Genomic DNA, 447,345 nt, shown 5'->3' with positions numbered 1-447,345 from the left:
GGCGATGGCCCGACCGTGGCGGAGCGCGTGAGGGAATACGCGGCGCTGGGTATCGATACGTTCATCTTCTCCGGTTATCCACACCTGGAAGAGTCGTATCGCGTTGCCGAACTGCTGTTCCCGCACTTGGATATCGAGCGCCCCGAGCTGCCGAAAAGCGCGGGTTATGTCAGCCCGTTCGGCGAGATGGTGGCCAACGACATCCTTCCCAAAGCTGCATCGCAGAGCTGAGGCAGCGCTATGAACTACGAAAAACTAAGCCACCGTGTGGCGCCCTGGGTACTGCCGGTGTTATTGCTCGCGATCTGGCAGTTGTCGGTGTCGGCGGGGTGGTTGTCGACCCGCATCCTGCCGGCGCCCAGTGCCGTGATTGCAGCCGGTGTGCATCTTGTGGTCAGCGGTGAAATCTGGACGCACCTGGCTATCAGCGGCTGGCGTGCGGGTCTGGGGTTTGTGATCGGTGGCAGCATCGGCCTGGCCCTGGGCTTTATCACCGGCCTGTCGAAGTGGGGCGAACGCCTGCTGGACAGTTCGGTGCAGATGATCCGCAACGTGCCGCACCTGGCGCTGATTCCGCTGGTGATCCTGTGGTTTGGCATCGATGAGACGGCGAAGATTTTCCTGGTCGCCCTCGGCACGCTGTTCCCGATCTACCTGAATACCTACCACGGCATCCGCAACGTCGACCCGGCGTTGGTGGAGATGTCGCGCAGCTACGGCTTGTCCGGGTTCAGCCTGTTTCGCCAGGTGATCCTGCCGGGCGCGCTGCCGTCGATCCTGGTGGGCGTGCGCTTTGCCCTGGGCTTCATGTGGCTGACGCTGATCGTGGCGGAAACCATCTCGGCCAGCTCGGGCATCGGCTACCTGGCGATGAACGCCCGGGAATTCCTGCAAACCGACGTGGTGGTATTGGCCATCGTCATGTACGCCATCCTCGGCAAACTCGCCGACCTGGCCGCTCGTGGCCTGGAGCGTGTGTGGCTGCGCTGGCACCCGGCGTATCAAGTGAATAAAGGAGGTGCGGTATGACAGCTCAACAACCCCCGCGCCTGCTCAAGGGAATCCCCCTGGCAGTACGCAAGTTGCGCAAGGCCTTTGGCACGCGCGAAGTGCTCAAGGACATCGACCTGCATATTCCAGCCGGCCAATTCGTGGCGGTGGTCGGTCGCAGTGGCTGCGGTAAAAGTACCTTGCTGCGTCTGCTGGCCGGGCTGGACAAAGCCAGCGGCGGCGAGCTGCTGGCCGGCTCCGCACCACTGAGCGAAGCGATTGAAGACACGCGGTTGATGTTCCAGGAAGCGCGCCTGCTGCCGTGGAAAAAGATCATCGACAACGTCGGCCTGGGCCTCAAGGGCGACTGGCGCCCCAAGGCGTTGGAAGCCCTGGAAGCGGTCGGCCTGGCCGAGCGTGCCAACGAGTGGCCGGCGGCGCTGTCCGGTGGGCAGAAACAACGCGTGGCCCTGGCCCGCGCGTTGATCCACCAACCGCGCCTGCTGTTGCTGGACGAGCCGTTGGGCGCGCTGGACGCCCTGACCCGCATCGAGATGCAGCAACTGATCGAAAACCTGTGGCAGAAGCACGGTTTCACCGTGTTGCTGGTGACCCATGACGTCAGTGAAGCCGTGGCGATTGCCGATCGGGTGATCCTGATCGAAGACGGCGAGATCGGTCTCGACCTGATCGTCGACCTGCCACGCCCGCGTGCCCGGGGCTCGCATCGCCTGGCCGCGTTGGAAGCTGAGGTGCTCAACCGTGTGTTGTCGTTGCCCGGCTCGCCACCGGAACCCGAACCTGTTTCACCGCTGCCTACGCAATTGCGTTGGGCTCAATAACTCACTCGTCCCCTGAAGGAAGAACACCATGACTATTAAAGCCATCAACGTGCGTAACCAATTCAAAGGCACCATCAAGGAAATCGTCGAAGGCGACGTGCTGTCGGAAATCGACGTGCAGACCGCGTCCGGCATCGTCACCTCCGTGATCACCACCCGCTCGGTCAAGGAGCTGGAATTGGTGATTGGCAGCGAAGTGATTGCCTTTGTTAAGTCCACTGAGGTGTCGATCGCCAAGTTGTGATCGCGCTTGAGAGCGCCATCGGGGGCAAGCCCCCTCCCACATTTGATAGGCGGCGCGGTCAACATGTGGGAAGGGGGCTTGAACCCCCGATGAGGCCGGCCCAGCCCCCACAAAATTAACGCTTGGGCAGATAGGGCGGCAGGTACAGCCCCACATACGCATCAAACACCCGCATCCCTTCCTCCGCCATGCGCGGCGTGATCAGCCCATGCTGATGCACCGAGCGCGCATACACGCGGTCGCTCAGCTCCAGCGCCAGGGCAAATACGTCCACATCCTTTGGTAGCGTCGGCACTTCAAAGTGACGGTTGAATACGGTGAGCATCAGGTCGCCCAACTCCAGATCATGCTGACGATCCGCCTGGGTCACTTCGGTCAGCCCATGCTGGGCCAGGATCAACTGACGCGCCGCGGCGTCGTGCTCGTAGATGCTGAGCATGCGCTGTTCGACGATGCAGGACAGGTCGCGCCAGTGCTTGAGTGAGTCATGCTCGATGGGCGCCTGAATCGCCGCCCGGAAAGCGGCGTGTACATCGGCGGTCAGGGCTTCCAGCAGCGCCGGCACACTGGCGAAAAAGTGATACACCGACGACGGCGGAATCTGCGCTCGCTCGGCCACGCCGTAGATCGACAAACCCGCCACGCCTTCGGCGGCCAGCAAGGTGCGGGCGGCGTCAAGGATCGCATCGATCCGGGCCTGGCTGCGGGCGCGGGGTTTGCGGAGGGGGGCGGGGCGGGTGGTCATGGAAGTCTCCTACAAGGCAGCGGGCATTGTATGAGCAGGAAAGTTTGTTGTCTGCCAAACCGCCATCGGGAGCAAGCCCCCTCCCACATTCGACCGAGTTCCAACATTAGAATGCAGTCAACTGTGGGAGTGGCTTGCTCCCGATGAGGCCAACTAGGTCCTCAGGAAGAGACCCATAAAAAAACGCCACAGGCCCAAAGCCCGCGGCGTTTTTTCAATGCCGCAATCGCTTACACGGTATGCAGGTACCAGTTGTACTCAAGGTCGGAGATGGAGTGTTCGAACTCTTCCAGCTCACTTTCCTTACAGGCGACGAAGATATCGATGTATTTAGGATCGATGTACTTGGCCATCACCTCGCTGTCGTCCAGCTCGCGCAATGCATCGCGCAGGTTGTTCGGCAGGCTCTGTTCGTTCTGCTCGTAGCTGTTGCCTTCCACCGGTGCGCCAGGCTCGATCTTGTTGGTCAGGCCGTGGTGCACGCCTGCCAGGACCGAAGCCATCAGCAGGTAAGGGTTGGCGTCGGCGCCGGCCACGCGGTGTTCGATACGTACGGCATCGGACGAGCCGGTCGGTACGCGAATCGCTACAGTGCGGTTGTCCAGGCCCCAGCACGGCGAGTTCGGCACGTAGAACTGTGCTCCGAAACGACGGTAGGAGTTGACGTTGGGGCACAGGAACGCCATCTGGGCGGGCAGGGTCTCGAGCACACCGCCGATCGCGTGACGCAATGCGGCGTTCTGCTCGGGATCCTCGCTGGCAAAAATGTTCTTGCCGTCTTTGTCCAGGATCGAGATGTGTACGTGCAAACCGTTGCCTGCCTGGCCTGGGTAAGGCTTGGCCATGAAGGTGGTGTCCATCTCATGGTCGTAGGCGATGTTCTTGATCAGGCGCTTGAGCAGTACCGCGTAGTCGCAGGCCTTGATCGGGTCGGCCACGTGGTGCAGGTTCACTTCGAACTGCGCCGGGGCACTTTCCTTGACGATGGCGTCGGCCGGGATGCCTTGCTCTTTCGCACCTTCCAGGATGTCCTGGAGGCAGTCGACGTATTCGTCGAGGTCGTCGATCAGGTAGACCTGTGTCGAGTGCGGGCGTTTGCCGGAGATCGGCGAGCGGGGCGGTTGTGGGCGGCCGTTCACGTTCTCCTGGTCGATCAGGTAGAACTCAAGCTCGAAGGCGGCGCAGATGGTCAGACCGAGGTCGTCAAATTTACTTACAACTTGGCGGAGCACTTCGCGCGGATCGGCGAAGAAAGGTTCACCTTCCAGTTCGTGCATGGTCATCAGCAGTTGCGCGGTGGGGCGCTTTTGCCAGGGTTCATTGCACAGGGTGTCGGGGATCGGATAACAGATTCGGTCAGCATCACCGATGTCCAGGCCCAGGCCGGTGCTTTCCACCGTAGAGCCGTTGATATCCAGGGCAAATAAAGAGGCAGGCAGGTTAATGCCCTTCTCGTAAACCTTGTGGAGGCTGGTGCGTTCGATGCGCTTGCCGCGCACCACACCATTCATATCCGCAATTAGAAGGTCTACGTACAGAACCTCAGGATGATCCTTAAGGAACGCGTTCGCTTCGTTAAGCTGAACGGCACGCGGGGGTACCGACATGATGCAACACCTTTGTTGTTAAAAATATCAATCATTGATCTTTTCTGGTTTCAGTCAACCCGAACGGCATGCCGAAGTCAAGCAAGGCCTTTTTTGCCCTAAAAAAGCGCCACGAAGGCTTTTTTGGGGCCTTTTGGGGCGGTTTTTTGGGTTTGAACGGCTTGGGACTCGCAGGCTTGAGCGGGCCGTGTTGTATTTTTTACGGGGGTGTTGTGTAAAAAAATGAACAAGGCTAAGCTCGATTCAAACCCATAACAGCAATAATACCGGGGTGCTTCATGTTTCACCTGCCGCCCAACGGCGTCTTGGCCTGCTTCAGCCAGGCTGTGTCATCCGTACATTCCTCCCGCGTGATAGCGCGCTCCCCGGCCAATATTCTTGACGCCCGGGCCGACCTCTTTTTTGCCTCTTCATCTGCCACCGAACGGCGTGCGAGCCGCGTGCTGCTCAAGATTGCGCACAACTTTGGCGTGAGGAATGCAACGCAGCAGCAAATGGCAGGTAAGCTCCTACCCTGAACGAAAAAACGACGCGGATGCTGCGTCAAACAACGCCTGGCCTTTAATGGGTGCCAGGAAACCCAGCCCAGAGGCATTTATGAGTAACAACCTCGACCAGCTCACCGATTGGTTGAAAGACCACAAGATCACAGAAGTCGAATGCATGATTGGCGACCTCACCGGTATCACCCGGGGCAAGATCTCGCCGACCAACAAGTTCATTGCCGAAAAGGGTATGCGCCTGCCCGAAAGCGTTCTGCTGCAGACCGTGACCGGCGACTATGTCGAAGACGACATCTATTACGAATTGCTCGACCCGGCCGACATCGACATGATCTGCCGCCCCGACCAGAACGCCGTGTTCCTGGTGCCATGGGCTATCGAGCCGACCGCCCAGGTGATTCACGACACCTACGACAAGCAAGGCAACCCGATCGAGCTGTCGCCGCGCAACGTGCTCAAGAAAGTCCTCAAACTCTATGCCGACAAAGGCTGGCAGCCCATCGTGGCGCCGGAGATGGAGTTCTACCTGACCAAGCGCTGCGAAGACCCGGACTTCCCGCTGCAACCGCCGATTGGCCGTTCCGGGCGCCCGGAAACCGGTCGCCAGTCCTTCTCTATAGAAGCGGCCAACGAATTCGATCCGTTGTTCGAAGACGTTTACGACTGGTGCGAACTGCAGGAGCTGGACCTCGACACCCTGATCCACGAAGACGGCACGGCCCAGATGGAAATCAACTTCCGTCACGGCGATGCCCTGTCCCTGGCCGACCAGATCCTGGTGTTCAAGCGCACCATGCGCGAAGCCGCGCTCAAGCACGACGTGGCCGCCACCTTCATGGCCAAGCCGATGACCGGCGAGCCCGGCAGCGCGATGCATCTGCACCAGAGCATCATCGACATCGCCACCGGCAAGAACGTCTTCTCCAATGAAGACGGGACCATGAGCCAGCTGTTCCTCAACCACATTGGCGGCCTGCAGAAATTCATCCCTGAACTGCTGCCGCTGTTTGCCCCCAACGTGAACTCGTTCCGCCGCTTCCTGCCCGACACCTCGGCGCCGGTGAACGTGGAATGGGGCGAAGAAAACCGCACCGTAGGCCTGCGCGTACCGGATGCCGGCCCGCAGAACCGCCGGGTGGAAAACCGCCTGCCGGGCGCCGACGCCAACCCGTACCTGGCGATTGCCGCCAGCCTGTTGTGCGGCTACATCGGCATGGTCGAAGGCCATAACCCGAGCGCGCCGGTGGTGGGCCGTGGTTACGAGCGGCGCAACCTGCGCCTGCCGTTGACCATCGAAGACGCCCTGGAACGCATGGAAAACAGCAAGACCATCGAGAAATACCTGGGTCAGAAATTCATCACAGGCTACGTCGCGGTCAAGCGGGCCGAGCATGAAAACTTCAAGCGCGTGATCAGTTCGTGGGAGCGGGAATTCCTGCTCTTCGCCGTCTGATGCGCCGGGCGCACGGGGCAACCCGCGCGCCCTTAACTGAAAAGTCTAGGAGATTGGTATGTCCAGCAACAACCCGCAAACCCGTGAATGGCAAGCCTTGAGCAGTGATCACCACCTGGCGCCGTTCAGCGACTTCAAGCAATTGAAAGAGAAAGGCCCGCGCATCATCACCAAAGCCCACGGCGTTTACCTGTGGGACAGCGAAGGCAACAAGATCCTCGACGGCATGGCCGGCCTGTGGTGCGTGGCGATCGGTTATGGTCGCGATGAACTGGCTGACGCCGCCGCCAAGCAAATGAAAGAACTGCCGTACTACAACCTGTTCTTCCAGACCGCACACCCGCCGGTGCTGGAACTGGCCAAGGCCATTTCCGACATCGCACCCGCCGGCATGAACCACGTGTTCTTTACTGGTTCCGGCTCCGAAGGCAACGACACCATGTTGCGTATGGTCCGCCACTACTGGGCGATCAAGGGCCAGCCAAACAAGAAAACCATCATCAGCCGCAAGAATGGCTACCACGGCTCCACCGTGGCCGGCGCCAGCCTGGGCGGCATGACCTATATGCATGAGCAGGGCGACTTGCCGATCCCGGGCATCACCCACATCGCCCAGCCGTACTGGTTTGGCGAAGGCGGCGACATGAGCCCGGAAGAATTCGGCGTGTGGGCCGCCAACCAGCTGGAAGAAAAGATCCTGGAGCTGGGCGTGGACAACGTAGGTGCGTTTATTGCGGAGCCGATCCAGGGTGCCGGTGGCGTGATCGTGCCGCCAGACACCTACTGGCCGCGCATCAAGGAAATCCTCGCCAAGTACGACATCCTGTTTATTGCCGATGAGGTGATCTGCGGTTTCGGCCGTACCGGTGAGTGGTTCGGTAGCGATTTCTACGACCTCAAGCCGCACATGATGACCATCGCCAAGGGCCTGACCTCGGGTTACATCCCCATGGGTGGCCTGATCGTGCGCGATGACGTGGTGGCGGTCCTCAACGAAGGCGGTGATTTCAACCACGGCTTCACCTATTCCGGTCACCCGGTCGCCGCTGCGGTAGCGCTGGAAAACATCCGCATCATGCGCGATGAAAAAATCGTTAACCGTGTTCACGACGAAACGGCACCGTATTTGCAGAAACGTCTGAGGGAATTGGCGGACCATCCGCTGGTGGGCGAAGTGCGCGGCGTGGGCATGCTCGGTGCCATTGAACTGGTGCAGGACAAGGCCACCCGCAAACGCTACGAAGGCAAGGGCGTCGGCATGATCTGCCGCACGTTCTGCTTCGAAAATGGCCTGATCATGCGCGCCGTGGGCGACACCATGATCATTTCGCCGCCGCTGGTGATCAGCAAGGCAGAAATCGACGAGCTGGTGACCAAGGCTCGGCAGTGCCTGGACCTGACTTTGGCGGCATTGCAGGGCTAAGTGCTAGGCTCAGAACGCAGCAGCTTTCGGGCGCTGCGTCCCTGGGCAGTTATAAGTGAGGCTTTGGTTGAAAGCCGGCCTCGGAACTTGCCAGACTGTCGCCCTGTTTTGTTGCCCTTTGGCTGGGCTACTCAACAATGAAAGCTTGTGGCCCAAAAAAGAAAAAATCGGAGCATCACCAAATGAAGGCATTAGGTTTGAAGAACGCTGGCAAGACCCTCCTCGCCTTGTCCCTGATGGGCGCAATGGCGGGCGCGGCCCAGGCAGACGATAAAGTGCTGCACGTCTACAACTGGTCCGACTACATTGCACCGGACACCATCGCCAACTTTGAAAAAGAGTCGGGCATCAAGGTGGTGTACGACGTTTTTGACAGCAACGAAACCCTGGAAGCCAAGTTGCTGGCAGGCAAGTCCGGTTACGACATCGTCGTGCCGTCGAACAACTTCCTCGCCAAGCAGATCAAGGCCGGCGTTTACCAGGAGTTGGACAAGTCCAAGCTGTCCAACTACGACAACCTGAACAAATCCCTGCTTAAAGCCGTGTCGGTCAGCGACCCGGACAACAAGCACGCCTTCCCGTACATGTGGGGTTCGATCGGCATCGGCTACAACCCGGAGAAGGTCAAGGCCGCGCTGGGCGTGGACAAGATCGATTCGTGGGACGTGCTGCTCAAGCCTGAGAACATCGCCAAGCTGAAAAGCTGCGGCGTGAGCTTCCTCGATTCGCCAACCGAAATGCTGCCGGTGGCGCTGCATTACCTGGGCCTGCCGACCGACACTCAGAAGAAGGCTGACCTGAAACAGGCCGAAGACCTGTTCCTGAAGATCCGCCCTTCAATCGGCTACTTCCACTCGTCCAAGTACATCTCCGACCTGGCCAACGGCAACATCTGCGTCGCCGTGGGTTACTCGGGTGACATCCAGCAGGCCAAGTCCCGTGCGGCTGAAGCCGGTGGCAAGGTCAAGGTGGCCTACGACATTCCGAAAGAAGGCGCTGGCAGCTTCTACGACATGGTCGCCATCCCTAAAGATGCCGAGAACGTCGACGCGGCCTACAAGTTCATGAACTACCTGCTCAAGCCGGAAGTCATGGCGTCGATCACCAACAGCGTGCGTTTCCCGAACGGTAACGAGAAAGCCACTGCACTGGTCGACAAAGACATCACCAGCGACCCGGGCATCTACCCGCCAGCGGATGTGCAGGCCAAGCTCTACGCGATCGCCGACCTGCCGGCTGCAACCCAGCGTGAAATGACACGCAGCTGGACCAAGATCAAGTCCGGTAAATAACCGGTCTTTGTTAACCACCGCGCCTGGCGCGGTGGTTATCGAAACAATTAAATGACAGAAAGTTTTGCCGGATCGGTTTATCGAGGGTAAGTTGCGCGCCGGTTTTGTTGCCGGGCAACAACTTTAAGGCCCAACTATTTAAGAGGACCTCCACTTGCCAATTTCTTTATTTCGCAAAGCCTTGCTGGTGGGTGCAGGTATCACGCTGACGTTGAGCGTGCAGGCCGCACCGACCGTGCATATTTATAACTGGTCGGATTACATCGGCGACGACACCCTGGCCAACTTTGAAAAGGCCAGTGGCATCAAGCCTGTGTATGACGTGTTTGACTCCAATGAAACCCTGGAAGGCAAGCTGCTGGCCGGGCGTACCGGTTACGACGTGGTGGTGCCGTCCAACCACTTCCTGGGCAAGCAGATCAAGGCCGGGGCGTTCCAGAAGCTCGACAAGTCATTGCTGACGAATTACGCCAACCTCGACCCGGCGCTGCTCAAGCGCCTGGAAAAGAACGACCCGGGCAACCAGTACGCCGTGCCGTACCTGTGGGGCACCAATGGCATCGGCTACAACGTCGATAAAGTGAAGGAAGTGCTGGGCGTGGACCATATCGATTCCTGGGCCGTGCTGTTCGAGCCTGAGAACATGAAGAAGCTCGCGACCTGCGGCGTGTCGTTCATGGACTCGGCGGACGAAATGCTGCCGGCAGTGCTCAACTACATGGGCCTGAACCCTAACAGTACGAACCCGGATGACTACAAGAAGGCCGAAGAGAAGCTGCTGAAAGTGCGGCCCTACGTGACCTACTTCCATTCTTCCAAGTACATCTCGGACCTTGCCAACGGCAACATCTGCGTGGCCGCCGGGTTCTCCGGCGATGTGTTCCAGGCCAAGGCTCGCGCAAGCGAAGCGGGCAAGGGCGTGAACATCGCCTACGCGATTCCGAAGGAAGGCGGCAACCTGTGGTTCGACGTGCTGGCGATCCCCAAGGATGCCACCAACGTCAAGGAAGCCCACGCCTTCATCAACTATTTGCTGCAACCTGAGGTGATCGCCCAGGTCAGTGATTACGTCGGTTACGCCAACCCTAACCCAGGGGCGGACAAACTGATGAAGCAATCGATACGCACGGACGAAGCGGTTTACCCACCGCAGGCGGTACTCGACAGGACCTTCGTCAACTTCGAGCTACCCCCGAAAGTGCAACGCTTGATGACCCGTAGCTGGACCAAGGTCAAGACGGGCAAGTAAGGCTCAAACTATCCAAGGCAGGCCCGCATTGGGTCCGCTGCACTCTTTTTTTCTGGGAGTTTCGTAAATGGCAGTTGCCTCCGGCGCCTATAAGAAAGCCCTCGAAGGGGACCAGACACCGAAGAAGGTGCTGGTCAAAATCGACCGGGTCACGAAGAAGTTCGACGAGACGATTGCCGTGGACGATGTGTCCCTGGAAATCAAGAAGGGCGAGATCTTCGCCCTGCTCGGCGGTTCGGGTTCGGGCAAGTCCACCTTGCTGCGCATGCTTGCAGGTTTCGAGCGCCCGACCGAGGGCCGCATCTACCTCGACGGCGAGGACATCACCGACATGCCGCCCTACGAGCGGCCGATCAACATGATGTTCCAGTCCTACGCCCTGTTCCCGCACATGACCGTGGCGCAGAACATCGCGTTCGGCCTGCAACAGGACAAGATCCCCAAGGCCGAGATCGACGCCCGCGTGGCCGAGATGCTCAAGCTAGTGCAAATGAGCCAGTACGCCAAGCGCAAGCCGCACCAGTTGTCCGGCGGCCAGCGTCAGCGTGTGGCCCTGGCCCGTTCCCTGGCCAAGCGCCCGAAACTGCTGCTGCTCGATGAGCCCATGGGCGCCCTCGACAAGAAGCTGCGTTCGCAGATGCAACTGGAGTTGGTGGAGATCATCGAGCGTGTGGGCGTGACCTGCGTGATGGTGACCCACGACCAGGAAGAGGCCATGACCATGGCCGAGCGCATCGCGATCATGCACCTGGGCTGGATCGCCCAGATCGGCAGCCCGATCGACATCTACGAGACGCCCACCAGCCGCCTGGTGTGCGAGTTCATCGGCAACGTCAACATCTTCGACACTCAGGTAGTCGATGACGCCGAAGGCCACGCGGTGCTCAAGTGCGCCGACCTGGACCGCGACATCTATGTGGGCTACGGCATCGCCACGGCGGTGGAAGACAAGTCGGTGACTTACGCGATCCGCCCGGAAAAACTGCTGGTCACCACCGAAATGCCGACCTGCGAGCACAACTGGTCCAGCGGCAAAGTGCACGACATTGCCTACCTGGGCGGCCATTCGGTGTTCTACGTCGAACTGCCGAGCGGCAAGCTGGTGCAGTCCTTCGTCGCCAACGCCGAACGCCGTGGCCAGCGGCCGACCTGGGGTGACCAGGTGTACGTATGGTGGGAAGACGACAGCGGCGTGGTACTGCGCTCATGAACATGAAGAAGCTCAAGCGCCGCCTGCAACGAATAACGCCCAGTGGCCGTCATGCGGTCATTGGCATTCCCTTCCTGTGGCTGTTCCTGTTCTTCATGCTGCCGTTCTTCATTGTCCTGAAGATCAGTTTTGCCGAAGCCGACGTGGCGATCCCGCCGTACACAGAGATCTACACCTTCGTTGAGCAGAAACTGCAATTGGTGCTCAACCTGGGCAACTACGCGATGCTCGGCGACGACGAGTTGTACATCGCCGCCTACCTGGGCTCGCTGAAAATGGCGTTCTTCAGCACGTTGCTGTGCCTGTTGATCGGCTACCCGATGGCCTACGCCATTGCCAGCGCGCGCAAAGAGATGCAGACCGTGCTGGTGCTGCTGATCATGATGCCGACCTGGACCGCGATCCTGATCCGCGTGTATGCGTGGATGGGCATCCTCAGCAACAACGGTCTGCTCAATGGCTTCCTGCTGTCCATCGGGTTGATCAACGAGCCGCTGCAGATCCTCAACACCAACATCGCGGTGTATATCGGCGTGGTCTATTCGTACCTGCCGTTCATGATCCTGCCGCTGTACGCCAACCTGGTGAAACACGACCAGAGCCTGCTGGAAGCCGCATCCGACCTGGGTTCGAGCACCTTCAACAGCTTCTGGAAGATCACCGTGCCGCTGTCCAAGAACGGCATCATTGCCGGCTGCATGCTGGTGTTCATCCCGGTGGTGGGCGAGTTCGTGATCCCGGAACTGCTCGGCGGCCCGGAAACCCTGATGATCGGTAAAGTGTTGTGGCAAGAATTCTTCAACAACCGTGACTGGCCGGTGGCCTCTGCCCTGGCGGTGGTGATGCTGGCGATCCTGATCGTGCCCATCATCCTGTTCAACCGCAGCCAAGCCAAAGAGATGGAGGGCAAGATATGAAGCGCTTCAGTTTCTCGAGTTTCATGCTGGTGGCGGGGTTGTTGTTCATCTACCTGCCGATGCTGATCCTGGTGATCTACTCGTTCAACGAATCCAAACTGGTGACGGTGTGGGGTGGTTGGTCGATCAAGTGGTACGTGGGCCTTTTGGACAACACCCAGTTGATGGGTTCGGTGGCGCGCTCCCTGGAAATCGCCTGCTACACGGCGGTGGCGGCGGTGGCGCTGGGTACGTTGGCGGCCTTCGTGCTGACGCGCATCAGCCAGTTCAAGGGCCGCACGCTGTTCGGCGGCCTGGTGACCGCGCCGTTGGTGATGCCGGAAGTGATCACCGGTCTGTCGCTGTTGCTGCTGTTCGTGGCCATGGCGCAGATGATTGGCTGGCCCCAGGAGCGTGGCATCGTCACCATCTGGATCGCCCACACCACGTTCTGTGCGGCGTATGTGGCGGTGGTGGTGTCGGCGCGCTTGCGTGAGCTGGACCTGTCGATCGAAGAAGCCGCGATGGACCTCGGCGCGCGGCCGTGGAAGGTGTTCTTCCTGATCACCATCCCGATGATCGCGCCGTCGTTGGCGGCGGGCGGCATGATGTCGTTCGCGTTGTCCCTGGATGACCTGGTACTGGCCAGCTTCGTGTCGGGGCCGGGTTCGACGACCCTGCCGATGGAAGTGTTCTCGGCGGTGCGCCTTGGGGTCAAACCCGAGATCAACGCCGTGGCCAGCCTGATCCTGCTGGCGGTGTCGCTGGTGACCTTCCTGGTGTGGTTCTTCAGCCGGCGTGCCGAAGAGATGCGCAAAAAGGCGATCCAGCAGGCCATCGAAGAAGCAGCGGCGGATGGCTGGCAGCAGCCGGACAAGCGCCGGGCGGCTGCACCGGTCTAAAGACTGGTGTGGAGCAATGTGGGAGGGGGCTTGCCCCCGATAGCGGTGTATCAGTCAATTGATTGGGTGACTGACACACTGCCATCGGGGGCAAGCCCCCTCCCACATTTGATTGCATTTCAAGTCAACTATGCGACCCACGGCGACTTGCGGATCACCTCCACAAAATTCATCGGCTTGAACCCCGGCTCCTGATCCACCAGCACATCCGTCTTCACGTTGCCGAACGTGGTCTGCGGGCGATGGCGCAAGCCGTCGGCAAACGCGCAGATGATGCACTCCTTGAACCCTTCACCGCGTGGATGCGCATGCACCACGGCTTCGCGCTGCACGCTGGAAAACGCGGCATAGTCCATGCCCAGCACGTCCATTTCAACGCCGGCCGTCACCAGTGCCACGGTCGGGCGCAAATGTTGCGGCACACCCGGTGTGGTGTGCAGGGCGATGGACAGCCACACCTGTTCGATATCGTCATCGCTCAGCCCGTACGGCTTGAGGAACGCGGCCGCAGCGTTGGCGCCGTCGACTTCGAAGCGCTCGTTGTCACTGCGATGGCCTTCCACCAGGCCCAGGTCATGGAACATCGCGCCGACGTAAAGCAGCTCCGGGTTGTAGGCCAGTTGCTTGCGTTCACCGCTCAAGGCGCCGAACAGGAACACTCGGCGCGAGTGATGGTAGAGCAGGTCGGATTCGACGTCGCGGATGTACTCTGTGGTGGCCTTGGCCAGGGCGCTGTCCGGGATCTGGATGCCGGCGATGGTGGTGCTCATGGTGGTTCTCCTCTGGAAAGATTCCAGTCTGGTCGCGTGCCAGTGATGGGGCTATCGCGGTGAGGGCGCGATCCCGGCCAATGTGGTTGTACATCGTGCCAAAGGTGTACTCGGTCAAATGTGGGAGCTGGCTTGCCTGCGATAGCATCGACTCGGTATACCTGAATGATCGAGGCGTCTGCATCGCAGGCAAGCCAGCTCCCACAGGGGTTCTGTGTTTATCCAGTTAGAGAAGGTGTGCCTGCTCATGAGCAAAACCGTCGCCATCCTGATCTTCCCCGGCGTCCAGTCACTGGATGTGACCGGTCCCATGGACGTGTTCTGCGAAGCCAACCGTTTTCTGCCGCCGCAGGACCATTACCAGCTGGAGGTCATTGGCGTTGGCCACGGCAGCATGGCCGCCTCCAACGGCCTTTCATTGCAGGCCCACCGGCATTACAGCGAAGCCCTTCAGCCCCATGACCTGCTGCTGGTCGCGGGCGGCCCGCAGTTACCCTTCGACGACTTTGGCGCCGAATTTGATGATTGGTTGCGTGGCGCCACGACGCGTGCGCAGCGCTTCGGTTCGATCTGCAACGGCGCCTTCATGCTGGCCCGCGCCGGGCTGCTGGACGGGAAAACCGTCACCACCCACTGGAACGATGCCGCTGACCTGGCGCGCCTGTGCCCCACGGCCCAGGTCGAAGCCGACCGTCTCTACGTGCAGGACGGCAATCTCTACACCTCGGCCGGGGTGACGGCGGGCATCGATCTGTCGTTGTATCTGCTGGCCCAGGACCATGGCCCGGAAGTCGCATTGAGCGTGGCCAAGCACCTGGTGGTGTTCACCCAGCGGTCGGGCGGGCAGTCGCAGTTCAGCCCGTTTCTGACGCCCCATGCCGAAACCACCTCGGCGGTGGCGTTGGTGCAGTTGTACGTGTTGGCGAACCTGACCGGGGACCTGACCATTGCCGACCTGGCCAAGGCCGCCAACATGAGTGCGCGCAACTTTTCCCGGGTGTTTGCCCGTGAGGCGCGGATCACGCCGGCGGAGTTTGTCGAGCGGGCGCGGGTAGACGCGGCGCGGGTGATGCTCGAAAGCAGCCCCACACCGCTGAAGACCGTGGCCTATCAATGTGGCTTTCGTGATGCCCAGCACATGCGCAGTGTGTTCAACCGCCGGCTGGGCGTGACGCCGCAACAGTTCCGGCTTAACTTTGCGGCGCCGGTTTGAGCGTGTCGTAGGCTTCCAGCGCGCGCAGCGAGTAGATGTACGCCGCGCCGGCATTCAGCGAAATTGCGGTGGCCAGCGTGGCAGCGACTTCCTCGCGGGTGGCGCCAGCCTTGATGGCCGCGTCGGCATGCACGCCGATGCAACCGTCGCAGCGGGTGGTGATGGCCACGGCGATGGAAATCAGTTCACGGGTCTTGGCATCGAGGACGTTGTTTTCCTCGGCAGCTTCGCCCAGCGCCATGTAGGCTTTGACCATCTTCGGGTTGCTCTTGCCCAGCGCGCCAAAGGCTTTCTTCACGGTAGGCAGCAAGTCGGACCAGTTATTGAACATTGCGGTAACTCCTCAACGGGTTGGGTGGTGTGGAGCCAGTGTCTTCCGTTCGGGGGCGGCGTTATTGTTCAATCCGCTCATGTTTTTGACCGATGCTCGCAAATGAATTCGATCGACACGCTTATCGCACTGGCCAACCTGCGCGGCAGCCTGGATCTGCGCTGCCAGTTCCAGGGCGACTGGGCCTTGGATCATGCGCCGGAAAGCCTGGGTATCGCGCCCTATCACATCGTGCTCAGTGGCACCTGCCGCGCCGAGTTGTCGGGTGGGCAGCAAGTGACCCTGGAGCAGGGCGATATTTTGCTGATGCCCGGCGGTGCCACGCATTTGCTGCGCAGCCAGGGCGCGCGGATCCGGCCGATGCAGCCCAAGGTCATCGAAGGCGGTGTGCTCACGGTGCACCGCCTGGGCGGTGACCAGCGGGACCTGGACATGCTCTGCGGCAGCTTTCACTACAACCGTCAGTCGCTGCTGCTTGGCGCGTTGCCGGAGTACCTGGTGGTGTCCAGTCGCGAGTGGCAGGGCGACGGGCAACTGGCGGCGTTGATCGCGTTATTGCGCAGCGAAGCGGACGGCCAGCAACTGGGCGCCCGCGCGTTTATCGATGCGTTGTCATCGGCGCTGTTCACCCTGATCCTGCGCGCCTGGCTCGCCCGTCAGGCCCCGGTCGCCGGCACCTTCGCGTTGCTTAACGACAAGCGCCTGAGCAAGGCCTGGCAAGCCATGCTGGCCGATCCAGGGCATGAGTGGACCATCGATAGCCTTGCGGCCGCCGCGACGATGTCACGCGCCACCTTCACGCGGGCCTTTGTGAAAGTCGCGGGCGTATCGCCGTGGGTGCTGCTGACCCAATTGCGCATGGAGCTGGCGTTCAACCTGTTGCGCCAGTCGCACCTGAGCCTGCTGGATATCGCCGCCCAGGTGGGTTACCAGTCCCAGGCGGCGTTCAGCAAGAAATTCAAGGAAACCTACGGCGAGGCGCCGGGGCGTGTGCGGGCACGGTAGCCGCTGTAGCGTATATCCAATGTGGGAGCGCGTTTTAAGCGGTTATCTGGCGGGCAACAGCTTTAGCGTCCCGCGCGTATTGGCCGTCACTTCCTCATCGGTGAAGTGCGCCTGTTCGTAGCCACCTTCGATGTAGGTTTCGGCCTGGTCGCTGTAGTGTCGGTCAAACGGCACGCCACTTTGCCCGACCGGGTTGATGGTCAGTGCGTGAGCCGCATCGGCGAAGTCGATCAAGCGGCGGGTCGAGGGGCCGTAGGTGACCGGCCACGGCGCCGGGCTGATCATGGCCGACTGGTTGTTCGGCACTTCATGGCTGCCCGGCGCAGGGAACGGGCCGACGTTGAACACCTTGTCCAAAGGCTTCTGCATGCCCAATGGATGGCCGTGGGTCAGGGTATGCGCGGTGCCCCACTGCCATTGGCTCGGGTCATCGACGAGGGTGGCCTTGAGGTGCGCGAGGCTGTTGTCCCAGGCGAGCTTGACGGTGTCAGCGCGCTTGCCGTCCCACCACGGCGAATCCGGCGTGGCGGCCAGGCGTGGCAGGGCGGCGTCGATCACGCGGGTGGTGAGCAGGGTCTTGAACATGCCGTCGCCGAGTTTCGGGTGGAAGGCCGCGTCGGTCAGGTTGAACAGGAACTGGTTGAACAGCGTGGCGCTGGTGGAGTCCAGCGGGTAGTCACCTTTCCAACGTGCAAGCTGCTCCACCAGTTTCAACTGTGCCGGGTCCTTGACCACCTCACGCAGTACCGGCAACAGCGGCGCCAGCAGGCGCGGGCCGAAAGCGGTGGTGGTGCCCAGTTGCAAGGCCTGGCTGTTGTTCACGTCCCATTTCACGCTCTTGTCGCTCAACTGCGCATTCAACTGCTGACCACGGTCGGCCAGGTTGTAATAGCCGGGGATCTCCATACCGGTGGGCGACGCGGGCTGAGCATTGGCCGACACCACATAGCCGCGTGCCGGGTTTTCTTCCTGCGGATTGGCGCTGAAGGGGTAGAAACCCGGTTTATCGGCCTGTTCGGTACTGCCATCGAGGATGAAACCGGGGTTGACCCCGGCCGGGCGAATCGGCAATTGCGCCGCCGCCCACCAGCCGATATCGCCCTTGGCGTTGGCCCACACGATATTCAGGCCCGGCGCGGACACCTTGGCTGCAGCGGCTCGGGCCTTGGCCAGGGTGTCGGCGCGGTTGAGCTGGTAGAAGCCTTCGAGGATCGGATTCTGGGTGTCGAGGAACGCCCACCACATGGCAATCGGGGTCTTGCCGGCGTTCTCGCCGAGCACGTCATTGATGATCGGGCCGTGGGGCGATTGGCGCAGGGTCAACGTCACCGGCGCCTGGCCCTTCACCGCGATCTGTTGCTCGGTGCGGGTCATGTCGACCCACTGGCCGTGGTACCAGACCTGGTTGGCATTGTCCGGGTTGACCTTCTCGGCGATCAGGTCGAGGTCGTCGTTCTGGAACATGGTCAGGCTCCAGCCGAAATCCAGGTTGTGTCCCAGGAATGCCATCGGCACCAGTGCGTTGTGATAGCCATACAGCTCGAAACCCGGCGCCGACAGCTGCGCTTCGTACCACACCGACGGCACCGAGAAACGAATATGCGGGTCACCCGCCAGCAACGGCTTGCCGCTCTTGGTACGGTTGCCGCTGATGGCCCAGGCGTTACTGCCTTCGAACTGCGGCAGGCCGTTGTCGGCCAGGGCCTGTTCGCTCAGTGAGGCGAGGGCGCCGAGGGCCTGCCAGTCGCTGGCGGCGAGGTTGAGGGCGCCCTTGGGCTGCCAGTCGAGGTCGAAGACTTTCAGGTAGTCGCTGCCCAATTGGTCACGTACGTAAGTCAGCAAAGGCTCGGTGCGAAACGCGGCGGCAAAGCTGTAGGCCATGTACCCGGCGACGCTGATGGTGTCTTCGGCGGTGAACGGCCGTTTGGGGATGCCCAGCACGTCGAACTCCATCGGGCGGGCGTGGCTGTCCTGATACTGGTTGATGCCGTCCAGATAGGCTTGCAGGGCCTTCCAGTGCGCAGACTCATGATCCAGTTGCGCCACATAGGTCGCGGCGCGGTCGCGAATGCGCAGGCTGCGGAACAGCTTGTCGGTCTCCAGCACTTTGGGGCCCAGCACCTCGGCCAGTTCACCACGCGCCAGGCGCCGCATGATCTCCATCTGGAATAGACGGTCCTGGGCATGCACATAGCCGAGGGCGCGATACAGGTCGGTTTCGTTCTCGGCGCGGATATGCGGCACACCACGGTCGTCGTAGCGCACCGTGACCGAGCCTTGCAGGTTGGCCAGCGTCACCGTGCCCTGGCGGGTGGGCTGTTTGCTATAGACGTACGCGCCTGCGCCAAGGGCAGCCAGCACGACCAGAACCGCGAACACCTGCAAGACGCGCTTCATGAACATTCCTTACCAAGAGAGAGGCGGGCTACGAGCCTTTTGGCCACGAACAATAGCAGCCCACTGCCAGGGTGTGAGTAGCATTTATTTCGCGCCCCGCTTCAAGGGCCTTGAGGATCGGCTCAATAAAGCTGTTGCTGGAATTGCACGTGAGGCCCTCGCTGTAGGGGCCGAAATACGCGAGCTTGCCTGTGCGATCCCAGATCCCCACGGCCGGGCTGACCGGCACCTGGTCGGCGCCGGGCAGGGCGGCGAGGGTTTTCATCGTGCGCAGGTTGTCGGGCAGTTGGCCGTGGCTGCCGGGCTTTTGCAGGGCGTAGAACTCGACGCCTTGGGGCGCGTATTGCTCGATCAGCTCGCCCAGGTGCTGCTGGTTGCCGACGTTGCACGGGCAGGCCGGGTCCCAGAAGTGCACCAGGCGGATCGGGCCGGGGCCGGCGAGGTCGGCGGGCAGCTTCAATGGGTCGCCGGAAAACACCGCCGTGTGTTCGCTGAAGGCACGCAGGTAGCGGCCCTGGAACCAGTCATATGCTGCCCACAGCACGCCGGCGCAGATAACCAGGACCAGGCTGGCGAATAGGGCGGTGCGGTAGGGCTGTCGCATTCAGATGTATCCTCGAAGGTCGCGTAGCTTGCCATGCTTGTCCTGACAGATGAATATCGCAGCTCGATATTCATCTTCGCCGCCAGTCTGGAAGCCTTTATGCCCGTCACCTTTGACCCCGATCATCTGCGCGAAAGCTTGCGGCCCCTGGTGGATGCGCAACCGCTTTCAGCCGAGGCACGGGTCTACCAGCGTTTCTACGGGCTGGACCAGGCCGTGAGTCGCCTGGGGCGCTTCGAGGTGGACGGTTTCGAGGTGGTCGCGCAAGTGTGGTGGCCATCCAAGCCTGTGGCGACGCTGTTCATGTTCCACGGCTTCTATGACCACATGGGGCTGTACCGCCATGTGGTGAAGTGGGCGCTGGACCAGGGTTTTGTGGTGATCGCCTGCGATCTGCCCGGACATGGGCTGTCCAGCGGTGCGCGTGCCAGCATCGATGATTTCGCGGTGTACCAGCACGTGGTGCAGGCGCTGTTTGCCCAGGCCGAAGCATTGCAGTTGCCGCAACCCTGGCACCTGTTCGGGCAAAGCACCGGCGGCGCGGTGGTGGTGGACCACCTGCTCAACCACGGCGCCGACAGCCCGGCCCAGGGCAAGACCTTCCTGCTGTCCCCCCTGGTGCGCCCGCGTGCCTGGGGCTGGTCGCAAGTCAGTTATTACCTGCTGCGCCCCTTCGTCAAAGGCATTGCGCGACGGTTCAGCGAAAACACCCACGACCCCGCGTTCAAACCGTTCCTTGAAGCCGACCCGCTGCAGCCGCGCCAATTGCCGACTGCCTGGGTGGGGGCCCTGGCGCGCTGGATCAAACGCATCGAAGCCGCACCGCGCAGTCCGCGGCGGCCGGTGATTGTGCAGGGTGAAGAGGATATGACTGTTGATTGGCAGCACAACCTGCAGGTGTTGCGCAGCAAGTTCGACCAGCCGGAGGTGTTGATGCTGCCGCGTGGCAGGCATCACTTGGCCAATGAGATTCCGGAGATTCGCGAGCAGTACTTCAGCTATCTCACCCAACACCTGAACTAACGCGATCCAAATGTGGGAGGGGGCTTGCCCCCGATAGCGGTGGATCAGTCAGCTTATCTGTAGCTGACCCACTGTAATCGGGGGCAAGCCCCCTCCCACATTTTTTACTGCGTAAGGCTGGAAGTGCTTTGCCCGACCGCCAGCCCGGCGCGAATAGCGGCAAGGGCTGCCTGGTAATACGCCTTACCCTCCGGCGACTCCGCAAACGTCGCGAACTCTTCCAGCTCCGGGTCGGACAAATCCCGATAGACGTACAGCAGCGTGTTGTTCAGGTCCTTGTCGATCTGCTGCATCAACCGCTCACGTTGACCATTCAACATGCCCTGGGCCTGGCCGCCGCCCAGCAGGCCGGGGATCATCTGGCTCAGGCTGTCGGCCGCCACGCCGGCAATCGCCAGGCTGACTTCCGCGCCGGCTTCACGGGCCGGCAGGGCCTGGGCCAGGTGGCCGATGATCAGGCTGCGGGTGGCGTCGGCTTCGACTTTCGGCAAACCCTGGGCGTTTTTCGCCAGTTGGTCGCGGCGGGTGGCGAGCAGTTCGGCGGCAACAATCTTGCGGCCCAGGGGCGATTGAAAAAACGCCAGGGCAGGCTTCGGGTCCGGCAGGTGCTTGCGCAGCTGTGCTTCGGCACGCTGGTCCACCGCCTGGGCGGCAAAGCGTTTACTGCTGTTGTCCACCAGCGCCTGGTACACCGCCGGCGGCAGGCTATTGCGGTAGCGTTGCTGGGCGGCACTGAGGGCGTCATTGAAATGCGCACGTTGTTCGGCCCAGCCGGCGACCTTGTACAACTGGTCATGGCCGTCTGCCCAGGCGGGCAAAACGCAGAACATCAGCAAGGAAAAAAACAAACGACGCATAGGGACTCCTGTCAGTCGGCCACTATTGTCCGTGTCGGGCGTAGGATTTGTCGAGAAGTCCTATCAGTCACCTGACTAAAGTGCATTCAGACGCTCGGCGGCTCTGTCGGATTCACAGGCGTATGGATACTATGCGCGCCATGCAAATACCCCTCGATCACCCCTTGCTGCAACGTATTGTCGACGACCTGGCCGAAAAGGGCTGGTCGCGACAGGACGGCTTCCTGCCCCAGGTACTGACCCTGGAGCTGGCGGCTGAGTGCCGTAAACGCAAGGCCGAAGGTGAGCTGGCCCCGGCGGCGGTAGGGCGCGGCCCGGCCCAGGAGATCCGCGAAGGCATTCGCGGTGACCACATCCAGTGGCTGGAAGAGGGCGATGCGGCGGTTTGCGACACTTACATGGCGGTGATGGATAGCCTGCGCCTGGCGATGAACCGTGGTCTGTTCCTTGGCCTGGAGGACTTCGAAAGCCACTTCGCGATGTACCCGCCGGGGGCGTTTTACCTCAAGCACCTGGACCGTTTCCGCGACGATGACCGGCGCATGGTCTCGGCGGTGATCTACTTGAATGACGCCTGGCTGCCCGAACATGGCGGCCAGTTGCGCATGTACCTCAAGGACGGCGTCGAATACGATGTGGTGCCCACTGGCGGATGCCTGGTGGTGTTCCTGTCGGGCGAGGTGCCCCACGAAGTGATGCCCGCCACGCGCGAACGCCTGTCCCTCACCGGCTGGTTTCGCCGGCGGGGCAACGAGCCGTTTTAAGCATCATGCCTTTCAAGGTCTTTGAAAAACCGGCCATATCTGGCTGATACCATCCCATTAAGTGCGAACACTGCACTGTGGCGAGCCCGCTCGCCACAGGGTACCTATCGCCTGTTTTACCTAAAGGCTGGTTTTAAGCATGCAAAAGATTCTGATCAGCCGCTGCCTGCTCGGGCACAGGGTGCGTTACGACGGCGGGGCCAGCGGGCCGTTCGACCAATTGGCGGCGTGGCAGGCGGAGGGGCGTGTGGTTGCGATCTGCCCGGAAGTGTCGGGTGGTTTGCCAACGCCACGACCTGCTGCCGAGATCCCCGGCGGGCAGGGCGTGGATGTGTGGGAGGGGCGTGCCCAGGTGCTGACGGCTGAGGGCGAAGATTTCAGCGCAGCGTTCCTTGATGGTGCCCGCCAGGCACTCGTGCTGGTGCAGCGCCACGACATCCGTATCGCCGTGCTCAAGGCCAACAGTCCGTCCTGTGGCAGCCTGCTCACCTATGACGGCACGTTTACCGGCGTGAAAGTGAGTGGCGAGGGCGTAACCGCGGCGCTGCTCAAGCGCCACGGCGTTCAGGTGTTCAGTGAGCTGGAGTTGCCTGAGGCTGCGCGGGCACTGGCGCAGCTGTAGTCGGGGCTTCTGCGTCAAACCACTTCTGCGACAGCGCCTTTAATCGGCCATCCTCCTTCAGCCGTTTCAGCGCGCCGTCCAGGCTCGTCTTGAACGCGGGGTTACCCTTTTGGAACGGGATCACCAAATCGGGCTTCTCGCGATAAGCCGCACTGAAATCGAACTGATCCTCAAGGTCGGCAGTCTTAGCGATATGGTTGATGGCCACGTCGTACTTGCCGGTTGCCACCCCTGGCAGCAAGTCGGCGTCATCGGTGGTGATGAACGAGGAGCGCACGTCCATTTCCTTGGCCAGCAGTTCACCCAGTTCCACTTCAAAACCGGTGAGTTTGTCGCCGTCCTTGAAGTTGAACGGTGGCGTATTGGCTTCAAGGGCGATGCGCAGTTCGCCACGATCGAACACATCATCGACCAGTTCGGCGTGAGCCAGGGGGCTCAGAAGGGGAAGCAGCAGTAACAGGCCAGGCGAAAAGCGCATGGTCACTCCTAGAGAATTTTTATGTGCGAGGCGCCGGTCAGCATCGCTTTGCTATGGTGTCGAGTGCCTTGGACAGCAATTTGTCGCGAAGTTGTCATAACCCTACAGATTTCACAGAAAAACTGGAGAAGCGAATGAAAGCCCTTTTGTCCCGTGCCACCCTGGCCTCCCTGATGCTGGGTGCTTCGATGTTGGCGAATGCTGCTGATGTTCCGCGCACCCCCGCCCCCAAAGGCGCCGAGGTGTTTATCGTCTCGCCCAAAGATGGCGCGACCGTCGACAAGACCTTCACCGTCAAGTTTGGCGTGAAGGGTCTGGACCTGGAACCGATTGACAAGCAGGTGCCCGGTGCCGGTCACCATCACCTGCTGGTCGACCAGGACGTGACGTCGCTCAAAGCAGACGAGGCGATCCCGGCCACCGCCACCTCGATTCATTTCGGCAAGGCGCAAACCGAAACCGAGCTGACACTGGCCCCAGGCAAGCACACCTTGCAGCTGGTAGCGGGCGATAACGTGCACCGCCAGTTCGAGCCCACTGTAGCCTCGAAAGTGATCACGGTTAACGTCAAGTAAGATTTGTTCAGATGCAAAAAAGGGAGCCCCGAGGGGCTCCCTTTTTCGTGGTGCGGTTGAAACCTTAGAACAACACGCGGCTACGAATCGTGCCGTTGATGTGCTGCAGCTTCTCTTGCGCCAGGTCCGAGTACTCGGCGTCGACGTCGATCACCACGTAGCCGACCTTCTCGTTGGTCTGCAGGAACTGACCGGAGATGTTGATGCCGTTTTCCGCGAAGACCTTGTTGATCTCCATCATCACGCCAGGGATGTTCTGGTGGATGTGCAGCAGACGGTGTTTGCCAGGGTGAGCCGGCAGGGCCACTTCCGGGAAGTTCACGGACGATACCGAGGTACCGTTGTCGCTGTACTTGACCAGCTTCTCGGCCACTTCCAGGCCAATGTTGGCTTGGGCTTCAGCGGTGGAACCGCCGATGTGCGGGGTCAGGATCACGTTGTCCAGGCCACGCAGCGGGCTTTCGAAGATGTCGTCGTTGGAGCGAGGCTCGACCGGGAACACGTCGATGGCGGCGCCGATCAGGTGCTTGTCCTTGATCGCATCGGCCAGGGCGTCCAGTTCGACCACGGTACCGCGTGCCGCGTTGATCAGGATGCCGCCCTTCTTGATGGCGCGGATTTCCTTCTCGCCCATCATCCACTGGGTCTCAGCGGTTTCCGGAACGTGCAGGGTCACGATATCGGACATGCCCAGCAGCTCGGTCAGGCTGGCCACTTGGGTGGCGTTGCCCAATGGCAGCTTGGTCAGGGTGTCGTAGAAGAACACCTGCATGCCCAGGCCTTCAGCCAGGACCGACAACTGGGTACCGATCGAGCCGTAGCCGATGATGCCCAGCTTCTTGCCACGGATCTCGAAGGAGTTGGCCGCGCTCTTGATCCAGCCGCCACGGTGGCAGGAAGCGTTCTTCTCGGGAATGCCGCGCAACAACAGGATGGCCTCGGCCAGCACCAGCTCCGCCACGGAACGGGTGTTGGAGTACGGTGCGTTGAACACCGCGATGCCACGCTCGCGCGCAGCAGACAGGTCGACCTGGTTGGTGCCGATGCAGAAACAGCCGACCGCCACGAGTTTCTTGGCGTGATCGAAGATTTCTTCGGTCAGCTGAGTGCGGGAGCGAATGCCGATAAAGTGCGCGTCGGCGATCTTTTCCTTGAGCTGGGCTTCCGGCAGAGAACTGGTGATGTACTCAATGCTGGAGTACCCGGCGGCCTTCAGAACTTCGACGGCCGATGGGTGGACGCCTTCCAGAAGAAGGAACTTGATCTTGCTCTTATCGAGAGAAGTCTTGCTCATCTGCGTAAACCTGTATCCCGGAGAAAAATGGCAGGGAATCGGATCACATAAGCTGACCCGGACGGCAGGAAAGCCGTCACCGCAGAAACGCCCTTGGGCTCTGTCCTGCGGGGGCGGTATGCTAGCATACGCGCCCCGCTAAACACTCATTCCTGCGACGTGAAGCGTTCTCAGGATGACCATGAATTGTTCGAGAGTTCTGTCGATGACCCATCCTGCCCTGATTGATGAGCTAAAGACCCTGGTTGAGCCCGGCAAAGTGCTGACCGATGCAGACTCCCTGGAGGCTTACGGCAAGGATTGGACCAAGCACTTCGCACCCGCGCCGACCGCCATCGTCTTCCCCAAGACCACTGAGCAGGTCCAGGCCATTGTGCGTTGGGCCAATATCCACAAGGTCGCGCTGGTGCCATCCGGTGGGCGTACTGGCCTGTCGGCCGCTGCCGTGGCGGCCAACGGCGAAGTGGTGGTGTCGTTCGACTACATGAACCAGATTCTCGATGTGAACCTCACCGACCGCACCGCCGTGTGCCAGCCGGGCGTGGTCACCAAGCAATTGCAGAACGTCGCCGAAGAAAAAGGCCTGTACTACCCGGTGGACTTCGCGTCGTCGGGTTCCAGCCAGATTGGCGGCAATATCGGCACCAATGCCGGCGGGATCAAGGTGATTCGCTACGGCATGACCCGTAATTGGGTGGCCGGCATGAAGGTCGTCACCGGTAAGGGCGACGTGCTGGAGCTGAACCGCGACCTGATCAAGAACGCCACCGGCTACGACATGCGTCAACTGTTCATCGGCGCCGAAGGCACCCTGGGCTTTGTGGTCGAGGCCACCATGCGCCTCGACCGTGCGCCGAAGAACCTCACTGCCATGGTGCTCGGCACCACTGACTTCGACTCGATCATGCCGGTCTTGCACGCGTTCCAGAGCAAACTGGACCTGACCGCCTTCGAATTCTTCTCCGACAAGGCCCTGGCCAAGGTCATGGGCCGTGGCGACGTGCCGGCGCCGTTCGAAACCGAATGCCCGTTCTATGCGCTGCTGGAATTCGAAGCCACCACCGAAGAAGTCGCCAACCACGCGCTGGAAACCTTCGAGCACTGCGTGGAACAGGGCTGGGTGCTGGACGGCGTGATGAGCCAGAGCGAAACCCAACTGCACAACTTGTGGAAACTGCGCGAGTACATCTCCGAGACCATTTCCCACTGGACCCCATACAAGAACGATATTTCGGTGACTGTCTCCAAAGTACCGGCGTTCTTGAAGGAAATCGACGCGATCGTCGGCGAACACTACCCGGACTTCGAGATCGTCTGGTTCGGTCACATCGGCGACGGCAACCTGCATCTGAACATCCTCAAGCCGGAAAACCTGAGCAAGGACGAGTTCTTTGCCAAGTGCGCCACCGTGAACAAGTGGGTGTTCGAAACCGTCGAGAAGTACAACGGTTCGATCTCCGCCGAACACGGCGTGGGCATGACCAAGCGCGATTACCTGACCTACAGCCGCTCGCCGGTTGAAATCGAATACATGAAGGCAGTGAAAGCGGTGTTCGACCCGAACGGGATCATGAACCCTGGCAAGATCTTCGCTGTTTAACCGCCCTGAAGGAGTCGTTCCATGAGCTACCAGCATAAGTATGTCGACGGCACCAACATCCACTTTCCGGTGGGGAAAGTGGTGTGTATCGGGCGTAACTACGCCGAACACGCCAAGGAACTGGACAACCCGGTGCCAACCGAGCCGTTGCTGTTCATCAAGCCAGGCAGCTGCGTGGTGTCGTTGGGCGACAGTTTCACGATCCCCACCGAGCGCGGTTCGGTGCATTACGAGGCGGAAATCGCGGTGTTGATCGGCAAGCCATTGTCGAACAAGCCCAGCCGTGAAGAAGTACTGGACGCCATCTCCGGCTTCGCCCCGGCCCTGGACCTGACCCTGCGTGACAAGCAGGCCGAGTTGAAAGCCAAGGGCCTGCCGTGGGAAATCGCCAAGTCCTTCGACGGCGCGGCGGTGATTGCACCGTTCGTGGTGGGCAGCACCTTTGCCGACGTGACCGACATCGGCATCCGCCTGACCATCAACGGTGAAGTGCGCCAGGACGGCAACAGCGCGCAGATGCTCAACCCGATCATCCCGATGATCCAGCACATGGCCGGCTGCTTCTCGCTGCAGGCCGGCGACGTGATCCTCACCGGCACCCCGGCCGGAGTGGGCCCGCTGAATGTGGGGGATGAGTTGGTGCTGGAATTGGCGGGCCAGAATCGCTTTGAAAGCGTTGTTCGTTAAGCACTGACAAAGCGCGGTCAACATTGTGGGAGGGGGGCTTCCCCCCGATAGCGGTTTATCAGTCAGACATCTGTTGCCTGACACTCAGCAATCGGGGGCAAGCCCCCTCCCACATTGGGTCCGAGTACATTTCACCTGCGGGCTTTTGCATTTTTTTCACACGCCATCCGGATAATCCTCAGCCTCGTGCGCGCAGGCCTGTTGTTCCTGTGCTATCACCTAACGCTGACTTTCCGGAAAAAGCGCCCAATGGCCGTGTCCCAGCCCTCCGCTACACCCAAGCCGCGTTCCCGTTTTGCCATGCGCTGGTATTCCTGGCTGTTGCTGACAGGGGTGATCCTGTATGGCGTGGCCTGGGCCATGCACTGGGACGACCGCGGTGTGCTGTGGTTGCTGGAGCGCTTTGAAACACCTGCCGCGCGCCAGCAGAGTGTGTGGCTGCCGGACTACCATGCGGTCATCGATGGCAAGCTCTTGCCGGGGATGGAGAAGGACGAAGCGTCTGACGTCGCCTACAACCCGCAGACCAAAACCCTGTTTTCCGTGATGGGCAAAAACCCGTTCCTGGCTGAGTTGAGCCTGCAAGGCGATGTGCTGCGCAAGATGCCGCTCAACGGCTGGGACAACCCGGAAGGCGTGACGGTGATGGAAAATGGCCTGTTGGCGGTGGTCGACGAGCGCCAGCACACCCTGACCGTCGTCAAGGTCGATGCGAGCACCACCCAACTGAACAAGGCCGACTTCACCAGCTATGACCTCGGCCCGTCCAAGGACCAGAACAAGGCCTTCGAAGCCATCACCTGGGACAAGCGCAACCAGCAGTTGATCCTTGGCGAAGAGCGCCCGCCCGCGCTGTTCACCTGGAAAAGCGACGGCGGCCCGACCCTGGCGGGCGATAAACAAAAGCTGGCGAGTAAAGAACTGGACATGCGCAACCTCTCCGCCCTGGCCGTCGACCCGCGTACCGGCCATTTGCTGGTGCTGTCGGCCGACTCCCACCTGCTGCTGGAGTTGGACGAGAAGGGTGAGCAAGTGAGCTTCATGACCCTGCTCGGCGGCTTCAATGGCCTTAAACACACCATTCCTCGGGCGGAAGGCGTGACCATGGACGAGGACGGCACGCTGTACATCGTCAGTGAGCCCAACCTGTTCTACCGGTTCGAAAAGCAGAAATAGCACACCGATTACGTCAGATAGGTCTCTGTGAGCGGCATCTGCCAGACATCCGGGCGTGTTTAAGTTTAAATTCAGACGGGCGTGATATTCATTCGCCACTTTTGAATTTGAGTCCGCCCGATGCAACGACTAGCCCGTCCCAAACCCCTGTTCATCATGCTTGCGCTGATCGCCCTGGTCAGCGCCGGGGCCGTTGCGCAGCATTTTCGCCTGTTCGAACGTGCCTGGTTCAATTGGCAAGTGTGGCGCCAGCCGGCCGATGAACGTTCGATCGGCCTGGCGGACTACCAAGTAACGCTGGAAGCCAAGGTCATCGAGGGGCTCGACGACGATGTCTCGGCCCTGACCTACGATCCGGTGCGCAAAAGCCTGTTCACCGTCACCAATAAAAACGCCGAACTGATCGAACTGTCCCAGGAGGGCAAGATCCTGCGGCGCATCCCCTTGATCGGGTTTGGCGATGCCGAAGCCGTGGAGTTCATCAGCGACAACATCTATGTCATCAGCGATGAGCGCCAGCAGCGGCTGATCAAGGTGCACGTGGACGACGACACCCAATTCCTCGACGCCGCCGATGCGGAGCAGATGACCCTGGGTGTGCATGTCGGTGGCAACAAGGGCTTTGAAGGCCTGGCCTATGACTCCGTGGGCAAGCGCCTGTTCGTGGCCAAGGAGCGCGACCCGATGCTGATCTACGAGGTGCACGGCTTCCCGCATTTCAAGCCGGAAAAAACCTACTCGGTGCACGTGATCAACAACCCCAAGCGGGATGCCGGGTTGTTTGTGCGTGACCTGTCGAGCCTGCAATACGATGAGCGCAGCGGCCATCTGGTGGCGCTGTCGGATGAGTCGTTCCTGGTGCTGGAACTGGATATCGACGGTCGCCCGCTGAGCAGTCTGTCACTGCTCAACGGGCGCCATGGCCTGACGAAGCGGGTGCCGCAGGCCGAAGGTATCGCCATGGATGACGAGGGCGCGTTGTACCTCGTCAGCGAGCCGAACCTGTTCTACGTCTTCAAGAAAACCAGTCCCTGAAAACATGGCATAACCAATGTGGGAGGGGGCTTGCTCCCGATAGCGATGTATCAGCCAACTATCTGTTGACTGACACGCCCTCATCGGGGGCAAGCCCCCTCCCACATTAGCTCAGCGGTGTGCTCAGGCTTTGAGGGTTTTCACGCCTTCCGAAGTGCCCAGCAGCAGCACATCGGCCGGACGCGCCGCGAACAGGCCGTTGGTGACCACGCCGACAATCGCGTTGATCTGGGTTTCAAGCTCCACCGGGTTGGTGATCTGCATGTTGAACACGTCGAGGATGATGTTGCCGTTGTCGGTCAGCACGCCTTCGCGGTACACCGGGTCGCCGCCCAGCTTGACCAGCTCGCGGGCCACGTGGCTGCGGGCCATCGGGATCACTTCCACCGGCAGTGGGAAGGCGCCGAGTACCGGCACCAGTTTGCTGGCGTCGGCGATGCAGATGAAGGTCTTGGCCACGGCGGCGACGATCTTCTCGCGGGTCAGGGCTGCGCCGCCGCCTTTGATCAGGTTCAGGTGTTCGTCGCTTTCATCGGCGCCGTCGACGTAGAACTCCAGGTCGCTCACGGTGTTGAGTTCGTACACCGGAATGCCATGGCCCTTGAGGCGTGCGGCGGTGGCTTCGGAGCTGGCCACGGCGCCATCGAATGCGCCCTTGTGCTGGGCCAGTGCATCAATAAAGCAGTTGGCGGTGGAGCCGGTGCCGACACCGACGATGCTCTTGTCGTCGAGTTTAGGAAGGATTAAATCGACGGCGGCCTGGGCCACTGCCTGTTTGAGTTGATCCTGGGTCATGCGGGCTCCGGAACGGGCGGGGAGTTATCGAGGGGCGCGAGTATAACCCAACAAAACCTCTGGATTCGTGTGGTCGCCCGCCCAAACGCTGGGTTAGACTCCTTGGCCCTGCCCAACCCGCCCAGTGATATCCGCCGATGCTTGAACAGTACGTCAAAAAGATCCTCACCTCGCGCGTTTACGACGTTGCCGTAGAAACCCCGCTGCAGACCGCCCGCCAGCTCTCCGAGCGGCTGGGCAACCAGGTCTGGCTCAAGCGTGAAGACTTGCAGCCGGTGTTCTCGTTCAAGATTCGCGGCGCCTATAACAAGCTGACCCAACTGAGCGCCGAAGAACGTGCGCGCGGCGTGGTCACCGCGTCGGCCGGCAACCATGCCCAGGGCCTGGCCCTGGCGGCCAAGGTGCTGGGGGTCAAGGCCACCATTGTGATGCCCAAGACCACGCCTGAAATCAAGGTTGAAGGCGTGCGCTCCCGTGGCGGTAAAGTGGTGCTGCATGGCGATTCGTTCCCGGAAGCCCTGGCCTACTCGCTCAAACTGGTCGACGAAAAAGGCTACGTGTATATCCACCCCTACGATGATCCGCACACTATTGCCGGGCAGGGCACCGTGGCGATGGAGATCCTGCGCCAGCACCCTGGGCCGCTGGACGCGATTTTCGTACCGGTGGGCGGCGGCGGGCTGATCGCCGGTATTGCGGCGTACGTGAAATACCTGCGCCCCGAGATCAAGATCATCGGCGTCGAGCCGGACGACTCCAACTGCCTGCAAGCCGCCATGGCTGCTGGCGAACGCGTGGTGCTGCCGACCGTGGGCATCTTTGCCGATGGCGTGGCGGTGGCGCAGATCGGCCAGCACACCTTCGACATCTGCAAGGACTATGTGGATGAAGTGATCACCGTGAACACCGACGAGATCTGTGCGGCGATCAAGGACATCTACGACGATACCCGTTCCATCACCGAGCCGGCAGGGGCTTTGGGCGTGGCTGGGATCAAGAAGTACGTCGAGACCCGTGGCGTCACCGGGCAGACCCTGGTCGCCATCGACTCCGGCGCCAACGTCAACTTCGACCGCCTGCGCCATGTGGCCGAGCGCGCCGAACTGGGTGAAGGTCGCGAAGCCATCATCGCCGTGACCATCCCCGAGAAGCCCGGTAGCTTCAAGGCGTTCTGCGAGGCCGTGGGCAAACGCCAGATCACCGAATTCAACTACCGCTACCACTCCGGCAGCGAGGCGCACATCTTTGTCGGCGTGCAGACCCACCCGGAAAACGATCCGCGCAGCGCACTGATCGCCAGCCTCACCCGCCAGGGTTTCCCGGTGCTGGACCTGACCGAGAACGAACTGGCCAAGTTGCACATTCGCCATATGGTCGGCGGACACGCGGCCAAGGTCAGCGATGAAGTGGTGTTGCGCTTCGAGTTTCCGGAGCGTCCGGGGGCGTTGTTCAACTTTCTTAACAAATTGGGCGGGCGCTGGAACATCTCGATGTTCCACTATCGCAACCACGGCGCAGCTGATGGCCGTGTAGTCGCCGGCCTGCAAGTGCCGGCGGATGAACGTCACCTGGTACCGGCCGCCCTGGAAGCCATCGGCTACCCGTACTGGGATGAAAGCGATAACCCGGCCTACACACTGTTCCTCGGTTGAGCGACTACGCTGATGGGGGCGGCCTTTAAGGAAAACGACACATGGAAACCCTGACCACCCTGAAAGTTATCCACATGGCAGCCACCGTGGTGTTGCTGCTCAGCGGCCTTGGCCTGGCATTGCTGGCCTGGCGCAAACGCAGCGCCGGCCCGGCGGTGACCGTGCGGCGCCCGTGGGCGTTTGTTTGGCTACTGATGGGCGTATGCGTGGTCAGCATGCCGTTTACCGGCTGGTGGCTGGTGCACTTGGTCGGCTGGCCGCTGGGCCAGACCTGGATCCTGGGTTCCAGCATCCTCTATACCGTGGCGGCGTTGGCCTGGTTCTGGCTGGTGGCGCGGCTCAATCGCTTGCGCAAAGGCGAGGGCGGTAGCCTGAACTTCACGCTGGTGCTGGCGGTGGTCAGTCTGGTGGGGTTTGTGGCAATTGCCGGTCTGATGGGCGCCAAGCCGGTTTAAGGCTTTGGACCGAGTCGTCTGCATCGGGGGCAAGCCCCCTCCCACATGTTGACCGTGTGAACCCGATCAAGTGTGGGAGGGGGCTTGCCCCCGATAGCTTCATCAGCTGCGCAGCGTGATCACCGGCCAGCCGCGCTTCTCGGCCTCGGCCCGCAGGTTCGGATCCGGATCCACCGCCACCGGGTGAGTCACCTGCTCCAGCAGCGGCAGGTCATTCATCGAGTCGCTATAGAAGTAGCTGTCTTCCAGGCTGTACCCGGTTTCTTCCAGCCAGCGGTTCAAGCGCGTTACCTTGCCTTCACGGAAGCACGGCACATCGGTGCTGCGCCCGGTGTAGCGGCCGTTTTCCATCTCGCACTCGGTGGCGATCAAGGTTTCAACGCCCAGGCGTGCGGCAATTGGCGCGGTGACGAAACGGTTGGTGGCGGTGATGATGACCAGCGTATCACCGGCGGCGCGGTGCTTGGCCAGCAGCTCAATGGCCAGCGGCAGCACGATCGGCTCGATGCAGTCGCGCATATAGTCGTTGTGCCACTCGTCCAGCTGGGCCATCTCGGTGCGGCCGAGGATCTCCAGGCAGAAGTTCAGGTAGGCGGCATTGTCCAGCTTGCCGGCCAGGTAGTCCTGGTAAAACTCGTCGTTGCGGGCCTTGTAGGCAACCGGGTCGAGAATCCCGCGTTCACAGAGGTAATCGCCCCAGGCGTGATCACTGTCACCGCCGAGAAGGGTGTTGTCCAAGTCGAATAAAGCCAGGCGCATTGCAGTTACTCGCTGAAAAGTCTGTAAAAAGGCGTCCAGAATACGGTCTTTTCACAAGAGTGCACATAAGGTACGAAGCCTCGTTGCCGCTTCATCAACCTTTGTGGAACAATGCGGCGACATGCGTTTGCGAGGTTGTTGCCGTGATCGACCCCGATGGTTTCCGTCCTAATGTCGGGATTATTCTTACGAATGATGCCGGACAGGTGCTATGGGCTCGCCGAATCAACCAAGATGCCTGGCAGTTTCCTCAAGGTGGAATCAACCCCGACGAGACCCCTGAAGACGCCTTGTACCGCGAGTTGAACGAAGAAGTCGGCCTTGAGCGCGAAGATGTGCAAATTCTGGCCTGTACCCGTGGCTGGTTGCGCTATCGTTTGCCGCAACGCCTGGTGCGTACCCACAGCCAACCGCTGTGTATCGGCCAGAAGCAGAAATGGTTTCTCCTGCGCCTGATCTCCAACGAGCAGCGGGTGCGGATGGATTTGACCGGTAAACCGGAGTTCGATGGCTGGCGCTGGGTCAGCTATTGGTACCCGTTGGGCCAGGTGGTGACATTCAAGCGCGAGGTTTATCGTCGCGCGCTCAAAGAGCTTGCCCCGCGCCTTTTAGCGCGCGACTGACGACGGAGTTCGACCCCGAGCCATGCTCAATACGCTGCGCAAGATCGTCCAGGAAGTTAACTCCGCCAAGGATCTCAAGGCGGCGTTGGGGATTATTGTGTTGCGCGTCAAGGAAGCCATGGGCAGCCAGGTCTGCTCGGTTTACCTGCTGGACCCCGAGACCAACCGTTTTGTGCTGATGGCCACGGAGGGCTTGAACAAGCGCTCCATCGGCAAGGTCAGCATGGCGCCCAATGAAGGTCTGGTGGGCCTGGTGGGGACGCGTGAAGAACCCCTGAACCTTGAAAACGCGGCCGATCACCCGCGTTATCGCTACTTTGCCGAAACCGGTGAAGAGCGCTACGCCTCGTTCCTCGGTGCGCCGATCATTCACCACCGCCGCGTCGTCGGCGTGTTGGTCATCCAGCAGAAAGAGCGCCGTCAGTTCGACGAGGGTGAAGAGGCCTTCCTCGTGACCATGAGCGCGCAGCTCGCCGGGGTTATTGCCCACGCCGAAGCCACCGGCTCGATTCGCGGCCTGGGGCGTGAGGGCAAGGGCATCCAGGAAGCCAAGTTCGTTGGCGTGCCGGGTTCACCGGGCGCGGCGGTCGGTACGGCGGTGGTCATGTTGCCACCGGCAGATCTGGACGTGGTGCCAGACAAGACCGTCACCGACATTGACGCTGAAATCAAACTGTTCAAGACCGCCCTGGAAGGCGTGCGCGCCGACATGCGCAACCTGTCGACCAAGCTGGCCACACAACTGCGCCCCGAAGAGCGCGCGCTGTTCGACGTATACCAGATGATGCTCGACGACGCGTCGCTGGGTAATGAAGTCAAGACCGTGATCAAGACCGGCCAGTGGGCCCAGGGCGCGCTGCGCCAGGTGGTCACCGATCACGTCAACCGTTTCGAACTGATGGACGACGCCTACCTGCGCGAACGGGCCTCGGATGTGCGCGACCTTGGTCGCCGTCTGCTGGCGTACCTGCAGGAAGATCGCACTACCAACATGGTCTTCCCCGCCAAGACTATCCTGGTCAGTGAAGAACTGACGGCGACCCAGCTGGGCGAAGTGCCGGAAGGCAAACTGGTGGGCCTGGTCTCGGTGCTGGGTTCGGGTAACTCCCACGTCGCGATCCTGGCCCGAGCCATGGGCATCCCGACGGTGATGGGCCTGGTGGACCTGCCGTATTCCAAGGTGGATGGTATCGACATGATCGTCGATGGCCATCGCGGTGAAGTGTTCACCAACCCCAGCGAAGTACTACGCAAGCAATACGCCGAAGTGGTTGAGGAAGAGAAGCAACTGGCGCAGGGCCTTGATTCATTGCGCGAACTGCCGTGCGTGACGACTGATGGCCATCGTGTACCGTTGATGGTCAACACCGGCCTGCTGGCTGACGTGGCCCGTGCGCAACAGCGCGGCGCTGAAGGGGTGGGGCTGTACCGCACTGAAGTGCCGTTCATGATCAACCAGCGTTTCCCGAGTGAGAAGGAGCAGCTGGCGATTTATCGCGAGCAACTGCAGGCCTTCCACCCGTTGCCGGTGACCATGCGCAGCCTGGACATCGGCGGCGACAAGTCACTGTCGTATTTCCCGATCAAAGAAGACAACCCGTTCCTCGGCTGGCGCGGCATTCGCGTCACCCTCGACCACCCGGAAATCTTCCTGGTACAGACCCGCGCCATGCTCAAGGCCAGCGAAGGCCTGAACAACCTGCGTATCCTGCTGCCGATGATCTCCGGCACCCATGAGCTGGAAGAGGCGTTGCATCTTATCCACCGCGCCTGGGGCGAAGTACGCGACGAAGGCGCCGACGTACCGATGCCGCCGATTGGTGTGATGATCGAAATCCCGGCGGCGGTGTACCAGGCCAAGGAGCTGGCACGGCAGGTGGACTTCCTGTCAGTGGGTTCCAACGACCTGACTCAATACCTGCTGGCTGTGGACCGTAACAACCCACGGGTGGCCGACCTCTACGACTACCTGCACCCGGCTGTGCTGCAAGCCCTGCAACACGTTGTGCGCGACGCCCATGCCGAAGGCAAGCCGGTGAGCATCTGCGGTGAAATGGCTGGTGACCCGGCGGCGGCAGTGTTGTTGATGGCGATGGGCTTTGACAGCTTGTCGATGAACGCCACCAACTTGCCGAAGGTGAAGTGGATGCTGCGCCAGGTTGAACTGAGCATGGCCAAGGAGCTGTTGGCGGAGTTGATGACCATCGATAATCCGCAAGTTATCCACAGCTCGTTGCAGTTGGCCCTGAAGAACCTGGGGCTGACCCGGATGATCAACCCGGCTTCTGCCAAAACCCTTTAAAAATGTGGGAGGGGGCTTGCCCACGATTGCTGGGTATCAGTCAAAAGACATTTAACTGATACATCGCTATCGGGGGCAAGCCCCCTCCCACATTGGGTTTCGGTGTGGTTATAGGTTGATTTCGACTTCGCCCAGCCGCCCGCCATGCGGCCCGAAACTGCGCTCCACCATTCGCCGCGTCCCGTCGGCATTCACGATCAATGCCGTACTTGCCCGTGTCCCGTAACTCGGGCTGGCAATAAACACGCTCGACAGCAGGCTCTCCGTCGCCAACCCCACGCCGGTATCCGGCAAATCGGCAAACGGTGCCGTCTGCGGATCGTTCAGGATTTCCAGCAAGGCCTCCGGCTGCGGGTCCGCCAATACTTCGCTCAACGCCGCCTTGGCCTTGAGCAACTTGGGCCACGGCGTATCCAGCCCCGCATTGGATAATCCATATACCCCGGCCGCCAGCCGCGTCGGCTCGTTGTGATTAGCGTTGTAATGCCACAACTCATCCCGCGTGCCCACCAGCAGATTGAACCCGGCATACTCAATCGAACGGCCGTTAACGTCGGCTAAATATTCTTCAACCGGCAGCGAACCGTTGAGAAAACGCGCCACCAACTCCCCCCGTGACCTACGGGCCGGCGGCTGATGCGGGTCGCGGATATTGGTCAGGGCGGCAAAGCGCCCTTCGGCATTCACGCCCAGCCAGGTGCCACCGGCTTCCTGGTCACGGCCGGCGTACACCTCTGGCGCATCCGGCCACTGGGCCAGCGGCAGGCTGGGGCGGGCATAGAACTCATCACGGTTGGCCGCGACGATCAGCGGCTGGGCGTGGCCCGGCCGCCAGGCAAAAACAATCAGGCACATCAGGCGATCCCTTTTGTGTTTTTTGTCACTCTACTCATACAGCGGCAGGCGTTCCATCGTATCGAAGTTGGGCGGCACGCCTTCCATCCGTTAACATGCCTGGCGTTTCGGTGCGTGTGAACTTCTTAATTTGAAACAGCGGCTGTAACGCAGGCTTAATCGCACACCGGCATGGTCCGCACGCCTAACGAATGATTTAACGAGGAGTCGCAATGCTGCCTTACCCGCAGATCGACCCGGTGGCCCTGGCCATCGGTCCGCTGAAAATCCACTGGTATGGGTTGATGTACCTGATCGGCATCGGCGGTGCCTGGTTTCTGGCCTCCCGACGCCTGAACCGGTTCGACCCGACCTGGACCAAGGAGAAACTCTCCGACTTGATTTTCTGGTTGTCGATGGGGGTGATTGTCGGTGGGCGACTCGGCTATGTGCTGTTCTACGATCTTTCGGCGTATATCGCCAACCCGACACTGATCTTCGAAGTGTGGAAGGGCGGCATGGCGTTCCACGGTGGGTTCATCGGTGTGATGATCGCCGCCTGGTGGTTCGGTCGCCGTAACGGCAAGTCGTTCTTCCAGTTGATGGACTTCGTCGCGCCGATGGTGCCGATCGGCCTGGGCGCCGGGCGTATCGGCAACTTCATCAACGCCGAGTTGTGGGGCAAGCCGACCGACGTACCGTGGGCCATGGTGTTCCCGCCGTTCAGCGACCCGGCGCAATTGCCGCGCCACCCATCGCAGCTTTACCAGTTCGCGTTGGAAGGCGTGGCACTGTTCCTTATCCTCTACATTTTCTCGCGCAAACCGCGCCCGACCATGGCGGTTTCCGGCATGTTTGCGCTGTTCTACGGGATCTTCCGCTTTATCGTCGAGTTCGTGCGCGTACCGGATGCGCAACTGGGCTACCTGGCGTTCGGTTGGGTGACCATGGGCCAGATCCTCAGCCTGCCGATGATCATCGGCGGCCTGGGCTTGCTGTGGTGGGCGTACAACCGCCCGCAACCTTTGAAGAACACCGCGCTTTAAATTCGAATGCCCGGGCCGTATGGTCCGGGCTTCAACGATACGGGTACCAACATGAAGCAATATCTCGAACTACTGAACGACGTCGTGACCAATGGATTGACCAAGGGCGATCGCACCGGCACCGGCACCAAGGCCGTATTTGCCCGTCAGTATCGGCATAACTTGGCCGACGGCTTCCCGCTGCTGACCACCAAGAAGCTTCACTTCAAAAGCATCGCCAACGAGCTGATCTGGATGTTGAGCGGCAACACCAACATCAAGTGGCTCAACGAAAACGGCGTGCGCATCTGGGACGAGTGGGCCACCGAAGAGGGTGACCTTGGCCCGGTGTACGGCGAACAGTGGACCGCCTGGCCAACCAAGGACGGCGGCACGATCAACCAGATCGACTACATGGTCCACACCCTCAAGACCAACCCCAACAGCCGCCGCATCCTGTTCCACGGCTGGAACGTCGAGTACCTGCCCGACGAAACCCAGAGCCCGCAGGAAAACGCGCGCAACGGCAAGCAAGCCCTGCCACCGTGCCACCTGCTGTACCAGGCGTTCGTGCACGACGGTCACCTGTCGATGCAGTTGTATATTCGCAGCTCCGATGTATTCCTCGGCCTGCCGTACAACACCGCCGCGCTGGCGCTGCTCACCCATATGCTGGCCCAGCAGTGCGACCTGATCCCTCACGAGATCATCGTCACCACCGGCGACACCCACGCCTACAGCAACCACATGGAACAGATCCGCACCCAACTGGCGCGCACGCCGAAGAAGCTGCCGGAACTGGTGATCAAGCGCAAACCTGCGTCGATCTACGACTATAAGTTCGAAGACTTCGAGATCGTGGGTTACGACGCCGACCCAAGCATCAAGGCCGACGTCGCCATCTGAAGGCTGTCCTGGGCTTAAGGCGTGGGCTTGTGTGGGAGGGGGCTTGCCCCCGATAGCGGTGGATCAGCTAGGTATTGGGTGGCGGGAGCCCCCCATCGGGGGCAAGCCCCCTCCCACATTTGAACCGTGTTCGCTGAGTTAATGGCCGTGGCTTCTGCCCACATGTGAGGGCTCGGCCTCGCTGGCGGCAACACCTCCGCTGACCTCCAGTTGCTGCAAAATCCCACAATGGTCCCCGCCGCCACAGCGTTGGCGCAAGTCCAGCAATTGCTCCTGCAACGCCAACAGCCCATCGATCCGCGCTTTCACATGGTGGATATGCTCGTCGATCAACGCATTCACGTTTTCGCACTGGTCCTGGGGGCTGTCCCGAAGCCCCAGCAGGCTGCGGATTTCTTCCAGGGTCATGTCCAGGCTGCGACAATTGCGGATAAACACCAGCCGCTCGGTGTGCGCCTGGGTGTACACGCGGTAGTTGGCATCGGTGCGCGCCGGCGGCGGCAGCAGGCCTTCCTTCTCGTAGTAACGGATGGTTTCCACCGGGCAGTCGGTCAGTTTGGCCAGTTCGCCGATTTTCATCGTAACAATCTCCAAATGGGTGCTTGACCCTATAGTGGCTACAGGGTCTTTACTTGGCAACAGGCACCTTTACGGACGCGACAGAATGAGCGATTCCATCCACACCCCGCATAAACACGAGCATGATCACGACCACGACCATGGTCCGAAAAAACTCACGCCTGTGCATGACCACGGCCGCGGCGGCTCCTGCTGTTCCGGCACGCCGGCCCCGGCGTTGGTGCAATTGAGCGAAGCGCCCACTGCCGGCTCGCGGCTGAGCACCTTCCGCATCGAAGCCATGGACTGCCCCACCGAGCAGACGCTGATCCAGAACAAACTGGGCAAGCTTGCGGGTGTGCAGCAACTGGAATTCAACCTGATCAACCGCATCCTCGGCGTCACCCACGTCCTGCCGACGACCGCACCGATCATCGACGCCATCAAGTCCTTGGGCATGCAGGCCGATCCCATCGAAGAAGGCACCCCCGCCGCCGAACCGCCCGCCAAGAAACGCTGGTGGCCGCTGGCGTTGTCCGGCATCGGCGCGTTGGGGGCGGAAGTGCTGCACTTCACCAACGCCGCACCGACCTGGGTGATTGCCATCGTTGCGCTGGTGTCGATCCTCAGCGGCGGCCTCACCACCTATAAAAAGGGCTGGATTGCCCTGAAAAACCTCAACATGAACATCAATGCCTTGATGAGCATCGCGGTGACCGGTGCGATCCTGATTGGCCAGTGGCCGGAAGCGGCGATGGTGATGTTCCTGTTCACCGTGGCTGAGTTGATTGAGGCCAAATCCCTGGACCGTGCGCGCAATGCGATCAGCGGCTTGATGCAGATGACGCCCGAGCAGGCCACCGTGCAGCAGGCTGATGGGTCTTGGGCTGAACAAGAGGTCAAGAGTATCGATCTTGGCGCCATCGTGCGGGTAAAGCCTGGCGAGCGCATCGGCCTGGATGGCGAAGTCACCGCTGGCCAATCCACCATCGACCAGGCGCCGATCACCGGTGAAAGCCTGCCGATCGAAAAGACGGTGGGTGACAAAGTCTTCGCCGGCACCATCAACCAGGCCGGCTCCCTGGAATATAAAGTCACTGCAGCCGCCAACAACTCCACCCTGGCGCGCATCATCCATGCCGTGGAACAGGCCCAGGGCGCAAGAGCTCCGACCCAGCGGTTCGTCGACAGCTTCTCGAAGATCTACACCCCGGCGGTGTTCCTGTTTGCCCTGGGCGTGGCGTTGATCCCACCGCTGTTCATGGCCGGCGCCTGGTTCGACTGGATCTACCGTGCACTGGTGCTGCTGGTGGTCGCCTGCCCGTGTGCATTGGTGATTTCCACCCCGGTGACCATCGTCAGCGGCCTCGCGGCAGCGGCGCGCAAAGGCATCCTGATCAAGGGCGGCGTGTACCTGGAGGGCGGTTACAAGCTCGACTACCTGGCCCTCGACAAGACCGGCACCATCACCCACGGAAAACCGGTGCAAACCGATTACCTCGCGCTGTTCCCCAACGTCGAAGACAGCGCACCGGCATTGGCCGCCAGCCTGGCGGGGCGTTCCGATCACCCGGTGTCACTGGCCATCGCCAACGCGTCTGTGGATAAAAACCTGCCCACTCACGTTGTGGATAACTTCGCGGCGCTGGCCGGTCGCGGCGTACGCGGCGAGATCAACGGCGAAACCTACCACCTGGGCAACCACCGCCTGGTGGAAGACCTGGGCCTGTGCTCGCCGGAGCTGGAAGAGAAACTCTTCGCGCTGGAAAAACAAGGCAAGTCCGTGGTGTTGCTGCTCGACAAATCCGGCCCGTTAGCGCTGTTCGCCGTGGCCGACACGGTCAAGGACAGCAGCCGCGAAGCCATCCAGCAGTTGCACGAACTGGGCATCAAGACCCTGATGCTCACTGGTGACAACACCCACACCGCCCAGGCGATTGCCGCCCAGGTCGGCATCGACCAGGCCCAGGGTGACCTGTTGCCCACCGACAAGCTGCAAGCCATCGAAACCCTCTACGGCCAAGGCCACCGCGTTGGCATGGTTGGCGACGGCATCAACGACGCCCCGGCCCTGGCCCGCGCCGAGATCGGCTTTGCCATGGCCGCAGCGGGCACCGACACGGCCATCGAGACCGCTGACGTGGCGCTGATGGACGATGACTTGCGCAAGATTCCGGCTTTCATTCGTCTGTCGCGGCAGACGTCGAGTATCCTCAAGCAGAACATCGCCCTGGCGCTGGTGATCAAGGCGATCTTCCTGGCGGTCACGTTCCTGGGCATGGCGACCATGTGGATGGCGGTGTTCGCCGACATGGGCGTGAGCCTGCTGGTGGTGTTCAATGGCCTGCGCCTGTTGCGCAAATAGAGATGAGAGGGTGGTGTGCTGAGTGCCGAGTTAAAGGCCTTTTTCATGGTCGCCCGCCTGGGCAGCATTACCCAGGCGGCGAAAAAACTCGGCCTGAGCCAACCCACGGTCACCACCCAGATCCGTAACCTGGAAAGCCAATACGGTGTTGAGCTGTTCTACCGTGGCGGGCGTCGCCTCACCGTCAGCGACGAGGGCGCGCGGCTGCTGCCGATGGTCAAGGCGCTGTTGCAGCAGGAAGCCGACATCGAGTTCTTCCTGCGCAACAACGGCCAGGTTCAGGGCGCCCTGAGGATCGCCGCGACGGCGCCGTACTACATCCTCGACCTGGTCAAAGCCTTTCGTGAACGCCTGCCGCAGGTGGAAGTGTCGGTGGAAATCGGTAACTCCCAGCAGGTGCTCGAAGCCTTGGACGATTACCGTGTTGACGTCGCCGCCTCCTCGCAACTGCTGGAGGACCCACGGCTGATTCGCCGTGTGCTGGGCACCGACCCGCTGGTGCTGGCGGTGCACCGCAACCATCCCCTGGCCAAGCTCGATCATGTGCCGCTCAGCGCGTTGGCCGGGCACACATTGTTGATGCGCGAGGCGGGCTCAACCACGCGGCGCCTGACTGAAGAACTCTTGCAAAGCGCCAACGTGAGCTACGGCCCCTTGCTGGAAATTGGCAGCCGCGAGTCGATCCGTGAAGCGGTGTTGCGCAACATTGGCATCAGTATCATCGCTCGCCAGGAAGTGCCCCATGACCCGCAATTGCGCGTGCTGACTATCGAGAATGCGCCGCAGATTCCGGAGTATCTGTACTGCCTCAAAGAACGGAAAAGTGCTCGCCTGCCGGCGGCGTTTCTGGGGTTGGCGCGGGAAATGTCGCCGCTCTGAAGCGTGGTGATCGCCTTGAGGGTCAATCGGGGGCAAGCCCCCTCCCACACTTGACCGAGTTCCAACATGAGAACGGGGTCTAATGTGGGAGGGGGCTACACCCCGATAGCGATAGACCAGGCAACTCACCGCTGAGAGCCCTACCCAAATCCACGAATACCACTATCACCGGGTTTTGCCTTTCTGCCACACCAGGGACGCATTGCCCCCCTAGCATGGCCTTCATCCGTTCGATGAGGTGCCTTGCATGAACACAGCCCTGACCCAACCCGGCGCGCCCATGAGGGTGCGTGGTATCCAGAAACGCTTCGGCGCGTTTACCGCGCTGGATAACGTATCGCTGGACGTCGCCGCCGGCGAGCTGGTGTGCCTGCTGGGCCCGTCCGGTTGCGGCAAGACCACTTTGCTGCGCTGCATCGCCGGCCTGGAACGCCAGGACAGTGGCGAGCTGTATTTGGGCAACCGCGATGTGTCCCGGCTGCCGCCTCAGGCCCGGGACTACGGCATTTTGTTCCAGTCCTACGCGTTGTTTCCCAACCTCACCGTTGAAGCGAACATCGGCTACGGCCTCACCGGCAGTGGTCGCGATGAAGTGCGCCAGCGCGTCGGACAGATGCTTGAACTGGTGGGCCTGGTCGGCAGCGAAAAGAAATACCCCGGCCAGTTGTCTGGCGGCCAGCAGCAGCGCGTCGCTTTGGCGCGTGCCTTGGCGCCCGCGCCTTCATTGTTATTGCTGGACGAACCGATGTCGGCCCTCGACGCCCGCGTGCGTGAGCATCTGTGCACCGAGCTGCGCCAACTGCAACGTCGTCTGGGCATCACCACGCTGATGGTCACCCACAACCAGGACGAAGCCATGCTGATGGCCGACCGCATCGCTGTGATGAACAACGGCAAGGTCGAGCAATACGCCACGCCGCAGGAGATCTACGACCGCCCGGCCACGCCGTTCGTGGCGGAGTTTGTCGGCCAGGGCAATTGGCTGCCGTTCAGCCGCAACAGTGCCAGCCACGCCCAGGTCGGCGGGATGAACATGCGCCTGGCCGAGGATGCCGGCGTGGCCAAGTCCGGCCGCCTGTTCTGCCGTCCGGAGGCGATCAGCGTCAACCCGGTGGTGCATGAAGAAAACCTGTTCCCGGCCAAGGTCCGCGAGATCACCTTCCTCGGCAACCGCTGCCGTATGAGCTTTGAGCTGGAGCAATTGCCCGGCCACCCGCTGCTCGCCGAACTGGCCCCGGAAGCCATGCCGCGCCTGGGTGCACAGGACATCTGGGTGGCCTTGCCGCCGCGCAGCCTGCAGGTGTTTGCCTGAGATGGCCGCTGTGATGACGCTGCCACGCCAGGTTTCCCGGGCCGAAACCGGCGACCGCATTTTTGTCGTCGGCGGCAAACTGCTGTGGCTGTTGCTGCTGGGCCTCGCTGTCTTGATGCCGTTGCTGGCGATCTTCTGGCGCGGTTTCAGCAGCGAGGCCGGGCAGGGCGGTGGCCTGGTGGCGGCGCGGGAGCTGGTGACCAGCGCCAACTTCCATTGGCTGCTGGGCAATAGCCTGAAAGTCTCTCTAAGCGTTGCGGCCCTTGTCGTACCGCTGGCTTACCTGTTTGCCTACGCCCTGCAACGCACCTTGATTCCCGGCAAGGCGATCTGGCGCGGCATGTCGCTGCTGCCGCTGATGGCGCCGTCGATGCTGCCGGGCATTGCGCTGGTCTACCTGTTCGGCAACCAGGGCATGTTGCGTGGGTTGCTCTCGGAGAATATCTACGGTTTCTGGGGCATTGTGCTGGGGGAGGTGATCTACACCTTCCCACATGCCTTGATGATTCTGCTGTCGGCGCTGTCCCTGGCGGACGCACGCCTGTTCGATGCCGCCTCCAGCATGGGCGCCAGCCCGGCCCGGGCGTTTCGCAGCATTACCTGGCCGGCCACGCGCCAGGCGGTATTCGCCGCGTTTTGCCTGGTGTTCACCCTGACCATCACCGACTTCGGCGTGCCCGTGGTGGTGGGTGGCGATTATCAGGTGCTGGCCCTGGAAGCCTACAAGGCCGTGGTCGGCCAGCAGCAGTTCGGGCGCGGTGCGCTGATCGGTATGGTGTTGCTGCTGCCGGCGCTGTTCAGCTTTGGGGTGGATGCCTGGCTGCGCCGCCGTCACGGCGATTCGATGAGCGGCCGTGCACAAGTGTTTCAACCGGTGCCCTCGCGCCTGAGAGACGCCTGTTACCTGGCCATCGTGCTGCTGATCTGCGCGGTGTTGCTGCTGGTGTTCGGCATGGCGGTGTACTCCTCGCTGGTGAAATTCTGGCCGTACAACCTGTCGCTGTCCCTCAACCATTACCAGTTCGAAGACACGGCGGGTGGCGGTTGGCTGGCCTATCGCAACAGCCTGACCCTGGCCCTGTGCACCGCGTTGATCGGCAGCGTGCTGATCTTCACCGGCGCCTACCTGATGGAAAAAACCAAGGGCCAGAAGGGCCTCAACCTGGCCCTGCGCATGCTCAGCTTCGTGCCGATGGCCGTGCCGGGCCTGGTGCTGGGCCTGGGCTACGTGTTCTTTTTCAACCTCAACGGCAACCCGCTGCATGTGTTCTACGGGACCATGACCCTGCTGGTGGTGTGCACCATTGCGCACTATTTGACCACCGCCCAGATGACCGCCACCACGGCGCTGCGCCAGCTGGACGCCGAGTTCGAAGCCGCCGCGCTGTCGCTCAAGGCGCCGCTGTACCGCCACTACCTGAAAGTGACGGTGCCGATCTGCCTGCCGGCGCTACTGGACATTGTGCGCTACCTGTTCGTGTCGGCGATGACCACCGTGTCCGCCGCGATCTTCCTCTACAGCCCCGACACCATCCTCGCCGCCGTTGCCGTGTTGAACATGGACGATGCCGGCAACGTGGGCGGTGCGGCGGCGATGTCGACCCTGATCCTGTTCACTTCGGCCGGCGTCTCGCTGCTGCTGGCGTGGGCCTCACGTGGCGCACTGCGCCGCTCCCAAGCCTGGCGCCAGACCGCGCCCGGCCAATAATCCTGAAGGAGGTGTTCCATGTTCAAGCCCCTGGCGCTGGTCGCTGCCGTACTGACTGCATTCAGCCTGAATGCCTTCGCCAAGACCGAGTTGACCGTGTACACGGCCCTCGAAGCCGAGCAATTGAAGACTTACAAAAAGGCCTTTGAACAGGCTAACCCCGACGTCGAGATCAAGTGGGTGCGCGATTCCACCGGCATCATCACCGCCAAGCTGCTGGCCGAGAAAGACCGCCCGCAAGCTGACGCAGTCTGGGGCCTGGCCGCGTCCAGCCTGGCGATCCTCGACCAGCAAGGCATGCTGGACAACTACGCGCCGAAGGACCTGGACAAGATCGGCAAGCACTACCGCGACGCCGCCAACCCTCCGGCCTGGGTCGGCATGGACATATGGGCCGCGACCCTCTGCTTCAACACCGTCGAAGCCGAGAAACAGGGGCTGACCAAGCCGGTGAGCTGGCAGGACCTGACCAAGCCTGAGTACAAGGGCAAGATCGTCATGCCCAATCCGGCCTCGTCCGGGACCGGTTTCCTGGATGTCAGCGCCTGGTTGCAGACCTTCGGCGAGAAGCAAGGCTGGCAGTACATGGACGACCTGCACCAGAACATCGGCCAGTACGTTCACTCCGGCTCCAAGCCGTGCAAGCTGGCGGCTTCTGGTGAGTTCCCGATCGGCATTTCGTTTGAGTACCCGGCTGTACAGCTGAAACGCCAGGGCGCGCCGTTGGACATCATCCTGCCGAAGGAAGGCCTGGGCTGGGACATCGAAGCCACCGCCGTGATCAAAGGCACCGCGCACAAGGACGCCGCGCAGAAGCTCGCCGACTTCTCGGCCAGCCCGGCGGCCATGGACCTGTACAAGGACAACTTTGCCGTGCTCGCCCAGCCGGGCATCGCCAAGCCGCAAACCGAATTGCCGGCCGACTACGAGCAGCGCTTGATCAAGAACGACTTTGCCTGGGCGTCGAAGAACCGCGACAGCATCCTGACTGAGTGGCGCAAGCGTTATGACGGCAAGTCGGAGAAGGTTGCCGGTCAGTAAGGTTTTTCGTTAGGGCTACTGGCCTTATCGGGGGCAAGCCCCCTCCCACATTTCGATTTGTGAATGCCGTCAGCGTGGGAGGGGGCTTGCCCCCGATGGCGGTCTGCAAAACAGGACATCACGATATGACACACCACAGCGACCTGCTGATCATCGGCGCCGGCATCCTCGGCCTGTCCCACGCCTTTGCCGCCGCCAGGCGCGGCCTCAAGGTCAAGGTCTTCGAACGCAGCGCCACGCCCCTGGGCGCTTCGGTGCGCAACTTCGGCCAGGCGCTGGTGACCGGCCAACCGCCGGGGCCGATGCTCGATCTGGCGCGTGAAAGCCGCGAAATCTGGGGCCATTGGGCGCAGGTGGCCGGGCTGCAACTCAAGCGCAACGGCGCCTACCTGTTCGCCCGCACCGAAGCCGAAGAGCATCTGCTGGAAGCGTTCTGCGCTGGCCGTGCGCAGGAACACGGCTACAACGTCGACCTGTTGCAAGGCGCAGCGATGAAGGACCTGTACGGCGGCCAGTTCCGCCATCACCGCGCTGCGCTGCACGGCAAGGATGACCAGCAGTTGTATTCGCGTGAAGCGGTCCCGGCGCTGATCAACTACCTGGCGCAAGAGCTGAACGTGGAGTTCTACTTCTCCACCCTGGTGCGCGACGTTGAACCAGGCCAGTTGCATAGCACAGCGGGCAGTTTTCGCGGTGAGCAGATCATCGTGTGCTCCGGCCACGACTACCAGACCCTGCTGGCCGAAGCGATGGCCGAACTCAACCCGAGCATCTGCCGCCTGCAAATGCTGCGCGCCAGGCCCGCGGCCAACTTGAACCTGCAACACGCCTTGCTCACCGGCTTGAGTTGCGTGCATTACGGCGCCTTTGCCGACTTGCCGGAAGCCGCGCCGGTGCAGGCGCAGATCCTGCGTGAAGCGCCACACCTGCACGAACACGGCATCCATCTGCTGATCAGCCCGACGCCCCATGGCGAACTGATCATCGGTGACTCCCATGACTACGGCAGCGATGCATCGCCGTTCAATGCCGAGCAGGTCGATGACTGGATGATCGAGTTGGCCGAGCAGACCCTTGGGTGCAAGATCCAGGTGGTGGAGCGCTGGCAGGGTGTGTACGGCTCGCGCGGGCCGGGGCCGTTTTCGTTCCTGCGGGCGGCGCCGGGCGTGAGCGCAGCGTTGATGCACACGGGTGTGGGCATGAGCGTGGGGCCGGCGATGGCCGAACGCAATATCACCAGCCTGTGGGGCGCCGCGCGATGAACCTGGAACAGACCATCGCCGAAGTCTTCGGCTTGTACGAACAACGCGGCACAGCGGATTACATCGGCGAACCGGTGTCGCAGATCGAGCACATGTCCCAGGCCGCGCAGTTGGCCATGGCCGAAGGCTTCGATGATGAAGTGGTGCTGGCGGCGTTTTTCCACGATATCGGGCACTTGTGCGGCGAGGGCAGCGACAACATGGGCGGCTATGGCGTGGTCAGCCATGAGCGGCTCGGCGCCGATTACCTGCGTCGTGCAGGCTTCAGCGAACGCATGGCCAAGCTGGTGGAATATCACGTGCAAGCCAAGCGCTACCTGACCTTCAGCCAGCCGGGCTATTACGCCCGCCTGAGCGAAGCCAGTCGTCGTACGCTCGAGTACCAGGGTGGTGTGATGACGCAAGAAGAAGCCTTGGCGTTTGAGCAAGATCCGCTCTGCGAGATCAGCCTGCGCATGCGTCATTGGGACGAGCAGGCCAAGGAAGTGCACGTGCCGGTGCTCAACCTGGGAGTGCTAAAGACCAAGGCTGCGCGGCTACTGGCTGAGTAGATTGGCCTTACGCCAAACGCAGATACGCCGCCTAGAGCCTCACCAGGCGTGTCACTAAGGTGCTTGCTTCTTCAATTAAAGGAGCAACGCTGATGCGCTACTTGAAAGCGACTGCACGGGACATGTGCGGCAACGGCCAGCCGGACACGGTGATTTTGCACTTCTATCAACATCAGGCCGGGTGCCCTGACGTGCTGATGCACGAAATGATCGCCCTGGACATGACGGCGGATAGCAAGGTCGACGTGCAATGGGCGGGGCACAACGAACCGGATACGCTGGATCTGGATAAACGCACGCTGGCGGCGTTCGCCAACAGTTTCCTGGCGCTCAACTGGTTCAATCCAGCCTGCCATCTGCGACGCTCACTGACGCTGTATGTCGACCACCTGGGCAAAACGGGGCGCCCGAATGCGGTGAAGCTGGAGTTTCATGAGCGCACAGCAAAGGGGCACGTAACGTCGCTGATGTTCAAGGCGGCGTCCTATGACGGCGACAGCGACGGGGTGCTGGAATCGTTTACCAACAGCGATGTAGACCGCAACGGTGTGGCCGACAAGGCGGATAAAGAGCTGATCCGCTCGATATGCACAGCTTTTCTGGCCTTGAACTGGCACGACTTGTAATTACTTCACGTCTCATCGAGCCGGGTTGCCAGAGCTTCGACCAGTTCCTGGCGCTCAGCCTGGCTGAGCTTGGGGTGAGGGTTGAGCGACGACCATTGCGGATGGGCGCGGGCTTTGTGCAACGCGTCCGGCAACTTGCCCTCGCGCCAGGTTTTGTCCTGGGGCGTGTCGACCTTGATGCTGTGCATCGCCGCATGGCCGCGCAGGTCCAGGGCCTTGAGCAACTGGCGTTGGCGCAGGGCGAGCAGGCGCAACACGCTGTCGTCGACGGTGAGTTCGCGTTGGCCTTTGATCTTGCCCAGCAACCGGCTGCCATAGCTGCGCGCGGTTTGCAGCGCGCCACCGGCAATGGCGCCGGCCAGGGCGGCGGCGCCCAAGGTCAGACCGCCGACCAACAGATCCACACCGGCACCCGCCGCTGCGCCTGCAGCGATCCCGCCACCGACGCGCACGCCGAGTTGCTTGAGGGTTTCCGGGTTGAACAGGTCGTCGCCCCAGCGCCCGTCCAGCAGCGGCAAGTCACTGGCGGCGGCATCCTGCGGGCGGAAGCCGAATAGCTTGAGCAGCGCTTCCACACACTTTTGTTCACGTTGGCGTACGGCTTTGCGCAGGTCGCCGATGGCGTGTTGCTCATCTTCGGTGACCACACTGCGGCGGCAGGCGGCGCAGTCGATCAGCAATTCGGCGATCAGCCGGGCGGCGCTTTGCTGACGGGCCTGGCGCTGCGCCTCTTGATCCAGGATCAGCCGTTCCAATTGCGGCCGTGCGTTTTCCAGCAGCAGGGCCAGGCTTTCATACAGGCGCCGTTCGCCGTCTTCCGGTGGTGCCACGCTGTCGAAGCGCACCAGCGCGTGCAGGCCAAGCCGGGCCAGGGCCTCGCGCCAGTCCGGCTCGCGGTGGTCGCTGCTGCTGACAAAGTTGAGCACCGGCAGCAACGGTTTGCCGCAGCTGGCCAGCACTTGCAGCTCATCGCGGTACTTGGCCAGTACCGGCTCGCGGGCGTCGATCACATACAGGCCGGCGTCGGAGGCCAGCAGTTGGCGCAGCACCTTGGCCTCTTGTTCGAAACGCTGGCGCGCTTCGCTGCCTTCCAGGAACCGCGCCAGGCGGGCCGGGCCGTCGAGGCGTTCGCCTGGGCGATCCAGGCGCTCCAGGTAATCGAGCAAGGCGATGGCGTCTTCAAGGCCAGGGGTGTCGTACAGCTCCAGCAAGGCTTCGCCGTCGACCGACAAGCGCGCGCCTTCCACATGCCGTGTGGTGCTGGGACGATGGGAGACTTCGCCGAAACCGACGTCTCGCGTGAGGGTGCGCAGCAGCGAGGTCTTGCCGACATTGGTGTGGCCGACCACGGCGAGTTTCAGGGGCTTAGTCATGACCGGTCTCCAGCCAGTTCAGTGGCGCGCAGTCGGCAAAGGGCAATTCAAGCTGTTGCAGCGCGGTATGCCAGTCGCCCAGGCGTTCGGCGTCCAGGGCCTGGCCGGGCGGCGCTTGCAGCAGCCACACGCGGGTGGCGGTGGCGCTGCGGGCGAGTTCGGCGATCAGCGCCAGGCTGCCGCGATCCGGCGAGCGGCGCGGATCACAGGCGATGGCCAGGCGTGCGGGCGGGAAGCGCGTGAGTTGTTCCAGCAGTTTGTTACGCGATTCGCGGCTGTCGAGGATACCGGCGTTCTTCACGTTGTGCGCCAGTTTGGGCGGCCAGGGGTGCTGGTCGTCCAGTTCGATGGCCACCAGCAGCGCGCCGTCGCTCTGCAGTTCGCTGACGCCGCCGCTGACGTGATGCAGTTGTTCGGGCGCGGCATCGTTGACCCCAAGGCGCTCGCTGCTCGGCATCAGGCGCTCGCGCAATTGGCTGTAGCCGGGCAGGTTGAGGTCCAGGCGCAGCGCGGCGCGCCCACGCTTCCAGCGCCATAGGCACAGCAGGGCGAGGATCAAGCGGGGCAGCAGGCCATAGACCAGCAGCACGCCCACCAGCCAAGCGGCCCAGGCTTGGCGGGCGCTTTCGATATTCAGCGCGGAGTCGCCGCTGGCGCGGATCATCTCGACGCTCGGTACATTGAAGCCCAGCAGCGCGGGCAGGGCGCCGAGGGCCTGGGTCACGGCGACGAAGGTGTCGGCGCCGAGGATGGTGGTTTCCCAAACGAAGCCGTAACGGCGGGTGGCGAGTAGCGTAAGAAGAATCACCAGGGCGCTGAGCAACGCCAACAACCACAGGCTGTTGACCAGCACACCCACGGCCCAACGATTGAGTTTCTGGCGTTGCAGCAATAGCAGGAGTGCGGGCGCCAACTGCGCAGCCTTGGCGTCACGGGCGAGTTTTTCGCTGAGCCATAACCACAGTCGCCCGAGGCTGGCGCTGTGTTCGCCGGCATACAGCAGGCCCAAGGCCCAACTGATCAGCAGGATCAGGTTCAAGCCGAGCAAGCTGCCCAAGGCCCAGAACACATTCACCGGGACCAGCCCGTTGCCCAGCGCAGCAAAGGCCAGGCCCGCGCCGCTGATCACGGCGATGACCGCCAGCAGCACCAGCGCCAGGCGTGCGCCTTGCAACCAGCGGGTGAGGGCGGTCGTGAGCCCATCGCGCTCGGCCAGGTGCAGGGCACGCTGCTGGATACGCGTCGGCAGATCGCCACCTGCCGAGCGGGCCAGGCGATTGGCTTCCAGGTCTTCCAGGGGGCCGGCGTGTTCTTCGCGCAGGCGCACGGTTTCTGTCAGCCAGAGAGAGTGCAGAGGAGTCACGCGTAGTCCTGTTGTGTTTGTGAGCCTGGAGCATAACCCCTGGCTCGGGGCTCTGGTATTCTCGTCGCCATGAAAAAAACTCTCCCTTTAAGCCTGATCGCAGCCCTCGGTGAAAACCGTGTGATCGGCGTCGACAACAGCATGCCCTGGCATTTGCCGGGGGATTTCAAATACTTCAAGGCCACCACGCTCGGCAAGCCGATCATCATGGGGCGCAAGACCTGGGACTCTCTGGGCCGACCGTTGCCGGGGCGCTTGAACTTGGTGGTTAGCCGTCAGACCGGTCTGGCGCTGGAAGGTGCGGAAGTTTTTCCGTCCCTGGAGGCTGCGGTTGAACGCGCCGAGGCGTGGGCGCTGGCGCAGGGCGTGGATGAGCTGATGCTGATCGGCGGCGCGCAGTTGTATGCGCAGGGGCTGGAGCAGGCGGATCGCCTGTATTTGACGCGGGTGGCGTTGAGCCCGGAGGGGGATGCGTGGTTTCCGGAGTTTGATCGGGGCCAGTGGAAGTTGGTTTCCAATCTGGAGAATCCAGCTGAAGGTGATAAGCCTGCTTACAACTTTGAAGTCTGGGAAAAAGCCTAGTCGGAACCGGACAAGCCGTACTTGCAGAAGAAGCCATTATGCGTCACCGTAATGACTAATGTCTTTACAGTGAGAGCTACCCCATGGCCTCTATTAACGTACGTATCGACGACGACCTTAAGGCTCGCGCTTATTACGAGTTGGAAAAGCTCGGCGTCACCCCATCGGAATTGATGCGCCAAGCATTGCAGTATGTGGCAGAGCGCGGCCAGTTGCCCTTCAAACCTGTGCTCATGACTGAAGATGATGAGGCTTTGTTCGTAACCGTCCGGGAGCGGTTGGCTGCGCCTCAGCGAGTGAAGGTCTCACTGGATGACCTATGAACTTGACTTCGATGCACGCGCTTTAAAGGAATGGCACAAACTTGGCGACACCGTTCGCCAACAGTTTAAAAAGAAGCTGGCTGAGATATTGATCAACCCACGTATTGAAGCCAGCCGTCTACATGGCTTGCCCGATTGCTACAAGATCAAGCTTCGCAGCAGCGGCTATCGGTTGGTGTATCAAGTGATTGAGCAGGAAATTACGGTATTTGTCGTTGCCGTCGACAAGCGTGAGCGTGAAGACGTTTACCGGAAGGCTGCCGATCGGTTGAGCTAGCAGGGAGCTAGATCCCTGCTAGCTGATTTCGTTATGACGGCGCTAATTCCGCATGCTCATCGGCATTCAACAGCGCCTTATCCGTCTGCCCCATGACCTGGCTGGTGATCGCACCGGCCGTCATCGAGCCATTTACGTTCAGCGCCGTACGGCCCATGTCGATCAGTGGCTCTACGGAAATCAGCAGCGCCACCAGTGACACCGGCAAGCCCATGGCCGGCAGTACGATCAGCGCGGCGAAGGTTGCGCCACCGCCCACGCCGGCAACGCCTGCCGAACTCAAGGTCACAATTGCCACCAGGGTCGCGATCCACAGCGGGTCCAGCGGGTTGATGCCCACGGTCGGCGCGACCATCACCGCCAACATCGCCGGGTAGAGACCGGCGCAACCGTTCTGGCCGATGGTCGCGCCAAACGAGGCGGCGAAACCGGCGATGGACTGCGGGATGCCCAGGCGGCGGGTCTGCGCTTCAATGCTCAGCGGGATCGCCGCCGCGCTGGAGCGGCTGGTGAAGGCAAAGGTCAGCACCGGCCACACCTTGCGGAAGAAGCGCAGCGGGTTGATCCCGGCCAGGGACAGCAGCAGGCCGTGCACCACGAACATCAGGCCCAGGGCCAGGTACGACACCACCACGAAACTGCCGAGCTTGATGATGTCCTGCAGGTTGGAACCGGCGACCACTTTGGTCATCAGCGCCAATACGCCGTACGGCGTCAGCTTCATTACCAGGCGCACCAGGCGCATCACCCAGGCTTGCAGGGTGTCGATGGCGTTGAGGACTTTCTGGCCTTTTTCCACGTCATCCTTGAGCAGTTGCAGCGCGGCGACCCCCAGGAACGCAGCGAAAATCACCACGCTGATGATCGAGGTCGGCTTGGCTCGGGCCAGGTCGGCGAACGGGTTGGCCGGCACGAACGACAGCAGCAGTTGCGGGATATTCAGGTCGGCGACCTTGCCCGCGTAATCGCTCTGGATCACTTGCAGGCGCGCCATTTCCTGGGTGCCGGCCACCAGGCCTTCGGCGGTGAGGCCGAACAGGTTGGTCAGGCCGATACCGATCAGCGCCGCAATCGCAGTGGTGAACAGCAGTGTGCCGATGGTCAGGAAGCTGATCTTGCCCAGGGACGAGGCGTTGTGCAGACGGGCGACGGCGCTGAGGATCGACGCGAATACCAGCGGGATCACGATCATTTGCAGCAATTGCACATAACCGTTACCCACCAGGTCAAACCAGCCGATGGAGGCCTTGAGTACCGGGTTGCCGTCACCGTAGATCGTGTGCAGCACGGTGCCGAACACCACGCCAAGGACGAGGGCAAACAGCACCTTCTTGGCCAGGCTCCAGTTTGTGCGACGGGTTTGTGCCAGGCCCAGCAACAGGGCCACGAACACCAGTAAGTTGAGAATCAGGGGCAGATTCATTGAAGCTCCGTTGAGAAGGCAGCCAATCGCGCGAGCCTGCGATTGCGAACCGGAAAGCCTAACAGCTTGAAATATATTGATTTAATACCGATATGGAATGGTGACTGTCGTTTTTGGAATAAGCCTTTGACGCTCAGGCACATGCCATTGGCGCGATCACGACGCAAGCGGTCGTGCTCGGGCGATAACTGTCACAGGGATTTGTTAGCGTCGATGTTTTTCACTCAGGGAGAAACGCATATGAAGCTCGCTTCGAGATTGTTTGCCGCCGCGTTGTGCATTGGCCTTGCCGGACCAACCATGGCCGCCACCGAGTTGAAACACTGGCCGGCCCCGGCCGCCGAGCAACTGAACAAAATGATCGCCGCCAACGCCAACAAGGGCAATTTCGCGGTGTTCGACATGGACAACACCAGCTACCGCTATGACCTCGAAGAGTCCCTGCTGCCCTACATGGAAAACAAGGGCTTGATCACCCGTGACAGCCTTGATCCGTCGCTCAAGCTTATGCCGTTCAAGGACACCGCTGACCATAAGGAAAGTCTGTTCAGCTACTACTACCGCCTCTGCGAAGTGGACGACATGGTCTGCTACCCGTGGGTCGCCCAGGTGTTCTCGGGGTTCACCCTCAAGGAACTCAAAGTGCAGGTTGATGAGCTGATGGCCTCCGGCAAGCCCGTGCCCGTCACGTATTTCGAAGGTGACGCGGTTAAGAAGTCCGAGGTGCAACCGCCGAAAGTCTTCACCGGTCAGGCTGAGCTGTACAACAAGCTGATGGAAAACGGCATCGAGGTGTATGTGATGACCGCCGCTTCCGAAGAGTTGGTGCGCATGGTCGCCGCTGATCCGAAGTACGGCTACAACGTCAAGCCCGAGAATGTCATCGGCGTGACCACCTTGCTCAAGGACCGCAAGACCGGCGAGCTGACCACCGCACGCAAACAGATCACCGCCGGCAAGTATGACGAGAAGGCCAACCTCGGCCTTGAACTCACGCCCTACCTGTGGACCCCGGCGACCTGGATGGCCGGCAAGCACGCGGCGATCCTCACCTACATCGACGAATGGAAAAAGCCGGTACTGGTGGGTGGTGACACCCCAACCAGCGATGGCTACATGCTGTTTCACGACGTGGACGTGGCCAAGGGCGGCATTCACCTGTGGGTCAACCGCAAGGACAAATACATGACCCAGTTGAACGGCATGATCGCCAAGCACGCCGCGGCGCAGGCCAAGGAAGGGTTGCCGGTGACGGCGGACAAAAACTGGGTGATCGTGAAGCCTGACGAAATCCAGTAACACCGCGCCGCTTGTTATCGGGGGCAAGCCCCCTCCCACAGTTGACCGTGTTCCAACATGAGAATGCAGTCAGTGTGGGAGGGGGCTTGCCCCCGATAGCTATCTGATTGACACCCCAAAGGTCACAGCAAAAATAGATATCAATTGCGAACAAATCTCATCCTCTGCTAGCGTGCGCACTTCCTGAACCCTCCGTTCTTCTCAAGGTAGTGCTGTGTCCTCCTGGAATTCGCAGATCGCGCGCCTGTTCGCGGAGCAGAAGAAAGCCCTCGAAGCCTTCGTCACCCGCCGCACCGGCAGCGCCCAGGTGGCCGCCGACCTGACCCAGGAGTCGTTTCTGCGCCTGGCACGCCTGGATTCCGGCGAGAAGATCGACAACCTGCCAGCCTTCCTCTTCACCATCGCCAGCAACCTGGTGCGCGACCACCAGCGCCAGGCCATCCGCCGTGAGCGCCTGGATGCCGGCGAGCCCAGCGAAGAGCTGCCGTGCGGCAACCCCGGTGTCGACGAACAACTGGCCGCCTACCAGCGTGAGCAACTGATGCAGGACGCTATCCTGGCGTTGCCCGCAGCGACTCGGCAGATCTTCCTGCTCTATCATGTCGACGAACTTTCCTACCGCGAGATTGGCGAACGCCTGTCGATCAGCCCGCGCAGCGTGGAATACCAACTGCGTCGCGCCTTGATTGAATGCCGCGCCTACATCAAGACGCGGCTCGCCTGCGACACACAAGGACGTCGGTCATGACTGCTTTACCCACTGCCGACGTGTTGTTCGAAGAAGCGTCCGCCTGGTACTTCCGCTTGCAGGCCGAGGACGTGACCCCGGCCGAGATGGACGCCTTTGCCGCCTGGCTCGGGCAGGGCCAGCCCCAGGACGACGCGTGGCAGGAAGTGCAGGCGATGCTCGGCGGTTTGCGTGAACCGGCACGGGTGATCCGCCGCGCCGAGCAGGCCGCGTGGCGCAAACCCGCCAGGCGTTGGGCCTGCGCCGCCGCCGTGTTGCTGGCGGTGGGGTTGACCGTGCAGAACACACCCTGGCTGGATCGCCTGCGTGCGGACTACGCCACCGGCACCGGCGAATCGCGCACGGTCGAGTTGGCCGATGGCTCCCAGTTGCAACTCAATACTGACAGCGCCGTTCAGATACGCATGAGCGGCGGTGAGCGTCAGATCCGCCTGTTGCGCGGGGAAGGTTTTTTCAGCGTGACCAAAGACCCGGCGCGGCCTTTCGTGGTGCAGTCCGGCGAGGGCTGGGTGAAGGTGGTCGGCACCCAGTTCAGCGTGGCAAGGCGGGATGCGCAGACGCGGGTGCAAGTGGCGCAGGGCAAGGTGCAGGTCAGCGCGGGCGCCGGTGAGCCGGTCTACCTGGAGCCGGGACGGGCGGTGGAATATCAGGGCCAGCACCTTGCCGAGGTGCACGGTTTCGATGCGGCCAGCGGTTTCGCCTGGCGCCAGCGACAACTGGTGTTCCGCCAACAACCGCTGTCGGAAGTGGTCAGCGAGTTGAACCGCTACTGGCCCGGCAAGACCCTGGTGCTGGGCGATGCGCTGCGCAATCGCGTGGTGTCTGGCGTGTTCGAGATCGACAAACCGGAAGCCGTGATCAAGGCGCTGGAATACACCCTCAACCTGCGCGCTGAGCACTACACCCCGTATTTACTGGTGTTGCGCGAAGGCAAAGCGTCCTGATCGCAACTTTCTCAAAATATTTTCAGGGTTTCCCCGCAAGCCATCGTCCTTGATCACTGAGGCGTAAATAGTAAGCACTCTCAAGTAGTGCGGCGCCGATCACAGACTTTTTTGCACCGGGGAGCACCATCCATGGCACACCGATTCGCCGCACGGCCCTTGCTGGCACTGGCCATTTCCATGGCCTGCGGCACTGCGCCGCTGTACCTGCAGGCCGCCGAAACCACCCAGGCCCAGACCTACCGATTCGACATTCCGGGGCAGAGCCTGGACGGTGCGCTGGCGGCATTTTCGGCAGTGACACGGGTGCAGGTGCTGGTGAACGGTGAGTTGACCCAGGGGGTGGTGTCGCCGGGGGTAAAGGGCAACCTAGGGCAGCGTGAAGCCTTGGGCCAACTGCTCGGCGGCACGGGGTTGAGCGCGGCGTTTATCAACGCCGATACCGTCACCCTGGAAAAGCGCGTGGATGGTGGTGGCGCCCTTGAAGTCGGCGCCACCACCATCAGCGCCGAACGCCTGGGCGTCACCACCGAAGGCACCGGCTCCTACACCACGGGTGCCGTGGCCATCGGCAAGGGCGAGCAGAAACTCAAGGACATCCCGCAATCGGTCAGCGTCATGACCCGCAAGCAGATGGACGACCAGAACACCACCAAGCTGTCCGACGTGGTCAAGCGCACGCCCGGGCTGACGGCGACCAAATCTCCCGGCCCTGGCATGTTCATCTTCTCCCGTGGCTTCGAAGTCGGCACCCTGCAATATGACGGCGTAGGCATACCGCGTAACACTTACACGCTGGGCAGCTACCTCACGGAAAACATGGCGATCTACGACCGCGTCGAAACCCTGCGCGGCCCGGCCGCCTTGCTGCAAGGCGCGAACAGCCCCGGCGGCACCATGAACCTGGTGCGCAAGCGCGGCCAGCAGGCGCCCACAGTGACCGTCACCGCCAAGGCCGGCTCGTGGGACCACTACGGCACCCAAGTCGATGCCGGTGGGCCGCTCAACCCGGAAGGCACCTTGCGCGGCCGGTTTGTGGCGGATTACGACACCACGAACTCTTTCGTCGACTACGCGGGCGGCTGGAACCAGACCGTCTACGGCGCCGTCGACTACGACTTCACGCCAGACACCACCGTGGGCGTCGGCATCAGCAACCAGAAAGGCCACTCACGCCCCAACTTCATGTCGCTGCCCCGCTACGCCAATGGCAGTGATATCGGCCTGCCGCGCTCGACCTTTGTCGGCGCCAGCTGGAACCGTGCAGTCAACAATCAGACCCAGGTGTTCGCCGACCTGGAGCATCGTTTCAACGATGACTGGAAAGTGAAGGCTGCGCTGGTGGCAATGGACGAGCACAACGACGCGACTTACCAGGCGACGTGGGACACCGTCCCCAACCCCGGCGACACGGGCAATGTGCGCTACATCGACTGGGTGACCGACTTCAATACCAAAAGTCGCGGCGCGGATGTGTATGTCAACGGCAAGTTCGACGGCCTGGGTTTCCAACAGGAAATAGTCCTGGGCGCCAACTATTCCAAACTCACCACCGACGACCAGTGGGCGCGGGCGGCAACGAATGGCGCGGATATTTTCAACATCGACCACAACCGTGTGCAGCGCGACAAATACCAGTTGTTCCAGGCCGGGAACGCCTCGAAGAGCTGGTATGACATTCGCCAGAAAGGCCTCTACGGCACCTGGCGCGTCAAGGTGCTGGACCCGCTGACTCTGATCCTCGGCGCGCGCACCAGTTGGTACGAATACTCCTACATCGGCCAGAGCGGTCGCCAGGGCGTGTACGGCGCCGCCGAGGAAAGCACCACGCAAACCTCCGGCAAGGTCACCCCGTATGCCGGCCTGGTCTATGCCCTGAACGATCAGTGGTCGGCTTACGCCAGCTACGCCGATGCGTTCGAGCCGCAAACCAACCTGACCACCTCCGGCTCTCTGCTCAAGCCTATCGAGGGCAAGAACTACGAGCTGGGCATCAAGGGTGAACTGGCCGATGGCCGCCTCAACACCTCGTTTGCGATCTTCCGCTACGACCAGGAAAACCGTGGCGTCCAGGACCTGCAAGGGCCGATGAACTGCAATGGCTGGTATTGCTCGGTGGCCTCGGGCAAGGTCCGCAGCCAGGGTTTTGAAGCCACATTGGGCGGTGAAGTGCTGCCGGGTCTGCAACTGGTCTCCAGCTATACCTACAACACCACCAAGTTCCTCAAGGACGACACCTACGAAGGCAAGGTCTTCAGCACCTGGACGCCCAAGCACCTGCTCAAGGTGTGGGGCGACTACCAATTGCCAGGGGACTGGCAGAAGGTCAGCGTCGGCGCTGGCGTGACGGCGCAAAGCAGCACCGTTGCCTACGATCGCACCTTCAGCGTGCCGGGCAATGCACTGTGGGATTCGCGGGTGGCCTACAAGATCAACCAGGAATTCACCGTCGCGGCGAACCTGAACAACATGTTCGACAAGAAGTACTACATCCCGGCTTACAACGCGAACTGGGGCAGTAACTACTATGGCGACCCGCGCAATGTGATGTTCACCATGACTTACACGCCGCAGTTCTGAGTGCCACTGGAATAAAAATGCCCCGCACGTGGCGGGGCATTTTCATGGGCTCAAACAACCCACGCTATCGCGCGTCACTTCACCGATTTCAAATGCCAGTTCCATTGCGCAACCAACGCGTTCTCATGCAGTTTGATGAACAGCCCATAGTCGCTCAGGTAGGCTGCCTGATAGGTCCAACCTTTCATCTGAACGCAGTCGAGTACCTTGGCTTGTCCCTTCAGGTCCGGGGTGAGGGTGGCAGCCGGGATTTCCCGATCGACCTTGCAGGTCACGGTTCTTGGCTCGCTGTTCTCCGGCGAAGGACTGCCATCGGGGTTGATGGATTTTGACCACGTTTGGGTGTAGCTCACCTCACTGGCGAGGGGCAAGTTACGCCAATCGCCTTGAAAGCTCAGGCCAACCAAGAGGCGGGTCTTCACCTTGTCACTGCCGGTTTTGCGGTCGAGACCTTGGCTGTCCAGATCAAACAGGCCTTGGAAGGTCAGCTCCTGGTTAAAGCCAAGTGCCGAGTCGCGTGTTTGTACCAGCGTCTGACCCGATGCGTTGTCGACACTGATGAATGTCTGCTTGGTCTGGTCGCCCACGCGGGTGTTGTTGAAGAGCACGGCGTCATAGTCGTAGGCCAGCTCGCTCAGGGTGCGGGTTGGCGCAGGCAGGCCGAGCGCTCGGATGGCCGCCAGTACGGCTGGGTTGGCATTGGTTGCGCTGGCAGCGGGTGGCAATGCCTGGCGCGCCTTGAAAGCGGGTAACTGGGCCAGCTCCACCGGCGCCTGGCACAGATCCTTGAAGAGCTGGGCATGTTCGCCGGAAGCTTGATCCAAGGCTTGCGGCTTGAATTGTCGACGGATTTCGCCGTTGATCATCTGGCGCGTTTCATCGAGGTTGAACTGGCTCATCAACGTAATGGTGCGTTGTGTGCAATCCAGGGTCAGCCGCTCCTGCCGTTGAGTAAACAACGATGCGGTCTTGGCGACCTGATAGTGCAGGTAATCCTCTGCGGCCCAGACGGATATCTGACTGCCTTGCTGCTGCACGCTGTTACGGTCGATCAGCAGCCAGCCCTGATCGGCAGAGGTTTGCAGCACCCGCCAGTCGGGCACGGGGCGTGCCTTGCATACGCTCTGCAATTGAGCGCTTTGCCGCAGTTGTTGAGCCTGTGCCGTCGGCAGGTCGACCCCTGTTACCGGTGAGGGAGTAAAAGCCCGCAGGCCCGTGCGCGTGGGGTAGAGCATCCTTCCAGGACCTTGTGTGCAATAGGCGTCGAACTGCACAGAGATCGGGTTTTGCTGCAAATCGACGGAGTACGCGACCCTGTCGCCGTTGCGCAGGATGGTGTAGTCGAGCGCCGGCAGTGTCATGGCTTCGTTGAAGAGTGCCAGGCCTGGGTCCACCTGAGGCTTTTGCAGCGAGCTGCAACCGGCCAACGCCAATAGGGAAAGCGCCCATGCAGCTGGGCGTAGAGCGGTAGAGCGGGCATCCATGCGGGTAAGTTCCTTGAGAATACAGATGCGCCTGTTATCGGCCGGCGTATGAAAAACTACAGCGTCAGAACGCCAGGCAAAAAAATGCCCCGCACTGGGCGGGGCATTTTCATGGGCGAAGCTTACAGGCCGTCGAGCATCGCCTTGTTACGCACCGCACCCTTGTCGGCACTGGTGGCTAGCAGGGCATAGGCTTTCAATGCGGTGGTGACTTTGCGCGGACGCTTCTCCACCGGCTTCCAGCCTTTCTTGTCCTGCTCGACCCGGCGTGCCGCCAATTCTTCATCGCTGATCAACAGGTTGATCGAGCGGTTCGGAATGTCGATCAGCACCTTGTCGCCGTCCTGCACCAGGCCAATCGCGCCACCGGCTGCGGCTTCTGGCGAAGCGTGGCCGATGGACAGGCCCGAGGTGCCGCCAGAGAAACGACCATCGGTCAGCAAGGCGCAGGCTTTGCCCAGGCCCTTGGATTTCAGGTAGGACGTCGGGTACAGCATCTCCTGCATACCTGGGCCGCCTTTCGGGCCTTCGTAGCGGATGATCACGATGTCACCGGCCTTCACTTCATCGGCGAGGATGCCGCGTACCGCGCTGTCCTGGCTTTCGAAGATCTTCGCGTTGCCTTCGAACACGTGGATGGACTCATCCACGCCGGCGGTTTTCACCACGCAGCCGTCCAGGGCGATGTTGCCGTACAGCACGGCCAGGCCGCCTTCTTGGGAGTAGGCGTGCTCGACACTGCGGATGCAGCCGTTTTCACGGTCGTCGTCCAGGGTGTCCCAACGGGTCGACTGGCTGAACGCGGTTTGCGTCGGGATACCGGCCGGGCCAGCCTTGAAGAAGGTGTGCACGGCTTCATCGTCGGTTTGGGTGATGTCCCACTTGGCGATGCCTTCGGCGATGGACTTGCTGTGCACGGTCGGCAGGTCGGTGTGCAACAGGCCACCACGGGCCAGGGAGCCTAAGATCGAGAAGATCCCGCCGGCGCGGTGGACGTCTTCCATGTGGTACTTCTGGATGTTCGGCGCGACTTTGCACAGCTGTGGCACGTGACGGGACAGGCGGTCGATGTCGCGCAGGTCGAAATCGATCTCGGCTTCCTGGGCGGCAGCCAGCAAGTGCAGGATGGTGTTGGTGGAACCGCCCATGGCGATGTCCAGGGTCATGGCGTTTTCGAACGCCTTGAAGTTGGCGATGTTACGCGGCAATACCGACTCATCGTTCTCGCCGTAGTAGCGCTTGCACAGCTCGACGATGGTGCGGCCGGCCTGCAGGAACAGCTGCTCGCGGTCGCTGTGGGTGGCCAGGGTGGAACCGTTGCCCGGCAAGGCCAGGCCCAGGGCTTCCACCAGGCAGTTCATCGAGTTGGCGGTGAACATGCCGGAGCACGAACCGCACGTTGGGCAGGCGCTGCGCTCGTATTCCGCGACCTTCTCGTCAGAAGCGCTGGAGTCGGCGGCGATGACCATGGCGTCGACCAGGTCGAGGCCGTGGGAGGCGAGCTTGGTCTTGCCGGCTTCCATCGGGCCGCCGGACACGAAGATCACCGGGATGTTCAGGCGCAGCGCGGCCATCAGCATGCCGGGGGTGATCTTGTCGCAGTTCGAGATGCAGACGATGGCGTCGGCGCAGTGGGCGTTGACCATGTACTCCACGGAGTCGGCGATGATCTCGCGGCTCGGCAGGGAATACAGCATGCCGTCATGGCCCATGGCGATGCCGTCGTCCACGGCGATGGTGTTGAATTCTTTTGCTACACCGCCGGCGCGTTCGATCTCGCGGGCGACCAGTTGGCCCAGGTCCTTGAGGTGGACGTGGCCGGGTACGAACTGGGTGAACGAGTTGGCAATCGCGATGATCGGCTTCTTGAAGTCGTCATCTTTCATCCCCGTGGCGCGCCACAGTGCGCGCGCGCCGGCCATGTTGCGGCCGTGGGTGGATGTTTTCGAGCGGTAATCTGGCATGGAGCACTCCGGGCGGCTAATCACTTACTAATCAGGTGCAAAGGGGAGTGAGCTTCTATTGACGTCTGGAACACTCAGAAATGGCCGTGTGTCCGGAAGTTGCCACTCGCGTCGCGGGATCGCCGCTTGCTTGGGCCTCGAGCTCATAAACCCGCCGGGGGATGACTGGCGATGAATAGGGCCGATTCTACACCGCTGGCGGCTGGAGGGAATGGCCGAAACCGTGAAGATAGCGGCTACGGGACGTGCGGGCGGGTCAGCCTCCGGTTCTGGCATTGGTCAGCCATCCCCACAGGCTGAAGACGATGAAGCTCAGGGCGATGCTCATCAATAGGTTGGATCCGGTTTGCGCCAGGGCGGCACTGCTGAGGGCGGCGGTCAGGAACATGATGCTGTTCCCCGCCGAGGCAGCAGTGCCCGCGCTGCTTGAGAACAGCAGCATCGCCGCAGAAATCGCCGCGGGGCGAACCAGGGTCACGGCCAGGGCGCTGATCAACATCGGGATGAGCAACGTCACAGGGGTGATGGCGTCCAGGCTGACGATCAGCGTTAGCAGCACGCCGGCGACCAGTAGCAGCCCCAGGCCGATATTGATCTGCCGGGACAGCGCAATGCGCTTTTGCAGGTGAGAGGCTGCCACGCCGCCCAGCAGATAGGCCACGCCGTACACCATCAGCACCAGCGCGTACTGGTATTCGGAGAGCTTCAGCGCATCCATGAAAATCAGCGGTGTCACGCTGATCAAGGCGAAATAACAGGCGAATACCAATGCGGCGATCCACCAGTAGCGCAGGAAGTCGCGATTGCGCGCGACGGCTTTCAGCGTGCCGATGATCGACACTGGCGTGCGGTGCGGGCTGGCGGACTTGGACGGCAGGATGCAGAGGGCATGGATCAACATGCCCAGTGCCATCACGGCGAACCCATAAAAGCTGCCTTGCCAGTCGAAGGTGGTTTGCAGCCAGGAGCCGATCAACGGCGACAGCGCGACGAATGAACCGCTCAGGGTCATGTAGTAAAGGCGTACTCGAGCGCGGTCCTGCTCCTCGAACAGGTCTTCCACCAGTGCGTGGCCTAATACAAAAAAGCCGCAGCCCATGGCCTGGACTGAGCGAAACAGCAGGAAGGTCAGGTAGTCCGTTGCCATCGCGCAACCGATCGCACCCAGGATCGACAACGTGATGCAGCCGAGCAGGACTTCCTTGCGGCCCCACTTGTCCGACAGCGGGCCGGCGATCAGTTGGGAGATGGAAAAGACCAGGGTGAACAGGCTGATGGACAGCGCGACCTCTGCGCTTGGCGTGTCGAATCGGGCCGCCAGGGCAGGGAATGAGGGCAAGAGAATATTGATCGGAAAGAAGCTGATCAATGAAATGCAGGTGATGAGGATGAAGCGGGAGAGGTAGGGCCGAGACATTGTTTTTGTTTTCCGGAGTAAAACCAGAAACGGATACTAGTCTGCGAAAAGTGGAATTCAATCAAAAGCGTTGAGAGAAACTTCCTGAATTGACGTGGCTTGCTTGGGTAGGAAAAGCTTTTACGGCAACCACAAAACAAATGTGGGAGGGGGCTTGCCCCCGATTGCGTAGTGTCAGCCCCATATTAGCTGGCTGACACACGGCTATCGGGGGCAAGCCCCCTCCCACATTTTTATCTGTGCTTGGCTTTAGCTGTTTGGCAACAACCGGCACGTAATGCTCTTGATATACCGCGTCTCGGCAATCGCCGGGTGCACCGGATGATCCGGACCCTGCCCACCACGTTCGAGCATCTGGATATTGCGGTCCAGGTGACGGGCGCTGGTCAGCAGGATGTTTTGCAGGTCGTCTTCCGGGAGGTGCATGGAGCACGACGCGCTGACCAGGATGCCGTCCTTGCTGAGCAGGCGCATGGCTTGCTCGTTGAGGCGGCGGTAGGCGCCTTCGCCGTTTTTCATGTCTTTCTTGCGTTTGATGAAGGCCGGAGGGTCGGCGACGATCACGTCGAAGCGTTCTTCGCTGGCTTTCAGTTCTTTCAAGGCTTCGAACACGTCGCCTTCGATGCAGGTCATTTTCTCGGCAAAGCCGTTCAGCGCGGCGTTGCGCTCCACACCGTCGAGGGCGAAGGCGGAAGCGTCGACGCAGAACACTTCACTGGCGCCGAAGGCAGCAGCCTGCACGCCCCAACCGCCGATGTAGCTGTACAGGTCCAGCACGCGCTTGCCTTTGGCATACGGGGCCAGGCGGGCGCGGTTCATGCGGTGGTCGTAGAACCAGCCGGTTTTCTGGCCCTGGATCACCGGGGCTTCGAATTTCACGCCGTTTTCTTCCAGCGCCACCCACTCCGGCACCAGGCCGAACACGGTCTCCACGTAGCGATTGAGGCCTTCGGCGTCGCGTGCGGCGGAGTCGTTCTTGAAGAGGATGCCGCTCGGCTTGAGCACTTGGGTCAGGGCGGCGATCACGTCTTCTTTATGGGCTTCCATGGTCGCCGAGGCGATCTGCACCACCAGGATGTCGCCGAAACGGTCGACCACCAGGCCCGGCAACAGGTCGGAATCGCCGTAGACCAGGCGGTAGAACGGCTTGTCGAACAGGCGATCGCGCAGGGACAGGGCGACGTTCAGGCGGTGCACCAGCAGCGACTTGTCCAGCGGCAACTTGATGTCGCGCGACAGCAGGCGGGCGCAGATCAGGTTGTTCGGGCTCATGGCCACGATGCCCAGGGTCTTGCCGCCGGCCGCTTCGAGGATGGCCTGGTCGCCCGCCTGGAAGCCGTGAAGTGGGGTGGCGGCCACGTCGATTTCGTTGCTGTAGACCCACAGGTGGCCGTTGCGCAAACGACGATCGGCGTTGGCTTTGAGACGCAGGCTTGGCAGGGACATGACGTCGCTCCGGAAAAAAGAGCGGGAGTATACCTGTTGCGGCGCGGTTGATGTGGGAGTGGGCTTGCCCGCGATGCAGGCGGCGCGGTGTATCTGACGTACGGCGGTGATGCCATCGGGAGCAAGCGCCCTCCCACATTTAGTCCGGTTTCAATCGGGCATTTGGGTGTCGGTCAGGTTTGCTTAGGGGTTAGAATCCTCGCCTAGCCCAGAGTGTGTACTTATGTCCCAAGAGCTTTCCGCCGAACAGATCCAACAGGCCCTGCAAGGCATCAGCGTGCCGCCCCAGCCGCAAATCATGGTGGATTTGCAGATGGAGCAATACATGCCCGATCCGGACCTGGAAGTGATCGCGCGGCTGATCTCCCAGGACCCGGGCCTGTCCGGCGCGTTGCTGAAGATCGTCAACTCGTCGTATTACGGCCTGAGCAACAAGATCGCCTCGATCCAGCGCGCGGTGAACCTGCTGGGCAGCCGCTCGATCATCAACCTGATCAACGCGTTGTCGATCAAAGGCGAGATGAGCGACGACACCATCGTCACCCTCAACCGCTTCTGGGACACCGCCCAAGATGTGGCCATGACCTGCCTCACCCTGGCCAAGCGCACCGGCGCCCAGGCGGTGGACGAGGCCTATGCCCTGGGCCTGTTCCATGACTGTGGCGTGCCGCTGATGCTCAAGCGCTTCCCCAACTACATGTCGGTGCTGGAGCAGGCGTATGCCAATGCCGGTCCCGATTGCCGCGTGGTCGACACCGAGAACAACGCGTTCAACACCAACCATGCCGTGGTCGGCTATTACACCGCCAAATCCTGGCGCCTGCCGCAGCATGTGACTGACGCCATCGCCAACCACCACAACGCCCTGGCGATCTTCAGCGATGAGTCGTCGCGCACTCCGCAGCTCAAGAACCTGCTGGCGATCCTGAAAATGGCCGAGCACATCTGCTCGTCCTACCGCGTGCTGGGCAACCAGGCGGTGGACCATGAGTGGAACGCCATCGGCCACCTGGTGCTGGATTACGTGGGGCTGTCGGACTACGACTTCGAGAGCATGAAGTTGTCGATCCGCGAATTGGGCGCCCACTGACCCTTCCTTAAAGAGGCACACATGCCCGAGTTACCAGAAGTCGAAACCACCCGGCGCGGGATTGCGCCGCACCTGGAAGGCCAGCGGGTCAGCCGCGTAGTGGTGCGCGAACGACGCCTGCGCTGGCCGATCCCGGAAGACCTCGATGTGCGCCTGTCCGGGCAGCGCATCGTGTTGGTGGAGCGGCGGGCCAAGTACCTGTTGATCAATGCCGAAGTGGGCACCTTGATCAGTCACTTGGGCATGTCGGGAAACTTGCGCCTGGTGGAGGTGGGCATGCCGGCGGCCAAGCATGAACATGTGGATATCGAACTCGAATCCGGCCTGGCCCTGCGCTACACCGACCCTCGGCGGTTTGGCGCGATGCTCTGGAGCCAGGACCCGCACAACCATGAACTGCTGATCCGACTGGGGCCGGAGCCGCTGACCGACCTGTTTGACGGCGAGCGTCTGTTCCAGCTGTCCCGTGGGCGGTCGATGGCGGTGAAGCCGTTCATCATGGACAACGCGGTGGTGGTGGGCGTGGGCAATATCTATGCGACGGAAGCGCTGTTTGCGGCGGGGATCGATCCACGTCGCGAGGCGGGCGGTATTTCGCGAGCGCGTTATTTGAAGCTGGCGATCGAGATCAAGCGCGTGCTGGCTGCTGCCATCGAGCGCGGCGGCACCACGTTGCGCGACTTTATCGGCGGCGACGGGCAGCCTGGGTATTTCCAGCAGGAACTGTTCGTCTATGGCCGGGGCGGCGAGGCGTGCAAGGTCTGCGGGAGCGAGTTGCGCAATGTGGTGCTGGGGCAGCGGGCGAGTGTGTTTTGCCCCAAGTGCCAGCGCTGATCTTGTGTGATGGCTGATGCCACCTTCGCGAGCAAGCCCCCACATTCGACCGCATTCTCATATTGGAACTCGGTCAACTGTGGGAGCGGGCTTGCTCGCGAAGAGGCCCTTAAGCCTTACCGGTAATCTTCCGGTATTTCTCCATTAGCTGCTCTTCCGTTTCCGGATGGGCTTCATCCAATGGAATGCAATCCACCGGGCACACTTGCTGACACTGAGGCTCGTCGTAGTGGCCGACGCACTGGGTGCACAGGTTCGGGTCGATCACGTAGATCTCTTCGCCTTGGGAGATCGCGGCGTTCGGGCACTCGGGTTCGCAGACGTCGCAGTTGATGCAATCGTCGGTGATGATCAGGGACATGGAAGCTCCTGCCAGGGCTGTCAGCCAAGGCATCTGAAAACTAATGCGCGCAATTGTGCCGCATTGGCGCCCGCAGTGCGAGCGTACATGACCTATGGACAGTCGCCATTTATTCGTCGCAGGTAACTTGTGGCGAGCGGGCTTGTCCCGCGTTGGGCTGCGAAGCGGCCCCAGTAAAGGCACCACGTAGTTTCAGGCAGAAACCTCATCGCCGGGTTTTAGGGCTGCTTCGCAGCCCAACGCGGGACAAGCCCGCTCGCCACAGAAAACCCTTCAGCAAAATTACTTCTTGAAACGCAGGGTCAGCGCATCGGCCACGGCCGGGTGCACGAACTTGGTGATATCTCCGCCCAAAGCGGCGATTTCACGGACCAACGTCGAGGAAATGAACGAATAGCGCTCCGACGGCGTGAGGAACAGGCTTTCCACGTCCGGCGCCAGTTGGCGGTTCATGTTGGCCAGCTGGAATTCGTATTCGAAGTCCGACACTGCACGCAGGCCGCGCAGGAACACATTGGCGTTCTGCTCTTTGGCGAAATGCGCCAGCAGTGTGGAAAAGCCCACCACTTCCACGTTGGGCAGGTGTTTGGTGACCTCACGCGCCAGCTCCACGCGCTGTTCCAGGGGAAACAGCGGGTTTTTCTTGGGGCTGGCTGCGACCGCGATGATCACATGGTCGAACAAGCGTGAGGCACGTTCGACCAGATCGCCATGGCCTTTGGTAATCGGGTCGAAGGTACCTGGGTACAACACTCGGTTCATCGCGTCGTCCTGGCGGAGTCCGTTGGGGAACCGGATGGTATCGCAGCCGTCCCGGTCGGGAAAGTCAACTTATGCAGAAGAAAGCACTATAGACACAGCGAATACCGTGTTTTTTCACGCTGTTTTCAGACGTTCGGCCAAGGCTGTCGCCAGTTGGGCGGTCAAACCGTACACCGATAATTGTGGATTGGCCCCAATGCTGGTGGGGAATAGAGAGCCATCGTGGATCGACAAGTTGCGCAACTGATGATGGCGCCCCAGGCTGTCGGCCACTGCATTTTTCGGGTCTTCACCCATGGCGCAGCCGCCCATCACATGGGCGCTGCCGAGCGTGGTTCGGTGCAGTTCCAGGTTCAACCCGTCAATCACGCGGCGTGCCTCGGCCAAAGTGTTCACGAATCGCGCGTCGTGGTGCAGCGGCTTGACCGACTTGGCGCCCGCCGCGAACTGGATCTCGGCCATGCTGTGAAACGCCCGGCGCAGGCCGTCCCAGGCATAGGGTGAGACCTGATAATCGAGCACCGGCGTACCGTCACCGCGTAAATCCACGCTGCCGCCCTGGCTGTCGGGGTGAAAACCGTCACGCAACAGCGCGAGCATGGCGTGGGTATGAGGCAATTGGCTCATGTCCAGGGCGTTCTGCGTGCCATAGCCGCCAAACAAGGTGCTGGCTAAGCCTGGATGCAGGGGCGGTGCTTCCAGCTTGTAGGACATTTTTCCGGTCGTCCCGTCCTGCCATTGGAAGTGATCGGAATAGATCGACTGCGGCGCGCCGTAGAACGGGTTGATCACCTCGTCGAACAGCCCGGCGGAGAAGTTCACCAGATGTAGAAAGGTACGCTTGCCCAGCCGCGAGTGCGGGTCGGGTGCATCCGAGCGCATCAGCAGCGCCGGGCTGTTGATGCCGCCGCCGGAGAGCACGTAATGCCTGGCCTTCACCGTGATCTTGCGTCCGGTAGGCGCCACGCAACGCTCGTCCATCGCCACGCATTCCAGGCTACTGATAGCGTCGCCTTTATAGATGAGGCGCTCGGCACGGGCCAGGTACAACAGCTCGCCGCCTTTTTCCAGGGTGGACGGGATGGTGGTTACCAGCATCGACTGCTTGGCATTGACCGGGCAGCCCATGCCGCAATAACCCAGGTTGAAACAGCCGCGCACATTGCGTGGGATCACATGCCAGCTATAACCGAGCTTTTCGCAGCCTTTGCGGATGACATCGTTGTTCGCATTCGGGGGGATGGCCCACGGTGCGATGCCCAGGCGCTGCTCCATCTGTTCGAACCACGGTGCCATCTCGGCGCTGCTGTGGCCCTTCACCGCGTATTCGCTGGCCCAGTGGGCGAGGGTGGCGTCCGGGGTGCGAAAGCTCGACGTCCAGTTGATCAGCGTGGTACCGCCTACCGCCCGGCCCTGCAGGATGGTGATGGCGCCGTCCTTGCTCATGCGGCCGATGCCTTCCTGGTACAGACTGGCGTAGGCCTCGTCTTCCAGCAGTTTGAAGTCGCTGCTGGTCTTGAGCGGGCCTTCTTCGATCAGCAGCACCTTGTAGCCGACGGCGCTGAGAATCTCGGCAGTGGTGCCGCCTCCGGCGCCGCTGCCGATGATCGCCACATCGGCTTCCAGGGTCAGGTCGTTATCGAGCGCGGCGCCATTGTGGGTTTTCCAGCCACGGGCCATGCCGTCGCGGAACAGGTCGGGTACGGGCATCAGGGTCGTCTCTTGTTTTTATGGGAGGGCGGCGAATCAAATCTTTGGCGGGCCGGGGTAACCGCAATGCGCCCAGGACGCCGGCTGGAAATACCAGGCCATGATCACCAGCTTGAGCAGCGAGCCCTGGCCCATGCGCAGCAGGTTCAGGTAGCTGTTTTCCCAGCGGTGCAGGAAGTTGCGGATCTGTTCCCCGCTGGCGTTTTCCCAACTGCCCCAGATCCCCGTCAACGGCCCACGGGTGACGCCCATGCCCAATACGTCGAACAGTTGCTGGGTGAGCTTGAACATCTCCGGCGACAGGTGTTGCAGGCTGAAATCGAGCTTTTTAAGGGTGTCTTCAATCCCGCTGGCGACTTCCTGGACGCTGGCCACGCCTTCAAGCAGCACCGGGATGACCGCGCGCAGGAACGGCAAGTCACTGCTGCGCAGCATGGCAAAACCGCTGGCCGGGGTGCTGCTGGAGCAACCGCTGAGGCTGGCGCCCAACCCGGCGGTAGCCAGGAAGGCGCTGGCGCACAGGCCAATCTTCAAGACGCCGCGCCGCGACAGTGCGGGTGAATCAGTCAGGCTAGGGTTCATTGTTATTGTTATCCCGTGGGTGGCGGTTTCAGCGAACGAACAGCTTCTGGATCAACTTCTGGATAGCTTTGCCGTAGGGCGGGTAGATCAGCTTCGCCGCGTTCAGGCGCTGTTTCACCAGCACGCCCTTGGCTTTGCTGAACGTCAGGAACCCTTCATGCCCGTGGTAGTGGCCCATGCCCGACGGGCCGATGCCGCCAAAGGGCATGTCGTCCTGGGCCACGTGCAGCAGGGTGTCGTTCAGGCATACGCCGCCGGAGTGGGTTTCGTGGAGCACGCGGTCCTGCTCGCGCTTGTTGTAGCCGAAGTAGTACAGGGCCAGTGGGCGAGGGCGTTGGTTGATGTAGGCAAAGGCCTGGTCGATGCCGCGATACGGCACGATCGGCAGCACCGGGCCGAAGATCTCGTCCTGCATCACCGTCATGTCATCGCTGACATTCAGCAACAGGCTGTGGGCCATGCGCCGCGCCTGACCCTGGTCGTACAGCGGGATCAGGGTGGCACCTTTGTCGGTGGCATCCTTGACGTAGGCATTCAGCCGGGCCAGTTGCCGTTCGTTGATGATGGCGGTGTAGTCCGGGTTGTCGGCCAGGGTCGGATAAAACCCGCGAACGGCCTGGGTGTAGGCCTCGACGAAGCCGTCGACGCGGTCTTCCGGCACCAATACATAGTCGGGCGCGACACAGGTCTGTCCCGCGTTCAAGGCTTTACCGAAGGCGATGCGCTCGGCGGCGTCCTTGAGCGGTACATCCGCAGACACGATGGCCGGCGACTTGCCGCCCAACTCCAGGGTGACCGGCGTGAGGTGTTCGGCCGCCGCACGCATTACATGCTTGCCGATGCTGGTGGCGCCGGTAAACAGCAGGTGGTCGAAGGGCAGCTTGGAAAACGCCATGCCCACCTCGGCTTCACCCAGCACCACGCACACCAGGTCCTCGGGGAAGATTTTCGCCAGCAGCGCCTTGAGCAATTCGCCGGTAGCGGGTGTGGACTCACTGAGCTTGAGCATCACCCGGTTGCCGGCAGCGAGGGCGCCGACCAACGGGCCGATGGCCAGGTACAGCGGGTAGTTCCAGGGCACGATCACCCCGACCACGCCCAATGGTTGATAGATGACTTTGGCCGAGGCCGGTTGGAACGCAATGCCTACAGCCCGCCGCGAAGGTTTCATCCAGCCCTTGAGGTGTTTGCTGGCATAGTGAATGCCATGCAGGCTGGGCATCAGTTCGGCGAACAGTGTCTCGTCGGCACTGCGGTGGCTGAAGTCCTGGCTGATCGCGTCGATCAGCGCCTGGCGCTCGTCGCTGAGCAGATCGCGCAGGGCCTTGAGCCATTGCTGGCGCTGCGCGGCTGGCGGCATCGGGTTGGCGGCGTAGGCGCGGCGCTGGGTATCGAACAGGTGCTGGAGCTGGTCCAGTGCCTGGGAATCTTGCAGGTAGGCAACGTTGGCAGACATGGCGGCGTTCCCGATTGTTATAGGTCTGCCTGGATTTTTAGAGTCATTACTCTAAATTGTCAAATAACATTGCAGCAACATCCGGTTTTATCCGTGCAAGGATAGGCCGTAAGATGCCTTATCACGTGTACAGAAGCTGATCCCCTATGGCACCACGAGTAAAGACCAGCGAGCGCATTGTGCAAACCAGCCTGGAGCTTTTTAACCAGCAGGGCGAGCGCAGTGTGAGCACCAACCACATTGCCGCCCACATGGAAATTTCGCCGGGCAACCTGTACTACCACTTCCCCAATAAGCAGGCGATCATCGCCGTGTTGTTTCGCGAATACGAAGCCCTGGTGGACAGTTTCCTGCGCCCGCCCCAAGGCCGCGCCGTCACCGTCGAAGACAAGCGTTTCTACCTGCAGGCCGTGCTGGCCGGCATGTGGCGCTACCGTTTCCTGCACCGCGACCTCGAACACCTGCTGGAAAGCGACCCGGAACTGGCCACCGGCTACCGGCGCTTTTCCCAGCGCTGCCTGACCCAGGGCGGCGCCATTTACCAAGGGTTTGTCGACGCCGGCATCCTGAATATGGATCCGGTGCAAACCGAAGCCCTGACCCTCAATGCCTGGATCATCCTCACCTCCTGGGTGCGCTTTCTGTGCACCACCAATGAAAACTCCGCCCACCTGAGCGCCGAGGCGATCAAGCGCGGGGTGTATCAGGTGCTGGTGCTGGAGGCGGGGTTTGTCACGCCCCAGGCGAAGGACGCCGTGGATGCCTTGTTCAAAGAGTTTTATGTGCCGTTGAATCAGGCATTGGAAGAAGTGAAGTAGGACCTTTCCCGAATCTGTTCATAGGAGTCCGTCATGCCGCTTGCCCAACTGATCAGCCCCCAGCAATTGGCCGAGCGCCAGAAGGCCGGCGGGTTGGTGATCCTCGATTGCCGTTTTGCCCTGGAAGACCCTGACTACGGGCTCTGCAGCTATGCCGAAGGGCATATCGAGGGCGCGCAGTACGCTGACCTGGAACGCCACCTCAGCGGGCCGGTGACCAAGGGCGTGACCGGTCGCCATCCGTTGCCGGCGGCAGATACCTTCGCCGAGCAATTGCGTGCCTGGGGGATCAACACCGACACCGATATCGTGCTGTATGACGACGGCCCCGGTGCCTATGCCGCACGGGCCTGGTGGTTGCTGGCGTGGCTGGGCAAGCGTGATGGCGTCTTTATTCTGGATGGTGGCCTCAAGGCCTGGCATGCGGCCGGTTTTCCGCTGAGCCTGGACGCACCGGTGGTTGAGCCAGGCACCTTCGTCGGTACGCCGGACAATCACCTGGTGCTGGATGCCGAGCACCTGCAAAAACTCCTGGGCCAACCCGGCCTCACCCTGATCGATGCCCGTGCCCAACCACGCTTTCGTGGTGAAGTGGAGCCGATCGACCCGATTGCCGGGCACATCCCTGGGGCGCAGTGTGCGGCGTTTAACGAAAACCTGGGTGCGGACGGCCGCTTCTTACCCGCCGAGCAGCTCAAGCAACGCTTCGCCGAAAAATTGCAGGGGCGCTCGCCGGATGAACTGGTAGCGTATTGCGGTTCAGGGGTGACTGCGTGCCACAACCTGTTCGCCCTGAGCCTGGCCGGTTACCCGTTGGGCAAGTTGTATGCAGGGTCGTGGAGCGAGTGGATCACCGATCCGGCGCGTGCCATCGCTACTGGCGACTGAGTTATCCGTCGTGTAAACCCAATCCAAATGTGGGAGCGAGCAAGCCCGCTCCCACATTATTAACCGCGCTGTGTCAGCAGCCATTCGGGGATGCGGCGTTCCAAGTAGTAACTTGGGCGTTTGAGTGAGCCGTCGACAAACCCCACATGCCCACCCTTGGCCAGCAGCTCAAATTCCGTATTCGTCGACAGTTCACTGGCCTCGGGCAGGCTGTGGGTAAACACAAACGGGTCATCAGCCGCCTGGATGATCAGGGTGGGCGTACGGATGCCACCCAGGTAATAGCGGCTCGAAGCTCGGCGGTAGTAGTCCTCGGCACTCAAGAAACCGTGCAAAGGCGCGGTGACCCGGCCGTCGAAGTCCCAGAACGTGCGCATCTTGTCCAATGAGCCCAGGGCCTCAAGCGTCTTCAATCCCTCCGCCCGGCCGTCCTGTAGAAAGCGGCTTTGCTTGATGCGGATATACGCCAGCATTTCCCGCATGAAATGCTTCTGATAGACCCGCGAAAAGCCCAGGCCGATGCGGTCTGCGCATTGGTCCAGGCGAAACGGCACCGACACTGCCGCCGCGCCTTGCAGCCCCGATGCCTCGCCGGTTTCGCCCAAATGCTTGAGCAGCACATTGCCGCCCAGTGAGTAACCCACCGCATACAGCGGCGCCAGCGGTCGCTTGGCCCGCAGATGGGCAATCGCCGCGGCCAGGTCTTCGCTGGCGCCTGAGTGATAGCTGCGCGCCAACAGGTTCGGCTCGCCCGAGCAGCCACGCCAGTTCAACGCCGCGCTGGCCCAGCCTTGCGCGGCCAGGGCTTTTTGCAGGCCGGCCACGTAGGGCGAGTTGGAGGAACCGGTCAACCCATGCAGCACCAGCACCAACGGCGCTTGTGCATCATGGGGGCCATGCCAGTCGAGGTCGAGGAAGTCGCCGTCGTCCAGCCACAGGCGTTCGCGTTGGCGTTCGATGTGGGTGGTGGGGCGCCACAGCGGCCCCCACAGTGTTTGCAGGTGGGGGTTGCCGAGGCCGAAGGCGGGGGTGAACAGGTCGACGGTAGGCTTCATGAAACTCTCTGTTGTGGCGGGCAGGCTTTCTGTGGCGAGCGGGCTTGTTGTGGCGAGCGGGCTTGCCCCGCGTTGGGCTGCGAAGCGGCCCCATCAATAACACCGCGAATAGTCAGTTAGAACATCATTGCTGGTTTTGGGGCTGCTGCGCAGCTCAACGCGGGGCAAGCCCGCTCGCCACAAACAGAGGTCAGGCGGCGCTACGTTGCCACAACGCGTAATACACCCGTCCGGACTTCTGTTCCCGGTGCAAACGCCAAGTGGCCGGCAAGCCCAGGGTAGAAGGGGCGGTCTCGCTTTCAGTGTAGATCCACGAATCCGCCGCCAGCCATTGGCGTTCTTCCAGCAACGCACACACGGTCGGCAGCAGGTTCTGGTTGAACGGCGGGTCGAGGAACACCACGTCGAATTCGCTGGCCGGCTGGGTCTCCAGGTAGCGCAGGGCGTCGGCGGTTTGCACCTGGCCGGTGGTGCAGCGCAGGGTGCCCAGGTGTTCCTTGAGGCTGGACACCGCCACATTGCTGGCGTCCAGCGCCTGGCCCAGGGCGGCGCCACGGGACAGCGCCTCCAGGAACAGCGCACCGCTGCCGGCGAACGGGTCCAGCACCTTGGCGCCTGCGATGTACGGGGCCAGCCAGTTGAACAGGGTTTCACGCACGCGGTCCGGCGTCGGGCGCAGGCCTACGACGTCGGGGAAGCTCAGCTTGCGGCTGCGCCATTCGCCGCCAATGATGCGCAGTTGGCCCACACCGTTATGCACGTTGTGGACAGGTTTTTTCGGGCGAGATGAACTGGCCATTAATGCTCCGGAACCCCGAGCGGCTGCTCGGCGGGTTTATCAGTGGGGGGCGGTAGTGGCTTTTGCGCAATCGTCGGGCCGGCGGTCACGATGACCATCTTGTCGGCGCTCAAGTGTTTGTTCATTGCAGCCTTGACCTGCTCTACGGTCAGGGCCTGGGATTGTTTCACGAAATCTTCCAGATAGGTCAGCGGCAGGTTGTAGAAACCCATCGCGCCCAACTGCCCGACGATATCGGCATTGCTCGCGGTCGACAGCGGGAAGCTGCCGGCCAGCTCGCGCTTGGCGTCATCCAGTTCCTTTTGCGTCGGGCCGGTCTTGAGGTAATCGGCCACCACGTCCTCGACCAGGCGCAGGGTGCCGCCGCTCATTTCTGCGCGGGTCTGCAGGTTGATCATGAACGGGCCGCGTACCTGCATCGGCGAGAAGCCGGAGTACACGCCGTAGGTCAAACCACGTTTTTCACGCACTTCGCTCATCAAGCGAGTGCCGAAACCGCCGCCGCCGAGGATCTGGTTACCCAGGGACAAGGCTGCGTAGTCCGGGTCGGCACGATCGATGCCCAGTTGCGCGAACAACAGGTGGGTTTGCTTGGAGGGGAACTCGATACGGCTCAGGCCCGGTTTGGGTTCGGTCGGCTGGGCGATCTTCGCCAGCGCCGGGCCCTTGGGTAGCGATGCAGAAACCTTGGCCGTCATGGCCTCGGCTTCGGCGCGGGTCAGGTCACCCACCACCGCAATCACCGCGTTGCCCGCTGCGTAAGCCTTGGCGTGGAACGCCTGCAACTGCGCGAGGGTAATCTTCGGCACGCTCTCGGGCGTGCCTTCGCTCGGGTGCGCGTAAGGGTGATCGCCGTACAGACGCTTGAACAGTTCAAGGCTGGCCAGCTTGCCGGGGTTCTGCTTCTGGTACTCGAAGCCGGCGAGGATCTGGTTCTTGATCCGGGCCAGGGAATCGGCCGGGAAGGTCGGTTTGCCGATCACTTCATCAAACAGGCTCAGGGCCGCGTCGCGTTTACTGCTGTCGCTGAGGCTGCGCAGGGACACCAGCGCCATGTCGCGGTAAGCGCCATTGCCGAAGTCTGCGCCCAGGCCTTCGAAGTCACGGGCGATCTGGCTCACATCCTTGCCCGGCACGCCTTCGTTGAGCATGGCGTTGGTCATCAGCGCCAGGCCCGGTACGTTGCCGTCCTGGCTGCTGCCGGCGGCGAACAGGATGCGCATGTCGAACATCGGCAGTTCATGGGCTTCGACGAACAGCACCTTGGCGCCTTCGGCGGTGGTCCAGGTCTGCACGTCGAGCTTGCGGTTGGTCGGCGCCTTGCCGTCCAGTTCTGCCAGGGATTGCAGCTGGTTGCTCGATTGGGCTTTTTCCAATGCCGGGCTGGCGACGGAGTCGCTGGGGCGCAGGAAGTACACGGCGCTGGCGGCGATCAGGGTGACGACGACCAGGCCGGGGAAGATCAGGCGGCTGCTTTTGCGATCACTCATGAGCGGTCTCCTCGGGCAAAACATGGGCGACGCTCAGACGTTCGCGGGTGAAATAGGTGCGCGCGGCTTTCTGGATATCTTCCGGGGTCACGCTTTGCAGGTCGGCGAGTTCCGTGTCCATCAGTTTCCAGGACAGGCCGACGGTCTCCAGGGAGCCAATGGCCGTGGCCTGGCTGGTGATGGAGTCACGCTGGTAGACCAGGCCGGCAATGACCTGGGCGCGGATGCGTTCCAGTTCTTCGGTGCTCGGCGGCTTGGCCTTCAGCTCTTCCAGCAGGCGCCACAGGCCGGCTTCGGCCTGGGCGACGGTTTTCTTCTTCTGTTGATTCGGCGTGGCGCTCAGCATGAACAGGGTATCGCCACGGGTGTAGGCGTCGTAGTTGGTGGAGGCGGCGGAAACCAGCTCTTCACCACGCTCCAACTGTTCGGAGATACGGGCGCTGTAGCCGCCGTCCAGCAAGGCCGAGATCAGGCGCAGGGCCTGCACCGAACGTTTGTCTTCGGCGGTGGCCAGGCCCGGCACGTTAAAGCCCAGCATCACGCTCGGCAACTGGGTTTTCACATGCATCGTCAGCAGGCGCTCGCCGGGCTCGGCCAGTTCCATCGGGATCTTGGCCGGAGGCACATCACGCTTGGGGATCGGGCCGAAGTAGCGCTGGGCCAGGTTCTTTACCTCGTCCGGGGTGACATCGCCGACTACCACCAGCGTGGCATTGTTCGGGACGTACCAGGATTGGTACCAGTGGCGCAGCTCTTCGACTTTCATGCGGTCCAGGTCGGCCATCCAGCCGATGGTCGGCGTGTGGTAGCCGCTGGCCGGGAAGGCCATGGCCTTGAAGCGCTCGTAGGCCTTGGACATCGGGTTGTCGTCGGTGCGCAGGCGGCGCTCCTCCTTGATCACCTCGATTTCGCGGCTGAACTCGTCGGCCGGCAGGCGCAGGCTGGCCATGCGGTCGGCTTCCAGCTCGAAGGCGACGCCCAGGCGGTCGCGGGCCAGCACCTGGTAATAAGCGGTGTAGTCATCACTGGTGAAGGCGTTCTCTTCGGCACCCAGGTCACGCAGGATCAGCGAGGCTTCGCCGGGGCCAACCTTGGCGCTGCCCTTGAACATCATGTGTTCCAGGGCGTGGGACAAACCGGTCTGGCCCGGGGTTTCGTAGCTCGAACCGACCTTGTACCAGACCTGTGAAACCACCACCGGCGCGCGATGGTCTTCACGTACGACCACCTTGAGGCCGTTGTCCAGGGTGAATTCATGGGTGGGTTGTGGGTCGGCAGCCAAGGCTGAAAGAGGCAGACAAACTGTACTGAACAGCAGGCCTGCGGCGCGGCGGGCTAGAGCATTCATTCGTTTTTAAACCTGTTGGGCTGCCCGCTTGGTCTTAGCGTCGGCGGGCGAGGAGGTGCTAGGATACTGATCCGACTAAGGGACGGTCACTGCGGCTGTCTTGTTGAGGCCCTATTTTGGCCTTCAAAATGTTGCGCATGAACGAGCTGGCTTAAAAACAGTCTGTTACGCATCGAATTTTATTTACCGACGCGCCCCTTGGCGCGTCGCTACCTTGAGATAGCCGTCTCCATGTTTGGTTCCAACGACGACAAGAAGACCCCAGCTGCGGCTGGCGAGAAGAAAGGCCTGTTCGGATGGCTGCGCAAAAAGCCGCAGGAAACCGTCGACAAACAGCCGCCGGTTCAACCTGAACCTATCCCAGAACCCATAGTAGAAGCCGAACCGGTTGCCGAAACCCCGGCGCCGGTGGTGTTGCCGATGGCCGAGCCGGTGTTGCAGCCGGTCGTCGAGGCTGCGCCGGAACCCGAGCCGGAACCCGAGCACAAACCGTGGCTGGAACTGCCGGTGGCCGAAGAACCCGTGGCGCTGGTTGAAGATGTGCAGGCTGAGCACGTCACCCCGCCGATTCCGGTTGTGGCCGAGGTGGCTGTGCCTGCGGTGATCGAGCCGGAGCCCGTCGTCGCCCCTGCCGAAACCAGCAAGACCGGCTTCTTCGCCCGCCTCAAGCAAGGCCTGAGCAAAACCAGCGCCAGTATCGGCGAAGGCATGGCCAGCCTGTTCCTCGGCAAGAAGGTCATCGATGACGAACTGCTGGAAGACATCGAAACCCGCCTACTCACCGCCGACGTAGGCGTTGAAGCCACCGCCGTGATCATCCAGAGCCTCACCCAGAAGGTCGCGCGCAAGCAACTGACAGACGCCGACGCGCTTTACAAATCCCTGCAGGCCGAGCTGGCCGCCATGCTCAAGCCGGTGGAAGCGCCGCTGGTGATCACCCCGAAGAAGCCGTTCGTGATCCTGGTGGTGGGCGTCAACGGCGCCGGCAAGACCACCACCATCGGCAAGCTGGCCAAGAAGCTGCAGTCCGAAGGCAAGAAAGTCATGCTGGCCGCCGGCGATACCTTCCGTGCCGCCGCGGTGGAACAACTGCAGGTGTGGGGCGAGCGCAACAAGATCCCGGTCATCGCCCAGCACACCGGCGCCGATTCCGCCTCGGTGATCTTCGATGCCGTGCAGGCCGCCAAGGCCCGTAACATCGATGTGCTGATCGCCGATACCGCCGGTCGCCTGCACACCAAAGACAATTTGATGGAAGAGCTGAAAAAGGTTCGCCGCGTGATTGGCAAGCTCGACGCAGATGCGCCACACGAGGTTCTGTTGGTGCTGGATGCCGGCACCGGCCAGAACGCCATCAGCCAGGCCAAACAATTCAACCAGACGGTACAGCTGACCGGGCTGGCATTGACTAAGCTCGACGGCACGGCCAAGGGCGGTGTGATCTTCGCCCTGGCCAAACAGTTCGGGTTGCCGATTCGTTATATCGGCGTTGGTGAAGGCATCGACGACCTGCGCACCTTTGAAGCCGAACCCTTTGTACAGGCACTGTTTGCCGAGCGGGAGCGTTCATGATTCGATTCGAACAGGTCGGTAAACGCTATGCCAACGGGCATGTCGGCTTGCATGAGCTGAGCTTTCGAGTGCGGCGCGGCGAGTTTCTATTTGTAACCGGTCACTCCGGCGCCGGCAAAAGTACGTTGTTGCGCCTGCTGCTGGCCATGGAACGCCCGACCACCGGTAAGCTGCTGTTGGCGGGCCAGGACCTGGCCACCATCAGCAATGCGCAGATCCCGTTCCTGCGCCGTCAGATCGGCGTGGTGTTCCAGAATCACCAGTTGCTGTTTGATCGCACCGTGTTCAATAACGTGGCGCTGCCGTTGCAGATCCTCGGGCTGTCCAAGGCCGAGATCATCAAGCGTGTGGATTCGGCCCTGGAGCGCGTGGCGCTGTCGGACAAGACCGACCTTTACCCCGGCGACCTGTCCACCGGCCAGCAACAACGCGTTGGCATCGCTCGCGCCATCGTCCACCGCCCGGCCCTGCTGCTGGCGGACGAACCCACCGGTAACCTCGACCCGCGCCTGGCGGCCGAGATCATGGGCGTGTTCGAAGACATCAACCGCCTGGGCACCAGCGTGCTGATCGCCAGCCACGACCTGGCACTGATCGCGCGCATGCGCCATCGCATGCTCACTCTGCAACGCGGCCGCCTGATTGGTGACGGGGAGGCCGGCGTATGAGTGCAACACGCAGCCCTAAAGTCTCCGAGCGCGTGGCGCCGAAACCGGCCGACCCGCAACCGCAGAAGAAAAAACACGACCACGATGACGACGGTCCGGACTTCAGCACCTTGCTGCGCGCCTGGATCGAAAGCCATCGCGCCAGCCTGGTCGACAGCCTGCGCCGCCTGGGCAAGCAGCCGATCGGCAGCTTTTTCACCTGCCTGGTGATGGCAGTGGCCCTGAGCCTGCCGATGGGCCTGTCGCTACTGCTTAATAATGTGGAGCGCCTGGGCGGTTCCTGGCAGCGCGCAGCGCAGATTTCGCTGTACCTGAATATCGACGCCAGTGCCAAAGATGGCGAAGCGTTACGCGACGACATCAAGAACATCCCCGGCGTGGCGGATGCCGAGTACATCAGCCGCGATCAGGCGCTGGAAGAGTTCCAGCAACAATCCGGCCTGGGCGAGGCGCTCAAGGAGCTGCCACAGAACCCGCTGCCGGGCGTGGTCCTTGTGACGCCGAACGAGGTGGACAAGCCGGCGCTGGAAGCCCTGCGACAAAAACTCGCAGAGATGCCCAAGGTGCAACAGGCGCAACTTGATCTAGTCTGGGTAGAGCGCCTGGCGGCGATCCTCAAGCTGGGCGACCGCTTTGTGTTCGGTCTGACAGTGCTGTTGGTGTCTGCATTACTTTTGGTGATAGGTAATACCATTCGTCTTCATATTGAAAACCGTCGCACCGAGATAGAAGTGATTAAACTGGTCGGCGGCACGGACAGCTATGTGCGTCGGCCTTTTCTGTACATGGGCGCGCTTTATGGCTTTGGTGCCGGGATTTTGTCCTGGGGCGTGCTGGCTTTTGGCCTGGACTGGCTGAACGACGCGGTTGTCGGGCTTGCCGGACTCTACGGCAGTGATTTCGCCCTGGCTGGCGTGCCGGTAGCCGATGGTCTGAGTCTCTTGCTTGGCGCGGTATTGTTGGGGTATATCGGTGCTTGGATTGCGGTCGCTCGTCATTTACGTGAGCTGGCACCGAAGTAGTTAATGTCAGATTAATGTGGTTTCGTTTGTATTGACCGTATTGGTGGTTTAGGGAACTTGTCCTACGGTTCCCGGTCAATTTTCGCAGTGCTTCACTGCACGAGTTATGTGAGTCGGAGGTTTTTTCGTATGACCACTTCTTTGCAACCTGCTTATGCCTTGGTCCCGGGTGCGAACCTGGAAGCCTATGTGCACACGGTCAACAGCATTCCATTGCTGACGCCCGAGCAGGAGCGTGAACTGGCCGAGAGTCTCTACTATGAGCAGGATTTGGGGGCGGCTCGGCAGATGGTGCTCGCCCACCTGCGTTTTGTCGTACATATCGCCCGTAGCTATAGCGGCTACGGCCTGGCCCAGGCTGACCTGATCCAGGAAGGCAACGTCGGCCTGATGAAGGCTGTAAAGCGCTTCAACCCCGAAATGGGTGTGCGCCTGGTGTCGTTTGCCGTGCACTGGATCAAGGCTGAAATCCACGAGTTCATCCTGCGCAACTGGCGCATCGTGAAAGTCGCGACCACCAAGGCCCAGCGCAAACTGTTCTTCAACCTGCGCAGCCAGAAGAAACGCCTGGCGTGGCTGAACAACGAGGAAGTGCACCGCGTGGCCGAAAGCCTCGGCGTGGAGCCGCGTGAAGTGCGCGAGATGGAAAGCCGCCTGACCGGCCATGACATGGCCTTCGACCCCGCTGCTGAAGCGGACGACGACAGCGCGTTCCAATCGCCGGCCAACTACCTGGAAGACCACCGGTACGACCCGGCGCGTCAACTGGAGGATGCGGACTGGAGCGACAACTCCAACCACAACCTGCACGAAGCGCTGGAAGTGCTGGACGACCGCAGCCGTGACATCCTCTACCAGCGCTGGCTGGCAGAAGATAAAGCCACGCTGCATGACCTGGCGCAGAAGTACAACGTGTCGGCCGAGCGGATTCGTCAGCTTGAGAAAAGCGCGATGAACAAGCTGAAACTGTCCATCGCCGCCTAAAAATGTGGGAGGGGGCTTGCCCCCGATAGCAGAGTGTCAGTCAACATCAAGGTGACTGATCCACCGCTATCGGGGCAAGCCCCCTCTCACATTTGTTTTTGTGTTGTGTCAGTCGGACCAAGGCGCCTTGCGCGAGTTGTTCAACTCCACCAGATACCCATCCCCACCCAACTGCCCCATCTGCTGACGAATCCACGCCGCCCGCCTTGCCACATACGCCGTCGGATGACTGGCACTCCACACCCGTGGATTGGGCAAAACAGCCGCCAGATAGCTGGCCTGCTGCCGCGATAACCCCTTGGCACTCACCCCAAAGTGATGCCGCGCCGCCGCTTCCGCGCCAAACACGCCTTCGTCCCACTCCACGCTGTTGAGGTACACCTCAAGAATCCGCTGCTTGGGCCACAGCACCTCGATCAACCCGGTAAACCAGGCTTCCAGGCCTTTGCGCAGATAACTGCGGCCGGCCCACAGGAACAGGTTCTTCGACACTTGTTGGCTCAACGTACTGGCGCCGCGAATCGAGCCGCCGCGCTCGTTGTGCAGGATCGCCGCCTGGATCGCACCGAAATCAAAGCCCCAATGCTGCGGGAAGCGCTGGTCTTCACCGGCCATCACCGCCACTTTGAGGTCATCGGAGATCTCGTCCCACGGTACCCAGGTGCGCTGCAGGTCAATGGGCTCGCCGTCGAACCAGGACTCGACCTTACGCTCCACCATCAGCGCGGTGAAGGGCGGCGGGACGACACGAAACAGCAGCACCAGCAGCACGCTGCCAATGGCAAACCATTTGACGACGTTGAGAAGGCGTTTGAAGAGGAGACGCAGCATAAGAGATGGCTTGGCCGAACCCGTTGAGCGGGCCATTATACAGACCCTGCCCTATGAGTCTGACTGGAGTTCCTCATGCTGCGTGGCTTTCTGATGTTGGCTGCCTTTTTCGGCTTCACCGGTGTCGCCCTTGGCGCCTTCGCCGCCCACGGCCTGAAAAACCGCCTGAGCGCTGAGTACCTGGCGATCTTCCACACCGGCGTGACCTACCAGTTGGTGCATGCCCTGGCACTGTTCGGCGTGGCGCTGCTGGCGGCGCATATTCCTGGCCGATTGGTCAGCTGGGCAGGCATCTCGTTTACCGTTGGCATCCTGCTGTTCTCCGGCAGCCTGTATGTGCTGACCCTGACCGGCATCAGCAAGCTTGGGATCATCACGCCGTTTGGCGGCCTGGCCTTCCTGCTTGGCTGGTTCTTCCTGGGTCTGGCGGCGTGGCGCTTGCAGGCGGCCTGACCAAGGGACTTGGGCCGGCAACCTCAATCGGGCTAGAATGCCGACCCCTAAAAACGATGGCGGCCCGTGGCATGCGCATTCAGTTGAACGGCGAATCCTTTGAACTGCCCGACGGTGAAACCGTTGCGGCCCTGCTGACCCGCCTGGACCTCACCGGGCGCCGTGTCGCAGTGGAACTCAACCTGGATATCGTCCCGCGTAGCCTGCACGCCGAGACCGCACTCGCCGAAGGCGACCAGGTCGAAGTGGTCCACGCCATCGGCGGCGGCTGATCGCGCAGTTTCCTGAATTCTGCAGAACCTCACCCCATTCCGAGGATTTCCCATGAGCATCGTTCGTAGCGACAAGCCTTTCGTCCTGGCTGGCCGTACCTACCAGTCCCGCCTGCTGGTCGGCACCGGCAAGTACCGCGACATGGAAGAAACCCGCCTGGCCATCGAAGCCTCGGGCGCCGAGATCGTCACCTTCGCCGTGCGCCGCACCAACCTCGGCCAGATCGAAGGCGAGCCGAACCTGCTCGAAGTGCTGTCGCCGGACCGCTACACCTTCCTGCCGAACACCGCCGGTTGCTACGACGCCATTGAAGCCGTGCGCACCTGCCGCCTGGCCCGTGAGCTGCTCGACGGCCACAACCTGGTGAAGCTGGAAGTGCTGGCCGACCAGAAAACCCTGTTCCCCAACGTGATCGAAACCCTCAAGGCCGCCGAAACCCTGGTCAAGGAAGGTTTCGACGTGATGGTCTACACCAGCGATGACCCGATCATTGCGCGGCAACTGGCGGAAATCGGCTGCATCGCGGTGATGCCACTGGCGGGTCTGATCGGTTCCGGCCTGGGTATCTGCAATCCATACAACCTGCAGATCATCCTCGAAGAAGCCAAGATCCCGGTGCTGGTGGATGCGGGCGTGGGCACGGCCTCCGACGCAACCATCGCCATGGAACTGGGCTGCGACGCGGTGCTGATGAACTCGGCCATCGCCCACGCCCAGCAACCGATCCTGATGGCCGAAGCCATGAACCACGCCATCGTCGCGGGCCGCCTGGCCTACCTCGCCGGTCGCATGCCGAAAAAACTCTACGCCAGCGCCTCCTCGCCGCTGGATGGTCTGATCAAGTAAGAGCCATTGATGACTGAATCAAACGAAACGCCGAACACCCTGGAAGCAGGCGACGAGTCCAAGCACCGCCGCATCAAGAGTTTTGTGATGCGCGCCGGTCGCATGACCGAAGGCCAGCAAAAGGGTCTGGAGCAAGGCACGCCGCTGTTCGTGTTGCCATTGGCCGACGCGCCGGTGGACTACGACCAGGTGTTTGGCCGTTCGGCCCCGCGCTCCCTGGAAATCGGCTTCGGCATGGGCCACTCCCTGCTGGAAATGGCCGCCGCTGCGCCGGACCAGGATTTTATCGGCGTGGAAGTCCACCGCCCGGGTGTAGGCGCGCTGCTCAACGGCGTGTTGACCCAAGGCCTGACGAACCTGCGGGTCTATGACTGCGACGCGATCGAAGTGCTCAACCGCTGCATCGCCGACAACAGCCTCGACCGCCTGATGCTGTTCTTCCCGGATCCATGGCACAAAGCCCGTCACCATAAGCGCCGCATCGTCCAGGCCTCCTTTGCGGAGCTGGTGCGCAGCAAGCTGAAAGTGGGCGGCATCCTGCACATGGCCACCGACTGGGAGCCGTATGCGGAATATATGCTGGAAGTGATGAACGTGGCCCCCGGCTACCGCAACCTGGCTGAAGACGGCAAATGCGTGCCACGCCCGGCCGAGCGTCCGATCACCAAGTTCGAGCGTCGTGGTGAGCGGCTGGGGCATGGCGTTTGGGATCTGAAGTTCGAGAAGTTGGCGTAACCGGCCCCTGATTTCAAATGCAATCAAATGTGGGAGGGGGCTTGCCCCCGATAGCGGTGGATCAGTCAGCTTATCTGTAGCTGACCCACTGTAATCGGGGGCAAGCCCCCTCCCACATTTGTTTTTGCAGTGTGCTTTGGATCAGCGACGATCTGCGACTACGCCGATCAGTACCAGAACCACAATCAACACCGGTGCCAGGCTGTAGTTATTGAATTGGCTCAATCCCCGCACAATCCACGGCGTGGCATAGATCAACGCCGCGCCGCTGCCGATCATGCACACCAGCGCCATCAACGGCACGCGCAACGCACCCGCGATGCCGCCCAGGCGTGCTTCGATCCAGCCCTTGATGTCGGCGCCAAACAGCACCAACAGGCAGCCCACCAGGGCCAGGGAGATTTCCGACAGGTTGCTACGGCTCCAGCGGGACACGGTGGCGAGCAGGTCGAGTACCAAATCCATTCGATTTCCTTAAGAGCGTCAGCTCAAAAACTTCTGCAACAGATCATTGAGAAAGAGTTGCCCGCGGTCGGTCGCCGCCAGGCGTGACGGTTCGACCTGCATTAAGCCACTTTGTTCTGCCTCGCGGCGGCCTTCATCGAGGCTCGCCAGCTCCAGGCCGGTACGCTCGGCGTAGAGCCTGGCCTCGACGCCTTCGGTGAGGCGCAGGGCGTTCATCAGGAACTCGAATGGCAGCTCTTCGTTAGTCAGTTCCTTCGCGCCGGCCTGGAAGCTTTTGGCCGGGTTGAGGTAGTCCTTCGGTGCCCGCGTCTTCCACGTGCGCACGATGCGCCCGTCCGGGTGGCTGAGCTTGCCGTGGGCGCCGGCGCCGATGCCGATGAAGTCACCGAAGCTCCAGTAATTGAGGTTATGCCGCGCCGGGCGACCCGGTTGGGCATAGGCCGACACTTCATATTGCGCATAACCGTGCTCGGCGAGCAGCGCCTGGCCGGCTTCCTGGATATCCCAAAGGGTGTCATCTTCCGGCAGCGCAGGCGGCTGGTTCCAGAATACGGTGTTGGGTTCCAGGGTCAGCTGGTACCAGGACAAGTGCGTCGGCTTCAGCGCGATGGCCTGGCGCAAGTCGCTCAAGGCGTCGTCCAGGGACTGATCGGGCAGCCCGTGCATCAAGTCCAGGTTGAAGTTATCAAAGCCAGCCTGGCGTGCCATGCCGGCGGCGCGTACGGCTTCGTCGCCATTGTGGATGCGGCCCAGGGCCTCTAGCTTTTCCTGCTGGAAGCTCTGGATGCCTATGGACAGGCGATTGATCCCCAGCTTGCGATAGGCCACGAACTTTTCTTGCTCGAACGTCCCGGGGTTGGCTTCCAGGGTGATCTCGATATCGCCGGCAAACGGGATGCGGGCTTCCACACCCTTGAGCAGCCGCCCCAGCGCTGCGGCGCTGAACAGGCTTGGCGTACCGCCGCCGAAGAAGATCGAACTCAGCTCACGGCCGTAAACCGCATGCAGGTCCTGATCGAGGTCCGCCAGCAGCGAGTCCACATACTCTTCTTCCGGCAGCACTTGGCTGGCGGTGTGGGAGTTGAAGTCGCAATAAGGGCATTTGCGCACGCACCACGGGATGTGGATGTACAGCGCCAGGGGCGGCAGCACAGGCAAGGCCGCCCGAGGTGTTTGCGCGCCGCCGTGGATCAGCGGCTGCGCAGAGGTGTTCTGGGTCATTTCAGGCTCAGGCGTTGGCGCAGCAAATCCATTGCGCGAGCACGGTGGCTGATCTGATTCTTGTCGGCCGGGCTCAGTTCGGCACTGGAAACGTTACGCTCCGGTACCCAGAACAGCGGGTCATAGCCAAACCCATGCTCACCACTGGCGGCATGCAGGATGCGCCCGTGCCACAGGCCTTCGCACAGGATCGGCAGCGGGTCATCGGCATGCCGTACCAGGGCCAGCACGCAGACGAACTGTGCGCTGCGTTCGGCGTCCGGCACGTCCTTGAGGGCGTCCAGCAGCTTGGCGTTGTTGGCGGCGTCGCCCTTGCCGTCGGCGTAACGTGCCGAATAAATGCCCGGTGCGCCGCCGAGGAAATCGACGGCCAGCCCCGAGTCATCCGCCAGCGCCGGTAGGCCGGAGATACGTGCGGCGTTGCGTGCCTTGAGGATGGCGTTCTCGACGAACGACAGGCCGGTCTCTTCCGGTTCCACCTGGCTGAACTCGCCGATGGAGCGCAGTTGCACGGAGTCACCGAGCATTGCCTGGAGTTCTTTGAGTTTGCCGGCGTTATGGCTGGCCAGTACGAGTTGGGTGAGGTTCATTATTCCGCCGGAAACAGTTCCTGGTTGAACTGGAAGCTATGGGCTTTGCCGCCGGTTTCAACGTTGATGGTAAACGTCTTGTATTCGCGCTGCGTCACGGAGTAGGGCGCCAGGTAATTGATGCCGCCTTTCTCGTTGATCTGCTTGAACGTCAGGACTTCGCTCTTGCCGCCCAAGTCCTTGATGGTGCCGGTCACTTGCGCGGCCACCGGGGTCACGCCCTTGATCACGGTCACGTTGATCAAGCCCTTCTCCTTGCTGCGCACCACGCCGACGGCCTGGGCGGTTTCCGGTTGCAGGAAGCTGGAGGTGAAGGTGTTGTAATGCACGGTGATGTCACCGAAGTCTTTCTTGCGATTGGCGTCGATAGCGTCGGCGGCCATGGCGCTGGCGCCCAGGCACGCGGTCAATAGAAATACAGCCAGGCGTTTCATGAGCGTCCCTCTTGAAGATGATTAGACGGCAATCTTGTGATCCGTCAGGCCAGGACTGCTGACCCGGTAAATACCGATTTCGCCCAACAGGTTGGGCCATAGTTTACTTGCCCAGCCGTGACGATGCTGTTGATCGACGGCAAGGCGGTTGATCACCTTGGCTTCACGCTCACTGCACAGGGCTTCGAAGTCTTCGAAGGTGCAGAAGTGGATGTTCGGCGTGTTGTACCAGGTGTACGGCAGGAAGTCCGACACCGGCATGCGGCCCTTGGTGGCCAGGTACCAGCGGCAGCGCCAGTGCCCGAAGTTGGGGAAGGTGATGATGCACTGGCGGCCGACGCGCAGCATTTCGTCGAGGATGCGGTCCGGGTAGTGCACCGCCTGCAGGGCCTGGGTCATCACCACGATGTCGAAGCTGTTGCTGGCAAAGTTGCCCAGGCCCTTGTCCAGGTCCTGCTCGATCACGTTGATGCCCTTGGCCACGCACTGGGCGATGTTGTCCGGGTCGTTTTCCAGGCCGTAGCCGGTGACTTGCTTGTTGTCGCGCAGCCAGCTCAGCAGTTCGCCATCGCCACAGCCCAGGTCGAGCACGCGGCTGCCGGCGGGGATCCAGTCTTGGATGATTTCCAGGTCGGCTCTCATGGCGTTCTCACACAGTAATCCGGTTCATGTAATTGCCGAACGCCTGCAAGTAACGCGGGATCGGGATCAGGAAGGCGTCGTGGCCTTGCGGTGCATCGATCTCCAGGTAGCAGACGTCTTTGCGTGCCGCCATCAGCGCGTCCACCAGCTCACGGGAGCGCGCCGGAGAGAAGCGCCAGTCGGTGGTGAACGACATCACGCAGAACTTGGCCGTGGCGCCTTCGAAGGTTTTCGCCAGGTCGTCGTCGTGGTTGGCGGCCGGGTCGAAGTAGTCCAGCGCCTTGGTCATCAGCAGGTAGGTGTTGGCGTCGAAACGTCCCGAGAACTCCTCGCCCTGGTAGCGCAGGTAGCTTTCCACCTGGAACTCGACGCTGTGGAAGTCGTAGTTGAGCTTCTCGCTCTTGAGGCCACGGCCGAATTTCTCGCCCATGGAGTCATCGGACAGGTAGGTGATATGCCCGACCATCCGCGCCAGCATCAGGCCGCGCTTGGGAATCACGCCGGCTTCCTGGAACGAACCACCGTGGAACTCCGGGTCGGTGAGGATGGCCTGGCGCGCCACTTCGTTGAAGGCGATGTTCTGCGCCGACAGCTTGGGGGCCGAGGCGATTGCCAGGCAGTGTCGCACGCGGTCCGGGTAGGTGATGGTCCATTGCAGTGCCTGCATGCCGCCCAGGCTACCGCCGATCACCGCAGCCCACTGGCTGATGCCCAGCCGGTCGGCCAGGCGCGCTTGGCTATGCACCCAGTCTTCCACGGTGAGCACCGGGAAGTCGGCGCCGAATGGCTTGCCGGTTTCCGGGTTGAGGCTGCTGGGGCCGGTTGAGCCGTTGCAGCCGCCGAGGTTGTTCAGGCTGACCACAAAGAACTTGTTGGTGTCGATGGGCTTGCCGGGGCCGATGCAACTGTCCCACCAGCCGGGCTTGCGCTCGTCGACCGAATGGAAACCGGCCGCGTGATGATGGCCGGACAGGGCGTGGCAGATCAGCACGGCGTTGCTCGCCGTGGCGTTCAGTTGGCCATAGGTTTCATAGATCAGGTCGTAGGCGGGCAGCGAACGGCCGCAGGCCAGGGCCAGTGGTTCGCTGAAGTGCACCACTTGGGGCACGACCAGTCCAACAGAATCGGGGGGAAAGGCAGCTGGCATCGACCCTGCTCTCGTTTAAATGAGGCGTAAGTCTAAAGACCGCTGCACCTAGCGGCAAGCAAAGGCCTGCGCGGATTGAATTCAGTGTGCAGTTTGAAAATGTGGGAGCGGGCTTGCTCGCGAAGGCGGTGTGTCAGTCAACTTGTGTAGCGACTGAACCACCGCCTTCGCGAGCAAGCCCGCTCTCACATTTGATCCGTGTCAGATCAGCAGACGCAGAATGTCCGGCATCATGGTCATGGCCGCCAGGTTGTTGATCACCAGCATGTCCAGCAACTTGAGCACCATGAACGCCAGGATCGGCGAGATATCCAGGCCGCCGAGGTTCGGCAGCAGGCGGCGGAACGGCGCCAGGGCCGGCTCGCAGATCTGGTTCACCAGCTCTGCGCCAGGGTTGTGGCTACCGGGGGCGACCCAGGACAGGATCACGCTGATGATCAGGGCGAAGAAGAAGATCTTCAGGAACAGCGCGGTCACGCCGATGATGGCCCAGATCAGCAACTGTACGAAATTTCCGGTGGTGCCGTAGGTCAGCAGCAGGGTCAGCGCCATCAAGGCCAGCTGCACCAGGATCGCCAGTACCAGCGACGACATGTCCAGGCCGAACAGGCTCGGGATGATCCGGCGCAACGGCTTGAGCAGCGGCTGGGTGGCCTTGACGATGAACTGGCACAGCGGGTTGTAGAAGTTCGCACGCACCAGTTGCAGCACAAAGCGCATCAGGACGATCAGCAGGTAGAGGCTGCCGAGGGTTTGCAGCACGTAGACGGCTGCGGTGTTCAAACCAATCATGTTGGCTCCTTATTTGCCCAGTTGTTCGGCGAGTTCCGCCGAGCGGTGCGCAGCGGCACCCAATGCTTTTTCCACCAGGGCTTCAAAGCCCCCGGCCTGGAACGACTCGATGGCCGCCTGTGTGGTGCCGCCAGGGGAGGTCACGCGACGGCGCAACTCGGCGGCGTCCACATCGCTGGCCACCGCCATACGTGCGGCGCCGAGGGCAGTCTGCTCGGATAGCTGTTTGGCGATGTCCTGGGGCAGGCCCAGTTTCACGCCGGCGGCAGTCATGGCTTCGATCAGCAGGAAGAAATACGCCGGGCCGCTGCCGGATACGGCGGTGACCGCGTCCAGTTGCTGCTCCTGTTCCAGCCACAGGGCGAGGCCCACGGCGGACAGCAGCTCTTGCGCCTGGTCGCGTTGTTCGGCGCTCACTTCGGCGGTAGCGTACAAGCCGCTCACGCCCTGGCTGACCAGGGCCGGGGTGTTGGGCATGCAGCGCACGATCGGCTGGGCGCCGAGCCAGGTGTTCATGCTGGCGCAGGTGATGCCGGCGGCGATGGACACCACCAGTTGCTGCGGCTGCAGGCTTGGGCGCAGGCTTTCGCACACGGCCTTCATGGCCTGCGGCTTCACTGCCAGCACGATCACATCAACGCCCTGGATGGCCTCGGCGTTGTCGGCAAAGGTTTCAATACCGTGCTCGGCGCTGACGCGGGCACGGGTGTCTGCGCCCGGGTCGCTGGCGCGGATCTGCGCGGCATCCAGGCCCTTGGCCCGCAGGCCACCGATCAGGCTGGCCGCCATGTTACCGGCGCCGATAAAGGCTATACGCGTGTCTTTCATGACAGGTCCTTAGCTAAATGGAAGTCAGCCATTTCATGGCTGGCCGTAGTCGCGGGCGCCAAACAGGGCGGTACCGATCCGCACCCAGGTGGCGCCTTGGGCAATGGCCGACTCAAGGTCGTGGCTCATGCCCATGGAAAGTGTGTCCAGCGGCAGGTTCAAACTGGCTTGCAGCTCGCGCACGGTGGCGAAGGCTGCATCTTGCGCGGCGCGCTCTTCGGTCGGCTCGGGGATTGCCATCAGGCCACGCAGCTTCAGGCGCGGCAGGGCGCTGATAGCGTTGGCCAGGGCTGGCAGGTCGGCGGGTGTACAGCCGGACTTGCTGGCTTCGCCGCTGACGTTGACCTGGATGCAGATGTTCAGCGGTGGCAGGTCGGCCGGGCGTTGTTCGGACAGGCGTTGTGCAATTTTGAGGCGGTCCACGGAATGCACCCAGGCGAAGTTCTCGGCGATAGCGCGCGTCTTGTTCGATTGAATGGGGCCGATGAAGTGCCAACTCAAGGGCAGGTCGGTTAATTCGGCCTGTTTGCCAAGGGCTTCCTGCAGATAGTTCTCGCCAAAGTCGCGCATGCCGGCGGCATAGGCTTCGCGCACTGCCTGCGCGGGTTTGGTTTTGCTCACGGCCAGCAGGTGGATGCTGCTTGTGTCACGTTGCACAGCCTCGGCTGCGGCGCGGATGCGCTGGCTAACCTGGCCGATGTTGTCTGCTATCGTCGACATTCAAGATGCGCCCGTGGATATGGAGTCCGCGGCATTCTACTGGAAATGGAAAGCCCTATGGATATCACTGAATTACTCACGGCCAGCGTGTGCCGTGGTGCCTCCGACCTGCATTTGTCCGCCGGCCTGGCGCCGATGCTGCGGGTGGATGGCGAGGTCTGGCCGCTGGATGGGCCGGTGCTTTCACCCCCGCAAGTGGCGGACTTGTTGAGCCCATTGCTCAATCAGCACCAACAAAAGGATTTCGAAACATCTCTTGAAACGGATTTTGCCTTCGAACTGCCCGGTGTAGCACGGTTCCGGGTCAATGTGTTCCGGCAGGACCGTGGCATGGGCGCGGTGTTTCGCACCATTCCGTCCGAGGTCCAGAGTCTGGAGCGTCTCGGCCTGGGGGAGGTGTTCCAGCGTATTGCCCAGCTGCCGCGCGGCCTGGTACTGGTGACCGGCCCCACCGGCTCGGGCAAGTCCACCACCCTGGCGGCGATGATCGATTTTCTCAATCGGCATCGACGCCAACATATCCTGACCCTCGAAGACCCCATCGAATTTATCCACACGCCGAAAATGGCGTTGATCAACCAACGCCAGGTGCATCGCGATACCCACAGCTTTTCCGTTGCCCTGCGCTCGGCGCTCCGGGAAGACCCGGACGTGATCCTGGTGGGCGAACTGCGCGACCTGGAAACCATCCGCCTGGCCCTGACGGCGGCTGAGACCGGGCACCTGGTGTTCGGCACCTTGCACACCTCGTCGGCGGCAAAGACCGTGGACCGGCTGGTGGACGTGTTCCCGGCGGGGGAAAAGGCCATGGTCCGCTCGATGCTGTCGGAGTCGTTGCAGGCAGTGGTGTCCCAGGTTCTGGTGAAGAAGATCGGCGGGGGGCGGGTGGCGGCCCATGAAATCATGTTGGGTACGCCGGCTATTCGCAATCTGATCCGTGAGGACAAGGTGGCGCAGATGGTCTCGGCGATCCAGACGGGTGGGGCGCTGGGGATGAAGACGCTGGATATGAGCTTGAAGGCGTTGGTCGGGGAGGGGGTGATCAGTCGGGAAGAGGCGCAGCAGAAGGCGAGGGTGCCTGGGGAAATATGAAGGTCCAAATGTGGGAGAGGGCTTGCCTCCGATAGCAGTGGATCAGTTAGCTTATTTGTAGCTGACCCACTGTAATCGGGGGCAAGCCCCCTCCCACATTGTTCACCCACCGCATTCCAGCCTGGAATCAGCGCTGGACCACCCGCAGGTTGTTCTGCTCTTTGGGCAATACCCGCTTGGCAATCACGTAGTTCTTGTCCCAGAACGGTTTTTTCAGCGTGTCGATGCTGACCGCCTTGCCACGGCGTGGTGCGTGGATGAAGCGGTCGTTGCCCAGGTAGATGGCAACGTGGTTCACCTGGCGACTTTTCAGCTTGAAGAACAGCAGGTCACCCGGTTTCAGGTCCTTGCGATCAACCTTCTGTCCGTGGCCGGCGGCCATGGCGTTGGAAGTGCGCGGCAAATCCACGGCCGCGACGTCGTTGAAGGCATATTTCACCAAACCGCTGCAGTCGAACCCTTTACTTGGGCTGCTGCCGCCCCAACGATAAGGAGTACCGAGCACGTTGACGGCGCGGCTGAGCACAGTGCTGCTCTGCTTGGTGTTGACGCCTACCAGGCCAGCCGTGGCTTTACCGTGGGCCTTGCTCAGTTGAGTCGGGCGGTTGACGGTCAGCTTGACCGACTTGGCGGTGCTTGGCGTGCTGTGGACTTTAGGGGTGAAACCGTTAACGTTGGGAAGTCGTTGCTCACGATTGGTGGCGTGGGCGGCCAGTGGCATTAATAGGCAAATGGTTAGCCATGTCTTGAAAAATGGTCGCATTAGGCGTGGCTCTTATGGGTTTGCGCGCAACTTTATAACAGCTTTTTGTGTCGTTCTCAGGCCGTTTGTCGACTGAACCTTGACGTCAAAATCAGGAAAAACGCGACGATTCGCCGCAATTGTCCTACACAAGTCAGGTGGCATAAGGCTTTCAGGGCAGGGAAGATACCATTTGCCGTACGTCGGGCGCCCGTAAAAAAGTCACAAAGAAAATGAAAAAATTTATCTATCGAGGCAAAAGAGGTACGCGATGAACACCTATCAGCAGATTGGCGAGCAGCAAGACACCCACAGCAAGGTGATCGGTTACCTGCTGTGGATTTTCGGTTTTACCGGGGCGCATCGCTTCTATTACGGCAAGCCGGTGACCGGCACGATCTGGTTTTTCACCTTTGGCTTGCTGGGTATTGGCTGGCTGATCGACCTGTTCCTGATCCCGGCCATGGACCGTGAAGCGGACCTGAGGTTCACCGCCGGGCCCATCGAATACAACGTGGCCTGGATCCTGTTGGCGTTTCTCGGGGTATTTGGCGTGCACCGCATGTACCAGGGCAAATGGATCACCGGCCTGATCTACCTGCTGACCGGCGGTTTGTTCCTGGTGGGGGTGCTGTATGACTTCTGGACGTTGAATACGCAGATATCGATCCGCAATGCCGAGCGCAACAGCGGCCGCTGATCTTTAACTTCTGGATGTGGGAGGGGGCTTGCCCCCGATAGCGGTGGATCAGTCAGCTTATCTGTAGCTGACCCACTGCAATCGGGGGCAAGCCCCCTCCCACATTGATCATGCCCACATTAGATGTGGGATTTTTCAGGCCTGGTAGGTGATACGTCCATCCACCAGGGTGTAACGCACCGTCGCCGGCAGGCTATGGCCGATGAACGGGCAGTTTTCACCTCTGGACAGCCACTGCTCCCCGGCAACCGTGGAGCTGGCCGGGTCGAACAGCACCAGATCCGCCGCCGAACCCACCGCCAACTTGCCCGCCGGCAGGCGCAGGGCCTCGGCCGGGCCGCTGCTCAGGCGTGCCAACAATGTCTGCAAGTCCAGCAACCCATCCTCTACCAACGTCATCGCCAACGGCAGCAACAGTTCGACACTGCTGATACCCGGCTCTGTCGCGCCAAACGGTGCCAGCTTGGCATCCCGTTCATGGGGCTGGTGATGGCTGGAAATCGCCGAAACCACACCGGATTTCACCGCTGCGCGCAAACCGTCGCGGTCAGCCAGGGTGCGCAGGGGCGGCTGCACGTGGTAGAGGCTGGAGAAGTCGATCAGCGCTTCGTCCGTCAGAATCAGCTGATACAGCGCCACATCCGCTGTCACCGGTAAGCCACGGGCCTGGGCCTGGGCGATCAGGGCGACGCCCCGCGCGCTGGTCAGCTGGCTGAAGTGCGCGCGCACGCCGCTTTGTTCCACCAGCAGCAGGTCACGGGCCAGGGCCACGGTCTCGGCGGTTTCAGGGATGCCCGGCAGGCCGAGGAAGCTGGCCACGGCGCCTTCATGGGCCAGGCCGCCTTCGGCCAGGTCGCGGTCCTGGGAATGGAAGATTACCGTCAGGTCGAAAGTGGCCGCGTATTCCAGGGCACGTAACAGCGTGCGGGTGCTGCGAAAGCTTTCCAGGCCATTGCCAAAGGCTACGCAACCGGCGTCGCGCAGGGCGATCAGCTCGGCGAGTTGTTCGCCTTCCAGGCCCTTGCTCAGTGCGCCGATAGGGAACACTTTGCAGTTGCCGGCTTCACGGGCGCGGTCGAGGATCAACTCGGTCACGGCCGAGGTGTCCAGCACCGGCTTGGTGTGCGGTGGGCAGCACAGGCTGGTCACTCCACCGGCGGCGGCGGCGCGGGTTTCGCTGGTGATATTGCCCTTGCGGCTGTAACCCGGCTCACGCAGGGCGACGTTCAGGTCGACCAGGCCAGGCGCGGCTACCAGGCCTTTGGCGTCGATGGTCTCGCTGGCGCTGAAGCCTGCGGGCGCGGCGCCAAGGGCGATGAGCTTGCCGGCTTCAAGGTGAAGGTCGGTAACTTGATCCAGGCCACTGGCCGGATCGATGACACGGGCGCCGAGGATGCTGAGCTTCACTGGGCGTTCTCCTGCTCGAATTGACGTTGCGCGGTTTGCCCGCTCATGGCCATGGACAGCACGGCCATGCGTACGGCGATGCCGTAGGTCACTTGGTTGAGGATCACCGACTGCGGACCGTCGGCCACCGCCGACTCAATCTCCACGCCACGGTTGATCGGGCCCGGGTGCATCACGATGGCATCCGGCTTGGCGCCGGCCAGGCGTGCGGTGGTCAGGCCGAACAGGCGGTAGAACTCGCCTTCGCTCGGTAGCAGGCCACCGGCCATGCGCTCGCGTTGCAGGCGCAGCATGATCACCACGTCCACGTCCTTGAGGCCTGCGGCCATGTCGGTGTAGACCTTTACGCCGTACTGTTCGATACCGATGGGCAGCAGGGTTTTCGGTGCGATCACACGGATATCCGGGCAACCCAGGGCTTTGAGGGCCAGCATGTTCGAGCGCGCGACCCGCGAATGCAGGATGTCGCCGACGATGGCCACCGAGAGATTCTCAAAGCTGCCTTTGTGCCGACGAATGGTGAGCATGTCGAGCATGCCCTGGGTCGGGTGGGCGTGGCGGCCGTCACCGCCGTTGATGATCGCCACCTGCGGGCACACGTGTTCGGCGATGAAGTGCGCGGCGCCGGAGTCGCCGTGGCGTACCACGAACATGTCGGCGGCCATCGCTTCCAGGTTGCGCAGGGTGTCGAGCAGGGTCTCGCCCTTGCTTGCCGACGAGGTGGACACGTTCAGGGTGATCACATCGGCCGACAGCCGCTGGGCGGCCAGTTCAAAGGTGGTGCGGGTGCGGGTGGAGTTCTCGAAGAACACGTTGCAGATGGTTTTGCCGCGCAACAGCGGGACCTTCTTCACCGCCCGGCCACCGACTTCGAGGAACGAGTCGGCCGTGTCGAGGATTTCGGTGAGCAGTTCGCGGGGCAAACCGTCGAGCGACAAGAAGTGTCGCAACTGGCCCTGAGCATTGAGCTGCAGCGGGCGCTTGGCATCTAGAGGCGTCATCGCGGGGACTCTTTACAAGGCGGTTTAAAGGGCGAGGTCTTGCAGTTCGAGTACGAGCGGCGTGGGACCGAGCAATTTTACCCGTTGATGGGCTTCTAGCGACAGGGTGGCGCCGACCACATCCGGGCTGATCGGCAATTCGCCGGCGTCCAGGTCCAGCAGGCACACCAGGGTCACGCTGGCCGGGCGGCCATAGTCGAACAGTTCGTTCATGGCGGCACGGATGGTGCGACCGCTCATCAGCACGTCGTCGATCAGCACCAGGTGCTGGCCTTCGATCTCGAAAGGCAGGGCCGACGGACGCACTTGTGGGTGCAGGCCGTTCTGGCTGAAATCGTCGCGGTAAAAGGAGACGTCCAGGGTGCCCAAGGGCGAATCGCTGCCCAGTGCTTCCAACAACGCCTGGGCCACCCACACACCGCCGGTGCGAATACCGATGAAGCGCGGCTCGCTGATGTTGCGGTGTTGCAGATGGGCCGTGAGGCTGGTGGCCATCTGGCTGATCAGTTCGGCGGGGTTCGGCAGGCTCATGCAGGCTCCTTCAGGACCTTGGCGCAGGCAAGGTCCGGGCTCAAACGTAAAAAGACGCGGCAAGCCGCGTCTGTCAGGATTCAAATAAAGCGGTGTTTTCATCCAGCCAACCCTGCAACAGCAGGGCGGCGGCGATGGCGTCTACCGGGTTGTCGCGGTAGCTGCCTTTCTGCCCGCCACGGTCGCGTCGCTCGCCTTTGGCTTCAAAGGTGGTGAGGCGTTCGTCGTGGGTATAGAAGGGCAGGTTGTAGCGGCCATTGAGGCGGCGGGCGAATTTTTCGGCACGCAGGCACATGTCGCTGGGGGTGCCGTCCATGTTCAGGGGCAGGCCGACCACGACCGCGTCGGGCTTCCACTCTTTGATGAGGGCTTCAACCTGGTTCCAGTCCGGCACGCCGTTCTGGGCTTTCAAGGTGCACAGCTCACGGGCCTGGCCGGTGATCACCTGGCCTACCGCTACGCCGATCTGTTTGGTGCCGTAGTCAAACCCGAGGATCAGACGCAAAGCCATCAGGCGTGTCCCGCCTGGCTGGTCAGCAGGTTGAGGTTGATCCCCAGCGTCGCCGCAGCAGCGTCCAGGCGCAGTTCGCTGGCGGTGTTGAACAGGATGTCGGCGTCGAACGGGCAGGTCAGCCAGGCATTGCTGGCCAGTTCGGCCTCCAATTGGCCGGCCTCCCAACCCGCGTAGCCAAGGGTGATCACGCTTTGCTCGGGCCCCACGCCGTCGGCGATGGCGAACAACACGTCCTGGGAGGTGGACAGCGATACGCCGTCCAGATCGACCGTGGCCTGGAACTTCGGCCCAGTGGGATGCAGCACGAAGCCGCGATCGGTCTGCACCGGCCCACCGATATAGATCGGCACACCCTGGCAACGGCCTGGCGGGTCGATTTCGGGGCGCAGTTGCTCAAGGATATCCGCCAGGTTCAGCGCTTGCGGGCGGTTGACCACCAACCCCATGGCACCCTTGGCCGTGTGCTCGACGATGTAGGTCAAGGTCTGCGCAAAGTTCGGGTCGGCCATATGGGGCATGGCGATCAGGAATTGATGCTTGAGGTAGGTCGGGCTGACGTTTTTCATGTTCGATAGTGTGGCGGTGGAGGGGCGAACTGACAAGCTGGTGATGTGCCACAGCTGGTAATTGTCATCAATTGCTCGACAGCCGATCGCCCTTGGCAAACTTCCAGGTGCGGATGATTTCCAGGCGGTCGACGTCGTTTAAGTCGCCGCTGAACGGCGCAAAGGGCGCAGCCAGGCGCACGATGCGCTGGGCGGCCTGGTCCAGCAGTGGCTGGCCGGAGGACTCCAGCACTTGCACTTCATACAACGTACCGTCGCGGTTGATTGACACCAATAGTCGCAAATTCCCATAAATCTGCTGGCGTCGCGCTTCCTCCGGGTAATTGAGATTGCCGATACGCTCGACCTTCTTGCGCCATTCGTCTTTATACCAGGCGCCTTTGTCGCGCATGGTCGAGGCGGCATTCAGCCGGTAGATGCGCGGGCGCTTGGCGTACAGCTGCTGTTCATTGGCCAGTTCGGCTTCGAGGCTGGAAATTTCATCGCTCAGCGTTGAGCTGTCGAAGGTGGGCGCCGGTTTCACGGGCTCGGGCACCGGTTCGGTCTTGGTTTTTTCGCGCTGGGCCGGGGCTTTCTGCGGTTTGGGGGCGATGGTGGTCACGGCGGGCTTGGGCGCAGCCTGCTTGATCTCCGGCTTGGGCGCCGGTGGCGGGGTGACTTTGTTGACCTTGTTGTCCTGGAACGGAGCGACTTCGGTGGTCTTGGGCACGGCTTTCTTGTCGAGGGTGCCGCTGCCTTGCTGGTTGTCCTGGGCGAGGAAGTCGGCCTTTTCGGGCTTCTTTTCGCTCTTGAATGTGGCGAGGGTGATTTCCAGGGTCTGGGTGATTTGCTTGGGCTCGACCATGGTGAAACCCACGCCGAGGATCAGCGCCAAGTGAATCAACGCTGCCAGGAACAGGGTAAATCCGAGCCGATCAGCCGGGCGCACGCCGCTGTGGGAGAGTTCGGGGGGAAGTTCGGACGGGAGTGTCATGACAAAAAAACCAACATCGCGCGTTTCACAGGTGGGGCATGATAGCGCAATGTTGGTGCGTGTCCGGCTGTTCTATATCACTTGGCTTGCAGCTTGCGCTCAATGGCGGCCATCAACATTTCGCCGATGTTCGTGCCAAATGCGTTGTCGATCTCGCGAATGCAGGTGGGGCTGGTGACGTTGATTTCGGTGAGGTTCTCGCCGATGACGTCCAGTCCCACGAACAGCAGGCCTTTTTCGCGCAGGGTCGGGCCAACCTGGGCGGCAATCCAACGGTCCTTGTCCGACAGAGGGCGGGCTTCACCCCGACCACCGGCCGCCAGGTTGCCACGGGTCTCGCCGGCGGCCGGGATGCGCGCCAGGCAGTAATCCACCGGCTCGCCGTCGATCATCAGGATGCGCTTGTCGCCATCCTTGATCGCCGGCAGGTAGGCCTGGCCCATGATCTGCTGGGTGCCCAGGGCGGTCAGGGTCTCCAGGATCACCGACAGGTTCGGGTCGCCGGCGCGGTGGCGGAAGATCGAGGTGCCGCCCATGCCGTCCAGCGGCTTGAGGATCACGTCACCGTGCTTGGCAGCGAACTCGCGCAGCACGTCGGCACGGCGGCTGACCACGGTCGGCGGTGTGCATTGCGGGAACAGGGTGGCGAACAGCTTTTCGTTGCAGTCGCGCAGACTCTGCGGCTTGTTGACGATCAGCACGCCGGCGCGCTCGGCCTGCTCCAGCAGGTAGGTGGAGTAGACAAATTCCATGTCGAACGGCGGGTCCTTGCGCATCAGGATCACGTCCAGATCGCTCAGCGGGCTGTCGACTTCGTCTTGCAGCTCGAACCACTTCTCCGGGTTGGCAAACACCTGCAGCGGACGCATGCGTGCGCGGGCCTCGCCGTCGCCCTGGTAAAGATCGCGCTGCTCCATATAGAACAAGGTCCAGCCGCGGGCCTGGGCGGCCAGGAGCATGGCCAGCGAGCTGTCCTTTTTATAGGAAATGCTGGCGATAGGGTCCATGACAATGCCGACGCGAACGTTCATGGGGGATTTCCTCTAGCAAATTAGGGCGCATAAAAGTGGCGTCAGAGTGGCGCTGTGGCTGTTGTGGGTCAAGGAAAAACCACCCGGCCGGTTGCTCGATAGATTGCGCCCGGAGACTGTGCTAAAAAGACTGCCACGGTGCAGCAGCCCTTGAATTCCAAGGCTTGCGGCGCTCATCCTGTGCAACATCAGGCAGTACACACCGAAAACCGATTCGCTGTGGCGATGGCAGAGCAGATATGGAACAGCATTCCAACGCCTTGAGAGTGATGGTGATCGATGATTCGAAGACGATCCGCCGCACCGCCGAGACTTTGTTGAAGAACACGGGGTGCGATGTCATCACGGCCATCGACGGTTTCGATGCCCTGGCCCGGATTGTGGATCATCACCCGCACATTATTTTTATCGACATCATGATGCCGCGCCTAGATGGCTATCAGACCTGCGCGCTGGTGAAGAACAACCCGGCGTTCAAGTCGATCCCGGTGATCATGCTGTCGTCCAAGGACGGCTTGTTCGACAAGGCCAAGGGGCGCATCGTGGGTGTCGATCAGTTTTTGACCAAGCCTTTCAGCAAGGAAGAACTGCTGGGCGCGATCAAGGCCTACGTGCCGGGGTTCGCCGCAGTAGAACAAGCACACTGACGCCGCCTCACAAGGGCCGACGTCCACCTATGTAGTGGGGAAAATCATGGCACGTGTTCTGATCGTCGACGATTCGCCGACCGAAATGTACAAACTGACCGGCATGCTGGAAAAGCATGGCCACCAGGTCCTCAAGGCCGAAAACGGCGCGGATGGCGTGGCCCTGGCTCGTCAGGAACTGCCCGATGCGGTGCTGATGGACATCGTGATGCCGGGCCTCAATGGCTTCCAGGCCACCCGCCAGTTGTCCAAGGAGCCGGAAACCAACGGCATCCCGATCATCATCATCACCACCAAGGACCAGGAAACCGACAAGATCTGGGGCGCGCGCCAGGGCGCCAAGGACTACCTGACCAAGCCGGTGGATGAAGAAACACTGATCGCCACCCTGAACAAGGTGCTGGCCGGCTGACGGGTCGCCATCATGACCGAGTCGCAAACCGCCTTTGAGCTGTTGTTGGACATCGACCGACGTTGCCGTCTGCTGGCCGCTGACCTGCCGTCCCAGGAAGCCCGCCTGCAACGCTGGAGCGGGATTGGTTTCCGCCTGGGGCAGCATTGGTATGTGGCGCCCATGGGCGAAGTCGCCGAAGTCCTGCATGAACCGCGCTGCACGCTGATGCCCGGGGTCAAGGCCTGGGTCAAGGGTGTGGCTAACCTGCGTGGGCGCTTGTTGCCGGTGATGGACCTGGGCGGGTTCCTCGGCCTTGAGCTGTCCAAGGCACGCAAACAGCGGCGTGTATTGGTAGTGGAATTCAACGATTTGTTTGTCGGGCTGCTGGTGGACGAGGTGGTGGGAATGCAGCATTTCGCACAAGACGCACTGCTGGCGAGTGCCGCTCCCGGTGCGCCGTTTATCCAGGGCCAGTTCGATGGCGACCAGCAATGGCAGGTCTTCAGCCCCTTCGCCCTGGCCCAGGCCCCAGGCTTCATGGATGTTGCCGCATGACCACCGTTACCCCGCCAAAACCCCAGGCCGCGTCGCGCAGCCGTTCCCAGATCGTCGTGCTGTTCATTGCACTGATCGTGTTCATCATGTTGCTGTTCGCCAACTTTGCGTACCTCAACACCCAGTCCACCTATGACAAGCAGTACATCGGCCACGCCGGTGAGCTGCGCGTGCTGTCCCAGCGCATTGCCAAGAACGCCACCGAAGCCGCCGCCGGCAAGGCCGCTGCATTCAAATTGCTGGGCGATGCGCGCAACGACTTCGCCCAGCGCTGGGGCTACCTGAAAAAAGGTGACCCGCAAACTGGCCTGCCGGCTGCGCCCAGTGCGGTACGCGCCGAAATGCGTGCGGTGCAGACCGACTGGGAAGCGCTGCTGAAAAACACCGACGCGATCCTCGCCAGCGAACAGACCGTGCTGTCCTTGCACCAGGTCGCGGCGACCCTGGCCGAAACCGTTCCGCAGTTGCAGGTGGAGTCGGAAAAGGTCGTCGACATCCTCCTGCAACGCGGTGCCCCGGCCAGCCAGGTCGCCCTGGCCCAGCGCCAGTCGTTGCTGGCCGAGCGTATCCTGGGGGCGGTGAACACCGTACTGGCCGGCGACGAAACCGCCGTGCAGGCCGCCGACGCCTTTGGCCGCGATGCCAACCGTTTCGGCCAGGTGCTCAACGGCATGCTCCAGGGCAACCCCGGCCTGCGCATTACCCAGGTCGAAGACCGCGATGCCCGCGCGCGGCTGGCGGAAATCGCCGAGCTGTTCGAGTTTGTCTCAGGCTCCGTGGATGAAATCCTCGAAACCTCGCCGCAACTGTTCCAGGTGCGTGCCTCGGCGAGCAACATCTTCAACCTGTCGCAAACCCTGCTCGATGAAGCTTCGCACCTGGCCACCGGTTTCGAAAACCTGGCCAGTGGGCGCAGCTTCGACACCATCGGCGGCTATGTGCTGGGCCTGCTGGCGCTGGCGTCGATCATCCTGATCGGCCTGGTGATGGTGCGCGAGACCAACCGCCAACTGCATGAAACCGCCGAGAAGAACGAGCGCAACCAGAACGCGATCATGCGCCTGCTGGATGAAATCGAAGACCTGGCCGACGGCGACCTCACCGTGACGGCCTCGGTGACCGAAGACTTCACCGGCACCATCGCGGACTCCATCAACTATTCCGTCGACCAGTTGCGCGACCTGGTTGCCACCATCAACCTCACCGCCGGGCAAGTCGCCGGTGCGGTGCAGGACACCCAGGCCACTGCCATGCACCTGGCCCAGGCCTCGGAGCACCAGGCCCAGCAGATCGCCGAGGCCTCGACGGCGATCAACCAGATGGCTCAGTCCATCGACCAGGTATCGGCCAACGCTGCCGAGTCCTCGGCGGTGGCGGAGCGCTCGGTGGAAATTGCCAACAAGGGCAACGAGGTGGTGCACAACACCATCCACGGCATGGACAACATTCGCGAACAGATCCAGGACACCGCCAAGCGCATCAAACGCCTGGGCGAGTCGTCCCAGGAAATTGGCGATATCGTCAGCCTGATCGACGACATTGCCGACCAGACCAACATCCTCGCCCTCAACGCCGCGATCCAGGCGAGCATGGCCGGGGATGCCGGACGCGGCTTTGCGGTGGTGGCCGATGAAGTGCAGCGCCTGGCCGAGCGCTCGTCGGCGGCGACCCGGCAGATTGAAACCCTGGTGCGAGCGATCCAGGCCGACACCAACGAAGCGGTCATTTCCATGGAACAGACCACCACCGAAGTGGTGCGCGGCGCACGCCTGGCCCAGGACGCCGGGGTGGCGCTGGAAGAGATCGAAGGCGTGTCGAAAACCCTGGCAGCGCTGATCCAGAGCATCTCCAACGCGGCGCAGCAGCAGACGAGTTCGGCGGGGCAGATCTCCCTGACCATGAACGTGATCCAGCAGATCACCACCCAGACCTCGTCGGGTTCCACGGCCACGGCCGAGAGCATCGGCAACCTGGCGAAAATGGCCAGTCAGTTGCGCCGGTCGGTGTCGGGGTTCACGTTGCCGCCACCGAAGCAGGTCGATGATTGAAATGCAGCGCCAATGTGGGAGGGGGCTTGCCCCCGATAGCAGTGGGTCAGTCACCCAATCTTTGACTGATGCACCGCCATCGGGAGCAAGCCCCCTCCCACATTTGATCTCTATCTGTCTTGAGATCTCGCACCACCAGCAACCCATGAATTCTAAGCGGAGCAGTTATGGTTGATCGGCACGACTACGTGGCCCTCGAATGGGTCAAGGGCGACATTGCCGAAACCCTGAAACAGGCCCGTTCGGCGCTGGACGCCTTTGTCGAAACCAGCGACAGCGATGCCATCAGCGAGTGTCTGGCTGGCATCCACCAAGTACACGGCGCGCTGCAAATAGTCGAGTTCTATGGCGCAGCCCTGCTGGCCGAAGAAATCGAAGCACTGGCCCTGGCCCTGCAAGCCGACCGCGTGAGCCAGCGCGACGAAAGCATCCGCCTGCTGCAACAGGCCCTCAACCAATTGCCGCTGTACCTGGACCGTGTGCACAGCGCCCGGCGTGACCTGCCGCTGGTGGTGTTGCCATTGCTCAATGACCTGCGCAGCGCGCGCGGCGAAAGCCTGCTGTCGGAGACCAGCCTGTTCAGTCCGCAACTGTTGACGATCGCCCCGTTGCCCGACGAAGCCCTGGCCCAACGCGCCGTACCCGACCTGAAAGAGCAACTGCGCCAGTGGCACCAACTGCTGCAACAGGCCTTGGCCGGGTTGCTGCGTGAAGACCATGGCCCCAGCAACCTGGAAGACATGGCGCGGGTGTTCGCGCGCCTCGAAGCCTTGTGCCAGGGCGCGCCGTTGTTACCGCTGTGGCAAGTCACCTCGGCGTTGGTCGAAGGCATGCTCACCGGTGTGATCGCCAACAGCCCGGCCTTGCGCAGCCTGCTCAAGGCCAGCGATAAACAGCTCAAGCGACTGCTGGCCCAGGGCATCGGCGGGATCAACCAGCCGGCGCCTGATGAACTGCTCAAGAGCCTGTTGTTTTACGTCGCCAAGGTCACTCGGCCGACGCCGCGCATGCAAAGCCTCAAGGAACGCTACGGCCTGGATGAAGCCCTGCCCGACAGCGCGGTGGTCGACGCCGAACGCGCGCGCCTGGCCGGACCGGACCGCAATGCCATGGGCTCGGTACTCGGTGCCTTGTGCGAAGAACTGGTACGGGTCAAGGAGCGCCTCGACTTGTTCGTGCGCAGCGACCGTCAACACACCAGCGACCTGGATACGCTGCTCGCACCGCTGCGGCAGATCGCCGACACCCTGGCGGTGCTGGGTTTCGGCCAGCCGCGCAAGGTCATTATCGATCAACTCGCGGTGGTACTGAGCCTGGCACAGGGCCAACGCGAGCCCAACGACCCGGTACTGATGGATGTCGCCGGCGCCTTGCTCTACGTCGAAGCCACACTGGCCGGCATGGTCGGCACCGTCGAGCCGGAGAGCCGCGAAGAAAGCCGCCTGCCCACCACCGACCTGACCCAGATCCACCAGTTGGTGATCCGCGAATCCTGCCAGTGCCTCAAGCAAGCCAAGGAACTGGTGATCGACTGCATCGAAGCCGATTGGGACCGTCAGCGCCTGGAGTCCCTGCCCGAGCTGCTGAGCCAAGTGCGTGGCGCCCTGGCGATGATCCCGTTGCCCCGTGCGGCAAGCCTGATGCGCGGGTGCACGAATTTCGTCGACGAACAGTTGATGGGCAACGACGCGCCGCCGTCCGAGATGCAATTGGCGCATTTCGCCGACGTGATCAGCAGCCTGGAGTACTACCTGGAACGCATGCTGCAGGACCCGGATGCGGCCGGTGAGCGTGTGCTGGAGCTGGCGACCCAGGGTTTGGCGGCACTGGGTTACCTGCCCGCCGAGAAACCCTGGCGCCAGGCGCTGGTTGCACCGGATGGCGCACTGCCGGCCGAACTCGCGCCGAGCCAATCCCAATTCGACGCCTTGGCCAGTCCGACGTCGCGCCTCAACCCGCCGGCCCTGCAACGCCCCGGCAGCCTGCTGCCGCCGCCCGCCGACGAGGAGCCCATCGACGACGAACTGCGCGAAGTCTTCCTCGAAGAGACCGACGAAGTCCTCGAGGTGCTGCACCGTTACCTGCCCAACTGCGCGGACAAAACCGCCCAGGGCGAAATGCGCCGCGCTTTCCACACCCTCAAGGGCAGCGGCCGCATGGTGCGCGCCCTGGTCCTGGCCGAGCTGGCCTGGGCCATGGAAAACCTGCTCAACCGTGTGCTGGAGCGCAGCGTGGTGCTCGGCCCCGAGGTGCAGCAGGTGCTGGATGAAGCGGTGGCCCTGCTGCCGGAATTGATTGCTGACTTTGCCATCGACGACCAGCGCCAACGCGATGAAGTCGACGCCCTGGCCGCCCGCGCGCACGCCTTGGCCAGTGGTACATCTGTGCCGGCCGCCGAACCCCATGATCCGATGTTGCTGGAGATCTTCCGCAACGAAGCCCAGAGCCACCTGGACAGCCTCAACCACTTCCTGCAACAGGCCGCCGAGCATGTGCCGCTGCAAGTCAGCGATGAGCTGCAACGTGCCTTGCACACCCTCAAGGGCAGCGCCTACATGGCCGGCGTGCTGCCCATCGCCGAACTGGCGCGCCCGCTGGACCACCTGACCCGCGAATACAAGGCCCACCGCCTGCCGCTGGACCTGGATGAAGTGGAGCTGCTGCTGGAAGCCGAAGGCCTGTTCCAGCGTGGGCTGCGCGACCTGGACAGTGATCCCTTGGCTCCGATCAACGGTGCAGAGGACCTGATCAAGCGCACGCAAAGCCTGCTGGATCAGCAGCTTGAAGCGCTGCTCGACGTGCGCATCAAGCGCGATCCGCAGCTGATCGCCAACTTCCTGGCCCAAGGCATGGACATCCTGCTCGACGCCGAGAGCCTGCTGCGCCGCTGGCAGCAGCATCCCGGCGAGCGCCAGGAGTTGACTGCGCTGCTGGATGAACTGACCACTCTGGGCGAAGGCGCGCACGTCGCGGATCTGCACGCCATCGACGAACTCTGCGAAGCCTTGCTGGATTTGTACGGGGCGGTAGAAGAAAGCAGCCTGGCGGTGAGCGAGCGGTTTTTCCACGAGGCCGAACAGGCCCATGAAGCGCTGATCAGCATGCTCGACCAACTGGCCGCCGGCCAGGAAATCAGCCCGGCGCCGGCCCGTGTCGAGGCCTTGCGCGAGCTGCTCGATGAAGCCCTCGACCCGTCCGCCACCGGCTTGATCAAACGCGATGGCAGCCAAGTGCTGAGCATTGCCGAACTGGGCGCCGCCACCCAGCAGTTGGATCACGAAATCACGATGGACGACGAAATCGTCGAGATATTTCTCGAAGAAGCCGTGGACATCCTCGACAGCGCCGGCCAGTCGCTCAAGCGCTGGTTGCTGGAACCTGACAACGCCGCGCCGTTGTCGTCGTTGCAGCGCGACCTGCACACCCTCAAGGGCGGTGCACGCATGGCCGAGATCGGCCCGATTGGCGACCTGGCCCATGAGTTGGAATGCCTGTACGAAGGGTTAGTGGACCGTCGCTACAGTTACTCCGCCGAATTGTCCCAGGTGTTGATGGCCAGCCATGAGCGCCTCGCCTTGCAGCTTGAAGAGCTGCAGCATCACCAACCCTTGAGTGACAACGCAGAGCTGATCGCCAAGGTGCGGGCGTTGCGCCAAGGCAACGCGCCTGCCGCACCGGCCGCTGCGCCAGCGGCGTCGGGCGCGGACCCTGAACTGCTGGATATCTTCCTCGAAGAGGCGGCTGACATTCTCGACAGTTCCAGTGCGGCGCTGTCGCGCTGGCAGGCCGAGCCCGGCAATCGCCAGGAGGTGGAAACCCTGCTGCGCGACTTGCATACCCTCAAGGGCGGCGCGCGCATGGTCGAGATTGCGCCCATTGGCGACCTGGCCCACGAACTGGAATTTCTCTACGAAGGCCTGTCTGCCGGCCTGCTCGCGCCGTCGCCCGAGCTGTTTGCGTTGCTGCAAGGTTGCCACGACCGCCTGGCACAGATGATCGACGCCGTGGCGGACGGCCTGCCGGTCGGCTCGGTGGACAAGCTCATCGAACGCATCAAAAGCCTGGTGCACCCCAGCCAGGAGCCAGTGACGCCGGTGGCGTTGCCGACGGGCAAGGCGGAGGCCGTGGTGGATCCGGCTGCCGACATGGTGAAGATCTCCGCCGAGCTGCTGGATGATCTGGTCAACCTGGCCGGTGAAACTTCGATCTTCCGTGGACGTATCGAGCAGCAGGTCAACGACGCACGCATCGCCCTTACGGAAGTGGAAACCACTCTCGAACGCATGCGTGACCAACTGCGGCGTCTCGACACCGAAACCCAGGGCCGTATTCTCAGCCGCCAGCAGGCCGAGGCCGAGCGCCTGGGCTACGAAGAGTTCGACCCGCTGGAGATGGACCGCCATTCGCAGTTGCAGCAACTGTCCCGCGCATTGTCCGAATCCGCTTCCGACCTGCTCGACCTCAAGGACACCCTGGAGCGCCGCAACGAGGACGCCCACGGCCTGCTGCAGCAACAGGCGCGTATCAATACCGAGTTGCAGGAAGGCCTGATGCGTACGCGCATGGTGCCGTTCGAACGCATGCTGCCACGCCTCAAGCGCATCGTGCGCCAGGTGGCGGGCGAGCTGGGCAAGGACGTGGAGTTCATCGTCGGCAACGCCGAAGGCGAGATGGACCGCAACGTGCTGGAGCGCATGGCGGCGCCGCTGGAGCACATGTTGCGCAATGCCGTTGACCACGGCCTGGAGTCCCGCGATGCGCGACTGCTGGCCGGCAAGCCGGAGAAAGGCCGCATCACCCTGGACCTGACCCACGAAGGCGGCGACATCGTTTTCGACATGCGCGACGACGGCGCCGGCGTCCCGTTGGAAGCCGTGCGGCGCAAGGCGATCAAGCGTGGCCTGCTCGCACCCAATCAAGAGATGAGCGATCGCGACGTGTTGCAGTTCATCCTGCAGCCGGGCTTCTCCACCGCTGAAAAGATCACGCAGATTTCCGGGCGCGGCGTGGGCATGGACGTGGTGCATGAAGAAGTGCGCCAGCTCGGTGGCTCGATGGTCATTGACTCGACCCCGGGCGAGGGTGTGCATTTCCGCATTCGTTTGCCGTTCACCGTGTCGGTCAACCGGGCGCTGATGGTCCAATGCGCGGACGATCAATACGCGATCCCGCTCAACACCATCGAAGGCCTGGTGCGGGTGCTGCCCCATGAACTGGCCGGGCATTACCAGCAAGATCCGCCGTGTTATGAATACGCCGGCCAGCGCTACGAGCTGTTCTACCTGGGCGACCTGCTGCACAGCGTCAGCCGCCCGAAACTGCTGGGCCAGTATCAACCGGTGCCGGTACTGCTGGTGCAGTGCAATGAGCGGCATGTGGCCATCCATGTGGATGCCATGGCCGGTACGCGGGAGATCGTGGTCAAGGGCCTGGGGCCGCAGTTTGCCGGTGTGCAGGGCTTGTCCGGCGCGACGATCCTGGGCGATGGACGTGTGGTGTTGATCATCGACTTGCTGGCGCATATCCGTGCCCGGCAGCCGGCATTGCCGGCTCGGTCGGTGGATGCGCCACTGATCCTCAACGACCCCCTGAAAAAGCGCCCGTTGCTGGTGCTGGTGGTGGACGACTCGGTCACCGTGCGCAAAGTCACCAGCCGCTTGCTGGAGCGCAACGGCATGAACGTGCTCACCGCCAAGGACGGCATCGACGCGCTGGCAGTGCTGGAAGAACACACCCCGGACCTGATGTTGCTCGACATCGAAATGCCGCGCATGGACGGCTTCGAAGTGGCGACCCAGGTGCGCAACGACCCCCGGCTGATGCGCCTGCCGATCATCATGATCACCTCGCGCACCGGCCAGAAACACCGCGACCGCGCCATGGCCATCGGCGTCAACGACTACCTGGGCAAGCCGTACCAGGAATCGGTGCTGCTCGAAAGCATCGCCTACTGGAGCAAGTCCCATGCTTGACCACCGCACCAGCCAACTCACCGGCCTGCTGCTGCCCCTGGCCGACCGCCACCTGGTGCTGCCCAACGTGGCCATCGCCGAGCTTATCGACTTCCAGCGCGGCGAACCGGCCAGCGATGCTCCGCCGTGGTACCTGCGGCAAGTGACCTGGCGTGATCGGCAAATCCCGCTGATCAGCTTCGAAGCGGTGTGCGGCGAAGCGAGTGTGACCGGCGAACGCTCGCGCATCGTGGTGTTGAATGCGTTGGGTGGGCGGCCGACGTTGAAGTTTATTGCGCTGGTGATCCAGGGCATTCCACGGTCGTACAAGCTCGATAGCGAGTTGAGTTACGTGGACGTGCCGCTGTGCCCGCTGGAACTGGCGGCGGTGCAGGTGGGCGAGCATGTGGCGAAGGTGCCGGATTTGCTTGGGCTGGAGGCACTGCTGGTAGAGTCCGGCCTGGCCTGAGCCCTCATTCTCAATCCCAGTGAATATCAAAATGTGGGAGGGGGCTTGCCCCCGATGGCTGACTGTCAGTTGATACTTCTATACCTGACCCACCGCAATCGGGGGCAAGCCCTGTCTTACATTTGATCCTCTGTGTTTGACAGGCCGTCGCGACCCAAGCCGCCCAAAAATGTCGGAACTGAATGTTATTTGTGTAAGTAATTTCTTTAACTGGATTGGGCCGGTTTTCTGGCCTGAGTGGGATGCTAGGTTCGGCGCTTCCCTTTGCCAGTAAGGACACGCAAATGGCTGTGCCGTTAATGCCTCCCGGTGTTTCAATGTTTGAAAATATGGCGATTGCCAAGTGCAAGCGCATCCATCTCAGGCCGGGTTCGGCGTTTGCCTATTCTTGGTTTTATTCGCAGGTCAGAGCTGCAGGGCCGTGGAACTACAAGAAGCAAGGGCGTCAATACGAGGCTTTTGGTAATTTCAATTACGGTGCCACGGGCACGGTGTTAGGCATTCCCGATCATGTGTTACTGCGGGCTGCAGGAGTTGCTCAAACCATCGCCAAAACCACCCTGCCGGATTTTGGCTCATGGTGGGGAGATGATCCTTTTGGTGATGACCCGCGAGATCAATATTGGATAAGGAGAGGTATCGAGTATGCGATTTCACAAGGCTACTGAAGGCCTCATACCGATCCTGCGTAACTGCCTGCTGGTGGGCTGCCTGATTTATATCGCAGGCAGTTGGTTACTATCACCCGGAACACCGGATTTGGACGAAGTGGTGTTGAAGCATTCTTTGGGCAACGGCTCCTCGATCTATGGCGCGCGGGATGGCCAAGGCGGTGCGACGGTGGGCTTTTCATACCGCTACTACGTGCATAGGAACTTGAGTAACGATCGGGAAATACTCACCACATTGGTGTCGGCGCATCCTTTTCTGAAAACCAAGGAACCCAATGTTCAAGTGAGTGAGCATGAGGGCGTGCTTACATTGGATATTCAGGGGCGAGTGTACGAGTACAACAGCTATGCCCTCGAAGGTCTTGGCCCGATCAAGGTGGTGATGGGGCTGTGATGGACTGGGCTTCGGATTTTTCCTGCAAGATTTTGGGCTGTGCATGAACTTGTCGGGCGCGGACAGCGCGCCTAGTCTTCGTCCCGTCATCGCAAAAAACGGTGACACGGACGTGCAAGTCCGGTTACATGTCGGCGCACAAACGCCCATAGCCATTCAACGGGCGTTTTTTATGCCTGCTGTACTCGTTATGGCGGCTGTGCGTGGGAGATCCCTCGGGGTCTGCCGGGGTCCGATATGCCCGGTCTTGCACACCTGCGCACAGCTGCCACCTTTATTCGCGTGCAAGCGGAAGAGGGCAGTCTCCATCACATATCGGAGCTGTAGATCATGATCAAACCTATCCCCAATCCGCCCCTCTTCACCGTAAACCCTCACCAAGACACCGAAACCCTGCTGGTCAACGCCAGCGAAACCCTGTCCTCCCTCAACGCACTCACCTGCAACCTCGCCTTCGACCTGGACACCTCCCAGCGCGCAATCATGCTCGGCATCCAGCAGATGGCGGAGCTGGGGCAGTTGCTGGTGGATCGTGCCCTGGAACAGATTTCCCCTTCTCCAGTCGCTTAAAACTTGATCGTTCCCAAAAAGGGACCTATCGTTCCCTTTTTGGGACTCTTTGGCCGCTGCCATGCACACCTTGCCGCTCAGCACTGCGCTCTTCACTGTCACCCAGCAAAAAGTGCTGGGCCTGCTTTTCGGCAAGCCCGACCAAAGCTTCTTCACCAATGAAATTGCACGCTGGGCCCAAGTGGGCAAAGGCAGTCTCACCCGTGAGCTTGAACGGTTGCAGTTGGCAGGCATCTTGAGTATGACGCGCCAGGGCAACCAGACCCATTACCAAGCCAATCCTCAATGCCCGATCTACTCGGAATTGTTAGCCATCGTGCGCAAGACCCTGAGCCTGGACGAGCCCTTGCGTAATGCACTGGCACCTTTCGCCGAGCAGATAACCTGGGCCTTTGTCTACGGTTCCATCGCCAAGGGCGAAGCGCACTCATCCAGTGACATAGATCTCATGTTGATCGGCGAAAGCCTCAACTACAGTGAAGTCATGGAGCAGCTCATGCCGCTGGAAGAGCAGCTGGGCCGCACCATCAACCCGACGCTTTACACCCCTGAAGACTGGATCGGCAAATGGAATGCCGGGAACAGTTTTGTGCAGCGGGTCGTGCAGCAGGACAAGATCAATCTGATTGGGGGCAACCCTCTGGAATCCACGGATGGACAGCAAGGTAAACCTGGAGAATCTGCAACGTAGCGGCGGTTTGAAGGCTGAGCCGCCGGATCGCAAAGAGTGTGATGGGCTGATGCGTTCAGCCAGGGATCGGCTGAGGGATGCCGGCAAGGTGCAGGTGAGGTTGTTGGCGCTGTGTCATGAGCGTCGGAACCTGGCGGAGTACGAAGGGTATATGGATGAGGACGAGCCGCTCTTAGCCCAGTTGATTGACAGCACGACCACGTTGCGGGGAAACGTGGAGGGCCTGTTGGCTGGCTATCAGTGGGCATGACTCGATCAAAAATGTAGGAGAGGCGTCCTGGTGAATTGTGACGGGTTGCGGATCACTTGTTCCTTTCCCATCGTAAAGATCCCCACCCCACTGCCGATAGCCAAGGGAATTTTTCGACAGAAGTATCGACGCAATGTGGCTTTTGGATGGGTTTGCCTGGCTGTACGACCTCAACCGGTTTACCGGCACGCTTCTGATGTGGTTTGGCGTGCTGGTGCTCACGGCAGCGGTGACCATGAACGTGCAGTCCAATCGTGGGAAGCTGTGGGGGTTCATGATTACCACCGCAGGCGCGGTGTTTATCCTGATGTACCTGGAAAGCCTCAAGCTGATCGGTGCCGATAAGGCAATCAGGGGCGTCGTGAGTAATTTTGTGGTCATGACCCTGGGCGGTCTTGGCTCGGGCCTGCTGGCGGTGGCGATAACCCAAGGGCCCACCCCCGAAGAAGACAGACAGGCCCGAGGGTTTATCCGTGATCGTCTGCTGGACGCGCTTGAATACGCCTTTGTGTACGTCGCGATTTGCGCGTTCACCGTGTTCGCGGTGTGCTTGCCACTCAACCTGCTGGGCTGGCCGCACGTCGACGAGCATGACTTGCTGAGCCTGCTGGTGGTGTGCCTGGGTGCCCTGCTGGGTTACGCGATAACCTCCCGTCCCAATCGCTTGAGAAACTGGGAGCAGCTGGGCGGCTGCGCGCTGGTGGCGCTGCTCTTGCTGCTGTCGCCGGTTTACGCCCAGGCGCTGTCGGGCCTGTGGGAGTGGAGTTGGGCGGCTGTGTTGGGGCTGCACGGTTTTGCCGCGTTGGCGTTGTTCAGGACCGTATGGTTCCACCGCACCGAATGGCACCGCACCTGAGCGCCCGTGTTCATTGAGCCATCATTAACCCAGGCGTAACAGTCCAACGCCCAGCTTGATTGATGGCTCCCTCAATCACTCCTAAGGTAAGCCCCACGACAGCAACCCCGTGGAGCGACCATGACAACAACAATAACCCCCGACTCACGCTGGACGCGGCGGCGCGACGAGAAGCAGCGGCGGCTCGGGCTGGTCAAACAATACGCAGACGGCGCGGTGCTGCCCAGCGACAGGATCGTCGAGGCGCTTGAGGCGCTGATCCTCCCCGGCGACCGCGTGGTGCTGGAAGGCAACAACCAGAAACAGGCTGATTTCCTCTCGCGCTCCCTGGCCAAGGCCGACCCGGCCAAGCTCCACGATTTGCACATGATCATGCCCAGTGTCGGCCGCTCCGAGCACCTGGACCTGTTTGAAAAAGGCATCGCGCGCAAGCTCGACTTCTCCTTTGCCGGCACCCAATCCCTGCGCATCAGCCAGTTGCTCGAAGACGGCCTGCTGGAGATTGGCGCGATCCACACCTACATCGAACTCTATGCGCGGCTGGTGGTGGACCTGATCCCCAACGTGGTGCTTTCCGCCGGCTTCATGGCCGACCGCGCCGGCAATATCTACACCGGCGCCAGCACCGAAGACACTCCGGCGCTGATCGAGCCAGCCGCGTTCAGCGATGGCATCGTCATCGTGCAAGTCAACCAGTTGGTGGACGACGTCACCGACTTGCCTCGCGTCGACATCCCCGCGAGCTGGGTGGACTTTGTGGTGGTGGCCGACAAGCCGTTTTATATCGAGCCGCTGTTTACCCGCGATCCCCGCCACATCAAGCCGGTGCATGTGTTGATGGCGATGATGGCGATCCGTGGCATCTACGAAAAACACAACGTGCAATCCCTCAACCACGGCATCGGTTTCAACACCGCCGCCATCGAGTTGATCCTGCCCACGTACGGCGAATCCCTCGGCCTCAAGGGCAAGATCTGCCGCAACTGGACCCTCAACCCGCACCCCACGTTGATCCCCGCGATTGAAAGCGGCTGGGTCGAAAGCGTGCATTGCTTCGGCACCGAACTGGGCATGGAGAACTACATTGCCGCACGGCCGGATGTGTTCTTTACCGGCCGCGACGGCTCGATGCGTTCCAACCGCATGTTCTGCCAGCTCGCCGGGCAATACGCGGTGGACCTGTTTATCGGCGCCACCCTGCAGGTCGACGGCGACGGCCATTCCTCCACCGTGACCCGTGGCCGCCTTGCCGGGTTTGGTGGCGCGCCGAACATGGGCCATGACCCGCGCGGTCGCCGTCACGGTACGCCCGCATGGCTGGACATGCGCCACGACGATACCCCGGAAGCGCTGCTGGAACGCGGTAAAAAACTCGTGGTGCAAATGGTCGAGACCTTCCAGGAAGGCGGCAAACCCACCTTCGTCGACACCCTCGACGCCGTGGAAGTCGCACGCAAAAGCGGCATGCCTCTGGCGCCGATCATGATCTACGGCGATGACGTCACCCACCTGCTCACCGAAGAAGGCATCGCCTATCTGTACAAGGCGCGCTCCCTCGAAGAGCGCCAGGCGATGATTGCTGCCGTCGCAGGCGTCACCGCCATCGGCATGCGCCACAACCCCAAGGACACCGCACGCATGCGCCGCGAAGGCTTGATCGCCTTGCCCGAAGACCTGGGGATTCGCCGCACCGACGCCACCCGTGAGCTGTTGGCCGCCAAGAGCGTGGCCGACCTGGTGGACTGGTCCGGTGGCTTGTACAACCCGCCCGCCAAATTCAGGAGTTGGTAAATGCGCGCCCTCAAACTGCATGAACTCAGCCTCGCGGATCACCTGGCCGACATGGCTGTCGATGCGCTGATCGATGAAGCCGACCTGTCGCCCAAACCGGCCCTGGTGGACCGGCGCGGCAACGGCGCCCACAGCGATTTACACCTTGGCCTGATGCACGCCTCGGCGCTGTCGCTATGGCCGATGTTCAAGGAAATGGCCGAGGCGGCGATTGAAATCGGTGAAGTCGGCTTGCCCCTGCGCGAAGCCCTCGGACGTCTTGGCCGTGAAGGTGAGCAAGCGATGCTTATCACCACCAACGGGGTGAACACCCATCGCGGCGCGATCTGGGCCCTCGGTTTGCTCACCGCCGCCGCCGCGCTGGAACCACGGGCCGTGACGCTGACTGCCGCCAAACTGGCCCTGCTCAACGACCGCTTCGCTCCGCAACCCCTGAGCCACGGCGCCCAGGTTGCCCAACGCTACGGCGCACGCGGTGCCCGTGAAGAAGCGCAGCTCGGCTTCCCCTCGGTGGTGCAACGTGGCCTGCCGCAACTGCGCAAAAGCCGCCTGCAGCATGCCGGCGAACAGAATGCGCGCCTGGATGCCTTGCTCGCGATCATGACCGAGCTGGCCGACACCTGTGTGCTCTACCGCGCCGGCACCGAGGGCCTTCAAGCCATGCAGCACGGTGCCCAAGCGGTGCTCGACGCTGGCGGCAGCGCAACCCTGGCCGGTCGTCGGCAACTGCATGAGCTGGACCAGCAACTGCTGGCCCTGAATGCCTCCCCCGGCGGCGCCGCCGACCTGTTGGCCGCCTGCCTGTTTATCGACCGCCTCGACGGAGCGTTGTGATGGAAACCTTATCCTTTGAATTCCCCGCCGGGCAGCCGCCAAAAGGCCGTGCGCTGGTGGGCTGCGTCGGCTCGGGCGACCTGGAAGTGCTGCTGGAGCCGGGCACGCCGGGCACCCTGACCATCCAGGTGCAGACCTCGGTGAACGGTGCCGAGCAACGCTGGCAGCATCTGTTCGAGCGGATCTTCCAGGAGCAGACCCCGCCGGCGTTGAAGATTGATATCCACGATTTTGGCGCCACCCCCGGCGTGGTGCGCTTGCGCCTGGAGCAGGGTTTCGAGGAGGTCGGCCATGACTGACTTACTCACCAAACACAGCTTCGTTGAACTGGGCGCTCGGCAGCGTGCCAAGGCCTTGCTGGATGCCGGCTCCTACCGCGAATTGATCGACCCGTTCCAGCGCGTCATGTCGCCGTGGCTCAGCCGTCAGGGCGTGGTGCCCCAGGCCGATGACGGTGTGGTGATCGCCAAGGGCAGCATAGGTGGTAAACCGGTGGTGATTGCCGCCATCGAAGGAAACTTCCAGGGCGGCAGCCTTGGCGAGGTGGGCGGCGCGAAAATCGCCGGCGCGCTTGAGCTGGCGGCCGAAGACAATCGCAAGGGCATTCCAACCCGCGCTGTGTTGCTGCTGGAAACCGGCGGCGTGCGCTTGCAGGAAGCCAACCTGGGCCTGGCGGCCATCGCGGATATCCATGCGGCAATTGTCGACCTGCGCCAGTACCAGCCGGTGATCGGCGTGGTGGCGGGCAGCGTGGGGTGCTTTGGCGGCATGTCCATTGCGGCTGGGTTGTGCAGTTACCTTGTCGTCACCCGCGAAGCACGCCTTGGCTTGAACGGCCCGCAAGTCATCGAACAGGAAGCGGGGCTTGAAGAGTACGACTCCCGCGACCGGCCCTTCATCTGGAGCCTCACCGGCGGCGAGCAGCGCTTCAACAGCGGCTTGGCCGACCGTTATGTAGCGGACGATGTGGCCGAGATTCAACAGACCGTCAGCGCATTGCTGCAACAGGGCCTGCCCACCCAACAACGCAGCCGCCAATCCGAATACTACCTGGCGCGCCTGGCCGAACTGGATGCTACGCCGCAGATCGACCCGGCGACGGTGCGCGCGCTGTATCAAGGAGAACGCTCATGAGAGGTTTGCAGTGGTTCAACGCATTGAGCGCCGGCGCCACGCCTGTCGAGGGTTTGCCGAACTCCGTGAAAGTGGCCGACGGCCTGCTGGGCGAACAAGCCGTACGCTTTATCGCCGTGGTCACCGACGCCCAAAACCGTTTCCCCCGCGCACGCAATGGCGAAGTCGGTTTGCTCGAAGGTTGGGGTTTGGCGAAGGCTGTCGATGAAGCCATCGCCCGAGGCGACAAACGCCCGATCATTGCCATTGTCGACGTGCCCAGCCAAGCCTATGGCCGGCGCGAAGAAGCCCTCGGTATCCACCAGGCCCTGGCCGCCGCCGCCGACAGTTACGCCCGCGCACGGCTGGCCGGGCACCCGGTGATCGCGTTGCTGGTGGGCAAGGCCATGTCCGGCGCGTTCCTCGCCCACGGTTACCAGGCCAACCGCCTGATCGCCCTGCGCGATCCCGGCGTGATGGTGCACGCCATGGGCAAGGCCTCGGCGGCGCGGGTGACCCTGCGCAGCGTCGAAGAACTGGAAGCCCTGGCCGCCAGCGTGCCGCCGATGGCCTATGACATTGACAGCTATGCCAGCCTCGGCCTGTTGTGGGAGACCTTGACGGTCAGCCAGATCGAACAGCCCACGGCGCAGGATGTTGCGCTGGTCAACGAGTGCCTGGTGAGTGCGATCAAGAATGTTGGCACGCCTGATTTGAGCAGTCGCCTGGGCGCGTCCAACCGCGCCGCTTCCAGCCATGTGCGCCAACTGCTGCGGGAGCAATGGTGAACGCCCACGACCTGCTCTGGGGCATGACCCCGGCGCACCTGCCCGCTGACGCGCCGGCGTGGGCGAAGGATGCGGTTGGCACGGTGGTCGTACGCCGCGCCATCGTCGCGCCGGGCTTTGTCGCAGTGGGTGTGCGTGGGCGTTTGCGCGAGCAGCGGTTTGCCGCGTTGATGCCGATGGCAGCCGTGCAGCGACGGGTCGCGCCGGAAGCGTTGCGCGATGTGGTCTCGACAAGGGATCTCCCCGCGTTGCACGCCCTCGATCAACTGCGGCCGGTGCTGGCGTCATTGAGTTGGGGCGTCACGGGCAGCGCAGGTTTTGAGTTGGCAACGGGCATTGAAGCCCTGCATGCCCAGAGCGACCTGGACCTGATTCTGCGCACACCCGAGCCGCTGGGTCGCAACGATGCACGCGACCTGCTGGCCACCCTGGACAACGCCGCGTGCGCAGTGGATATGCAATTGCAGACACCTTTTGGTGCTGTCGCCTTGCGCGAATGGGCCGGTCCATCACGGCGGGTGCTGTTGAAAACCGCCAACGGTGCGCATTTGGTCATTGATCCCTGGCAGGCCGTGGCATGAGTAGCCTTCTGGTGTTCCCGGGGCAGGGCGCCCAACGGCCGGGCATGCTCCAGGCGTTGCCGGCCGATGCGTTGGAGCAGGCCAGCGATGCCTTGGGTGAAGACGTGCGCACCTTGGATTCTGCTGAGGCCCTGGTCAATACCCGCGCTGTACAACTCTGCCTGCTGATCGCCGGCGTCGCCCACGCCCGCCAGCTGCAACACATCCCGGATTACGTCGCAGGCCTGTCCATCGGTGCCTACCCGGCAGCGGTGATCGCCGGTGCGCTGGACTTCAACGAGGCAATCAAGCTGGTCAGCCTGCGCGGTGAGCTGATGCAGGACGCTTATCCACAGGGCTACGGCATGACCGCGATCATCGGCCCCGAGTTATCCACCGTCGAAAACCTGCTGGCCGAAGTCCACAGCCCTGAAACCCCGGTGTATCTGGCCAATATCAATGCTGATAACCAGACCGTCATCGCCGGCAGCGACCAGGCCATGAAACGTGTCGCCGACCGCATCAAGGGCAACGGCATCGCCAAACGCCTGGCCGTCAGCGTGCCATCCCATTGCGCATTGTTGGACCAACCGGCCCAGGCCCTGGCCCAAGCCTTCGTTACGCTCAAGACGCCGCGCATCACCTACCTGAGCAGCACCCGCGCACGGCCGATTCACAACCCCGAGCAATTGCGCGACGACCTGGCCTTCAACATGTGCCGCGTCGTCGACTGGCGCGGCACCGTGCAAAGCGCCTACGAGCGCGGCGTGCGCCTGCAAATCGAACTGCCACCGGGCGCGGTGCTCACCGGCCTGTCACGCCGGGTGTTTGAGCAAGGCACGGTGATCGCCTGCGAAGGCGCACGCCTGGACACCCTGCAGGCCCTGCTGCAAGAGGAGGAGCGCCGCCACCGATAAAGCACTGCCCAAGGCTTTCGAAGCACAAAAACAACAATTTCGATCGAGCACTTTGAGGACAACAACAATGATTATCTACGGTGTGGCATTACTGGCGATCTGTACGCTTGCGGGCGTGATCATGGGCGACATGCTCGGGGTGTTGCTGGGCGTCAAATCCAACGTGGGCGGGGTGGGGATCGCGATGATCCTGCTGATCTGCGCCCGCCTGTGGATGCAAAAGCGCGGTGGCATGACCAAGGATTGTGAAATGGGCGTTGGCTTCTGGGGCGCGATGTACATCCCGGTGGTGGTGGCGATGGCTGCGCAACAAAACGTGGTCACCGCCCTGCACGGCGGCCCGGTGGCGGTGCTCGCCGCGATCGGTTCGGTAGTGGTATGCGGTTGCACGATTGCCCTGATCAGCCGCACGCACAAGGGCGAACCGTTGCCCGATGAAGAACCGCTGATCGCACCCGTGGGAGGCCGCTGATATGTGGGATCTCATTGAAAAAGGCTTGGAACATAACGGCCTGATCACCGCGTTTGCCTTCGTGGGTGTGGTGATGTGGATTTCCGTGGTGCTGTCCAAGCGCCTGACCTTCGGGCGCATTCATGGCTCGGCGATTGCCATCGTCATCGGCCTGGTATTGGCCTGGGTCGGCGGTACGATCACCGGCGGCCAGAAAGGCCTGGCGGACCTGGCGCTGTTCTCTGGCATCGGGTTGATGGGTGGGGCAATGCTGCGCGACTTTGCCATCGTCGCCACGGCGTTCGAAGTGCAGGCCACCGAGGCGCGCAAGGCTGGGATGATCGGCGTGATCGCGCTGCTGCTGGGCACGATCCTGCCGTTTATCGTCGGCGCGAGCATGGCCTGGGTGTTTGGTTATCGCGATGCGATCAGCATGACCACCATTGGCGCAGGGGCCGTGACCTACATCGTCGGCCCAGTGACCGGCGCGGCGATTGGCGCGACCTCGGATGTGATGGCGTTGTCGATTGCTACCGGTTTGATCAAGGCGATCCTGGTGATGGTCGGTACGCCGGTCGCGGCGCGCTGGATGGGCTTGGATAACCCGCGCTCGGCGATGGTGTTTGGTGGGTTGGCCGGGACTGTCAGCGGTGTGACGGCGGGGCTGGCGGCGACGGATCGGCGGTTGGTGCCGTATGGCGCGCTGACGGCGACGTTCCACACCGGGCTGGGCTGCCTGCTTGGGCCTTCGTTGCTGTATTTCATTGTGCGCGGCCTGGTTGGGTAAGGGGTCTATCAGGGCCTCATCGGGGGCAAGCCCCCTCCCACATTTGGAACGCATTTCAAGTGTGGGAGGGGGCTTGCCCGATAGCGGTGTGTCAGGCCGGCACCTGGCGATTGGCATACATCCGACACTCCGCCAACAACGCCAGCAGGTTTGGGTCCCTTTCCTTGGCCTTCAGGAACACCACTCCAATATGCTGCTGCAACCGATACCTGGGTTGCAGCGGTATGAGCTTCACGCGGTTCTCATACACCGCCGCAATCCGCCCCGGCAGTAACGCATAACCCACGCCCGAGCTGACCATGCTCAGCAGCGTGAAGATGTCATTGACCTGCATCGCCACCTTCGGCTCGAACCCCGCCTGCTTGAACACACGGCTGCCATCCTGGTGCGTGGCGAAGCCTTGGGTGAGGGTGATGAAGGTCGCGTCGCGCACGTCGGCGAGGTCGATTTGCTGTTCGCGGTCGAAGGGCGAGTCGGCCGGGGTGGCGAGGAAGATGTCGTCGGAAAACAGCGCAATCTGCTCGCAGTCCGGGTCGTTGGCGTGCTCGTCCAGCGAGATGAGGATCGCATCCACTTCCATGTTCTTGAGCTTGTAGAGCAGGTCGAAGTTGGAGCCCAGGATCAGATCGATATTGAGTTCGCTGCGGCGGATCTTCAGGCCCATGATCAATTGCGGCACGGTCTTCACCGTCAGCGAATACAGCGAGCCGAGCTTGAAACGTTCGGCGGAAAAACCGGCGGCTTCGCGGGTCAGGCGTACGCTGTCGACCACATCGGCCACCAGCTTCTGTGCACGCTCTTCCAAGACGTAGGCGCTTTCCAGCGGCGTGAGGTTGCGCCCTTCGTGTTTGAACAGCGGGCAGCGCAGGGCGTTTTCCAGGGAGTGGATGGCGCGGTGCACGCTGACGTTGCTGGTTTGCAGTTCTGCGGCGGCGCGGGCCAGGTTGCCGGTGCGCATGAACGCCAGGAAGATTTCCAGTTTCTTGAGGGTGAATTCTTCGTCGATCAGCATGGCCGTGGCTCTTGTTCGAATGCCGTCGATTGTGCCCGCAAAACCGTTCGGCGTCGCCGGAACGTCATAAGCCGCTTGCACTCTTATGCGCAAGGCTGGACGCTTGCCAGCCAGTTCTAACGGTTACAGGAGGTCAGTGGCACATGTACCACGGGGAACGATTCAACGCCTGGAGCCATTTGCTCGGTGCTGTCGCGGCGTGTATTGGCGCCGTGTGGATGTTGGTAGTGGCAAGCCTGGACGGCAGCCCCTGGAAGATCGTCAGCGTGGCGATTTATGGCTTTACCTTGATGGTGCTGTACAGCGCCTCGACCGTGTACCACAGCGTGCAGGGGCGCAGAAAAGAGATCATGCAGAAGGTCGATCACTTTTCGATCTACCTGTTGATCGCCGGCAGCTACACGCCATTTTGCCTGGTGACCCTGCGCGGGCCGTGGGGCTGGACGCTGTTTGGGATTGTGTGGGGGTTGGCGGTGATCGGGATTTTGCAGGAGATCAAGCCGCGCTCCGAGGCGCGCATCCTGTCGATCGTGATCTATGCGGTGATGGGCTGGATCGTGCTGGTGGCGGTCAAGCCGCTGCTGGCAGCATTGGGCACGGCCGGGTTTATCTGGCTGGCCTCGGGCGGGGTGTTGTACACCGTCGGCATCATCTTCTTTGCCTTGGAGGATCGCCTGCGGCATTCCCATGGGATCTGGCATTTGTTTGTGATCGGCGGCAGCCTGCTGCATTTTGTGGCGATCATGCATTACGTCTTATAGCCGCTCCAGAAGCTCCCTGGCACGGTGGCCAAAGATCTTCAGCAGATTGGCCAACATATGCGGCGGCGGTTCGTCGGCGCGGGTCAGGGCGTACAGGGTGATCGGCAGCGGCGGTGTGAGGGGGCGGATGCAGGTGGTGGCCGTTGATGCCCCCAGCGCGGTGAAGGGATCGATCACCGTCAAACCGGCGCCGGATTCCACCATGGCGCGAGCCAGGGAATAGGTTTGCACCGAGATCGTCACCCTGGGCGGTGGGTCGACGTTTTCCAGGTAGCTCTCCAGCTTCGCCGCCAGCGGGTCGGCGCTGGAAAGGCCGATCAGCGGTGCGCCCGCCAGATCAGCCAACGGTAAGGGCTGGCTCAGTTCGGCTGGCGGCCAATAGCCTTTGGACGCCAAGGCCACCAACACGCCGTTGGCCAGCACCTGTGTGGTCAATCCCGGATGGCCGGAAAAATTGAGCGTCAGCGCCAGGTCAATCTCACGCATCAACAGCTTCTGCACCAGCTCGCGGCTATGGTCGCTGGACAGCTCGCAGGTCATGTCCGGGTAGTCGTTTTTCCACTCCAGAATCGCCGGCGGTAGCAGCGACAGCGCCAGCGCCGGGATCGCGCCGATGCGCACACTCTGGCCCGGTTCACGGCGCAGGCTCTTGGCCAGGCGTCGCACGCCTTGCAGGCTATCGGTGACTTTCTCCACTTCGCGTTCCAGTGCCAGGGCTTCCGGGGTGGGCAGCAACTTGCCGCGCACCCGCAGGAACAGCGGGAAGCCCAGCTGCAATTCGGCGTGCTGCAACACCTTGGTCACCGCCGGTTGCGAGACATGCAGCAACTGCGCGGCGGCGCTGACCGAACCGGTCTGGCGAATGGCCTGGAAGATTTCGATATGACGCAAGCGCATGGCAAGTCCATAACCTTTGTTTATAGGTGGCCCATTTTTATTCATTGTCGGTGGCCTGTCACCTGCCCCTAGGCTTGAGACCTCTTGATTCAACGGTGGGCGGCAAAGATGGTGTGCATCATTGGCGGTGGGGTGATTGGTCTGGCCAGCGCCTATGCGTTGGTGCGGGCAGGTCATGAGGTGACGGTGATCGATGCGCGCGAGACCCTGGGCAGCGAGACCAGCTTCGCCAACGGCGGGCAATTGTCCTATCGCTACGTGGCGCCCCTGGCCGATGCTGGCGTGCCGCTGCAAGCCATTGGCTGGTTACTGCGCGGTGACTCGCCGCTGAAGCTGCGCCCTCGCCTTGACCCCCGGCAATGGCGCTGGATGACGGCGTTCCTCGGCGCCTGCCGTGGCTCGGTGAATAAGCGCAATGCCGCGCACCTGCTGCGCCTGGCCTGCCTGAGCCAGGACACCTTGCAGCAGTGGCGCGAGGACGACCACCTGGACGGTTTCGACTGGCGGCGCAACGGCAAGCTGGTGACCTTTCGCAATGCCGGCTCCTTTGAGCATGCCCGCAGCAAGGTCACCGATATCCTGCAACAGCAAGTGCTCTCGGCCGCTGATTGCGCGCGCCTGGAACCGGCGTTGGTGGGCGGTGGGTTTGTCGGCGGGATCTATACGCCGAATGAAGAGGTCGCCGATTGTCATGCCTTCTGCCAGCGCTTGGCGGCGCGGCTGGAGGCATCGGGACGTTGCACCTTCTTGTTGGGGCGCAAGGTCACCGGGATTTGCCATGCTGAGGGCGCAGTGCAGGCCATCGAGATCGGTGATGAAGTGATGCCGGTCGAACACCTGGTGCTGGCGGCCGGGTATCGCAGCGCCGAGTTGGGCGTGTCGCTGCCGCTGTACCCACTCAAGGGTTACAGCCTCAGCGTGCCGATTGGCGCCCGGCACCAGGCGCCGAACGTGAGCATCACCGACTATGACCGCAAGATCGTCTACGCGCGTATCGGTGAACAACTGCGGGTCGCCGCCATGGTCGATATCGTCGGTTTCGACGCCCGCGTCGAACCCAAGCGCCTGGCGCTGATGAAACGCCAGGCCGTGGAGACGTTTCCGCTGGCAGGGGATTACGCACACGCAGTGGAATGGGCTGGCATGCGCCCGGCCACTCCGACCGGTGTGCCGCTGATCGGCGCTGGTGTCTACCGCAACCTGTGGCTGAACCTGGGCCACGGCGCACTCGGTTTTACCTTGGCCTGTGGCAGCGGCCAGGTACTGGCTGAATTGATCGGCCAGCAAACGCCTTCCATTGATATGCAGGGCCTTTCGCCCCGCGCTGCGTGAAGACTCACAACCCGAAAACCAACGGAGAATAACAATGAAAAAGATCCTGTTGACCGGCTGCACCCTGGGGCTTTTGCTGGGCGCGCAGGCCCATGCCACTCAAACGCCGTTGGACGGCACGCTGGGCAAGATTGCCAACGCCAAGTCCATCACCCTGGGCTATCGCGATGCGTCGGTGCCGTTTTCCTACGTGGGCGATAACAGTGGCAAACCCATGGGCTACTCGGTGGACCTGGCAAACAAGATCGTCGAGCGCATCCAGCAGAAAATCGGAGTGCCCACGCTCAACGTGAAGTACAACCTGGTGACGTCCCAGACCCGTATCCCGCTGGTGCAGAACGGCACCGTCGACCTGGAATGCGGCTCCACCGGGGTGACCGCCGAGCGGCAGAAGCAGGTTGGGTTTTCCTACGGGTTTATCTATGTGAAGGGGCAGTTGCTCACGGCAAAAGACAGCGGCATCCAGGGTTTCGCCGACCTTGCAGGCAAGAACGTGGTGACCACGGCCGGCACCACCAACGAACGTTTCCTCAAGCGCTACAACGCCGAGCACAAGGCCAATATGTTTGTGATCAGCGCCAAGGACCACGGCGAGGCGTTCAAGATGCTCGAGACCGGCCGCGCGGCGGCGTTTTACATGGACGACGCGTTGCTCTACGGCGAACGCGCCAAGGCCAAGGACCCGCACAACTGGGTGGTGGTGGGCGAGGAGCAATCGCGGGAAATCTACAGCTGCATGGTGCGCAAGGACGACCCGCAGTTCCTGGCGGTGGTCAACGAGACACTCGCCGACCTTTATCGCAGCGGGGAGATCAACGGGATTTACCAGCGCTGGTTCGAACAGCCGATTCCGCCCAAGGGCTTGAACCTGGAATTCCCGATGACCAGTGAGTTGAAGGCGATCATTGCCAAGCCGATCAGCGATCCGGTGGAGTAACCCCTAGAAGTCGCCCCACAGCTGTTGGGCGACGGCCAGCGCCACCACCGGCGCGGTCTCGGTACGCAACACCCTTGGGCCGAGGCGGGCGGCGTGGTAGCCGGCGCCCTGGGCGGTTTCGACTTCGTGGTCGGTCAGCCCGCCCTCGGGGCCGATCAGAAAGGCCAGGCTGGCAGGCTTGGCATGGCTGACCATCGGCTCGGCCACCGGGTGCAGCACCAGCTTCAAATCCGCTTCGGTATGCTTCAGCCAGTCTGCCAGCAACAGTGGTGGGTGGATCACCGGCACCGTCGAACGCCCGCACTGCTCGCAGGCGCTGATCGCCACCTGGCGCCAGTGCAGCAGGCGTTTGTCGGCGCGTTCGTCCTTGAGGCGCACTTCGCAGCGCTCGCTGAAAATCGGTGTGATCTGGTTGACGCCCAGTTCGGTGGCTTTCTGGATCGCCCAGTCCATACGCTCACCCCGGGACAGGCCCTGGCCGAGGTGGATATGCAGCGGCGATTCGGCCTGGCCTGCGAAGCACTCGGTCAGTTGCACAGTGACGCGTTTTTTGCCGACCTCCAGCAGCGTGCCCAGGAACTCCTGGCCGGAGCCGTCGAACAATTGCACGGCATCGCCTTCGCCCATGCGCAGCACGCGACTGATGTAGTGCGCCTGGGCTTCGGGCAGTTCGTGGTCGCCGATGCTCAGCGGGGTGTCGGTGAAAAAGCGGGACAGTCTCATTTCTGTTCTCTGGAAAAGGAGTGCGGGCAATCAGCCCGGATCACGGAAGCCTGGGTGGAAATCCTTTGGCACCGCCACGCTGACCTTGCTGTTGGTGGCGATATCGATGCCTTCGCTGGCGACTTCGGCGAGGAAGTCGATCTGCTCCGGGGTAATCACATAGGGCGGCAGGAAGTACACCACACTGCCCAATGGCCGCAACAGCGCACCGCGTTCCAGCGCATGCTCGAATACCTTCAAACCTCGGCGCTCCTGCCACGGGTAGGCGGTCTTGGTGGCTTTGTCCAGGACCATCTCGATGGCCAGCACCATGCCGGTCTGGCGCACTTCCGAGACATGAGGGTGGTCCACCAGGTGCGCAGTGGCGGTGGCCATGCGCTGGGCCAGGGCCTTGTTGTTCTCGATGACGTTGTCTTCTTCAAAGATATCCAGGGTCGCCAGTGCCGCCGCACACGCCAGCGGGTTGCCGGTGTAGCTGTGGGAATGCAGGAACGCGCGCAGGGTGGGGTAGTCGTCGTAGAACGCGCTGTACACATCTTCGGTGGTGACCACGGCCGCCAGCGGCAGGTAGCCGCCGGTGAGCGCCTTGGACAGGCACAGGAAATCCGGGCGGATGCCGGCCTGCTCGCAGGCGAACATCGTCCCGGTACGGCCGAAGCCCACGGCGATTTCGTCGTGGATCAGGTGCACGCCGTAGCGGTCGCAGGCTTCGCGCAATAGCTTGAGGTACACCGGATGGTACATTCGCATGCCACCGGCGCCCTGGATCAGCGGTTCGATAATCACAGCGGCCACGCTGTCGTGGTGCTCGGCGAGGGTCTGTTCCATCACCTGGGCCATCGTGCGCGAGTGGTCTTCCCAGCTCACGCCTTCGGGGCGCAGGTAGCAATCGGGGCTTGGCACTTTGATGGTGTCGAGCAGCAGTGCCTTGTAGGTCTCGGTAAACAGCGGCACGTCGCCCACCGACATCGCGGCGATGGTTTCGCCGTGGTAGCTGTTGGTGAGGGTGACGAAGCGCTTCTTGTTCGGCAGGCCGCGGTTGAGCCAATAGTGGAAGCTCATTTTCAGCGCGACTTCAATGCACGACGAGCCGTTATCGGCATAGAAGCAGCGGGTCAGGCCTTCGGGCGTCATCGCCACCAGACGCTCGGACAACTCGATCACCGGCTGGTGGCTGAAGCCGGCGAGGATCACGTGTTCGAGCTGATCGACCTGGTCCTTGATGCGCTGGTTGATGCGCGGGTTGGCGTGGCCGAACACGTTGACCCACCAGGAGCTGACGGCGTCGAGGTAGCGCTTGCCTTCGAAGTCTTCGAGCCACACGCCTTCACCGCGCTTGATCGGGATCAGCGGTAGTTGCTGGTGGTCTTTCATCTGGGTGCAGGGGTGCCACAGCACGGCGAGGTCGCGTTGCATCCACTGGTTGTTCAAGCCCATCGGTGATCTCCTCGAAGCGGTCCTGCGGCCGGCGCAGGTGAAACAATCGCGCAAGCCTATGCAATGGGCGGCTGTGTCACAAGCCATTACCGGTGAATTCGCGGTAAACACAGGACGGTCTGTCACGTTTCTTCTGGATAGTCCTTAATCCGTTGTTAATTTACTCTTCATACCCTCAAGATCGTATTTCTCGATATTTCAAAGCGAAATTTTCCGCTTTAATTCGATAGGTAAATCGCTAGTCTTGGGCACAGCTCTTACGGGATTAAGTACATGCAGCTACGCAATTCACCGGCCCGCTATGGTTGGGTCAGCATGGTTTTGCACTGGGGCGTGGCCCTGGTCGTGTTTGGCTTGTTCGCCCTTGGGTTGTGGATGGTCGGCCTCGACTACTACAGCGCCTGGCGCAAAGAAGCACCGGATCTGCACAAGAGCATTGGCATCACGCTGTTCGCCATCATGCTGGTGCGTATCGTCTGGCGCCTGGTGAGCCCGCCGCCGCCACCGCTGGCCAGTTACAGCCGCATGACCCGTATCGGCGCGGCCTTTGGTCATGCGTTCCTTTATCTCGGGCTGTTTGCCGTGATGATCGCCGGTTACCTGATTTCCACCGCGGACGGTGTCGGTATCCCGGTGTTTGGTCTGTTTGAGATTCCTGCCGTGGTTTCCGGGCTACCGGACCAGGCAGATAACGCGGGCCTGGTGCACCTGTACCTGGCCTGGGTGCTGGTGGTCTTCGCCGGCTTGCACGGCGTGGCTGCGTTGAAACACCACTTTATCGATCGTGATGCGACCCTCACGCGAATGCTGGGGCGCAAAGCCTGATGTTCAACCTCGACTCACAAGGAATAGAAAGCATGTTGAAAAAGACCCTCGCTGCTCTGGCAATCGGTACTGCCCTGCTGTCCGCAGGCCAGGTGATGGCTGCTGACTACAAGATCGACAAAGAAGGCCAGCACGCCTTCATCGACTGGAAAATCAGCCACCTGGGCTACAGCTTCATTCACGGTACCTTCAAGGATTGGGACGGTACCTTCAGCTGGGATGCCGCCAAGCCAGAGGCCAGCAAAATTGCCGTCGACGTGAAGACCGCCAGCCTGTGGTCCAACCACGCCGAACGTGACAAGCACATCGCCAGCAAAGACTTCCTGGACGTTGCCAAGTTTGCCGATGCCAAGTTCGTGTCCACCGCAGTCAAGTCCACCGGCGACAAAACCGCAGACGTGACCGGCGACCTGACCTTCCACGGCGTGACCAAGCCGGTGACCTTCAAGGCCACTTTCAACGGCGAAGGCAAAGACCCGTGGGGTGGCGAACGTGCTGGCTTCAACGCCAAGACCACCGTCAACCTGAACGACTTCGGCATCAAGGGCCCAGGCCCGTCCTCGCAGACCGTGGACCTGGACATCTCGCTGGAAGGTGTCAAGCAGAAGTAATTTCTGCCTGCACAAAAAAAGCCCCGCATCGAAAGATGCGGGGCTTTTTCATGGGGCTATAAAAACTCAGCGATTGCGCGTCAGCAGCGCTGGCTTTTCACCACGAGGACGGCCTGGCAGTTGATCCAACTGCTCGGGTGTCGGGAAGCGATCAGCTTTCGACTCCTTGTGGATGATCTTCGGCGCCGGGCCACCGCGCGGGTTTTGCACGGCGGGTTCGGACAAGCGTGGCTGGTCGTCACGGGCCGGGCGGCGGTTGTTGCTGCGCGAGTCTTCGCGGCGGGCCTGACCGTCACGGGGGGCGCCATTGCGCGGGCCGTTGCGCTTGGCAGGCGGCGTACCGGTGGTACCGCCGCTGCTGTTGCGTGGGCCATTCTGGCGACCGCCCTGTGGCTGGCCGCCACGTGGAGCACCTGCACCTGCACCCTGCGCCGGAGCGCCAGGACGACGGCCACGGCCTTGGGCCGGTTTGGCCTGGGGCACATAGTCAACGCGGTTGCCGAAGTTATCCACATCGTCATCCAGGAACTCGTCCGGAGCACGGTCGGCAGCGGCGCGTGGTGGCTGGCTCGGCTGGCGCTGTTCGCGGGCCGGGGTGCCTTCACGGGGCTTCTGCTCACGGGCCGGGCGTTCGCCACGGCCGCTGGTGGCGGATTTTTCCTTGCCCTTGTCTTTGCCCTTGTCGCGACGACCACCGCCACCCCCGCCGCCGTTCGGGCCATCGCCCTTCGGACCGCGTGGGTTGCGTGGGTTGCGTACGTCCGGACGCTCGCGCGCTTCGGGCTTCTCGGCCTCCACGGCGCTGGCATCAAAGCCCATCAGGTCGCCATCGGCGATTTTCTGCTTGGTCATGCGCTCGATGCTTTTCAGCAATTTTTCTTCGTCCGGCGCGACCAAGGAGATGGCCTCGCCCGAACGACCGGCACGGCCGGTACGGCCGATACGGTGTACGTAGTCTTCATCAACGTTCGGCAGCTCGAAGTTGACCACGTGCGGCAGTTGGTCGATATCCAGGCCGCGAGCGGCGATATCGGTGGCCACCAGGATGCGCACCGAGCCGGCCTTGAAGTCGGCCAGGGCCTTGGTGCGCGCGTTCTGGCTCTTGTTGCCGTGGATGGCGACGGCGGTGAGGCCGTGCTTGTCCAGGTACTCGGCCAGACGGTTGGCGCCGTGCTTGGTGCGGGTGAACACCAGCACCTGTTCCCAGGCGCCTGCGGTGATCAGGTGGGCCAGCAGCGCACGCTTGTGGCTGGCAGCCAGGCGGAAGACGCGTTGCTCGATACGCTCGACCGTGGTGTTCGGCGGTGTGACTTCGATGCGCTCCGGGTTGTGCAGCAGCTTGCCAGCCAGGGCGGTGATGTCCTGGGAGAACGTGGCCGAGAACAGCAGGTTCTGGCGTTTGGCCGGCAGGCGGGCGAGGACCTTTTTCACGTCATGGACAAAGCCCATGTCGAGCATGCGGTCGGCTTCGTCCAGCACGAGTATTTCCACGTGGGACAAGTCGACGCTGCCTTGGCCGCACAGGTCGAGCAAACGACCGGGGCATGCCACCAGCACGTCTACGCCGCGGGACATGGCCTGAACCTGTGGGTTCATGCCGACGCCGCCGAAGATGCAGGCGCTGACGAACTTCAGGTCGCGGGCATACAGCTTGAAGCTGTCATGCACCTGGGCGGCGAGTTCGCGGGTTGGGGTCAGGACCAGTACGCGCGGTTGGCGTGGGCCGTGACGCTGGGATTTGTCCGGGTGACCGTTGGGGAACAACCGCTCCAGAATCGGGAGGGCGAAACCGCCGGTTTTACCAGTACCTGTCTGAGCCGCAACCATCAGGTCGCGACCTTGCAACACGGCGGGAATGGCCCGCTGTTGCACCGGAGTAGGCTCGGTATAGCCCGCTGCCTCGATGGCGCGGACTAAAGCCTCGGAGAGACCGAGGGAAGCAAAGGACATGAGTAATCCTGTTTTAGTTAGGGCTTGGCCCAAAGGGATAATCTTGCCGGGCGTGAATGGCGCTTAGGGGAGCGCAACCCCGTCCGGTCCTGCTGCGTCTGGCGGGCACTCCACCGGCTCGCGCGGGCTGAAAGCTGCGCTGTAGCGGGGTTGGGTGCCTTTTTCAAGACCTCAGCGGCCGGGCGTGAGCCTGGCGGAAAGGCCGGAGTATAACAGAGCAATCACTGTGCGCTGCTTTCCTGCTGCTCAACGGTGCGTTCAGAGGCCGTAATGGCTTGGATTCCACCATATTTGGCACTCAAGGCGCTATAGGCCGGCTCTTGCTTGAAGCGTTTGAGCTCGGCGGCAAAGCGCTGTACCAGGAGGTCCATGCCTGCGCCACGGCGTACCGCGAGAAATTGCTGTTGGCGACTGACCACGGCCGGCGCCTGGCTGACCTTGCCTTCCAGGCCCAGCGCCTTGATCAAGTGCTGGCCTACTCGACGGTCGGTGATCACCAGGTCGATGCGTCCCAGCATCAATTTGCCGAAGTTGGCCTCATGGCTCGGTGCCGGTTCACGATTGAACAGGGGGGAGTCGCTGAACGCCGTGCCGTACAGGTAGCCTGGCGACGTGCCGACGGTCAGGCCGCTCAGGTCTTCGAGGTTATGCACGGGGTGGGGACGCTCATTGGCGTAGAACAGCGTGAACTCCACATCCGACAGCGGCTCGCTGGGGTACAGCAGCAGGGCGTCGCGCTCATGGCTATGGAAAATATCCAGCGCTCCGTCGGCATGGCCCTGGTCCAGCATGGCCAGGCAGCGCTTCCAGGGCAGGAACTGCCATTGCACGTCCACACCCAGGCGCTGGAACACGATCACCGTGGTTTCGTAGTCCAGCCCCCGCATGCTGCCCTGGTCCTCATACACGTAGGGCGCCCAGGGTTCGGTGACAATGCGCAGTTTCTCGCCATAAGCGGCGAGGCTCAGGCAAGTGAAGACGGCGGCAGTCAACAACTTCAGAATGACGGGCATGCCCTGAGGTTACGACGCTCCCGCACTAAAGAGAAGCTCTGGCACGCGCATCCGCGGGCGCGGCTATTTGCCCGGAGAGGTCATCAAGTGTTCGTAGATCGCTGCCCGTCGCTCGCCGAGGATCAGGCGTACCACGGGGTTGGAAAACCAGTGCTCCAACTGATGAGTGTCGATCGGGCGCTTCTGGCGTTCTTCCAGGTTCTGCCGGGCCTTGTCCCACCAAACCGGGCCACACGCCTGGTCGAACTCGTTCTCATGCTCGTAGCAGCCGTAGAGAATTTCACGGATGAATTGCTGCTGGTGCTTGGGCAGCACCAGCGTGATCAGCTTGTACAGAAGGCGCTGCAGGCGGGGAGGGCGTGGCAGGTGCGAGGACACCTTGCGAGTGTCGGCCAACGCCAGTGCGCTGGTGGGCGCGGCCGCATGCTTGGCGATCCAGGCCTTGACCTTGGCGCGAAACAGCTGCTTGCGACTCCAGTAGTGGTGGATCAGGTCCGGGCATTCGCGCACGTTGACGGTGCGATAGGCGGCGATCGACAGGCAGAACTCTTCGAGGGTGTACGCGCCTTGGGCATAGGGGAACAGTTCGTCCATCAAGGCGATGGAGCGGTCGAGGATGTGCGCATCCTGTTGCGTCAGGCCCATGACCCCGGAGTTGAGCGTCATCATGTCATCGTCGGCCACGCCCATGTCCAGCAGGCGCTGGCGCAAGGCGGTGTAGAGAATGCTCTCGTGGTTGTCGCCGTACTTGCTGTAGAAGGCATTGCACAGCAGGGTGCCGGGTTGCACGCGCTCGAACAGGTCCATCGGTGAGTGATGGAAGAAGGTATCGGTGTCGATCAGCATGGCCACCGGCGATTCTTCCAGCACTTGGCGCAATACCACATGCTTGGTACGGAAGTGATAGCCGTGGGGTTCGCTCCAGCGTTTGCGGGTAGCTTCGTCCAGCGGGCGTACGCGTACCGGCAAAAGGCGATAGGGCTCGGGGTTGTCGCTGAATACCTGGATATCCACGGCGGCTTCCGGGGTTGCCTGCAGGAAAGCCAGCGCACTGGCGATGCTGAACACCGCTTCCTGGTGGTAGGTCTCGGAGCCGAAGACCAGGTAGACCAGTTGTGGGCGGGACGGCGTGGGCACTGTATTCATGGACTGCTGGGTTCCGTGGGCATGTAAAACGACAAAGGCCCTCGTAGACGAGGGCCTTGGCACCGCCGGGCAACCTTCAGCGTGGCAGCTTGAGGTTGTTCCAGATTGCAAGGCTTGGTTCAGCCTGGTTCAGGGTATAGAAGTGCAACCCTGGCGCGCCACCTTGCAACAATTCTTCACACATTGTGCTGATGACCTGTTCGCCGAACGCCTGGATGCTCTTGACGTCGTCGCCATAGGCTTCCAGTTGTTTGCGCACCCAGCGTGGGATCTCGGCGCCGCAGGCGTCGGAGAAGCGCGCCAGCTTGCTGTAGTTGGTGATCGGCATGATGCCCGGCACGATGGGGATGTTCACGCCCATGGCTCGTACACGCTCGACGAAGTAGAAGTAGCTGTCGGCGTTGAAGAAGTACTGGGTGATTGCGCTGTCGGCGCCGGCGTTGGCCTTGCGCACGAAGTTCTGCAGATCGTCTTCGAAATTGCGCGCTTGTGGATGCATCTCCGGGTAAGCCGCCACTTCGATATGGAAGTGGTCGCCGGTTTCTTCACGGATGAAGCTCACCAGGTCGTTGGCGTAGCGCAACTCGCCGCTGGCCATGCCCATGCCGGACGGCAGGTCGCCACGCAATGCGACGATGCGCTTGATGCCGGCAGCCTTGTATTGAGTCAGCAGGCCGCGCAGGTCGGCCTTGCTGTCGCCCACGCACGACAAATGCGGAGCGGCGGGAACTTTGACTTGGCTTTCCAGCTGCAACACGGTGTTGATCGTGCGATCACGGGTCGAGCCGCCGGCACCGTAGGTGCAGGAGAAGAAGTCGGGGTTGTAGCTGGCCAACTGTGTGGCAGTCGCCATCAGTTTTTCATGCCCAGCATCGGTCTTGGTCGGGAAGAACTCGAAGCTGTAGCGACGGTCTTGGGACATGGTAATACCCTTTGAAACTCAGAATGCCGGAGTGTGTACACCGTCAATGTGGGAGCGGGCTTGCTCGCGAATGCGGTATGCCAGTGAAGAATAAGTTGACTGAAACACTGCATTCGCGAGCAAGTCGAATCGTCGCACCGCCGCTCCCACATAAAGCCCGCTCCCCTTTAGATAGAGAGCGGGCACAGGCTTATCAGTAGCGGTAAGCGTGCGGCTTGAACGGACCTTCGACGGTCACGCCGATGTAGTCGGCCTGGGTCTTGGTCAGTTGAGTCACCACGCCGCCGAAGCCGCGGACCATTTCCAGGGCCACTTCTTCGTCGAGCTTCTTCGGCAGTACTTCCACGGTCAGGCGCTCGGCTTTCTGGGCCGGCGACAGGTCGGCGTACTTCTGGCCGAACAGGAAGATCTGGGCCAGAACCTGGTTGGCGAACGAGCCATCCATGATACGGCTTGGGTGGCCGGTAGCGTTGCCCAGGTTAACCAGGCGGCCTTCAGCCAGCAGGATCAGGTAGTCGTCGTTCTGTGGGTCGAAATCACCTGCGCCGGTACGGTGAACCTTGTGCACCTGAGGCTTCACTTCTTCCCATGCCCAGTTCTTGCGCATGAAAGCGGTGTCGATTTCATTGTCGAAGTGACCGATGTTGCAGACCACGGCACGTTTTTTCAGGGCGGCGAGCATGTTGGCGTCGCAGACATTCACGTTACCGGTGGTGGTGACGATCAGGTCGATCTTGCCCAGCAGCGCCTTGTCGATGCTGGCGGCGGTGCCGTCGTTGACGCCGTCGATGAACGGCGAAACCACTTCAAAACCGTCCATGCAGGCTTGCATGGCGCAGATCGGGTCGACTTCGGAAACCTTGACGATCATGCCTTCCTGACGCAGGGACTGGGACGAACCCTTGCCCACGTCGCCGTAGCCGATCACCAGGGCTTGCTTGCCCGACAGCAGGTGGTCGGTGCCGCGCTTGATGGCATCGTTCAGGCTGTGACGGCAGCCGTACTTGTTGTCGTTCTTGCTCTTGGTCACCGAGTCGTTGACGTTGATGGCCGGAATTTTCAGCTCGCCCTTGGCCAGCATGTCCAGCAGGCGGTGCACGCCGGTGGTGGTTTCTTCGGTCACGCCGTGGACGCGGTCGAGGATCTGCGGGTACTTCTTGTGCAGCAGCTCGGTCAGGTCGCCGCCGTCGTCGAGGATCATGTTGGCATCCCAAGGTGCGCCATCTTTGAGGATGGTTTGCTCCAGGCACCACTCGTACTCTTCTTCGGTCTCGCCTTTCCAGGCGAACACCGGGATACCGGCGGCAGCGATTGCGGCAGCGGCCTGGTCTTGAGTCGAGAAGATGTTGCAGGAGGACCAGCGCACTTCGGCACCCAGGGCAACCAGGGTTTCGATCAGCACGGCAGTCTGGATAGTCATGTGGATGCAGCCGAGGATCTTCGCGCCTTTGAGCGGCTGCTCAGCGGCGTACTTGCGACGCAGACCCATCAGGGCAGGCATTTCGGATTCGGCGATAAAGGTTTCGCGACGGCCCCAGGCAGCGAGGGACATGTCGGCGACTTTGTAGTCGTTGAAATCTGCAGGCGTGTTGACAGCGCTCATGAAGAGCCTCCATTCGTAGTGTGCGAATGGGCGCCGTTGTGCGTTTAGTATCAGGCCAGGTGGTACCTGTCCGGACAACGCCCCATCCGAGCCTGACAGGTTGAACCTGCTGCAGCGCCCCTCGGACAGGTGGCGGGAGAACGGTATCAACCGAAGATGACCGTTTTGAAGCGGGGGCGATTATAGCCGTGTGCGCCAGACTTCCCAAGCCTTTCTGTCGGCCATATGAAGATCGCTCATGGGGTTGATAGGCAATGGCGCGTAGAGCTTGGGGCGGGCCTCTGCCATGATGTTGCCCATCATTCGGCAACACGCTTTGGAGTGAACATGAACTTCCACACCCGCAAATGGGTAAAACCCGAAGACCTCAACCCCAACGGCACCCTGTTCGGTGGCAGCCTGCTGCGCTGGATCGACGAAGAAGCGGCCATCTACGCCATTGTCCAGCTGGGCAACCAGCGCGTCGTCACCAAGTACATCTCCGAAATCAACTTCGTCAGCGCCTCGCGCCAGGGCGACATCATCGAGCTGGGTATCACCGCCACTGCGTTCGGTCGTACCTCCATCACCCTGACCTGTGAAGTGCGCAACAAGATCACCCGCAGCAGCATTCTCACCGTAGAAAAAATGGTCTTCGTCAACCTTGGTGAAGATGGCCTGCCAGCGCCTCATGGTCGCACTGAGATCAGGTACGTGAAGGACCAGTTCAAGGACGACACTCCTCCACAGTAATCGCGGGCCGGGTCGATTTGCTTTACCAAATCATTCCGGATGGACCTGTCCCAGGCTCTCGCGTCACTCAGGATGACATCCTGTAGAGAGTGGCGCGTATGAATATGAAAGTGTCCAGCCCACATGCCAGTGCTCAACCTCAGCCGCCTGACAATGCTGAAAAAAATGTAAAGACATTGCTGGTCAAAGGCATAGGCGAACGCAAGGTGAGCCTTGAGCACTCAAGCGATGGCCGGGTGGGGGTGGTTTTGTCACCGCCACCGCTCACACATCTGGTATTGAGTGGGGGAGGGGCCAAGGGCGTTGCGTTCCCAGGCATGGTCCAGGCGCTTGAAGACCACAACGTGCTGGTGGGCGTCAAAGTGATCTCCGGCTCATCCGCGGGCGCAATTTCTGCTGCGTTACTGGCCAGTGGCATGGACGGCAAAACCTTTGCACACCTGTCGAACAGCCTCAACTTGCCTGAATTGCTGAACAGCAAGACTCCTTTGATTGCAAAGCTGCAGAATGCCAGTACTGAAATTGGAAAATTGGCAGGGCGCTTGCCAGGAGCGGCTGGAAACATCGCGCAATTGTTATTCACCCTGATACCGCGCCTGCAAACCGAAGCGCAGCCCCTGGAAGACCTGATCGGCAACGAGGCGCGCAAGTTGCTGCTGGTGAAGATCGCCGGGACCCGGCGGGAAGACCGGCCTGCCGACGTCATGAAGATTGCGGACCGGCTCAGTGCAGGCAAAGGGCCGACTTTTCGCGACATTGAGGTGTTGAGTCGTCACATTCCTGCGGTCAAGCAGCTCAACATCACGGGAACCGGTCTGTTCGATGGCCGACCGCAGTTGGTGGTGTTCAATGCAAGCACCACACCGGACATGGACATTGCCCGGGCGGCTCATATATCCGGCTCTTTGCCTGGCTTGTTCAAAAGCCCGAAAGAGCAAGGCCATGCCTTTCAGGAGCACGCTGAGCAAACGGCATTTCTGGATGGTGGACTGCTGGTCAATACGCCGTCTTCTGCGGTGATTGACTCGCCTTTTCCAGAAAGCCCCCTGAGCAAGACCGAGTCGCTGATCGTCAAGTTCGAGTCTGAAAACCCGGCGCCTGCCAAGGCCGGCAGCGTGCGGAGCGGCGTGGTCGATACGATCATTGGTGTCCCGCATGCGGCTGCCGAGGGGTATCAGGAATACAAGCTCAAGGCGCAAGCGGATCAGACCGTCGTGTTACCGCTGAAGTCAAAAAAGGGTGACTTTCGTGATCTGTTGGGTGGCACGGTTAATTTCACCATGACCGGTGATCAGAAAAAGCACTTGCAAGCGTCGGCGCGTACGGCGGTAAGCGCGCACCTGGAAAAGCGTGCCGTGTTGCGTGAGCGTTACCCGTTCCCGTCATTGGACGATGCCGTGTTGGCCATGGACGATAAAATGCTGGCGAGCGTGGAGAAGGATCTGGAGAAGGAGCCCGCCGCCAAGGATGTGCTGATCTTTCGCAAAAGCGCGCAGCAAGCGATGCAGACGCTGGATGCCGCCATTACCGAGGCCAACCAGGTCAGTGACAAGCTGACGGTGACTCCCGGGCTGGCGGCGGCGTTGCGTAACCTGGATGCTTTGGCGCGTCGTCCCGAGCATGTCGACTGGCTGGGGCGGCGTCTCAATGCAGCCGGCAGGCCCAATTTTCAGCAACTCCTGCAAGTGATGAGCAGGCAGTCTCCTGGCAACGAAGTGGCGATATCGAAGGTCATGGCGAGCGCGGTTGCGCAGATGAAGAGGCATGATCTGGCGGTAAAGGCCGAAAATTACACGCGGGAAGTCAATTACCCGTCGCTCTATCGGCCAGGCCAGCGGCTGGACAACGTCGAGCTGCTGCTGCCTGTGCCCCGTTACTTGGCGGATGCCACGACGCCACAGGCGTTCAACAGCGTGCTCGACGGTATCGTCAAGCACTACAAGGCGCGCAATAAACCCTGGAACACCCCATTCAGCTCTACCACTGTGGAAGCCGCCAAGGCCTGGCGCATACCGCTTTAATCGCCAGGCCACTGAACAGCCATCGTCGGGACGTGTCGTAGCTACAGGCACCCCTCGGACTCTGGTACATCATGGCCACTCAAGCAGACGGCAAGACCCCCAACCTGTCGCAGGAAGAGCAACAGGACGTGGACAAGAACCAGCCGCCCCGCGCGGCGGTACTGCATGAAATCATCCGCACCCAGGGCGACCAGGAGCTTGAGCGCAGCGTTGCCGCCCTGTGGTGGTCGGCGCTGGCGGCCGGGTTGACCATGGGGCTGTCCCTGATGGCCATGGGGTTGCTCAACTCCCGCCTGCCGGAGGGTGAAGCCTTCAAGGTGATCGCCAGCTTCGGTTACTGCGCGGGCTTCCTCGCGGTGATTCTCGCGCGCCAGCAGTTGTTCACCGAGAACACCCTGACCGCCGTGTTGCCGGTGATGAGCAAGCCTACCCTGGGCAATGCCGGTCGCCTGTTGCGGTTATGGTCGGTGGTGCTGGTGGGTAACCTGTGCGGCACCTTGCTGGTGGCGTACGTGATGCTGCACTTGCCGATCTTCGATACCAGGACCGACATGGCCTTCCTTGAGATCGGGCGCAAGATCATGCAGAACGACCCCGGCCAGATGTTCGCCAAGGGCATCGTTTCCGGCTGGATGATCGCCACCATGGTGTGGATGATCCCGTCCATGGAGAGTGCCAAGATGTGGATCATCATTCTGATCACCTACCTCATGGCATTGGGCGACTTCACCCATATCGTCGTCGGCTCGGCGGAAGTGTCGTACCTGGTGTTTGCCGGCGAGTTGCCGTGGAAGGACTTCTGGCTGGTGTTTGCCGGGCCGACCCTGGCGGGCAATATCATTGGCGGCAGCTTTATCTTTGCACTGATCAGTCACGCACAGATTCGCAGCGAAAGCAGCCTGCCGGGCAAAAAAGCTGCGGACCCGAGGCATCCGCAGCGGATCAACAAGGATCAGTGAGTGTCAGGCGTGGCCTGGGGCTCGTCCCGGGTTACGCGCTTGACCAGCTTGCCGATGCTCAACCCCTGCAACAGGATCGACGACAGCACCACTATATAGGTGATGCTCAGCAGCAAATCGCGCTCCGGGCCCAGCGGCAGGGCCAAGGCCAGTGCCACTGAAACCCCGCCGCGCAAACCACCCCAGGTCAGGATGCGGATGGTCCCGCGTGGCACCGTGCGCCAGCGGCGCAGCAACAGAATGGCCGGGGCGACCGTCAGCAGGCGCGACAGCAGAATCGCCACGGCCAGCAGGCTGGCGGCGAACACATGCAGCCAGTTGAACGGCAACAGCAACAGCTCCATGCCGATCAGTGCAAACAGCAGGGCGTTGAGCATGTCATCGAGCAGCTCCCAGAAGCCGTCCAGATAGCGACGGGTCATGTCGTTCATCGCCAGCTTGCGCCCCAGGTTGCCGATGATCAGGCCGGCAACCACCATCGCGATCGGTGCCGAGACGTGCAACTCGGTGGCCATTGCCGAGCCGCCGATCACCAGGGCCAGGGTCAGCATCACTTCGATCTGGTGTTGCTCGATGCTTTTGATCATCAGGTAGACGAGGTAGCCGATCAGGCCGCCGAACACCACGCCGCCGATGGCCTCATGGGCAAACAGCATGGCGGTAGCGCCCACGGTTGGCGTCTCGCCTAGCTGCGCGATGCCCAACAACACGGTAAACACCACCACTGCCGTGCCGTCATTGAACAGTGACTCGCCGACGATGGTGGTTTTCAGGGGTTTGGAGGCGTTGGCGGTACGTAGCACACCCAGTACCGCAATCGGATCAGTAGGCGAGATCAGCGCGCCGAACAGCAGGCAGTAGAGGAAGCTTACATGCCAGCCAAACAAGGCAAAGATGTAATAAGCCAGGCTGCCGATCACTACGGTGGCGATCAACACGCCGAAGGTCGCCAGCAGGCCGATGGGCCAGCGGTAGCTGCGCAGGTCGTTCAGGTTGACGTGCAAGGCGCCGGCGAACAGCAGGAACGAGAGCATCCAGTTCATCAGCAAATCGCCGAAGTCGATCTGGCCGATCAACTGCTGGATACGTTCTTCCAGGCCGGGGTAGCCGATAAAACTCAGGCCTTGCAGGATCAGTGAAAACACCAGCGCCGTGACCATCACGCCGATGGTGGGTGGCAGGCCGATAAAGCGAAAGTTCACGTAGGTGAGCAGGGTGGTAAGGCAAATAAAAGCGGCGACAAGTTCAAGCATCCGGGGTCCTTGGAAGTTGGGGAGAGGGTGTTGATGGGGGATGGACCGCAATCGCGGCATGATGTTGCAGGGGTGGGGGCAAATCACCGATAGAACCTTTCCGGGCTTGGCGGTTCATAGCGGTGGGTGCGGTTTTGCAGGTTTAGTGCTAAAACTCTAATTTCTGTTTAAAACTTAAAACAAAATTAAAAAAGGAATCAGTGATGACGGTGGCCTTCTGGTGTGTGTTGATCGCAATTTTCCTGCCTTATCTGTGCACAGGCGTGGCCAAGTTCAGTGGTGGCAAGTTCGGGCCACGGCAGAACCACGACCCCCGCGCTTTCCTGGACACCCTCGAAGGGTTTGCCAAGCGGGCCCACAGTGCGCAACTCAACAGCTTTGAAGTCACGCCGGCGTTTGCGGCGGCCGTGATTATCGCGCACCTGGCCGGTACGGCCGAATTGGTGACCATCAATGTGCTGGCCGTGCTGTTTATCACCAGCCGCCTGTTGTACATCATCTGCTACCTGGCGGACTGGGCGATGCTGCGTTCGCTGGTGTGGTTTGTGGGGATGGCGTTGATTGCGAGTTTCTTCTTCGTCTCGATCTGACGGTTGAAGCAGATTCCTTGTGGGTGTGGGCTTCCCTGGTGAGCTTGCTTGTTGTGGTGAGCGAGCCTGCCCACTAGCAAGCCTGCTCACCCCACTGAACCAAGTTGGACAGACCGCTTTCAGGTCCCGGCAGGTGCATCCGGCACCTGCGGCAATGCTGCGCCCTTGGGCCACAACATCCATATCTGCCCCTGCTGTTTCATGTTGCCCGCCAATTCTCCCGCTGCCTCACCAGTGCCCCAGAACAGGTCCGCACGCACTTCGCCCGTGATCGCACCGCCGGTGTCCTGTGCGGCCACAGGCCGGGTGATTGGCGAACCATCCGGCTTGGTGGTCGACAGCCACAACAGGCTGCCCAGCGGAATCACCTTGCGATCCACAGCCACGCTGTAGCCGGCCGTCAACGGCACGTTCAGCGAACCCCGCGGGCCTTCGTTACTGTCGGGGCGGGCGCTGAAGAAGACGTAGCTGGGGTTGCTCGCCAGCAGTTCCGGGATGCGCTGCGGGTTGGCCTTGGCCCAGGCGCTGATGGTGCCCATGGTCACCTCTTCTTTCTTCAACTGACCTTGCTCCACCAACCAGCGGCCGATAGGGCGGTAGGGGTAGCCATTCTGGTCGCCATAACCGACGCGCAGTTGGCGCCCTCCGGCCAGTTGGATCCGGCCTGAGCCCTGGATTTGCAGGAATTGCAGGTCCATCGGGTCAGTCAGCCAGGCGATCGGTTTGGCCGTAGAGCCCTGACCGTTGATGGCGCTGGCATCGTCGTAAGGTTTGAGCATACGGCCTTCCAGGCGACCGCGCAGGCGCTTGCCCTTGAGTTCTGGGTAGATGCTTTCCAGGTTGACGATTATCAGGTCGTCCGGCACGCCATACACCGGCACATTGGCTTTGGCGGTTTTGGTCAGGCTGCCGGGGTAGACCGGTTCGTAGTAACCGGTGATCAAGCCGTTCGGGGTGTTGTCGGCCGAGCGCAGGCCGAACACATCCAGACGCTCCTTGAGAAACCCGCGCACGGCCACGGCATTGCCGGGCACCGTAGCGGCGGCTGCGCAGGTCGCGCCCCAGATCGGGTCGGCCTTGAGGCGCTGGCAGGCGCTGCGCCAGGATTCAAAACCGGCCAGCAGGTCGTTGTCAGACACCGCCGGCAACGCCTCCCACGGCGCACTGACATAGGTGGCGACGGCGTGGGGCTTGGAAGTTTCATCTTTGGCTGCTTCTTTGCCCGCGTCGCAGCCGGCCAGCAGCGCGATCATCGGCAGAGCCCACGCCAGGCGGCGGCTCCAGGGTTTAAAGGTGACATTCATACAAACACTTCCTGAAGCGATTGCCCGCGCTGTAACACCTTCGGGCAACCCTTATTATTAATAGGGCTATTGGTCTTTATGGGCGGGGCGAGGATACTGGCCGCCGTTTCCCGTGACCTCGAAGCCACCATGACTTTTAAACGACTGACTGTTGTACTGCTGGCCTGCCTGGCCCTGTCCGCCTGTGGCGGTGTTGATCCGAATTCGCCGCTGGGCCAGCGCAAGGCAATCTTCAAACAGATGCTCAAGACCGGCGAAGACCTGGGCGGCATGTTGCGTGGGCGCATCCCGTTCGACGGCGCTAAATTTGCCGAAGGTGCGGTCAAGCTGGACGCCTTGTCCCATGAGCCTTGGAAACATTTCCCAAGTGTGCGCGAAGAAGATCACACCAGCGCCAAGGACGATGTCTGGCAGAAACAGGCGCAATTCCAGCAACTGGCCCGCAACCTTGAAGCGGCCACCGGTGAATTGGTGATCGCCAGCCAGGTGCAGCCCTACAAGGCCAGCAACCTGGGGCCGGCGGTGCAGAAAGTCGAAGATGCCTGCAGCGCCTGCCATAAACAGTTCCGGGACCACTGACCGGTTTTACTGGTCGAGTTCTTCCACCGCGTCCTGCAGTTCCTTGCGAGATTCGGCAAGTTTGTCCTTACGCTTGTTTATCTTGTCCGCGTCACCTTTTTTCATCGCCTTGTCGAGGTCGGCCTGACGGCGGCTGACTTCGTGCTTGGCGTCGAGCACCTTGTTTTCACGTTCCTTCTTCAGGGACGCGTCGGTGCAGTTGGCGGTGACTTCACTCAGGGCTTTTTCCAGGCCGGCTTGTTGCGCGCTGTTGCCGTGGGCCTTGGCTTGTTCGATCTGGGTGCTGATGGCTTGGCGTTTGGCGGCGCAGCCGGTGAGGGGGGCGGCTTGTTCAGCGGCCAGCAACGGTGTGGTCATGAAGCTTGCGACGGTCAGCAAGGCAAAAGGGGCTAGAAATTTCATGTGGGGCTCCAAAGTCGCAATCTGATGGCGGGGGCAGCGGGGTTCAAAACCCGTCTATCCCCGCCATGTGTAATGTTTCAGCCAAGGCCTGTACGTGCGGGTCGCGAAAAAAAGCGCTCAGTTGCGCTGCGCGGCCCGGGCCGATGCCATCAATGTTCAGCCAGGCCTGGGTGTCTCTGGCGACCAGTGTCTGCCAGTCGCCCTCCAGGTTATTACGTGCCGCAGGCGGTACACCCAGGGCCTTGAGCCATTGTGCAAAGGGCCGCTGCCGAGCGCTGTGAAGGCTTTCGAGCACGCGTTCGCGGCTGCGATCACCGAAGCCATCAATGTTAGCAAGCTCTGCCGCGTCCAGGGTTAACCAATCGAGAAAGCCTGCGATTAGACCGGCCTGGATCAATACGTTCCAGGTCTCGCGACCTATGTGTGGCAACGCGAGGCCCTGGTTACCGCTGAGCCAGGTAAGGCGTGCCAGTAATTGTTCCTCGCAATCGGGGTCCAGTTGCCAGCAGCTCATCGCATGGAATTTGCCAGGGTTGGGCACAGGCAGATCCACCCTGGTGGTACTGCGCAGAATGACCGCGTCCAACCGAGGAATCACCTGGCCCGCGAGGCTGATGGAGACCTGGTCGCCAGGTCGGATGTCCAACGCTTGCCAGCGCGCGAATGAGCCGACACTTACCCGGCTGATGTTCCGGTCGTCCAAGCGTACCGGCTCCAGTTCCAGCATGGGAGTGATGCGTCCGGTGCGCCCGATCTTGAACTGCACGTTGCGCACCAGTGCCAGGGCTCTGGCCGCCGGGTACTTCCATGCAGTCGCCCAATACGGCGCAACGACCTGCCAACGTTCGGCGGGTGCGCGCTGCGCCTGGTGCAGCACCACGCCATCGCTGGCGAACGGCAGTGGATGGTTATACCAATAGGTGCGCCAATGCGCGGCTTCGGTGATGTTTCGAATGGGATGGCTGTAGCGTCGGCTATCGGTGAAGCCCCAGCGCTCCAGTGTGGCCAGGCGCTCGCTAAACGCTGCCGGCCCTTTCGGCCAAGCCCAGACGAACAGGCCAATGCCTGCGGCGTCGGTGTCGCTCAATTGTTTGCGGTTCATCAACCCGGCCACCTTGCTGCGAGCATTGAGCCCGCCGGTTGCCGACTGCACATGGTCGTCGAGGCGCCAATAAAGTTCACCGTGCAGCAGCAGGTCGATGCGCTCGGGCAACTGCTGGACTATGCCGGGGATTTTGTGCGCGGAGGCAGACCAGTCGTGGCCCTTTGCTCCATCGCCGCGGCTGATGACTTGGCTCAGGCGCCCCTTGCGATACACCAGGGTCACCGCCACACCGTCCACCTTCGGTTGAATCCAGACATCCTCGCGGGTGGCCAGCCAGGCAGCGACTGCCTGTTCATCCAGCAGTTTCTCCAGGCCGGTATGGGCAACGGGATGCGGCCGGGTACCGCGTGCACTCGCCAGTGGGTTATCGGGCGTCAAAGTGGCGTTGGGGAAGCACTGGCGCCAGTGGGCCAGGCGCAGGCGGGCCTGGTCGTAGAGTTCATCGCTCACAGGGGATTGGCCTAGCCGGTGGTAGCTGTCATCCCACTGGCGCAGTTGTTCGGCCAGGGTGCTGACCTGGGCCCGAGCATCGTCGGGGCACTCTTCAGCCCACAGGCTGAACGGTAAAATACTGAGTAAAAGGGCCATCAGTAGACGCATCATGAGCATCCTTGCTCGAAAAGGGTGCCCAGCCTAATGGAACTCTGCGGCCACAAAAAAGCCCCGGCAGTGCGGGGCTTTTTACCGGGTGTTTCTGTTTACTTGAACAGGCCGCCCAGGGCTTTCACCGCGTCAGGTTTATCGGCCTTGGCTTCCTGTGTTTGCTGCTTGGCATCGGCTTTGGCCTGCGCTTCGGAAAGTTTGTCACAGCCTTTGTTGATCTGGTCTTGCGCGGCTTTGAAGGCCTTCACTTTCAAGGTGTCCTTCTGGGCTTCGGCTGCATCGATCTTGGTTTGCAGGTCTGCGGCTTGCTTCTGGCAGTCGCCGGAATTGCCGCCACCGAGCTGCGAGCTCAGGGCGCCGCTCAGCGCGCTCAGGTCGGCGGCGTGGGCCGGCAGGGCGAACAGGCTGAGCAGAAGGGCGGCTGGGGCGAGCGTGGAGATGCGCATGAAAAACCTCAATGTTCGATTGCCTGCACGCTTGGGACTCCCGGGCTGGCGCAGGGCAATATCCAAATAAGGTGAGAGGCCCGAGAGGGCGCGGATTCTAGAGGGCCATCATTGGGCCTGCAAGCATTGGATCCAAAAAATGTGAGGGGCGTCGCGCAACGTGCGGTGCAATAAAAAGCCCCGCCGGGCGAACCCGGCGGGGCTTTTGTGCACCTTGAGCGGTTACAGGCCGGCGGCGGTACGCAGGTCGTTGGCGCGGTCGGTTTTTTCCCAGGTGAAGGTGGTGAAGGTGTCGTCGCCGACAGTCTTCTGCGCAGGTGTACGACCGAAGTGGCCGTACGCTGCGGTTTCCTGGTACATCGGGTGCAGCAGGTCGAGCATGGTGGTGATCGCGTAAGGGCGCAGGTCGAAGATCTCGCGCACCAATTTGACGATCTTGTCGTCGCTGATCTTGCCGGTGCCGAAGGTATTCAGCGAGATCGACGTAGGCTGGGCCACGCCGATAGCGTAGGAAACCTGGATCTCGCAACGCTCAGCCAGGCCAGCCGCGACGATATTCTTCGCCACGTAACGACCCGCGTAGGCTGCCGAACGGTCAACCTTGGACGGGTCTTTACCCGAGAACGCGCCGCCGCCGTGACGGGCCATGCCGCCGTAGCTGTCGACGATGATCTTGCGACCGGTCAGGCCGCAGTCGCCCACCGGGCCACCGATGATGAACTGGCCTGTCGGGTTGATGTGGAACTGGGTGTCCTTGCTCAGCAGTTCGGCCGGCAGCACGTGCTTGACGATCAGCTCCATCACGCCTTCGCGCAGGTCGGCGTAGGACACGTCAGGGTTGTGCTGGGTCGACAGTACAACCGCGTCGATACCCACGACTTTGCCGCCTTCATAACGGCAAGTCACCTGGGACTTGGCGTCCGGGCGCAGCCACGGCAGCAGGCCGGATTTGCGGGCTTCTGCCTGACGCTGCACAAGCTGGTGCGAGAAGGTGATCGGTGCTGGCATCAGCACGTCGGTTTCGTTGCTGGCGTAGCCGAACATCAGGCCCTGGTCGCCAGCGCCCTGGTCTTCTGGCTTGGCGCGGTCGACACCCTGGTTGATGTCCGGGGACTGCTTGCCGATGATGTTCATCACGCCGCAGGTCGCGCCGTCGAAGCCGACGTCGGAGCTGGTGTAGCCGATGTCGGTGATCACGTCACGAACGATCTGCTCCAGGTCAACCCAGGCGGTGGTCGTCACTTCGCCAGCGATGATCGCTACGCCGGTTTTCACCAGAGTCTCGCACGCCACACGGGCGAACTTGTCTTCAGCAATGATGGCGTCCAGCACCGCATCAGAAATCTGGTCGGCGATTTTGTCCGGATGCCCTTCAGACACGGACTCGGAGGTGAAAAGGGAGTATTCGCTCATCTCGATGTTTTCCTGATATTTACCGATGGTGAGTGTCGCCAGCCGGCCGCTGAAAATGGCGGACCTGGATCTGGAAACCATTGCGTAAACCTACATAGAGGCTATCCCCGGGAACGAGTCCCGCAGCGGTGGCCCAACGGGCCAGATCATCCTGTTCAAAACCCAACCAGAGATCACCGCAGGCCTCCCTGGCCCAATTTTGGTTGTGGCTGCATAAATCCGTAACCAGCAGGCTACCGCCGGGGTGCAGCAGCCCGGCCATTTGCTTGAGGGCCTCGGCGGGGGCGGCGAAATGGTGCAAGACCATATTCAGCACCACGCAGTCGGCCTTGATTGTTGTGCTGCTCAGTGCGTCGGCCAGTTGCAGGCGGACATTGCCCAGCGACTCGCGCTCGCAGAGCTGGCGTGCCTGGTCGAGCATCGCCGGGCTGTTGTCCAGTGCCGTGACCTGGTGAAAGCGCCGCGCCAGTTCCGGCAGGAAACCGCCATCGCCCGGGCCGACTTCCAGCGCCGTAGCCTCGTCACTGAAGCTCAGCTTGTCCAGCAGCGCCAGTACGCTGTCGCGGTATTGAGCCAGGCCTGCGATCAGGTCCTGCTGGGCACGAAACTTCTCTGCTACCCGCGCGAAAAAGTCCTGGCTGGCGGCGGCGCGCTGCCCGTGGACCTGGCCGATGCGCGATTGCACGTCGACCGGCAGGCTCAGGCTGTCCACTTCTTCGAGCAGCGCGGCGTGCAGCTTGCCGCCCAGCAGCTCGGTGTGGGGCAGGGCGCGCCGATAGAAAATCGCATTGCCTTCACGGCGGGTCGCCACCAGCTCGGCCTGGGCCAATACCTTCAGGTGGTGGCTCATGCCGGACTGACCGATGGCGAAGATCTGCGCCAACTCAAGCACGCCAAAGGAATCGTTGGCCAGTGCGCGCAACACGTTCAGACGAAACGGGTCGCCAGCGGCCTTGCACAAGGCTGCCAGTTCATCGCCGTCGTCGGGACGCAGTGAGGGCATGGGTAGATTCATAAGGCCAGCAGTCTAGTGACGGGTGGGTATCCCTGCAAGGCCAATATCAAAAAGTTTTGATATTGGTCGATAAGTGGCGGTTATAAGCGGCCGCTATAACCTTTAGACGAACCGGTTAAAGGTTTCTGCAAGCGATTGGTGCCCAAAGCACAGGAAAAACACCCTCAAGTGACTATCTGTCATTGCCCGCAGGCGGTGGCTGAGGGAAAATGCCGGTCCTTTTTTCCGTTTCTTTTATATTCAAACCTCAGGAGATCAGCGATGCCCAGCCGTCGTGAGCGTGCCAACGCCATTCGTGCCCTCAGCATGGATGCCGTGCAAAAAGCCAACAGCGGCCATCCCGGTGCCCCGATGGGCATGGCGGATATCGCCGAGGTACTTTGGCGTGACTACCTGAAACACAACCCGAGCAACCCGTCGTTCGCCGACCGTGACCGCTTCGTGCTGTCCAACGGCCATGGCTCGATGCTGATCTATTCGCTGCTGCACCTGACCGGCTACGACGTCACCATCGACGACCTCAAGAGCTTCCGCCAACTGCACAGTCGCACCCCGGGCCACCCGGAATTCGGCTACACCCCAGGCGTCGAGACCACCACCGGTCCCCTGGGCCAAGGCCTGGCCAACGCTGTTGGCTTCGCGCTGGCTGAAAAAGTCCTGGGCGCGCAGTTCAACCGCCCTGGCCACGACATCGTCGACCACCACACTTACGTGTTCCTGGGTGATGGCTGCATGATGGAAGGCATTTCCCATGAAGTCGCTTCCCTGGCCGGCACCCTGGGCCTGGGCAAGCTGATCGCCTTCTACGACGACAACGGCATCTCAATCGATGGCGAAGTCGAAGGCTGGTTCACCGACGACACCCCGAAGCGTTTCGAAGCCTACAACTGGCAGGTGATCCGCAACGTCGACGGTCACGATCCGGAAGAGATCAAGACCGCTATCGACACCGCTCGCAAGAGCACGCAGCCGACCCTTATCTGCTGCAAGACCACCATCGGCTTCGGTTCGCCGAACAAGCAAGGCAAAGAAGACTGCCACGGCGCCCCGCTGGGTGACGCGGAAATCGCCCTGACCCGTGAAGCCTTGAAGTGGAACCACGGCCCATTCGAAATCCCGGCCGACATCTACGCCGAATGGGATGCCAAGGAAAAAGGCCTGGCCACCGAAGCCGAGTGGGACCAGCGTTTTGCGGCCTACTCTGCCGAATTCCCTGAGCTGGCCAACGAGCTGGTACGTCGCCTGGCCGGTGACCTGCCTGCCGACTTCTCGGAAAAAGCCTCGGCCTACATCGCCGAAGTCGCGGCCAAGGGCGAGACCATCGCCAGCCGTAAAGCCAGCCAGAACACCCTGAACGCCTTCGGCCCGTTGCTGCCAGAGTTCCTCGGCGGTTCGGCTGATCTGGCCGGTTCCAACCTGACCCTGTGGAAAGGCTGCAAAGGTGTCTCGGCTGAAGACGCCAGCGGCAACTACATGTACTACGGCGTCCGTGAGTTCGGCATGAGCGCCATCATGAACGGCGTGTCCTTGCACGGCGGCCTGGTGCCTTACGGCGCGACCTTCCTGATGTTCATGGAATACGCGCGCAACGCCGTACGCATGGCTGCGCTGATGAAGAAGCGCGTGATCCACGTGTACACCCACGACTCCATCGGCCTGGGCGAAGACGGCCCGACGCACCAGCCGGTGGAGCAACTGACCAGCCTGCGCACCACGCCGAACCTGGATTGCTGGCGCCCAGCCGACGCGGTGGAGTCCGCCGTGGCCTGGAAGCACGCCATCGAGCGCAAGGACGGCCCTTCGGCGCTGATCTTCTCGCGTCAGAACCTGCAACACCAGGTACGTACCGACGCACAGATCGCCGACATCAGCCGTGGCGGCTACGTGCTCAAGGACTGCATCGGCGAGCCGGAGCTGATCCTGATCTCCACCGGTTCCGAAGTGGGCCTGACCGTGCAGGCGTACGACAAGCTGACCGCCCAAGGCCGCAACGTGCGTGTGGTGTCGATGCCGTGCACCAGCGTGTTTGAAGCCCAGGACGCCGGCTACAAGCAGTCGGTATTGCCGTTGCAGGTCAGCGCGCGTATCGCCATCGAAGCGGCTCACGCCGACTACTGGTACAAGTACGTGGGCCTGGAAGGCCGCGTGATCGGCATGACCACCTACGGTGAGTCGGCGCCGGCGCCAGCGTTGTTCGAAGAGTTCGGTTTCACCCTGGAAAACATCCTGGGCCAGGCTGAAGAGCTGCTGGAAGACTAAGTCAGTCTGCGTTGTCTGTACTGGCGCCATCGCGGGCAAGCCCGCTCCTACATTTGGATCGCGGTCTAATGTGGGAGCGGGCTTGCCCGCGATAGCGATGGTGCTTTCAACACCGAACTCACCTTGATCGAGAACCCCATGCCTCAACCGCGTCCCTACAAAGTTGCACTCAACGGCTACGGCCGCATTGGTCGTTGCGTCTTGCGTGCTCTGTTCGAGCGAGGGGCGGCGGCCGGGTTTGAAATTGTTGCGATCAACGATCTGGCCGACATGGCTAGCATTGAATACCTGACACGCTTTGACTCCACCCACGGCCGGTTCCCCGGCGAAGTGCGGGTCGAGGGCGACTGTCTGCATATTAATGGCGCTTGCGTGCAGGTCTTGCGCAGTGCCACCCCCGAAGGCATCGACTGGAAGGCATTGGGCGTCGACCTGGTGCTGGAATGTTCCGGTGTCTACCACACCCGTGCCGATGGCCAGCGTTTCCTCGACGCCGGCGCACCGCGTGTGCTGTTTTCCCAGCCGATGGCCAGCGAGGCAGATGTCGACGCCACCATCGTCTACGGTATCAACCAGGATTGCCTGACCGGCAATGAACTGCTGGTGTCCAACGCCTCCTGCACCACCAACTGCAGCGTGCCGCTGTTGCGTCTGCTGGATCAGGCGATCGGCCTGGACTATGTGTCGATCACCACGATTCACTCGGCGATGAACGACCAGCCGGTAATCGACGCCTACCACCACGAAGACCTGCGCCGTACGCGTTCGGCGTTCCAGTCAGTGATTCCGGTGTCCACCGGCCTGGCCCGGGGCATCGAGCGACTGTTGCCGGAACTTGCCGGGCGAATCCAGGCCAAAGCCGTACGGGTGCCGACGGTGAACGTGTCCTGCCTGGACATCACCATGCAGACCGTCAGTGATACTGATGCGACGGAGGTCAACCGCATCCTGCGCGACGCCGCCACCAGCGGCCCGCTCAAAGGCTTGCTGGCCTACACCGAGTTGCCCCACGCCAGCTGCGATTTCAACCATGACCCGCATTCGGCGATTGTCGATGCCAGCCAGACCCGCGTTTCCGGCCCGAGGCTGGTGAACATCCTGGCCTGGTTCGACAACGAATGGGGTTTTGCCAACCGAATGCTGGATGTTGCGGAACATTATCTGCACATCGCCTCTAAACAACCTCATCAACAGTAATTCAGGAACTGCGACCCATGACCGTGTTGAAGATGTCCGACCTCGATCTGCAAGGTAAGCGCGTACTGATCCGCGAAGACCTCAACGTCCCAGTCAAGGACGGTGTTGTCACCAGCGATGCGCGAATCCTGGCCTCGCTGCCGACCATCAAGCTGGCCCTGGAAAAAGGCGCGGCCGTGATGGTCTGCTCCCACCTGGGTCGCCCGACCGAAGGCGAGTTCTCTGCCGAAAACAGCCTCAAGCCTGTAGCCGACTACCTGAGTAAGGCTTTGGGCCGCGACGTGCCACTGGTGGCTGACTACCTCGGTGGTGTGGACGTGAAGGCCGGCGACATCGTGCTGTTCGAGAACGTGCGCTTCAACAAAGGCGAGAAAAAGAACAGCGACGAACTGGCCCAGCAATATGCGGCGCTGTGCGACGTGTTCGTGATGGACGCATTCGGCACGGCTCACCGCGCTGAGGGTTCGACCCACGGCGTGGCCAAGTTCGCCAAGGTCGCGGCTGCTGGCCCACTGCTGGCGGCTGAACTGGACGCACTGGGCAAGGCCCTGGGCGCGCCGGCGCAGCCGATGGCTGCCATCGTGGCTGGCTCCAAGGTGTCGACCAAGCTGGACGTGCTCAACAGCCTGAGCCAGATCTGCAACCAGCTGATCGTCGGCGGCGGCATTGCCAACACCTTCCTGGCGGCTGCCGGTCACCCGGTGGGCAAGTCCCTGTATGAGCCGGACCTGCTCGACACCGCACGTGCCATCGCCGCCAAAGTCAGCGTGCCGCTGCCGGTGGACGTGGTAGTGGCCAAGGAATTCGCCGAGAGCGCCGAAGCCACCGTCAAGCTGATCGCTGACGTGGCCGCCGACGACATGATCCTGGATATCGGCCCGCAAACCGCGGCCAACTTTGCAGAACTGCTGAAAGCCTCCCAGACCATCCTGTGGAACGGCCCGGTCGGCGTGTTCGAATTCGATCAGTTCGGCAACGGCACCAAAGTGCTGGCCAAGGCCATCGCCGAAAGCTCGGCGTTCTCCATCGCCGGCGGCGGCGACACCCTGGCGGCTATCGATAAATATGGCGTTGCTGACCAGATCTCCTACATTTCTACCGGTGGCGGTGCGTTCCTCGAGTTCGTCGAAGGCAAGGTACTGCCAGCCGTTGAAGTGCTGGAAACCCGAGCCAAAGGCTGAGGCTCGTGATCCGGAAAAGGAGTATTCCCATGATCAAGTCGTTGGCATTGGTGATCGCAGCGGGCCTGTTGGCCGGCTGCGGCAGCACGCCGAACGCGAAGTCTGCGGCAGATGAACCTGCCCCCGGGCAGAAAAAGAGCTGCTACCAGGCCGACTGGCAAGCCGAGACCATGCCGGTGATCAACAAGCGCATCGGCAACGAACGGCTGGAGAAATACGACTCCGCGCCCAACGGTCAGGAACAGGGTTGCCCTTGACGGGTCTGATCAACTAACCGACAGCAGCGGCGGCTTTGGTCGCCCTGTGAGGATTGGCAATGAAAGGCGTTTTCGCCCTGGCAGCCCTGGCCTTGTTGGCCGGCTGCAGCAGCATGGACATGTTCAACAGCAAGGCCGAAACGGCCGACAAGTGGACCACTTGGACCTGCGACAGCAAGGCCGAGGTTAACTGGCGCTTTGCCAACCAGGCTAAATCCGAGGTGGATGTACGCCTCGGCGGTTCTGATCAGGTCTACCGCCTGAAACAGGAGGTTGCCGCCTCGGGCGTGCTGTATGCCAACGACCAATTGGCGTTTCACACAAAAGGTGAGGAAGGCCTGGTTTACTGGGTCGCCACCGATGATTTGATCGGGCGCGGCTGCAAAGCGCAGTAAGACCACGATCTCACGACAAATGAGGTCCAAATGTGGAAGGGGGCTTGCCCCCGATAGCAGTCTGTCAGTGATGAATCTTTTGACTGATCCACCGCGATCGGGGGCAAGCTCCCTCCCACATTAGATTCGGTTCCAAATTGGGTTCTGAGTCAGCAATAACGATTCAGCAAGTCAGGCATGCAAACCCTGACCGGCAATAACTTGAATAGCAGCCGCCGCTACGGCAGGCTTGCACGATTAACGACCCTCGACCGGGAGAGACAACACAATGGCACTTATCAGCATGCGTCAAATGCTGGACCACGCAGCCGAGTTCGGCTACGGCGTCCCAGCCTTTAACGTCAACAACCTTGAGCAGATGCGCGCCATCATGGAAGCCGCTGACAAGACCGACTCCCCCGTGATCGTCCAGGCTTCGGCCGGTGCCCGCAAATACGCCGGCGCGCCGTTCCTGCGTCACTTGATCCTCGCCGCGATCGAAGAATTCCCGCACATCCCGGTGTGCATGCACCAGGACCACGGCACCAGCCCTGACGTGTGCCAGCGTTCCATCCAACTGGGCTTCAGCTCGGTGATGATGGACGGCTCCCTAGGCGAAGACGGCAAGACCCCGACCGACTACGAGTACAACGTACGCGTCACCCAGCAAACCGTCGCCATGGCCCACGCCTGTGGTGTTTCGGTTGAAGGCGAACTGGGCTGCCTGGGCTCCCTGGAAACCGGCATGGCCGGCGAAGAAGACGGCATCGGTGCCGAAGGCGTACTGGATCACAGCCAGATGCTGACCGACCCGGAAGAAGCCGCCGACTTCGTGAAAAAGACCCAAGTCGACGCCTTGGCCATCGCCATCGGCACCAGCCACGGCGCCTACAAGTTCACCAAGCCGCCTACCGGCGACGTGCTGGCCATCGACCGCATCAAGGAAATCCACAAGCGCATCCCCAACACCCACCTGGTGATGCACGGTTCTTCCTCGGTGCCGCAAGAATGGCTGGCGATCATCAACCAGTACGGCGGCGACATCAAAGAAACCTACGGCGTACCGGTTGAAGAAATCGTCGAAGGCATCAAATACGGCGTGCGCAAGGTCAACATCGACACCGACCTGCGCCTGGCGTCCACCGGTGCGATGCGTCGCCTGATGGCCACCAACCCGAGCGAATTCGACCCACGTAAATTCTTCGGCGCCACCGTGACCGCGATGCGTGATGTGTGCATTGCACGTTATGAAGCCTTTGGTACTGCCGGCAATGCTTCGAAGATCAAGCCGATCTCGTTGGAAGCGATGTATCAGCGGTATTTGAAAGGTGAGTTGAACGCTAAGGTGAATTGAACGAAAGTGTTCACCACGCGCGGCAGTCAAATCGTGTGAAAACGCTGCCTACGCTTGTATAAGATAATAAATGCCCCGCTTGCCGGGGCATTTTTTTGTTAGCCATAAAGGGGTGAGATGATATAGGGGGTATGTAATGTGATGTTTTTATTATGACCAAGTGCCGTTCCAAGTTATAAGTTTTCGTGGTATTTGCGCGTACCTGACGCCAGCGTTCCAAAGCCATCCGCCACACGCATGGCAGAGGTCGGATATAGCTCCCGTGCTGCCGTTACCCAGATAGACAGTAAATGGTAGGCTGGCGCCAGTCGTAGTGATGGTGACGGCAGCATAATATATGATGGGCCCGATAGGGTTTATAGCTTGACCGTTAGCGTATCCCACAGCTTGGGTGTCCGGTATGAATGTGCTGTTAAGAATAAATCGTTGATCCCAAGGAATAGTGAAGGTTACTGGGGTTGGAATGGCATTGCTGGTGGGCCTTGCATGTGTCCATGTATTGGGACTAGGGACCGCTGGCGGAAGAGGGTATCTAAATATTTGGCCTGAGCTGTTCGGTGTTCCAGGTGGTCTGAGGCTTGGCGACTCCCATGGACCTGATATGAATTGTACGGTGGGGGTTGTCATGTTGTTCACCAGTTAAAGTTAATAAGCGGGAAGGGTGCTTCGCTTATATTGTCAGTCGTTGATGAGGGTAATACACCTGTTAAACTTGACAGGTCTATAGAGTTTTAGGTTATTACGGTTATTCAAATTTAATTTGGTTTTATGTTTTTTGATATTAAAGTGCGTGATGCTTATTTCGTTGTGGGCGGATACGGCCCTAGTTCATTGAGCCGTATTGGGAAAGAGTACCCTACATTTTCACTTCAATCGTTCAATGCCCGGCATTGACTTGAATGCGAAGCCAGAAAAAAACCTAGTCGTGATCAATATCCAACTTCGCAAACGTCACCTTCGCCCCCTCTTTGCTGTCCCCACTATTGTCCTGCACATACGCCCCCGCCTTGAAATACAACGGCTTGGCGCCCCACGCCGCGCCAATGCGTTCATTCCACTCGCCATCCGCGGCATACACACTGAGTAGCCCGGCCTTATTCAGGTTGATCACATAGGTAAAGCTCTTCTCCAGCGGCACATTCGACGCGACGATCACCACCCGCCCTTCATCTTCATCCGGGCGCATGCGCACCTTGGCGACGATATTGCCGGTCTGGGTCTTTTCCTTGAACTGATATTCCAGCTTGATCAGCGGTTTCTGGCTGTCATAGGCGTGGATCTGCCCGATCACGATTTTGCCGGAGGACGGCACTTGGTTGACGGCCAGGGTGGCACGCAGGAAGTTGTCCGCATCCGGATAGGTCCAGTTGCGCAGGCGCCCATCGGCGTAGGTCTCGCGCAGTTCGCTGCGCGGGTAAATGGCGTTCTCGGTACGGGTGCCGGTGACCGGGGTCCAGAATTGGACGTTGCTGCCTTCGGCCTGGAAATATTGGTCGTTGAAGCCGCTCATCAGTCTTGGGGTTTCGATGGTCGCGGGCGGAGAGCCGACAGGGATGCTGAGGTTCCAGGTGGATAGGTCGATCATGGCGTAGGCCTTTTTACAGAGGGGTGTAGGCTATGGCCCTTGGGCCAGACAGGTTCTTTATAGGTGGTGTTAACCGTCTTGTTAAATCATTGCTGGCGATTTATTGGCGCCAAAGGAATGCCAAAAAGCCATGTTTCCCATGGTTCGTGGCTTGTAGCGGTTGACCGTTAGTCGGCTTCCTGAACTTTGGCGCAATGATGGCACTGAGGTTACTTCTGCTTTTTCAGAACCGGGGCTAGAGTGAGGCCTCAGTGTTTGTCCGGGTTTTCTGTCAGAAATGACCGGAGTAGTCCTAAGGAAGAGACGTAGCATGGAATGCGCTCCACACCACGGCGATGGTCGTTCGGTTCTACTTGTGGTCGATGACTACCCGGAAAACCTGCTCAGCATGCGTGCGCTGTTACAGCGTGAAGACTGGCATGTGGTGACCGCCGCGTCCGGTGTGGAAGCCCTCGAATTGTTGCTCAAACACGAAGTCGACCTGGTGCTGCTGGACGTGAAGATGCCCGGCATGGATGGCTTTGAGGTGGCGCGCCTGATGCGCGGCAGCCAGCGCACGCGCATGACACCGATCATTTTCCTCACCGCCCATGCCCAGTCACCCGCCGCAGTGCTCGAAGGTTATGCCAATGGCGCCATCGACTACCTGTTCAAACCGTTCGACCCGCATATCCTCAAACCCAAGGTCCAGGCGTTGCTGGAGCATCAGCGCAATCGCCGGGCCTTGCAGCGCCTGAGTCATGAGCTGGAGTCCGCACGGGCGTTCAATGCCTCGGTGTTGGACAACGCCGCCGAAGGCATCCTGGTGGTGGGCGAGGGCAGTGTGATCGAGTATGCCAACCCGGCCATTTCACGGCTGCTGAACGCCACCCTGGCCGAATTGCGAGGCGAGAGTTTCCTGAGCTTCCTGCAAAAACCCCATGTGCCGGCCTGGCTGGGGTTCGAGATGCTCCTCGCCTACCGCCAGGGCCAGACCTGGCGCTTGCACGATGCGATCCTGCGCACCAGCCGCGGTCAGCAGGTGCCGGTGGCGTTGTCGTGTGCGCCGCTGCCGGCCGAACAGAAGGCTATGGTGGTGACCGTGCTGGACATGTCCGAAGTGCGTCACCTGCATCAACAATTGGAGTTCCAGGCGGTCACCGACCCGCTGACCGGACTATTGAACCGGCGCGGGTTTTATCAGGCGGCGGAAAACAATTTGCTGCGCAGCGAGCGTAACGAGCAGTCTCTGGTGCTGCTGTACCTGGACCTTGATGGCTTCAAGCGGGTCAATGATTCCCTCGGCCATGACGCCGGCGACCGTGTGCTGCGCTGGGTGTCGGAGCAGTTGCAGGGCTGCCTGCGTTCCTATGACATTCTGGGGCGCATGGGCGGCGATGAGTTCACCGCGCTGCTGGAGCTGGAGTTCCCCGAGCAGGCGGCGAAAATTGCAGAGAAACTGATCGAACGGGTGTCTATCTGCCAGCAGGTTGACGGTTTGGATGTGATGCTCGGTGTCAGTATCGGTATCGCTACCTTTCCGGATTGCGGCTCGGACGTTAACGGTCTGTTGCGCGCGGCAGACATCGCCATGTACGAAGCCAAGCGCGCAGGCCGTCAGCAATATCGCTATTACGACCAGGAAATGAATGGCCGCGCCCGTTCGCGCCTGATGCTGGAAGACAGCGTGCGCACGGCGATTCAAAACAAGGAGTTCACCCTGGTGTACCAGCCGCAGGTTGCGTTGGCGGATGGGCGTGTGCGTGGCGTAGAAGCCCTGTTGCGCTGGCAGCACCCGAGTGTCGGCGATGTGCCGCCCGGTCTGTTTCTGCCGTTGCTGGAGGAAGCCCGGCTGATCAGTCAACTGAGCACCTGGATTTACCAACAAGTCGGCGCCCAGCTCCAGGCCTGGCACGCCGGCTTCGATGATGAACTGGTGCTGAGCGTGAGCCTGAGCAGCAACCAGTTCAACATGCCCAACCTGGCCAGCCAGCTGCAGCAGGTGCTCGAACGACATGGGTTGCAGGGGCGACAATTGGAGGTGGAGATCAGTGAAGACTGCCTGATGAGCAACCTTGAAGAGTCGATCAAGCAGCTCAAGTTGCTGCGCCAGATCGGCGTGCGCACCGCCCTGGATGACTTTGGCCTGGGCAACTGTTCCCTGGCGCATCTGCGCGACCTGGCCTTCGACACCCTCAAGCTCGACCCGCAATTGGTCGCTCGCCTGCCAGGCTCAGCGCGGGATGAGGTGATGGCGCGCAGCATTATCGAGCTGTGCGGGCATTTTGATGTAGTGGTGGTGGCTGAGGGGGTGGAAACCCAGGAGCAGGCCCAATGGCTGAAGGCCAATGGCTGCCCTTTCATTCAGGGGCCGATGGCGGCGCAGCCGTTGGTGGCTGAGGAAGTGGCACACTGGTGCCACGCTCGGCTGCGCTGAATTCGTTACACTGGCGTCTATCCGAATCTGTTGCAGACCCCATGACCGCGCTGAAATACCTCCAGGCCTATCCCGCCGCCCTCCAGGAACAAGTGCGCCAGCTGATCGCCAAGGATCAGTTGGGTGCCTACCTGGAGCAACGTTACCCCGAACGCCACGCGGTGCAGAGCGACAAGGCCCTGTACGCCTACGCCCTGGCCTTGAAGCAGGAACACCTGCGCAATGCGCCGGCCATCGACAAGGTACTGTTCGATAACCGCCTGGACCTGACCCACCGCGCCCTTGGCCTGCACACCACCATCTCGCGGGTGCAGGGCGGCAATCTGAAATCGAAGAAAGAGATCCGCATTGCTGCGCTGTTCAAAGAGGCCGCGCCGCAGTTCCTGCGCATGATCGTGGTCCACGAACTGGCGCACTTCAAGGAATCGGACCACAACAAGGCGTTCTACAAACTCTGTGAGTACATGATGCCGGGCTACCATCAGGTGGAATTCGACCTGCGGGTGTACCTCACGTACCGCGACCTGCTGGGCAAACCCTGACCGCACAAGGCAACCGACCATGGATGTGAGCAAGACCAAGAGCAGCTTCTATCGCCGCCTGTACGTGGCCTACCTGATCGACAGCGGCCAGGCCAGCAGCGTCCCGGCCCTGACCGACGCCACCGGCATGCCCCGGCGCACGGCGCAGGACACGATTGCGGCATTGGCCGACCTGGATATTGTGTGTGAGTTCGAGCAGGAAGACGGTGCCCGCAACCATGCCGGGCACTATCGGGTTCGCAGCTGGGGCGCGATTGACCGGCGCTGGATCGAGGCGAACCTCGGCCAGGTCAAGCAGGTGCTGGGTTACCCCTAGTCCTTTCGCATGCCGATGTGTGGAATATCATCCTCAAGGTATTCCTCACCTGCCACCACAAAACCATACCGCCCGTAGTACCCCTGCAAATGCGCCTGGGCTGACAGGAATATTGGCGTCCCGGGCCAGATATCGGCAATCTGCTTGAGCGTCTCTTCCATCATCCGGTGCCCCAGCCCGGTGCCGCGCGCCACCGGCGCTACGATCACGCGGCCGATCACCACGTCGCCGCCCTGGGATTCCGGGTCCAGCAGGCGCAGGTACGCCACCAGTTGGTCGTCCTGCCACGCCATCAGGTGGTGGGTGTCGCCCGATAAATCCTGCCCATCGAGATCCTGGTACACACATTTCTGCTCGACAACAAACACCTCGTTGCGCAAGCGCAGGATCGCGTAAAGCTGCTCCTTGCCCAGGTCATCGTGGTGTTTGCACACCCATTCAACGGTCATGGCGAGTTCTCTTATCAATGTCTGTTGCGGATAGTAAGCGCAGCGGGCAGCGCTGTCTAAATCAGCTATTTTTGTGAGTGAAATCAATTTGCCATCATTGAGTGCGTTCGGCGCCGGTTTCTTTGTGTAATCTGAGCTACTGTTAGAACCTCGGGCCGCGCCTGAGCCAAGGCCACCGCCTGCCTGCCAAGGACTTTGAGCATGCCGCGATTCTCTCGTGCCGTTGCTTTGATTGGAGTGTTGCTGCTGGCCCAGCCGGCATTCGCGCAGCGTCTGCGCCTGGTGGCGGATGCCTGGCCGCCCTTTACCGATGCCACCTTGATCAATGGCGGGCTGGCCACCGATATCGTCAGTACCGCCCTGGCCCGTGCGGGTTATGCCAGTGACTTCGAGCAAGTGCCCTGGGCCCGTGCGCTGATGGGGGTGGGAGACGGGCGCTATGACGTGCTGGTCAACGCCTGGTACGACGATGCCCGTACGAAACTGGGCCAATTCTCAGGTGAATACCTGCTCAACCGTGTGCGTTTCATCAAACGCCGCGACGATCCCATCGAATTCCAGAACCTTGCGCAGTTGCACGACTATCCCATCGCCGTGGTGCGTGGCTATGCCTATTCGGCGGCGTTCGATGGGGATGCGCAGTTGCAGAAAGTCCCTGTGCACAACTTCGCCATGGCCGTGCGCATGCTGGCGGCGCAGCGGGTGCGGTTGACGGTGGAGGATGAGTACGTGGCGCGCTATTACCTGTCGCGTGAATCGGCACGGGTGCGCAATGCGGTGGAGTTTTTACCCACGCCCCTGAGTGAAAACAGCTTGCATATCCTGGTCAGCCTGAAGCACCCGGAGCATGCGCAGATCGTGGCCAGCTTTGATCGGGAGATTGCCAAGATGAAGGCGGATGGCAGCTATGAGCGGTTGATGAAGGCCCATGGCATGTAGTGCCTGTGCGGACCTCATCGGGGGCAAGCCCCCTCCCACCTGTTGACTGTGTTCACAAATCAAAACTGTGGGAGGGGGCTTGCCCCCGATAGCGACCTAAGCCACGCTGGTGTCTTTGATCAGATGCGCCGCCAACGTGCGCAACGGCCCCAGTTGCCGGCAAATCAACGCCAACTGCGTCTGCACCAACCGCTGCCCTTCATCGATCTCATCCGGCATCTGTTCCAGGTCCGCCGCCAGCGCTTCCTCGGCATCGCTCTGGATCGCGATCGGCTGCTTATTGGCCAACCCCGTGGCGATTTCATCGATGCTCGCTGCCAGGGTCTTGCCGGCGCCATCGATCAGATGCTCACGCACTTCGGCCGGCAATTGGGTTTCCCGGTGCGCGCCCAGCCCTGACAAATAACTGAGCAAGGTGTGCGACAACACCAGGAAACGAAAGCCCACGTCCGCTTCCTTACGGAAATGCCCCGGCTCCATCAGCATGTTCGCCAGGGTAGTGGACAGCGCCGCATCGGCGTTGTGCGCGTTGCGCCGGGCCAGGCGGTAGGCCAGGTCGTCGCTCTTGCCGGCGGCGTACTGCTGCATGATCTGGCGCAGGTAGATGCTGTTGCAGGTCAGGGTGTTGGCCAGCACTTTGTTCAAGCGGCGGCCTTGCCAGTCCGGCAGGAACAGGAACACCGCGAGGCCGGCGATCAGGCTGCCGAGCAAGGTATCGAACAGGCGTGGCAGGAACAGTCCGTAGCCATCGCCGACCTGATTGAAGCAGAACAACACCATCAAGGTGATGGCGGCGGTGGCCAGGGTGTATCGGGTGGTGCGGTTGATAAAGAACACCAGGCCGGCGGCGATGGCGAACATCGATTGCACCAGGGGGCTTGGGAACAGGTCGAACAACGCCCAGGCCACGGTCAGGCCGATGGCCGTGCCAATGATCCGCTGGCCGAGCTTGCGCCGCGTGGCGCCATAGTTCGGCTGGCACACAAACAGCGTGGTGAGGATGATCCAGTAGCCCTGGGACGCGTGGATCGCATGCAGCATGCCGTAGCCGACGGTCAGCGCCAGCGACAGGCGCAGCGCATGGCGGAACAGCAGCGACGTCGGCGTCATCTGCGTGCGCAGGCGCGTCCACATTTCCTTGAGGTTGCGCGGGGCGCGGTCCAGCAGGTTGCTGTCGGTGGCGTCCGCCAGGCTGTCGGGGTTGCTGGCGTCGCCGAGCAGGCGGTCCAGGGTCGACAGGTTGGCCGCCAGGGCGCGCAACGAACGCAGCAGGCCGCGCCAGGCCGGGTTGCTCTGGATGCGCAGGTGTTCCAGGGACGCGTTGAGGTCGCCCAAGGCTTCGGCGAAGCTGTCGTCATAGATGAACGGCTGGCGCATCTGGATCGACTCGGCCAGGGTCTGGCAGGCCTTGCCTTGCTGGCGCAACAGGCGCTGGCAGCGGAACAGCACGTCGCTGTGGAAGAAGGCCTCGGCCAGGGCGTTGTACGGGTAATGCGACGAGCTGGCGCGTTCGTGGATGTCCTGGGCCAGGAAATACAGCTTCAGATAACGGCTGACTTTCGAACCGGGTCGACCATTGCCCACACGGTGCAGGATGATTTCCTTCGCCGCATTGAGCGCCGCCACCACCCGGCCGTTCTGCTGGGCCAGTTCCAGGCGCCGTGCTTCCACGTCCAGTTGGCGGATCGGCTCGAACAACGACGACTTGAGCTTGAGGTACCGTCCCAGTTCACGGAACAACCGCGCCAGGCTCTGCTGCACCGGCTGGTTGGAAAACAGCGCCTGCCACAGCACCGACAGCGCGCCATACCAGGCGGCACCGGCCACCAACAGCAGCGGCTCGTGCCAGAAATCGCTGACGGCGCCGCCGCGCTGGTCCACGCCGATCATGGTGTACACCGACAGGATCAGCGTCGCTGAGGCAATCGCGCCATAGCGTTCGCCCAAGGCGCCGAGCATGGTCAGGCAGAAGGTGGCCAGGGCCAGTGAGACCGCGAAGACCAAGGGATAAGGGAACAGCAACTCCACCGACAGCGCGGCAATGCTGAAACACACCAGCGTTACTGCCAGGGCGTTGAGGCGGCCTTGCCAACTGTCATCGGTCTCGGCCAGGGCGCTGGCGATGATCCCCAGGAACAACGGGATCAGCAGTGTCATTTCATCCTGGTACCAGCACAGCGCCATGCTGCCGGTGAGGGCGATGAATACCCGAATGCTGTAGCTGAATTTATCCAGCGCCCACAGGCGCCGCAGGGACTGCTTGAACGAGGTCGATGACATGAAGTCTGGAGTCTTCCGGGACGATGCCGCTAAATTGAGCTATCAGTGACGTCACGGCAAGCGTGGCGATCACATCTAATCGCACTATTTTCAGGATCACCACTAAACCCATGTGGGAGGGGGCTTGCCCCCGATAGCGGCGTGTCAGCAACCGATGTACTGGCTGACCCACTGCCATCGGGGGCAAGCCCCCTCCCACATTTTTACCGCTGTGTGTCAGGCGTACTGCGCGGCCGCATAGCCCGAAGCCCACGCCCACTGGAAGTTGAACCCGCCCAGGTGACCGGTCACATCCAGCACTTCACCGATAAAGTACAGGCCTGGGCTTTTCAGGGATTCCATGGTCTTGGACGAGACTTCCCGCGTGTCCACTCCCCCCAGCGTGACTTCGGCCGTGCGATAACCCTCGGTGCCCGCCGGCACCAGCTGCCAATTGCCGAGTTTTTGCGCGATGTCGGCAATTTCGGCATGGGTGTACTGCTTCATCGGCTTGGACACGAACCATGTCTCGGCCAACAGGTTGGCCATCTTCTTGGTGAAGATCTCGCCCAGCAGGGTTTTCAACTCGCTGTTGGGGCGCTCGACCTGTTGCTGTTGCAGCCAGGTGTGGGCGTCGTGGTCGGGCAACAGGTTGATTTCAACCGTATCGCCGGGTTCCCAATACGACGAAATCTGCAAAATCGCCGGCCCGCTCAGGCCGCGGTGGGTAAACAGGATGTTCTCGCGAAAGCTCTGGCCGTTGCAGCTGACCAGGCAATCCACCGACGTACCCGACAACTCGCCACACAACTCCTTGAGCTGGTCAGTGATGGTGAACGGCACGAGCCCGGCGCGGGTCGGCAGCAGTTCGTGGCCGAACTGTCTGGCCACCTGGTAACCAAAACCGGTCGCGCCCAGGGTCGGGATCGACAGGCCGCCGGTGGCGATCACCAGGGATTCACAGCGCAACTCGCCCAAGGTGGTCTGCAACTGATAGCCGCTGTCCAGCCTGGCAATCTCCTGGATCGAGGTGTCCAGGTGCAGGCTCACGCCGGTCTGGATGCACTCATCGAGCAGCATGCCGAGGATGTCGCTGGATTTGTTATCGCAGAACAGCTGGCCGAGTTTTTTCTCGTGGTAGGGCACGCCGTGCTTGGCCACCAGCCCGATGAAATCCCACTGGGTGTAGCGAGCCAGCGCGGACTTGCAGAAGTGCGCGTTGTGCGAGAGGAAGTTGGCCGGCTCGGTGTACAGGTTGGTGAAGTTGCAGCGGCCACCGCCGGACATCAGGATCTTCTTGCCGGCCTTGTTCGCATGGTCGATCAACATCACCTTGCGCCCACGGCCGGCGGCGGTCAGTGCGCACATCAAGCCTGCGGCGCCGGCGCCAATGATCACAACTTCGGTCGAGCGCAAAACGGTGTCCTCATACAAGTTCTGATTTGGAATACAGTCAAATGTGGGAGGGGACTTGCCCCCGATAGCAGTGTGTCAGTCAGTGCATCGGTAACTGATAGATTGCTATCGGGGGCAAGCCCCCTCCCACATTGGATCTCCATTGAAGGGGAGATCGTGTTACAGGATGCGCACGCGCAACGAACGGCCTTTGATCTTGCCGTCATTCAAACGCTGCAACGCCTGCTTGGCGATCCCGCGCTCCACGGCCACGAAGGCCTGGAAGTCAAAGATCGCGATCTTGCCGACCTGGGCACCCGGGATGCCGGCTTCACCGGTCAGCGCACCGAGGATGTCGCCTGGGCGAACCTTGTCTTTACGGCCTGCGGCGATGCACAGGGTGCTCATCTGCGGCAGTAATGGGCCACCGCTTTGCGGCTTGAGGTTGTCCAGTTGGTCCCAGTTCAGCGGCGACTTCTGCAGTTGCTCGATGGCCTGGGCGCGATGCGCTTCGGACGGGGCGACCAGGCTGATGGCGATGCCGGTCTCACCGGCACGACCGGTACGGCCGACGCGGTGGATGTGGATTTCCGAATCGCGGGCCAGTTCGACGTTGATCACCATGTCCAGTGAGTCGATGTCCAGGCCACGGGCAGCCACGTCGGTGGCTACCAGCACCGAGGTGCTGCGGTTGGCGAACATCGCCAGCACCTGGTCACGGTCGCGCTGTTCCAGGTCGCCATGCAGGCCAACGGCGGAAATGCCCTTGGACGTCAGGTGATCCACGGTTTCCTGCACTTGCTGCTTGGTGAAGCAGAAGGCTACACAGGAGGCAGGGCGGAAATGCGCCAGCACCTTGGTCACGGCGTCCATGCGCTCTTCCGGTGAGATCTCGAAGAAACGCTGTTCGATCTGGTCATCGGAGTGGAACGCTTCGGCTTTAACTTGCTGCGGCGCGCGCATGAACTTGGAGGCCAACTGCTTGATGCTCACGGGGTAGGTGGCCGAGAACAGCAGGGTCTGGCGGCGCGGTGGGGTCTTGCTGATGATGTCTTCGATGGCGTCGTAGAAGCCCATGTCGAGCATGCGGTCAGCTTCATCGAGGATCAGCGTGTTCAGCCCGTCCAGTACCAGCGAACCTTTGCGCAAGTGCTGCTGGATACGGCCCGGCGTGCCGACAATGACGTGGGCGCCGTGCTCCAGGGAGGCGATCTGCGGGCCGAGGGACACGCCACCACACAGGGTCAGTACCTTGATGTTGTCTTCGGCACGGGCCAGGCGGCGGATTTCCTTGGCGACCTGGTCGGCCAGCTCACGGGTCGGGCACATGACCAGGGCCTGGCAGCCGAAGTAGCGTGGGTTGATCGGGTTCAACAGGCCGATGCCGAAGGCGGCGGTCTTGCCGCTGCCGGTCTTGGCCTGGGCAATCAGGTCCAGCCCCTTGAGGATCACCGGCAAGCTTTGCGCCTGGATCTGCGTCATCTCGACATAACCCAGCGAGTCGAGGTTAGCCAGCATGGCGGCGGACAGGGGCAAAGTATTAAAAGCGGTGGCGATGGTAGTCACGGGACTGGCTCTGCAAAACAAAATGTCGCGCAGTGTACCAGTCCCGTGGGAATTTCCCTGCAAGTTCTAGACGAGAAGCCTGTTAATGCTCGATGTCGTGCTCGCGGCTGACTACTCGTTTGCCGTCGGTCGGCGACAATTGCAGGAAGATCGCCGCCGCCAGCATGGCCATGATGCCCACGGTGAGGAAGGTCAGTTGGAACGCGCCGAGTACGCTTTCCACCCCGTCATTGCCGGTTTCGGCGGTAAAGCCGCCGAGCAGCGCACCGGCGCAGGCCACGCCGAGGCTGAGGGATAACTGCGCCACCACCGACAGCAAACTGTTGCCGCTGCTGGCCTGGGCGTCGTCGAGATCGATCAGGGTGACGGTGTTCATCGCGGTAAATTGCAGGGAGTTGATCGCCCCCAGTACCGCCAGCATGCACAACAGCAGCGGGTAGGGCGTGTGCTCGCTGACCAGGCCCATACTCGCCAGCATGATGCCCAGCGCCAGGGTGTTGCCGGTGAGCACGATGCGGTAGCCCAGGCGTTCGATCAGCGTGCGGGCGACTGACTTGGCAAACATCGCTGCCGCCGCCAGGGGCAACATGCTCATCCCCGCTTCAGACGGTGAGTAACCCAGCGCGACCTGCAACAGCAGCGGCACCAGAAACGGCAACGCGCCGCTGCCCAAGCGTGCAAACAGGTTACCGAGGATGCCCACGGCGAAGGTGCGGGTTTTGAACAGCACCGGTGAAAACAGCGGGTTGTCGATATGCCCGGCGCGTAGCCAATACGCCGCCAGGCACGCCAGCCCGCCGAACAGCAGCAACATCACCCGCAGGTGCGGCAGGTGCAGTTCGCCCAGGCCTTCCATGGCGATGGTGATCAACACCATCGCCGCGCCAAACAACAGAAACCCCACGCCATCAAAGCGCGTGCGTTCGCTGCCGCGCAGGTCGGGGATCAGTTTCCATACGGCGTAACAGCCGACCATGCCCACCGGCAGGTTGATCAGGAAGATCCAGTGCCAGGTCAGGTATTGCACCATCCAGCCGCCCATGGTCGGGCCGAGCAGCGGGCCGAGCAGGCCGGGGATGGTAATGAAGCCCATGATGCGCACCAGTTCGGAACGCGGATATGCGCGCAGCACCACCAAGCGCCCGACCGGTAGCATCAGCGCACCGCCCAGGCCCTGGATCACCCGGGCGCCCACCAGCATGGTCAGGCTGCTGGACAAGGCGCACAGCAGCGAACCGATGCTGAACAGCATGATTGCGCCAAAGAAGATTTTCTTGGTGCCGAAGCGGTCGGCAATCCAGCCCGAGGCCGGGATGAGCAAGGCGACGGTGAGCATGTAGGCGATCACCACCCCTTGCATGCGCAGCGGGTTTTCCGCGAGGTCCCGGGCCATGGCCGGCAATGCCGTGTTGAGGATCGTCCCGTCCAGCGACTGCATGAAGAAGGCAATCGCGACCACCCAGGGGAGCCAGCGGGCGGTCTTGGCATCGAGCGGGACGCGATTGGGCATAGAGAACCTTTTTTGTTAGCCGGCTATGTGTTGGCGATTATGCGCCAACCGTCGGGCTTTTTCCCACCAGGAAATCCAGCAGTTCACGGTGCACCGCGGTGGCCGCTTCGTTGGATTCGAGGTCGAGCAAGTGGCCGGTGTGTTCGGCCACGGCAAAGCTGCTGCGCCCCACATACTGCTTGAACAATTGCGCCTCGGCGGCGGGGGTGTATTCGTCGAGCGCGCCGTTGAGGAAGTGCACCGGTGTTTCAATCTGCTTGAGTGCCGGCAGGTAATTGCCGTCGCCCAAGGCCAGCACCTGGTGGATATGAAAACGCGCCTGGCGGTATTCGGTGGTGGCCATGCTCGACAGGTGCCGGTGATTGTTGCGCTTGAGCCGGGGCGAGAGGTATTTGCCCACGGTCTCGTTAAGCAGGTGGCCAACGGCCGACTTATCGTCCGCTTCGATCAACACGCGCACGCGCTCCACATAGTCGAGCATGGCCTGGTTGAGGTTGGGCGCCAGGGCCATCACCACCGAGCTTTCGATGGAGGGGGGGTTATGGGCCAGGGTCAGCAGCGTCGAGATGCCGCCCCAGGAGGCCGACACCAGGTGGTTGACTTGGAAGCGCTCCACCAGGGCACGCAGCATGTGCACCTCGTCGTCCTTGGTGACCAGGTCCAGGTCGGTGTTGTGTTCGCGGGAATAGCCGGAGAACGGCAAGTCGAACAGCAGCACATTGAAATGCTCGGCCAGGCATTTGCTGGTGCGGGCGAAGGAACGCGTGGTGGACAGCGCGCCGTTGACCATCAGGACGGTCTTTTTTTCCGAATCGTTTCCTAGCTGCTCAACATGAACGTTGTAGTGCTTGAACAGCTTTTCTATGACAAAACTTCCATGGTTCATGTCAACGCTCCAGCTTGCCCTTCCCGGGCAAGGTCATGCTCTCGTGGGTGGGGTGGCGGGGTGCCACTAACCCTTATAACGAGGTTTTTTGCAGGCGACAACAGGCTGCCCGTGCAGGTGGGGAAGACAAGAATTAACCGTAGGAAGGGGCGAAACAGAGATGTCTGAACTCAGCACAATTCAATGTGGGAGGGGGCTTGCCCCGGTACAAACCGGGGACATCGTTTACATTTCTAACCGGGGACATGGTTTACAGGTTAATACGCATGATCAGGAGGTAACTGATCATGCCCTGGAACCAAGAGTCCCCCATGAACCAACGAATCAAGCTGGTTGCTGACTGGCTTTCGGGTAACTTCACGAAAAGCCAACTGGCCCGCCGCTTCGGTGTCAGTCGACCTACCGTAGACAAATGGATTGCTCGGCATAACGGCGATTTGAAGTCGTTAGCCGAGGTTTCTCGTCGACCCCACAACAGCCCCAACAAGACCGACGATAAGATCCTCGCTCGCGTAGTGGCCATGAAGGAAGCCCACGATAAATGGGGGCCAAAGAAGCTCATTGAGCTATTGCGAATTGAAGATCCCTCTATCGATTGGCCGTCTCCCAGTACAGCCGGCCAATGGCTTGACCGACTTGGGCTGGTCAGCAAACGGCGGTTCAAGCGTCGGCACGGTACCTCGCATATTGAAATGCGAGAGGCCAATGACCCCAACAAAACCTGGTGCGTGGACTACAAAGGGCAATTCAAGATGCTCAACGCCCAGATGTGCTTCCCGCTGACGGTTACAGACCATGCATCCCGTTTGATTCTGGCTTGCAGGGCTCATCCTAAAATCATGACCCAGCCTGTAAAACAAACCTTTGAGCGGCTTTTTCAGGATTACGGCATGCCGGAAGTCATTCGTTCTGACAACGGAGTCCCTTTCGCCTCTCCTGGCCTGGCGAGGATATCCACACTGGCCGTCTGGTGGATCCGTTTAGGTATCTATCCCGAGCGAACCATGCCGGGAAGACCTGCCCAGAATGGTCGACACGAACGAATGCATCGCAGCCTGAAACTTGAGCTACCGCTAGGGAGCAACTTGGTGGAGCAGCAGCTTTTGCTGGAGCACTTCCGGCATGAGTTCAATTACGTACGCCCTCATGAAGCGCTTGGTATGAAACGTCCGGGAGATGTGTACGTGCCGTCTACTCGGCTTTACCCAGGGTGCTTGCCCGATGTGGAGTATCCGGCAGAAATGCGGGTGCGAAGCGTCAGGCAGGATGGATCGATCAAGTGGAACGGCAAGTTGGTATTTGTCAGCGAGGCCCTATCCGGAGAAAGGATAGGGCTTAAAGAAGCTGAGGATGATGCCTGGGATTTGTACCTGTGTGATTATCCCTTGGGGAGGCTTGGACGAGGTATGACCCGCGTCCAAGCCTCAAATGTGTAAACGATGTCCCCGGTTTCAGATGTAAACGATGTCTACGGTTCTACACCCCGATTGCAGCGTGTCAGCTGATGAATACTTGGCTGATACACCGCTATCGGGAGCAAGCCCCCTCCCACAGGGGAACTGCTGTGTTTAGAGGGTGAGGGTCAGGCGTTTGACCAAGGCGCCCGGCAACAGGTTGGAGGCGGTGTTGCGCTGGCTGTAGGTGCTGGCCGAGAGCAGTAATTCCCGCTCAGCGGTCAGGGCTTCCAACTGCGAACCGAGCAGGTTGTACACGCTGTCATCAAAGCGCATGGTGCTGACCGGGGCCTTGATCTCGCCGTTCTCCACCCAGAACGTGGCGAAGCGTGTCATGCCGGTCAGGCGCGCCGCCGGCAGGTCGGAGTAGTTCAAGTACCACAGGTTGCTGATGTACAGCCCGGTGCCCAATTGCTTGAGGATATCGGCCTGGGCCAGGTTACCGGCGGCCATCTGCAAGGCGCTGGGGGATTCGTCGCTGCTGGCGCCGTTGGTGCTCAGGCCATATTCGGCGGCGCTGCGCGAGTTGATCAACTGGCCTGCGCCTTTGCCCGCGTTGATCAACGTGACGTCGCCGCGCGGGTAGCCTTCGGTGGAGAACGCCTGGCTCAGGGAGCCGCTGATCTGTTCGTCCACGGTCACCAGCGGGCTCAGGGACTGTTCACCGGCATACAGCTTTTGCAGCGAACTGCCTTTGCTGGCGATGGCCTGGGCGGAAAAACCACCCCAGGTGATGAGGCTGATGATTTCTTCCAGCGCTGCCGGGGCGAGGTAGGCGCGGTACTGCCCGGGTGCCAGCTTATGCAACGGGCGGCCGAGGAACGCCAGTTGTTCGCGGGCTTGCTGGAAGCGCGCGGCAAACTCGGCACTGTCCCAGGTGTGCCCGGCATAGCTGGCCTTGACCGCTTCGCCATTGGCGTGGAATAGGCTGAAATCGAAGTTGAAGCTGTTGGCGCGGTGCCAGCCGAACGCGCCGTCCGAGCTGGCAAAGCCGCGACTGATCGGGCCAGCGGCGTAGAACCCGACCAGATCAACACCTTCAGCCGACTGGCTGATGTCTTCCAATACCCGGGCCAGGTCCGGCAGCGGTCGCGTTTGTTCGTTGTTGCTTTGCCAGGCGTTGTGGTTGAGCAGCAGGTAGGGGTCCTTGGGTAGCAACGGCAAGGTGTCGCGCAGTTGTTGCAGGCCGTCGGCCAGGCGTTGGCGGTCCAGCTCCGCTGCGCCGGACAAGGTGATGCCCAGGTCGGCATGGCGGCCATCGTTGATCAGTTTCAGGGTGAGGCTGGCTTGTTGCACCTGGCCGGCCTGGCGCACCTTGGCGTGGTTGAAGCGTACGAATTCGGAGGCTTCATCCGCATAGCCGAGGTGGAATTGTTCGTTGTCGGTGATGGCCTGCTTGAGCCACTCCACCAGTGCCTTGAAGTTGTTCATCAGGCATCTCCCCCAAATACGTCGACATCGCTGAATACGCAGGCCGGCGATGCATGGCCGACGCGAATCACCTGGTTGGGTTCACCTTTGCCGCAGTTCGGCGTGCCCAGCACCTTGAACGTACTGGCATCGCCGACCGCGCTGAGGTTGCGCCAGAAGTTCGCGGAAATGGCCCGGTAGTTGGGGTTTTTTACCACGCCTTTCAACTCGCCATTTTCGATCAGTTGGCCCCATTCGCAGCCGAACTGGAATTTATTGCGCGCATCGTCGATGGACCACGAGCGGTTGGTCGACATCAGGATGCCGTTTTCGATGCCGCCGATCAGTTGCGCGAGGCTCTTGTCGCCTGCTTCGATATTCAAGTTGGCCATGCGATCGATGGGCGCGCGGTTCCAACTGCTGGCCCGGCTGTTGGCCACGCCTTGCATACCGGAACGGAATTGCGACAGCGCTCCACCGAGGGGTTTGAGCAGCAGCCCCTCACGGATCAGGAATTGTTTGCTGGCTTGGGTGCCTTCGTCGTCGTGGCCGTAGCTGGCGAGCTGCTCGGGAATGTCCGGGTCGAAGGTCACGTTCAGCAGCGGGGAGCCGTATTGCAGGTGGCCGAAGTCGCTGGCCTTCACAAAACTGGTGCCGGCGTAATTGCGCTCGTCGCCGAGGATGCGGTCCAGTTCCAGGGGGTGGCCGATGGACTCGTGGATCTGCAGGATCATCTGATCGGGCATCAGCAGCAGGTCACGCGGGCCGCTGGGCGTGTTCGGCGCGGCCAGCAGTTGCAGGGCCTCGTCGGCGATACGCGGCGCGGCGCCGACCAGGCCGAAGCGGCTGATCACGTCGAACCCGCCTTGCTGGCCGAAGTTGCTGCCGCCGAGGGTGCGGGTCTGGCTGTCATTGCCGTCGTAGGCGGTGACGTTGACGCCGGGGAACACAAAGCGCTGGGCCTGGCGCAACTCGGCACCGGCACTGTTCAGGTAGATCTGCTCGACGTGGGTCAGGCCCAGGCTGACTTCCCAGCTCACCAGGCGCTCGTCCTTGGGCACGGAGGCCGATTCGCTGCCGAGCAACTGGTAGCAATCGCTCAGGGATGGGAAGGGCTGTTGAAGGTTGGGCGACAGGTAATCGGCGACGTCACTGGAGACGTGTTGCTCGCGCAGGTCGAGCAGGGCGTGGGGCAAGATCTGCCGGGCTTGCTGTTCGGCACGCTCAAGGGCGGCTTGCAGGCCGGCAAGGGAAATATCGTTGGTCGCGGCGTAGGCTTCCACGCCGTTGAGACGCACGGTGAGCATGGCGCCCTCGTCGTGGCTCAGGTGCGGCGGTTCGGCGACGTTCTTGCGTACGGCCAGGTACTGGCCGGATTCGCGTACGTAGCGCAGCGAGAAGAATTCGGCACGGGTGCGCAGGGCACTGAAATGCTGTTTGAGTGTGGCGTGGTGATCGAACATGGGGCCTTCCTTGTGGGCGGCTCGTCGCGGGCAGGCAGACAGAGTAGCTGATCAAGGAGGGGTTTTGCAGTGACTGGTCGGGCCTCTTCGGGGGCAAGCCCCCTCCCACACTTGATCGGGTTCACACGGTCAAAAATGTGGGAGGGGGCTTGTCGAGTCGTCGCACCGCCCCGATGGGAACACCCCGGTGTATCCGTTACTGCGCGGTAGGGCCCACTTCACGCAGCGGCTTGCCACGCACCGGAGCATCACCCGCCACGTAGTAGTCAGCGGTGCTGCGCGGCAATGGCTGGCGGCCACGGATCTTGTCGGCGATTTTCTCGGCGATCATGATCGTCGGCGCGTTCAGGTTGCCGGTGGTGATGATCGGCATGATCGACGCATCGACCACACGCAGACCCTGCATGCCATGCACGCGGCCTTCGCCATCGACTACAGCCATCTCGTCGGTGCCCATCTTGCACGAGCAGGACGGGTGGAACGCCGTTTCGGCGTGCTCACGGATGAACTTGTCCAGTTGCTCATCGGTTTGCACGTCGATGCCCGGGCTGATTTCGCGGCCACGGTACGGGTCCAGTGCCGGCTGCTGCATGATTTCACGGGTCAGGCGGATGCCGTCGCGGAACTCCTGCCAGTCCTGCTCGGTGGCCATGTAGTTGAAGAGGATGCTCGGGTAGTCCCGTGGGTTCTTCGACTTCAGCTGGATACGGCCACGGCTTGGCGAGCGCATGGAGCCCATGTGCGCCTGGAAACCGTGCTCTTTCACACCGTTGCTGCCGTTGTAGTTAATCGCCACCGGCAGGAAGTGGTACTGGATGTTCGGCCATTCGAACTCTTCACGAGTGCGGATAAAACCGCCCGCTTCGAACTGGTTGCTGGCGCCGATGCCGGTGCCGTTGAACAGCCACTCGGCACCAATGGCCGGTTGGTTGTACCAGAGCAGCGATGGGTACAGCGACACCGGTTGGGTGCAGGCGTATTGCAGGTACAGCTCAAGGTGATCCTGCAGGTTTTCGCCGACGCCTGGCAGGTCGTGGACCACCGGGATGTCGAGGCTTTCCAGCAGCTTGGCCGGGCCGACACCGGAGCGTTGCAGCAATTGCGGCGAAGCGATTGCGCCGCTGCACACCAGCACTTCCTTGCGGGCGCGGGCTTCGACGCGCTCTTCGGCGGCGCCGATCAGGTAACGCACGCCAACGGCACGCTTGCCTTCGAACAACACTTTGTCGGTGAGGGCGTGGGTGACGATGGTCAGTGTGGAACGCTTTTTGGCGGTGTCCAGGTAACCGCGCGCGGTACTGGCGCGACGGCCGTTCGGCGTGACGGTACGGTCCATCGGGCCGAAGCCTTCCTGCTGGTAGCCGTTCAAGTCTTCGGTACGCGGGTAACCGGCCTGCACGCCGGCTTCGACCATGGCGTGGAACAGCGGATTGTTGCCGGCCTTGGGCGTGGTCACGCTGACCGGGCCATCGCCGCCGTGCCAGTCGTTGGGGCCGATGTCGCGGGTTTCGGCCTTGCGGAAATACGGCAGGCAGTCGAGGTAGGTCCAGTCTTCCAGGCCTGGCAGCTTCGCCCAGTTGTCGTAGTCCATGGCGTTGCCACGGATGTAGCACATGCCGTTGATCAGCGAGGACCCCCCCAGGCCCTTGCCGCGACCGCATTCCATCCGGCGGCCGTCCATGTGCGGCTCTGGATCGGTCTCGTAGGCCCAGTTGTAGCGGCGGCCTTGCAGTGGGAAGGCCAGGGCGGCTGGCATTTGCGTGCGGAAGTCGAAACGGTAGTCCGGGCCGCCGGCTTCCAGCAGCAGGACGGTGACGCCTTCGTCTTCGGTCAGACGGGTCGCCAGGGTGTTACCGGCGGAGCCGGCACCCACAATGATGTAGTCGTATTCTTGGGACATTGGATGCACCCTCTTTGATGTGTGGTCAGGTCGGGCCTCATCGGGGGCAAGCCCCCTCCCACATTTGATCGGGTTTACACAGTCAAAGGTGGGAGGGGGCTTGCCCCCGATGGCGGCCTCAAAGGCAGCACAAAGCTCGGGATTTAGAACACCGAGGCGTAATCGCCCAGCTCAACCTGTACCGATTTGATGCGAGTGAAATTGTTCAGCGAGCTGATGCCGTTTTCACGGCCCACACCCGATTGCTTGTAGCCACCGACCGGCATCTTCGCGTCGGATTCGCCCCAGGCGTTGATCCAGCAGATACCCGCTTCCAGTTGGTGAATCACGCGGTGGGCGCGGTTCAGGTCTTTGGTCACCAGGCCGGCGGCCAGGCCGAAGTCGGTGTCGTTGGCGCGGCGGATCACCTCTTCTTCGGTTTCGTAAGTGAGGATGCTCATCACTGGGCCGAAGATTTCCTCACGGACGATGGTCATCTCGTCGGTGCAGTCGGTGAACACGGTTGGGGCAACAAAGGCGCCTTTGGCGAAGTCGCCGTCGGTCAGGCGGTCGCCGCCGCACAGTACGCGTGCGCCTTCTTCCTTACCTTTGGCGATGTAGCCCAGCACGCTTTCCATGTGGGCGAAGCTGACCAACGGGCCGAAGTTGGTGGTGTCGCCCTGCGGGTTGCCAACGCGGATGCGCGCAACACGCTCGACGATCTTGGCTTCGAACGCGGCTTGCAGGTGCTTGGGCACGAACACGCGAGTGCCGTTGGTGCAGACCTGGCCGGAGCTGTAGAAGTTGGCCATCATCGCGATGTCGGCCGCACGATCCAGGTCGGCGTCTTCGAACACGATCAGCGGCGACTTGCCGCCCAGTTCCATGGTCACTTCCTTGAGCGAGGAGCTCGACGCGCTGGCCATGACTTTCTTGCCGGTGTCGGTGCCGCCGGTGAACGAGACTTTTTCGATGCGTGGGTGCTCGGTCAGCCAGGTGCCGACTTCACGGCCACTGCCGGTCAGCACGTTGAACACGCCCGCCGGAACACCGGCTTCGGTGTAGATCTCGGCCAGTTTCAGGGTGGTCAGCGAGGTGACTTCGCTGGGCTTGAAGATCATCGCGTTGCCGGCGGCCAGGGCCGGTGCGGATTTCCACAGGGCGATCTGGATCGGGTAGTTCCACGCGCCGATACCGGCGACCACGCCCAGCGGCTCGCGGCGGGTGTAGACGAACGAGGTGTCGCGCAGCGGGATCTGCTCGCCTTCGATGGCCGGTACCAGGCCTGCGTAGTATTCCAGCACGTCGGCGCCGGTGACGATGTCGACGTATTTGGTTTCGGAGAAGGCTTTACCGGTGTCCAGGGTTTCCAGGGCGGCCAGCTCATCGTTGCGCTCGCGCAGGATGTCGACGGCGCGACGCAGGATGCGCGAGCGCTCCATGGCGGTCATCGCGGCCCAGATTTTCTGGCCTTTTTCGGCGCTGACCACGGCACGTTCAACGTCTTCTTTCGTTGCGCGTTGCACTTGGGCGAGAACTTCACCGTTAGCCGGGTTGATGGCTTCGAAGGTGGCATCGCTGCCAGCGTCGCTGTAGCCGCCGTCAATGTAGAGTTTTTGCAGGTCGAAACGGGCCATAAAGTCCTCGCAAGTGCATAAGTGGTTGGCGTTACCCGCCGTCGGTGGGCCATGAGGGTGTGGCAACACTGAGCGGCAGACGTTCAGGGGTTGAGCGGTTTATGTGTGCTCTAACTCACCTGCTTGGCCAATTGGAAATCCATGTATTCGTAAGCGATCCGTTGCGCCTGTGCCGTGTCGAAAGCGTCTCCCGACAGGGCGCCGCGCAACCACAAACCGTCGATCAGGGCCGCCAGGCCGCGGGCTGCTTTGCGTGCGTGCGGCAGCGGCAGCACTCGGCGGAACTGGCAGCACAGGTTGGAATACAGACGTTGATCGTTGATCCGCTGCAACCTGTGCAATGACGGGTGGTGCATGCTGGTGGCCCAGAAGGCCAGCCAGGTTTTCATTGCCGGTCCGTTGACCTGGCTGGCGTCGAAGTTGCCCTCGATGATCACCTGAAGGTGCGCCCGTGGGCTGTCGTCCGTCAGCGCCTGCCGGCGTTCATGGACGTTGTCGATCAGCGCGTTCATCAAGTAGCGCATCGTCGCTGCAATAAGGCCGTTCTTGTCCTTGAAGTAGTGACTGATGATGCCGTTCGAGACGCCGGCCAAACGGGCGATCAGCGCAATGCTGGCATCTCCCATTCCGACCTGATCGATGGCCGTCAACGTGGCTTCGATCAATTGCTGGCGGCGTATGGGTTGCATACCGACCTTGGGCATGTAGCACCTCTCCTTAGGCCTGCCGTGGGCGATAAACGTCCGTCGGCTTGATGGCCAGTCTATTTTGTTTTGATTGAACGTTCAATCAACAAAGAATAAGATCTGCGACAAATGGTCGCTGCCTACAGGTATTTCCTACCTGGGAGCCGCGACATCTGACACCTGCAAAAATCCTTGAAACAGGCCGTATCAGGGCCTGTAAACCGCTTCGGCGGGGTTCAGGAATTTTCGGGGTGTCTTTATAACACCCGTCCGTCGACTGCCGAAAAATCGATGTCCCGGGATAACCGTTGCCTTGTGTTTCTCTCTCGCACTGCCCGGAGCATCTGCGCCATGAGTTCTGCCTCTCTTATAAAAACCCCACCGGAAAAGGTGCGGGTCAACGGTTGGGTGTTCTACACCTCCACCGCGCTGATTCTGTTGTTGACTGCCATTCTGATCATCGCCCCGCAGGAGGCCGGGCGCATGCTCGGTGTTGCCCAGGCGTGGCTGTCGAAAAGCTTCGGCTGGTACTACATGGTGGTCATCGCCGCCTACCTGGTGTTTGTGGTGGGCCTGGCGTTTTCGTCCTACGGCAAGTTGAAACTGGGCAGCAAGGACGATACCCCGGACTTCAGCTACGGCGCCTGGGCCGGCATGTTGTTCTCGTCGGGCATCGGCATCTCGCTGCTGTACTTTGGCGCCTCGGAGCCGTTGGATCACTACTTCAACCCGCCCGAAGGCGCAGCCGCCAGCAACGGCGCCGCCCGCCAGGCGCTGCAACTGACCTTCCTGCACTGGGGCCTGCATGGCTGGGCGATCTACGCCCTGGTCGGCCTGGCCGTGGCGTACTTCGCGTATCGGCATAATCAGCCGCTGGCCCTGCGTTCGGCGCTGTATCCGCTGGTGGGCGAGCGTTGGGTGAAGGGCGCGGCCGGCCACGCGGTGGACGGTTTCGGCATGTTCGTGACCCTGCTGGGCCTGGTGACGAACCTGGGGATCGGTTCGATGCAGGTGTCGTCCGGGTTGGAAAACCTGTTCGGCATGCAGCACAGCAACACCAACCTGTTGATCGTGATCATCGTGATGAGCACCGTGGCGACCATCGCCGCCGTGTCGGGCGTGGAGAACGGCATTCGCCGTCTGTCCAACCTCAACATCGTGCTGTTCAGCGGCCTGTTGATCTTTGTGCTGTTGTTCGGCCCGACCCTGCATTTGCTCAATGGCCTGGTGCAGAACACCGGGGACTACCTCAACGGCATCATCCTGAAAACCTTCGACCTGTACGTGTACGAAGGCGACGCCGACAAGACCGAACGCTGGATGGGCCTGTGGACCCTGTTCTACTGGGCGTGGTGGATTTCCTGGGCGCCCTTCGTGGGCATGTTCATTGCGCGGATTTCCCGTGGTCGCACGGTGCGTGAACTGGTGGCGGGCGTGCTGTTGATTCCGCTGGGCTTCACCCTGGCGTGGTTGTCGATCTTCGGTAACTCTGCCCTGGACTTGGTGCTGAACCACGGTGCGGTGGAGTTGGGCAAGACCGCACTGGAACAGCCGTCGATGGCCATCTATCAACTGCTGGAACATTACCCGGCGTCGAAAATCGTCATCGGCGTGTCGATCTTCGTCGGCTTCGTGCTGTTCCTGACCCCGGCGGATTCCGGTGCGGTGATGATGGCCAACCTGTCGTGCAAAGGCGGCAATGTGGACGAAGATGCGCCGCACTGGCTGCGGATCTTCTGGTCGGCGGTGATTACCCTGGTGACCATCGGCTTGCTGTTTGCCGGCAACTTCGAAGCTATGCAAACCATGGTGGTGCTGGCCGGGCTGCCGTTCTCGGTGGTGCTGATCTTCTTTATGTTCGGCTTGCACAAGGCGATGCGCCAGGACGTGGCCATCGAACAGGAGCAGGCGCAATTGGCCGAGCGCGGGCGTCGTGGTTTCAGTGAGCGTTTGACCGCGTTGGACCTGCAACCGAGCCAAGGCACTGTGCAGCGCTTCATGGACAAGCACGTGACGCCTGCGCTGGAAGAGGCGGCGACGGCGTTGCGTGATCAGGGCTTGGAAGTGCAGACCTTGCTCGGCAAGTCCAAGCGCTGCATCGGTGTGCGCATCGAGATGGAAGAGGGCAACCCGTTTGTCTATGAAGTGAGCCTGGATGCCTACTCGTCGGCGCCGAGCGACCTGCCCGAAGAAGAGCGCACTCGCTACTACCGTGCCGAGGTGTACCTGCACAACGGACCTCAGGAATACGACCTGATGGGCTTCACCCAGGAACAGATCACCCGGGACGTGCTCGATCAGTTTGAAAGCCATCGGCAGCTCCTTGGCCGGGTCTATAGCTGAAGCCTGGTAGTGTTTTAAATGTGGGAGGGGGCTTGCCCCCGATTGCAGTATGTCAGTCAGTACATTTATTACTGATCCACTGCTATCGGGGGCAAGCCCCCTCCCACATTGACCCCGTTTCTACAGTGAGATGTGCAGTGTCAGCCCAGGTTCTTGCCCAGCAGGGCGTGGTACAGCTCACTGTCTCCCAGAATCCCCACCACCTGGTTGTTGTCATGCAACACCAGCTTGTTCCCGGTGTGATAACGGATCTGCAACGCATCGCGCATGCCGATATTCGAGTCCACCAGCGTCGGTAACCGCCCCAGGCCTTCCACCGCTTGCCCCGGTGCCCAGTTCTGCAGGTTCATCACCGCGCCATTCTGGCGGGCGCCCTTGATGGTGTTGCCTTCGGCCAGGTCCAGCCACGAGTCGCCGCCCGGGTCCAGGCATACCGAACCGTTGACGCGCTTGCAGTTGTCCAGGGTGCGCATCAGGCTGCGGCCGCACAGTACGTTCAGCGGGTTGGTGTGGGCGACGAAGGTACGCACATAGTCGTCCGCCGGGTTCAGCACGATCTCTTCCGGCACGCTGTACTGGATGATCTTGCCGTCTTTCATGATCGCGATACGGCTGCCCAGCTTGAGCGCTTCATCGAGGTCGTGGCTCACGAATACGATGGTCTTGCTCAGCTTGCGTTGCAGTTCCAGTAACTCGTCCTGCAAGCCTTGGCGGATCAGCGGGTCGAGGGCGGAGAAGGGTTCGTCCATCAGCAGGATATCGGCGTCCATCGCCAATGCACGGGCCAGGCCGACGCGCTGCTGCATGCCGCCGGAGAGTTCGTCCGGCTTCTTGTTGCGCCACTGGGTCAGGCCCACCAGTTCAAGCTTTTCATCCACCAGCTTGCGCCGGTCTTTCTCCGGGCGGCCCTGCATCTCCAGGCCGAAGCTGATGTTTTCGCGCACCGTCAGCCAGGGCATCAGGGCGAACTTCTGGAACACCATGGCGATGCGCTTGGTGCGCATCATTTTCAGCTCGGCGGGCGTGCAGGAGGCGATGTCGATCTGGCGACCTTCATGCTCCACGAACAACTGGCCTCGGCTCACGGTGTTGAGGCCGTTGATGCAGCGCAGCAGGCTCGACTTGCCGGAGCCCGACAGGCCCATCAGCACGCAGATTTCGCCTTTCTCGATATCCAGGCTGGCTTTTTCCACGCCGACAATCTGCCCGGTCTTTTTCAGGATCTCGTTACGGCTCATGCCCTGGTCCAGCAGCTTGAGCGCTTCGCGTGGGTCTTTGGAGAAGATCACGTCGACTTTGTCGAATCGGATAATGCTCATGCATCACCCCCTACTTTGGCGTCGGGTTGTTTGCAGATGCGGTCGAGCATGATGGCCAGCAGGACGATCGCCAGGCCCGCTTCAAAGCCCAGGGCGATGTCAGCGGTGTTGAGCGCGTTGACCACCGGCTTGCCGAGGCCGTCGGCGCCCACCAGAGCCGCGATCACCACCATCGACAACGACAGCATGATGCATTGGGTAATGCCGGCGGCAATGCTCGGCATGGCGTGGGGCAGTTCGATGCGCGAGAGCAGCTGACGGCGCGAGCAGCCAAAGGCCTTGCCGGCGTCCATCAACTCTTGCGGTACATCACGGATACCCAGGTAGGTCAGACGGATCGGCGCGGCAATCGCGAACACCACCGTGGAAATCAGCCCGGGCACCACACCCAGCCCGAAGAGGGTCAGGGTAGGGATGAGGTAGACGAAGGTCGGTACGGTCTGCATCAGATCGAGTACCGGCCGCATCATGGTGTAGAACAACGGCTTGTGCGCGGCAACAATGCCCAGCGGCACGCCGATGACCACGCAGACCAGGGTGGCGAACAGCACCTGCGCCAGGGTCTCCATGGTTTCCTGCCAGTAACCCAGGTTGAGGATCAGCAGGAAGGAGGCGATGACAAAAACAGTCAGTCCCCATTTACGTTGGATAAAGTGAGCCAGCAGCGCAATCAGACCGATCAATGCCAGCGGATTGAACCAGGTCAGCGCAAACGTCACGCCGTGGATCATCGTTTCCAGTGTCGATGCGATCGCGTCGAAATAGTTGGCGCCGTGTTGGGTCAACCATTCGACGAAGGCAGCGATGTACTGGCCTAGTGGGATTTTCTGTTCAGTCAGCATGGTAGTGAATGTCCACATGCGAAGAGGGAAAACATCCCGGGGCAGCGCACCGCCCCGGGGTCAGCGGTGATTACTTGGCGAGATAGGCTTTCACGGCGTCCAGGCCAGGTTTGCCATCAATGGTGGTGACGCCGGCGAGCCAGGTGTCGAGTACTTGCGGGTTCTTCTTCAGCCAGGCTTTCGCCGCGGCGTCGGGTTTCATCTTGTCGTCCAGGACATTACCCATCAGGGTGCTTTCCATGTTCAGGGTGAACACCAGGTTCTTCAGCAACTGGCCCACGTTGCTGCATTCCTGGGTGTAGCCCTTGCGGGTGTTGGTGTAGATGGTGGCCTGGCCGTAGTTGGGGCCGAAGGAATCATCACCCCCGGTCAGGTACTTCATCTTGAAGCGGGTGTTCATCGGGTGCGGTTCCCAACCGAGGAACACGATGGCCTGGTCGCGCTTGGTGGCGCGTTCGACCTGGGAGAGCATGCCGGCTTCGCTGGACTCGACGACTTTGAAGCCGGCGGTTTTCAGGCCGAAGGCGTCTTTGTCGATCAGCGTCTGGATGGTGCGGTTGCCGTCGTTGCCCGGCTCGATGCCGTAGATCTTGCCGCCCAGTTCATCCTTGAATTTGGCGATATCGGCGAAGTCCTTCAGGCCTTTGTTGTACAGCGCTTCCGGGACCGCCAGGGTGTACTTGGCGTTCTCCAGGTTGGCACGCACGGTCTCCACGGTGCCGGCATCACGGTACGGCTTGATGTCGTTTTCCATGGTCGGCATCCAGTTGCCGAGGAAGATGTCCATGTTCTTGCCGTCGGCCAGGGACTTGTAGGTCACCGGCACCGAAATCATCGTGGTGCGCGGCTTGTAGCCCAGGCCCTTGAGGATTTCGCTGGTGGTCGCGGTGGTGACGGTGATGTCGGTCCAGCCGACATCGGAGAAGTTGACGGTCTGACATTGTGCCGGTTCTGCAGCGTGCGCCAGGACTGGCAGACTCAGCATGGCGGCCAACAACAACGAGGGTGAAGCTTTCATGGGGCTAGACTCCTGTGTTTTTTCTGGCGGCGTTCGCCGCGCTTTATAAGTGTTGCGGTTGGAGCGTGCGACAACAGCTCTGGCACGGTGCCTTGCAAACGAGTCGAGACTGATCATGTACCAGTGAAAATCTGACGCCTACAGGGGGCGTCGTATCCAGTACAGGGAGGGTCGTATCCAGTGTCGGTGACGTCGCTTACAGGTTTTTCCCAAGGCAAAACTGCAGTTTTTGCCCATCTGCACCGCTAAAAACGGCCAAAACCGGTGATCGCACAGACGCGACGCTGGTGAGCATGGGTGCGTCGGTGTGAGACGCCGTGACGGCAAACAAAAGCTTGATGATGCCGCCATCTGGGCGATCTGAGCGTAGCCGCTCGTTCAAGCCTGGCCCGTGCTTATCGAGGAGTTCTACGGCAATGGCTATCAGTGTTTTCGACCTGTTCAAGATCGGCATCGGGCCTTCGAGTTCTCACACCGTCGGCCCCATGCGCGCCGCGGCGTTGTTCGTTCAAGGCTTGCGTGAACGTGAAGTGTTGGAACAGGTGCGGCGCGTCGAAGTTCAGCTGTATGGCTCGCTGTCGGCAACCGGCATCGGCCACGGCAGTGACACCGCGACCATCATGGGCCTGATGGGCGAATGGCCGGATGCCATCGACCCGTCGCAGATCGGCCAACGCATCCACACCCTGCGCGAGACCGACACCTTGCTGCTGGACGGGCGCCTGCCGGTGCCCTTCGTCTGGGCCCGGGACATGCGCCTGCTCGACGAAAACCTGCCGTTCCATCCCAACGCCATGACCCTGGTGGTGTCGGGTGACAACGGCGAGCTGCACCGCGACACCTACTACTCGGTGGGCGGCGGTTTCGTGGTGGATGAGGCCCAGGCGCAAAGCGGCGTGGCCGACATGGACCGTACCGAGTTGCCTTACGATTTTTCCAGCGCGGTGGAGCTGTTGCAGCTGTGCAAGACCCACAACCTGCGCGTGGCCGAGTTGATGATGGCCAACGAGAAGGTCTGGCGCTCTGAAGATGAAATCCGCAGCGGCCTGATGAAGCTCTGGCGCGCCATGCAGGATTGCGTGGAGCAAGGCCTCAAGCACGAAGGCATCCTGCCCGGCGGGCTCAACGTGCGCCGGCGTGCCGCCAAGCTGCACCGCAGCCTGCAGGAGTTGAACAAGCCCAATGTAATTGGCTCGACCCTGAGTGCCATGGAGTGGGTCAACCTGTTTGCCCTGGCGGTGAACGAAGAAAACGCCGCCGGTGGACGTATGGTCACCGCACCCACCAACGGCGCGGCCGGGATCATCCCGGCGGTGCTGCATTACTTCATGAAATTCAGCGAAGAAGTCACCGAGGCCAACGTGGTCGACTACCTGCTCGGTGCGGCGGCGGTGGGCATTCTGTGCAAGAAGAACGCGTCTATCTCCGGCGCCGAAGTCGGCTGCCAGGGTGAAGTCGGTTCTGCCTGCGCCATGGCCGCCGCCGGGCTGGCCGAGATCCTCGGCGCCACCCCGGAGCAACTGTGCAACGCCGCCGAGATCGGCCTGGAACACAACCTGGGCCTGACCTGCGACCCAGTGGGCGGCTTGGTGCAGGTGCCGTGCATCGAGCGCAACGCAATCGCGGCGGTGAAGGCGATCAACGCGGCGCAAATGGCGCTGCGCGGCGACGGCCAGCACTTTATCTCCCTGGACCGGGTGATCCGCACCATGCGCGATACCGGGGCGGACATGCATGACAAGTACAAAGAGACCTCGCGCGGTGGGTTGGCGGTCAGCGCGGTGGAGTGCTGAGACCGCGTTGCCTGCATCGGGGGCAAGCCCCCTCCCACCTTTGACTGTGTTCACCCATCCAAATGTGGGAGGGGGCTTGCCCCCGATAGCAATCATCCAGGCACCGCTGCGCAAAAAGTGAACACCCCAACCAAAAGCGCCACCTTTTAGCGCGTCGCAAATAGATAAGTAGCTTGCGAACGATTTCCGACCTGACCACTGGTCTCCCGCGCGTTGGGTGACAGACTTCTCCCACGCCCGCAAAGCGCCTTCCCACAAGTGCTACCGATCTGCTCACACACCTTGCCCGGGCATGTTCCTACGGCCAATTCCAGCCATAACCCTACTTGCGGCGCGGGCTTGTTTAGACGCGTCATGAGGTCGTTTTTAGGAGTTATTGGACGGCCATTCAAATTTAGGCATGGCATTTGCTCTATCAATTCAAAGCCTCTCTCCTCGCCGGATGAAGAGCGCAATAACAAGAGCCTCGCCTGAGGCCATCACCCGCTTTGTGTGAGGAGATACCGCGATGACGTCGTTCAACTCCGGGGCCCAACCCCAGAACCGTGCGCCTCAATCCATCGGCTTTTTGCTGCTGGACAATTTCACGCTGATTTCCCTGGCCTCCGCAGTCGAACCGCTGCGCATGGCCAACCAGCTTTCCGGCCGCGAGCTGTATCGCTGGACGACCTTGAGCGTCGACGGAAACCAGGTGTGGGCCAGCGACGGTCTGCAAATCACTCCCGACGCCTCCATGCACAAAGCCCCGGCCCTGGACACCGTGATCGTGTGCGGCGGCGTGGGTATCCAGCGTACGGTGACCCGTGAGCATGTGTCGTGGCTGCAAAGCCAGGCACGCCAATCGCGCCGCTTGGGCGCGGTATGCACCGGCAGTTGGGCCCTGGCTTGTGCCGGTCTGCTCGACGGTTTTGATTGCAGCGTGCACTGGGAATGCCTGGCCTCGATGCAGGAAGCCTTCCCCCGCGTGGCCATGAGCACACGCCTGTTTACCCTCGACCGCAACCGCTTCACCAGCTCCGGCGGCACCGCGCCGCTGGACATGATGCTGCACCTGATCAGCCGCGATCACGGTCGCGAACTGTCGGCTGCCATCTCCGAGATGTTTGTGTACGAACGCATCCGCAACGAGCAAGACCACCAGCGCGTGCCGCTCAAGCACATGCTCGGCACCAACCAGCCGAAATTGCAGGAAATCGTCGCGCTGATGGAAGCCAACTTGGAAGAGCCGATCGACCTGGATGAACTGGCGGTGTACGTCGCCGTCTCACGTCGCCAGCTGGAGCGGTTGTTCCAGAAATACCTGCACTGCTCGCCGTCGCGCTACTACCTCAAGCTGCGCCTGATCCGTGCACGGCAGCTGCTCAAGCAAACGCCGATGTCGATCATCGAAGTGGCGTCGGTGTGCGGGTTTGTGTCCACGCCGCATTTCTCCAAGTGCTACCGCGAATACTTCGGCATTCCGCCACGGGATGAGCGTGTGGGTTCCAACACCACCCAGCAGGTGGCAATGATGCCGATTCCGCAGGCGCTGGTGTTGTCACCGTTGTCGGGGCCGATGTCGGCGTTGAGTCAGGCGCGCAACGAGTCGACGTTTGCCAGTGTAAGGCTCTAAACCGAGGGGGCTTCATCGCAGGCAAGCCAGCTCCCACATTTTGATCTGTGAATACATTCAAATGTGGGAGGGGGCTTGCCCCCGATAGCAATCTATCAGGCGCCGGAGTTCTGCTTGAACTGCACCAACGCCGGCAACAGCTGCTTATCGATCGCCTGGCGCACGGCCGGCAGAATCGTCGCACTGCCGGTGTACATCTGCTCCACCATGCCCTTGAGCGCCTTGGCCCGCGCCTCGCTCAAACCACGCACCGCGCACTCGCAGGCCTGCTCGGCGGTGGCGCCGCTGGAGACTTCGAAACCCAGCGAGCGCAGTTGGCCCAGCAGGTCATCCTGGTCAATCAAATCCGCGTGCATCATGACGTTTATCCTAGTGTAGGGAACGGGGATTGACTGGGATTCTGGTAGGCCACCGGCCGGTCGGCAAGGGCAGAATCCGCGCATGCCTCAGATGGCTATGAGCATGTCGTTTTCGGGCCATTTACCGGCGGCGGTAATGGGCACACTGAGTACCAGCAAACAGCTTGAAGGTTTGGTCACCCTCGGGATGTCACGCTCACACAAGGCCCTCTGCCTCGATCCAGTCACGGCTGGCTCGGGGCTTTTTTGTGGGAGCGGGCTTGCTCGCGAAAGGCGCGCCACGGTCTACCGTTGCAACACCAAAATGCGCGAGAGCAACTCATCCCTATCGATATAACACCCTTGAAAATGCCGAGCCCCGGAAGCAGGGTCGAAGGCATTGCGCGCATGCAACGTGCGGCGGTTATCGAAGCACCACAGCTCACCGGGGTTCAGGCGCTGCACCACACGAAAGCGATCTTCCCGCGTCATGGCGATAAAGCGCCGATAGGCGCGATACAGCAACGGCATCTGTTCCACACTCGTCTCAAACGGCCCGCGTAGAAAATTGGCCATGCGGATCTCCGCGATATCGCCCAAGGCATCCAGCGCAATGATCGGCGCCAGGCGGCGGTAGTCGCTGTGACGGTCCTTGTTGCGAAACTCCACCGGGATGTCGCACAGCGCCAGGAACGCTTCGGGGTCTTCGGTACGCAGGGCGCAGGCGATGGCAAACCCATCGACAAAAATACTTTCGCCACCGTCGGCATCGTTCACCAGGCAATGCAAAAACTGCAGGCCCGGTTGCAGCTCCCGGGTTGGCAAATCACTGTGCAACGGCAAGTTGAAAGCGGTGTAGGCATTGCTGTCGGCATCGGCCTTGGATTGCACGTTGAACAGCACGCCGAAGTTGCTCTCGCGGATGAATGAAATGCGCTTGGCGACCAGCGCCAGGGCGCCGGGCTCGGTGGGCACACCGCGGATTTGCGTGAGGCCGCAGTCACGTAGCGCCAGCAGCCACTGCAACAATGCGTGGGGGTCTTGCATGACCGCTGAATAGTCGAACACCGGCAGTTGGAAGCGGCTGTCCCACAGCTGGGGTTTGGGCTTCGCCGCCCAGCGTTCGGCGCGGGACTCATCGTCGTAGGCATGCGCCCGCAGCCAGCCGGGGTCGTACTGGCTGCGGTGGCCGCCGCTCCATTGCACGCTCAACAAGCCTTGATCGATGCGTGCGTCGACAGCGCTGAGGTGCTCGTCCACATCGACAATCTCCAGCACCTGCTCGCGGGTCACGCTGTACACGCATTCCGCGCAGGGGCAGTTGTCCCGCAGCCACTGATGATGAAACGGACTGACCCGCCCATCGGCCCATTGCACACGAATCTGATCATTTAGCACCCGCACCTGCGCAAGGTCGCAGATCTTCGGGTAGGTACGGAAATCGGCAACAGCGGCGGCGGTTTGCATGGTGTCTCCTTATTGTTTTTTGGGTGGCAGTCCAATCACTCGGCCGAGCAGGGCGGGGCGAGGCAGGTCAGCCTGCTGGGCGCTGATGGCAGTGAGTCTTTCCAACGTGGCATCGGTGAACGGCGCGGCATGCGGACCGGCCAGGTCAACATGCAACAGCATCTGTTCGTTGCCCGCAAGTTCCTTCTCATCCCCCACCAAGTGCAGGCTGTGATAGAGGTGCAGGCGCTTGGCGTCATGGGCGATCAGCTGGGTATGCACCTCCACGTCGGCGCCGAGTTTCACCTCGTGCAGGTAGTTCAGGTGCAACTCCAGGGTGAACAGCGAATGGCCGCTGGCTTCGCGGTTCTCACTGTCCAGCCCGAGGGTGTCCATCAGCGCGTCGGTGGCGTAGCTGAAGATCAGCAGGTAGAACGCGTCGCGCAGGTGGCCGTTGTAGTCCACCCAGTCGGGGTGGACCTGGGTGGTGTAGGTGGTGAGTGCGGGCATGTCAGGGCTTCCGTTATTCGGCGAAGGTCATGCCGTGCTTGGCCTTGGTGGTTTTCACCGCTTCCAGCACCGCCAGCAGGCAATCATCACGATAGCGCTCCAGCGCCGAAATGCTGTGCTTGCCCAACTGGTCGCTGGTGCCGTCGACCACGTCATCGATCAGCTTGTCGGTCAGCTCCGGCGCCGGCAGGTAGGTCCACGGCAACTGCAATGCCGGGCCGAACTGCGCCATGAAGTGCCGCATGCCGGCATCGCCACCCGCCAGGGTATAGGTGAGGAACGTGCCCATGAACGACCAGCGCAGGCCGGCGCCAAAACGGATCGCGTCATCGATCTCGCCGGTGGTAGCGACGCCGTCATTGACCAAGTGAAGTGCTTCACGCCACAACGCTTCGAGCAGGCGGTCGGCGATGAACCCCGGGACTTCCTTGCGCACATGCAGCGGGCGCATGCCGAGGGATTCATACACTTTGATCGCGGCCTGGATAGCCTCTGGCGCGGTGTTCTTGCCGCCAACGACTTCCACCAGCGGCAACAGGTAAACCGGGTTGAACGGATGGCCGACCACACAGCGTTCCGGGTGGGTCGAACCTTCGTAGAACTCACTCGGCAACAGGCCCGAGGTGCTTGAGCCGATCAGTGCATTCGGCTTGGCTGCTGCGCTGATCTTGCTGTGCAGGTCGAGCTTCAGCTCCAGGCGTTCGGGGGCGCTTTCCTGGATGAAGTCGGCATCTTTCACGCACTCTTCGATGGTCGCGACAAAGCGCAGGCGCGCTTGCGACGCACCCGGCGCCAGCCCTTGTTTCTCCAGGGCGCCCCAGGCGTTGGCGACGCGCTTGCGCAGCGCAGCTTCGGCACCGGGTGCCGGGTCCCAGGCGACCACATCCAGGCCATGGGCCAGGGCGCGGGACACCCAGCCGCTGCCGATGACACCGCTGCCGAGGGCGGCGAAGGTTTTGATTTCGGTGATAAAGCTCATGGCAAATTCCTATGGATTTCGGTGGTCCAGTGTGGGAGGGGGCTTGCCCCCGATAGCGGTGTGTCAGTCGATACATTCGGTACTGATGCACCGCTATCGGGGGCAAGCCCCCTCCCACATTTTTTGATTAGCGGCGTTTGGTGAGGCCCATTTTTATGCGTCCTTCGGCGGGGGTCATGACCCGTGCGCCGAGGCGGCTGAGGATTTCACTGGCCCGTTCCACCAACTGGCCGTTGGTCGCAAGCACACCCTTGTCCAGCCACAGGTTGTCTTCCAGGCCGACCCGCACGTTGCCGCCCAGCAGCACCGCTTGCGCCGCCATCGGCATTTGCATGCGGCCGATGCCAAAGCCGGCCCACACGGCGTCGGCGGGCAGGTTGTCGACCATGGCCTTCATGGTGGTGGTGTCGGCCGGTGCGCCCCATGGGATGCCTAGGCACAGTTGGAACAGCGGGTTGTCGAGCAGGCCTTCCTTGATCATCTGTTTGGCGAACCACAGGTGACCGGTGTCGAAGATCTCCAGCTCGGCCTTTACGCCCAGCTCCTGGATGCGTTTGGCACCCGCCCGCAGTTGTGCCGGGGTGGACACGTAAATGGTGTCGCCATCGCCGAAGTTCAGGGTGCCGCAGTCCAGGGTGCAGATTTCCGGCAGCAGCGCTTCGACGTGGGCCAGGCGGGTCAGCGGGCCGACCAGGTCGGTGTTGGGGCCGAACTCCATCGGGTTTTCGCCGCCACCGATCTCCAGGTCGCCGCCCATGCCGGCGGTGAGGTTGACGATGATGTCGATGTTGGCCTCGCGGATGCGCTCCATCACTTCGCGGTACAGGGCGACGTCGCGGCTGAACTTGCCGGTTTGCGGGTCACGCACGTGGCAGTGCAACACGGTGGCGCCAGCCTTGGCGGCTTCCACCGCAGCGGCGGCGATTTGCTTAGGGGTGACCGGCACGTGTGGGCTTTTGCTGGTCGTGTCGCCAGCACCGGTGAGTGCGCAGGTGATGATGACGTCGTGGTTCATGAGGCAGGTTCCTTACAGGCGGGCGTAGTGATGCCGTGCGCAGCCGGGAATGGCTGCGACACGGTGATTCGAATCAGGTTATTGGCTGGTCAGTTGCAGGTTGGCCGCAGCCGGCTTGCCGTCGAAGGTGGTCACGCCTTCCAGCCAGCGGGCCTGGTCTTGCGGGTGATCCTTGAGCCACTGTTTGGCGGACTCGATGGCGTCCTTGTGATCCAGCAACGGCTGCATCATCCGGCTCTCGTCGGCGGCGGTGAAGGTCAGGTTGGTCAGCAGTTTGTGCACGTTGGGGCATTGTTCGGCGTAGTTCGGTGCGGTGACGCTCCACACGGTGGCCATGCCTTCGTTCGGGCCCAGGGCATCGTCGCTGCCGGTGAGGTAGGTCATGGCGACGTTGACGTTCATCGGGTGCGGCGCCCAGCCGAAGAACACCACGGCTTCCTTGCGGCGCACGGCGCGGTCGACGGCGGCGAGCATGCCGGCTTCACTGGACTCGACCAGCTGGAATTTGCCCAGGCCGAACTGGTTCTTGGCGATCATCGCCTTGATCTGGGTGTTGGCCCCCGAGCCTGGCTCGATGCCGTAGATCTTGCCGCCCAGCTCTTTCTCGAACTTGGCGATGTCGGCGAAGGTTTTCAGACCCTTGTCTGCCAGGTAGGTGGGCACGGCGAGGGTGGCGCGGGCGTCTTCCAGGCTGGGCTTGTCGAGCACCTTGACTTGTTTGGCGTCGACGAACGGCGTGATGGTCTGGGTCATCAGCGGGTTCCAGTAGCCCAGGAACAGGTCCAGGCGCTGGTCGCGGATGCCGGCGAAGATGATTTGCTGGGAGGCGCTGGTCTGTTTGGTCTTGTAGCCGAGGCCGTCGAGCAACACTTGGGTCATGGCGCTGGTGGCGATTACGTCGGTCCAGTTCACCACGCCCATGCGCACGTTCTGGCAGGATGCCGCGTCGGCAGCCAGTACGTTCGTGCTCAAGATGGCGCTGGCGCTGAGTGCGAGCACGCAGCGGCTGATCAGTCGGTTCATGGTGGATCCCTCGGCAGGTCGTTATTGTGGGGGCCGGCGTCTTTGTGCGCCGTGGGATCAAATTACGCAGCTTGAGGGCCGACAAAACGCACGGCGGCGACCAGCTCTTGCACTGCAGCGACCTGTGCTCTTGAATGGCTCGTTGAACTGGCGTATCACAGTGAGCACGCTGCCCGTCCGACGAGAGCGCCACCATGTCCCAGGATTTCTACTTTCTGCTGATGCCGGGCTTTTCGGCCATCGGCTTTATCTCTGCGCTGGAGCCGCTGCGGGTGGCCAACCGCTTTCGTGGCGAGCTGTACCGCTGGCATGTATTGAGTGCCGATGGCGGCGCGGTATTGGCGAGCAATGGCATGTCGGTCAACGCCGACGCCGCGCTGGAACCGTTGAAAAAGGGCGCGACGTTATTGGTGGTGGCGGGCTTCGAACCGTTGCAGTTCGCCACGCCTGCGTTGGAACACTGGCTGCGTCGCCTCGATCACGATGGCGTGACCCTCGGCGCCATCGACACCGGCGCTTGTGTGCTCGCCGAAGCCGGGCTGCTCGACGGCCACCGTCTCACCCTGCACTGGGAAGCCATCGACGCGTTCAAGGAATCCTATCCGCACCTGACGGTCACCCAGGAACTGTTCGAAATCGACCGCCGCCGCATCACCTGCGCTGGCGGCACCGCTTCCATCGACCTGATGCTCGACTTGATTGCCCAGGCCCACGGCCCCGAACTGGCGATCCAGGTCTCCGAACAATTCGTGCTTGGCCGCATCCGCCCACGCAAAGACCACCAGCGCATGCAGATCGCCACGCGCTACGGCATCAACAACAAGAAACTGGTGCAAGTGATCGGCGAGATGGAACAGCACACCGAACCACCGCTGAGCACCTTGGCCCTGGCCGAGGCGATCAAAGTCACCCGGCGCCAGTTGGAGCGCCTGTTTCGCCTGCACCTGAACGACACCCCAAGTAACTTCTACTTAGGCCTGCGCCTGGAGAAAGCCCGGCAGCTCTTACGCCAAAGCGGTATGAGCGTGCTGGAGGTGAGTATTGCGTGCGGGTTCGAGTCGCCGTCGTACTTCACCCGCAGTTATCGGGCGCGGTTTGCGAAATGTCCGAGGGAGGATCGGCGACGGGAGGTGGTGTAATGGGCAATTATAGTCAATTATACTCACGACTATAATTTATAGTCCTTTCCATAATTGAGTATAAAACCATGTCCAAGCACAGCGGCTTTGTATTCCGCCGCCCCACCCTGGCTAGCAGCATTGCCGACGGCCTGGTAGGCGCCGGCATCCAGGATTTCACCTCTGGCCTGTTTCTCGCAGCGCCGCGTCGTACGGGCAAAAGTACTTTTTTACGTGAAGATCTGATCCCGGAGTGTCAGCTTCGAGGTTGGCTTACCGTGTATGTCGATCTGTGGGCCGACAAAGAGAAAGATCCCGCGGAGTTGATTGCCAGTGCTATTGCTGCCGCGCTGGTGCCCTATGAAAAGGGCATTCGCAAGCTGGCCAAGCACATTGGAATCGAGAAACTGAGCTTTCTGCGTACCCTGTCCTGGGACTTCAGCAAGCCTCAATTGCCGGTTGGCGCGACGTTGACCCAGGCCTTGGAGTTGCTCCACCGCGCTGCGGAAAAACCGGTCGTCCTGGTGATTGACGAGGCCCAGCACGCCTTGACCAGTGATTCGGGCATCAATGCGATGTTCGCCCTCAAGGCTGCCCGGGATCAGCTGAACCAAGGGCGTGACGAAGACGGCAGCGGTTTGCATCTGGTGTTCACCGGCTCCAATCGCGACAAGCTGGCTCACTTGGTACTGGGTAAAAGCCAGCCGTTCTTCGGCTCCAGCATCACGCCGTTCCCGCTGCTGGGTAAAGAGTTCACCCAGGCCTACACCGCGCACCTCAACGCGCATCTGGCCAAGACCAACCAATTCAACGCTGCCGATATTGATGAAGCCTTTGAATTGGTAGGCCGGCGTCCCGAGATGTTGCGCACGATCATCGGTGAAGTGGCGCTGGAGCTGGGTGAGGCCAGCAACCTCGGCCAGTTGCTGCACAGTCGTGCCGAACTGCTGCGTGCCGGTGTGTGGACCGAATTCGAAAGCGCCTGGAACAACCTCACCATCCCCCAGCGCGCCGTGCTGGAAGTGATGGTGCAGCGCTCGCAAAACAACGAACCCTTCGCGCCGTTCACCGACAGCACCCTAACGGCGGTCAGCAAGGCGCTGGAGGACATGGGCAGCGACGTGGTGCCGGGCACTCAGACGATTCAGGCCTGTATCGATGCCCTGCGCGACAAGGAGTTGGTGTGGAAGTCGAGCCGGGGAGGGTATGCCCTGGAGGACAAAACCTTCGGCGATTGGCTGCGGAACAAGCGCTGACATGTGGGAGGGGGCTTGCCCCCGATGACAGGCTGTCAGTTGACACAACGTTGGCTGACCGACCGCTATCGGGGGCAAGCCCCCTCCCACAGTAGATTAATGATGTGGCCTATTTCTTCAGCAGCGCCGAACACGCCGCCTTGTAAGCCTCATGCTGATACTTGTTCAGCGTCGCCGGCAGTTCGAAGTTGTGCTTCTTATTCTGCGCATTAAGGGTCTGCGGCGACAGCAAGGTCACCTCAACCCCGTCCAGCAACTGAAACACGCCTTCAATCTTGAACGTGGTCGGGCCACCGGCGAATTCACCTTTCTTGCTGCGCTTCTTGATCGCGATACGCTCGATGGCGTTTTCCTGCACAAATGCCTTTACCTGTGCGGCGAAGGCTTTGACGTTGGCGGCCTCGTCATCGTCTTCCAGGGCAATTTTCTTGGTCGCCAGGGTGACGTGGGCCAGTGCCTGATTGTCCAGAGAGGCGACGGCGATGATGGCTTCGCTGCCTTTGATTTCGATGCCGCAAGTCTTCATGAATAGCCTTGGTTCAGAGAAAAAGTGGCGGAGATTGTCGCTTATTCCTGCCCAATCGACTCCAAAAACTCCGACCGCTCATCACTCATCCGTGCCAGGCAGTCATTCTGTGCAATCGCATAGGCCTTGGTGCCGGTCACCGCCGGGAAGGTGTCCACGGCGCAATCGGCATCACGCAATTTTTCCCACTTTTGCTGGGCATCCTTCAGACGAGCGGTAATATCCGCCAGCTTGGTCTTGTCGCTGCCGTAGGTCGACGCCATGCGTTCAAGCAGGCCTTGATAGTTGTCTTTGAGCAGTTGCTCGGCGGTGGTCTTGTTGTAAGTGGCGCATTCCAGGGTTTGCTTGTCGTTTTCGATGCCGTCGCACGGCGTGCTGTCGGTGTCTTCAGCCGCGTGGACGCCGGTTGCGATGAGTGCCAAAGCCAGGAAAATCGATTTCATTGCGCCGTCTCATATCAGGTAATGCCCGAATTCTGGCTCAAGCGTAAGACAAAGAACAGCCGCGAGTCAGACCTCTCTTAACAGCCTTTGTCGCGGATTGACGCTTTCGGCAATTCCCCTGTCGTTTTTGCACCCGGCTCTGTCGGCCCCTGGGCATATGCTGGCCCCAAAGCGCCGGCAGACGATTCGGCGCATGAATCGCCAATAAGGGGACGCCTGATGAGCCCAGCCGAATTGCACGCCGACAGCATCGTTATCGACGGGCTGATTATTGCCAAGTGGAACCGCGACCTGTTCGAGGACATGCGCAAAGGGGGGCTCACCGCCGCCAACTGCACGGTGTCGGTGTGGGAAGGGTTCCAGGCCACCATCAACAATATCGTGGCCAGCCAGACCCTGATCCGTGAGAACAGCGACCTGGTGATCCCGGTGAAAACCACCGCGGACATCCGCAAGGCCAAGGAACAGGGCAAGACCGGCATCATCTTCGGCTTCCAGAACGCCCATGCCTTCGAAGACCAACTCGGCTACGTCGAGATCTTCAAGCAGCTCGGCGTCGGCGTGGTGCAGATGTGCTACAACACCCAGAACCTGGTCGGCACCGGTTGCTACGAGCGCGACGGCGGCCTGTCGGGCTTCGGTCGCGAGATCGTCGCCGAGATGAACCGCGTCGGCATCATGTGCGACCTGTCCCACGTGGGTTCCAAGACGTCCGAAGAAGTCATCCTCGAATCGAAAAAGCCGGTGTGCTACTCCCACTGCCTGCCGTCGGGCCTTAAAGAACACCCGCGCAACAAGTCCGATGAAGAGCTGAAGTTCATCGCCGACCACGGGGGGTTTGTCGGTGTGACCATGTTTGCGCCGTTCCTGGCCAAGGGCATCGATTCGACCATCGACGATTACGCCGAAGCCATCGAATACACCATGAATATCGTCGGCGAAGACGCCATCGGCATCGGCACCGACTTCACCCAGGGCCATGGTCAGGATTTCTTCGAAATGCTGACCCATGACAAGGGCTATGCGCGCCGCCTGACCAGCTTCGGCAAGATCATCAACCCGCTGGGCATCCGCACCGTGGGCGAGTTCCCCAACCTCACCGAGACCCTGCTCAAGCGCGGCCACCCTGAGCGTGTGGTCCGCAAGATCATGGGCGAGAACTGGGTCAACGTCTTGAAAGACGTCTGGGGCGAATAAGCCTCCGCCACCGCATCTTCTTCCCCGGCCACCCGCGCCGGGGCACTACACAAGAATTTTCTGGAGTTAAGTTTCCATGGCCAAGATCGCCCCGCAATTGCCTATCGAAGTCGACAGCGAAACCGGTGTCTGGACCTCCGACGCCCTGCCGATGCTGTACGTGCCACGCCATTTCTTCGTCAACAACCACATGGGCATCGAAGAAGTGCTGGGCGCCGAGGCTTACGCCGAAATTCTCTACAAAGCCGGCTACAAATCCGCCTGGCACTGGTGCGAGAAAGAAGCCGAATGCCATGGCCTGGAAGGCGTCGCGGTGTTCGAGCACTACATGAAGCGCCTGTCGCAACGCGGCTGGGGCCTGTTCAAGATCCAGGACATCGACCTCGACAAAGGCACCGCCAGCGTCAAGCTCGAACACTCGGCGTTCGTCTACGTGTACGGCAAGGTCGGGCGCAAGGTCGACTACATGTTCACTGGCTGGTTTGCCGGCGCGATGGACCAGATTCTTGAGGCCCGTGGCAGCAAGATCCGCACTGTGGCCGAACAAGTCTACGGAGGCTCCGAAGAGGGCCATGATGACGGCCTGTTCACCGTCAAGCCGTTGTAAGCCGAGGACCGTGCCATGGCTTTCGAAGCAATGTTCCAGCCGATCCAGATCGGCAAACTGACCATCCGCAACCGCGTGCTCAGTACCGCCCACGCCGAGGTGTATGCCACCGACGGCGGGATGACCACTGACCGCTATGTGAAGTATTACGAAGAGAAAGCCAAGGGCGGTATCGGCCTGGCAATCTGCGGCGGCTCCTCGGTGGTGGCCATCGACAGCCCGCAGGAATGGTGGAGTTCGGTGAACCTGTCCACCGACCGCATCATCCCGCACTTCCAGAACCTGGCCGACGCCATGCACAAGCATGGCGCCAAGATCATGATCCAGATTACCCACATGGGCCGCCGCTCGCGTTGGGACGGCTTCAACTGGCCGACGCTGATGTCGCCGTCCGGCGTGCGTGAGCCGGTGCACCGCGCCACCTGCAAGACCATCGAACCGGAAGAAATCTGGCGCGTGATCGGCAACTACGCCCAGGCCGCGCGCCGCGCCAAGGCCGGTGGCCTGGACGGGGTGGAACTGTCCGCTGTGCACCAGCACATGATCGACCAGTTCTGGAGCCCGCGGGTCAACAAGCGGACCGACGAATGGGGCGGCAGCTTCGAAGGCCGCATGAAGTTCGGCCTGGAAGTGCTGAAGGCCGTGCGTGCCGAGGTCGGTGACGACTTCTGCGTGGGCATGCGCCTGTGCGGTGACGAGTTCCACCCGGACGGTTTGTCCCACGAGGACATGAAGCAGATCGCCAAGTATTACGACGACACCGGCATGCTCGATTTCATCGGCGTGGTGGGCTCGGGTTGCGATACCCACAACACCCTGGCCAACGTGATTCCGAACATGAGTTATCCACCGGAGCCGTTTTTGCACCTGGCCGCCGGTATCAAGGAAGTGGTCAAGGTTCCGGTACTGCACGCGCAGAACATCAAGGACCCGAACCAGGCTACGCGCATCCTGGAAGGCGGTTATGTGGACATGGTCGGCATGACCCGCGCCCACATCGCTGACCCGCACCTGATCGCCAAGATCAAGATGGGCCAGATCGACCAGATCAAGCAGTGCGTCGGCGCCAACTACTGCATCGACCGCCAGTACCAGGGCCTGGACGTACTGTGCATCCAGAACGCCGCGACGTCCCGTGAATACATGGGCGTGCCGCATATCATCGAAAAAACCACCGGCGTCAAACGCAAGGTCGTAGTGGTCGGTGCCGGTCCTGCCGGGATGGAAGCCGCGCGCGTGGCTGCCGAACGTGGCCATGATGTGACTCTGTTGGAGAAGAAAGAATTTATCGGTGGGCAGATCACCACCGCTTCGAAAGCGCCGCAGCGTGACCAGATCGCCGGCATTACGCGCTGGTTCCAGTTGGAACTGGCGCGCCTGAAAGTCGACCTGCGCCTGGGCGTGGCGGCGGATGCCGACACCATCCTGGACCTGCGCCCCGATGTGGTGGTGCTGGCGGTGGGCGGGCACCCGAATGTGGAGCAGAACGAACACTGGGGCGCCGCCGAAGGTTTGGTGGTGAGCAGTTGGGACGTGCTCGACGGCAAGGTAGCACCGGGCAAGAACGTGCTGGTGTACGACACCATCTGCGAATTCACCGGTATGTCGGTGGCGGATTTCCTCGCGGACAAAGGCAGCCAGGTCGAGATCGTCACCGACGACATCAAGCCGGGTGTGGCCATCGGCGGTACGTCGTTCCCGACCTACTACCGCAGCATGTACCCCAAGGAAGTGATCATGACCGGCGACATGATGCTGGAAAAGGTCTACCGCGAAGGCGACAAGCTGGTGGCGGTGCTGGAGAACGAATACACCGGCGCCAAAGAGGAGCGGGTGGTCGATCAGGTCGTGGTGGAGAACGGCGTGCGTCCGGATGAAGCCATCTACTACGCGCTCAAGGAAGGCTCGCGCAACAAGGGCCAGATCGACGTCGAAGCCTTGTTCGCGATCAAGCCGCAGCCGTGCCTGAGCGAGGCGGGCGATGGGTACTTGCTGTTCCGCATCGGTGATTGTGTGGCGCAGCGCAATACCCACGCTGCGATCTATGACGCCCTGCGCCTGTGCAAGGATTTCTGAGCCAGCCTTGAACCAATGTGTACTCGGTCCAAATGTGGGAGGGGGCTTGCCCCCGATGGCGGAGTGTCAGTTGATACAGCTGTAGCTGACCCACTGCCATCGGGGGCAAGCCCCCTCCCACATTAAGGCCGGTTTCACAGTAGACCTGTGTGGTCTGTGGGAGCTTCACCATGTTGAACACCTTGCTGCCTATTCTCTTGTTTGCCGCCCTGGGCCTTGCCGTCCTCGGCGCGATGCGGCGCGTCATGATGTGGCGCCGTGGCCGCGCGTCCAAAGTCGACCTGCTGGGCGGCCTGCTGGCCATACCCAAGCGCTACATGGTCGACCTGCACCACGTGGTCGCCCGTGACAAGTACATCGCCAACACTCACGTCGCCACCGCGCTGGGCTTTGTGCTGTCGGCCTTGCTGGCGATCCTGGTCCACGGTTTCGGCCTGCACAACCGTATCCTCGGCTATGCCTTGCTACTCGCCTCGGTGCTGATGTTTGTCGGCGCCACCTTCGTCTACCTGCGTCGGCGCAACCCGCCGTCGCGCCTGTCGAAAGGCCCGTGGATGCGCCTGCCGAAAAGCCTGATGGCGTTCTCGGTCAGTTTCTTCCTGGTGACGCTGCCGGTGGCCGGGATCCTGCCGGCGGACTTCGGCGGCTGGCTGCTCGCCGCATTGCTCAGCGTCGGTGTGCTGTGGGGCGTGTCCGAGATGTTCTTCGGCATGACCTGGGGCGGCCCGATGAAACACGCCTTCGCCGGTGCCCTGCACCTGGCCTGGCACCGCCGCGCCGAACGATTTGGCGGTGGCCGTTCCACCGGTTTGAAACCGCTGGACCTCAGTGACAAGACTGCGCCCCTGGGTGTGGAGAAACCCAAAGATTTCACCTGGAACCAACTGCTCGGTTTCGACGCCTGCGTGCAGTGCGGCAAGTGTGAAGCCGCGTGCCCGGCGTTTGCCGCCGGCCAACCGCTGAACCCGAAAAAGCTGATCCAGGACATGGTGGTCGGCCTGGCCGGCGGCACCGATGCCAAGTTCACTGGCAGCCCGTATCCGGGCAAACCCGTGGGCGAGCACAGCGGCAACCCGCACCAGCCGATCGTCAACGGCCTGGTGGACGCCGAGACCCTGTGGTCGTGCACCACCTGCCGCGCCTGCGTGGAAGAGTGCCCGATGATGATCGAGCACGTAGACGCCATCGTCGACATGCGTCGCCACCTCACCCTGGAAAAGGGCGCCACCCCGAACAAGGGCGCCGAAGTCCTGGAAAACCTGATCGCCACTGACAACCCTGGCGGCTTCGCGCCGGGTGGTCGCCTGAACTGGGCAGCGGATTTGAACCTGCCATTGCTCAGCGAAAAAGGCAGTGCCGAGGTGCTGTTCTGGGTCGGCGATGGCGCGTTCGACATGCGCAACCAACGCACCTTGCGCGCCTTCGTCAAAGTGCTGAAAGCGGCCAAGGTCGACTTCGCTGTACTGGGCCTGGAAGAACGCGACAGCGGCGACGTCGCCCGGCGCCTGGGCGATGAAGCGACCTTCCAACTGCTGGCTTCGCGCAATATCCAGACCCTGGCCAAGTACAGCTTCAAGCGCATCGTCACCTGCGACCCGCACAGCTTCCATGTGCTGAAAAACGAGTACGGCGCCTTCAACGGTAACTACGTCGTGCAGCACCACAGCACCTTCATGGCGGAGTTGATCGACGAGGGCGCGCTGAACCTGGGGCAGCACAAAGGTAACAGCGTGACCTATCACGACCCTTGTTATCTCGGCCGCTACAACGGCGAATACGAGGCGCCGCGCCAAGTGCTGCGGGCGCTGGGCATCGAGGTCAAGGAGATGCAACGCTCGGGCTTCCGTTCACGCTGCTGCGGCGGTGGTGGCGGCGCACCGATCACTGACATTCCCGGCAAGCAACGTATCCCCGATATGCGCATGGAAGACATCCGCGAAACCGGTGCCGAACTGGTGGCTGTGGGTTGCCCGCAATGCACCGCGATGCTGGAGGGCGTGGTCGAGCCGCGCCCACTGATCAAGGACATCGCCGAGCTGGTGGCCGACGCATTGCTGGAAGACGCTGCACCAGCCAAAGCCCCACTCAAGCGTGAACCTGCGGAGGTGCACTGATGAGCGACATTATCCGCCGCGACCCACGGGCCGAATGGATCGCCCGCAACCGTCTGCACCCGCTGCATGCGGCGATGCAACCGGTGCAGCACAGCTGGATGGGCCCCAACGGCGTCATCCGCAAGAATGTGCACGGCGTCGGTTTTATCGGCCCCAACGGCATCAAGCGTATCGACCGCAGCGGCGCCCAGCAGGGCGGCGCGGCCAAGCGTACGGCAGCGGTGGAAGTGCAATTACCGCTGCATCAGATTGCAGCCCCCGCGTTCTACATCAACGTGGTACCGGACATGGTCGGCGGCCGCTTGAGCAGTCACGACCGCGACCTGCTTGGCCTGGCCCGGCAACTGGCCGGCAGCGACGGCGCGGTGCTCGCGGTGGTGTTTGGTGAACACAAGGAAAGTGCATTTGCCACGGCGGGGGTCGACCGCCTGTTGGTGCTGGAGGGGCACGAATTCGACGGTTATTCACCGGAGCAACGCGTCCAGGGCCTGCGGGCTGTGGACAACCAGTTCAACCCACGGCACTGGCTGCTGCCGGACTCCCGCAGCGGCGGTGGCGAGTTGGGTCGGCGTTTTGCCGCCAGCCTCAAGGAACGCCCGGCCACACGGGTGTGGCAGATCAAGGGCGACGAGTGCATCGGCCGCGCCGGTGCCGGCCAGGAAGACTTGGCCCGGCCACTGCCGCGCCTGATCCTGGCGGCTGCCGAATGTGCCGACCCGGTCAGCGAGACCCGTCACGAAGTGTTGCCCGTGGAGTTATCCACACCTCTGGCGCGCAGCCTGCCACGCATCGAAGACCTCGGCGCGGTGGCGGTGGACCCGGCGGCGATTCCGATGGCCGAGGCGGAGTTCATTTTCTCCGGCGGCAACGGCGTGAAGGACTGGGCGCTGTTCCACCAGACCGCCGCAGCCCTTGGCGCCACCGAAGGCGCCTCGCGGGTGGCGGTGGACGATGGCTTCATGGCGCGCGATCGCCAGGTCGGCGCCAGCGGCACCTGGGTCACGGCGCGGGTCTACGTGGCCGTGGGCATTTCCGGGGCGATCCAGCACCTGCAAGGCATCGGTGCCTGCGACAAGGTGGTGGCGATCAACCTCGACCCGGGTTGCGACATGATCAAGCGTGCCGACCTGTCGGTGATCGGCGAAAGCGCCGCGATTCTGCAAGCCTTGATCGCGGCGGTCGAGGCCTACCGCAACGGCGCCAAGCGCGATGCAGCTTAAGGATATGGCCATGACAACGAATGTAATCAGCCTGGTGTCTATCGGCGCCCACCCTACCTCCGGGCGCCCGCGCCGTGCCGAGCAGGATGCCCGTGCCGTGGAACTGGGCCTGCAAATGGCTGGGGATAAGTTGCAGGTGCTGCACGCGGGCAACATCGCCGAACCGACCTTGCGCAGCTACCTGGGTATGGGCCTGCCGCAATTGCATGTGCTGGAACAACCGCCCGGCAGCGATGCCTTGCCGGTGCTCAGTGAGTACCTGCGCGATGCCGGTGCCCAAGTGGTACTCGCCGGCAGCCAGGCGGAAACCGGTGAAGGCTCGGGCATGTTGCCGTTCCTGCTGGCCGAGCAACTGGGCTGGCCGCTGATCGTCGGGCTGGCGCAGGTGGAGTCCATTGAGGGTGGCGTGGCCCATGTGCTGCAAGCCTTGCCCCGTGGTCAGCGGCGGCGCTTGAAGGTGCGCCTGCCGTTCCTGGCGACGGTGGACAACGCTGCGCCCAAGCCACGGCAAAGCGCCTACGGCCCGGCGCAGCGCGGCGAGTTGGCGGCCCATGACGTCCAGATTGAAGAGGATGAGCTGTTCAACGCGGCGGTGTTGCAGCCGGCCAAGCCACGGCCCAAGCGTCTCAAGGTGATCAAGGCCAAGAGCGGCGCCGACCGGATGAAAGCCGCCACGGCCAAGGCCAGCGGAGGCGGTGGGCAAGTGCTCAAGGGTGTAAGCCCGGAAGAGGGCGCCCAGGCCATCCTCAAATTGCTGGTTGAGGAAGGCGTGGTGCGCTAACTGCCCGTTGGCGGAGTTGCCTGCGCGGGGGGCGGAACGGGTTTGGGGACCAACTCCGGCAACGGCAACGGCGGCGGCAAGGGTTGCCAGTTCCTCTCCTGCGGTTGCTGCATCGGCGGCAGCAAGGGGGGATTAGAGTCGCCGCTGCCGGTGGACTTGAGCACCATGTTGCTCGTGGTATCGCGCAGGATCATGCCCTCTGTCGAACTGCGTGCCTCGGTGCCGCTGTGGAAGGTGCTGATCTGTGAGATTGGCAGATCCAGGTTGCGTTCGATCCGGGGCGTCAGCAGCAGGATGATCTCGGTTTTCTGCTGGGTGTTCTGGTTGGTGCCGAACAGCTTGTTGCCGAGCCATGGGATTTTGCTGAGCAACGGCAAACCCGAGCCTTCGTCGATGTCTGCGGTGCGGATCAGCCCCGACACAACTTGCGTTTCATTGTCGCGTGCCGTGAGCAGGGTCTTGGTGGAGCGTGAGCCCAGTTCAAACATCGGGGGCGCAGAATCAGTACCGGGGATGCGCTTGGTGATATGGCTCATCTCCACATTCAGTTCCAGGTTCACCTCCCCGATCAGGCTTATGTTGGGTATGACTTTGATTAGCAACCCTACGTCCTGGTAGGACACCGAGGCGGTGGTGACGGTGTTGGCGGTGGTGGATGTCACGATGGGAACCTTGTCACCAATCTTGACCTCGGCTTCCTCACGGTTGCGCACCCGGACCCTGGGGTTGGCCAGGGTGACCGTGTTGCCGCTGCGCTGCAGCATATTGATGCGTGCCGAGGTGCTGGCGGAATCGAGCAGGATGTTATCGCCGTTGATCCCGCGTAGTGCGCTGATGGGGGTACCCACCAGGCCGGCAGGGACGTTGCTCAGGTTGCCTACCGACAGGCCGATGCCCTCAGGGTACTGGATGCCCAGGTTCAGCTCGTCCGCCAGGCTGACCTCTAGCACCTGAATGTCGATGGTCACCTCCGACTGCGCGATATCAATGGCCTCCACCAGTTTTTCCACCGCGCTCAGGGTGTCCAGCCCATCACGCACGATCACCGCATTCAGCCGTTCATCCACCAGCACTTCCTTGGGCTTGAGAGTCTGCTTGATCTCGGCGGCGACAATTTTGGCGTCGCCATGGCTGAGGTAAAACGTACGCACGGCCAGCTCGCGGTATTCACGCTCTTTGTCCGGCCGCCGGGGGTAGACCAGGATGGTGTTGTTGTTGAGGATTTTCTTCTCCAGCCCCTGGGTCGTCAGCAGCAGGTTCAGTGCATCTTCGGCGGTGGTACGGCTGGCGGTCATGCTGGCCGAGGCGCTGGGGTTGACGTCCTTGTCGATGACAAAGTTGACCCCTGACAAGCGCGCAATAGTTTCGAAAATCGTGCTCAGGCTCTGGGAACTGAACTCCAGGCTCAAGGGCTTGCGCATGGCCTCCGACAGGTTGGCGCTCAAATAGTCGGCGCTGACCAGTTCGCGGGTCAGCGCGTTGCGAAAATCCAGGGCCTCTCGGTAGTTGGGTTTCTGGGCGATGATCTGGCGCACCAGGTTCAGCGCTTCCACCGGGTTGCTGCGTTTCATCTCATAGGCTCGCGCCAGTTGCGGGCGCAGGTGTTTCATGGCCTGGATGCTCTGGATCTCCTGGCGGGCGCCCAGGTTGCTGGGGTCGTACTTGAGGATGGTTTCCAGGGCGCGGATGGCGGCGGCGTCATCGCCACGCATCAACGCAGTGCTGGCTTCGCGGCTGTATTGGGCGACCAGCAGTTCCAGCTTGCTGAACTGGGCGGTGCGCAGTTGGATATCGTCGGGATCTTCCTTGGCTTCGGCTTGCAGTACCTCCACCGAACGCACGATATCGCCTTTCTGGCGCAGTTCATCACTCTGCTTGATTGCCCGTTGGGTTTCGCAGCCGCTGGCCAGCAGCAGCACCAGGCCCAGGGGAATCAGTGTACGCGTCGTCATGATCCTTTCCTTCCCGAGTCAGTGTTTGTCCAGGCGCAAGGTGCTTGCCTGTTTGAGCGGCATGTAGGTCAGCACCACGGTGGTGTCGGTGAGTCTGTCCAGCCGGTAGTGGGCGTCGAGCATCTTGCCCGGCATGATCCGCCCCGGCACCGAGCAGCGGTTGCACAGGGTGTACTGGCGGCCATTGCCGCTGAGCACGACGATTTTTGCCTGGTGCTCGTAGCGCCATTGCGCACTGACGCTGAAGGGCAGCGGCGGCGCCTTGGGTGGCGAGGTGTCCACCGGTGTTGGCAGCGGTGGTGGGGTCCAGCTCTGGGTGGGGAATAAGTCAACCGTCTCGACCGACGCCTCTGTGGCGGGCACCGGTAGCGGCTCTGTGACGACCGGTCTGGGACTCGCAGGCGCTGGGGTGTGCCCGGGACTCTCGGGTGTGTCCTGCCAGAACAGCCAGGCGCAACCGATCAGGGTCAGCAACAGCAACGCACGCAAATACAACGGCAGCTTCATTCCTCCACCCCCAGCAGGCTTAGCTTGAGGCTGATGTCCAGCAGTCCGCTGGTGATTTCCTTGCGCTCCAGGGTCAGGTGTTCGATGCGCACCGCCGGCTCGCGCACCACTTGCGCCAACGTATCGCGCAGCAGGTGGTAGGGGCCGGTGAGGGGGATTTCGACGTCCAGGCGTTGCAGCCCGGTGTCGCCCGGCGCGGAATAGGCCAGGGTGGTTTGCGCGATGATGAAGCCGCGTTGAGTGAACAGGCCCAGCAGGTGTTCCAGGCGTGGCGCGAAGTCTTCGGCACTGGGCATTTTTTCGACCACCGCCGGCTCGGTCACTTGAACGTCCTGGGGCTGTTCGGCGATACCGGTTTGCAGTTCGCTGCGTCGCTGACTGTCGGCGACATTTGCCGGATGAATCACCGCCCCTTCGATCAGCAGCGCTGTCGCCATCACCCCCAGTGCCAACAGCCCCCAGAAGCCCAGGCGCTGCTGCCATTGCATCAGGTGCCAACGCAGGCGTGGCAGGTGGCGGGTGAGGCTGTCCATCGGCAGCTACCCCTCGATCACGCTGAGCTTGACCTGCACCGGATGCTGCGGGTCGCTGGACTTGAGTGCACTTTGTTGCAAGTTCACGTGCACCCCGGGCTGGGCCTGGAGGCGTTCCACAAAGCGAAAGGCATCCCTCAGTTGCCGGGCTTCCAGATCCAGGTGCAGCACATTGGCCTGGGTGTTGACCTCCACGCGTGTCAGGGCGACGTCAGCGGACCAGGCCCGGGCCACGGCGTCCATCAAGGGGAATGGGGTGGACGTTTGCCGGGCGAAAGCCGCCACCTGTTGTTTTTGTCGGGGTGACAGGCGAATGGCCGCCTGGATCAATTGTTCCTGGCGACGGGTCAGCTGGATGAATTGCTGTTCCAGTGCGTCGGTCTGCTGTTGCTGGTGTTCCATGCGTTGCCAGTGTTGCCAGGTGCCGACCATGAGCACCGCTGTGATCAGCCACAACAGCGCCACCAGGGGACGGTGGGCAGCGTTGGGGCGCTGGAAATCAACCCCGGGCGCCTGGGGCCTGCGCATGTGCTGCCAGGTGGAAGCGAGTCTGGCTTTCATGGGGGACTTGCCTCCAGCCACGGATGCAGGGGGCCCAAACGGTTTTCCGCCAGGGTGTTGGCCACAACCACCGTGGCGGGTGCACGCCGTTCAACCAGCAGGTCGGCGGTGAACAAGTTGTCGCTCAAGTCGCTGTCGGGGTGGGTGGGTATCACGCACACCTGGTCGATCACGCCGTGTTGGCGGTAGAGGCAACTCAGGCTGTCCGCTTCGGGAACAGCCAATACGCAATCGTCGGGCAAGCGCTGCCAATAGCGCTGGGCGACCGAGGTCAGCAAGGGCGAGCAGGTGACCAGGGGCAAGCGGTGCAGCTTGAATAGCTCGCGCAGGTCGTGCAGCCACTCCCGTGGGGTGGCCACCGCCAGGCGTCGCTGGCCGAACCGGCTGCTGGCGACCTGGATGTGCCAGTGTTCGGCGTCCAGGCCTGCCTGTTGGCTGAACGTGGCTTCGGCGAAAGCCTGCCAGTCGGCCTGGCTGTACAGGCCGTCTTGCCACGCCAGCATCAGGTAGTGCACGTGGGGAAATCCGAGGAGCACCGTGGCGCGGTCCAAGAAACGCAAACGGCCACGGGGTGCTTGCTCCAGCAAGGCCGCGCAGGCACTCAACGGCTCGCCCGCTTGCTCGGCACGCCACACAGTTGCACCGCGCCAACGTGGGCGGGCAGCCCAGACGGTACCGCTGCTGTGCAGCCACACCACATGCTCAATAAAGGGAAATGACACGGTGGATCTCCTTGAGCGTGGTGTCGCCCTGTGCGGCGTGGGCCAGGGCGATATCGCGGATGAACACGTGGCCGGCTTCGCGCGCCAGTTCGCGCAGGGTGGAGGCTGAGCTGCGAGTGAGCAGGCCTTCCTTGATGCGATCGGTCAGGGTCAGTACTTCTGCGAGGGCGAGCCGGCCGCGATAGCCGGTGTAGCGACAGGCTTCGCAGCCTTTGCCTTCACGGTAGTGACCGTGCTTGAGTTGTGCGTCGGGCAGGTGGGCAAGCCGGGCGATCTGCGGGTCGGGCTCGGCGTCTTCGCCGCAGTCCGGGCAGACGCGTCGCACCAGGCGTTGGGCGACCACCCCGTTAAGCGCTTCGACAACGCTGTGGGTATCCACTTCCATATGCCTGAAGCGCTCCAGGACACTGAAGGGGTTATTGGCGTGCAGCGACGTGAGCACGCGGTGGCCGGTCAACGCGGCTTGCACGGCAATCCTCGCCGTTTCGCCGTCGCGGATTTCCCCGACCATAATCGTGTCCGGGTCATGGCGCAAAATGGAACGCAGGCCGCGGGCGAACGTCAGGCCTTTTTTGTCGTTGACCGGTATTTGTGTCACCCTGGCCAACTCATATTCCACCGGGTCTTCGATCGTGATGATTTTCTGCTCCCCGGTGTTGAGCTCTGACAGGACGGCGTACAGGGTGGTGGATTTGCCGCTGCCCGTCGGCCCGGTGACGACCAGCATCCCGTAGGGCTCACTGGCCAAGTCACGAATGCACGCGATGGTGTCGGGGGCCAGCCCGAGATTGACCAGGTTCAGGGACTCACCCCGTTGTGACTTGTCGAGAATCCGCAGCACCGCATCTTCGCCATGAATGCTGGGCATGATCGACACACGAAAATCCACCTCACGGCCCTGTATTTTCATCTTGAAGCGCCCGTCCTGGGGCACGCGCCGCTCGCCGATATCCAGCTCTGACAGCACTTTGATACGCGACAGAGCCTGCTCGGCCATGTCCAGGCCATTGGCCTTGCCCATCCTCTGCAAGACCCCGTCGATGCGGTACTTGATCTCCAGGCTTTCGGGGTTTGTTTCCACATGGATATCGCTGGCGCGGCTTTGCAGGGCGTCGAACAGCATGGAGTTGACCAGCCGCACCACCGGGTTGTCGTCGCGGGCGATGCTGCTCAGGGATATTTCCTGGGCGGCCTGGCTGACGCGGGCGTTTTCGTCGTCCTCGCCAAACGGTTGCATCACCCGTTGGCTGGCTTCGGCCAGGGCCAGTTGGGCCTTGACCGCGCCGGGCAGACTCATGGCCAGGGGGAGCTGGCGCAAAGTCCCGGACGATTGCAGCCAGTACCGGATGGCCAAGGCGAATGGGTCCCCCAGCACCAGATACGTCTTGCCTTGATAGTCCACCGGCAGCACGTTGTGGATCAACGCCTGGGGCAGTGCGAGCCGGTCGAAGCGCCAGTTTTCAACGAGGTTGTCCGGCGCAATTGCCTGCAGGCCCAAGGGGTGCGCGATGGCAATTAACTGGTCGGGCGCCTTATCCAGCACGTCCAACAGGTAATCGGCCAGGGTCACGCCGCGTTTGGCTGCCAGCGCTTGCCATTTCTGCGTCAGCTCGCTCATCGCGCTACCCCTGGATAGAACCCGCCAGCTCGAAAATCGGCATGTACAGCATGAACACGATCAGCCCGATCAACCCGCCCACCACCAGCATCAGCACCGGCTCGAAGACCTTGCTGAACAGCTCGATGGCGCGTTCCAGGGCTTCATCGTGAAACTGCGCGATGCGCTCGCACATGGCGGCCAGCTCGCCGCTCTGCTCGCCGACCCGCAGCAGGCGTTCGGCCACGGCGGTGGTCAGCTGATGGCGGGCCAGTGAGGTGGAGAGTGGCTGGCCGGCCTGGATATCGGTCATGGCGTGGCGCAGGTCGGCCTGACGCTCGGGTGGCAGCAGGGCACCGGACAATTCCACCGCCGTGACCACCGGCATCCCGCCCATCAGCAACATGCCGGCGGTGCGGTAGAACCGGGCAAGGATGAACAGGGTGCGCTGGGCGCCCAGGCTGGGGATTTTCCAGAACAGATTGGCAGCGCGGCGCTTGAACCCGGCACTGCGAAACAACAGGATCAGCGCGACAATCGCCAGCACCAGGCCGATCAGCAGCTCCATGCCGCGTGTGTCCACCAGTGCCCCCCACCACACCATGAACCGCGCCGTGGCCGGCAGATCGGCCACTGCATCGAACACCGAGGCGAAACGCGGAATCACGAAAAACAGCAAGAACAACAGGATGACCGCGCCAACGCTGAGCACTACCAACGGGTACATCAGGGCGCCGCTGACGCGCTTTTTCACCGTCTCCAGATGCGCTTCGAAATGGTGATAACGACGCAGCGCCACGGCCAATTGGCCGCTGTGTTCCGAGGACGCCACGGTGGCGATCAGCAGTGCAGGAAAGGTCTGCGGCTTGAGTTGCATGGCCTTGGACAATGAGTTGCCTTCGTACATCGAGGCGAGCAAGTCGCTCATGACCTGGCGGTTGATGCCAGGTGGCGCCTTGTCTCGCAGGGTTTCCACGGCCTCCACCAGCACCAGGCCGGCGTCCAGCAGCACCACCAGTTCCTGGATAAACAGGCCCAGGGCAAACCTGGCGCGGCGGGTGGGCAACGTCAGTTGGCGCCGCGCTTTCAGCGAGATGACCTGGGCACCGTCTGCCAGCAGATGTTGGCGTGCCTGGGCGAGATCCAGCGCTTGCACACGCAGGGTCTGCAAATGGCCGTCGCGGATGATGCGGGCGTCAATCTCGATCATGGTGTCTGCCTCGCCAGTCGCTGACGCTGTTGCAGCAACTCGCCGTAGTAGCGCCAGACCGCCAGTGCATAACGTGCGCGGCGCTGCTCCCTGCCGGGTTTTGCTCCCGCGTTGTAGGCGCCCACCGCTTGCCAGCCGTAGCCCTTTTCTTGAATGAACCCGGCCAGAATCCACGCGCCCACCATCACGCTGGTGCAGGGCTGGGTTATCAGGTGCTGTTCGGTGATGCCAAAGCGGGCGAGGGCGGGCAAGTGGCGGCTGTTGATCTGCATCAGGCCGATGTCCTGGCTGCCGTCGCCGTTGATATTGCGTGCGCGGGGGTTGAGGTTGGATTCGACCTTGGCGATGGCGTACAGCAACAGCGGATCGACGTGATAACGGCTGGCCGCCAACTGCCAACAGTCGGCCTGGGCGGTGCCCACGAGGCACAGCAAGGTCAGGGCGATCCGCAGCGTGTGCATGTCAGAGTCCGTAGACGATGTCGGCGTAGGTGTTTACACCGCCGGCCTTGCCATCGCGGCCCAGCGAGATGATCTCGGCATCGTTGGGCGGGGTGCCGGGGTTCTTGAAAATGTACGGGTTGCCCCAGGGGTCTAGCGGCAGCGTTTTCAGATACGGCCCCTGCCAGTTCGCTGCGTTGGCGGGGGGGGTAGTGAGGGCGTTGAGGCCGAGGGTTTCGTCGGGGTAGTTGCCGTTGTCCAGGCGGTACTGGTTCAAGGCATCCGCCAGGGACTTCATCTGGCCCTGGGCGGTCTGGACTTTGGCCAGTTCCAGGCGGTCGAACATCTTGGGGCCGACGTAGCCGGCGAGCAGGGCGATGATCAGCAGGACGACGAGCAGCTCCAGCAGGGTGAAGCCGCGTTGGGGACTGTGGATAAACGAGTGTGCGCGCATGGGGATACCCTGTTGGGAGTGCCAAGGTACGGCGGTTGTGTATAACTCTCCCGGCCCGCTGTTTGAGCGAGCACCGCCGGTAGGACTTCGTCAGCGATGAATCAATAATGTTGAAGACTGCGGAAATAACGTTAATGACTGGATCAACTATAGCGTTAGTTGTTCTAGTGTGTGGGGACTCTATATAACTTTTGGCTCTTCAAGTTAGGAGCCAAGTGAATAATTTCGCCATGAAAAAAACGCCGCACAGACAGTGCGGCGTTGTGTTCTTGCCGAGAGGTTTGATCGTTAAAGTTTGTCCCAAGCCTCAGCCCAGGCCAGACCTGCACCAGGTTCGTAATACTGAGGCGAACCTGAGCACCACGACGTGTATTTACACTTATAGTTCACACCGTTGTGGGAGTAGATTTGACCTGCTTCATGCTGCCCACCGGGCACATAAGGCGGGTACTGCTCGCCACTTCCAGGTGGGCTCACGGTGAATTCAAATTCCGCTTGGTCGGTTTTGCCATTCTCTTGGTCGCGGACATTCAGTCGCGCCTTGAACACTGTCTGCGTGGTTACAGTGTAGGCCTTGCCGCTTGCGGTGACTCCGTTTGGCGCGCTTTCTAATCCTGGAATTACCCATTGACGAAGCAGGGGACCGTTGTACCCGGTCGATGCGGCGCTTGTGAACGTATAGGCTTCTCCGGACTTCAGAGCGGTAGGGCCCGAGATACGTGCTACCGGTGGTGTGGGATTGACCGGTGTTGTGCCTCCTCCCTGAATAATAGACATGGCTTGGGTGTAATCCCGTTGAGCTGCGTAAGTCGAGTTGATCAGGGGGTTTACGGGATTGAACGTGATGGAATCGTTCTCCTTTTCGCCAATCTTGGCGACGGCAGGATCGACTTTATCCGCTATTTGCGCACCCCATCGGCCCGGTGCCAAATTGTCTCGGCTGATTTTATGGACGATATCGACCAGCTCTTTTCTCGCAGTGTCATTCCCGAAAATCCGGAAGTGCACTGCGTCGCCTGGCTTAAGTGCCTCCATGTCGGCGTTGATGAACTGGCCGATATTGGTAAGCGGATCAGGTACCCCTCCCCCCTGGAATTTCACATCCGAACAGGAGATGAAAAACTCGCCGGCGGGATCATTCCTTGCCCAAATGCCCACGATCAATCCATTGCCTGAAGCGTTGCTGGGGATGGGACGAGTGATCAGGAAATACCCCGAGGCTGATATGGCGGGTGGAGTTTGCCAGCTTGTGTTCGCTACCGTGAAGTTTTCGGGTTGCCCCAGGGGGATCAAGTCACTCCATTTCAGGGCATCAGTGGCGGTGTCAAAGCCTGGGCGTGTAATAAACGGATAGAACTTGCTCGGTACATGAGGCGCGGTACCGATAAGGCGCATTGTCAGTGATTGCCCCGGCACAACATTCGCCTTGGTCCAATTAGGGGTCGGGTAATCCAGGCTGGCTTTTTTCGGGTCATTCGCAGCGCAGATCTGGCCATCCTTGATGATCCCCTGGATCTGAGCCAGCGTCGGGTTGTTGATATGTGGGATATGGGCGACTTCATGCCATTGCTGGGCAGGAAATGCCCATTCCGCAGGCGTGCGAAACGACGCCAATGACGCTTCTCGACAGCCCTTGTCCACGATGGCCGAACCGTCCTGAGACTGCCAGAACCCTCCAGTCACCTGGCAGTTGACCGCCCGTGAAGGCGGTGTGTCCAACGCCCCATGTGCCCACCCCAAGGCCGGCGCCAGGCATGCCGCCGCCAATGTCCACTTGATAAGTCCTTGCGTGAATGTATTCATGCTCTAGTCCACCTTCAATTCAGATAAACAAGTTCCGAACTGCTGGAACGATCAGTGTGCTTGTTCAATTGGCATCATCGGTTCAGCTGATCTCCCATGGGAGCGGTGCGGGTTGCAGGGTTACTCTGCACAGAGCCATGCAGAAACACCCACCCTTGATAACTACCTTGCCCTGTAAAACCTTGATTAATGACCGCAAAGTTGCCTTGTTTGAAGGGCGTGCCCCTGGCCTTGCTGAACACGCCCATGATGGTTTCACCGGGGCCCTCGACCACGCCCCAATCCTTATCGCCGGTGAGCGGGTCAGCGTAAGCCTTGCGCAGGTAGCGCTGGGTGGTTGGTTGGCGGCGGTCGAGCACCATGTCTTCGAGAGACTTGGGGTAGGTGTTGCCTGCGGCGTAGTACAGGCCGATGGCCCGGCGGATTTCATTGCCGCGTGCCAGCAATTCCAGCTCGCGCTCGCGCTGCAACACGCTGGACCACAGGGTGCCCACTTCCATCAGCGTCACGGCCACGATTGCCACCGTTACCAACATCCCCATGAACACCGAGCCATGCTGGCGCTGTTTACCAGTCTGCATAGGCGCTCCCGTCTTTCGCGTTGCCGGGGGCGCCGCTGCGCACGTCGCCCACGCCTTGTTCGTCGGAAGGTTGCAACTGCCAGGTGTCGCGTTTGCCGGTGACCGGGTCCAGCGGGATTTCGCGCAGGTAGCGGCGGTCCACCAGGGCCTGCAGGGATTCGGGGTTGCCACCGTGGTCTTCGCGGTATTGGTCCAGGGCCTGGCGGATAGTGGAGAGGTTATGGCGCAGCACGGTCTCCTGGGCCTTGGCGTGCTGACGGAAGTATTGGGGGGTGACCAGGGTCATGAGGGTCGCGATGATGGCCATGACCACCAGCAACTCGATCAGGGTGAAACCCCGATCACCATTGGTTGTATGGCGTTCCATTCAAACTCTCCCGGGTACTGCGGGATGAAACGTCAAATACATCTTCTCCCTCTTGTGGGTTGTCGGCAGTGCTCTTGTAGCTGCGCAGTTGCCAGGTGTCTGCGGACGCACGCTCAGGGCACTCGCAGAACGGGTCGCGAGGTATACGTCGCAGGAAATAGAGTTAGTTTGTTGCCCTTCAGGTTGGTTCTATCCGTGACGCCTTCGACCAGTACTTGCAGGGAGGGGGGATAGCCGCTGTCGCTGACGCTCTTTTCGATGCGGCCGTCGTCGGCCGCTTCCTTGTAGGAATCGATGGCGCGGCGGATTTCCCGCAACGAACGTTGCAAGTCGAGTTCCCGATCGCGTTTACCCATCAATGCTGTCAGCGGATAAGCCACTGTCGCGAGTGTGGCCAGCAAGGCCAGCGTCAGTAGCAATTCAATCAGCGTAAAACCTTTGGCGCAGTGATGGCTGGGCGTACCCTGCCACATCACCGGTTTACCTCCTCGTTATCCCGCCAAGGACTTCCGCGTTAACCCAGGCATGTGAAATTGACTGCACAGGTGAGTGTAGATGTTGACTGTTTTTTGTACAGGCGCTGGGTTACTCACAATCGCTGTGCGCCTGGCTGTGGATAAGGTGTTCGTGGTTGTCCGCAGGCCATGCAGATCAAGGGCTGTAGGGGGTTGTATGAAAAATGACCAGGCTAAGTCACGGTTTTTACGGTGTTTTTCAGGTCATCAGGCGCAGCGACACACCATGACTTGCCCCCAAAGTCTGTTGGCGCTTCTGTGGATAAGATGTTCGCTATCAGCTGTAGCCCTTATAAATAAAGGCTTTGGTGGGGGTGAGCAAAATTTGATCAATTTGGCGAGAATGGCATAAAAATGCCGGTGGAAGCCTTGATTTTCATGGTCTTTATTGGGTTTTCCACAAAGGATTAAAAGTTGCCCCCAAAGTCTGTTGGCGGTTATGTGGATAACATGTTCGCTATCCGATAAAAGGCCCGTAAACACAGGGTTTGATCGGTGTGATCAAAAAATGATCGATTGTGCCTATTCTCGAATTACCTGGGGTCACGGCGAGTTTTCCACAGTGCGCAGCACAGTTGCCCACAAAGTCTGTGCGCGGTTCTGTGGATAAGATGTTGGTGCTGCTTCACAGCCCAGGTAACACCTGGCTTACAAGGAAGTGATCAAAAAATACCCAGCTTGCGGCATGGGCAGATTATTTGTAGTGAGCGGGACAAGCCCGCTCACTACAAAAAGCGGTTTATCCCTGTACAGGCACGCCTTTGAGGTACGGTGCCGGTGCTGCCCCCAGGTTATTCAGCATGCGCTCGCTGTACCAATCCACGAAGTTCACCACGCCGAACTCATAGGTCTTGGAATACGGGCCTGGCTGGTAGGCGGTGGAGTTGATGCCGCGCTGGTTCTCTTCGGCCAGGCGACGGTCCTGGTCGTTGGTGGCGTCCCACACTTCGCGCATGCGCGCTACGTCGTAGTCCACGCCTTCGACGGCGTCCTTGTGCACCAGCCACTTGGTGGTGACCATGGTTTCCTGGGCGCTGATCGGCCACACGGTGAACACGATGATGTGGTCGCCCATGCAGTGGTTCCAGGAGTGGGGCAGGTGCAGGATGCGCATCGAGCCCAGGTCCGGGTTCTTGATGCGGCCCATGAGTTTGGCGCAGCCCTGCTTGCCGTCCATGGTCATCGACACGGTGCCCTTGAGCAGCGGCATGCGTACGATACGGTTACGCAGGCCGAAGCTGGCGTGGGCGTAAGGGATCTTCTCGGCATCCCAGGCGGCGGCGGAGGCGGCCACATGGTCCTTGAACGCCTGGTCGGCGCGTGGGTCGGTGACGTCGTCCCATTCCAGCAGGGTTTTCAGCAGTTCCGGGTGCGACGCGTTGCAGTGGTAGCACTCGCGGTTGTTTTCCAGCACCAGCTTCCAGTTGGCTTTTTCCATCAAGGTGGTTTGCACCGCCACCTTGGTGTTCTCCATGTCGTAGGGTTCCATGTAGTGGTTCAGCGTCGACAGGAAGTCATCGATGGCCGGCGGGTTCTCGGCCAGGCTGATGAAGATGTAGCCGCCGGCGGTCTTCACGTTGACCGGCTTGAGGCCGTACTGTTTCATGTCGAAGTCGGCGCCCATCTCGGTGCCGGCGAACAACAGGCGACCGTCCAGTTCGTAGGTCCACTGGTGGTAGTGGCATACGAGTTTGGCGACCTTGCCCTTGTCGCTGGTGCACAAGCGCGAGCCCCGGTGGCGGCACACGTTGTGGAACGCATGCACCACGCCTTCGGCGCCACGGATCACGATGATCGGGTTCTTGCCTACTTGCAGGGTCAGGTAGTTGCCCTTGGTGGGGATCTCGCAGGTCATGCCAGCGATCAACCACTCTTTCTGGAAGATCTCCTGCATGTCGATATCAAACAACCGCTCATCAGAGTAGAACGGCTGTGGCAGCGAGAAAGTGCGCTCGCGCTCTTGCAGCATCTGCGCGGTGGCCTTGCGTGCGGGTTCCAGCGGATCGCCCAAGCTTAAGGTTGCGGTGACGTCCATCGTGTGTGTCCTCATGGCCATTCTGTGTGGCCGGCGAATAGTGGCTACGGTTGTACTACGCAAGGCATAAAGAAAGCGTCGTTGTTGGGAGCGAGTGTGGGGCCGCGCAACGTCAGAACCTTATCCATGGGCGACATGGCCCAATCTGTTCCCGACGCGCAACCCTAGGTCGTTGGGGGCTGGTCGCGATAAGTATGTGAATGTCGCAGATAGGTAAATGGGTGGTTCCGGCGTTACGCAGAATCGCCACCATAAGGCCGACGTCGGCGGTGGAGAACAACATGTCCAATAATTTCCTGAATCCGGTAACCACCCAGACCTGGGCCAATGGTCGGCACATTGTCCGGTGCGTCAAAGTCATCCAGGAAACCTGGGACGTACGCACCTTCTGCTTCATGGCTGATCAGCCGATCCTGTTCTTCTTCAAGCCAGGGCAATTCGTCACCCTGGAGCTGGAGATCGAAGGCCAGCCGATCATGCGCTCCTATACCATTTCCAGCTCGCCGTCGGTGCCGTACAGCTTCTCGGTGACCATCAAGCGCGTGCCGGGTGGCAAGGTTTCCAACTGGCTGCACGACACGTTGCACGAGGGCCAGGAGCTGGCGGTGCACGGACCGGTGGGCCTGTTCAATGCCATCGACTTTCCGAGTCCGAAAGTGTTGTACCTCAGCGGTGGCGTCGGCATCACGCCGGTGATGTCCATGGCCCGTTGGTTCTACGACACCAACGCCAACGTCGACATGACGTTTATCCACAGCGCCCGCTCGCCCAAAGACATCATTTACCACCGCGAGCTGGAGCACATGGCGTCGCGGATCGACAACTTCAGCCTGCACCTGATCTGCGAGAAACACGGGTTGGGTGAGCCATGGGCCGGCTATCGCGGTTACCTGAACCACAAGATGCTCGAACTGATGGTGCCGGACTTCCTCGAGCGCGAAGTGTTCTGCTGCGGGCCTACGCCTTACATGAACGCGGTGAAGCGCCTGCTGGAAGTGGCGGGTTTCGACATGACGCGGTATCACGAGGAGTCCTTCGGCGCCACCCCGCCGGAAGCTCGTGCGGATGCGGTGGAGCAAGCCGAGCAGGCCGCCGACGCACCGGAAATCGACCTGGCGGATCTGCACCAGGTGGAGTTTATTGCGTCGGGCAAGAGCATTCGCGTGGCGCCTGGCGAAACCGTGCACGCAGCAGCAGCCAAGCTTGGCCTGTTGATTCCAAAAGCTTGTGGCATGGGTATCTGCGGGACGTGCAAGGTACTGAAGCTGGGCGGCGAGGTCGAGATGGACCACAACGGCGGGATTACCGAGGAAGATGAGGCCGAAGGCTACATCCTGTCGTGCTGCAGCGTGCCGAAGGGTGATGTGCGTATCGAGTTCTGACTAACGAAACCGGTCTAAATGTGGGAGGGGGCTTGCCCCCGATAGCAGTGTGTCAGTCAGCGCATTGGTTAATGCTCCACCGTCATCGGGGGCAAGCCCCCTCCCACAGTCAGTGGTTAGCGGACGAACAGGTTGATGATGTACGCACCGGATGCTGTCATTTCAAACTCTTTACCGGTGACGGTAAAGAGCCTTGAAGGCTCGATGATAGTGTCACCGACGTTCGCCAGTTTCCTCAGGTCGTCCAGGCCGACGAGGGTGGCGTTGGTCTCGGAGCGGAGCTGAGAATCAGTCGTGTAGCATTGAATTTCCATGATGTTGCCCTCTGTGGGATTTCCATTTCCAGCCGACTATTCGGCAGGCAGTCAGCCCCGAAACAACGCGTCCGTTGGTTCGGGGTGACGAGATCTTATCCAGGGCAGGGGCTAGATAGATACTGTCAGAAATACGTACAAACAGTCTCTGAAATTGGGCTCAAACGCCCGTCGCATCAGGCTTCCATCACTTTCCGAATATCCGCCGCCAGTTCTCTTACACGTTCTTCCTCGGTATCCCACGCACACATGAAGCGCGCGCCGCCTTTGCCGATGAAGGTGTAGAAACGCCAGCCCTTGGCCGTCAGCGCGGCGATGGCCGGCTCCGAGAGTTGCAGGAATACGCCGTTGGCCTGCACCGGGAACATCAACTCCACGCCGGGAATATCCGCCACCAGGCTGCTCAGCAATTGAGCGCAGTGGTTGGCGTGGCGTGCGTGCTTGAGCCAGGCGTCGTTTTCCAGCAGGCCCACCCAGGGCGCGGAGAGGAAGCGCATTTTCGAGGCCAATTGGCCTGCCTGTTTGCAGCGGTAGTCGAAGTCTTCGGCGAGCTTGTGGTTGAAGAACAGGATCGCTTCACCCACGGCCATGCCGTTCTTGGTGCCGCCAAAGCACAGTACGTCCACGCCGGCTTTCCAAGTCAGGTCGGCGGGCGAGCAGCCGAGGAACGCGCAGGCGTTGGAGAAGCGTGCGCCGTCCATGTGCAGGTTCAGGCCCAGCTCTTTGCAGGTGGCGCTGATGGCGCGGATTTCTTCCGGGGTGTACACGCTGCCGACTTCGGTGGCTTGGGTCAGGGTGACCACGCGTGGCTTGGGGTAGTGGATGTCCTGGCGCTTGAGGGCGATCTCGCGGATCGACTCCGGGGTCAGCTTGCCGTTTTCGGTGCGGGCGGTGAGCAGTTTGGAGCCGTTGGAGAAAAACTCCGGCGCGCCGCATTCGTCGGTTTCGACGTGGGCGGTTTCCGAGCAAATCACGCTATGGTAGCTCTGGCACAGCGAAGACAGCGCGAGCGAGTTGGCGGCGGTGCCGTTGAAGGCGAAGAACACTTCGCAATCGGTTTCGAAAAGGTTGCGGAAACCGTCGGCAGCGCGGTGGGTCCATTCATCATCGCCGTAGGCGCGCTGATGGCCCTGGTTGGCTTGTTCCATGGCGGCCCAGGCTTCCGGGCAGATGCCGGAATAGTTGTCACTGGCGAATTGTTGGCTCTTGTCGGTCATGGCCCATTCCTGTGGTCGATGTTGGTGCGCACTGTAACCAAGATTGTCGCGGGTGCGCACGTTCTGTAAATGCAAAGTCACTGGGGAATTATGCACGGTACTGGAACGATGCCTGTCGGACGTGTCCGCGATGGCGCCTTGGATCTGCTCAAGTGGCTGGCGCTGTTGAGTATGGTGCTGGACCACCTGCGCTATGTCGGTTTAAGCCTGGATGGTTTGTATGTGCCGGGGCGCCTGGCGTTCCCATGGTTTTGCCTGGCGATTGCGGCGAATCTGCATCGGGTCAGAAACACGCCTGTGAGGGGGCAGTGGCGTTACCTGGGATGGCTACTGCTGTTCAGTGTGATCAGCGAAGTGCCGTACCGGCTGTTTATCGAGGATGCCGATACGTTGAATGTGTTGCCAACCCTGGCGCTGGGTTTGCTGGTTGCCCGAGGATGGCAGCAGAAGACGTTTTTTGATCGAGGATTGGCGGCGATTGCCGTCACGATTGCGGCGGTGTTTTCCGCGCAGTTGATGTTCGGTTTGTTTGGGGTCTTGCTGCCGCTGGCTATGCTGTTGGTGTTCAGTCGCCCATGGTATTTCAGCCTATTGCCAGGTTTGGTCTGTGTCGCCGCCAACCAATGGCAAATCCTGCTCGATAGCGGCACGCCTGTGGCGCTGTTGGGGTTGGCTGCGTGCCTGATTGCGCCATTGGCAGGCTTGGTCTTATTGCGGCATGGGCAAAACATCTCGCCACCCGCTATGCGCCGCTGGGCCTACACCCTCTATCCCCTGCATTTCCTGCTGCTGCTACTCATCCGCCAGATCATCGCGTAATCCCCTGTGGGAGGGGGCTTGCCCCCGATAGCGGTGGGCCAGCTTGCAGATGCAGTGGCTGACACTTTGCAATCGGGGGCAAGCCCCCTCCCACATTTTTTCCGCGTTGTTCCCGCTATGTCGTAAACGCACCTTTGCGTGGCGTGCGTAGGCATTTGACCTGTCTGCGCCAGCCCTACCATCGCATCAAAGGGCCCTGCACGGGCCTCAACAATACGAAAGGCTGGGAGAGACGCGATGTTCAGCAAACAAGACCAGATCCAGGGATATGACGACGCACTGCTGGCGGCCATGAATGCCGAGGAGCAGCGCCAGGAAGATCATATCGAGCTGATCGCGTCGGAGAACTACACCAGCAAGCGCGTGATGGAAGCCCAAGGCAGTGGCCTCACCAACAAATACGCCGAAGGCTACCCGGGCAAGCGCTACTACGGTGGCTGCGAGCACGTGGACAAAGTCGAAGCCCTGGCCATCGAGCGCGCCAAGCAGCTGTTCGGCGCCGACTACGCCAACGTGCAGCCGCACTCCGGTTCGTCCGCCAACAGTGCTGTATACCTGGCCCTGATCAACGCTGGCGACACCATCCTGGGCATGAGCCTGGCCCACGGCGGTCACCTGACCCACGGCGCCAAGGTGTCGTCCTCGGGCAAGCTGTACAACGCGGTGCAGTACGGCATCAACACCGACACCGGCCTGATCGACTACGACGAAGTCGAGCGCCTGGCCGTCGAACACAAACCGAAAATGGTCGTGGCCGGTTTCTCCGCCTACTCCAAGACCCTGGATTTCCCGCGCTTCCGTCAGATCGCGGACAAGGTCGGCGCGCTGCTGTTCGTCGACATGGCCCACGTCGCCGGCCTGGTTGCCGCCGGCCTGTACCCGAACCCACTGCCGTACGCCGACGTGGTCACCACCACCACCCACAAGACCCTGCGCGGTCCCCGTGGCGGCCTGATCCTGGCCAAGGCCAACGAAGAAATTGAAAAGAAACTCAACGCTGCCGTGTTCCCCGGTGCCCAGGGCGGCCCGCTGATGCACGTCATCGCCGGCAAGGCCGTGTGCTTCAAGGAAGCGCTGGAACCAGGCTTCAAGGCTTATCAGCAACAAGTGATCGACAACGCCCAGGCCATGGCCAGCGTGTTTATCAAACGCGGCTACGATGTCGTGTCCGGCGGCACCGATAACCACCTGTTCCTGGTTAGCCTGATCCGTCAGGGGCTCACTGGCAAAGAGGCGGACGCCGCCCTCGGTCGCGCCCATATCACCGTCAACAAGAATGCGGTGCCGAATGACCCGCAGTCGCCGTTCGTGACCTCGGGCCTGCGCATCGGCACCCCAGCGGTGACCACGCGTGGTTTCAAAGTGCCGCAGTGCATCGAACTGGCCGGCTGGATCTGCGACATCCTCGACAACCTCGGCGATGCCGATGTGGAGGCCAACGTGGCCAAGCACGTGTCTGCCCTGTGCGCTGATTTCCCGGTTTATCGCTGAGCGCGGTTTTGGAGTAATGACTATGCAACGCTACTCGGGCTTCGGCCTCTTCAAGCACTCCCTCAGCCACCACGAAAACTGGCAGAAGATGTGGCGCACGCCGACCCCTAAAAAGGTCTACGACGTGGTCATCGTCGGCGGCGGCGGGCATGGTCTGGCGACCGCTTACTACCTGGCCAAAGAGCACGGCATCACCAACGTGGCCGTGGTCGAGAAAGGCTGGCTGGGCGGCGGTAACACCGCGCGCAACACCACCATCGTGCGTTCCAACTACCTGTGGGACGAGTCGGCGCACCTGTACGAGCACGCGATGAAACTGTGGGAAGGCCTGTCCCAGGACCTCAATTACAACGTGATGTTCTCCCAGCGTGGCGTTTACAACCTGTGCCACACCCTGCAGGACATCCGTGATTCCGAGCGCCGCGTCAGCGCCAACCGCCTCAACGGTGTGGACGGCGAACTGCTCAACGCCAAGCAAGTGGCCGACGAGATCCCGTACCTCGACTGCTCCAAGAACACCCGCTATCCAGTACTCGGCGCCACCGTGCAACGGCGCGGCGGCGTGGCCCGTCACGATGCCGTGGCCTGGGGCTTTGCCCGTGCCGCCGACGCCCTCGGCGTGGACTTGATCCAGCAGACCGAAGTGATTGGCTTCCGCAAGGAAAACGGCGTGTGCATCGGGGTGGAAACCAACAAGGGCTTCATCGGCGCCAAGCGCGTCGGTGTGGTGACTGCCGGTAACTCCGGGCACATGGCTTCGCTCGCCGGGTTCCGCCTGCCGATCGAATCCCACCCGCTGCAAGCGTTGGTGTCGGAGCCGATCAAGCCGATTATCGACAGTGTGATCATGTCCAACGCCGTACACGGTTACATCAGCCAGTCCGACAAGGGCGACCTGGTGATTGGCGCCGGTATCGACGGCTACAACGGCTACGGCCAGCGCGGTTCGTACCCGGTGATCGAACACACCATCCAGGCCATCGTCGAGATGTTCCCGGTGCTGTCCCGCGTGCGCATGAACCGCCAGTGGGGCGGTATCGTCGACACCACGCCGGATGCCTGCCCGATCATCTCCAAGACCCCGGTGCCAAACATGTTCTTCAACTGCGGTTGGGGCACCGGTGGCTTCAAGGCCACGCCGGGCTCAGGCAACGTGTTTGCCGCCAGCCTGGCCAAGGGTGAAATGCATCCATTGGCCGCACCTTTTTCCATCGACCGTTTCCACAACGGTGCGCTCATCGACGAACACGGCGCTGCGGCCGTCGCCCACTAACAGGAGAAATTCCCTATGTTGCATATCTTCTGTCCTCACTGTGGCGAACTGCGCTCCGAAGAGGAATTCCACGCATCCGGCCAAGCGCACATCCCGCGCCCGCTGGACCCGAATGCCTGCACCGATGAAGAGTGGGGCGACTACATGTTCTTCCGCGACAACCCCCGTGGCCTGCACCACGAGCTTTGGATTCATGCCGCCGGTTGCCGCCAATACTTCAACGCGACCCGCGACACCCTGACCTACGAAATTCTTGAAACCTACAAGATCGGTGAGAAGCCACAATTCACCGCCAAGGCCTCTGGAGAGAAGGTATGAGCCAGACCAATCGCCTGTCCAACGGTGGCCGGATCGACCGTAATAAAGTCCTGACGTTTACTTTCAACGGCCAGACCTACAAAGGCTTTGAAGGCGACACACTGGCCGCCGCCCTGCTGGCCAACGGCGTCGACATCATTGGCCGCAGCTTCAAGTACTCGCGCCCGCGCGGCATCTTTGCCGCCGGCGCCGAAGAGCCGAACGCGGTGCTGCAGATCGGCGCCACCGAAGCCACCCAGATTCCCAACGTGCGCGCCACCCAACAGGCGCTGTACCAGGGCCTGGTCGCCACCAGCACCAACGGCTGGCCGAACGTCAACAATGACGTGATGGGCATCCTCGGCAAGGTCGGCGGCAAGCTGATGCCGCCGGGGTTCTACTACAAAACCTTCATGTACCCGCAATCGTTCTGGATGACCTACGAGAAGTACATTCGCAAGGCCGCCGGTCTTGGCCGCTCGCCGACCGAGAACGATCCGGACACCTACGACAACTTCAACCGTCACTGTGACGTGCTGGTCGTCGGCGCCGGCCCTGCTGGCCTGGCTGCCGCACTGGCCGCCGCCCGCAGTGGGGCTCGCGTGATCCTCGCCGATGAGCAGGAAGAGTTCGGCGGCTCGCTGCTGGATTCCCGTGAAAGCCTCGACGGCAAGCCGGCTGCCGAATGGGTTGCCAGCGTCATCGCTGAATTGAAAGCGCTGCCGGACGTGGTGCTGCTGCCACGCGCCACCGTCAACGGCTACCACGACCATAACTTCCTGACCATTCACGAACGTCTCACCGACCACCTCGGTGACCGTGCGCCGATTGGCGTGGTGCGCCAGCGTATCCACCGTGTGCGCGCCAAGCGTGTGGTGCTGGCGACCGGTGCGTGCGAGCGTCCGCTGGTGTACGGCAACAACGATGTGCCGGGCAACATGTTGGCCGGTGCGGTCTCCACTTACGTGCGTCGCTACGGCGTGGCCCCCGGCAAGAAACTGGTGCTGTCGACCAACAACGACCACGCCTACCGCGTTGCGTTGGACTGGCTCGATGCCGGCCTTGCAGTGGTGGCGGTGGCCGATGTGCGCCACAACCCACGCGGTGCGCTGGTGGAAGAAGCCCGCGCCAAAGGCATTCGTATCCTCACCGGCAGCGCCGTGATCGAAGCCCGTGGCAGCAAGCACGTGACCGCCGCCCGCGTGGCCGCGATCGATGTGAAGGCGCATAAAGTCACCAGCCCCGGCGAATGGCTGGAGTGCGACCTGGTCGCCAGCTCCGGCGGCTACAGCCCGGTGGTCCACCTGGCTTCGCACCTGGGCGGCAAGCCGACCTGGCGTGAAGATATCCTCGGTTTCGTACCGGGCGAAGCCCCGCAGAAACGCGTGTGCGTCGGTGGTATCAACGGCGTCTACGGCCTTGGCGATTCCCTGGCGGATGGTTTTGAAGGCGGCGTGCGCGCGGCCAGCGAAGCCGGTTTCGCGCCAGTGGAAGGTACCTTGCCGAAAGCGCTCAGCCGCCTGGAAGAGCCGACTTTGGCTATTTACCAAGTGCCACACGACAAGCCCACTGCACGAGCGCCGAAGCAATTCGTCGACCTGCAGAACGACGTGACCGCCGCCGCCATCGAACTGGCGACCCGTGAAGGTTTCGAGTCGGTCGAGCACGTCAAGCGCTACACCGCGCTGGGCTTCGGCACCGACCAGGGCAAGCTGGGCAACGTCAACGGCCTGGCCATTGCCGCCCGTTCGCTGAACGTGACCATCCCGCAGATGGGCACCACCATGTTCCGTCCCAACTACACGCCGGTCACCTTCGGCGCGGTAGCGGGCCGTCACTGTGGGCACATCTTCGAGCCGGTACGCTACACCGCGCTGCACGCCTGGCACGTGAAGAACGGCGCCGAGTTTGAAGATGTCGGCCAGTGGAAACGCCCATGGTATTTCCCGCGCAACGGTGAAGACCTGCACGCCGCAGTCAAGCGCGAATGCCTGGCCGTGCGCGACAGCGTCGGCCTGCTCGATGCATCGACCCTGGGCAAGATCGACATCCAGGGCCCGGACGCGCGTGAGTTCCTCAACCGCATCTACACCAACGCCTGGACCAAGCTCGACGTGGGCAAGGCGCGCTACGGCCTGATGTGCAAGGAAGACGGCATGGTCTTCGACGACGGCGTCACCGCCTGCCTGGCCGACAACCACTTCCTGATGACCACCACCACCGGCGGCGCGGCACGCGTGCTGCAGTGGCTGGAAATCTACCAACAGACCGAATGGCCAGACCTCAAGGTGTACTTCACCTCGGTCACCGACCACTGGGCAACCATGACGCTGTCTGGCCCCAACAGCCGCAAGCTGCTGGCCGAAGTCACCGACATCGACCTGGACAAGGACGGCTTCCCGTTCATGACCTGGAAAGAAGGCTTGGTCGGCGGCGTACCGGCGCGGGTGTTCCGTATCTCGTTTACCGGTGAGCTGTCGTACGAAGTCAACGTGCAAGCCGACTACGCCATGGGCGTGCTGGAAAAAATCGTCGACGCCGGCAAGAAGTACAACCTGACCCCGTACGGCACCGAGACCATGCACGTGCTGCGGGCCGAGAAGGGCTTCATCATCGTCGGCCAGGACACCGACGGCTCGATGACCCCGGACGACCTGAACATGGGTTGGTGCGTGGGCCGGACCAAGCCGTTCTCGTGGATCGGCTGGCGCGGCATGAACCGTGAAGACTGCGTGCGTGAAGAGCGTAAGCAACTGGTGGGCTTGAAGCCGGTCGATCCGAAGGTGTGGCTGCCGGAAGGCGCGCAACTGGTGTTTGATCCGAAGCAGTCGATCCCGATGAAGATGGTCGGTCACGTCACCTCAAGCTATGCCCACAACTCCCTCGGCTATTCGTTCGCGATGGCGGTGGTGAAGGGTGGCTTGAAGCGCATCGGCGAGCGGGTGTTCTCACCGCAGGCCGATGGCAGCGTGATCGAGGCGGAGATTGTTTCTTCGGTGTTCTTCGACCCGAAAGGCGATCGCCAGAACATCTGATGGACCGAGTCGCCTGTATCGGGGGCAAGCCCCCTCCCACATGTTGAAATGCATTCCCCTGTGGGAGGGGGCTTGCCCCCGATGAGGCCAGAACAGACACCACAGCATTTAGAACAGGTGCTTTATGACAGCAGCCAATGTTTACCAACAACGCCCCACCTCCGGCGCCAAGGCCGAGTCGTCGCTGCACCATGCCGACCTCGCCAGCCTGGTCGGCAAGGGCCGCAAGAACGCCGGTGTGACCGTGCGTGAAAAGAAACTCCTGGGCCACCTGACTATTCGTGGTGACGGCCACGATGCAGCCTTCGCCGCCGGCGTGCACAAAGCCATCGGCATCGAGTTGCCCGGTGCGCTGCAAGTGATCGTCAAGGGCGAAACCAGCCTGCAATGGCTCGGCCCGGATGAGTGGTTGCTGATCGTGCCGAGCGGTGAAGAATTCGCCGCCGAGCAAAACCTGCGTGCCGCCCTGGGCGACTTGCATATCCAGGTCGTCAATGTCAGCGGCGGCCAGCAGATCCTCGAACTCAGCGGCCCGAACGTGCGCGATGTGCTGATGAAGTCCACCAGCTACGACGTGCACCCCAACAACTTCCCGGTGGGCAAGGCGGTGGGCACGGTGTTCGCCAAGTCACAACTGGTGATCCGCCACACGGCCGAGGACACCTGGGAACTGCTGATCCGTCGCAGCTTCTCGGACTACTGGTGGTTGTGGTTGCAGGATGCGTCGGCCGAGTTCGGCCTGAGCGTCCAAGCCTGATTGAATGAGCACAAGAGGGCTGTTGTGGCGAGGGGGCTTGTCCCCCGTTGGAGCGCGCAGCGGTCCCCATACAGTCAGCGCATTTATCCTGAAATAACCGAGCAGCAGGTTTAAGGGCTGCTTCGCAGCCCAACGGGGGATAAGCCCCCTCGCCACAAGGGCCTGAGGATTGCATTATGAGCCGCGCACCCGATACATGGATTTTGACCGCCGACTGCCCCAGCGTGCTCGGCACGGTGGACGCGGTCACCCGCTACTTGTTCGAACAGGGTTGCTACGTCACTGAGCACCACTCGTTCGATGATCGGCTTTCGGGCCGGTTCTTTATCCGCGTGGAATTCCGCCAGCCGGACGGTTTTGACGAGCAGGCGTTCCGCGATGGCCTGGCCACGCGGGGTGAAGCCTTCGGCATGATCTTCGAGCTGACGGCGCCGAACTACCGGCCAAAAGTGGTGATCATGGTCTCCAAGGCCGATCACTGCCTCAACGACCTGCTGTACCGCCAGCGCATCGGCCAACTGTCGATGGACGTGGTGGCGGTGGTGTCCAATCACCCCGATCTGAAACCGTTGGCCGACTGGCACCAGATTCCCTACTACCATTTCCCCCTCGACCCCAACGACAAACCGTCCCAGGAGCGTCAGGTGTGGCAAGTGGTGGAAGACACCGGCGCCGAATTGGTGATCCTTGCGCGCTACATGCAAGTGCTGTCGCCGGAGCTGTGCCGCAAGCTGGATGGCAAGGCCATCAATATTCACCACTCGTTGCTGCCGGGGTTCAAGGGCGCCAAGCCGTATCACCAGGCGTACAACAAGGGCGTGAAGCTGGTGGGCGCCACGGCGCATTACATCAACAACGACCTGGACGAAGGCCCGATCATCGCCCAGGGCGTGGAGGTGGTGGATCACAGCCACTATCCCGAGGACTTGATTGCCAAGGGGCGGGATATCGAAGGGCTGACGTTGGCCCGGGCGGTGGGGTATCACATTGAGCGGCGGGTGTTTTTGAACGCCAATCGGACGGTGGTGCTCTGACTCGCGCCAATCGGGGGCAAGCCCCCTCCCACAGGGGAACGCATTTCAAAATGTGGGAGGGGGCTTGCCCCCGATGAGGCCCTCACTAACAACGCAATAACAGCATCTGTACCCGAGCACTTAACGCGCTGCCTGCCTGGGCAACGCAGTTCCATAAAAACAACAGCGAGGTGAAAGCATGTCTGGTAATCGTGGTGTCGTGTATCTCGGCAACGGCAAGGTCGAAGTACAGAAAATCGACTATCCCAAAATGCAGGACCCCCGTGGCAGGAAGATCGAGCACGGCGTCATCCTGCGCGTGGTCTCCACCAACATCTGCGGCTCCGACCAACACATGGTGCGTGGCCGTACCACTGCCCAGACCGGCCTGGTGCTCGGTCATGAAATTACCGGTGAAGTGATCGAGAAGGGCAGCGACGTCGAGAACCTGAAAATCGGCGACCTGGTGTCCGTACCGTTCAACGTAGCCTGCGGCCGCTGCCGCTCGTGCAAAGAGCAACACACCGGCGTGTGCCTGACCGTCAACCCGGCCCGTGCTGGTGGCGCCTACGGCTATGTCGACATGGGTGACTGGACCGGCGGCCAGGCCGAATACGTACTGGTGCCGTACGCCGACTTCAACCTGCTCAAACTGCCGGATCGCGACAAGGCCATGGAGAAAATCCGCGACCTGACCTGCCTCTCCGACATTCTCCCGACCGGCTACCACGGCGCCGTCACTGCCGGCGTTGGCCCAGGCAGCACGGTCTACATCGCCGGTGCCGGTCCTGTGGGCTTGGCGGCTGCTGCTTCCGCCCGCCTGCTGGGCGCTGCCGTGGTGATCATCGGCGACGTCAACCCGGTCCGCCTGGCCCACGCCAAGGCCCAGGGTTTCGAAATTGCCGACCTGTCCAAGGACACCCCGCTGCACGAACAGATCGCCGCACTGCTGGGCGAGCCGGAAGTGGACTGCGCCGTCGATGCCGTGGGCTTCGAAGCCCGTGGTCATGGTCACGAAGGCGTCAAGGCGGAAGCCCCGGCCACCGTGCTCAACTCGCTGATGGGCGTGGTGCGCGTGGCGGGCAAGATCGGTATCCCTGGCCTGTACGTCACCGAAGATCCGGGTGCCGTGGATGCCGCCGCAAAAATGGGCAGCCTGAGCATTCGCTTTGGTTTGGGCTGGGCCAAGTCCCACAGCTTCCACACCGGCCAGACGCCGGTGATGAAGTACAACCGCCAGCTGATGCAGGCGATCATGTGGGACCGTATCAACATTGCCGAAATCGTGGGCGTGCAGGTCATCAGCCTGGACGATGCGCCGCGTGGGTATGGCGAGTTCGATGCGGGTGTGCCGAAGAAGTTTGTGATTGATCCGCACAAACTCTTTAGCGCGGCTTAAATCCCTGGGATACCGCGTTCCAAATGTGGGAGGGGCAAGCCCTCCCACAGATCTGACAGTCTGCGCGCCGGGTTCCTGGCGCCATCTCACCTCAAAGTGATGCTAATTGACCCTGATACAGCACCGGCCCGGTCGGTTGGCCGGTCGGCGAGCCCCCTTGTGGCTCCAGGCTGACGGCGAGGGTCAGCGGTGTTTTCAGCAGCGCCTGCTGCGCTTTGTTCAACGCGATTCGACCTTTGCCCGCCACTGGCACCAGGCCCAGGGATATCGGCTTGCCCCCGGCAGGAATGGCCCACAGTTCCAGGGCGCGTGTCGGCTCAAGAGCGGCCAATGCCAGCGGCTCGACTTGCAGGTGGTCGGCAAACGCCTTGATCTGCAGCGCCGGTTGCTGGTTGGCGGCGACCAGCGTGGCGTTGTATTCCACCCCCAGGTCGCGCTGATACAGCACGCCCACCAGCACAGCAATGACGATGCCAAACGCTGCCGCCAGCAGGCGCAGGTTCATCCAGAACGGTTTTTTCGCCGGCACATGCAGCACTTGCGGCTCGATTCGCGCCTTGATGCCTTCCCACACATGTGCGGGCACCGGTCGCTCGGGCAAGGCGCAGGTCAGGCTGGCGAGTGCGTCCTGCCAGTGGCCGAGTTCCACGCGCAGCGCGGCATCCTCCAGCAGCAGGGCATCAAAACGCCTGCGCGCGGTGGCGGGCATCAGGCCTATGGCGTAGTCGGCGGCCAGGGCGCGGCGCAGGGCGGTGGTCTGGTAGTTCATGATTCAAGGCACCTGCGCAGGCGTTCCATGCCGCGACGAATCCAGGATTTGACCGAGCCCAGGGGCGCGGCCAAGTGTTCGGCCAATTCCGAGCACGACAGGCCCTGGAAGTAAGCCACGCTGATCGACTGGCGTTGCATGCCGTCGAGGGTGTCCAGGCAACGGTTCAAGGTGCGGGCTTGGCGTTCGCTGTCGAGTTGGTCGTGGGCGCTGGGGGCCTCATCGAGCAAGGCGTCTTGCTGACCCTCTGCCAGCGGCTGTTCACGGTGTTTGCGCAATTGGTCGATAGCCAGGTTGCGGGTGATGTTGACCATCCAGGTCATCGGCGCAGACAGGTGCGCTTCGTAGCGGGAGGCGTTGTACCAGATACGCACGAAGGCTTCCTGCAACACCTCTTCGGCCAGGTCCGGGCGGCCCATGAAACGCAGGGCTACACCGTGCAGGCGCGGCGAAACGCTGCGGTAGAGGGTTTCGAATGCCTGGCGGTTACCCAGGGCACATTGCGCCAGCAAAGGGCGCAATGGGTCAGCATCATCGGCGCTAATAGGGCTTCTCCAGACCCTCGTTCGAGGGTGACGGGACTGCACGCGGTACGCGGAGGGTAGTCCAGCCTGGGCATTCATTCCATCCAACTCCGAGTGGCGTATGCAGGCTATACGCGGGCCGAGGTGATTTGGATGCAGAGAAATCTGAACTAACCTTGGTGTGGGAACAATCGTTCCGGACTGTCAGTCAAACGCCTGCTTTTAGCTCCTACACCCAGAGGTTGTTTCGATGAAGATTTCACGCGGTTTCGCCCTTTCCTGCCTGATGACCCTGGCAGCCGGCCCGGTGCTTGCCGCAGGGTTCAGCCTTGGCGACGCGGCCAATGCCATTTCCGGCATGCAGGGTGGTAACAACAAGGCAGCGGCTGCCGCACCGTCGTCCGAGACGGCCGGCCTGTTGAGCGCCCTGACCTCGCAACTGAACATCACCCCCGAGCAAGCGGTCGGCGGTACGGGCGCCATGCTGGGCCTGGCCAAGAACAAACTGAGCGGCAACGACTATTCGCAACTGGGCAACAGCGTGCCGGGCCTCGACCAGTTGTCGGGCAACAATGCGTTGGGTAGCCTCGGGGCCTTGAGCGGGATGCTCGGCCAGGCTGGCGGTAGCAAGACCAGCGGCCTCGACGGCCTGTTGGGTAACGTGAAGAACACCAACGACCTGAACACCGCGTTCAGCGCCCTGGGCATGGACAGCGGCATGATCGGCCAGTTTGCCCCGGTGATCCTGCAATACCTGGGTGGCCAGGGTGCCAGCAGCTCGGTGCTGGGCAAGCTGGCGCAGGCCTGGGGCACCGGCAGTTAAAAATTATCCGCGCGCAGTTGTTCGATGCGTGCGTCCTTTTCCGTCCAGAGCTGGTTGACCCAGTCCTGGACGGTCTGGCGAAACGCCGGATCGTTCTCGTAATCCCCTCGCCACAACGCCGGGTCCAGCTCGCGGGTGCGGATATCGATGATCACCTTCGGCACCGATCCGCAAATCAAATCCCAGAACCCTGGAATCCTGTCTTGCGGGTAGACCACCGTCACGTCCAGCACCGCGTCCAGTTGCTCTCCCATCGCCGCCAGCACAAACGCCACGCCGCCCGCCTTGGGCTTGAGCAAGCGGGTGAAAGGTGAGCCCTGCTGTCTGCGCTTGGCCTCGCTGAACCGCGTGCCTTCCAGATAATTGACCACCGTCACCGGCTGGCGCTTGAACAGCTCACAGGCCTCTTTGGTGATCTTCAAATCCTGCCCCGCCAGTTCGGGATGCTTGGCCAGGAATGCCTTGGTGTAGCGCTTCATGAACGGGTAATCCAGCGCCCACCAGGCCAGGCCCAGGAAGGGCACCCAGATCAGCTCTTTTTTCAGGAAGAATTTGAAGAATGGCGTGCGGCGGTTGAGGGCCTGGATCAAGGCCGGGATATCGACCCAGGATTGGTGGTTACTGATCACCAGGTAACTGGTGTCACCGCGCAGATCGTCGCCGCCGCGAATGTCCCATTGGGTCGGGATGCACAGCGAGAAAATCAGTTTGTCGATCTCGGCCCAGGTCTCGGCGATCCACATCACCGCCCATGACATGTAGTCACGCAAGCGCCCCGGGGCTACCAGCTTGAGCAGGGCAAACACCATCAACGGACCGAACAGCACGAGGGTGTTGAGCAAGAGCAGCAGGGTGACGAAACAGCCGGTGAGCAGGCGGCGCATAAGTAACTCTTGGAATCTTGTGGGCGGGCCATCATAAGCAAGGTGAGTCTAGAGGCCAAATCGCAAATCACCGTACGAATGTTTCACAATGTGCCGGGTATGGTGGGGTTAGCTAACTAACCGGCGCTTTTGCGGTCTAGAATCCGCCTACTTCTTTCCGAGGACATCACTTCGTGAAACTGCTTCTTGCCTCCCTCGCCCTGGTTGCCGTGCCGGTCATGGCCGCCGAACCGACCCTCTACGGTCGCTACGAATATATCCAGTTGCCGGAGATCGGCGAAACCTTCAAGGCCAAGATGGACACTGGCGCGCTGACCGCCTCGCTGTCGGCCCGCGACATCCAGACCTTCACCCGTGACGGTGACGATTGGGTGCGTTTCCGCCTCGGCGGCAAGGACGCGTCCGATAAGGTCTACGAGCACAAAGTCTCGCGCATCAGCAAGATCAAGAGCCGCGCCGACGAAGATGAGGACAAGGACGAAGCCACCGTGGCCAAGCGCCCGGTGATCGACCTGGAAATGTGCCTGGGCGACGTCAAGCGCACCGTTGAGGTCAACCTCACCGACCGCAGCAGCTTCAACTACCCGCTGCTGATCGGCGCCAAGGCTTTGCGTGAGTTCGGCGCTGCGGTCAACCCGGCGCGTCGTTACACTGCTGACAAACCGGACTGCTGACGGACCACCATGCCCCACATCCTGATTGTCGAAGACGAAGCGGCGATAGCCGACACGCTGATATTCGCCCTGCAAGGCGAGGGCTTCACCACCACCTGGCTGACACTCGGCCAGGCGGCGCTGGAGCATCAACGCCAGACCCCGGCCGACCTGATCATCCTCGACATCGGCCTGCCGGACATCACCGGGTTTGAAACCTGCAAGCAACTGCGCCGGTTCAGCGAAGTGCCGGTGATGTTCCTCAGCGCGCGGGATGGCGAGATCGACCGGGTGGTGGGGCTGGAAATCGGCGCCGACGATTATGTGGTCAAGCCGTTCAGCCCACGGGAAGTGACCGCGCGGGTGAGGGCGATCCTCAAGCGGATTGGCCCAGGTGCTGCGCCGGCGGTGTTCCAGGTGGACCTGGAGCGCATGCAGATCATGTATCGCGGCCAGCCGTTGAGCCTCACGCGTCACGAGTTTCGGCTGTTGCAAAGCCTGCTGGAGCAACCCGAGCGCGTATTCAGCCGCGAGCAACTGTTGGATGCGGTCGGCGTGGCGGCGGATGCCGGTTACGAACGCAACATCGACAGCCATATCAAGAGCCTGCGCAGCAAGTTACGCAGCGTGGCTGCCGACGCCGAGCCGATCCAGACCCATCGCGGCCTCGGCTACAGCTACAGCCCAGGCAACAGCTGATGCGCCTGGGGCTGCGGATTTTCCTGGTGTACGCGCTGTTTATCGGCCTGACCGGCTACTTCGTGCTCAGCACCGTGATGAAGGAAATCCGCCCCGGCGTGCGCCAGTCCACCGAAGAAACCCTGGTGGACACCGCCAACCTGCTGGCCGAAATCCTGCGCGACGATGTGAAGAACGGCACCCTCGGCCAAAGCCACTGGCCTGAACTGCTCAAGGCCTACGGCAATCGCCAGCCGGGCGCGACCATCTGGGGGCTGCCGAAGAACCAGGTCAACCACCGCATCTACGTGACCGACGCCAAGGGCATCGTGCTGCTCGACTCCACGGGCGAAGCGGTGGGGCAGGACTATTCCAAGTGGAACGATGTGTACCTGACCCTGCGTGGCGAGTACGGTGCGCGCTCCACCCGCAGCGAGCTGGATGACCCCACTTCCTCGGTGATGCACGTGGGCGCACCGATCCGTGACAACGGCCAGATCATTGGCGTGGTCACCGTGGCCAAGCCGAACAGCTCGTTGCAGCCCTACGTCGACCGCACCGAGCGGCGCCTACTGTGGTACGGCGCGGGCCTGGTGGTTCTCGGCCTGTTGCTCGGCGCGCTGCTGTCGTGGTGGCTGAGCGTTGCGTTGCGTCGTTTGACGGCCTACGCCGAGGCGGTCAGCGAGGGCCGGCGCGCCGAGTTGCCGCATTACCGTGGCGGTGAACTCAAGCAGTTGTCCACCGCCGTCGAGCACATGCGCACGCAGTTGGAAGGCAAGGCCTACGTCGAACACTATGTGCACACCCTGACCCACGAGTTGAAGAGCCCGCTGGCCGCGATACGCGGCGCGGCAGAGCTGTTGCAGGGCGATATGACCCGTGAGCAACAGCAGCGCTTCGTCGGCAATATCGACAGCGAAAGCGCACGCCTGCAGCAGTTGATCGAACGCCTGCTGAACCTGGCGCAGGTCGAGCAACGCCAGGGCCTGGAAGAGCAAATGAGCATCCCGCTGGCAGCCATGGTCGATGATGTGCTCAAGGCGCAATGTGCGCGGATCGAAGGCGCCGGGTTGCACGTCGAACAGACGATTGCAGCGGATGTGAAGGTGTACGGCGAACCCTTCCTGCTGCGCCAGGCCCTGGGCAACTTGCTGGATAACGCGCTAGATTTCACACCGCCAGGCGGCACCTTGAAATTCAGCGCGCAGACCCGGCACAACGACGTGCAGGTGAGCCTGTTCAACCAGGCCGCGCCGATTCCCGACTACGCCCTGCCGCGCCTGAGCGAACGGTTCTACTCGCTGCCACGCCCGGCCAGCGGGCGCAAAAGCACCGGCCTGGGCCTCAACTTTGTCGAGGAAGTGATGAAGCTGCACGGCGGCGCGTTGCAGATCGGCAACGTGCAAAGCGGCGTGCAAGTGGTGCTGCATCTCCATACAGTCTCCACATTGCCCACATAAATCTCCCACACAGGCTGCCCAGACTCTCCCCCATCAAAACAGGGAGAGACCCATGAACCGCAGCCTGCTTTTCAAACTTGGCGCGATTGCGCTGCTGATCCTGCTATTGCTGATTCCGTTGCTGATGATCAACGGCATCATCAGCGACCGCCAGCAACTGCGCGACGGCGTCCTGATGGACATCGCCCGCAGCTCCAGCTACGCCCAGCGCCTCACCGGCCCGGTGATGGTGGTGCCGTATCGCAAGACCGTCCGCGAGTGGAAGCTCAATGAAAAGCTCAACAAACGCTACGAAGTCACCCGTGAAGAGCGCGGTCGTCTGTATTTCCTGCCGGACCGTTTTGAACTCGACGGCAAGGTGCAAACCGAACTGCGCGCACGGGGCATCTACCAGGCGCGGCTGTTCCATGCCGACAACCGCATCAGCGGGCGTTTCGAATTGCCCGCGCAGTTGGGTATCACCGAGAACTTTGCCGATTACCGCTTTGAGCCGGCGTTTCTGGCGGTGGGCATCAGCGATATTCGCGGCATCGAGAATGCGCTGAAGTTGGAGCTGGGCAGTCAGCAGCTGGAGTTCGAACCGGGCTCCCAGGTGGACTGGCTGGGTGAAGGCGTGCACGTGGCGCTGCCGGAGCAGGACAGCAAAAAGCCCTATGTCGTGGACTTTGCCTTCGACCTGCGCCTGCAAGGCACCGAGCAATTGCAAGTGGTGCCGGTGGGCAAGACCAGCCAGGTGTCACTCGCCTCCAACTGGCCGCACCCCAGCTTTATCGGCAACTTCCTGCCGGCGCAGCGCGAGGTCACCGACAAGGGGTTTACCGCCAACTGGCAGACCTCATTTTTCTCCACCAACCTCGAACAGGCCCTGCAAACCTGCCTGGACGGCCAGGGCTGCAATGACTTCAATAACCGCAGCTTCGGCGTGAACTTCATCGACCCGGTGGACCAGTACCTCAAGAGCGACCGTGCGATCAAATACGCGCTGCTGTTCATCGCCCTGACCTTTGCCGGCTTCTTCCTGTTCGAAGTGCTCAAGAGCCTGGCGGTGCACCCGGTGCAGTACGCGTTGGTGGGTTTTGCGCTGGCGTTCTTCTACCTGCTGTTGCTGTCGTTGTCCGAACACATAGGCTTCGCCCTGGCCTACCTGATCTCGGCCAGTGCCTGTGTGTTGTTGATCGGCTTCTATGTGTGTCACGTACTGCGCAGCGTGGCCCATGGCCTGGGCTTTTCGGCGGGGTTGGCGGCGTTGTATGGCTTGCTGTACGGGTTGTTGAGTGCCGAGGACTACGCGTTGCTGATGGGCTCGTTGCTGCTGTTCGGCCTGCTGGGCACGGTGATGGTGTTGACGCGCAAGTTGGACTGGTATCGCGTGGGCAAACGCAAGGCGGCCGAGCCGTTGGCGTTTGACCTGGAGGCGGTGCAATGATCGGGTTGCGCGAGGATCAGCAAATGAAGGCGAGGATCATCGACTATCTCAACCTTGCCACCGGCCAATGTGGGAGGTGGCTTGCCCCCGATTGCAGTGTGTCTGTTACTTCACCTGTCGCTGCCCCACCGCCATCGGGGGCAAGCCCCCTCCCACACCGGACTACAGTGACTGTCAAAGCGGTGGCTGGGTTTCCAGCATCGAAGGGCGCTGGCTGACCTGCGCGTACCAGGCGGCAAGCTGCGGGTTGTCCAGGCGCCATTGCATATCCGGGTGGCGGAAGTCGAGGTAACCCAGGGCGCAGGCCACGCTGATGGCGGCGATGTCGAAATGGCTGGCCAGCTCGGCAACCGTATCGGCTTCCAGCTCGGCGAGGGTGCGACGGATCTTGTTGCGCTGTTCGTCGAGCCATTGGTCCCAGTGTTTTTCTGCCGGGCGCAGGGCGGTTTCGTAGCGCACCAGCACGGCGGCATCCATGATGCCGTCGGCCATCGAGGCCAGGGTCAGGCGGCGCCAGCGGGCCGGACCGTCGCGGGGGATCAGCGCGGGGCCGACGTGCTGGTGATCGAAGTAATCGAGGATCACCCGGCTGTCGTGCAGCACCGTGCCATCGGCCAGGCGCAGGGCCGGGATCTTGCCCACGGGGTTGCCTTGCACCACCTGCGCATCCGGGTTGACCGGGGTCGGCATGCAGCCGTGCAGGGCGACGCGGTCCTGCTGGCCGGTTTCAGCCAGCAGCACGCGAACCTTACGAACGAACGGTGAAGCGGGGTTGTGGAACAAGGTCATGCTGGGAGCGGACATGGGCATTCCTCTGAATGGGCTGCGCTAATCTATCTCACCGTTTGAGCAAGGCCCAAGTACCAATTGCAGCGGGGATGCCCAGCCCGAGCCAACTGAGCGAATCCCACAGCCCATCCCCGAGCAGCGCTGCAAACAACCCGGTGGCGCTGAGCAGGCCGATGCCCAGCGGAATCCCGAAGACCTTCCAGAAACTCGACTGACGTGGCTTCATGCTCGGCGCCTTACGATCCACAGGTAAATCCCGCTCACCAGCACGATGATGGTCAGCACATCCAGCGCCGCCCACAGGATCTTCATCGGCATGCCGCCGTAGTCGCCAAAATGCAGCGGCTGGGACATGCCCATGGCGTCCATGTACCACGGCCGTTCGGCGATGGCGGTGACGGCCAGGGTGCTGGCGTCGATCAGTACCGGCGTGAGCAAATGCGAGGTGAGGTGAGTGCTACCTTTCATGAACACGGCGTAATGGTGCTCGCTGGAAAAGCGCGTGCCGGGGAACGCGATGAAGTCCGGTTCCATGCCGGGGGCGGCCTTGGCGGCAATCGCCAGCAGCTCGGTGGCCGGTGCGCGTTGGGTCAGTGGCGGGGCGTTTTTGTAGGGGGCGATCATGGCGCTGAGGCTGTCCTGGCGCCAGGCGGCGATGATCAGGTCGGCGCAGGCGCTGATCACCCCGGTCACGCCCACCACCAGCGCCCAGGTCAGGGTGACCACGCCGATCAGGTTGTGCAGGTCGAGCCAGCGCAGGCGGGTGGATTTGTCCTGGCGCACGGTGGCGAATGTCAGGCGGCGCATGAACGGCAGGTACAGCACCGTGCCGGAGATGATCGCCAGCACAAACAGAATCCCCATGAACGCCAGCAACAGCTTGCCCGGCAGGCCGGCGAACATGTCCACATGCAGGCGCAGCAGGAACAGCGTGAACCCGCCGTTGGCCGCCGGGGTTTCCAGGGCTTCGCCGGTGCGCGCGTCGAGCATGAAGGTGTGCGACGAATTGGGTTCTGTGCCGGCCGTGGCGGCCATGATCGCGATCACGCCGTTCTTGTCGTCTTCGTCCCAGGCCAGGTACTGCATAGCGTCGCCGGGGCGATGGGCCTGCGCCTTGGCTACAAGCTGCTCGAGGTTGAGCTGCGGCGTATCGGCGGGCATCTGCGCCAGCTCGGGCTCGTTGCCCAATAGATGGTCGATCTCGTGGTGAAACACCAGCGGCAGGCCGGTGAGGGCGAGCAGCAGCAGGAATACCGTGCAGATCAGGCTGGTCCAGGTGTGAATGAAGGACCAGCGGCGGATGGTTTTGCTTTTCATGTTTTCAACCTTCAGACACACCGAAGCCGCCCCTTGGGCGGCCCGGTGGTTAACTCAGCCGATTACCACTGGTAGGTGGCGCTGGCGACGACGCTGCGTTGGTCGCCGAAGTAGCAGTAGTTGCCGTCACAGGTGGACAGGTAGTCCTTGTTGAACAGGTTGGTGGCGTTCAACTTGACCGATGCGCCCTTGAGGCTGTTGTCCAGGCGGCCGAGGTCGTAGTGCACCGCGCCGTCGAATACGGTGTAGGCGTTGGCCTTGCCCAGCCAGGTGTTGGCCTGGTCGCCGTAGGTGTTGCCGGTGTAGCGGGCGCCAAAGCCGATGCCGAAGCCGTCGAGCAGGCCGGTGTGCCAGGTGTAGTCGGTCCACAGGGAGGCTTGCTGGTTCGGCATCAAGGTCAGGCGGTTGCCTTTGTAGATGCCTTTTTGCACCTCGGATTTCGCCAGGGTGTAGGCGGCGATGACCTTGAGGTTCTCGGTCACATCAGACACGGCTTCCAGCTCCAGGCCCTTGACCTTCACTTCGCCGGTCTGGCTGTTGATTTGCTGGCCGCCGGCGCCGAGGGTGGTCACCTGCACATTCTTCTGGGTCAGGTCGTAGACCGCCGCACTCAGCAGCGTGTTGGAGCCGGGCGGCTGGTACTTGACGCCCATTTCCCACTGCTTGCCTTCGGTCGGCTTGAAGGTCTTGGTGGCATTGGTGTCGGCGTTGCTCGCCGGTTGGAAGGATTCGGCGTAGGACAAGTACGGCACGAAGCCCGAATCGAACACATAGCTCAGCGCCGCGTTGCCACTGAAGTGCTTGATGCGGTCGGTGTTGGTCGCATCGTTATCGTTGAAATAGGTGGTGCTCTGGTGCACCCAGTCCTCACGCCCACCCACGGTCAGGCGCCATTGGTCCAGGGCCATCTGGTCCTGCGCATAGAGGCCGGTTTGCACGGTTTTCTGGTTGTAGTCGTAAAAAGGGCGGACGCCGGTAGGGCGCACAGTCGGCTGGGTATTGACCGGGTTGAAGATGTTGATATTCGACGCTGTACCGTAGATCGCGCGATAGGTGGTATCGGTGCGCTGGTGATCCAGGCCGAGCAGCAAGGTGTGGGTGATGTCGCCGGTGGCGAAGTCCGCCTGGAAGTTGTTGTCCAGCGCGAACTGGCCGATGCTTTCATTCACGTTGGTGGTCGACCGGCTGATATTGCCCGCCGCATCCGCTGGGGAAAAGGCATAAGAGCCCACGGTCAGCTGCTGGAAGTCCAGCTCGGACTTGGTGTAGCGCAGGTTCTGCTTGAACTGCCAGGTGTCGTTGAAGCGATGCTCGAACGCATAGCCCAGTGCGTAGTAGGTACGGTCGTAGAACTCGTAGTCCGGGTCGCCCAGGTTCTTGTGGTGGGACACCTCGCCCAGCGGCGATTTGATCTTGGTGCCCTGGATCGGCATGAACTGGCTGGTGGTGCCTGTATCGTCGCGGGTGAACTGCGAGAGGAAGGTCAGCTTGGTGTCCGGGTCGAGGTTCCAGGTCAGGCTGGGCGCAATGTTGTAGCGCTTGTTATCGATGTGGTCGACCTGGGTGCCGGCATCCCGCACCACGCCGCTGAGGCCATAGAGGAACTGGCCTTCGTCATCGATCTTGCCGGTGCTGGCGAAGTTGATCTGGCGGTAGTTGTCGCTGCCGTATTGCACCTGTACGGCATTGCTCGATTCAGCACTGGGGCGGCGGCTGACCATGTCCAGCAGGCCGCCCGGCGGGGTCTGGCCGTAGATCGACGAGGCCGGGCCGCGTAGCAGGGCGAGGCGGTCGAGGTTCCAGGTTTCGGCTTTCGGGTTGGCGTACACACCGCGTGGCAGCGGCAGGCCGTCGAGGAACTGGGTCGGTTCGAAGCCGCGCACACGCATCCAGTCGTAGCGGGTGTCGCTGCCGTAGCTGGCGGAGACGATGCCGGGCATGTATTTGACCGCGTCATCCAGGTTCTGCACGTTGCGGTCCTGCATCTGCTGGCGCGTTGCAACCGAGATCGAGCGCGGCGCCTCGACCAGCGCGGTGTCAGTCTTGGTGCCAGCGGCGGTGCGCTTGGCCAGGTAGCCGTCGACCGGGCCCCAGGCGCTTTCATAGCTGTCCTGGCCGGTGATATTGGTGGTTGGCAACGCGACGACGCCTTCCGGAACCGGCACCAGGGTATAAGTCCCCGCACTGCTTTGCTCCAACTGTAGGCCCGTCCCACGCAACGCCTCACGCAGCGCACCGGGTGCATCGAACTGGCCCTGGACCGGCGCCGAGGTCTTGCCCGATGCCAGCGCCGGGCTGAGGGTCAGTGCCAGGCCGCCCTGGCTCGCGATCTGGTTGAGGGTGGTCGCCAGTGGCGCCGCCGGCAAGTTGTAGGGGCGCACGCTGGACGCCTGCTCGGCGGCGATCAGCAAAGGGCTGACCAGCGGGGCGCTGAGAGCAATGGCCACGGCTAACAGGCTGGGGCGCAACAAGGTGTCTAGCGTGCGGGACATAGGGCGGCTCCTGAATGGAAGTAATTCGCAATTGCCTATGTGCCGAACGAGAATCAAAAAGTGATAGAGCAGGCTGAAAATATTTTTCCCCGGGGCGTAAGGTGTGCTTGCGGGCCTCTTCGCGGGCAAGCCCGGCTCCCACATTCGACCGTGTTTTTTCAGGTAGAACACGGTCAAGTGTGGGAGCTGGCTTGCCTGCGAAAGCGATAGCCAAGGCACCGCTAAAACTAAGGCTTGCCCTTAACCGTCACCCACCACGGCGTGTGCTGCTCGATCTGCACCGGCAGGGTCGGCAGCAGCGCATTAAGCGCCAGCGTGGTGTCGCGCAATGGGAAGCTGCCAGTGATACGCAGGTCGGCCACGTTTTTATCCACACCCAGGTAACCGGTGCGGTAGCGGCTCAATTCCTCGATCACATCGCCCAGGCGGGCGTTGTCCACCACCAGCATGCCGCGGGTCCAGGCGTCGGTGGCGGGGGTAACGGCCAGCAATGGGCCGAGGCCGTTGCTGCGCATCAGCACTTGCTGGCCGGCCTTGTAGATTTGCTCCTGATGCAGCGCCTCGGGCTGGGCGGCCACCGCCGATTGCAGCACGCTCAAGCGCGTGGCGTCGTCTTCGCGCTTGACGATGAACCGCGTGCCCAAGGCCCGTAGGCTGCCGTCGCGGGTTTGCACATAGAACGGGCGGGCATCGTTATGGCCGGTCTCGACCAGGATTTCGCCTTCCTGCAACACGATAAGCCGGCGCTTTTCATCAAAACGCACGTCGATGGCGCTGTGGGTATTGAGGTTGATCAGCGTACCGTCCGCCAGTTTCAGCGTGCGCTGTTCACCCGTGGCGGTGCGTTGGTCAGCCAGCCAATAGTGGATCGGCACATAGCGCTCGCCGGCAAACAACGCCAGGCCGATCACCAGTGCAATGCTCGCCAGCCCACTGCCCAGCTTGCGCACGCGTTGGCGAATACCTTCGCGCGATTGCAACAACGCTACCCGTGCCGGGCCCGAGGCCACGCTGAAGCGCTGGTCGAGCATGCCCAGTTGGCGCCAGGCGCGGGCGTGCTCTCCATTGCTGGCCAGCCATTTATCGAACTCTTCGCGCTCAATGGCGCTGCCGTCGCCTGAATCAAGGGACAGCTGCCAGGCAATCGCGGCATCCAGCACGCGGGCCGAGACTGGTTTGGAACTGATCACCGTCATTGTGGCTCGCCGTACAGTGCGATGTAGCACTGGCGAATGCCCTGGGCCAGATATTGGCGAACCCGCGGCACCGAGACGCCGAGGCGCTGGGCGATTTCCGCGTGGCCCAGGCCGTCGAGGCGGTTATAGAGGAAGGCGGCGCGGGCCTTGCTCGACAACTTGCCGAGCAAGCGGTCGATGGCCTTGAGGTCTTCGAGGATCAGTTGCTGTTCTTCCGGCGAGGGGTGTTCGCTTTCCGGGATCAGCATCAGTTCGGTGAGGTAGGCCTGTTCCAGGGCGGCGCGGCGGAAGTAGTCGAACAGCAAGCCCTTGGCGATTGCCACCAGAAACGCACGGGGTTCACGGGGTTCACGCAACTCGTCACGGCCCAGCAGCCGCATGAAGGTGTCCTGGCTCAGGTCTTCGGCGCGGCTGGGGCAGGCCACGTTACGTCGAAGCCAGGCCAGCAGCCAGCCACGATGGTCGCGATACAACGCACCAACAAGCTCACTGCGTGGGTTCTGGATCGACGACAAGGCATCACCTGGTAAACGCGATGTTTAAACTAACGAGAATTATTCGCGATTGTGTCAGAGCCGTCGAGTGTGCGCAATTGGCGTCTGTCGGTTGATCGTTCCCACGCTCAGCGTGGGAATGCCTCCCAGGACGCTCCGCGTCCGCTAGAAAGAGGGCGCGTGTTGACGCCGTTTCCATTGGCTCAAACGCTCTTGCAGCGCCTGCGGCGTGTCGATGTGTTGCGCCCGTGCGCGGCTGAACAGGATCAGCATCAGCTCAGCCGTGGCCAGGGCATCGGCGCTGGCGTGATGGCGCTCGCCCACGTGCAGGTTGAAATGGTTGATCCAGTCGTCCAGCCCGGCTTCGCGGATAGGCGCGTCGGGGCACAGCAGCGGGGCGATGTCGGCTACGTCCAGGAACGGGTGGGCCAGGCGGTAACCCAGGCTGTCCTTGAGCGCCCGGCACAGCATGTGTTGATCGAACGGCGCATGGAAGGCCAGCAAAGGGCTGTCGCCGACGAACTCCATGAAATCCAACAGCGCCTCCACCGGGTCGCTGCCGGCGGCAATGGCACTGGGGCCGAGGCCGTGGATCAGCACGCTGGGGCTGAGTCTGGTCTCGGCGCGTTGCAAGGTGCGTTCGAACATTTGGGAGAAATCCACCGCGCCGTCCTCGATCACCACCGCGCCGATGGACAGCACCTGGTCGCGATTGAGGTTCAGGCCACTGGTTTCCAGGTCCACCACGACCCAGCGCTGGCTGCGCAAAGGTTCGTTGCCTAGAGGCGAAGGCTTGCACAGTCGCTCCAGACGCTGTTGTTGCGTGCTGTCGAGCCCCGGTTTTTTCGTACGCAGCCAGTTGAACAAACTCACAGTTGATACCGCAGGGTCAGGCTGCTTTGCAGGCGTTGGGCCTGGCGCAGGGATTCACGCAGGATGCGCCGGTCCAGATGGTTGAGGCTGTCGGGGTCGACACGGTTGGAATACGGCTGGTTCTCGCGGGTCTGCAACTGGTGCTGCTGCATGCGGGTTTGCTGGATAAAGTGGTAGGCCTCTTCATAGGCGGCGCCGTCCAGGGGCTCAATGACTTCCTTGACCACCAGTTGGCGCAGGCGCTCCAGGGTGTTGTTGGCGTGGATACCATTGGCCAGCGCCAGCAGGCGCGCGCCGTCCACAAATGGCGTAAGGCCCTGCACCTTGAGGTCGAGGGTGGCTTTCTCCCCCCCTTTACGGGTCAGCACAAACTCGCGGAAGCGTCCTACAGGTGGGCGCTGGCGCAACGCGTTCTCGGCCAGCATGCGTTGGAACAACCGGTTGTCCGCGACCTGATCCAGAATGCCCTGGCGCAGTTGCTCGCAGCCACGCTCGTCGCCCCACACCACCCGCAGATCGAAATAGATACTGGAACCCAGCAGATTCTCCGGCGTGGCCTCGCGGATAAACGCTGCGAAACGGCGCGCCCACTCAGCCCGCGACAGGCACAACTCCGGGTTGCCGGCCATGATATTGCCCTTGCACAGGCTGAACCCACAGAGCGCCAGGCTCTGATTGATCTGCTGCGCCAGTGGCAGCAGCCGACCACGCATTTCGGCCGCTTCGGCGGCGTCCTTGGCATCGAACAGGATGCCGTTGTCCTGGTCGGTGTACAGCGTCTGTTCGCGGCGGCCTTCGCTGCCGAAGCACAGCCAGCTGAACGGCACACCGGGGTCGCCTTTTTCGGCCAGGGTCAGTTCGATCACTCGGCACACGGTGTGGTCGTTGAGCAGCGTAATGATGTGGGTGATCTGGGTGGACGACGCGCCATGGGCCAGCATGCGCTCCACCAATTGGCCGATTTCACCGCGAATCGCCACCAGGTTGTCCACCCGCGGTGCGTTGCGGATGGTGCGTGCCAGGTGCACCAGGTCCACGCGTTGCAGGGAAAACAGGTCGCGCTCGGACACCACGCCGCACAGGCGCTGCTCTTTGACCAGGCACACATGGGCGATATGCCGTTCGGTCATGGCGATAGCGGCGTCGAAGGCACTGTGGTCCGGGGTCAGGAAGAACGGTGCCTGGGTCATATGGCCTTCAATGGCCCGGCTGAAATCGCTGGTGCCATCGGCCACCACCTGGCGCAGGTCACGCAGGGTGAAAATCCCCAGGGGCGCTTTGTGTTCATCGACGATCACGATGCTGCCCACCTGCTGCTCATGCATCAGCGTAACGGCCTCGCGCAGCGGCGTGGTTGGGCTGCACGTTACCGGGTGGCGCATGGCCAATTCACCCAGGCGAGTGTTCAGGGAGTATTGAGTGCCGAGGGTTTCCACCGCCTTTTGCTGCACTTGCTGGTTGACCTGGTCCAACAGGCTGCTGACGCCGCGCAGGGCAAAGTCGCGAAACGGGCTGGACAGCGCGAACAGCTTGATAAACGCCGGTTTGTTCAGTTGCAGGCAGAAGGTGTCTTCGGCGGCCTTGTGCTCGGTGCGGGTGGCCCGTTCACCGAGCAGGGCTGCCAGGGGGAAGCATTCGCCCGTCGTGATTTCAAAGGTGGTTTCGGCGCTGTCCGGCCGCTCGCCCACGACGCGACCCTGCTTGACGATGTAAAAATGCTCTACCGGGCCGCCCGACGGTTTGAGGATGCTGTCGCCGGGGCTGTAGAAGCGTAACTGGCACTGTTCCACCAAAAACGCCAGGTGCGCGTTTTCCATCTGGTTGAACGGCGGGAAACGTTGCAGGAATTGCAGGGTGCCGTGGATATTTTGCAATACGGCAGTTTTCCCCGCCTGGGCGTAGGCATCAGCTTTACTCATAACAGTGACCGCAGTTTTTTTGTCGTTATCGTCCCTCATGGTCGACTCCTGCGCAGCGGGTGCCCATTGGACGTAAGTCTAGGTCGCTGAAAACACCATAGAACTAGGGAAAAACCTTACATGACTATCGTCCAAACCCCGTAGAACACCCACTAGTCAAACTTTCCGACGAAGTGCACATTGATCGCCCTTCCGCAGATGTCTGACGAGTGTGCTGGGAGCTAGATGAGAATTGCTGAGAACTGTATGTCCGACCACGATATTTTGAGCGATGCCGAGCGCGAGGCGTTGAGCGCCGTGATGCTGGAGCCTGATTTACCGCCACAACGCGTGTTGATTGTTGACGACGACAAGGACGCGCGTGAACTGCTGGCGGAAATCCTGGGGCTGGACGGCATTCGCTGCATGACCGCCGACAGTGGTGAGGCGGCGTGGGATTTGTTGAAATCCAGCAGCTCCATCGGTTTGCTGATCACCGACCTGCGCATGGCGCCCAGCAATGGCTTGGAACTGATCCGACAAGTGCGTGAATCCACCCGGGCGGCGTTGCCGATCATCATCATGTCGGGGGACGCCGAAGCGCCGGATGTGATTGATGCGATGCATTTGAGCGTGGTGGACTTTTTGCTCAAGCCGATTGATAGCGTGAAGTTGGCGAAGATGGTCAAGCGCGAGTTGGGGATGGCGTCCTGATTCTGCGGTGTCTATAACGGCCTTATCGGGGGCAAGCCCCCTCCCACCTGTTTGCTGCGCCGCCTATCAGTTGTGGGAGGGGGCTTGCCCCCGATAGCGCCAGTTCAGCCACCACAACCCCAAAGAAAAAGCCCCGATCTCTCGATCAGGGCTTTTTCATTTACAGGCCGTTTTTAGCCTTGAACTCCCGACGCCGACGGTGCAACACCGGCTCGGTATACCCGTTTGGCTGCTGGGTCCCTTCAATCACCAACTCCACCGCTGCCTGGAACGCGATGTTGCTGTCGAAATCCGGTGCCAGCGGGCGATACAGTTTGTCCCCGGCATTCTGACGGTCCACCACCGGCGCCATGCGCTTGAGACTTTCCATGACCTGGGCTTCGTTGACGATACCGTGGCGCAGCCAGTTGGCGATGTGCTGGCTGGAGATGCGCAGGGTGGCGCGGTCTTCCATCAGGCCCACATCGTTGATGTCCGGCACTTTCGAACAGCCGACGCCCTGGTCGATCCAGCGCACGACATAACCCAGGATGCCTTGGGCGTTGTTGTCCAGCTCGTTGCGGATTTCTTCGTCAGACCAATCGGTGTTGCTGGCCAGGGGAATGGTCAGGATGTCGTCCACCGACGCGCGCTCGCGCTTGGCCAGCTCGGCCTGGCGGGCGAACACGTCGACCTTGTGGTAGTGCAACACGTGCAGCGCCGCCGCCGTAGGCGATGGCACCCATGCGGTATTGGCGCCGGCCAGTGGGTGGGCGATTTTCTGTTCGAGCATTGCCGCCATCAGGTCGGGCATCGCCCACATGCCTTTACCGATCTGCGCACGGCCTTGCAGCCCGGTGCTCAAGCCGATATCGACGTTCCAGTTTTCATAGGCGCCGATCCATTTTTCTGCCTTCATTGCCGCCTTGCGCACCATCGCGCCGGCTTCCATGGAGGTGTGGATCTCGTCGCCGGTACGGTCGAGGAAACCGGTGTTGATAAACACCACACGCTCGCTGGCGGCCTTGATGCAGGCCTTGAGGTTGACCGTGGTGCGGCGTTCCTCGTCCATGATCCCGACTTTCAGCGTGTTGCGTGGCAGCTTCAGCACGTCTTCGATACGCCCGAACAGCTCGTTGGTGAACGCGGCTTCTTCCGGGCCGTGCATCTTCGGTTTCACGATGTACACGGAACCGGTGCGGCTGTTCTTGCGGCTGCTGTTGCCGTTGAGGCTGTGGATCGCGGCCAGGCTGGTGATCAGCCCGTCGAGAATGCCTTCCGGCACTTCGTTGCCGTCTTTGTCGAGGATCGCGTCGATGGTCATCAGATGACCCACGTTGCGTACGAATAGCAGCGAACGGCCATGCAGCGTCACGTCCTGGCCATTTACGCCGGTGTACACACGGTCGGCGTTCATGGTGCGGGTGAAGGTCTTGCCGCCCTTGGACACTTCTTCGGCCAGGTCGCCCTTCATCAGGCCGAGCCAATTGCGGTAGATCACCACTTTGTCGTCGGCATCCACGGCAGCGACGGAGTCTTCGCAGTCCATGATGGTGGTCAGCGCGGCTTCCACCAGCACGTCTTTGACGCCGGCGGCGTCGGTCTGGCCGACCGGGGTGCTGGCGTCGATCTGGATTTCGAAGTGCAGGCCGTTGTGTTTCAGCAGGATCGCAATCGGCTCGGCCGCAGGGCCCTGGTAGCCGATCAACTGGGCATCGTCGCGCAGGCCGCTGTTGCTGCCGCCCTTGAGGCTGACGATCAGCGTGCCATCGACGATCTTGTAGCCGGTCGACTCCACATGGCTGCCGGCGCTGAGCGGGGCGGCCTCATCGAGGAAGGCGCGGGCGAAGGCAATCACCTTGTCGCCACGGACCTTGTTGTAGCCCTGGCCCTTCTCGGCGCCGTCGGCTTCGCTGATGGCGTCGGTGCCGTACAGGGCGTCATACAACGAGCCCCAACGCGCATTCGAGGCGTTGAGGGCAAAGCGCGCGTTCATCACCGGCACCACCAGCTGCGGGCCGGCCATGCGGGCGATCTCGTCATCGACGTTTTGGGTCGTGGCCTGGAAATCCGCGGCTTCTGGCAGCAGGTAACCGATGTCTTGCAGGAAGGCTTTGTAAGCCACCGGGTCGTGCGCCTGGCCTGCGTGAGTCTGGTGCCAGGTATCGATCCGCGCTTGGAAATCGTCGCGTTTGGCGAGTAGGGCTTTGTTCTTCGGTGCCAGGTCGTGGATGACCTTGTCGGCACCGGCCCAGAACTGGTCGGCAGTGATGCCGGTGCCGGGAATGGCTTCGTTGTTCACGAAGTCGAACAGGACTTTGGCGACCTGCAGGCCACCGACTTGAACGTGTTCAGTCATTGCTTGCCTCACTCTGCGGAGCTTATGCGCTTTTTCAGATTTTCATTATGTAGTGCACGGTTGGGCATACTACATGATGACTTGCGGTTGTGAAAATTAGACTAAATACGTCGTTTAGCGACCCACTTTGGTCGTACGGTCACAGCGGAGAACCGGATGTTCTCAAAAAACTATTGGATTGTTCCAGATAAATATAAAAATGGTACACGATTTGTTTTTGAGGGCTTCCGAGTCCACCTTGTAGATTGAATTCAGAGGGCTTCGCCATGGACCATCTTGTACTCACAATTATCGCCGCCGACAAACCCGGTCTGGTCGAGCGCATCGCACAGAACATCGCCGCCCACGGTGGCAACTGGCTGGAAAGCCGCATGGCGCACATGGCCGGGCAGTTCGCCGGGATCCTGCGGGTCAGCGTGCCTACAGAGAACCGTCAGGCGCTGGTCGGCGCGCTGGAGGACTTATCCACACATGGCATACGTGTGCTGGTGGGCGAGGGCAGTAGCGGGCAGGCCTCGGCCTCCAAGTCGATCATGATGACGCTGGTGGGCAATGACCGTGCAGGCATTGTGCGCGAGATCACGGCGCTGCTGAGCAAGCAGGGCGTGAACCTGGAGAGCCTGAGCACGGACGTGCGCCCGGCGCCCATGAGCGGTGACCCGCTGTTCACCGCCGAGGCGCTGTTGCAGGTGCCGGCAGCGTTATCCCTGGATACTTTGCAGTTGTCCCTGGAAACCCTGGCCGATGACTTGATGGTGGAGCTGCACCACGAGGAATAATCTGCCCACAGGGTTATGCATGGAAATCTTGCATGGGCCTGTGGATAACCTGTAGAGACCCGGCGCCAGACCACGCGGGCCGGGCTTCTTCGCTATTTGAGCAAAAAACGAGCAGTTTCAAGGGCTTGTGCACAAATGGCGGGGATCAGGTTGTGGATAACCTTGGGGTGGATGCCTGCAAGCCACGCAGATCATGACTTGCAGAGGTTTGTACGTTATTTGATCAGCGTTTGCGTGCGCTGAGCCAAATATCCACGCTGTACACCACCAGGCCCGCCCAGATGAAGGCGAAGGCGGTCAAGGTGCTCGGCGCCAGGTGTTCGCCGAACAGCAGTACGGCTTCCAGCAGCACCAGGGTCGGCGCGACGTACTGCAAAAAGCCCAGGGCGGTGTAGGGCAAATGCCGTGCGGCGGCGTTGAAACACACCAGCGGGATCAACGTCACCGGCCCAGCCGCCACCAGCCACCAGGCTTCAGAGGTGCTCCAGAATTCCATCTGCGCACTGTGGGCGGTCGGGTTGAACAGCAGCCATGCAACCGCAATCGGCACCAGCATCCAGGTTTCCACCACCAGCCCCGGCAGGGCTTTCACCGGTGCCTGCTTGCGAATCAGCCCGTAGAAACCAAAGGTCAACGCCAGTACCAGCGATACCCACGGCAGGCTGCCCACTTGCCACACCTGCTGCGCCACACCCACCGCAGCCAGCCCAACGGCGACCCACTGCAAACGGCGCAGGCGTTCACCCAGGATCAACATGCCCAGCACCACATTCACCAACGGGTTGATGTAGTAACCCAGGCTCGCCTCCAGCATGCGCCCGGTGTTCACCGACCACACGTAGGTCAGCCAGTTACCCGCGATCAACGAACCACTGAGGGCCAGGATCGCCAGGCGCTTGGGGTTGTCACGCAGTTCGCGGAACCAGCCGGGATGTTTCCACACCATCAACAGCAAACCGCCGAACAGCGCCGACCACAGCACGCGGTGCACGATGATTTCGGCGGCGGGCACGCTGGCGATGGCTTTGAAGTAGAGCGGGAACAGACCCCAGATGACATAGGCGCTCAGGCCCAGGATGTACCCCTTGCGGGGGTTGGCGGCGTGCATTGCAGAGTCCTTGCTTAGGCAGCTAACAAAGCGCGATTGTAAGGATATTTGTCAGTCAAAACAGCTTCAGTGGCTCTTCATTCAACGCTGAGAGCTGTTCGCGCAAGGCCAACACCTGATCGCCCCAATAACGCTCACTGCCAAACCACGGAAAGCTATGGGGGAACGCCGGATCATCCCAGCGGCGTGCCAGCCAGGCGCTGTAATGCATCAGGCGCAAGGCGCGCAGGGGTTCGATCAGCGCCAGTTCACGCGGGTCGAAGTCGTGGAACTCCTGATAGCCGTCCATCAATTCCGACAGCTGCCCCAGGCATTCCTGACGGTCGCCGGCGAGCATCATCCACAGGTCCTGCACCGCCGGGCCCATGCGGCAGTCATCCAGGTCGACGATGTGGAACATTTCGTCGCGGCACATCATGTTGCCGGGGTGGCAATCGCCGTGCATGCGGATGTTCTTGTGCGGCGTGGCCTTGTACACCTCTTCCACGCGCTTGAGCAGGTCGCGGGCTACGGACTCGTAGGCCGGCAGCAGGCTTTTGGGGATGAAATTGCCTTCCAGCAAGGTGGTGAGGGAGTCGTGCCCGAAGTTCTTCACGCCCAGTGCTTCACGGTGTTCGAACGGGCGGGTCGAGCCCACCGCATGCAAACGACCGAGCAGTTGCCCGAGGCGATAGAGCTGATCGAGGTTGCCCGGCTCCGGCGCACGGCCGCCACGGCGCGGGAACAGGGTGAAGCGGAAGCCTGCGTGTTCGAACAGGCTTTCGCCGTTGTGGATCAGTGGCGCGACCACCGGCACTTCGCATTCGGCCAGTTCGAAGGTGAAGCGGTGTTCTTCGAGGATCGCCTCGTTGGTCCAGCGCTGCGGGCGATAGAACTTGGCGATCAGCGGCTCGGAGTCTTCGATGCCCACTTGGTAGACGCGGTTTTCGTAGCTGTTGAGCGCCAGAACGCGAGCGTCGCTGAGGAAACCGATGCTTTCGACAGCGTCGAGGACCAGGTCGGGGGTAAGTGTTTCAAACGGGTGGGCCATGCGAACTCCTGCGCGCAGCAGGGCGCCGCGTCCGGCCGGGTATGGTAACGCACCGGGGCTGAGATAGGTGGTGACTGTGCCATTGCTATCGGGGGCAAGTCCCCTCCCACATTGACTGCATTCACATTTTTTGACTTGTGAACACAGTCAGTGTGGGAGGGGACTTGCCCCCGATGAGGCTTTGTCAGGCGCCGACGATACCGCCGTCATCCCGCCGAATCGCCATCACCGACGACCGCGGCTTGCCATTCGGCAGATGCTCTGGCCAGGTCGAACCGCCCGTTTCGCCTGGGTGTTGGATCCCCACGAACAACGTCTTCTGATCCGGCGAGAAGCTGATGCCCGTTACCTCACAGGCCACCGGCCCAACCATGAAACGGCGAATTTCCCCGGTGGACGGGTCGGCGCAGAGCATCTGGTTATTGCCCATCCCGGCGAAGTCACCCGCGTTGCTGTAGTCGCCATCGGTGAGAATCCACAAGCGCCCGGCCTTGTCGAAGCCCAGGCCGTCGGGGCTGTTGAACATGTTTTGCGGGTTGATGTTCGACGAGCCGCCTTTTGGCGTGCCAGCGTGCACGCCCGGATTGCCGGCCACCACAAACAGGTCCCAGCTGAACTCCGTGGAGCCATGGTTATCCGCGTCGGCCTTCCAGCGCAGGATCTGGCCGTAGACGTTTTTCTCACGCGGGTTGGGGCCGCCCACCGGCTGGCCGTCTTCACCGCGCTTGGCGTTGTTGGTGAGGGTGCAATAGACCTGGCCATCGGTGGGGCTGACCACGATCCATTCCGGGCGGTCCATGCGCGTGGCTTTCACCACACTGGCGGCCAGGCGCGCGTGGATCAGCACTTCGGCCTGGCTGGCGAAACCTGTGCTGGCGTCGATGCCGTTCTTGCCGTGGGTGAGCTCGACCCATTGGCCCTTGCCCTTGGGGTGGTCGGCGTTGCCGTCGCCCGCGTCGAAGATCGCCACGTACAAGGTGCCCTGGTCGAGCAGGTCCTTGTTGGCCTTGGGGTTGTGGTGGTTGATCGGGTCGCGGCTGACGAACTTGTAGATGAACTCGCCGCGTTCGTCGTCGCCCATGTACACCACGGCGCGGCCGTCACGGGTTTCGGCCAGGGCGGCGTTTTCATGCTTGAAGCGGCCCAGGGCGGTGCGTTTGACGGGGGTGGACTTGGGGTCGAACGGGTCGATTTCCACGACCCAACCGTGGCGGTTGAGTTCGTTGGGGTTCTTGGCGATATCAAAGCGCGGGTCGTGCGGGTGCCAGTTGATGTCTTTGCTGGCGGCCACCACGCCGTAGCGTTTCTGCCCGGCGTCGAAGGTTTGTTGCGGGTTGCTGCTGCCAAAGCAGTCGGTGAAGTTCTCTTCGCACGTCAGGTAAGTGCCCCAGGGGGTCTTGCCGTTGGCGCAGTTCTGGAAAGTGCCGAGGGCCTTCTTGCCGGTTTTGTCGGCGCTGGTTTTCACCCAGGCGTGGCCGGCGGCGGGGCCGCTGAGGTTGATCGGCGAGTTGCCGTGGATGCGCCGGTTGTAGCGCGAGTCCTGCACGAACTGCCAGGTGTCGCCCTTGCGCCGCACTTCGATCACCGACACGCCTTCGCTGGCCTGGGCCTTGCGCACGTCTTCGGCCGATTGCGGCGCGCCGCCGTGGGCGAAGAGGTAGCGGTAATTGGTGTATTCGTTGTTGATCGCCATCAGCGCACGGTTGTCGTCGCCCGGGAAGGCGAACAGGCTCATGCCGTCGTTGTTGTCACCGAACTGCTGTTCCTGGGCCTTGGCCGTGCCGTTGCCGGACGGGTCGAAGGCGGGTGCGTTCTTGCTCAGCGGTTGGCCCCAACTGATCAGCACCGAGGCGCTGTAGCCTGGCGGCAAGGTGATGGCGTCACTGGTGGCGGCGGCGATGCTGGTAAAGCCCAGCAGCGGGCTGGCGCTGGCGGCGTTGACGGCGAGGGCGCTGCGGGTCAGCAGGTTGCCGCCGAGGAACATCGCGGCACCGCACAGGGCACCGGCGCCGATAAAGCGGCGGCGGGTGAGGCCGACCATCTGTTCCAGGTCGGTGGCTTGGTTTTCTTCTAATAGGCTCATCTCAGGCTCCCTGCGGTTTTTGCAGACACCATAAGGAGCGGGCGTGACGAAATTGTTGCAGTTTGAAGGCGGGCTGCGCCTACACCGGCGTACCGAGCAGCACATTGCTGGGCGCGAACTGCACGGTGATGGGTTTACCTTCGGCGGCGCCCACGGCCTTGAGTGCGTCGGGCCGCGCCAGGGCGCATAAAACCTGGCCATTGGGCAGGGCAATGCGCACTTCGCTGGGGCCGTCGTCGGCGTCGAGAATGGCGTCGACGGTGCCGCTCATGCAATTGTGTCCAGGTGTTGCAGCTTGCCCGGATGGGAGCAATTCCAGCCAGCCGGCCTTGATCAGCGCGACCACTTCCACGCCGGTTTCCAGTTCCAGGCGTTGCGTGCTGTCGTGAGTGATCTGCGCGTCCAGGCTCAGGCCACCGGCCAGTTGCAGGCGGATCAGGTCGTTACGGCCCTGCTGCTCGATGGCGATCACCTGGCCATGCAGCTGGTTGCGCGCACTGGTGCGCAGCATCAAGCGGCCGAGCAGGTTGAAGTCGCTGGCGGCTTCATCGGAACCCAATACTTCGGCCTGCAGTACTTGCAGGCGCTGGTAAAGACGCAGCACGCGCTCACCTTCGGCCGTTAGCTTCGCGCCACCACCGCCCTTGCCGCCCACGCTGCGTTCCACCAATGGCTTTTGTGCCAGGTTGTTCAACTCGTCGATGGCATCCCACGCCGCCTTGTAACTCAAGCCTGCGCTTTTGGCCGCACGGGTGATGGAGCCCTGCTCGGCGATATGTGCCAGCAAGGCAATGCGCTGGGGGCGGCGGATGATGTGTTGGCTGAGGGAGGTTGGCAGAGACATGTGGATACGCTTCGATGGGATGAGCCGAACGTTGCGGGCAAGGTGGGCTGGAGTCAAGTCAACTGCCCGGTTTGGGCGTGCGGGCCAGGCAATACACATCGACCTGCTTCGCACCGGCATTCATCAATAACCGCGCCAGGCTGTGGGCCGTGGCACCGGTCGTCAGCACGTCGTCGACCAGGGCGAAATGCCGGCCCTGCACCTGGGCGTCGGGCGCCAGGGCGAAGGCACCGAGCAGGTTGCGTTTACGGGTCTTGGCGTCGAGTGCCTGCTGGGCCACGGTTTCATGGGGGCGTAACAACAGCTGTTCATCGTGGGGAATGTTCAAGTCGCTGCTGAGCCAGCGTGCCAACATCAACGCCTGGTTGTAGCCGCGTTCGCGCAGGCGCTTGCGGGCCATGGGCACCGGTAGCAGGCAGTCGGGGCGGGTGAGTCCGGTGTTATCGAAGCGATGGTGCAGGTGTTGCGCCAATAGCCATGCCAGCATCTGCCCGAGGGGCCAGCGTGCCTGATGCTTGAAGCGGCTGATCAGGCTGTCGATGGGAAAGCTGTAGGACCAGGGGGCGATGACCTGTTTGAACGCAGGGGGATTTTTTTGGCATTGCCCGCAAATCAAACCCTCCATCGGCAAGGGCAGGGCACACACATCGCAAGGCTCCATGAGCCAGGGCAGCTCGGTTTCGCAGACGTTGCACACACAATGGGTGGATTGTGTCGCTTCATCACAGATTAAACAGGGTTGTATGTTATTTAACCAGATGTAAACCTGGTGTTTGTATCTCGGTTGACAGTGCATGAATCTTCCTTAAATATGCCGAGCATCCGTGTCGTGCCTGTGGGTATTGCCCTTCCCGCAGCGCTTGCCAAAGCATAATCAAGGAATCGCCCATGAGCGCCAGCACCACCGCCACCTTGCGTCACGATTGGTCCCTCGCCGAAGTCAAAGCACTGTTCGTGCAGCCGTTCAATGACCTGCTGTTCCAGGCGCAGACCGTGCACCGCGCGCATTTCGACGCCAACCGTGTGCAAGTGTCGACGCTGCTCTCGATCAAGACCGGCGCCTGCCCGGAAGATTGCAAATATTGTCCGCAGTCGGGCCACTACAACACCGGCCTGGAAAAAGAGAAGCTAATGGAAGTGCAGAAGGTCCTCGAAGAGGCTGCCCGCGCCAAAGCCATCGGCTCGACGCGCTTCTGCATGGGCGCTGCCTGGAAACACCCGTCGGCCAAAGACATGCCCTACGTGTTGCAGATGGTCAAAGGCGTAAAGGCCATGGGCCTGGAAACCTGCATGACCCTCGGCCGCCTTGACCAGGACCAGACCGAAGCCCTGGCCCAGGCCGGCTTGGACTACTACAACCACAACCTCGACACCTCGCCGGAGTTCTACGGCAGCATCATCACCACCCGCACCTACAGCGAGCGCCTGCAAACCCTGGCCTATGTACGTGATTCGGGGATGAAGATCTGCTCCGGCGGCATCCTCGGCATGGGCGAGTCCCTCGACGACCGCGCCAATTTGCTGATCCAACTGGCCAACCTGCCGGAGCATCCGGAGTCGGTGCCGATCAACATGCTGGTGAAAGTGGCGGGTACGCCGCTGGAAAGCGCCGAAGACATCGACCCGTTCGACTTCATCCGCATGCTCGCCGTGGCGCGCATCCTGATGCCGAAGTCCCACGTGCGCCTCTCGGCCGGCCGTGAGGCGATGAACGAGCAGATGCAGGCGTTGGCGTTCTTTGCCGGTGCCAACTCGATCTTCTACGGTGATAAGTTGCTGACCACCGCCAACCCGCAGGCTGACAAGGACATGCAACTGTTCGCACGTTTGGGGATTTTGCCGGAGGCCCGTGAAGAGCATGCCGACGAAGTGCACCAGGCGGCCATCGAACAGGCATTGGTGGAGCAGAAGAGCAGCGAGCAGTTCTACAACGCTGTTGTTTGATTGAAATGCCAGCCAACTGTGGGAAAGGACTGGTGTGGGAGGGGGCTTGCCCCCGATAGCGATGGGTCAGTCGACACCTGCATCAACTGACAGATTGCAATCGGGGGCAAGCCCCCTCCCACACTGGATCCCCTTCACATTCTTTAGCGCGTACATCCTGTTTAATCGAGGCCTGCATGTCTTTCGATCTCGCCGCGCGCCTCGCTGCCCGTCGTGCCGAACACCTTTATCGCCAACGCCCGCTACTCGACAGCCCCCAAGGCCCGGAAGTGGTGGTGGACGGCCAGCCGTTGCTGGCGTTCTGCAACAACGATTACCTGGGCCTGGCCAATCACCCGCAGGTGATCGAGGCCTGGCGCGCCGGTGCCTCGCGTTGGGGCGTAGGCGGCGGCGCTTCGCACCTGGTGGTCGGGCATGCCACGCCGCACCATGAATTGGAAGAAGCCCTGGCCGACCTCACCGGCCGCCCGCGTGCGCTGCTGTTTACCACCGGCTACATGGCCAACCTCGGCGCGGTCACGGCGTTGGTGGGGCAGGGCGATACGGTGCTGGAAGACCGTCTCAACCATGCTTCGCTGCTGGATGCGGGCTTGCTCTCGGGTGCGCGTTTCAATCGTTACCTGCATAACGATGCGCAGAGCCTGGCCAAGCGACTGGAGAAGGCCACCGGCAATACCCTGGTGGTCACCGATGGGGTGTTCAGCATGGACGGCAACCTGGCCGACCTGCCCGCGCTGGCCCGCGAAACCAAGGCCAAAGGCGCCTGGTTGATGGTGGATGACGCCCATGGCTTCGGCCCCTTGGGCGCCAACGGCGGCGGGATCGTCGAGCATTACGGCCTGAGCCAGGAGGACGTGCCGGTGCTGGTCGGCACCCTCGGCAAGGCGTTCGGCACGGCCGGGGCGTTTGTGGCCGGCAGTGAAGAGCTGATCGAAAGCCTGATCCAGTTCGCCCGCCCGTACATCTACACCACCAGCCAACCGCCCGCCCTGGCCTGCGCCACCTTGAAAAGCCTGGAACTGCTGCGCACTGAGGATTGGCGGCGCGAGCACCTCAACCGCCTGATCCATCAGTTCCGTCAGGGCACCGAGCAGATTGGGCTGGAGCTGATGGACAGCTTTACGCCGATCCAACCCATTCTGATCGGCGACAGCGCCAAGGCCGTGCGCCTGTCGCAGATGCTGCGTGAGCGCGGCCTGATGGTGACGGCGATCCGCCCACCCACCGTGCCCGCTGGCAGCGCACGTTTGCGCGTGACTTTGACGGCAGCCCACAGCGCGGCGCAGGTGCAGCTATTGTTAAACGCGTTGGAAGCGTGTTTCCGCGTGTTAAGCAGTTCGGAGCAAGTCCATGCGTGATCGACTGATATTGCTGCCCGGCTGGGGCCTCGGTGTATCGCCGCTGGAACCGTTGGCCGCCGCCTTGCAAGGTTTGGACGAGCACCTGCAGGTGCAGATCGAGCCGTTGCCCGCACTGGATTCCAGCGACCTGAACGAGTGGCTCGACGAACTCGACGCCACGCTGCCGGACAACGCCTGGCTGGGCGGTTGGTCCCTGGGCGGCATGCTGGCTTCGGAGCTGGCGGCGCGGCGCGGCGAACGTTGCTGCGGCCTGCTGACTCTGGCGAGCAACCCGTGTTTCGTCGCCCACGCTGGCTGGCCAAGCGCGATGCCCGCCGAGACGTTCGATGCGTTCCTCGCCGGCTGCCATGCCGACTCCCAAGTCACCCTCAAGCGCTTCGGCCTGTTGTGCGCCAAGGGCGCCGAAGACCCGCGCGGACTGTCGCGCCTGCTGGTCAGTGGCGCGCCGAACACGCCGTCCAGTGTGTTGATGCCCGGCCTTGAGCTACTCGCCCAGTTGGATACCCGTGAAGCCTTATTGGCCTATCGCGGCCCGCAGTTGCACCTGTTCGCCGGCCAGGATGGGTTGGTGCCCGCCGAAGCCGCCAGCGACCTGCTGGCGCTGCTGCCTGATGTTGAAATCGGCCTGATTGAACAGGCCGGCCACGCTTTTCTTCTGGAAGACCCTCACGGTGTAGCGGGGGCCATCCAGGCTTTTTTGCATGAGTGCGTCGATGACTGATTTATCCCACGCCCCGCTGCCGGGTGCGTTGCCAGACAAGCGCCAGGTGGCGGCGTCCTTTTCTCGTGCCGCCGCCAGTTACGACAGCGTCGCCGAGTTGCAGCGGACGGTGGGCAGCCAACTGCTGGCGCGCTTGCCGGCCGATACCGCGCCGCAACGCTGGTTGGACATGGGCTGCGGCACCGGTTATTTCAGCCGTGTGCTGGGGGAGTGCTGGCCCGCCAGCCAAGGCATCGCGTTGGACATCGCCGAAGGCATGCTCAACCACGCACGCCCCCTGGGTGGCGCCCAGCACTTCATCGCCGGCGACGCCGAACGTTTGCCGCTCAAGGCTGACAGCGTGCAGCTGATCTTCTCCTCCCTCGCGGTGCAGTGGTGTGCGAATATCGAAGCGGTACTCAGCGAGGCCTATCGGGTGTTGCAACCGGGCGGTGTGCTGGCCTTCGCCAGTCTCTGCGTGGGCACCCTGGAAGAGCTGCGCGAAAGCTGGCGTGCGGCGGATGGCCTGGTGCACGTCAATCGCTTCCGCACCTTCGAGGCGTATCAACAATTGTGTGCGGCCAGCGGCCTGCGGGTGGTGAGCCTGGGGCGCCGTCCTCATGTGTTGTATTACCCGGATGTGCGCAGCCTGACCCACGAATTGAAGGCCCTGGGCGCGCATAACCTCAACCCCGGTCGCCCCGGTGGGTTGACGGGGCGCGCGCGGATTGTTGCACTGGTGCACGCGTATGAGCGGTTCCGCCAGGCCCAAGGCCTGCCGGCGACTTACCAAGTGGTGTATGCCGTACTGGAGAAACCTCTATGAGCGCCGCCTACTTCATCACCGGCACCGACACCGATGTCGGCAAGACCACCATCGCCGCCGGTCTGTTGCACGCGGCGCGGCAAGCCGGCAGAAGCACCGCGGCGGGTAAGCCGGTGGCCTCCGGTTGCCAGGTCACGCCCAAGGGATTGCGCAACGCCGATGCGCTGGCGTTGTTGGCTGAATGCTCGCTGCCGTTGAGTTATGCCGAGGTCAACCCGGTGGCCTTCGAACCGGCCATCGCGCCGCATCTGGCGGCGCGGGAGGCGGGCGTGTCGCTGACCGTGCAATCGTTGTTGAAGCCCATGCAGCAGATCCTGGCACGGCAAGCGGATTTCACCCTGATCGAAGGTGCCGGCGGCTGGCGCGTGCCATTGGCTGACCAGGCGAATCTGTCGGACCTGGCCATGGCGCTGAAATTGCCGGTGATCCTGGTGGTGGGGGTGCGCCTGGGTTGCATCAGCCATGCCTTGCTGACCGCCGAGGCGATTGCCCGGGACGGTCTGCAGTTGGCCGGGTGGGTGGCGAATATCATCGACCCCAAGACCTCCCGCCTGGAAGAAAACCTTGCCACCCTGGCCGAGCGCCTGCCTGCGCCGTGCCTGGGGCGTGTGCCGAAACTCAAGCACGCCGGGGCTGAAGCGGTTGCCGAGTACTTGCAACTGGACCTGCTTGACTGATTTTGGCTATCGACAAGGCATTATGCCATTAGTGTTTTTGACGAGCCCTTTGACGGGATATCTGCTTCAATTCAACTTCACGATTCTCTAAATGCAGGCTTACGCCATGGAAATCTCTGGAAGCAGCGCGTTTTACTCGGGCCTGAGCAGCATTCAGTCCGGGCAGAACCGTGTCGATCAGGCCGCCGGCAGAATTGCCAGTGCCGCGACCACCCAGCCATCGGACGCGCAAAGCGACCGTCTGCAAGCCAACGACCGCGCCCAGCCGTCCAACTCGGCCAGCAACATGGTTGAAATGGCCCAAGGCAAGTTCCAGGTCGAGCTCGGCGCAAAAGTCGCCAAGGCTTCCGATGAAATGCTCGGCACCCTGATCGATACCTACGCCTGATCTGCTGACGCTAAAAATGTGGGAGGGGGCTTGCCCCCGATAGTGATGGATCAGCCAATGTGTATATGGCTGACACTGCGCTATCGGGGGCAAGCCCTCTCCCACATTTTTGCTGTGTCGTCCTTCTGAACTTCTACACTCCCCCAGTTATGTGGCGTCTTGCCGCAAGCGTTGCCGTGCGCGCCATTGACCCGCGTCATGACAAACGGCATCCGGACGACGCTTGACATCCCCAGGTCGTAAACGTATGTTTCAAACACCTGTTTGACCGCCCCAACACTTCCACGCGGTTGTTCATTCCAGATACATCAGCAGAGGTTTATCGCTATGCCTGACTACAAGGCCCCCTTGCGTGATATTCGCTTCGTTCGTGACGAACTGCTTGGCTATGAAGCGCACTATCAGAGCCTGCCGGCTTGCCAGGACGCTACCCCGGACATGGTTGACGCCATCCTTGAAGAAGGCGCCAAGTTTTGTGAGCAAGTGCTGGCACCGCTGAACCGCGTGGGCGACATCGAAGGCTGCACCTGGAGTGAGTCGGGCGTCAAAACCCCTACCGGTTTCAAAGAAGCCTACAAACAATTCGTCGAAGGCGGCTGGCCAAGCCTGGCCCACGACGTGGCGCACGGCGGCCAAGGCCTGCCGGAATCCCTGGGCCTGGCCGTGAGCGAAATGGTCGGCACCGCCAACTGGTCGTGGGGCATGTACCCGGGCCTGTCCCACGGTGCGATGAACACCATCTCCGAGCACGGCACCCCCGAGCAGCAAGAGGCCTACCTGACCAAATTGGTGTCGGGCGAATGGACCGGCACCATGTGCCTGACCGAGCCACACTGCGGCACCGACCTGGGCATGCTGCGCACCAAGGCCGAGCCTCAGGCTGATGGTTCCTATAAGGTCTCCGGCACCAAGATCTTCATCTCGGCCGGTGAACACGACATGGCCGACAACATCGTCCATATCGTACTGGCCCGCCTGCCGGACGCACCGGCCGGCACCAAAGGGATCTCGCTGTTTATCGTGCCGAAGTTCCTGCCGAACGCCGATGGCTCGATTGGCGCGCGCAACGCCGTGAGCTGTGGTTCCCTGGAACACAAGATGGGCATCCACGGCAACGCCACCTGCGTGATGAACTTCGACGCGGCCACCGGTTTCCTGATCGGCCCGGCGAACAAAGGCCTGAACTGCATGTTCACCTTTATGAACACCGCTCGCCTGGGTACCGCGCTGCAAGGCCTGTCCCACGCCGAAATCGGCTTCCAGGGCGGCCTGAAATATGCCCGCGATCGCCTGCAAATGCGCTCCCTGACCGGCCCGAAAGCCCCGGACAAAGCCGCCGACCCGATCATCGTGCACCCCGACGTGCGCCGCATGCTGCTGACCATGAAGGCCTTTGCCGAAGGCAACCGTGCGATGGTGTACTTCACCGCCAAGCAAGTGGACATCGTCAAGTACGGCACCGATGAAGACGCCAAGAAACAGGCCGATGGCCTGCTGGCCTTCATGACCCCGATCGCCAAGGCGTTCATGACCGAAGTCGGCTTTGAATCGGCCAACCACGGCGTGCAGATCTATGGCGGCCACGGCTTCATCGCCGAATGGGGCATGGAGCAGAACGTTCGCGACAGCCGCATTTCGATGCTGTACGAAGGCACCACCGGCATCCAGGCCCTCGACCTGCTGGGCCGTAAAGTGCTGATGACCCAAGGCGAAGCGCTCAAGGGCTTCACCAAGATCGTGCACAAGTTCTGCCAGGCCAACGAAGGCAACGAAGCGGTTAAAGAATTCGTTGCACCGCTGGCGGCGCTGAACAAAGAGTGGGGCGAGCTGACCATGAAGGTCGGCATGGCCGCGATGAAAGACCGTGAAGAAGTGGGTGCCGCCTCGGTGGACTACCTGATGTACTCCGGTTACGCCTGCCTGGCTTACTTCTGGGCCGACATGGCGCGCCTGGCCGCTGAAAAACTGGCTGCCGGCACCACCGAAGAGGCGTTCTACACCGCCAAGCTGCAGACCGCGCGCTTCTACTTCCAGCGCATCCTGCCGCGTACCCGCACGCACGTGGCAACCATGCTGTCGGGCGCCAACAACCTGATGGACATGAAAGAAGAAGACTTCGGCCTGGCTTACTAAGCCTTACCGGGGTTCATTTGCAGAGCCGCCGCTCCCTTGCGGGAGCGGCGGCTTTTTTGTACCCGATAAAAAACCACAGCGCAGCACTCAGGGATTACTGTCGGCTGCCGTTACAGTAATGGCAATGTGATACATGTTCGACGGGTTGTGTTTAACTGTCTGCATAAGGGCATAGTGCCATCATTTTTTGCGGGTCGGAGTTTTACCCTTGTCACGCGTGTCCGCTGTACGGTTCAGTCACTTTCTTCCTTCGTTGCTGCTCTTGCTGGCCGGGCTCTCGGCTGCGTACGTCAAGGACCTCAACGTCTTCTTCACCTCGCTGTTCAATGTGTTGCCGACCCTGGTGCTGTTGCTCGGTGGTTCGTACTGCGCGGTGTACCGCCGCCAGCGTGAACTGTTCCTGATGATCACGGTGTACATCGCCTACTTCCTGCTCGATACCCAGACCGACTTCTACCGCGACAATGGCCGTGTGCGCGAAGACGCCGCCGTGGTGTTTCACCTGTGCTGCCTGCTGCTGCCGTTGCTGTTCAGCATCTACGCGCTGTGGCAGGAGAAGACCCACCTGTTCCGTGACTTCGTCGCACGTGGCGCGGTGTTGCTGGCGGTGGGTAGCGTAGCGCTGGCGTTGGAGCAGAGTTATCCCCAGGCCGTGCTCAACTGGCTGGCGGAGATCCGCTGGCCGGCGCTGCATGGCACTTGGATGAGCCTGATCCAGTTGTCTTACCCGATGTTCTTGATCGGCTTCCTGACCCTGGCAGCGCAATACTGGTACCAGCCGCGCCCGCTGCATGCGGCGCAACTGGTGGGGTTGCTGGGACTGTTCTGGATGTTGCCGCAGACGTTCATCCTGCCCTTCACCCTGAATATCATGTGCAGCCAGGTGATGCTGATGATCGCCGCCGGTGTGGCCCACGAGGCTTATCAAATGGCCTTCCGCGATGAGCTGACCGGCTTGCCGGGGCGTCGTGCGCTGAACGAGCGCATGCAGCGGCTGGGGCGCAACTATGTGTTGGCGATGAGCGACGTCGACCACTTTAAGCGTTTCAACGACACCCATGGTCATGACGTGGGCGACCAGGTATTGCGGCTGGTGGCGAGCAAGCTGTCCAAGGTCAACGGCGGCGGGCGTGCCTACCGCTACGGCGGTGAAGAATTCGCCGTGGTGTTCGCCGGCAAGACCCTGGATGAATGCATGCCGCACCTGGAGGAGATCCGCGAGATCATCGCCGACTACGACATCAAGCTGCGTCATTCGGACCGCCCCCAGGACGATCAGCAGGGTCGCCAGCGCCGTTCAGGCAGCGGTGCCTCCAGTGTCTCAGTGACCATCAGCATCGGCGTGGCCGAACGCCAGGCCGAGCAGCGCACGCCCGAAGAAGTGCTCAAGTCCGCCGACCAGGCGCTGTACGCCGCCAAGGGCGCCGGGCGTAACTGCGTGGTGGCGTCCGGGCAGACCCGGCGTGGCGCGGTGCGCATGGAGAGCGCTGCCGGTTGAGTGATGGCGGTGTATTCAGCGGTTCTACAGTGATTGTTCCGGGCGTTGGTCGGCAGTAGGTTGAAACCATCTGCTGACGGAGACATTGCCATGCCTGAGTACAAAGCTCCCCTTCGCGACATGCGCTTTCTGATCGACAACGTGTTTGATTTCCACGGCCACTACGCCGCGTTGGGTGCCACCGACGCCAGCCCGGACATGGTCGGTGCGATCCTCGAAGAAGGCGCGAAATTCTGCGAGAACGTACTGGCGCCGCTCAACCGCAGCGGCGACGAAGAAGGCTGCCATTTCGACAGTGGCGTGGTCACCACGCCCAAGGGTTTCAAGGAAGCCTTCGCCCAGTACGTGGAAGGCGGCTGGCACGGTGTGGCGGCCGATCCGGCCTACGGTGGCCAGGGCCTGCCGCAGTCCCTCGGCCTGGTGCTGAGCGAGATGATCGGCTCCAGCAACACCTCCTGGGGCATGTACCCCGGCCTGACCCACGGCGCGATGTCGGCGATTCACGCCCACGGCACTGCCGAGCAAAAAGACACGTATCTGACTCAACTCACGGCGGGCGAATGGACCGGCACCATGTGCCTCACCGAAGCCCATTGCGGTACCGACCTGGGCCTTATCAAGACCCGCGCCGTGCCCCAGGTGGACGGCAGCTATGCGGTCACCGGCAGCAAGATCTTCATCTCGGCCGGCGAGCACGACATGAGCGCCAATATCATCCACCTGGTGCTGGCCAAGCTGCCGGATGCGCCGGCGGGCACCAAGGGTATCTCGCTGTTTATCGTGCCCAAGTTCCATGCCGACACCGGCGAGCGCAATGCAGTGCACTGCGGTTCCATCGAACACAAGATGGGCATCAAGGCCTCCGCCACCTGTGTGCTCAACTTCGATGGCGCCAGGGGCTTCCTGATCGGTGAGCCGAACAAGGGCCTCAACTGTATGTTCACCATGATGAACCATGCGCGCCTGGGCACTGGCATGCAGGGCCTGTGCAATGGCGAAGCGAGTTTCCAGGGCGCGATCAAATACGCCAACGACCGTCTGCAAATGCGCGCGCTGACCGGCGCCAAGGCCCCGGACAAAGCGGCCGACCCGATCATCGTGCACCCCGATGTGCGCCGCATGCTGCTGACCATGAAGGCCTTCAACGAAGGCAACCGCGCACTGACCTACTTCACTGCACAGTTGCTCGATACCGCGCACCTGAGCAGCGACGCCGGCCAGCGCCAGGATGCCGAAGACCTGCTGGCGTTCCTCACCCCCATCTGCAAAGCCTTTATGACCGACACCGGCCTTGAGGTGACCAACCACGGCATGCAGATCTTCGGCGGCCACGGTTACATCCGCGAATGGGGCATGGAGCAACTGGCCCGTGATGCGCGGATTGCGCCGATCTATGAAGGCACCAACGGCATCCAGGCCCTCGACCTGCTGGGGCGCAAGGTGCTGGGCAGCCAGGGCAAGTTGCTGCGTGGGTTTACCAAAATCGTGCATAAGTTCTGTGCGGCGAATGCCGAGCATCCACAACTCAAGGGCTATGTGGCGCAACTCAATCAATTGAATGGGGAGTGGGGTGAGCTGACCACGCAGGTCGGCATGGCCGCGATGAAGAACCCCGATGAAGTGGGCGCGGCGGCGGCGGATTACTTGATGTACAGCGGCTACGTGGTGCTCGCGTACCTGTGGCTGCGCATGGCGATCGCTGCCCTTGAACAGCCTGATGGCGATTTTGCCAAGGCCAAGCTGGCCACGTGCGAGTTCTACTTCAAGCGTCTACTGCCGCGTACGGCTACCCATCGCGCTGCCGTGGAAGCGGGCAGCGAATGCCTGATGAGTCTGCCTGCGGAGGCGTTTGCGTTGTAATGACTTAAAAATACCAATCAGTCACAAGTGGACCCTATGTGTCTGAAAAGTTGTTCGGGTACACTCTGAGCCTGTAAAACCGACTCTTACCGAATTACTTTTCACGTTCTCACGAGGTTTGCCATGGCTGATTACAAAGCGCCGCTGCGTGATATGCGCTTCGTCCTCAACGAAGTCTTTGAGGTCGCCACCACTTGGGCCCAGTTGCCGGCATTGGCAGACACCGTTGACGCCGAAACCGTAGAGGCCATCCTCGAAGAAGCCGGCAAGGTCACCGCCAAATCCATCGCCCCGCTCAGCCGTGGTGGCGATGAACAAGGTTGCCGTTGGGACAACACCGCCGTGTTTACCCCGAACGGTTTCCCACAGGCCTACAAAACCTACGCTGAAGGCGGTTGGGTGGGTGTAGGCGGTGATCCAGCGTTCGGCGGCATGGGCATGCCCAAGGCCGTGTCGGCCCAGGTCGAAGAGATGATCAACTCGTCGAGCCTGGCCTTTGGCCTGTACCCGATGCTGACGTCCGGCGCCTGCGTGTCGATCAACACCCACGCCAGCGAAGCGCTCAAGGCCACTTACCTGCCGAAGATGTATTCCGGTGAGTGGGCCGGTTCCATGTGCCTGACCGAGGCCCACGCCGGTACTGACCTGGGGATGATCCGCACGAAGGCCGAACCACAGGCGGACGGTTCCTACACAGTCAGCGGGACCAAGATCTTTATCACCGGCGGTGAACACGACCTCACCGATAACATCATCCACCTGGTCCTGGCCAAGCTGCCGGATGCACCGGCGGGTCCCAAGGGGATTTCGCTGTTCCTGGTGCCGAAGTTCATGGTGAACACCGACGGCAGCCTGGGTGCACGCAATGCGGTGAGCTGCGGCTCCATCGAGCACAAGATGGGGATCCAGGCCTCGGCCACCTGCGTGATGAACTTCGACGAGGCCGTGGGTTACCTGGTGGGCGAGCCAAACCGTGGTCTGGCGGCGATGTTCACCATGATGAACTACGAGCGTCTGGGGGTGGGTATCCAGGGCCTGGCGTCCGGCGAGCGTTCCTACCAGAACGCCATCGAATACGCCCGCGACCGCCTGCAAAGCCGTGCACCGACCGGCGCGCAGGCCAAAGACAAAATGGCCGACCCGATCATCGTGCACCCGGACGTGCGGCGCATGCTGCTGACCATGAAAGCCGCCAACGAAGGTGGCCGGGCGTTTTCCACCTACGTGGCGACGCAACTGGACATCGCCAAGTTCAGCGACGATGCCGCCGCCCGCGAGCGCGCGGATAACCTGGTGGCGTTGCTGACGCCGGTGGCCAAGGCATTCCTGAGCGACCTGGGCCTGGAAACCACTGTGCTGGGCCAACAGGTATTTGGCGGCCACGGTTATATTCGCGAGTGGGGCCAGGAGCAGCTGGTACGTGATGTGCGCATCACCCAGATCTACGAAGGCACCAACGGCATCCAGGCCCTGGACCTGATGGGGCGCAAGATCGTCGGCAGTGGCGGGGCGTTCTACACCCTGTTTGCCGACGAGATCCGCGCGTTCATTGCCTCGGCGGGTGCCGAGCTGGCCGAATTCACCAAGCCGCTGGGCGTGGCGGTGGATAACCTGGATGAGCTGACCGCCTGGGTGCTGGACCGCGCCAGGACCAACCCGAATGAAATCGGCGCGGCGTCGGTGGAGTACCTGCATGCCTTCGGCTACATGGCGTATGCCTATATGTGGGCTCGCATGGCCAAGGCCGCGCTGGGCAAGGAATCGGAAGAAGACTTCTACGCCAGCAAACTGGGGACCGCACGCTTCTACTTTGCGCGCCTGTTGCCGCGCATCCACTCCCTGATTGCGTCGGTAAAAGCCGGTAGTGAATCACTGTTTTTGCTGGATGAAGCCCTGTTCTAAAGGCTTGGAGGGCGTGTAAGCATTCTCTTACATGACGTACTGCTATTCGTCCTCTATCGCCATATTGGATCCACGGATAATCTACTTCACATGGACGTCGCGCAGGAAGCGCAAAGCAACAACACGGACACGTAGGATTCTGCCAGGATGGCGGAGTGAAATGGATGTCAGGGAAACAGTCTGCAAAGCCCCGCTTCGGCGGGGTTTTCTTTTGCCCGCGAAAAAGTCAGGCAGGCGCCTGCGGGGCATTCATCACGTCTTCCAGCAAGGTGCGCAGCAACGCCACCGTCGCCTGCTGGCGTTGCACATCGCGGCACACCAAACCGACTTTCAGCGGCACCCTGGGTTCACTCAAGGGTTTCCACAGCAGCGCCTGGCTGTTGTGTTCGTCCTGGGAGCGCCCCGGCAGTACCGTCGCCAGCTTGGTATGAGGCAGGCTATCGAGAATCCCCGCCATGGTATTGAGCTCTGCCTGCACTTGCGGGCGCCGCCCGAGGTTGGACAGTTGGCCCTGCCAGATCTGCCGGACCTGGAATTCTTCCCCGAGCAGCAACATCGGCAACTCGGCGGCCTGCTTCAGTGAGACTTTCTTGAATTCGCGCAAGGGATGGTCTTCTGGGATGACCACCTTCAACTCATCTTCGTACAACAGCACGCCGTGCAACCCAGGCTGGCGTGGCGGCAAGTAGCTGATGCCGATATCCAGCGAGCCGTTGAGTAGCCGCCGCTCAATCTCAATTCCAGTCAATTCGTAGATCTGCACCACCAAATGTGGCTGGGCCTTGCGCACGCGCTCGAGCATCTGCGGGACCAGGCTGGTGTGCACGGTTTGCAGCACGCCGATGGCCAACGTGCGCATCGCCTGGCCCTTGAAGTTGCGCAGGGCCTCAACCGCCTGCTGCATGCCATCGATCAATGGCAGGGCGTGGTTGTACAGCGTATGCGCCGCCAGTGTCGGCAGCAGGCGCTTGCTGCTGCGTTCGAACAGGCTCACATCCAGGTTCTGCTCCAACTGGCGAATCTGCTGGGACAGCGCCGGCTGGGAGATCGACAGACGCTCGGCGGCACGGCCTACGTGGCCTTCCTCATACACCGCGACGAAATAACGCAGTTGCTTGAAATCCATAAGGCTTACTTATCGAAAAAGCTGGAAAATCGAAATGGCCGCTGGCCCCCGAGGCGCCTAGTCTAGCGCCTATTCGCAGGGCTTACAGGGCCGGATCGGGCAATGAATAGCGTTTATGTTGATAGCGTTTACATAGGCAAGGCAAAAAATCTCCAGGCGGTAATGGCGCGTCGCACCGACCAAAGTCAGGTTGCTATTGGAGGCGAGCTATGAATCTGTTCCGTCGCCCCGCGCCGAGCCTGGACGATTTAGTTCTGGAGACGCCCAGCGATAATCCTCTCAACGAATCCCTGATGCCCTCCGTAGCGCGGCCGCCGCAAGTGTTCGTGCGCGGCCAGGGTTCCTGGCTCTGGGACAGCGAAGACCGGGCCTACCTGGATTTCAGCCAGGGCAACGCCGCCAACAGCCTCGGCCACAGCCCGCAGGTGTTGATCAAGGCACTGGCTGACCAGACTCAGGCGCTGATCAACCCAGGCAACGGCTTGCATAACCGCGCTCAACTCAACCTCGCCGAGCGTCTGTGCCATCGCACCGGCAGTGACCAGGCCTACCTGCTTAACAGCGGCGCGGAAGCCGTTGAAGCCGCGATCAAGTTGGCACGCAAATGGGGCCAACTGCATCGCGGCGGCGCCTATCGCGTCATCAGCGCGAGCGGTGGTTGCCATGGCCGTAGCTTTGCGGCGATGTCGGCGTCGGCGGGCGAGAGTGCCAATCGCTTCGAGCCGCAACTGCCGGGCTTCAGTCATGTGCCCTTCAATGACTTGCCGGCGTTGCATTCCGCAGTTGACGCGCAAACCGTCGCCATCCTGCTGGAGCCGATCCAGGGCGAGGCCGGTGTCATCCCCGCGACGGAGCACTACCTCAAGGGTGTCGAGCGCCTGTGCCGTGAACTGGGGATCTTGCTGATCCTCGACGAAGTGCAAACCGGCATGGGCCGCTGCGGCACCTTGCTCGCCGAGCAGCAATACGGCGTGCGTGCCGACATCATCACGCTCGGCAAAGGCTTGGGCGGTGGTGTGCCCCTTGCGGCGCTGCTGGCGCGCGGTAAAGCCTGCTGTTTTGAAGTGGGCGAGCTGGAAGGCACCCATCACGGCAATGCGTTGATGGCATCGGCCGGGCTGGCGGTATGCGATACGCTGCTGGAGCACGGCTTTCTGGAACAGGTGCGTGAGTCCGGCCTTTACCTCGGCGAAGGCCTTGCCCGCCTGGCCTACCGCTACGACCACGGCCAACTGCGCGGCCACGGCCTGATGTGGGGCCTGACGTTGTCGGATGATTCTGCGGATGCTGTTGTAAAAGCGGCGCTGCACGAAGGCCTGATCCTCCAAGCTCCGCAACCCAACTGCCTGCGCTTCACCCCGGCCCTGACCGTGAGCAAAAGCAACATCGACGAAATGCTCCTGCGCCTGGCCCGTGCCTTCTCCCGCGTGCGTACCGCCCAACTGCAATGCCGCAAGGGTATCGCCGTTTAACCCCCTATTCCTGAACCGTCTCGCGGTCTACGCAGCGCCTCCGGCCTGATTTTTTTGGCTGGAGGCGTTTTTTTGGGCGTGTCATTTTTGGATTGAAAATGTTGATTGAGCGTTTGTGAAAACAATGGCTTTTTAGCGAGCGTCGGCAAGGACTGCCGATAGGGCACAGCGTGCTCTACTTCTAATCTATACCACTGGGTGGTATGTTTGTGGGAAGGGATATCCATGAAGCTCAGGTTGTTTAAAACCCCTAATTTCGCTGATGCAGCGAGCAGAGCCTGGATCTGTGATTCTGAGCTAAGAGAAGCTTTTGGCGAATTGCTCAAGGGCCAAGCGGATAATCTGGGTGGTGGTGTTTGGAAGAAGCGCCTCAAGGAAAACCGGCACCGCTCCATTGTGTTGGCAAAGGGCCGGCATTACTGGGTTTATCAATCTCTTTTTGATAAGCAGAGACAGAGCAATATCAGCCCTAAGGAATTGGGCAGGCTTCGAGCGTTGGCTAAGGTCTATGAAAACTTAAGCGAATTACAGCTCCGATACCTGCTGGATGCCAAGGATTTTGTGGAGATACATCATGACCAAAAAATATGAAAGCGAAGTACTTGAGTCTGTTCACCAGTCAGCCCTAGCACTGTACGCAATTGGCGCCATCAGCAAAACCACGCTTCGTGAATATGACGAGGCCTGCTTATCTGCCGTCCCTGAGCAAATCCCGGCCGACCAAATCAAGCAGCTTCGTGAAAGCAGCCATGTGAGCCAGCCCGTGTTCGCCCGCTACCTGAACACCAGCGCGTCCACCGTGAAAAAGTGGGAGTCTGGCGAGAAGCAACCCAGCGGCATGGCGCTTAAGTTGCTGAGCATTGTGAAGAAGCACGGATTGGAGATTCTTGCCTGACAGTGGCCCAACGCCAGATCCCACTGAACCCTCACGAACGCCCAAGGTCGATTAGCTACACGGCTCACACGAGCCGATTTTCTGGAGCTGATCCCATGGATTTCATTCGTATCATCATCGCCATTCTGTTGCCGCCACTGGGTGTGTTCCTGCAAGTGGGTTTCGGCGGCGCGTTCTGGCTGAATATCCTGCTGACCCTGTGCGGCTACATCCCGGGCATCGTCCACGCGGTGTACATCATCGCCAAGCGTTGAGGCTGTCAGCCTTTTGCGATGAGTTTTGAGTTGCGCTCATTGCGAAAGGCCAGTTGCTCGATGGTCTGGGTGGCGTATTCGGCTTCTTCCCGCGCTTGCAGGATGATGCCGTGCTGCTCGGACTTGCTGCACACCGGGTCGGCATTGCTCGCGTCCCCCGTGAGCATGAAGGCCTGGCAACGGCAGCCGCCGAAGTCCTTCTCTTTTTCATCGCAGGAACGGCACGGCTCGGGCATCCAGTCGTAGCCACGAAAGCGGTTGAAGCCGAACGAGTCGTACCAGATGTGCTGCATGCTGTGGTCGCGCACATTGGGAAATTGCACCGGCATCTGTCGGGCGCCGTGGCAGGGTAGGGCGGTGCCGTCTGGCGTCACGGTCAGAAAGATACTGCCCCAGCCGTTCATGCAGGCCTTCGGGCGCTCTTCGTAGTAGTCCGGCGTGACGAAAATCAGCTTGCACGGGTGACCTTCCGCTTCCAGCTTGGCGCGGTATTCGTTGGTGATGCGTTCGGCGCGCACCAGCTGTTCTTTAGTCGGCAACAACCCCACACGATTGAGCTGCGCCCAGCCGTAGAACTGGCAGGTGGCGAGCTCGACAAAGTCCGCCTCCAGCGCAATGCACAGTTCGATGATGCGGTCGATCTTGTCGATATTGTGCCGATGGGTCACAAAGTTCAGCACCATCGGGTAGCCGTGGGCCTTCACGGCCCTGGCCATTTCCAGCTTCTGTGCGAAGGCTTTTTTCGAGCCGGCCAGCAGGTTGTTCACCTGTTCGTCGCTGGCCTGGAAACTGATCTGGATATGGTCCAGACCGGCCTTCTTGAAGTCGCTGATCTTCTGCTCGGTCAACCCGATGCCGGAGGTGATCAGGTTGGTATAGAACCCCAGTTTGCGTGCTTCAGCGATCAACTCGGCCAGGTCCTGGCGCACCAGCGGCTCACCGCCGGAAAACCCCAGCTGCGCGGCCCCCATCTCGCGGGCTTCGCGGAATACCTTGAACCACTGCTCGGTGGTCAGCTCCTTGCCCTGCTCGGCAAAGTCCAACGGGTTGGAGCAATACGGGCACTGCAACGGGCAGCGGTAGGTCAGCTCGGCCAGCAACCACAGGGGCAGGCCGATGGCCGGCTTTTCAGGCAAGGATGATCCAGTGCTCAGCACGGGCGACCTCCATGAATTGCTCGATGTCTTCACCGAGCTCAGGAACACCAGGAAATTGTTTCTCCAGCTCGGCGATGATGGCCGCCACGTCGCGCTCGCCGTCGATCAAGCCACCAATCAATGCGGCGCTGTCGTTGAGCTTGATCATGCCTTCGGGGTAGAGCAACACGTGGCCTTTTTGCGCCGGCTCGTACTGGTAACGGTAGCCTGGGCGCCAGGTCGGTTTCTTGCTGCGGTCAAAGCTCATAGGGTGATCCCTTTATGCCACACCCGCTGCTCGGTCACGCTGTGATACGGCGGGCGCTTGAGTTCATAGGCCATGCTCATGGCATCGAGCATGCTCCACAGGATGTCGAGTTTGAACTGGAGAATCTCCAGCATGCGCTCCTGGCCTTCACGAGTGGTGTAGTGCTGCAGGGTGATCGCCAACCCGTGTTCCACATCGCGGCGGGCCTGGCCCAGGCGGGTGCGGAAATATTCATAGCCGGCCGGGTCGATCCACGGGTAATGCTGCGGCCAACTGTCGAGGCGCGACTGGTGGATCTGCGGCGCGAACAGCTCGGTCAGCGAGCTGCTGGCGGCTTCCTGCCAACTGGCGCGACGGGCAAAGTTGACGTAGGCATCAACCGCGAATCGTACGCCGGGCAGTACCAATTCCTGCGAGCGCAGTTGGTCGGGGTCGAGGCCTACTGCTTGGCCCAGGCGCAGCCAGGCTTCGATGCCGCCGTCTTCACCGGGGGCGCCATCGTGGTCGAGCAGGCGCTGGATCCACTCGCGACGGATCTCACGGTCCGGGCAGTTGGCCAGGATCGCGGCGTCTTTGAGCGGGATATTCACCTGATAATAGAAACGGTTGGCGACCCAGCCCTGGATCTGCTCGCGGGTGGCGCGGCCTTCGTACATCGCCACGTGATACGGGTGATGGATATGGTAGAAGGCGCCCTTGGCCCGCAGGGCGGCTTCGAATTCGGCGGTGGTCAATGGCGTGTCAGTCATCTCGTCAGCTCCTACAATTCAATGCTCATGCCGTCGTAAGCCACTTCGACATTGCGCCGCACCAGCTCCGCTCGCTCGGGGGAGTCTTCATCGAGGATCGGGTTGGTGTTGTTGATGTGGATAAGCACCTTGCGCTGCTCGGGCAACTGTTCCAGCACTTCAAGCATGCCGCCGGGGCCGTTTTGCGCCAGGTGGCCCATCTCGCGGCCGGTGCGGGTGCCAACGCCACGGCGCTGCATTTCATCGTCATCCCACATCGTGCCGTCCACCAGCAGGCAGTCGCTGCCGGCCATGATCTCCAGCAATGGCGCGTCGACCTTGCCCAGGCCCGGGGCGTAGAACAGTTTGCCGCCAGTGCGCAGGTCTTCGACGATCAGGCCAATGTTGTCGCCCGGGTGCGGGTCGAAGCGGTGTGGCGAGTAAGGCGGCGCTGCGCTGCGCAACGGCAGCGGGGTGAAGCGCAGGTTGGGGCAGGCCGGGATGGTGAAGCTGGCGTCCAGCTCGATGCGGTTCCAGGCCAGGCCACCGTTCCAGTGGGTGAGCATGGTGAACAGCGGGAAACCGGTGCTGAGGTCTTCATGGACCATGTCGGTGCACCACACCTGGTGCGGGCAGCCTTCGCGCAGGCTCAATAGGCCGGTGGTGTGGTCGATCTGGCTGTCCATCAGGATGATCGCGCTGATGCCGGTATCGCGCAGGGCGCGGCCGGGTTGCATCGGTGCAAAGCCCTGGAGTTGCGCGCGGATATCCGGCGAGGCGTTGCACAGCACCCAGTTCACGCCATCGTCGGAGATCGCGATGGACGACTGGGTACGCGCCTGGGCCCGCAGGCTGCCATCACGAAAACCCGCGCAGTTCACGCAGTTGCAGTTCCACTGCGGGAAACCACCGCCGGCGGCGGAACCTAGAATCTGGACAAACATGGTCGCTCCATCAAGCTCAAAACAAAAACGCCCCGGGCGAACCGAGGCGTTGTAGTACCCAGCGGATTAACGGCTGGCGAAGTACATGGTGACTTCGAAACCGATGCGCAGATCAGTGTAAGCAGGTTTGGACCAGGTCATATTCTTACTCCTACGAAGGGATGGGACGTTTACTACCAAGTAATACATATAGTCCACCTCCAGTCGGAGATGTTCAGATGTGTGCGTGGGAATATTACTCAATTCTTTTCAAGTTAGCGCTGCCTTGAGGGAGAAAGCCTTTTGCAGGGCCGGCAATGATCACCCTGCCGCTTGCCACGTAGTCGATATGCGCGGTCCGTTGGCCACGCAGCGCCAGCCGCCTGCGGCTTCGTTTAATTGTTGCGCGGCATGCTGCAATGCTTCGCGGGTACAGGTTTGGATCAGGGCTTGAAGTTGAACCAGGTAGTCCGACGGATGGCCTGCCAGATGGGCGTGCCACAGCAGTTCGGCGGCTTGGGCGTTGGGCAGCGTCTGTGCGCTGAACTGCTTGGCCAAGGCCAGGTTGCCAAAGTCGTCGCTGCGTTCGATCAGCGCCGGCAGTTGCTTCAGGAAGGTGTTCAGGTGATCGGCGATGCCTGACAGGGACAGGCCAGGGGATTGCACGCCGAACAGCAGGCCGGTCTGGCCGTTTATCTGTCGGATGCTGCTGAACACGGCGTAGCCGATTTGCAGCTCTACCCGCAGACGCTGGTAGAAGGGCGCCTGGAGCAGATGGCCGAGCAGTCGCCAGGCGGCTTCATCCGCCAGGGACTGACTGGGTGCCGGGCAAAACAGCAGCAGGGCGGCTTCGGGTGAGTCGGTTTGCACCGCATGCCAGACGCGTTGGCCGCCTAGGGATGGCGCGATGTGATTGAGGCTCGCAGGTTGCCCCGGCAGGCGGGCCGCAGCGGTTTTGATCGCGGCTTCATGGGCGGTAGAGAAACCCAGCCCCAGGCCTTGCCAACGTGCGGAGTCCCACGAGGCTGTTTCGGACGTGGTCGTGGTGCAGCAAGCGGGCAGCGCCTTGAGCAATTCGCGGATGGCGATCATGGGCGGCGGGACGGCTGGTGCGTCTTGCGGATCGCTCAGGTGTAGCGCCAACACTTCCAGGATTGCGGGGATCGGCTCTTGTAGCCCAACCATTTTCACCAGCCAGTGACTGCCCAGGTTTTCGAACGACACTTCGACGCCCGCCTGGCGGGCATTGTCGCGCAACGACTGCAGCGCGCTTTCCTGATGTGGGGGAGCTGATTGCCATTGTAGATACAACGCGCCTTCGTGGCTGTCGTCCGGCAATGCCTGGCTGAAGGCCAGTGCCGATGCATCACGACGCCCACGGGATCGATCCTGGGCAAACGTGCGCAAGCCTCGGTGGGCGCTGGTCTGGCCGCGAATCAGGCCGGCGCGTTCTTCCTTGACCGGCGGGCGCAGGAAGGGGTTGTTCGGCGGCAGTTGCCATGGTCGTTCGGAGGGTGGCAAACGCAGCGATTCAAGCAGAGCCTCAAGGGCGACGGCATCCTGTTCCGACAGGTCTTGGCGGTCATTTCGGGCCAATGCCAGGGCGCCTTGGGTCTGCTGTTGGCGAGCGGCCAGCAGAGCAAATTCTTCGCGCAACGCAGCCCAGTCGCTGTGTGCGAAAAAGCTCAGCCAGTCGTACAGCAACGCCTCGACTTGTGTCGCCGATTCAGCAGGACCACTGAGCGTAATGTCGATATCCAGTACCGCTTGCCCGGCGAAGTGATACAGCACCGACGCCTGCAGTGCGCTCGCCAAGTGTCGCGCTTTCAGTTCGGCCAGCAATCCGCCGGGTGCTGACGCGTTAAGCCAGGTGCAGAGAAACTCCAGCGCTTCACGGGGCGCATCACAGGTGATGACCTGATGCAGGTGATCCTTGGCAATGTGCTGATAGCGCTGCGCTTGCCCCTGCATCAAGGGCGGTGGCGCGCATTGCGGGTGCAGCGACCCCGAGGTCAGTTGTTCACTGAACCGCTGTGCCAAGCCTTCCAAGGCCTCCAGCGATTGTGGGCCGGCCAGGCTCAAGGTCATCTGCCCGCTCTGATAGAACTGCGTGTGAAATTCCTGCAAGGCTTGCTGAAAGGTCTCACGCTCAACTGGCAGGCTGTCGCGGTTGCCCGCATGAAAGCCACGTAGCGGATGATTCACCGCCAAACCTTCCAACAGTGCGACTTGTTGTTGCGCCTGTGCATCTTGGGACCAGGCGATAAATTCCGCGTGCAGCACCTCACGCTCACGCAATTGATCCTCCAGCGCCAGGCGCGGATGGGTCAGCATGTCGGCCAAGCGCTCCAGGCCCCCGGCAAAAGTGGCATCCGGCAGTTCAAAGAAGAAGTCCGTGGTGCGCTCACGGGTGCTGGCATTGACCTGGCCCCCATGGCGTTGCACGTAGGCCATCAACCCGTCATCCGTGGGAAAACGCTCTGTCCCGAGAAACAGCAAATGCTCCAGGAAGTGCGCCAGCCCCGGCCACGCCAACGGCACATCATGGCTGCCGGCCGCCACGCTCAGCACGGCGGCGCAGCGCTTCAACCGTGGGGCATGACGCAAGGAAACCCGCAGGCCATTGGCCAGGGTCAGGTGAAGGTGATGAGGGGGGGCCGGCGCAGGCATGGGCACTTCCGAAACATAGAATGTGCCTATGCTAACAAACCGGCTGGATCAGGGCTTGTGCAGCGCGCCGTACAACTCGGGGCGGCGGTCTTGCAGGTAGTGATTGGCGCTGCGAGCGTCAAGGAGCGATTGGCGCTCCAGCGTACCGACGATCAAGGCTTCATCCAGGCCGGCCTGGGCAATGCGCTGTCCATTCGGCGCGGCAATGCTGCTCTGCCCGCAGTACTGGATCTCGCCTTCATGCCCGCAGTAATTGGCGTAGGCCACATAACACTGGTTTTCAAAGGCTCGCGCCCGCACGGTGACATCGGCGACAAAATCGAACGGCACCATGTTGGCAGTGGGCACCAGGATCAGCTCAGCGCCAGCCAGGGCCAGGCGCCGGGTGTTTTCCGGGAACTCCAGGTCATAGCAGATCAAGAAACCGAGCTTCCAGCCGTTGAGTTCTACCAGTGGGAAATCATCGTCACCGGCGCTGAACATCGAATGGTCCAGGTCGCCAAACAGATGGGTCTTGCGGTAGTTGCACAGGCGCCGGCCGTGGGCGTCGATCAACTGCACGGCGTTGTAGATCTGACCATCCTCAGCCCGTTCCGGGTAACCGTACAGAATCGCCAGGCCGGCGCTTTTGGCCAGTTCGGCAATCGCCTGCGCCGACGGCCCGTCCTGCGTCTCGGCCAAGGCGCCAACGGCTTCGGCACCGATGTTGTAGCCGCTGAGGAACATCTCCGGCAGCACCAGCACATCGGCATCGGAGGCCTCATGCGCCAGTTGATGCAGGCGCTTGAGGTTGCCGGCCACATCCAGCGGCAGCGGCGGGCATTGGTACAGGGCGACGCGCATGTTCAACTCCTTAATCCGCCAGGGCAATCGGCCCGATTTCATCGAACACATCACCCGGCCCCGGGTTCTCGGGGTGAGTGCTGCCGCCGAAGTGGGTCATGATGCCCCACACTGCGTTCAGCGAGGTCTGCACGGCGCCTTCGACCCAGGCGGGTGTCCATGAAACATCATCACCGGCGATAAATATCCCACGTTGTTCGGCGGGCATGTCCTTCTGCATGAAGTGCGCATACATACGCTGGTTGTAGCGATAGTGTCCCGGCAACGCGCCCTTGAAGGCCCCGAGGAAGTGCGGGTCGGCTTCCCAGGACACGGTGATTGGATCGCCGATAATGCGTGCCTTGATATCGACTTTCGGGTAGATCTTTTTCAGCGCGTCGAGGGCAAGTTTCACCCGCTTGTCGATGGGCTGCGGCAGCATTTTCAGGGCGTCGCTCATCCACGAGTACGACAGGCAGATCACCCCCGGCTTGTCGTCGCCGTTATCGAACAGGTAGGTGCCACGGGTCAGGCGGTCGGTGAGGGTCATGCTCATCAGGTCACGGCCGGTTTCCGGGTCTTTGTCCTTCCAGAACGGGCGGTCGACCATCACAAAGGTTTTCGATGATTGCATGTAGCGTGTGCGGTCCAGGGCCATCCACATTTTTTGCGAGAACAGGCTCTCGTCGCATTCGATCTGGGTGGTCAGCAGCCAGCTCTGGCAGGTGGTCAGCACGGCGGCGTACTCGCGGGTGTCGCCATAGTTGTCGGTGACGGCAAAACGGCCATCGGCGGCATGGGCGATACGTTTGACGCCCGCGCGTGGCGCGCCGCGATGCAGTGAACTCAGGCTGGTGCCGGCCGGCCAGTGGGCGCAGCGCTCCGGTACATGGCGCCAGATGCCCATCGGCACCTGGGCTACGCCGCCGACCACCAGGTGTTGGTGGTCGTCGCAGTTGGTCATCACCACGCGGAAGATTTCCAGCATCGAATTGGGGAAGTCAGAGTCCCAGCCGCCGGTGCCGAAACCCACCTGGCCGAAGACTTCACGGTGCAGGAACGACAACTTGGCGAACGCCTTGGAGGTGGCGACGAAGTCGTAGAAGGTGCGGTCGTCCCACAGCGGCACCAGCTTGTTCCACAGCTCCTTGAGGCGCGGCACGTCGCGGTCGCGGATAGCCTGTTGGATATCGCCGAACTGTGAACCGGCCTCCAGCGCATCGGCCCAGGCGTCGGCGACTTCCTGGAACAGCACCGGCAAGTCGGAGAGTTTTTGGGCGTAGTGGGTCTGGCCTTCGAGGTCGATCACCGTACTGCCGGAGGCCGGGGTGAGTGGGTTGGGAAACGGTTTGGTTTCCAGGCCGAGCTTGTCCACGTAGTGATAGAACGCCGTCGACGACACCGGAAAGCGCATGCCGCCCAGCTCGGCGATGATGCCTTCGGCGCCTTCAAAGGCTTGGGAGCGCAGGCGGCCGCCCATTTTCGAGGCTTCGTACACCACCGGCTTGAGGCCCAGCTTCATCAACTCGTAGGCAGCCACCAGGCCCGCGATGCCGGCACCGACAATAGCCACTTCGGCACCCTGGTGGGCGGCGGGAATGCTGCCCAGGCCGGCGGGGTGTTCGATCCAGTCATCGAAGGCGAACGGGAAGTCCGGGCCAAAGATGGTGATGGGTTTTTTACCGTCTGCAGGGTGGCGATTGTTTTTGTTGGATGTGTTCATGGCTGACCTGGCTGATGACTCGGCGGGGCACGACCCGCTGAGTATAGGAAAAGATGGCAGCCAGTTTAGGGAGCGTGGCGTTCGTTAATAAGACGCAAAGTGTCGTCGAATTGAACTGTTTTTAGTCAGAATGACGATTGTGTTGATCAGATTGGTTGCCCGCGATCCAATTTGTTACTGAGGATGATCGACGTGGTGGTTTTCTCCACGCCGTCGACGCTGCCGATCTGGTCCAGCAGTTGGTCCAACTGCTCCGGCGAATCCGTGCGCAGCCAGGCGACGTAATCAAACTCACCACTCACCGCGCACAACTGCTGCACCTGGGCCATGGCACTCAGCCGGCGTAACACCTCTTTGCCCGAGCGCGCTTGTACGGTGATGCCCACATAAGCCTGCAAACCACCATCGACCACTCGCTGCCCGAGGCGCACGCCATAACCAGTGATCACTTGGGTTTTCTCCAGGCGCGCCAGGCGCGACGTCACCGTGGTGCGTGCGATGCCCAACTGCCGGGCGAGCATGGCCACGCTTTCGCGGGCGTTGATCTGCAGGGCGGCGATCAGTTGGCGGTCGATTTCATCTAGGGCGGGCAAGGCGAGGGCTCCGATGCGAGGGGCAATGTGTGGGCATCTTACAGGTTGGTGTCGGCGAGCAGGCAGCGGGTGAACAGTTGCGGTACGGGCAGGTGGCGTTGACTGTAGCGGCTCAGCAGGATGATTTCGCGGTAAAAGGTCCGGCTGCCCAATGGGATGATTCGCACGTTGGGCGAGCGCTCCAGCCACAACCCGGCTTGAGGAATCAGCGATACGCCCAGGCCGCATTCGACCATCTTGACGATGGCTTCCAGCTCATCCAACTCCAATGCTACCTGCACGTCGAGTTTATGTTCCTTCAGGAATCGGCTGACCAGGCGACCGCCAAAGGAAGCGCGGTCATAGCGCACATGCGGCTGCGTCGCGAGCAACTGCAACGGGTCATCACCCACCAACGTGTGAGGCACGATCAGCGCGAACGGCTCCTTGCGCAGCAGCTGCACATGCAGTTCCTTGGGCAGGTCGAAGGGCGGGCGGATGATGATCGCCGAGTCCAGTTCACCGGCGTCCACCTGGCTCAGCAGCTCCAGGGACACGCCAGGTATCAGCTTGCACTCCACCGTCGGCGCCGCCTGACGCAAACGCACCAGTGCCTGGGGCAACAAACCGGTTTGTGCAGTGGTGATGGCGCCCACCTTCAACTCACCCCGGTACTCATTTGCATCCACCGGCACCGCCATGCGGTTGAAGGTTTCCAGGATCTCCCTCGCCAGCGGCAAGGCGCGCAACCCCGCAGCATTCAACGTGGCCTGGCGCCCGGTGCGATCGAACAGCGGCACGCCGAGCGCCTGCTCCAATTGACGGATCTGCGCACTCACCGCCGATTGCGTCAACCCGATATGCATGCCCGCTGCCGCGAACGTGCCGTGGCGGGTGACGGCGATAAAGGTCTTCAGTTCACGCAGCATGGGCGTCTCGATTGATCGAAATAATTTGAGCTCGACGCAAAAACTATCGTCTTTTCATCGTTGGCAGCAAGGCTAAACTCGGGGCACTTAACGCCCATAGAGGTTTGACCTGATGACACTCGCCCCTTTCCACCTGGCAATCCCGGTATACGACCTGGCCGCGGCGCGGCATTTCTACGGTGACGTCTTTGGCCTTGAAGAAGGACGCTCAAGCGATCATTGGGTCGACTTCAACTTCTTCGGGCACCAGTTGGTGATCCACGAACACCCCAAGACCGCCTCCCAGGAGTCGGCGCACACCAACGCAGTCGACGGCCACGACGTGCCCGTGCCGCATTTTGGCGTGGTGCTGGGCTGGGAAGACTGGCATGCCTTGGCGGAACGCTTGCAGGCGCGGCAAACGCGCTTCGTGTTGGAACCGCATATTCGGTTCAAGGGGCAGGTGGGGGAGCAGGCGACGTTGTTTCTGTTTGATCCGTGCGGGAACGCGCTGGAGTTCAAGGCGTTCAGGGATATTGGGCAGTTGTTTGCGAAGTGAGGCGGCCAGACACACAAAAGCCGCGCAATGCGCGGCTTTCTTGTTTGGTGGGCCCACACGGACTTGAACCGTGGACCAAAGGATTATGAGTCCTCTGCTCTGACCAACTGAGCTATAGGCCCTGTAACAGGTCGCGGATTATAACGATGGTTTTCCCGCTGTGCCATCCGAAAAATCTTCAATGCTCATACGAAGAAACGTAGCAGCAAAAAGCTCCGGCGGCAGCGGCAGGCTGACGATGTAGCCTTGCATCTGTTCGCAGCCTTCGGCAGCGAGGAAGGCCTGCTGCGCGGGGTTCTCCACGCCTTCGGCGATGATGGTGAATTGCATGCTGTGGCCCAGGGCGATGATGGCGCGCACGATGGCGGCGTCGTGGGGGTCGTCGGGCAGGCCGCGGACGAAGGATTGGTCGATCTTCAGGTAATCCAGGGGCAGGCGCTTGAGGTAGCTGAGAGAGGAGTAGCCGGTACCGAAGTCATCGATTGCCAGTTGTACGCCCAAGTCTTTGAGTTGGTGCAGCACTTCCAGCGCTTCTTCGGCCTGGCTCATGATGAAGTTCTCGGTAATCTCCAGTTGCAGGCAGCCCGGGTCGAGTCGGTGGTCGCGCAGCAGCTGTTCGATGCGCGCCAGCAAGCCGGGGTGGCGCAGTTGGGCGCCGGCCAGGTTCACCGACAGTGGGCCGAACTCCTCGAACGTGCCTTGCCAGGTGTGCAGTTGTCGGCAGGCCTGTTCCAGCACCCAATCACCGATCTGCAGGATCATGCCGTTTTCTTCGGCGAGGGCGATGAAGTGTTCGGGCGGTACGTCGCCAAACGTGGGGTGATGCCAGCGGATCAATGCTTCGGCACCGATCAGTTCCTGGGTGATCAGGCTCCGTTTCGGCTGGTAGTACAGGGTCAGTTCGTTGCGCTCGATGGCGCGGCGCAATTCATGTTCCAGCGCCACGCGCTCGTTGGCCTGGGCGGTGAGATCGCAGGTATAGCGTTCGACCCGGTTGCGCCCCTTGGCCTTGGAGCGGTACATCGCCGCATCGGCGTTCTTGACCAGGGTGGCGACGTCGGTGCCGTCCTGTGGGTAGAGGCTGGTGCCGATGCTGGCGCTGATAAAGAACTCGTGCTCACCGGCCTGGAACGGCGGTGTAAAGCAGGCCAGCAGTTTATTGGCCAGGTTCTGGGCGTCGTTGGCGTGTTGCAGGCCGGGGAGCAGGATGATGAATTCGTCGCCGCCCAGGCGTGCCACGGTGTCGATGTCGCGCAGTTGTTCCTTGAGGCGGACGGCGATGTCTTTGAGCAGCAGGTCGCCGATCGGGTGGCCGAGGCTGTCGTTGATGTGTTTGAAGCGGTCCAGGTCAAGAAACAGCACGGCGCCCTGTTTGCCGGTTTCCTGGTGACCATTGAGGGCGGCCTGCAGTCGACTTTCGAACAGCGTGCGGTTGGGCAGGCCGGTCAATGGATCGTGATGCGCCTGGTAGTCGAGACGGGCCTGGGCCAGTTTGAGGCTGGAGATGTCGGCGAACACCGCGACGAAGTGCGTGATCAACTGGTCGCGGTTGCGCACGGCACTGATGGTCAGCCAACTGGGGTACAACTCGCCATTCTTGCGACGGTTGGAAATCTCGCCTTGCCAATGCCCCTGGGCGGTCAATTGATGCCACATCGCCGCATAAAACGCGCTGTCATGCAGCCCGGAAGCGAGTAGGCGCGGGGTATTGCCGAGGGCTTCGGCCTCGCTGTAGCCGGTGATTTCACTGAAGGCACGGTTGACGGCGCTGATGTTCTGCCGGGTGTCGGTGATCAACACACCTTCGGCTGTGCTCTCGAACACGGTGGCAGCTTGTTGCAGTTTTTCCTGCATCAGTTGGCGTTCGGTGATGTCCCGGGCGATGGTCAGCATGCAGTCGTCATCGCCAATCGGCAGTGGGCGGCTGGATAGCTCGCACAGGCGAATCTGACCATCGCTGCGGCGTATGTGGCAGATGAAGTCGCGCACAAAGCCATCGCGCTGCATCAGTTCGAGCATGTGTTTGCGTTCGTTGAGGTCGACCCAGATGCCCAGGTCCAAGGTGGACTGATCGACGGAGGCGGCGCTGTTGAAACCTGTGATCCGGCTGAAACCATCGTTCACTTCTATCAGCAGGCCATCGCGCTGGCGGCTCAACAGCAAGCCGTCGGGGGAGGCGTGGAAGGCCTTGGCGAATTTCTCCTCGGAGGTTTGCAGCTGTTGCTGGGTTTCCTTGAGTTGGGTGATGTCGCGCACCACCACCACGATGGCCTCTGTGGTGTCGAGTTGAAACGGTTCGGCGGAAATCAGCCCGGTGAAGGCTTGGCCATTGCTGCGCAGGAAGGGCATTTCCAGGTTGCGGATGCTGGTGGTCTGCAGTTGCTGCAGCAGGTCGGGGCCTACGCCCTGGATACCCCAGATGTTCAGCTCGGTAGCGGTTTTACCCACGACCTGTTCGGCTGTCAGCCCGACCTGGTCCTCGAACGCTTTGTTCACCTCCAGCAGGCAGCCGTCGGACAGCCGTGCAATCACCAGGATGTCCGGGCATTGCTGGAACACCGAGGCGAACTTCTGCTCAGACAGTTGCAGGGCCTCTTCGGTGCGCTTTGCCTCGCTGATGTCGATCATCAAGCCGCGCAGCACGGGCTCATGGCCGTGCTCGATCAGACTGACGATGTCACGCACCCACAAGCAACGGTTGTCGGCGGTGATGACCCGGTAATCAACGCTGTGGTCACGGTTGGCGCGGGTTTCGCGTTGGCAGTAGGATTCGGTGCGAATCAGGTCGGCGGGGTGAATGATGTTGCGCCAGAAGCCCGGAATCAGCCAGTGGGCCCGTGGGTAACCCAGCAGTTCCTCAGCGTGGGGTGATACGTAGCTGTAGGTGAAATCGGTGACGCTGGCTTCCCAGGCGATCGCGGACAAGCTCTCCACCAGGCCGCGATAGTGGTACTCGCTGCTGCGCAGTTCCTGTTCGAGGGCTACGCGGCGGGAAATTTCCGAGCTGAGCCGGCGATTGATCCGGATTACCACGGCCAGTACGGTGCTCAGCAGCAACACGGCGGGCAGGCCGTAAGTCAGCAAGTCGGTCCAGAAGGTGCGATGGTCGGTAAAGCTGCCGACCCAATGTTGCTGGATCGCGTCGGTTTCCTGCGGGCTAAGGTCGGCCAGTACCTTGTCGAGGATGCCCACCAGCATTTTGTTGTCGCGTGGTACGCCCATCGCCAACTGATAGCGGTAGGGCGTTTCGCCGCTGACGTACAAACCATCGAGCTTGAGTTGGCGCAGGCTCCAGACGCTTGAGGCGAGGTCGCCGACGACCGCATCCACTTCGTCCGTGGCCAAGGCTTGCAGCGTCGAACTCACATTCGGCATGGCCACCAGGTTGAGGTCGGGATGGTGCATGCGCAGCAGTTCATGGGGCGCGTAGTTTTCCACCACGGCAATCTTCAGCCCATAGAGATCCTTCAGGTTGCGCGGTTTGGCCCCGCCTTCGTGGGCCAGGACGACGATGGGGAAGTCCAGGTACGGGCGAGTGAACGCCATGTAGCCTTGGCGCTCCGGTGTGGACATGATGCCGGGCAGCAGGTCAAGCTGGTTGTTGCGGGCCAGCTCCAGCACCGCGCTCCAGTTCACCGGTTCGATCAGCTTGACCCGTATACCCAGGCGATCCTGGATCAGGCGCACGTAATCCGCCGCCAAACCTTGGTAGCGACCTTCTTCGTCACGGTACTCAAAGGGTGGCCATGACGCGTCCACCCCCAGGCGCAGCTCCTGATGGTCCGCCAACCAGCCACGCTCATCATCAGTGAGAGTCAACGCGCCAGCCGTTGCGGTCCAGGTCAGCAGCGACAGCAGTAACACAGTCGGCAATCTGGGCATAACGGTCTCGTTATGGCACGGGGAATGATTCGAGTGTAGACGGGCATTGCGGGGGAGGGGCGTTGCGAGGGATTTTATCTATACAAAACAAAACCCCCGGCCTGGGCCGGGGGGTCTGGTGTCACTCGTCGAGGAAGGAGCGCAGATGCTCGCTTCGCGTCGGGTGGCGCAACTTGCGCAGCGCCTTGGCTTCGATCTGACGGATCCGCTCGCGGGTTACGTCAAACTGTTTACCGACTTCCTCAAGGGTGTGGTCGGTATTCATGTCGATGCCGAAACGCATGCGCAGTACCTTGGCTTCACGGGCAGTGAGGCCGGACAGTACGTCGCGAGTCGCTTCTTTCAAGCTCTCAACAGTGGCGACATCGATTGGCGACTGCATGGTCGAGTCTTCGATGAAGTCACCCAGATGGGAGTCTTCGTCATCACCGATCGGGGTTTCCATGGAGATCGGCTCTTTAGCGATCTTCAATACCTTACGGATTTTATCCTCAGGCATTTCCATGCGTTCGCCCAGCTCTTCCGGGGTCGGTTCGCGACCCATTTCCTGCAACATCTGCCGGGAAATACGGTTGAGCTTGTTGATTGTCTCGATCATGTGCACCGGAATACGGATGGTGCGGGCCTGGTCGGCGATCGAGCGAGTGATCGCCTGACGGATCCACCAGGTGGCATAAGTCGAGAACTTGTAGCCGCGACGGTATTCGAACTTGTCCACAGCCTTCATCAAACCGATGTTGCCTTCCTGGATCAGGTCGAGGAATTGCAGGCCACGGTTGGTGTACTTCTTGGCGATGGAGATCACCAGACGCAGGTTGGCTTCAACCATCTCTTTCTTCGCGCGGCGGGCCTTGGCCTCACCGATCGACATGCGACGGTTGATGTCCTTGATCTCGGCGATCGTCAGACCGGTTTCGGTCTCAAGCGCAGTCAGCTTCTGCTGGCAACGGATGATGTCCGGCTGCAGGCGACCAATGGCTTCAGCGTATTTCGCCTTGCCTTTGGCCAGTGCGTCGGTCCAGCTTTCGTCTACTTCGTTGCCCGGGAACTGGCGCAGGAAGTCGGCACGCGGCATGCGGGCATCACGCACGCACAGCTGCATGATTGCGCGCTCTTGGGCACGCAGACGCTCCAGGGCACTGCGAACACGCTCAACCAGGCCTTCGAATTGCTTCGGCACCAGCTTGATCGGCATGAACAGCTCAGCCAGGGCCACCAGCTCGGCAATCGCCTGCTTATTGGCGCGACCGTGCTTTTTCAGAGCCTTGCGGGTGATTTCCATTTGATCGGAAACCGCACCGAAACGCTGGGCAGCGATGACCGGATCCGGACCGCTTTCGACTTCATCTTCGTCGTCGCTGGCTTCAGCGTCGTCGTCTTCGGAGTCGTCGTCCGCTTTCGCAGCCTTGGCATCGACAGGCGGCGGTACCTCGGCGGCAGGCGGCGCAATGCCGTCGTCCGGGTCGATATAACCGCTCAGAACGTCGGACAGGCGACCACCTTCGGTGGTGACGCGGGTGTACTCGGAGAGAATATGGTCAACCGTGCCTGGGAAGTGCGCGATTGCGCCCATCACTTCACGGATACCCTCTTCGATACGCTTGGCGATTTCGATTTCGCCTTCGCGTGTCAGCAGCTCGACGGTACCCATTTCACGCATATACATGCGCACAGGGTCGGTGGTACGACCGATATCGGTCTCCACAGCAGCCAGCGCGGCAGCCGCTTCTTCTGCGGCAGCCTCGTCGGTATCGGCGTCCGCCAGCATAAGGGAATCCTTATCTGGCGCAGCTTCGAATACGTTGATCCCCATGTCGTTAATCATGCGGATGATGTCTTCCACCTGCTCTGGATCTGAAATATCCTCAGGCAGGTGGTCGTTGACCTCCGCGTAAGTCAGGTAACCCTGCTCACGACCGAGAACGATCAACTCTTTGATACGTGACTGCTGTTGCGCTTTTCCGGACATAACACCCTATCCACTGAAGGTCTTGGCGGGCAAAAAACAAGCCGAGGATTATACCCGAGCTATGACCTCACACGCCAGCTGAGGTCGGGTTTGATGCGGAAACATTCTGTTTTAAGAGGTCGCGCATCTGTTTTGCTATCTGAATTTGCTCTTCAGCCGACAATCCCGGCTGCCTTGCTCTCTTGATGAGTTCATCGAGGGTCTGCGTGTGCTGACCCGCGGATAACCTAGTAATGGTGTCTAAAAACTGTTGTTCAAGGTTATCGCCGTCAATTAGCCACTCCTTTTCCGCGAGAGCTTTGAGCAGGCGGCCTTGTTCGGTGCCGTGCCAACGAGCCATCAATTGAATCGAGTTTAGCTTAGGATTTTTCTGTACCGCCTCGATCAGGGCGATCAGAACCTGGGCATAGGTGTTGCTTTCGTTGGCAAAGTGATCAGCGCTCTCGACCTTCTCCGCCAGCTGCGGGTGGTGGATGAGCGTGCGCAGGGCAATCAGCGTCGGCGCTTCCACGGCAACCGGGGTGCGCGGGGCGTAGGCCTCATCGCCTTCACCGCGCTTGCCGTTCTTGCTCCAGGGTTTCTTGTCCCATTTTTTGCCGCCGGCACCGGGTTTCTTCGGCGTCCACTCCTGTTGGGGTGCGTAGGCATCCTGGGGTTGGTGGAAGTCGGAGTAGTCCGGCATGGCGTCGTAATCCATGCCTGGGTCGTAGGCGGGTGGCGCTGCGTCATGCGGTGCGTTATGCACCAGCTGGCTGACGGCTTCGCCACTGAGGCCGGTGATTTCCAGCAGGCGCATGCGCATCAGTGACTTCAGGTTGGCGCCTGGCACTTTATCGATCAGCGGTGCGGCGAGGGTGGCCATATGGGCCTTGCCTTCGAGGGAGCGCGGATCTGCTTCTTCGGTCAGTTGCTGGAAGAAATAGTCGGCCAGCGGCTGCGCGTGTTGATTGATGCGCGCGCGGAATGCGTCGGTGCCTTCGGAGCGCACCAGGGTGTCCGGGTCTTCACCTTCGGGCAGGAACAGGAAGCGCGCACGGCGTCCGTCCTGCAGGCTCGACAGCGTAGCTTCGAGCGCGCGCCAGGCGGCGTTGCGACCGGCCTGGTCGCCGTCGAAGCAGAACAACACGCTGGGCACCACACGAAACAGGCGTTTCATGTGTTCTTCGCTGGTGGCGGTGCCCAAAGTGGCGACGGCATTGCGCAGGCCTTGTTGAGCAAGCGCGATCACGTCCATATAGCCTTCGACCACGATGATTTCATCGAGGTTGCGGTTGTTTTTGCGCGCTTCGAACAGGCCATAGAGTTCCTGGCCCTTGTGGAACACCGCGGTTTCCGGCGAGTTCAGGTACTTGGGTTTGTCGTCCCCCAGCACCCGGCCACCAAAGGCGATGATGCGGCCCCGGCTGTCGCGGATCGGGAACATCACGCGGTCGCGGAAGCGGTCATAGCGTTTGCCGGTCTCGGCGTTCTCCACCAGCAGGCCGGCGTCGATCATGGCCTTTTGCTGGAGGGTGTCACTGCTCAGGTGCTTGTACAGGTTGTCCCAGCCGGGCGGTGCGAACCCCAGGCCGAAGTCGCGGGCGATTTCGCCGGTGAGGCCGCGTCCCTTGAGGTAGTCGACGGCGGCCTTGCGCTGCGGATGGCTTTTAAGCGCCTGACGGTAGAAGTCGGCAGCGGCGGTCAGCAGCGGGTACAGCGGCGAATCGGTGGGTTGCCGCGGTTTGTGCGGGCGTCCGCTTTCTTCGCGAGGGATTTCCATGCCGGCGGCTTTTGCCAGTTCCTCGACGGCCTGGGGGAAGTCCAGGTTGTCGTGGTCCATGATGAAGCCGAGGGCATTGCCGCCCGCGCCGCAGCCAAAGCAGTAGTAGAACTGCTTGTCTGGGCTGACGCTGAACGACGGAGTCTTTTCCTTATGGAACGGGCAGCAAGCGGTGTAGTTCTTGCCGGCCTTCTTCATTTGCACGCGCGAGCTGACCACATCGACGATGTCGGTGCGGTTCAGAAGGTCGTCAATAAAGCTCTGGGGAATCAGCCCGGCCATGGCGTTCTCGTCATCACTGCGTGTAAATGAGGGCCCGTGAGGTGTTCAAGCGCACGTATCGAGTGCTCGAGCATCCAGCGACTGCATGGGGTGTACGGAAGTGTATCTGCCGAATATTCACTGACGTTAGTTTCTGATCAGTCTTCGGTGTGGAAATGTTGCCCCGGCGCCCGGTCTTGGCCGGTGACGGGCCTCGGAAACGCCTCGTTGGGCGCAGTCGACACGGTTGGTCGGCTGTTTACAGAATGAGTGTGCTCGTCAGTAGCCTTGATAGGCTCGTCAGAAGAGACGTGCACCGCTGGCAAAAGAGCCAGTCCTGACGTGTGAAGCAGTTGTCTCGGTCGCATGTGCGGCGTCAACGGTGAAGCATCAAGCGATATCCGCAAATGCCATTAGCCCGGCTGAGGGCCGGGCTTGGCAGAAGCTTGCTACGAACGTCTGTGTATTAGTACAGACGAACGGCGCGGCGCTGTTCGCGCTGAACTTTCTTGGCGTGACGCTTAACAGCGGCTGCTGCTTTACGCTTACGCTCAGAAGTTGGCTTCTCGTAAAATTCGCGGCTACGAACTTCAGCCAGTACACCGGCTTTTTCGCAGGAGCGCTTGAAACGACGCAGAGCTACGTCGAAGGGTTCGTTCTCTTTAACTTTGACGGCTGGCATCCAGAGCTACCTTCTTTCATTACCGGGATCAACGTTCTCGTCGCAAAAAATTCGCGGCTGAGGTCGTCGGTTTTTAAGGGTTGCGGATGTTAACCCCTCATTGCCCGGAATGCAAAGCCTCTGATCGAAAACCGCTAGTCGGGAGGGGGAGTGGCGACTATTATGCGCGCCTTCGAATTCAGCCTCTACAAGGCGCAAACCCATGCTAGTACTGGGACTTGAAACCTCCTGCGACGAAACCGGTGTCGCACTTTACGACAGTGAACGCGGGCTCCTGGCCGATGCGCTGTTCAGCCAGATCGACCTGCACCGCGCCTATGGCGGCGTCGTGCCGGAGCTGGCCAGCCGTGATCACGTCAAGCGCATGCTGCCCCTTATCCGCCAGGTGCTGGACGAGGCCGGCTGCGTGCCGACCGAGATCGATGCCATCGCCTACACTGCTGGCCCCGGATTGGTCGGAGCCCTGCTGGTTGGGGCCTCTTGCGCCCAGGCGCTGGCCTTTGCCTGGGGCATTCCAGCGCTCGGCGTACACCATATGGAAGGCCATTTATTGGCTCCCATGCTGGAGAAAACCCCGCCACAGTTCCCGTTCGTCGCTTTGTTGGTTTCGGGCGGCCATACGCAACTGGTTCAGGTGGACGGAATCGGCCAATACACCCTTTTGGGTGAATCTTTGGACGATGCTGCCGGTGAAGCCTTCGACAAGACCGCGAAGATGATGGGCCTCAATTATCCCGGCGGCCCAGAAATCGCCCGTCTTGCCGAAAACGGCGTGGCCGGCCGCTACACCTTCCCGCGCCCGATGTGTGATCGCCCAGGCCTGATGTTCAGCTTCAGCGGCTTGAAAACCTCCGCGCTGAACACCTGGCAGCAGAGCGTCAGCGCCGGGGACGACAGTGAGCAAGCCCGTTGCGACATCGCGCTGGCGTTCCAGCAGGCCGTGGTGGAGACTTTGACCATCAAGTGCAAGCGCGCCCTGAAACAGGCGGGCATGAAGCGCCTGGTGATAGCCGGCGGCGTCAGTGCCAACAAGGCTTTGCGCACTTCGCTGGAAAAAATGCTCAGTGATATGACGGGCGATGTGTTCTACGCACGTCCGGAGTTCTGCACCGACAACGGCGCGATGATCGCCTACGCCGGTTGCCAGCGCCTGCAGGCCGGGCAGCATGAAAGCCTGGCGATCAGCGTGCAGGCACGTTGGCCGATGGAGCAGTTGTTGCCGCTGTAAAGCCGCAACGTGGGTTGAAGGTATTTAAAAATGCCGTTCGCGCCCGGCAAACAGGTCGCGTAAATTGCCCCGGTGGCGCCAGACGATCAGCAGTGTCAGTACGCTCATCGGCAGCAGCGCCGCCGGTTCTTGCCAGGCCAGTAGCGGCAGGGTGAGCGGGGTGGCGATCAGCGCGGCGAGTGAGCTGGTGCGGGTCAGGTAGAACGTCAGCAGCCAGGCGAGTACAGCCAGCAACGCTGCCGGTGGGTAAATCCCCAGCAACATGCCGGCTGCGGTAGCGACGCCTTTGCCGCCGCGAAAGCGGAAGTACAGGGGAAACAGATGGCCGAGGACGGCACACACGCCGACCCAGGCCTGCTGTTGCAGGGGCAGGCCGGCGAGGCTGGCGATCAGCACGGGCAACAAGCCCTTGCACAGGTCGCCCAGCAGCGTCAGCACGGCGAGCTTCTTGCCGGCCAGGCGCAACATATTGGTGGCGCCGGCATTGCCTGAGCCACTCATTCGCGGATCGGGGTTTCCCGTCAGGCGGCTGAGCAAAATGGCGAAGGACAGCGAGCCGAGCAGGTAGGCGAAAATCGCCAGTGACCAAAACATGCTAACTATTCCGGGCGAGGACGCCCTGATTCTAACGGGGCATCGCGCCCTTGTCGTGCTGCGGAGAAGAGTGCTTGGACAGAGTGTTTATCGAAGGCCTGGAAGTCGACACCGTCATCGGGGCCTACGACTGGGAGCGCGGAATCCGCCAATGCCTGCGCCTGGACCTGAGCTTTGCCTGGGATAACCGCCCGGCTGCGGCCGGGGACGACCTCACCCTGGCGCTGGATTACGCCAGTGTATCCACGCGCATCCAGGCCTTTGCCGAGCAATCCCAGTACCAGTTGGTGGAAACCTTCGCCGAGCGCCTGGCCGAAGTGCTGATGAGTGAATTCCATATTCCCTGGCTGCACCTCAAGCTGACCAAGCCTGGCGCTGTGCCGGCTGCCAAGGGCGTGGGCGTGGAGATCGAGCGCGGATGTCGCTAACTCAGGTTTACCTTGGCCTCGGCAGCAATATCGAGCGTGAGTCTCACCTGTGCGCCGGCTTGGATGCGCTGGCGAGTTTCTTGATCGATATGCGCTGCTCCGCGGTGTTCGAAAGCCAGCCCGTGGGCATCAAGAGTGGGCCGTTCTTCAATCTGGTGGTGTCGGCGTATACCGATCTGCCGCTGATGGAACTGGATCGCCGGTTGAAATTCATCGAGGCCGACAACGGTCGCTATGCGCCGGACCGCAAAGGGCTGCCGTTGGATATCGACGTGTTGTTGTTTGGCGACCTGGTAGGCAACTTTGACGGTTTGATCCTGCCAAGGGCCGAGATCCTGAAAAACGCTTTTGTGTTGTGGCCGCTGTCGTTGATGGCGCCGGAGCGCGTGCATCCCGAGGTGGGCAAGACGCTGGCCGAATTGTGGCGCGATGCGCAGATCGACCAGGTGCTGGCGCCTGTTGCTTTCGAATGGCAGGGCCAGCCACTGACACCAAACGCTCCTACATGAAGGCGTGTTGTTCCTTGTAGATTTTGAGTGCCTTGAGCCTTTCGCGCTTGAGCGCCTCCCCCAGCTCCGGGCCTTTGAAACCTTTCTCCAGCAAGGGGGCCACCGCGACGTCGCGGGCTGCTTTTGCCGCCCCGCGTAGATAATCCGCCTGTGGATAACTTCTGTGCTCCAGGCCCTTGCGACCGCGGGCGTCCATCTCGCAGGCGACCACGAACTCTTCAAAGCGCTGCGGCCGACGGTACACGTCGAAACTTTGCAGCAACTCCAGCAAGGTCGAGGCCTTCAGATCGAGCGCCCGATGGCCATGGGTGTGATATTGGCCCACCAGCAGTGCCAATTCCTGGCAATCCCTCGGCACCTTGAAGCGTTCGTTGACCGTCTTGATCAGCGTCAAGCCCCGGTGTTCGTGGGCGATGTGCTGCGGCAACTTATCCACAGGCGTCGTACCCTTGCCCAGGTCGTGGAGCAGGCAGGCCCAGCGCACAGTCAGTGGCTGTTGATGCAAAGCGGCTTGTTCTAGCACGCTGAGGGTGTGCACGCCGGTGTCGATTTCCGGGTGATGGGCTTCAGGTTGTGGCACGCCGAACAGTGCATCGACCTCAGGCATCAAGGTTTTCAGCGCCTGGCAGTCACGCAGCACCTGGATAAATACCTGCGGTTGATCTTCCATCAGCGCCCGGGAGATTTCTTTCCAGCTGCGCTCCGGCGTCAGGGCTTCCAATTCGCCGGACTCGCTGAGTTGACGCATCAGCTCCAGCGTTTGTGGCGCGACGGTAAAACCCAGGGGCGCATACCGTGCAGCAAATCGCGCCACGCGCAGTACGCGTAGGGGATCTTCGGCGAACGCCGGGGAAACGTGGCGCAAAGTACGGGCTTCAAGGTCGCGCTGGCCGTGATAGGGGTCGGTCAAGTTACCGTCATCATCTTCGGCCATGGCGTTGATGGTCAGGTCGCGACGGATCAGGTCTTCCTCCAGCGTCACTTCTGGGCTGGCGTGAAACACAAAGCCGCCGTAACCCCGGCCACTCTTGCGTTCGGTGCGGGCGAGGGCGTATTCATCGCCGTTTTTCGGGTCCAGGAACACCGGGAAGTCAGCGCCGACAGGTTTGAAACCCTTGGCCAGCATCTCTTCGGCAGTCGCGCCCACCACGACGCGGTCAATATCGGTGACGGGGATGCCCAAGAGGCGATCCCGTACCGCACCGCCGACTTTATAGATTTTCATGAAAAAGCCTCCATTAGCGGCACAGGATACCGCCTGCGCCTGACCAATGGAGGCTTTGCTGTTTCAGAGATGAACGACAGCCAGGTCCAATCGGCCGTAGTCGTTGTCGTTGTGATCGCTGCGCGGTGGCACATGGTGGGTCTTCATCACCTGATCGCCTTGCAGGGTTTCCAGGTGGATATCAAAGCCCCATAGCCGATGCAGGTGCTTGAGTACTTCCTCGGTGGATTCCCCCAAAGGCTTGCGGTCGTGCTGCTGGTGCCGCAGGGTCAGCGAGCGGTCGCCGCGCACGTCGATACTGTAGATCTGCACGTTGGGCTCGCGGTTGCCCAGGTTGTACTGCGCTGCCAGGGTTTCACGGATGGTGCGATAGCCAGGCTCGTCGTGGATGGCCGGCACCACCAGGTCATCCTTGAGGTCGTCGTCGAGGATACTGAACAGCTTGAGGTCGCGGATTACCTGAGGCGACAGGTACTGCAGGATAAAGCTCTCGTCCTTGAAGCTGCTCATGGCGAACTTGATGGTGGACAGCCAGTCGCTGCCGGCGATTTCCGGGAACCAGCGGCGGTCTTCTTCGGTGGGGTGCTCGCACATGCGGCGGATATCGCGGTACATGGCAAAGCCCAGCGCATAGGGGTTGATGCCGTTGTAGTAAGGGCTGTCGAAGCCAGGTTGGAAGACCACGCTGGTATGGGAGGTGAGGAATTCCATCATGAAGCCGTCGGTCACCAGGCCTTCGTCGTACAGGTCGTTCATCAGGGTGTAGTGCCAGAACGTGGCCCAACCTTCGTTCATCACCTGGGTCTGGCGCTGTGGATAAAAGTATTGGGCGATCTTGCGCACGATCCGCACGATTTCCCGTTGCCAGGGCTCCAGCAACGGCGCGTGTTTTTCCAGGAAATACAGGATGTTTTCCTGAGGTTCGGCGGGGAAGCGAGCATTGTCCTTGTCGCTGTTTTTTCCTGTCTTTTTAGGAATGGTGCGCCACAGGTCATTGATCTGTTTCTGCAGGTGTTCTTCGCGCTCTTTCTGGCGCAGGCGTTCTTCCTCGGCGGAAATCGGGTAGGGGCGTTTGTAGCGATCAACGCCGTAGTTCATCAGCGCGTGGCAGGAGTCGAGCAGGTCCTCTACCGCATCGATGCCGTGGCGTTCCTCGCACTGCATGATGTACTGCTTGGCAAACACCAGGTAATCGATGATCGAACTGGCGTCGGTCCAGGTGCGGAACAGGTAGTTGCCCTTGAAGAAGCTGTTATGCCCGTAACAGGCATGGGCCACCACCAGCGCCTGCATGCAGATGGTGTTTTCTTCCATCAGGTAGGCGATGCACGGGTCGGAGTTGATCACGATCTCGTAGGCCAGGCCCATTTGGCCGCGAGTGTAGGACTTTTCGGTGCTGAGGAAGTGCTTGCCGTAGGACCAATGGTGATAGCCCAGCGGCATGCCCACCGAGGCGTAGGCATCCATCATCTGCTCGGCGGTGATCACTTCGATCTGGTTGGGGTAGGTATCCAGGGCATAACCCGCCGCGATGCGGCTGATTTCCCGGTCATAGGCCTGGATCAATTCAAAGGTCCACTCAGACCCCGTGGAGATGGGTTGGCGCTTATGCTCTTTTTTGGCGGTCATGTCACTAACCTGCGCTGGAAGAGTTCACGGAAGACCGGGTAGATATCGCCGGCCGAGACCAGTTGCTGCTGGGCGAACGTGTCGGCAAAGGCTTCGCCGATGCGCTCGTATTCGAACCACAGGGCCTGGTGCTCACGGGGGGTGATTTCAACGTAAGTGTAGTACTGCACGAACGGCATGATCTGGTTGATCAAAATGTCGCGGCAGATGGGCGAGTCGTCGTTCCAGTTATCGCCGTCCGAGGCTTGCGCAGCGTAGATGTTCCATTCATTGGCTGGGTAGCGCTCGGCCATGATCTCCTGCATCAGCTTCAATGCACTGGAGACGATGGTGCCGCCGGTTTCCCGCGAATAAAAGAACTCCTCTTCGTCCACTTCCCGGGCGCTGGTGTGATGGCGGATGAACACGACGTCGATCTTGTCGTAGTTCCGCTTGAGGAACAGGTACAGCAGGATGAAGAAGCGCTTGGCAATGTCCTTGGTGGCCTGGGTCATGGAGCCGGACACGTCCATCAGGCAGAACATCACGGCCTTGGAGCTGGGGTTGGGTTGCTTTACCAGCAGGTTGTACTTCAGGTCGAAGGTGTCGAGAAATGGCACACGGTGAATACGCGCGCTGAGTTTCTCGATTTCTGCCTCGATTTCCTGGATATCGCCGAAGTTGTCCGGTTCTTCACGCTTCAAACGCGCCAACTCTTCCTTGGCCTGCTTCAGTTTGGCGCGGCTGCTGCCCGACAAGGCGATACGCCGGGCATGGGCCGAGCGCAGGGTACGGATGATGTTGATGCGCGAGGGGTTGCCCTCGTTGCTGATCCCGGCACGTACGGTCTTGAAAGTATCGGTGCCGGTCAGGTTGCGCTTGACCAGGTTAGGCAGTTCCAGGTCCTCGAACATGAATTCGAGGAACTCTTCCTGGGTGATCTGGAACACGAACTCGTCCATGCCTTCGCCGGAGTTGCCGGCCTTGCCAGGGCCTTTGCCGCCGCCACCGCCTTGGGGGCGTTGGATATGTTCGCCGGTGGTGAACTCCTTGTTGCCGGGGTGCACGACGGTCTGCTTGCCGCCCCGGCCGTGGTGCAGCACCGGTTCATCAATGTCCCGTCCGGGAATGCTGATTTGTTCGCCATGCTCCATGTCCGTGATGGAGCGGCGGCTGACGGCCTCTTCGACGGCCTTTTTGATGTGGTCACGGTAACGCCGCAGGAAACGCTGGCGGTTTACCGTGCTCTTGTTCTTGCCATTGAGGCGTCGGTCGATCACATAGCTCATGGGGAGCCCTCCGGGCAGCTTCACGTTACAAGCTTCAAGCCGCGAGCTGGAAGCTTAGAGACAAGCGGTCGGCTGCCAGGCCAGAAGCCCGGCAGCGCACGCCTGTCGCTGCCTTACTGCGATTTGCGCACCCGCAGGTACCACTCGGAGAGCAGTCGTACCTGTTTGTCGGTGTAGCCGCGCTCGACCATTCGTGTGACGAAGTCGTTGTGTTTTTGCTGGTCCTCTTTGCTGGCCTTGGCGTTGAAGCTGATGACCGGCAGCAGGTCCTCGGTGTTGGAGAACATTTTCTTCTCGATGACCACCCGCAGTTTCTCGTAGCTGAGCCAGGTCGGGTTCTTGCCGTTGTTGTTGGCGCGGGCGCGCAGTACGAAGTTGACGATCTCGTTGCGGAAATCCTTCGGATTGCTGATGCCGGCGGGTTTTTCGATCTTTTCCAGTTCCTCGTTGAGGGCCACGCGGTTGAGGATCTCGCCGGTTTCCGGGTCGCGGTATTCCTGGTCCTGGATCCAGAAGTCGGCGTACAGCACATAGCGGTCGAAGATGTTCTGGCCGTACTCGCTGTAGGACTCCAGGTACGCAGTCTGGATTTCCTTGCCGATGAACTCGATGTAGCGCGGCGCCAGGTATTCCTTGAGAAAACGCAGGTAACGTTCGCGGGTTTCCGCCTGGAATTGCTCCTGTTCGATCTGCTGTTCCAGCACATAAAGCAAGTGCACCGGGTTGGCGGCAATTTCGTGGGGGTCGAAGTTGAAGACCTTGGACAGGATCTTGAACGCAAAACGCGTCGAGAGCCCGTTCATGCCCTCATCCACACCGGCCGTGTCGCGGTATTCCTGGATCGACTTGGCCTTGGGGTCGGTGTCCTTGAGGTTTTCGCCGTCGTACACGCGCATCTTCGAGTAGATGTTCGAGTTTTCCGGCTCCTTGAGGCGCGACAGCACTGTGAACTGGGCAAGCATCTTCAGGGTGTCAGGTGCGCAATGCGCCTTGGCCAGGGAGCTGTTGAACAACAGCTTGTCGTAGATCTTGATTTCATCGCTGACCCGCAGGCAGTACGGCACCTTGACGATATAGATCCGGTCGATGAAGGCTTCGTTGTTCTTGTTGTTGCGGAAGGTGTGCCACTCCGATTCGTTGGAGTGGGCCAGCAGGATCCCGGTAAACGGAATCGCACCGAGGCCTTCAGTACTGTTGTAGTTACCTTCCTGGGTGGCGGTAAGCAGTGGGTGCAGCACCTTGATGGGGGCCTTGAACATCTCCACGAACTCCATCAGGCCCTGGTTGGCCCGGCACAGTGCGCCCGAGTAGCTGTAGGCGTCGGCGTCGTTCTGCGGGTATTCCTCGAGCTTGCGGATATCGACCTTGCCCACCAGCGCCGAGATGTCCTGGTTGTTCTCATCGCCCGGTTCGGTCTTGGCCACGCCGATCTGGTTGAGGATGGACGGGTAGAGCTTGACCACGCGGAACTGGCTGATGTCACCGCCGAACTCCGCCAGGCGCTTGGTGGCCCAGGGCGACATGATGGTGTTGAGGTAGCGGCGTGGGATGCCGAAGTCCTCTTCGAGGATCGCGCCATCTTCCGTGGCGTTGAACAGGCCCAGGGGCGACTCGAACACCGGGGAACCCTTGATGGCGTAGAAGGGCACCTTCTCGATCAGTTGTTTGAGCTTTTCGGCCAGGGACGATTTACCACCACCGACGGGGCCGAGCAGGTAGAGGATCTGTTTCTTCTCTTCCAGGCCTTGGGCAGCATGGCGGAAGTAGGAGACGATCTGGTCGATGCATTCTTCCATGCCATGGAAGTCTTCAAAGGCCGGGTAGCGACGGATCACCTTGTTGGAGAATATTCGCGACAGCCGCGAATTGTTCGAGGTGTCTATCAACTGCGGCTCGCCTATCGCCAGCAGCAGACGTTCGGCGGCAGACGCATAGGTGCTGCGATCCTGTTTGCACAGCTCGAGATACTCTTGCAGCGTGAGTTCTTCCTGCTGTGTGGATTCGAAGCGGTTTTTGAAGTGGCTAAAAATACTCATGACGTCGTCACCTCGCTCGATACGTGGAGCCGACGCCGGATCAATCAGTCGATGCTGGCAGACATTGACAGACGCCAATGGCTGTTTTCCCCCCAGAACACCCTGAAACGCTACCGATGACCCGCACGCCGGTGTACCGGCTCTCCCCTGATTCGGATGGCCTGCGCTTAAGGATAGTTCGTAATCTGAGAGGTCAAGGCGCGATGCGCAATTAGTTTGGCTGCGCCGTTCGTCAGAAACGGCGCGAGCCCAAGCGTCACGCGGGGTAGCGGGGTGTGAAAAAAATTATTGCGAATCGCCTGAGGAAATTTCTGCAGGATAGGTCGTACGCCACAGCTCAAAGCCGCCGTCCAGGCTGTAGACGTCGGAGAAGCCTTGGCTGATCAGGTAGGCCGCCGCGCTCTGGCTGGAATTACCGTGGTAGCAGGCCACGATCACCGGTGCGTCGAGGTCGGCGGCACGGATGAAGTCGGCGATGTTGACGTTGTCCAGGTGCTTGGCACCGGTGATGTGCGCGGCGTTGTAGGTCGGCTGGTCGCGGATATCGACCACCACGGCACCTTGCTCGCGCAGGGCCTGGGCTTGCTCGGGAGGGATACGTTTGAATTCGCTCATGGATGGCTCCTAGGGCCTGGCGGCAGCCGGCAGTGTAACGGGCATGGGGGATTCGCACTGGCAGCTATAACGCTCGCCGGTGTCGATGTTCATCAGGGTCATGGCGCCGCCCCACACGCAACCGGTGTCGAGGGCGAATACGCCAGGCTCATTGCACTTGCCTTCAAGTGCAGCCCAGTGACCGAAAATGATCTTGGTGTCACGGGTCTTGCGTTCTTTGTGGGCGAACCAAGGCTTATAGCCGGGAAGCGCGGTGTCGGCGCCTTCCTTGCTCTTGAGGTCCAGCTTGCCCTCGGCGGTGCAGAAGCGCATGCGCGTGAAGTAGTTGGTGATGACCCGCAGGCGCGTGACGCCGGTCAGGTCGTTGTCCCACTTGACCGGCTCGTTGCCGTACATGCCGTCGAGGTAGGCGGTGTACAGGTTGTCATCGGCCAGGGCGCTCTCGACTTCGGCGGCGCACTTGAGGGCTTTTTTCAACGACCATTGGGGCGGGATGCCTGCATGGACCATGGCCACGTTACGGCCTTCGTCGTAATGCATGATTTTCTGGCGGCGCAGCCAGTCGAGCAATTCGGCGCGATCAGGCGCTTCGAGGATTTCCCGCAAGGTATCGCCCTTTTTCAGGCGCTCGATGTTGTTACCGGCCGCCAGCAGGTGCAGGTCGTGGTTGCCCAGTACGCACACCAGGGAATCGCGCAGGCTATATAAGTAGCGCAGCGTCTCCAGGGACTGCGGGCCGCGGTTGACCAGGTCGCCGACCAACCACAGGCGGTCACTGGCCGGATCGAAGGCTATACGCTCAAGCAGGCACTTGAGCGGCTCCAGGCAACCTTGCAGGTCGCCGACCGCATACGTCGTCATCAGTGCAGGGCTCCCGGCACGGCAAGACGGAACGGCGCGATGATGGCGTCGAACAGTTGGCCGTCGGTGGCCTTCATTTGATACGAGCCTTGCATGGTGCCGACCTTGGAGGTCATCACCGTGCCGCTGCTGTAGGTGTGGCTGGCGCCGCTGTCGATCAGCGGCTGCTGGCCGACCACGCCTGCGCCGCGCACTTCTTCGACCTGGCCGTCACCGTCGGTGATCACCCAGTGGCGTGACAGCAACTTGGCCGGTACCAGCCCATTGTTTTTCACCGTGATGGTGTAGGCAAAGGCGAAGCGGTTCTGCTCAGGTTGGGATTGGTCCGCCAGGAAGCGGGTGACGACGCTGACGTCGATCTGGTAGCGAGGATCGGACATGCAAGAGGCCTTAAAAGCGGAGGACAGCAGATGCGGGTCAGTCTAGGCCAAGAGGTGGGCACTAGGCCAGACATGCTGTCTGGCCTATCCCTGGGAGGCTCTATTCCGCTGCGGGCGCAGGCTGGACAGCCAACTGGTCGGCCAGGCGCACGAACGCGGCCAGGTCCAGTTGCTCGGGACGCAGGCTGCCATCGACGCCGGCAGCTTCGATCTCGGCATTGCTCAGCAAGGCCTTGAGCGTGTTGCGCAGGGTCTTGCGGCGCTGGTTGAACGCTTCGCGTACGACGCGCTCCAGCAGGCGGTGGTCTTTGGCCGGGTGTGGCAGTACGGCGTGGGGCACCAGGCGCACGATTGCCGAGTCGACCTTCGGCGGCGGGTTGAAAGCACCTGGGCCAACGTTGAACAGGTGTTCGACGCGGCAGTGATACTGAACCATGATCGACAGACGGCCCCAATCACCACCGCCAGGGCCTGCCGCCAGGCGTTCGACCACTTCCTTTTGCAGCATGAAGTGCATGTCGCGGATGATCCCGGCGTTGTTCAGCAGGTGGAAAATCAACGGGGTGGAGATGTTGTACGGCAGGTTACCCACCACGCGCAGACTGTTGGGCGCGGCGTTGAGGGTGTTGAAGTCGAACTTCAGCGCATCACCCTGATGCAGGTTGAAGTTGGGCTTGCCGGCGAACTGCTGGTTGAGGATCGGGATCAGGTCCTTGTCCAGCTCCACCACATCCAGTTGGCCACCGCTGGCCAGCAGGCCTTGGGTCAGCGCGCCCTGGCCCGGGCCGATTTCCAGCAGACGGTCTTCGGGCTTGGCATGGATGGAGCGCAGGATGCGATCGATCACGCCAGCGTCGTGCAGGAAGTTTTGCCCGAAGCGCTTGCGCGCCCGGTGTTGGTAATGCTCAGTCATATACGGGTCTCGGCCATCTGATAGGCGGTTTCCAGGGCCACGTGCAGGCTGCCGGTATCGATCTTGCCGCTGCCCGCCAGGTCCAGGGCGGTGCCATGGTCGACGGAGGTACGGATGATCGGCAGGCCCAGTGTCACGTTGACTGCGGCGCCGAAGCCTTTGTATTTAAGCACCGGCAGCCCCTGGTCGTGGTACATCGCCAGCACTGCGTCGCAGTGCTCCAGATATTTGGGGGTAAACAGAGTGTCTGCAGGCAGTGGGCCGCTCAGGTCCATGCCTTCTTGGCGCAGACGCTCCAGGGTGGGTTCGATGATGTCGATTTCTTCGTGGCCCAAGTGGCCGCCTTCACCGGCGTGGGGGTTGAGCCCACAGACCAGGATGCGCGGCTGGGCAATGCCGAATTTCTGTTGCAGGTCGGCGTGCAGGATGCGCGTCACGCGCTCCAGTCGATCGACGGTGATGGCATCGGCAATGTCGCGCAACGGCAGGTGCGTGGTCACCAGGGCGACCCGCAGGCCATGCGTGGCCAGCATCATCACCACTTGCTCGGTGTGGGTCAGTTCGGCAAGGAATTCGGTATGGCCGGAAAAAGCGATGCCGGATTCGTTGATCACACCCTTGTGCACCGGGGCGGTGATCATGCCGGCGAAGTCGCCGTCGATGCAGCCTTGCCCGGCGCGGGTCAGGGTTTCGAGTACGAACGCGGCATTGGCCGTGTCCAGCTGCCCGGCAATCACCTTGGCCTGCAGTGGGGTGTTCCACACATACAGGCTGCCGGCGGGGGCGGGCAGATCGGGCCAGTTGCCCGGCGCCACGTCCAGCAAAGTGACAGCCACACCCAGCTGCGCGGCCCGCTCAAGGAGCAGGTCACGGCTGGTAATGGCGATCAGGGGATGTGGCTGGGGTTGCGAGGCGAGCAGCAGGCAAAGGTCAGGGCCAATGCCGGCCGGCTCGCCGGGTGTCACCGCAAAACGCTGGGGTTTCACTGCGCTGCCTGGTCGGTGCCTGTTTGACTGGCGCCTGGCAGTTTGTTTTCCACGTAGGCTTCGTCGCGGATCTGACGCAACCAGGTTTGCAGTTCTTCGTCGTATTTGCGGTTACGCAGTACGTTCAGCGCTTGTTGCTCGCGGGCTTGAGTGGTGTTGTCGGTGGCGCGACGGCCAAGGACTTCCAGTACATGCCAGCCATATTGAGTCTTGAACGGTTTGGACAGCACGCCCTGCGGGGTGTCGGCCATCACCTGCTGGAACTCCGGCACCAGGGCTTTCGGGTCGATCCAGTTCAGGTCGCCACCGTTGAGGGCAGAACCCGGGTCTTCCGAGAAGCTTTTTGCCAGGGTGGCGAAGTCTTCACCGCTTTCGATGCGGTCGTAGATCTTCTGGGCCAGTTCCTTGGTTTGCGCTTCGGTGCGGATTTCGCTTGGTTTGACCAGGATATGACGAACATGCACTTCGTCTTTAAGCGAGGTCTCGCCACCACGACGCTCCAGCAACTTCAGGATGATGAAACCACCTGGGGTGCGGGCTGGTTTGGTGATATCACCCACAGCCATGGCGCTCAGTTCACGGTCGAACGGAGGTGGCAACTGAGCGGCTTTACGCCAGCCCATGTCACCGCCTTCGAGGGCGTTGTCGCTACCGGATTGGGCAATGGCCATCTGGGCGAAATCAGCACCGGCCTTGAGGCGATCATAGATAGCCTGGGTCTTGGCGGCGGCGGCATTGAGCTGCTCGGAGTTGGCGCTGTCCGGTGTCGGGATCAGGATGTTGGCCAGGTGCAGTTCTTCGGAGAGCTGCATCTTGCCAAGGTCCGACGCCAGGAAGTTCTTCACTTCCTGCTCGGACACCTGGACCCGCTCGGCAACACGGCGCTGACGCACACGGCTGATGATCATTTCACGGCGGATCTGGTCACGGGCGTCTTCATACGAAAGACCATCGTGGGCCAGGGCCGCGCGGAATTGATCGATGCTCATGTTGTTGCGCTGGGCAATGGTGCCAACGGCCTGGTTCAGTTCTTCGTCCGAAATACGGATGCCGGAACGATCGCCGATCTGCAGTTGCAGGTTCTCGACGATCAGGCGTTCCAGCACCTGTTGGTCCAGAACACTGGTCGGCGGCACGCCACCGCCACGCTTGGCGATGGTTTGCTGGACTTCCTTGACGCGCTGGTCCAGTTGGCTCTGCATGATCACATCGTTATCGACGATGGCCACGACCTTATCCAGTTGCTGAACTGCAGCGTGCGCCGAAGCGGTACCCAGGAACAGCGCGCCCAGCACAAGCGGGCGCAGACAATCAGAAAGCTTGGTCTTCACGTTCACGATAACCTTCAATGCCTTTGTCGAGGAAGCTCTCTACCTTGGCGCCGGTCAGGCCGCCGAGTCCTTTGAGGACGATCTGGAAGAAGAGCCCGTGGTCACCCTTTTCGTTAAGCGGGGCGATCTGGCTGTATTCGTCGTTGGAAACCCAGTAACGGTTGATGACGCGCAGTTTCCAGCAGCAGTTGTCGTACTCGAAACCACCGAAGGCTTCCAGGGTACGGTTGCGGGCGTAGTCATACTGCCAGCGGGTGATCAGGTTCCATTGTGGAATGATCGGCCACATCATCGAGAAGTCGTGTTGCTGGATCTTGTAGTAATCCTTCACGAAGTTCGGATCACCTGGCTGCCCGTAGTCACCACCGAACTGCCATTTGCCGGTCAGCTGGTTGTAGACGACCTGGTCGTTGCGATAGCGATAACCGACGTTGATGATCTTGTTCGGGTTGTCTTCCGGCTGGTAGTGCAGCATCGCGCTACCGGAACGAGGGCTGTGCTCCTCGGTGTCCCAGTTGTAGTCGGCAGTGGCGCGCCAGTCACGGTTGAAGCGGAACTCGTAGTCCAGGGCGATTGGCGAAACATCGGACTGTGCGTCTGCACGGTCGGCGGCCAGGATACCTGGCAGTTGCACTTCACGATCCTTGAAGTAAACCGCCTGGCCCACGGACACGCGTTGACGCTCGAAGCCATTGTCTTCGATCCAGCGGCTGGTCAAGCCCAGGGACAGTTTGTTCTCGTCGCCGATCCGGTCGGAGCCGCTGAAACGGTTATCGCGGAACAGCGAGGCGTAGCTGAACGAGTACTCGCTGGTGTCGAAGACCGGGATATCAGCCTGGTCCTTGTTCGGTACGTACAGGTAGAACGCACGCGGCTCAAGGGTCTGGCGATAGTCTTTGCCGAACCAGTTGGTATTGCGGTCGAAGTACAGGCCGCTGTCGACGCTGGCGATTGGCACGGCTCGGTCTTGCGAGCTCTTGAATTCGCCGCCCGCATACGTGGAGCCATTTGCGACCGCTGCCGCCTGTTGCGCGATGATCTGGTTCTTGCCGATGCTGTCGAGGTCAAGATCGTACTTGGTGTAGACGTACTTGAGCTTCGGCGTGACAAAACCGTAGGTCCAGTTCATCGGGTATTCGACGGCTGGCGCAACGTTCAAACGTGTGCCGTTGGCGCGGGTCAGGCCGGTGACATAGGTGTCCAGGCGAGGCGACACAAGCCCGTCCTGATCGGTAAACGTGCCTTTTTCAAGGCTGCGTTCAAAGCGAACAGCTTCAGTCTCATAGGTGAAGTTCAGCCCGCCCGGATGGTACGGCAGGGCACCATTGAAGGTGATTTGCGGCAACCGGTCATACGGCGTTATCTGGGAGATCGTCGCCAGCTGGTAGGCCTGGACGTTCAGGCGCGCCTGGTAAGAGTCGCCCCGGTAGGTCACGGAACCCTGTTGGTTGAGAGCATCACGGCTTTCAACGCCTTCCTGGAACGATTTCAGATCTTGGAAGTAGTAAGGATCGCTGATCCGGGTGTAGTCGACCTGGGTCAGTACGCGTGAATCCAGCCCGCCCTTGTGCTGCCAGTTGAGCATGTAGCGGGTTTTTTCGTAATCGGTCTGCTTGCTGCGCTCGTTGTTGTCGTCGTTCAGGTAAGCGCCGCCGAACTGGCCTTCGCTGGATTTGGTGAGGTAGCGGAATTCGCCTTCCATCAACAAGCCGCGCTTGGTCATGTATTGCGGGTACAACGTGGCGTCGTAGTTGGGCGCCAGGTTGAAGTAGTACGGCGTGACCAGGGTGAAGCCGGTTTCGCTGCCGGTGCTGAAGCTCGGCGGCAGGAAGCCGGATTGACGACGGTTGTCGATCGGGAAATAGATGTAGGGGGTGTACAGGATCGGAATGTTCTTGATCCGCAACGTCGCGTTGGTGGCTGTACCGAAACCGGTGGCCGGGTTCAACGTGATGTTGTTGCCCTTGAGCTGCCAAGCGTTGCTGTCCGGCTCGCAGGTGGTGTACGTGCCGTCCTTGAGACGGATGATCGCGTTTTCGGCACGCTTGGCGTACAGCGCGCTGCCGCGGATACGCGACTTGTGCAGCACGTATTCGGCGTTGTCGATCTGCGCCGCACCGGTGTCGAGTTGCACTTCGGCATGGTCGCCCACGATCAGTGCACCGTTGTCGCGCAGACGGACCTTGCCGTTCAGCTCGCCACGGTTCTCGGCCTGGTACAGGCTGGCTTCCTCGGATTCCAGTTGCATGCTGCCCTGGCGCATGACGACGTCACCGGCCAGGGTTGCCACCTGTTGTTCCTGCTCGTAACGAGAAGCCTTGGCACCGATGAAGGTGGGCGCATCGCTCTTGTTCGTCTTGTCGTTCATGCCAGGACGAGTCGGCTCGATGTACGCACCGCCGCAGTAAGGGCCGGTTTCGGCCAACTGTGCTGCGGTCAGCTTGTCGCGGGGCACCCAGTCCAGGTGGCTGTAGTCGGCGCTGCGCGAACGCAGGCCACGGCCCTTGGCTTCGGTGACCAGGGCGGTCTTGGGCTCGGCCTCGGCGTTGCCGCCAGCATCGGCCTGCGCCGTGCTGTTGGCGGAGCTGACGGCTGCGCCGTCATGCACCGGGCGTGGTGGTAGTGGGGCTGCGGCGGTTTTTGGCGCGCAATCCCAGGCACCCGAAGCAGAGACTGAGCAGTCATACTGTTCCGCGGCGACCACGAATGAGGTGGCGAAGGGTTGCAGGGCCAGCAGACTGCCGGTTACCAGCAACGGAAATTTTCTACGAAACGCGGGGGATTTCAATGCCATCTTATTAGTCCGGGCTTCCTGCGTGCCATCTGCCCGCGGTTTGGGCCGCACGCCTCTCGATGGTCTGAAAAAGATGCGTGATAATAAAGCATGCCCCGCTTGACGGCTAGCGCCGTCGGAGACCCTTGTAATGCCCGAGCAAGATCTACGTTTACAACAGCTGGAAGCCTGGCTGGATGAGCAGTTGCCGATCCTTTTCAACACTCAAGGCTGGGGCGCCGTCCCCCCGGCCACATTGACCGCGGCCAGCAGCGACGCGAGTTTCAGGCGCTACTTCCGTTGGGAAGGGGGGGGCCGGACCTTTGTCGTAATGGACGCTCCACCCCCCCAGGAAAACTGCAAACCTTTCGTCGATATCGCTCATTTGCTGGCGAAGTCGGGCATAAATGTTCCAAAAATTTATGCAGAAGATTTGCCGCGAGGCTTTCTTTTGCTCAATGACCTGGGCAGAAAAACCTACCTGGACGTGATTGACGACAAAAATGCCGATCACTTGTTTGCCGATGCCATCGACGCCTTGCTGGCTTTCCAGCAGCTGCCGATGGACGCGTCGCTGCCCAGCTATGACGTCGCCCTGCTGCGCCGCGAGCTGGAATTGTTTCCCGAGTGGTACGTACGCCGGCACCTGGGTATTGAGCTGGATACACAGCAACAGGCGCTTTGGCAGCGCGTCAGTGACCACCTGATCGACAGCGCCCTGGCGCAGCCGAAAGTGCTGGTGCACCGCGACTACATGCCGCGCAACCTGATGATCAGCGAGCCGAACCCCGGCGTGCTGGATTTCCAGGATGCGGTCTACGGGCCGGTCACCTATGACATCACCTGCCTGTTCAAGGACGCGTTCCTCAGCTGGCCCAAGGCCCGCGTGCAAGACTGGCAGCGCGGCTATTGGGAGCGTGCCGCGAAACTGGGCATCCCGGTGCAGACGGATTTCGACGACTTCCTGCGCGCCAGCGACCTGATGGGGGTGCAGCGCCACCTCAAGGTTATCGGCATCTTCGCGCGCATCTGCCATCGCGACGGCAAGCCGCGTTACCTGGCCGATGTGCCGCGCTTCTTTGCCTATATAGAAGCGGTGCTGGCCGAGCGTCCGGAGCTGAGCGAGCTGGGTGAGTTGCTCGCCAGCCTGCGCCAGCCCGCCGAGGCAAGCGTATGAAGGCGATGATCCTGGCGGCCGGCAAAGGCGAGCGGATGCGTCCGCTCACCTTGCATACGCCCAAACCGCTGGTGCAGGCCGGCGGCAAGCGCCTGATCGAATATCACCTGGAGGCACTGGCCAAAGCCGGCTTCACGGATATTGTGATCAACCACGCCTGGCTCGGCCAGCAGATCGAAAGCTACCTGGGGGATGGTGCGCAGTTTGGCGTGCGCATCCGTTATTCCGCCGAGGGGGAGCCGCTGGAAACCGGCGGCGGGATTTTCCAGGCGCTGCCCTTACTGGGGGACGAACCTTTCCTGGTGGTCAACGGCGACATCTGGACCGATTACGACTTCACCCGGCTCAAGCAACCGCTCCAGGGCCTGGCCCATCTCGTGATGGTCGATAACCCGGCCCATCACCCTTCGGGTGGGGATTTCTACCTGGATCAAGGTTTGCTTCATGATGCGGCAGCCGGTGCCGATAACCTGACCTTCAGTGGCATTTCCGTGCTCGACCCCAAGCTGTTCGCGGGGTGCAGCGCGGGTGCCTTCAAGCTGGCGCCGCTGTTGCGGGCAGCCATGGCCAAAGGTCTGGTAACGGGGGAACACATGGCGGGACGCTGGATTGATGTCGGCACGCTGGAGCGCCTGGCGCAGGTTGAAACCCTGCTGACAGCGGGGCAGTAGCATGCTGTGGCCAGGGACGCTGATCGGCGCGGGGGCTGGCTTTGCCATTGCCAGTATTCCGGGGGCCATGTTGGGCGCACTGTTGGGGCAGGCACTGGATCGCCGCCTGCAACTGCACAGTTGGGCGCAATTGCGCGAGCGCCTGGGTGGGCGTCCGGCGTTGCGCAATGATGAATTGTTGTTTGTGTTACTGGGGCGCCTGGCCAAGAGCAATGGGCGCGTGGTGGATGGGCATATCCAGCAGGCGCGCCAGGAGATGCGTTCGCTGGACATGACCGAGTCGGCCCAGCGCCGTGCAATTGCGGCGTTTAATCGCGGCAAGTCCGGCGCTGACCGGGTGCGCAGCTACTTGCGTGTGCTCAAGGCCCAGCCCCATGCCGCCGAAGGTGTCTTGCGCGCGTGCTGGCGTATGGCATGGGCCGATGGCAAGGCGGATGACGCCGAGCGCGACCTGATCGACCTGTGGGGCAAGTGGCTGGGCTGGACGCCGCAACAGCTCCAGGCATTGGCTGCTGACTTCAAGCCTGAGCACAGGCCATTGGTCAGTCGCGGCATCACGTATCAGGAGGCGTTGCGCTTGCTGGGGGTGACGGCCACCACCGAACCAGCGGCGATCAAGCGGGCTTATCGCCGCCTGCTCAGTCGCCATCACCCGGACAAGATTGCCGGCACGGGTGCCAGCCCCGAGCAGGTGCGTGAGGCGACCGAGCGTACCCGTGAACTGCACAACGCCTATACGTTGATTCGCGAGCGCCGGGATTTCCGCTAGGTTTCAGTCGACGCTGGCCTGCGGGCTCAACCATCCGCGAACCCTGCGATACAACTGCTCCTGCCCGGCATCACTGTTGCCGGGCAAGGCTTTCAACGACACTTGCTTGTAACCGTCATTCTTCAAACGCTTGGCCGCCTGGGCGCGGGCCAGTGCGTTTTTGCGTGATTGAGCGCTGTCTTGATAGAAGACATCGGCGGTCGGCACCTTCAGGCCGGGGGCCAGTTGCTGCACGTCCGGATGACGCCCGGTGGGCGTCTGCGCTGCGACCATGACGAACTTCTGCACCTGGGACGGCTGCTTCTCGCTCAAATAACGTGCGGCCCACCAGGCGCCGGTGCCATGGCCGAGCAGCACCACGCTGCGTGCGCTCTGGGTCTGGGCGAAGGCCACGGCGGCGTCGATGCGCGCGAAGATGCGCGAAGCGTCGCTCTTGTCCTGTTCATCGGCCCCAGGCACCACGGCCGGGTCGGTGCCTTCGGCTTCGGCGCTGGCGGCTTGTTCGATAGGTTTGTCGGCGGTACTCGCCTCTTTGCTACTGGTGTCGACGGTGGCCTTGGGCGCTTCCATCACGCGTGGTGGCAGGGTGTCCACGCTCACATCCGGCAGCGACAGGCTGAGGGTGCCCCAATCGGCATCTGGCAATTTGTGCCGCAACGGGCTGATCGCTTGCGGCCAGTCAGCACTTTCGCCGGCGCCCGGTACGATAATCACCACACCTTCGGGTTCGGCGCTGTTGGCCGGTTTCCACAGGGCCAGGAATGAATCGCTGCCGGCCTGCAATTGTTGCTGTTCCTGTTGCGGGATTTTTCGCTCCAGGGCGCTGGCTTCCTCCTGGCTACGCTCGGGTAAAGGCTGGCGCTCGACCGGTTTTTCGGCGGCCGGTGCAGGGGCGTCAGCGGCCTGTACAGAAAAGGCGCTGGTAATAAGTAACGACAGGCACAATGCTGGCAGTGCCGAACGGTGAACAGAGGGCATCGTAAATTCCCGGCCAGAAGTGATTCCGGCAGCCTAATGGGTTGGTCAGTATTTGTCAGTGATGTGAGACGTCAATCATGGGTTTTCGCTGTCTGCTGGTTATCGGCTGTTGGTGCCTTGCCTTGATGGCCAATGCCGCCACTGCGCCCGCCACGCCCCAGGCGCAGCTCAATGCGCAGCAACGCGAGTGGCTGGCCCAGCACCCGGAGCTGCGGGTGGGCCTGGTGTTGCAGGCGCCCTACGCGCAATACGACCGGCGTTTGCAACGGCTGTCCGGGGCGAACGTCGAGTTGATGCAGTGGTTGGCCAAGGCGCTGAACATCGAGCTGACCTGGCGCAACTTCCCCAGCCAGGAGCAACTGGAAGCCGCCGTGCGCGAGGGCGAGGTGGACATCGCCCCCGGCCTGCAACAAACCCCGGCCGGTTTACGCCTGTGGTTGTTCACCGACCCTTATATGCGCGTGCCGCAGCACATTGTCGGCATCCGCGAGGGCGGCGGCGCGGTGGAGCTGGAGAAACTCGATGAGCAATCCCGCGTTGCCGTGCGCATGCCCAGCGCCGTGGCGGACTACCTGCGCAGCACCTATCCCGGCCTCAACCTGCAAGGTGTGCCGATGGAGCGCCAGGCCTTGCAGTTACTGGTGAGCCAGCAGGCGCGCTACGCGGTGGTGGACGAGGCGCAATTGAGTCGCTTGTCCGGCGAGGCGGAGTTCGCCGGGTTGGCGGTGGTGGGGGATATCGGCCTGCCACAGTTGCTGCGGGTGGCCACACGCCGGGAATGGCCGGAGCTGGCCGGCATCATGGAAAGCGCTTTGCGCGCCATCCCCGCACGCGACCTGGACCAATTGCATAGCCGCTGGCTGCAACCCAAGTACCCACGCCTCACGGAAACCCCGGGCCTGTGGCAAAACCTCAGCCTGTTGCTGGGCCTGTTTTTGCTTGCCAGCCTGGCTGTCGTGTTCTGGCAGCGCCGCCAGCAACGGGTGCTCGAACATGGCCTACTGGCCGCCCGTGAAGAAAGCGCCGCCCGCGCCGCCGGGGCCGAAGCCTTGCGGCTGACGCAGTTTTCCATCGATCAGAGCACCGTGGGCATCTTGTGGGTCAACTGGGACAGTCATGTGCGCTACGCCAACCGCGCCGCTGAAAGCATGCTCGGCTACGGCCCCGGTGCACTGATCGAGCGGCCGTTGGCTGACCTGGACCCGAGCCTGGACATGGACCGCTGGCTCAACCTGTGGAAACGCGCGCGAGCCAGCGAAGACGGTCCGCAGAACTTTGCCACCGATTGCCGGCGTGCCGATGGCAGCATCCTGCCGACCAACGTGTCCTTGAGTTTTCTGCGGTTTGCCGAGGCCGAATACCTGGTGGTCTACCTCAACGACGTCACCGAGTTGCGCCGGACGTTGGCCGCGTTGCTGCAAAGTGAAGCGCAGTTGCGCGAACTGTCCGCCCACCTGGAAACCGTGCGCGAAGAAGAAAAGGCCCGTATCGCCCGTGAAGTGCACGACGAACTCGGGCAGATGCTCACGGTGCTCAAGCTCGAAACCTCGATGTGCGAGCTGGCCTATGCGCAACTCGACCCCGGTTTGCACGAGCGCTTGAACAGTATGAAGCGCCTGATCGCCCAGTTATTCCAATTGGTACGCGATGTGGCGACGGCGCTGCGCCCGCCGATCCTGGATGCTGGCATTGCCTCGGCCATCGAATGGCAGGCGCGACGTTTTGAGGCGCGCACACAAATCCCTTGTCTGGTCCAGGTGCCGGATAATCTTCCGACCCTGAGCGATGCCAAGGCCATCGGCCTGTTCCGTATCCTGCAGGAGGCGCTGACCAATGTGATGCGCCATGCCCAGGCGCATACTGTCGAACTGACCCTGGCAGTGGAAGGCACGCATCTGCGGCTGACCATCAGTGATGATGGCGTCGGTTTCGTCCAGGCCCAAGGCCGTCCGGTATCGTTCGGCCTGGTAGGCATGCGCGAGCGAGTGCTGATCATGGGCGGGCAATTAAGCCTGGACAGCGAGTTGGGGGAGGGCACCACCCTGAGCGTCACGGTGCCGTTGGATGCATAACACCAAGAGGAAACCCCTGTGATCCGTGTACTGGTAGCCGAAGACCACACCATTGTTCGTGAAGGCATCAAGCAATTGATCGGCCTGGCCAAGGACCTGCTGGTGGTCGGTGAGGCGAGCAATGGCGAGCAATTGCTGGAGACCTTGCGCCACGTGTCCTGCGAGGTGGTGCTGCTGGACATCTCGATGCCCGGCGTCAACGGCCTGGAAGCGATTGCGCGCATCCGTGCGCTGAACAATCCGCCGGCGATCCTGGTGCTGTCGATGCACGACGAAGCGCAAATGGCCGCGCGTGCCTTGAAGGTCGGCGCAGCGGGGTATGCCACCAAGGACAGTGACCCGGCGCTGTTGCTCACGGCGATTCGCAAGGTGGCGGCTGGCGGGCGCTATATCGACCCGGACCTGGCCGACCGCATGGTCTTCGAAGTCGGCCTCACCGACACCCGGCCGTTGCATTCGCTGCTTTCCGAGCGCGAGTTCTCGGTGTTCGAGCGCCTGGCCCAGGGTGCCAACGTCAACGATATCGCCCAGCAGTTGGCGCTGAGCAGCAAGACCATCAGCACCCATAAGGCGCGCTTGATGCAAAAGCTCAATATCACCTCGCTGGCCGAGTTGGTGAAGTACGCCATGGAACACAAGCTGCTCTAACCACATACCTGATAACGACACCGCGAAAAACCCGCCAAGCCCATTCTTGCCGCTTGCCGCTCACCCCTTGGCGCGGCACCGTTCCGTGCGCGCCATCCCTGTAGGGCAATCCCTACCCCCAACCTTCCATCCGGCTGATGCAATTCTCTCCTGGCCCCCGATTTCCGGGGTCTCGCGCCTGGACTACGCTTGTTCCACAGCAGTCCAAAACAAAAAGGTGCGGGTATGAGCGAGGTGGATTCAAATGATGTGCTGGTCAGCTTTCGTGGCGTGCAGAAGAGCTACGACGGCGAGAACCTGATCGTCAAAGACCTCAACCTGGAGATTCGCAAGGGCGAGTTCCTCACCCTGCTCGGGCCTTCCGGTTCGGGCAAGACCACCAGCCTGATGATGCTTGCCGGCTTCGAGACGCCGACCGCCGGGGAAATCCAGCTGGCCGGGCGGTCCATCAACAACGTGCCACCGCACAAGCGCGACATCGGCATGGTGTTCCAGAACTACGCCTTGTTCCCGCACATGACCGTTGCCGAGAACCTGGCGTTCCCCCTGTCGGTGCGGGGCTTGAGCAAGACCGACATCAGCGAGCGGGTCAAGCGTGTGCTGAGCATGGTCCAGCTCGATGCCTTCGCCCAGCGCTACCCGGCGCAACTCTCTGGCGGCCAGCAACAGCGCGTGGCGCTGGCTCGTGCGCTGGTGTTCGAACCGCAATTGGTGTTGATGGACGAACCCCTCGGCGCCCTCGACAAGCAACTGCGCGAACACATGCAGATGGAAATCAAGCACCTGCACCAGCGTCTCGGTGTGACCGTGGTGTATGTGACCCATGACCAGGGCGAGGCGCTGACCATGTCCGACCGCGTGGCGGTGTTCCACCAGGGCGAGATCCAACAGATCGCCGCGCCGCGCACCTTGTACGAAGAGCCGAAGAATACCTTCGTCGCCAACTTCATCGGTGAGAACAACCGCCTCAATGGTCGCCTGCACAGCCACACCGGCGAGCGCTGCGTAGTGGAGCTGGCGCGGGGCGAGAAGGTCGAGGCACTGGCGGTGAATGTCGGCCAGGTCGGCGGCCCGGTGACCCTGTCGGTGCGCCCGGAGCGCGTCAGCCTCAATGGTTCCAGCGAGAGCTGCGTCAACCGTTTCTCGGGGCGGGTGGCGGAATTCATCTACCTGGGCGACCACGTGCGCGTGCGCCTGGAAGTTTGCGGCAAGACCGATTTTTTTGTGAAACAACCGATTGCCGAGCTGGACCCAGCCCTGGCGGTCGGCGACGTGGTACCGATTGGCTGGCAAGTCGAGCACGTTCGCGCACTCGACCCACTTCTAGAGGCGAATTGATCGCCCCCCTGGCTTCACCAACCCTGCACGTGGAGAGAACAACAATGTTGAGATCCCTTAAGTATTCGGCGCTGGCCATTGGCTTGATCGGCGCAACCCAGGCCATGGCAGGCCCGGACCTGACAGTCGTGTCCTTCGGTGGCGCGAACAAGGCGGCCCAGGTCAAGGCGTTCTACGCACCGTGGGAAAGCGCGGGCAATGGCAAGATCGTCGCCGGCGAGTACAACGGTGAAATGGCCAAGGTGAAAGCCATGGTCGACACCAAAAGCGTGTCCTGGGACCTGGTGGAAGTGGAATCGCCGGAGCTTTCCCGTGGCTGCGACGAAGACATGTTCGAGCCGCTGGACCCGAAACTGTTCGGCAACACCGCCGACTACGTGAAGGGCGCGATCCAGCCATGCGGCGTGGGCTTCTTCGTGTGGTCGACGGTGCTCGCCTACAACGCCGACAAACTTACTTCCGCCCCCACCAGCTGGGCGGATTTCTGGGACACCAAGAAATTCCCGGGCAAGCGCGGCCTGCGTAAAGGCGCCAAGTACACCCTGGAATTCGCCTTGATGGCCGACGGCGTGGCGCCGAAAGACGTGTACAAAGTGCTGGCTGGCAAGGATGGCCAGGACCGTGCGTTCAAGAAACTCGATGAACTCAAGCCGTCGATCCAGTGGTGGGAGGCCGGCGCACAGCCGCCGCAGTACCTTGCTTCCGGTGATGTCGTGATGAGCTCGGCCTACAACGGTCGCATCGCCGCCGTACAGAAAGAAAGCAACCTCAAAGTGGTGTGGAACGGCGGCATCTACGACTTCGACGCTTGGGCCATCCCTAAAGGCCTGGCCAAGGACCGTGCCGAAGCGGCGAAGAAATTCATCGCCTTCTCGGTACAGCCTCAGCAACAGAAGACCTACTCGGAAAACATCGCCTATGGCCCGGCCAACACCCAAGCAGTGCCGTTGCTGGCCAAGGACATCCTCAAGGACATGCCGACCACCCCGGAAAACATCGCCAACCAGGTGCAGATCGATGTGAGCTTCTGGGCGGATAACGGCGAGCAACTGGAGCAGCGCTTCAATTCCTGGGCGGCCAAGTAACCCATGTGGGAGGGGGCTTGCCCCCGATAGCGGAGTGTCAGTCAGCCTATCTATCAACTGATACACCGCCATCGGGGGCAAGCCCCCTCCCACAGGGGATCTGTATTTATCTTTAAGATTCGGAGTCAGCCATGGCCATCGCCGTTCCCTCGAACGAGGTCAACAGCCCCACCCTCAAGCAGCGCCTGGCGCGTGCCGAGCGGCTCAATCGCTGGAAGGCCCAGGCCTTGATTGCGCCGCTGGTGCTGTTCTTGCTGCTGGTGTTCCTGGTGCCGATCATTGCGTTGCTGTTCAAGAGCGTCGGCAACCCGGAAGTGGTGGGTGGCTTGCCGCGTACCGTGGTCGCGGTGACGGCCTGGGACGGCCGTGGCTTGCCGGGTGAACCGGTGTACCAGGCCCTCAGCGAGGACCTGGGCGAAGCGCGCAAAAACCAGACCCTGGGCGATCTGTCCAAGCGCTTGAACATGGAACTGGCCGGCTACCGCAGCCTGCTGACCAAAACCGCGCGGGCGCTGCCGTTCAGTGAAGCGCCCGGCTCTTATAAAGAAGCGTTGGAAAACCTCGATGAACGCTGGGGCGACCCGGCGTACTGGCAGGCGATCCGGCGCAACACCAGCAGCCTGACACCGTTTTATCTGCTGGCGGCCGTCGATCACCGCATCGATGACCTTGGTGAAGTGGCCCCGGCCACACCCGACCAGGCGATCTACCTGGACATCTTCGCCCGCACCTTCTGGATGGGCCTGGTGATCACCGCTATCTGCCTGCTGCTGGCCTATCCGCTGGCCTACCTGTTGGCCAACCTGCCGGCGCGCAAAAGCAACCTGTTGATGATCTTGGTGCTGCTGCCGTTCTGGACCTCAATCCTTGTACGGGTGGCGGCGTGGATTGTGTTGCTGCAGTCCGGCGGCCTGATCAACAGCGCCTTGATGAGCATGGGCCTGATCGATAAACCCTTGGAACTGGTGTTCAACCGCACCGGGGTCTACATCTCGATGGTGCACATTCTGCTGCCGTTCATGATCCTGCCGATCTACAGCGTGATGAAGGGCATCTCGCCCACCTACATGCGTGCGGCCATTTCCCTGGGTTGCCACCCATTCACCAGTTTCTGGCGCGTGTACTTCCCGCAGACCTACGCCGGTGTCGGCGCCGGTTGCCTGCTGGTGTTCATCCTGGCGATTGGTTACTACATCACCCCGGCCCTGCTGGGCAGCCCGAACGACCAGATGGTCAGCTACTTCGTGGCGTTCTACACCAACACCAGTATCAACTGGGGCATGGCGACGGCACTGGGCGGCTTGCTGCTGCTGGCCACCGTGGTCCTGTACCTGATCTACAACCGGCTGGTGGGCGCCAGCCGCCTGCGCCTGAGCTGAGGAGAACTTGCGATGCTGAGCCCTTACATGTCGCCCGTTGAACGGGTCTGGTTCTACAGCTTGCGGATCCTCTGCGGCTTGATCCTGTTGTTCTTGATCCTGCCGGTGCTGGTGATCATCCCGCTGTCGTTCAACAGCGGCAGCTTTCTGGTGTATCCGCTGCAAGGCTTTTCGCTGCACTGGTACCAGGACTTCTTCGCCTCGGCCGAGTGGATGCGTGCATTGAAGAACAGCATCATCGTCGCCCCGGCGGCCACGGTGCTGGCCATGGTGTTTGGCACCCTGGCAGCCATCGGGCTGACCCGTGGCAACTTCCCCGGCAAGGCGCTGGTGATGGCGCTGGTGATTTCACCGATGGTGGTGCCGGTAGTGATCATTGGCGTGGCCAGTTATCTGTTCTTTGCACCGTTGGGCCTGGGCAACAGCTTCCTCTCGTTGATCGTGGTGCATGCGGTGCTGGGTGTGCCGTTTGTGATCATCACGGTGTCCGCCACTCTGCAGGGGTTCAACCACAACCTGGTGCGGGCGGCCGCCAGCCTCGGTGCTTCGCCGTTGACGGCGTTTCGTCGGGTGACCTTGCCGTTGATTGCGCCGGGGGTAATTTCCGGGGCGCTGTTTGCGTTCGCGACGTCGTTCGATGAAGTGGTGGTGACGCTGTTCCTCGCCGGCCCTGAGCAGGCGACCTTGCCGCGCCAGATGTTCAGCGGCATCCGCGAGAACCTCAGCCCGACGATTGCGGCGGCAGCGACCCTGTTGATTGCCTTCTCGGTGCTGCTGTTGCTGACCCTGGAATGGCTGCGTGGGCGTAGCGAGAAACTGCGTACGGCGGCAGTCTAACGGCCTGCTGGAGATTCAAGTGTGGGAGGGGGCAAGCCCCCTCCCACATGGTTTTGTGTCGTGTTGGAAATCACCATTCAGCCTCTGAATGCTAGGCAACCCAAGTTTCCGAGCTACTCTTGTGCCAGCCCATTTCTTAATAAGAGGCCGCGCACATGAGTACTTCCTCATTCAAGATCGCCCACAAACTGCTCACCGGCGCTGGCGCCATCGAACAACTGGCCTTTGAGCTCACACGCCTGGATGTGGACAACCCGCTGATCGTCACCGACGCCGCGCTGGTCAAATCCGGCACCGTGGCGCTGGCCCTCGAACACCTGGGCGAACGTGCCTACGAGATTTTCGACCGCGTACTGCCCGACCCGGAAATCGCCATCGTCGAAGATTGCATGCGCGCTTACCGCGAAGGCGGGCATGACGGCCTGATCGGCGTGGGCGGTGGCAGCGCCATCGATATCGCCAAAAGTGTTGCCGCCTACGCCGGTTACCACGGTGCGCTGGCGGACCTCTTTGGCGTCGACCAGGTGCCGCGCAAGGGCCCGCCGTTGATCGCCATCCCGACCACGGCCGGCACGGGTTCGGAGGTGACCAATGTGGCGATCCTCTCCGACAAGGCCGCGCAACTCAAAAAGGGCATTGTCAGCGATTACCTGCTGCCGGACGTTGCGCTGATCAGCCCGCAAATGACCCTGACCTGCCCGCGCAGCGTTACTGCCGCCAGTGGCGTGGATGCGCTGGTGCATGCCATCGAGTCCTACCTGTCGCTGAATGCCTCGCCGATCACGGATGCGCTGGCCATCGGCGCGATCAAACTGATTGCCAAGGCGCTGCCCAAGGCCTACGCCAACCCGGCCAACCTGCAGGCCCGCGACGACATGGCCACCGCCAGCCTGATGGCCGGCATGGCGTTCGGGAATGCCGGGGTCGGTGCGGTGCATGCGTTGGCGTACCCCCTCGGTGGGCGTTTCAATATCGCCCATGGCGTGAGTAATGCGCTGCTGCTGCCCTATGTGATGCACTGGAACAAGTTGGCCTGTGTCGAACGCATGCAGGATATCGCCCAGGCCATGGGCGTGAATGTCAGCGGGTTGAGCGTCAACGACGCGGCCGACCAGGCCGTGGACGCGATGACGCGACTGTGTGCCGCCGTCGAGATCCCGGCAGGCCTGCGCAGTTTCGGCGTGCCCGAGGACGCGATCCCGGCCATGGCGGTTGAGGCGGCGGGGATTGAGCGATTGATGCGCAACAATCCGCGCAAGCTCAGCGCCGCCGATATCGAGAAAATCTACCGGGCGGCTTACTAGCCGTTGAGCCAGGTCACGGTGCGCGCGGCAAAGCATGAGGTATACAATGCGCGCCATCGTGATTTAGCTCAAAAAAGGTGCGTCATGCAGCCCTTCGTTATTGCTCCATCGATTCTCTCCGCCGATTTCGCCCGCCTGGGTGAGGAAGTGGACAAGGTGTTGGCCGCCGGTGCCGACTTCGTGCACTTCGATGTCATGGACAACCACTACGTGCCCAACCTGACCATCGGCCCAATGGTGTGTGCGGCGCTGCGCAAATACGGCATCACTGCGCCAATCGATGCGCACCTGATGGTCAGCCCGGTGGATCGCATCATCGGTGACTTCGTGGAAGCCGGCGCGACCTACATCACCTTCCACCCGGAAGCCTCGCTGCACGTCGACCGCACCCTGCAACTGATCCGCGAAGGCGGCTGCAAGGCGGGCCTGGTGTTCAACCCGGCCACGCCGTTGAGTGTGCTTGAGTACGTGATGTACAAGGTCGACATGGTCCTGCTGATGAGCGTCAACCCAGGCTTTGGCGGCCAGAAGTTCATCCCGGGCACCCTGAACAAGCTGCGTGAAGCCCGCGCGCTGATTGATGCTTCCGGCCGCGATATCCGCCTGGAGATCGACGGCGGGGTCAACGTCAACAACATCCGTGAAATCGCAGCGGCCGGTGCCGACACCTTCGTGGCCGGCTCGGCGATCTTCAATGCGCCGGACTACCAGGAAGTCATCGACAAGATGCGTGCCGAACTGGCGCTGGCGCGTCCATGAGCGGCTTTGAGCGGCTGTTCCCCGGCAGACTGCCACGGCTGGTGATGTTCGATCTGGACGGTACCTTGATCGACTCGGTGCCCGACCTGGCGGCGGCGGTGGACGAGATGCTGCTCAAGCTGGGGCGCAAGCCCGCCGGGATCGAGTCGGTGCGCGAGTGGGTCGGCAACGGCGCGCAGATGCTGGTGCGCCGGGCCTTGGCCAACCATATCGATGCCGAAGGTGTCGATGAGGTCGAGGCTGAACACGCCCTGGAACTGTTCAACGCTGCCTATGAAGACGGCCACGAACTGACCGTGGTCTACCCCGGCGTACGTGACACCCTCAAATGGCTGAGCAAGCAGGGCGTGGAAATGGCCCTGATCACCAACAAGCCGGAGCGCTTTGTCGCGCCGCTGCTGGACCAGATGAAAATCGGCCGCTATTTCCGCTGGATCATCGGTGGCGACACCCTGCCGCAGAAAAAACCTGACCCGGCAGCGCTGTTTTTCGTGATGAAAATGGCCAATATCCCGGCTTCGCAGTCGTTGTTTGTCGGCGATTCGCGCAGTGATGTGCAGGCGGCGAAGGCCGCAGGCGTGCAGTGTGTGGCCCTCAGCTACGGCTATAACCATGGGCGGCCGATCGCCGAAGAGTCGCCGGCAATGGTCATTGATGACCTGCGCCTGTTAATCCCCGGTTGCTTGGGAGCGGGCGCTGAGATAACGTTGCCCGACACCGATCCGTCCCCTTCTGGAAATTCCATCGTGGTGGTCACTCGCAAACTCTGGATGAAAGTCATCAAGGCCCTGGCCCGCTGGCGTTGGCGCGCCTGACTGATCCTGGCCGCACCCTGCGGCACGTTTGCATACCTGACTGTTAGACCCTCAAGCCACGAGGCATATCATGACCCGCGAAGAATTCCTGCGTTTGGCCGCTGCCGGCTACAACCGCATTCCCCTGGCCTGCGAAACCCTGGCCGACTTCGACACGCCGCTGTCGATCTACCTGAAACTGGCCGATGAGCCTAACTCCTACCTGCTCGAGTCAGTACAGGGCGGCGAGAAGTGGGGGCGTTACTCGATCATCGGCCTGCCGTGCCGCACGGTGCTGCGGGTACATGACCATCATGTGAGCATTACCCATGATGGCGTCGAGATCGAAAGCCATGATGTCGAAGACCCGTTGGCGTTCGTCGAAGCCTTCAAGGCGCGCTACAACGTGCCGACCATCGCGGGCCTGCCGCGCTTCAACGGCGGCCTGGTGGGTTATTTCGGTTATGACTGCGTGCGTTATGTGGAAAAACGTTTGGGCAAGTGCCCGAATCCGGACCCGCTGGGCGTGCCGGACATCCTGCTGATGGTCTCCGATGCGGTGGTGGTGTTCGACAACCTCGCCGGCAAGATGCACGCAATCGTGCTGGCCGACCCGTCCCAGGCCGATGCGTTCGAGCAAGGCCGGGCCAGCCTCGAAGCCCTGCTGGAAAAACTGCGTCAGCCGATCACTCCGCGTCGCGGCCTGGACCTCAGTCGTCCGCCGGCGGCCGACCCGGTGTTCCGCTCCAGCTTTACCCAGGATGACTACGAACGAGCGGTCGATACCATCAAGGAATACATCCTTGCCGGTGACTGCATGCAGGTGGTGCCGTCGCAGCGCATGTCCATCGACTTCAAGGCTGCGCCGATCGATCTGTACCGCGCATTGCGCTGCTTCAACCCCACGCCGTACATGTACTTCTTCAACTTTGGTGACTTCCACGTGGTGGGCAGTTCGCCGGAAGTGTTGGTGCGTGTCGAAGACAACCTGATCACCGTGCGCCCGATCGCCGGCACCCGCCCACGGGGTGCGACCGAAGAAGCCGATTTGGCGCTGGAAGAAGACCTGTTGAGCGACGACAAGGAAATCGCCGAGCACCTGATGCTCATCGACCTGGGGCGTAACGACACTGGGCGGGTCTCGGAAATCGGTTCGGTGAAGCTCACCGAGAAGATGGTGATCGAACGTTATTCCAACGTGATGCACATTGTGTCCAACGTCACCGGCGAGCTGAAAGCCGGCTTGACTGCAATGGACGCACTGCGCGCAATTTTGCCGGCGGGCACCTTGTCGGGCGCGCCGAAGATTCGCGCGATGGAAATCATCGACGAGCTGGAGCCGGTCAAGCGCGGCGTCTACGGCGGCGCCGTGGGTTATTTCGCCTGGAACGGCAACATGGACACGGCGATTGCGATCCGCACGGCCGTGATCAAGGACGGGGAGCTGCACGTGCAAGCCGGTGGCGGGATTGTCGCCGACTCCGTGCCGGCCCTCGAATGGGAAGAAACCCTGAACAAGCGCCGCGCGATGTTCCGCGCCGTTGCGCTGGCTGAACAGACCCCCAATTCCTGAGGTTTCCCCCATGTTGCTGATGATTGATAACTACGACTCCTTTACCTACAACGTTGTGCAGTACCTGGGCGAGTTGGGTGCCGAGGTCAAGGTGGTGCGCAACGACGAACTGACCGTGGCCGAGATCGCTGCCCTGAACCCGGAGCGCATCGTGGTTTCGCCAGGCCCGTGCACGCCGACCGAGGCGGGTATTTCCCTGGAAGCGATCCAGTATTTCGCGGGTAAGCTGCCGATCCTGGGCGTATGCCTGGGCCACCAGTCCATCGGCCAGGCCTTTGGCGGTGACGTGGTGCGTGCGCGCCAGGTGATGCACGGCAAGACCAGCCCGGTGTTCCATAAGAACGTGGGCGTGTTTCACGGCCTTAACCTGCCGGTGACGGTGACTCGCTACCACTCGCTGGTGGTCAAGCGCGAAACCCTGCCGGACTGCCTGGAACTGACCGCCTGGACCCAGTTGGAAGACGGCTCGGTCGACGAGATCATGGGCCTGCGCCACAAGACACTGAACATCGAAGGGGTGCAATTTCACCCCGAATCGATCCTGACCGAGCAGGGCTACGAGCTGTTCGCCAACTTTCTCAAGCAGAGCGGCGGCACGCGCTAAGGACTTTCCATGGATATCAAGACTGCCCTGAGCCGTATCGTCGGCCACCTGGACCTGAGCACCGCTGAAATGAGCGATGTGATGCGCGAGATCATGACCGGTCAATGCACCGACGCGCAGATCGGCGCGTTCATGATGGCCATGCGCATGAAGAGCGAGAGCATCGACGAAATCGTCGGCGCCGTGTCGGTGATGCGCGAGCTGGCGGACAAGGTCGAGCTCAAGACCCTCGACGGTGTCGTCGATGTGGTCGGCACCGGCGGTGACGGTGCGAACATCTTCAACGTGTCGACGGCGTCTTCTTTTGTCGTCGCAGCGGCGGGCTGCACCGTGGCCAAGCATGGTAACCGTGCGGTCTCCGGCAAGAGCGGCAGTGCCGACTTGCTGGAAGCGGCGGGCATCTATCTGAACCTGACCCCGGTACAAGTGGCACGCTGCATCGACAGCGTCGGCATTGGCTTCATGTTTGCCCAGTCCCACCATGGTGCGATGAAGCACGCCGCCGGCCCGCGCAAGGACCTCGGCCTGCGTACCCTGTTCAACATGCTCGGCCCGCTTACGAATCCGGCCGGTGTGAAACACCAGGTGGTGGGCGTGTTCAGCCAGGCGCTGTGCCGACCATTGGCTGAAGTGCTGCAACGCCTGGGCAGCAAGCATGTGCTGGTGGTGCATTCCAAGGACGGCCTGGACGAATTCAGCCTGGCGGCACCGACCTTCGTGGCGGAGCTGAAGAATGACCAGGTCACCGAATACTGGGTCGAACCGGAAGACTTGGGCATGAAGAGCCAGAGCCTGCACGGCCTGGCGGTGGAAAGCCCGGCGGCTTCGCTGGAACTGATTCGTGATGCACTGGGCCGTCGCAAGACCGAGAACGGTCAGAAAGCCGCCGAGATGATTGTTTTGAATGCTGGCGCGGCACTTTATGCAGCCGACCACGCCTATAGTCTTAAGGAAGGTGTTGCTTTGGCCCACGATGCGCTGCACACCGGTCTGGCTCGTGAGAAGCTCGAAGAGCTGGGAGCATTCACCGCAGTATTCAAGATGGAGAATGAAGGATGAGTGTGCCGACCGTTCTGGAAAAGATCCTGGCCCGCAAGGCTGAAGAAGTCGCCGAGCGGCGTGCCCGCGTGAGCCTGGCCGAGTTGGAAGCCCAGGCAAAGCTCGCTGATGCGCCGCGCGGCTTCGCCAATGCGTTGATCGCCCAAGCCAAGCAGAAGCAACCAGCCGTGATCGCCGAGGTCAAGAAAGCCTCGCCGAGCAAAGGCGTGATCCGCGAACACTTTGTGCCATCGGAAATCGCCGTCAGCTATGAGAAGGGTGGGGCGACTTGCCTGTCCGTGTTGACCGATATCGACTACTTCCAGGGTTCCGACCTGTTCCTGCAGCAGGCTCGCGCCGCGTGCAAGTTGCCGGTGATCCGCAAGGACTTCATGGTCGACCCGTACCAGATCGTCGAAGCTCGCGCCCTGGGTGCCGACTGCGTGCTGCTGATCGTTTCCGCGCTGGATGACGTGAAGATGGCCGAGTTGGCTGCCGTAGCCAAAAGCGTCGGCCTCGACGTGCTGGTCGAAGTGCACGACGGTGATGAGTTGGAGCGCGCCCTGAAAACCCTCGACACACCGCTGGTCGGGGTCAACAACCGCAACCTGCACACCTTCGAAGTCAGCCTGGAAAACACCCTCGACCTGCTGCCGCGCATTCCGCGTGACCGTCTGGTTATCACCGAGAGCGGCATCGTCAACCGAGCTGATGTGGAGTTGATGGAGATCAGCGGCGTTTACTCGTTCCTGGTGGGCGAGACGTTCATGCGTGCCGAGAACCCTGGGGCTGAATTGCAGCGCCTGTTCTTCCCGGAGCGGGGCGTGGCGGTCAGCGGTTCGACATTAGACTGACTTGAACACGATCAAGATTTGAAATGCAGTCTAAATGTGGGAGCGGGCTTGCTCGCGAAGAAGGTGGGTCAGTCACTGAATATGTGTCTGATGTACCGTATTCGCGAGCAAGCCCGCTCCCACATGGGGTCTTGTGTTTATTCAGATAGGTAGGTGTTTGATGGTTAAGCCGGTGTCGATGACTGTTGAAGCGGGGTTGGCCACCGAGCAAGCCTTACTGGCTGCTGTTTGCGCAGGTGAGCGGGAGTATGGGTTGTTGTTCTGGCAACCCAGCGACCAGGCTTTGGTTATGCCGCGTCGGTTGAGCCGCTTGCCGGCCTTTGAAACCGCCAGCCGAGTCTCCGCCGACGCCGGTTGGCCGGTGCTGCTGCGTGAAACCGGCGGTGAGCCAGTGCCGCAGTCGAGTGCCACGGTCAACATCGCCCTGGTCTATGCCCCGCCGCGCAGTGAAGGCGACCAGAATCGTATCGAAACCGGTTACTTGCGGTTATGCCAACCGATCTGCGACTTGCTGATCGAGTTAGGTGGCGATGCGTCTGTCGGCGAGATCAACGGCGCATTTTGCGATGGTCGCTACAACGTCAATCTCAATGGCCGAAAAATGGTTGGCACTGCCCAGCGCTGGCGTCAAAGCGGGGGACGCCCGGTGGGCCTGGTGCACGGTGCACTGTTGCTGGAAAACGATCGCGAAGAGCTGATCGCGGCGGTCAACCGCTTCAATCAGGCCTGCGGTCTCGACCAGCGGGTGCGTGCCGAGAGCCATATCGCCCTGCACGAAGCCTTCCCAGCGCCGGATGCGATCAGCCGGCTCGACACGTTGTACCGTCAAACGTTGGCCAGCTTCCTGCCGGATTAACGGGTCCCGAACACCACCATCGTTTTGCCTTTGACGTGCACCAGGTTGCGTTCTTCCAGGTCCTTGAGCACGCGACCGACCATCTCTCGCGAACAGCCGACAATACGCCCGATCTCCTGGCGCGTGACCTTGATCTGCATGCCATCGGGGTGTGTCATGGCGTCGGGTTGCTTGCACAGGTCAAGCAGGCAGCGGGCAACTCGCCCGGTGACGTCGAAAAATGCCAGGTCACCGACCTTGCGCGTGGTATCGCGCAGGCGTTGCGCAATCTGGCCGCTGAGGACGTAAAGGATGTCCGGGTCGTGCTGGGCCAGTTCGCGGAACTTGGCGTAGCTGATCTCGGCCACTTCGCACTCGACCTTGGCCCGCACCCAGGCGCTGCGTTCCTGCTCCTTGCCGGCTTGTTCGAACAGCCCCAGTTCCCCAAAAAAATCCCCGGTGTTCAGGTAGGCGATGATCATTTCGCGGCCGTCTTCATCTTCGATCAGGATGGTGACCGAGCCTTTGATGATGAAGAACAGTGTTTCGGAACGTTCGCCGGCGCAGATGATGTTGTGCTTGGCCGGGTAGCGGCGGCGCTGGCAATGCATCAACAGCTTGTCGAGATTCTTGATCTTGGGTGTGGGAGTAAGAGCAACCATGGTTGTATCCCGAAAAGACTGCGCTAAATAGTTTGAGTTGTTGTATTCATCGGTATCGGCATCGATACACGCGGCATAAGGGGTGGCATTACGCCATCGATTTGGCGTCAGCTTAACAGACACATTCTGACTCGATTAGCCAATTTTCCGCGCAACCCCTGTAATTGATCGCTTTTGTTGGAAACGCAGACGCGCGCAGGCGCTGTGCTAAGCTGGCGACCCTTTTTTAGCAGTGGAGTCTGGGCGATGAAGGCACGCATCCAATGGGCGGGCGAAGCCATGTTCCTCGGTGAGTCGGGCAGTGGCCATGTGGTGGTCATGGACGGCCCGCCGGAAGCCGGTGGCCGCAACCTGGGCGTTCGCCCGATGGAAATGCTCCTGCTTGGTGTGGGCGGTTGCAGCAATTTCGACGTGGTCAGCATCCTGAAGAAGTCACGCCAGGCGGTGGAAAGCTGCGAAGCCTTTCTGGAAGCCGAGCGTGCCACTGAAGATCCCAAGGTGTTCACCAAGATCCACATGCATTTCGTGGTGAAGGGCCGGGCGCTGAAAGAGGCGCAGGTGAAGCGCGCTATCGAGCTGTCGGCCGAGAAGTACTGCTCGGCATCGATCATGCTGGGCGCAGCTGGTGTGGCCATTACCCATGATTACGAAATCATCGAACTGGGTTGATCGCTCAATCGACGGGCAAAAATAAAGGGCGCTGTGATAGCGCCCTTTTTTCGGCTCAGATTCGGTACGTGCTTTTAGTCATGACCTTGGCCAATAGGCTCATGCCAAACCGCACCGGTGCCGGGAAGCGAAAACCACCGGCATCCAGCGCGCTTTCTGCGTGGTGTTCTTCATCAATGCGCATCTGCTCAAGAATGGCCCGGGACTTTTCATCTTCTGCCGGCAGTTGTTCCAGATGCTCGTCCAAGTGTTTGCACACCTGATGTTCAGTGGCTGCGACAAAGCCCAGGCTGACCTTGTCGCTGATCAGGCCGGCAGCGGCGCCGATCCCGAACGATAAACCGTAAAACAAAGGGTTCAACACGCTCGGGTGACTGCCCAGTTGGCGAATGCGTTGCTCGCACCAGGCCAGGTGGTCGATTTCTTCCTCGGCGGCATGTTCCATGGCGGCGCGAACCTGCGGCAGCTTGGCGGTCAGCGCCTGGCCCTGGTATAGCGCCTGGGCGCAGACTTCGCCGGTATGGTTGATGCGCATCAGGCCGGCGACGTGGCGGGTCTCGGTCTCGCTCATCTGCGCGTCGGGCTGCACGATGGCGGGCGAGGGGCGATACGGTTGGCCGCTGAAGGGCAGCAGCGTACGCATGGCCATGTCGGCTTGCAGCAACAGACGGTCAATCGGCGAGTAGTGACGTTGGGTAGTCATGCTGACCTCCGGGAAGAATCTCGGCGGCCAGTTTACCGCAAGAGAGGGGCAAGCGTTTGCGTTGCGTCAAGGGCATGGGGTCGCAGCCATGGACCGCGACCTCTGCCGAAGGGCTGATCAGCCCGGCGGCCAGTTCATCTGGCGCTGACCCAGCACATGCATATGGATGTGATAAACGGTTTGCCCGCCTTTCGGGTTGCAGTTCATCACCACCCGGAAGCCTTCCTCGCAGCCTTGCTCTACGGCCAGGCGCTGGGCAGTGAACAGAATGTGGCCGGCCAAGGCTTTGTCTTCTTCGGTCAGGTCATTGAGGGTCGGGATGTGCTTCTTGGGAATGACCAGGAAATGCACAGGTGCCGCCGGATGGATGTCCTTGAACGCCAGGACCTGGTCATCTTCGTAGATGATGTCCGCGGGTATTTCTCTGTTGATGATCTTGGTGAACAGAGTATCCACAGCTGTTTCTCCATTATGAAAGTGCAGGGTGAGTGTACCCAGCCCGTCAGCGTGGGCAATAGGCCTTGTTGATGGCGCCGGCGATCTTGCGGGTCAGCCAGCGTGGGCTGAAGCGTGAGCTGAAGGCGATCCAGCGGTTGCGATGACCGGGAATGATGATGGCCTTGTTCTTATCCAGGGCGCGCACGGTGTAGAGCGCTACTTCTTCGGGGCTCATCAGCTGTTGGCTGCGGTCGAGCTTGGCGGTGTCCATGTGCGCGGTGCCGAAGAAGGCGGTGCGTGTCGGGCCGGGGCAGAGGACCGAGACCTTGATGCCGCAGGTCTTCAATTCTTCACGCAGGCCTTCGGAGAAGTGCAGTACATAGGCTTTGCTGGCGTAGTAGGTACTCATCCAGGGGCCGGGTTGGAATGCCGCGACAGATGCCACATTGAGAATCTGCCCGCCGCCGTGCAGCGCCATGGCATTGCCGAGCGCATGACACATGCGGGTCAGGGCCAGGATGTTGACCTCCATCAGGTCCTGTTCGGTCATCCAGTCCTGGGCCAGGAATGGCCCGCTGGTGCCGATGCCGGCACAGTTCACCAGCAGGTCGATCTGCCGCTCGCCTTCTTCAAGCTCCAACAGGAACCCGGACAAGCGCAGCGGCTCGCCCAGGTCGCAGGCCCGGAACAACACCTCGACGCCAAAGCGTTGAGTCAATTCGATTGCAATGCTTTCCAACTGATCACGCTGGCGGGCCACCAGAATCAAGCTGCGGCCGCGACGGGCCAGTGCTTCGGCCAGGGCCAGGCCGATGCCGCTGGAGGCGCCGGTGATCAGAGCGTAACGGGTCATGCCTTTCTCCATCGCAACGCCGCCGCGCCTGTAACAAAGGCATTACAGGCCGGGGGCGTTTCTTCACTGTTCCGGAGAGTCTACAGGTTCGCCTGCTTCATCAGCACTTTGCGCTTCGTCTTCTTCTACGGTCGTAGCTTGATCAGCGTCTTCATCGGAGGTGATGGAGCTGCTTTCGTAGCTGCTGTCCACGTTGGCTTCGAGCTGGTCAAGGTAACCGTTCATGCCCAAGGTCACCACGATGGCAAGCATGACCGGAATAAACGCCAACCACAGCGTGGCCAGGACTTTTACTGCCGTGGAGTTACGTGGCGGTGGCGCGCCGTACTGGTTGGCGCCTGCATTGCCCGGCAGTACCAGCAACAGGATCGGGAAGACACTGTTCACCAGCGGCACCAGGTTGAGGAGATACAACCAGCCCGACCAGCCCAGGTCATGCAGGCGCTGCACACCGATCTGCACGCTGACCCACACCAGCGCCACAAACAGCGCGAGACCCAGCAGTACGCCGATGATGGTGCCCGCAATGGGGGATGCGGTGGCCACGGCAAAGCTGACGGTGCTGATGATGCCGCCCGCAACCAGCATTGCCAGGGTCAGCACAAGGGTCCATGCCAGGTAGCGCAGGCGACCGATCCGTCCATGGATAGTGAAGACTTTGAGAGTGGAGTGCTCCGGCAGGTCATCACCTACTGCTGCGCGGGGAGGAGCATAAGGTGAGGCTGCCGGACGCGCGAAGTCAGAGGCGCCGGAATCCGTCTCGTGAGTTTCGGCAAGGCTGAAGGCCACAGGCTGTTCAGGTTCGATACGCGCGTCGACCCCGGCGTTTTTCAGCGCGGTGAGGTAGGTTTCCGCATCCGGGCGGGACAGGTCGCGCTTGAGCGCCACCGGGCGGCCGGTAAAGAGCTTCTCGATGGCTTCGACTTCGCTCTTGAACAGCTCGGCCAGGTTCAGTTTGGCCGTGGTGCTTTCGACACCCGGGAGCAAGGCTCCATCAAACACAATCTTGAAACGGTTGTCGCTCATGCGGGCTTCCTTGTCACTTGTTCAGGGAGGTAGGGCAGGCCTGTCAAATCGGCAGGCCTGGCGGTTGGGTCAACGTGGCCAGCGCAGTTGTGCCGTCTGTTCGCGTGCCTTGCGGTATTCGGCATCCAGGCGCGCAACGAGTTCATCGACGCTGGGCAAATCATCAATCTCACCGACGCCTTGGCCGGCGGACCATACAGTCTTCCAGGCCTTGGCCTCGTCGCTCAACGGCTTGAGCTTGGAGCCGAAGTTGACTTCGCCTTTGCCTTGCAGGGCGGCGAGGTCGAAACCGGCGTTTTCCAGGCTCTGGCGCATAAAGCTAGCGGGCACGCCGGAGACAGCGGGAGTGTGCACGATGTCGGCGGCGCGCGATGTGAGCAGCATCTCTTTATACGCATCCGGGGCATGGCTTTCGGTGGTGCCGATAAAGCGGGTGCCGAAATAGGCCAGGTCTGCACCGAGCAGTTGGGCTGCGAGAATCTCGTGCCCGTGGTTGAGGCAGCCGGCCAGCAGCAGGGTTTTGTCGAAGAACTGGCGGATCTCGGCAATCAGCGAGAACGGGCTCCAGGTGCCGGCATGGCCACCGGCACCGGCCGCGACGGCGATCAGGCCGTCCACACCGGCCTCGGCAGCCTTCTCGGCATGGCGGCGGGTGGTGACGTCGTGGAACACCAGGCCGCCATAGCTGTGCACCGCGTCCACCAGCTCTTTGACGGCACCCAGGCTGGTAATGACGATGGGCACTTTATGCTCGACGCAAATCGCCAGGTCTGCCTCCAGGCGGGGATTGCTGTTGTGCACGATCAGGTTGACGGCATAGGGCGCGGGGTTATCCAGCAGCGCCAGGCCCGCTTCGATTTCCTCCAGCCAGGCCTTGAAGCCACTGCTTTCGCGTTGGTTAAGCGCCGGGAAGCTCCCGACCACTCCATTGCGGCAGCACGCCAGGACCAGTTGCGGGTTGGAAATCAGGAACATCGGCGCCGCCACGACGGGCAGGCGCAAACGTTGTTCAAGCAGAGCGGGCAGCGACATTGGAGGTACCCCGAGTAATTGAAGTTAGAACGGTTTGACCACGACCAAAATTACGATAGCCAGCAATATCAGAACGGGTACTTCATTGAACCAGCGATAAAAGACATGGCTGCGGGTGTTTTCGCCACGGGCGAAGCGTTTTACCTGCGCGCCGCACATATGGTGGTAGCCAATGAGCAGTACCACGAGGGTCAGCTTGGCGTGAATCCACCCGCCCGAATGGAAGATGCTGGGGTTCAGGTAGATCAGCCAGCCGCCGAAAATCAGCGTGGCGATCATCGCCGGCCCCATGATGCCGCGATACAACTTGCGCTCCATGACGCTGAAACGCTCTTTGCTGACGGTGTCTTCGCTTTGGGCGTGATAGACGAACAGGCGTGGCAGGTAGAACAGCCCGGCAAACCAGCAGACGATACTGACGATATGGAAGGCTTTGACCCATAGATAGAGCATTTCTAGTTATTCCCAGGTTCACGGTAACTGAGCATAGTAGTGGCTGATGCGCCCATACGTCACGTTGGCGGTTGTCGCAGAACGATACGACCCCTATTATCGACGGCTTTCCAGTGGGTTCGTTGAGGGCAGGTTTATGGTCAAGGTCGGTATCGTCGGCGGCACGGGTTATACCGGTGTCGAATTGCTGCGTCTGTTGGCTCAGCATCCGCAAGCTGAGGTGGTGGTCATCACCTCCCGATCCGAGGCCGGGCTGGCCGTGGCCGATATGTACCCGAACTTGCGAGGCCACTACGACGGCCTGGCGTTCAGTGTTCCGGACATCAAGACTCTGGGCGCGTGTGACGTGGTGTTCTTCGCCACCCCGCACGGTGTTGCCCACGCCCTGGCCGGCGAGCTGCTGGCCGCCGGCACCAAGGTGATCGACCTGTCGGCGGACTTCCGTCTGCAGGACGCTGATGAGTGGGCCAAATGGTACGGCCAGCCCCACGGCGCGCCGGAGTTGTTGGAAGAGGCGGTGTACGGCCTGCCGGAAGTGAATCGTGAACAGATCAAGCAAGCGCGCCTGATTGCTGTACCGGGCTGCTATCCGACCGCTACACAGTTGGGCTTCCTGCCATTGTTGGAAGCGGGGCTGGCGGACGCGTCGCGCTTGATCGCGGACTGCAAGTCGGGCGTCAGCGGTGCCGGTCGTGGTGCTGCGGTCGGTTCGCTGTACTCTGAGACGTCGGAAAGCATGAAGGCCTATGCGGTAAAAGGGCATCGTCACTTGCCGGAAATTCGCCAGGGGCTGCGTCGTGCGGCTGGGAAGGACGTGGGCCTGACCTTCGTCCCACACTTGACTCCAATGATCCGCGGCATTCACTCCACGTTGTACGCCACTGTGGTCGATCGCTCGGTCGACCTGCAGGCGCTGTTCGAAAAACGGTATGCCAACGAACCGTTCGTCGATGTAATGCCGGCCGGCAGCCATCCGGAAACCCGCAGCGTGCGCGGTGCCAACGTATGCCGGATTGCTGTGCATCGCCCGCAGGACGGTGACCTGGTCGTGGTGTTGTCGGTGATCGATAACCTGGTCAAGGGCGCGTCCGGCCAGGCGGTGCAGAACATGAACATCCTGTTTGGCTTGGATGAGAAGTTGGGCCTGTCCCACGCGGGCATGCTGCCTTAAGGCGGTTGAGTCGCTAAGCAAAGGCCCGTTGATCGGGCCTTTTGTGTTTTTAATGGCGACAGCGCAGATTGATATACCGTAACAATAGTTGACCGCTTTTCTAGGAGAAGCGGATAATGCCGGCCATTACGCATATGGCGGCGCTACGCCGGGAGATTATCAGCATGAGCGTTGAATCCTTCACCCCCACGGCTTTGCAATTCACCCACGGTGCTGCGCACAAGGTGAAGAGCCTGGTCGATGAAGAGGGTAATGATCGCTTGAAGCTGCGCGTATTTGTTACGGGCGGCGGTTGTTCAGGGTTTCAGTACGGTTTTACCTTCGATGAAGATGTGGCCGATGATGACACCATCGTTGAGCGCGAAGGCGTGAGCCTGGTTGTGGACCCGATGAGTTTCCAATACCTGGCAGGTGCCGAGGTGGATTACCAGGAAGGTCTGGAGGGTTCGCGTTTTGTGATCAAGAACCCTAATGCCACCACCACCTGTGGTTGCGGGTCTTCGTTCTCGATCTGATCGACAGCGGACGCAAAAACGCCGCTTGGCTGTGATAGGCCAAGCGGCGTTTTGCTGTCTGGAGATTTTAGGCGGGGTAGATGGCGCCCAGTACCCGAAGTCCTCGTGCCCCGGTGACACTTGGGCGGTTGGCTGCGATACCTTTGAGGCAGCAATGTGCCAGCCATGCGAAGGCCATGGCCTCGACCCAGTCGGGATCTACTCCGTAGGCGGCGGTGCTGCTGACTTGAGTTGACGGTAGCAGGGCGGCCAGGCGGTTCATCAGCGTGCCGTTGTGGGCACCGCCGCCACACACCAGCAGTGTTCCGGTCTGGGGCTGGGCGGCCTGCAGGGCTTCGATGATGGTCAGGGCGGTCAGTTCCAGCAGGGTGGCCTGAACATCCTGAGGTTCAAATCTCGGTAGGCGGCCAAGGTGTTGGTGCAGCCACTCCAGATTGAACACTTCGCGGCCGGTGCTCTTGGGGCCCGTGGCCACGAAGAAAGGGTCACTGAGCAGGGCGTTGAGTAATGCAGGTTCGACCTTGCCGCTAGCCGCCCACTGGCCATTACGATCAAAGTGTTCACCGCGTTGCTGGTGAATCCACGCATCCAGCAGGACGTTGCCTGGGCCGCAGTCGAAGCCGGCTACAGGTTTGCCGGTCTCAATCAGACTGAGGTTGCTGAAGCCTCCCACATTCAATACTGCACGGTTACCGGTGTGCTCACCAAACAGTGCTTCATGGAATGCAGGGACCAATGGGGCGCCCTGGCCGCCGGCGGCGACATCGCGGCTACGGAAATCGCTGACCACGGTGATGCCTGTGAGCTCGGTGAGCAAGGCCGGGTTGCCGATCTGTACGGTAAAGCCCCGGGCGGGTTCATGGCGGATGGTCTGGCCATGGCTGCCAATCGCGCGAATGTCCTGGGGCTTGAGGTTTTGCTGGTCGAGTAAAGCATGGATACCTTGAGCAGCAAGATTTACCCAGTTCTGTTGGGCAATTGCTGAGCGGGCGATCTCATCCGGCCCGCTGGCGCAAAGAGCAAGCAGCTCGGTGCGCAGGGTATCGGGCATGGGAATATAGTGCGTGGCGATCAGCTTGATCGCCGGGGACTGCTCGATCAAGGCGATGTCCAGGCCATCAAGGCTGGTCCCGGACATCACACCCATATAGAGCGCCATACTTAACGCTTCGCCGAAGCCAGCAGGGTGGAGCGCTCTTGATCCATGCGCGCCATCAACGGCTGGCTCTGTTGCATGAAGCGGGCGCGTTCAGCCTTGGCGATCGGGTCGGCCATGGGCAGTTTCTGGCCCAATGGGTCGACGTGAACGCCATTGACCTGGAACTCATAGTGCAAGTGCGGGCCGGTGGACAGGCCGGTTGTACCGATATAGCCGATCACCTGGCCTTGCTTCACGGTGCCGCCGGTTTGCACGCCCTTGGCGAATCCTTGCATGTGGCCATACAGCGTACGGTAGGTATTGCCGTGCTGGATGATCACAGTATTGCCATAGCCACCACGACGCCCTGCCAGCAGCACTTTACCGTCACCGGCTGCCTTGATCGGCGTGCCACGTGGTGCGGCGTAGTCGACCCCTTTGTGGGCGCGGATTTTGTTCAGAATTGGATGCTTGCGACCCATGGAAAAACGCGAGCTAATACGAGCGAAGTCCACCGGCGTACGGATAAAGGCCTTGCGCATGCTATTGCCGTCGGCGGTGTAGTAGCTGCTGTTGCCTTGTTTGTTGGTGTAACGCACGGCGGTGTAGGTCTTGCCGCGGTTGGTAAAGCGTGCGGAGAGAATGTTGCCAGTGCCGACGACTTTACCGTTGGCGACTTTTTGCTCGTAGATCACGTCAAATTCGTCGCCCTGGCGGATGTCCTGGGCGAAGTCGATGTCGTAGCCGAACACGTTGGCCATGTCCATGGTCATGCTGTGGGACAGGCCTGCCCGGGCGGCGGATTGTGACAGGGAGCTGTTGATCACGCCGTGCACGTAAGCGGAGCGCATGACCGGTTTGGTGGTGATGCGATTGAAGGCAAAGCCTTTGGCGCCCTTTGTCAGGGTAATGCTTTCGAGGTCACTGACATTGCTGTGCAGGTTGTTCAGCTGGCCATCGGGGGTGAATTCAAATTCGAGCTTCTGGCCGTGCTTGAGTTGGGTGAACTGCTTGGCTTGTTTGTCGCTGGCAAGCACTTCATTAACTGTAGCGGCGGGGAGGCCGACCTTCTCGAAGAGTGTCGACAGTGTGTCGCCCTTGGCCACGATCACTTCGCGGTGCTGAGGGCTCTTGGCCGTGTCGGCAGCAGGCGCAGATGGGCTTTGGGCTGCTTGCTGGGTGTCTTCGGGGCTGTTTTCTATCTGTGCGAACGGCGATTCGGTGCCCACGTTTGTGGCTTGTTGCGCGTCGGAAGCGTCTTGATCTTGTGTCAGTTGTTCAACGGGACTTTCCAGGTCAAGGCTCAGGGATGTTCGTTTGGCTTCTACGTCACTGGAAGGGAATACCAGGAGTGCCAGGCTGAGAAGGGCGGCGATACCACTTGCGGCGAGCAGGTGGGTCTTCGGGTAAAGCGGCGGCGCTTTAGACGGTTCAGTGGTCATAGGTAATTTTGACTTTGAAGATGAAATGGAAAAGATGAATGACATGATGAAGATGAAATAACTGTATAAAATATAACCAAATCATCTGTGGCGCAAGCTCGCGAACGCTGGGCTTGCTGAACGGTGTCCGTTCGCAGGGCAAAACTTGTAATTAGTCCCTGATCTTGTATGGTTGGTTCCCTTTTGAATCTGAGCCTTGCGGGTCTGTTATGAAGTCGGTTGAAGAGCAGCTAGCGCTGATAAAACGTGGTGCGGAAGAACTGTTGGTCGAAGCTGAGCTGATCGAAAAGCTCAAGCGTGGTCAGCCCCTGCGTATTAAGGCTGGCTTTGATCCGACTGCGCCGGATCTGCATCTGGGGCATACCGTGCTTATTAATAAGCTGCGCCAGTTCCAGGAGTTGGGGCACCAGGTCATCTTCCTTATAGGTGACTTCACCGGAATGATCGGTGATCCGAGCGGCAAGAGCGCCACGCGTCCGCCGCTGACCCGTGAGCAGGTGCTTGATAATGCCGAGACCTACAAGACTCAGGTATTCAAGATTCTCGATCCGGCCAAGACCGAAGTGGCGTTCAACTCCACTTGGATGGATCAGATGGGGCCGGCGGACTTCATTCGCTTGACCTCTCAGTACACTGTTGCGCGCATGCTTGAGCGTGATGACTTCGACAAGCGCTACTCCGCCAATCAGCCTATCGCCATTCACGAGTTCCTCTATCCGTTGGTTCAGGGCTATGACTCGGTAGCGTTGCGTGCGGACGTTGAGCTGGGTGGCACTGATCAGAAGTTCAACCTGTTGATGGGGCGTGAGCTCCAGCGTGCGTATGGGCAGGAAGCCCAGTGCATCCTGACCATGCCGTTGTTGGAGGGGTTGGATGGCGTCAAGAAGATGTCCAAGTCCCTGGGGAACTATGTCGGTATCCAGGAGGCGCCGGGCGTAATGTACGGCAAGCTGGTTTCGATTCCTGATGCTTTGATGTGGCGTTACTTCGAGTTGCTGAGCTTCCGGTCGATGGATGAAATCAATGCACTGCGTGCTGATGTAGAGGCAGGCGCTAATCCGCGTGACGTGAAGATTAAGCTGGCAGAAGAGATTGTTGCGCGTTTCCATGGTGAAGAAGCCGCGGCCAACGCTCACCGTGCTGCGGGTAATCGCATGAAGGATGGCGAACTGCCTGATGATCTGCCGGAGATCGAGCTGTCTGCTGCCGAGGCGATGCCGATTGCTGCTGTGCTTAATAAGGCGGGCCTGGTTAAGAACTCGGCAGTTGCGCGCGACCTTCTGGGCTCGGGTGGTGTGCGTATAGATGGTGAGGTTGTGGACCGCACCTTTATATACGAGCTGGGTGCTACCCACGTTTGTCAGGCCGGGAAGAAGGCATTTGCGCGTATTACGCTCAAATCCGAATAAAACTGAAATTAGGTGTTGACGGCGAATTATATCTGTCTATAATTCGCCCCACTTCCGGCGCAGTCGAAACCGAAAACTCCTTGGTAAACAAAGGGTTACGCAGAATTCGACAGCGGCTTGCTTCAGTTCATCGAAGCCCAGAAGGAGTTGGTAGGGCAAAGTGGTTTGGCTCTATTAACGTTTCGATCCTCTCGGTCGAAAGCGGAGAAAAAGAGGTGTTGACAGCAGCGTGTAACGCTGTAGAATTCGCCTCCCGCTAACGAGAGATCGGAAGCGCAAGTGGTTGAAGTTGTTGAAGAAATCTTCGAAAACTTCTGAAAATAATCACTTGACAGCAAATGAGGCTGCTGTAGAATGCGCGCCTCGGTTGAGACGAAAGATCTTAACCAACCGCTCTTTAACAACTGAATCAAGCAATTCGTGTGGGTGCTTGTGGAGTCAGACTGATAGTCAACAAGATTATCAGCATCACAAGTTGCTCCGCGAGAAATCAAAGATGTAACCAACGATTGCTGAGCCAAGTTTAGGGTTTCTTAAAAACCCAAAGATGTTTGAACTGAAGAGTTTGATCATGGCTCAGATTGAACGCTGGCGGCAGGCCTAACACATGCAAGTCGAGCGGTAGAGAGAAGCTTGCTTCTCTTGAGAGCGGCGGACGGGTGAGTAATGCCTAGGAATCTGCCTGGTAGTGGGGGATAACGTTCGGAAACGAACGCTAATACCGCATACGTCCTACGGGAGAAAGCAGGGGACCTTCGGGCCTTGCGCTATCAGATGAGCCTAGGTCGGATTAGCTAGTTGGTGAGGTAATGGCTCACCAAGGCGACGATCCGTAACTGGTCTGAGAGGATGATCAGTCACACTGGAACTGAGACACGGTCCAGACTCCTACGGGAGGCAGCAGTGGGGAATATTGGACAATGGGCGAAAGCCTGATCCAGCCATGCCGCGTGTGTGAAGAAGGTCTTCGGATTGTAAAGCACTTTAAGTTGGGAGGAAGGGCAGTTACCTAATACGTGATTGTTTTGACGTTACCGACAGAATAAGCACCGGCTAACTCTGTGCCAGCAGCCGCGGTAATACAGAGGGTGCAAGCGTTAATCGGAATTACTGGGCGTAAAGCGCGCGTAGGTGGTTTGTTAAGTTGGATGTGAAATCCCCGGGCTCAACCTGGGAACTGCATTCAAAACTGACTGACTAGAGTATGGTAGAGGGTGGTGGAATTTCCTGTGTAGCGGTGAAATGCGTAGATATAGGAAGGAACACCAGTGGCGAAGGCGACCACCTGGACTAATACTGACACTGAGGTGCGAAAGCGTGGGGAGCAAACAGGATTAGATACCCTGGTAGTCCACGCCGTAAACGATGTCAACTAGCCGTTGGAAGCCTTGAGCTTTTAGTGGCGCAGCTAACGCATTAAGTTGACCGCCTGGGGAGTACGGCCGCAAGGTTAAAACTCAAATGAATTGACGGGGGCCCGCACAAGCGGTGGAGCATGTGGTTTAATTCGAAGCAACGCGAAGAACCTTACCAGGCCTTGACATCCAATGAACTTTCTAGAGATAGATTGGTGCCTTCGGGAACATTGAGACAGGTGCTGCATGGCTGTCGTCAGCTCGTGTCGTGAGATGTTGGGTTAAGTCCCGTAACGAGCGCAACCCTTGTCCTTAGTTACCAGCACGTAATGGTGGGCACTCTAAGGAGACTGCCGGTGACAAACCGGAGGAAGGTGGGGATGACGTCAAGTCATCATGGCCCTTACGGCCTGGGCTACACACGTGCTACAATGGTCGGTACAGAGGGTTGCCAAGCCGCGAGGTGGAGCTAATCCCATAAAACCGATCGTAGTCCGGATCGCAGTCTGCAACTCGACTGCGTGAAGTCGGAATCGCTAGTAATCGCGAATCAGAATGTCGCGGTGAATACGTTCCCGGGCCTTGTACACACCGCCCGTCACACCATGGGAGTGGGTTGCACCAGAAGTAGCTAGTCTAACCTTCGGGAGGACGGTTACCACGGTGTGATTCATGACTGGGGTGAAGTCGTAACAAGGTAGCCGTAGGGGAACCTGCGGCTGGATCACCTCCTTAATCGACGACATCAGCTGCTCCATAAGTTCCCACACGAATTGCTTGATTCATTGAAGAAGACGATAAAGAAGCAGCCCGAAATTGGGTCTGTAGCTCAGTTGGTTAGAGCGCACCCCTGATAAGGGTGAGGTCGGCAGTTCGAATCTGCCCAGACCCACCAATTTTGTGTGGGAAACGCCTGTAGAAATACGGGGCCATAGCTCAGCTGGGAGAGCGCCTGCCTTGCACGCAGGAGGTCAACGGTTCGATCCCGTTTGGCTCCACCACTACTGCTTCTGAAAGTTTTGAAAGCTTAGAAATGAGCATTCCATCAAGGCGATGGTGAATGTTGATTTCTAGTCTTTGATTAGATCGTTCTTTAAAAATTTGGGTATGTGATAGAAAGATAGACTGAACGTTACTTTCACTGGTAACGGATCAGGCTAAGGTAAAATTTGTGAGTTCTCTTAGTTGAGAAATTCGAATTTTCGGCGAATGTCGTCTTCACAGTATAACCAGATTGCTTGGGGTTATATGGTCAAGTGAAGAAGCGCATACGGTGGATGCCTTGGCAGTCAGAGGCGATGAAAGACGTGGTAGCCTGCGAAAAGCTTCGGGGAGTCGGCAAACAGACTTTGATCCGGAGATGTCTGAATGGGGGAACCCAGCCATCATAAGATGGTTATCTTGTACTGAATACATAGGTGCAAGAGGCGAACCAGGGGAACTGAAACATCTAAGTACCCTGAGGAAAAGAAATCAACCGAGATTCCCTTAGTAGTGGCGAGCGAACGGGGACTAGCCCTTAAGTGGCTTTGAGATTAGCGGAACGCTCTGGAAAGTGCGGCCATAGTGGGTGATAGCCCTGTACGCGAAAATCTCTTAGTCATGAAATCGAGTAGGACGGAGCACGAGAAACTTTGTCTGAATATGGGGGGACCATCCTCCAAGGCTAAATACTACTGACTGACCGATAGTGAACTAGTACCGTGAGGGAAAGGCGAAAAGAACCCCGGAGAGGGGAGTGAAATAGATCCTGAAACCGTATGCGTACAAGCAGTGGGAGCAGACTTTGTTCTGTGACTGCGTACCTTTTGTATAATGGGTCAGCGACTTATTTTCAGTGGCGAGCTTAACCGAATAGGGGAGGCGTAGCGAAAGCGAGTCTTAATAGGGCGTCTAGTCGCTGGGAATAGACCCGAAACCGGGCGATCTATCCATGGGCAGGTTGAAGGTTGGGTAACACTAACTGGAGGACCGAACCGACTACCGTTGAAAAGTTAGCGGATGACCTGTGGATCGGAGTGAAAGGCTAATCAAGCTCGGAGATAGCTGGTTCTCCTCGAAAGCTATTTAGGTAGCGCCTCATGTATCACTGTAGGGGGTAGAGCACTGTTTCGGCTAGGGGGTCATCCCGACTTACCAAACCGATGCAAACTCCGAATACCTACAAGTGCCGAGCATGGGAGACACACGGCGGGTGCTAACGTCCGTCGTGAAAAGGGAAACAACCCAGACCGTCAGCTAAGGTCCCAAAGTTATGGTTAAGTGGGAAACGATGTGGGAAGGCTTAGACAGCTAGGAGGTTGGCTTAGAAGCAGCCACCCTTTAAAGAAAGCGTAATAGCTCACTAGTCGAGTCGGCCTGCGCGGAAGATGTAACGGGGCTCAAACCATACACCGAAGCTACGGGTATCACGTAAGTGATGCGGTAGAGGAGCGTTCTGTAAGCCTGTGAAGGTGAGTTGAGAAGCTTGCTGGAGGTATCAGAAGTGCGAATGCTGACATGAGTAACGACAATGGGTGTGAAAAACACCCACGCCGAAAGACCAAGGTTTCCTGCGCAACGTTAATCGACGCAGGGTTAGTCGGTCCCTAAGGCGAGGCTGAAAAGCGTAGTCGATGGAAAACAGGTTAATATTCCTGTACTTCTGGTTATTGCGATGGAGGGACGGAGAAGGCTAGGCCAGCTTGGCGTTGGTTGTCCAAGTTTAAGGTGGTAGGCTAAGATCTTAGGTAAATCCGGGATCTTAAGGCCGAGAGCTGATGACGAGTTAACTTTTAGTTAACGAAGTGGTTGATGCCATGCTTCCAAGAAAAGCTTCTAAGCTTCAGGTAACCAGGAACCGTACCCCAAACCGACACAGGTGGTTGGGTAGAGAATACCAAGGCGCTTGAGAGAACTCGGGTGAAGGAACTAGGCAAAATGGCACCGTAACTTCGGGAGAAGGTGCGCCGGTGAGGGTGAAGGACTTGCTCCGTAAGCTCATGCCGGTCGAAGATACCAGGCCGCTGCGACTGTTTATTAAAAACACAGCACTCTGCAAACACGAAAGTGGACGTATAGGGTGTGACGCCTGCCCGGTGCCGGAAGGTTAATTGATGGGGTTAGCTAACGCGAAGCTCTTGATCGAAGCCCCGGTAAACGGCGGCCGTAACTATAACGGTCCTAAGGTAGCGAAATTCCTTGTCGGGTAAGTTCCGACCTGCACGAATGGCGTAACGATGGCGGCGCTGTCTCCACCCGAGACTCAGTGAAATTGAAATCGCTGTGAAGATGCAGTGTATCCGCGGCTAGACGGAAAGACCCCGTGAACCTTTACTATAGCTTTGCACTGGACTTTGAATTTGCTTGTGTAGGATAGGTGGGAGGCTTTGAAGCGTGGACGCCAGTTCGCGTGGAGCCATCCTTGAAATACCACCCTGGCAACTTTGAGGTTCTAACTCAGGTCCGTTATCCGGATCGAGGACAGTGTATGGTGGGTAGTTTGACTGGGGCGGTCTCCTCCTAAAGAGTAACGGAGGAGTACGAAGGTGCGCTCAGACCGGTCGGAAATCGGTCGTAGAGTATAAAGGCAAAAGCGCGCTTGACTGCGAGACAGACACGTCGAGCAGGTACGAAAGTAGGTCTTAGTGATCCGGTGGTTCTGTATGGAAGGGCCATCGCTCAACGGATAAAAGGTACTCCGGGGATAACAGGCTGATACCGCCCAAGAGTTCATATCGACGGCGGTGTTTGGCACCTCGATGTCGGCTCATCACATCCTGGGGCTGAAGCCGGTCCCAAGGGTATGGCTGTTCGCCATTTAAAGTGGTACGCGAGCTGGGTTTAGAACGTCGTGAGACAGTTCGGTCCCTATCTGCCGTGGACGTTTGAGATTTGAGAGGGGCTGCTCCTAGTACGAGAGGACCGGAGTGGACGAACCTCTGGTGTTCCGGTTGTCACGCCAGTGGCATTGCCGGGTAGCTATGTTCGGAATAGATAACCGCTGAAAGCATCTAAGCGGGAAACTAGCCTCAAGATGAGATCTCACTGGAACCTTGAGTTCCCTGAAGGGCCGTCGAAGACTACGACGTTGATAGGTTGGGTGTGTAAGCGCTGTGAGGCGTTGAGCTAACCAATACTAATTGCCCGTGAGGCTTGACCATATAACACCCAAGCAATTTGACCACTCTAACGAGCATCAGATTGCGGTGTGTGAAGACGAAAATGAACCGAAAGTTCGACGCTCACAAAGCACCGAAAGCTGTCACATACCCAATTTGCTGAAGCGAGGCTTAGGCCGCGACTCAGTACCCGAATTTCTTGACGACCATAGAGCATTGGAACCACCTGATCCCATCCCGAACTCAGTAGTGAAACGATGCATCGCCGATGGTAGTGTGGGGTTTCCCCATGTGAGAGTAGGTCATCGTCAAGATTAAATTCCAGAACCCCTGATTGCTAACGCAGTCAGGGGTTTTGTTTTGGGCGGTCGAAAAGTGCGAAGAGATACGTGCGTGTGGCCTTCAGCGCTAAAGTCCGGCCTTTCTATGCAATGACCCTGCGCATGGCTATCATGCGTGCCTCATTGTGAGGCGATACTTGCATGCTGACGTTGTTGAAACTTCTGAAAGATGGCCGATTCCATTCCGGAGAAGCACTGGGTGCCGCTCTTGGTGTCAGTCGCAGTGCTGTATGGAAGCAACTCCAGCACCTGGAGGCAGAGTTGAATCTGCCAATTCACAAGGTGCGAGGCAAAGGGTATCAGTTGGCGTCCCCACTGGTGTTCTTGAGTGCTGAAGAGATTTCGCAGAGTACGCCATCCTTGAGATGGCCTCTTCATATCTCTGATTCCATTGACTCCACTAATGCTGAAGCTTTGCGGCTGGTGGACGCTGGATGCGCGGCGCCGTTCCTGGTGCTCGCAGAGCAGCAAACTGCGGGAAGAGGTAGGAGAGGACGAAAGTGGGTCAGCCCATTCGCTCAAAACGTTTATTACAGCCTCGTATTACGTATTGAGTCAGGTCTGCGTCAGCTGGAGGGACTGAGTCTGGTTGTGGGCTTGGCAGTCATGCAGGCTTTGCGTGAGTCCGGGGTGCAGGGCGCCGCCCTGAAGTGGCCAAACGATGTTTTAGTAGGGCAGAAGAAAATCGCTGGAATTTTGCTGGAGTTAGTAGGTGATCCTGCGGATATCTGTCACGTAGTTCTCGGAATAGGTATCAACGTGAATATGCAGAGGGCTGATGAGGTTGATCAGCAATGGACCTCAGTGCAGCTTGAGACGGGCGCTCCGGTGAATCGCAACCTTCTGGTTTCGGAACTGGGGCGGCAGCTGCAAGGCTACCTTGAGCGGCATCGGGAAGGCGGTTTTGTCGCGCTTCAGGGAGAGTGGGAGCAGAACCACGCCTGGCAGGGCCGGCCGGTCTCCCTTATCGCGGGTGTCAACCAGGTCGATGGGGTTGTGCTGGGTGTAGATCGCCAGGGGGCATTGCGCTTGAGTGTTAATGGTGTTGAGAAAATATACAGTGGTGGTGAGTTAAGCCTGAGGTTGCGTGATGATTCTTGAGCTCGACTGTGGAAATAGCTTTATCAAATGGCGTGTGCTTGATTCGGAATCGGCGAATGCTTCCGCAGGAGGGGTTGTAGACTCGGATCTGGCGTTGATTGAGAGCCTGGTAGCGCTTTCTGGGCTTCTACTGACACGTTTGACACGTTGCCGATTGGTAAGCGTTCGTGCCCTGGAAGAAACAAGCAAGCTGGTCACTGCCTTGCAAGATGCTTTCGGCGTTATCGTTTCCTGCGCGGCCCCGGCGCGAGAAATGGCGGGAGTGCGCAATGGCTACGAAGATTTCGAGCGTCTTGGGCTTGATCGCTGGCTAGCGATGCTGGGTGGGTTCAAGCTCGCTCGTGGGGCCTGCCTGGTGCTTGATTTTGGAACTGCTGCCACTGCAGATTTTATTGCCGCGGACGGTGAGCACTTGGGTGGGTTCATTTGTCCCGGAATGCCCCTAATGCGCAATCAGTTGCGAACCCACACGCGCAAGATACGCTACGACGACGCCGCCGCTGAAAGGGCGCTGGAGCGTCTCTCTCCGGGTCGTACGACGGTAGAAGCCGTTGAGCGCGGCTGTACGTTGATGCTCAGAGGGTTTGTACTGACTCAGTTGGAGTTGGCGAGAAGCTATTGGGGGGATGACTTTATCGTGTTCTTGACTGGGGGGGATGCTGATTTGGTTGCGGATGCGGTACCGCAGGCGCGACTCGTGCCGGACCTGGTGTTTGTCGGTTTGGCGATGGCTTGTCCTTTGTCCTGAGGTGATTATGCGTTGGCTGTTTTTGCTTTTACTTGTCCTCAATGCCTTTTATTACATTTGGCATCAGCAAGAAGCGCCGTTGCGAGCTAAAGATGTCACGCCTCTGAGCCTTTATAAAGGCTCGCAGCAAGATATCCGTCTGCTCAGTGAGTCATCAGATGCCGTAGTGCGCAGAGATCGCGTGAAAATGCCTGAAGTGCAAAATACTTGCCTGTACATCGGTGGTTTTGCGGATCAGCGTCAAGCACAGTCTGTTGAGCAACGGCTCATGAGCTTGGATATTAGGGTCAGGCTTCTATTGCTCAATACTGCGGATGCCTCCGGCTACTGGCTCCGGGTAGCCCCTGAAAGTCGTCGCCTGGCGGACGATCTGCCCTTTGAAAACCTTGCTAAGGAATTCAATGAGTTAAAACATAAAATAATGTTGTGCGAAGGCGTTGCAACTCTCGAATAGTTTGCATAGAATGGCGCCCGCTTCGCAGTGAAGACCTTCTAGGTCATTAGTGTGAAGCGAAGGTCAACGCAGCTAACCTCATATTTTTAAATGAGAAAATGCTTGACAGAAGGTCGGCGTAATGTAAAATGCCGGCTCGCTTAGGAGGGGTTCCCGAGCGGCCAAAGGGATCAGACTGTAAATCTGACGTCTACGACTTCGAAGGTTCGAATCCTTCCCCCTCCACCATTTTTAGCGTGAGCTGCAAGCTCCGCGGGTATAGTTTAGTGGTAGAACCTCAGCCTTCCAAGCTGATGATGCGGGTTCGATTCCCGCTACCCGCTCCAAGTTTGCAGGTTGTGCAGGTGTTTTGCTCTTGTAGCTCAGTTGGTAGAGCACACCCTTGGTAAGGGTGAGGTCAGCGGTTCAAATCCGCTCAAGAGCTCCATATAACAAGGCAGATATGAAAATATCTGCCTTTGTTTTAACAGCTGCCTCGGCTTGAAGGTGTTCTATCTGGCTTTGTTGTCGGATGATTTCAGGTCTAGTGGGGTTGGTTGTTGTAAAGTCTTTTTCAGGTCTGCATAATGGTCGGCCTGATTTTGTTTTAGGTCAGTAGCTCAATTGGCAGAGCGACGGTCTCCAAAACCGTAGGTTGGGGGTTCGATTCCCTCCTGACCTGCCAGATTCACGTGGTGTGTCTGGCTTTCTTTTCACAGGATCTTCATAGATGACTCCTAAGGCTGAAGCTCAAAGCTCTCGTTTCGATCTGATCAAATGGCTCGTTGTAGTCGCCTTGGTGGTCGTAGGCGTTGTTGGCAATCAGTATTATTCTGCTTCGCCGATCCTGTACCGCGTACTCGCTTTGCTTGTTCTTGCTGCTGTGGCTGCCTTTGTGGGTCTGCAGACTGCCAAAGGCAAGTCTTTCGCGGTCCTGGTAAAGGAAGCTCGCACCGAAATCCGTAAAGTCGTTTGGCCGACTCGCCAAGAAACTACGCAGACCACATTGATTGTCGTGGCTGTTGTTCTGGTTATGGCGTTGCTGTTGTGGGGGCTTGATTCCCTGCTCGGCTGGCTTGTTTCCTTGATTGTTGGCTAAGGGTGTCCCGTGGCTAAGCGTTGGTACGTTGTGCATGCTTACTCGGGTTACGAGAAGCATGTTATGCGCTCTTTGCTGGAGCGCGTAAAGCTGGCAGGCATGGAAGATGGCTTCGGCGAAATTCTGGTTCCCACTGAAGAAGTGGTTGAAATGCGGAATGGTCAGAAGCGCAAAAGCGAACGCAAGTTCTTCCCTGGCTATGTGCTGGTTCAGATGGACATGAATGAAGGTACTTGGCACTTGGTCAAGGATACTCCTCGTGTCATGGGTTTTATCGGCGGTACTGCTGATAAGCCTGCTCCTATCACCGACAAAGAGGCGGAAGCAATTCTGCGCCGTGTTGCTGATGGTAGTGACAAGCCTAAGCCGAAGACGCTTTTCGAGCCGGGTGAGGTTGTTCGTGTTACAGATGGTCCGTTTGCTGATTTCAACGGTACTGTCGAAGAAGTTAACTACGAAAAGAGCCGGATCCAAGTGGCAGTGCTCATTTTCGGACGCTCTACTCCGGTAGAGTTGGAGTTCAGCCAGGTCGAGAAGGTCTAGCTGAGTAAGCATCCCAACCCCGCAGCCTTAGGCTGTGGGGTTTTGTCGTCACTGGGATAAACGCGCAAGTAACCGGGGAGCCTTTCGAGGCGTTTGAACCCGTAATTGGAGTGCCTCATGGCCAAGAAGATTACCGCTTACATCAAGCTGCAAGTGAAGGCCGCTCAGGCCAACCCTAGCCCACCCGTCGGCCCAGCTCTGGGTCAGCACGGCGTGAACATCATGGAATTCTGCAAGGCCTTCAACGCCCGTACTCAGGGTCTTGAACCAGGTCTGCCGACTCCAGTGATCATCACTGTATACAGCGACCGTAGCTTCACTTTCGAAACCAAGTCGACTCCGGCTTCGGTTCTGTTGAAGAAGGCTGCCGGTCTGACTAGCGGTTCCGCTCGTCCGAACACCGTTAAGGTTGGCACCGTAACTCGTGCTCAGCTGGAAGAAATCGCGAAAACCAAAAACGCGGATCTGACTGCAGCTGATATGGATGCAGCCGTGCGTACCATCGCCGGTTCTGCTCGTAGCATGGGCCTTAACGTGGAGGGTGTGTAATGGCTAAGCTGACCAAGCGCCAAAAGGCTATCGCCGGCAAAATCGAAGCTGGCAAGGCCTACAACTTTGTAGACGCCGCTGCCCTGCTGACCGAGCTGTCGACTGTCAAGTTCAGCGAGTCCGTTGACGTTGCTGTAAACCTGGGTGTTGACCCGCGTAAATCCGACCAGGTCGTTCGTAGCGCTACTGTGCTGCCACACGGTACTGGCAAGACTGTACGTGTAGCTGTCTTCACCCAAGGCCCGGCAGCTGAAGCTGCTCTGGCTGCTGGCGCTGACCGCGTTGGCATGGACGACCTGGCTGCTGAAATGAAAGGCGGCGATCTGAACTACGACGTAGTTATTGCATCCCCGGATGCAATGCGCGTTGTAGGTCAGTTGGGTCAGATCCTGGGTCCACGTGGCCTGATGCCTAACCCGAAAGTCGGTACCGTAACGCCAGACGTAGCCACCGCGGTCAAAAACGCCAAGGCTGGTCAGGTTCGTTATCGCACCGACAAAAACGGCATCATTCACACCTCCGTTGGCAAAGTCGGCTTCGATGCCGTCAAGCTGAAGGAAAACGTTGAAGCCCTGATCGCTGATCTGAAGCGTATCAAGCCAGCTTCTTCGAAAGGTATCTACGTCAAGCGCGTTACCCTGAGCACCACTATGGGCCCAGGTCTGGTCATCGACCAAGGCTCGCTGGACGTATAAGACACAAATTGGTGTGAGCGATCGCGCCAATTTAAAAAAATTGGGGTCCCTGCCTGGCGGGGGCTATCCAAGACCGTAGGCGACGCAAGTCTTAAACCACAAGCCTACGCAGATGGTGCTCCCGGTTCCTTACCGAATCAGACACCAAAACGACATCCGGCTCCGGCCAGATGAAACGGTAACAAGCAGGAGTTAAACCCGTGGCAATTAATCTCGAAGACAAGAAGGCCATCGTCGCTGAAGTCAACGAGGCTGCCAAAGCTGCTCTGTCCGCTGTCGTGGCTGATGCCCGTGGTGTGACAGTAGGCGCTATGACCGGACTCCGTAAAGAGGCTCGTGAAGCTGGCGTATACGTACGTGTTGTGCGTAACACCCTGCTCAAGCGCGCTGTTGCTGACACTGAATACAGTGTCCTCAACGACGTGTTCACCGGCCCGACTCTGATTGCGTTCTCCAAAGAACATCCTGGCGCTGCTGCCCGTTTGTTCAAGGAATTCGCCAAGAGTCAGGATAAGTTCGAGATCAAGGCAGCTGCGTTCGAGGGCAAGTTCCTCGCAGCTAACCAAATCGACGTACTGGCAACACTGCCGACCCGCGACGAAGCCATTTCGCAGCTGATGAGCGTGATTCAAGGCGCTACCAGCAAGCTGGCTCGTACTCTGGCCGCAGTTCGCGAGCAAAAAGAAGCTGCCGCAGCCTAAGGCTGAGCGACTTCTCTCGCGTATTTTTGTTTATTTCGATGGCCGAGTAGGCCGTCCCCCAATTCAGGAAATACAGCAATGTCTATCTCCCAAGACGATATCCTCAACGCCGTAGCTGAAATGTCGGTTCTGCAGGTTGTTGAGCTGATCAAAGCTTTCGAAGAAAAATTCGGCGTTTCCGCTGCCGCTGCTTCCGCTGGCCCAGCTGTTGCTGCTGTTGCTGCTGAAGAGCAAACCGAATTCAACGTCATGCTGCTGGAAGCTGGCGAGAAGAAAGTAAACGTGATCAAGGCAGTACGTGAACTGACCGGTCTGGGCCTGAAAGAAGCCAAGGCTGTAGTTGACGGCGCTCCTGCCCAGGTTCTGGAAGCAGTGTCGAAAGACGCCGCTGACAAAGCCAAAGCAGTGCTGGAAGAAGCAGGCGCTAAAGTCGAGCTGAAGTAAGCATCGACCTTGCGTCTCCAGCCCAAGCGTTAAGCTGAAGGCTGATGGCTGGTGGCTCTTGCCACCGGCCTTTTTCCGTTCTTGGCTGTCGACTCGGTCGCCGCCACTAACGCGCTGTAACCACCCGATGCGGTGGTGCAAACCATGGGGTTTGCAAGATTTTCTGGCTGCTCCCGTCGGAGGGGCCAAACAAGCAGGTGACCAAGCTGGGGAACGCTGATGGCTTACTCATATACTGAGAAAAAACGTATCCGCAAGGACTTTAGCAAGTTGCCGGACGTCATGGATGTCCCGTACCTTCTGGCTATCCAGCTGGATTCGTATCGTGAATTCTTGCAGGCGGGAGCGACCAAAGATCAGTTCCGCGACGTGGGCCTGCATGCGGCCTTCAAATCCGTTTTCCCGATCATCAGCTACTCCGGCAATGCTGCGCTGGAGTACGTCGGTTATCGCCTGGGCGAACCGGCATTTGATGTCAAAGAATGCGTGTTGCGCGGTGTTACGTACGCCGTACCTTTACGGGTAAAAGTCCGTCTGATCATTTTCGACAAAGAATCGTCGAACAAAGCGATTAAGGACATCAAAGAGCAAGAAGTCTACATGGGCGAAATCCCATTGATGACTGAGAACGGTACCTTCGTAATCAACGGTACCGAGCGTGTTATCGTTTCCCAGCTGCACCGTTCCCCGGGCGTGTTCTTCGACCACGACCGCGGCAAGACGCACAGCTCCGGTAAGCTCCTGTACTCCGCGCGGATCATTCCGTACCGTGGTTCGTGGTTGGACTTCGAGTTCGACCCGAAAGACTGCGTGTTCGTGCGTATCGACCGTCGTCGCAAGCTACCGGCCTCGGTACTGCTGCGCGCGCTCGGTTATACCACTGAGCAAGTGCTGGACGCCTTCTACACCACCAACGTATTCAGCCTGAAGGATGAAACCCTCAAGCTGGAGCTGATCGCTTCGCGTCTGCGTGGTGAAATTGCCGTCCTGGACATCCAGGATGAAAAAGGCAAGGTCATTGTTGAAGCTGGCCGTCGTATTACTGCGCGCCACATCAATCAGATCGAAAAAGCCGGCATCAAAGAGCTGGAAGTGCCTCTGGACTACGTCCTGGGTCGCACGACCGCCAAGGTCATCGTTCACCCGGCTACAGGCGAAATCCTGGCTGAGTGCAACACCGAGCTGAATACCGAGATCCTGGCCAAAATCGCCAAGGCCCAGGTCGTTCGCATCGAGACCCTGTACACCAACGACATCGACTGCGGTCCGTTCATCTCCGACACACTGAAGATCGACTCCACCAGCAACCAATTGGAAGCGCTGGTCGAGATCTATCGCATGATGCGTCCTGGCGAGCCACCAACCAAAGACGCTGCCGAGACCCTGTTCAACAACCTGTTCTTCAGCCCTGAGCGCTATGACCTGTCTGCGGTCGGCCGGATGAAGTTTAACCGTCGTATCGGTCGTACCGAGATCGAAGGTTCGGGTGTGCTGTGCAAGGAAGATATCGTTGCGGTACTGAAGACCCTGGTCGACATCCGTAACGGCAAAGGCATCGTCGATGACATCGACCACCTGGGTAACCGTCGTGTTCGCTGCGTAGGCGAAATGGCCGAGAACCAGTTCCGCGTTGGCCTGGTACGTGTTGAGCGTGCGGTCAAAGAGCGTCTGTCGATGGCTGAAAGCGAAGGCCTGATGCCGCAAGACCTGATCAACGCCAAGCCAGTGGCTGCGGCGGTGAAAGAGTTCTTCGGTTCCAGCCAGCTGTCCCAGTTCATGGACCAGAACAACCCGCTCTCCGAGATCACCCACAAGCGCCGTGTTTCTGCACTGGGCCCGGGCGGTCTGACCCGTGAGCGTGCCGGCTTTGAAGTTCGTGACGTCCACCCGACGCACTACGGTCGTGTTTGCCCGATCGAAACGCCGGAAGGTCCGAACATCGGTCTGATCAACTCCCTGGCCGCTTATGCGCGCACCAACCAGTACGGCTTCCTCGAGAGCCCGTACCGCGTGGTGAAAGACGCTCTGGTCACCGACGAGATCGTGTTCCTGTCAGCCATTGAAGAAGCTGATCACGTGATCGCTCAGGCTTCGGCCACGATGAACGACAAGAAAGTCCTGGTCGACGAGCTGGTAGCGGTTCGTCACTTGAACGAGTTCACCGTCAAGGCGCCGGAAGACGTCACCTTGATGGACGTATCGCCGAAGCAGGTAGTTTCGGTAGCAGCGTCGCTGATCCCGTTCCTGGAACACGATGACGCCAACCGTGCGTTGATGGGTTCCAACATGCAGCGTCAAGCTGTACCGACACTGCGCGCTGACAAGCCGCTGGTAGGTACCGGCATGGAGCGTAACGTAGCTCGCGACTCCGGCGTTTGCGTCGTGGCTCGCCGTGGTGGCGTAATCGACTCCGTTGATGCCAGCCGTATCGTGGTTCGTGTTGCCGATGACGAAGTTGAAACTGGCGAAGCCGGTGTCGACATCTACAACCTGACCAAATACACCCGCTCGAACCAGAACACCTGCATCAACCAGCGTCCGCTGGTGAGCAAGGGTGATCGCGTTCAGCGTAGCGATATCATGGCTGACGGCCCGTCCACCGACATGGGTGAGCTGGCACTGGGTCAGAACATGCGCATCGCGTTCATGGCATGGAACGGCTTCAACTTCGAAGACTCCATCTGCCTGTCCGAGCGTGTCGTTCAAGAAGACCGCTTCACCACGATCCACATTCAGGAACTGACCTGTGTGGCCCGTGACACCAAGCTTGGCCCAGAGGAAATCACTGCAGACATCCCGAACGTGGGTGAAGCTGCACTGAACAAACTGGACGAAGCCGGTATCGTTTACGTAGGTGCTGAAGTAGGCGCAGGCGACATCCTGGTCGGCAAGGTCACTCCGAAAGGCGAGACCCAACTGACGCCAGAAGAAAAACTGCTGCGTGCCATCTTCGGTGAAAAAGCCAGCGACGTTAAAGACACCTCCCTGCGCGTGCCGACTGGCACCAAAGGTACTGTCATCGACGTACAGGTCTTCACCCGTGACGGCGTTGAGCGTGATGCTCGTGCACTGTCCATCGAGAAGACTCAGCTCGACGAGATCCGCAAGGACCTGAACGAAGAGTTCCGTATCGTTGAAGGCGCGACCTTCGAACGTCTGCGTTCCGCTCTGGTAGGCCACAAGGCTGAAGGCGGCGCAGGTCTGAAGAAAGGTCAAGACATCACCGACGAAATCCTCGACGGTCTTGAGCATGGCCAGTGGTTCAAACTGCGCATGGCTGAAGACGCTCTGAACGAGCAGCTCGAGAAGGCTCAGGCCTACATCGTTGATCGCCGCCGTCTGCTGGACGACAAGTTCGAAGACAAGAAGCGCAAACTGCAGCAGGGCGATGACCTGGCTCCAGGCGTGCTGAAAATCGTCAAGGTTTACCTGGCAATCCGTCGCCGCATCCAGCCGGGCGACAAGATGGCCGGTCGTCACGGTAACAAAGGTGTGGTCTCCGTGATCATGCCGGTTGAAGACATGCCGCACGATGCCAATGGCACCCCGGTCGACGTCGTCCTCAACCCGTTGGGCGTACCTTCGCGTATGAACGTTGGTCAGATCCTTGAAACCCACCTGGGCCTCGCGGCCAAAGGTCTGGGCGAGAAGATCAACCGTATGATCGAAGAGCAGCGCAAGGTTGCTGACCTGCGTAAGTTCCTGCACGAGATCTACAACGAAATCGGCGGTCGCAACGAAGAGCTGGACACCTTCTCCGACCAGGAAATCCTGGATCTGGCGAAGAACCTGCGCGGCGGCGTTCCAATGGCTACCCCGGTGTTCGACGGTGCCAAGGAAAGCGAAATCAAGGCCATGCTGAAACTGGCAGATCTGCCAGAAAGCGGCCAGATGCAGCTGTTCGACGGCCGTACCGGCAACAAGTTCGAGCGCCCGGTTACTGTTGGCTACATGTACATGCTGAAGCTGAACCACTTGGTAGACGATAAGATGCACGCTCGTTCTACCGGTTCGTACAGCCTGGTTACCCAGCAGCCGCTGGGTGGTAAGGCTCAGTTCGGTGGTCAGCGTTTCGGGGAGATGGAGGTCTGGGCACTGGAAGCATACGGTGCTGCTTACACTCTGCAAGAAATGCTCACAGTGAAGTCGGACGATGTGAACGGTCGGACCAAGATGTACAAAAACATCGTGGACGGCGATCACCGTATGGAGCCGGGCATGCCCGAGTCTTTCAACGTGTTGATCAAAGAAATTCGTTCCCTCGGCATCGATATCGATCTGGAAACCGAATAACACGTGACGCGAATCGAGAGCGGGGCTGTTTAGCCCGCTCTCTGCTCCGCCAGGAGGAAAGGCCTTGAAAGACCTACTGAATTTGCTGAAAAACCAGGGTCAAGTCGAAGAGTTCGACGCCATCCGTATTGGGTTGGCATCGCCTGAGATGATCCGTTCGTGGTCGTTCGGTGAAGTTAAAAAGCCGGAAACCATCAACTACCGTACGTTCAAACCTGAGCGTGACGGCCTGTTCTGCGCCAAGATCTTTGGCCCGGTTAAGGATTACGAGTGCCTGTGCGGTAAGTACAAGCGCTTGAAGCACCGTGGTGTGATCTGCGAGAAGTGCGGCGTTGAAGTTGCACTGGCCAAGGTTCGTCGTGAGCGCATGGCGCACATCGAACTGGCTTCGCCGGTTGCCCACATCTGGTTCCTGAAATCGCTGCCGTCCCGTATCGGCTTGCTGATGGACATGACCCTGCGTGATATCGAACGTGTTCTCTACTTCGAGAGCTATGTCGTTATTGATCCAGGCATGACCACCCTTGAAAAAGGTCAGCTGCTGAACGACGAGCAGTACTTCGAAGCGTTGGAAGAGTTCGGCGACGATTTTGATGCCCGCATGGGTGCCGAAGCTGTCCGCGAACTGCTGCACGCTATCGACCTGGAGCACGAGATTGGCCGTCTGCGTGAAGAGATTCCGCAAACCAACTCCGAAACCAAGATCAAGAAACTGTCCAAGCGTCTGAAGTTGATGGAAGCCTTCCAGGGTTCCGGCAACTTGCCAGAGTGGATGGTGCTGACCGTTCTGCCGGTTCTGCCGCCAGACCTGCGTCCGTTGGTACCGTTGGATGGTGGTCGTTTCGCGACTTCCGACCTCAACGACCTGTACCGTCGCGTGATCAACCGTAACAACCGCTTGAAGCGCCTGCTTGATCTGTCCGCTCCGGACATCATCGTGCGCAACGAAAAGCGTATGTTGCAAGAAGCTGTCGATGCCTTGCTCGACAACGGTCGTCGTGGCCGCGCTATCACCGGTTCGAACAAACGTCCTCTGAAATCCCTGGCTGACATGATCAAGGGTAAGCAAGGTCGTTTCCGTCAGAACTTGCTCGGTAAGCGTGTTGACTACTCCGGTCGTTCGGTAATTACCGTAGGCCCGACCCTGCGTCTGCACCAGTGCGGTCTGCCTAAGAAGATGGCTCTCGAGCTGTTCAAGCCATTCATCTTCGGCAAGCTGGAAATGCGCGGTCTTGCGACCACCATCAAAGCGGCCAAGAAAATGGTCGAGCGCGAACTGCCAGAGGTTTGGGACGTTCTCGCCGAAGTGATCCGCGAACACCCGGTTCTCCTCAACCGTGCACCGACCCTTCACCGTCTGGGTATCCAGGCGTTTGAGCCGGTACTGATCGAAGGTAAGGCTATCCAGCTGCACCCGTTGGTTTGTGCTGCGTACAACGCCGACTTCGACGGCGACCAAATGGCCGTGCACGTACCGCTGACACTGGAAGCCCAGTTGGAAGCGCGTGCGTTGATGATGTCGACCAACAACATTCTGTCGCCAGCCAACGGTGAGCCAATCATCGTTCCGTCGCAGGACGTTGTATTGGGTCTGTACTACATGACGCGTGAAGCGATCAACGCCAAGGGCGAAGGTCGTGTGTTCGCTGACCTGCAAGAAGTTGACCGTGTGTTCCGTGCTGGCGAAGCCGCACTGCACGCCAAGGTCAAGGTGCGGATCAATGAAACCGTCAACGATCGTGATGGCGGCAGCGTGAGCAACACTCGTATTGTCGACACCACTGTCGGCCGTGCGTTGTTGTACCAGGTTGTGCCAAAAGGTCTGTCGTACGACGTCGTCAACCTGCCGATGAAGAAAAAGGCGATCTCCAAGCTGATCAACCAGTGCTACCGCGTGGTTGGTTTGAAAGAGACCGTGATCTTCGCTGACCAGTTGATGTACACCGGTTTTGCCTATTCGACTATTTCCGGCGTTTCCATCGGTGTTAACGACTTCGTTATCCCGGATGAAAAAGCCCGCATCATCAGTGCTGCTACTGATGAAGTGAAAGAGATCGAAAGCCAGTACGCCTCCGGCCTGGTAACCCAGGGTGAGAAGTACAACAAGGTAATCGACCTTTGGTCGAAGGCGAACGACGAAGTTTCCAAGGCGATGATGGCCAACCTCTCGAAAGAGAAAGTCATCGACCGTCATGGCGACGAAGTTGACCAAGAGTCCTTCAACTCGATGTACATGATGGCCGACTCGGGCGCACGGGGTTCTGCTGCGCAGATCCGTCAGCTCGCCGGTATGCGTGGCCTGATGGCCAAGCCGGACGGTTCCATCATCGAAACGCCGATCACTGCGAACTTCCGTGAAGGTTTGAGCGTACTTCAGTACTTCATCTCGACTCACGGTGCTCGTAAGGGTCTTGCGGATACCGCGTTGAAAACCGCTAACTCCGGTTACCTGACCCGCCGTCTGGTAGACGTTGCACAAGATCTGGTTGTAACCGAGATCGATTGTGGCACCGAGCACGGCCTGCTGATGACGCCGCACATTGAAGGCGGTGATGTTGTAGAGCCGTTGGGTGAGCGCGTATTGGGTCGTGTTATTGCCCGTGACGTCTTCAAGCCAGGTACCGAGGAAGTTATCGTTCCTGCCGGCACCCTGGTAGATGAGAAGTGGGTCGAGTTCATCGAACTCAACAGCATCGACGAAGTGATCGTTCGCTCGCCGATCAGCTGCGAAACCCGCTACGGCATCTGCGCCAAATGCTACGGCCGTGACTTGGCTCGTGGTCACCAGGTGAACATCGGTGAAGCGGTCGGCGTTATCGCTGCCCAGTCCATCGGTGAGCCGGGTACCCAGCTGACCATGCGTACGTTCCACATCGGTGGTGCGGCAAGCCGGACCTCCGCAGCCGACAGCGTTCAGGTGAAGAATGGCGGTACTGTCCGTCTGCACAACCTGAAACACGTTGAGCGAGTGGATGGCCACCTGGTTGCTGTGTCCCGTTCCGGTGAGCTGGCAATCGCTGATGACTACGGTCGTGAGCGTGAGCGTTACAAGCTGCCGTACGGTGCAGTGATTTCGGTTAAAGAAGGTGACAAGGTCGACGCTGGCGCAATCGTGGCCAAGTGGGATCCGCACACTCACCCAATCGTTACCGAAATGAAAGGTACCGTGACCTACGTGGGCATGGAAGAAGGCATTACGATCAAGCGTCAGACTGACGAATTGACCGGTATGACCAACATTGAAGTACTCGACGCCAAAGATCGTCCAGCTGCCGGCAAGGACATCCGTCCTGCCGTGAAGATGGTCGATGACAACGGCAAGGATCTGTTGCTGCCAGGCACTGACGTAATCGCTCAGTACTTCCTGCCAGCCAACGCCCTGGTCGGTGTAGCGGATGGTGCGAAGATCGCGATCGGTGATGTTATCGCGCGTATCCCGCAAGAAACTTCGAAAACCCGTGACATCACCGGTGGTCTGCCGCGTGTTGCCGACTTGTTCGAAGCGCGTCGTCCGAAAGAAGCGTCGATTCTGGCTGAAGTCAGCGGCACCATTGCGTTCGGTAAGGAGACCAAGGGCAAGCGCCGTCTGGTCATTACCCCGAACGACGGTAGCGATCCGTACGAAGAGCTGATTCCAAAGTGGCGTCACCTGAACGTCTTCGAAGGCGAACAGGTAAACCGTGGCGAAGTTATCTCTGACGGTCCAAGCGATCCACACGACATCCTGCGTCTGTTGGGTGTGAGTGCGCTAGCCAAGTACATCGTTAACGAGATCCAGGACGTTTACCGCCTGCAAGGCGTGAAGATCAACGATAAGCACATCGAGACCATCCTGCGTCAGATGCTGCGTAAAGTTGAAATCGCTGAATCCGGCGATTCCAGTTTCATCAAGGGCGACCAGATGGAACTGACTCACGTACTGGTGGAAAACGAGCGCTTGGCGACCGAGGACAAGTTCGTGTCCAAGTTCACTCGCGTGTTGCTGGGTATCACCAAGGCGTCGTTGTCGACTGAATCGTTCATCTCGGCGGCCTCCTTCCAGGAGACCACTCGCGTGCTGACCGAAGCAGCGGTAACCGGCAAGCGCGATTACCTGCGCGGCCTGAAAGAAAACGTAGTTGTGGGTCGTCTGATCCCAGCCGGTACCGGTTTGGCTTACCACAGCGAGCGTAAGCGCCGCCGTGATGCTGACAAGCCGTTGCGCGTAAGTGCCAGTGAAGTGGAAGCTGCACTGACCGAAGCGCTGAACTCCAGCGGTAACTGAGTTCTGCGATAAATAAGTCCGGGCCCTGGCAGCCCCCATTCGTCGGATCGAGGCAGTTTTGTCCCGGTTCGATGAGAGGGGAGGTCGGGGCCTTGCCTTGACTGGGGACAAGATCCTCTTTAGACTCTTGTACCCCTAAATTTGGCGGGAATTCGTTCCTGCCATTTTGCTTTTCTTGCAAGACAATAGCGTCGCAAGACAACAGTGGAGCTAGTAGATGGCAACTATCAACCAGCTGGTACGTCAGCCGCGTAAGCGTATCGTCGAGAAATCCGACGTGCCTGCGCTGCAGAACTGCCCGCAACGTCGTGGCGTATGCACTCGCGTGTATACCACTACGCCGAAAAAACCTAACTCGGCATTGCGTAAAGTATGTCGTGTGCGCCTGACCAACGGTTTCGAGGTTTCCTCGTACATCGGTGGTGAAGGTCACAACCTGCAAGAGCACAGCGTGGTACTGATCCGTGGCGGTCGTGTAAAAGACTTGCCAGGTGTTCGTTACCACACCGTACGCGGCTCCTTGGATACTTCCGGCGTTAAAGGTCGTAACCAGGGTCGTTCGAAGTACGGTACCAAGAAGCCTAAGTAGTAGCGGCTTTTTGTAACACTGAATCATCTTATTTTCTGAGTCGATAAGAGTAAGGTCGGAGGCGTCCCGAAAGGGCACCGATTCCGAGCGAACCTGAAGACCGTTTGAGGGCTTATCCATGCCAAGAAGACGCGTAGCAGCCAAGCGCGAAGTGCTTGACGATCCAAAATACGGAAGCCAAATCCTGGCCAAGTTCATGAACCACGTGATGGAAAGCGGCAAGAAAGCCGTTGCCGAGCGTATCGTTTATGGCGCGCTGGAGAAGGTTAAAGAACGCAAGAACAGCGATCCCCTGGAAATCTTCGAGAAAGCTCTCGACGCCATCGCTCCGCTGGTCGAAGTGAAGTCGCGCCGTGTAGGCGGTGCTACTTACCAGGTTCCGGTCGAAGTTCGCCCGTCCCGTCGTAACGCTCTGGCAATGCGCTGGTTGGTAGACTTCGCCCGTAAGCGCGGCGAGAAGTCTATGGCTCTGCGTTTGGCCGGCGAGCTGTTGGACGCTGCTGAAGGTAAAGGTGCTGCTGTTAAGAAGCGTGAAGACGTGCACCGTATGGCTGAAGCTAACAAAGCTTTCTCGCACTACCGCTTCTAATCTTAGCTTCACTAATTTTGCGAGGGCTTTATGGCTCGTACTACTCCGATTAGCCGCTACCGTAACATCGGTATCGTTGCTCACGTGGATGCTGGTAAAACCACCACCACCGAGCGCGTACTGTTTTACACCGGCAAAAGTCACAAAATGGGCGAGGTGCATGATGGCGCCGCGACCACAGACTGGATGGTTCAGGAGCAGGAGCGTGGTATTACCATTACTTCTGCTGCTATTACCGCCTTCTGGAAAGGTTCCGAGAAGCAGTACAAGGACGAGCATCGCTTCAACGTAATCGATACCCCGGGTCACGTAGACTTCACCATTGAAGTTGAGCGTTCCCTGCGTGTACTCGACGGCGCTGTCGTTGTGTTCTGCGGTACTTCGGGTGTTGAGCCTCAGTCGGAAACCGTATGGCGTCAGGCCAACAAATACGGCGTTCCACGTCTTGTTTACGTAAACAAGATGGACCGTGCTGGTGCCAACTTCCTGCGCGTGATCGGTCAGATCAAGCAGCGTCTGGGTCACACTCCGGTGCCAATCCAATTGGCTATCGGTTCCGAAGACAACTTCCAGGGTCAGATCGATCTGATCAACATGGAAGCGGTTTACTGGAATGACTCCGACAAGGGCATGGTGCCTGTTCGCAAGCCTATCCCTGCAGAGCTGCAGGAGCTGGCTGACGAGTGGCGCAACAACATGGTTGAGGCTGCTGCCGAAGCCAGCGAAGAGCTGATGAACAAGTACCTCGAAGGTGAAGAGCTCACCAACGTGGAAATCAAGGCTGCTCTGCGTCAGCGTACTATCGCTGGTGAGATCGTCTTGGCTGTTTGCGGTTCTTCCTTCAAGAACAAGGGCGTTCCCCTGGTTCTCGACGCCGTTATCGACTACCTGCCTGCTCCAACCGACATTCCTGCTATCAAGGGTACCAATCCTGATAACGAGGAAGAGGAAATGGAGCGTCATGCAGACGACAGCGAGCCGTTTTCGGCTCTGGCGTTCAAGATCGCTACCGACCCATTCGTGGGTACTTTGACCTTCGTCCGCGTTTACTCGGGCGTGTTGGCCTCCGGCGACGGCGTGATCAACTCGGTTAAGGGCAAAAAAGAGCGCGTGGGTCGTATGGTGCAAATGCACGCAAACGCCCGTGAAGAGATCAAGGAAGTGCGCGCTGGCGACATCGCGGCCCTGATCGGCATGAAGGATGTCACCACGGGTGAGACTTTGTGCGACGCTGCCAAGCCAATCATCCTGGTTCGCATGGACTTCCCGGAGCCGGTTATTTCGGTTGCCGTAGAGCCTAAGACCAAGGATGACCAGGAAAAAATGGGTATCGCTCTGGGCAAGCTTGCTCAGGAAGATCCATCTTTCCGCGTCAAGACTGATGAAGAGACTGGTCAAACGATCATCTCTGGCATGGGCGAGTTGCACCTGGACATCCTGGTTGACCGGATGCGCCGTGAGTTCAACGTCGAAGCCAACATCGGTAAGCCTCAGGTTTCCTATCGTGAGCGCATCACGAAAAACTGTGAAATCGAAGGCAAGTTCGTTCGTCAGTCCGGCGGTCGTGGTCAGTTCGGTCACTGCTGGATCCGTTTTGCTCCTGCTGACGAAGGTCAGGAAGGTCTGCAATTCGTGAACGAAGTAGTAGGTGGTGTGGTTCCTAAGGAATACATCCCTGCTATCCAGAAGGGTATCGAAGAGCAGATGAAGAACGGTGTTGTTGCCGGCTATCCGCTGATCGGCCTGAAAGCAACCGTTTTTGACGGTTCTTACCACGACGTCGACTCCAACGAGATGGCGTTTAAGGTGGCTGCTTCCATGGCAACCAAGCAACTGGCCCAGAAGGGCGGTGGTGAGTTGCTTGAGCCAATCATGGCGGTAGAAGTTGTTACACCTGAAGACTATATGGGTGATGTCATGGGCGACCTTAACCGTCGTCGCGGCATGATCTTGGGTATGGAAGACACGGTTTCCGGCAAAGTGATTCGCGCCGAGGTTCCGTTGGGTGAGATGTTCGGTTATGCGACCGACGTTCGCTCCATGTCCCAGGGTCGCGCAAGCTACTCTATGGAATTCAAAAAATACAACACAGCTCCGGCGCACATCGCTGAAACTGTATCCAAAAAACAAGGCTGATTCAGTCCTTTAGGCAAGGAGTTAATTGTCGTGGCTAAAGAAAAATTTGATCGTTCCCTACCGCACGTCAACGTTGGCACCATCGGTCACGTTGACCACGGTAAAACCACTCTGACTGCTGCTCTGACTCGCGTTTGCTCCGAAGTTTTCGGTTCCGCAATCGTTGATTTCGATAAAATCGACAGCGCACCAGAAGAAAAAGCTCGTGGTATCACCATCAACACCGCGCACGTTGAATACAACTCGCTGATCCGTCACTACGCTCACGTTGACTGCCCAGGTCACGCTGACTACGTGAAGAACATGATCACCGGTGCTGCTCAAATGGACGGCGCTATCCTGGTTTGCTCGGCCGCTGATGGTCCGATGCCACAAACCCGTGAGCACATCCTGCTGTCCCGTCAGGTAGGTGTTCCGTACATCGTGGTTTACCTGAACAAGGCTGACCTGGTAGACGACGCTGAGCTGCTGGAACTGGTTGAGATGGAAGTGCGCGATCTGCTGAGCACTTACGACTTCCCAGGTGACGACACTCCGATCATCATCGGTTCTGCTCGTATGGCTCTGGAAGGCAAAGACGACAACGAAATGGGCACCACGTCCGTTCGTAAACTGGTTGAGACTCTGGACAGCTACATCCCAGATCCAGTCCGTGTTATCGACAAGCCGTTCCTGATGCCAATCGAAGACGTATTCTCGATCTCCGGTCGCGGTACTGTTGTAACTGGTCGTATCGAGCGCGGTATCGTCAAGGTTCAAGATCCACTGGAAATCGTTGGTCTGCGTGACACTACCGTCACCACCTGCACCGGTGTTGAAATGTTCCGTAAACTGCTCGACGAAGGTCGTGCGGGCGAGAACTGCGGCGTTCTGCTGCGTGGTACCAAGCGTGACGACGTTGAGCGTGGCCAGGTTCTGGTTAAGCCAGGTTCGGTTAAGCCGCACACCAAGTTCGAAGCTGAAGTGTACGTGCTGAGCAAAGAAGAAGGCGGTCGTCACACTCCGTTCTTCAAAGGCTACCGTCCACAGTTCTACTTCCGTACTACCGACGTAACTGGTAACTGCGAACTGCCGGAAGGCGTAGAAATGGTAATGCCAGGCGACAACATCAAAATGGTTGTCACCCTGATCAAAACCATCGCTATGGAAGACGGTCTGCGTTTCGCAATCCGTGAAGGCGGCCGTACCGTTGGTGCTGGCGTTGTAGCTAAAATCATCGAGTAATTATCTCTTCTGAGATAGCTCTGATGTTTTGAAAAGGCCCCCGCTCAGCGGGGGCCTTTTTTATTGGGTTGACACCTATCAGGGCCGTCTATAGAATTGCGCCTCCTTTTAACGGGCGTATTGCGCTCGCTGGGAATAGCAGCCGGAGTCTGAAATCCAATGCAAAATCAGCAAATCCGTATCAGGTTGAAGGCTTTTGACCATCGCCTGATCGACCAATCCACCCAGGAAATCGTGGAAACCGCGAAACGTACTGGTGCACAAGTGCGTGGTCCAATTCCACTACCTACCCGTAAAGAGCGGTTCACCGTTCTGGTCTCCCCGCACGTCAACAAAGACGCGCGTGACCAGTACGAGATCCGTACTCATAAGCGCGTACTGGACATCGTCCAGCCAACGGATAAAACCGTTGATGCACTTATGAAGCTCGATCTGGCGGCCGGTGTGGAAGTACAGATCAGCCTCGGCTAAGACTCGGGTCTTAGTCGTGTAACGCTCTGAAATGGGCGGCCATAGCGGGTGAAAGCCCCGTACACTCATGAGGTTTACAACATGACTATTGGTGTAGTCGGTCGTAAATGCGGTATGACCCGTATTTTCACCGAAGAAGGTGTCTCCATTCCGGTCACGGTCATTGAGATCGAGCCGAATCGCGTCACCCAGTTCAAAACTGAAGAAACCGATGGCTATCGTGCAGTGCAAGTCACTGTCGGCGAGCGTCGTGCTTCGCGTGTGACTGCTGCTCAAGCAGGCCACTTCGCTAAAGCAAACGTTGCAGCTGGTCGCACTGTTATGGAGTTCCGTCTTGAAGACGGCGACTACCAGGCTGGCGATCTGATCAACGCTGAAATCTTCGCTGCTGGTCAACTGGTTGATGTAACCGGTCAGTCCAAAGGTAAAGGCTTCCAGGGTACGATCAAGCGTTGGAATTTCCGTGGCCAAGACAACACTCACGGTAACTCCGTTTCCCACCGCGTCCCGGGCTCTATTGGCCAGTGCCAGACTCCTGGTCGTGTATTCAAGGGCAAAAAAATGTCCGGTCATATGGGCGCTGAGCGCGTGACCGTGCAGTCCCTCGAAGTAGTGCGCGTCGACGCTGAACGCAATCTGTTGTTGGTCAAGGGTGCTGTTCCTGGCGCTACTGGCGGCAACCTGGTTGTACGTCCAGCGGCCAAGGCTCGCGGTTAAGGGGAAGCTGACATGCAATTAAATGTAAATGACGCTCAAGCGATCGAAGTTTCCGAACTGACATTTGGCGGCGAATTCAACGAGACGCTGGTTCACCAAGCAGTCGTGGCCTACATGGCCGGCGGCCGTCAAGGTAGCAAGCAGCAAAAGACCCGTTCCGACGTGCGTGGTGGCGGTAAGCGCCCTTGGCGTCAGAAAGGTACTGGCCGTGCTCGTGCCGGTACTATCCGTAGCCCAATCTGGCGTGGCGGCGGTACCACTTTCGCAGCTCGTCCGCAGGATCACTCGCAGAAGCTTAACAAGAAGATGTACCGCGCAGCTCTGCGCTCTATTCTTGCTGAACTCGTGCGTACTGACCGTCTGGTCGTGGTTCAGGACTTCGCTGTTGAAAGCCCGAAAACCAAAGATCTGCTGGGCAAACTGAACAACATGAGCCTGACCGACGTTTTGATCGTGTCGGAAGCTGTTGATCAGAACCTGTACCTGGCTGCTCGCAACCTGCCACACGTTGATGTACGTGACGTGCAAGGTTCCGATCCAGTTAGTCTGATCGCATACGACAAGGTGTTGATCACCGTGTCGGCCGTGAAGAAATTCGAGGAGCTGCTGGGATGAACCAGGAACGCGTATTTAAAGTTCTGCTTGGCCCGCACGTTTCCGAAAAGGCTACGGTTCTGGCTGACAAGAAAGGCCAGTTCGTTTTCAAGGTTGCAACTGACGCAACCAAGCTGGAAATCAAGAAGGCCGTCGAAAGCCTGTTCAGCGTGAAAGTAGAGCGTGTTACTACCCTGAATGTTCTGGGTAAGAGCAAGCGCACTGCTCGCGGTCTGGGCAAGCGTAATGACTGGAAGAAGGCAGTTATCTCCCTTCAGCCAGGCCAAGATCTCGATTTCAGCAGCAGTGCTGAGTAAGGAAGGGGTGCATCATGGCAATCGTTAAATGCAAACCGACTTCCCCTGGCCGCCGTTTTGTGGTCAAGGTGGTCAATCAGGAGCTGCATAAAGGCGCTCCTCACGCACCGCTGCTCGAGAAAAAATCGAAGTCTGGTGGTCGTAACAACAATGGTCGTATTACCACTCGTCACATCGGTGGTGGCCATAAGCAGCATTATCGTCTGGTCGACTTCCGTCGCAACGACAAAGATGGCATCGCTGCCACTGTCGAGCGTATCGAATACGATCCAAACCGTACTGCTCACATCGCTCTGCTGCTGTACGCAGATGGCGAGCGTCGCTACATCATCGCGCCTAAAGGCGTGAGCGCTGGCGACCAGCTGATCGCAGGTGCCCTGGCACCGATCAAGCCGGGCAACGCTCTGCAACTGCGCAACATTCCAGTTGGTAGCACCGTACACGGCATCGAATTGAAGCCAGGTAAAGGCGCGCAAATCGCTCGTTCCGCTGGTGCTTCGGCTCAGCTGATCGCTCGTGAAGGTGTCTACGTGACCCTGCGTCTGCGCTCTGGTGAGATGCGTAAAGTGCTGGCTGAATGCCGCGCGACCCTGGGCGAAGTCTCGAACTCCGAGCACAGCCTGCGTTCGCTGGGTAAAGCTGGTGCCAAACGCTGGCGTGGCGTTCGCCCAACCGTTCGTGGTGTTGCCATGAACCCGGTTGACCACCCACACGGTGGTGGTGAAGGTCGTACCTCTGGTGGTCGTCATCCGGTATCGCCATGGGGCTTCCCGACTAAGGGCGCGAAGACTCGTGGTAATAAGCGTACCGACAAAATGATCGTCCGTCGTCGCAAGTAAATAGAGGGATACGACAGTGCCACGTTCTCTGAAAAAAGGTCCTTTTATTGATCTTCACCTACTGAAGAAGATCGAAGTGGCGGCGGAAAAGAACGATCGCAAACCAGTTAAGACCTGGTCGCGTCGTTCGATGATCCTGCCACAAATGGTCGGTCTGACCATCGCTGTACACAACGGTCGCTTGCACGTCCCAGTTCTCGTGAACGAAGACATGGTCGGCCACAAACTAGGCGAGTTTGCCGGTACCCGCACTTATCGTGGGCACGTGGCAGACAAGAAAGCCAAGCGTTAAGGGGTAAGGAAATGGAAGTAGCCGCTAAGTTGTCGGGCGCTCGAATCTCCGCCCAGAAAGCCCGCTTGGTCGCCGACCAGATCCGCGGGAAGAAGGTGGGCGAAGCGCTCAACCTGTTGGCTTTCAGCAGTAAGAAAGCCGCCGAGATCATGAAGAAAGTGCTGGAGTCGGCCGTAGCCAACGCCGAGCATAACGAAGGCGCAGACGTTGATGACCTTAAGGTCAGCACCGTTTTCGTCAACGAAGGGCGTTCGCTGAAGCGCATCATGCCACGTGCCAAAGGCCGTGCTGATCGCATCGTCAAGCGGTCTTGCCATATCACTGTCAAGGTTGCTGACAAGTAACGGAGTCGAAGAGATGGGTCAGAAAGTACATCCCATTGGCATTCGCCTGGGAATCGTCAAGGAGCACACCTCCGTCTGGTACGCAGACGGTCGGACTTATGCGGACTACTTGTTCGCTGATCTGAAGGTGCGTGAGTATCTCCAAGACAAACTAAAAAGCGCGTCCGTAAGCCGTATCGATATCCATCGTCCGGCGCAAACTGCACGTATCACCATCCACACCGCTCGTCCAGGTATCGTTATCGGGAAGAAAGGTGAAGATGTTGAGAAACTGCGTCAGGACCTGACCAAGCAAATGGGTGTGCCTGTGCACATCAATATCGAAGAGATCCGCAAGCCGGAGCTCGACGGTATGCTGGTTGCGCAGAGCGTAGCTCAGCAGCTGGAGCGTCGCGTAATGTTCCGTCGCGCTATGAAGCGCGCTGTACAGAACGCCATGCGCATTGGTGCCAAAGGCATCAAAATCCAAGTGAGCGGTCGTCTCGGCGGTGCTGAAATCGCACGTACTGAATGGTATCGCGAAGGTCGTGTGCCACTGCACACCCTGCGTGCCGACATCGACTATGCCAACTACGAAGCTCACACCACTTACGGTGTGATCGGTGTAAAGGTTTGGATCTTCAAAGGCGAAGTAATTGGTGGTCGCCAAGAAGAACTGAAACCACAAGCACCCGCGCCTCGTAAAAAAGCTGCTAAGTAAGGGGTACGCCAAATGTTGCAACCTAAGCGTACGAAGTTCCGCAAGCAGATGACAGGCCACAACCGTGGTCTGGCTCAGCGCGGTAGCAAAGTCAGCTTCGGCGAGTTCGCGCTGAAGTCTGTAGCTCGTGGTCGTCTCACCGCTCGTCAGATCGAGTCAGCGCGTCGTGCTCTGACCCGTCACGTAAAACGTGGCGGCAAGATCTGGATCCGTGTATTCCCGGACAAGCCGATCTCCAAAAAGCCTCTCGAGGTTCGGATGGGTAAAGGTAAGGGTAACGTGGAATACTGGGTAGCCCAGATTCAACCAGGCAAAGTCCTGTATGAAATCGAGGGTGTTTCTGAAGAGCTGGCGCGTGAGGCTTTCGCCCTGGCTGCTGCAAAGCTGCCGCTCGCCACCTCCTTTGTTAAACGGACGGTGATGTGATGAAAGCGAATGAACTTCGTGAAAAATCCGCACAGCAGCTGAACGAGCAACTGCTCGGCCTGCTGCGCGACCAGTTCAATCTGCGTATGCAGAAAGCAACTGGCCAGTTGGGGCAGTCTCATCTGCTCTCGCAAGTTAAGCGTGACATCGCTCGCGTGAAGACTGTGCTCAACCAGCAGGCAGGTAAGTGATCATGGCTGAAGCCGAAAAGACTGTCCGTACGCTGACTGGCCGTGTTGTCAGCGACAAGATGGACAAAACCATCACCGTTCTGATCGAGCGTCGCGTTAAGCACCCGATCTACGGTAAATATGTTAAGCGTTCGACTAAGCTGCACGCGCACGACGAAACCAATCAGTGCCACATCGGCGACAAAGTCACTATTCGTGAAACTCGTCCGCTGGCCAAGACCAAGTCTTGGGCACTGGTTGATGTTCTCGAACGCGCTGTGGAAGTCTAAGGACTAGGGGTCGGAGAAATTATATGATTCAGACTCAATCCATGCTCGATGTGGCCGATAACAGCGGCGCTCGCCGTGTTATGTGCATCAAGGTGCTGGGTGGCTCCCATCGTCGTTACGCTGGTATCGGTGACATCATCAAAGTTACCGTGAAGGAAGCAATTCCTCGCGGTAAAGTGAAAAAAGGCCAAGTGATGACTGCTGTTGTAGTCCGCACTCGTCACGGCGTACGTCGTGCTGATGGCTCCATTATCCGCTTTGATGGCAACGCTGCTGTTCTTCTGAACAACAAGCAAGAGCCGATCGGCACCCGTATCTTTGGGCCAGTGACCCGTGAACTTCGTACTGAGAAGTTCATGAAGATCGTCTCGCTCGCCCCAGAAGTGCTGTAAGGAGATCCGACATGCAAAAGATTCGTCGTGACGACGAGATCATCGTGATCGCCGGCAAAGACAAAGGTAAGCGCGGTAAGGTGCTTAAGGTTCTCGCTAATAACCGTCTGGTTATCGGTGGTTTGAACCTGGTCAAGCGTCATACCAAGCCTAACCCGATGTCGGGCGTGCAGGGCGGTATCGTCGAGAAAGAAGCTCCGCTGGACGCTTCTAACGTCGCCATCTTCAACGGCGAAACCAACAAGGCTGACCGCGTTGGTTTCAAAGTAGAAGACGGTAAGAAAATTCGTGTCTTCAAGTCGACCCAAAAAGCGGTTGATGCTTGAACACTGCTAGGTAGATTAGACCATGGCACGACTACAAGAGATTTACCGGAAGGAAATCGCCCCTAAGCTTAAGGAAGAACTTAAGCTTGGGAACGTGATGGAAGTTCCGCGCGTTACCAAAATCACCCTGAACATGGGTCTGGGCGAAGCGATCGGTGACAAAAAAGTCATCGAGCATGCTGTTGCTGACCTGGAAAAGATCACCGGCCAGAAAGTCGTTGTGACCTACGCTCGGAAATCCATCGCTGGCTTTAAAGTCCGTGAAGGTTGGCCGATCGGCGTCAAAGTGACCCTGCGCCGTGAGCGTATGTACGAATTCCTGGATCGTCTGCTGTCGATCTCCCTGCCTCGGGTCCGCGACTTCCGCGGCCTGAATGCCAAGTCCTTCGATGGTCGTGGTAACTACAGCATGGGCGTGAAAGAGCAGATCATCTTCCCGGAAATCGACTACGACAAGATCGATGCTCTCCGCGGTCTGGACATCACCCTGACCACCACTGCCAAGAACGATGATGAAGGTCGCGCCCTGTTGCGTGCTTTCAAATTCCCGTTCCGCAACTGATTGGAGTAGGACCATGGCCAAGATGAGCATGAAAAACCGCGAGCTGAAGCGTCAGCTCACGGTTGCCAAGTACGCCAAGAAGCGTGCAGCACTGAAAGCAATCATCGTCGATCTGAACGCAAGTCCAGAAGCACGTTGGGAAGCGACAGTTGCTCTGCAGAAGCAGCCACGTGACGCAAGCGCCTCGCGCATGCGTAACCGCTGCCGCCTGACCGGTCGTCCGCACGGCGTTTACCGCAAGTTCGGCCTCGGCCGTAACAAACTGCGTGAAGCGGCAATGCGTGGTGACGTACCTGGTCTGGTTAAAGCCAGCTGGTAAGTACTTTCGAAGTCCAGGTGGTTCGAATCGCAAGATAACGACCACCGGTGACCTTGAATCTGGAACAAGCCCCTTTTGGGGCTTGTTTCATTTCTGGAGTGTGTCTAAAATACGCGGCTCGCCTGAGCCCGTGTGTTTTACCCGGAGATTCTCGGCGACATATGTAGCCGCAAGGCTAATTTTTTTGTATTAGGAGCGTCTAGCCCATGAGTATGCAGGACCCGTTAGCGGACATGCTAACTCGTATCCGTAATGCCCAGATGGCTGAAAAGTCCGTCGTAAGCATGCCATCTTCCAAGTTGAAGGTGGCTGTTGCCAAAGTCCTGAAAGACGAAGGCTACATTGCGGGTTATCAGATCAGCAGCGATGTAAAAGCGCTGCTGTCCATCGAGCTGAAGTACTTCGAAGGCCGTTCGGTCATCGAGGAAGTGAAGCGCGTTAGCCGTCCAGGCCTGCGTCAGTACAAGTCCGCTGAAGATCTGCCGAAAGTTCGTGGCGGTCTGGGCGTGTCTATCGTCTCCACCAACAAAGGTGTGATGACGGATCGTGCTGCGCGCGCTGCCGGTGTCGGCGGCGAAGTTCTTTGCACTGTGTTCTAAGGGGGGATAAGCATGTCTCGCGTCGCTAAGAACCCCGTTAAGCTGCCAGCCGGTGTCGAAGTCAAATTCGCAGGCCAACAGCTTTCGGTGAAGGGTGCCAAGGGTACTCTTGAACTGAACATCCATTCGTCCGTTGAGATCGTTGAAGAAGCTGGTGAGCTGCGTTTCGCTGCTCGCAATGGCGATCAACAAACTCGCGCAATGGCCGGTACCACGCGTGCGTTGGTAAACAACATGGTCCAAGGCGTAAGCCAAGGCTTCGAGCGTAAGCTCCAGCTGGTCGGTGTTGGTTACAAAGCGCAAGCAAAAGGCACGGTTTTGAACCTTGCCCTTGGCTTCTCGCACCCTGTGGATTACGAACTGCCAGCGGGCATCACTGCTGAGACCCCTAGCCAGACCGATATCCTGATCAAGGGCATCGACAAGCAGCTGGTAGGTCAAGTGGCCGCTGAGATCCGCGACTTCCGTCCACCAGAGCCGTACAAAGGCAAAGGTGTGCGCTACGCGGACGAAGTCGTCCGTCGTAAAGAAGCCAAGAAGAAGTAGGGCATAGCAAATGACCGACAAAAAAGTTACTCGACTGCGTCGCGCTCGCAAAGCACGCCTGAAAATGCACGAACTCGAAGTCGTGCGTCTCTGCGTGTTCCGCTCGTCGCAGCACATCTACGCCCAGGTCATCTCGGCCGACGGCAACAAAGTCCTGGCAAGCGCCTCGACTTTGGATAAAGAACTGCGTGATGGTGCCACCGGCAACATCGACGCGGCCACAAAGGTTGGCCAGCTGGTCGCTACGCGTGCTAAGGCCGCTGGCGTCTCGCAAGTGGCTTTCGACCGCTCTGGCTTCAAGTACCACGGTCGCGTGAAAGCGCTGGCTGATGCTGCTCGTGAAGCTGGGCTGGAGTTCTAAGTTATGTCAAATAACGACCAAAAGCGCGACGAAGGCTACATTGAGAAGCTGGTTCAAGTTAACCGCGTAGCAAAAACCGTTAAAGGCGGCCGTATCTTCACTTTCACCGCGTTGACCGTGGTAGGTGATGGTAAAGGGCGTGTTGGCTTCGGCCGTGGCAAGTCACGTGAAGTGCCTGCTGCGATCCAGAAGGCAATGGAAGCTGCTCGTCGCAACATGATCCAAGTTGATCTGAACGGCACCACTCTGCAGTACGCAATGAAGTCCGCCCATGGCGCTTCGAAGGTGTACATGCAGCCTGCTTCTGAAGGTACCGGTATCATCGCTGGCGGCGCTATGCGTGCTGTCCTCGAAGTTGCTGGCGTTCAGAACGTTCTGGCCAAGTGCTACGGCTCGACTAACCCGGTAAACGTGGTTCACGCCACTTTCAAAGGTTTGAAAGCTATGCAATCTCCTGAGTCCATCGCTGCCAAGCGTGGCCTGACTGTCAAGGAGATTTTCTGATCATGGCTACCGTTAAAGTAACGCTGATCAAAAGCATGACCGGCCGCATCCCTAACCACAAACTGTGTGTTAAAGGTCTGGGTCTGCGTCGCATCGGTCACACTGTAGAAGTCCAGGATACTCCCGAGAATCGCGGGATGATCAACAAGGCTTACTACATGCTGCGTGTAGAGGGTTAATCGATGAAACTCAATGATCTGAGTCCAGCGCCGGGTTCCCGTCGCGAAAAGCATCGTCCGGGCCGTGGTATCGGTAGTGGTTTGGGTAAGACTGGTGGCCGTGGCCACAAAGGTCAAACCTCCCGCTCCGGTGGCACCATCGCTCCAGGCTTTGAAGGCGGTCAACAGCCGCTGCATCGTCGCCTGCCTAAGTTCGGTTTCGTTTCCCTGAAGGCCATGGATCGCGCAGAAGTGCGTCTGTCCGAGCTGGCTAAAGTGGAAGGCGACATCGTTACTGTGCAGACCCTGAAAGATGCCAACGTGATCAACGTCAACGTACAGCGTGTGAAAATCATGCTGTCCGGTGAAGTGACTCGCGCTGTCACTATCGGCAAGGGAATCGGCGCCACCAAAGGTGCGCGTTCGGCTATCGAAGCAGCTGGCGGCAAGTTCGAGGAATAAATGGCTAAGCAAGGTGCTCTCTCAGCGCTCGGCAAAGGCGGTATGTCTGAACTTTGGGCTCGTCTGCGTTTTCTGTTCCTGGCGATTATCGTCTACCGAATAGGCGCACACATCCCGGTTCCAGGTATCAACCCGGATCGACTCGCAGACCTGTTTCGACAGAATGAGGGGACCATTCTTAGCTTGTTCAACATGTTTTCCGGCGGCGCGCTGGAACGGATGAGCATCTTTGCACTGGGGATCATGCCGTACATCTCGGCATCGATCATCATGCAACTGATGACCGCCGTCAGTCCGCAGCTGGAGCAGTTGAAGAAGGAAGGTGAAGCTGGCCGTCGCAAGATTAGCCAGTACACCCGCTACGGCACTGTCATCCTAGCCCTGGTCCAAGCTATCGGCATGTCCGTTGGCCTGGCTGGGCAGGGTGTTGCGTTCACTGGTGACTTTGGCTTCCATTTCGTCGCGGTATCCACTTTTGTGGCTGGTGCGATGTTCATGATGTGGTTGGGTGAGCAGATTACTGAGCGTGGTGTTGGCAACGGTATCTCGATGTTGATTTTCGCAGGTATCGTCGCCGGTCTTCCGAGAGCGATTGGGCAGTCTTTCGAGTCTGCACGTCAGGGTGATATCAACATTTTTGCCTTGGTTGCCATCGGTTTGCTGGCAGTAGCGATTATCGGTTTTGTGGTGTTCATTGAGCGTGGCCAGCGTCGTATTGCTGTTCACTACGCCAAGCGTCAGCAGGGCCGTAAGGTTTTTGCTGCGCAGACCAGCCACTTGCCGCTGAAAGTGAATATGGCCGGTGTTATTCCGGCAATTTTCGCGAGCAGCATTTTGCTGTTTCCGGCTTCGTTGGGTACCTGGTTTGGTCAGTCTGAAAATATGGGCTGGCTGCAGGACCTCTCTCAGTCGATCGCTCCTGGTCAGCCGTTGAATATTCTGCTGTTTAGTGCAGGGATTATTTTCTTCTGCTTCTTCTATACGGCGTTGATGTTCAATCCGAAAGACGTAGCGGAAAACCTGAAGAAGTCCGGTGCCTTTATTCCGGGCATCCGTCCAGGTGAGCAGTCTGCACGCTACATTGATGGCGTTCTGACTCGTTTGACCCTGTTCGGTGCTCTATATATGACGGCCGTCTGCTTGTTGCCCCAGTTCCTGGTGGTTGCAGCAAACGTTCCGTTCTACCTTGGCGGGACCTCGTTGCTGATCGTGGTCGTGGTTGTGATGGACTTCATGTCCCAAGTACAATCGCACCTCGTTTCGCACCAGTACGAATCCCTGATGAAGAAAGCCAACCTGAAGGGCTACGGCAGCGGCATGTTGCGCTGAGTACCCCATAAGGTTCGAGGAGTTGGTGATGAAAGTTCGTGCATCGGTGAAAAAGCTGTGCCGTAACTGCAAGATTATTCGCCGCGAAGGTGTTGTTCGAGTAATTTGCAGCGCGGAACCGCGTCACAAACAGCGCCAAGGCTGAGTGTGATCCGCTTGAAGCCCGGCAGCTAGTGCGCTGCCGGGTTGATTATTTGTTATTACAGCGATATTATCTCGCGCCCTATTTCTTGGCTTCCGGGGCGTAGGTAGCTGTCAATTGGAGTCCCACTGAATGGCCCGTATTGCAGGCGTTAACATTCCAGATAACAAGCACACTGTTATCTCGCTGACCTACATCTATGGTGTTGGTCGCACCACTGCGCAGAAAATTTGCGCAGTTGCTGGGGTAAACCCAGCCGCTAAGATCAAGGATCTGAGCGACGAGCAGATTGAATTGCTGCGTGGCGAAGTGGCGAAGTTCACCACTGAAGGTGACCTGCGTCGCGAAATCAACATGAAAATCAAGCGTTTGATGGACCTCGGTTGCTATCGCGGTCTGCGTCATCGTCGTGGTCTTCCAGTACGCGGTCAGCGTACCAAGACTAACGCGCGTACCCGTAAAGGTCCGCGTAAGCCGATCCGCAAGTAATCGCCCCAGCGAATCGACAGGAAAATTATCATGGCAAAACCTGCTGCTCGTCCTCGTAAAAAAGTTAAAAAGACAGTGGTTGATGGCATCGCCCACATCCATGCTTCTTTTAACAACACCATCGTGACCATCACCGACCGTCAAGGTAACGCGCTTTCTTGGGCTACCTCCGGTGGTTCGGGTTTCCGCGGTTCCCGCAAGTCCACCCCGTTTGCTGCTCAAGTAGCTGCTGAACGTGCTGGTCAAGCTGCGCTGGAATACGGCCTGAAAAACCTCGACGTTAACGTCAAAGGTCCAGGTCCAGGTCGTGAGTCTGCTGTCCGTGCTTTGAACGGCTGTGGCTATAAGATCGCCAGCATCACCGACGTGACGCCAATCCCGCACAACGGGTGCCGTCCGCCGAAGAAGCGCCGCGTGTAATCCAGGAGATTGTAAAGAATGGCTCGTTACATTGGTCCAAAATGCAAACTCGCTCGTCGCGAAGGCACCGATCTCTTCCTGAAGAGCGGCGTGCGCGCGATCGAATCGAAGTGCAACATTGAAGCAGCACCTGGTATCCACGGCCAACGCCGCGGTCGCCAGTCCGATTACGGCACCCAACTGCGTGAAAAGCAGAAGGTCCGTCGTATCTACGGCGTTCTCGAGCGTCAGTTCAGCGGCTACTACAAAGAAGCTGCTGGCAAGAAAGGTGCAACCGGTGAAAACCTGCTGCAACTGCTCGAATGCCGTCTGGACAACGTTGTATACCGTATGGGCTTTGGTTCGACTCGTGCCGAATCCCGTCAGCTGGTATCGCACAAGTCGATTAGCGTTAACGGTCAGACCGTAAACGTTCCGTCCTACCAGGTTCGTGCTGGTGACGTGGTCGCAGTTCGCGAGAAAGCAAAAAACCAACTTCGCATTGTCCAAGCTCTCGATCTGTGTGCCCAACGTGGCCGCGTAGAATGGGTAGAAGTAGACACTGAGAAGAAGTCGGGCGTTTTCAAGAACGTTCCTGCTCGCAGTGATCTGTCCGCCGACATCAACGAAAGCCTGATTGTCGAGCTCTACTCCAAGTAAGGGCTAGAAAATAGGTGCATCCATGCAGATTTCGGTAAATGAGTTCCTGACACCCCGCCACATTGATGTGCAGGTTGTCAGTCCAACCCGCGCCAAAATTACTCTCGAGCCTCTCGAGCGTGGTTTTGGCCACACCCTGGGCAACGCGCTGCGCCGCATCCTGTTGTCCTCAATGCCCGGCTGTGCAGTAGTCGAGGCCGAGATTGACGGTGTGCTCCACGAGTACAGCGCCATCGAAGGTGTACAGGAAGACGTAATTGAAATCCTGTTGAACCTTAAAGGTCTGGCTATCAAGCTGCACGGCCGTGACGAAGTTACGCTGACCTTGTCGAAGAAGGGTTCGGGGGTGGTTACCGCTGCCGATATTCAGCTGGATCATGATGTCGAGATCGTTAACCCCGATCACGTAATCGCTAACCTGGCGTCTAACGGCGCCCTGAACATGAAGCTCACCGTAGCTCGTGGTCGTGGTTATGAACCGGCCGACTCGCGTCAGAGCGATGAAGACGAAAGCCGCAGCATTGGTCGCTTGCAGCTTGACTCTTCGTTCAGTCCGGTTCGCCGCATCGCATACGTGGTGGAAAACGCCCGTGTCGAGCAGCGTACTAACCTGGACAAGCTGGTTATTGATCTGGAAACCAACGGTACTCTGGATCCTGAAGAGGCTATCCGCCGCGCTGCAACCATCCTGCAACAGCAGTTGGCTGCGTTCGTCGACCTCAAAGGTGACAGCGAACCAGTGGTAATCGAGCAGGAAGACGAGATCGATCCGATCCTGCTTCGCCCGGTTGACGATCTGGAACTGACTGTACGTTCGGCTAACTGCCTTAAGGCGGAAAACATTTACTACATCGGCGACCTGATTCAGCGTACCGAAGTAGAACTGTTGAAGACTCCGAACCTGGGCAAGAAATCCTTGACTGAAATCAAGGACGTTCTGGCCTCCCGCGGTCTGTCCCTCGGCATGCGCCTCGACAACTGGCCGCCTGCAAGTCTTAAGAAGGACGACAAGGCGACTGCCTGATCGTCGTAATCACCGAACGTGAGTTTGGTAAGGAATGAACCATGCGTCATCGTAAAAGTGGTCGTCACCTGAGCCGTACCAGCTCGCACCGCAAGGCCATGTTCCAAAACATGGCGGTGTCGCTGTTCGAGCACGAGCTGATCAAAACTACACTGCCGAAAGCTAAAGAACTGCGTCGCGTTGCTGAGCCGCTGATCACTTTGGCCAAGACAGACAGCCTGGCTAACCGCCGTCTGGCTTTCGACCGTACTCGTTCGAAAGCTATCGTTGGTAAGCTCTTCAACGACCTGGGCAAGCGTTACGCTACCCGTGAGGGTGGCTACCTGCGCATCCTTAAGTGCGGTTTCCGCGCTGGCGACAACGCGCCTATGGCGTACGTCGAGTTGGTTGATCGTGCTACTGCTGGCGAAGCTGTAAGCGCCGAGTAAGACGACAAGCTGTAACGAAGAACCGGGCCTAGTGCCCGGTTTTTTGTGCGCATAAGAAAAGCGCGATTTGTACAATTTTCTGTCGGTTGTGCTTGGCACTATGAGCCGCAGGGAGTTTGGTAGTTATTTTCTATCGAAGCCTACAATTTAATGAATTTGTAGACGTCATATTGATGATCAATACTCCCTCCAAGCCGATTAGCCGGCAGTTCCAAGTCCGACCTGAGGGAAATTGAACATGAGCCAGAATAAAATCCTTACTACCGCCAGCGGCGCTCCCGTTGCGGACAACCAGAATTCCCGTTCCGCCGGTCCGCGCGGTCCGCTGCTCCTCGACGATTTTCACCTGATCGAGAAGCTCGCTCACTTCAACCGTGAAAACATCCCTGAGCGCCGCGTACACGCCAAGGGCTCGGGTGCCTACGGGACCTTCACGGTTACCAAAGACATTACTCAATACACCAGCGCTAAGCTGTTCGAGTCCATCGGCAAGCAAACGCCTACCTTCTTGCGGTTCTCCACTGTAGGTGGCGAACGCGGCTCGGCTGACACCGAGCGCGACCCACGCGGCTTCGCCCTGAAGTTCTATACCGAAGAAGGCAATTGGGACATCGTTGGCAACAACACCCCGGTATTCTTCATTCGCGACCCATTGAAGTTCCCAGACTTCATCCATACCCAGAAGCGTCTGCCGCAAAGCAACCTGAAGAGCGCGCAAATGATGTGGGACTTCTGGTCTCATTCCCCTGAGGCGCTGCACCAGGTCACCATCCTGTTTTCGGACCGTGGCATTCCTGATGGCTACCGCCACATGCACGGCTTCGGCAGTCACACCTACAGCCTGATCAACGCCAAGGGCGAGCGTCACTGGGTCAAGTGGCACTACAAGACCAAACAGGGCATCAAGAATCTCGCACCCGCCGAAGCTGCTCGCCTGGCCGGTACTGATCCGGACTATGCCCAGCGCGATCTGTTTGGCGCGATCGAGCGCGGTGATTTCCCGAAATGGCGCGTCTGCATCCAGATCATGACAGAGGCTCAGGCCAACGCTCATTACGAGAATCCTTTCGATGTGACTAAAACCTGGTCGCAGAAAGAATTCCCGTTGCTTGAAGTCGGTGAACTGGAGCTGAACCGTAACCCGCAAAACTACTTCGCTGAAGTGGAACAGGCCGCGTTCGGTCCGAGCAACATGGTCCCTGGTGTCGGTCTGTCGCCAGACCGCATGCTGCAAGGTCGCGTGTTCGCGTACGCAGATGCTCACCGCTATCGTGTTGGCACTAATCACCAGCAACTGCCGGTGAACGCCCCGCGTAGCCCGGTGAACAGCTACCAGCGTGATGGTTCGATGGCCTTCGGAAGCAACGGTGGCGCAGCGCCTAACTACGAGCCGAACAGCTATGCCGATGCGCCTAAACAAGCACCTCAGTACGCTGAGCCTGCCTTGGCCTTGAGCGGGGCGGCTGACCGCTACGATCACCGCGAAGACACGGATTACTACAGCCACGCCGGTGCGCTGTTCCGTCTGATGAGCGATGAGCAGAAAGCTCTGCTTACCAACAACATTGCCGGTGCAATGGGGGGCGTTTCCAGCGATGTCGTTCAGCGCCAACTGCAGCATTTCTACAAGGCCGATCCGGCTTATGGAGAAGCAATCGCAAAGGCGCTGGGTGTATCGCTTAACTGACTCTAAACGATAAGCAGAACCGCCCTCATTTGGGCGGTTTTTGCGTTAATTTCGCTACTTTTCTCGGAAAATCTTCACTTTTCTGCCGTTGGTCCCGTGACCTTCGAGTCATCATGGTTCAAACTACAGACTTTCAAGCAGGGAGATGTAGGGCGATGCAAGGTCACCCCGACGTAATCGATTACCTCAACACGTTGCTGACGGGCGAACTGGCGGCTCGTGACCAATATTTCATCCACTCGCGTATGTACGAAGACTGGGGCTTTACTGAGCTCTACGAGCGTATCAACCACGAAATGGAAGAAGAGGCACAGCACGCCGACGCACTGATGCGCCGTATCCTGATGCTCGAAGGCACGCCGCGCATGCGTCCCGATGACCTGGATGTGGGCACCACGGTACCTGACATGCTCGCTGCTGACCTGCGCCTCGAGTACAAGGTGCGTGCGGCGCTCTGCAAGGGCATCGAGCTCTGCGAGCAGCACAACGACTATGTCACCCGGGAAATCCTGCGGGTGCAGTTGAATGACACCGAAGAAGATCACACCTACTGGCTGGAAAAGCAGCTGGGCCTGATCAAGCTGATCGGCCTGGAGAATTACCTGCAATCGCAGTTCTGATTCCCGGATACGAAAAAGCCCCTGTCACCGTAAAGTGACAGGGGCTTTTTATTGAGCCAGGAAAAGTCAGGCCCGGTCGCGTTCCAGCAATGGTTTCAAGTAGTAACCAGTGTGCGACTGCGGCATTTCGGAGACCTGCTCCGGCGTGCCCACGGCGATAATCTGGCCGCCCTTGGAACCCCCTTCCGGCCCCAGGTCCACCAGCCAATCGGCCGTCTTGATCACATCCAGGTTGTGTTCGATCACCACCACGGTATTTCCGTGGTCGCGCAGGCGGTGCAATACGTCCAACAGTTGCTGGATATCCGCGAAGTGCAGGCCGGTGGTCGGCTCATCGAGGATATACAGGGTCTTGCCGGTATCGCGCTTGGACAGCTCGCGCGAGAGCTTCACCCGTTGCGCCTCACCACCGGACAGCGTGGTCGCCGACTGCCCCAGTTTGATATACGACAGGCCCACATCCATCAGCGTCTGCAGCTTGCGCGCCAGAGCCGGAACCGCGTCGAAGAACTCCCGTGCTTCCTCGATGGTCATCTCCAGGGTTTCGTGGATGCTCTTGCCCTTGTATTTGATCTCCAGCGTCTCGCGGTTGTAACGCTTGCTCTTGCACACATCGCACGGCACATAGATGTCGGGGAGGAAGTGCATCTCCACCTTGATCAAGCCGTCGCCCTGGCACGCTTCACAGCGGCCGCCCTTGACATTGAACGAGAACCGACCCGGTCCGTAGCCCCGTGAGCGTGATTCCGGAACGCCCGCAAACAGCTCACGAATCGGCGTGAACAACCCGGTGTAGGTCGCCGGGTTGGAGCGTGGGGTACGGCCAATCGGGCTTTGGTCGATATCGACCACCTTATCCAGGTGTTCCAGACCCTTGATGCTGTCATGGGGCGCTGCTTCCAGTGTGGTCGCGCCATTCAGGGCGGTGGCACTCAACGGGAAAAGCGTGTTGTTGATCAGCGTCGACTTGCCGGAGCCTGAAACTCCGGTCACGCAGGTCAGGAGGCCCAGCGGGATTTCCAGATCGACATTGCGCAGGTTGTTGCCACGCGCGCCCTTGAGGTGTAACGCGAGCTTCTTGTTACGTGGTGTACGTTTGGCCGGTACTTCGATCTTCACCCGGCCGGACAGGTACTTGCCGGTCAGCGAGTCCGGGTGCGCCATGACTTCGGCAGGTGTGCCTTCGGCGACAATATGCCCACCATGCACGCCCGCGCCCGGGCCGATGTCGACCACGTAATCCGCCAGGCGAATCGCGTCTTCATCGTGCTCGACCACGATCACGGTGTTACCGATATCTCGCAGGTGTTTCAACGTACCGAGCAGGCGATCGTTGTCCCGCTGGTGCAAACCAATCGACGGCTCATCAAGAATGTACAGCACCCCCACGAGACCGGCGCCGATCTGGCTGGCCAGGCGAATCCGTTGGGCTTCGCCGCCAGACAAGGTATCGGCGCTGCGATCCAGCGACAGGTAGTCCAGGCCAACGTTGACCAGGAATTGCAGCCGCTCGCGTATTTCCTTGAGGATCTTGTCGGCGATCTCCCCACGGCGACCGGTTAGCTTGAGCACGCCAAAGTATTCGCAGGCATCACCGATCGGCAGGTTGGTCACCGCCGGCAATGTCTTCTCGCCAACCCACACATGCCGCGCCTCACGACGCAGGCGAGTGCCCCGGCAATCCGGGCAAGGCTGGGTGCTGAGGAATTTCGCCAGCTCTTCGCGCACGCTGGCCGATTCGGTCTCGCGGTAGCGACGCTCAAGGTTAGGCACGATGCCTTCGAACGGGTGGGAGCGCTTGACGATATCGCCACGGTCGTTCAGGTACTTGAAGTCGACGTTCTGCGAACCGCTGCCATTGAGGATGACCTTCTGCTGGTCCGCCGGCAGTTGGTTGAAGGGCACTTCCAGACTGAATTTGTAGTGCGACGCCAGCGACCCCAGCATTTGGAAGTAATAGACGTTGCGCCTGTCCCAGCCGCGTATGGCGCCCTCCGCCAGCGTCAGGTCACCGTTGACCAGGCGCTTGATGTCGAAGAACTGCTTCACGCCCAGGCCATCGCAGGTCGGGCAGGCACCGGCCGGGTTGTTGAAGGAAAACAGCTTGGGTTCCAGCTCGCTGATGGCGTGGCCGCAGATCGGGCAGGCAAACCGGGCGGAGAAGATAATTTCTTCGCCTGGCTCGTCGTCCATCGGCGCCACCAGCGCAATACCGTCGGCCAGTTTCAATGCGGTTTCAAAGGATTCCGCCAGACGCTGCTGCAGGTCGGCGCGCACTTTGAAGCGGTCGACCACGACGTCAATCGAGTGCTTCTTCTGCTTGTCGAGCTTCGGCGCTTCGTCCAGCTCATACAGCTTGCCGTTGATCCGTGCGCGTACAAAACCTTGCGCCCGCAGCTCTTCGAAGACGGAAAGGTGTTCGCCCTTGCGCTCACGAATCACCGGTGCCAGCAGCATCAGCTTGGCGCCTTCCGGCTGGGCCAGTACCAGGTCGACCATCTGGCTGACGGTCTGGGCTTCCAGGGGAATGTCGTGGTCCGGGCAACGCGGAATACCCACCCGTGCATACAGCAGGCGAAGGTAGTCGTAGATTTCGGTGATGGTGCCCACGGTGGAACGCGGGTTATGAGAAGTCGACTTCTGCTCGATGGAGATCGCCGGCGACAGACCTTCAATGGTGTCGACGTCGGGCTTTTCCATCATCGACAGGAACTGCCGGGCATAGGCCGACAGCGATTCCACATAGCGGCGCTGGCCTTCGGCATACAGCGTGTCGAACGCCAGCGACGATTTGCCGGACCCGGACAAGCCGGTGATGACGATCAGTTTGTCCCGGGGCAGGGTCAGGTCGATGTTCTTCAGGTTGTGGGTTCTAGCCCCACGAATCAGGATCTTGTCCAAGATGGCCTCGCACGGCGGGCATAAATAATGCCGGAGTATACGGCTAAAGACTGGATGAATATACACTGTCAAAAGGCCGTGTGCGGCCTTAGATGAAAGCTGCGCGGCAAAGCGCCGCATATACCCTCTCAATCGATGGGACTGGTAGAATCGCCGCCGGTTCACACGAGGTTTTTCCATGCACGATCCCCACAGCGAACGCATGAGTAGCGGCGAGACCCGAGCGGCAAGCGGTCTGGCCCTGGTGTTCGCCTTCCGTATGCTGGGCATGTTTATGGTGTTGCCGGTGCTGGCGACCTATGGCATGGATCTCGCTGGCGCGACCCCTGCATTGATCGGCCTGGCCATTGGTGCCTACGGCCTGACCCAGGCGATTTTTCAGATACCGTTCGGGATCATTTCCGACCGTATTGGTCGCCGCCCGGTGATCTACCTGGGGCTGATCGTGTTTGCCCTCGGCAGCGTGCTCGCGGCTCAAGCCGATTCCATCTGGGGCGTGATCGCCGGGCGCATCCTGCAAGGTGCCGGCGCGATTTCCGCTGCGGTCATGGCGTTGCTGTCGGACCTGACCCGCGAACAACACCGCACCAAGGCCATGGCCATGATCGGCATGACCATCGGCCTGTCGTTTGCCGTGGCCATGGTGGTCGGCCCCTTGCTGACCCGCGCGTTCGGGCTGCACGGGCTGTTTCTCGCCACCGGCGGCATGGCACTGTTCGGCATCGTGATCGTGGCCTTTATGGTGCCGCGCTCCACCGGCACGTTGCAGCACCGTGAGTCCGGCGTTGCGCGTAAAGCCTTGTTGCCGACGCTCAAGCACCCGGACCTGCTGCGCCTGGATTTAGGTATCTTTGTATTGCACGCCATGCTGATGTGCAGCTTTGTTGCGTTGCCCCTGGCGCTGGTGGAAAAAGCCGGCCTGCCCAAGGAGCAGCACTGGTGGGTTTACCTCACAGCGTTGCTGATTTCGTTCTTCGCCATGATCCCGTTCATCATCTACGGCGAGAAGAAACGCAAAATGAAACGAGTTTTGCTCGGCGCCGTCGCGACGCTGATGCTCACTGAGCTATTCTTCTGGCAGTTCGGCGACAGCCTGCGGGCGCTGGTAATCGGCACGGTGGTGTTCTTCACCGCGTTCAACCTGCTGGAGGCATCGTTGCCTTCGCTGATCAGTAAAGTTTCACCGGCCGGCGGCAAAGGGACGGCGATGGGGGTGTATTCCACCAGTCAGTTCCTGGGTTCCGCACTGGGCGGCATCATGGGTGGCTGGATGTTCCAGCATGGCGGTTTGTCGGTTGTGTTCCTTGGATGCGCAGGTCTGGCTGCCCTCTGGCTGGCCTTTGCTGTTACCATGCGCGAACCTCCCTATGTGACGAGTCTGCGTTTGCCGTTATCGCCCGAAGCGATCCGCGAAGCCGGTCTGGTCGAGCGCCTCAAGGCCGTTACTGGGGTTACCGATGCCGTGGTTGTTGCTGAAGAAGCCGCCATCTACATCAAATTGGACACCGAATTATTGGATCGCGCGACGCTCGAGCAACTGGTCAACCCAGTGCCGACAGCGCGCCCAGCCTAGGAGAACGTTATGGCCCGTGGGGTTAACAAAGTCATATTGGTCGGTACGTGCGGCCAGGATCCCGAAGTTCGCTACTTGCCTAACGGTAACGCCGTGACCAACCTGAGTCTGGCGACCAGCGAACAGTGGACCGACAAGCAGACCGGCCAGAAGGTCGAGAAAACCGAATGGCACCGTGTGTCGATGTTCGGCAAGGTCGCAGAGATCGCCGGCGAGTACCTGCGCAAAGGTTCGCAGGTCTACATCGAAGGCAAGCTGCAGACCCGCGAGTGGGAAAAAGACGGCATCAAGCGTTACACCACTGAAATCGTGGTCGACATGCAAGGCACCATGCAACTGCTGGGCGGCCGTCCCCAGGGCGACCAACAGGGCCAGGGCGGCATGTCCAACTCGGCACCGCGTCCACAGCAGTCGCGTCCACAGCCAAGCCAGCAGCCACAGCGTGAGTCGCGTCCAGCGCCACAACAAGCCGCGCCGCAGCCAGCTCCGGATTTCGACAGCTTTGATGACGATATCCCGTTCTGAGGTCGGCAGCTTCACCGTTCGACGCTAGCCAATCAAGCCCCTGGAGCATTGACTCCAGGGGCTTTATTTTTGCTTGCCAACTGCCCGACCACGCGACCTGTGGCGCGGTCACGTTTGTAAAGGAAGACAAGATGAAACAGGAGTTGAAGCGTGAGTGCTGAAACAGATACGTCGCAAGCGTTGGCCCAAGCCCTGGAAGACAGTCGGGCGCAAACCCGAGATGCTGAAAAGCGCATTCAAGACGCCCTAGAGAAAGTCCGGCGCCTAGAAAAGAGTCAAGCGGCGCAGATGATCAATCTCAAGTATGAGCTGAGCAAGGAAATTCTTGAGCAGGCCAATGCCCCGATAACGCGGGCGACCCAGGCGCTGACCTTGATCCTTTCGATCGTTGTGATAGGCGGTTCTTTGCTGACGTACTTTGTCAGCAACAACCTGCAAACTACGTTCGAGTCTCATATGAAACAACGTGTTGAATCTTGGTTGTCATTGGAAAATGAATCCTCGATCGTCAATCGCACTTTGGACACCTATCGCACGCGTGCGCTGCTGGATTCATACATGATCCAATTGGCTCGCCGCAAGGCGCGTGGCGAATCGATGGTGAATCTGGACTTCAGAAAAGGTGACGAGAGCAGGCTGCTGTCGATAATCGAAGCGAAAGATTCGCAAACTTCAGACTTCCTCGACGCGCTCAAACTGCTTTCTGTGGCCCGTGGCGGCTGGGTTTTTGGGGCCCGCAACGATACGGTCAGCCTGCGACTCAGAGCGTTGTTCCGCGATGCTGAGTTCGACAACAATCGCAAGCTCTACATCCTTGAGATCATGGACCGTGACGAAGGGTTGGTACCTATCGCGGCCAGCATCTTGCAGAACAGCGGTCAGCCGCAGCCCTTCAAATTTCAGGCGTTCAAAATGCTGCGTGAGGCGCGGCAGGATTCTGAGGAGGGGGCACTGGCCCACCGCTATGCCTTGGAGCAGCTTGCTGCGGATCAAGAGCCCGATCGTACGCTGGAAGCGGTGAAATACCTGGCGGACGTCGATCCCTTCAATCCGGTCTTGACGGCCTTTCTCCAGCAGCTTGAAACTCAACCCAGGGCTTCGCGAATTGAAATGCGTGCGGCTGTTGCCGCCGGCTGGATAGGTTTGTTGCCCCATCCCACCTTGCAGTCTATGGCGGACCTCGATAAGGCCAATCCTCCTGCGGATCGGGCGAAGCTGCGCCAGTTGATTGCCGAAAACCTGTCACTGGCCATGAGGGATGGGTTGGGCATCGGTGTGATTGACAATATTTCAGGCAAGCCAGGCCTGTCCATGCAGTTCACGCATACTTCCGGCACGATCAACCACATTGACTTCCCCCTTGAGCGTCTATTCACTGACACGCAACTGTTGAGCGTGTTGTTTGATCTTGAGCAACCCGACCACCTAGTGTCGTTTGCACGCCTGTTCAATACGGTCAATCGAGATGAAAGGGTTACCAGTCTACGTTTATCGGTACCTGCTGGAGCATTTGATACCGTGCAGCGCCAAGCCCTGGGTGAGCAAGTGGAGGTTCAACTGAGGGTCTCCCCAGAGGGCGCGCTGCACTATCGTTGGACGGACAACAACGGCGATGTTCATCAGCAGGCACAGCTCAGTACCTTTAAACCCTCCGCTATCAAGGTTATGTTTGATCGAGAGTATCTGATCTATAAAGCGCCCTACGATACCTGGATGTTCTAGCTGCGTGCTCGGGTTAGGCGCTGTTCACCACAACGATGGGTAAAGAGGAAGCCGTGATGACCTGGTCAGCCAAGCAGTACACGTTGTTCGAACAACAGCGCACTCGTCCCGTCCGTGAACTGGTCGCGGCCATTCCGAATACCGAGGTGCGCAACGCCGTCGACCTGGGCTGCGGCCCCGGCAACTCCACCGAAGTGCTGGCCGAGCGCTTCCCGCAGGCACATGTCACCGGCATGGACAGCTCCGATGACATGTTGGTGGACGCCCGCAAACGGCTGCCGGCGCTGAACTTTGAACTGGCGGATATCGGTGACTGGAAACCTGCGCAAACCTTCGATGTGGTCCTGGCCAATGCATCCCTGCAATGGTTGCCCGACCACGCCAGGCTATATCCGCACTTGGTCCAACAACTGACGCCCGGTGGCACGCTGGCGGTGCAAACCCCGGACAATCTCGATGAGCCCGCCCACCGGCTCGCCCGCGAAGTCGCGGCCGAGGGGCCGTGGTCGGCCAAGATCGGAACGGTCAAACACAACGAGCGCCACACCGCTAGCTACTACTACGAACTGCTGAGCAAACATTGCAGTACCGTCGATGTATGGCGCACCACCTATCAGCACCCATTGGCGGATCACGCGGCGGTGGTGGAGTGGTTCAAGGCGTCGGCGCTGAGGCCGTTCCTCGCGCCTTTGACCGACAGCGAAAAAGCCGCTTTCCTACAGGAATACCAGGCGCGAATTATTAAGGCCTATCCCGCCCTGGCCGATGGCACAGTGTTGCTGCCGTTTCCGCGCCTGTTCATCATCGCGACCCGCTGACGCCGCAGCGACAGGTGGCGGTCATGCCGCCGCCGCTTGCGCCTTCAAGTATTCATCCGCCGACACCACGCCCGCATAACCAAATGCCAGCGAAGCCATATAAGCCCCATGCACCTGCGCCGCCGGGATCACCTGCCCATTGAACTCCAGGTCCCGCGTCGCACAGGCGTCATGAATCACCGTAACCGTGTAGCCCAGGTCCGCCGCCGCCCGCACCACCGCGTCGATGCACATATGGCTCATGCTGCCGACCACCACCAGGTCGGTGATGCTGCGCTGTTCCAGCAGGGCACGCAGGTTGGTTTCGCGAAACGCATTCACGAAATGCTTGAGCACCACCGGCTCATTGCCCTCGTTCCGCACTTTTTCATGCAGGTGCGCCCCCTCGGATCCCGGCGTGAAGAACGGCGCGTCATCGGAGGTGAACTCATGACGTACATGAATCACCGCATCACCCGTCTTTCGAAACGCCTGCAGCACCTGCGCAGCCTTGTCCGCCGCGGCGTCCACGCCGTCAAGTGGCCACTTGCCCTGGGGGAAGTAGTCGTTCTGGATATCGATTAGGATGAGCGCTTGCTTGGCCATGTGTGTTGCCTCGTGATGGGTTGATGGGCCCAGTATCTTAGCTGGCGTCCGCACTTAGGATTGGCTGCACCGACAATACCAGGGGGAAAACTGACAATGGTCGTGGTTGAGCTGGGTGTGTTGATCTACCAGGGGGCGCAACTGGCTGCCGTGCACGGCTTGACTGATCTGTTCGGCGTGGCCAATCGCATCGCCGCCGAGCATCAATCCGCGCAGTTGCCATTGCTGCGGGTTAGCCATTGGCAGGTGGACACCGCCGGCACACCGGTGCGCGTCTTCAGCAGCCATCCCGGTCCCGAGCAACCGATGATGGCGGTGCTGGTACCGCCGTCGATCGGTGAGTTTACAGAAGAGCAGGCACCCCCAGCGCTGCTGGAATGGATTCGCCAGCAACACGCGGCAGGCACGGTGCTGGGCGGTGTGTGTATTGGTTCGATCATGCTGGCGCGCAGTGGCTTGCTTGATGGGCGCAGCGCTACCACCCATTGGTCCTCCGCCAAATCTTTCGCCACCCGCTACCCGGCCGTGCGCCTGGAGGCCGATAAGCCCATTGTCGATGACGGCGACCTGATCACCACCGCCGGCTTGATGGCCTGGTCCGAACTTGGCCTGCGCCTGGTCGACCGCCTGATGGGGCCGAGCATTGCGGCGGACACGGCGCGTTTCCTGGTGATCGAGCACAGTGACAGTGCCAGCCAATGTGGCAGTAACTTCGCGCCGATTCTTGGCCACGGTGATGCGGCTATCCTCAAGGTTCAGCACTGGTTGCAGGCCAGCGGCGCGGTGGATGTTTCCCTGGCGGCGATGGCCCTGGAGGCGGGTCTGGAAGAGCGCACTTTCCTACGGCGCTTTCGCAACGCCACTGGCTTGAAACCCACCGAATATTGCCAGCACCTGCGAGTGGGCAAGGCGCGGCAGATGCTGGAGTTCACCAATGGCACCATCGACCATATCGCCTGGACGGTGGGCTATCAGGACCCCGGTGCCTTTCGTGCCACGTTCAAAAAAATCACCGGCCTGGCGCCCAGCGATTACCGCAGCCGCTTTGGGGTTTGAGTAGTCTCCCGCAATGAATCAGGCGGGCGCCTTCTTCACTCGCAACGCTTTGGCCTTCGCCTCCACACCGAGGTACATCACCAGTGCAATCAGCAGCGGTACGATAAAGTAGATTGCCCGGTACGCAATCAGCCCGGCGAGTAAACTGCCCCGCGACGCCTCATGCTGCAACAGCGCAATAAACACCGCCTCCAGCACGCCCAGACCAGCAGGGATGTGAGTGAGCACTCCGGCAATCGCGCTGATCAGCAACACACCCAATACCAGTGGATAGTCGAGCTTGGCCGGCAACAGCGTGTAGATCACCGCCGCCATCAGCGACCAGTTCAACGCGCCCAACAGCAACTGCAGACACGCCATGCGCACCGACGGCAGGTTGATTTCCATGCCGCGAATGGTCCACGCACGCTTTTTCGAAAACTGGCAGGCCACCAAGTAACCCAGGCTGGCCAGCACCAACAATGCGCCAATGCCTTGTAACGCCGTGGTGCTGATTTTCCACCCCGGTGGCATCGTGACCAGGCCGCTGCTGAATACGACCCCAGCGATCGCCATGTAGCCAAACCAATTGGTGGCCAGGCTCAAACCGAGGATCTTGGCAATATTGCCGGTGCTTACGCCAAGCCGCGAATACAGCCGATAACGCATGGCGATGCCGCCGACCCACGCGCTCAGGTTGAGGTTGAACGCATAGCTGATGATGCCCACCGGCAAGATCTGCTTCCACACCAGGTTCTGGCGGATGTAGGTGCGGCCGATCAAGTCGAAGCTGGCGTACACCAGGAAACTGCACAGCGTCAGTGCACTTGCGATCAGCAGCGTGCGTACCTTGAAGTCGCCCAGGGTCTGCACCACCTCGCTCCAATCGATGCGGCGAGCGAGCAGGGTGAACAGCACGATCAGCAGCAGGAAGAAGGCAATCGTCAGCGGTTTTTTCCACCGTGCAAACCTGGATTCAGTGGTCATTGGCCTGGCTCCCGATGGGTTTCAAGCGTGGCTTGTGGGCAGGCAGCCAGCCGGTCAACGCGGGGAAGTGACGCATCACATGAAACACCAGGAAGCCCACGGTCAATCGCCAGAGCCACAGGCGTGGCTTGCGGTTTTCCGGCATGGTCTGGCAATGGTTTTTGGCGAGTGTTTCCAGGCGTTCATACAGCTGTTGATTGAACCCTCGGTCGCGGATCAACACGTTGGCTTCCAGGTTCAACGACAGGCTCAACGGGTCCAGGTTGCTTGAACCCACGGTGCTCCATTCGTCATCCACCAGCGCCACCTTGCCGTGCAGTGGCCGCTGGCAGTACTCGTGAATCACCACGCCGTCCTTGAGCAGATAGTCGTAGAGCATGCGCGCCGCCAGCTTGGCCAGCAGCACGTCGGGCTGGCCTTGCATGATCAGTTGCACCTGCACGCCACGGCGCGCGGCGTTGCGGATCTCGCGCAGCAGGCGGTAGCCGGGGAAGAAGTAGGCGTTGGCGATCACCACACGCTGTTGCGCCTTGCTCAGTGCGTAGATGTACGCCTCTTCGATGTCATCGCGATGCTGCACGTTGTCGCGGTAGATCAAGCGCACCAGACCGTCACCGTTGTCGCTGGACCACAACGCAGGCCGCTGCTGGCGCCGCCGCCAACCGCGTCGCGTGCGCACCTGACGGCCACTTTGGGCCAGGGCGAAATGATGCAGGTCGGCCACCACCGGGCCTGTCACCCGCACCGCATAATCCTGCTTGGCCTCGGGGCCGAAATCGCCCAGGTGGTCGGCGGAAAAGTTGATCCCGCCGATAAACGCGACTTCGGCATCTACCACCACAATCTTGCGGTGCAGGCGGCGAAACCAGTTGGTGCGAACGCCCAGCGTCTTGGAGGCCGGGTCAAACATCTGCACGATGACGCCAGCCTCGGCCAGCTCGCCAAGAAAGGGCTGGCTCAATTCGCCACAGCCGAATCCGTCCAGGCTAACCACCACCTTTACCCCGCGCTGCGCGGCCTCGATCAGAATGCCTTGCAGCTCGTGGCCCACCTTGTCTTCGAAAAGAATGAAGGTCTCCAGCAGGATCTCCCGCCGCGCCACGCGCATGGCCTCGAACACCTTGGGGAAGTACGCCTCGCCGTTCTCCAGCAACTCGATCTGGTTGCCGCTCTGCCAGCCGTAATCCAGGTCGCGGGCCTTGGCCTCGTCGGGCGGTTGGTCGGTGGCGATGTGTTCTACGGCGACGTTCATAGTTCAATCTCCACCGACAGCGGCACATGGTCCGACAGATGGGACCAGGGCCGTGTGGTCAGTACCCGGGCGTTATGCACCTTCAAATTGCGCACGTAGATCCGGTCCAGCGGCAGCAACGGCAGACGCGCCGGGAAAGTGCGTGCGGGTTTGCCGTGGGTTTCGACGAAGACCTCTCTGAGGCCGCTGCGGCTCAGGTCGGCCTTTTGTCGCCAGTCGTTGAAATCACCGGCAACAATCAACGGCGCGTCGGCCGGGATCTCGCTGATGCGCTGCTCGATCAAGCGCAATTGCTGCTGGCGATGCATCTCGCGCAAGCCCAGGTGAATACAGATCGCATGCACCTCCTGGCCGGTGCCCGGCAGGCGTAGCACGCAATGCAGCAGGCCACGGTTTTCGTGGCCGCTCTGGGAGATGTCGAGGTTGTCGTAGCGTACGATCTGGAATTTCGACAGCAACGCGTTGCCGTGGTCGCCGTGGGGGTAGACCGCGTTGCGGCCGTAGGCGTATTGCGGCCAGATGCTATCGGCCAGGAACTCGTACTGCGGCATGTTTGGCCAGTCGCTGAAGCGCTGCGGATGACGCTCGTGGGTGCCGTGGATTTCCTGCAGAAACACCATGTCGGCGCCCACGCTGCGTACCGCTTCACGCAGCTCGGGCAGGATGAAGCGTCGATTCAGGGCGGTGAAGCCCTTGTGGATATTGACCGTCAGCACCGTGAAGCGAGTGATGGCGACGCTGGGGGTGATGGGCACCCAGTCGGGGATCGCAGCCATGATTGCTCCTGTGAAAAAAGTGGGGGCCTGGCCCCCGTGTATGGCTGACTGCGATTTTTGGCTGAAAGTTTCCGGCTTCCTACAGACGGCAGAGGGGAACGTTCAAGGCGCAAACCCGTCAGTTCCTTACAGACCCTTTTGAAGGAGCCCGGTGTTTTGCTGAATCCCAAGATTGCATTACTGCTCGGCGTGCTGCTGTTTTGCGGCAGTGGCGCGCTACACGCTGCGGCCACTGCGCCTGAACCCGAGGCGCCGGCCAAACCGGAGCTGCTGGTGGAAGGTGGCCTTCTCGGAGCGATCAGCTCCAGCATTGATGATGTGCAGCAGAAGCTGGACCTCAACCAGAACTTCATTGACGAATGGCGCCTGCGCGCCGACCGGGCCGCGAACGAAGTCGGCCGCCTGGTCAACCAGACCGCTGAGCGCTCGCCGTGGAGCGTCGCCGGGGACTTTCTGTTGCTGTCCGGGGTGTGGGGCGGCGCCTTTACGCTGCTGACGTTACTGGGGCGTGTGATGGTGCGACGCCTGGGGCAACGCACGTTTTTCGAGCGGCGCAAACGTTTCCAGGCCGTTCTCGGCTATGTCGTGCCGTACACACTCCCGGCTTTGGTTTGCCTGCCCCTCACGTTGTATATCAGCCATTTTCTACCGACCTCCGTGGGTCGCGCGTTGGCGCTGTGTTTTGCGTATGCCACCAGCAGCGGCATCTTTTCTACCTCGATGCTGTTGTGCGTCATTGTCATGTTCAACGTTGGCCACAAGCGCCCGGCGGTGCAGATCATTCGCGACTACTGCCCCAAGCCGCTGTTCCTGATCGGTTTCCTCGCCGCCCTCAGCGACGCGCTCACCAGCCCGCAGATCGCACGCCAACTGGGCGGTAATATCACCAGCGGCATCGCGGTATTCACCGGCCTGTTTGCGACGGTGATCTTTGGCGTGCTGGTGGTTCGCCTGCGCCGCCCGGTCGCCCACCTGATCCGCAATCGGCCTTTGGCCCAGCGCCTCAAACACCCGGCCCTGCAGCAATCACTGCGCATTTTTTCGGGGCTCTGGTACTGGCCGATCCTGCTGATGGTGCTGGTCTCGGCGATCAACCTGATCGGCGCCGGCGAAGACAACCAGAAGGTGCTGCGCTGCGCGTTGTTCACCACGATCCTGCTGATCGGCACGGTATTCCTCAGTACGGTACTGCAACACCTGTTCAAATCCCGCAGCCAGGTGGCAATCCAGCGCAGCAGTGCCTACAAAGAGCGCTTCCTCAGTCTGCTGCATGCGCTGTTGCGCATCGTCATGGCGGTGGCGTTTATCGAAGTGCTCGGGCGTATCTGGGGCGTGTCGTTGTTTGAATTCGCCGAGCGCAACTCGATTGGCCGCGCAATCAGCGACTCCCTCAGCAGCATCGGCCTGATCCTGCTGATGACCTGGTTGTTCTGGGTGGTGCTCGACACGGCGATCCAGGAAGCGCTGAAGCCGCCGGTCAACAAACGCTCCAGCCGACAGCCCAGTACGCGGGTGAAAACCATCCTGCCGCTGCTGCGCAATGCGGTGAAAATCATTCTGGTGGTGATCTGTGCAATCACCACCATGGCTAACCTCGGCATCAACGTCGCCCCGTTGCTGGCGGGTGCCGGGGTGGTCGGCCTGGCGATCGGTTTCGGCTCCCAGCAACTGGTGCAGGATGTGATCACCGGTCTGTTCATCATCATCGAAGACACCCTGTCCATCGGCGATTGGGTGGTGCTCGACTCCGGCCATGCCGGCACCGTCGAAGGCCTGACCATCCGCACCCTGCGCCTGCGCGACGGCAAGGGCTTTGTGCACTCGGTGCCGTTCGGCCAGATCAAGGCGGTCACCAACCAGTCGCGGCAATTTGCCTATGCGTTCTTCTCGGTGCAGTTCACCTACGACACGGACGTGGACAAGGCGGTGGAGTTGATCCGCGAAGCGGGGCAGTCGATCCGTGATGACGTGTTCCTCAAGTACAACCTGCAAGGGCCATTGGAAGTATTTGGCGTAGACAAGATGGACCTCAACGGCGTGGTGCTGACGGCGCAGTTCCGCACGGTGTCGGGTGGGCAGTATGCGGTCAGCCGTGCGTTCAACCAGCGCTTGAAAAAGCTTGTGGATAACTGCGCCGAGGTGCACTTCGCGCAGACTTATCCACAGCAGGTCATGGTGCCAGCGCGCACGGCCCTTGAGCATGAGCCGGGGGAGGTGGATGCGAAGATAGTTAATCCGTGACGGTTGCGCTACAAACCCGCAAAATGCAACGATTCTGGCCAATACCAGAAAACCTTCGTTCCAAACAGACCGGGCCTGCTCAATCTATGCGAATGCGCCTTATGTTACTGGGCGGCGGGAATGCCCTCGGGCAGGCGCTGATTCGCCTCGGTGCAGAGGAAGACATCGGTTTCCTCGCACCCAAACCGCCCCAAGACGGCTGGGATGCCGCGAGCCTCACCCAATTGCTCGACGACACCCGTCCCGATGCGTTGATCAACCTCGCCTACTACTTCGACTGGTTCCAGGCCGAAGCGGTCAGCGAAACCCGCCTGGCTGCCCAGGAGTTCGCCATCGAACGCCTGGCCGAGCTGTGCCAACACCACAACATCACCCTGTTGCAGCCGTCCAGCTATCGCGTGTTCGATGGCTCCCGCGCCACCGCCTACAGCGAAAAAGACGAGCCGGTGCCCCTGGGCCTGCGCGGCCAGGCATTGTGGCGTATCGAACAGAGCGTGCGCGCGACCTGCCCGCAACATGTGCTGTTGCGCTTCGGCTGGCTGCTGGATGACAGCGTCGACGGCACCCTCGGGCGCTTCCTGGCCCGGGCCGAGAAGCCGGATGAGTTGCTGATGGCCGACGACCGACGCGGCAACCCGACACCGGTGGATGACGCGGCACGGGTGATCATTTCGGTGCTCAAGCAACTCGATTGCGCGGCGCCGCTGTGGGGCACGTACCACTATGCCGGCCATGAGGCGACCACGCCGTTGGCGCTGGGCCAGGCGATCCTCACCGAAGCGCGCGGCTATCACCCGTTGGCGATCGAATCCCCGACCGCCCAGGCTCATGCGGCCCGGCCGGATGCGAGTGAAGAGCCGCAACACGCGGTGCTCGCCTGCAAGAAAATCCTCCACACCTTCGGCATCAAGCCACGGGCGTGGCGGGCGGGGTTGCCGGCGTTGCTGGATCGGTTCTACCGCCATGGCTGACCCAACACAAAACCCAATGTGGGCGTGAGCTAAATGTGGGAGGGGGCTTGCCCCCGATAGCGGTGGTTCAGTCAACTAGGTGTTGGCTGACACACTACAATCGGGGGCAAGCCCCCTCCCACATTGGTTTTTGTATTGCTGGTCAGGTCGGCATCAGAACTTGTAGCCGATACCCACCATGTAAACCATCGGGTCCACGTCCACGTTCACCTTGGCACGTGTGCCTTGGCCCAGGGCGTTGTTGTCCACGGTGGCCTTGGTGCTGATGTCTATGTAGCGCGCCTGGGCGTTGATCATCCACTTGTCGTTGATCATGTAGTCGGCGCCGATCTGTGCGGCCCAGCCCCAGGAGTTCTCAGCCTTGAAGTTGCTGAAACCTGCGCCTTGGGCACGGCTGCCGACGTGCTCGTCGTAGATCCAGGTGTAGTTGATACCGGCGCCCACGTACGGCTGGAAGGCCGACTTGTTGTCCAGTGGGTAGTACACGACGCTCAGGGTCGGCGGCAGGTGTTTCAGGGTGCCGAGCTTGCCGTTGGCGGCGCCGAGGGCGGTGCCCTTGATCTTCACGTCATGTTCGAACGGTGTGGCGGCCAGCAGTTCGATACCCACGTGGTTGGTCAGCATGTAGGCGAAGTTCAAGCCCAACTGAGTGTCGCTGCTCATGGTCGCCTTGCCGCCCAGGTTGGCGCCGGCCAATGGGCCTTGGTCAACCTTGACGTGGCCGCTGTCCGCCTTCGGGTTTACGGTGATTGCACCGGCACGAACCAGAATGTCGCCCGCTTCGTGAGCGTGTGCGACGGGGGCAACGAGGGCGAGCGCGAAGAGGGACGCGCCGAGCAGAGACTTGTTCATGGGAGCTCCAAAGGACGTTTAAAAGTTGTAGGTCCAATGGTAAAGATCGTTCCGTTCGGTCTTTTGACTCAGCTCAATGAAAGGGCGATAAGCGTTATTCGGGCAATTCGTACATGTAAATTTTCTCGGCCTCCATCTGGTAACCGGCATCGGCGAGCTCGCTGGTGGACGGTTTGACCTGCATCGCGCCCTCGATCCAGTACGGCTGATACAACTCATCGAGCTTCACGCCGATTTCGCTTTTGACATGCACGATCTGGTTCGACGGCGGCGGCGGCACATGGATGCACGCGCCGAAATACGGCACCAGCAAGAACTCGGTGGTGCGGCCGTTTTCGCTGACCTCCAGTGGCACGATGTAGCCGGGCAAGCGAATGTGCTGGCCATCGAGCGCTGGCACCACCGGCGCATTGGGCAGGTCCTGCTTGGCTGCGGGGGCCGATTCCAGGGCGTCCGCCATGCTGGAGAGATTGTGCAATGGTTGCATGTTCGGCACTTCTGGCGGGGCATCCGGCGGTATCAGTTCCGACCACGTCAGTTCTTTAGGCTCGGCTGCCCAGGCGGGCAGGGCAAGCAGCAGCAACAGTGCAAACAGGACGCGACGCATCAAAGCCTTCCTCATAAACGTATGGACAGGCCATCGGCCAGGGATTGCCGATAGGCGCGCCACGCGGGCACGCTGCCCATCAACAGCGCGGCGCCCAGGATACCGGCGAGCAGCGTCCATTCATATTCGCTCGGCCACGACATCGGCAGGTCCAGGCCGTAGTTGGCCTGCAGGTACCCGCGCGACGCGGCGATGCACACATACAGCAACCCCACGCCAGCGATTACACCGGACAGCGCCAGGGCGAAGGCTTCGAAGATCAACAGCGTCGCGATATGCCAGGGCCGTGCACCCACCGAACGCAAGATCGCCATTTCACGGCGGCGTTCGTTGAGGCTGGTGAGGATCGCCGTGAGCATGCCGATCAAGCCGGTGAGCACCACAAACAGCGAGATCACGAACAGCGCTTTTTCGGCGGTGCCCATCATGCTCCACAGCTCTTGCAGCGCCACGCCGGGCAGGATCGCCAGCATCGGCTCGCCACGGAATTCGTTGATCTCCCGTTGCAGGGCAAAGGTGGAAATCTTGTTGTTCAGGCCGAGCATGAACGCGGTGATGGCTTGGGGCGTGAGGTCCATATTGCGCGCCTGGTCGGCGCTGATGCGGCCTTTGCCCTGGGCCGGCACGCCGTTGTGCCAGTCGATGTGGATCGCTTCCATGCCGCCGAGGCTGATGTGCAAGGTGCGGTCAACCGGGGTGCCGGTGCGCTTGAGAATGCCGACCACGGTGAACGGTTTGTCATCGTGCTTGACCAGGCTGACCACTGCCACGCCATGGGCCAGCACCAGTTTGTCGCCAAGTTTGTAGTGCAACGCGTCGGCGACTTCGGCGCCCAGCACCACTTCGAACGGGTCGGTGGCGAAGGCACGACCGCTGGCCAGTTCGAGGTTCTGCTTGCGCCCGTATTGGTAGTGCTCGAAGTAGGATTCGTTGGTGCCCATCACGCGGTAGCCGCGGTGCGAATCGCCGAGGGAAATCGGAATCGCCCATTTCACCTGGGGGCTGGCGGCGAAGTGTTCGAAGCTGTCCCAACGGATGTTGTTGGTGGCGTTGCCGATGCGGAACACCGAGTACAGCAGCAGGTTCACCGAACCGGAACGGGCGCCGACGATCAGGTCGGTGCCGCTGATGGTGCTGGCAAAGCTGTTGCGCGCTTCAACGCGCACGCGTTCCACCGCGAGCAACAAGCAGACTGAAAGCGCGATGGCGAACGCGGTGAGAATCGCGGTAAAGCGGCGGTTAGCCAGGCTGGCCATGGCTAGACGGAACAGATACATCTCAAACCTCTGCGGGCGTGGCGGCGCGATTGAGTTCGGCCAGCGACAGGTTGCGGTCGAACAGCGAGGCCAGGCTCTGGTCGTGGCTGACAAACAACAGACTGGCGCCCGCTTCGCGGCATTCAGCGAACAGCAGTTGCAGGAAAGCTTCGCGGGCGTCGTAGTCCAGGGCCGAGGTGGGCTCGTCGGCGATCACCAGTTCCGGCTGACCGATCAGCGCACGGGCGGCGGCGACACGTTGTTGCTGGCCGATGGACAGCGAGTCGGCGCGGCGTTCCAGCAGGGTTTTGTCTTTCAAACCCAGGTGCGCGAGCAGGGCTGCTGCGGCCTGATCAACGCTGCCGTGGCGCTGCTTGGCGCGTTGTGCACGCAGTTTGGAAAAGTGGCAAGGCAACTCGACGTTCTCGCGCACCGACAGGAACGGCAGCAGGTTGAACTGCTGGAAGATATAGCCGGTGTGGTCGACGCGAAAACGGTCGCGGGCGCCGGCCGAGAGTGCGGTCAGCTCCTGGCCGAGCAGGCGGATGCTGCCCTGGCTGGGTTTCTGCACGCCGCCGAGCAAGCCGAGCAGGGTGGTTTTGCCACTGCCGCTCGGGCCCTTGAGAAACAGGGTTTCCCCCGCTTCCAGGCGGAATGCGGGGATGTCCAGCAACTGTGGATGACCGGGCCAGTTGAAGCCCAGGTCGGACAGTTCGATCAATGCGTGGGTCATGTGAATTCAGAACTTCAGGGTGGCTGCTGTGGCCGTCGCTTCAACACCTTGCTGGCCGCTCGGGCCAATCAGTTGTACCTGAATTTTCTGGGTGGCGGGGAAGGTCTTGAACACCTGGGTCAGGTCCAGGTTGCTCAGCGCGGTCGGCGTGGCGCAGGTGAACTGGTAGTGGGCGTGGATTTCGCTGTGGTCGTGATGATGTTCGTGGGCGCCATCTTTGGCGTCATCATCGTCGTCGTCATGGTCGGCTTCCGGCTTGTCGCCGAACAGCGGGCTGTTGAGTTCCTGACTGCTGGCCACGCAACCGGCGGCCTTGGGCAGGTTGAACAGGGCGACTGGGTTTTCCAGCTGTTTGCGTGCTGCGGCGACCTTGGCTTTGTCCGCCGGAGTGGTGGCCAGGTGTTCAAAACCCACCAGGTTCATCGCCGGGCTGTCCAGCTCAAGCTCCAGGGCCTGGCCGTCGAGTACCGCGTTGAGGCGACCGACGCCATGCTCGTGGGCGCCAAGGCTGCCGTGTTCATGGTCGTGATCATCATGGGCATGGGCAACCGCCAATGGCAGCAGGGCAAACGGCAAAGCAAGCAACAGACGGCGCATGAGAGGGCTCCAGAACATGAAAGTTTTGTTATGTGATCTTATAACAATAGTGCCAGAGTTTGACCGTCCGCTTGGCGTTGCGCAAGCCGCATGGGAGCATGCTCGTCAGAAAAGTGCAGGAGTGAGGACGATGTTGCGAATTCGTGGAACCGTCGGCGACCTGCCGGTGGACTTGACCCTGGAGCTGGATGACGGCGACTGGGCCCGCTTGGGCGCGCAATTGCAGGCGACGCCCGTTGCCAGCGCGACAGCCGCACCGGTGGCTCCGGTCAAACACACTGATGACCTGTGGCAAGGCGCCCAGGACCTGTTGCGCAAGGCCGGCCAGCTCAGCGGTCTGGAACTGCTCGATCAACTGGAAGGCTTGTCTGGCGACCCCTCCGCGGGCAAACGCCTGTTGGTGCGCCTGCGTCATAGCGCCCAAGTGAAAGTCAGCAGCGGCGGGGATACGCCGCTGTACAGTTGGGTCGGCGATTAATACAACGCGGCAAACAACTTGCGGCGGTACACGCTCACCAGCGGGTGATCATTGCCCAGCAACTCGAACACCTGCAGCAAGGTCTTGTGCGGCAGGCCTTCGCTGTAGCTGCGGTTGCGGATAAACAGCTTGAGCAAGCCTTCCAGTGCTGCGTCGTACTGCTGGCGCGCCAATTGCTGGATCGTCAACTGGTAGGCCGCTTCATCGTCCTGCGGGTTTTGCGCCAGGCGGCTTTTCAGGTCGGCGGCGTCCGGCAGGTCGGCCGCCTGGCGCAGGAAAGTGATCTGCGCCTTGGCCCCGGCGAGGGCGGCCTTGTGATCGTCACTTTTCACCGCGTCCAGCACGGTCTGGGCTTCGCCCAATTCACCGCGCTCGGCCAGGCAACGTGCGTACAGGATCAACGCCGCAGCGTTGGTGTTGTCTTCGCCCAATAGTGCGACCAGCACCGCTTCCGCATCGCTGATACGACCTTCGGCAAACAGCGCCTGGGCCTGTTCCAGAGGATCTGCCGCAGCCGGCGGCGGCATCTGCACATGGGGTTCGAGCATCGCCCGCACCGCCGACTCCGGCTGCGCCCCGGCAAACCCGTCCACCGGCTGGCCATCCTTGAACAACACCACCGTCGGCAGGCTGCGAATGCCAAAACGCGCAACGATATCCTGCTCGGCCTCGCAGTCGACCTTGGCCAGCAGCAACTCACCCTGATAACTCTCGGCGATCTGTGCCAGTAACGGCATCAGCGCCTTGCACGGCGCGCACCACTCGGCCCAGAAGTCCACCAGTACGGGCTTGTGGAACGAATTCTCGATCACCGCCTGGTCGAAGGTGGCAGTGGTGACATCGAAGATATACGGCATGGGCTCACTCATGGGGCGTCTCGAATAAAGCTGGAATGGGGGCAACTATAAGGGCTGGCGCGGTTGGCTGAAAGCGCAAGAATCTACAGTGGGCTGATTTGTCTGGGGGGCGCCGATACCCTTTGTTGTTTTGACATGGAGTCGGGCCCTCAGGATAACTGTCTGCGTTATGAGATTACGTAAAAACTTCACAATGTAGACAGAGGATTTAGTTGCGTAAAAAAATTAACTATTTACCACGATGCTCGTGAATGTTTTCGGTTCTATAAGGCTTCATCGGTTAATGAGTTAGTGTTTATGTTTACTAAATTGCCTGCATTTGTTTTTGTGGGGCTCAGTTATATATCGCAGCCTGTCAATGCTGAATTTGACATTGGCAGAGGAATCGAAAATTTTGCGCCCGGCAGAGTACTGAATAATCAAGATGGGCGCTATGACTATTGGAACGGTGTTGGGCGAATTCAAAATCCCACCCGATGTGTTGGGACGCTGCTGGATACTAGAGTTGATGGCGTCGCCAAAGGTCCTGCTTATGTTTTGACGAATGGGCACTGCGTCAGTTTGGACGGGGGCGAGATTCTAAGAGACACTGATTTTGAGGGGGCCATACAGTTCAAATTTTTTACAGGTCAAGAAAGTACCGCGAAAGCCTACCCGTTCAAGAAAGTCAATTGGAGCAGCATGCGCGGTGTGGATCTGGCCATTCTGGAGTTGCAGGCAAGCCTTGCCTCGGTGATGGAAGACGGTGTTCAACCTCTTTTATTTGGGCGGCGTCCTGATGAAGGCACGGATATTCTGGTGGTTGGCGGTAAAGGCATAGACCCCCTGCGGGTGGCCGCTTGCCAGTTGGAAAATGCGCCGGAGGTGGTTGAGGATGTTTGGGTATGGCGCCATACCATGAAAAATAAGTGTAAAGGTACCGGGCCTGGCAGTTCTGGCAGTCCGATTATTGAACGCTCCACCAATAAAATAGTAGGGGTGTTAAACACGATTTATGATTACGGCCCGTATCAGTGTGGTATGCATATGCCCTGCCAAATCAAGGATGGAAAATTTTATACGGAAAAAACTAATTACGGGATTTCGACAGACATGATCGACCGCTGTTTTGTAGACGGTGTATTTTCTGAAGACCCAGCGCGATGTGTATTGTTTCCCGCTTATTCGATCGTTGGCGACGTGGCACGCCAACAGCAATATTATCTTCCCGAAGATTTAACTGCGGGCTCGCCTGCCGTGTATCCAACATGGAATATGCGATTGACCCTTGATAAACCATTCTATCGCTACAAGGTGACCAGGCGGCCGAGGAGTTGTGAGGTGGCGCACGGTTATAGCGACATAATAGACAGTGCTAACGCTTATATTAATGATGAGATTGGGCCGCAGGTGGGCATCCATACACTGTGTGTTGTTGGTGTGGATAGTCGAGAAAGCTTGCCTTTTCCCGGGGAGATGAGAAATGCGCTGAATGCAGTGGTTGAGTTGAAGGCTGCTGATAAGAACGTCGAACCTTTGGTGCGATTTCAGGGCAATTGGTTTGGTATATATGCTGAGTTTCGTCGTGCCCCGCCTTCGCGTAATCAATTTTTTATGAAGTATGGTCAGCCCGCGCAAGTGGATTGCACGACTCAGGATGGCTATACAGAGGTGGAATTTAAAGAGGGGAAAGGCACTTCTGTCGTTAAACTTGAGCCCCAGCTAGGCCTTGTGTGTGTCTATAGCAAAGACATCCGAGGCACTTCTTCACCGGTTGAGACTTATCCTTAGGTCCCATGTGCAAAGGCACACCGGCCTACCGTGTTAACGCCGTGAATGGTACAGGCTCACCTTGCGAAACTCCCAAGGCTCGGCCAGGTCCGGCAGGGTCAGGGCATCGAGGATGCCCAGGCGCTGATAATCCGGGTGTTGGAAGTCGCGCACGCGTGAGTCCGCCACCAACGCTTCACGGCCTCGGGTCAGGAACTGATCCAGTAGTGGCAGGTTCGCCCGGTCGTAGAGCACGTCGGCCACCAGGATCAGGTCGAAGCGATCGGCTTCGGCAAAAAAGTCTGCGGAGTAACCCAGGTTCACACCGTTGAGTTCGGCATTCGCCCGGCAGGATGTCAGCGCCAGCGGGTCAAGATCGCAGGCCACCACTTCGTCGGCGCCCGCCTTGACGGCGGCAATTCCGGCCACACCGGAGCCGGCGCCAAAGTCCAGCACACGTTTACCGGCGACCCATTGAGGGTTCGCCGCCAGATAGCGCGCCAAGGCCAAACCACTGGCCCAGCAAAAACTCCAGTAGGGCGGTTCATGCAGGATGCGCCGGGTTTCTTCGGGGCTGAAGGCGCGATCCATGTTGTCCGCATCCAGCAGCCATAACGACAACTCAGTGCCCGGCAGCGGGCAGGGCACCAATTGCGCGTCGCCGATCAGTTCGCTGAGGGCGGCTTGCAGGCCAAGCGGTGGCGTCATGGGGCCTTGACGAGTTGCAGGGGGCCGGTGGTCTGGGTGATCGCCTGGGTGATGCGCACGGCGGGCAGGTGCAGGATCAACTGGCCGGACTGGCTGGCGCGACCGCGCAATTCAACCCGGGCACCAGCCGGGAACGCTTCAGGATTGAAGCGCAGGCGGAAGGCCAGGGGCTTGCCGTTACCGGTCAGCACGCTACTGGCCAGCAATTGTTGCGGGCGCGAGCGGTCGTCGATCACCAACAGCGCCATCTCCACTTCGGCACCGGCCGGAATGTTGGTCAGGCTGCCGCTGATTTCACGTTGATAGGCGGGCAGGGGGCCGAGGTCTTCAATACCGGGGACTTTTTTCTCTTGCGCGGGCGTGGGTTGAGGCGTGGTCGGTTTGGGGGCTTCGCTGCTGCAGGCGACCAGGAAACTGAACAGGGTGAGCAAAACGAGTGGTCGTAACTGCATGTACGGCTCCAGAAAGGACAAAATCCGTGGCTTAAAAAAATATGAAACATAATAGTCAGCCTATATACCGTAAAGGCTATGGCTTGTCTTGCCACGGGGATGCGCTACCATGGCCCTCCCATTATTTGTGGCCTGCCCACCATGCACTGTCCCTTCTGCGGTGCCAACGACACCAAGGTCATTGACTCGCGTCTGGTCGCCGAGGGCGATCAAGTCCGTCGCCGGCGCGAATGCCTGGCCTGCGGTGAACGTTTCACCACCTTCGAAACCGCCGAACTGGTATTGCCGCGCCTGATCAAATCCGACGGCAGCCGCCAACCCTTCGACGAAGAAAAACTGCGTGCCGGTATGCAGCGCGCCCTGGAAAAACGCCCGGTGAGTGTCGAGCGGCTGGAGGCGGCGCTGGTGCATATCAAGCACAAGCTGCGTGCCACCGGCGAACGCGAGGTCAAGAGCCTGGTGGTGGGAGAGTTGGTGATGGGTGAGCTGCAAAAGCTCGACGAAGTCGCCTACATCCGTTTCGCCTCAGTGTATCGACGCTTCCAGGACCTCAATGAGTTCCGCGAAGAGATCGACCGCCTGGCCCGGGAGCCTGCCAAAGAATGAACCCACCGTCTGCCGAACAAGCGGTGCTCGACGCCCATTACATGGCCCGCGCCCTGGAACTCGCGCGCAAGGGTTTGTACACCACCCATCCCAATCCGCGTGTGGGCTGCGTGATTGTGCGCGATGGGCAGATTGTCGGCGAAGGCTGGCATGAGCGCACCGGCGAACCCCATGCCGAGCCCAACGCGCTGCGTGCCGCCGGTGAGAAGGCCCGTGGCGCCACGGTGTACGTGACCCTCGAACCCTGCAGCCACCATGGGCGCACGCCGCCGTGCGCGGACGCATTGGTAACTGCCGGTGTCGCCCGTGTAGTGGCCGGCATGCAGGACCCGAACCCCGAAGTGGCCGGGCGCGGCATGCAGCGTCTGGCGCAAGCCGGGATCGAGGTCCTCAGCGGTGTACTGGAAGCCCAGGCCCGCGCGTTGAATCCGGGGTTTCTCAAGCGCATGGAACACGGCCTGCCCTTCGTGCGGGTCAAGCTGGCGATGAGCCTGGACGGTCGCACCGCCATGGCCAGCGGCGAAAGCCAATGGATCACCGGCCCCGCCGCCCGCGCCGCCGTGCAGCGCCTGCGTGCCGAGGCCAGTGTGGTGCTGACCGGCGCCGACACGGTGCTCGCCGATGGCGCCCGCCTGACCGTGCGCGCCGCCGAACTCGGCCTGGACGACGCCACCACGGCGCTGGCCATGTCGCGCCCGCCGTTGCGTGTACTGATCGACGGCCGTCTGCGCGTGCCGCTCAATGCGCCGTTCTTCAAGGCCGGCCCGGCGTTGGTCATCACCTGCGTGACTGCGGAAAACCAGTTCCCTCGTGGTCCCGAGTGCCTGGTGGTGCCGGGCGTCGATGGCCAGGTCGATCTACGCTCGGCGCTGGTCGCCTTGGCCGCTCGTGGCGTCAACGAAGTGTTGGTAGAGGCAGGGCCAAGCCTGGCGGGTGCATTTGCCCAGCAAGGCCTGGTGGATGAGTACGTGATATTCATCGCCGGCAAGTTCCTCGGCTCCGCCGCCCGGCCTTTGCTGGACTGGCCGCTTGAGAAACTGGCCGCCGCCCCCCAACTCAAGATCACTGAAATGCGCGCTGTAGGCGACGACTGGCGAGTCACTGCCATCCCTGTGCCAGCAGCGAGCGTATAATTCTGACCGGGCGCTCAAGTGCCCGTCCCGTTTTCCAGGAGAAGGCCATGTTCACCGGCATTATCGAATCCATCGGCAGCATCCGCGCCATGACCCCCAAGGGCGGCGACGTGCGCCTGCTGGTTGAAACCGGCAAGTTGGACCTGGGCGACGTCAAGCTGGGCGACAGTATCGCCGTCAGCGGCGTGTGCCTCACCGTCATCGAACTGCCGGGCAACGGCTTTGCCGCCGATGTCAGCCGGGAAACCCTGGACTGCACCGCGATGAACGACCTCAAGGCCGGCAGCCCGGTGAACCTGGAAAAAGCCCTGACCCCGACCACCCGCCTCGGCGGTCACCTGGTCAGCGGCCACGTCGACGGCGTCGGCGAAGTGGTATCGCGCAGCGAAAACGCGCGTGCCGTGGAATTTCGCATCCGCGCGCCCAAAGAGCTGGCCAAGTACATCGCCCACAAAGGCTCGATCACTGTCGACGGCACCAGCCTCACCGTGAACGCCGTGAATGGCGCCGAATTTGAACTGACCATCATTCCCCACACCCTCAGCGAAACCATCATGGCGTCTTACCAGCCAGGTCGCCGGGTGAACCTGGAAGTGGACTTGCTTGCCCGTTACCTGGAGCGCCTGTTGTTGGGCGATAAGGCCGCAGAGCCAGCCGGGAGTAACATCACCGAAAGTTTTCTGGCCGCTAACGGCTACCTGAAATCCTGACCAAGGGGGTGCCGCGTGGCGCTCAATAGCATCGAAGAACTGGTTGAAGACATCCGCCAAGGCAAGATGGTCATCCTGATGGATGACGAAGACCGCGAGAACGAAGGCGACATCATCATGGCCGCCGAGGCCTGCCAGGCCGAGCACATCAACTTCATGGCCAAGCACGCCCGTGGGCTGATCTGCATGCCCATGAGCCGCGAGCGCTGCGAGTTGCTCAAGCTGCCGTTGATGGCGCCGCGCAATGGCTCGGGTTTTGGCACCAAGTTCACCGTATCGATTGAAGCCACTACCGGCGTCACCACCGGGATTTCCGCCGCCGACCGCGCACGCACGGTACAAGCCGCCGCCGCAAAAGATGCCAAGGCTGAAGACATCGTGAGCCCCGGCCACATCTTCCCGTTGATGGCCCAACCGGGTGGCACCCTGGCCCGTGCCGGCCACACCGAGGCCGCCTGCGACCTGGCGCGTATGGCCGGTTTCGAACCAAGCGGCGTGATCTGCGAAGTGATGAACGACGACGGCACCATGGCCCGTCGTGCTGAACTCGAAGCCTTTGCTGCCGAACACAACATCAAGGTGGGCACCATCGCCGACCTGATTCACTACCGCATGATTCACGAACGTACCGTTCAGCGGATTGCCGAGCAGCCACTGGACAGCGAACTGGGCCAATTCAATTTGGTGACCTACCGTGATTCGGTGGAAGGTGATGTGCACATGGCGCTGACCCTGGGCACCATTTGCGCCGAAGAGCCGACCCTGGTGCGTGTGCACAATATGGACCCATTGCGCGACCTGCTGATGGTCAAGCAACCGGGCCGCTGGAGCCTGCGCGCCGCCATGGCTGCGGTCTCCGAGGCAGGCAGCGGTGTAGTGCTGTTGCTCGGTCATCCGCTGGATGGCGATGTGCTGCTGGCGCATATCCGCGAAACGGCGGACCACGCGCCGGTGAAAAAACCGACCACCTACAGCATCGTCGGTGCCGGTTCGCAGATCCTGCGTGACCTGGGCGTGCGCAAAATGCGCCTGATGAGCGCACCGATGAAATTTAATGCGATATCCGGTTTCGACCTGGAAGTAGTAGAATACGTGCCCTCCGAATAAAGGCCGGCGATTTTCGCCCCTTGTTCGCGGTTCAAATATCACTAAGGGACGCGTCATACACGCGTCCCGGCTCTTTAAGAGATTTGTCGAATGACCCTGAAGACCATCGAAGGTACCTTCATCGCCCCCAAAGGCCGCTATGCCCTGGTGGTTGGCCGCTTCAACAGCTTCGTGGTTGAAAGCCTGGTAAGCGGTGCCGTTGACGCCCTGGTTCGCCACGGTGTTAGCGAAAGCGACATCACCCTTATCCGTGCCCCTGGCGCCTTCGAAATTCCACTGGTTGCGCAAAAAGTTGCTCAACAGGGTGAATACGCGGCGATCATCGCCCTGGGCGCGGTCATTCGTGGCGGTACTCCGCACTTCGAATACGTGGCTGGCGAATGCACCAAGGGCCTGGCCCAGGTGTCCATGGAGTTCGGCGTACCGGTTGCGTTCGGCGTGCTGACCGTGGATTCCATCGAGCAAGCCATCGAGCGTTCCGGCACCAAGGCCGGCAACAAAGGCGCTGAAGCTGCCCTGTCTGCCCTGGAAATGGTCAGCCTGCTGTCGCAGTTGGAGGCCAAGTGATTTCTGACGAGAGCGACAACTTCAACCCGCGCGAGCCACGTCCAGCCGATGCTGGCAAACCGTCCAAGAACGAGAAGCGTCGTGCTGCTCGTCAGTTGGCGACCCAGGCGCTGTATCAGCGTCACCTGGCGGGCGCGTCGTTGAACGAGATCGAAGCACAGTTTCGCGTCGACAACGATTTCACTTTCGCCGACCTGCCGTACTTCCACGACATCCTGCACGGTGTGCACGCGCACCTGACCGAGATCGACACCGCTCTGGCGCCTTGCCTGGACCTGACCATCGAAGAGCTGGACCCGGTTGAGCTGTGCGTGATGCGCCTGTCGGCCTGGGAACTGCTGTATCGCGTCGATGTGCCGTACCGCGTGGTGATCAACGAAGGTATCGAACTGGCGAAAGTCTACGGTTCGACCGACGGCCACAAGTTCGTCAACGGCGTGCTCGACAAGCTGGCCCCACGCCTGCGTGAAGCCGAAGTGAAGGCGTACAAGCGCTGAATCGCGCTTGAAACCTGAATGGGCGAGTTTGAGCTGATCCGCAACTACTTCGCCGCCGCGCCTTGTGCGCAGGGCGGCGAAGGTATTGCCCTGGGGATCGGCGATGACTGCGCCTTGCTGGCGCTCCCCGCTGGGGAGCAGTTGGCAATCTCCACGGATACCTTGGTCGCCGGGGTGCATTTTGCCGACCCCTGTGACCCGTTCCTGCTGGGCCAACGCTCGTTGGCCGTGGCGGTGAGCGACCTGGCGGCCATGGGCGCCAACCCCCTCGCATTTACCCTTGCCTTGACCACACCAACCGTCGATGCCGATTGGCTGCAACGCTATGCCCAGGGTTTGAACCTCATGGCGCAACGCTGCGGCGTGGGCCTGGTGGGCGGCGATACCACCCGTGGCCCTCTGAGCCTGACCATGACGGTGTTTGGTCGTGTACCGGCCGGGCAAGCCTTGACCCGCAGCGGTGCGCAGCCGGGTGACCTGCTGTGTGTCGGCGGCGAATTGGGCAATGCCGCCGGTGCCTTGCCACTGGTATTGGGCCAGCGCAGCGCCGACGCAGCCATCGCCGAGCCGTTGTTGGCTCATTACTGGTCGCCGCAGCCGCAGTTGGCCCTGGGGCTGGCGCTGCGTGGAAAGGCTACGTCTGCGATGGATATTTCCGACGGTCTCCTGGCCGATTGCGGGCATATCGCGATGGCGTCAAAGGTCAGCCTGTTGATTGAGCGCGAGCGGTTACCATTGTCCCCGGCGCTGCTGGCGTTTGTCGGTGAAGACGACGCGCGTGTGGCAGCCCTGAGTGGGGGGGATGACTACGTGCTGGCGTTCACCCTGCCATCCGCCGAACTGGCGCCGTTGCTGGCCGATGGTTGGCCGATCCATGTGATCGGCCGGGTCGAGGCAGGGCAGGGCGTTACGTTGCTCGATGGCAGCGGGCAGGACATCACGCCAGCCATCCGTGGTTATCAGCATTTTCGCGAGACGCCCTGAATCGGCGGCCTGCGCTACCCTCTATAGCGTTATCAAGGATGCAAGGCCCTGTAGGAGGTCGTGACCATGGATGTGCGCCGTTGGCTGCTGATACTGCTGTGTGCCTTTACGGCCGTGGTCCAGGCGCAGGACGTGCCCGGCAAGGTCATGCTGGCCAGTGAGGAATGGAACGACTACACCAACAAAGACGGCACGGGCCTGGCCTGGGACGTGTTGCGTCAGGTCTTCGAGCCCGCCGGCATCAAATTGCACACCCGCTCCGTGCCCTACACCCGTTCGGTCGGCCTGGCCCAACGCGGCGAGGTGGATGGCTGGGTTGGTTCCTATCGCGATGAAGCCGAAGGCGTGTTGTATCCCCACTGGAACTTCGACTCCGACCACATCTTCGCCCTGGGGCTGGCCACCACGCCGGCGCCGACGGTGGCCACGCTGGGCAACTACCGACTGGCCTGGGTGCGCGGCTACAAGTATGAGGAGTACTTGCCCAATGTGCGCCGTTTCAACCAGGTCGAGCGCCGCGACGGCATTTTGCCGATGCTGCAACACGGCCGCGCGGACTTCTATATCGATGCGTTGACCGAGGCCAAATACGTGCTCAACCAGGCCGATGACCCGTCGAAGTTCACGCTGACGCCGATTGCCGAACTGCCGTTGTACATCGGGTTTGTCGATAACGAGCGGGGCCGGGGCTTGATGGCTGTCTTTGACCAACGCATGGCGGCCCTGGTGAAAAGCGGTGAGTTAAAGCCGATATTCGAGCGCTGGAAACAACCCTATCCGTTCTGACCTGCATAGAACCAGGATGAAGGCCAATCGAACCCATTGATCTTTATCAGCGATAATTCAGCTTAAGCGTCTGTAGGAACCTGCTGTTACAATAGCCGCCTCTGTAAAAACTGAAATCAGGAGCACACGGTGCCCGTCGTTTTCGTCGCCGCTTCCAAGCTGCCTACCCCTTTTGCCACGTTCACCATGAACGGCTTTCTCGAAGAAGCCACAGGGCGCGAGCATGTCGTGCTCAGCCTGGGCGATATCGCCGATGGCGCGCCGGTGCTTGGCCGGGTGCACTCCGAATGCCTGACCGGTGATGCGTTGTTCAGCCAGCGTTGCGACTGCGGTTCGCAATTGGAAGCCGCCATGCGCGCGATCGCCCGTGAGGGCCGTGGCGTGCTGCTATACCTGCGCCAGGAAGGTCGTGGCATTGGCCTGATGAACAAGATCCGCGCCTACGAGCTGCAAGATGGCGGCGCCGATACTGTCGAGGCCAACGAGCGCCTGGGCTTTGCCGCCGACCAGCGTGACTACGCGATCTGCCTGCCGATGCTTGAGCACCTGGGCGTCAAATCCCTGCGTTTGATGACCAACAACCCGCGCAAGGTTAAAGCCTTGACCGAGATGGGCATCACCGTGGCCGAACGTGTGCCACTGCACACCGGGCACAACCCGCACAACAAACTCTACCTGGCCACCAAGGCCAGCAAGCTCGACCACATGATGGGCAACGAGCACCAGGGCGAGGTCGACCGCGCGTGACCCGAGGCCAGGTGAAACGGCGGCTGTCCTTCAATTGGTGGCAGTACCTGGCCCTGGCGCTGCTCCCCCTGTTTGTACTCAACCTGGTGTTCGGCCAGGCCGAATCCCTGCTGCCGGTGCTGGCCATGCCGTTCTTCATTGCCGGCGTGGCCTCGATGTTCCTCAGCCTGCGCTACTTCAACGGCTATAAACACGCGTTGATCGCCACCTCCAAAGCCCTGGATACCCCCGAAGAACCGGCTGCCTGGATCACCCTGGCGGCGCGTCGGCGCACGGCGTTGCTGGTTGCTGCCGTACCGGCCTGGATCGGCGCGTTATCGGTCTTCGTCGGGTTGGAAGCGGTGCCGCTGTTTCTGTTGGCGCTGTCGACCGTGGTGCTGTTCTACCTCTACCGCATTCCCCGTCAACTGGGATGATTCGTCACTGGCTGGCGGTGTTGCTGGTATTCAGTGCCCAGGCGCTGGCGGCCGAACGTGTGGTGAGCCTGGCGCCGTCCCTCTCTGAAATCGTGGTCGAACTGGGCGCAGCCGATGTGCTGGTGGGCGTGCTCGACGGCGGCGAACGCCCGGCAGCGTTGGTGCAAGTGCAGTCAGTGGGGCAATACGGTCAGTTGGACATGGAGCGGCTGCTCAGCCTCAAGCCCGATTTGATCCTGCTGTGGCCCGGCAGTGTCGGCCCGGCCCAGCGTGAGCAGTTACAGCGCCTGAATATCCCGGTGTACGTCGCCGAACCCCATAGCCTTGAACAGCTCACCACCCAGGTCCAGGCCATTGCCGAGCAATTGGGTCGCGCTGACGCGGGTCGACAGTTGGCCGCGCAGTTGCGCCAACGCCTGGCCGAGCTGCGACAGCGCTATCAGCGCGCCGAGCCATTGCGCGTGTTTTACCAGGTATGGAATAAGCCGCTGTACACCGTGGGTGGCGGGCAGATCATCAGCGATGCGTTAAAGGTATGCGGCGCGCGCAATGTGTTTGATGACCTCAAGCTGCCGGCCCCGCAGGTGAGCATTGAGTCGGTGTTGCAGCGTGATCCCGAGATGATTCTGGTGGGCGACCAGGCGCAGAAGGAGGCCTGGAAGGTCTGGCCGACGATGGCTGAGCGGGTGCGACTGGTGCCGGATAAAGGCCTGGAGCGGCCCAGCGGGCAGATGCTGGAAGCCGTGGCCCGATTGTGTGAGGTAATCGCGCCCCGCTAGAGGTCCGGCGTCCAGGTCACGTCAACCATCAGCGCCCGGCCTTCTTCCCGGTAGCCATATTGCTGGCCTTGGTACTGATACAGCGCCCGGCTGTAGGCCTTGTCCAGCAAGTTATCGAGCTTCATGCTCAGCGTGACTTCACGGTTCAGCGTCCAACTGGCGCGCAGCCCGAGCAAGCCATAGCCAGCCAACGGTTGCTGGTTCTTCGCGTCGTCGTAGCTGCTGCTGACCGCTTGCCAGCTGGCGCCGACGCCGAATTGGTCGAATTGGCGATCCAGGTCCAGGCTCACGGTGCGCCTGGCGCGACGTGCCAGCGTACGTCCGGAATCGCGGTCTCGTGGATCAATCAGTGCCAGCCCCAGGTTGCCTTGCCAGCCGAACAGCTCTTGCTTGAGCGCGGCTTCGAAGCCGTTGATGCGCGCTGAGCTGACGTTTTGCGGGCCGTCGCTGTCGAACACGATCGCATCCTGGATGTCGGTGCGGTAGAGCGAAGCTTCCAGTCGGCTGGTGTCGCTGAGTTGGCTACGCCATTGCAGTTCGTAGCTTTTCGAGGTTTCGGGCTTCAGGTTTGGGTTGCTGTTCTTGAAGCCGTACTCGTCCGGGTAATACAGGTCATTGAACGTCGGGGCGCGGAAGCCCTCGCTGTAGCTCAACAGCAGGTCGTTGTCCGGGTTGACCGGCAACGTGAGCGTGCCGCTCCAGCTGTTCTGCCCGCCAAACTGCTGGTTCTGGTCACGCCGCAGCCCCAGCTCGGTGGAAAACCATTCGCCATGGAAGCGATGCTGAACAAAGGCCGCGCGGTTCCAGCGACTGTTTTCGGTGAGGGTGGTGGAGCCGTGGAAGCGGTCCTCGTACCAGTCACCGCCGAGAATCAGGCTGTTCTGCTCATTCAGCGTCAGATCGTTCTGCCAGTTGACCGAGTCGCGGTAAGTGTTGAACACACTGAAGTCATCACTGAGGGTGTCGCGCTTGGTGTCGCGGTTCTCGCTATGGCCCAGTTCCAGGCGCGATTGCCAGCGCTCGTTGAGCGTGGCGTCGACATAACCGCTGGCGCTGCTCACGGTGTAATCGGTGTAGGGTTTTTGCCCCACTGTTTGCCCGGTGGCGACGTCGTAGCGGCCGAAGCTGTTGTCGTATTCCGACTTGCCCCGGTTATCCAACAGGTTGAACCCCACCTCCAGCGCATCGCTGAACGAATGGCTGAGGTTCAGGCTGAGGGACTGGTTGCGGTAGGCATCATGGTCGCCATCGCTGGGGAACGAGGTGTGCGTCGAGTTGATACCGGCGGTTTCATCCAGGCTCGCGCCAAGGTTGAAACGCGTGTGCTCATCGCCGCCGGAGAGGCCGAGGCTGCGCTCCCAGGTCTTATTACTGCCAAACCCGAGCTTCAGACGTGGTTGCAGGCCCTGCCCGGCATTGCGCCGGGTGAACACCTGGATCACCCCGCCAATCGCATCGCTGCCGTAGATCACCGAACGTGAGCCGCGCAGTACTTCTACCCGCTCGATCTGGTCGACGTTCAGATATTGCAGGCCGCTGTCGCCGGAGGTGGTATTGGCAATGCGCTGGCCGTCCACCAACACCAGGCTTTGTGCGGATTTGGTGCCACGGATATAGACCCCGGGCAAGCTGCCACGGCCACCGGTGGGCGCTATTTGCACGCCGGGTACGCGGCTGAGCAGGTCGGTGAGGCTGGTGGGTTGCAGGCGGTCGATGTCGTCGCGGGTGAACACGGTGTTGGCGGCGCTGCTGTCGTTGCGCGCCTGGACCTGGCGGTTGGCGCTGATGACCACGTTGGGGAGCTTCAGCGCGTCGTCGCGGGTGTCGGCGAGTAGTTCGGGGGATGTTAGCAGTAACAGGGGCAAGGTGAGGCTAAGGTGTTTCATGGGCTGTCCATGGCATTTGAAGATGGCGCAAATCAAATGTGGGAGGGGGCTTGCCCCCGATGGCGTCGTGTCAGTCAGCATAATTTTGACTGAGCCACCGCTATCGGGGGCAAGCCCCCTCCCACATGGTGATCCGGTTTCTACAGGCTAAGCAACGCCATGCGTTCGCGCACCGATGCCTCAATGCCGGCCTCGTCCAACCCACACTCCGCCAGCATCTGCGCCGGTTTGGCGTGTTCGACGTACGCATCCGGCAAGCCCAGGTGCAGCACCGACTTGAGGATATTCTCCCGCGCCAGGAACTCGCTGACCGCCGCACCAGCGCCGCCCATGATGGCGTTTTCTTCAACGGTCACCAGCAACTCATGGTTGCCGGCAATCTCGCGCACCAGGGCTTCATCCAGGGGTTTGACGAAGCGCATGTCGACCACAGTGGCGTCGATCTTCTCGGCGACTTTCAGTGCTTCGGCCAATTGCACGCCGAACACCAGGAAGGCGGCCTTGCTGCCTTGGCGACGCACGATGCCCTTGCCGATCTCGATAGGCTCAAGGTCCTTTTCGATCACTGCATTCGGGCCATTGCCGCGCGGGTAGCGCACGGCGGCCGGGCCGTTGTACAGGTGGCCGGTGCTGAGCATCTTGCGCAGTTCGTTTTCGTCACTCGGCGTCATCACCAGCATGCCGGGGATGCAACGCAGGTAGGACAGGTCGAAGCTGCCGGCGTGGGTCGGGCCGTCTTCGCCCACCAGGCCGGCGCGGTCGATGGCGAACAGCACGTCGAGGTTCTGCACCGCCACGTCATGCACCAACTGGTCGTAGCCGCGCTGCAGGAAGGTGGAGTAGATCGCCACGACCGGCTTGGCACCTTCACACGCCATGCCGGCGGCAAACGTGACCGCGTGCTGCTCGGCAATCGCCACGTCGAAGTAGCGCAGCGGGAAACGCTCGCTGAACGCCACCAGGTCGGAGCCTTCCTTCATCGCCGGGGTAATGCCCACCAGGCGCGGGTCGGCGGCGGCCATGTCGCACAGCCATTCGCCGAACACACCGGAGTACTTCGGCCCGCTGGCCTTTTTCGGCGCGGCGGCAGGAGCGTCCAGGGGTTCCAGCTTGGTGATGGCGTGATAGCCAATCGGGTCGACTTCCGCCGGGGCGAAGCCTTTGCCTTTCTTGGTGACGATATGCAGGAACTGCGGGCCCTTGAGGTCACGCATGTTGCGCAGCGTGGCGATCAGGGTCGGCAGGTCGTGGCCGTCGATGGGGCCGATGTAGTTCCAGCCCAGCTCTTCGAACAGCGTGCCGGGCACCAGCATGCCCTTGGCATACTCTTCGGTGCGCCGGGCAATTTCCCACGCCCCGGGCAGACGCGAGAGCACCTTCTTGCTGCCTTCACGCATGCTGGCGTAGGTGCGGCTGGAGAGGATCTTGGCCAGGTAGTTCGACAGGCCGCCGACGTTACGCGAGATCGACATGTCATTGTCGTTGAGGATCACCAGCATGTTGGCGTCCACTTCCGGCGCATGGTTCAGCGCTTCGAACGCCATGCCGGCGGTCAGCGCGCCGTCACCGATCACCGCGATCGCCTTGCGATCACTGCCTTGCAGGCGGGCGGCAATGGCCATGCCCAGCGCGGCACTGATGGAGGTGCTGGAGTGGCCGACGCCAAAGGTGTCGTACTCGCTCTCGGCGCGGCGCGGGAAGGCGGCAATACCGTCCTTCTGGCGCAGGGTGCCCATTTGCTCGCGGCGGCCCGTGAGGATTTTATGCGGGTACGCCTGATGGCCCACGTCCCACACCAGCCGGTCGTCCGGGGTGTCGAACACGTAATGCAGGGCGATGGTCAGCTCGATGACGCCCAGGCCGGCACCAAAATGCCCACCGGTCTGGCCGACCGTGTAGAGCAATTCCAGGCGCAACTCATCGGCCAGGGTTTCCAGCTCGGCTTCACCGAGTCGACGCAGGCCGGCCGGCGTGACAGCACGGTCGAGCAGGGGCGTGGACGGGCGCTTGCGGGGAATCTCTTGAAACGTCGTGGGCATCAGGCGAATCGTTATAGGTATAGAAGAGGCGGCAGTTTACCTCAAGCATCGCAAACTGCCCACGCAGAGCGCCGAACTTGGCCGATATGCGGCGCTAAAGGCCGCCGTTATCAGTGCCGGCGTTCGACGATATACCGCGCCAAGTCACGCAGTGGCTCGGCCGCCGCGTCGAAAGGTCGCAGGGCGTCCAGGGCCTGGTCGCGCAGTTCCAGGGCGTAGGCCTTGGCGGCTTCCAGCCCGAGTAGCGCAGGATAAGTCGGTTTGTCTCGTGCGATATCGGCGCCTTGGCGTTTGCCCAGGGTCGCGGTGTCACTTTCTACGTCGAGAATGTCGTCCTGCACCTGGAAGGCCAGGCCGATGGTCAGTGCGTAGGTCTTCAGTGCGGCCAACTGAGCGGCGTCGGCACGCCCACTGGCGAGTGCTCCCAAGTGTACGGCGGCTTCGATCAAGGCGCCGGTCTTGTGGCGGTGCATGTATTCCAGGGCTTGCTGGTCGAGCTTTTGGCCGACCGAGCCGAGGTCGATGGCCTGGCCGCCGACCATGCCGGCGGGCCCTGCCGCCACAGCCAGGGCGGTGACCATGCGCAAGCGGATCTCGGCATTCACGCTGCTCAATGCCGGGTCCAGCAGTGCGCTGAACGCCAGGCTTTGCAGGCCGTCCCCGGCGAGGATTGCACAGGCTTCATCAAAGGCTTTGTGGGTGGTCGGCTGGCCGCGACGCAAATCATCGTCGTCCATCGCCGGCAAATCGTCATGCACCAGGGAGTAGGCGTGGATCAACTCCACCGCACAGGCCGCTCCGTTGGCCTGTTCGGCGGGTGCGCCCAGGGCTTCGCAGGCGGCGTAGGCCAGTAGCGGACGCACGCGCTTGCCGCCATTCATCACGCTGTAGCGCATGGCCTCATAAAGACGCTTGAGTTCGGGGCTTGGCGCAACAAACAAGGGTTCCAACGCCGCATTCACCCGGGCTTGGCTACTGGCCTGATACGCGTCGATCATTCGGGCTGTTCCGCATCGAAAGGTTCTTCGGCCAACTCCCCGTCACGCTCCAGCAACACCTGCACCTTCTGCTCCGCCTGCGCCAGCGCGCTCTGGCAGTCACGGGTCAGGCCGATGCCTTGCTCAAACGCTGTCAACGAGTCTTCCAGCGACAACTCGCCGTTCTCCAGACGCTCGACCAGGGTTTGCAGGTCGGCGAGGGATTGTTCGAAATCGAGTGCAACTTTTTTGCGGGCCATGGCGGCTATTCCGGTAGACGGTAAACCGGCGCGACACTAGCAGACATGGGGATTCTGGGCAAATAAGCGGGGAAGGGTGTTCAGGTGGTGAGCCGAATAAGCGCCCTATTCGGCTCATCAAATGAGCCGAATACCCATTTTATTCGGCTCACCGCCGGTCAGGATCTTTGCGTCATTGACGAGCACTGTTCTTGTGATGTTTTCAACTGTGCTTCAAATGTCTGCAATCCCACGTGCATTTCCTGTAGCGCGGCAATTTTCAGGGCCAGTTCCTGCTTCTTGTCTGCGATTGCCTGGTCCGCCCGCTCCCAAGGCAATGCATCGCCTATGTGGCCTGCAAGAATCTCCTGCAACTCCTTGAGCTTGAACCCCAATTGCTGCGCGCACTTGATAAACATCAACAGCTCAACGTTTTGCGCCGAATAGACCCGGTATTGGCCCTGACGCTGTGCCGCAGGCAACAGCCCAATCGCCTCATAGTGACGAATCGCCTTGATGGTCGTGCCCGACAACTGCGCGGCTTTGCCGATGTACATGAAAACTCCTTTTTTCCGTTAAAGCGCCGGCCTGTTTCAGCCATGTATCCCGCTGCGCCGCAGTGGAGCCCAACACCGGCCCGAACAGCAGCGTCTTTGCAGTCTTGACACCACAAAGCCCCAGCGTGGTCTTGCGTATCTGGTGGATGCCCGGCATGCGATAGAACCAACGGTAATACCATGGCGGCGTGTCCAGGGTCACCAGTAAATGTGCCGTTCGGCCGTGGAGCAGTTTGTCAGGAAAAGCCTTGCCTGCTCGGTATTTAAAGGCAAAACCGGGTAGGAAAATTCGGTCGATAAATCCCTTCATCAGCGCCGGGATGCCCCCCCACCAGATCGGGAAAATAAATGTCAGGTGAGTGGCCCACAGGATGTCGGATTGCGCGCTGAGCAGGTCGGGCTCCAGCGGCTGAATCTGGGTGTAACCGTGATGAAGGACGGGGTCGAAAGCCAGGTCGCCCAAGCGTACGACACGTGCTTCATGGCCGGCGGTTTTTGCCGCTTGGATGTAGGTATCGGCCAGGGCTGAACAGAAGCTGGTGGCGGAAGGATGGCCAAGGATCACCAGGGTACGCGGGGTCATGGGGAGGTCCTGAACAAGGCGTTCCAGGGTAAGGGCTGCTGTATAGGGGAGAGTCAAGTCAGTAGTCCGCAATGGCCAGCAGGACGTTTCTGTGGTTATTGAAGGGGCCTTCCTGGAACGACCTTCTCCCCTTGTGACCGTCAATGCGCCTGACTAGCCTGCCTCAAAACTCCAGAGTGATATGGCATGAGCGAACCCTGTATCGGCTTGACCGCACCACCAGCGGGCTACAGTGACTGGCTGACCGACCTGAAAGGCCGTATTCATGCGGCGCAACAGCGCGCAACACTGGCAGTGAATCGGGAATTGGTGTTGCTCTATTGGCATATCGGCCGCGACATTTTGACCCGCCAGGCGGAGCAGGGTTGGGGCAGCAAAGTCATAGATCGACTTGCCCAGGATTTGCGTGCGGCCTTTCCCCAAATGAAGGGCTTTTCGCCGCGTAATCTCAAGTACATGCGTGCTTTTGCCGAGGCGTGGCCAGATGCTGAATTTGTGCAACAGGCTGCTGCACAATTGCCTTGGGGCCACAATGTGGTGTTGCTCGATAAACTCCCCGGCCCCGAAACCCGCCGCTGGTACATAGCCCAGGCGATAGAGAACAACTGGTCGCGTAACTCGCTGGTGATGCACATCGAAAACCGCTTGTTGGAGCGCAGTGGCAAGGCGGTCAGCAACTTCGAGACCCACCTGCCCAAACCGCAATCCGACCTGGCGCGTGAGTCGCTGAAAGACCCTTACCGTTTTGACTTCCTCAGCCTGGCCCTGGACGCGCAGGAGCGCGACATAGAAAACGCCTTGATCAAGCACGTCACCGACTTTTTGTTGGAGCTGGGCGCCGGTTTCGCCTTTGTCGGCCAGCAAGTACTGCTGGATGTCGGAGGCGATGAGTTCTTTGTCGATCTGCTGTTCTATCACGTGAAGCTACGCTGCTACGTGGTCATCGAACTGAAAGCCGGCAAGTTCAAACCCGAGCACTTGGGGAAGCTGAGCTTTTATCTGGCTGCGGTCGATGCCCAGCTTAAACATCCGCAAGATGGGCCCACCATCGGCCTGCTTTTGTGCAAGAGCAAGAACGAAGTCGTCGCCGAATATGCGCTGCGCGATAACAATCGACCGATTGGTGTAGCGGAATATCAACTGGTTGCGTCGTTGCCCGCAGAGCTGCGAACCAGCCTGCCAAGCATCGAGCAGATCGAGCGGGAGCTGGCGGGTTAAAACCGACTGATAGCCTCAAAACCCCGGCGGTATATACCCCGGCACAAATGGCACATTCAGGCACTTGCCATGCAGGATTCGGCCATCCTCAATCCTGAACAGCACGATCTTCTTCGTCTTATCCACCGTAGCTTCCAGCTTGCAATCCGAACTGTGCCCGACCTGCTGGTAATACTCCGTGTACACCATCCCGTTCCCGGTGTGATTCATTGAGGTCCCGGCGGCTTCAGTGGTCGTCCATGAAGAGGATTTGTGCCAGGTCATCACCACCTGCGTGTCGCCATTGGGCGCATTCTGCTTCTTCATCGAGTCGGGCTTGCCGAATAAATCCAACGCCTCTTGCACGTCCCGGCCTTCCCAGCGCGATTGTGCAATCAGGTGGCACCCGTTGATAAACAGCACGGAGGGCAACAAAAGCCCAGCCAGCAACAGCCTTGTCCATGTAGGCATCGTGAATCCTTCTTGTAGGTGAGTGTTGCTCAGCGCTTGTTGCCCAGCATGTCGTCGAGGTCATCGATCATCTGGCTCTTCTCCTGAGTCGGCCCCAACTGCTCGAACATGGCCTTGGTGGTCTGGATCATCTGCAGGTGGGTCATCTTGCCCATGGCGATGGTGTCCTTGCTCTTGCCCGGTTCGCAGACATACGCGAGCGTGCGGTCGAGCCAGAACTCCTTTGGCGTCTGCCACGTGTTGGAGACCTTCAAGTGCGTGAGGGTGTAGGAAAATGGCGCAACCGACTGCCCGTTAAGAAAGCGCAGCTTGCGCGTGGAGCACTGCACTTCGATGTTGTACACGTCGATCATGGGCTTGCCCGGTTCTTCATACACCACCGTGACGGCCACTAGCTTCGCACCCTTGTTGTGGTTCGAGGGCACCACGGAGGTACGGTCGGCCGCATACATCACGTTTTTATGGGCGCGGCCGCTGCCGTAGATGATCGACCAGTCGCCGATCGGTGTTTCTTCATCGGCCAATACCGACGTTGTGCTGATCAGCAAGACGGGCAGCAGTGCCAGGCAGCGCCCGATTTTGGTTAAGGTATTCAATAGCGTCCTTCCTTGAGACTCGAAATAAGCGAAGGACTTTAGTGGTGAGGCGGTGCCGTCTCAATTAGGGCGAGTGTGCTAATGGCGCATTGCTAGTTAACCAAAAAAGCCTGCGTTTCAAGGCAGGCTTAGTGTGTGCAGCGGTTGAATTAGTCCTTACGCGCCGTCAGCGCCGCATAACCATTCATCAAGTTGCGATAGTTGGGAATACGCTGGGACAACAGATTCCCCAGGCCTTCGATATCGTTGCGCCAGTCGCGGTGCAGCTCACAGGCCACCGAGAACCAGTTCATCATCTGTGCCCCGGCTTGCGTCATCCGGCTCCACGCCGCCTGCTGCACCGTGGTGTTGAACGTGCCCGACGCATCGGTCACCACAAACACATCAAACCCTTCCGCCAGCGCCGACAAGGTCGGGAACGCTACGCACACATCGGTGACCACGCCGGCAATGATGATCTGCTTGCGACCGGTGGCCTTGATCGCCTTGACGAAGTCTTCGTTGTCCCACGCGTTGATCTGGCCTGGGCGGGCGATGTACGGCGCGTCCGGGAACATCTCTTTCAGTTCCGGCACCAGCGGGCCATTGGGGCCTTGTTCGAAGCTGGTGGTGAGGATGGTCGGCAGGTTGAAGAACTTGGCCAGGTCCGCGAGGGCGAGCACGTTGTTCTTGAACTCGTTGGGCGAGAAGTCCTGCACCAGGGAAATCAGGCCGGTCTGGTGGTCGACCAGCAGGACTACGGCGTCGTCTTTGTTCAAGCGGTTGTAGGTTGCAGTGCTCATGGTTGAATCCTTTTTTTGTTCAGGTTGGTTGGGCGTTGCGTTCAACATGGGCACAGATTAATGGGTGGGCTGCGGGGGATAAATCGGCTGGAATAGGTAATACCGTCAACTCAAAGGAGACGATTGTTTATCTATGGTTTGTCGCAGAAATCATTTCAAGAATGGTTTAGTATTTATGAAAAATATAGCCTTATAGGTGTTTATTTATCATGAAAATAAACCGTGTGCTGGCTGCTTGGACACCGGGTTCAATTGCTACGCAGGCCTGGCTGCATAGCCATGGCGTCGGCCCCAGCCTGATCCAAAAGTATCAGCGCAGTGGTTGGGTCGAGCGGGTGGGCCATGGCGCGTGGAAACGCTGCGGCGATGACCTGGATTGGCAGGGCGGGGTATTCGCTTTGCAGCAAAATGCATCGGTACATATTTGGCCGGGCGGCGCGACGGCGTTGAGTTTGCTCGGCTACAGCCATTATCTCGCCTTTGGAAAGCAGGCTGTCGATCTGTTCGGAGCACCGGGCGCTGTGCTTGCGGGCTGGTTCCGCAAGTACCCTTGGGACGTTGACGTGAACTTCTATCCCGGTGGACTCTTCGCGGAAATGGAAGATATGGCGTTACAAGTTTTCCAAGTCCCTTACAGCCGATTTGAGTTAAAAATCGCAACCCCGGAACGCGCCGTACTCGAGCTTATTCATCAAGCCGCCGACGAGATGCTCTTCAGTCATGTCGCTGATGTGTTCAGCGGTTTGGGCTCACTGAGCCCCAGGCGCCTGCAGAGGTTGCTTGAAGCGTGCAACTCGATTCGCGTCAAACGTGTTTTCCTCCTGCTGGCGCGAAACGCGCGGCACGTGTGGTATGAGCGAATAGATCTTTCCAGCATCGATCTAGGTAAAGGTAAGCGCCAACTCATCCGGGGTGGTCGACTCGATAAAGAGTTTCTAATCACCGTGCCGGAGAGTTTTGCCAGTGGCGCTTGATGCTCGTTATGCCGCTCAGGTTCGATTGTTGGTCCAGGTCATCCCTCACGTAGCGGCAGAGCGGTGTTTTGCCCTGAAAGGGGGGACGGCCATCAATCTGTTCATACGTGATCTCCCTCGTCTGTCGGTGGACATCGACCTGGCGTATCTGCCCAGTTCTGATCGCCAGCAGGCATTAGGCGATGTCCGTCTGGCACTCCAACGCATTGCGGATGCGGTTGGGCAAGGCTTACCTCACGTCGGTGCGACGGTCCAAACAAATCGAGACGATGAGCTGCGAGTGCTGGTACGCAGCCCGTTTGCTCAAATCAAGATCGAAGTTTCGCCCGTGATGCGGGGCACTGTTCATGCGCCGCAAGAGCGTGATGTCGTGGCGTTGGTTGAAGATCAATTCGGGTTCGCTTCTATCCCTGTGGTCTCGTTGCCCGATTTGTATGGTGGCAAGATTTGCGCTGCGCTGGATCGGCAGCATCCCCGGGATCTTTTCGACGTGATGCTGATGCTCCGCGAGGAGGGGCTGACGCGGAAAATCTTCGAGGGTTTTCTGGTGTACTTGATCAGTCATCGGAGGCCGATGAGCGAGCTGCTCGCGCCACGGTGGAAACCGCTCGCGGGCATATTCCAAGCGGAGTTTGCCGGCATGACCCGTGAGCCTGTCACGCTTGAACAGTTGGAGAGTACCCGGCATGGGTTGCTTGAGGCGATACGGCAGCAGTTTTGTGCGCAAGATGCTGCTTTTTTGCTTTCACTTAAGCGTGCAAAGCCTGATTGGGCGCTGCTGGCCCTGGACGGTATTGATAAGCTACCTGCGGTGCAATGGAAGCTACGCAATATTGCTGGAATGTCTGTTGAAAAGCGTGAAGAGGCATTTGCAGTGCTGGACCGTGTAGCCGGACAAATGTTGGTCGGGGTACCGGTTTAAGAGTCAGCCCTTGCAGGGTCTTTAGGTAGAACTGGCGATAAGTACCCTGTGGTCGGCGCACAGCAACAAAAGCCTGCTTCTTAGGGCAGGCTTATGGCGAGGTTCAGTTGATTTACTTCTGATGGGCCGTCAGCGCCGCATAACCATTCATCAAGTTGCGATAGTTGGGAATACGCTGGGACAACAGATTCCCCAGGCCTTCGATATCGTTGCGCCAGTCGCGGTGCAGCTCACAGGCCACCGAGAACCAGTTCATCATCTGTGCCCCGGCTTGCGTCATCCGGCTCCACGCCGCCTGCTGCACCGTGGTGTTGAACGTGCCCGACGCATCGGTCACCACAAACACATCAAACCCTTCCGCCAGCGCCGACAAGGTCGGGAACGCTACGCACACATCGGTGACCACGCCGGCAATGATGATCTGCTTGCGACCGGTGGCCTTGATCGCCTTGACGAAGTCTTCGTTGTCCCAGGCATTGATCTGGCCAGGGCGGGCGATGTACGGCGCGTCCGGGAACATCTCTTTCAGTTCCGGCACCAACGGGCCATTGGGGCCTTGTTCGAAGCTGGTGGTGAGGATGGTCGGCAGGTTGAAGAACTTGGCCAGGTCCGCGAGGGCGAGCACGTTGTTCTTGAACTCGTTGGGCGAGAAGTCCTGCACCAGGGAAATCAGGCCGGTCTGGTGGTCGACCAGCAGGACTACGGCGTCGTCTTTGTTTAAGCGGTTGTAGGTTGCAGTGCTCATGGTTGAATCCTTTTTTTGTTCAGGTTGGTTGGGCGTTGTGTTCAACATGGGCACAGATTAATGGGTGGGCAGTAGGGGATAAATTGGGTGAAACCGGTAATACCGTCAACTCATAGGAGACAATGGTAGCTGCGTCGAGGGTGCTTGGGGAGCCACTGGGTACGCCGCAGAGGGCGGTGATGTATTTGATGGAGATGGAAAAGAGGGTGGCGAATCGGACTGTAAGCCGCCCGCTTTTGGTCATTCAATTGTCCAGCAGCTTGTTGGACAATTGACTTGGGATTTTCACGGGCATTAAAAAGCCGGCTTGTGGCCGGCTTCTCGGGGACTGCCTCAGCTTGTTTTTGACAAGCCTCACCAGCCTTCAAATCGCTCAGCCCACATCACGTCTGGCTGAATAGTAGGGGCATCCGCGGGAACTCCTCCGCTTCGCCAGGCAAGGTGGGTAGCGCAAAGCCACCCCTTGCCAAATGTGGGCCGCATGATACCCACATTCACCTCAGTTGCCCACCTCCGGATCCGATTTAGAGCCTTCCCAGCCCAATAAATGCGCATCCAGCGGCACGGGCGGGCGGCGGTTATTCAGGGTGGACCACCAGAATACCCAGCCCACAATCTGGAAGTTCTGCTCGAAGCGCTGCTCGTAGGTGAGGTATTCGTCGGGGTGCTCGCCGGCATTGTGGCTGCGCATGCGCAACCCACCGCCGGGTCGGTTGTAGAGGTACTTGATGCGCAGCATGCCGTCGTGTTCTACCGCGTAGATTTCGCCGTCGATGATTTGGGTGCGGCCTCGGTCGATGGCGAGGGTGGCGCCTTGCTGGATGATGTCGATCATGCTGTTGTCGACCATGTAGGCACCCAGGGCGCGGTCGGGGTTTACGGTCAGGGCTTGGAGGGTATGCAAGGAGATGCGGATGCGCTCGGTGGAGGTGAATGAGGGGTGGAGGTCGATCTCCACGTCGGTTTTTTCCGGGATACAGGCGGGGCCTGTGAGGTATTTGCCGCTGGCTTCGCGGGTGGTGGGCAGTCCTTTTCGTGAGCTCGGGCCATCCAGCAGGAAGTTGGCCGGTGGGTGTTTGGGGCCTTCGCCGGTGCGCAGCCAACGGCTGGAGATACACAGCAGTTCTGCGATCTCGTTGAGTCGGCCCATGGGTACACCACGCTTGAACCAGTTGTTCACGTGCTGGGGCGTGACACCGCGGTTCTTGGCGAAGTCGGAGGCGGAAAGATGAACTTCCCGAAGTAGCGCTTTTAAACGATCACCTGATGTATTCATAAACACAGAGCTTACTGACCGGGAAAATAGATCAAATAAACTATGCGTTGAGTTGCGCATGTAGGTCTTTGCTTAGTTGTAGCCTGTTACTTCGGAATTAGATGGCGGTTAAACGCTGTTTATAAATTATTGAACTTGTCGTTTAATTTTTCCCACAAAAAAAGCCCCGAATGATCGGGGCTTTTTCAATTGCCGAGGCAATGAGGAGCGGGTATCAGCCTTTGTAGGCAGCAACCGACTTCAGGATCTCGGCGCGGGCGGCGTCTGCGTTGCCCCAACCGTCGATCTTCACCCATTTGCCTTTTTCGAGGTCTTTGTAGTTCTCGAAGAAGTGTTTGATCTGCTCCAGCAACAGGGGCGGCAGGTCGGTGTATTCCTTCACGTCCACGTACAGCTGGGACAGCTTGTCGTGTGGAACCGCGATCACTTTGGCGTCGCCGCCGCCGTCGTCGGTCATGTTCAGGATGCCGACTGGACGAGCACGGATAACCGAACCTGGGGTCACCGGGTAAGGGGTTACCACCAGCACGTCGAGGGGGTCACCGTCGTCGGCCAGGGTGTTGGGGATAAAACCGTAGTTGGCCGGGTAGAACATCGGGGTGGCCATGAAACGGTCAACGAACAGGCAGTCGCTGTCTTTGTCGATTTCGTATTTGATCGGCGCGTGGTTGGCCGGAATCTCGATGGCGACGTAGATGTCGTTCGGCAGGTCTTTGCCAGCCGGAATCTTGCTGTAGCTCATTGGGCGTTGCCCCCGTTAATTGGCCATGAAACATGGCCGGATTGGCCTAAAAGTGGCGGCGATTATAGGCACATTCTGACGCCGATGCCATGCGCCAGACGTCGTACGGTCATTCGCCCTGTGGCTGATAGCGCGGGTCGCTGGCTTGCAGTTGGGTGAGGCGGGCCAGGGGATCCTGGCGATAAAAGCGGCTGAGTTGGGCGTACACCTGTGGATAACGGCTGACCAGTAAATCCGGGGCGCTGAAAAAATATTCGCTGGTGACGGCAAAGAATTCAGCGGGGTTTTCGGCGGCGTAGGGATCGATCTCGGTCTCGGCGTCCGGGTTGGCATCGAGTTGGCGGTTGAGGTCGTCGTAGGCGCTCTGCATCACGCTGGCCCATTCCTGCACGCGCATGTCGTGGTGCAGCGGTGGCAGGCCGTTGGCGTCGCCGTTGAGCATGTCGAGCTTGTGGGCCAGTTCGTGGATCACCAGGTTGTAGCCTTCCCACTGACCGCTGGCCAGCACGCCAGGCCAGGCCAGGATCACCGGGCCTTGTTGCCAGGCTTCGCCGCTGTGTTCGCCGTCCCACTCGTGTTCGACGCCGCTGCTGTCGCGGTGGCGCTGGGGGCTGAGGAAGTCGTCGGGGTACAGCACGATTTCGTGGAAACCCTGGTACCAGTCGAGGTCGCCCAGGTTCATCAGCGGCAGTTGCGCCTGGGCGGCGAGCAGCAGGCGTTGTTCCTGGTGCAGTTCGACGCCGGGCAGGGCGGTCAGGTGTTTTTCGGCGAGGAACAGCACGCAGGCTTCACGCAGCCACTGGTCCTGCTCGGCGCTGATGCCGTCGAGGAAAGTCAGGTGGTGGCGCACCCGTTGCCAGGTGTCATCGGCAATCGGGTGCTTGGCCAGCAAGCGCCGGCGACGCCAGGCGCTGAGGGACCACATCGCAGGTTACTGCGGCTTGGCTTCGGAGGACGCGCGGCCAAACCGGCTGCGGAACACACCAATGATCATCGGCACCAGCGAGAGCAGGATGATGAACACCACCAGCAGCGACAGGTTTTTCTTGATGAACGGCACGTTGCCGAAGAAGTAGCCCAGGGTCACCAGGCCGCCGACCCAGAGGATGGTGCCGAATACGCTGAAACCGAAGAAGCGCGGGTAGGGCATTTTCGCGATGCCGGCCACGAACGGCGCGAAGGTACGCAAGATCGGCAGGAAGCGCGCCAATGTCACGGTTTTGCCGCCGTGCTTGTCGTAGAAGTCGTGGGTTTTTTGCAGGTAGTCGCGACGGAAGATCTTCGAGTTCGGGTTGCTGAACAAGCGCTCCCCGGCCGTTCGCCCGATCACATAGTTGGTGCTGTCGCCGAGGATCGCCGCCAGCATCAGCAGGCCGGCCAACAGCACCGGGTCCATGCCGCCGCCCGCAGCGACTGCGCCAGCGATGAACAGCAACGAATCACCCGGCAGGAATGGCATGACCACCAGGCCGGTTTCGCAAAAGATGACCAGGAACAGAATGGCGTAGATCCACGGACCGTAATTGGTTACCAGCAGGTCGAGGTAGACGTCGAGATGCAGGATAAGGTCGAGCGGGTTGAAATCCATGGATGGCACCTGTGTGGATGGCCCGGCTCAGCAGGCCTGTGCGGAAGCTCGGGTAATAAGGCTACAAGTGTATGCCGCATTTCTTACAACCCTGAAAGGTCCGCATTATACGGATTGAGAGGTGAAAAGCGTGTTGGTTTTGTAGCGAAGGATGTCGTGGTACTCGGGCTTGCAAGCGCTGCAGGGCTAAATGTGGGAGGGGGCTTGCCCCCGATGAGGCAGCGCCAGTTACAAATTGGCTGACTGGCACACTGCTATCGGGCAAAGCCCCCTCCCACAGTAGATTTGAGGTGTTTGGGCTACCGCGATCAATCCTCACTGATCGGCAACACGTAGTTCTTGAACTCCGTGTCTTCGCGAAACCCAATAGACTCATAGGTCTTCTGCGCCACTTCGTTGTCACTGCTGGTCGACACGCGCAGTCGCACTGCGTGGGTCTCCTTGGCCATTTTCTTCGCCGTGCGCATCAGGTTGTCCGCCACCAGTTGCCGGCGGGCGTCTTCAGCCACATAGATGTCATTGAGGATCCACACCCGCTTGAGCGACAGTGATGAAAAACTTGGATACAGCTGGCAAAACCCCAGCAGCTTCTTGTCATCATCATCCGCCAGGGCAAGGTAGATCACCGACTCCTTGCGGCGCAGGCGCTTTTCCAGAAAGGCCCGCGACGAATCCGGGAACGGCAACGCCCCGTAGAACTCACGGTATTTGACGAACAGCGGGGTCAACAGGTCCAGGTGTTCCAGGGTCGCTTGAGTAATCCGCATGCCAGGCCTCAACTTCCAAATGGGGGATGACCACACAAGCGGCCGTGACTCGATGCTGCCTAATGGCGCGAAAAAGCGCAATCGTGCAGCGATCAGTCATCCGGTGAACTGAGCAGGAAATTGCCTTTCATCAGGTCCGGATGATCCGATTCGAGGGTCTGCACCTGCGCCTCGTCCTTGAGATTGACCCCCGACAGTTGCCGACGACACGCCTCTCGCATCAAGTAAAGCAGGCGGTGGGCGGCCATGCCGTAGCTCAGGCCTTCCAGGCGCACATTGGAGATGCAGTTGCGATAGGCGTCGGTGAGGCCGACCTTGGGGTTGTAGGTGAAATACAAGCCCAGGCTGTCCGGCGAGCTGAGGCCCGGCCGTTCGCCGATCAGAATGACGGTCATCTTCGCCCCGAGCAATTGGCCCACTTCATCCGCCACCGCCACGCGGCCCTGTTCCACCAGAATGACCGGCGACAAGGACCAACCGTCTGCGCTGCTCTGTTCTTCCAGGCGCGTCAGAAACGGCAGGGTGTGTTTATGCACCGCCAGCGCCGACAGGCCATCAGCGACCACCACCGCCAAGTCCACTCCGCCGGGGTTGGCTGATGCATGATCGCGCAGCAACTGGGCCGACTCATCGCTCAGGCGCCGTCCCAGGTCCGGGCGTTGCAGGTACAGGTGGCGGTCAGTGGCAGCGCTGTGCAGCAACAGGCTGTCACGCCCGCGTTCGGCCAACTGGCTGCGCAGGCCCGCATGGTCGAAGGGCAGATGTACCGCATCCCGCGCCTGGGCGTGGGCAAACTGGAAATCCAACTGCGCACTAGTGGGGATGCTGGTGCCGGTGCGGCCCAGGGCGATTCGCGCAGGCGTCAGGCGACGCAGTTCCAGCCACGGGTTGTCAGGCAGGTCGAGTTGCACAGGCGGCTCCTTCATCCCAATTGCGCCAAGGCTTGGCGAAACGCCGGTGGCAGGCTGTTGCCGAAGCGCACCTTGCCGTCGGCTTGCGTGAAGATGCCCATCTTGGCCAGCCACTGCTCAAACTCCGGCGCCGGTTTCAACCCCAGGGTCTGGCGGGCGTACAAGGCGTCATGGAACGAAGTGGTCTGGTAGTTGAGCATGATGTCGTCGGAGCCAGGGATGCCCATGATGAAGTTGATCCCGGCCACGCCCAGCAGGGTCAGCAGGGTGTCCATGTCGTCCTGGTCGGCTTCGGCGTGGTTGGTGTAGCAGATGTCGCAACCCATCGGCACGCCGAGCAGCTTGCCGCAGAAGTGATCTTCGAGGCCGGCGCGGATGATCTGCTTGCCGTTGTACAGGTACTCGGGGCCGATAAAGCCTACGACGGTATTCACTAAAAACGGTTTGAAATGTCGTGCCACCGCGTAGGCACGGGTTTCGCAGGTTTGCTGGTCTACGCCAAAGTGCGCGTTGGCTGACAAGGCGCTGCCCTGGCCAGTTTCGAAATACATCAGATTCTGGCCCAAGGTGCCGCGATTGAGGCTCAGGCCCGCTTCGTAACCTTCCTGCAGCACGCTCAGGCTGATACCGAAGCTCGCGTTGGCTGCCTCGGTGCCGGCAATCGACTGGAACACCAGGTCCAGCGGTACGCCACGGTTGATGGCCTCGATGGAGGTGGTGACGTGGGTCAGCACGCAGGCCTGGGTGGGGATTTCATAACGTTGGATGATCGCGTCGAGCATCTCCAGCATGGCGCAGATCGAGGCGATGCTGTCGGTGGCCGGATTGATGCCGATCATGGCGTCGCCGTTGCCGTACAGCAGGCCATCGAGAATGCTCGCGGCGATGCCGGCCGGTTCGTCCGTAGGGTGGTTGGGCTGCAGCCGCGTGGACAAGCGTCCGCGCAGGCCCAGGGTGCCGCGAAACTGCGTGACCACGCGGATCTTCTGCGCCACCAGCACCAGGTCTTGCACACGCATGATCTTCGACACGGCGGCGGCCATTTCCGGTGTCAGCCCTGGCGCCAGGGCGCGTAGGGAATGTTCATCGGCCGCGTCGCTGAGCAGCCAGTCGCGCAAGCCGCCGACGGTCAGGTGGCTGACCACGCTAAACGCCTGTTTATCGTGGGTGTCGATGATCAGTCGGGTGACTTCATCGTTTTCATAGGGGATCAGCACTTCGTCGAGGAAGTGTTTGAGCGGGATATTCGCCAACGCCATCTGCGCCGCCACGCGTTCACCGTCGTTCTGTGCGGCGACGCCGGCGAGAAAGTCACCGGAGCGTGCGGGGCTGGCCTTGGCCATTACGTCCTTGAGGTTGTCGAAGCGGTAGGTCTGTGCACCCACCGCGTGGGAAAAACTTGCCATACAGTGTCTCCTGGGCGACGCAGGCACGTGCCTGCGTCGAGGTTTACGGCTATCAGTGCAAGGCGGCCTCTGCGGCCTGGATCGCCGCGAATTCCTCTTCGGGCGTGCCTGCTACCAAGTGATGCCGGCTGTAGAAAGCAAAGTAAGCAATTAATACTCCATAGATGATCGCGGCGCCAATCACCACCCGTGGATCCACCAGAAAGCCCGCCACCACGGCCACGCAGGCCAGCACGAGTGCAACACCCGAAGTAAAGATGCCGCCCGGCGTGCGGTACGGACGGTCCATTTTGGGGCGACGGATGCGCAGGGTGATGTGCGCGGCCATCATCAGCACGTAGGAAATGGTTGCACCGAACACTGCCACCAGGATCAGCAGGTCACCCTGGCCGGTCAGCGACAAGCCAAAACCGATGATCCCGGGGATCACCAGGGCCAGTACCGGCGCCTTGCTTTTGTTGGTTTGCGACAATTTGCGTGGCAGGTAGCCGGCGCGGGACAGCGCGAAGATTTGCCGCGAATAAGCGTAGATAATCGAGAAAAAGCTCGCGATCAGCCCAGCCAGGCCCACCAGATTGACGAAACTGCCCATCCAAGTCGAACCACCGTAGGACAACGCCAGCGCTTCAACCAGCGGGTTGCCGGATTTGATCAGCGCGTAGGTGCCGGCACCGCCCGGTGCGATCACCAGGATCAGCAGGGCAAAACTGGTCAGCACCACAATGGCGCCGATCAGGCCGCGTGGCAGGTCGCGTTTCGGGTTTTTGGTTTCTTCCGCAGCCAGCGGCACGCCCTCTACCGCCAGGAAAAACCAGATGGCGTAAGGAATGGCAGCCCACACACCGACATAGCCGAACGGCAGGAACGTACTGGCGCCCTTGGCCTCGGTCACCGGGATATCCAGCAGGTTGGCGACACTGAAGTGCGGCACCATCGACACCAGGAACACACCCAAGGCAATTGCAGCCACGGCAGTAATCACGAACATCAGCTTCAAGGCTTCGCCGACCCCAAAGATGTGGATGCCGATAAAGATGATGTAGAACGCCAGGTAAATCATCCAGCCGCCAATGCCGAACAGCGACTCGCAATACGCGCCGATAAACACAGCGATGGCGGCGGGGGCGATGGCGTATTCGATCAGGATCGCGGTGCCGGTGAGGAACCCACCCCACGGCCCGAATGCACTGCGGGCGAAGCCGTAGCCACCACCGGCGGTGGGGATCATGGAAGACAGCTCGGCCAAAGAAAAGCACATGCACAGGTACATGGTGGCCATCAGCAATGTGGCCAGGAACATCCCGCCCCAGCCACCCTGGGCCAGGCCGAAGTTCCAGCCGGCGTAGTCGCCGGAGATTACGTAGGCAACGCCAAGGCCGACCAGCAGCACCCAGCCGGCGGCGCCTTTTTTCAGTTCGCGTTGTTGGAAGTATTGGGAGTCGACTTTTTCGAAGTCGACAGAAGATCCAGTCTGTTCGCTAGGCATGGGAAAGTACCTTTCGTTGTTATTGTTTTAACTCGGCATCTGTGTGCCGAATGCACTTCGCAAGTACTTATGAAGATCTAATTGTGGGAGCGGGCTTGCTCGCGAAAGCGGTGGCTCAGTTAATAAATCAGTGACTGTTACACCGCTTTCGCGAGCAAGCCCGCTCCCATATTTTTAATTGCATTTCAACTGTGAGAGCGGGTTGTCAGTTAGAAGAACCCAAGAGGATTAATGTCGTAACTCACCAGCAAGTTCTTGGTCTGCTGGTAGTGATCCAACATCATCTTGTGGGTTTCACGCCCCACGCCGGACTTCTTGTAGCCCCCGAACGCGGCATGGGCCGGGTACAGGTGGTAGCAGTTGGTCCACACGCGGCCCGCCTTGATCGCGCGACCCATGCGGTAGGCGCGGTTGATGTCGCGGGTCCACACACCGGCGCCCAGGCCGAACTCGGTGTCGTTGGCAATCGCCAGGGCTTCCGCTTCGTCCTTGAAGGTGGTGATGCTCACCACTGGGCCGAAGATTTCTTCCTGGAACACGCGCATTTCGTTGGTGCCCTTGAGCAGGGTCGGCTGGATGTAATAGCCGCCAGCCATATCACCGGTGAGCTTCTCGACCTTGCCGCCGGTCAGCAGTTGCGCGCCTTCGCCCTTGGCGATTTCCAGGTAGGACAGGATCTTGTCGAACTGCTGCTCGGACGCCTGGGCGCCGACCATGGTGTCGGTGTCCAACGGGTCGCCGCGTTTGATCGATTCGATCTTCTTCATCACCACTTTCATGAAGTCGTCGTAGATCGACTCTTCCACCAGCGCACGGGAAGGGCAGGTGCACACTTCACCCTGGTTGAAGAACGCCAGCACCAAGCCTTCGGCGGCCTTTTCAATAAAGGACGGTTCGGCTTTCATGATGTCGGCGAAGAAGATGTTCGGCGACTTGCCGCCCAGCTCAACCGTAGACGGAATGATGTTCTCGGCCGCCGCATGCATGATGTGCGCGCCCACGGGCGTGGAGCCGGTGAAGGCAATCTTGGCGATGCGCTTGCTGGTCGCCAGGGCTTCGCCAGCTTCTTTGCCGAAACCTTGAACCACGTTCAACACGCCAGGTGGCAACAGGTCACCGATCACCTCCAGCAGCACGGTGATGCCCAGCGGGGTCTGCTCGGCGGGTTTGAGCACCACGCAGTTACCGGCCGCCAGGGCCGGCGCGAGTTTCCACGCAGCCATCAGGATCGGGAAGTTCCACGGGATGATCTGGCCGACCACGCCCAGCGGTTCATGGAAGTGATAGGACGCAGTGTGTTCGTTGATTTCGGCGCTGGTGCCTTCCTGGGCGCGGATGCAGCCCGCGAAGTAGCGGAAGTGGTCGGCGGCCAGCGGGATGTCGGCGTTGAGGGTTTCCCGCACGGCCTTGCCGTTGTCCCAGGTTTCGGTGATGGCCAGCAGTTCGAGGTTCTGTTCGATGCGGTCGGCGATTTTCAGCAGGACCAGCGAGCGGTCCTGGGCCGAGGTCTTGCCCCAGGCGTCGGCGGCGGCGTGGGCGGCGTCCAGGGCTTTGTCGATGTCTTTGGCGGTGGAGCGCGGGAATTCGGCGATGGGCTTGCCGTTGACCGGCGAAGTGTTGGTGAAATAGTTGCCATCGACCGGCGCAACGAACTCGCCACCGATGTAGTTGCCGTACTTGGCCTTGAACGAAACGATGGCGCCTTCAGTACCGGGGTGTGCGTAACGCATGGTGGGTATCTCCTGGCTTTTATGTTTATTGGGAGCGCAGCGCAGCGAGCGCTTGATAAGCGTAGAGCAAAGGTTGGGCCACTGCTGTGTGAGCCAGCTAAATCAAGGGGTTGGGCATTGTTGCAAGGCGTTGCTGTGGCAGGGTTGATACAGGCTGAGTGACAGTTTGTGCCATAACCGGTACAGCCTGTGACCGGCGGGTCGGCCCGGGATTGCATTGCCTGGGTGGCTGGGGGATGCTGGGGGTTCTCACGCAGGGAGAATAATAAGAAATGCACAACGATCATTTCAGTCGCCATGCCCAGCAAGTGCTCACCGTGGCGCATGGCCGCGACCCGTCCAGCGATCCCTCCATCGCCCGCTCCTGGCTGCGCTGCCTGGAGGACTACCACCTCGATCCTGCGCAAACCATCGCCCCCACCGTGCTTGAACACGGCCGTTTGCTGGAAAGCCGCGAGCGTTTGCAACAGGTGTTGCACATCGCCGGCAGCGAGATGAACAGCCTGCACCAGCAGCTTTCCGGCGCCGGGCATGCGGTGCTGCTGACCGATGCGCGAGGCGTGATCCTCAACTGTGTCACCGCGCCATCAGAGCGCAAGATCTTCGAACGCGCCGGGCTGTGGCTCGGTGCCGATTGGAGTGAAGCGTGCGAAGGCACCAATGGCATCGGCACCTGCCTGGTGGAGCGCCAATCCCTGACCATTCATCGTGACGAACACTTCCGTGGCCGGCATACCGGGCTGACCTGTTCGGCGAGCCCGGTGTTCGATCCCCATGGCGATCTGCTGGCCGTGCTGGATGTGTCTTCGGCGCGCGAAGCAGTGTCGCGCCAGAGTCAATTCCACACCATGGCGCTGGTCAACCTGTCGGCGAAGATGATCGAGAGTTGTTACTTCCTGCGGCATTTTGAAAACCACTGGTTGCTGCGCTTTCACTTGCAGGCTGAATCGGTGGGGCTGTTCAGTGAAGGATTGCTGGCATTCGATGGCGATGGGCGCATCTGCGCGGTGAATCAAAGTGCGCTGAACCTGTTGGGGCAGTTGCGTGGCAGCCTGCTGGGCCAGCCAGTGGAGGCGTTTTTCGAATGCGCCCTCGATCAGTTGCTCGGCCGCGCCAGCGCCAATGCCACCGCCAGTTGGCCGTTGCGTACCCGCGATGGGCGGCATTTGTTCGCGGCGCTGCGCGGTCAGGTGCGCACTATTCCCACGCCCATCGCCAAACCTGCGATGGTGGAGCGGCCGCGCCTGCCCGGCATTTGCCTGGGCGATCCGGCCCTGCAACAGGACTTCAGCAAGGCGCTGCGGGTTTTCGAGCGCGATGTGCCGTTGCTCATCAATGGCGAAACCGGTTCCGGCAAAGAGGCCTTTGCCAAGGCGGTGCATCAGGCCAGCCAGCGGGCCGACAAGGCGTTTGTGGCACTCAACTGTGCCGCCATCCCGGAAAGCCTGATCGAAAGTGAGTTGTTCGGCTATCGCGGCGGCAGCTTTACCGGTGCGCGCAAGGAGGGCATGCAAGGCAAGTTGCAGCAAGCGGATGGCGGCACCCTGTTTCTCGACGAAATCGGCGATATGCCCCTGGCGCTGCAAACCCGTCTGCTAAGAGTGCTGGAGGACCGACTGGTGGTGCCGCTCGGCGGTGAGCCCCAGGCGGTAAACGTACGAATTATCAGCGCCACCCACCGGAATCTGCTGGCGCGTGTGCAGGACGGCAGCTTCCGCGAGGACTTGTACTACCGGCTCAATGGCCTGGAAATTCCCCTGCCGGCACTGCGTGATCGCGCGGACAAATCCCAGTTGCTGGATTTTCTGCTGGCCCAGGAGGCGGGTGAGCAACAGGTCACCCTTGATCCTGCTGCACGCCGGGTATTGTTGGTCTTCGCCTGGCCGGGCAACGTACGACAACTGCGCATGGTACTGCGCACGTTGATTGCGTTGTGTGCGGACGGCCTTGTTCGTCTTGAAGACGTGCCCGCCCGTGTTCGGGATTCGCAGACCACACAGGTAAACGACACCCTGCCATCGGCTGAGTCATCGCTTGAAGTCGCCGAACGTGGCGCGTTGCTGGCCGCCTTGGCGCAGCAACACTGGCATATGAGCCAGACGGCCGTTTTATTGGGTGTCAGTCGAAATACGCTGTATAGAAAGTTGCGCAAGTACGGAATCGCGCGTCAATTGCGCCAGGAGTGTTAGTTGCCGGTCGCTTATTAACTGCGGCGTGTAAGTCACGGTTATCACTCACCGTCCGAGGGCTCGGCTTTGTTTGCGCGGCACTGGTTTTCTGGAACTGGTGGCTGGTTTTTCAAGACGCAGAGGATAAGGCCAATATGCAATGTGGCCTTGCCTGTCTCAACAACCATCCGTATCAGAAGTTATCAGGGTGAAGGTTATGCGTATAACAGGTCAGACTCCATCAACACCTATGCAATCTGAACAATCATCCACCGAGTTATCAAAAGAGCCCATTGCACTGCCCATTAGTTCTCCCAGTGATGAAGCCCGAAACGAGCAGGACGTACACAGCCGCCGGAAGAGGGGTTTGTTTAATAACCCGTTCAGACGGCGTCTGTCATCACCACCGACGCGGGGATTCAGCGTTGGAGGCTCACCGCCACGCACCAATACCCCGCCTGCAAGCTCAACGCCGCCGACGAGGTCTGCGGGAAGTGTCTTCAGGAGTGTTTTGCCAAAGATCACCGGCCAGCCGGTGGCCAATGTGATTCCTTCCCAGAGCCATGTTGCTCCCAAGACCCTGGCTGAAGTGACGCAAAATCTGATGGTTGCGGACCGACTGCACAAGGCGGGAGTGTTTTCCAATACCCCCACAATCGGCACTGTTGCCCGTGATGCCTTTGTAAATGCGGGAATCAACGGGTTCGTCAGTACTCCGCTCAGCATCGCAACGTACGCGGGCTCCGCTTGGACAGGGGAACTGATCAAGGGCCATTTCGCCCCGCAGACCCCCATGCTTCCACCGGTTCACCAGCCGGCCCCCAGCACTCAGGGGGCAACGCCCGCAGGTGGTGTTTCGACGCAGAGTAATGTGGGCACTCGATTGGCGCTCGCCGAACTGCGTATTGAAGTCGTGGCGAACAGCATCATGGCAATACGGGAGGGGACGGATGCGAAGGTCCTCAAGTTGATGGAGGCCGGGGCGCGATCTTCGAGTGAACGACTGGCTACGCTGGAGGCGCTGTATGACGCTGCTGAAAAAGAATTGAAGAAGATCGGCGAGGAAAACGACATGATCTTCCGGCCTTACGACGCTTCTTCCGGTGCTGCGACCGGCACCGACAGCAGCCGGCTGGACAGCCTGGACAAGCGGTTTGAGGTGGTGAACAAGTTCATCGGCAAACTCATCGTGCTCAAGGCCACTGAGTTACCTGTCGAAACAACAGCTGATACGGCGACCGTCTGAGTCCCCGGGCGGCCCTCCGGGGCCGCTACCTGACAGCTAAAGAGTGCGATTTTCGCCCCCCTGCGCTAACCTGCCTCGATGTTTTACGAGGTCGACTATGCACATTCATATTCTCGGTATTTGCGGCACATTCATGGGCTCGATGGCGGTTCTGGCCAAAGAACTGGGCCATCACGTCACGGGCTCCGACGCCAACGTCTATCCGCCCATGAGTACGCAACTCGAGGCCCAGGGTATCGAACTGACCCAAGGCTACGACCCGGCGCAATTCGACCCGGTCCCGGACCTCGTGGTGATCGGCAATGCCATGTCCCGTGGCAACCCGGCGGTCGAATACGTCCTCAATAAAGGTTTGCCTTATGTGTCTGGCCCGCAGTGGCTGGCCGACCATGTATTGCAAGGCCGTTGGGTATTGGCGGTCGCCGGCACCCACGGCAAGACCACCACCAGCAGTATGCTGGCCTGGGTGCTCGAACATGCGGGCATGAGCCCGGGCTTTTTGATCGGCGGTGTGCCGCAGAACTTCTCGGTGTCGGCGCGCCTGGGCGACACACCGTTCTTCGTGATCGAGGCAGATGAATACGACAGCGCGTTCTTCGACAAGCGTTCCAAGTTCGTTCACTACCGACCGCGCACCGCGATCCTGAACAACCTGGAGTTCGATCACGCCGACATCTTCCCCGACCTCGCGGCCATCGAGCGCCAGTTCCACCACTTGGTACGTACTATTCCAAGTGAAGGCCTGGTGATCCACCCCACTACTGAGCCGGCCTTGCAGCGCGTGATCGAGATGGGCTGCTGGACCCCGGTACAAACCACCGGCGCGGGCGGGCAGTGGCAGGTCAAGTTACTCAGTGAAGATGGTTCGCGCTTTGAAGTGCTGTTCGAAGGTGAAGCCCAGGGCATCGTCGAGTGGGACATGACCGGTCAGCACAACGTCGCCAATGCCTTGGTGACCCTGGCGGCTGCGCGGCATGTAGGCGTGGTGCCGTCCATGGGCATTGCCGCATTGAGCGCGTTCAAGAGTGTGAAGCGGCGTATGGAAAAAGTCGCCGATGTGAATGGGATTACCATCTACGACGACTTTGCCCACCACCCCACGGCGATTGCCACCACCCTGGATGGCCTGCGCAAGCGCGTTGGCGATGCGCCGATCATTGCGATTGTCGAGCCGCGCTCCAACTCCATGAAGCTTGGCGCGCACCGCGACGGCCTGCCGGAAAGCGTCAACGATGCCGACCAGGTGGTCTGGTACGCACCGGCTAATCTCGGCTGGGACCTGCCGGCGATTGCCGCCCTGTGCACGGTGCCGTCCAGCGTCTGCGACTCCATCGAAGGCATCATCGAGCACGTCAAGCATCAAGCCAAGCCGGGTACCCATGTGGTGGTCATGAGCAACGGCGGCTTTGGTGGCCTGCATGGCAAGCTGGCCGAGGCGCTGAAATGAGCGGCCCGGAGCGCGTCACCCTGGCGATGACCGGCGCATCTGGCGCGCCCTATGGCTTGCGACTGTTGGACTGTCTGGTACGTGAAGACCGCGAAGTGCACTTCCTGATCTCCAAGGCCGCGCAGTTGGTGATGGCCACCGAGACCGACGTGGCACTGCCGCCCAAGGTGCAGACCATGCAGGCGTTCCTCACCGAATACACCGGTGCGGCGGCGGGGCAGATCAAGGTCTACGGTAAAGAGGACTGGATGTCGCCGGTGGCGTCTGGCTCCGGTGCGCCGGCGGCGATGGTTGTGGTGCCGTGTTCCACCGGCACTTTGTCGGCGATTGCCACGGGGGCCTGCAACAACCTGATCGAACGGGCGGCGGACGTCACGCTGAAGGAGCGCCGGCAGTTGATCCTGGTGCCCCGTGAGGCGCCTTACTCCAGTATTCACCTGGAACACATGCTCAAGTTGTCGAACATGGGCGTGACGATCCTGCCGGCCTCGCCGGGTTTCTATCACCAACCGCAGACCATCGATGACCTGGTGGATTTTGTGGTGGCGCGCATCCTCAACCTGCTGAACATTCCCCAGGACATGCTGCCGCGTTGGGGTGAGCACCATTTGAGCAGCGATGAATAAGGTGCTGTTGGTCCTGCTGGCGCTGCAACTGACGGGCTGCGCCACCGCGCGGACGTTGGACGCGGCGCAACCGGGTGCGCCGGTGGTGTATGCCGGCACGCGCTTGGATTTGTATGCAATGAATGGCGGCTGCTGCGCCAAGGACAGATTTGGTGCCGAGGCGCCGAGTTATCCTGGGGTGGATCTGCCCGCCAGTGCCCTGCTCGATACCTTGTTGTTGCCGCTGTCGGTGTTGACGGTACTCGGGGTGGGATTCAACGCCACAGGCGGTCTGTAACCCTGTGGCGAGCAGGCTCGCCCCGCGTTGGCCTGCGAAGCAGGCCCAGTGAGATCGCCGATGCGTGTCAGGCAAAATGCGTTATCTGGTTTTGGGGCTGCTTCGCAGCCCAACGCGGGGCAAGCCCGCTCGCCACAAAAAGGCCCTTCAGTGGGAAAGGACCGGTTACTTGCCGAGTTTGCGCAACTCGTCCGACTCCACCACCCGCACCCCATCCTGTTCCTCCAGCGCCAGGCGCCACATGGCGCGGGCCAGTTCGCACACCTCAATGCCGCGGTATTTGCCCGGAATCAAGCGCGACAGCGGCCCGGCCAATTGTTCCGTCAGGCGCGGTTCCAAGCGCTCCCCCAGCAACAACGACGGCCGCACGATGGTCAGCTGTGGCCAGTCCTGCGCCCTCAAGGCTTGTTCCATTTCCCCCTTGACCCGGTTGTAGAACACCGAGGATTTCGGGTCGGCGCCAATCGCGCTGATCACGATCAGGTGCCGCGCGCCCATTTCCCGCGCGCGCTTGGCGAAGGCCACGACCATGTCCAGGTCCACCGCGCGAAAGGCGGCTTCGGAACCGGCTTGTTTGATGGTGGTGCCCAGGCAGCAGAAAGCGATATCGACGCGGCCGCTCAGTTGCGGCAAGAACACCGCCGGGTCGCCCACCGGGTTTTCCAAATGTGGGTGTTCGGCCAGCGGCTTGCGGCTGGGTGCGAGCACGCGGGTCACGGTGGGTTCGTTGAGCAGGCGGTCGAGCAGGTGTTCGCCGGTAAGGCCGGTGGCTCCGGCGAGCAAGATATGCTGAGGCGTCAGGTACATGGTGTTTCCCCCCTTGTTACACGTTACAGCTTAGTTGCCTTTGGCTTCCTTGCTATTCATTGAGACGCTTTCCAGGGCCTTTCGTGCCTGCTGTTTGCGTAATAATTGCCAGTGGGCGATCACCCCCTTGGGGGCCCAGATCTGCGGTTCGGAGGCTTCGAAGTTGTCCGCCTGTTCGCGTTCGGCCACATGCAGTTGCGCCAGCTTGAAGGCTTGCTGCAAGTCGTCGGTCTGGTTGAGGGCTTGGGCGAAGAGGGCGTCGCCGAAGTAGGTGAAGTCGGCTTCCTCGGAGCAGCCGAAAGACACGCGGTCGGCCCGGGAGGCGGTCATGATCAGCGTGTGCTCATCCTTCAAGGCGGGGATGAAGCCGCCGGAGTAGCAGGCCGAAATCACCACGATCTTGTCGCGGTTCTTCAGCGGCGCCAGCACGGCCGCCAGCTCATCGGCTGGCAGGTCGGCCAGCTCCATGCGCGGCTGGTCCAGCACCAGTTCGTGTTCGTGGGTGCCGTGGCTGGTCATGTAGATGAACACCAGGTCTTCCGGGCCAGTGCGTTCGGCCAGGGTTTGCACGGCGCGACGCAAGCTTTCGCGGGTGGCCAGGGGGCGGTCGGTGATGTGGTCGCGGTGATTGACCAGACGAATCTGCCCGCGTGCGCCGAAGCGGGTGGCGAGCATGTTGCTGACGTAATCGGCTTCGCGCAGGAACACGCTTTGTTTACCGTCGCCAGCCACGGCCAGGGTGTACAGCTCCACGGCGGGAGTGGAGGCAGGCACGGCGGCGAGGGCTGCGTCGAGCAGGCGGCCCTGGGCCAGTACGCCAATTTCCAATGGGTCGGGCAGCAGTTTGCCGTCGGCATCACGCACGCGCATGCCGTTCACCCAGGTGCCGGCCTGCACGGTGCCATCGGTGAGAACGAGCGTGCCTTTGCCTTGATAGCTGTCGCTGTCGAAACCGCCGATATAGAAGCTGCCGTCGGTGAGGTTCAGCCGGCCTTCGCCGGTAAAGCGCCAATCAGCGAACTGGCCGACGTAGTGGCTGCCGTCCACACCGATCAACTCGCCCTTGCCGCTGAGCGCGCCTTCCTTGAACTGGCCGATCCACACATCGCCGTCGGCATTCTCGTAGCGGCCCTTGCCGTTGAGTTGGTTCTGCTTGAACTGGCCGACATAGATGTCGCCATCGGCGCTGTTAAAGGTGCCGTTGCCTTCCAGCTGGCCATCGACGAAATGGCCGCTGAACTGGTTGCCGCTGTCGTCGTTTCGCTGGCCTTCGCCATTCGGTTTGCCGTGGGCGAACTGGCCCTGGTACTGGCTGCCGTCCGCCAGCTCCAGGCGCCCGAGGCCGGAATACTGGTCGTCCTTGAATTCGCCGCGGTAGGTCATCTGCCCCTCTTTGAGGGTGCCTTCGCCGTTGCGTCGACCATTCTTGAAGCCGCCCACATAGTGGCTGCCCGCCGTGGTCAGGCTGCCCTGGCCATCGAACAAGCCTTGCTGGAACTGGCCTTTATAGACTTCGCCGTTGCTGCCATGCCACTCGCCCTGACCGTGCCATTGGCCCTTGTCGAACTGGCCGGCGTACCAGCTGCCGTTGGGGTAGTCCACGCGGCCCTGGCCCTGCAGCAAGCCATCGACCACATCACCCCGGTAGCGGCCGCCGTCAGGCAGGCGCGCATCGGGCGGCAACAGCGATTCGCCGTCTCCGCAAGCGGTGAGCAACAGGGCAAGGGCGAGGGGAGCGAGTGGGCGCATAGCGGGATCCGGATAATTGAGCGCCGAGTATGCCGCAGCTGCGAGTTTCATACATAAATTTACATACCCTGTGGTGAGGTTTATTTCCTCACCACAGGCGCGGTCTTACACGAAGCAGAGTGACAACGACTCGGCAATGTAAGCCGGTTTTTCCTGGCCTTCGATTTCCAGGGTGGCGGTGGCCTTGAACAGCCACTGGCCTGGCTTTTTCTCGGTGACGTCGGTCAGGGTCACGTTCAGGCGCACCTTGGAATTGACCTTCACCGGCTGGATGAAGCGCACGCTGTCCAGCCCATAATTGACCGCCATCTTCAGGCCTTCGGGCATGATCAGGATGTCTTCCATCAGCTTGGGCATCAGCGACAGCGACAGGAATCCGTGGGCAATGGTGCTGCCGAACGGGGTTTGCGCAGCCTTGACCGGGTCGACATGGATGAACTGATGATCGCCCGTGGCCTCGGCGAACAGGTTGATGCGCGCCTGATCGATGGTGAGCCATTCGGAACGTCCCAGTTCCTTGCCGACATAGTCTTTGAGCTGCGCTACGGGTACATAGGGCATTGCGTCTCTCCTTGGTTCATCATTTTTGCCGCCCTGCAGGGCATGTTTTTTAGGGATTACAGAGAACCAATGTAGATCATCATGGCCAATCGGCCCGGTCAACCCACCATGCTTTTGGCGAATGCCGATGCATAGGGCGGGCATGCTTATAATGCGGGCGAGTTTCGAGGGGGAAGAACGGATGCTGTTACGGGGCCTGACCTGGCTGGTGCTGTTTCAACTGATCGGCACCGCGATCAATCATTTGCTGGTGCCGGTGCTGCCGGGGCCGATTATCGGGCTGCTGCTGATGCTGGGTTTCCTGGTGTGGCGCGGCGAAGTCGGCGAGCCATTGAGCCTGGCCGCCAGCAGCCTGTTGCGTTACTTGCCGTTGCTGCTGGTACCGCCGGCGGTGGGCGTGATGGTGTATGCCAAGGACATCGCTGCGGACTTCTGGGCCATTGTTGGCGCACTGGTGTTGTCGCTGGTGATTGCCATGGGCTTTGTCGGCGTGTTGATGCAGCAGATGGTCAAGCGCAAGGAGAAGGATCAATGACCGTCGACTGGCAGGGCGCCTGGACGTCGGTGATCCATCACCCGTTGTTCGGCATTGGCATCACCCTCGGTGCCTATCAACTGGTACTGGCCGGTTTCGAGAAAACCCGCTGGATCTTCCTGCAACCGGTGCTGGTTTCCATGCTACTGGTGATCGGCGTGCTGATCAGCTGTGGCCTGAGCTACGCCGAGTACCGCAAGAGCACCGAGATCATGGGCATCCTGCTGGGCCCGGCGACGGTGGCCCTGGCGGTGCCACTCTATCTGAACCTGCGGCGCATTCGCCAATTGTTCTGGCCGATTTTTACTACGCTGGTGATAGGCGGGGTGTTGGCCACCGGCCTGAGCGTACTGCTGGGCTGGTGGTTTGGCGCCGAACATAGGATGTTGATGACCATGGCGCCCAAATCCGTGACCTCACCGATCGCTATGCTGGTGGCCGAGCAGATCGGCGGTGTGGCGGCCTTGGCGGCGGTGTTTGTGCTGATCACCGGGGTGATCGGCGCGATGATCGGCCCGGCATACCTGTCGCGGCTCGGCGTGCACAGCCCTGAGGCGCGTGGCATGGCCCTGGGCATGACCGCCCACGCGGTCGGCACCTCGGTGGCGTTGCAGGAAAGCGAAGAGTGCGGCGCCTTTGCAGCGCTGGCCATGAGTCTGATGGGCGTGGCCACGGCAGTGTTCCTGCCGCTGGCTGTGTCGGTGATCGTTTAAACCAGGGTTAAGGAAACCTTTATGAGTCTGGCGCTGTTCCCGCTCAATACCGTGCTGTTCCCAGGCTGCACCCTCGACCTGCAACTGTTCGAGGCGCGCTACCTGGATATGGTCGCCCGCTGCATGAAAAAGGGCGAAAGCTTCGGCGTGGTGTGCATCCTCGACGGCAAGGAAGTGGGCCTGGCCCCGGACGGTTACGCGCTGATCGGCTGTGAAGCGCTGATTCGCGACTTCAAGCAGCAGGACAATGGCCTGCTGGGGATTCGTGTCGAAGGTGGTCGCCGGTTCCGGGTGCGCGACGCTGGCGTGCAGAAAGACCAACTGCTGGTGGCTGATGTGCAGTGGCTAGAGGAACTGCCGGACCAACCGCTGGAAGAAGAGGACGCTGACCTGCTGGCGTTGCTCCAGGCCTTGGCCGAGCACCCGATGGTGGCCTCGCTGGACATGGACGCCCACGCCGACGGGCAGCAAGCCTTGGGCAATCAACTGGCGTATCTGCTGCCCTTCACCGAGGCTGACAAGATCGATCTGTTGCAACTCGATGATCCGCAGCAGCGCCTGGATGCGATCCAGATGCTGCTCGATGAGTTGCAGGGCGAGCTGTTCACTTAATAGGCATAACGCAGCAGGGCGTGGGGCGTGCCGGTGAGGGCGATAAAGCTGAGCACCGCCACCAACGCCGGCAGCAACAGCCACCAGGCTTTTTGCGGCATGGCCGGCAGCGGGCTGCGGTACTGGCTGACCCCCAGGCTGAACGCACAGACCGTCATCGCCAGCAGCGTGCCGGCCAGGATGTCTGTGGGCCAATGCGCGCCGAGGTAGACCCGCGACAATGCGATGAAGGCGGCGGGAATACAGCCCAGCAGCATCCAGGTCAGGCGCAACCGGATAGGTTGTCCGCGCCCGGCCAGGACCGCCAGGGCCAGGAAAAACGCAAACGCGCCGGACGCATGGCCACTGGGCATGCTGAAACTGGTCAGCGGGTCTGTGAGGATTTCCGGGCGGCCACGGGCGAAAAACAGCTTGGTCCCGGTGTTGATTACAGCCGCCCCGGCGAGAGTCGCGCCAACAAACAGCGCATGGCGCCATTGCCGAGCCACTAGCAGCAGGCCGGTGAATACGGCGCTGGCGACGAACATCTTCTTGAATTCGCCCAGTTGGGTGATGCGCACCATCACTTCGTCCAGCCAGGGGCTGCGGTGCTCCTGTACCAGGGCGCTCAGGCCCTGGTCAAAGTCATTGAGGTGTGGGTAGCCGATAAACAAGGCGATCAACATCGTCAGGCTGGCGCAACCGATCCAAAGGGTGGCGCGACGATGGCCGCGCAGGCTGCTGTTCAAGCTCAGGCCCACCACCACCGCGATACAGGCTGCCACGACCCCCGCTTCAGGCCAGAAACCCTCCGGCAATGGCAGGCGGAACGCGGCGCCGGTTGCCCAGCCTGGCAGCAGATACGCTACCGACCAGCCCGCCGCCGCCACGATGCTCACCGCCGCGAAGCGCGGGAAGGGCATGTCGCACATCCCGGCCACCATCGGCAGCATGGGCCGCAGCGGGCCGATGAAGCGCCCGACCAGCAGGCTGGCAATGCCGTACTTGTGGAAGTAGGTTTCGGCGCCGTTCATCCATTCAGGGTGATGACGCAAGCCAGGCAAGCGCCGGATGTTCTGGTGGAAATGTCGCCCCAGGTAGTAGGAAACCCCGTCGCCCAGCAAGCCGCCGAGGAAACCCAGCAACAGGGTTTCGCTCAGTGACAGCGCGCCGCTGCCGGCCAGGGCGGCAATGGCAAACAACAATACCGTGCCCGGCACGATCAGCCCGGCGATAGCCAGGCACTCCACGCAGGCGACGATAAACACCGCGACCGCCAGCCATTCGGGGTTCAGGGTCAACCAGCCGGTAATGCTATCGAGCCATTGGCCCATACAATCCACTCCCTGCTCAAATCAAAAAATAATCGCGGCCTTCGACCTGGCCCCGGCGCAGCGGGTTCCGCGTGCAATAAGGCGCATAGCCAGCATCGACGAAGCGGTACATCAGGTGTTCATCACGGCCGCTGGGGAT

At 60.6% G+C, this 447,345-nt stretch carries 433 protein-coding genes, 7 tRNA genes, 3 rRNA genes, 1 pseudogene and 1 riboswitch (2 of these 445 running past the window's edge); of the genes and pseudogenes, 250 read left to right on the top strand and 194 right to left on the bottom strand.

Features of this window, described 5'->3' with window-relative positions:
- The 4 genes in view from ssuD to ACZ445_RS28800 are tightly spaced (at most 28 nt apart) and all read left to right on the top strand, a layout consistent with a single transcriptional unit that may run on beyond the window.
- Nucleotides 1-231: the final stretch of an FMNH2-dependent alkanesulfonate monooxygenase gene (gene ssuD / locus ACZ445_RS28815; RefSeq protein ID WP_179029207.1), read on the top strand. It extends 918 nt beyond the left edge of the window; the window shows 231 of its 1,149 coding nt (coding positions 919-1,149); its start codon lies off the left edge, out of view; the stop codon is at nt 229-231.
- A gap of 9 nt (nt 232-240) precedes the next feature.
- A complete protein-coding gene (ssuC, locus tag ACZ445_RS28810; protein ID WP_464707837.1) occupies nt 241-1,029 on the top strand; it encodes an aliphatic sulfonate ABC transporter permease SsuC in 789 nt (262 codons plus the stop codon).
- Complete coding sequence (ssuB, locus tag ACZ445_RS28805) at nt 1,026-1,832, top strand: aliphatic sulfonates ABC transporter ATP-binding protein (protein WP_071494536.1); 807 nt, start codon at nt 1,026-1,028, stop codon at nt 1,830-1,832. The genes ssuC and ssuB overlap by 4 nt, the downstream gene beginning before the upstream one ends.
- Nucleotides 1,833-1,860: 28 nt before the next feature.
- Entirely contained in the window at nt 1,861-2,076 is a 216-nt protein-coding gene (locus ACZ445_RS28800; protein WP_003213899.1) for a TOBE domain-containing protein, read from the top strand.
- Nucleotides 2,077-2,191: 115 nt separating this feature from the next.
- Here ACZ445_RS28800 and ACZ445_RS28795 read toward each other — a convergent pair whose 3' ends face one another.
- Nucleotides 2,192-2,821, bottom strand: a complete 630-nt coding sequence (locus ACZ445_RS28795; RefSeq protein ID WP_058426484.1) for a TetR/AcrR family transcriptional regulator — start codon at nt 2,819-2,821, stop codon at nt 2,192-2,194.
- 230 nt (nt 2,822-3,051) lie between these two features.
- A complete protein-coding gene (locus ACZ445_RS28790) occupies nt 3,052-4,428 on the bottom strand; it encodes a glutamine synthetase family protein (RefSeq protein WP_003213894.1) in 1,377 nt (458 codons plus the stop codon).
- Between the two features lie 278 nt (nt 4,429-4,706).
- Between ACZ445_RS28790 and ACZ445_RS28785 the strand changes: the two genes are divergently transcribed.
- The 8 genes from ACZ445_RS28785 to ACZ445_RS28750 all read left to right on the top strand — a co-directional run bounded on the left by ACZ445_RS28785 (nt 4,707) and on the right by ACZ445_RS28750 (nt 13,356).
- Nucleotides 4,707-4,946 (top strand): hypothetical protein, encoded by a 240-nt coding sequence (locus ACZ445_RS28785; protein WP_081049328.1) that lies wholly within the window; start codon nt 4,707-4,709, stop codon nt 4,944-4,946.
- Between the two features lie 79 nt (nt 4,947-5,025).
- Nucleotides 5,026-6,384 (top strand): glutamine synthetase family protein, encoded by a 1,359-nt coding sequence (locus ACZ445_RS28780; protein WP_003176780.1) that lies wholly within the window; start codon nt 5,026-5,028, stop codon nt 6,382-6,384.
- A 58-nt stretch (nt 6,385-6,442) separates the two neighbouring features.
- A complete protein-coding gene (locus ACZ445_RS28775) occupies nt 6,443-7,807 on the top strand; it encodes an aspartate aminotransferase family protein (RefSeq protein WP_058426486.1) in 1,365 nt (454 codons plus the stop codon).
- Between the two features lie 197 nt (nt 7,808-8,004).
- Nucleotides 8,005-9,099 (top strand): polyamine ABC transporter substrate-binding protein, encoded by a 1,095-nt coding sequence (locus ACZ445_RS28770; RefSeq protein ID WP_058426694.1) that lies wholly within the window; start codon nt 8,005-8,007, stop codon nt 9,097-9,099.
- A 154-nt stretch (nt 9,100-9,253) separates the two neighbouring features.
- Nucleotides 9,254-10,348, top strand: a complete 1,095-nt coding sequence (locus ACZ445_RS28765) for a polyamine ABC transporter substrate-binding protein (RefSeq protein WP_058426487.1) — start codon at nt 9,254-9,256, stop codon at nt 10,346-10,348.
- Between the two features lie 67 nt (nt 10,349-10,415).
- Entirely contained in the window at nt 10,416-11,558 is a 1,143-nt protein-coding gene (locus tag ACZ445_RS28760) for an ABC transporter ATP-binding protein (RefSeq protein WP_058426488.1), read from the top strand.
- Nucleotides 11,555-12,475: an ABC transporter permease subunit gene (locus tag ACZ445_RS28755; RefSeq protein WP_058426489.1), complete on the top strand. Its 921-nt coding sequence runs from the start codon at nt 11,555-11,557 to the stop codon at nt 12,473-12,475. The genes ACZ445_RS28760 and ACZ445_RS28755 overlap by 4 nt, the downstream gene beginning before the upstream one ends.
- Complete coding sequence (locus ACZ445_RS28750; RefSeq protein ID WP_058426490.1) at nt 12,472-13,356, top strand: ABC transporter permease subunit; 885 nt, start codon at nt 12,472-12,474, stop codon at nt 13,354-13,356. Before ACZ445_RS28755 ends, ACZ445_RS28750 begins: the two co-directional genes overlap by 4 nt.
- A 128-nt stretch (nt 13,357-13,484) precedes the next feature.
- Here the strand turns inward: ACZ445_RS28750 and ACZ445_RS28745 are convergent, their stop codons facing one another.
- Nucleotides 13,485-14,126 carry an HD domain-containing protein gene (locus ACZ445_RS28745; protein ID WP_058426491.1) on the bottom strand — a complete coding sequence of 214 codons (642 nt, stop codon included), beginning with the start codon at nt 14,124-14,126 and terminating at the stop codon, nt 13,485-13,487.
- Between the two features lie 247 nt (nt 14,127-14,373).
- On the opposite strand from ACZ445_RS28745, the gene ACZ445_RS28740 reads away from it, so the two are divergent.
- Nucleotides 14,374-15,339: a GlxA family transcriptional regulator gene (locus tag ACZ445_RS28740; RefSeq protein ID WP_464707836.1), complete on the top strand. Its 966-nt coding sequence runs from the start codon at nt 14,374-14,376 to the stop codon at nt 15,337-15,339.
- Here ACZ445_RS28740 and ACZ445_RS28735 read toward each other — a convergent pair.
- On the bottom strand, nt 15,317-15,670 hold the full coding sequence (locus ACZ445_RS28735) for a carboxymuconolactone decarboxylase family protein (protein ID WP_016973032.1): 354 nt from the start codon (nt 15,668-15,670) through the stop codon (nt 15,317-15,319). The two genes, ACZ445_RS28740 and ACZ445_RS28735, sit on opposite strands and share 23 nt — an antisense overlap.
- 102 nt (nt 15,671-15,772) lie before the next feature.
- On the opposite strand from ACZ445_RS28735, the gene ACZ445_RS28730 reads away from it, so the two are divergent.
- Complete coding sequence (locus ACZ445_RS28730) at nt 15,773-16,675, top strand: AraC family transcriptional regulator (protein WP_310862862.1); 903 nt, start codon at nt 15,773-15,775, stop codon at nt 16,673-16,675.
- A 42-nt stretch (nt 16,676-16,717) separates the two neighbouring features.
- On the opposite strand, the gene ACZ445_RS28725 is transcribed toward ACZ445_RS28730, so the two are convergent.
- Together ACZ445_RS28725 and ACZ445_RS28720 are read right to left on the bottom strand one after the other, a co-directional pair.
- Entirely contained in the window at nt 16,718-19,072 is a 2,355-nt protein-coding gene (locus tag ACZ445_RS28725) for a penicillin acylase family protein (protein WP_464707834.1), read from the bottom strand.
- 28 nt (nt 19,073-19,100) lie between these two features.
- Nucleotides 19,101-19,676, bottom strand: coding sequence for a DUF6436 domain-containing protein (locus tag ACZ445_RS28720; RefSeq protein WP_464704564.1), 576 nt, complete (start codon nt 19,674-19,676; stop codon nt 19,101-19,103).
- Between the two features lie 99 nt (nt 19,677-19,775).
- On the opposite strand from ACZ445_RS28720, the gene bipL reads away from it, so the two are divergent.
- Nucleotides 19,776-20,699 carry a phospholipase BipL gene (gene bipL / locus ACZ445_RS28715; protein WP_464708638.1) on the top strand — a complete coding sequence of 308 codons (924 nt, stop codon included), beginning with the start codon at nt 19,776-19,778 and terminating at the stop codon, nt 20,697-20,699.
- Between the two features lie 104 nt (nt 20,700-20,803).
- On the opposite strand, the gene ACZ445_RS28710 is transcribed toward bipL, so the two are convergent.
- The gene (locus ACZ445_RS28710) at nt 20,804-21,556 is read right to left on the bottom strand and encodes a DUF2059 domain-containing protein (RefSeq protein ID WP_058426497.1); all 753 of its coding nucleotides are present in this window, start codon (nt 21,554-21,556) and stop codon (nt 20,804-20,806) included.
- Nucleotides 21,557-21,687: 131 nt separating this feature from the next.
- Here ACZ445_RS28710 and ACZ445_RS28705 point away from each other — a divergent pair, with 131 nt between their 5' ends.
- Complete coding sequence (locus ACZ445_RS28705; RefSeq protein ID WP_179030076.1) at nt 21,688-22,320, top strand: 2OG-Fe(II) oxygenase; 633 nt, start codon at nt 21,688-21,690, stop codon at nt 22,318-22,320.
- Nucleotides 22,321-22,459: 139 nt separating this feature from the next.
- Nucleotides 22,460-22,942 (top strand): 2-thiouracil desulfurase family protein, encoded by a 483-nt coding sequence (locus ACZ445_RS28700; protein WP_058426499.1) that lies wholly within the window; start codon nt 22,460-22,462, stop codon nt 22,940-22,942.
- Here ACZ445_RS28700 and ACZ445_RS28695 read toward each other — a convergent pair.
- On the bottom strand, nt 22,893-23,420 hold the full coding sequence (locus ACZ445_RS28695; protein ID WP_058426500.1) for a transporter substrate-binding domain-containing protein: 528 nt from the start codon (nt 23,418-23,420) through the stop codon (nt 22,893-22,895). The two genes, ACZ445_RS28700 and ACZ445_RS28695, sit on opposite strands and share 50 nt — an antisense overlap.
- Before the next feature lie 134 nt (nt 23,421-23,554).
- On the opposite strand from ACZ445_RS28695, the gene ACZ445_RS28690 reads away from it, so the two are divergent.
- Nucleotides 23,555-23,995: a DUF4399 domain-containing protein gene (locus ACZ445_RS28690; protein WP_058426501.1), complete on the top strand. Its 441-nt coding sequence runs from the start codon at nt 23,555-23,557 to the stop codon at nt 23,993-23,995.
- A gap of 64 nt (nt 23,996-24,059) precedes the next feature.
- Here the strand turns inward: ACZ445_RS28690 and serA are convergent, their stop codons facing one another.
- Nucleotides 24,060-25,289 (bottom strand): phosphoglycerate dehydrogenase, encoded by a 1,230-nt coding sequence (serA, locus tag ACZ445_RS28685; protein ID WP_058426502.1) that lies wholly within the window; start codon nt 25,287-25,289, stop codon nt 24,060-24,062.
- A gap of 205 nt (nt 25,290-25,494) precedes the next feature.
- On the opposite strand from serA, the gene ACZ445_RS28680 reads away from it, so the two are divergent.
- The 4 genes from ACZ445_RS28680 to ACZ445_RS28665 all read left to right on the top strand — a co-directional run bounded on the left by ACZ445_RS28680 (nt 25,495) and on the right by ACZ445_RS28665 (nt 29,787).
- On the top strand, nt 25,495-26,889 hold the full coding sequence (locus tag ACZ445_RS28680; RefSeq protein ID WP_179030073.1) for an FAD-binding oxidoreductase: 1,395 nt from the start codon (nt 25,495-25,497) through the stop codon (nt 26,887-26,889).
- Nucleotides 26,890-26,910: 21 nt separating this feature from the next.
- The gene (locus ACZ445_RS28675) at nt 26,911-27,576 is read left to right on the top strand and encodes a fumarylacetoacetate hydrolase family protein (RefSeq protein WP_058426504.1); all 666 of its coding nucleotides are present in this window, start codon (nt 26,911-26,913) and stop codon (nt 27,574-27,576) included.
- Between the two features lie 249 nt (nt 27,577-27,825).
- Nucleotides 27,826-28,752 carry an SdiA-regulated domain-containing protein gene (locus tag ACZ445_RS28670; RefSeq protein ID WP_179030074.1) on the top strand — a complete coding sequence of 309 codons (927 nt, stop codon included), beginning with the start codon at nt 27,826-27,828 and terminating at the stop codon, nt 28,750-28,752.
- A 120-nt stretch (nt 28,753-28,872) separates the two neighbouring features.
- Entirely contained in the window at nt 28,873-29,787 is a 915-nt protein-coding gene (locus tag ACZ445_RS28665) for an SdiA-regulated domain-containing protein (RefSeq protein ID WP_464707833.1), read from the top strand.
- 123 nt (nt 29,788-29,910) lie between these two features.
- Here ACZ445_RS28665 and rpiA read toward each other — a convergent pair whose 3' ends face one another.
- Nucleotides 29,911-30,582, bottom strand: a complete 672-nt coding sequence (gene rpiA / locus ACZ445_RS28660) for a ribose-5-phosphate isomerase RpiA (protein WP_053127902.1) — start codon at nt 30,580-30,582, stop codon at nt 29,911-29,913.
- A 137-nt stretch (nt 30,583-30,719) separates the two neighbouring features.
- Between rpiA and ilvA the strand changes: the two genes are divergently transcribed.
- A complete protein-coding gene (ilvA, locus tag ACZ445_RS28655; RefSeq protein WP_058426508.1) occupies nt 30,720-32,234 on the top strand; it encodes a threonine ammonia-lyase, biosynthetic in 1,515 nt (504 codons plus the stop codon).
- 41 nt (nt 32,235-32,275) lie between these two features.
- The gene (locus tag ACZ445_RS28650; protein ID WP_058426509.1) at nt 32,276-32,689 is read left to right on the top strand and encodes a DUF2269 family protein; all 414 of its coding nucleotides are present in this window, start codon (nt 32,276-32,278) and stop codon (nt 32,687-32,689) included.
- A gap of 102 nt (nt 32,690-32,791) precedes the next feature.
- Here ACZ445_RS28650 and ACZ445_RS28645 read toward each other — a convergent pair whose 3' ends face one another.
- A complete protein-coding gene (locus ACZ445_RS28645; protein WP_058426510.1) occupies nt 32,792-33,448 on the bottom strand; it encodes a histidinol-phosphatase in 657 nt (218 codons plus the stop codon).
- Between the two features lie 143 nt (nt 33,449-33,591).
- Here ACZ445_RS28645 and ACZ445_RS28640 point away from each other — a divergent pair, with 143 nt between their 5' ends.
- The gene (locus ACZ445_RS28640) at nt 33,592-34,071 is read left to right on the top strand and encodes an RNA pyrophosphohydrolase (RefSeq protein ID WP_003176750.1); all 480 of its coding nucleotides are present in this window, start codon (nt 33,592-33,594) and stop codon (nt 34,069-34,071) included.
- 22 nt (nt 34,072-34,093) lie between these two features.
- On the top strand, nt 34,094-36,373 hold the full coding sequence (gene ptsP / locus ACZ445_RS28635; RefSeq protein WP_058426511.1) for a phosphoenolpyruvate--protein phosphotransferase: 2,280 nt from the start codon (nt 34,094-34,096) through the stop codon (nt 36,371-36,373).
- 108 nt (nt 36,374-36,481) lie between these two features.
- On the opposite strand, the gene ACZ445_RS28630 is transcribed toward ptsP, so the two are convergent.
- Nucleotides 36,482-37,228 (bottom strand): NRDE family protein, encoded by a 747-nt coding sequence (locus ACZ445_RS28630; protein WP_058426512.1) that lies wholly within the window; start codon nt 37,226-37,228, stop codon nt 36,482-36,484.
- Between the two features lie 212 nt (nt 37,229-37,440).
- Between ACZ445_RS28630 and lgt the strand changes: the two genes are divergently transcribed.
- Both lgt and ACZ445_RS28620 read left to right on the top strand, forming a co-directional pair.
- Nucleotides 37,441-38,253: a prolipoprotein diacylglyceryl transferase gene (gene lgt / locus ACZ445_RS28625; RefSeq protein ID WP_058426513.1), complete on the top strand. Its 813-nt coding sequence runs from the start codon at nt 37,441-37,443 to the stop codon at nt 38,251-38,253.
- Between the two features lie 51 nt (nt 38,254-38,304).
- Nucleotides 38,305-39,138 (top strand): thymidylate synthase, encoded by an 834-nt coding sequence (locus ACZ445_RS28620; RefSeq protein WP_071494804.1) that lies wholly within the window; start codon nt 38,305-38,307, stop codon nt 39,136-39,138.
- Nucleotides 39,139-39,276: 138 nt separating this feature from the next.
- Here the strand turns inward: ACZ445_RS28620 and cadR are convergent, their stop codons facing one another.
- On the bottom strand, nt 39,277-39,717 hold the full coding sequence (cadR, locus tag ACZ445_RS28615) for a Cd(II)/Pb(II)-responsive transcriptional regulator (protein WP_015886388.1): 441 nt from the start codon (nt 39,715-39,717) through the stop codon (nt 39,277-39,279).
- A gap of 85 nt (nt 39,718-39,802) precedes the next feature.
- Here cadR and ACZ445_RS28610 point away from each other — a divergent pair, with 85 nt between their 5' ends.
- The 8 genes from ACZ445_RS28610 (at nt 39,803) to ACZ445_RS28575 (ending at nt 49,440) form a co-directional block, all read left to right on the top strand.
- The gene (locus tag ACZ445_RS28610; protein ID WP_464707832.1) at nt 39,803-42,061 is read left to right on the top strand and encodes a heavy metal translocating P-type ATPase; all 2,259 of its coding nucleotides are present in this window, start codon (nt 39,803-39,805) and stop codon (nt 42,059-42,061) included.
- A 15-nt stretch (nt 42,062-42,076) separates the two neighbouring features.
- Nucleotides 42,077-42,940 carry a LysR family transcriptional regulator gene (locus ACZ445_RS28605; protein ID WP_058426516.1) on the top strand — a complete coding sequence of 288 codons (864 nt, stop codon included), beginning with the start codon at nt 42,077-42,079 and terminating at the stop codon, nt 42,938-42,940.
- 247 nt (nt 42,941-43,187) lie between these two features.
- Complete coding sequence (locus ACZ445_RS28600) at nt 43,188-44,252, top strand: putative 2-aminoethylphosphonate ABC transporter ATP-binding protein (protein WP_464707830.1); 1,065 nt, start codon at nt 43,188-43,190, stop codon at nt 44,250-44,252.
- Between the two features lies 1 nt (nt 44,253).
- Nucleotides 44,254-45,960, top strand: a complete 1,707-nt coding sequence (locus ACZ445_RS28595) for a putative 2-aminoethylphosphonate ABC transporter permease subunit (protein ID WP_179029755.1) — start codon at nt 44,254-44,256, stop codon at nt 45,958-45,960.
- Nucleotides 45,961-45,978: 18 nt separating this feature from the next.
- Complete coding sequence (locus ACZ445_RS28590; protein ID WP_058426519.1) at nt 45,979-47,001, top strand: putative 2-aminoethylphosphonate ABC transporter substrate-binding protein; 1,023 nt, start codon at nt 45,979-45,981, stop codon at nt 46,999-47,001.
- 125 nt (nt 47,002-47,126) lie between these two features.
- Nucleotides 47,127-48,263: a TIGR03364 family FAD-dependent oxidoreductase gene (locus ACZ445_RS28585; RefSeq protein WP_464707829.1), complete on the top strand. Its 1,137-nt coding sequence runs from the start codon at nt 47,127-47,129 to the stop codon at nt 48,261-48,263.
- Nucleotides 48,260-48,814 (top strand): phosphonate degradation HD-domain oxygenase, encoded by a 555-nt coding sequence (locus ACZ445_RS28580; protein WP_058426521.1) that lies wholly within the window; start codon nt 48,260-48,262, stop codon nt 48,812-48,814. Before ACZ445_RS28585 ends, ACZ445_RS28580 begins: the two co-directional genes overlap by 4 nt.
- Before the next feature lie 92 nt (nt 48,815-48,906).
- The gene (locus ACZ445_RS28575; RefSeq protein ID WP_058426522.1) at nt 48,907-49,440 is read left to right on the top strand and encodes a hypothetical protein; all 534 of its coding nucleotides are present in this window, start codon (nt 48,907-48,909) and stop codon (nt 49,438-49,440) included.
- 5 nt (nt 49,441-49,445) lie between these two features.
- On the opposite strand, the gene ACZ445_RS28570 is transcribed toward ACZ445_RS28575, so the two are convergent.
- Together ACZ445_RS28570 and ACZ445_RS28565 are read right to left on the bottom strand one after the other, a co-directional pair.
- Complete coding sequence (locus tag ACZ445_RS28570) at nt 49,446-50,813, bottom strand: DUF3482 domain-containing protein (protein WP_310862852.1); 1,368 nt, start codon at nt 50,811-50,813, stop codon at nt 49,446-49,448.
- A complete protein-coding gene (locus ACZ445_RS28565) occupies nt 50,806-52,176 on the bottom strand; it encodes a DUF2868 domain-containing protein (RefSeq protein WP_310862851.1) in 1,371 nt (456 codons plus the stop codon). The genes ACZ445_RS28570 and ACZ445_RS28565 overlap by 8 nt, the downstream gene beginning before the upstream one ends.
- A 69-nt stretch (nt 52,177-52,245) precedes the next feature.
- Here ACZ445_RS28565 and ACZ445_RS28560 point away from each other — a divergent pair, with 69 nt between their 5' ends.
- From ACZ445_RS28560 to ACZ445_RS28550, 3 genes are all read left to right on the top strand, one after another.
- A complete protein-coding gene (locus ACZ445_RS28560) occupies nt 52,246-52,758 on the top strand; it encodes a dihydrofolate reductase (protein ID WP_179029236.1) in 513 nt (170 codons plus the stop codon).
- Between the two features lie 83 nt (nt 52,759-52,841).
- The gene (locus tag ACZ445_RS28555) at nt 52,842-53,081 is read left to right on the top strand and encodes a type II toxin-antitoxin system RelB/DinJ family antitoxin (protein WP_071494503.1); all 240 of its coding nucleotides are present in this window, start codon (nt 52,842-52,844) and stop codon (nt 53,079-53,081) included.
- Nucleotides 53,071-53,358: a type II toxin-antitoxin system RelE family toxin gene (locus ACZ445_RS28550; protein ID WP_071494502.1), complete on the top strand. Its 288-nt coding sequence runs from the start codon at nt 53,071-53,073 to the stop codon at nt 53,356-53,358. Before ACZ445_RS28555 ends, ACZ445_RS28550 begins: the two co-directional genes overlap by 11 nt.
- Before the next feature lie 31 nt (nt 53,359-53,389).
- On the opposite strand, the gene ACZ445_RS28545 is transcribed toward ACZ445_RS28550, so the two are convergent.
- Nucleotides 53,390-54,781 (bottom strand): L-cystine transporter, encoded by a 1,392-nt coding sequence (locus tag ACZ445_RS28545; protein ID WP_179029237.1) that lies wholly within the window; start codon nt 54,779-54,781, stop codon nt 53,390-53,392.
- A gap of 300 nt (nt 54,782-55,081) precedes the next feature.
- On the opposite strand from ACZ445_RS28545, the gene ACZ445_RS28540 reads away from it, so the two are divergent.
- The 4 genes from ACZ445_RS28540 (at nt 55,082) to ACZ445_RS28525 (ending at nt 60,352) form a co-directional block, all read left to right on the top strand.
- Nucleotides 55,082-56,080 (top strand): haloacid dehalogenase-like hydrolase, encoded by a 999-nt coding sequence (locus ACZ445_RS28540; RefSeq protein ID WP_179029240.1) that lies wholly within the window; start codon nt 55,082-55,084, stop codon nt 56,078-56,080.
- A 214-nt stretch (nt 56,081-56,294) separates the two neighbouring features.
- Nucleotides 56,295-56,828, top strand: a complete 534-nt coding sequence (locus ACZ445_RS28535) for an RNA polymerase sigma factor (RefSeq protein WP_058426527.1) — start codon at nt 56,295-56,297, stop codon at nt 56,826-56,828.
- On the top strand, nt 56,825-57,772 hold the full coding sequence (locus ACZ445_RS28530; protein ID WP_179029238.1) for a FecR family protein: 948 nt from the start codon (nt 56,825-56,827) through the stop codon (nt 57,770-57,772). Before ACZ445_RS28535 ends, ACZ445_RS28530 begins: the two co-directional genes overlap by 4 nt.
- Nucleotides 57,773-57,904: 132 nt before the next feature.
- On the top strand, nt 57,905-60,352 hold the full coding sequence (locus ACZ445_RS28525; RefSeq protein ID WP_058426529.1) for a TonB-dependent siderophore receptor: 2,448 nt from the start codon (nt 57,905-57,907) through the stop codon (nt 60,350-60,352).
- 74 nt (nt 60,353-60,426) lie between these two features.
- On the opposite strand, the gene ACZ445_RS28520 is transcribed toward ACZ445_RS28525, so the two are convergent.
- The 4 genes from ACZ445_RS28520 to ACZ445_RS28505 form a co-directional block, all read right to left on the bottom strand.
- The gene (locus ACZ445_RS28520; protein ID WP_464707827.1) at nt 60,427-61,836 is read right to left on the bottom strand and encodes a hypothetical protein; all 1,410 of its coding nucleotides are present in this window, start codon (nt 61,834-61,836) and stop codon (nt 60,427-60,429) included.
- Nucleotides 61,837-61,958: 122 nt separating this feature from the next.
- Entirely contained in the window at nt 61,959-63,800 is a 1,842-nt protein-coding gene (gene ilvD, locus ACZ445_RS28515; RefSeq protein ID WP_058426531.1) for a dihydroxy-acid dehydratase, read from the bottom strand.
- A gap of 256 nt (nt 63,801-64,056) precedes the next feature.
- Nucleotides 64,057-65,217, bottom strand: coding sequence for an MFS transporter (locus ACZ445_RS28510; RefSeq protein WP_179040796.1), 1,161 nt, complete (start codon nt 65,215-65,217; stop codon nt 64,057-64,059).
- A gap of 249 nt (nt 65,218-65,466) precedes the next feature.
- Entirely contained in the window at nt 65,467-66,663 is a 1,197-nt protein-coding gene (locus ACZ445_RS28505; protein WP_003195152.1) for a class I SAM-dependent rRNA methyltransferase, read from the bottom strand.
- Between the two features lie 277 nt (nt 66,664-66,940).
- Here ACZ445_RS28505 and ACZ445_RS28500 point away from each other — a divergent pair, with 277 nt between their 5' ends.
- A complete protein-coding gene (locus ACZ445_RS28500; protein ID WP_179040720.1) occupies nt 66,941-67,753 on the top strand; it encodes an HDOD domain-containing protein in 813 nt (270 codons plus the stop codon).
- 21 nt (nt 67,754-67,774) lie between these two features.
- Nucleotides 67,775-68,587: a bifunctional DNA-formamidopyrimidine glycosylase/DNA-(apurinic or apyrimidinic site) lyase gene (gene mutM, locus ACZ445_RS28495; protein ID WP_464707826.1), complete on the top strand. Its 813-nt coding sequence runs from the start codon at nt 67,775-67,777 to the stop codon at nt 68,585-68,587.
- 109 nt (nt 68,588-68,696) lie between these two features.
- On the opposite strand, the gene ACZ445_RS28490 is transcribed toward mutM, so the two are convergent.
- From ACZ445_RS28490 to ACZ445_RS28470, 5 genes are all read right to left on the bottom strand, one after another.
- On the bottom strand, nt 68,697-68,948 hold the full coding sequence (locus tag ACZ445_RS28490; protein WP_003195146.1) for a YfhL family 4Fe-4S dicluster ferredoxin: 252 nt from the start codon (nt 68,946-68,948) through the stop codon (nt 68,697-68,699).
- 282 nt (nt 68,949-69,230) lie between these two features.
- A complete protein-coding gene (gene coaD, locus ACZ445_RS28485; RefSeq protein ID WP_003176711.1) occupies nt 69,231-69,710 on the bottom strand; it encodes a pantetheine-phosphate adenylyltransferase in 480 nt (159 codons plus the stop codon).
- A 114-nt stretch (nt 69,711-69,824) separates the two neighbouring features.
- Nucleotides 69,825-71,420 carry a GMC family oxidoreductase gene (locus tag ACZ445_RS28480; RefSeq protein ID WP_464707824.1) on the bottom strand — a complete coding sequence of 532 codons (1,596 nt, stop codon included), beginning with the start codon at nt 71,418-71,420 and terminating at the stop codon, nt 69,825-69,827.
- Nucleotides 71,421-71,456: 36 nt separating this feature from the next.
- Nucleotides 71,457-72,002 carry a hypothetical protein gene (locus ACZ445_RS28475; protein ID WP_058426535.1) on the bottom strand — a complete coding sequence of 182 codons (546 nt, stop codon included), beginning with the start codon at nt 72,000-72,002 and terminating at the stop codon, nt 71,457-71,459.
- 28 nt (nt 72,003-72,030) lie between these two features.
- The gene (locus ACZ445_RS28470) at nt 72,031-73,458 is read right to left on the bottom strand and encodes a coniferyl aldehyde dehydrogenase (protein ID WP_058426536.1); all 1,428 of its coding nucleotides are present in this window, start codon (nt 73,456-73,458) and stop codon (nt 72,031-72,033) included.
- Nucleotides 73,459-73,604: 146 nt separating this feature from the next.
- Between ACZ445_RS28470 and ACZ445_RS28465 the strand changes: the two genes are divergently transcribed.
- Both ACZ445_RS28465 and ACZ445_RS28460 read left to right on the top strand, forming a co-directional pair.
- The gene (locus ACZ445_RS28465; RefSeq protein ID WP_010207263.1) at nt 73,605-74,276 is read left to right on the top strand and encodes a TetR/AcrR family transcriptional regulator; all 672 of its coding nucleotides are present in this window, start codon (nt 73,605-73,607) and stop codon (nt 74,274-74,276) included.
- Nucleotides 74,277-74,309: 33 nt separating this feature from the next.
- The gene (locus ACZ445_RS28460) at nt 74,310-75,164 is read left to right on the top strand and encodes a sulfurtransferase (protein ID WP_464707822.1); all 855 of its coding nucleotides are present in this window, start codon (nt 74,310-74,312) and stop codon (nt 75,162-75,164) included.
- A 59-nt stretch (nt 75,165-75,223) separates the two neighbouring features.
- Here ACZ445_RS28460 and ACZ445_RS28455 read toward each other — a convergent pair whose 3' ends face one another.
- The 4 genes from ACZ445_RS28455 to ACZ445_RS28440 form a co-directional block, all read right to left on the bottom strand.
- Entirely contained in the window at nt 75,224-76,219 is a 996-nt protein-coding gene (locus ACZ445_RS28455) for a hydrolase (RefSeq protein WP_179040719.1), read from the bottom strand.
- Nucleotides 76,220-76,409: 190 nt separating this feature from the next.
- The gene (rsmD, locus tag ACZ445_RS28450; RefSeq protein ID WP_058426539.1) at nt 76,410-77,018 is read right to left on the bottom strand and encodes a 16S rRNA (guanine(966)-N(2))-methyltransferase RsmD; all 609 of its coding nucleotides are present in this window, start codon (nt 77,016-77,018) and stop codon (nt 76,410-76,412) included.
- The gene (locus tag ACZ445_RS28445) at nt 77,018-78,508 is read right to left on the bottom strand and encodes a M16 family metallopeptidase (RefSeq protein WP_058426540.1); all 1,491 of its coding nucleotides are present in this window, start codon (nt 78,506-78,508) and stop codon (nt 77,018-77,020) included. Before ACZ445_RS28445 ends, rsmD begins: the two co-directional genes overlap by 1 nt.
- A complete protein-coding gene (locus tag ACZ445_RS28440) occupies nt 78,501-79,856 on the bottom strand; it encodes a M16 family metallopeptidase (protein ID WP_179030153.1) in 1,356 nt (451 codons plus the stop codon). Before ACZ445_RS28440 ends, ACZ445_RS28445 begins: the two co-directional genes overlap by 8 nt.
- Before the next feature lie 231 nt (nt 79,857-80,087).
- On the opposite strand from ACZ445_RS28440, the gene ftsY reads away from it, so the two are divergent.
- The 4 genes from ftsY (at nt 80,088) to rpoH (ending at nt 84,102) form a co-directional block, all read left to right on the top strand.
- Nucleotides 80,088-81,428 (top strand): signal recognition particle-docking protein FtsY, encoded by a 1,341-nt coding sequence (ftsY, locus tag ACZ445_RS28435; protein WP_464707821.1) that lies wholly within the window; start codon nt 80,088-80,090, stop codon nt 81,426-81,428.
- Complete coding sequence (gene ftsE / locus ACZ445_RS28430) at nt 81,425-82,096, top strand: cell division ATP-binding protein FtsE (RefSeq protein WP_003176700.1); 672 nt, start codon at nt 81,425-81,427, stop codon at nt 82,094-82,096. Before ftsY ends, ftsE begins: the two co-directional genes overlap by 4 nt.
- Nucleotides 82,093-83,118, top strand: a complete 1,026-nt coding sequence (gene ftsX / locus ACZ445_RS28425) for a permease-like cell division protein FtsX (protein ID WP_177074294.1) — start codon at nt 82,093-82,095, stop codon at nt 83,116-83,118. The genes ftsE and ftsX overlap by 4 nt, the downstream gene beginning before the upstream one ends.
- A 129-nt stretch (nt 83,119-83,247) precedes the next feature.
- The gene (rpoH, locus tag ACZ445_RS28420; RefSeq protein ID WP_016972967.1) at nt 83,248-84,102 is read left to right on the top strand and encodes an RNA polymerase sigma factor RpoH; all 855 of its coding nucleotides are present in this window, start codon (nt 83,248-83,250) and stop codon (nt 84,100-84,102) included.
- Between the two features lie 108 nt (nt 84,103-84,210).
- Here rpoH and mtgA read toward each other — a convergent pair whose 3' ends face one another.
- Nucleotides 84,211-84,933: a monofunctional biosynthetic peptidoglycan transglycosylase gene (gene mtgA / locus ACZ445_RS28415; RefSeq protein WP_058426544.1), complete on the bottom strand. Its 723-nt coding sequence runs from the start codon at nt 84,931-84,933 to the stop codon at nt 84,211-84,213.
- A gap of 75 nt (nt 84,934-85,008) precedes the next feature.
- Between mtgA and ACZ445_RS28410 the strand changes: the two genes are divergently transcribed.
- The 4 genes from ACZ445_RS28410 to trmB all read left to right on the top strand — a co-directional run bounded on the left by ACZ445_RS28410 (nt 85,009) and on the right by trmB (nt 87,240).
- The gene (locus ACZ445_RS28410) at nt 85,009-85,386 is read left to right on the top strand and encodes a DUF423 domain-containing protein (RefSeq protein WP_058426545.1); all 378 of its coding nucleotides are present in this window, start codon (nt 85,009-85,011) and stop codon (nt 85,384-85,386) included.
- 71 nt (nt 85,387-85,457) lie between these two features.
- Nucleotides 85,458-85,658 (top strand): sulfur carrier protein ThiS, encoded by a 201-nt coding sequence (thiS, locus tag ACZ445_RS28405; protein WP_058426546.1) that lies wholly within the window; start codon nt 85,458-85,460, stop codon nt 85,656-85,658.
- Nucleotides 85,659-85,710: 52 nt separating this feature from the next.
- Nucleotides 85,711-86,505, top strand: a complete 795-nt coding sequence (locus ACZ445_RS28400; protein ID WP_058426547.1) for a thiazole synthase — start codon at nt 85,711-85,713, stop codon at nt 86,503-86,505.
- Nucleotides 86,506-86,514: 9 nt separating this feature from the next.
- The gene (trmB, locus tag ACZ445_RS28395) at nt 86,515-87,240 is read left to right on the top strand and encodes a tRNA (guanosine(46)-N7)-methyltransferase TrmB (protein WP_058426548.1); all 726 of its coding nucleotides are present in this window, start codon (nt 86,515-86,517) and stop codon (nt 87,238-87,240) included.
- A 141-nt stretch (nt 87,241-87,381) separates the two neighbouring features.
- On the opposite strand, the gene ACZ445_RS28390 is transcribed toward trmB, so the two are convergent.
- From ACZ445_RS28390 to ACZ445_RS28350, 9 genes are all read right to left on the bottom strand, one after another.
- Nucleotides 87,382-87,705 carry a DUF3392 domain-containing protein gene (locus ACZ445_RS28390; protein WP_464707820.1) on the bottom strand — a complete coding sequence of 108 codons (324 nt, stop codon included), beginning with the start codon at nt 87,703-87,705 and terminating at the stop codon, nt 87,382-87,384.
- A gap of 18 nt (nt 87,706-87,723) precedes the next feature.
- A complete protein-coding gene (gene hemW / locus ACZ445_RS28385; RefSeq protein WP_058426550.1) occupies nt 87,724-88,926 on the bottom strand; it encodes a radical SAM family heme chaperone HemW in 1,203 nt (400 codons plus the stop codon).
- Nucleotides 88,923-89,519 carry an RdgB/HAM1 family non-canonical purine NTP pyrophosphatase gene (gene rdgB / locus ACZ445_RS28380; RefSeq protein ID WP_179030392.1) on the bottom strand — a complete coding sequence of 199 codons (597 nt, stop codon included), beginning with the start codon at nt 89,517-89,519 and terminating at the stop codon, nt 88,923-88,925. The genes hemW and rdgB overlap by 4 nt, the downstream gene beginning before the upstream one ends.
- Complete coding sequence (locus ACZ445_RS28375) at nt 89,516-89,950, bottom strand: DUF4426 domain-containing protein (RefSeq protein ID WP_058426552.1); 435 nt, start codon at nt 89,948-89,950, stop codon at nt 89,516-89,518. The genes rdgB and ACZ445_RS28375 overlap by 4 nt, the downstream gene beginning before the upstream one ends.
- A gap of 21 nt (nt 89,951-89,971) precedes the next feature.
- Nucleotides 89,972-90,592, bottom strand: coding sequence for a methionine biosynthesis protein MetW (gene metW, locus ACZ445_RS28370; RefSeq protein WP_034109956.1), 621 nt, complete (start codon nt 90,590-90,592; stop codon nt 89,972-89,974).
- Between the two features lie 7 nt (nt 90,593-90,599).
- The gene (gene metX / locus ACZ445_RS28365; protein WP_464707819.1) at nt 90,600-91,739 is read right to left on the bottom strand and encodes a homoserine O-succinyltransferase MetX; all 1,140 of its coding nucleotides are present in this window, start codon (nt 91,737-91,739) and stop codon (nt 90,600-90,602) included.
- A 201-nt stretch (nt 91,740-91,940) separates the two neighbouring features.
- Complete coding sequence (locus ACZ445_RS28360) at nt 91,941-92,531, bottom strand: YggT family protein (protein ID WP_058426554.1); 591 nt, start codon at nt 92,529-92,531, stop codon at nt 91,941-91,943.
- A gap of 9 nt (nt 92,532-92,540) precedes the next feature.
- Nucleotides 92,541-93,359 (bottom strand): pyrroline-5-carboxylate reductase, encoded by an 819-nt coding sequence (proC, locus tag ACZ445_RS28355; protein WP_058426555.1) that lies wholly within the window; start codon nt 93,357-93,359, stop codon nt 92,541-92,543.
- Nucleotides 93,360-93,392: 33 nt separating this feature from the next.
- Entirely contained in the window at nt 93,393-94,079 is a 687-nt protein-coding gene (locus tag ACZ445_RS28350; protein ID WP_464707818.1) for a YggS family pyridoxal phosphate-dependent enzyme, read from the bottom strand.
- Between the two features lie 57 nt (nt 94,080-94,136).
- Between ACZ445_RS28350 and ACZ445_RS28345 the strand changes: the two genes are divergently transcribed.
- The gene (locus tag ACZ445_RS28345) at nt 94,137-95,171 is read left to right on the top strand and encodes a type IV pilus twitching motility protein PilT (protein ID WP_058426557.1); all 1,035 of its coding nucleotides are present in this window, start codon (nt 94,137-94,139) and stop codon (nt 95,169-95,171) included.
- 127 nt (nt 95,172-95,298) lie between these two features.
- Here ACZ445_RS28345 and ACZ445_RS28340 read toward each other — a convergent pair whose 3' ends face one another.
- The gene (locus ACZ445_RS28340) at nt 95,299-95,934 is read right to left on the bottom strand and encodes a C40 family peptidase (protein WP_058426558.1); all 636 of its coding nucleotides are present in this window, start codon (nt 95,932-95,934) and stop codon (nt 95,299-95,301) included.
- A 268-nt stretch (nt 95,935-96,202) separates the two neighbouring features.
- Here ACZ445_RS28340 and ACZ445_RS28335 point away from each other — a divergent pair, with 268 nt between their 5' ends.
- On the top strand, nt 96,203-96,613 hold the full coding sequence (locus tag ACZ445_RS28335) for an NINE protein (protein WP_162276412.1): 411 nt from the start codon (nt 96,203-96,205) through the stop codon (nt 96,611-96,613).
- A 135-nt stretch (nt 96,614-96,748) separates the two neighbouring features.
- On the opposite strand, the gene ACZ445_RS28330 is transcribed toward ACZ445_RS28335, so the two are convergent.
- The 7 genes from ACZ445_RS28330 to gshB all read right to left on the bottom strand — a co-directional run bounded on the left by ACZ445_RS28330 (nt 96,749) and on the right by gshB (nt 102,636).
- Complete coding sequence (locus ACZ445_RS28330) at nt 96,749-98,020, bottom strand: dihydroorotase (protein ID WP_058426560.1); 1,272 nt, start codon at nt 98,018-98,020, stop codon at nt 96,749-96,751.
- Nucleotides 98,017-99,021, bottom strand: a complete 1,005-nt coding sequence (locus ACZ445_RS28325) for an aspartate carbamoyltransferase catalytic subunit (protein WP_058426561.1) — start codon at nt 99,019-99,021, stop codon at nt 98,017-98,019. Before ACZ445_RS28325 ends, ACZ445_RS28330 begins: the two co-directional genes overlap by 4 nt.
- A gap of 24 nt (nt 99,022-99,045) precedes the next feature.
- Nucleotides 99,046-99,552: a bifunctional pyr operon transcriptional regulator/uracil phosphoribosyltransferase PyrR gene (gene pyrR / locus ACZ445_RS28320; protein WP_058426562.1), complete on the bottom strand. Its 507-nt coding sequence runs from the start codon at nt 99,550-99,552 to the stop codon at nt 99,046-99,048.
- A gap of 73 nt (nt 99,553-99,625) precedes the next feature.
- On the bottom strand, nt 99,626-100,063 hold the full coding sequence (gene ruvX, locus ACZ445_RS28315; RefSeq protein ID WP_003195067.1) for a Holliday junction resolvase RuvX: 438 nt from the start codon (nt 100,061-100,063) through the stop codon (nt 99,626-99,628).
- Complete coding sequence (locus tag ACZ445_RS28310; protein ID WP_058426563.1) at nt 100,063-100,632, bottom strand: YqgE/AlgH family protein; 570 nt, start codon at nt 100,630-100,632, stop codon at nt 100,063-100,065. The genes ruvX and ACZ445_RS28310 overlap by 1 nt, the downstream gene beginning before the upstream one ends.
- A gap of 67 nt (nt 100,633-100,699) precedes the next feature.
- A complete protein-coding gene (locus ACZ445_RS28305) occupies nt 100,700-101,605 on the bottom strand; it encodes an energy transducer TonB (RefSeq protein ID WP_464707817.1) in 906 nt (301 codons plus the stop codon).
- Between the two features lie 77 nt (nt 101,606-101,682).
- Nucleotides 101,683-102,636: a glutathione synthase gene (gene gshB, locus ACZ445_RS28300; protein ID WP_058426565.1), complete on the bottom strand. Its 954-nt coding sequence runs from the start codon at nt 102,634-102,636 to the stop codon at nt 101,683-101,685.
- Nucleotides 102,637-102,875: 239 nt separating this feature from the next.
- Here gshB and pilG point away from each other — a divergent pair, with 239 nt between their 5' ends.
- The 21 genes from pilG to madM all read left to right on the top strand — a co-directional run bounded on the left by pilG (nt 102,876) and on the right by madM (nt 123,373).
- Complete coding sequence (gene pilG / locus ACZ445_RS28295) at nt 102,876-103,283, top strand: twitching motility response regulator PilG (protein ID WP_464707815.1); 408 nt, start codon at nt 102,876-102,878, stop codon at nt 103,281-103,283.
- Between the two features lie 46 nt (nt 103,284-103,329).
- Nucleotides 103,330-103,695, top strand: coding sequence for a twitching motility response regulator PilH (pilH, locus tag ACZ445_RS28290; RefSeq protein ID WP_016976047.1), 366 nt, complete (start codon nt 103,330-103,332; stop codon nt 103,693-103,695).
- A 12-nt stretch (nt 103,696-103,707) separates the two neighbouring features.
- On the top strand, nt 103,708-104,232 hold the full coding sequence (locus tag ACZ445_RS28285; RefSeq protein WP_071494466.1) for a chemotaxis protein CheW: 525 nt from the start codon (nt 103,708-103,710) through the stop codon (nt 104,230-104,232).
- The gene (locus ACZ445_RS28280) at nt 104,229-106,280 is read left to right on the top strand and encodes a methyl-accepting chemotaxis protein (RefSeq protein ID WP_058426568.1); all 2,052 of its coding nucleotides are present in this window, start codon (nt 104,229-104,231) and stop codon (nt 106,278-106,280) included. The genes ACZ445_RS28285 and ACZ445_RS28280 overlap by 4 nt, the downstream gene beginning before the upstream one ends.
- 167 nt (nt 106,281-106,447) lie before the next feature.
- A complete protein-coding gene (locus ACZ445_RS28275; protein ID WP_464707813.1) occupies nt 106,448-112,252 on the top strand; it encodes an Hpt domain-containing protein in 5,805 nt (1,934 codons plus the stop codon).
- A complete protein-coding gene (locus ACZ445_RS28270; RefSeq protein ID WP_058426570.1) occupies nt 112,245-112,700 on the top strand; it encodes a chemotaxis protein CheW in 456 nt (151 codons plus the stop codon). Before ACZ445_RS28275 ends, ACZ445_RS28270 begins: the two co-directional genes overlap by 8 nt.
- Before the next feature lie 284 nt (nt 112,701-112,984).
- The gene (locus ACZ445_RS28265) at nt 112,985-113,368 is read left to right on the top strand and encodes a polymorphic toxin type 44 domain-containing protein (protein ID WP_081049329.1); all 384 of its coding nucleotides are present in this window, start codon (nt 112,985-112,987) and stop codon (nt 113,366-113,368) included.
- Nucleotides 113,346-113,765 carry a hypothetical protein gene (locus ACZ445_RS28260; RefSeq protein WP_058426571.1) on the top strand — a complete coding sequence of 140 codons (420 nt, stop codon included), beginning with the start codon at nt 113,346-113,348 and terminating at the stop codon, nt 113,763-113,765. Before ACZ445_RS28265 ends, ACZ445_RS28260 begins: the two co-directional genes overlap by 23 nt.
- A gap of 330 nt (nt 113,766-114,095) precedes the next feature.
- Nucleotides 114,096-114,335: a DUF6124 family protein gene (locus ACZ445_RS28255; RefSeq protein ID WP_058426572.1), complete on the top strand. Its 240-nt coding sequence runs from the start codon at nt 114,096-114,098 to the stop codon at nt 114,333-114,335.
- A 61-nt stretch (nt 114,336-114,396) separates the two neighbouring features.
- Nucleotides 114,397-115,026, top strand: a complete 630-nt coding sequence (locus tag ACZ445_RS28250; RefSeq protein WP_464707812.1) for a nucleotidyltransferase domain-containing protein — start codon at nt 114,397-114,399, stop codon at nt 115,024-115,026.
- Nucleotides 114,989-115,276: a hypothetical protein gene (locus ACZ445_RS28245; RefSeq protein ID WP_464707811.1), complete on the top strand. Its 288-nt coding sequence runs from the start codon at nt 114,989-114,991 to the stop codon at nt 115,274-115,276. Before ACZ445_RS28250 ends, ACZ445_RS28245 begins: the two co-directional genes overlap by 38 nt.
- A gap of 133 nt (nt 115,277-115,409) precedes the next feature.
- Entirely contained in the window at nt 115,410-116,132 is a 723-nt protein-coding gene (locus ACZ445_RS28240) for a hypothetical protein (protein ID WP_464707810.1), read from the top strand.
- Between the two features lie 120 nt (nt 116,133-116,252).
- Nucleotides 116,253-117,923 carry a malonate decarboxylase subunit alpha gene (mdcA, locus tag ACZ445_RS28235; protein WP_464707809.1) on the top strand — a complete coding sequence of 557 codons (1,671 nt, stop codon included), beginning with the start codon at nt 116,253-116,255 and terminating at the stop codon, nt 117,921-117,923.
- Nucleotides 117,924-118,757, top strand: a complete 834-nt coding sequence (locus ACZ445_RS28230; protein ID WP_464704548.1) for a triphosphoribosyl-dephospho-CoA synthase — start codon at nt 117,924-117,926, stop codon at nt 118,755-118,757.
- Nucleotides 118,757-119,056 carry a malonate decarboxylase subunit delta gene (locus tag ACZ445_RS28225; RefSeq protein WP_049711127.1) on the top strand — a complete coding sequence of 100 codons (300 nt, stop codon included), beginning with the start codon at nt 118,757-118,759 and terminating at the stop codon, nt 119,054-119,056. The genes ACZ445_RS28230 and ACZ445_RS28225 overlap by 1 nt, the downstream gene beginning before the upstream one ends.
- A complete protein-coding gene (locus ACZ445_RS28220; protein ID WP_464707808.1) occupies nt 119,049-119,891 on the top strand; it encodes a biotin-independent malonate decarboxylase subunit beta in 843 nt (280 codons plus the stop codon). The genes ACZ445_RS28225 and ACZ445_RS28220 overlap by 8 nt, the downstream gene beginning before the upstream one ends.
- Nucleotides 119,888-120,658 carry a biotin-independent malonate decarboxylase subunit gamma gene (gene mdcE, locus ACZ445_RS28215; protein WP_464707807.1) on the top strand — a complete coding sequence of 257 codons (771 nt, stop codon included), beginning with the start codon at nt 119,888-119,890 and terminating at the stop codon, nt 120,656-120,658. Before ACZ445_RS28220 ends, mdcE begins: the two co-directional genes overlap by 4 nt.
- Entirely contained in the window at nt 120,652-121,239 is a 588-nt protein-coding gene (locus ACZ445_RS28210; RefSeq protein ID WP_058426580.1) for a malonate decarboxylase holo-ACP synthase, read from the top strand. The genes mdcE and ACZ445_RS28210 overlap by 7 nt, the downstream gene beginning before the upstream one ends.
- Nucleotides 121,236-122,135, top strand: a complete 900-nt coding sequence (gene mdcH, locus ACZ445_RS28205; protein WP_464707806.1) for a malonate decarboxylase subunit epsilon — start codon at nt 121,236-121,238, stop codon at nt 122,133-122,135. Before ACZ445_RS28210 ends, mdcH begins: the two co-directional genes overlap by 4 nt.
- 67 nt (nt 122,136-122,202) lie before the next feature.
- A complete protein-coding gene (gene madL, locus ACZ445_RS28200) occupies nt 122,203-122,607 on the top strand; it encodes a malonate transporter subunit MadL (RefSeq protein WP_015886323.1) in 405 nt (134 codons plus the stop codon).
- 1 nt (nt 122,608) lies between these two features.
- Nucleotides 122,609-123,373, top strand: coding sequence for a malonate transporter subunit MadM (gene madM / locus ACZ445_RS28195; RefSeq protein WP_058426582.1), 765 nt, complete (start codon nt 122,609-122,611; stop codon nt 123,371-123,373).
- A 91-nt stretch (nt 123,374-123,464) separates the two neighbouring features.
- Here madM and ACZ445_RS28190 read toward each other — a convergent pair whose 3' ends face one another.
- Nucleotides 123,465-124,385 (bottom strand): LysR family transcriptional regulator, encoded by a 921-nt coding sequence (locus ACZ445_RS28190; protein ID WP_058426583.1) that lies wholly within the window; start codon nt 124,383-124,385, stop codon nt 123,465-123,467.
- Nucleotides 124,386-124,528: 143 nt separating this feature from the next.
- Between ACZ445_RS28190 and trhA the strand changes: the two genes are divergently transcribed.
- Nucleotides 124,529-125,146, top strand: a complete 618-nt coding sequence (gene trhA, locus ACZ445_RS28185) for a PAQR family membrane homeostasis protein TrhA (protein WP_058426584.1) — start codon at nt 124,529-124,531, stop codon at nt 125,144-125,146.
- Here trhA and ACZ445_RS28180 read toward each other — a convergent pair.
- Nucleotides 125,141-126,043, bottom strand: a complete 903-nt coding sequence (locus tag ACZ445_RS28180) for a LysR family transcriptional regulator (RefSeq protein ID WP_464707805.1) — start codon at nt 126,041-126,043, stop codon at nt 125,141-125,143. The genes trhA and ACZ445_RS28180 overlap by 6 nt on opposite strands.
- A gap of 87 nt (nt 126,044-126,130) precedes the next feature.
- On the opposite strand from ACZ445_RS28180, the gene ACZ445_RS28175 reads away from it, so the two are divergent.
- Complete coding sequence (locus ACZ445_RS28175) at nt 126,131-127,375, top strand: D-amino acid dehydrogenase (RefSeq protein WP_341869332.1); 1,245 nt, start codon at nt 126,131-126,133, stop codon at nt 127,373-127,375.
- A gap of 34 nt (nt 127,376-127,409) precedes the next feature.
- Nucleotides 127,410-128,312, top strand: coding sequence for a transporter substrate-binding domain-containing protein (locus ACZ445_RS28170; protein ID WP_058426587.1), 903 nt, complete (start codon nt 127,410-127,412; stop codon nt 128,310-128,312).
- 3 nt (nt 128,313-128,315) lie between these two features.
- On the opposite strand, the gene ACZ445_RS28165 is transcribed toward ACZ445_RS28170, so the two are convergent.
- Complete coding sequence (locus ACZ445_RS28165; protein WP_058426588.1) at nt 128,316-129,035, bottom strand: 16S rRNA (uracil(1498)-N(3))-methyltransferase; 720 nt, start codon at nt 129,033-129,035, stop codon at nt 128,316-128,318.
- A gap of 30 nt (nt 129,036-129,065) precedes the next feature.
- The gene (locus tag ACZ445_RS28160; RefSeq protein ID WP_464707804.1) at nt 129,066-130,472 is read right to left on the bottom strand and encodes an adenosylmethionine--8-amino-7-oxononanoate transaminase; all 1,407 of its coding nucleotides are present in this window, start codon (nt 130,470-130,472) and stop codon (nt 129,066-129,068) included.
- A 273-nt stretch (nt 130,473-130,745) separates the two neighbouring features.
- Here ACZ445_RS28160 and ACZ445_RS28155 point away from each other — a divergent pair, with 273 nt between their 5' ends.
- Together ACZ445_RS28155 and ACZ445_RS28150 are read left to right on the top strand one after the other, a co-directional pair.
- On the top strand, nt 130,746-131,297 hold the full coding sequence (locus ACZ445_RS28155) for a cytochrome b (RefSeq protein ID WP_058426590.1): 552 nt from the start codon (nt 130,746-130,748) through the stop codon (nt 131,295-131,297).
- 32 nt (nt 131,298-131,329) lie between these two features.
- Nucleotides 131,330-131,908 carry a YceI family protein gene (locus ACZ445_RS28150; protein WP_021492687.1) on the top strand — a complete coding sequence of 193 codons (579 nt, stop codon included), beginning with the start codon at nt 131,330-131,332 and terminating at the stop codon, nt 131,906-131,908.
- Nucleotides 131,909-131,974: 66 nt separating this feature from the next.
- Here the strand turns inward: ACZ445_RS28150 and ACZ445_RS28145 are convergent, their stop codons facing one another.
- The 5 genes from ACZ445_RS28145 to ahcY all read right to left on the bottom strand — a co-directional run bounded on the left by ACZ445_RS28145 (nt 131,975) and on the right by ahcY (nt 138,542).
- The gene (locus ACZ445_RS28145; RefSeq protein ID WP_058426591.1) at nt 131,975-133,858 is read right to left on the bottom strand and encodes a DEAD/DEAH box helicase; all 1,884 of its coding nucleotides are present in this window, start codon (nt 133,856-133,858) and stop codon (nt 131,975-131,977) included.
- Nucleotides 133,859-134,079: 221 nt separating this feature from the next.
- The gene (locus ACZ445_RS28140) at nt 134,080-134,871 is read right to left on the bottom strand and encodes a substrate-binding periplasmic protein (RefSeq protein WP_058426592.1); all 792 of its coding nucleotides are present in this window, start codon (nt 134,869-134,871) and stop codon (nt 134,080-134,082) included.
- A 63-nt stretch (nt 134,872-134,934) separates the two neighbouring features.
- Nucleotides 134,935-136,017 carry a hypothetical protein gene (locus tag ACZ445_RS28135; RefSeq protein WP_058426593.1) on the bottom strand — a complete coding sequence of 361 codons (1,083 nt, stop codon included), beginning with the start codon at nt 136,015-136,017 and terminating at the stop codon, nt 134,935-134,937.
- 76 nt (nt 136,018-136,093) lie between these two features.
- Nucleotides 136,094-136,939: a methylenetetrahydrofolate reductase [NAD(P)H] gene (gene metF / locus ACZ445_RS28130; protein WP_071494443.1), complete on the bottom strand. Its 846-nt coding sequence runs from the start codon at nt 136,937-136,939 to the stop codon at nt 136,094-136,096.
- Between the two features lie 193 nt (nt 136,940-137,132).
- Nucleotides 137,133-138,542, bottom strand: a complete 1,410-nt coding sequence (ahcY, locus tag ACZ445_RS28125; RefSeq protein WP_058426595.1) for an adenosylhomocysteinase — start codon at nt 138,540-138,542, stop codon at nt 137,133-137,135.
- 21 nt (nt 138,543-138,563) lie between these two features.
- Nucleotides 138,564-138,671: riboswitch (S-adenosyl-L-homocysteine riboswitch) on the bottom strand.
- Nucleotides 138,672-138,869: 198 nt separating this feature from the next.
- Here ahcY and ACZ445_RS28120 point away from each other — a divergent pair.
- The 3 genes from ACZ445_RS28120 to ACZ445_RS28110 all read left to right on the top strand — a co-directional run bounded on the left by ACZ445_RS28120 (nt 138,870) and on the right by ACZ445_RS28110 (nt 142,254).
- Entirely contained in the window at nt 138,870-139,274 is a 405-nt protein-coding gene (locus tag ACZ445_RS28120) for an acyl-CoA thioesterase (protein ID WP_058426596.1), read from the top strand.
- A 104-nt stretch (nt 139,275-139,378) separates the two neighbouring features.
- Entirely contained in the window at nt 139,379-141,295 is a 1,917-nt protein-coding gene (locus ACZ445_RS28115) for a patatin-like phospholipase family protein (RefSeq protein ID WP_058426695.1), read from the top strand.
- A 71-nt stretch (nt 141,296-141,366) separates the two neighbouring features.
- A complete protein-coding gene (locus ACZ445_RS28110) occupies nt 141,367-142,254 on the top strand; it encodes a formate/nitrite transporter family protein (protein ID WP_058426597.1) in 888 nt (295 codons plus the stop codon).
- Here the strand turns inward: ACZ445_RS28110 and ACZ445_RS28105 are convergent.
- Nucleotides 142,248-143,507, bottom strand: a complete 1,260-nt coding sequence (locus tag ACZ445_RS28105; protein ID WP_464704546.1) for a cation:proton antiporter — start codon at nt 143,505-143,507, stop codon at nt 142,248-142,250. The two genes, ACZ445_RS28110 and ACZ445_RS28105, sit on opposite strands and share 7 nt — an antisense overlap.
- A gap of 203 nt (nt 143,508-143,710) precedes the next feature.
- On the opposite strand from ACZ445_RS28105, the gene ACZ445_RS28100 reads away from it, so the two are divergent.
- The gene (locus ACZ445_RS28100; protein WP_010207167.1) at nt 143,711-144,097 is read left to right on the top strand and encodes an MAPEG family protein; all 387 of its coding nucleotides are present in this window, start codon (nt 143,711-143,713) and stop codon (nt 144,095-144,097) included.
- A gap of 119 nt (nt 144,098-144,216) precedes the next feature.
- Here ACZ445_RS28100 and mltA read toward each other — a convergent pair whose 3' ends face one another.
- Entirely contained in the window at nt 144,217-145,401 is a 1,185-nt protein-coding gene (gene mltA, locus ACZ445_RS28095; protein ID WP_179029524.1) for a murein transglycosylase A, read from the bottom strand.
- 129 nt (nt 145,402-145,530) lie between these two features.
- Between mltA and ACZ445_RS28090 the strand changes: the two genes are divergently transcribed.
- The gene (locus ACZ445_RS28090) at nt 145,531-145,980 is read left to right on the top strand and encodes a c-type cytochrome (protein WP_179029525.1); all 450 of its coding nucleotides are present in this window, start codon (nt 145,531-145,533) and stop codon (nt 145,978-145,980) included.
- Between the two features lie 6 nt (nt 145,981-145,986).
- On the opposite strand, the gene ACZ445_RS28085 is transcribed toward ACZ445_RS28090, so the two are convergent.
- The 5 genes from ACZ445_RS28085 to ACZ445_RS28065 form a co-directional block, all read right to left on the bottom strand.
- Nucleotides 145,987-146,382 carry a DUF1090 domain-containing protein gene (locus ACZ445_RS28085; protein ID WP_071490333.1) on the bottom strand — a complete coding sequence of 132 codons (396 nt, stop codon included), beginning with the start codon at nt 146,380-146,382 and terminating at the stop codon, nt 145,987-145,989.
- 43 nt (nt 146,383-146,425) lie between these two features.
- The gene (ligB, locus tag ACZ445_RS28080) at nt 146,426-148,090 is read right to left on the bottom strand and encodes an NAD-dependent DNA ligase LigB (RefSeq protein ID WP_464707803.1); all 1,665 of its coding nucleotides are present in this window, start codon (nt 148,088-148,090) and stop codon (nt 146,426-146,428) included.
- A gap of 95 nt (nt 148,091-148,185) precedes the next feature.
- A complete protein-coding gene (locus ACZ445_RS28075) occupies nt 148,186-148,536 on the bottom strand; it encodes a DUF1090 family protein (protein ID WP_058426603.1) in 351 nt (116 codons plus the stop codon).
- A gap of 222 nt (nt 148,537-148,758) precedes the next feature.
- The gene (gene metK, locus ACZ445_RS28070) at nt 148,759-149,949 is read right to left on the bottom strand and encodes a methionine adenosyltransferase (protein ID WP_028618258.1); all 1,191 of its coding nucleotides are present in this window, start codon (nt 149,947-149,949) and stop codon (nt 148,759-148,761) included.
- Between the two features lie 19 nt (nt 149,950-149,968).
- Complete coding sequence (locus ACZ445_RS28065; RefSeq protein ID WP_058426605.1) at nt 149,969-150,964, bottom strand: ArsR/SmtB family transcription factor; 996 nt, start codon at nt 150,962-150,964, stop codon at nt 149,969-149,971.
- 261 nt (nt 150,965-151,225) lie between these two features.
- Here ACZ445_RS28065 and tkt point away from each other — a divergent pair, with 261 nt between their 5' ends.
- The 6 genes from tkt to fba all read left to right on the top strand — a co-directional run bounded on the left by tkt (nt 151,226) and on the right by fba (nt 157,586).
- Nucleotides 151,226-153,223: a transketolase gene (tkt, locus tag ACZ445_RS28060; RefSeq protein ID WP_058426606.1), complete on the top strand. Its 1,998-nt coding sequence runs from the start codon at nt 151,226-151,228 to the stop codon at nt 153,221-153,223.
- A gap of 138 nt (nt 153,224-153,361) precedes the next feature.
- The gene (gene epd / locus ACZ445_RS28055) at nt 153,362-154,420 is read left to right on the top strand and encodes an erythrose-4-phosphate dehydrogenase (RefSeq protein ID WP_058426607.1); all 1,059 of its coding nucleotides are present in this window, start codon (nt 153,362-153,364) and stop codon (nt 154,418-154,420) included.
- Between the two features lie 17 nt (nt 154,421-154,437).
- A complete protein-coding gene (locus tag ACZ445_RS28050; RefSeq protein ID WP_058426608.1) occupies nt 154,438-155,601 on the top strand; it encodes a phosphoglycerate kinase in 1,164 nt (387 codons plus the stop codon).
- Between the two features lie 29 nt (nt 155,602-155,630).
- Nucleotides 155,631-155,858 (top strand): hypothetical protein, encoded by a 228-nt coding sequence (locus ACZ445_RS28045; RefSeq protein ID WP_058426609.1) that lies wholly within the window; start codon nt 155,631-155,633, stop codon nt 155,856-155,858.
- A 59-nt stretch (nt 155,859-155,917) separates the two neighbouring features.
- Nucleotides 155,918-156,253, top strand: a complete 336-nt coding sequence (locus tag ACZ445_RS28040; protein WP_058426610.1) for an MliC family protein — start codon at nt 155,918-155,920, stop codon at nt 156,251-156,253.
- Between the two features lie 268 nt (nt 156,254-156,521).
- The gene (fba, locus tag ACZ445_RS28035; RefSeq protein WP_003177554.1) at nt 156,522-157,586 is read left to right on the top strand and encodes a class II fructose-bisphosphate aldolase; all 1,065 of its coding nucleotides are present in this window, start codon (nt 156,522-156,524) and stop codon (nt 157,584-157,586) included.
- Nucleotides 157,587-158,505: 919 nt separating this feature from the next.
- On the opposite strand, the gene ACZ445_RS28030 is transcribed toward fba, so the two are convergent.
- Complete coding sequence (locus ACZ445_RS28030; protein WP_058426611.1) at nt 158,506-159,171, bottom strand: polysaccharide lyase family 7 protein; 666 nt, start codon at nt 159,169-159,171, stop codon at nt 158,506-158,508.
- Between the two features lie 310 nt (nt 159,172-159,481).
- Between ACZ445_RS28030 and ACZ445_RS28025 the strand changes: the two genes are divergently transcribed.
- From ACZ445_RS28025 to ACZ445_RS28015, 3 genes are read left to right on the top strand one after another with little or no spacing between them, the layout of a single operon-like run.
- Complete coding sequence (locus ACZ445_RS28025; RefSeq protein WP_058426612.1) at nt 159,482-161,587, top strand: putative bifunctional diguanylate cyclase/phosphodiesterase; 2,106 nt, start codon at nt 159,482-159,484, stop codon at nt 161,585-161,587.
- Between the two features lie 41 nt (nt 161,588-161,628).
- On the top strand, nt 161,629-162,129 hold the full coding sequence (locus tag ACZ445_RS28020) for a M48 metallopeptidase family protein (protein ID WP_058426613.1): 501 nt from the start codon (nt 161,629-161,631) through the stop codon (nt 162,127-162,129).
- A gap of 19 nt (nt 162,130-162,148) precedes the next feature.
- The gene (locus ACZ445_RS28015; protein ID WP_058426614.1) at nt 162,149-162,445 is read left to right on the top strand and encodes a winged helix-turn-helix domain-containing protein; all 297 of its coding nucleotides are present in this window, start codon (nt 162,149-162,151) and stop codon (nt 162,443-162,445) included.
- Here the strand turns inward: ACZ445_RS28015 and ACZ445_RS28010 are convergent.
- Entirely contained in the window at nt 162,442-162,894 is a 453-nt protein-coding gene (locus ACZ445_RS28010) for a GNAT family N-acetyltransferase (protein WP_058426615.1), read from the bottom strand. The genes ACZ445_RS28015 and ACZ445_RS28010 overlap by 4 nt on opposite strands.
- 201 nt (nt 162,895-163,095) lie before the next feature.
- Here ACZ445_RS28010 and ACZ445_RS28005 point away from each other — a divergent pair, with 201 nt between their 5' ends.
- Nucleotides 163,096-163,833 carry a substrate-binding periplasmic protein gene (locus tag ACZ445_RS28005; RefSeq protein WP_058426616.1) on the top strand — a complete coding sequence of 246 codons (738 nt, stop codon included), beginning with the start codon at nt 163,096-163,098 and terminating at the stop codon, nt 163,831-163,833.
- A gap of 96 nt (nt 163,834-163,929) precedes the next feature.
- Here ACZ445_RS28005 and yccS read toward each other — a convergent pair whose 3' ends face one another.
- The 5 genes from yccS to ACZ445_RS27980 all read right to left on the bottom strand — a co-directional run bounded on the left by yccS (nt 163,930) and on the right by ACZ445_RS27980 (nt 171,449).
- A complete protein-coding gene (gene yccS / locus ACZ445_RS28000; protein ID WP_058426617.1) occupies nt 163,930-166,113 on the bottom strand; it encodes a YccS family putative transporter in 2,184 nt (727 codons plus the stop codon).
- Between the two features lie 216 nt (nt 166,114-166,329).
- The gene (locus ACZ445_RS27995) at nt 166,330-167,508 is read right to left on the bottom strand and encodes a BaiN/RdsA family NAD(P)/FAD-dependent oxidoreductase (RefSeq protein ID WP_058426618.1); all 1,179 of its coding nucleotides are present in this window, start codon (nt 167,506-167,508) and stop codon (nt 166,330-166,332) included.
- Between the two features lie 159 nt (nt 167,509-167,667).
- Entirely contained in the window at nt 167,668-169,005 is a 1,338-nt protein-coding gene (gene dbpA, locus ACZ445_RS27990; protein ID WP_233081520.1) for an ATP-dependent RNA helicase DbpA, read from the bottom strand.
- Nucleotides 169,006-169,135: 130 nt separating this feature from the next.
- Complete coding sequence (mdtD, locus tag ACZ445_RS27985; RefSeq protein WP_058426619.1) at nt 169,136-170,563, bottom strand: multidrug transporter subunit MdtD; 1,428 nt, start codon at nt 170,561-170,563, stop codon at nt 169,136-169,138.
- Between the two features lie 37 nt (nt 170,564-170,600).
- On the bottom strand, nt 170,601-171,449 hold the full coding sequence (locus ACZ445_RS27980; protein WP_058426620.1) for an alpha/beta fold hydrolase: 849 nt from the start codon (nt 171,447-171,449) through the stop codon (nt 170,601-170,603).
- A gap of 287 nt (nt 171,450-171,736) precedes the next feature.
- Here ACZ445_RS27980 and ACZ445_RS27975 point away from each other — a divergent pair, with 287 nt between their 5' ends.
- Nucleotides 171,737-172,885 carry an integrase core domain-containing protein gene (locus tag ACZ445_RS27975; protein ID WP_464707537.1) on the top strand — a complete coding sequence of 383 codons (1,149 nt, stop codon included), beginning with the start codon at nt 171,737-171,739 and terminating at the stop codon, nt 172,883-172,885.
- A gap of 132 nt (nt 172,886-173,017) precedes the next feature.
- On the opposite strand, the gene ACZ445_RS27970 is transcribed toward ACZ445_RS27975, so the two are convergent.
- From ACZ445_RS27970 to betI, 5 genes are all read right to left on the bottom strand, one after another.
- Nucleotides 173,018-174,334, bottom strand: a complete 1,317-nt coding sequence (locus ACZ445_RS27970; protein ID WP_058426621.1) for a TldD/PmbA family protein — start codon at nt 174,332-174,334, stop codon at nt 173,018-173,020.
- Nucleotides 174,334-175,776, bottom strand: coding sequence for a TldD/PmbA family protein (locus ACZ445_RS27965; RefSeq protein ID WP_179028577.1), 1,443 nt, complete (start codon nt 175,774-175,776; stop codon nt 174,334-174,336). Before ACZ445_RS27965 ends, ACZ445_RS27970 begins: the two co-directional genes overlap by 1 nt.
- Before the next feature lie 196 nt (nt 175,777-175,972).
- On the bottom strand, nt 175,973-177,676 hold the full coding sequence (gene betA / locus ACZ445_RS27960; RefSeq protein WP_058426623.1) for a choline dehydrogenase: 1,704 nt from the start codon (nt 177,674-177,676) through the stop codon (nt 175,973-175,975).
- Between the two features lie 143 nt (nt 177,677-177,819).
- The gene (betB, locus tag ACZ445_RS27955; protein ID WP_464707802.1) at nt 177,820-179,292 is read right to left on the bottom strand and encodes a betaine-aldehyde dehydrogenase; all 1,473 of its coding nucleotides are present in this window, start codon (nt 179,290-179,292) and stop codon (nt 177,820-177,822) included.
- A gap of 110 nt (nt 179,293-179,402) precedes the next feature.
- Nucleotides 179,403-179,996 (bottom strand): transcriptional regulator BetI, encoded by a 594-nt coding sequence (betI, locus tag ACZ445_RS27950; RefSeq protein WP_017735982.1) that lies wholly within the window; start codon nt 179,994-179,996, stop codon nt 179,403-179,405.
- 390 nt (nt 179,997-180,386) lie between these two features.
- Between betI and ACZ445_RS27945 the strand changes: the two genes are divergently transcribed.
- Complete coding sequence (locus ACZ445_RS27945) at nt 180,387-182,321, top strand: BCCT family transporter (RefSeq protein ID WP_232000993.1); 1,935 nt, start codon at nt 180,387-180,389, stop codon at nt 182,319-182,321.
- A 140-nt stretch (nt 182,322-182,461) separates the two neighbouring features.
- Here ACZ445_RS27945 and choV read toward each other — a convergent pair whose 3' ends face one another.
- From choV to ACZ445_RS27930, 3 genes are all read right to left on the bottom strand, one after another.
- A complete protein-coding gene (gene choV, locus ACZ445_RS27940) occupies nt 182,462-183,640 on the bottom strand; it encodes a choline ABC transporter ATP-binding protein (protein WP_058426626.1) in 1,179 nt (392 codons plus the stop codon).
- On the bottom strand, nt 183,637-184,482 hold the full coding sequence (choW, locus tag ACZ445_RS27935) for a choline ABC transporter permease subunit (RefSeq protein WP_016972877.1): 846 nt from the start codon (nt 184,480-184,482) through the stop codon (nt 183,637-183,639). The genes choV and choW overlap by 4 nt, the downstream gene beginning before the upstream one ends.
- Before the next feature lie 70 nt (nt 184,483-184,552).
- On the bottom strand, nt 184,553-185,500 hold the full coding sequence (locus ACZ445_RS27930; protein ID WP_058426627.1) for a choline ABC transporter substrate-binding protein: 948 nt from the start codon (nt 185,498-185,500) through the stop codon (nt 184,553-184,555).
- A gap of 416 nt (nt 185,501-185,916) precedes the next feature.
- On the opposite strand from ACZ445_RS27930, the gene ACZ445_RS27925 reads away from it, so the two are divergent.
- Together ACZ445_RS27925 and gbdR are read left to right on the top strand one after the other, a co-directional pair.
- On the top strand, nt 185,917-187,293 hold the full coding sequence (locus ACZ445_RS27925; RefSeq protein WP_464704543.1) for an L-serine ammonia-lyase: 1,377 nt from the start codon (nt 185,917-185,919) through the stop codon (nt 187,291-187,293).
- 508 nt (nt 187,294-187,801) lie between these two features.
- Nucleotides 187,802-188,905 carry a choline metabolism transcriptional regulator GbdR gene (gbdR, locus tag ACZ445_RS27920; RefSeq protein ID WP_005792167.1) on the top strand — a complete coding sequence of 368 codons (1,104 nt, stop codon included), beginning with the start codon at nt 187,802-187,804 and terminating at the stop codon, nt 188,903-188,905.
- Between the two features lie 95 nt (nt 188,906-189,000).
- On the opposite strand, the gene ACZ445_RS27915 is transcribed toward gbdR, so the two are convergent.
- The 6 genes from ACZ445_RS27915 to ACZ445_RS27890 all read right to left on the bottom strand — a co-directional run bounded on the left by ACZ445_RS27915 (nt 189,001) and on the right by ACZ445_RS27890 (nt 194,216).
- Nucleotides 189,001-189,264, bottom strand: a complete 264-nt coding sequence (locus ACZ445_RS27915; protein ID WP_010207120.1) for a hypothetical protein — start codon at nt 189,262-189,264, stop codon at nt 189,001-189,003.
- A 285-nt stretch (nt 189,265-189,549) separates the two neighbouring features.
- Nucleotides 189,550-190,710 carry a gamma-butyrobetaine dioxygenase gene (locus ACZ445_RS27910; protein ID WP_179040928.1) on the bottom strand — a complete coding sequence of 387 codons (1,161 nt, stop codon included), beginning with the start codon at nt 190,708-190,710 and terminating at the stop codon, nt 189,550-189,552.
- A gap of 9 nt (nt 190,711-190,719) precedes the next feature.
- Nucleotides 190,720-191,199: a thioesterase family protein gene (locus tag ACZ445_RS27905; RefSeq protein WP_464707801.1), complete on the bottom strand. Its 480-nt coding sequence runs from the start codon at nt 191,197-191,199 to the stop codon at nt 190,720-190,722.
- Nucleotides 191,200-191,212: 13 nt separating this feature from the next.
- Nucleotides 191,213-192,178 (bottom strand): L-carnitine dehydrogenase, encoded by a 966-nt coding sequence (locus ACZ445_RS27900; protein ID WP_058426633.1) that lies wholly within the window; start codon nt 192,176-192,178, stop codon nt 191,213-191,215.
- A 127-nt stretch (nt 192,179-192,305) separates the two neighbouring features.
- Entirely contained in the window at nt 192,306-193,193 is an 888-nt protein-coding gene (cdhC, locus tag ACZ445_RS27895) for a 3-dehydrocarnitine:acetyl-CoA trimethylamine transferase CdhC (protein ID WP_464707800.1), read from the bottom strand.
- Nucleotides 193,194-193,271: 78 nt separating this feature from the next.
- Nucleotides 193,272-194,216: a choline ABC transporter substrate-binding protein gene (locus tag ACZ445_RS27890; protein WP_038848891.1), complete on the bottom strand. Its 945-nt coding sequence runs from the start codon at nt 194,214-194,216 to the stop codon at nt 193,272-193,274.
- A gap of 194 nt (nt 194,217-194,410) precedes the next feature.
- On the opposite strand from ACZ445_RS27890, the gene ACZ445_RS27885 reads away from it, so the two are divergent.
- Together ACZ445_RS27885 and ACZ445_RS27880 are read left to right on the top strand one after the other, a co-directional pair.
- Nucleotides 194,411-195,355 (top strand): GlxA family transcriptional regulator, encoded by a 945-nt coding sequence (locus tag ACZ445_RS27885; RefSeq protein WP_058426635.1) that lies wholly within the window; start codon nt 194,411-194,413, stop codon nt 195,353-195,355.
- 68 nt (nt 195,356-195,423) lie between these two features.
- Nucleotides 195,424-196,590, top strand: coding sequence for an AAA family ATPase (locus ACZ445_RS27880; RefSeq protein ID WP_058426636.1), 1,167 nt, complete (start codon nt 195,424-195,426; stop codon nt 196,588-196,590).
- A 109-nt stretch (nt 196,591-196,699) separates the two neighbouring features.
- Here ACZ445_RS27880 and ACZ445_RS27875 read toward each other — a convergent pair whose 3' ends face one another.
- Nucleotides 196,700-197,116, bottom strand: coding sequence for a DUF3010 family protein (locus ACZ445_RS27875; RefSeq protein WP_058426637.1), 417 nt, complete (start codon nt 197,114-197,116; stop codon nt 196,700-196,702).
- 41 nt (nt 197,117-197,157) lie between these two features.
- The gene (locus ACZ445_RS27870) at nt 197,158-197,559 is read right to left on the bottom strand and encodes a lysozyme inhibitor LprI family protein (protein ID WP_071494402.1); all 402 of its coding nucleotides are present in this window, start codon (nt 197,557-197,559) and stop codon (nt 197,158-197,160) included.
- Between the two features lie 219 nt (nt 197,560-197,778).
- Between ACZ445_RS27870 and ACZ445_RS27865 the strand changes: the two genes are divergently transcribed.
- The 6 genes from ACZ445_RS27865 to etfB all read left to right on the top strand — a co-directional run bounded on the left by ACZ445_RS27865 (nt 197,779) and on the right by etfB (nt 205,554).
- On the top strand, nt 197,779-198,756 hold the full coding sequence (locus ACZ445_RS27865; protein WP_010207105.1) for a dipeptidase: 978 nt from the start codon (nt 197,779-197,781) through the stop codon (nt 198,754-198,756).
- Between the two features lie 76 nt (nt 198,757-198,832).
- Nucleotides 198,833-199,363, top strand: coding sequence for a DUF5943 domain-containing protein (locus ACZ445_RS27860; protein WP_008083165.1), 531 nt, complete (start codon nt 198,833-198,835; stop codon nt 199,361-199,363).
- A 15-nt stretch (nt 199,364-199,378) separates the two neighbouring features.
- Nucleotides 199,379-201,439: a dimethylglycine demethylation protein DgcA gene (gene dgcA / locus ACZ445_RS27855; RefSeq protein WP_464707799.1), complete on the top strand. Its 2,061-nt coding sequence runs from the start codon at nt 199,379-199,381 to the stop codon at nt 201,437-201,439.
- A 170-nt stretch (nt 201,440-201,609) separates the two neighbouring features.
- Nucleotides 201,610-203,553 carry a dimethylglycine demethylation protein DgcB gene (dgcB, locus tag ACZ445_RS27850; RefSeq protein ID WP_464707798.1) on the top strand — a complete coding sequence of 648 codons (1,944 nt, stop codon included), beginning with the start codon at nt 201,610-201,612 and terminating at the stop codon, nt 203,551-203,553.
- The gene (gene etfA, locus ACZ445_RS27845; protein ID WP_179029903.1) at nt 203,553-204,773 is read left to right on the top strand and encodes an electron transfer flavoprotein subunit alpha; all 1,221 of its coding nucleotides are present in this window, start codon (nt 203,553-203,555) and stop codon (nt 204,771-204,773) included. Before dgcB ends, etfA begins: the two co-directional genes overlap by 1 nt.
- A 10-nt stretch (nt 204,774-204,783) precedes the next feature.
- The gene (etfB, locus tag ACZ445_RS27840; protein WP_058426643.1) at nt 204,784-205,554 is read left to right on the top strand and encodes an electron transfer flavoprotein subunit beta; all 771 of its coding nucleotides are present in this window, start codon (nt 204,784-204,786) and stop codon (nt 205,552-205,554) included.
- On the opposite strand, the gene ACZ445_RS27835 is transcribed toward etfB, so the two are convergent.
- The 14 genes and pseudogenes from ACZ445_RS27835 to gbcA all read right to left on the bottom strand — a co-directional run bounded on the left by ACZ445_RS27835 (nt 205,551) and on the right by gbcA (nt 218,831).
- Nucleotides 205,551-207,506 carry a secretin N-terminal domain-containing protein gene (locus tag ACZ445_RS27835; RefSeq protein WP_464707797.1) on the bottom strand — a complete coding sequence of 652 codons (1,956 nt, stop codon included), beginning with the start codon at nt 207,504-207,506 and terminating at the stop codon, nt 205,551-205,553. The genes etfB and ACZ445_RS27835 overlap by 4 nt on opposite strands.
- A gap of 18 nt (nt 207,507-207,524) precedes the next feature.
- Entirely contained in the window at nt 207,525-208,013 is a 489-nt protein-coding gene (locus ACZ445_RS27830) for a hypothetical protein (protein ID WP_058426645.1), read from the bottom strand.
- Nucleotides 208,010-208,546 carry a hypothetical protein gene (locus ACZ445_RS27825; protein ID WP_310862838.1) on the bottom strand — a complete coding sequence of 179 codons (537 nt, stop codon included), beginning with the start codon at nt 208,544-208,546 and terminating at the stop codon, nt 208,010-208,012. The genes ACZ445_RS27830 and ACZ445_RS27825 overlap by 4 nt, the downstream gene beginning before the upstream one ends.
- A 6-nt stretch (nt 208,547-208,552) precedes the next feature.
- Nucleotides 208,553-209,107 carry a hypothetical protein gene (locus ACZ445_RS27820; RefSeq protein ID WP_058426647.1) on the bottom strand — a complete coding sequence of 185 codons (555 nt, stop codon included), beginning with the start codon at nt 209,105-209,107 and terminating at the stop codon, nt 208,553-208,555.
- Complete coding sequence (locus ACZ445_RS27815; RefSeq protein ID WP_235594994.1) at nt 209,104-209,829, bottom strand: hypothetical protein; 726 nt, start codon at nt 209,827-209,829, stop codon at nt 209,104-209,106. Before ACZ445_RS27815 ends, ACZ445_RS27820 begins: the two co-directional genes overlap by 4 nt.
- Nucleotides 209,810-211,447, bottom strand: a complete 1,638-nt coding sequence (locus tag ACZ445_RS27810; protein ID WP_464707796.1) for a GspE/PulE family protein — start codon at nt 211,445-211,447, stop codon at nt 209,810-209,812. The genes ACZ445_RS27815 and ACZ445_RS27810 overlap by 20 nt, the downstream gene beginning before the upstream one ends.
- Nucleotides 211,448-211,451: 4 nt before the next feature.
- Complete coding sequence (locus ACZ445_RS27805) at nt 211,452-212,636, bottom strand: type II secretion system F family protein (RefSeq protein WP_058426650.1); 1,185 nt, start codon at nt 212,634-212,636, stop codon at nt 211,452-211,454.
- Nucleotides 212,633-213,097: a transglycosylase SLT domain-containing protein gene (locus ACZ445_RS27800; RefSeq protein ID WP_464707795.1), complete on the bottom strand. Its 465-nt coding sequence runs from the start codon at nt 213,095-213,097 to the stop codon at nt 212,633-212,635. The genes ACZ445_RS27805 and ACZ445_RS27800 overlap by 4 nt, the downstream gene beginning before the upstream one ends.
- Nucleotide 213,098: 1 nt before the next feature.
- Nucleotides 213,099-213,530, bottom strand: a complete 432-nt coding sequence (gene gspG, locus ACZ445_RS27795; RefSeq protein WP_464707794.1) for a type II secretion system major pseudopilin GspG — start codon at nt 213,528-213,530, stop codon at nt 213,099-213,101.
- A 288-nt stretch (nt 213,531-213,818) separates the two neighbouring features.
- Nucleotides 213,819-215,333 (bottom strand): lytic polysaccharide monooxygenase, encoded by a 1,515-nt coding sequence (locus ACZ445_RS27790; RefSeq protein WP_058426653.1) that lies wholly within the window; start codon nt 215,331-215,333, stop codon nt 213,819-213,821.
- A gap of 74 nt (nt 215,334-215,407) precedes the next feature.
- On the bottom strand, nt 215,408-215,914 hold the full coding sequence (locus ACZ445_RS27785; protein WP_464707793.1) for a type II secretion system protein: 507 nt from the start codon (nt 215,912-215,914) through the stop codon (nt 215,408-215,410).
- Nucleotides 215,901-216,281, bottom strand: coding sequence for a type II secretion system protein (locus ACZ445_RS27780; protein WP_464707792.1), 381 nt, complete (start codon nt 216,279-216,281; stop codon nt 215,901-215,903). Before ACZ445_RS27780 ends, ACZ445_RS27785 begins: the two co-directional genes overlap by 14 nt.
- A pseudogene (locus ACZ445_RS27775) lies at nt 216,256-216,754 on the bottom strand (type II secretion system protein). Before ACZ445_RS27775 ends, ACZ445_RS27780 begins: the two are co-directional and overlap by 26 nt.
- A 781-nt stretch (nt 216,755-217,535) precedes the next feature.
- Nucleotides 217,536-218,831 (bottom strand): glycine-betaine demethylase subunit GbcA, encoded by a 1,296-nt coding sequence (gene gbcA / locus ACZ445_RS27770; RefSeq protein ID WP_058426656.1) that lies wholly within the window; start codon nt 218,829-218,831, stop codon nt 217,536-217,538.
- Nucleotides 218,832-219,112: 281 nt separating this feature from the next.
- Here gbcA and gbcB point away from each other — a divergent pair, with 281 nt between their 5' ends.
- Entirely contained in the window at nt 219,113-220,213 is a 1,101-nt protein-coding gene (gene gbcB, locus ACZ445_RS27765; protein WP_058426657.1) for a glycine-betaine demethylase subunit GbcB, read from the top strand.
- Between the two features lie 116 nt (nt 220,214-220,329).
- Here gbcB and ACZ445_RS27760 read toward each other — a convergent pair whose 3' ends face one another.
- The gene (locus ACZ445_RS27760; protein ID WP_058426658.1) at nt 220,330-220,527 is read right to left on the bottom strand and encodes a hypothetical protein; all 198 of its coding nucleotides are present in this window, start codon (nt 220,525-220,527) and stop codon (nt 220,330-220,332) included.
- 176 nt (nt 220,528-220,703) lie between these two features.
- A complete protein-coding gene (locus tag ACZ445_RS27755; protein ID WP_058426659.1) occupies nt 220,704-221,744 on the bottom strand; it encodes a threonine aldolase family protein in 1,041 nt (346 codons plus the stop codon).
- Nucleotides 221,745-221,834: 90 nt separating this feature from the next.
- Here ACZ445_RS27755 and ACZ445_RS27750 point away from each other — a divergent pair, with 90 nt between their 5' ends.
- The 8 genes from ACZ445_RS27750 to fdhA all read left to right on the top strand — a co-directional run bounded on the left by ACZ445_RS27750 (nt 221,835) and on the right by fdhA (nt 231,828).
- A complete protein-coding gene (locus tag ACZ445_RS27750) occupies nt 221,835-222,563 on the top strand; it encodes a TraX family protein (protein WP_179029863.1) in 729 nt (242 codons plus the stop codon).
- A 237-nt stretch (nt 222,564-222,800) separates the two neighbouring features.
- Nucleotides 222,801-224,054 (top strand): serine hydroxymethyltransferase, encoded by a 1,254-nt coding sequence (gene glyA, locus ACZ445_RS27745; protein WP_034101149.1) that lies wholly within the window; start codon nt 222,801-222,803, stop codon nt 224,052-224,054.
- 22 nt (nt 224,055-224,076) lie between these two features.
- Entirely contained in the window at nt 224,077-225,327 is a 1,251-nt protein-coding gene (locus ACZ445_RS27740) for a sarcosine oxidase subunit beta (protein ID WP_010207084.1), read from the top strand.
- Between the two features lie 15 nt (nt 225,328-225,342).
- Nucleotides 225,343-225,645 carry a sarcosine oxidase subunit delta gene (locus ACZ445_RS27735; RefSeq protein ID WP_010207083.1) on the top strand — a complete coding sequence of 101 codons (303 nt, stop codon included), beginning with the start codon at nt 225,343-225,345 and terminating at the stop codon, nt 225,643-225,645.
- Entirely contained in the window at nt 225,642-228,659 is a 3,018-nt protein-coding gene (locus ACZ445_RS27730; RefSeq protein ID WP_058426662.1) for a sarcosine oxidase subunit alpha, read from the top strand. Before ACZ445_RS27735 ends, ACZ445_RS27730 begins: the two co-directional genes overlap by 4 nt.
- A gap of 124 nt (nt 228,660-228,783) precedes the next feature.
- Nucleotides 228,784-229,416 (top strand): sarcosine oxidase subunit gamma, encoded by a 633-nt coding sequence (locus ACZ445_RS27725; protein ID WP_058426663.1) that lies wholly within the window; start codon nt 228,784-228,786, stop codon nt 229,414-229,416.
- 176 nt (nt 229,417-229,592) lie between these two features.
- A complete protein-coding gene (purU, locus tag ACZ445_RS27720) occupies nt 229,593-230,450 on the top strand; it encodes a formyltetrahydrofolate deformylase (protein WP_005792124.1) in 858 nt (285 codons plus the stop codon).
- Nucleotides 230,451-230,628: 178 nt separating this feature from the next.
- Nucleotides 230,629-231,828: a formaldehyde dehydrogenase, glutathione-independent gene (gene fdhA / locus ACZ445_RS27715; RefSeq protein ID WP_016972852.1), complete on the top strand. Its 1,200-nt coding sequence runs from the start codon at nt 230,629-230,631 to the stop codon at nt 231,826-231,828.
- Nucleotides 231,829-231,919: 91 nt separating this feature from the next.
- On the opposite strand, the gene ACZ445_RS27710 is transcribed toward fdhA, so the two are convergent.
- Nucleotides 231,920-232,597, bottom strand: coding sequence for an anti-sigma factor (locus ACZ445_RS27710; RefSeq protein ID WP_058426664.1), 678 nt, complete (start codon nt 232,595-232,597; stop codon nt 231,920-231,922).
- On the bottom strand, nt 232,594-233,220 hold the full coding sequence (locus ACZ445_RS27705; RefSeq protein ID WP_081049330.1) for a sigma-70 family RNA polymerase sigma factor: 627 nt from the start codon (nt 233,218-233,220) through the stop codon (nt 232,594-232,596). The genes ACZ445_RS27710 and ACZ445_RS27705 overlap by 4 nt, the downstream gene beginning before the upstream one ends.
- A gap of 151 nt (nt 233,221-233,371) precedes the next feature.
- Between ACZ445_RS27705 and ACZ445_RS27700 the strand changes: the two genes are divergently transcribed.
- Nucleotides 233,372-233,944 (top strand): DUF2780 domain-containing protein, encoded by a 573-nt coding sequence (locus ACZ445_RS27700; protein WP_058426666.1) that lies wholly within the window; start codon nt 233,372-233,374, stop codon nt 233,942-233,944.
- Here the strand turns inward: ACZ445_RS27700 and ACZ445_RS27695 are convergent.
- Entirely contained in the window at nt 233,941-234,828 is an 888-nt protein-coding gene (locus ACZ445_RS27695) for an acyltransferase (protein WP_058426667.1), read from the bottom strand. The two genes, ACZ445_RS27700 and ACZ445_RS27695, sit on opposite strands and share 4 nt — an antisense overlap.
- Nucleotides 234,829-235,001: 173 nt before the next feature.
- On the opposite strand from ACZ445_RS27695, the gene rloA2 reads away from it, so the two are divergent.
- Genes rloA2 through creD form a run of 4 tightly spaced genes read left to right on the top strand, consistent with a single transcriptional unit; the run spans nt 235,002 to nt 239,045 of the window.
- Nucleotides 235,002-235,502: a retropepsin-like aspartic peptidase RloA2 gene (gene rloA2 / locus ACZ445_RS27690; RefSeq protein ID WP_058426668.1), complete on the top strand. Its 501-nt coding sequence runs from the start codon at nt 235,002-235,004 to the stop codon at nt 235,500-235,502.
- Between the two features lie 9 nt (nt 235,503-235,511).
- The gene (creB, locus tag ACZ445_RS27685) at nt 235,512-236,180 is read left to right on the top strand and encodes a two-component system response regulator CreB (RefSeq protein ID WP_058426669.1); all 669 of its coding nucleotides are present in this window, start codon (nt 235,512-235,514) and stop codon (nt 236,178-236,180) included.
- Nucleotides 236,180-237,619 carry a two-component system sensor histidine kinase CreC gene (gene creC / locus ACZ445_RS27680; RefSeq protein ID WP_058426670.1) on the top strand — a complete coding sequence of 480 codons (1,440 nt, stop codon included), beginning with the start codon at nt 236,180-236,182 and terminating at the stop codon, nt 237,617-237,619. Before creB ends, creC begins: the two co-directional genes overlap by 1 nt.
- Nucleotides 237,620-237,671: 52 nt before the next feature.
- A complete protein-coding gene (creD, locus tag ACZ445_RS27675; RefSeq protein ID WP_058426671.1) occupies nt 237,672-239,045 on the top strand; it encodes a cell envelope integrity protein CreD in 1,374 nt (457 codons plus the stop codon).
- A gap of 174 nt (nt 239,046-239,219) precedes the next feature.
- Here creD and ACZ445_RS27670 read toward each other — a convergent pair whose 3' ends face one another.
- The 8 genes from ACZ445_RS27670 to ACZ445_RS27635 all read right to left on the bottom strand — a co-directional run bounded on the left by ACZ445_RS27670 (nt 239,220) and on the right by ACZ445_RS27635 (nt 248,125).
- Nucleotides 239,220-239,849 carry a glutathione S-transferase N-terminal domain-containing protein gene (locus ACZ445_RS27670; RefSeq protein ID WP_058426672.1) on the bottom strand — a complete coding sequence of 210 codons (630 nt, stop codon included), beginning with the start codon at nt 239,847-239,849 and terminating at the stop codon, nt 239,220-239,222.
- Nucleotides 239,850-239,883: 34 nt separating this feature from the next.
- Complete coding sequence (locus ACZ445_RS27665; RefSeq protein ID WP_310862835.1) at nt 239,884-240,060, bottom strand: hypothetical protein; 177 nt, start codon at nt 240,058-240,060, stop codon at nt 239,884-239,886.
- Entirely contained in the window at nt 240,057-241,151 is a 1,095-nt protein-coding gene (locus ACZ445_RS27660; protein WP_310862834.1) for a PepSY-associated TM helix domain-containing protein, read from the bottom strand. The genes ACZ445_RS27665 and ACZ445_RS27660 overlap by 4 nt, the downstream gene beginning before the upstream one ends.
- 62 nt (nt 241,152-241,213) lie before the next feature.
- Nucleotides 241,214-243,643, bottom strand: coding sequence for a TonB-dependent siderophore receptor (locus tag ACZ445_RS27655; protein WP_310862833.1), 2,430 nt, complete (start codon nt 243,641-243,643; stop codon nt 241,214-241,216).
- 227 nt (nt 243,644-243,870) lie between these two features.
- Nucleotides 243,871-244,839, bottom strand: a complete 969-nt coding sequence (locus ACZ445_RS27650; protein WP_310862832.1) for a FecR family protein — start codon at nt 244,837-244,839, stop codon at nt 243,871-243,873.
- On the bottom strand, nt 244,836-245,354 hold the full coding sequence (locus tag ACZ445_RS27645) for an RNA polymerase sigma factor (protein WP_058426676.1): 519 nt from the start codon (nt 245,352-245,354) through the stop codon (nt 244,836-244,838). The genes ACZ445_RS27650 and ACZ445_RS27645 overlap by 4 nt, the downstream gene beginning before the upstream one ends.
- Before the next feature lie 144 nt (nt 245,355-245,498).
- On the bottom strand, nt 245,499-246,206 hold the full coding sequence (locus ACZ445_RS27640; RefSeq protein WP_179030158.1) for an exonuclease domain-containing protein: 708 nt from the start codon (nt 246,204-246,206) through the stop codon (nt 245,499-245,501).
- On the bottom strand, nt 246,203-248,125 hold the full coding sequence (locus ACZ445_RS27635; protein ID WP_170856044.1) for a putative nucleotidyltransferase substrate binding domain-containing protein: 1,923 nt from the start codon (nt 248,123-248,125) through the stop codon (nt 246,203-246,205). Before ACZ445_RS27635 ends, ACZ445_RS27640 begins: the two co-directional genes overlap by 4 nt.
- A gap of 246 nt (nt 248,126-248,371) precedes the next feature.
- Here ACZ445_RS27635 and ACZ445_RS27630 point away from each other — a divergent pair, with 246 nt between their 5' ends.
- Nucleotides 248,372-248,818, top strand: coding sequence for a response regulator (locus ACZ445_RS27630; protein WP_058426679.1), 447 nt, complete (start codon nt 248,372-248,374; stop codon nt 248,816-248,818).
- 160 nt (nt 248,819-248,978) lie between these two features.
- Here ACZ445_RS27630 and ACZ445_RS27625 read toward each other — a convergent pair whose 3' ends face one another.
- Nucleotides 248,979-251,156: a malate synthase G gene (locus ACZ445_RS27625; RefSeq protein ID WP_464707791.1), complete on the bottom strand. Its 2,178-nt coding sequence runs from the start codon at nt 251,154-251,156 to the stop codon at nt 248,979-248,981.
- A gap of 266 nt (nt 251,157-251,422) precedes the next feature.
- On the opposite strand from ACZ445_RS27625, the gene ACZ445_RS27620 reads away from it, so the two are divergent.
- Nucleotides 251,423-251,935, top strand: coding sequence for a glycine cleavage system transcriptional repressor (locus ACZ445_RS27620; protein ID WP_058426681.1), 513 nt, complete (start codon nt 251,423-251,425; stop codon nt 251,933-251,935).
- 223 nt (nt 251,936-252,158) lie between these two features.
- Here ACZ445_RS27620 and rarD read toward each other — a convergent pair whose 3' ends face one another.
- From rarD to ACZ445_RS27595, 5 genes are all read right to left on the bottom strand, one after another.
- Entirely contained in the window at nt 252,159-253,043 is an 885-nt protein-coding gene (gene rarD / locus ACZ445_RS27615; protein ID WP_058426682.1) for an EamA family transporter RarD, read from the bottom strand.
- A gap of 55 nt (nt 253,044-253,098) precedes the next feature.
- Nucleotides 253,099-254,073: a serine/threonine protein kinase gene (locus ACZ445_RS27610; protein ID WP_010207031.1), complete on the bottom strand. Its 975-nt coding sequence runs from the start codon at nt 254,071-254,073 to the stop codon at nt 253,099-253,101.
- 184 nt (nt 254,074-254,257) lie between these two features.
- Nucleotides 254,258-256,156 (bottom strand): PhoX family protein, encoded by a 1,899-nt coding sequence (locus ACZ445_RS27605; RefSeq protein WP_464707790.1) that lies wholly within the window; start codon nt 256,154-256,156, stop codon nt 254,258-254,260.
- A 79-nt stretch (nt 256,157-256,235) separates the two neighbouring features.
- Nucleotides 256,236-257,000 carry a TOBE domain-containing protein gene (locus ACZ445_RS27600; protein WP_179030161.1) on the bottom strand — a complete coding sequence of 255 codons (765 nt, stop codon included), beginning with the start codon at nt 256,998-257,000 and terminating at the stop codon, nt 256,236-256,238.
- A 58-nt stretch (nt 257,001-257,058) separates the two neighbouring features.
- Nucleotides 257,059-257,796 carry a ComF family protein gene (locus tag ACZ445_RS27595; protein ID WP_179030162.1) on the bottom strand — a complete coding sequence of 246 codons (738 nt, stop codon included), beginning with the start codon at nt 257,794-257,796 and terminating at the stop codon, nt 257,059-257,061.
- Nucleotides 257,797-257,888: 92 nt separating this feature from the next.
- Between ACZ445_RS27595 and bioB the strand changes: the two genes are divergently transcribed.
- The 10 genes from bioB (at nt 257,889) to ACZ445_RS27545 (ending at nt 270,289) form a co-directional block, all read left to right on the top strand.
- Nucleotides 257,889-258,944, top strand: coding sequence for a biotin synthase BioB (gene bioB / locus ACZ445_RS27590; protein WP_310862829.1), 1,056 nt, complete (start codon nt 257,889-257,891; stop codon nt 258,942-258,944).
- Nucleotides 258,945-259,120: 176 nt separating this feature from the next.
- On the top strand, nt 259,121-260,302 hold the full coding sequence (gene bioF / locus ACZ445_RS27585) for an 8-amino-7-oxononanoate synthase (protein WP_464707789.1): 1,182 nt from the start codon (nt 259,121-259,123) through the stop codon (nt 260,300-260,302).
- Nucleotides 260,295-261,026 carry an alpha/beta fold hydrolase gene (locus tag ACZ445_RS27580; protein WP_310862827.1) on the top strand — a complete coding sequence of 244 codons (732 nt, stop codon included), beginning with the start codon at nt 260,295-260,297 and terminating at the stop codon, nt 261,024-261,026. The genes bioF and ACZ445_RS27580 overlap by 8 nt, the downstream gene beginning before the upstream one ends.
- Nucleotides 261,019-261,831 carry a malonyl-ACP O-methyltransferase BioC gene (gene bioC / locus ACZ445_RS27575; protein ID WP_464707788.1) on the top strand — a complete coding sequence of 271 codons (813 nt, stop codon included), beginning with the start codon at nt 261,019-261,021 and terminating at the stop codon, nt 261,829-261,831. Before ACZ445_RS27580 ends, bioC begins: the two co-directional genes overlap by 8 nt.
- Nucleotides 261,828-262,508, top strand: a complete 681-nt coding sequence (bioD, locus tag ACZ445_RS27570) for a dethiobiotin synthase (protein WP_058426690.1) — start codon at nt 261,828-261,830, stop codon at nt 262,506-262,508. The genes bioC and bioD overlap by 4 nt, the downstream gene beginning before the upstream one ends.
- A 106-nt stretch (nt 262,509-262,614) precedes the next feature.
- Nucleotides 262,615-262,896 (top strand): hypothetical protein, encoded by a 282-nt coding sequence (locus ACZ445_RS27565; RefSeq protein WP_058426691.1) that lies wholly within the window; start codon nt 262,615-262,617, stop codon nt 262,894-262,896.
- Nucleotides 262,897-263,223: 327 nt separating this feature from the next.
- A complete protein-coding gene (locus ACZ445_RS27560) occupies nt 263,224-265,029 on the top strand; it encodes a phenylacyl-CoA dehydrogenase (RefSeq protein ID WP_058426692.1) in 1,806 nt (601 codons plus the stop codon).
- Between the two features lie 208 nt (nt 265,030-265,237).
- Nucleotides 265,238-266,527, top strand: coding sequence for a GGDEF domain-containing protein (locus ACZ445_RS27555; protein ID WP_058424737.1), 1,290 nt, complete (start codon nt 265,238-265,240; stop codon nt 266,525-266,527).
- 90 nt (nt 266,528-266,617) lie between these two features.
- Nucleotides 266,618-268,387 carry an acyl-CoA dehydrogenase C-terminal domain-containing protein gene (locus ACZ445_RS27550; protein WP_058424738.1) on the top strand — a complete coding sequence of 590 codons (1,770 nt, stop codon included), beginning with the start codon at nt 266,618-266,620 and terminating at the stop codon, nt 268,385-268,387.
- Nucleotides 268,388-268,510: 123 nt separating this feature from the next.
- The gene (locus ACZ445_RS27545; protein WP_179030326.1) at nt 268,511-270,289 is read left to right on the top strand and encodes an acyl-CoA dehydrogenase C-terminal domain-containing protein; all 1,779 of its coding nucleotides are present in this window, start codon (nt 268,511-268,513) and stop codon (nt 270,287-270,289) included.
- Between the two features lie 226 nt (nt 270,290-270,515).
- Here the strand turns inward: ACZ445_RS27545 and ACZ445_RS27540 are convergent, their stop codons facing one another.
- Entirely contained in the window at nt 270,516-271,415 is a 900-nt protein-coding gene (locus tag ACZ445_RS27540; protein WP_179030327.1) for a LysR family transcriptional regulator, read from the bottom strand.
- 209 nt (nt 271,416-271,624) lie between these two features.
- Here ACZ445_RS27540 and ACZ445_RS27535 point away from each other — a divergent pair, with 209 nt between their 5' ends.
- The 4 genes from ACZ445_RS27535 (at nt 271,625) to ACZ445_RS27520 (ending at nt 274,036) form a co-directional block, all read left to right on the top strand.
- On the top strand, nt 271,625-272,887 hold the full coding sequence (locus ACZ445_RS27535) for an aspartate aminotransferase family protein (protein WP_310862825.1): 1,263 nt from the start codon (nt 271,625-271,627) through the stop codon (nt 272,885-272,887).
- 225 nt (nt 272,888-273,112) lie between these two features.
- Nucleotides 273,113-273,478, top strand: coding sequence for a type II toxin-antitoxin system RelE/ParE family toxin (locus ACZ445_RS27530; RefSeq protein WP_179029702.1), 366 nt, complete (start codon nt 273,113-273,115; stop codon nt 273,476-273,478).
- Nucleotides 273,462-273,782 carry a helix-turn-helix domain-containing protein gene (locus ACZ445_RS27525; protein ID WP_028618183.1) on the top strand — a complete coding sequence of 107 codons (321 nt, stop codon included), beginning with the start codon at nt 273,462-273,464 and terminating at the stop codon, nt 273,780-273,782. Before ACZ445_RS27530 ends, ACZ445_RS27525 begins: the two co-directional genes overlap by 17 nt.
- Nucleotides 273,783-273,877: 95 nt before the next feature.
- Complete coding sequence (locus ACZ445_RS27520) at nt 273,878-274,036, top strand: YqaE/Pmp3 family membrane protein (protein WP_003228885.1); 159 nt, start codon at nt 273,878-273,880, stop codon at nt 274,034-274,036.
- A 5-nt stretch (nt 274,037-274,041) separates the two neighbouring features.
- Here the strand turns inward: ACZ445_RS27520 and pqqE are convergent, their stop codons facing one another.
- The 10 genes from pqqE to ACZ445_RS27470 form a co-directional block, all read right to left on the bottom strand.
- A complete protein-coding gene (gene pqqE, locus ACZ445_RS27515; protein WP_179029701.1) occupies nt 274,042-275,193 on the bottom strand; it encodes a pyrroloquinoline quinone biosynthesis protein PqqE in 1,152 nt (383 codons plus the stop codon).
- Complete coding sequence (gene pqqD / locus ACZ445_RS27510; protein ID WP_058424745.1) at nt 275,165-275,440, bottom strand: pyrroloquinoline quinone biosynthesis peptide chaperone PqqD; 276 nt, start codon at nt 275,438-275,440, stop codon at nt 275,165-275,167. The genes pqqE and pqqD overlap by 29 nt, the downstream gene beginning before the upstream one ends.
- Complete coding sequence (pqqC, locus tag ACZ445_RS27505) at nt 275,437-276,189, bottom strand: pyrroloquinoline-quinone synthase PqqC (protein WP_017138042.1); 753 nt, start codon at nt 276,187-276,189, stop codon at nt 275,437-275,439. The genes pqqD and pqqC overlap by 4 nt, the downstream gene beginning before the upstream one ends.
- An 11-nt stretch (nt 276,190-276,200) precedes the next feature.
- Nucleotides 276,201-277,112 (bottom strand): pyrroloquinoline quinone biosynthesis protein PqqB, encoded by a 912-nt coding sequence (gene pqqB, locus ACZ445_RS27500; RefSeq protein ID WP_032883902.1) that lies wholly within the window; start codon nt 277,110-277,112, stop codon nt 276,201-276,203.
- Nucleotides 277,113-277,178: 66 nt separating this feature from the next.
- Nucleotides 277,179-277,253 carry a pyrroloquinoline quinone precursor peptide PqqA gene (gene pqqA, locus ACZ445_RS27495; RefSeq protein WP_003194766.1) on the bottom strand — a complete coding sequence of 25 codons (75 nt, stop codon included), beginning with the start codon at nt 277,251-277,253 and terminating at the stop codon, nt 277,179-277,181.
- A gap of 159 nt (nt 277,254-277,412) precedes the next feature.
- Nucleotides 277,413-279,761, bottom strand: a complete 2,349-nt coding sequence (pqqF, locus tag ACZ445_RS27490) for a pyrroloquinoline quinone biosynthesis protein PqqF (protein WP_464707787.1) — start codon at nt 279,759-279,761, stop codon at nt 277,413-277,415.
- A 48-nt stretch (nt 279,762-279,809) separates the two neighbouring features.
- Nucleotides 279,810-280,604 (bottom strand): carbon-nitrogen hydrolase family protein, encoded by a 795-nt coding sequence (locus ACZ445_RS27485; RefSeq protein ID WP_058424748.1) that lies wholly within the window; start codon nt 280,602-280,604, stop codon nt 279,810-279,812.
- 10 nt (nt 280,605-280,614) lie between these two features.
- Nucleotides 280,615-282,306 carry a flavin monoamine oxidase family protein gene (locus ACZ445_RS27480; protein ID WP_464707786.1) on the bottom strand — a complete coding sequence of 564 codons (1,692 nt, stop codon included), beginning with the start codon at nt 282,304-282,306 and terminating at the stop codon, nt 280,615-280,617.
- 146 nt (nt 282,307-282,452) lie between these two features.
- Nucleotides 282,453-282,899, bottom strand: a complete 447-nt coding sequence (locus ACZ445_RS27475) for an Lrp/AsnC family transcriptional regulator (protein WP_010206997.1) — start codon at nt 282,897-282,899, stop codon at nt 282,453-282,455.
- Nucleotides 282,900-282,937: 38 nt separating this feature from the next.
- Nucleotides 282,938-283,807, bottom strand: a complete 870-nt coding sequence (locus tag ACZ445_RS27470) for a LysR family transcriptional regulator (RefSeq protein ID WP_464707785.1) — start codon at nt 283,805-283,807, stop codon at nt 282,938-282,940.
- Nucleotides 283,808-283,919: 112 nt separating this feature from the next.
- On the opposite strand from ACZ445_RS27470, the gene ACZ445_RS27465 reads away from it, so the two are divergent.
- Entirely contained in the window at nt 283,920-284,345 is a 426-nt protein-coding gene (locus tag ACZ445_RS27465; protein WP_464707784.1) for a VOC family protein, read from the top strand.
- A 45-nt stretch (nt 284,346-284,390) separates the two neighbouring features.
- On the opposite strand, the gene ACZ445_RS27460 is transcribed toward ACZ445_RS27465, so the two are convergent.
- The 5 genes from ACZ445_RS27460 to rpsU form a co-directional block, all read right to left on the bottom strand.
- Nucleotides 284,391-284,467: transfer RNA gene (locus ACZ445_RS27460), tRNA-Ile, on the bottom strand.
- A 16-nt stretch (nt 284,468-284,483) separates the two neighbouring features.
- The gene (locus ACZ445_RS27455) at nt 284,484-288,227 is read right to left on the bottom strand and encodes an EAL domain-containing protein (RefSeq protein ID WP_464707783.1); all 3,744 of its coding nucleotides are present in this window, start codon (nt 288,225-288,227) and stop codon (nt 284,484-284,486) included.
- A 121-nt stretch (nt 288,228-288,348) separates the two neighbouring features.
- A complete protein-coding gene (gene rpoD, locus ACZ445_RS27450; protein WP_058424753.1) occupies nt 288,349-290,196 on the bottom strand; it encodes an RNA polymerase sigma factor RpoD in 1,848 nt (615 codons plus the stop codon).
- 67 nt (nt 290,197-290,263) lie between these two features.
- The gene (gene dnaG / locus ACZ445_RS27445) at nt 290,264-292,237 is read right to left on the bottom strand and encodes a DNA primase (protein WP_464707782.1); all 1,974 of its coding nucleotides are present in this window, start codon (nt 292,235-292,237) and stop codon (nt 290,264-290,266) included.
- Nucleotides 292,238-292,682: 445 nt separating this feature from the next.
- A complete protein-coding gene (gene rpsU, locus ACZ445_RS27440; protein ID WP_002551877.1) occupies nt 292,683-292,898 on the bottom strand; it encodes a 30S ribosomal protein S21 in 216 nt (71 codons plus the stop codon).
- 202 nt (nt 292,899-293,100) lie between these two features.
- On the opposite strand from rpsU, the gene tsaD reads away from it, so the two are divergent.
- Nucleotides 293,101-294,126: a tRNA (adenosine(37)-N6)-threonylcarbamoyltransferase complex transferase subunit TsaD gene (tsaD, locus tag ACZ445_RS27435; RefSeq protein ID WP_464707781.1), complete on the top strand. Its 1,026-nt coding sequence runs from the start codon at nt 293,101-293,103 to the stop codon at nt 294,124-294,126.
- A gap of 24 nt (nt 294,127-294,150) precedes the next feature.
- Here tsaD and plsY read toward each other — a convergent pair whose 3' ends face one another.
- Nucleotides 294,151-294,720 carry a glycerol-3-phosphate 1-O-acyltransferase PlsY gene (gene plsY / locus ACZ445_RS27430; protein WP_058424757.1) on the bottom strand — a complete coding sequence of 190 codons (570 nt, stop codon included), beginning with the start codon at nt 294,718-294,720 and terminating at the stop codon, nt 294,151-294,153.
- Between the two features lie 74 nt (nt 294,721-294,794).
- Here plsY and folB point away from each other — a divergent pair, with 74 nt between their 5' ends.
- The gene (folB, locus tag ACZ445_RS27425) at nt 294,795-295,148 is read left to right on the top strand and encodes a dihydroneopterin aldolase (RefSeq protein ID WP_310862823.1); all 354 of its coding nucleotides are present in this window, start codon (nt 294,795-294,797) and stop codon (nt 295,146-295,148) included.
- Nucleotides 295,139-295,657, top strand: coding sequence for a 2-amino-4-hydroxy-6-hydroxymethyldihydropteridine diphosphokinase (gene folK / locus ACZ445_RS27420; protein ID WP_310862822.1), 519 nt, complete (start codon nt 295,139-295,141; stop codon nt 295,655-295,657). The genes folB and folK overlap by 10 nt, the downstream gene beginning before the upstream one ends.
- Here the strand turns inward: folK and ACZ445_RS27415 are convergent.
- From ACZ445_RS27415 to ACZ445_RS27365, 11 genes are all read right to left on the bottom strand, one after another.
- Nucleotides 295,650-296,882 carry a multifunctional CCA addition/repair protein gene (locus ACZ445_RS27415; protein ID WP_464707780.1) on the bottom strand — a complete coding sequence of 411 codons (1,233 nt, stop codon included), beginning with the start codon at nt 296,880-296,882 and terminating at the stop codon, nt 295,650-295,652. The two genes, folK and ACZ445_RS27415, sit on opposite strands and share 8 nt — an antisense overlap.
- Before the next feature lie 63 nt (nt 296,883-296,945).
- Nucleotides 296,946-298,511, bottom strand: a complete 1,566-nt coding sequence (locus ACZ445_RS27410) for a SpoVR family protein (protein ID WP_058424761.1) — start codon at nt 298,509-298,511, stop codon at nt 296,946-296,948.
- Nucleotides 298,508-299,779, bottom strand: a complete 1,272-nt coding sequence (locus ACZ445_RS27405) for a YeaH/YhbH family protein (RefSeq protein WP_003194735.1) — start codon at nt 299,777-299,779, stop codon at nt 298,508-298,510. Before ACZ445_RS27405 ends, ACZ445_RS27410 begins: the two co-directional genes overlap by 4 nt.
- A gap of 113 nt (nt 299,780-299,892) precedes the next feature.
- Nucleotides 299,893-301,815: a PrkA family serine protein kinase gene (locus ACZ445_RS27400; protein WP_058424763.1), complete on the bottom strand. Its 1,923-nt coding sequence runs from the start codon at nt 301,813-301,815 to the stop codon at nt 299,893-299,895.
- A gap of 285 nt (nt 301,816-302,100) precedes the next feature.
- The gene (glpE, locus tag ACZ445_RS27395; RefSeq protein WP_248484954.1) at nt 302,101-302,430 is read right to left on the bottom strand and encodes a thiosulfate sulfurtransferase GlpE; all 330 of its coding nucleotides are present in this window, start codon (nt 302,428-302,430) and stop codon (nt 302,101-302,103) included.
- 9 nt (nt 302,431-302,439) lie between these two features.
- Nucleotides 302,440-303,291, bottom strand: coding sequence for a symmetrical bis(5'-nucleosyl)-tetraphosphatase (locus ACZ445_RS27390; protein WP_464704524.1), 852 nt, complete (start codon nt 303,289-303,291; stop codon nt 302,440-302,442).
- On the bottom strand, nt 303,291-303,671 hold the full coding sequence (gene apaG / locus ACZ445_RS27385) for a Co2+/Mg2+ efflux protein ApaG (RefSeq protein ID WP_010206973.1): 381 nt from the start codon (nt 303,669-303,671) through the stop codon (nt 303,291-303,293). The genes ACZ445_RS27390 and apaG overlap by 1 nt, the downstream gene beginning before the upstream one ends.
- Nucleotides 303,672-303,771: 100 nt before the next feature.
- The gene (gene rsmA, locus ACZ445_RS27380; RefSeq protein ID WP_179029730.1) at nt 303,772-304,584 is read right to left on the bottom strand and encodes a 16S rRNA (adenine(1518)-N(6)/adenine(1519)-N(6))-dimethyltransferase RsmA; all 813 of its coding nucleotides are present in this window, start codon (nt 304,582-304,584) and stop codon (nt 303,772-303,774) included.
- On the bottom strand, nt 304,581-305,570 hold the full coding sequence (gene pdxA, locus ACZ445_RS27375; protein WP_179040864.1) for a 4-hydroxythreonine-4-phosphate dehydrogenase PdxA: 990 nt from the start codon (nt 305,568-305,570) through the stop codon (nt 304,581-304,583). The genes rsmA and pdxA overlap by 4 nt, the downstream gene beginning before the upstream one ends.
- Nucleotides 305,567-306,907 carry a peptidylprolyl isomerase gene (locus ACZ445_RS27370; RefSeq protein ID WP_310862818.1) on the bottom strand — a complete coding sequence of 447 codons (1,341 nt, stop codon included), beginning with the start codon at nt 306,905-306,907 and terminating at the stop codon, nt 305,567-305,569. Before ACZ445_RS27370 ends, pdxA begins: the two co-directional genes overlap by 4 nt.
- Nucleotides 306,882-309,695, bottom strand: coding sequence for an LPS-assembly protein LptD (locus ACZ445_RS27365; RefSeq protein WP_058424769.1), 2,814 nt, complete (start codon nt 309,693-309,695; stop codon nt 306,882-306,884). Before ACZ445_RS27365 ends, ACZ445_RS27370 begins: the two co-directional genes overlap by 26 nt.
- 130 nt (nt 309,696-309,825) lie before the next feature.
- Between ACZ445_RS27365 and ACZ445_RS27360 the strand changes: the two genes are divergently transcribed.
- The 3 genes from ACZ445_RS27360 to ACZ445_RS27350 are packed head-to-tail and all read left to right on the top strand — an operon-like array spanning nt 309,826 to nt 312,291.
- Nucleotides 309,826-310,851: an aminoglycoside phosphotransferase family protein gene (locus ACZ445_RS27360; RefSeq protein ID WP_058424770.1), complete on the top strand. Its 1,026-nt coding sequence runs from the start codon at nt 309,826-309,828 to the stop codon at nt 310,849-310,851.
- The gene (murU, locus tag ACZ445_RS27355; RefSeq protein ID WP_058424771.1) at nt 310,848-311,522 is read left to right on the top strand and encodes an N-acetylmuramate alpha-1-phosphate uridylyltransferase MurU; all 675 of its coding nucleotides are present in this window, start codon (nt 310,848-310,850) and stop codon (nt 311,520-311,522) included. Before ACZ445_RS27360 ends, murU begins: the two co-directional genes overlap by 4 nt.
- Before the next feature lies 1 nt (nt 311,523).
- Nucleotides 311,524-312,291 (top strand): TerB family tellurite resistance protein, encoded by a 768-nt coding sequence (locus tag ACZ445_RS27350; protein WP_464707779.1) that lies wholly within the window; start codon nt 311,524-311,526, stop codon nt 312,289-312,291.
- 3 nt (nt 312,292-312,294) lie between these two features.
- Here the strand turns inward: ACZ445_RS27350 and ACZ445_RS27345 are convergent, their stop codons facing one another.
- Nucleotides 312,295-313,269, bottom strand: a complete 975-nt coding sequence (locus tag ACZ445_RS27345) for an alpha/beta hydrolase family protein (protein ID WP_464707778.1) — start codon at nt 313,267-313,269, stop codon at nt 312,295-312,297.
- Between the two features lie 77 nt (nt 313,270-313,346).
- Here ACZ445_RS27345 and ACZ445_RS27340 point away from each other — a divergent pair, with 77 nt between their 5' ends.
- From ACZ445_RS27340 to ACZ445_RS27275, 14 genes are all read left to right on the top strand, one after another.
- Nucleotides 313,347-315,341, top strand: a complete 1,995-nt coding sequence (locus ACZ445_RS27340) for a PAS domain-containing sensor histidine kinase (protein WP_179029732.1) — start codon at nt 313,347-313,349, stop codon at nt 315,339-315,341.
- Nucleotides 315,342-315,359: 18 nt separating this feature from the next.
- Complete coding sequence (locus ACZ445_RS27335) at nt 315,360-315,989, top strand: response regulator (protein WP_179029733.1); 630 nt, start codon at nt 315,360-315,362, stop codon at nt 315,987-315,989.
- A 225-nt stretch (nt 315,990-316,214) separates the two neighbouring features.
- Nucleotides 316,215-317,327 (top strand): ABC transporter ATP-binding protein, encoded by a 1,113-nt coding sequence (locus tag ACZ445_RS27330; protein WP_058424775.1) that lies wholly within the window; start codon nt 316,215-316,217, stop codon nt 317,325-317,327.
- A gap of 44 nt (nt 317,328-317,371) precedes the next feature.
- Nucleotides 317,372-318,412 carry an ABC transporter substrate-binding protein gene (locus ACZ445_RS27325; RefSeq protein WP_071490226.1) on the top strand — a complete coding sequence of 347 codons (1,041 nt, stop codon included), beginning with the start codon at nt 317,372-317,374 and terminating at the stop codon, nt 318,410-318,412.
- 131 nt (nt 318,413-318,543) lie between these two features.
- A complete protein-coding gene (locus tag ACZ445_RS27320; protein WP_464707777.1) occupies nt 318,544-319,791 on the top strand; it encodes an ABC transporter permease in 1,248 nt (415 codons plus the stop codon).
- Nucleotides 319,792-319,803: 12 nt separating this feature from the next.
- Nucleotides 319,804-320,628, top strand: coding sequence for an ABC transporter permease (locus tag ACZ445_RS27315; RefSeq protein ID WP_058424778.1), 825 nt, complete (start codon nt 319,804-319,806; stop codon nt 320,626-320,628).
- Between the two features lie 155 nt (nt 320,629-320,783).
- Nucleotides 320,784-321,932 (top strand): iron-containing alcohol dehydrogenase, encoded by a 1,149-nt coding sequence (locus ACZ445_RS27310; protein ID WP_179029317.1) that lies wholly within the window; start codon nt 320,784-320,786, stop codon nt 321,930-321,932.
- A gap of 84 nt (nt 321,933-322,016) precedes the next feature.
- Nucleotides 322,017-322,691 carry a ribulose-phosphate 3-epimerase gene (gene rpe, locus ACZ445_RS27305; RefSeq protein WP_464707776.1) on the top strand — a complete coding sequence of 225 codons (675 nt, stop codon included), beginning with the start codon at nt 322,017-322,019 and terminating at the stop codon, nt 322,689-322,691.
- A complete protein-coding gene (locus tag ACZ445_RS27300; protein ID WP_058424781.1) occupies nt 322,688-323,506 on the top strand; it encodes a phosphoglycolate phosphatase in 819 nt (272 codons plus the stop codon). Before rpe ends, ACZ445_RS27300 begins: the two co-directional genes overlap by 4 nt.
- Nucleotides 323,507-323,576: 70 nt before the next feature.
- The gene (gene trpE / locus ACZ445_RS27295; RefSeq protein WP_025857058.1) at nt 323,577-325,058 is read left to right on the top strand and encodes an anthranilate synthase component I; all 1,482 of its coding nucleotides are present in this window, start codon (nt 323,577-323,579) and stop codon (nt 325,056-325,058) included.
- Nucleotides 325,059-325,068: 10 nt separating this feature from the next.
- Complete coding sequence (locus tag ACZ445_RS27290) at nt 325,069-325,662, top strand: aminodeoxychorismate/anthranilate synthase component II (RefSeq protein WP_058424783.1); 594 nt, start codon at nt 325,069-325,071, stop codon at nt 325,660-325,662.
- A 9-nt stretch (nt 325,663-325,671) separates the two neighbouring features.
- Nucleotides 325,672-326,721: an anthranilate phosphoribosyltransferase gene (gene trpD, locus ACZ445_RS27285; RefSeq protein ID WP_010206948.1), complete on the top strand. Its 1,050-nt coding sequence runs from the start codon at nt 325,672-325,674 to the stop codon at nt 326,719-326,721.
- Nucleotides 326,718-327,554, top strand: a complete 837-nt coding sequence (gene trpC / locus ACZ445_RS27280; protein WP_179029318.1) for an indole-3-glycerol phosphate synthase TrpC — start codon at nt 326,718-326,720, stop codon at nt 327,552-327,554. The genes trpD and trpC overlap by 4 nt, the downstream gene beginning before the upstream one ends.
- Nucleotides 327,555-327,714: 160 nt before the next feature.
- Entirely contained in the window at nt 327,715-328,410 is a 696-nt protein-coding gene (locus ACZ445_RS27275; protein ID WP_179029319.1) for a lipoate--protein ligase family protein, read from the top strand.
- Here the strand turns inward: ACZ445_RS27275 and crp are convergent.
- Nucleotides 328,407-329,051 carry a cAMP-activated global transcriptional regulator CRP gene (gene crp / locus ACZ445_RS27270; protein WP_058424786.1) on the bottom strand — a complete coding sequence of 215 codons (645 nt, stop codon included), beginning with the start codon at nt 329,049-329,051 and terminating at the stop codon, nt 328,407-328,409. The two genes, ACZ445_RS27275 and crp, sit on opposite strands and share 4 nt — an antisense overlap.
- A gap of 246 nt (nt 329,052-329,297) precedes the next feature.
- On the opposite strand from crp, the gene ACZ445_RS27265 reads away from it, so the two are divergent.
- Entirely contained in the window at nt 329,298-329,720 is a 423-nt protein-coding gene (locus ACZ445_RS27265) for an OsmC family protein (protein ID WP_005792019.1), read from the top strand.
- Between the two features lie 55 nt (nt 329,721-329,775).
- On the opposite strand, the gene coq7 is transcribed toward ACZ445_RS27265, so the two are convergent.
- From coq7 to hemJ, 6 genes are all read right to left on the bottom strand, one after another.
- Complete coding sequence (gene coq7, locus ACZ445_RS27260) at nt 329,776-330,423, bottom strand: 2-polyprenyl-3-methyl-6-methoxy-1,4-benzoquinone monooxygenase (RefSeq protein WP_015886151.1); 648 nt, start codon at nt 330,421-330,423, stop codon at nt 329,776-329,778.
- Between the two features lie 117 nt (nt 330,424-330,540).
- Nucleotides 330,541-330,879 carry a histidine triad nucleotide-binding protein gene (locus ACZ445_RS27255; protein ID WP_010206940.1) on the bottom strand — a complete coding sequence of 113 codons (339 nt, stop codon included), beginning with the start codon at nt 330,877-330,879 and terminating at the stop codon, nt 330,541-330,543.
- A 46-nt stretch (nt 330,880-330,925) separates the two neighbouring features.
- On the bottom strand, nt 330,926-331,714 hold the full coding sequence (locus ACZ445_RS27250) for an SDR family NAD(P)-dependent oxidoreductase (protein WP_179029320.1): 789 nt from the start codon (nt 331,712-331,714) through the stop codon (nt 330,926-330,928).
- Between the two features lie 63 nt (nt 331,715-331,777).
- On the bottom strand, nt 331,778-332,740 hold the full coding sequence (locus ACZ445_RS27245; protein WP_058424788.1) for a DUF805 domain-containing protein: 963 nt from the start codon (nt 332,738-332,740) through the stop codon (nt 331,778-331,780).
- 69 nt (nt 332,741-332,809) lie between these two features.
- Nucleotides 332,810-333,772, bottom strand: a complete 963-nt coding sequence (locus ACZ445_RS27240) for an NAD(P)H-dependent flavin oxidoreductase (protein WP_058424789.1) — start codon at nt 333,770-333,772, stop codon at nt 332,810-332,812.
- Between the two features lie 24 nt (nt 333,773-333,796).
- Entirely contained in the window at nt 333,797-334,225 is a 429-nt protein-coding gene (gene hemJ / locus ACZ445_RS27235) for a protoporphyrinogen oxidase HemJ (RefSeq protein ID WP_058424790.1), read from the bottom strand.
- Nucleotides 334,226-334,361: 136 nt separating this feature from the next.
- Between hemJ and argC the strand changes: the two genes are divergently transcribed.
- Both argC and erpA read left to right on the top strand, forming a co-directional pair.
- The gene (gene argC / locus ACZ445_RS27230; RefSeq protein WP_010206935.1) at nt 334,362-335,396 is read left to right on the top strand and encodes an N-acetyl-gamma-glutamyl-phosphate reductase; all 1,035 of its coding nucleotides are present in this window, start codon (nt 334,362-334,364) and stop codon (nt 335,394-335,396) included.
- A 164-nt stretch (nt 335,397-335,560) separates the two neighbouring features.
- Complete coding sequence (gene erpA, locus ACZ445_RS27225; RefSeq protein WP_003176443.1) at nt 335,561-335,911, top strand: iron-sulfur cluster insertion protein ErpA; 351 nt, start codon at nt 335,561-335,563, stop codon at nt 335,909-335,911.
- A 67-nt stretch (nt 335,912-335,978) separates the two neighbouring features.
- Here erpA and ACZ445_RS27220 read toward each other — a convergent pair whose 3' ends face one another.
- Together ACZ445_RS27220 and ACZ445_RS27215 are read right to left on the bottom strand one after the other, a co-directional pair.
- Nucleotides 335,979-337,070 (bottom strand): anhydro-N-acetylmuramic acid kinase, encoded by a 1,092-nt coding sequence (locus ACZ445_RS27220; protein ID WP_058424791.1) that lies wholly within the window; start codon nt 337,068-337,070, stop codon nt 335,979-335,981.
- A gap of 2 nt (nt 337,071-337,072) precedes the next feature.
- The gene (locus tag ACZ445_RS27215; protein WP_058424792.1) at nt 337,073-338,491 is read right to left on the bottom strand and encodes a peptidoglycan DD-metalloendopeptidase family protein; all 1,419 of its coding nucleotides are present in this window, start codon (nt 338,489-338,491) and stop codon (nt 337,073-337,075) included.
- A 209-nt stretch (nt 338,492-338,700) separates the two neighbouring features.
- On the opposite strand from ACZ445_RS27215, the gene tyrS reads away from it, so the two are divergent.
- The 55 genes from tyrS (at nt 338,701) to bfr (ending at nt 381,271) form a co-directional block, all read left to right on the top strand.
- Nucleotides 338,701-339,900 carry a tyrosine--tRNA ligase gene (gene tyrS / locus ACZ445_RS27210; protein ID WP_058424793.1) on the top strand — a complete coding sequence of 400 codons (1,200 nt, stop codon included), beginning with the start codon at nt 338,701-338,703 and terminating at the stop codon, nt 339,898-339,900.
- 553 nt (nt 339,901-340,453) lie between these two features.
- A 16S ribosomal RNA gene (locus ACZ445_RS27205) occupies nt 340,454-341,990 on the top strand.
- Between the two features lie 83 nt (nt 341,991-342,073).
- Nucleotides 342,074-342,150, top strand: a tRNA-Ile gene (locus tag ACZ445_RS27200).
- A 30-nt stretch (nt 342,151-342,180) separates the two neighbouring features.
- Nucleotides 342,181-342,256, top strand: a tRNA-Ala gene (locus tag ACZ445_RS27195).
- A 249-nt stretch (nt 342,257-342,505) separates the two neighbouring features.
- Nucleotides 342,506-345,397: ribosomal RNA gene (locus tag ACZ445_RS27190) — 23S ribosomal RNA — on the top strand.
- Between the two features lie 156 nt (nt 345,398-345,553).
- Nucleotides 345,554-345,669 (top strand): 5S ribosomal RNA (gene rrf, locus ACZ445_RS27185).
- The 16S, 23S and 5S rRNA genes sit together here with 2 tRNA genes alongside, the layout of an rRNA operon.
- Nucleotides 345,670-345,837: 168 nt before the next feature.
- Complete coding sequence (birA, locus tag ACZ445_RS27180) at nt 345,838-346,797, top strand: bifunctional biotin--[acetyl-CoA-carboxylase] ligase/biotin operon repressor BirA (RefSeq protein ID WP_179029081.1); 960 nt, start codon at nt 345,838-345,840, stop codon at nt 346,795-346,797.
- Complete coding sequence (locus ACZ445_RS27175) at nt 346,787-347,545, top strand: pantothenate kinase (RefSeq protein ID WP_058424559.1); 759 nt, start codon at nt 346,787-346,789, stop codon at nt 347,543-347,545. The genes birA and ACZ445_RS27175 overlap by 11 nt, the downstream gene beginning before the upstream one ends.
- Before the next feature lie 7 nt (nt 347,546-347,552).
- Complete coding sequence (locus ACZ445_RS27170; RefSeq protein ID WP_464707775.1) at nt 347,553-347,999, top strand: hypothetical protein; 447 nt, start codon at nt 347,553-347,555, stop codon at nt 347,997-347,999.
- Nucleotides 348,000-348,142: 143 nt separating this feature from the next.
- A tRNA-Tyr gene (locus ACZ445_RS27165) sits at nt 348,143-348,227 on the top strand.
- A 24-nt stretch (nt 348,228-348,251) separates the two neighbouring features.
- A tRNA-Gly gene (locus ACZ445_RS27160) sits at nt 348,252-348,325 on the top strand.
- A 25-nt stretch (nt 348,326-348,350) separates the two neighbouring features.
- Nucleotides 348,351-348,426 (top strand) — tRNA-Thr (locus ACZ445_RS27155).
- Nucleotides 348,427-348,587: 161 nt separating this feature from the next.
- A tRNA-Trp gene (locus tag ACZ445_RS27150) sits at nt 348,588-348,663 on the top strand.
- Nucleotides 348,664-348,708: 45 nt separating this feature from the next.
- Nucleotides 348,709-349,077: a preprotein translocase subunit SecE gene (secE, locus tag ACZ445_RS27145; protein ID WP_058424561.1), complete on the top strand. Its 369-nt coding sequence runs from the start codon at nt 348,709-348,711 to the stop codon at nt 349,075-349,077.
- A 9-nt stretch (nt 349,078-349,086) separates the two neighbouring features.
- Complete coding sequence (gene nusG, locus ACZ445_RS27140) at nt 349,087-349,620, top strand: transcription termination/antitermination protein NusG (protein WP_003176436.1); 534 nt, start codon at nt 349,087-349,089, stop codon at nt 349,618-349,620.
- A 117-nt stretch (nt 349,621-349,737) separates the two neighbouring features.
- Nucleotides 349,738-350,169, top strand: a complete 432-nt coding sequence (gene rplK / locus ACZ445_RS27135; RefSeq protein ID WP_003176435.1) for a 50S ribosomal protein L11 — start codon at nt 349,738-349,740, stop codon at nt 350,167-350,169.
- Complete coding sequence (gene rplA, locus ACZ445_RS27130; protein ID WP_003232403.1) at nt 350,169-350,864, top strand: 50S ribosomal protein L1; 696 nt, start codon at nt 350,169-350,171, stop codon at nt 350,862-350,864. Before rplK ends, rplA begins: the two co-directional genes overlap by 1 nt.
- A 200-nt stretch (nt 350,865-351,064) precedes the next feature.
- Nucleotides 351,065-351,565: a 50S ribosomal protein L10 gene (rplJ, locus tag ACZ445_RS27125; protein WP_016969477.1), complete on the top strand. Its 501-nt coding sequence runs from the start codon at nt 351,065-351,067 to the stop codon at nt 351,563-351,565.
- 78 nt (nt 351,566-351,643) lie between these two features.
- Nucleotides 351,644-352,009, top strand: a complete 366-nt coding sequence (gene rplL / locus ACZ445_RS27120; protein WP_003210093.1) for a 50S ribosomal protein L7/L12 — start codon at nt 351,644-351,646, stop codon at nt 352,007-352,009.
- Between the two features lie 219 nt (nt 352,010-352,228).
- Complete coding sequence (gene rpoB / locus ACZ445_RS27115; RefSeq protein WP_010206926.1) at nt 352,229-356,302, top strand: DNA-directed RNA polymerase subunit beta; 4,074 nt, start codon at nt 352,229-352,231, stop codon at nt 356,300-356,302.
- A 64-nt stretch (nt 356,303-356,366) separates the two neighbouring features.
- Nucleotides 356,367-360,566 carry a DNA-directed RNA polymerase subunit beta' gene (gene rpoC, locus ACZ445_RS27110; protein WP_058424562.1) on the top strand — a complete coding sequence of 1,400 codons (4,200 nt, stop codon included), beginning with the start codon at nt 356,367-356,369 and terminating at the stop codon, nt 360,564-360,566.
- A gap of 217 nt (nt 360,567-360,783) precedes the next feature.
- On the top strand, nt 360,784-361,155 hold the full coding sequence (gene rpsL / locus ACZ445_RS27105) for a 30S ribosomal protein S12 (protein WP_002555494.1): 372 nt from the start codon (nt 360,784-360,786) through the stop codon (nt 361,153-361,155).
- A gap of 118 nt (nt 361,156-361,273) precedes the next feature.
- Nucleotides 361,274-361,744, top strand: a complete 471-nt coding sequence (rpsG, locus tag ACZ445_RS27100) for a 30S ribosomal protein S7 (RefSeq protein ID WP_002555493.1) — start codon at nt 361,274-361,276, stop codon at nt 361,742-361,744.
- A 30-nt stretch (nt 361,745-361,774) separates the two neighbouring features.
- Complete coding sequence (fusA, locus tag ACZ445_RS27095; RefSeq protein ID WP_010206921.1) at nt 361,775-363,880, top strand: elongation factor G; 2,106 nt, start codon at nt 361,775-361,777, stop codon at nt 363,878-363,880.
- A 30-nt stretch (nt 363,881-363,910) separates the two neighbouring features.
- A complete protein-coding gene (tuf, locus tag ACZ445_RS27090; protein WP_003176426.1) occupies nt 363,911-365,104 on the top strand; it encodes an elongation factor Tu in 1,194 nt (397 codons plus the stop codon).
- A gap of 159 nt (nt 365,105-365,263) precedes the next feature.
- Nucleotides 365,264-365,575 (top strand): 30S ribosomal protein S10, encoded by a 312-nt coding sequence (gene rpsJ / locus ACZ445_RS27085; protein ID WP_003186070.1) that lies wholly within the window; start codon nt 365,264-365,266, stop codon nt 365,573-365,575.
- 81 nt (nt 365,576-365,656) lie between these two features.
- Nucleotides 365,657-366,292 carry a 50S ribosomal protein L3 gene (gene rplC / locus ACZ445_RS27080; protein WP_003194649.1) on the top strand — a complete coding sequence of 212 codons (636 nt, stop codon included), beginning with the start codon at nt 365,657-365,659 and terminating at the stop codon, nt 366,290-366,292.
- A gap of 12 nt (nt 366,293-366,304) precedes the next feature.
- The gene (rplD, locus tag ACZ445_RS27075) at nt 366,305-366,907 is read left to right on the top strand and encodes a 50S ribosomal protein L4 (RefSeq protein WP_003176424.1); all 603 of its coding nucleotides are present in this window, start codon (nt 366,305-366,307) and stop codon (nt 366,905-366,907) included.
- Nucleotides 366,904-367,203, top strand: a complete 300-nt coding sequence (rplW, locus tag ACZ445_RS27070; protein ID WP_002555488.1) for a 50S ribosomal protein L23 — start codon at nt 366,904-366,906, stop codon at nt 367,201-367,203. The genes rplD and rplW overlap by 4 nt, the downstream gene beginning before the upstream one ends.
- Before the next feature lie 14 nt (nt 367,204-367,217).
- Nucleotides 367,218-368,042, top strand: coding sequence for a 50S ribosomal protein L2 (rplB, locus tag ACZ445_RS27065; protein WP_003186055.1), 825 nt, complete (start codon nt 367,218-367,220; stop codon nt 368,040-368,042).
- Nucleotides 368,043-368,058: 16 nt separating this feature from the next.
- The gene (rpsS, locus tag ACZ445_RS27060) at nt 368,059-368,334 is read left to right on the top strand and encodes a 30S ribosomal protein S19 (RefSeq protein ID WP_003232420.1); all 276 of its coding nucleotides are present in this window, start codon (nt 368,059-368,061) and stop codon (nt 368,332-368,334) included.
- A gap of 11 nt (nt 368,335-368,345) precedes the next feature.
- Nucleotides 368,346-368,678 (top strand): 50S ribosomal protein L22, encoded by a 333-nt coding sequence (gene rplV / locus ACZ445_RS27055; RefSeq protein WP_003103908.1) that lies wholly within the window; start codon nt 368,346-368,348, stop codon nt 368,676-368,678.
- Nucleotides 368,679-368,691: 13 nt separating this feature from the next.
- On the top strand, nt 368,692-369,378 hold the full coding sequence (gene rpsC / locus ACZ445_RS27050) for a 30S ribosomal protein S3 (protein WP_003176422.1): 687 nt from the start codon (nt 368,692-368,694) through the stop codon (nt 369,376-369,378).
- 12 nt (nt 369,379-369,390) lie between these two features.
- Nucleotides 369,391-369,804, top strand: coding sequence for a 50S ribosomal protein L16 (gene rplP, locus ACZ445_RS27045; RefSeq protein WP_003176421.1), 414 nt, complete (start codon nt 369,391-369,393; stop codon nt 369,802-369,804).
- Nucleotides 369,804-369,995 carry a 50S ribosomal protein L29 gene (gene rpmC, locus ACZ445_RS27040; RefSeq protein ID WP_002555481.1) on the top strand — a complete coding sequence of 64 codons (192 nt, stop codon included), beginning with the start codon at nt 369,804-369,806 and terminating at the stop codon, nt 369,993-369,995. The genes rplP and rpmC overlap by 1 nt, the downstream gene beginning before the upstream one ends.
- A 2-nt stretch (nt 369,996-369,997) precedes the next feature.
- Entirely contained in the window at nt 369,998-370,264 is a 267-nt protein-coding gene (gene rpsQ / locus ACZ445_RS27035; protein WP_003176419.1) for a 30S ribosomal protein S17, read from the top strand.
- Between the two features lie 23 nt (nt 370,265-370,287).
- On the top strand, nt 370,288-370,656 hold the full coding sequence (rplN, locus tag ACZ445_RS27030) for a 50S ribosomal protein L14 (RefSeq protein WP_002555479.1): 369 nt from the start codon (nt 370,288-370,290) through the stop codon (nt 370,654-370,656).
- Nucleotides 370,657-370,667: 11 nt separating this feature from the next.
- Nucleotides 370,668-370,982, top strand: coding sequence for a 50S ribosomal protein L24 (rplX, locus tag ACZ445_RS27025; protein ID WP_003176416.1), 315 nt, complete (start codon nt 370,668-370,670; stop codon nt 370,980-370,982).
- A gap of 22 nt (nt 370,983-371,004) precedes the next feature.
- On the top strand, nt 371,005-371,544 hold the full coding sequence (rplE, locus tag ACZ445_RS27020; protein ID WP_003194642.1) for a 50S ribosomal protein L5: 540 nt from the start codon (nt 371,005-371,007) through the stop codon (nt 371,542-371,544).
- Nucleotides 371,545-371,557: 13 nt separating this feature from the next.
- Nucleotides 371,558-371,863 (top strand): 30S ribosomal protein S14, encoded by a 306-nt coding sequence (gene rpsN / locus ACZ445_RS27015; RefSeq protein ID WP_003176414.1) that lies wholly within the window; start codon nt 371,558-371,560, stop codon nt 371,861-371,863.
- 206 nt (nt 371,864-372,069) lie between these two features.
- Complete coding sequence (gene rpsH / locus ACZ445_RS27010; protein WP_010206883.1) at nt 372,070-372,462, top strand: 30S ribosomal protein S8; 393 nt, start codon at nt 372,070-372,072, stop codon at nt 372,460-372,462.
- A gap of 12 nt (nt 372,463-372,474) precedes the next feature.
- Nucleotides 372,475-373,008 (top strand): 50S ribosomal protein L6, encoded by a 534-nt coding sequence (rplF, locus tag ACZ445_RS27005; RefSeq protein WP_003194640.1) that lies wholly within the window; start codon nt 372,475-372,477, stop codon nt 373,006-373,008.
- Nucleotides 373,009-373,018: 10 nt separating this feature from the next.
- Nucleotides 373,019-373,369: a 50S ribosomal protein L18 gene (gene rplR / locus ACZ445_RS27000; protein WP_003186037.1), complete on the top strand. Its 351-nt coding sequence runs from the start codon at nt 373,019-373,021 to the stop codon at nt 373,367-373,369.
- A gap of 3 nt (nt 373,370-373,372) precedes the next feature.
- Nucleotides 373,373-373,873, top strand: a complete 501-nt coding sequence (rpsE, locus tag ACZ445_RS26995) for a 30S ribosomal protein S5 (protein ID WP_003176409.1) — start codon at nt 373,373-373,375, stop codon at nt 373,871-373,873.
- A gap of 2 nt (nt 373,874-373,875) precedes the next feature.
- Nucleotides 373,876-374,052: a 50S ribosomal protein L30 gene (rpmD, locus tag ACZ445_RS26990; RefSeq protein WP_003176408.1), complete on the top strand. Its 177-nt coding sequence runs from the start codon at nt 373,876-373,878 to the stop codon at nt 374,050-374,052.
- Nucleotides 374,053-374,055: 3 nt separating this feature from the next.
- Complete coding sequence (gene rplO / locus ACZ445_RS26985) at nt 374,056-374,493, top strand: 50S ribosomal protein L15 (RefSeq protein ID WP_003176407.1); 438 nt, start codon at nt 374,056-374,058, stop codon at nt 374,491-374,493.
- Nucleotides 374,494-375,822, top strand: coding sequence for a preprotein translocase subunit SecY (secY, locus tag ACZ445_RS26980; RefSeq protein ID WP_003176406.1), 1,329 nt, complete (start codon nt 374,494-374,496; stop codon nt 375,820-375,822).
- A gap of 28 nt (nt 375,823-375,850) precedes the next feature.
- The gene (rpmJ, locus tag ACZ445_RS26975; protein ID WP_002555468.1) at nt 375,851-375,967 is read left to right on the top strand and encodes a 50S ribosomal protein L36; all 117 of its coding nucleotides are present in this window, start codon (nt 375,851-375,853) and stop codon (nt 375,965-375,967) included.
- A 129-nt stretch (nt 375,968-376,096) separates the two neighbouring features.
- Nucleotides 376,097-376,453 carry a 30S ribosomal protein S13 gene (gene rpsM, locus ACZ445_RS26970; RefSeq protein ID WP_024077676.1) on the top strand — a complete coding sequence of 119 codons (357 nt, stop codon included), beginning with the start codon at nt 376,097-376,099 and terminating at the stop codon, nt 376,451-376,453.
- 30 nt (nt 376,454-376,483) lie between these two features.
- Nucleotides 376,484-376,873 carry a 30S ribosomal protein S11 gene (gene rpsK / locus ACZ445_RS26965; RefSeq protein ID WP_002555466.1) on the top strand — a complete coding sequence of 130 codons (390 nt, stop codon included), beginning with the start codon at nt 376,484-376,486 and terminating at the stop codon, nt 376,871-376,873.
- An 18-nt stretch (nt 376,874-376,891) separates the two neighbouring features.
- Nucleotides 376,892-377,512, top strand: coding sequence for a 30S ribosomal protein S4 (gene rpsD, locus ACZ445_RS26960; protein ID WP_003176404.1), 621 nt, complete (start codon nt 376,892-376,894; stop codon nt 377,510-377,512).
- A 22-nt stretch (nt 377,513-377,534) separates the two neighbouring features.
- Entirely contained in the window at nt 377,535-378,536 is a 1,002-nt protein-coding gene (locus ACZ445_RS26955; protein WP_003176403.1) for a DNA-directed RNA polymerase subunit alpha, read from the top strand.
- Between the two features lie 41 nt (nt 378,537-378,577).
- A complete protein-coding gene (rplQ, locus tag ACZ445_RS26950) occupies nt 378,578-378,964 on the top strand; it encodes a 50S ribosomal protein L17 (RefSeq protein WP_003176402.1) in 387 nt (128 codons plus the stop codon).
- A gap of 238 nt (nt 378,965-379,202) precedes the next feature.
- Entirely contained in the window at nt 379,203-380,651 is a 1,449-nt protein-coding gene (locus ACZ445_RS26945) for a catalase (protein ID WP_058424563.1), read from the top strand.
- Nucleotides 380,652-380,806: 155 nt separating this feature from the next.
- Nucleotides 380,807-381,271: a bacterioferritin gene (gene bfr / locus ACZ445_RS26940; protein ID WP_003176400.1), complete on the top strand. Its 465-nt coding sequence runs from the start codon at nt 380,807-380,809 to the stop codon at nt 381,269-381,271.
- 66 nt (nt 381,272-381,337) lie between these two features.
- On the opposite strand, the gene uvrA is transcribed toward bfr, so the two are convergent.
- A complete protein-coding gene (uvrA, locus tag ACZ445_RS26935; protein WP_179040747.1) occupies nt 381,338-384,172 on the bottom strand; it encodes an excinuclease ABC subunit UvrA in 2,835 nt (944 codons plus the stop codon).
- Between the two features lie 178 nt (nt 384,173-384,350).
- On the opposite strand from uvrA, the gene ACZ445_RS26930 reads away from it, so the two are divergent.
- From ACZ445_RS26930 to tam, 4 genes are all read left to right on the top strand, one after another.
- Complete coding sequence (locus ACZ445_RS26930) at nt 384,351-385,745, top strand: MFS transporter (protein WP_058424566.1); 1,395 nt, start codon at nt 384,351-384,353, stop codon at nt 385,743-385,745.
- Between the two features lie 9 nt (nt 385,746-385,754).
- Nucleotides 385,755-386,270: a single-stranded DNA-binding protein gene (locus ACZ445_RS26925; protein WP_003232445.1), complete on the top strand. Its 516-nt coding sequence runs from the start codon at nt 385,755-385,757 to the stop codon at nt 386,268-386,270.
- A 150-nt stretch (nt 386,271-386,420) separates the two neighbouring features.
- A complete protein-coding gene (locus tag ACZ445_RS26920; protein ID WP_058424567.1) occupies nt 386,421-387,992 on the top strand; it encodes a hypothetical protein in 1,572 nt (523 codons plus the stop codon).
- 56 nt (nt 387,993-388,048) lie between these two features.
- Entirely contained in the window at nt 388,049-388,810 is a 762-nt protein-coding gene (tam, locus tag ACZ445_RS26915; RefSeq protein ID WP_058424568.1) for a trans-aconitate 2-methyltransferase, read from the top strand.
- Between the two features lie 21 nt (nt 388,811-388,831).
- Here tam and ACZ445_RS26910 read toward each other — a convergent pair whose 3' ends face one another.
- Nucleotides 388,832-389,395 carry a cysteine hydrolase family protein gene (locus ACZ445_RS26910; RefSeq protein ID WP_179029076.1) on the bottom strand — a complete coding sequence of 188 codons (564 nt, stop codon included), beginning with the start codon at nt 389,393-389,395 and terminating at the stop codon, nt 388,832-388,834.
- 96 nt (nt 389,396-389,491) lie between these two features.
- Between ACZ445_RS26910 and ACZ445_RS26905 the strand changes: the two genes are divergently transcribed.
- Nucleotides 389,492-390,451: a GlxA family transcriptional regulator gene (locus ACZ445_RS26905; protein WP_058424570.1), complete on the top strand. Its 960-nt coding sequence runs from the start codon at nt 389,492-389,494 to the stop codon at nt 390,449-390,451.
- A gap of 18 nt (nt 390,452-390,469) precedes the next feature.
- Here ACZ445_RS26905 and ACZ445_RS26900 read toward each other — a convergent pair whose 3' ends face one another.
- Genes ACZ445_RS26900 through ACZ445_RS26890 form a run of 3 tightly spaced genes read right to left on the bottom strand, consistent with a single transcriptional unit; the run spans nt 390,470 to nt 393,445 of the window.
- Nucleotides 390,470-391,417 carry a lysylphosphatidylglycerol synthase domain-containing protein gene (locus tag ACZ445_RS26900; protein ID WP_058424571.1) on the bottom strand — a complete coding sequence of 316 codons (948 nt, stop codon included), beginning with the start codon at nt 391,415-391,417 and terminating at the stop codon, nt 390,470-390,472.
- Nucleotides 391,407-392,669 (bottom strand): cardiolipin synthase ClsB, encoded by a 1,263-nt coding sequence (clsB, locus tag ACZ445_RS26895; RefSeq protein ID WP_058424572.1) that lies wholly within the window; start codon nt 392,667-392,669, stop codon nt 391,407-391,409. The genes ACZ445_RS26900 and clsB overlap by 11 nt, the downstream gene beginning before the upstream one ends.
- Entirely contained in the window at nt 392,666-393,445 is a 780-nt protein-coding gene (locus ACZ445_RS26890; protein ID WP_058424573.1) for an endonuclease/exonuclease/phosphatase family protein, read from the bottom strand. The genes clsB and ACZ445_RS26890 overlap by 4 nt, the downstream gene beginning before the upstream one ends.
- A gap of 156 nt (nt 393,446-393,601) precedes the next feature.
- On the opposite strand from ACZ445_RS26890, the gene ACZ445_RS26885 reads away from it, so the two are divergent.
- On the top strand, nt 393,602-395,686 hold the full coding sequence (locus ACZ445_RS26885; RefSeq protein ID WP_464707774.1) for a mechanosensitive ion channel family protein: 2,085 nt from the start codon (nt 393,602-393,604) through the stop codon (nt 395,684-395,686).
- A gap of 86 nt (nt 395,687-395,772) precedes the next feature.
- Entirely contained in the window at nt 395,773-396,657 is an 885-nt protein-coding gene (locus ACZ445_RS26880) for a sugar nucleotide-binding protein (RefSeq protein ID WP_081049253.1), read from the top strand.
- Nucleotides 396,658-396,810: 153 nt separating this feature from the next.
- On the opposite strand, the gene ACZ445_RS26875 is transcribed toward ACZ445_RS26880, so the two are convergent.
- The 5 genes from ACZ445_RS26875 to ACZ445_RS26855 form a co-directional block, all read right to left on the bottom strand.
- Nucleotides 396,811-397,509, bottom strand: a complete 699-nt coding sequence (locus tag ACZ445_RS26875; RefSeq protein WP_179030049.1) for an OmpW/AlkL family protein — start codon at nt 397,507-397,509, stop codon at nt 396,811-396,813.
- A 94-nt stretch (nt 397,510-397,603) separates the two neighbouring features.
- Nucleotides 397,604-398,116, bottom strand: coding sequence for a DUF3299 domain-containing protein (locus ACZ445_RS26870; RefSeq protein WP_071493720.1), 513 nt, complete (start codon nt 398,114-398,116; stop codon nt 397,604-397,606).
- A gap of 11 nt (nt 398,117-398,127) precedes the next feature.
- Nucleotides 398,128-399,393 carry an ABC transporter permease gene (locus ACZ445_RS26865; protein ID WP_058424578.1) on the bottom strand — a complete coding sequence of 422 codons (1,266 nt, stop codon included), beginning with the start codon at nt 399,391-399,393 and terminating at the stop codon, nt 398,128-398,130.
- 1 nt (nt 399,394) lies between these two features.
- Complete coding sequence (locus ACZ445_RS26860) at nt 399,395-400,105, bottom strand: ABC transporter ATP-binding protein (protein ID WP_058424579.1); 711 nt, start codon at nt 400,103-400,105, stop codon at nt 399,395-399,397.
- Between the two features lie 6 nt (nt 400,106-400,111).
- Nucleotides 400,112-400,702 carry a DUF2796 domain-containing protein gene (locus ACZ445_RS26855; protein WP_058424580.1) on the bottom strand — a complete coding sequence of 197 codons (591 nt, stop codon included), beginning with the start codon at nt 400,700-400,702 and terminating at the stop codon, nt 400,112-400,114.
- Between the two features lie 130 nt (nt 400,703-400,832).
- Here ACZ445_RS26855 and ACZ445_RS26850 point away from each other — a divergent pair, with 130 nt between their 5' ends.
- A complete protein-coding gene (locus ACZ445_RS26850) occupies nt 400,833-401,180 on the top strand; it encodes a hypothetical protein (protein WP_058424581.1) in 348 nt (115 codons plus the stop codon).
- Here the strand turns inward: ACZ445_RS26850 and trxA are convergent.
- Nucleotides 401,177-402,049, bottom strand: a complete 873-nt coding sequence (trxA, locus tag ACZ445_RS26845) for a thioredoxin (protein ID WP_058424582.1) — start codon at nt 402,047-402,049, stop codon at nt 401,177-401,179. The two genes, ACZ445_RS26850 and trxA, sit on opposite strands and share 4 nt — an antisense overlap.
- A 285-nt stretch (nt 402,050-402,334) precedes the next feature.
- Here trxA and ACZ445_RS26840 point away from each other — a divergent pair, with 285 nt between their 5' ends.
- On the top strand, nt 402,335-403,807 hold the full coding sequence (locus ACZ445_RS26840) for a trypsin-like serine peptidase (protein WP_058424583.1): 1,473 nt from the start codon (nt 402,335-402,337) through the stop codon (nt 403,805-403,807).
- A gap of 33 nt (nt 403,808-403,840) precedes the next feature.
- Here the strand turns inward: ACZ445_RS26840 and ACZ445_RS26835 are convergent, their stop codons facing one another.
- A complete protein-coding gene (locus ACZ445_RS26835; RefSeq protein WP_058424584.1) occupies nt 403,841-404,494 on the bottom strand; it encodes a class I SAM-dependent methyltransferase in 654 nt (217 codons plus the stop codon).
- Nucleotides 404,491-404,946 (bottom strand): YbaY family lipoprotein, encoded by a 456-nt coding sequence (locus ACZ445_RS26830; protein WP_058424585.1) that lies wholly within the window; start codon nt 404,944-404,946, stop codon nt 404,491-404,493. The genes ACZ445_RS26835 and ACZ445_RS26830 overlap by 4 nt, the downstream gene beginning before the upstream one ends.
- 141 nt (nt 404,947-405,087) lie before the next feature.
- On the opposite strand from ACZ445_RS26830, the gene nrdR reads away from it, so the two are divergent.
- The 11 genes from nrdR (at nt 405,088) to ACZ445_RS26775 (ending at nt 413,278) form a co-directional block, all read left to right on the top strand.
- Nucleotides 405,088-405,552, top strand: a complete 465-nt coding sequence (nrdR, locus tag ACZ445_RS26825) for a transcriptional regulator NrdR (protein WP_010206843.1) — start codon at nt 405,088-405,090, stop codon at nt 405,550-405,552.
- Nucleotides 405,549-406,685, top strand: coding sequence for a bifunctional diaminohydroxyphosphoribosylaminopyrimidine deaminase/5-amino-6-(5-phosphoribosylamino)uracil reductase RibD (ribD, locus tag ACZ445_RS26820; RefSeq protein WP_464707773.1), 1,137 nt, complete (start codon nt 405,549-405,551; stop codon nt 406,683-406,685). The genes nrdR and ribD overlap by 4 nt, the downstream gene beginning before the upstream one ends.
- A gap of 47 nt (nt 406,686-406,732) precedes the next feature.
- Nucleotides 406,733-407,395, top strand: coding sequence for a riboflavin synthase (locus ACZ445_RS26815; RefSeq protein ID WP_058424587.1), 663 nt, complete (start codon nt 406,733-406,735; stop codon nt 407,393-407,395).
- Between the two features lie 15 nt (nt 407,396-407,410).
- On the top strand, nt 407,411-408,502 hold the full coding sequence (gene ribBA, locus ACZ445_RS26810) for a bifunctional 3,4-dihydroxy-2-butanone-4-phosphate synthase/GTP cyclohydrolase II (RefSeq protein ID WP_058424588.1): 1,092 nt from the start codon (nt 407,411-407,413) through the stop codon (nt 408,500-408,502).
- 90 nt (nt 408,503-408,592) lie between these two features.
- Nucleotides 408,593-409,069, top strand: coding sequence for a 6,7-dimethyl-8-ribityllumazine synthase (gene ribH / locus ACZ445_RS26805; protein WP_003194576.1), 477 nt, complete (start codon nt 408,593-408,595; stop codon nt 409,067-409,069).
- On the top strand, nt 409,066-409,566 hold the full coding sequence (gene nusB / locus ACZ445_RS26800; protein ID WP_010206836.1) for a transcription antitermination factor NusB: 501 nt from the start codon (nt 409,066-409,068) through the stop codon (nt 409,564-409,566). Before ribH ends, nusB begins: the two co-directional genes overlap by 4 nt.
- Before the next feature lie 18 nt (nt 409,567-409,584).
- A complete protein-coding gene (thiL, locus tag ACZ445_RS26795; protein ID WP_464707772.1) occupies nt 409,585-410,550 on the top strand; it encodes a thiamine-phosphate kinase in 966 nt (321 codons plus the stop codon).
- Between the two features lie 66 nt (nt 410,551-410,616).
- Nucleotides 410,617-411,336, top strand: coding sequence for a substrate-binding periplasmic protein (locus ACZ445_RS26790; protein WP_179030173.1), 720 nt, complete (start codon nt 410,617-410,619; stop codon nt 411,334-411,336).
- Nucleotides 411,337-411,465: 129 nt separating this feature from the next.
- Nucleotides 411,466-412,083 carry a GTP cyclohydrolase II gene (gene ribA, locus ACZ445_RS26785; protein ID WP_016978544.1) on the top strand — a complete coding sequence of 206 codons (618 nt, stop codon included), beginning with the start codon at nt 411,466-411,468 and terminating at the stop codon, nt 412,081-412,083.
- Nucleotides 412,080-412,499 (top strand): nuclear FMR1 interacting 1 family protein, encoded by a 420-nt coding sequence (locus ACZ445_RS26780; protein ID WP_071493707.1) that lies wholly within the window; start codon nt 412,080-412,082, stop codon nt 412,497-412,499. The genes ribA and ACZ445_RS26780 overlap by 4 nt, the downstream gene beginning before the upstream one ends.
- On the top strand, nt 412,496-413,278 hold the full coding sequence (locus ACZ445_RS26775; RefSeq protein ID WP_310863814.1) for a cobalamin-binding protein: 783 nt from the start codon (nt 412,496-412,498) through the stop codon (nt 413,276-413,278). Before ACZ445_RS26780 ends, ACZ445_RS26775 begins: the two co-directional genes overlap by 4 nt.
- On the opposite strand, the gene ACZ445_RS26770 is transcribed toward ACZ445_RS26775, so the two are convergent.
- From ACZ445_RS26770 to ACZ445_RS26745, 6 genes are all read right to left on the bottom strand, one after another.
- On the bottom strand, nt 413,275-415,164 hold the full coding sequence (locus tag ACZ445_RS26770; protein WP_310863813.1) for a TonB-dependent receptor domain-containing protein: 1,890 nt from the start codon (nt 415,162-415,164) through the stop codon (nt 413,275-413,277). The genes ACZ445_RS26775 and ACZ445_RS26770 overlap by 4 nt on opposite strands.
- Nucleotides 415,165-415,304: 140 nt before the next feature.
- Nucleotides 415,305-417,203 carry a 1-deoxy-D-xylulose-5-phosphate synthase gene (dxs, locus tag ACZ445_RS26765; RefSeq protein ID WP_058424594.1) on the bottom strand — a complete coding sequence of 633 codons (1,899 nt, stop codon included), beginning with the start codon at nt 417,201-417,203 and terminating at the stop codon, nt 415,305-415,307.
- Nucleotides 417,204-417,313: 110 nt separating this feature from the next.
- Nucleotides 417,314-418,201: a (2E,6E)-farnesyl diphosphate synthase gene (gene ispA, locus ACZ445_RS26760; protein WP_310863812.1), complete on the bottom strand. Its 888-nt coding sequence runs from the start codon at nt 418,199-418,201 to the stop codon at nt 417,314-417,316.
- Entirely contained in the window at nt 418,198-418,440 is a 243-nt protein-coding gene (locus ACZ445_RS26755) for an exodeoxyribonuclease VII small subunit (RefSeq protein WP_003176346.1), read from the bottom strand. Before ACZ445_RS26755 ends, ispA begins: the two co-directional genes overlap by 4 nt.
- A gap of 158 nt (nt 418,441-418,598) precedes the next feature.
- Nucleotides 418,599-418,976, bottom strand: coding sequence for a MerR family transcriptional regulator (locus tag ACZ445_RS26750; protein WP_058424596.1), 378 nt, complete (start codon nt 418,974-418,976; stop codon nt 418,599-418,601).
- Nucleotides 418,915-419,559: an NAD(P)H-dependent oxidoreductase gene (locus ACZ445_RS26745; protein WP_464707771.1), complete on the bottom strand. Its 645-nt coding sequence runs from the start codon at nt 419,557-419,559 to the stop codon at nt 418,915-418,917. Before ACZ445_RS26745 ends, ACZ445_RS26750 begins: the two co-directional genes overlap by 62 nt.
- A gap of 186 nt (nt 419,560-419,745) precedes the next feature.
- Here ACZ445_RS26745 and ACZ445_RS26740 point away from each other — a divergent pair, with 186 nt between their 5' ends.
- Nucleotides 419,746-420,777 (top strand): PDDEXK nuclease domain-containing protein, encoded by a 1,032-nt coding sequence (locus tag ACZ445_RS26740; protein ID WP_310863808.1) that lies wholly within the window; start codon nt 419,746-419,748, stop codon nt 420,775-420,777.
- A 15-nt stretch (nt 420,778-420,792) separates the two neighbouring features.
- Here ACZ445_RS26740 and ACZ445_RS26735 read toward each other — a convergent pair whose 3' ends face one another.
- From ACZ445_RS26735 to ycaC (ACZ445_RS26725), 3 genes are all read right to left on the bottom strand, one after another.
- Nucleotides 420,793-421,227, bottom strand: coding sequence for a hypothetical protein (locus tag ACZ445_RS26735; protein ID WP_058424599.1), 435 nt, complete (start codon nt 421,225-421,227; stop codon nt 420,793-420,795).
- Nucleotides 421,228-421,256: 29 nt separating this feature from the next.
- Nucleotides 421,257-421,823 carry a hypothetical protein gene (locus ACZ445_RS26730; protein WP_179030166.1) on the bottom strand — a complete coding sequence of 189 codons (567 nt, stop codon included), beginning with the start codon at nt 421,821-421,823 and terminating at the stop codon, nt 421,257-421,259.
- 149 nt (nt 421,824-421,972) lie between these two features.
- Nucleotides 421,973-422,605 carry an isochorismate family cysteine hydrolase YcaC gene (gene ycaC, locus ACZ445_RS26725; RefSeq protein ID WP_179030165.1) on the bottom strand — a complete coding sequence of 211 codons (633 nt, stop codon included), beginning with the start codon at nt 422,603-422,605 and terminating at the stop codon, nt 421,973-421,975.
- A 209-nt stretch (nt 422,606-422,814) separates the two neighbouring features.
- Here ycaC (ACZ445_RS26725) and ACZ445_RS26720 point away from each other — a divergent pair, with 209 nt between their 5' ends.
- Nucleotides 422,815-423,579: a type IV toxin-antitoxin system AbiEi family antitoxin gene (locus ACZ445_RS26720; protein WP_058427820.1), complete on the top strand. Its 765-nt coding sequence runs from the start codon at nt 422,815-422,817 to the stop codon at nt 423,577-423,579.
- Nucleotides 423,569-424,501 carry a nucleotidyl transferase AbiEii/AbiGii toxin family protein gene (locus ACZ445_RS26715; RefSeq protein ID WP_310863807.1) on the top strand — a complete coding sequence of 311 codons (933 nt, stop codon included), beginning with the start codon at nt 423,569-423,571 and terminating at the stop codon, nt 424,499-424,501. Before ACZ445_RS26720 ends, ACZ445_RS26715 begins: the two co-directional genes overlap by 11 nt.
- A gap of 112 nt (nt 424,502-424,613) precedes the next feature.
- On the opposite strand, the gene ycaC (ACZ445_RS26710) is transcribed toward ACZ445_RS26715, so the two are convergent.
- The 10 genes from ycaC (ACZ445_RS26710) to exaC all read right to left on the bottom strand — a co-directional run bounded on the left by ycaC (ACZ445_RS26710) (nt 424,614) and on the right by exaC (nt 435,152).
- Nucleotides 424,614-425,246, bottom strand: coding sequence for an isochorismate family cysteine hydrolase YcaC (ycaC, locus tag ACZ445_RS26710; protein WP_024077632.1), 633 nt, complete (start codon nt 425,244-425,246; stop codon nt 424,614-424,616).
- A 499-nt stretch (nt 425,247-425,745) separates the two neighbouring features.
- Nucleotides 425,746-426,522 carry a LexA family transcriptional regulator gene (locus tag ACZ445_RS26705; protein ID WP_081049254.1) on the bottom strand — a complete coding sequence of 259 codons (777 nt, stop codon included), beginning with the start codon at nt 426,520-426,522 and terminating at the stop codon, nt 425,746-425,748.
- A 214-nt stretch (nt 426,523-426,736) separates the two neighbouring features.
- A complete protein-coding gene (ppa, locus tag ACZ445_RS26700) occupies nt 426,737-427,264 on the bottom strand; it encodes an inorganic diphosphatase (RefSeq protein WP_003219382.1) in 528 nt (175 codons plus the stop codon).
- 109 nt (nt 427,265-427,373) lie between these two features.
- Nucleotides 427,374-428,189, bottom strand: a complete 816-nt coding sequence (locus ACZ445_RS26695; protein WP_058424603.1) for a M90 family metallopeptidase — start codon at nt 428,187-428,189, stop codon at nt 427,374-427,376.
- 6 nt (nt 428,190-428,195) lie between these two features.
- Entirely contained in the window at nt 428,196-428,852 is a 657-nt protein-coding gene (locus tag ACZ445_RS26690) for a DedA family protein (RefSeq protein ID WP_058424604.1), read from the bottom strand.
- Nucleotides 428,853-429,160: 308 nt separating this feature from the next.
- On the bottom strand, nt 429,161-429,619 hold the full coding sequence (locus ACZ445_RS26685; protein WP_017735604.1) for a GNAT family N-acetyltransferase: 459 nt from the start codon (nt 429,617-429,619) through the stop codon (nt 429,161-429,163).
- A gap of 92 nt (nt 429,620-429,711) precedes the next feature.
- On the bottom strand, nt 429,712-430,545 hold the full coding sequence (gene eutC, locus ACZ445_RS26680) for an ethanolamine ammonia-lyase subunit EutC (protein ID WP_058424605.1): 834 nt from the start codon (nt 430,543-430,545) through the stop codon (nt 429,712-429,714).
- The gene (locus tag ACZ445_RS26675) at nt 430,542-431,936 is read right to left on the bottom strand and encodes an ethanolamine ammonia-lyase subunit EutB (protein WP_058424606.1); all 1,395 of its coding nucleotides are present in this window, start codon (nt 431,934-431,936) and stop codon (nt 430,542-430,544) included. The genes eutC and ACZ445_RS26675 overlap by 4 nt, the downstream gene beginning before the upstream one ends.
- Nucleotides 431,937-431,988: 52 nt before the next feature.
- Nucleotides 431,989-433,422 carry an ethanolamine permease gene (eat, locus tag ACZ445_RS26670; RefSeq protein WP_058424607.1) on the bottom strand — a complete coding sequence of 478 codons (1,434 nt, stop codon included), beginning with the start codon at nt 433,420-433,422 and terminating at the stop codon, nt 431,989-431,991.
- A gap of 209 nt (nt 433,423-433,631) precedes the next feature.
- Nucleotides 433,632-435,152, bottom strand: a complete 1,521-nt coding sequence (gene exaC / locus ACZ445_RS26665; RefSeq protein ID WP_058424608.1) for an acetaldehyde dehydrogenase ExaC — start codon at nt 435,150-435,152, stop codon at nt 433,632-433,634.
- Between the two features lie 272 nt (nt 435,153-435,424).
- Between exaC and ACZ445_RS26660 the strand changes: the two genes are divergently transcribed.
- The 5 genes from ACZ445_RS26660 (at nt 435,425) to ACZ445_RS26640 (ending at nt 440,916) form a co-directional block, all read left to right on the top strand.
- Nucleotides 435,425-437,341, top strand: a complete 1,917-nt coding sequence (locus ACZ445_RS26660; protein WP_464707769.1) for a sigma-54-dependent Fis family transcriptional regulator — start codon at nt 435,425-435,427, stop codon at nt 437,339-437,341.
- Nucleotides 437,342-437,831: 490 nt separating this feature from the next.
- Nucleotides 437,832-438,566, top strand: a complete 735-nt coding sequence (locus ACZ445_RS26655; RefSeq protein WP_310863803.1) for a hypothetical protein — start codon at nt 437,832-437,834, stop codon at nt 438,564-438,566.
- A gap of 97 nt (nt 438,567-438,663) precedes the next feature.
- Nucleotides 438,664-440,013: a UDP-N-acetylmuramate:L-alanyl-gamma-D-glutamyl-meso-diaminopimelate ligase gene (mpl, locus tag ACZ445_RS26650; RefSeq protein WP_058424610.1), complete on the top strand. Its 1,350-nt coding sequence runs from the start codon at nt 438,664-438,666 to the stop codon at nt 440,011-440,013.
- Nucleotides 440,010-440,639, top strand: coding sequence for a flavin prenyltransferase UbiX (ubiX, locus tag ACZ445_RS26645; RefSeq protein ID WP_028618086.1), 630 nt, complete (start codon nt 440,010-440,012; stop codon nt 440,637-440,639). The genes mpl and ubiX overlap by 4 nt, the downstream gene beginning before the upstream one ends.
- On the top strand, nt 440,632-440,916 hold the full coding sequence (locus tag ACZ445_RS26640; protein ID WP_179030276.1) for a YceK/YidQ family lipoprotein: 285 nt from the start codon (nt 440,632-440,634) through the stop codon (nt 440,914-440,916). The genes ubiX and ACZ445_RS26640 overlap by 8 nt, the downstream gene beginning before the upstream one ends.
- 165 nt (nt 440,917-441,081) lie before the next feature.
- Here ACZ445_RS26640 and ACZ445_RS26635 read toward each other — a convergent pair whose 3' ends face one another.
- The 3 genes from ACZ445_RS26635 to ACZ445_RS26625 all read right to left on the bottom strand — a co-directional run bounded on the left by ACZ445_RS26635 (nt 441,082) and on the right by ACZ445_RS26625 (nt 444,033).
- Nucleotides 441,082-441,723: an oxidoreductase gene (locus ACZ445_RS26635; RefSeq protein ID WP_179029641.1), complete on the bottom strand. Its 642-nt coding sequence runs from the start codon at nt 441,721-441,723 to the stop codon at nt 441,082-441,084.
- 30 nt (nt 441,724-441,753) lie between these two features.
- Nucleotides 441,754-443,472 carry a C13 family peptidase gene (locus ACZ445_RS26630; protein WP_310863801.1) on the bottom strand — a complete coding sequence of 573 codons (1,719 nt, stop codon included), beginning with the start codon at nt 443,470-443,472 and terminating at the stop codon, nt 441,754-441,756.
- A 105-nt stretch (nt 443,473-443,577) separates the two neighbouring features.
- On the bottom strand, nt 443,578-444,033 hold the full coding sequence (locus ACZ445_RS26625; protein ID WP_003194496.1) for a MaoC family dehydratase: 456 nt from the start codon (nt 444,031-444,033) through the stop codon (nt 443,578-443,580).
- 181 nt (nt 444,034-444,214) lie between these two features.
- On the opposite strand from ACZ445_RS26625, the gene ACZ445_RS26620 reads away from it, so the two are divergent.
- From ACZ445_RS26620 to ACZ445_RS26610, 3 genes are read left to right on the top strand one after another with little or no spacing between them, the layout of a single operon-like run.
- Nucleotides 444,215-444,568, top strand: coding sequence for a CidA/LrgA family protein (locus ACZ445_RS26620; RefSeq protein WP_058427780.1), 354 nt, complete (start codon nt 444,215-444,217; stop codon nt 444,566-444,568).
- Nucleotides 444,565-445,281, top strand: a complete 717-nt coding sequence (locus ACZ445_RS26615; protein ID WP_464704510.1) for an LrgB family protein — start codon at nt 444,565-444,567, stop codon at nt 445,279-445,281. The genes ACZ445_RS26620 and ACZ445_RS26615 overlap by 4 nt, the downstream gene beginning before the upstream one ends.
- A 21-nt stretch (nt 445,282-445,302) precedes the next feature.
- Nucleotides 445,303-445,893, top strand: coding sequence for an LON peptidase substrate-binding domain-containing protein (locus ACZ445_RS26610; protein ID WP_058427778.1), 591 nt, complete (start codon nt 445,303-445,305; stop codon nt 445,891-445,893).
- Here ACZ445_RS26610 and ACZ445_RS26605 read toward each other — a convergent pair.
- Together ACZ445_RS26605 and ACZ445_RS26600 are read right to left on the bottom strand one after the other, a co-directional pair.
- Nucleotides 445,890-447,206 carry a bifunctional DedA family/phosphatase PAP2 family protein gene (locus tag ACZ445_RS26605; RefSeq protein WP_071493677.1) on the bottom strand — a complete coding sequence of 439 codons (1,317 nt, stop codon included), beginning with the start codon at nt 447,204-447,206 and terminating at the stop codon, nt 445,890-445,892. The two genes, ACZ445_RS26610 and ACZ445_RS26605, sit on opposite strands and share 4 nt — an antisense overlap.
- A gap of 16 nt (nt 447,207-447,222) precedes the next feature.
- Nucleotides 447,223-447,345 carry the final stretch of a DNA-3-methyladenine glycosylase gene (locus tag ACZ445_RS26600; RefSeq protein WP_310863819.1) on the bottom strand. 561 nt of this gene lie beyond the right edge of the window, so 123 of the gene's 684 nt are visible here — the last part of the coding sequence; the start codon falls outside the window, past its right edge; the stop codon is at nt 447,223-447,225.

It is taken from the genome of Pseudomonas allii (assembly GCF_055380095.1).
This window is presented reverse-complemented; position numbering and strand designations above follow the sequence as displayed.

What these genes read in the sequence shown, in the direction of transcription:
- ssuC (WP_464707837.1), top strand. Translation starts at nt 241, where the DNA reads ATGAACTACGAAAAACTAAGCCACCGTGTGGCGCCCTGGGTACTGCCG.
- ssuB (WP_071494536.1), top strand. Translation starts at nt 1,026, where the DNA reads ATGACAGCTCAACAACCCCCGCGCCTGCTCAAGGGAATCCCCCTGGCA.
- ACZ445_RS28800 (WP_003213899.1), top strand. Translation starts at nt 1,861, where the DNA reads ATGACTATTAAAGCCATCAACGTGCGTAACCAATTCAAAGGCACCATC.
- ACZ445_RS28795 (WP_058426484.1), bottom strand. Translation starts at nt 2,821, where the DNA reads ATGACCACCCGCCCCGCCCCCCTCCGCAAACCCCGCGCCCGCAGCCAG.
- ACZ445_RS28790 (WP_003213894.1), bottom strand. Translation starts at nt 4,428, where the DNA reads ATGTCGGTACCCCCGCGTGCCGTTCAGCTTAACGAAGCGAACGCGTTC.
- ACZ445_RS28785 (WP_081049328.1), top strand. Translation starts at nt 4,707, where the DNA reads ATGTTTCACCTGCCGCCCAACGGCGTCTTGGCCTGCTTCAGCCAGGCT.
- ACZ445_RS28780 (WP_003176780.1), top strand. Translation starts at nt 5,026, where the DNA reads ATGAGTAACAACCTCGACCAGCTCACCGATTGGTTGAAAGACCACAAG.
- ACZ445_RS28775 (WP_058426486.1), top strand. Translation starts at nt 6,443, where the DNA reads ATGTCCAGCAACAACCCGCAAACCCGTGAATGGCAAGCCTTGAGCAGT.
- ACZ445_RS28760 (WP_058426488.1), top strand. Translation starts at nt 10,416, where the DNA reads ATGGCAGTTGCCTCCGGCGCCTATAAGAAAGCCCTCGAAGGGGACCAG.
- ACZ445_RS28755 (WP_058426489.1), top strand. Translation starts at nt 11,555, where the DNA reads ATGAACATGAAGAAGCTCAAGCGCCGCCTGCAACGAATAACGCCCAGT.
- ACZ445_RS28750 (WP_058426490.1), top strand. Translation starts at nt 12,472, where the DNA reads ATGAAGCGCTTCAGTTTCTCGAGTTTCATGCTGGTGGCGGGGTTGTTG.
- ACZ445_RS28745 (WP_058426491.1), bottom strand. Translation starts at nt 14,126, where the DNA reads ATGAGCACCACCATCGCCGGCATCCAGATCCCGGACAGCGCCCTGGCC.
- ACZ445_RS28740 (WP_464707836.1), top strand. Translation starts at nt 14,374, where the DNA reads ATGAGCAAAACCGTCGCCATCCTGATCTTCCCCGGCGTCCAGTCACTG.
- ACZ445_RS28735 (WP_016973032.1), bottom strand. Translation starts at nt 15,670, where the DNA reads ATGTTCAATAACTGGTCCGACTTGCTGCCTACCGTGAAGAAAGCCTTT.
- ACZ445_RS28730 (WP_310862862.1), top strand. Translation starts at nt 15,773, where the DNA reads ATGAATTCGATCGACACGCTTATCGCACTGGCCAACCTGCGCGGCAGC.
- ACZ445_RS28725 (WP_464707834.1), bottom strand. Translation starts at nt 19,072, where the DNA reads ATGAAGCGCGTCTTGCAGGTGTTCGCGGTTCTGGTCGTGCTGGCTGCC.
- ACZ445_RS28720 (WP_464704564.1), bottom strand. Translation starts at nt 19,676, where the DNA reads ATGCGACAGCCCTACCGCACCGCCCTATTCGCCAGCCTGGTCCTGGTT.
- bipL (WP_464708638.1), top strand. Translation starts at nt 19,776, where the DNA reads ATGCCCGTCACCTTTGACCCCGATCATCTGCGCGAAAGCTTGCGGCCC.
- ACZ445_RS28710 (WP_058426497.1), bottom strand. Translation starts at nt 21,556, where the DNA reads ATGCGTCGTTTGTTTTTTTCCTTGCTGATGTTCTGCGTTTTGCCCGCC.
- ACZ445_RS28705 (WP_179030076.1), top strand. Translation starts at nt 21,688, where the DNA reads ATGCGCGCCATGCAAATACCCCTCGATCACCCCTTGCTGCAACGTATT.
- ACZ445_RS28700 (WP_058426499.1), top strand. Translation starts at nt 22,460, where the DNA reads ATGCAAAAGATTCTGATCAGCCGCTGCCTGCTCGGGCACAGGGTGCGT.
- ACZ445_RS28695 (WP_058426500.1), bottom strand. Translation starts at nt 23,420, where the DNA reads ATGCGCTTTTCGCCTGGCCTGTTACTGCTGCTTCCCCTTCTGAGCCCC.
- ACZ445_RS28690 (WP_058426501.1), top strand. Translation starts at nt 23,555, where the DNA reads ATGAAAGCCCTTTTGTCCCGTGCCACCCTGGCCTCCCTGATGCTGGGT.
- serA (WP_058426502.1), bottom strand. Translation starts at nt 25,289, where the DNA reads ATGAGCAAGACTTCTCTCGATAAGAGCAAGATCAAGTTCCTTCTTCTG.
- ACZ445_RS28680 (WP_179030073.1), top strand. Translation starts at nt 25,495, where the DNA reads ATGACCCATCCTGCCCTGATTGATGAGCTAAAGACCCTGGTTGAGCCC.
- ACZ445_RS28675 (WP_058426504.1), top strand. Translation starts at nt 26,911, where the DNA reads ATGAGCTACCAGCATAAGTATGTCGACGGCACCAACATCCACTTTCCG.
- ACZ445_RS28670 (WP_179030074.1), top strand. Translation starts at nt 27,826, where the DNA reads ATGGCCGTGTCCCAGCCCTCCGCTACACCCAAGCCGCGTTCCCGTTTT.
- ACZ445_RS28665 (WP_464707833.1), top strand. Translation starts at nt 28,873, where the DNA reads ATGCAACGACTAGCCCGTCCCAAACCCCTGTTCATCATGCTTGCGCTG.
- rpiA (WP_053127902.1), bottom strand. Translation starts at nt 30,582, where the DNA reads ATGACCCAGGATCAACTCAAACAGGCAGTGGCCCAGGCCGCCGTCGAT.
- ilvA (WP_058426508.1), top strand. Translation starts at nt 30,720, where the DNA reads ATGCTTGAACAGTACGTCAAAAAGATCCTCACCTCGCGCGTTTACGAC.
- ACZ445_RS28650 (WP_058426509.1), top strand. Translation starts at nt 32,276, where the DNA reads ATGGAAACCCTGACCACCCTGAAAGTTATCCACATGGCAGCCACCGTG.
- ACZ445_RS28645 (WP_058426510.1), bottom strand. Translation starts at nt 33,448, where the DNA reads ATGCGCCTGGCTTTATTCGACTTGGACAACACCCTTCTCGGCGGTGAC.
- ptsP (WP_058426511.1), top strand. Translation starts at nt 34,094, where the DNA reads ATGCTCAATACGCTGCGCAAGATCGTCCAGGAAGTTAACTCCGCCAAG.
- ACZ445_RS28630 (WP_058426512.1), bottom strand. Translation starts at nt 37,228, where the DNA reads ATGTGCCTGATTGTTTTTGCCTGGCGGCCGGGCCACGCCCAGCCGCTG.
- lgt (WP_058426513.1), top strand. Translation starts at nt 37,441, where the DNA reads ATGCTGCCTTACCCGCAGATCGACCCGGTGGCCCTGGCCATCGGTCCG.
- ACZ445_RS28620 (WP_071494804.1), top strand. Translation starts at nt 38,305, where the DNA reads ATGAAGCAATATCTCGAACTACTGAACGACGTCGTGACCAATGGATTG.
- cadR (WP_015886388.1), bottom strand. Translation starts at nt 39,717, where the DNA reads ATGAAAATCGGCGAACTGGCCAAACTGACCGACTGCCCGGTGGAAACC.
- ACZ445_RS28610 (WP_464707832.1), top strand. Translation starts at nt 39,803, where the DNA reads ATGAGCGATTCCATCCACACCCCGCATAAACACGAGCATGATCACGAC.
- ACZ445_RS28600 (WP_464707830.1), top strand. Translation starts at nt 43,188, where the DNA reads ATGAACACAGCCCTGACCCAACCCGGCGCGCCCATGAGGGTGCGTGGT.
- ACZ445_RS28595 (WP_179029755.1), top strand. Translation starts at nt 44,254, where the DNA reads ATGGCCGCTGTGATGACGCTGCCACGCCAGGTTTCCCGGGCCGAAACC.
- ACZ445_RS28590 (WP_058426519.1), top strand. Translation starts at nt 45,979, where the DNA reads ATGTTCAAGCCCCTGGCGCTGGTCGCTGCCGTACTGACTGCATTCAGC.
- ACZ445_RS28585 (WP_464707829.1), top strand. Translation starts at nt 47,127, where the DNA reads ATGACACACCACAGCGACCTGCTGATCATCGGCGCCGGCATCCTCGGC.
- ACZ445_RS28580 (WP_058426521.1), top strand. Translation starts at nt 48,260, where the DNA reads ATGAACCTGGAACAGACCATCGCCGAAGTCTTCGGCTTGTACGAACAA.
- ACZ445_RS28575 (WP_058426522.1), top strand. Translation starts at nt 48,907, where the DNA reads ATGCGCTACTTGAAAGCGACTGCACGGGACATGTGCGGCAACGGCCAG.
- ACZ445_RS28570 (WP_310862852.1), bottom strand. Translation starts at nt 50,813, where the DNA reads ATGACTAAGCCCCTGAAACTCGCCGTGGTCGGCCACACCAATGTCGGC.
- ACZ445_RS28560 (WP_179029236.1), top strand. Translation starts at nt 52,246, where the DNA reads ATGAAAAAAACTCTCCCTTTAAGCCTGATCGCAGCCCTCGGTGAAAAC.
- ACZ445_RS28555 (WP_071494503.1), top strand. Translation starts at nt 52,842, where the DNA reads ATGGCCTCTATTAACGTACGTATCGACGACGACCTTAAGGCTCGCGCT.
- ACZ445_RS28550 (WP_071494502.1), top strand. Translation starts at nt 53,071, where the DNA reads ATGACCTATGAACTTGACTTCGATGCACGCGCTTTAAAGGAATGGCAC.
- ACZ445_RS28545 (WP_179029237.1), bottom strand. Translation starts at nt 54,781, where the DNA reads ATGAATCTGCCCCTGATTCTCAACTTACTGGTGTTCGTGGCCCTGTTG.
- ACZ445_RS28540 (WP_179029240.1), top strand. Translation starts at nt 55,082, where the DNA reads ATGGCCGCCACCGAGTTGAAACACTGGCCGGCCCCGGCCGCCGAGCAA.
- ACZ445_RS28530 (WP_179029238.1), top strand. Translation starts at nt 56,825, where the DNA reads ATGACTGCTTTACCCACTGCCGACGTGTTGTTCGAAGAAGCGTCCGCC.
- ACZ445_RS28525 (WP_058426529.1), top strand. Translation starts at nt 57,905, where the DNA reads ATGGCACACCGATTCGCCGCACGGCCCTTGCTGGCACTGGCCATTTCC.
- ACZ445_RS28520 (WP_464707827.1), bottom strand. Translation starts at nt 61,836, where the DNA reads ATGGATGCCCGCTCTACCGCTCTACGCCCAGCTGCATGGGCGCTTTCC.
- ilvD (WP_058426531.1), bottom strand. Translation starts at nt 63,800, where the DNA reads ATGCCAGATTACCGCTCGAAAACATCCACCCACGGCCGCAACATGGCC.
- ACZ445_RS28510 (WP_179040796.1), bottom strand. Translation starts at nt 65,217, where the DNA reads ATGTCTCGGCCCTACCTCTCCCGCTTCATCCTCATCACCTGCATTTCA.
- ACZ445_RS28505 (WP_003195152.1), bottom strand. Translation starts at nt 66,663, where the DNA reads ATGTCCCTGCCAAGCCTGCGTCTCAAAGCCAACGCCGATCGTCGTTTG.
- mutM (WP_464707826.1), top strand. Translation starts at nt 67,775, where the DNA reads ATGCCCGAGTTACCAGAAGTCGAAACCACCCGGCGCGGGATTGCGCCG.
- ACZ445_RS28490 (WP_003195146.1), bottom strand. Translation starts at nt 68,948, where the DNA reads ATGTCCCTGATCATCACCGACGATTGCATCAACTGCGACGTCTGCGAA.
- coaD (WP_003176711.1), bottom strand. Translation starts at nt 69,710, where the DNA reads ATGAACCGAGTGTTGTACCCAGGTACCTTCGACCCGATTACCAAAGGC.
- ACZ445_RS28480 (WP_464707824.1), bottom strand. Translation starts at nt 71,420, where the DNA reads ATGCCCGTACCCGACCTGTTCCGCGACGGCATGGCCCGTGGCTGGAAA.
- ACZ445_RS28475 (WP_058426535.1), bottom strand. Translation starts at nt 72,002, where the DNA reads ATGAACCCTAGCCTGACTGATTCACCCGCACTGTCGCGGCGCGGCGTC.
- ACZ445_RS28470 (WP_058426536.1), bottom strand. Translation starts at nt 73,458, where the DNA reads ATGTCTGCCAACGTTGCCTACCTGCAAGATTCCCAGGCACTGGACCAG.
- ACZ445_RS28465 (WP_010207263.1), top strand. Translation starts at nt 73,605, where the DNA reads ATGGCACCACGAGTAAAGACCAGCGAGCGCATTGTGCAAACCAGCCTG.
- ACZ445_RS28460 (WP_464707822.1), top strand. Translation starts at nt 74,310, where the DNA reads ATGCCGCTTGCCCAACTGATCAGCCCCCAGCAATTGGCCGAGCGCCAG.
- ACZ445_RS28455 (WP_179040719.1), bottom strand. Translation starts at nt 76,219, where the DNA reads ATGAAGCCTACCGTCGACCTGTTCACCCCCGCCTTCGGCCTCGGCAAC.
- rsmD (WP_058426539.1), bottom strand. Translation starts at nt 77,018, where the DNA reads ATGGCCAGTTCATCTCGCCCGAAAAAACCTGTCCACAACGTGCATAAC.
- ACZ445_RS28445 (WP_058426540.1), bottom strand. Translation starts at nt 78,508, where the DNA reads ATGAGTGATCGCAAAAGCAGCCGCCTGATCTTCCCCGGCCTGGTCGTC.
- ACZ445_RS28440 (WP_179030153.1), bottom strand. Translation starts at nt 79,856, where the DNA reads ATGAATGCTCTAGCCCGCCGCGCCGCAGGCCTGCTGTTCAGTACAGTT.
- ftsY (WP_464707821.1), top strand. Translation starts at nt 80,088, where the DNA reads ATGTTTGGTTCCAACGACGACAAGAAGACCCCAGCTGCGGCTGGCGAG.
- ftsE (WP_003176700.1), top strand. Translation starts at nt 81,425, where the DNA reads ATGATTCGATTCGAACAGGTCGGTAAACGCTATGCCAACGGGCATGTC.
- ftsX (WP_177074294.1), top strand. Translation starts at nt 82,093, where the DNA reads ATGAGTGCAACACGCAGCCCTAAAGTCTCCGAGCGCGTGGCGCCGAAA.
- rpoH (WP_016972967.1), top strand. Translation starts at nt 83,248, where the DNA reads ATGACCACTTCTTTGCAACCTGCTTATGCCTTGGTCCCGGGTGCGAAC.
- mtgA (WP_058426544.1), bottom strand. Translation starts at nt 84,933, where the DNA reads ATGCTGCGTCTCCTCTTCAAACGCCTTCTCAACGTCGTCAAATGGTTT.
- ACZ445_RS28410 (WP_058426545.1), top strand. Translation starts at nt 85,009, where the DNA reads ATGCTGCGTGGCTTTCTGATGTTGGCTGCCTTTTTCGGCTTCACCGGT.
- thiS (WP_058426546.1), top strand. Translation starts at nt 85,458, where the DNA reads ATGCGCATTCAGTTGAACGGCGAATCCTTTGAACTGCCCGACGGTGAA.
- ACZ445_RS28400 (WP_058426547.1), top strand. Translation starts at nt 85,711, where the DNA reads ATGAGCATCGTTCGTAGCGACAAGCCTTTCGTCCTGGCTGGCCGTACC.
- trmB (WP_058426548.1), top strand. Translation starts at nt 86,515, where the DNA reads ATGACTGAATCAAACGAAACGCCGAACACCCTGGAAGCAGGCGACGAG.
- ACZ445_RS28390 (WP_464707820.1), bottom strand. Translation starts at nt 87,705, where the DNA reads ATGGATTTGGTACTCGACCTGCTCGCCACCGTGTCCCGCTGGAGCCGT.
- hemW (WP_058426550.1), bottom strand. Translation starts at nt 88,926, where the DNA reads ATGACCCAGAACACCTCTGCGCAGCCGCTGATCCACGGCGGCGCGCAA.
- ACZ445_RS28375 (WP_058426552.1), bottom strand. Translation starts at nt 89,950, where the DNA reads ATGAAACGCCTGGCTGTATTTCTATTGACCGCGTGCCTGGGCGCCAGC.
- metW (WP_034109956.1), bottom strand. Translation starts at nt 90,592, where the DNA reads ATGAGAGCCGACCTGGAAATCATCCAAGACTGGATCCCCGCCGGCAGC.
- metX (WP_464707819.1), bottom strand. Translation starts at nt 91,739, where the DNA reads ATGCCAGCTGCCTTTCCCCCCGATTCTGTTGGACTGGTCGTGCCCCAA.
- ACZ445_RS28360 (WP_058426554.1), bottom strand. Translation starts at nt 92,531, where the DNA reads ATGATTGGTTTGAACACCGCAGCCGTCTACGTGCTGCAAACCCTCGGC.
- proC (WP_058426555.1), bottom strand. Translation starts at nt 93,359, where the DNA reads ATGAAAGACACGCGTATAGCCTTTATCGGCGCCGGTAACATGGCGGCC.
- ACZ445_RS28350 (WP_464707818.1), bottom strand. Translation starts at nt 94,079, where the DNA reads ATGTCGACGATAGCAGACAACATCGGCCAGGTTAGCCAGCGCATCCGC.
- ACZ445_RS28345 (WP_058426557.1), top strand. Translation starts at nt 94,137, where the DNA reads ATGGATATCACTGAATTACTCACGGCCAGCGTGTGCCGTGGTGCCTCC.
- ACZ445_RS28340 (WP_058426558.1), bottom strand. Translation starts at nt 95,934, where the DNA reads ATGCGACCATTTTTCAAGACATGGCTAACCATTTGCCTATTAATGCCA.
- ACZ445_RS28325 (WP_058426561.1), bottom strand. Translation starts at nt 99,021, where the DNA reads ATGACGCCTCTAGATGCCAAGCGCCCGCTGCAGCTCAATGCTCAGGGC.
- pyrR (WP_058426562.1), bottom strand. Translation starts at nt 99,552, where the DNA reads ATGAGCCTGCCGAACCCCGCCGAACTGATCAGCCAGATGGCCACCAGC.
- ruvX (WP_003195067.1), bottom strand. Translation starts at nt 100,063, where the DNA reads ATGGCTTTGCGTCTGATCCTCGGGTTTGACTACGGCACCAAACAGATC.
- ACZ445_RS28310 (WP_058426563.1), bottom strand. Translation starts at nt 100,632, where the DNA reads ATGAAAAACGTCAGCCCGACCTACCTCAAGCATCAATTCCTGATCGCC.
- ACZ445_RS28305 (WP_464707817.1), bottom strand. Translation starts at nt 101,605, where the DNA reads ATGACACTCCCGTCCGAACTTCCCCCCGAACTCTCCCACAGCGGCGTG.
- gshB (WP_058426565.1), bottom strand. Translation starts at nt 102,636, where the DNA reads ATGAACGTTCGCGTCGGCATTGTCATGGACCCTATCGCCAGCATTTCC.
- pilG (WP_464707815.1), top strand. Translation starts at nt 102,876, where the DNA reads ATGGAACAGCATTCCAACGCCTTGAGAGTGATGGTGATCGATGATTCG.
- pilH (WP_016976047.1), top strand. Translation starts at nt 103,330, where the DNA reads ATGGCACGTGTTCTGATCGTCGACGATTCGCCGACCGAAATGTACAAA.
- ACZ445_RS28285 (WP_071494466.1), top strand. Translation starts at nt 103,708, where the DNA reads ATGACCGAGTCGCAAACCGCCTTTGAGCTGTTGTTGGACATCGACCGA.
- ACZ445_RS28280 (WP_058426568.1), top strand. Translation starts at nt 104,229, where the DNA reads ATGACCACCGTTACCCCGCCAAAACCCCAGGCCGCGTCGCGCAGCCGT.
- ACZ445_RS28275 (WP_464707813.1), top strand. Translation starts at nt 106,448, where the DNA reads ATGGTTGATCGGCACGACTACGTGGCCCTCGAATGGGTCAAGGGCGAC.
- ACZ445_RS28270 (WP_058426570.1), top strand. Translation starts at nt 112,245, where the DNA reads ATGCTTGACCACCGCACCAGCCAACTCACCGGCCTGCTGCTGCCCCTG.
- ACZ445_RS28265 (WP_081049329.1), top strand. Translation starts at nt 112,985, where the DNA reads ATGGCTGTGCCGTTAATGCCTCCCGGTGTTTCAATGTTTGAAAATATG.
- ACZ445_RS28260 (WP_058426571.1), top strand. Translation starts at nt 113,346, where the DNA reads ATGCGATTTCACAAGGCTACTGAAGGCCTCATACCGATCCTGCGTAAC.
- ACZ445_RS28255 (WP_058426572.1), top strand. Translation starts at nt 114,096, where the DNA reads ATGATCAAACCTATCCCCAATCCGCCCCTCTTCACCGTAAACCCTCAC.
- ACZ445_RS28250 (WP_464707812.1), top strand. Translation starts at nt 114,397, where the DNA reads ATGCACACCTTGCCGCTCAGCACTGCGCTCTTCACTGTCACCCAGCAA.
- ACZ445_RS28245 (WP_464707811.1), top strand. Translation starts at nt 114,989, where the DNA reads ATGGACAGCAAGGTAAACCTGGAGAATCTGCAACGTAGCGGCGGTTTG.
- ACZ445_RS28240 (WP_464707810.1), top strand. Translation starts at nt 115,410, where the DNA reads ATGTGGCTTTTGGATGGGTTTGCCTGGCTGTACGACCTCAACCGGTTT.
- mdcA (WP_464707809.1), top strand. Translation starts at nt 116,253, where the DNA reads ATGACAACAACAATAACCCCCGACTCACGCTGGACGCGGCGGCGCGAC.
- ACZ445_RS28230 (WP_464704548.1), top strand. Translation starts at nt 117,924, where the DNA reads ATGCGCGCCCTCAAACTGCATGAACTCAGCCTCGCGGATCACCTGGCC.
- ACZ445_RS28225 (WP_049711127.1), top strand. Translation starts at nt 118,757, where the DNA reads ATGGAAACCTTATCCTTTGAATTCCCCGCCGGGCAGCCGCCAAAAGGC.
- ACZ445_RS28220 (WP_464707808.1), top strand. Translation starts at nt 119,049, where the DNA reads ATGACTGACTTACTCACCAAACACAGCTTCGTTGAACTGGGCGCTCGG.
- mdcE (WP_464707807.1), top strand. Translation starts at nt 119,888, where the DNA reads ATGAGAGGTTTGCAGTGGTTCAACGCATTGAGCGCCGGCGCCACGCCT.
- ACZ445_RS28210 (WP_058426580.1), top strand. Translation starts at nt 120,652, where the DNA reads ATGGTGAACGCCCACGACCTGCTCTGGGGCATGACCCCGGCGCACCTG.
- mdcH (WP_464707806.1), top strand. Translation starts at nt 121,236, where the DNA reads ATGAGTAGCCTTCTGGTGTTCCCGGGGCAGGGCGCCCAACGGCCGGGC.
- madL (WP_015886323.1), top strand. Translation starts at nt 122,203, where the DNA reads ATGATTATCTACGGTGTGGCATTACTGGCGATCTGTACGCTTGCGGGC.
- madM (WP_058426582.1), top strand. Translation starts at nt 122,609, where the DNA reads ATGTGGGATCTCATTGAAAAAGGCTTGGAACATAACGGCCTGATCACC.
- ACZ445_RS28190 (WP_058426583.1), bottom strand. Translation starts at nt 124,385, where the DNA reads ATGCTGATCGACGAAGAATTCACCCTCAAGAAACTGGAAATCTTCCTG.
- trhA (WP_058426584.1), top strand. Translation starts at nt 124,529, where the DNA reads ATGTACCACGGGGAACGATTCAACGCCTGGAGCCATTTGCTCGGTGCT.
- ACZ445_RS28180 (WP_464707805.1), bottom strand. Translation starts at nt 126,043, where the DNA reads ATGCGCTTGCGTCATATCGAAATCTTCCAGGCCATTCGCCAGACCGGT.
- ACZ445_RS28170 (WP_058426587.1), top strand. Translation starts at nt 127,410, where the DNA reads ATGAAAAAGATCCTGTTGACCGGCTGCACCCTGGGGCTTTTGCTGGGC.
- ACZ445_RS28165 (WP_058426588.1), bottom strand. Translation starts at nt 129,035, where the DNA reads ATGAGACTGTCCCGCTTTTTCACCGACACCCCGCTGAGCATCGGCGAC.
- ACZ445_RS28160 (WP_464707804.1), bottom strand. Translation starts at nt 130,472, where the DNA reads ATGGGCTTGAACAACCAGTGGATGCAACGCGACCTCGCCGTGCTGTGG.
- ACZ445_RS28155 (WP_058426590.1), top strand. Translation starts at nt 130,746, where the DNA reads ATGCAGCTACGCAATTCACCGGCCCGCTATGGTTGGGTCAGCATGGTT.
- ACZ445_RS28150 (WP_021492687.1), top strand. Translation starts at nt 131,330, where the DNA reads ATGTTGAAAAAGACCCTCGCTGCTCTGGCAATCGGTACTGCCCTGCTG.
- ACZ445_RS28145 (WP_058426591.1), bottom strand. Translation starts at nt 133,858, where the DNA reads ATGTCCTTTGCTTCCCTCGGTCTCTCCGAGGCTTTAGTCCGCGCCATC.
- ACZ445_RS28140 (WP_058426592.1), bottom strand. Translation starts at nt 134,871, where the DNA reads ATGCCCGTCATTCTGAAGTTGTTGACTGCCGCCGTCTTCACTTGCCTG.
- ACZ445_RS28135 (WP_058426593.1), bottom strand. Translation starts at nt 136,017, where the DNA reads ATGAATACAGTGCCCACGCCGTCCCGCCCACAACTGGTCTACCTGGTC.
- metF (WP_071494443.1), bottom strand. Translation starts at nt 136,939, where the DNA reads ATGTCCCAAGACCGTCGCTACAGCTTCGAGTTCTTCCCGACCAAGACC.
- ahcY (WP_058426595.1), bottom strand. Translation starts at nt 138,542, where the DNA reads ATGAGCGCTGTCAACACGCCTGCAGATTTCAACGACTACAAAGTCGCC.
- ACZ445_RS28120 (WP_058426596.1), top strand. Translation starts at nt 138,870, where the DNA reads ATGAACTTCCACACCCGCAAATGGGTAAAACCCGAAGACCTCAACCCC.
- ACZ445_RS28115 (WP_058426695.1), top strand. Translation starts at nt 139,379, where the DNA reads ATGAAAGTGTCCAGCCCACATGCCAGTGCTCAACCTCAGCCGCCTGAC.
- ACZ445_RS28110 (WP_058426597.1), top strand. Translation starts at nt 141,367, where the DNA reads ATGGCCACTCAAGCAGACGGCAAGACCCCCAACCTGTCGCAGGAAGAG.
- ACZ445_RS28105 (WP_464704546.1), bottom strand. Translation starts at nt 143,507, where the DNA reads ATGCTTGAACTTGTCGCCGCTTTTATTTGCCTTACCACCCTGCTCACC.
- ACZ445_RS28100 (WP_010207167.1), top strand. Translation starts at nt 143,711, where the DNA reads ATGACGGTGGCCTTCTGGTGTGTGTTGATCGCAATTTTCCTGCCTTAT.
- mltA (WP_179029524.1), bottom strand. Translation starts at nt 145,401, where the DNA reads ATGAATGTCACCTTTAAACCCTGGAGCCGCCGCCTGGCGTGGGCTCTG.
- ACZ445_RS28090 (WP_179029525.1), top strand. Translation starts at nt 145,531, where the DNA reads ATGACTTTTAAACGACTGACTGTTGTACTGCTGGCCTGCCTGGCCCTG.
- ACZ445_RS28085 (WP_071490333.1), bottom strand. Translation starts at nt 146,382, where the DNA reads ATGAAATTTCTAGCCCCTTTTGCCTTGCTGACCGTCGCAAGCTTCATG.
- ligB (WP_464707803.1), bottom strand. Translation starts at nt 148,090, where the DNA reads ATGATGCGTCTACTGATGGCCCTTTTACTCAGTATTTTACCGTTCAGC.
- ACZ445_RS28075 (WP_058426603.1), bottom strand. Translation starts at nt 148,536, where the DNA reads ATGCGCATCTCCACGCTCGCCCCAGCCGCCCTTCTGCTCAGCCTGTTC.
- metK (WP_028618258.1), bottom strand. Translation starts at nt 149,949, where the DNA reads ATGAGCGAATACTCCCTTTTCACCTCCGAGTCCGTGTCTGAAGGGCAT.
- ACZ445_RS28065 (WP_058426605.1), bottom strand. Translation starts at nt 150,964, where the DNA reads ATGAATCTACCCATGCCCTCACTGCGTCCCGACGACGGCGATGAACTG.
- tkt (WP_058426606.1), top strand. Translation starts at nt 151,226, where the DNA reads ATGCCCAGCCGTCGTGAGCGTGCCAACGCCATTCGTGCCCTCAGCATG.
- epd (WP_058426607.1), top strand. Translation starts at nt 153,362, where the DNA reads ATGCCTCAACCGCGTCCCTACAAAGTTGCACTCAACGGCTACGGCCGC.
- ACZ445_RS28050 (WP_058426608.1), top strand. Translation starts at nt 154,438, where the DNA reads ATGACCGTGTTGAAGATGTCCGACCTCGATCTGCAAGGTAAGCGCGTA.
- ACZ445_RS28045 (WP_058426609.1), top strand. Translation starts at nt 155,631, where the DNA reads ATGATCAAGTCGTTGGCATTGGTGATCGCAGCGGGCCTGTTGGCCGGC.
- ACZ445_RS28040 (WP_058426610.1), top strand. Translation starts at nt 155,918, where the DNA reads ATGAAAGGCGTTTTCGCCCTGGCAGCCCTGGCCTTGTTGGCCGGCTGC.
- fba (WP_003177554.1), top strand. Translation starts at nt 156,522, where the DNA reads ATGGCACTTATCAGCATGCGTCAAATGCTGGACCACGCAGCCGAGTTC.
- ACZ445_RS28030 (WP_058426611.1), bottom strand. Translation starts at nt 159,171, where the DNA reads ATGATCGACCTATCCACCTGGAACCTCAGCATCCCTGTCGGCTCTCCG.
- ACZ445_RS28025 (WP_058426612.1), top strand. Translation starts at nt 159,482, where the DNA reads ATGGAATGCGCTCCACACCACGGCGATGGTCGTTCGGTTCTACTTGTG.
- ACZ445_RS28020 (WP_058426613.1), top strand. Translation starts at nt 161,629, where the DNA reads ATGACCGCGCTGAAATACCTCCAGGCCTATCCCGCCGCCCTCCAGGAA.
- ACZ445_RS28015 (WP_058426614.1), top strand. Translation starts at nt 162,149, where the DNA reads ATGGATGTGAGCAAGACCAAGAGCAGCTTCTATCGCCGCCTGTACGTG.
- ACZ445_RS28010 (WP_058426615.1), bottom strand. Translation starts at nt 162,894, where the DNA reads ATGACCGTTGAATGGGTGTGCAAACACCACGATGACCTGGGCAAGGAG.
- ACZ445_RS28005 (WP_058426616.1), top strand. Translation starts at nt 163,096, where the DNA reads ATGCCGCGATTCTCTCGTGCCGTTGCTTTGATTGGAGTGTTGCTGCTG.
- yccS (WP_058426617.1), bottom strand. Translation starts at nt 166,113, where the DNA reads ATGTCATCGACCTCGTTCAAGCAGTCCCTGCGGCGCCTGTGGGCGCTG.
- dbpA (WP_233081520.1), bottom strand. Translation starts at nt 169,005, where the DNA reads ATGCTGGCTAACCTCGACTCGCTGGGTTATGTCGAGATGACGCAGATC.
- mdtD (WP_058426619.1), bottom strand. Translation starts at nt 170,563, where the DNA reads ATGCCCAATCGCGTCCCGCTCGATGCCAAGACCGCCCGCTGGCTCCCC.
- ACZ445_RS27980 (WP_058426620.1), bottom strand. Translation starts at nt 171,449, where the DNA reads ATGAACCATGGAAGTTTTGTCATAGAAAAGCTGTTCAAGCACTACAAC.
- ACZ445_RS27975 (WP_464707537.1), top strand. Translation starts at nt 171,737, where the DNA reads ATGCCCTGGAACCAAGAGTCCCCCATGAACCAACGAATCAAGCTGGTT.
- ACZ445_RS27970 (WP_058426621.1), bottom strand. Translation starts at nt 174,334, where the DNA reads ATGAACAACTTCAAGGCACTGGTGGAGTGGCTCAAGCAGGCCATCACC.
- ACZ445_RS27965 (WP_179028577.1), bottom strand. Translation starts at nt 175,776, where the DNA reads ATGTTCGATCACCACGCCACACTCAAACAGCATTTCAGTGCCCTGCGC.
- betA (WP_058426623.1), bottom strand. Translation starts at nt 177,676, where the DNA reads ATGTCCCAAGAATACGACTACATCATTGTGGGTGCCGGCTCCGCCGGT.
- betB (WP_464707802.1), bottom strand. Translation starts at nt 179,292, where the DNA reads ATGGCCCGTTTCGACCTGCAAAAACTCTACATTGACGGCGGCTACAGC.
- betI (WP_017735982.1), bottom strand. Translation starts at nt 179,996, where the DNA reads ATGCCCAAGGTCGGTATGCAACCCATACGCCGCCAGCAATTGATCGAA.
- choV (WP_058426626.1), bottom strand. Translation starts at nt 183,640, where the DNA reads ATGAGCATTATCCGATTCGACAAAGTCGACGTGATCTTCTCCAAAGAC.
- choW (WP_016972877.1), bottom strand. Translation starts at nt 184,482, where the DNA reads ATGCTGACTGAACAGAAAATCCCACTAGGCCAGTACATCGCTGCCTTC.
- ACZ445_RS27930 (WP_058426627.1), bottom strand. Translation starts at nt 185,500, where the DNA reads ATGAAAGCTTCACCCTCGTTGTTGTTGGCCGCCATGCTGAGTCTGCCA.
- ACZ445_RS27925 (WP_464704543.1), top strand. Translation starts at nt 185,917, where the DNA reads ATGGCTATCAGTGTTTTCGACCTGTTCAAGATCGGCATCGGGCCTTCG.
- gbdR (WP_005792167.1), top strand. Translation starts at nt 187,802, where the DNA reads ATGACGTCGTTCAACTCCGGGGCCCAACCCCAGAACCGTGCGCCTCAA.
- ACZ445_RS27915 (WP_010207120.1), bottom strand. Translation starts at nt 189,264, where the DNA reads ATGATGCACGCGGATTTGATTGACCAGGATGACCTGCTGGGCCAACTG.
- ACZ445_RS27910 (WP_179040928.1), bottom strand. Translation starts at nt 190,710, where the DNA reads ATGCAAACCGCCGCCGCTGTTGCCGATTTCCGTACCTACCCGAAGATC.
- ACZ445_RS27905 (WP_464707801.1), bottom strand. Translation starts at nt 191,199, where the DNA reads ATGCCCGCACTCACCACCTACACCACCCAGGTCCACCCCGACTGGGTG.
- ACZ445_RS27900 (WP_058426633.1), bottom strand. Translation starts at nt 192,178, where the DNA reads ATGAGCTTTATCACCGAAATCAAAACCTTCGCCGCCCTCGGCAGCGGT.
- cdhC (WP_464707800.1), bottom strand. Translation starts at nt 193,193, where the DNA reads ATGAACCACGACGTCATCATCACCTGCGCACTCACCGGTGCTGGCGAC.
- ACZ445_RS27890 (WP_038848891.1), bottom strand. Translation starts at nt 194,216, where the DNA reads ATGAACCGACTGATCAGCCGCTGCGTGCTCGCACTCAGCGCCAGCGCC.
- ACZ445_RS27885 (WP_058426635.1), top strand. Translation starts at nt 194,411, where the DNA reads ATGTCCCAGGATTTCTACTTTCTGCTGATGCCGGGCTTTTCGGCCATC.
- ACZ445_RS27880 (WP_058426636.1), top strand. Translation starts at nt 195,424, where the DNA reads ATGTCCAAGCACAGCGGCTTTGTATTCCGCCGCCCCACCCTGGCTAGC.
- ACZ445_RS27875 (WP_058426637.1), bottom strand. Translation starts at nt 197,116, where the DNA reads ATGAAGACTTGCGGCATCGAAATCAAAGGCAGCGAAGCCATCATCGCC.
- ACZ445_RS27870 (WP_071494402.1), bottom strand. Translation starts at nt 197,559, where the DNA reads ATGAAATCGATTTTCCTGGCTTTGGCACTCATCGCAACCGGCGTCCAC.
- ACZ445_RS27865 (WP_010207105.1), top strand. Translation starts at nt 197,779, where the DNA reads ATGAGCCCAGCCGAATTGCACGCCGACAGCATCGTTATCGACGGGCTG.
- ACZ445_RS27860 (WP_008083165.1), top strand. Translation starts at nt 198,833, where the DNA reads ATGGCCAAGATCGCCCCGCAATTGCCTATCGAAGTCGACAGCGAAACC.
- dgcA (WP_464707799.1), top strand. Translation starts at nt 199,379, where the DNA reads ATGGCTTTCGAAGCAATGTTCCAGCCGATCCAGATCGGCAAACTGACC.
- dgcB (WP_464707798.1), top strand. Translation starts at nt 201,610, where the DNA reads ATGTTGAACACCTTGCTGCCTATTCTCTTGTTTGCCGCCCTGGGCCTT.
- etfA (WP_179029903.1), top strand. Translation starts at nt 203,553, where the DNA reads ATGAGCGACATTATCCGCCGCGACCCACGGGCCGAATGGATCGCCCGC.
- etfB (WP_058426643.1), top strand. Translation starts at nt 204,784, where the DNA reads ATGACAACGAATGTAATCAGCCTGGTGTCTATCGGCGCCCACCCTACC.
- ACZ445_RS27835 (WP_464707797.1), bottom strand. Translation starts at nt 207,506, where the DNA reads ATGACGACGCGTACACTGATTCCCCTGGGCCTGGTGCTGCTGCTGGCC.
- ACZ445_RS27830 (WP_058426645.1), bottom strand. Translation starts at nt 208,013, where the DNA reads ATGAAGCTGCCGTTGTATTTGCGTGCGTTGCTGTTGCTGACCCTGATC.
- ACZ445_RS27825 (WP_310862838.1), bottom strand. Translation starts at nt 208,546, where the DNA reads ATGGACAGCCTCACCCGCCACCTGCCACGCCTGCGTTGGCACCTGATG.
- ACZ445_RS27820 (WP_058426647.1), bottom strand. Translation starts at nt 209,107, where the DNA reads ATGAAAGCCAGACTCGCTTCCACCTGGCAGCACATGCGCAGGCCCCAG.
- ACZ445_RS27810 (WP_464707796.1), bottom strand. Translation starts at nt 211,447, where the DNA reads ATGAGCGAGCTGACGCAGAAATGGCAAGCGCTGGCAGCCAAACGCGGC.
- ACZ445_RS27805 (WP_058426650.1), bottom strand. Translation starts at nt 212,636, where the DNA reads ATGATCGAGATTGACGCCCGCATCATCCGCGACGGCCATTTGCAGACC.
- ACZ445_RS27800 (WP_464707795.1), bottom strand. Translation starts at nt 213,097, where the DNA reads ATGCACACGCTGCGGATCGCCCTGACCTTGCTGTGCCTCGTGGGCACC.
- gspG (WP_464707794.1), bottom strand. Translation starts at nt 213,530, where the DNA reads ATGCGCGCACACTCGTTTATCCACAGTCCCCAACGCGGCTTCACCCTG.
- ACZ445_RS27790 (WP_058426653.1), bottom strand. Translation starts at nt 215,333, where the DNA reads ATGAATACATTCACGCAAGGACTTATCAAGTGGACATTGGCGGCGGCA.
- ACZ445_RS27785 (WP_464707793.1), bottom strand. Translation starts at nt 215,914, where the DNA reads ATGCAGACTGGTAAACAGCGCCAGCATGGCTCGGTGTTCATGGGGATG.
- ACZ445_RS27780 (WP_464707792.1), bottom strand. Translation starts at nt 216,281, where the DNA reads ATGGAACGCCATACAACCAATGGTGATCGGGGTTTCACCCTGATCGAG.
- gbcA (WP_058426656.1), bottom strand. Translation starts at nt 218,831, where the DNA reads ATGGACGTCACCGCAACCTTAAGCTTGGGCGATCCGCTGGAACCCGCA.
- gbcB (WP_058426657.1), top strand. Translation starts at nt 219,113, where the DNA reads ATGTCCAATAATTTCCTGAATCCGGTAACCACCCAGACCTGGGCCAAT.
- ACZ445_RS27760 (WP_058426658.1), bottom strand. Translation starts at nt 220,527, where the DNA reads ATGGAAATTCAATGCTACACGACTGATTCTCAGCTCCGCTCCGAGACC.
- ACZ445_RS27755 (WP_058426659.1), bottom strand. Translation starts at nt 221,744, where the DNA reads ATGACCGACAAGAGCCAACAATTCGCCAGTGACAACTATTCCGGCATC.
- ACZ445_RS27750 (WP_179029863.1), top strand. Translation starts at nt 221,835, where the DNA reads ATGCACGGTACTGGAACGATGCCTGTCGGACGTGTCCGCGATGGCGCC.
- glyA (WP_034101149.1), top strand. Translation starts at nt 222,801, where the DNA reads ATGTTCAGCAAACAAGACCAGATCCAGGGATATGACGACGCACTGCTG.
- ACZ445_RS27740 (WP_010207084.1), top strand. Translation starts at nt 224,077, where the DNA reads ATGCAACGCTACTCGGGCTTCGGCCTCTTCAAGCACTCCCTCAGCCAC.
- ACZ445_RS27735 (WP_010207083.1), top strand. Translation starts at nt 225,343, where the DNA reads ATGTTGCATATCTTCTGTCCTCACTGTGGCGAACTGCGCTCCGAAGAG.
- ACZ445_RS27730 (WP_058426662.1), top strand. Translation starts at nt 225,642, where the DNA reads ATGAGCCAGACCAATCGCCTGTCCAACGGTGGCCGGATCGACCGTAAT.
- ACZ445_RS27725 (WP_058426663.1), top strand. Translation starts at nt 228,784, where the DNA reads ATGACAGCAGCCAATGTTTACCAACAACGCCCCACCTCCGGCGCCAAG.
- purU (WP_005792124.1), top strand. Translation starts at nt 229,593, where the DNA reads ATGAGCCGCGCACCCGATACATGGATTTTGACCGCCGACTGCCCCAGC.
- fdhA (WP_016972852.1), top strand. Translation starts at nt 230,629, where the DNA reads ATGTCTGGTAATCGTGGTGTCGTGTATCTCGGCAACGGCAAGGTCGAA.
- ACZ445_RS27710 (WP_058426664.1), bottom strand. Translation starts at nt 232,597, where the DNA reads ATGAACTACCAGACCACCGCCCTGCGCCGCGCCCTGGCCGCCGACTAC.
- ACZ445_RS27705 (WP_081049330.1), bottom strand. Translation starts at nt 233,220, where the DNA reads ATGAATGCCCAGGCTGGACTACCCTCCGCGTACCGCGTGCAGTCCCGT.
- ACZ445_RS27700 (WP_058426666.1), top strand. Translation starts at nt 233,372, where the DNA reads ATGAAGATTTCACGCGGTTTCGCCCTTTCCTGCCTGATGACCCTGGCA.
- ACZ445_RS27695 (WP_058426667.1), bottom strand. Translation starts at nt 234,828, where the DNA reads ATGCGCCGCCTGCTCACCGGCTGTTTCGTCACCCTGCTGCTCTTGCTC.
- creB (WP_058426669.1), top strand. Translation starts at nt 235,512, where the DNA reads ATGCCCCACATCCTGATTGTCGAAGACGAAGCGGCGATAGCCGACACG.
- creC (WP_058426670.1), top strand. Translation starts at nt 236,180, where the DNA reads ATGCGCCTGGGGCTGCGGATTTTCCTGGTGTACGCGCTGTTTATCGGC.
- creD (WP_058426671.1), top strand. Translation starts at nt 237,672, where the DNA reads ATGAACCGCAGCCTGCTTTTCAAACTTGGCGCGATTGCGCTGCTGATC.
- ACZ445_RS27670 (WP_058426672.1), bottom strand. Translation starts at nt 239,849, where the DNA reads ATGTCCGCTCCCAGCATGACCTTGTTCCACAACCCCGCTTCACCGTTC.
- ACZ445_RS27665 (WP_310862835.1), bottom strand. Translation starts at nt 240,060, where the DNA reads ATGAAGCCACGTCAGTCGAGTTTCTGGAAGGTCTTCGGGATTCCGCTG.
- ACZ445_RS27660 (WP_310862834.1), bottom strand. Translation starts at nt 241,151, where the DNA reads ATGAAAAGCAAAACCATCCGCCGCTGGTCCTTCATTCACACCTGGACC.
- ACZ445_RS27655 (WP_310862833.1), bottom strand. Translation starts at nt 243,643, where the DNA reads ATGTCCCGCACGCTAGACACCTTGTTGCGCCCCAGCCTGTTAGCCGTG.
- ACZ445_RS27650 (WP_310862832.1), bottom strand. Translation starts at nt 244,839, where the DNA reads ATGACGGTGATCAGTTCCAAACCAGTCTCGGCCCGCGTGCTGGATGCC.
- ACZ445_RS27635 (WP_170856044.1), bottom strand. Translation starts at nt 248,125, where the DNA reads ATGAGTAAAGCTGATGCCTACGCCCAGGCGGGGAAAACTGCCGTATTG.
- ACZ445_RS27630 (WP_058426679.1), top strand. Translation starts at nt 248,372, where the DNA reads ATGTCCGACCACGATATTTTGAGCGATGCCGAGCGCGAGGCGTTGAGC.
- ACZ445_RS27625 (WP_464707791.1), bottom strand. Translation starts at nt 251,156, where the DNA reads ATGACTGAACACGTTCAAGTCGGTGGCCTGCAGGTCGCCAAAGTCCTG.
- ACZ445_RS27620 (WP_058426681.1), top strand. Translation starts at nt 251,423, where the DNA reads ATGGACCATCTTGTACTCACAATTATCGCCGCCGACAAACCCGGTCTG.
- rarD (WP_058426682.1), bottom strand. Translation starts at nt 253,043, where the DNA reads ATGCACGCCGCCAACCCCCGCAAGGGGTACATCCTGGGCCTGAGCGCC.
- ACZ445_RS27610 (WP_010207031.1), bottom strand. Translation starts at nt 254,073, where the DNA reads ATGGCCCACCCGTTTGAAACACTTACCCCCGACCTGGTCCTCGACGCT.
- ACZ445_RS27605 (WP_464707790.1), bottom strand. Translation starts at nt 256,156, where the DNA reads ATGAGCCTATTAGAAGAAAACCAAGCCACCGACCTGGAACAGATGGTC.
- ACZ445_RS27600 (WP_179030161.1), bottom strand. Translation starts at nt 257,000, where the DNA reads ATGTCTCTGCCAACCTCCCTCAGCCAACACATCATCCGCCGCCCCCAG.
- ACZ445_RS27595 (WP_179030162.1), bottom strand. Translation starts at nt 257,796, where the DNA reads ATGCACTGTCAACCGAGATACAAACACCAGGTTTACATCTGGTTAAAT.
- bioB (WP_310862829.1), top strand. Translation starts at nt 257,889, where the DNA reads ATGAGCGCCAGCACCACCGCCACCTTGCGTCACGATTGGTCCCTCGCC.
- bioF (WP_464707789.1), top strand. Translation starts at nt 259,121, where the DNA reads ATGTCTTTCGATCTCGCCGCGCGCCTCGCTGCCCGTCGTGCCGAACAC.
- ACZ445_RS27580 (WP_310862827.1), top strand. Translation starts at nt 260,295, where the DNA reads ATGCGTGATCGACTGATATTGCTGCCCGGCTGGGGCCTCGGTGTATCG.
- bioC (WP_464707788.1), top strand. Translation starts at nt 261,019, where the DNA reads ATGACTGATTTATCCCACGCCCCGCTGCCGGGTGCGTTGCCAGACAAG.
- bioD (WP_058426690.1), top strand. Translation starts at nt 261,828, where the DNA reads ATGAGCGCCGCCTACTTCATCACCGGCACCGACACCGATGTCGGCAAG.
- ACZ445_RS27565 (WP_058426691.1), top strand. Translation starts at nt 262,615, where the DNA reads ATGGAAATCTCTGGAAGCAGCGCGTTTTACTCGGGCCTGAGCAGCATT.
- ACZ445_RS27560 (WP_058426692.1), top strand. Translation starts at nt 263,224, where the DNA reads ATGCCTGACTACAAGGCCCCCTTGCGTGATATTCGCTTCGTTCGTGAC.
- ACZ445_RS27550 (WP_058424738.1), top strand. Translation starts at nt 266,618, where the DNA reads ATGCCTGAGTACAAAGCTCCCCTTCGCGACATGCGCTTTCTGATCGAC.
- ACZ445_RS27545 (WP_179030326.1), top strand. Translation starts at nt 268,511, where the DNA reads ATGGCTGATTACAAAGCGCCGCTGCGTGATATGCGCTTCGTCCTCAAC.
- ACZ445_RS27540 (WP_179030327.1), bottom strand. Translation starts at nt 271,415, where the DNA reads ATGGATTTCAAGCAACTGCGTTATTTCGTCGCGGTGTATGAGGAAGGC.
- ACZ445_RS27535 (WP_310862825.1), top strand. Translation starts at nt 271,625, where the DNA reads ATGAATCTGTTCCGTCGCCCCGCGCCGAGCCTGGACGATTTAGTTCTG.
- ACZ445_RS27530 (WP_179029702.1), top strand. Translation starts at nt 273,113, where the DNA reads ATGAAGCTCAGGTTGTTTAAAACCCCTAATTTCGCTGATGCAGCGAGC.
- ACZ445_RS27525 (WP_028618183.1), top strand. Translation starts at nt 273,462, where the DNA reads ATGACCAAAAAATATGAAAGCGAAGTACTTGAGTCTGTTCACCAGTCA.
- ACZ445_RS27520 (WP_003228885.1), top strand. Translation starts at nt 273,878, where the DNA reads ATGGATTTCATTCGTATCATCATCGCCATTCTGTTGCCGCCACTGGGT.
- pqqD (WP_058424745.1), bottom strand. Translation starts at nt 275,440, where the DNA reads ATGAGCTTTGACCGCAGCAAGAAACCGACCTGGCGCCCAGGCTACCGT.
- pqqC (WP_017138042.1), bottom strand. Translation starts at nt 276,189, where the DNA reads ATGACTGACACGCCATTGACCACCGCCGAATTCGAAGCCGCCCTGCGG.
- pqqB (WP_032883902.1), bottom strand. Translation starts at nt 277,112, where the DNA reads ATGTTTGTCCAGATTCTAGGTTCCGCCGCCGGCGGTGGTTTCCCGCAG.
- pqqF (WP_464707787.1), bottom strand. Translation starts at nt 279,761, where the DNA reads ATGCCTGCGCCGGCCCCCCCTCATCACCTTCACCTGACCCTGGCCAAT.
- ACZ445_RS27485 (WP_058424748.1), bottom strand. Translation starts at nt 280,604, where the DNA reads ATGCGCGTCGCCCTGTACCAATGCCCGCCGCTGCCGCTGGATGTGGCC.
- ACZ445_RS27480 (WP_464707786.1), bottom strand. Translation starts at nt 282,306, where the DNA reads ATGAACACATCCAACAAAAACAATCGCCACCCTGCAGACGGTAAAAAA.
- ACZ445_RS27470 (WP_464707785.1), bottom strand. Translation starts at nt 283,807, where the DNA reads ATGCTGCGTGAACTGAAGACCTTTATCGCCGTCACCCGCCACGGCACG.
- ACZ445_RS27465 (WP_464707784.1), top strand. Translation starts at nt 283,920, where the DNA reads ATGACACTCGCCCCTTTCCACCTGGCAATCCCGGTATACGACCTGGCC.
- ACZ445_RS27455 (WP_464707783.1), bottom strand. Translation starts at nt 288,227, where the DNA reads ATGCCCAGATTGCCGACTGTGTTACTGCTGTCGCTGCTGACCTGGACC.
- rpoD (WP_058424753.1), bottom strand. Translation starts at nt 290,196, where the DNA reads ATGTCCGGAAAAGCGCAACAGCAGTCACGTATCAAAGAGTTGATCGTT.
- dnaG (WP_464707782.1), bottom strand. Translation starts at nt 292,237, where the DNA reads ATGGCCGGGCTGATTCCCCAGAGCTTTATTGACGACCTTCTGAACCGC.
- rpsU (WP_002551877.1), bottom strand. Translation starts at nt 292,898, where the DNA reads ATGCCAGCCGTCAAAGTTAAAGAGAACGAACCCTTCGACGTAGCTCTG.
- tsaD (WP_464707781.1), top strand. Translation starts at nt 293,101, where the DNA reads ATGCTAGTACTGGGACTTGAAACCTCCTGCGACGAAACCGGTGTCGCA.
- plsY (WP_058424757.1), bottom strand. Translation starts at nt 294,720, where the DNA reads ATGTTTTGGTCACTGGCGATTTTCGCCTACCTGCTCGGCTCGCTGTCC.
- folK (WP_310862822.1), top strand. Translation starts at nt 295,139, where the DNA reads ATGTCGCTAACTCAGGTTTACCTTGGCCTCGGCAGCAATATCGAGCGT.
- ACZ445_RS27415 (WP_464707780.1), bottom strand. Translation starts at nt 296,882, where the DNA reads ATGAAAATCTATAAAGTCGGCGGTGCGGTACGGGATCGCCTCTTGGGC.
- ACZ445_RS27410 (WP_058424761.1), bottom strand. Translation starts at nt 298,511, where the DNA reads ATGACCGCCAAAAAAGAGCATAAGCGCCAACCCATCTCCACGGGGTCT.
- ACZ445_RS27405 (WP_003194735.1), bottom strand. Translation starts at nt 299,779, where the DNA reads ATGAGCTATGTGATCGACCGACGCCTCAATGGCAAGAACAAGAGCACG.
- ACZ445_RS27400 (WP_058424763.1), bottom strand. Translation starts at nt 301,815, where the DNA reads ATGAGTATTTTTAGCCACTTCAAAAACCGCTTCGAATCCACACAGCAG.
- glpE (WP_248484954.1), bottom strand. Translation starts at nt 302,430, where the DNA reads ATGAGCGAATTCAAACGTATCCCTCCCGAGCAAGCCCAGGCCCTGCGC.
- ACZ445_RS27390 (WP_464704524.1), bottom strand. Translation starts at nt 303,291, where the DNA reads ATGACGACGTATGCGGTCGGCGACCTGCAAGGTTGCCTGGAGCCGCTC.
- apaG (WP_010206973.1), bottom strand. Translation starts at nt 303,671, where the DNA reads ATGTCCGATCCTCGCTACCAGATCGACGTCAGCGTCGTCACCCGCTTC.
- rsmA (WP_179029730.1), bottom strand. Translation starts at nt 304,584, where the DNA reads ATGACTGAGCATTACCAACACCGGGCGCGCAAGCGCTTCGGGCAAAAC.
- ACZ445_RS27365 (WP_058424769.1), bottom strand. Translation starts at nt 309,695, where the DNA reads ATGGCATTGAAATCCCCCGCGTTTCGTAGAAAATTTCCGTTGCTGGTA.
- ACZ445_RS27360 (WP_058424770.1), top strand. Translation starts at nt 309,826, where the DNA reads ATGCCCGAGCAAGATCTACGTTTACAACAGCTGGAAGCCTGGCTGGAT.
- murU (WP_058424771.1), top strand. Translation starts at nt 310,848, where the DNA reads ATGAAGGCGATGATCCTGGCGGCCGGCAAAGGCGAGCGGATGCGTCCG.
- ACZ445_RS27350 (WP_464707779.1), top strand. Translation starts at nt 311,524, where the DNA reads ATGCTGTGGCCAGGGACGCTGATCGGCGCGGGGGCTGGCTTTGCCATT.
- ACZ445_RS27345 (WP_464707778.1), bottom strand. Translation starts at nt 313,269, where the DNA reads ATGCCCTCTGTTCACCGTTCGGCACTGCCAGCATTGTGCCTGTCGTTA.
- ACZ445_RS27340 (WP_179029732.1), top strand. Translation starts at nt 313,347, where the DNA reads ATGGGTTTTCGCTGTCTGCTGGTTATCGGCTGTTGGTGCCTTGCCTTG.
- ACZ445_RS27330 (WP_058424775.1), top strand. Translation starts at nt 316,215, where the DNA reads ATGAGCGAGGTGGATTCAAATGATGTGCTGGTCAGCTTTCGTGGCGTG.
- ACZ445_RS27325 (WP_071490226.1), top strand. Translation starts at nt 317,372, where the DNA reads ATGTTGAGATCCCTTAAGTATTCGGCGCTGGCCATTGGCTTGATCGGC.
- ACZ445_RS27320 (WP_464707777.1), top strand. Translation starts at nt 318,544, where the DNA reads ATGGCCATCGCCGTTCCCTCGAACGAGGTCAACAGCCCCACCCTCAAG.
- ACZ445_RS27315 (WP_058424778.1), top strand. Translation starts at nt 319,804, where the DNA reads ATGCTGAGCCCTTACATGTCGCCCGTTGAACGGGTCTGGTTCTACAGC.
- ACZ445_RS27310 (WP_179029317.1), top strand. Translation starts at nt 320,784, where the DNA reads ATGAGTACTTCCTCATTCAAGATCGCCCACAAACTGCTCACCGGCGCT.
- rpe (WP_464707776.1), top strand. Translation starts at nt 322,017, where the DNA reads ATGCAGCCCTTCGTTATTGCTCCATCGATTCTCTCCGCCGATTTCGCC.
- ACZ445_RS27300 (WP_058424781.1), top strand. Translation starts at nt 322,688, where the DNA reads ATGAGCGGCTTTGAGCGGCTGTTCCCCGGCAGACTGCCACGGCTGGTG.
- trpE (WP_025857058.1), top strand. Translation starts at nt 323,577, where the DNA reads ATGACCCGCGAAGAATTCCTGCGTTTGGCCGCTGCCGGCTACAACCGC.
- ACZ445_RS27290 (WP_058424783.1), top strand. Translation starts at nt 325,069, where the DNA reads ATGTTGCTGATGATTGATAACTACGACTCCTTTACCTACAACGTTGTG.
- trpD (WP_010206948.1), top strand. Translation starts at nt 325,672, where the DNA reads ATGGATATCAAGACTGCCCTGAGCCGTATCGTCGGCCACCTGGACCTG.
- trpC (WP_179029318.1), top strand. Translation starts at nt 326,718, where the DNA reads ATGAGTGTGCCGACCGTTCTGGAAAAGATCCTGGCCCGCAAGGCTGAA.
- ACZ445_RS27275 (WP_179029319.1), top strand. Translation starts at nt 327,715, where the DNA reads ATGGTTAAGCCGGTGTCGATGACTGTTGAAGCGGGGTTGGCCACCGAG.
- crp (WP_058424786.1), bottom strand. Translation starts at nt 329,051, where the DNA reads ATGGTTGCTCTTACTCCCACACCCAAGATCAAGAATCTCGACAAGCTG.
- ACZ445_RS27265 (WP_005792019.1), top strand. Translation starts at nt 329,298, where the DNA reads ATGAAGGCACGCATCCAATGGGCGGGCGAAGCCATGTTCCTCGGTGAG.
- coq7 (WP_015886151.1), bottom strand. Translation starts at nt 330,423, where the DNA reads ATGACTACCCAACGTCACTACTCGCCGATTGACCGTCTGTTGCTGCAA.
- ACZ445_RS27250 (WP_179029320.1), bottom strand. Translation starts at nt 331,714, where the DNA reads ATGACCCGTTACGCTCTGATCACCGGCGCCTCCAGCGGCATCGGCCTG.
- ACZ445_RS27245 (WP_058424788.1), bottom strand. Translation starts at nt 332,740, where the DNA reads ATGAGCGACAACCGTTTCAAGATTGTGTTTGATGGAGCCTTGCTCCCG.
- ACZ445_RS27240 (WP_058424789.1), bottom strand. Translation starts at nt 333,772, where the DNA reads ATGTCGCTGCCCGCTCTGCTTGAACAACGTTTGCGCCTGCCCGTCGTG.
- hemJ (WP_058424790.1), bottom strand. Translation starts at nt 334,225, where the DNA reads ATGCTCTATCTATGGGTCAAAGCCTTCCATATCGTCAGTATCGTCTGC.
- argC (WP_010206935.1), top strand. Translation starts at nt 334,362, where the DNA reads ATGGTCAAGGTCGGTATCGTCGGCGGCACGGGTTATACCGGTGTCGAA.
- erpA (WP_003176443.1), top strand. Translation starts at nt 335,561, where the DNA reads ATGAGCGTTGAATCCTTCACCCCCACGGCTTTGCAATTCACCCACGGT.
- ACZ445_RS27220 (WP_058424791.1), bottom strand. Translation starts at nt 337,070, where the DNA reads ATGGCGCTCTATATGGGTGTGATGTCCGGGACCAGCCTTGATGGCCTG.
- ACZ445_RS27215 (WP_058424792.1), bottom strand. Translation starts at nt 338,491, where the DNA reads ATGACCACTGAACCGTCTAAAGCGCCGCCGCTTTACCCGAAGACCCAC.
- tyrS (WP_058424793.1), top strand. Translation starts at nt 338,701, where the DNA reads ATGAAGTCGGTTGAAGAGCAGCTAGCGCTGATAAAACGTGGTGCGGAA.
- birA (WP_179029081.1), top strand. Translation starts at nt 345,838, where the DNA reads ATGCTGACGTTGTTGAAACTTCTGAAAGATGGCCGATTCCATTCCGGA.
- ACZ445_RS27175 (WP_058424559.1), top strand. Translation starts at nt 346,787, where the DNA reads ATGATTCTTGAGCTCGACTGTGGAAATAGCTTTATCAAATGGCGTGTG.
- ACZ445_RS27170 (WP_464707775.1), top strand. Translation starts at nt 347,553, where the DNA reads ATGCGTTGGCTGTTTTTGCTTTTACTTGTCCTCAATGCCTTTTATTAC.
- secE (WP_058424561.1), top strand. Translation starts at nt 348,709, where the DNA reads ATGACTCCTAAGGCTGAAGCTCAAAGCTCTCGTTTCGATCTGATCAAA.
- rplK (WP_003176435.1), top strand. Translation starts at nt 349,738, where the DNA reads ATGGCCAAGAAGATTACCGCTTACATCAAGCTGCAAGTGAAGGCCGCT.
- rplA (WP_003232403.1), top strand. Translation starts at nt 350,169, where the DNA reads ATGGCTAAGCTGACCAAGCGCCAAAAGGCTATCGCCGGCAAAATCGAA.
- rplL (WP_003210093.1), top strand. Translation starts at nt 351,644, where the DNA reads ATGTCTATCTCCCAAGACGATATCCTCAACGCCGTAGCTGAAATGTCG.
- rpoB (WP_010206926.1), top strand. Translation starts at nt 352,229, where the DNA reads ATGGCTTACTCATATACTGAGAAAAAACGTATCCGCAAGGACTTTAGC.
- rpsL (WP_002555494.1), top strand. Translation starts at nt 360,784, where the DNA reads ATGGCAACTATCAACCAGCTGGTACGTCAGCCGCGTAAGCGTATCGTC.
- rpsG (WP_002555493.1), top strand. Translation starts at nt 361,274, where the DNA reads ATGCCAAGAAGACGCGTAGCAGCCAAGCGCGAAGTGCTTGACGATCCA.
- fusA (WP_010206921.1), top strand. Translation starts at nt 361,775, where the DNA reads ATGGCTCGTACTACTCCGATTAGCCGCTACCGTAACATCGGTATCGTT.
- rpsJ (WP_003186070.1), top strand. Translation starts at nt 365,264, where the DNA reads ATGCAAAATCAGCAAATCCGTATCAGGTTGAAGGCTTTTGACCATCGC.
- rplC (WP_003194649.1), top strand. Translation starts at nt 365,657, where the DNA reads ATGACTATTGGTGTAGTCGGTCGTAAATGCGGTATGACCCGTATTTTC.
- rplD (WP_003176424.1), top strand. Translation starts at nt 366,305, where the DNA reads ATGCAATTAAATGTAAATGACGCTCAAGCGATCGAAGTTTCCGAACTG.
- rplW (WP_002555488.1), top strand. Translation starts at nt 366,904, where the DNA reads ATGAACCAGGAACGCGTATTTAAAGTTCTGCTTGGCCCGCACGTTTCC.
- rplB (WP_003186055.1), top strand. Translation starts at nt 367,218, where the DNA reads ATGGCAATCGTTAAATGCAAACCGACTTCCCCTGGCCGCCGTTTTGTG.
- rplV (WP_003103908.1), top strand. Translation starts at nt 368,346, where the DNA reads ATGGAAGTAGCCGCTAAGTTGTCGGGCGCTCGAATCTCCGCCCAGAAA.
- rpsC (WP_003176422.1), top strand. Translation starts at nt 368,692, where the DNA reads ATGGGTCAGAAAGTACATCCCATTGGCATTCGCCTGGGAATCGTCAAG.
- rplP (WP_003176421.1), top strand. Translation starts at nt 369,391, where the DNA reads ATGTTGCAACCTAAGCGTACGAAGTTCCGCAAGCAGATGACAGGCCAC.
- rpmC (WP_002555481.1), top strand. Translation starts at nt 369,804, where the DNA reads ATGAAAGCGAATGAACTTCGTGAAAAATCCGCACAGCAGCTGAACGAG.
- rpsQ (WP_003176419.1), top strand. Translation starts at nt 369,998, where the DNA reads ATGGCTGAAGCCGAAAAGACTGTCCGTACGCTGACTGGCCGTGTTGTC.
- rplN (WP_002555479.1), top strand. Translation starts at nt 370,288, where the DNA reads ATGATTCAGACTCAATCCATGCTCGATGTGGCCGATAACAGCGGCGCT.
- rplX (WP_003176416.1), top strand. Translation starts at nt 370,668, where the DNA reads ATGCAAAAGATTCGTCGTGACGACGAGATCATCGTGATCGCCGGCAAA.
- rplE (WP_003194642.1), top strand. Translation starts at nt 371,005, where the DNA reads ATGGCACGACTACAAGAGATTTACCGGAAGGAAATCGCCCCTAAGCTT.
- rpsN (WP_003176414.1), top strand. Translation starts at nt 371,558, where the DNA reads ATGGCCAAGATGAGCATGAAAAACCGCGAGCTGAAGCGTCAGCTCACG.
- rpsH (WP_010206883.1), top strand. Translation starts at nt 372,070, where the DNA reads ATGAGTATGCAGGACCCGTTAGCGGACATGCTAACTCGTATCCGTAAT.
- rplF (WP_003194640.1), top strand. Translation starts at nt 372,475, where the DNA reads ATGTCTCGCGTCGCTAAGAACCCCGTTAAGCTGCCAGCCGGTGTCGAA.
- rplR (WP_003186037.1), top strand. Translation starts at nt 373,019, where the DNA reads ATGACCGACAAAAAAGTTACTCGACTGCGTCGCGCTCGCAAAGCACGC.
- rpsE (WP_003176409.1), top strand. Translation starts at nt 373,373, where the DNA reads ATGTCAAATAACGACCAAAAGCGCGACGAAGGCTACATTGAGAAGCTG.
- rpmD (WP_003176408.1), top strand. Translation starts at nt 373,876, where the DNA reads ATGGCTACCGTTAAAGTAACGCTGATCAAAAGCATGACCGGCCGCATC.
- rplO (WP_003176407.1), top strand. Translation starts at nt 374,056, where the DNA reads ATGAAACTCAATGATCTGAGTCCAGCGCCGGGTTCCCGTCGCGAAAAG.
- secY (WP_003176406.1), top strand. Translation starts at nt 374,494, where the DNA reads ATGGCTAAGCAAGGTGCTCTCTCAGCGCTCGGCAAAGGCGGTATGTCT.
- rpmJ (WP_002555468.1), top strand. Translation starts at nt 375,851, where the DNA reads ATGAAAGTTCGTGCATCGGTGAAAAAGCTGTGCCGTAACTGCAAGATT.
- rpsM (WP_024077676.1), top strand. Translation starts at nt 376,097, where the DNA reads ATGGCCCGTATTGCAGGCGTTAACATTCCAGATAACAAGCACACTGTT.
- rpsK (WP_002555466.1), top strand. Translation starts at nt 376,484, where the DNA reads ATGGCAAAACCTGCTGCTCGTCCTCGTAAAAAAGTTAAAAAGACAGTG.
- rpsD (WP_003176404.1), top strand. Translation starts at nt 376,892, where the DNA reads ATGGCTCGTTACATTGGTCCAAAATGCAAACTCGCTCGTCGCGAAGGC.
- ACZ445_RS26955 (WP_003176403.1), top strand. Translation starts at nt 377,535, where the DNA reads ATGCAGATTTCGGTAAATGAGTTCCTGACACCCCGCCACATTGATGTG.
- rplQ (WP_003176402.1), top strand. Translation starts at nt 378,578, where the DNA reads ATGCGTCATCGTAAAAGTGGTCGTCACCTGAGCCGTACCAGCTCGCAC.
- ACZ445_RS26945 (WP_058424563.1), top strand. Translation starts at nt 379,203, where the DNA reads ATGAGCCAGAATAAAATCCTTACTACCGCCAGCGGCGCTCCCGTTGCG.
- bfr (WP_003176400.1), top strand. Translation starts at nt 380,807, where the DNA reads ATGCAAGGTCACCCCGACGTAATCGATTACCTCAACACGTTGCTGACG.
- ACZ445_RS26930 (WP_058424566.1), top strand. Translation starts at nt 384,351, where the DNA reads ATGCACGATCCCCACAGCGAACGCATGAGTAGCGGCGAGACCCGAGCG.
- ACZ445_RS26925 (WP_003232445.1), top strand. Translation starts at nt 385,755, where the DNA reads ATGGCCCGTGGGGTTAACAAAGTCATATTGGTCGGTACGTGCGGCCAG.
- tam (WP_058424568.1), top strand. Translation starts at nt 388,049, where the DNA reads ATGACCTGGTCAGCCAAGCAGTACACGTTGTTCGAACAACAGCGCACT.
- ACZ445_RS26910 (WP_179029076.1), bottom strand. Translation starts at nt 389,395, where the DNA reads ATGGCCAAGCAAGCGCTCATCCTAATCGATATCCAGAACGACTACTTC.
- ACZ445_RS26905 (WP_058424570.1), top strand. Translation starts at nt 389,492, where the DNA reads ATGGTCGTGGTTGAGCTGGGTGTGTTGATCTACCAGGGGGCGCAACTG.
- ACZ445_RS26900 (WP_058424571.1), bottom strand. Translation starts at nt 391,417, where the DNA reads ATGACCACTGAATCCAGGTTTGCACGGTGGAAAAAACCGCTGACGATT.
- clsB (WP_058424572.1), bottom strand. Translation starts at nt 392,669, where the DNA reads ATGAACGTCGCCGTAGAACACATCGCCACCGACCAACCGCCCGACGAG.
- ACZ445_RS26890 (WP_058424573.1), bottom strand. Translation starts at nt 393,445, where the DNA reads ATGGCTGCGATCCCCGACTGGGTGCCCATCACCCCCAGCGTCGCCATC.
- ACZ445_RS26880 (WP_081049253.1), top strand. Translation starts at nt 395,773, where the DNA reads ATGCGAATGCGCCTTATGTTACTGGGCGGCGGGAATGCCCTCGGGCAG.
- ACZ445_RS26875 (WP_179030049.1), bottom strand. Translation starts at nt 397,509, where the DNA reads ATGAACAAGTCTCTGCTCGGCGCGTCCCTCTTCGCGCTCGCCCTCGTT.
- ACZ445_RS26870 (WP_071493720.1), bottom strand. Translation starts at nt 398,116, where the DNA reads ATGCGTCGCGTCCTGTTTGCACTGTTGCTGCTGCTTGCCCTGCCCGCC.
- ACZ445_RS26865 (WP_058424578.1), bottom strand. Translation starts at nt 399,393, where the DNA reads ATGTATCTGTTCCGTCTAGCCATGGCCAGCCTGGCTAACCGCCGCTTT.
- ACZ445_RS26860 (WP_058424579.1), bottom strand. Translation starts at nt 400,105, where the DNA reads ATGACCCACGCATTGATCGAACTGTCCGACCTGGGCTTCAACTGGCCC.
- ACZ445_RS26855 (WP_058424580.1), bottom strand. Translation starts at nt 400,702, where the DNA reads ATGCGCCGTCTGTTGCTTGCTTTGCCGTTTGCCCTGCTGCCATTGGCG.
- ACZ445_RS26850 (WP_058424581.1), top strand. Translation starts at nt 400,833, where the DNA reads ATGTTGCGAATTCGTGGAACCGTCGGCGACCTGCCGGTGGACTTGACC.
- trxA (WP_058424582.1), bottom strand. Translation starts at nt 402,049, where the DNA reads ATGAGTGAGCCCATGCCGTATATCTTCGATGTCACCACTGCCACCTTC.
- ACZ445_RS26840 (WP_058424583.1), top strand. Translation starts at nt 402,335, where the DNA reads ATGTTTACTAAATTGCCTGCATTTGTTTTTGTGGGGCTCAGTTATATA.
- ACZ445_RS26835 (WP_058424584.1), bottom strand. Translation starts at nt 404,494, where the DNA reads ATGACGCCACCGCTTGGCCTGCAAGCCGCCCTCAGCGAACTGATCGGC.
- ACZ445_RS26830 (WP_058424585.1), bottom strand. Translation starts at nt 404,946, where the DNA reads ATGCAGTTACGACCACTCGTTTTGCTCACCCTGTTCAGTTTCCTGGTC.
- nrdR (WP_010206843.1), top strand. Translation starts at nt 405,088, where the DNA reads ATGCACTGTCCCTTCTGCGGTGCCAACGACACCAAGGTCATTGACTCG.
- ribD (WP_464707773.1), top strand. Translation starts at nt 405,549, where the DNA reads ATGAACCCACCGTCTGCCGAACAAGCGGTGCTCGACGCCCATTACATG.
- ACZ445_RS26815 (WP_058424587.1), top strand. Translation starts at nt 406,733, where the DNA reads ATGTTCACCGGCATTATCGAATCCATCGGCAGCATCCGCGCCATGACC.
- ribH (WP_003194576.1), top strand. Translation starts at nt 408,593, where the DNA reads ATGACCCTGAAGACCATCGAAGGTACCTTCATCGCCCCCAAAGGCCGC.
- thiL (WP_464707772.1), top strand. Translation starts at nt 409,585, where the DNA reads ATGGGCGAGTTTGAGCTGATCCGCAACTACTTCGCCGCCGCGCCTTGT.
- ACZ445_RS26790 (WP_179030173.1), top strand. Translation starts at nt 410,617, where the DNA reads ATGGATGTGCGCCGTTGGCTGCTGATACTGCTGTGTGCCTTTACGGCC.
- ACZ445_RS26775 (WP_310863814.1), top strand. Translation starts at nt 412,496, where the DNA reads ATGATTCGTCACTGGCTGGCGGTGTTGCTGGTATTCAGTGCCCAGGCG.
- ACZ445_RS26770 (WP_310863813.1), bottom strand. Translation starts at nt 415,164, where the DNA reads ATGAAACACCTTAGCCTCACCTTGCCCCTGTTACTGCTAACATCCCCC.
- dxs (WP_058424594.1), bottom strand. Translation starts at nt 417,203, where the DNA reads ATGCCCACGACGTTTCAAGAGATTCCCCGCAAGCGCCCGTCCACGCCC.
- ispA (WP_310863812.1), bottom strand. Translation starts at nt 418,201, where the DNA reads ATGATCGACGCGTATCAGGCCAGTAGCCAAGCCCGGGTGAATGCGGCG.
- ACZ445_RS26755 (WP_003176346.1), bottom strand. Translation starts at nt 418,440, where the DNA reads ATGGCCCGCAAAAAAGTTGCACTCGATTTCGAACAATCCCTCGCCGAC.
- ACZ445_RS26750 (WP_058424596.1), bottom strand. Translation starts at nt 418,976, where the DNA reads ATGTACATCGGCAAAGCCGCGCAGTTGTCGGGCACGACCATCAAGGCG.
- ACZ445_RS26745 (WP_464707771.1), bottom strand. Translation starts at nt 419,559, where the DNA reads ATGACCCCGCGTACCCTGGTGATCCTTGGCCATCCTTCCGCCACCAGC.
- ACZ445_RS26740 (WP_310863808.1), top strand. Translation starts at nt 419,746, where the DNA reads ATGAGCGAACCCTGTATCGGCTTGACCGCACCACCAGCGGGCTACAGT.
- ACZ445_RS26735 (WP_058424599.1), bottom strand. Translation starts at nt 421,227, where the DNA reads ATGCCTACATGGACAAGGCTGTTGCTGGCTGGGCTTTTGTTGCCCTCC.
- ycaC (WP_179030165.1), bottom strand. Translation starts at nt 422,605, where the DNA reads ATGAGCACTGCAACCTACAACCGCTTGAACAAAGACGACGCCGTAGTC.
- ACZ445_RS26720 (WP_058427820.1), top strand. Translation starts at nt 422,815, where the DNA reads ATGAAAATAAACCGTGTGCTGGCTGCTTGGACACCGGGTTCAATTGCT.
- ycaC (WP_024077632.1), bottom strand. Translation starts at nt 425,246, where the DNA reads ATGAGCACTGCAACCTACAACCGCTTAAACAAAGACGACGCCGTAGTC.
- ACZ445_RS26705 (WP_081049254.1), bottom strand. Translation starts at nt 426,522, where the DNA reads ATGAATACATCAGGTGATCGTTTAAAAGCGCTACTTCGGGAAGTTCAT.
- ppa (WP_003219382.1), bottom strand. Translation starts at nt 427,264, where the DNA reads ATGAGCTACAGCAAGATTCCGGCTGGCAAAGACCTGCCGAACGACATC.
- ACZ445_RS26695 (WP_058424603.1), bottom strand. Translation starts at nt 428,189, where the DNA reads ATGTGGTCCCTCAGCGCCTGGCGTCGCCGGCGCTTGCTGGCCAAGCAC.
- ACZ445_RS26690 (WP_058424604.1), bottom strand. Translation starts at nt 428,852, where the DNA reads ATGGATTTCAACCCGCTCGACCTTATCCTGCATCTCGACGTCTACCTC.
- ACZ445_RS26685 (WP_017735604.1), bottom strand. Translation starts at nt 429,619, where the DNA reads ATGCGGATTACTCAAGCGACCCTGGAACACCTGGACCTGTTGACCCCG.
- eutC (WP_058424605.1), bottom strand. Translation starts at nt 430,545, where the DNA reads ATGAAGGAGCCGCCTGTGCAACTCGACCTGCCTGACAACCCGTGGCTG.
- ACZ445_RS26675 (WP_058424606.1), bottom strand. Translation starts at nt 431,936, where the DNA reads ATGGCAAGTTTTTCCCACGCGGTGGGTGCACAGACCTACCGCTTCGAC.
- eat (WP_058424607.1), bottom strand. Translation starts at nt 433,422, where the DNA reads ATGCCTAGCGAACAGACTGGATCTTCTGTCGACTTCGAAAAAGTCGAC.
- exaC (WP_058424608.1), bottom strand. Translation starts at nt 435,152, where the DNA reads ATGCGTTACGCACACCCCGGTACTGAAGGCGCCATCGTTTCGTTCAAG.
- ACZ445_RS26660 (WP_464707769.1), top strand. Translation starts at nt 435,425, where the DNA reads ATGCACAACGATCATTTCAGTCGCCATGCCCAGCAAGTGCTCACCGTG.
- mpl (WP_058424610.1), top strand. Translation starts at nt 438,664, where the DNA reads ATGCACATTCATATTCTCGGTATTTGCGGCACATTCATGGGCTCGATG.
- ubiX (WP_028618086.1), top strand. Translation starts at nt 440,010, where the DNA reads ATGAGCGGCCCGGAGCGCGTCACCCTGGCGATGACCGGCGCATCTGGC.
- ACZ445_RS26640 (WP_179030276.1), top strand. Translation starts at nt 440,632, where the DNA reads ATGAATAAGGTGCTGTTGGTCCTGCTGGCGCTGCAACTGACGGGCTGC.
- ACZ445_RS26635 (WP_179029641.1), bottom strand. Translation starts at nt 441,723, where the DNA reads ATGTACCTGACGCCTCAGCATATCTTGCTCGCCGGAGCCACCGGCCTT.
- ACZ445_RS26630 (WP_310863801.1), bottom strand. Translation starts at nt 443,472, where the DNA reads ATGCGCCCACTCGCTCCCCTCGCCCTTGCCCTGTTGCTCACCGCTTGC.
- ACZ445_RS26625 (WP_003194496.1), bottom strand. Translation starts at nt 444,033, where the DNA reads ATGCCCTATGTACCCGTAGCGCAGCTCAAAGACTATGTCGGCAAGGAA.
- ACZ445_RS26620 (WP_058427780.1), top strand. Translation starts at nt 444,215, where the DNA reads ATGCTGTTACGGGGCCTGACCTGGCTGGTGCTGTTTCAACTGATCGGC.
- ACZ445_RS26615 (WP_464704510.1), top strand. Translation starts at nt 444,565, where the DNA reads ATGACCGTCGACTGGCAGGGCGCCTGGACGTCGGTGATCCATCACCCG.
- ACZ445_RS26610 (WP_058427778.1), top strand. Translation starts at nt 445,303, where the DNA reads ATGAGTCTGGCGCTGTTCCCGCTCAATACCGTGCTGTTCCCAGGCTGC.
- ACZ445_RS26605 (WP_071493677.1), bottom strand. Translation starts at nt 447,206, where the DNA reads ATGGGCCAATGGCTCGATAGCATTACCGGCTGGTTGACCCTGAACCCC.